458 protein-coding genes, 7 tRNA genes, 19 pseudogenes and 3 riboswitches (2 of these 487 cut by a window edge) are annotated in these 444,187 nt (G+C 61.9%); of the genes and pseudogenes, 204 read left to right on the forward strand and 280 right to left on the reverse strand.

The features are described from left to right. The 13 genes from visR to H4I97_RS14300 form a co-directional block, all read right to left on the reverse strand. Window positions 1–325, reverse strand: the 5' end (the start) of a protein-coding gene (visR, locus tag H4I97_RS14240) for a transcriptional regulator VisR (protein WP_182305311.1). Its footprint begins 419 nt before the window's first position; only the first 325 of its 744 coding nucleotides appear in the window; the start codon lies at window positions 323–325; the stop codon falls past the left edge of the window. A 10-nt stretch (window positions 326–335) separates the two neighbouring features. After that, entirely contained in the window at window positions 336–1,082 is a 747-nt protein-coding gene (gene visN, locus H4I97_RS14245; protein ID WP_182305312.1) for a transcriptional regulator VisN, read from the reverse strand. A gap of 283 nt (window positions 1,083–1,365) precedes the next feature. Next, window positions 1,366–3,042 carry a flagellar basal-body MS-ring/collar protein FliF gene (gene fliF / locus H4I97_RS14250; RefSeq protein WP_182305313.1) on the reverse strand — a complete coding sequence of 559 codons (1,677 nt, stop codon included), beginning with the start codon at window positions 3,040–3,042 and terminating at the stop codon, window positions 1,366–1,368. A 168-nt stretch (window positions 3,043–3,210) separates the two neighbouring features. Then, complete coding sequence (cheT, locus tag H4I97_RS14255) at window positions 3,211–3,540, reverse strand: chemotaxis protein CheT (protein ID WP_182305314.1); 330 nt, start codon at window positions 3,538–3,540, stop codon at window positions 3,211–3,213. Between the two features lie 66 nt (window positions 3,541–3,606). Continuing rightward, on the reverse strand, window positions 3,607–4,161 hold the full coding sequence (gene cheD / locus H4I97_RS14260) for a chemoreceptor glutamine deamidase CheD (RefSeq protein WP_182305315.1): 555 nt from the start codon (window positions 4,159–4,161) through the stop codon (window positions 3,607–3,609). After that, window positions 4,158–4,547 carry a response regulator gene (locus H4I97_RS14265; RefSeq protein ID WP_112688929.1) on the reverse strand — a complete coding sequence of 130 codons (390 nt, stop codon included), beginning with the start codon at window positions 4,545–4,547 and terminating at the stop codon, window positions 4,158–4,160. The genes cheD and H4I97_RS14265 overlap by 4 nt, the downstream gene beginning before the upstream one ends. Continuing rightward, window positions 4,534–5,598 (reverse strand): protein-glutamate O-methylesterase CheB, encoded by a 1,065-nt coding sequence (cheB, locus tag H4I97_RS14270; RefSeq protein WP_182305316.1) that lies wholly within the window; start codon window positions 5,596–5,598, stop codon window positions 4,534–4,536. The genes H4I97_RS14265 and cheB overlap by 14 nt, the downstream gene beginning before the upstream one ends. Continuing rightward, window positions 5,595–6,503: a protein-glutamate O-methyltransferase CheR gene (cheR, locus tag H4I97_RS14275; protein WP_182305317.1), complete on the reverse strand. Its 909-nt coding sequence runs from the start codon at window positions 6,501–6,503 to the stop codon at window positions 5,595–5,597. The genes cheB and cheR overlap by 4 nt, the downstream gene beginning before the upstream one ends. Next, entirely contained in the window at window positions 6,500–6,967 is a 468-nt protein-coding gene (locus H4I97_RS14280; protein WP_182305318.1) for a chemotaxis protein CheW, read from the reverse strand. The genes cheR and H4I97_RS14280 overlap by 4 nt, the downstream gene beginning before the upstream one ends. A gap of 4 nt (window positions 6,968–6,971) precedes the next feature. Then, window positions 6,972–9,212, reverse strand: a complete 2,241-nt coding sequence (locus tag H4I97_RS14285; protein ID WP_182305319.1) for a chemotaxis protein CheA — start codon at window positions 9,210–9,212, stop codon at window positions 6,972–6,974. A gap of 15 nt (window positions 9,213–9,227) precedes the next feature. Then, window positions 9,228–9,593, reverse strand: a complete 366-nt coding sequence (cheY1, locus tag H4I97_RS14290) for a chemotaxis response regulator CheY1 (protein WP_112688919.1) — start codon at window positions 9,591–9,593, stop codon at window positions 9,228–9,230. Beyond that, on the reverse strand, window positions 9,590–9,889 hold the full coding sequence (locus tag H4I97_RS14295) for an STAS domain-containing protein (RefSeq protein ID WP_182305320.1): 300 nt from the start codon (window positions 9,887–9,889) through the stop codon (window positions 9,590–9,592). The genes cheY1 and H4I97_RS14295 overlap by 4 nt, the downstream gene beginning before the upstream one ends. A gap of 136 nt (window positions 9,890–10,025) precedes the next feature. Further along, complete coding sequence (locus tag H4I97_RS14300; RefSeq protein ID WP_182305321.1) at window positions 10,026–11,669, reverse strand: globin-coupled sensor protein; 1,644 nt, start codon at window positions 11,667–11,669, stop codon at window positions 10,026–10,028. A 443-nt stretch (window positions 11,670–12,112) separates the two neighbouring features. On the opposite strand from H4I97_RS14300, the gene ku (H4I97_RS14305) reads away from it, so the two are divergent. Next, a complete protein-coding gene (gene ku, locus H4I97_RS14305; RefSeq protein WP_342344123.1) occupies window positions 12,113–12,898 on the forward strand; it encodes a non-homologous end joining protein Ku in 786 nt (261 codons plus the stop codon). A 4-nt stretch (window positions 12,899–12,902) separates the two neighbouring features. Continuing rightward, a complete protein-coding gene (gene ligD, locus H4I97_RS14310) occupies window positions 12,903–15,407 on the forward strand; it encodes a DNA ligase D (protein WP_182305323.1) in 2,505 nt (834 codons plus the stop codon). A gap of 43 nt (window positions 15,408–15,450) precedes the next feature. Here the strand turns inward: ligD and ku (H4I97_RS14315) are convergent, their stop codons facing one another. Continuing rightward, window positions 15,451–16,263: a non-homologous end joining protein Ku gene (gene ku, locus H4I97_RS14315; protein WP_182305324.1), complete on the reverse strand. Its 813-nt coding sequence runs from the start codon at window positions 16,261–16,263 to the stop codon at window positions 15,451–15,453. A gap of 71 nt (window positions 16,264–16,334) precedes the next feature. Continuing rightward, window positions 16,335–16,535 (reverse strand): hypothetical protein, encoded by a 201-nt coding sequence (locus H4I97_RS14320; protein WP_182305325.1) that lies wholly within the window; start codon window positions 16,533–16,535, stop codon window positions 16,335–16,337. A 93-nt stretch (window positions 16,536–16,628) separates the two neighbouring features. Between H4I97_RS14320 and H4I97_RS14325 the strand changes: the two genes are divergently transcribed. After that, complete coding sequence (locus tag H4I97_RS14325) at window positions 16,629–16,886, forward strand: hypothetical protein (RefSeq protein ID WP_182305326.1); 258 nt, start codon at window positions 16,629–16,631, stop codon at window positions 16,884–16,886. Window positions 16,887–16,916: 30 nt separating this feature from the next. Here the strand turns inward: H4I97_RS14325 and H4I97_RS14330 are convergent, their stop codons facing one another. Continuing rightward, window positions 16,917–18,020 (reverse strand): hypothetical protein, encoded by a 1,104-nt coding sequence (locus tag H4I97_RS14330; protein WP_210297082.1) that lies wholly within the window; start codon window positions 18,018–18,020, stop codon window positions 16,917–16,919. Between the two features lie 199 nt (window positions 18,021–18,219). Here H4I97_RS14330 and H4I97_RS14335 point away from each other — a divergent pair, with 199 nt between their 5' ends. After that, a complete protein-coding gene (locus H4I97_RS14335) occupies window positions 18,220–18,732 on the forward strand; it encodes a MarR family winged helix-turn-helix transcriptional regulator (protein WP_182305327.1) in 513 nt (170 codons plus the stop codon). Further along, window positions 18,729–19,649, forward strand: a complete 921-nt coding sequence (locus tag H4I97_RS14340) for a DMT family transporter (RefSeq protein WP_182305328.1) — start codon at window positions 18,729–18,731, stop codon at window positions 19,647–19,649. The genes H4I97_RS14335 and H4I97_RS14340 overlap by 4 nt, the downstream gene beginning before the upstream one ends. 22 nt (window positions 19,650–19,671) lie before the next feature. Here H4I97_RS14340 and H4I97_RS14345 read toward each other — a convergent pair whose 3' ends face one another. Further along, window positions 19,672–21,300 (reverse strand): sensor histidine kinase, encoded by a 1,629-nt coding sequence (locus H4I97_RS14345; protein WP_244658787.1) that lies wholly within the window; start codon window positions 21,298–21,300, stop codon window positions 19,672–19,674. Window positions 21,301–21,592: 292 nt separating this feature from the next. Here H4I97_RS14345 and H4I97_RS14350 point away from each other — a divergent pair. Next, window positions 21,593–22,462 (forward strand): annotated as a pseudogene (locus H4I97_RS14350) (SDR family oxidoreductase); the annotation flags it as partial. Between the two features lie 37 nt (window positions 22,463–22,499). Here H4I97_RS14350 and H4I97_RS14355 read toward each other — a convergent pair. Continuing rightward, window positions 22,500–23,587 (reverse strand): IS3 family transposase gene (locus tag H4I97_RS14355; RefSeq protein ID WP_182305024.1). Its coding sequence is split into 2 segments (ribosomal slippage): window positions 22,500–23,326 and window positions 23,326–23,587, totalling 1,089 coding nucleotides; the frame shifts between segments, so codons are not numbered across the junction. A gap of 70 nt (window positions 23,588–23,657) precedes the next feature. Here H4I97_RS14355 and H4I97_RS14360 point away from each other — a divergent pair. The 5 genes and pseudogenes from H4I97_RS14360 to H4I97_RS14380 form a co-directional block, all read left to right on the forward strand. Next, window positions 23,658–23,768: pseudogene (locus tag H4I97_RS14360) on the forward strand (SDR family oxidoreductase); the annotation flags it as partial. A 71-nt stretch (window positions 23,769–23,839) separates the two neighbouring features. Next, window positions 23,840–24,130, forward strand: a complete 291-nt coding sequence (locus H4I97_RS14365) for a BON domain-containing protein (RefSeq protein ID WP_182305331.1) — start codon at window positions 23,840–23,842, stop codon at window positions 24,128–24,130. A 17-nt stretch (window positions 24,131–24,147) separates the two neighbouring features. Then, a complete protein-coding gene (locus tag H4I97_RS14370; RefSeq protein WP_182305332.1) occupies window positions 24,148–24,843 on the forward strand; it encodes a DUF4334 domain-containing protein in 696 nt (231 codons plus the stop codon). Window positions 24,844–25,037: 194 nt separating this feature from the next. After that, window positions 25,038–26,702: a type I secretion system permease/ATPase gene (locus H4I97_RS14375; protein ID WP_244658657.1), complete on the forward strand. Its 1,665-nt coding sequence runs from the start codon at window positions 25,038–25,040 to the stop codon at window positions 26,700–26,702. Further along, on the forward strand, window positions 26,699–28,012 hold the full coding sequence (locus H4I97_RS14380; protein ID WP_182305333.1) for an HlyD family type I secretion periplasmic adaptor subunit: 1,314 nt from the start codon (window positions 26,699–26,701) through the stop codon (window positions 28,010–28,012). The genes H4I97_RS14375 and H4I97_RS14380 overlap by 4 nt, the downstream gene beginning before the upstream one ends. A gap of 124 nt (window positions 28,013–28,136) precedes the next feature. Here the strand turns inward: H4I97_RS14380 and H4I97_RS14385 are convergent. The 10 genes from H4I97_RS14385 to H4I97_RS14430 form a co-directional block, all read right to left on the reverse strand. Further along, window positions 28,137–28,212: transfer RNA gene (locus H4I97_RS14385), tRNA-Phe, on the reverse strand. Window positions 28,213–28,401: 189 nt separating this feature from the next. Then, window positions 28,402–28,614 (reverse strand): DNA gyrase inhibitor YacG, encoded by a 213-nt coding sequence (gene yacG, locus H4I97_RS14390; protein WP_182305334.1) that lies wholly within the window; start codon window positions 28,612–28,614, stop codon window positions 28,402–28,404. A gap of 4 nt (window positions 28,615–28,618) precedes the next feature. Beyond that, window positions 28,619–29,239 (reverse strand): Maf-like protein, encoded by a 621-nt coding sequence (locus H4I97_RS14395; RefSeq protein ID WP_182305335.1) that lies wholly within the window; start codon window positions 29,237–29,239, stop codon window positions 28,619–28,621. Between the two features lie 36 nt (window positions 29,240–29,275). Then, window positions 29,276–29,494, reverse strand: coding sequence for a translation initiation factor IF-1 (infA, locus tag H4I97_RS14400; protein WP_004435948.1), 219 nt, complete (start codon window positions 29,492–29,494; stop codon window positions 29,276–29,278). Window positions 29,495–29,626: 132 nt separating this feature from the next. Next, entirely contained in the window at window positions 29,627–30,091 is a 465-nt protein-coding gene (locus tag H4I97_RS14405; protein ID WP_182305336.1) for an arsenate-mycothiol transferase ArsC, read from the reverse strand. 5 nt (window positions 30,092–30,096) lie between these two features. Further along, entirely contained in the window at window positions 30,097–30,570 is a 474-nt protein-coding gene (locus H4I97_RS14410) for a UPF0262 family protein (RefSeq protein WP_182305337.1), read from the reverse strand. 3 nt (window positions 30,571–30,573) lie between these two features. Next, a complete protein-coding gene (gene hisD / locus H4I97_RS14415) occupies window positions 30,574–31,872 on the reverse strand; it encodes a histidinol dehydrogenase (RefSeq protein WP_182305338.1) in 1,299 nt (432 codons plus the stop codon). A 41-nt stretch (window positions 31,873–31,913) separates the two neighbouring features. Further along, on the reverse strand, window positions 31,914–32,348 hold the full coding sequence (locus H4I97_RS14420; RefSeq protein ID WP_182305339.1) for a DUF2948 family protein: 435 nt from the start codon (window positions 32,346–32,348) through the stop codon (window positions 31,914–31,916). A gap of 130 nt (window positions 32,349–32,478) precedes the next feature. Beyond that, window positions 32,479–33,771, reverse strand: coding sequence for a UDP-N-acetylglucosamine 1-carboxyvinyltransferase (murA, locus tag H4I97_RS14425; protein ID WP_182305340.1), 1,293 nt, complete (start codon window positions 33,769–33,771; stop codon window positions 32,479–32,481). Between the two features lie 127 nt (window positions 33,772–33,898). Then, window positions 33,899–34,144, reverse strand: a complete 246-nt coding sequence (locus tag H4I97_RS14430) for a hypothetical protein (RefSeq protein WP_182305341.1) — start codon at window positions 34,142–34,144, stop codon at window positions 33,899–33,901. Between the two features lie 156 nt (window positions 34,145–34,300). Between H4I97_RS14430 and H4I97_RS14435 the strand changes: the two genes are divergently transcribed. Then, window positions 34,301–34,375: transfer RNA gene (locus H4I97_RS14435), tRNA-Thr, on the forward strand. A gap of 404 nt (window positions 34,376–34,779) precedes the next feature. Then, complete coding sequence (locus H4I97_RS14440; RefSeq protein WP_182305342.1) at window positions 34,780–35,865, forward strand: DUF475 domain-containing protein; 1,086 nt, start codon at window positions 34,780–34,782, stop codon at window positions 35,863–35,865. 69 nt (window positions 35,866–35,934) lie between these two features. Here the strand turns inward: H4I97_RS14440 and H4I97_RS14445 are convergent, their stop codons facing one another. After that, on the reverse strand, window positions 35,935–36,546 hold the full coding sequence (locus H4I97_RS14445; protein ID WP_182305343.1) for an SH3 domain-containing protein: 612 nt from the start codon (window positions 36,544–36,546) through the stop codon (window positions 35,935–35,937). A gap of 305 nt (window positions 36,547–36,851) precedes the next feature. Between H4I97_RS14445 and H4I97_RS14450 the strand changes: the two genes are divergently transcribed. Continuing rightward, complete coding sequence (locus H4I97_RS14450; RefSeq protein WP_182305344.1) at window positions 36,852–37,775, forward strand: DUF6030 family protein; 924 nt, start codon at window positions 36,852–36,854, stop codon at window positions 37,773–37,775. A gap of 136 nt (window positions 37,776–37,911) precedes the next feature. Beyond that, window positions 37,912–38,247: a protein tyrosine phosphatase family protein gene (locus tag H4I97_RS14455; protein WP_182305345.1), complete on the forward strand. Its 336-nt coding sequence runs from the start codon at window positions 37,912–37,914 to the stop codon at window positions 38,245–38,247. A gap of 27 nt (window positions 38,248–38,274) precedes the next feature. On the opposite strand, the gene galE is transcribed toward H4I97_RS14455, so the two are convergent. The 3 genes from galE to mscL all read right to left on the reverse strand — a co-directional run bounded on the left by galE (window position 38,275) and on the right by mscL (window position 41,209). Beyond that, on the reverse strand, window positions 38,275–39,312 hold the full coding sequence (gene galE / locus H4I97_RS14460; protein WP_182305346.1) for a UDP-glucose 4-epimerase GalE: 1,038 nt from the start codon (window positions 39,310–39,312) through the stop codon (window positions 38,275–38,277). Between the two features lie 165 nt (window positions 39,313–39,477). Then, window positions 39,478–40,647 carry a pyridoxal phosphate-dependent aminotransferase gene (locus H4I97_RS14465; protein WP_182305347.1) on the reverse strand — a complete coding sequence of 390 codons (1,170 nt, stop codon included), beginning with the start codon at window positions 40,645–40,647 and terminating at the stop codon, window positions 39,478–39,480. A 133-nt stretch (window positions 40,648–40,780) separates the two neighbouring features. Continuing rightward, window positions 40,781–41,209, reverse strand: a complete 429-nt coding sequence (mscL, locus tag H4I97_RS14470; RefSeq protein WP_182305348.1) for a large conductance mechanosensitive channel protein MscL — start codon at window positions 41,207–41,209, stop codon at window positions 40,781–40,783. Between the two features lie 212 nt (window positions 41,210–41,421). Here mscL and H4I97_RS14475 point away from each other — a divergent pair, with 212 nt between their 5' ends. Then, window positions 41,422–44,931 carry a hybrid sensor histidine kinase/response regulator gene (locus H4I97_RS14475; RefSeq protein WP_182305349.1) on the forward strand — a complete coding sequence of 1,170 codons (3,510 nt, stop codon included), beginning with the start codon at window positions 41,422–41,424 and terminating at the stop codon, window positions 44,929–44,931. Window positions 44,932–45,079: 148 nt separating this feature from the next. On the opposite strand, the gene H4I97_RS14480 is transcribed toward H4I97_RS14475, so the two are convergent. Both H4I97_RS14480 and H4I97_RS14485 read right to left on the reverse strand, forming a co-directional pair. Next, window positions 45,080–46,789 (reverse strand): GH32 C-terminal domain-containing protein, encoded by a 1,710-nt coding sequence (locus H4I97_RS14480; RefSeq protein WP_182305350.1) that lies wholly within the window; start codon window positions 46,787–46,789, stop codon window positions 45,080–45,082. 180 nt (window positions 46,790–46,969) lie between these two features. Continuing rightward, complete coding sequence (locus H4I97_RS14485; protein WP_114362466.1) at window positions 46,970–47,179, reverse strand: cold-shock protein; 210 nt, start codon at window positions 47,177–47,179, stop codon at window positions 46,970–46,972. A gap of 298 nt (window positions 47,180–47,477) precedes the next feature. Between H4I97_RS14485 and H4I97_RS14490 the strand changes: the two genes are divergently transcribed. Next, the gene (locus H4I97_RS14490) at window positions 47,478–48,512 is read left to right on the forward strand and encodes a glycerophosphodiester phosphodiesterase family protein (RefSeq protein WP_182305351.1); all 1,035 of its coding nucleotides are present in this window, start codon (window positions 47,478–47,480) and stop codon (window positions 48,510–48,512) included. 98 nt (window positions 48,513–48,610) lie between these two features. Here H4I97_RS14490 and H4I97_RS14495 read toward each other — a convergent pair whose 3' ends face one another. The 3 genes from H4I97_RS14495 to H4I97_RS14505 all read right to left on the reverse strand — a co-directional run bounded on the left by H4I97_RS14495 (window position 48,611) and on the right by H4I97_RS14505 (window position 53,917). Continuing rightward, window positions 48,611–50,824 carry an FAD-dependent oxidoreductase gene (locus H4I97_RS14495; protein WP_182305352.1) on the reverse strand — a complete coding sequence of 738 codons (2,214 nt, stop codon included), beginning with the start codon at window positions 50,822–50,824 and terminating at the stop codon, window positions 48,611–48,613. A gap of 16 nt (window positions 50,825–50,840) precedes the next feature. Beyond that, window positions 50,841–52,049, reverse strand: a complete 1,209-nt coding sequence (locus H4I97_RS14500) for an acetyl-CoA C-acetyltransferase (protein WP_182305353.1) — start codon at window positions 52,047–52,049, stop codon at window positions 50,841–50,843. Window positions 52,050–52,123: 74 nt separating this feature from the next. Next, a complete protein-coding gene (locus H4I97_RS14505) occupies window positions 52,124–53,917 on the reverse strand; it encodes an acyl-CoA dehydrogenase C-terminal domain-containing protein (RefSeq protein ID WP_182305354.1) in 1,794 nt (597 codons plus the stop codon). Window positions 53,918–54,299: 382 nt separating this feature from the next. On the opposite strand from H4I97_RS14505, the gene H4I97_RS14510 reads away from it, so the two are divergent. From H4I97_RS14510 to H4I97_RS14520, 3 genes are all read left to right on the forward strand, one after another. Beyond that, on the forward strand, window positions 54,300–57,995 hold the full coding sequence (locus tag H4I97_RS14510) for a peptidoglycan-binding protein (RefSeq protein WP_182305355.1): 3,696 nt from the start codon (window positions 54,300–54,302) through the stop codon (window positions 57,993–57,995). Window positions 57,996–58,198: 203 nt separating this feature from the next. Next, complete coding sequence (locus H4I97_RS14515) at window positions 58,199–59,125, forward strand: sulfite exporter TauE/SafE family protein (RefSeq protein WP_182305356.1); 927 nt, start codon at window positions 58,199–58,201, stop codon at window positions 59,123–59,125. A gap of 5 nt (window positions 59,126–59,130) precedes the next feature. Further along, complete coding sequence (locus H4I97_RS14520) at window positions 59,131–59,934, forward strand: TIGR02186 family protein (RefSeq protein WP_182307663.1); 804 nt, start codon at window positions 59,131–59,133, stop codon at window positions 59,932–59,934. Window positions 59,935–59,940: 6 nt separating this feature from the next. On the opposite strand, the gene H4I97_RS14525 is transcribed toward H4I97_RS14520, so the two are convergent. After that, window positions 59,941–60,450, reverse strand: coding sequence for a winged helix-turn-helix transcriptional regulator (locus tag H4I97_RS14525; RefSeq protein WP_182305357.1), 510 nt, complete (start codon window positions 60,448–60,450; stop codon window positions 59,941–59,943). 92 nt (window positions 60,451–60,542) lie between these two features. Here H4I97_RS14525 and H4I97_RS14530 point away from each other — a divergent pair, with 92 nt between their 5' ends. Continuing rightward, the gene (locus H4I97_RS14530; RefSeq protein ID WP_182305358.1) at window positions 60,543–61,103 is read left to right on the forward strand and encodes a dihydrofolate reductase family protein; all 561 of its coding nucleotides are present in this window, start codon (window positions 60,543–60,545) and stop codon (window positions 61,101–61,103) included. Window positions 61,104–61,113: 10 nt separating this feature from the next. Here H4I97_RS14530 and H4I97_RS14535 read toward each other — a convergent pair whose 3' ends face one another. Further along, entirely contained in the window at window positions 61,114–61,701 is a 588-nt protein-coding gene (locus tag H4I97_RS14535; protein WP_182305359.1) for a TetR/AcrR family transcriptional regulator, read from the reverse strand. Between the two features lie 85 nt (window positions 61,702–61,786). Between H4I97_RS14535 and H4I97_RS14540 the strand changes: the two genes are divergently transcribed. Continuing rightward, complete coding sequence (locus tag H4I97_RS14540) at window positions 61,787–62,740, forward strand: alpha/beta hydrolase family protein (protein WP_182305360.1); 954 nt, start codon at window positions 61,787–61,789, stop codon at window positions 62,738–62,740. 144 nt (window positions 62,741–62,884) lie between these two features. Continuing rightward, window positions 62,885–64,675, forward strand: a complete 1,791-nt coding sequence (locus H4I97_RS14545; protein ID WP_182305361.1) for a chloride channel protein — start codon at window positions 62,885–62,887, stop codon at window positions 64,673–64,675. Between the two features lie 36 nt (window positions 64,676–64,711). Here the strand turns inward: H4I97_RS14545 and pdeM are convergent, their stop codons facing one another. Beyond that, window positions 64,712–65,437 (reverse strand): ligase-associated DNA damage response endonuclease PdeM, encoded by a 726-nt coding sequence (pdeM, locus tag H4I97_RS14550; RefSeq protein WP_182305362.1) that lies wholly within the window; start codon window positions 65,435–65,437, stop codon window positions 64,712–64,714. Window positions 65,438–65,481: 44 nt separating this feature from the next. Next, window positions 65,482–67,995 carry a ligase-associated DNA damage response DEXH box helicase gene (locus H4I97_RS14555; RefSeq protein WP_244658658.1) on the reverse strand — a complete coding sequence of 838 codons (2,514 nt, stop codon included), beginning with the start codon at window positions 67,993–67,995 and terminating at the stop codon, window positions 65,482–65,484. A gap of 143 nt (window positions 67,996–68,138) precedes the next feature. Here H4I97_RS14555 and H4I97_RS14560 point away from each other — a divergent pair, with 143 nt between their 5' ends. Together H4I97_RS14560 and H4I97_RS14565 are read left to right on the forward strand one after the other, a co-directional pair. Continuing rightward, the gene (locus tag H4I97_RS14560; protein WP_182305364.1) at window positions 68,139–68,642 is read left to right on the forward strand and encodes an RrF2 family transcriptional regulator; all 504 of its coding nucleotides are present in this window, start codon (window positions 68,139–68,141) and stop codon (window positions 68,640–68,642) included. A 44-nt stretch (window positions 68,643–68,686) separates the two neighbouring features. Further along, window positions 68,687–69,148, forward strand: a complete 462-nt coding sequence (locus H4I97_RS14565) for a carboxymuconolactone decarboxylase family protein (RefSeq protein ID WP_182305365.1) — start codon at window positions 68,687–68,689, stop codon at window positions 69,146–69,148. Window positions 69,149–69,176: 28 nt separating this feature from the next. Here H4I97_RS14565 and H4I97_RS14570 read toward each other — a convergent pair whose 3' ends face one another. The 3 genes from H4I97_RS14570 to H4I97_RS14580 all read right to left on the reverse strand — a co-directional run bounded on the left by H4I97_RS14570 (window position 69,177) and on the right by H4I97_RS14580 (window position 71,611). Then, on the reverse strand, window positions 69,177–69,815 hold the full coding sequence (locus tag H4I97_RS14570) for a YitT family protein (protein ID WP_244658788.1): 639 nt from the start codon (window positions 69,813–69,815) through the stop codon (window positions 69,177–69,179). 99 nt (window positions 69,816–69,914) lie between these two features. Further along, window positions 69,915–70,553 carry a YitT family protein gene (locus H4I97_RS14575; RefSeq protein ID WP_182305367.1) on the reverse strand — a complete coding sequence of 213 codons (639 nt, stop codon included), beginning with the start codon at window positions 70,551–70,553 and terminating at the stop codon, window positions 69,915–69,917. 116 nt (window positions 70,554–70,669) lie between these two features. After that, window positions 70,670–71,611, reverse strand: a complete 942-nt coding sequence (locus tag H4I97_RS14580) for a class I SAM-dependent DNA methyltransferase (protein ID WP_182305368.1) — start codon at window positions 71,609–71,611, stop codon at window positions 70,670–70,672. A gap of 147 nt (window positions 71,612–71,758) precedes the next feature. Here H4I97_RS14580 and H4I97_RS14585 point away from each other — a divergent pair, with 147 nt between their 5' ends. From H4I97_RS14585 to H4I97_RS14595, 3 genes are all read left to right on the forward strand, one after another. Beyond that, window positions 71,759–72,025 carry a DUF6460 domain-containing protein gene (locus H4I97_RS14585; RefSeq protein WP_129333489.1) on the forward strand — a complete coding sequence of 89 codons (267 nt, stop codon included), beginning with the start codon at window positions 71,759–71,761 and terminating at the stop codon, window positions 72,023–72,025. A 46-nt stretch (window positions 72,026–72,071) separates the two neighbouring features. Continuing rightward, complete coding sequence (locus H4I97_RS14590; RefSeq protein ID WP_378143439.1) at window positions 72,072–72,533, forward strand: CAP domain-containing protein; 462 nt, start codon at window positions 72,072–72,074, stop codon at window positions 72,531–72,533. A gap of 86 nt (window positions 72,534–72,619) precedes the next feature. Continuing rightward, entirely contained in the window at window positions 72,620–73,915 is a 1,296-nt protein-coding gene (locus tag H4I97_RS14595) for an MATE family efflux transporter (protein WP_182307664.1), read from the forward strand. Here H4I97_RS14595 and H4I97_RS14600 read toward each other — a convergent pair. Both H4I97_RS14600 and H4I97_RS14605 read right to left on the reverse strand, forming a co-directional pair. Next, the gene (locus H4I97_RS14600) at window positions 73,891–74,979 is read right to left on the reverse strand and encodes a quinone-dependent dihydroorotate dehydrogenase (RefSeq protein WP_182305370.1); all 1,089 of its coding nucleotides are present in this window, start codon (window positions 74,977–74,979) and stop codon (window positions 73,891–73,893) included. The genes H4I97_RS14595 and H4I97_RS14600 overlap by 25 nt on opposite strands. Further along, a complete protein-coding gene (locus H4I97_RS14605) occupies window positions 74,976–75,323 on the reverse strand; it encodes a DUF952 domain-containing protein (RefSeq protein WP_182305371.1) in 348 nt (115 codons plus the stop codon). The genes H4I97_RS14600 and H4I97_RS14605 overlap by 4 nt, the downstream gene beginning before the upstream one ends. A 117-nt stretch (window positions 75,324–75,440) precedes the next feature. Here H4I97_RS14605 and H4I97_RS14610 point away from each other — a divergent pair, with 117 nt between their 5' ends. The 6 genes and pseudogenes from H4I97_RS14610 to H4I97_RS14630 all read left to right on the forward strand — a co-directional run bounded on the left by H4I97_RS14610 (window position 75,441) and on the right by H4I97_RS14630 (window position 78,597). Beyond that, window positions 75,441–75,875, forward strand: coding sequence for a hypothetical protein (locus tag H4I97_RS14610; RefSeq protein WP_182305372.1), 435 nt, complete (start codon window positions 75,441–75,443; stop codon window positions 75,873–75,875). A 97-nt stretch (window positions 75,876–75,972) separates the two neighbouring features. Next, on the forward strand, window positions 75,973–76,617 hold the full coding sequence (locus H4I97_RS14615) for a response regulator transcription factor (protein WP_182305373.1): 645 nt from the start codon (window positions 75,973–75,975) through the stop codon (window positions 76,615–76,617). 159 nt (window positions 76,618–76,776) lie between these two features. Further along, window positions 76,777–76,987 (forward strand): annotated as a pseudogene (locus H4I97_RS24925) (helix-turn-helix transcriptional regulator); the annotation flags it as partial. Window positions 76,988–77,055: 68 nt separating this feature from the next. Continuing rightward, a pseudogene (locus H4I97_RS24930) lies at window positions 77,056–77,441 on the forward strand (S24 family peptidase); the annotation flags it as partial. 13 nt (window positions 77,442–77,454) lie between these two features. Beyond that, the gene (locus tag H4I97_RS14625; protein ID WP_182305374.1) at window positions 77,455–78,129 is read left to right on the forward strand and encodes a thermonuclease family protein; all 675 of its coding nucleotides are present in this window, start codon (window positions 77,455–77,457) and stop codon (window positions 78,127–78,129) included. Between the two features lie 54 nt (window positions 78,130–78,183). After that, the gene (locus tag H4I97_RS14630) at window positions 78,184–78,597 is read left to right on the forward strand and encodes a tellurite resistance TerB family protein (RefSeq protein ID WP_182305375.1); all 414 of its coding nucleotides are present in this window, start codon (window positions 78,184–78,186) and stop codon (window positions 78,595–78,597) included. A 14-nt stretch (window positions 78,598–78,611) separates the two neighbouring features. Here H4I97_RS14630 and H4I97_RS14635 read toward each other — a convergent pair whose 3' ends face one another. Beyond that, window positions 78,612–79,487: a transporter substrate-binding domain-containing protein gene (locus tag H4I97_RS14635; protein WP_182305376.1), complete on the reverse strand. Its 876-nt coding sequence runs from the start codon at window positions 79,485–79,487 to the stop codon at window positions 78,612–78,614. A gap of 58 nt (window positions 79,488–79,545) precedes the next feature. Here H4I97_RS14635 and H4I97_RS14640 point away from each other — a divergent pair, with 58 nt between their 5' ends. Next, window positions 79,546–81,540, forward strand: coding sequence for a glycosyltransferase family 2 protein (locus H4I97_RS14640; RefSeq protein WP_182305377.1), 1,995 nt, complete (start codon window positions 79,546–79,548; stop codon window positions 81,538–81,540). A gap of 74 nt (window positions 81,541–81,614) precedes the next feature. Then, window positions 81,615–82,853: an MFS transporter gene (locus tag H4I97_RS14645; RefSeq protein ID WP_244658659.1), complete on the forward strand. Its 1,239-nt coding sequence runs from the start codon at window positions 81,615–81,617 to the stop codon at window positions 82,851–82,853. 137 nt (window positions 82,854–82,990) lie between these two features. On the opposite strand, the gene H4I97_RS14650 is transcribed toward H4I97_RS14645, so the two are convergent. Together H4I97_RS14650 and H4I97_RS14655 are read right to left on the reverse strand one after the other, a co-directional pair. Beyond that, window positions 82,991–83,353: a hypothetical protein gene (locus H4I97_RS14650; RefSeq protein ID WP_182305378.1), complete on the reverse strand. Its 363-nt coding sequence runs from the start codon at window positions 83,351–83,353 to the stop codon at window positions 82,991–82,993. Window positions 83,354–83,554: 201 nt separating this feature from the next. Continuing rightward, window positions 83,555–83,800, reverse strand: a complete 246-nt coding sequence (locus H4I97_RS14655; protein WP_182305379.1) for a hypothetical protein — start codon at window positions 83,798–83,800, stop codon at window positions 83,555–83,557. Window positions 83,801–83,903: 103 nt separating this feature from the next. On the opposite strand from H4I97_RS14655, the gene H4I97_RS14660 reads away from it, so the two are divergent. Continuing rightward, complete coding sequence (locus tag H4I97_RS14660; RefSeq protein ID WP_182305380.1) at window positions 83,904–84,206, forward strand: hypothetical protein; 303 nt, start codon at window positions 83,904–83,906, stop codon at window positions 84,204–84,206. Here the strand turns inward: H4I97_RS14660 and H4I97_RS14665 are convergent. The 9 genes from H4I97_RS14665 to H4I97_RS14705 form a co-directional block, all read right to left on the reverse strand. Further along, window positions 84,203–84,385, reverse strand: coding sequence for a hypothetical protein (locus H4I97_RS14665; RefSeq protein WP_182305381.1), 183 nt, complete (start codon window positions 84,383–84,385; stop codon window positions 84,203–84,205). The genes H4I97_RS14660 and H4I97_RS14665 overlap by 4 nt on opposite strands. A gap of 3 nt (window positions 84,386–84,388) precedes the next feature. Next, window positions 84,389–85,372 carry a peptidoglycan-binding protein gene (locus H4I97_RS14670; RefSeq protein ID WP_182305382.1) on the reverse strand — a complete coding sequence of 328 codons (984 nt, stop codon included), beginning with the start codon at window positions 85,370–85,372 and terminating at the stop codon, window positions 84,389–84,391. Between the two features lie 87 nt (window positions 85,373–85,459). Then, window positions 85,460–85,873, reverse strand: coding sequence for a hypothetical protein (locus H4I97_RS14675; RefSeq protein WP_182305383.1), 414 nt, complete (start codon window positions 85,871–85,873; stop codon window positions 85,460–85,462). Next, window positions 85,870–86,100 carry a hypothetical protein gene (locus tag H4I97_RS14680; RefSeq protein WP_182305384.1) on the reverse strand — a complete coding sequence of 77 codons (231 nt, stop codon included), beginning with the start codon at window positions 86,098–86,100 and terminating at the stop codon, window positions 85,870–85,872. Before H4I97_RS14680 ends, H4I97_RS14675 begins: the two co-directional genes overlap by 4 nt. Window positions 86,101–86,102: 2 nt before the next feature. Continuing rightward, complete coding sequence (locus H4I97_RS24865; RefSeq protein WP_342344124.1) at window positions 86,103–86,693, reverse strand: hypothetical protein; 591 nt, start codon at window positions 86,691–86,693, stop codon at window positions 86,103–86,105. Window positions 86,694–86,727: 34 nt separating this feature from the next. Next, window positions 86,728–88,245 (reverse strand): hypothetical protein, encoded by a 1,518-nt coding sequence (locus H4I97_RS14690; RefSeq protein WP_182305385.1) that lies wholly within the window; start codon window positions 88,243–88,245, stop codon window positions 86,728–86,730. Beyond that, window positions 88,242–92,063 (reverse strand): phage tail protein, encoded by a 3,822-nt coding sequence (locus H4I97_RS14695; RefSeq protein WP_182305386.1) that lies wholly within the window; start codon window positions 92,061–92,063, stop codon window positions 88,242–88,244. Before H4I97_RS14695 ends, H4I97_RS14690 begins: the two co-directional genes overlap by 4 nt. A gap of 347 nt (window positions 92,064–92,410) precedes the next feature. Beyond that, a complete protein-coding gene (locus tag H4I97_RS14700) occupies window positions 92,411–92,845 on the reverse strand; it encodes a DUF6950 family protein (protein ID WP_244658660.1) in 435 nt (144 codons plus the stop codon). Then, a complete protein-coding gene (locus H4I97_RS14705) occupies window positions 92,827–93,450 on the reverse strand; it encodes a hypothetical protein (RefSeq protein WP_182305388.1) in 624 nt (207 codons plus the stop codon). Before H4I97_RS14705 ends, H4I97_RS14700 begins: the two co-directional genes overlap by 19 nt. Between H4I97_RS14705 and H4I97_RS14710 the strand changes: the two genes are divergently transcribed. Then, window positions 93,440–93,808: a hypothetical protein gene (locus H4I97_RS14710; RefSeq protein ID WP_182305389.1), complete on the forward strand. Its 369-nt coding sequence runs from the start codon at window positions 93,440–93,442 to the stop codon at window positions 93,806–93,808. The two genes, H4I97_RS14705 and H4I97_RS14710, sit on opposite strands and share 11 nt — an antisense overlap. A gap of 38 nt (window positions 93,809–93,846) precedes the next feature. Here H4I97_RS14710 and H4I97_RS14715 read toward each other — a convergent pair whose 3' ends face one another. The 32 genes from H4I97_RS14715 to H4I97_RS14870 form a co-directional block, all read right to left on the reverse strand. Next, on the reverse strand, window positions 93,847–94,485 hold the full coding sequence (locus H4I97_RS14715) for a hypothetical protein (RefSeq protein WP_182305390.1): 639 nt from the start codon (window positions 94,483–94,485) through the stop codon (window positions 93,847–93,849). A gap of 33 nt (window positions 94,486–94,518) precedes the next feature. After that, on the reverse strand, window positions 94,519–96,633 hold the full coding sequence (locus H4I97_RS14720) for a tape measure protein (protein WP_182305391.1): 2,115 nt from the start codon (window positions 96,631–96,633) through the stop codon (window positions 94,519–94,521). Between the two features lie 476 nt (window positions 96,634–97,109). Beyond that, on the reverse strand, window positions 97,110–97,529 hold the full coding sequence (locus H4I97_RS14725; RefSeq protein WP_182305392.1) for a gene transfer agent family protein: 420 nt from the start codon (window positions 97,527–97,529) through the stop codon (window positions 97,110–97,112). A gap of 2 nt (window positions 97,530–97,531) precedes the next feature. Next, window positions 97,532–97,975, reverse strand: a complete 444-nt coding sequence (locus H4I97_RS14730) for a phage tail tube protein (RefSeq protein ID WP_182305393.1) — start codon at window positions 97,973–97,975, stop codon at window positions 97,532–97,534. 77 nt (window positions 97,976–98,052) lie between these two features. Further along, window positions 98,053–98,247, reverse strand: coding sequence for a hypothetical protein (locus H4I97_RS14735; RefSeq protein ID WP_244658661.1), 195 nt, complete (start codon window positions 98,245–98,247; stop codon window positions 98,053–98,055). Window positions 98,248–98,255: 8 nt separating this feature from the next. Beyond that, the gene (locus tag H4I97_RS14740) at window positions 98,256–98,663 is read right to left on the reverse strand and encodes a DUF3168 domain-containing protein (protein WP_182305395.1); all 408 of its coding nucleotides are present in this window, start codon (window positions 98,661–98,663) and stop codon (window positions 98,256–98,258) included. Continuing rightward, the gene (locus H4I97_RS14745; RefSeq protein ID WP_182305396.1) at window positions 98,660–99,115 is read right to left on the reverse strand and encodes an HK97-gp10 family putative phage morphogenesis protein; all 456 of its coding nucleotides are present in this window, start codon (window positions 99,113–99,115) and stop codon (window positions 98,660–98,662) included. The genes H4I97_RS14740 and H4I97_RS14745 overlap by 4 nt, the downstream gene beginning before the upstream one ends. After that, the gene (locus H4I97_RS14750; protein WP_182305397.1) at window positions 99,112–99,450 is read right to left on the reverse strand and encodes a head-tail adaptor protein; all 339 of its coding nucleotides are present in this window, start codon (window positions 99,448–99,450) and stop codon (window positions 99,112–99,114) included. Before H4I97_RS14750 ends, H4I97_RS14745 begins: the two co-directional genes overlap by 4 nt. 3 nt (window positions 99,451–99,453) lie before the next feature. Continuing rightward, window positions 99,454–99,807: a hypothetical protein gene (locus H4I97_RS14755; protein WP_182305398.1), complete on the reverse strand. Its 354-nt coding sequence runs from the start codon at window positions 99,805–99,807 to the stop codon at window positions 99,454–99,456. A 23-nt stretch (window positions 99,808–99,830) separates the two neighbouring features. Further along, window positions 99,831–100,418: a head-tail connector protein gene (locus H4I97_RS14760; protein WP_182305399.1), complete on the reverse strand. Its 588-nt coding sequence runs from the start codon at window positions 100,416–100,418 to the stop codon at window positions 99,831–99,833. Window positions 100,419–100,433: 15 nt separating this feature from the next. Then, window positions 100,434–100,715, reverse strand: a complete 282-nt coding sequence (locus H4I97_RS14765; RefSeq protein WP_182305400.1) for a hypothetical protein — start codon at window positions 100,713–100,715, stop codon at window positions 100,434–100,436. A gap of 51 nt (window positions 100,716–100,766) precedes the next feature. Continuing rightward, on the reverse strand, window positions 100,767–101,207 hold the full coding sequence (locus H4I97_RS14770) for a hypothetical protein (protein WP_182305401.1): 441 nt from the start codon (window positions 101,205–101,207) through the stop codon (window positions 100,767–100,769). 73 nt (window positions 101,208–101,280) lie between these two features. After that, entirely contained in the window at window positions 101,281–102,696 is a 1,416-nt protein-coding gene (locus H4I97_RS14775; protein WP_244658662.1) for a phage major capsid protein, read from the reverse strand. 10 nt (window positions 102,697–102,706) lie between these two features. After that, window positions 102,707–103,564 (reverse strand): head maturation protease, ClpP-related, encoded by an 858-nt coding sequence (locus tag H4I97_RS14780; protein WP_182305402.1) that lies wholly within the window; start codon window positions 103,562–103,564, stop codon window positions 102,707–102,709. Between the two features lie 72 nt (window positions 103,565–103,636). After that, window positions 103,637–104,869, reverse strand: coding sequence for a phage portal protein (locus tag H4I97_RS14785; protein ID WP_244658663.1), 1,233 nt, complete (start codon window positions 104,867–104,869; stop codon window positions 103,637–103,639). A 58-nt stretch (window positions 104,870–104,927) separates the two neighbouring features. After that, window positions 104,928–106,631: a terminase large subunit gene (locus tag H4I97_RS14790; protein WP_182305404.1), complete on the reverse strand. Its 1,704-nt coding sequence runs from the start codon at window positions 106,629–106,631 to the stop codon at window positions 104,928–104,930. After that, window positions 106,631–107,119 (reverse strand): AraC family transcriptional regulator, encoded by a 489-nt coding sequence (locus tag H4I97_RS14795; RefSeq protein WP_182305405.1) that lies wholly within the window; start codon window positions 107,117–107,119, stop codon window positions 106,631–106,633. The genes H4I97_RS14790 and H4I97_RS14795 overlap by 1 nt, the downstream gene beginning before the upstream one ends. A gap of 136 nt (window positions 107,120–107,255) precedes the next feature. After that, a complete protein-coding gene (locus tag H4I97_RS14800; RefSeq protein WP_244658664.1) occupies window positions 107,256–107,669 on the reverse strand; it encodes an HNH endonuclease in 414 nt (137 codons plus the stop codon). Between the two features lie 162 nt (window positions 107,670–107,831). Continuing rightward, the gene (nusG, locus tag H4I97_RS14805) at window positions 107,832–108,470 is read right to left on the reverse strand and encodes a transcription termination/antitermination protein NusG (protein ID WP_182305406.1); all 639 of its coding nucleotides are present in this window, start codon (window positions 108,468–108,470) and stop codon (window positions 107,832–107,834) included. Continuing rightward, window positions 108,457–109,692 (reverse strand): hypothetical protein, encoded by a 1,236-nt coding sequence (locus H4I97_RS14810; RefSeq protein ID WP_182305407.1) that lies wholly within the window; start codon window positions 109,690–109,692, stop codon window positions 108,457–108,459. The genes nusG and H4I97_RS14810 overlap by 14 nt, the downstream gene beginning before the upstream one ends. Next, on the reverse strand, window positions 109,689–110,384 hold the full coding sequence (locus H4I97_RS14815) for a hypothetical protein (protein ID WP_182305408.1): 696 nt from the start codon (window positions 110,382–110,384) through the stop codon (window positions 109,689–109,691). Before H4I97_RS14815 ends, H4I97_RS14810 begins: the two co-directional genes overlap by 4 nt. Continuing rightward, window positions 110,378–110,938 (reverse strand): phosphohydrolase, encoded by a 561-nt coding sequence (locus H4I97_RS14820; RefSeq protein ID WP_182305409.1) that lies wholly within the window; start codon window positions 110,936–110,938, stop codon window positions 110,378–110,380. The genes H4I97_RS14815 and H4I97_RS14820 overlap by 7 nt, the downstream gene beginning before the upstream one ends. Further along, a complete protein-coding gene (locus tag H4I97_RS14825) occupies window positions 110,935–111,219 on the reverse strand; it encodes a hypothetical protein (RefSeq protein ID WP_182305410.1) in 285 nt (94 codons plus the stop codon). Before H4I97_RS14825 ends, H4I97_RS14820 begins: the two co-directional genes overlap by 4 nt. Then, window positions 111,219–112,340, reverse strand: coding sequence for a DNA polymerase III subunit beta (dnaN, locus tag H4I97_RS14830; RefSeq protein WP_182305411.1), 1,122 nt, complete (start codon window positions 112,338–112,340; stop codon window positions 111,219–111,221). The genes H4I97_RS14825 and dnaN (H4I97_RS14830) overlap by 1 nt, the downstream gene beginning before the upstream one ends. Further along, window positions 112,337–112,657, reverse strand: coding sequence for a hypothetical protein (locus H4I97_RS14835; RefSeq protein ID WP_182305412.1), 321 nt, complete (start codon window positions 112,655–112,657; stop codon window positions 112,337–112,339). Before H4I97_RS14835 ends, dnaN (H4I97_RS14830) begins: the two co-directional genes overlap by 4 nt. Beyond that, the gene (locus H4I97_RS14840) at window positions 112,654–112,950 is read right to left on the reverse strand and encodes a hypothetical protein (RefSeq protein ID WP_182305413.1); all 297 of its coding nucleotides are present in this window, start codon (window positions 112,948–112,950) and stop codon (window positions 112,654–112,656) included. Before H4I97_RS14840 ends, H4I97_RS14835 begins: the two co-directional genes overlap by 4 nt. Then, a complete protein-coding gene (locus H4I97_RS14845; RefSeq protein WP_182305414.1) occupies window positions 112,947–113,531 on the reverse strand; it encodes a hypothetical protein in 585 nt (194 codons plus the stop codon). Before H4I97_RS14845 ends, H4I97_RS14840 begins: the two co-directional genes overlap by 4 nt. Further along, window positions 113,528–114,952, reverse strand: a complete 1,425-nt coding sequence (locus H4I97_RS14850; RefSeq protein WP_182305415.1) for a hypothetical protein — start codon at window positions 114,950–114,952, stop codon at window positions 113,528–113,530. Before H4I97_RS14850 ends, H4I97_RS14845 begins: the two co-directional genes overlap by 4 nt. Continuing rightward, on the reverse strand, window positions 114,949–115,194 hold the full coding sequence (locus tag H4I97_RS14855; protein WP_210297084.1) for a DUF4031 domain-containing protein: 246 nt from the start codon (window positions 115,192–115,194) through the stop codon (window positions 114,949–114,951). Before H4I97_RS14855 ends, H4I97_RS14850 begins: the two co-directional genes overlap by 4 nt. After that, window positions 115,194–115,379 (reverse strand): hypothetical protein, encoded by a 186-nt coding sequence (locus tag H4I97_RS14860; protein ID WP_182305417.1) that lies wholly within the window; start codon window positions 115,377–115,379, stop codon window positions 115,194–115,196. Before H4I97_RS14860 ends, H4I97_RS14855 begins: the two co-directional genes overlap by 1 nt. Then, window positions 115,379–115,873, reverse strand: a complete 495-nt coding sequence (locus H4I97_RS14865) for a hypothetical protein (RefSeq protein WP_182305418.1) — start codon at window positions 115,871–115,873, stop codon at window positions 115,379–115,381. The genes H4I97_RS14860 and H4I97_RS14865 overlap by 1 nt, the downstream gene beginning before the upstream one ends. 4 nt (window positions 115,874–115,877) lie before the next feature. Next, a complete protein-coding gene (locus tag H4I97_RS14870) occupies window positions 115,878–116,369 on the reverse strand; it encodes a phage regulatory CII family protein (protein WP_182305419.1) in 492 nt (163 codons plus the stop codon). A gap of 395 nt (window positions 116,370–116,764) precedes the next feature. Here H4I97_RS14870 and H4I97_RS14875 point away from each other — a divergent pair, with 395 nt between their 5' ends. Next, window positions 116,765–117,181 (forward strand): hypothetical protein, encoded by a 417-nt coding sequence (locus H4I97_RS14875; RefSeq protein ID WP_182305420.1) that lies wholly within the window; start codon window positions 116,765–116,767, stop codon window positions 117,179–117,181. Between the two features lies 1 nt (window position 117,182). Here H4I97_RS14875 and H4I97_RS14880 read toward each other — a convergent pair whose 3' ends face one another. Together H4I97_RS14880 and H4I97_RS14885 are read right to left on the reverse strand one after the other, a co-directional pair. Next, window positions 117,183–117,524 carry a hypothetical protein gene (locus H4I97_RS14880; protein ID WP_182305421.1) on the reverse strand — a complete coding sequence of 114 codons (342 nt, stop codon included), beginning with the start codon at window positions 117,522–117,524 and terminating at the stop codon, window positions 117,183–117,185. A 34-nt stretch (window positions 117,525–117,558) separates the two neighbouring features. After that, window positions 117,559–117,756: a hypothetical protein gene (locus tag H4I97_RS14885; protein WP_182305422.1), complete on the reverse strand. Its 198-nt coding sequence runs from the start codon at window positions 117,754–117,756 to the stop codon at window positions 117,559–117,561. 83 nt (window positions 117,757–117,839) lie between these two features. On the opposite strand from H4I97_RS14885, the gene H4I97_RS14890 reads away from it, so the two are divergent. From H4I97_RS14890 to H4I97_RS14905, 4 genes are all read left to right on the forward strand, one after another. Next, entirely contained in the window at window positions 117,840–118,523 is a 684-nt protein-coding gene (locus tag H4I97_RS14890; protein ID WP_182305423.1) for a S24 family peptidase, read from the forward strand. A gap of 53 nt (window positions 118,524–118,576) precedes the next feature. Beyond that, window positions 118,577–118,957 carry a hypothetical protein gene (locus H4I97_RS14895; RefSeq protein WP_182305424.1) on the forward strand — a complete coding sequence of 127 codons (381 nt, stop codon included), beginning with the start codon at window positions 118,577–118,579 and terminating at the stop codon, window positions 118,955–118,957. A 209-nt stretch (window positions 118,958–119,166) separates the two neighbouring features. Next, entirely contained in the window at window positions 119,167–119,355 is a 189-nt protein-coding gene (locus H4I97_RS14900) for a hypothetical protein (protein WP_244658665.1), read from the forward strand. A gap of 79 nt (window positions 119,356–119,434) precedes the next feature. Further along, window positions 119,435–119,689 (forward strand): hypothetical protein, encoded by a 255-nt coding sequence (locus tag H4I97_RS14905; RefSeq protein ID WP_182305426.1) that lies wholly within the window; start codon window positions 119,435–119,437, stop codon window positions 119,687–119,689. Between the two features lie 95 nt (window positions 119,690–119,784). On the opposite strand, the gene H4I97_RS14910 is transcribed toward H4I97_RS14905, so the two are convergent. Together H4I97_RS14910 and H4I97_RS14915 are read right to left on the reverse strand one after the other, a co-directional pair. Continuing rightward, window positions 119,785–120,336 carry a hypothetical protein gene (locus H4I97_RS14910; protein WP_210297085.1) on the reverse strand — a complete coding sequence of 184 codons (552 nt, stop codon included), beginning with the start codon at window positions 120,334–120,336 and terminating at the stop codon, window positions 119,785–119,787. Beyond that, window positions 120,333–120,584 (reverse strand): hypothetical protein, encoded by a 252-nt coding sequence (locus H4I97_RS14915; RefSeq protein ID WP_182305428.1) that lies wholly within the window; start codon window positions 120,582–120,584, stop codon window positions 120,333–120,335. The genes H4I97_RS14910 and H4I97_RS14915 overlap by 4 nt, the downstream gene beginning before the upstream one ends. 86 nt (window positions 120,585–120,670) lie before the next feature. Here H4I97_RS14915 and H4I97_RS14920 point away from each other — a divergent pair, with 86 nt between their 5' ends. Genes H4I97_RS14920 through H4I97_RS14980 form a run of 13 tightly spaced genes read left to right on the forward strand, consistent with a single transcriptional unit; the run spans window position 120,671 to window position 127,580 of the window. Next, window positions 120,671–120,829 (forward strand): hypothetical protein, encoded by a 159-nt coding sequence (locus H4I97_RS14920; protein ID WP_182305429.1) that lies wholly within the window; start codon window positions 120,671–120,673, stop codon window positions 120,827–120,829. An 8-nt stretch (window positions 120,830–120,837) separates the two neighbouring features. Further along, window positions 120,838–121,035, forward strand: coding sequence for a hypothetical protein (locus H4I97_RS14925; protein WP_182305430.1), 198 nt, complete (start codon window positions 120,838–120,840; stop codon window positions 121,033–121,035). Beyond that, window positions 121,019–121,354, forward strand: a complete 336-nt coding sequence (locus tag H4I97_RS14930) for a hypothetical protein (protein ID WP_182305431.1) — start codon at window positions 121,019–121,021, stop codon at window positions 121,352–121,354. The genes H4I97_RS14925 and H4I97_RS14930 overlap by 17 nt, the downstream gene beginning before the upstream one ends. 15 nt (window positions 121,355–121,369) lie before the next feature. Continuing rightward, a complete protein-coding gene (locus H4I97_RS14935; protein WP_182305432.1) occupies window positions 121,370–121,708 on the forward strand; it encodes a hypothetical protein in 339 nt (112 codons plus the stop codon). After that, entirely contained in the window at window positions 121,701–121,874 is a 174-nt protein-coding gene (locus H4I97_RS14940; protein ID WP_182305433.1) for a hypothetical protein, read from the forward strand. Before H4I97_RS14935 ends, H4I97_RS14940 begins: the two co-directional genes overlap by 8 nt. Continuing rightward, window positions 121,874–122,242, forward strand: a complete 369-nt coding sequence (locus H4I97_RS14945; RefSeq protein WP_182305434.1) for a VVA0879 family protein — start codon at window positions 121,874–121,876, stop codon at window positions 122,240–122,242. Before H4I97_RS14940 ends, H4I97_RS14945 begins: the two co-directional genes overlap by 1 nt. Continuing rightward, window positions 122,235–123,623, forward strand: a complete 1,389-nt coding sequence (gene dnaN, locus H4I97_RS14950) for a DNA polymerase III subunit beta (protein ID WP_182305435.1) — start codon at window positions 122,235–122,237, stop codon at window positions 123,621–123,623. Before H4I97_RS14945 ends, dnaN (H4I97_RS14950) begins: the two co-directional genes overlap by 8 nt. A gap of 31 nt (window positions 123,624–123,654) precedes the next feature. After that, window positions 123,655–123,897: a ribbon-helix-helix domain-containing protein gene (locus H4I97_RS14955; protein WP_182305436.1), complete on the forward strand. Its 243-nt coding sequence runs from the start codon at window positions 123,655–123,657 to the stop codon at window positions 123,895–123,897. After that, window positions 123,894–124,763 (forward strand): hypothetical protein, encoded by an 870-nt coding sequence (locus H4I97_RS14960; protein WP_182305437.1) that lies wholly within the window; start codon window positions 123,894–123,896, stop codon window positions 124,761–124,763. The genes H4I97_RS14955 and H4I97_RS14960 overlap by 4 nt, the downstream gene beginning before the upstream one ends. Further along, window positions 124,756–125,706 (forward strand): Lar family restriction alleviation protein, encoded by a 951-nt coding sequence (locus tag H4I97_RS14965; RefSeq protein WP_182305438.1) that lies wholly within the window; start codon window positions 124,756–124,758, stop codon window positions 125,704–125,706. The genes H4I97_RS14960 and H4I97_RS14965 overlap by 8 nt, the downstream gene beginning before the upstream one ends. Beyond that, complete coding sequence (locus H4I97_RS14970; protein WP_182305439.1) at window positions 125,703–126,233, forward strand: hypothetical protein; 531 nt, start codon at window positions 125,703–125,705, stop codon at window positions 126,231–126,233. Before H4I97_RS14965 ends, H4I97_RS14970 begins: the two co-directional genes overlap by 4 nt. After that, window positions 126,230–126,448 carry a hypothetical protein gene (locus H4I97_RS14975; protein ID WP_182307718.1) on the forward strand — a complete coding sequence of 73 codons (219 nt, stop codon included), beginning with the start codon at window positions 126,230–126,232 and terminating at the stop codon, window positions 126,446–126,448. Before H4I97_RS14970 ends, H4I97_RS14975 begins: the two co-directional genes overlap by 4 nt. Further along, a complete protein-coding gene (locus H4I97_RS14980) occupies window positions 126,438–127,580 on the forward strand; it encodes a site-specific integrase (protein WP_182305440.1) in 1,143 nt (380 codons plus the stop codon). The genes H4I97_RS14975 and H4I97_RS14980 overlap by 11 nt, the downstream gene beginning before the upstream one ends. A gap of 50 nt (window positions 127,581–127,630) precedes the next feature. Here the strand turns inward: H4I97_RS14980 and H4I97_RS14985 are convergent. Beyond that, window positions 127,631–127,704: transfer RNA gene (locus H4I97_RS14985), tRNA-Gly, on the reverse strand. 149 nt (window positions 127,705–127,853) lie between these two features. Here H4I97_RS14985 and H4I97_RS14990 point away from each other — a divergent pair. Further along, the gene (locus H4I97_RS14990) at window positions 127,854–128,663 is read left to right on the forward strand and encodes an ion transporter (RefSeq protein ID WP_182305441.1); all 810 of its coding nucleotides are present in this window, start codon (window positions 127,854–127,856) and stop codon (window positions 128,661–128,663) included. Here H4I97_RS14990 and H4I97_RS14995 read toward each other — a convergent pair. Further along, complete coding sequence (locus tag H4I97_RS14995; RefSeq protein WP_182305442.1) at window positions 128,631–129,728, reverse strand: 2'-deoxycytidine 5'-triphosphate deaminase; 1,098 nt, start codon at window positions 129,726–129,728, stop codon at window positions 128,631–128,633. The two genes, H4I97_RS14990 and H4I97_RS14995, sit on opposite strands and share 33 nt — an antisense overlap. A 73-nt stretch (window positions 129,729–129,801) precedes the next feature. Next, window positions 129,802–129,880: riboswitch (SAM riboswitch) on the forward strand. 47 nt (window positions 129,881–129,927) lie between these two features. On the opposite strand from H4I97_RS14995, the gene H4I97_RS15000 reads away from it, so the two are divergent. Both H4I97_RS15000 and apaG read left to right on the forward strand, forming a co-directional pair. After that, the gene (locus H4I97_RS15000) at window positions 129,928–131,112 is read left to right on the forward strand and encodes an O-succinylhomoserine sulfhydrylase (RefSeq protein WP_182305443.1); all 1,185 of its coding nucleotides are present in this window, start codon (window positions 129,928–129,930) and stop codon (window positions 131,110–131,112) included. 198 nt (window positions 131,113–131,310) lie between these two features. Beyond that, on the forward strand, window positions 131,311–131,703 hold the full coding sequence (gene apaG / locus H4I97_RS15005; RefSeq protein WP_182305444.1) for a Co2+/Mg2+ efflux protein ApaG: 393 nt from the start codon (window positions 131,311–131,313) through the stop codon (window positions 131,701–131,703). Between the two features lie 71 nt (window positions 131,704–131,774). Here apaG and H4I97_RS15010 read toward each other — a convergent pair whose 3' ends face one another. The 3 genes from H4I97_RS15010 to H4I97_RS15020 form a co-directional block, all read right to left on the reverse strand. Beyond that, on the reverse strand, window positions 131,775–132,764 hold the full coding sequence (locus H4I97_RS15010; RefSeq protein WP_182305445.1) for an Hsp33 family molecular chaperone: 990 nt from the start codon (window positions 132,762–132,764) through the stop codon (window positions 131,775–131,777). Between the two features lie 123 nt (window positions 132,765–132,887). After that, entirely contained in the window at window positions 132,888–133,805 is a 918-nt protein-coding gene (gene argF / locus H4I97_RS15015; RefSeq protein WP_182305446.1) for an ornithine carbamoyltransferase, read from the reverse strand. 27 nt (window positions 133,806–133,832) lie between these two features. Continuing rightward, window positions 133,833–135,038 carry an aspartate aminotransferase family protein gene (locus H4I97_RS15020; protein ID WP_182305447.1) on the reverse strand — a complete coding sequence of 402 codons (1,206 nt, stop codon included), beginning with the start codon at window positions 135,036–135,038 and terminating at the stop codon, window positions 133,833–133,835. Between the two features lie 422 nt (window positions 135,039–135,460). Here H4I97_RS15020 and H4I97_RS15025 point away from each other — a divergent pair, with 422 nt between their 5' ends. Then, entirely contained in the window at window positions 135,461–135,985 is a 525-nt protein-coding gene (locus H4I97_RS15025) for a GcrA family cell cycle regulator (protein WP_182305448.1), read from the forward strand. Window positions 135,986–136,054: 69 nt separating this feature from the next. Here H4I97_RS15025 and phoB read toward each other — a convergent pair whose 3' ends face one another. The 7 genes from phoB to phoR form a co-directional block, all read right to left on the reverse strand. Further along, window positions 136,055–136,738, reverse strand: a complete 684-nt coding sequence (phoB, locus tag H4I97_RS15030; RefSeq protein ID WP_182305449.1) for a phosphate regulon transcriptional regulator PhoB — start codon at window positions 136,736–136,738, stop codon at window positions 136,055–136,057. 25 nt (window positions 136,739–136,763) lie between these two features. After that, window positions 136,764–137,477, reverse strand: coding sequence for a phosphate signaling complex protein PhoU (gene phoU / locus H4I97_RS15035; protein WP_182305450.1), 714 nt, complete (start codon window positions 137,475–137,477; stop codon window positions 136,764–136,766). Window positions 137,478–137,523: 46 nt separating this feature from the next. Next, window positions 137,524–138,312 (reverse strand): phosphate ABC transporter ATP-binding protein PstB, encoded by a 789-nt coding sequence (gene pstB, locus H4I97_RS15040; protein ID WP_244658789.1) that lies wholly within the window; start codon window positions 138,310–138,312, stop codon window positions 137,524–137,526. Between the two features lie 32 nt (window positions 138,313–138,344). Next, window positions 138,345–139,589, reverse strand: a complete 1,245-nt coding sequence (gene pstA, locus H4I97_RS15045; RefSeq protein ID WP_425306243.1) for a phosphate ABC transporter permease PstA — start codon at window positions 139,587–139,589, stop codon at window positions 138,345–138,347. 107 nt (window positions 139,590–139,696) lie between these two features. After that, window positions 139,697–141,157, reverse strand: a complete 1,461-nt coding sequence (gene pstC / locus H4I97_RS15050) for a phosphate ABC transporter permease subunit PstC (RefSeq protein ID WP_182305453.1) — start codon at window positions 141,155–141,157, stop codon at window positions 139,697–139,699. A 66-nt stretch (window positions 141,158–141,223) separates the two neighbouring features. Beyond that, the gene (locus H4I97_RS15055) at window positions 141,224–142,264 is read right to left on the reverse strand and encodes a substrate-binding domain-containing protein (RefSeq protein ID WP_182305454.1); all 1,041 of its coding nucleotides are present in this window, start codon (window positions 142,262–142,264) and stop codon (window positions 141,224–141,226) included. Window positions 142,265–142,459: 195 nt separating this feature from the next. Continuing rightward, on the reverse strand, window positions 142,460–143,704 hold the full coding sequence (gene phoR / locus H4I97_RS15060; protein WP_378143369.1) for a phosphate regulon sensor histidine kinase PhoR: 1,245 nt from the start codon (window positions 143,702–143,704) through the stop codon (window positions 142,460–142,462). A gap of 188 nt (window positions 143,705–143,892) precedes the next feature. Here phoR and ppk2 point away from each other — a divergent pair, with 188 nt between their 5' ends. Next, window positions 143,893–144,780 carry a polyphosphate kinase 2 gene (gene ppk2, locus H4I97_RS15065; RefSeq protein ID WP_182305455.1) on the forward strand — a complete coding sequence of 296 codons (888 nt, stop codon included), beginning with the start codon at window positions 143,893–143,895 and terminating at the stop codon, window positions 144,778–144,780. A 31-nt stretch (window positions 144,781–144,811) separates the two neighbouring features. Here ppk2 and H4I97_RS15070 read toward each other — a convergent pair whose 3' ends face one another. Next, the gene (locus H4I97_RS15070) at window positions 144,812–145,975 is read right to left on the reverse strand and encodes a hypothetical protein (RefSeq protein ID WP_182305456.1); all 1,164 of its coding nucleotides are present in this window, start codon (window positions 145,973–145,975) and stop codon (window positions 144,812–144,814) included. A gap of 310 nt (window positions 145,976–146,285) precedes the next feature. On the opposite strand from H4I97_RS15070, the gene H4I97_RS15075 reads away from it, so the two are divergent. From H4I97_RS15075 to H4I97_RS15090, 4 genes are all read left to right on the forward strand, one after another. Further along, window positions 146,286–147,245: an NAD(P)H-dependent flavin oxidoreductase gene (locus H4I97_RS15075; protein WP_182305457.1), complete on the forward strand. Its 960-nt coding sequence runs from the start codon at window positions 146,286–146,288 to the stop codon at window positions 147,243–147,245. A gap of 125 nt (window positions 147,246–147,370) precedes the next feature. Continuing rightward, a tRNA-Thr gene (locus H4I97_RS15080) sits at window positions 147,371–147,446 on the forward strand. A gap of 133 nt (window positions 147,447–147,579) precedes the next feature. Further along, entirely contained in the window at window positions 147,580–147,963 is a 384-nt protein-coding gene (locus H4I97_RS15085) for a hypothetical protein (RefSeq protein ID WP_182305458.1), read from the forward strand. Window positions 147,964–148,084: 121 nt separating this feature from the next. Then, entirely contained in the window at window positions 148,085–148,549 is a 465-nt protein-coding gene (locus H4I97_RS15090) for a DUF411 domain-containing protein (protein ID WP_182305459.1), read from the forward strand. Between the two features lie 22 nt (window positions 148,550–148,571). Here H4I97_RS15090 and H4I97_RS15095 read toward each other — a convergent pair whose 3' ends face one another. The 4 genes and pseudogenes from H4I97_RS15095 to H4I97_RS15110 all read right to left on the reverse strand — a co-directional run bounded on the left by H4I97_RS15095 (window position 148,572) and on the right by H4I97_RS15110 (window position 152,855). Further along, entirely contained in the window at window positions 148,572–149,549 is a 978-nt protein-coding gene (locus H4I97_RS15095; RefSeq protein ID WP_182305460.1) for an acyltransferase family protein, read from the reverse strand. 11 nt (window positions 149,550–149,560) lie between these two features. After that, window positions 149,561–150,850: an O-antigen ligase family protein gene (locus tag H4I97_RS15100; RefSeq protein WP_182305461.1), complete on the reverse strand. Its 1,290-nt coding sequence runs from the start codon at window positions 150,848–150,850 to the stop codon at window positions 149,561–149,563. Window positions 150,851–150,857: 7 nt separating this feature from the next. Next, window positions 150,858–152,123, reverse strand: a complete 1,266-nt coding sequence (locus H4I97_RS15105; protein ID WP_182305462.1) for a polysaccharide biosynthesis/export family protein — start codon at window positions 152,121–152,123, stop codon at window positions 150,858–150,860. Between the two features lie 55 nt (window positions 152,124–152,178). Beyond that, a pseudogene (locus H4I97_RS15110) lies at window positions 152,179–152,855 on the reverse strand (sugar transferase). A gap of 768 nt (window positions 152,856–153,623) precedes the next feature. Here H4I97_RS15110 and H4I97_RS15115 point away from each other — a divergent pair. Then, window positions 153,624–153,896, forward strand: a complete 273-nt coding sequence (locus tag H4I97_RS15115; RefSeq protein WP_182305463.1) for an exopolysaccharide production repressor protein — start codon at window positions 153,624–153,626, stop codon at window positions 153,894–153,896. A 127-nt stretch (window positions 153,897–154,023) separates the two neighbouring features. Further along, entirely contained in the window at window positions 154,024–155,043 is a 1,020-nt protein-coding gene (locus H4I97_RS15120; RefSeq protein ID WP_182305464.1) for a glycosyltransferase family 2 protein, read from the forward strand. On the opposite strand, the gene H4I97_RS15125 is transcribed toward H4I97_RS15120, so the two are convergent. After that, the gene (locus H4I97_RS15125; protein WP_182305465.1) at window positions 155,034–155,981 is read right to left on the reverse strand and encodes a polysaccharide pyruvyl transferase family protein; all 948 of its coding nucleotides are present in this window, start codon (window positions 155,979–155,981) and stop codon (window positions 155,034–155,036) included. The genes H4I97_RS15120 and H4I97_RS15125 overlap by 10 nt on opposite strands. 69 nt (window positions 155,982–156,050) lie before the next feature. After that, entirely contained in the window at window positions 156,051–157,025 is a 975-nt protein-coding gene (locus H4I97_RS15130; RefSeq protein ID WP_182305466.1) for a glycosyltransferase family 2 protein, read from the reverse strand. A gap of 124 nt (window positions 157,026–157,149) precedes the next feature. On the opposite strand from H4I97_RS15130, the gene H4I97_RS15135 reads away from it, so the two are divergent. The 9 genes and pseudogenes from H4I97_RS15135 to H4I97_RS15175 all read left to right on the forward strand — a co-directional run bounded on the left by H4I97_RS15135 (window position 157,150) and on the right by H4I97_RS15175 (window position 168,457). Further along, the gene (locus H4I97_RS15135) at window positions 157,150–158,637 is read left to right on the forward strand and encodes a lipopolysaccharide biosynthesis protein (RefSeq protein WP_182305467.1); all 1,488 of its coding nucleotides are present in this window, start codon (window positions 157,150–157,152) and stop codon (window positions 158,635–158,637) included. A 422-nt stretch (window positions 158,638–159,059) separates the two neighbouring features. Continuing rightward, window positions 159,060–160,139: an acyltransferase family protein gene (locus H4I97_RS15140; RefSeq protein WP_378143440.1), complete on the forward strand. Its 1,080-nt coding sequence runs from the start codon at window positions 159,060–159,062 to the stop codon at window positions 160,137–160,139. 16 nt (window positions 160,140–160,155) lie between these two features. Then, window positions 160,156–160,944 (forward strand): endo-1,3-1,4-beta-glycanase ExoK, encoded by a 789-nt coding sequence (gene exoK, locus H4I97_RS15145; protein ID WP_182305468.1) that lies wholly within the window; start codon window positions 160,156–160,158, stop codon window positions 160,942–160,944. Between the two features lie 28 nt (window positions 160,945–160,972). Then, window positions 160,973–162,184: a glycosyltransferase family protein gene (locus tag H4I97_RS15150; RefSeq protein WP_182305469.1), complete on the forward strand. Its 1,212-nt coding sequence runs from the start codon at window positions 160,973–160,975 to the stop codon at window positions 162,182–162,184. Next, a complete protein-coding gene (locus H4I97_RS15155; protein WP_182305470.1) occupies window positions 162,181–163,203 on the forward strand; it encodes a glycosyltransferase family 2 protein in 1,023 nt (340 codons plus the stop codon). The genes H4I97_RS15150 and H4I97_RS15155 overlap by 4 nt, the downstream gene beginning before the upstream one ends. Beyond that, window positions 163,200–164,149: pseudogene (locus H4I97_RS15160) on the forward strand (glycosyltransferase family 2 protein). Before H4I97_RS15155 ends, H4I97_RS15160 begins: the two are co-directional and overlap by 4 nt. Then, window positions 164,146–165,141 (forward strand): glycosyltransferase family 2 protein, encoded by a 996-nt coding sequence (locus H4I97_RS15165; RefSeq protein ID WP_182305471.1) that lies wholly within the window; start codon window positions 164,146–164,148, stop codon window positions 165,139–165,141. The pseudogene H4I97_RS15160 and the gene H4I97_RS15165 overlap by 4 nt, the downstream one beginning before the upstream one ends. A gap of 4 nt (window positions 165,142–165,145) precedes the next feature. Continuing rightward, window positions 165,146–166,051, forward strand: a complete 906-nt coding sequence (locus tag H4I97_RS15170) for a UTP--glucose-1-phosphate uridylyltransferase (protein ID WP_182305472.1) — start codon at window positions 165,146–165,148, stop codon at window positions 166,049–166,051. A 90-nt stretch (window positions 166,052–166,141) separates the two neighbouring features. Further along, window positions 166,142–168,457, forward strand: a complete 2,316-nt coding sequence (locus H4I97_RS15175; protein WP_182305473.1) for a polysaccharide biosynthesis tyrosine autokinase — start codon at window positions 166,142–166,144, stop codon at window positions 168,455–168,457. Between the two features lie 67 nt (window positions 168,458–168,524). Here the strand turns inward: H4I97_RS15175 and H4I97_RS15180 are convergent, their stop codons facing one another. After that, entirely contained in the window at window positions 168,525–169,841 is a 1,317-nt protein-coding gene (locus H4I97_RS15180; protein WP_182305474.1) for a UDP-glucose dehydrogenase family protein, read from the reverse strand. Window positions 169,842–170,333: 492 nt separating this feature from the next. Between H4I97_RS15180 and H4I97_RS15185 the strand changes: the two genes are divergently transcribed. Then, window positions 170,334–172,040, forward strand: coding sequence for a long-chain fatty acid--CoA ligase (locus tag H4I97_RS15185; protein ID WP_182305475.1), 1,707 nt, complete (start codon window positions 170,334–170,336; stop codon window positions 172,038–172,040). Window positions 172,041–172,330: 290 nt separating this feature from the next. Further along, complete coding sequence (gene pgi, locus H4I97_RS15190) at window positions 172,331–173,956, forward strand: glucose-6-phosphate isomerase (protein ID WP_182305476.1); 1,626 nt, start codon at window positions 172,331–172,333, stop codon at window positions 173,954–173,956. 39 nt (window positions 173,957–173,995) lie between these two features. On the opposite strand, the gene H4I97_RS15195 is transcribed toward pgi, so the two are convergent. The 12 genes from H4I97_RS15195 to H4I97_RS15250 form a co-directional block, all read right to left on the reverse strand. Next, window positions 173,996–174,751 (reverse strand): SDR family NAD(P)-dependent oxidoreductase, encoded by a 756-nt coding sequence (locus H4I97_RS15195; protein WP_182305477.1) that lies wholly within the window; start codon window positions 174,749–174,751, stop codon window positions 173,996–173,998. Window positions 174,752–174,915: 164 nt separating this feature from the next. Continuing rightward, window positions 174,916–175,842, reverse strand: a complete 927-nt coding sequence (locus H4I97_RS15200) for a carbohydrate kinase family protein (RefSeq protein ID WP_182305478.1) — start codon at window positions 175,840–175,842, stop codon at window positions 174,916–174,918. A gap of 70 nt (window positions 175,843–175,912) precedes the next feature. After that, a complete protein-coding gene (locus tag H4I97_RS15205) occupies window positions 175,913–176,605 on the reverse strand; it encodes an orotate phosphoribosyltransferase (RefSeq protein ID WP_182305479.1) in 693 nt (230 codons plus the stop codon). Between the two features lie 129 nt (window positions 176,606–176,734). Further along, window positions 176,735–177,088 (reverse strand): DUF805 domain-containing protein, encoded by a 354-nt coding sequence (locus H4I97_RS15210; RefSeq protein ID WP_182305480.1) that lies wholly within the window; start codon window positions 177,086–177,088, stop codon window positions 176,735–176,737. 115 nt (window positions 177,089–177,203) lie between these two features. Further along, the gene (gene pyrC / locus H4I97_RS15215) at window positions 177,204–178,241 is read right to left on the reverse strand and encodes a dihydroorotase (RefSeq protein ID WP_182305481.1); all 1,038 of its coding nucleotides are present in this window, start codon (window positions 178,239–178,241) and stop codon (window positions 177,204–177,206) included. A gap of 74 nt (window positions 178,242–178,315) precedes the next feature. Continuing rightward, window positions 178,316–179,386, reverse strand: a complete 1,071-nt coding sequence (locus tag H4I97_RS15220) for a response regulator (protein ID WP_182305482.1) — start codon at window positions 179,384–179,386, stop codon at window positions 178,316–178,318. A gap of 17 nt (window positions 179,387–179,403) precedes the next feature. Continuing rightward, the gene (locus H4I97_RS15225; RefSeq protein WP_182305483.1) at window positions 179,404–181,632 is read right to left on the reverse strand and encodes an ATP-binding protein; all 2,229 of its coding nucleotides are present in this window, start codon (window positions 181,630–181,632) and stop codon (window positions 179,404–179,406) included. Between the two features lie 7 nt (window positions 181,633–181,639). Then, the gene (locus tag H4I97_RS15230; protein WP_182305484.1) at window positions 181,640–182,029 is read right to left on the reverse strand and encodes a response regulator; all 390 of its coding nucleotides are present in this window, start codon (window positions 182,027–182,029) and stop codon (window positions 181,640–181,642) included. A 257-nt stretch (window positions 182,030–182,286) separates the two neighbouring features. Then, a complete protein-coding gene (locus H4I97_RS15235) occupies window positions 182,287–182,910 on the reverse strand; it encodes a nucleoside triphosphate hydrolase (RefSeq protein ID WP_182305485.1) in 624 nt (207 codons plus the stop codon). Then, window positions 182,907–183,689, reverse strand: a complete 783-nt coding sequence (locus H4I97_RS15240) for an ATP-binding cassette domain-containing protein (protein ID WP_182305486.1) — start codon at window positions 183,687–183,689, stop codon at window positions 182,907–182,909. The genes H4I97_RS15235 and H4I97_RS15240 overlap by 4 nt, the downstream gene beginning before the upstream one ends. Then, complete coding sequence (locus H4I97_RS15245; protein ID WP_182305487.1) at window positions 183,689–184,747, reverse strand: ABC transporter permease; 1,059 nt, start codon at window positions 184,745–184,747, stop codon at window positions 183,689–183,691. Before H4I97_RS15245 ends, H4I97_RS15240 begins: the two co-directional genes overlap by 1 nt. Window positions 184,748–184,848: 101 nt before the next feature. Next, window positions 184,849–185,874: a sugar ABC transporter substrate-binding protein gene (locus H4I97_RS15250; protein WP_182305488.1), complete on the reverse strand. Its 1,026-nt coding sequence runs from the start codon at window positions 185,872–185,874 to the stop codon at window positions 184,849–184,851. 243 nt (window positions 185,875–186,117) lie between these two features. On the opposite strand from H4I97_RS15250, the gene H4I97_RS15255 reads away from it, so the two are divergent. Together H4I97_RS15255 and H4I97_RS15260 are read left to right on the forward strand one after the other, a co-directional pair. Continuing rightward, window positions 186,118–187,365, forward strand: coding sequence for an ROK family transcriptional regulator (locus H4I97_RS15255; RefSeq protein WP_182305489.1), 1,248 nt, complete (start codon window positions 186,118–186,120; stop codon window positions 187,363–187,365). Beyond that, entirely contained in the window at window positions 187,349–187,777 is a 429-nt protein-coding gene (locus tag H4I97_RS15260; RefSeq protein WP_182305490.1) for an RbsD/FucU family protein, read from the forward strand. Before H4I97_RS15255 ends, H4I97_RS15260 begins: the two co-directional genes overlap by 17 nt. A gap of 39 nt (window positions 187,778–187,816) precedes the next feature. Here the strand turns inward: H4I97_RS15260 and H4I97_RS15265 are convergent, their stop codons facing one another. The 4 genes from H4I97_RS15265 to trxC form a co-directional block, all read right to left on the reverse strand. Next, window positions 187,817–188,869 carry a 4-hydroxyproline epimerase gene (locus tag H4I97_RS15265; RefSeq protein WP_182305491.1) on the reverse strand — a complete coding sequence of 351 codons (1,053 nt, stop codon included), beginning with the start codon at window positions 188,867–188,869 and terminating at the stop codon, window positions 187,817–187,819. Window positions 188,870–188,903: 34 nt separating this feature from the next. Then, complete coding sequence (locus tag H4I97_RS15270; protein ID WP_182305492.1) at window positions 188,904–190,142, reverse strand: NAD(P)/FAD-dependent oxidoreductase; 1,239 nt, start codon at window positions 190,140–190,142, stop codon at window positions 188,904–188,906. Window positions 190,143–190,339: 197 nt separating this feature from the next. Beyond that, window positions 190,340–191,590, reverse strand: coding sequence for an alpha/beta hydrolase (locus H4I97_RS15275; RefSeq protein WP_244658790.1), 1,251 nt, complete (start codon window positions 191,588–191,590; stop codon window positions 190,340–190,342). A gap of 162 nt (window positions 191,591–191,752) precedes the next feature. Continuing rightward, on the reverse strand, window positions 191,753–192,199 hold the full coding sequence (trxC, locus tag H4I97_RS15280) for a thioredoxin TrxC (RefSeq protein ID WP_182305493.1): 447 nt from the start codon (window positions 192,197–192,199) through the stop codon (window positions 191,753–191,755). 108 nt (window positions 192,200–192,307) lie between these two features. Between trxC and H4I97_RS15285 the strand changes: the two genes are divergently transcribed. Beyond that, window positions 192,308–192,589: an ArsR/SmtB family transcription factor gene (locus H4I97_RS15285; protein ID WP_378143376.1), complete on the forward strand. Its 282-nt coding sequence runs from the start codon at window positions 192,308–192,310 to the stop codon at window positions 192,587–192,589. Window positions 192,590–192,613: 24 nt separating this feature from the next. Here the strand turns inward: H4I97_RS15285 and H4I97_RS15290 are convergent, their stop codons facing one another. Continuing rightward, window positions 192,614–194,107, reverse strand: coding sequence for a succinyl-CoA:acetate CoA-transferase ScpC (locus tag H4I97_RS15290; RefSeq protein ID WP_182305494.1), 1,494 nt, complete (start codon window positions 194,105–194,107; stop codon window positions 192,614–192,616). A 241-nt stretch (window positions 194,108–194,348) separates the two neighbouring features. Between H4I97_RS15290 and mgtA the strand changes: the two genes are divergently transcribed. Then, window positions 194,349–196,943 carry a magnesium-translocating P-type ATPase gene (gene mgtA, locus H4I97_RS15295; RefSeq protein ID WP_182305495.1) on the forward strand — a complete coding sequence of 865 codons (2,595 nt, stop codon included), beginning with the start codon at window positions 194,349–194,351 and terminating at the stop codon, window positions 196,941–196,943. A gap of 6 nt (window positions 196,944–196,949) precedes the next feature. After that, window positions 196,950–197,375 carry a hypothetical protein gene (locus H4I97_RS15300; RefSeq protein WP_182305496.1) on the forward strand — a complete coding sequence of 142 codons (426 nt, stop codon included), beginning with the start codon at window positions 196,950–196,952 and terminating at the stop codon, window positions 197,373–197,375. Between the two features lie 113 nt (window positions 197,376–197,488). Here the strand turns inward: H4I97_RS15300 and H4I97_RS15305 are convergent. The 3 genes from H4I97_RS15305 to H4I97_RS15315 form a co-directional block, all read right to left on the reverse strand. Then, window positions 197,489–197,565, reverse strand: a tRNA-Arg gene (locus H4I97_RS15305). 138 nt (window positions 197,566–197,703) lie between these two features. Continuing rightward, window positions 197,704–199,188 carry an ATP-binding protein gene (locus H4I97_RS15310; RefSeq protein WP_182305497.1) on the reverse strand — a complete coding sequence of 495 codons (1,485 nt, stop codon included), beginning with the start codon at window positions 199,186–199,188 and terminating at the stop codon, window positions 197,704–197,706. A gap of 190 nt (window positions 199,189–199,378) precedes the next feature. Then, the gene (locus H4I97_RS15315; RefSeq protein ID WP_182305498.1) at window positions 199,379–201,427 is read right to left on the reverse strand and encodes a methyl-accepting chemotaxis protein; all 2,049 of its coding nucleotides are present in this window, start codon (window positions 201,425–201,427) and stop codon (window positions 199,379–199,381) included. Between the two features lie 437 nt (window positions 201,428–201,864). Between H4I97_RS15315 and rpmH the strand changes: the two genes are divergently transcribed. The 5 genes from rpmH (at window position 201,865) to yihA (ending at window position 206,011) form a co-directional block, all read left to right on the forward strand. Next, on the forward strand, window positions 201,865–201,999 hold the full coding sequence (gene rpmH, locus H4I97_RS15320) for a 50S ribosomal protein L34 (RefSeq protein WP_182305499.1): 135 nt from the start codon (window positions 201,865–201,867) through the stop codon (window positions 201,997–201,999). Window positions 202,000–202,032: 33 nt separating this feature from the next. Further along, a complete protein-coding gene (gene rnpA, locus H4I97_RS15325; RefSeq protein WP_182305500.1) occupies window positions 202,033–202,422 on the forward strand; it encodes a ribonuclease P protein component in 390 nt (129 codons plus the stop codon). Beyond that, window positions 202,422–204,290 (forward strand): membrane protein insertase YidC, encoded by a 1,869-nt coding sequence (yidC, locus tag H4I97_RS15330; protein WP_182305501.1) that lies wholly within the window; start codon window positions 202,422–202,424, stop codon window positions 204,288–204,290. The genes rnpA and yidC overlap by 1 nt, the downstream gene beginning before the upstream one ends. A gap of 61 nt (window positions 204,291–204,351) precedes the next feature. Further along, the gene (locus tag H4I97_RS15335) at window positions 204,352–205,269 is read left to right on the forward strand and encodes a DMT family transporter (RefSeq protein ID WP_182305502.1); all 918 of its coding nucleotides are present in this window, start codon (window positions 204,352–204,354) and stop codon (window positions 205,267–205,269) included. 82 nt (window positions 205,270–205,351) lie between these two features. After that, window positions 205,352–206,011, forward strand: a complete 660-nt coding sequence (yihA, locus tag H4I97_RS15340; RefSeq protein ID WP_182305503.1) for a ribosome biogenesis GTP-binding protein YihA/YsxC — start codon at window positions 205,352–205,354, stop codon at window positions 206,009–206,011. Window positions 206,012–206,034: 23 nt separating this feature from the next. On the opposite strand, the gene H4I97_RS15345 is transcribed toward yihA, so the two are convergent. Beyond that, on the reverse strand, window positions 206,035–206,763 hold the full coding sequence (locus H4I97_RS15345; RefSeq protein WP_182305504.1) for an anti-sigma factor: 729 nt from the start codon (window positions 206,761–206,763) through the stop codon (window positions 206,035–206,037). A gap of 273 nt (window positions 206,764–207,036) precedes the next feature. Between H4I97_RS15345 and argB the strand changes: the two genes are divergently transcribed. Beyond that, window positions 207,037–207,924, forward strand: coding sequence for an acetylglutamate kinase (gene argB, locus H4I97_RS15350; RefSeq protein ID WP_182305505.1), 888 nt, complete (start codon window positions 207,037–207,039; stop codon window positions 207,922–207,924). Between the two features lie 9 nt (window positions 207,925–207,933). On the opposite strand, the pseudogene H4I97_RS24805 reads toward argB, so the two are convergent. Then, window positions 207,934–208,467: pseudogene (locus H4I97_RS24805) on the reverse strand (methylated-DNA--[protein]-cysteine S-methyltransferase); the annotation flags it as partial. Between the two features lie 92 nt (window positions 208,468–208,559). Continuing rightward, window positions 208,560–209,474: a DMT family transporter gene (locus H4I97_RS15360; RefSeq protein WP_182307673.1), complete on the reverse strand. Its 915-nt coding sequence runs from the start codon at window positions 209,472–209,474 to the stop codon at window positions 208,560–208,562. Window positions 209,475–209,577: 103 nt separating this feature from the next. On the opposite strand from H4I97_RS15360, the gene H4I97_RS15365 reads away from it, so the two are divergent. Together H4I97_RS15365 and H4I97_RS15370 are read left to right on the forward strand one after the other, a co-directional pair. Continuing rightward, on the forward strand, window positions 209,578–210,300 hold the full coding sequence (locus H4I97_RS15365) for a pyrimidine 5'-nucleotidase (RefSeq protein WP_182305506.1): 723 nt from the start codon (window positions 209,578–209,580) through the stop codon (window positions 210,298–210,300). Between the two features lie 110 nt (window positions 210,301–210,410). Next, entirely contained in the window at window positions 210,411–210,992 is a 582-nt protein-coding gene (locus tag H4I97_RS15370; RefSeq protein WP_182305507.1) for an EF-hand domain-containing protein, read from the forward strand. 62 nt (window positions 210,993–211,054) lie between these two features. On the opposite strand, the gene H4I97_RS15375 is transcribed toward H4I97_RS15370, so the two are convergent. After that, window positions 211,055–211,915, reverse strand: a complete 861-nt coding sequence (locus H4I97_RS15375; protein ID WP_182305508.1) for an LOG family protein — start codon at window positions 211,913–211,915, stop codon at window positions 211,055–211,057. A 153-nt stretch (window positions 211,916–212,068) separates the two neighbouring features. Here H4I97_RS15375 and dapD point away from each other — a divergent pair, with 153 nt between their 5' ends. From dapD to H4I97_RS15395, 4 genes are all read left to right on the forward strand, one after another. Then, the gene (dapD, locus tag H4I97_RS15380; protein WP_182305509.1) at window positions 212,069–212,926 is read left to right on the forward strand and encodes a 2,3,4,5-tetrahydropyridine-2,6-dicarboxylate N-succinyltransferase; all 858 of its coding nucleotides are present in this window, start codon (window positions 212,069–212,071) and stop codon (window positions 212,924–212,926) included. 1 nt (window position 212,927) lies between these two features. After that, complete coding sequence (locus H4I97_RS15385; RefSeq protein WP_182305510.1) at window positions 212,928–213,311, forward strand: DUF805 domain-containing protein; 384 nt, start codon at window positions 212,928–212,930, stop codon at window positions 213,309–213,311. Window positions 213,312–213,419: 108 nt separating this feature from the next. Next, window positions 213,420–214,613, forward strand: coding sequence for a succinyl-diaminopimelate desuccinylase (gene dapE, locus H4I97_RS15390; protein ID WP_182305511.1), 1,194 nt, complete (start codon window positions 213,420–213,422; stop codon window positions 214,611–214,613). Further along, window positions 214,600–215,196 (forward strand): hypothetical protein, encoded by a 597-nt coding sequence (locus tag H4I97_RS15395; RefSeq protein WP_182305512.1) that lies wholly within the window; start codon window positions 214,600–214,602, stop codon window positions 215,194–215,196. Before dapE ends, H4I97_RS15395 begins: the two co-directional genes overlap by 14 nt. 24 nt (window positions 215,197–215,220) lie before the next feature. Here the strand turns inward: H4I97_RS15395 and truA are convergent, their stop codons facing one another. From truA to H4I97_RS15415, 4 genes are all read right to left on the reverse strand, one after another. Beyond that, window positions 215,221–215,976, reverse strand: coding sequence for a tRNA pseudouridine(38-40) synthase TruA (gene truA / locus H4I97_RS15400; protein ID WP_182305513.1), 756 nt, complete (start codon window positions 215,974–215,976; stop codon window positions 215,221–215,223). Next, window positions 215,976–216,911: a methionyl-tRNA formyltransferase gene (gene fmt / locus H4I97_RS15405; protein ID WP_182305514.1), complete on the reverse strand. Its 936-nt coding sequence runs from the start codon at window positions 216,909–216,911 to the stop codon at window positions 215,976–215,978. Before fmt ends, truA begins: the two co-directional genes overlap by 1 nt. Before the next feature lie 67 nt (window positions 216,912–216,978). Continuing rightward, complete coding sequence (def, locus tag H4I97_RS15410; RefSeq protein WP_182305515.1) at window positions 216,979–217,494, reverse strand: peptide deformylase; 516 nt, start codon at window positions 217,492–217,494, stop codon at window positions 216,979–216,981. A gap of 90 nt (window positions 217,495–217,584) precedes the next feature. Beyond that, the gene (locus tag H4I97_RS15415; protein WP_182305516.1) at window positions 217,585–219,099 is read right to left on the reverse strand and encodes a globin-coupled sensor protein; all 1,515 of its coding nucleotides are present in this window, start codon (window positions 219,097–219,099) and stop codon (window positions 217,585–217,587) included. A gap of 252 nt (window positions 219,100–219,351) precedes the next feature. Between H4I97_RS15415 and H4I97_RS15420 the strand changes: the two genes are divergently transcribed. From H4I97_RS15420 to H4I97_RS15430, 3 genes are all read left to right on the forward strand, one after another. After that, complete coding sequence (locus H4I97_RS15420; RefSeq protein WP_378143381.1) at window positions 219,352–220,578, forward strand: DNA recombination protein RmuC; 1,227 nt, start codon at window positions 219,352–219,354, stop codon at window positions 220,576–220,578. 50 nt (window positions 220,579–220,628) lie between these two features. Then, window positions 220,629–221,528, forward strand: coding sequence for a ribokinase (locus H4I97_RS15425; protein WP_182305517.1), 900 nt, complete (start codon window positions 220,629–220,631; stop codon window positions 221,526–221,528). A 237-nt stretch (window positions 221,529–221,765) separates the two neighbouring features. Next, window positions 221,766–224,078 (forward strand): methyl-accepting chemotaxis protein, encoded by a 2,313-nt coding sequence (locus H4I97_RS15430; RefSeq protein WP_182305518.1) that lies wholly within the window; start codon window positions 221,766–221,768, stop codon window positions 224,076–224,078. Between the two features lie 63 nt (window positions 224,079–224,141). Here H4I97_RS15430 and H4I97_RS15435 read toward each other — a convergent pair whose 3' ends face one another. Continuing rightward, entirely contained in the window at window positions 224,142–225,086 is a 945-nt protein-coding gene (locus H4I97_RS15435) for a nucleoside hydrolase (RefSeq protein WP_182305519.1), read from the reverse strand. Window positions 225,087–225,246: 160 nt separating this feature from the next. Here H4I97_RS15435 and H4I97_RS15440 point away from each other — a divergent pair, with 160 nt between their 5' ends. Continuing rightward, window positions 225,247–225,672, forward strand: a complete 426-nt coding sequence (locus H4I97_RS15440) for an Hsp20 family protein (RefSeq protein ID WP_182305520.1) — start codon at window positions 225,247–225,249, stop codon at window positions 225,670–225,672. 48 nt (window positions 225,673–225,720) lie between these two features. Further along, window positions 225,721–225,978 carry a BQ00720 family protein gene (locus H4I97_RS15445; RefSeq protein ID WP_182305521.1) on the forward strand — a complete coding sequence of 86 codons (258 nt, stop codon included), beginning with the start codon at window positions 225,721–225,723 and terminating at the stop codon, window positions 225,976–225,978. Between the two features lie 3 nt (window positions 225,979–225,981). On the opposite strand, the gene trmB is transcribed toward H4I97_RS15445, so the two are convergent. The 19 genes and pseudogenes from trmB to mutS all read right to left on the reverse strand — a co-directional run bounded on the left by trmB (window position 225,982) and on the right by mutS (window position 247,052). Continuing rightward, window positions 225,982–226,683, reverse strand: a complete 702-nt coding sequence (trmB, locus tag H4I97_RS15450) for a tRNA (guanine(46)-N(7))-methyltransferase TrmB (RefSeq protein WP_182305522.1) — start codon at window positions 226,681–226,683, stop codon at window positions 225,982–225,984. Window positions 226,684–226,691: 8 nt separating this feature from the next. Further along, a complete protein-coding gene (gene metK, locus H4I97_RS15455) occupies window positions 226,692–227,930 on the reverse strand; it encodes a methionine adenosyltransferase (RefSeq protein WP_182305523.1) in 1,239 nt (412 codons plus the stop codon). 170 nt (window positions 227,931–228,100) lie between these two features. Next, window positions 228,101–228,520, reverse strand: coding sequence for a helix-turn-helix domain-containing protein (locus H4I97_RS15460; protein ID WP_182305524.1), 420 nt, complete (start codon window positions 228,518–228,520; stop codon window positions 228,101–228,103). Window positions 228,521–228,670: 150 nt separating this feature from the next. Further along, window positions 228,671–230,260 carry an apolipoprotein N-acyltransferase gene (gene lnt / locus H4I97_RS15465; protein ID WP_182305525.1) on the reverse strand — a complete coding sequence of 530 codons (1,590 nt, stop codon included), beginning with the start codon at window positions 230,258–230,260 and terminating at the stop codon, window positions 228,671–228,673. An 89-nt stretch (window positions 230,261–230,349) separates the two neighbouring features. Then, window positions 230,350–231,441 carry a hemolysin family protein gene (locus H4I97_RS15470; protein WP_182305526.1) on the reverse strand — a complete coding sequence of 364 codons (1,092 nt, stop codon included), beginning with the start codon at window positions 231,439–231,441 and terminating at the stop codon, window positions 230,350–230,352. Between the two features lie 12 nt (window positions 231,442–231,453). Then, window positions 231,454–231,959, reverse strand: a pseudogene (gene ybeY / locus H4I97_RS15475) (rRNA maturation RNase YbeY). An 88-nt stretch (window positions 231,960–232,047) separates the two neighbouring features. After that, a complete protein-coding gene (locus H4I97_RS15480; protein WP_182305527.1) occupies window positions 232,048–233,103 on the reverse strand; it encodes a PhoH family protein in 1,056 nt (351 codons plus the stop codon). Between the two features lie 47 nt (window positions 233,104–233,150). Beyond that, window positions 233,151–234,527, reverse strand: coding sequence for a tRNA (N6-isopentenyl adenosine(37)-C2)-methylthiotransferase MiaB (miaB, locus tag H4I97_RS15485; RefSeq protein WP_182305528.1), 1,377 nt, complete (start codon window positions 234,525–234,527; stop codon window positions 233,151–233,153). Window positions 234,528–234,575: 48 nt separating this feature from the next. Next, window positions 234,576–235,373 carry a lyso-ornithine lipid O-acyltransferase gene (gene olsA / locus H4I97_RS15490; RefSeq protein ID WP_182305529.1) on the reverse strand — a complete coding sequence of 266 codons (798 nt, stop codon included), beginning with the start codon at window positions 235,371–235,373 and terminating at the stop codon, window positions 234,576–234,578. 30 nt (window positions 235,374–235,403) lie between these two features. Next, entirely contained in the window at window positions 235,404–235,832 is a 429-nt protein-coding gene (locus H4I97_RS15495) for a Fur family transcriptional regulator (RefSeq protein ID WP_129333340.1), read from the reverse strand. A gap of 41 nt (window positions 235,833–235,873) precedes the next feature. Beyond that, on the reverse strand, window positions 235,874–236,371 hold the full coding sequence (locus H4I97_RS15500) for a GNAT family N-acetyltransferase (protein ID WP_129333339.1): 498 nt from the start codon (window positions 236,369–236,371) through the stop codon (window positions 235,874–235,876). Window positions 236,372–236,378: 7 nt separating this feature from the next. Next, window positions 236,379–237,023 (reverse strand): tRNA (adenosine(37)-N6)-threonylcarbamoyltransferase complex dimerization subunit type 1 TsaB, encoded by a 645-nt coding sequence (tsaB, locus tag H4I97_RS15505; protein WP_182305530.1) that lies wholly within the window; start codon window positions 237,021–237,023, stop codon window positions 236,379–236,381. Window positions 237,024–237,049: 26 nt separating this feature from the next. Then, a pseudogene (locus H4I97_RS15510) lies at window positions 237,050–237,612 on the reverse strand (NifU family protein). A gap of 115 nt (window positions 237,613–237,727) precedes the next feature. Beyond that, window positions 237,728–238,219 (reverse strand): universal stress protein, encoded by a 492-nt coding sequence (locus H4I97_RS15515; RefSeq protein WP_182305532.1) that lies wholly within the window; start codon window positions 238,217–238,219, stop codon window positions 237,728–237,730. 75 nt (window positions 238,220–238,294) lie between these two features. Further along, the gene (trpS, locus tag H4I97_RS15520; protein WP_182305533.1) at window positions 238,295–239,359 is read right to left on the reverse strand and encodes a tryptophan--tRNA ligase; all 1,065 of its coding nucleotides are present in this window, start codon (window positions 239,357–239,359) and stop codon (window positions 238,295–238,297) included. An 80-nt stretch (window positions 239,360–239,439) separates the two neighbouring features. Next, window positions 239,440–239,847: a VOC family protein gene (locus H4I97_RS15525; protein WP_182305534.1), complete on the reverse strand. Its 408-nt coding sequence runs from the start codon at window positions 239,845–239,847 to the stop codon at window positions 239,440–239,442. Continuing rightward, window positions 239,844–241,454, reverse strand: a complete 1,611-nt coding sequence (gene murJ, locus H4I97_RS15530; RefSeq protein WP_182305535.1) for a murein biosynthesis integral membrane protein MurJ — start codon at window positions 241,452–241,454, stop codon at window positions 239,844–239,846. The genes H4I97_RS15525 and murJ overlap by 4 nt, the downstream gene beginning before the upstream one ends. A 2-nt stretch (window positions 241,455–241,456) precedes the next feature. After that, window positions 241,457–244,282 carry a [protein-PII] uridylyltransferase gene (locus H4I97_RS15535; protein ID WP_182305536.1) on the reverse strand — a complete coding sequence of 942 codons (2,826 nt, stop codon included), beginning with the start codon at window positions 244,280–244,282 and terminating at the stop codon, window positions 241,457–241,459. Between the two features lie 118 nt (window positions 244,283–244,400). Beyond that, entirely contained in the window at window positions 244,401–247,052 is a 2,652-nt protein-coding gene (gene mutS / locus H4I97_RS15540; protein ID WP_182307675.1) for a DNA mismatch repair protein MutS, read from the reverse strand. Between the two features lie 199 nt (window positions 247,053–247,251). Here mutS and H4I97_RS15545 point away from each other — a divergent pair, with 199 nt between their 5' ends. Next, the gene (locus H4I97_RS15545) at window positions 247,252–249,537 is read left to right on the forward strand and encodes an NADP-dependent malic enzyme (protein WP_182305537.1); all 2,286 of its coding nucleotides are present in this window, start codon (window positions 247,252–247,254) and stop codon (window positions 249,535–249,537) included. Here H4I97_RS15545 and H4I97_RS15550 read toward each other — a convergent pair. The 7 genes from H4I97_RS15550 to H4I97_RS15580 all read right to left on the reverse strand — a co-directional run bounded on the left by H4I97_RS15550 (window position 249,519) and on the right by H4I97_RS15580 (window position 255,165). Continuing rightward, on the reverse strand, window positions 249,519–250,478 hold the full coding sequence (locus H4I97_RS15550) for a LysR substrate-binding domain-containing protein (protein WP_182305538.1): 960 nt from the start codon (window positions 250,476–250,478) through the stop codon (window positions 249,519–249,521). The genes H4I97_RS15545 and H4I97_RS15550 overlap by 19 nt on opposite strands. A 360-nt stretch (window positions 250,479–250,838) precedes the next feature. Next, the gene (gene olsB, locus H4I97_RS15555) at window positions 250,839–251,714 is read right to left on the reverse strand and encodes a l-ornithine N(alpha)-acyltransferase (protein ID WP_182305539.1); all 876 of its coding nucleotides are present in this window, start codon (window positions 251,712–251,714) and stop codon (window positions 250,839–250,841) included. 151 nt (window positions 251,715–251,865) lie between these two features. Then, the gene (lspA, locus tag H4I97_RS15560) at window positions 251,866–252,357 is read right to left on the reverse strand and encodes a signal peptidase II (RefSeq protein ID WP_182305540.1); all 492 of its coding nucleotides are present in this window, start codon (window positions 252,355–252,357) and stop codon (window positions 251,866–251,868) included. After that, window positions 252,354–253,214: a TrmH family RNA methyltransferase gene (locus H4I97_RS15565; protein ID WP_182305541.1), complete on the reverse strand. Its 861-nt coding sequence runs from the start codon at window positions 253,212–253,214 to the stop codon at window positions 252,354–252,356. The genes lspA and H4I97_RS15565 overlap by 4 nt, the downstream gene beginning before the upstream one ends. Beyond that, complete coding sequence (locus H4I97_RS15570) at window positions 253,211–254,338, reverse strand: class I SAM-dependent methyltransferase (protein ID WP_378143387.1); 1,128 nt, start codon at window positions 254,336–254,338, stop codon at window positions 253,211–253,213. The genes H4I97_RS15565 and H4I97_RS15570 overlap by 4 nt, the downstream gene beginning before the upstream one ends. A gap of 105 nt (window positions 254,339–254,443) precedes the next feature. After that, window positions 254,444–254,788, reverse strand: coding sequence for a DUF1049 domain-containing protein (locus H4I97_RS15575; protein ID WP_182305543.1), 345 nt, complete (start codon window positions 254,786–254,788; stop codon window positions 254,444–254,446). A gap of 74 nt (window positions 254,789–254,862) precedes the next feature. Beyond that, entirely contained in the window at window positions 254,863–255,165 is a 303-nt protein-coding gene (locus H4I97_RS15580; protein ID WP_112685701.1) for an integration host factor subunit beta, read from the reverse strand. A 266-nt stretch (window positions 255,166–255,431) separates the two neighbouring features. Between H4I97_RS15580 and lptC the strand changes: the two genes are divergently transcribed. From lptC to ptsN, 6 genes and pseudogenes are all read left to right on the forward strand, one after another. Beyond that, entirely contained in the window at window positions 255,432–256,097 is a 666-nt protein-coding gene (gene lptC, locus H4I97_RS15585) for an LPS export ABC transporter periplasmic protein LptC (RefSeq protein WP_182305544.1), read from the forward strand. Between the two features lie 14 nt (window positions 256,098–256,111). Beyond that, complete coding sequence (locus tag H4I97_RS15590) at window positions 256,112–256,666, forward strand: LptA/OstA family protein (RefSeq protein WP_182305545.1); 555 nt, start codon at window positions 256,112–256,114, stop codon at window positions 256,664–256,666. A gap of 40 nt (window positions 256,667–256,706) precedes the next feature. Continuing rightward, on the forward strand, window positions 256,707–257,495 hold the full coding sequence (gene lptB, locus H4I97_RS15595) for an LPS export ABC transporter ATP-binding protein (protein ID WP_182307676.1): 789 nt from the start codon (window positions 256,707–256,709) through the stop codon (window positions 257,493–257,495). Between the two features lie 141 nt (window positions 257,496–257,636). After that, a pseudogene (gene rpoN, locus H4I97_RS15600) lies at window positions 257,637–259,189 on the forward strand (RNA polymerase factor sigma-54). A 224-nt stretch (window positions 259,190–259,413) separates the two neighbouring features. Continuing rightward, a complete protein-coding gene (hpf, locus tag H4I97_RS15605; RefSeq protein ID WP_182305546.1) occupies window positions 259,414–259,998 on the forward strand; it encodes a ribosome hibernation-promoting factor, HPF/YfiA family in 585 nt (194 codons plus the stop codon). Window positions 259,999–260,066: 68 nt separating this feature from the next. Then, window positions 260,067–260,528: a PTS IIA-like nitrogen regulatory protein PtsN gene (gene ptsN / locus H4I97_RS15610; protein WP_182305547.1), complete on the forward strand. Its 462-nt coding sequence runs from the start codon at window positions 260,067–260,069 to the stop codon at window positions 260,526–260,528. 69 nt (window positions 260,529–260,597) lie between these two features. Here ptsN and grpE read toward each other — a convergent pair whose 3' ends face one another. After that, complete coding sequence (gene grpE / locus H4I97_RS15615; protein WP_182305548.1) at window positions 260,598–261,227, reverse strand: nucleotide exchange factor GrpE; 630 nt, start codon at window positions 261,225–261,227, stop codon at window positions 260,598–260,600. Between the two features lie 116 nt (window positions 261,228–261,343). After that, window positions 261,344–262,426: a heat-inducible transcriptional repressor HrcA gene (gene hrcA, locus H4I97_RS15620; protein ID WP_182305549.1), complete on the reverse strand. Its 1,083-nt coding sequence runs from the start codon at window positions 262,424–262,426 to the stop codon at window positions 261,344–261,346. A 171-nt stretch (window positions 262,427–262,597) separates the two neighbouring features. Here hrcA and rph point away from each other — a divergent pair, with 171 nt between their 5' ends. The 4 genes from rph to hemW are packed head-to-tail and all read left to right on the forward strand — an operon-like array spanning window position 262,598 to window position 265,603. Further along, complete coding sequence (rph, locus tag H4I97_RS15625; RefSeq protein WP_182305550.1) at window positions 262,598–263,314, forward strand: ribonuclease PH; 717 nt, start codon at window positions 262,598–262,600, stop codon at window positions 263,312–263,314. A 28-nt stretch (window positions 263,315–263,342) separates the two neighbouring features. After that, the gene (locus tag H4I97_RS15630; RefSeq protein WP_182305551.1) at window positions 263,343–263,759 is read left to right on the forward strand and encodes a VOC family protein; all 417 of its coding nucleotides are present in this window, start codon (window positions 263,343–263,345) and stop codon (window positions 263,757–263,759) included. A gap of 10 nt (window positions 263,760–263,769) precedes the next feature. Further along, window positions 263,770–264,414: an RdgB/HAM1 family non-canonical purine NTP pyrophosphatase gene (rdgB, locus tag H4I97_RS15635; RefSeq protein ID WP_182305552.1), complete on the forward strand. Its 645-nt coding sequence runs from the start codon at window positions 263,770–263,772 to the stop codon at window positions 264,412–264,414. Window positions 264,415–264,421: 7 nt separating this feature from the next. Beyond that, entirely contained in the window at window positions 264,422–265,603 is a 1,182-nt protein-coding gene (gene hemW, locus H4I97_RS15640; protein ID WP_182305553.1) for a radical SAM family heme chaperone HemW, read from the forward strand. 9 nt (window positions 265,604–265,612) lie between these two features. Here the strand turns inward: hemW and H4I97_RS15645 are convergent, their stop codons facing one another. The 6 genes from H4I97_RS15645 to mutM all read right to left on the reverse strand — a co-directional run bounded on the left by H4I97_RS15645 (window position 265,613) and on the right by mutM (window position 271,847). After that, window positions 265,613–266,536 (reverse strand): DMT family transporter, encoded by a 924-nt coding sequence (locus H4I97_RS15645; RefSeq protein WP_182305554.1) that lies wholly within the window; start codon window positions 266,534–266,536, stop codon window positions 265,613–265,615. A gap of 127 nt (window positions 266,537–266,663) precedes the next feature. Further along, on the reverse strand, window positions 266,664–267,254 hold the full coding sequence (locus H4I97_RS15650) for a class I SAM-dependent methyltransferase (RefSeq protein ID WP_182307677.1): 591 nt from the start codon (window positions 267,252–267,254) through the stop codon (window positions 266,664–266,666). A gap of 57 nt (window positions 267,255–267,311) precedes the next feature. Continuing rightward, window positions 267,312–268,868, reverse strand: a complete 1,557-nt coding sequence (gene dnaA / locus H4I97_RS15655; protein ID WP_182305555.1) for a chromosomal replication initiator protein DnaA — start codon at window positions 268,866–268,868, stop codon at window positions 267,312–267,314. Window positions 268,869–269,702: 834 nt separating this feature from the next. Next, window positions 269,703–269,969, reverse strand: a complete 267-nt coding sequence (gene rpsT / locus H4I97_RS15660; protein ID WP_182305556.1) for a 30S ribosomal protein S20 — start codon at window positions 269,967–269,969, stop codon at window positions 269,703–269,705. Window positions 269,970–270,165: 196 nt separating this feature from the next. Next, complete coding sequence (locus H4I97_RS15665) at window positions 270,166–270,939, reverse strand: enoyl-CoA hydratase (RefSeq protein ID WP_182305557.1); 774 nt, start codon at window positions 270,937–270,939, stop codon at window positions 270,166–270,168. A gap of 17 nt (window positions 270,940–270,956) precedes the next feature. Beyond that, complete coding sequence (gene mutM, locus H4I97_RS15670; RefSeq protein WP_182305558.1) at window positions 270,957–271,847, reverse strand: bifunctional DNA-formamidopyrimidine glycosylase/DNA-(apurinic or apyrimidinic site) lyase; 891 nt, start codon at window positions 271,845–271,847, stop codon at window positions 270,957–270,959. Between the two features lie 147 nt (window positions 271,848–271,994). Here mutM and ubiE point away from each other — a divergent pair, with 147 nt between their 5' ends. The 4 genes from ubiE (at window position 271,995) to H4I97_RS15690 (ending at window position 276,077) form a co-directional block, all read left to right on the forward strand. Beyond that, complete coding sequence (gene ubiE / locus H4I97_RS15675; RefSeq protein ID WP_182305559.1) at window positions 271,995–272,771, forward strand: bifunctional demethylmenaquinone methyltransferase/2-methoxy-6-polyprenyl-1,4-benzoquinol methylase UbiE; 777 nt, start codon at window positions 271,995–271,997, stop codon at window positions 272,769–272,771. A 62-nt stretch (window positions 272,772–272,833) separates the two neighbouring features. Further along, the gene (gene ubiB / locus H4I97_RS15680) at window positions 272,834–274,408 is read left to right on the forward strand and encodes a 2-polyprenylphenol 6-hydroxylase (protein ID WP_182305560.1); all 1,575 of its coding nucleotides are present in this window, start codon (window positions 272,834–272,836) and stop codon (window positions 274,406–274,408) included. A 98-nt stretch (window positions 274,409–274,506) separates the two neighbouring features. Next, window positions 274,507–275,727, forward strand: a complete 1,221-nt coding sequence (gene coaBC, locus H4I97_RS15685; protein ID WP_182305561.1) for a bifunctional phosphopantothenoylcysteine decarboxylase/phosphopantothenate--cysteine ligase CoaBC — start codon at window positions 274,507–274,509, stop codon at window positions 275,725–275,727. Continuing rightward, window positions 275,724–276,077: an MmcQ/YjbR family DNA-binding protein gene (locus H4I97_RS15690; RefSeq protein WP_182305562.1), complete on the forward strand. Its 354-nt coding sequence runs from the start codon at window positions 275,724–275,726 to the stop codon at window positions 276,075–276,077. Before coaBC ends, H4I97_RS15690 begins: the two co-directional genes overlap by 4 nt. Before the next feature lie 12 nt (window positions 276,078–276,089). On the opposite strand, the pseudogene H4I97_RS15695 reads toward H4I97_RS15690, so the two are convergent. Then, window positions 276,090–276,901 (reverse strand): annotated as a pseudogene (locus H4I97_RS15695) (class II glutamine amidotransferase). Between the two features lie 241 nt (window positions 276,902–277,142). On the opposite strand from H4I97_RS15695, the gene H4I97_RS15700 reads away from it, so the two are divergent. From H4I97_RS15700 to H4I97_RS15710, 3 genes are all read left to right on the forward strand, one after another. Next, window positions 277,143–278,054: a pirin family protein gene (locus H4I97_RS15700; protein WP_182305563.1), complete on the forward strand. Its 912-nt coding sequence runs from the start codon at window positions 277,143–277,145 to the stop codon at window positions 278,052–278,054. A 110-nt stretch (window positions 278,055–278,164) separates the two neighbouring features. Then, entirely contained in the window at window positions 278,165–278,569 is a 405-nt protein-coding gene (locus H4I97_RS15705) for a GFA family protein (protein ID WP_182305564.1), read from the forward strand. 37 nt (window positions 278,570–278,606) lie between these two features. Further along, complete coding sequence (locus H4I97_RS15710; RefSeq protein ID WP_182305565.1) at window positions 278,607–279,137, forward strand: flavin reductase family protein; 531 nt, start codon at window positions 278,607–278,609, stop codon at window positions 279,135–279,137. A gap of 12 nt (window positions 279,138–279,149) precedes the next feature. On the opposite strand, the gene thiD is transcribed toward H4I97_RS15710, so the two are convergent. Continuing rightward, window positions 279,150–279,965, reverse strand: coding sequence for a bifunctional hydroxymethylpyrimidine kinase/phosphomethylpyrimidine kinase (thiD, locus tag H4I97_RS15715; protein WP_280527692.1), 816 nt, complete (start codon window positions 279,963–279,965; stop codon window positions 279,150–279,152). Window positions 279,966–280,054: 89 nt separating this feature from the next. Beyond that, a riboswitch (TPP riboswitch) is annotated at window positions 280,055–280,152 on the reverse strand. A 128-nt stretch (window positions 280,153–280,280) separates the two neighbouring features. Between thiD and H4I97_RS15720 the strand changes: the two genes are divergently transcribed. Beyond that, window positions 280,281–281,081 (forward strand): AraC family transcriptional regulator, encoded by an 801-nt coding sequence (locus H4I97_RS15720; RefSeq protein ID WP_182305566.1) that lies wholly within the window; start codon window positions 280,281–280,283, stop codon window positions 281,079–281,081. Between the two features lie 82 nt (window positions 281,082–281,163). Beyond that, window positions 281,164–281,775: a LysE family translocator gene (locus tag H4I97_RS15725; protein ID WP_182305567.1), complete on the forward strand. Its 612-nt coding sequence runs from the start codon at window positions 281,164–281,166 to the stop codon at window positions 281,773–281,775. A gap of 5 nt (window positions 281,776–281,780) precedes the next feature. On the opposite strand, the gene H4I97_RS15730 is transcribed toward H4I97_RS15725, so the two are convergent. After that, complete coding sequence (locus tag H4I97_RS15730) at window positions 281,781–283,364, reverse strand: peptide chain release factor 3 (RefSeq protein WP_182305568.1); 1,584 nt, start codon at window positions 283,362–283,364, stop codon at window positions 281,781–281,783. 91 nt (window positions 283,365–283,455) lie between these two features. Here H4I97_RS15730 and dut point away from each other — a divergent pair, with 91 nt between their 5' ends. Next, window positions 283,456–283,926, forward strand: coding sequence for a dUTP diphosphatase (gene dut / locus H4I97_RS15735; protein ID WP_182305569.1), 471 nt, complete (start codon window positions 283,456–283,458; stop codon window positions 283,924–283,926). Here dut and H4I97_RS15740 read toward each other — a convergent pair. Continuing rightward, window positions 283,923–284,381: an Lrp/AsnC family transcriptional regulator gene (locus H4I97_RS15740; protein ID WP_182305570.1), complete on the reverse strand. Its 459-nt coding sequence runs from the start codon at window positions 284,379–284,381 to the stop codon at window positions 283,923–283,925. The genes dut and H4I97_RS15740 overlap by 4 nt on opposite strands. Window positions 284,382–284,488: 107 nt before the next feature. Here H4I97_RS15740 and H4I97_RS15745 point away from each other — a divergent pair, with 107 nt between their 5' ends. Next, a complete protein-coding gene (locus tag H4I97_RS15745) occupies window positions 284,489–285,394 on the forward strand; it encodes a DMT family transporter (RefSeq protein WP_182305571.1) in 906 nt (301 codons plus the stop codon). Continuing rightward, window positions 285,391–285,693: an NIPSNAP family protein gene (locus H4I97_RS15750; protein ID WP_182305572.1), complete on the forward strand. Its 303-nt coding sequence runs from the start codon at window positions 285,391–285,393 to the stop codon at window positions 285,691–285,693. Before H4I97_RS15745 ends, H4I97_RS15750 begins: the two co-directional genes overlap by 4 nt. Before the next feature lie 3 nt (window positions 285,694–285,696). Here the strand turns inward: H4I97_RS15750 and H4I97_RS15755 are convergent, their stop codons facing one another. Beyond that, window positions 285,697–286,329 (reverse strand): LysE family translocator, encoded by a 633-nt coding sequence (locus H4I97_RS15755; protein ID WP_182305573.1) that lies wholly within the window; start codon window positions 286,327–286,329, stop codon window positions 285,697–285,699. A gap of 139 nt (window positions 286,330–286,468) precedes the next feature. Between H4I97_RS15755 and H4I97_RS15760 the strand changes: the two genes are divergently transcribed. Together H4I97_RS15760 and cysK are read left to right on the forward strand one after the other, a co-directional pair. After that, a complete protein-coding gene (locus H4I97_RS15760) occupies window positions 286,469–287,086 on the forward strand; it encodes a LysE family translocator (protein WP_182305574.1) in 618 nt (205 codons plus the stop codon). Window positions 287,087–287,222: 136 nt separating this feature from the next. Beyond that, window positions 287,223–288,191 carry a cysteine synthase A gene (gene cysK / locus H4I97_RS15765; protein WP_182305575.1) on the forward strand — a complete coding sequence of 323 codons (969 nt, stop codon included), beginning with the start codon at window positions 287,223–287,225 and terminating at the stop codon, window positions 288,189–288,191. A gap of 69 nt (window positions 288,192–288,260) precedes the next feature. Here the strand turns inward: cysK and H4I97_RS15770 are convergent. Continuing rightward, window positions 288,261–289,163 (reverse strand): annotated as a pseudogene (locus tag H4I97_RS15770) (YifB family Mg chelatase-like AAA ATPase); the annotation flags it as partial. Between the two features lie 39 nt (window positions 289,164–289,202). Between H4I97_RS15770 and H4I97_RS15775 the strand changes: the two are divergent. From H4I97_RS15775 to H4I97_RS15790, 4 genes are all read left to right on the forward strand, one after another. Next, the gene (locus tag H4I97_RS15775) at window positions 289,203–290,846 is read left to right on the forward strand and encodes a recombinase family protein (RefSeq protein WP_182305576.1); all 1,644 of its coding nucleotides are present in this window, start codon (window positions 289,203–289,205) and stop codon (window positions 290,844–290,846) included. Between the two features lie 517 nt (window positions 290,847–291,363). Beyond that, window positions 291,364–291,603: a hypothetical protein gene (locus H4I97_RS15780; RefSeq protein ID WP_129333285.1), complete on the forward strand. Its 240-nt coding sequence runs from the start codon at window positions 291,364–291,366 to the stop codon at window positions 291,601–291,603. Window positions 291,604–291,806: 203 nt separating this feature from the next. Beyond that, on the forward strand, window positions 291,807–292,052 hold the full coding sequence (locus H4I97_RS15785) for a hypothetical protein (protein ID WP_129333284.1): 246 nt from the start codon (window positions 291,807–291,809) through the stop codon (window positions 292,050–292,052). Then, window positions 292,052–292,336, forward strand: a complete 285-nt coding sequence (locus H4I97_RS15790) for a hypothetical protein (protein WP_129333283.1) — start codon at window positions 292,052–292,054, stop codon at window positions 292,334–292,336. Before H4I97_RS15785 ends, H4I97_RS15790 begins: the two co-directional genes overlap by 1 nt. Before the next feature lie 135 nt (window positions 292,337–292,471). Here the strand turns inward: H4I97_RS15790 and H4I97_RS15795 are convergent, their stop codons facing one another. The 5 genes from H4I97_RS15795 to H4I97_RS15815 are packed head-to-tail and all read right to left on the reverse strand — an operon-like array spanning window position 292,472 to window position 294,380. Continuing rightward, a complete protein-coding gene (locus H4I97_RS15795; protein WP_129333282.1) occupies window positions 292,472–292,894 on the reverse strand; it encodes a putative Ig domain-containing protein in 423 nt (140 codons plus the stop codon). Continuing rightward, window positions 292,891–293,325, reverse strand: coding sequence for a hypothetical protein (locus H4I97_RS15800; protein ID WP_129333281.1), 435 nt, complete (start codon window positions 293,323–293,325; stop codon window positions 292,891–292,893). Before H4I97_RS15800 ends, H4I97_RS15795 begins: the two co-directional genes overlap by 4 nt. A 2-nt stretch (window positions 293,326–293,327) precedes the next feature. Beyond that, a complete protein-coding gene (locus H4I97_RS15805; protein WP_129333280.1) occupies window positions 293,328–293,582 on the reverse strand; it encodes a hypothetical protein in 255 nt (84 codons plus the stop codon). Beyond that, on the reverse strand, window positions 293,579–294,175 hold the full coding sequence (locus H4I97_RS15810; RefSeq protein WP_182305577.1) for a hypothetical protein: 597 nt from the start codon (window positions 294,173–294,175) through the stop codon (window positions 293,579–293,581). The genes H4I97_RS15805 and H4I97_RS15810 overlap by 4 nt, the downstream gene beginning before the upstream one ends. Beyond that, a complete protein-coding gene (locus H4I97_RS15815; RefSeq protein WP_182305578.1) occupies window positions 294,168–294,380 on the reverse strand; it encodes a hypothetical protein in 213 nt (70 codons plus the stop codon). The genes H4I97_RS15810 and H4I97_RS15815 overlap by 8 nt, the downstream gene beginning before the upstream one ends. 407 nt (window positions 294,381–294,787) lie before the next feature. Between H4I97_RS15815 and H4I97_RS24570 the strand changes: the two genes are divergently transcribed. After that, window positions 294,788–296,188, forward strand: coding sequence for a flagellin N-terminal helical domain-containing protein (locus H4I97_RS24570; RefSeq protein WP_244658793.1), 1,401 nt, complete (start codon window positions 294,788–294,790; stop codon window positions 296,186–296,188). A 21-nt stretch (window positions 296,189–296,209) separates the two neighbouring features. Here H4I97_RS24570 and H4I97_RS15830 read toward each other — a convergent pair whose 3' ends face one another. The 10 genes from H4I97_RS15830 to H4I97_RS15875 all read right to left on the reverse strand — a co-directional run bounded on the left by H4I97_RS15830 (window position 296,210) and on the right by H4I97_RS15875 (window position 304,058). After that, window positions 296,210–296,899, reverse strand: coding sequence for a helix-turn-helix domain-containing protein (locus H4I97_RS15830; RefSeq protein WP_182305579.1), 690 nt, complete (start codon window positions 296,897–296,899; stop codon window positions 296,210–296,212). A gap of 34 nt (window positions 296,900–296,933) precedes the next feature. Continuing rightward, complete coding sequence (locus H4I97_RS15835) at window positions 296,934–297,515, reverse strand: recombinase family protein (protein WP_244658666.1); 582 nt, start codon at window positions 297,513–297,515, stop codon at window positions 296,934–296,936. 385 nt (window positions 297,516–297,900) lie between these two features. Next, window positions 297,901–298,227, reverse strand: coding sequence for a hypothetical protein (locus H4I97_RS15840; RefSeq protein WP_182305581.1), 327 nt, complete (start codon window positions 298,225–298,227; stop codon window positions 297,901–297,903). Between the two features lie 15 nt (window positions 298,228–298,242). Further along, the gene (locus H4I97_RS15845) at window positions 298,243–298,827 is read right to left on the reverse strand and encodes a hypothetical protein (RefSeq protein ID WP_182305582.1); all 585 of its coding nucleotides are present in this window, start codon (window positions 298,825–298,827) and stop codon (window positions 298,243–298,245) included. Between the two features lie 284 nt (window positions 298,828–299,111). After that, window positions 299,112–299,540, reverse strand: coding sequence for a hypothetical protein (locus H4I97_RS15850; protein ID WP_182305583.1), 429 nt, complete (start codon window positions 299,538–299,540; stop codon window positions 299,112–299,114). A gap of 566 nt (window positions 299,541–300,106) precedes the next feature. Then, window positions 300,107–301,369 (reverse strand): plasmid recombination protein, encoded by a 1,263-nt coding sequence (locus tag H4I97_RS15855; RefSeq protein WP_182305584.1) that lies wholly within the window; start codon window positions 301,367–301,369, stop codon window positions 300,107–300,109. A 9-nt stretch (window positions 301,370–301,378) separates the two neighbouring features. Then, window positions 301,379–301,696, reverse strand: a complete 318-nt coding sequence (locus H4I97_RS15860) for a hypothetical protein (protein ID WP_182305585.1) — start codon at window positions 301,694–301,696, stop codon at window positions 301,379–301,381. Next, window positions 301,696–301,953: a hypothetical protein gene (locus H4I97_RS15865; protein ID WP_182305586.1), complete on the reverse strand. Its 258-nt coding sequence runs from the start codon at window positions 301,951–301,953 to the stop codon at window positions 301,696–301,698. The genes H4I97_RS15860 and H4I97_RS15865 overlap by 1 nt, the downstream gene beginning before the upstream one ends. A 12-nt stretch (window positions 301,954–301,965) precedes the next feature. Beyond that, window positions 301,966–302,280 (reverse strand): hypothetical protein, encoded by a 315-nt coding sequence (locus tag H4I97_RS15870; protein ID WP_182305587.1) that lies wholly within the window; start codon window positions 302,278–302,280, stop codon window positions 301,966–301,968. A 422-nt stretch (window positions 302,281–302,702) separates the two neighbouring features. Beyond that, window positions 302,703–304,058 carry a hypothetical protein gene (locus tag H4I97_RS15875; RefSeq protein WP_182305588.1) on the reverse strand — a complete coding sequence of 452 codons (1,356 nt, stop codon included), beginning with the start codon at window positions 304,056–304,058 and terminating at the stop codon, window positions 302,703–302,705. A 384-nt stretch (window positions 304,059–304,442) separates the two neighbouring features. On the opposite strand from H4I97_RS15875, the gene H4I97_RS15880 reads away from it, so the two are divergent. From H4I97_RS15880 to H4I97_RS15895, 4 genes are all read left to right on the forward strand, one after another. Then, a complete protein-coding gene (locus H4I97_RS15880; RefSeq protein WP_182305589.1) occupies window positions 304,443–304,844 on the forward strand; it encodes a hypothetical protein in 402 nt (133 codons plus the stop codon). Window positions 304,845–304,916: 72 nt separating this feature from the next. Then, window positions 304,917–305,348 carry a very short patch repair endonuclease gene (locus H4I97_RS15885; protein ID WP_342344127.1) on the forward strand — a complete coding sequence of 144 codons (432 nt, stop codon included), beginning with the start codon at window positions 304,917–304,919 and terminating at the stop codon, window positions 305,346–305,348. 139 nt (window positions 305,349–305,487) lie between these two features. Then, window positions 305,488–306,453, forward strand: a complete 966-nt coding sequence (locus H4I97_RS15890) for a DNA cytosine methyltransferase (protein WP_182305591.1) — start codon at window positions 305,488–305,490, stop codon at window positions 306,451–306,453. Between the two features lie 42 nt (window positions 306,454–306,495). Further along, window positions 306,496–307,368: a NaeI family type II restriction endonuclease gene (locus H4I97_RS15895; protein ID WP_182305592.1), complete on the forward strand. Its 873-nt coding sequence runs from the start codon at window positions 306,496–306,498 to the stop codon at window positions 307,366–307,368. A gap of 22 nt (window positions 307,369–307,390) precedes the next feature. On the opposite strand, the pseudogene H4I97_RS15900 reads toward H4I97_RS15895, so the two are convergent. From H4I97_RS15900 to rsmI, 9 genes and pseudogenes are all read right to left on the reverse strand, one after another. Further along, window positions 307,391–308,098, reverse strand: a pseudogene (locus H4I97_RS15900) (magnesium chelatase domain-containing protein); the annotation flags it as partial. A 200-nt stretch (window positions 308,099–308,298) separates the two neighbouring features. Next, on the reverse strand, window positions 308,299–309,246 hold the full coding sequence (gene gshB, locus H4I97_RS15905; RefSeq protein ID WP_182305593.1) for a glutathione synthase: 948 nt from the start codon (window positions 309,244–309,246) through the stop codon (window positions 308,299–308,301). Window positions 309,247–309,334: 88 nt separating this feature from the next. Further along, the gene (locus H4I97_RS15910; protein ID WP_182305594.1) at window positions 309,335–309,835 is read right to left on the reverse strand and encodes a cupin domain-containing protein; all 501 of its coding nucleotides are present in this window, start codon (window positions 309,833–309,835) and stop codon (window positions 309,335–309,337) included. A gap of 156 nt (window positions 309,836–309,991) precedes the next feature. After that, window positions 309,992–311,089 (reverse strand): sn-glycerol-3-phosphate import ATP-binding protein UgpC, encoded by a 1,098-nt coding sequence (locus H4I97_RS15915; protein ID WP_182305595.1) that lies wholly within the window; start codon window positions 311,087–311,089, stop codon window positions 309,992–309,994. Between the two features lie 2 nt (window positions 311,090–311,091). Continuing rightward, complete coding sequence (gene ugpE / locus H4I97_RS15920) at window positions 311,092–311,940, reverse strand: sn-glycerol-3-phosphate ABC transporter permease UgpE (RefSeq protein ID WP_182305596.1); 849 nt, start codon at window positions 311,938–311,940, stop codon at window positions 311,092–311,094. Window positions 311,941–311,951: 11 nt separating this feature from the next. Then, entirely contained in the window at window positions 311,952–312,836 is an 885-nt protein-coding gene (gene ugpA, locus H4I97_RS15925; RefSeq protein ID WP_182305597.1) for a sn-glycerol-3-phosphate ABC transporter permease UgpA, read from the reverse strand. Window positions 312,837–312,935: 99 nt separating this feature from the next. Continuing rightward, the gene (gene ugpB, locus H4I97_RS15930; protein ID WP_182305598.1) at window positions 312,936–314,255 is read right to left on the reverse strand and encodes a sn-glycerol-3-phosphate ABC transporter substrate-binding protein UgpB; all 1,320 of its coding nucleotides are present in this window, start codon (window positions 314,253–314,255) and stop codon (window positions 312,936–312,938) included. 219 nt (window positions 314,256–314,474) lie between these two features. Then, the gene (locus H4I97_RS15935) at window positions 314,475–314,858 is read right to left on the reverse strand and encodes a YraN family protein (protein WP_182305599.1); all 384 of its coding nucleotides are present in this window, start codon (window positions 314,856–314,858) and stop codon (window positions 314,475–314,477) included. Continuing rightward, complete coding sequence (gene rsmI, locus H4I97_RS15940) at window positions 314,855–315,757, reverse strand: 16S rRNA (cytidine(1402)-2'-O)-methyltransferase (protein ID WP_244658795.1); 903 nt, start codon at window positions 315,755–315,757, stop codon at window positions 314,855–314,857. Before rsmI ends, H4I97_RS15935 begins: the two co-directional genes overlap by 4 nt. A gap of 231 nt (window positions 315,758–315,988) precedes the next feature. Between rsmI and dnaN (H4I97_RS15945) the strand changes: the two genes are divergently transcribed. From dnaN (H4I97_RS15945) to pyrF, 4 genes are all read left to right on the forward strand, one after another. Continuing rightward, complete coding sequence (gene dnaN, locus H4I97_RS15945) at window positions 315,989–317,107, forward strand: DNA polymerase III subunit beta (protein WP_182305601.1); 1,119 nt, start codon at window positions 315,989–315,991, stop codon at window positions 317,105–317,107. 139 nt (window positions 317,108–317,246) lie between these two features. Continuing rightward, a complete protein-coding gene (pmtA, locus tag H4I97_RS15950) occupies window positions 317,247–317,840 on the forward strand; it encodes a phospholipid N-methyltransferase PmtA (protein ID WP_182305602.1) in 594 nt (197 codons plus the stop codon). Window positions 317,841–317,846: 6 nt separating this feature from the next. Continuing rightward, window positions 317,847–318,437, forward strand: coding sequence for a histidine phosphatase family protein (locus H4I97_RS15955; protein WP_182305603.1), 591 nt, complete (start codon window positions 317,847–317,849; stop codon window positions 318,435–318,437). Continuing rightward, a complete protein-coding gene (gene pyrF, locus H4I97_RS15960) occupies window positions 318,434–319,126 on the forward strand; it encodes an orotidine-5'-phosphate decarboxylase (RefSeq protein ID WP_182305604.1) in 693 nt (230 codons plus the stop codon). Before H4I97_RS15955 ends, pyrF begins: the two co-directional genes overlap by 4 nt. 23 nt (window positions 319,127–319,149) lie before the next feature. On the opposite strand, the gene H4I97_RS15965 is transcribed toward pyrF, so the two are convergent. Further along, a complete protein-coding gene (locus H4I97_RS15965) occupies window positions 319,150–320,136 on the reverse strand; it encodes a right-handed parallel beta-helix repeat-containing protein (RefSeq protein ID WP_182305605.1) in 987 nt (328 codons plus the stop codon). A 218-nt stretch (window positions 320,137–320,354) separates the two neighbouring features. Here H4I97_RS15965 and H4I97_RS15970 point away from each other — a divergent pair, with 218 nt between their 5' ends. Together H4I97_RS15970 and H4I97_RS15975 are read left to right on the forward strand one after the other, a co-directional pair. Next, complete coding sequence (locus tag H4I97_RS15970) at window positions 320,355–320,642, forward strand: DUF1330 domain-containing protein (RefSeq protein WP_182305606.1); 288 nt, start codon at window positions 320,355–320,357, stop codon at window positions 320,640–320,642. A 113-nt stretch (window positions 320,643–320,755) separates the two neighbouring features. Further along, on the forward strand, window positions 320,756–321,736 hold the full coding sequence (locus H4I97_RS15975) for a complex I NDUFA9 subunit family protein (protein ID WP_182305607.1): 981 nt from the start codon (window positions 320,756–320,758) through the stop codon (window positions 321,734–321,736). A gap of 395 nt (window positions 321,737–322,131) precedes the next feature. Here the strand turns inward: H4I97_RS15975 and H4I97_RS15980 are convergent, their stop codons facing one another. Next, complete coding sequence (locus tag H4I97_RS15980) at window positions 322,132–322,938, reverse strand: undecaprenyl-diphosphate phosphatase (protein ID WP_182305608.1); 807 nt, start codon at window positions 322,936–322,938, stop codon at window positions 322,132–322,134. Between the two features lie 160 nt (window positions 322,939–323,098). Between H4I97_RS15980 and H4I97_RS15985 the strand changes: the two genes are divergently transcribed. The 14 genes from H4I97_RS15985 (at window position 323,099) to H4I97_RS16050 (ending at window position 337,440) form a co-directional block, all read left to right on the forward strand. After that, a complete protein-coding gene (locus tag H4I97_RS15985) occupies window positions 323,099–323,791 on the forward strand; it encodes a glutathione S-transferase family protein (RefSeq protein WP_182305609.1) in 693 nt (230 codons plus the stop codon). A gap of 12 nt (window positions 323,792–323,803) precedes the next feature. Beyond that, window positions 323,804–324,973: a tRNA epoxyqueuosine(34) reductase QueG gene (queG, locus tag H4I97_RS15990; protein ID WP_182305610.1), complete on the forward strand. Its 1,170-nt coding sequence runs from the start codon at window positions 323,804–323,806 to the stop codon at window positions 324,971–324,973. 4 nt (window positions 324,974–324,977) lie between these two features. Next, window positions 324,978–325,850, forward strand: coding sequence for an SDR family oxidoreductase (locus tag H4I97_RS15995; RefSeq protein WP_182305611.1), 873 nt, complete (start codon window positions 324,978–324,980; stop codon window positions 325,848–325,850). 362 nt (window positions 325,851–326,212) lie between these two features. Further along, window positions 326,213–326,575: a septal ring lytic transglycosylase RlpA family protein gene (locus H4I97_RS16000; RefSeq protein ID WP_182305612.1), complete on the forward strand. Its 363-nt coding sequence runs from the start codon at window positions 326,213–326,215 to the stop codon at window positions 326,573–326,575. Between the two features lie 105 nt (window positions 326,576–326,680). Further along, a complete protein-coding gene (locus H4I97_RS16005) occupies window positions 326,681–327,970 on the forward strand; it encodes an RsmB/NOP family class I SAM-dependent RNA methyltransferase (RefSeq protein WP_182305613.1) in 1,290 nt (429 codons plus the stop codon). A 116-nt stretch (window positions 327,971–328,086) separates the two neighbouring features. After that, complete coding sequence (locus tag H4I97_RS16010) at window positions 328,087–329,367, forward strand: imelysin family protein (RefSeq protein WP_182305614.1); 1,281 nt, start codon at window positions 328,087–328,089, stop codon at window positions 329,365–329,367. Between the two features lie 53 nt (window positions 329,368–329,420). Further along, window positions 329,421–330,950: a di-heme oxidoreductase family protein gene (locus H4I97_RS16015; protein WP_425306244.1), complete on the forward strand. Its 1,530-nt coding sequence runs from the start codon at window positions 329,421–329,423 to the stop codon at window positions 330,948–330,950. Further along, window positions 330,950–332,047: an imelysin family protein gene (locus tag H4I97_RS16020; protein WP_378143444.1), complete on the forward strand. Its 1,098-nt coding sequence runs from the start codon at window positions 330,950–330,952 to the stop codon at window positions 332,045–332,047. Before H4I97_RS16015 ends, H4I97_RS16020 begins: the two co-directional genes overlap by 1 nt. A gap of 2 nt (window positions 332,048–332,049) precedes the next feature. Continuing rightward, a complete protein-coding gene (locus H4I97_RS16025; protein WP_182305615.1) occupies window positions 332,050–333,138 on the forward strand; it encodes a DUF1513 domain-containing protein in 1,089 nt (362 codons plus the stop codon). A 39-nt stretch (window positions 333,139–333,177) separates the two neighbouring features. Then, window positions 333,178–333,630: a TspO/MBR family protein gene (locus H4I97_RS16030; RefSeq protein ID WP_182305616.1), complete on the forward strand. Its 453-nt coding sequence runs from the start codon at window positions 333,178–333,180 to the stop codon at window positions 333,628–333,630. Window positions 333,631–333,706: 76 nt separating this feature from the next. Further along, a complete protein-coding gene (locus H4I97_RS16035) occupies window positions 333,707–334,156 on the forward strand; it encodes a PaaI family thioesterase (RefSeq protein WP_182305617.1) in 450 nt (149 codons plus the stop codon). Further along, the gene (locus H4I97_RS16040; RefSeq protein WP_182305618.1) at window positions 334,153–334,791 is read left to right on the forward strand and encodes a 5'-methylthioadenosine/S-adenosylhomocysteine nucleosidase; all 639 of its coding nucleotides are present in this window, start codon (window positions 334,153–334,155) and stop codon (window positions 334,789–334,791) included. Before H4I97_RS16035 ends, H4I97_RS16040 begins: the two co-directional genes overlap by 4 nt. A gap of 86 nt (window positions 334,792–334,877) precedes the next feature. Next, the gene (gene guaA / locus H4I97_RS16045; protein ID WP_182305619.1) at window positions 334,878–336,440 is read left to right on the forward strand and encodes a glutamine-hydrolyzing GMP synthase; all 1,563 of its coding nucleotides are present in this window, start codon (window positions 334,878–334,880) and stop codon (window positions 336,438–336,440) included. Window positions 336,441–336,645: 205 nt separating this feature from the next. Then, complete coding sequence (locus H4I97_RS16050) at window positions 336,646–337,440, forward strand: hypothetical protein (RefSeq protein ID WP_182305620.1); 795 nt, start codon at window positions 336,646–336,648, stop codon at window positions 337,438–337,440. 33 nt (window positions 337,441–337,473) lie between these two features. Here H4I97_RS16050 and H4I97_RS16055 read toward each other — a convergent pair whose 3' ends face one another. Continuing rightward, entirely contained in the window at window positions 337,474–338,085 is a 612-nt protein-coding gene (locus H4I97_RS16055) for a GntR family transcriptional regulator (protein WP_182305621.1), read from the reverse strand. A 138-nt stretch (window positions 338,086–338,223) separates the two neighbouring features. Here H4I97_RS16055 and bioB point away from each other — a divergent pair, with 138 nt between their 5' ends. Genes bioB through H4I97_RS16080 form a run of 5 tightly spaced genes read left to right on the forward strand, consistent with a single transcriptional unit; the run spans window position 338,224 to window position 343,244 of the window. Further along, a complete protein-coding gene (gene bioB / locus H4I97_RS16060) occupies window positions 338,224–339,210 on the forward strand; it encodes a biotin synthase BioB (RefSeq protein ID WP_182305622.1) in 987 nt (328 codons plus the stop codon). Continuing rightward, the gene (locus H4I97_RS16065; protein WP_182305623.1) at window positions 339,210–340,349 is read left to right on the forward strand and encodes an 8-amino-7-oxononanoate synthase; all 1,140 of its coding nucleotides are present in this window, start codon (window positions 339,210–339,212) and stop codon (window positions 340,347–340,349) included. The genes bioB and H4I97_RS16065 overlap by 1 nt, the downstream gene beginning before the upstream one ends. Next, window positions 340,346–340,987 carry a dethiobiotin synthase gene (bioD, locus tag H4I97_RS16070; RefSeq protein ID WP_182305624.1) on the forward strand — a complete coding sequence of 214 codons (642 nt, stop codon included), beginning with the start codon at window positions 340,346–340,348 and terminating at the stop codon, window positions 340,985–340,987. Before H4I97_RS16065 ends, bioD begins: the two co-directional genes overlap by 4 nt. Beyond that, window positions 340,984–342,261: an adenosylmethionine--8-amino-7-oxononanoate transaminase gene (locus H4I97_RS16075; protein ID WP_182305625.1), complete on the forward strand. Its 1,278-nt coding sequence runs from the start codon at window positions 340,984–340,986 to the stop codon at window positions 342,259–342,261. Before bioD ends, H4I97_RS16075 begins: the two co-directional genes overlap by 4 nt. Then, window positions 342,258–343,244 (forward strand): beta-ketoacyl-ACP synthase III, encoded by a 987-nt coding sequence (locus H4I97_RS16080; RefSeq protein ID WP_182307682.1) that lies wholly within the window; start codon window positions 342,258–342,260, stop codon window positions 343,242–343,244. Before H4I97_RS16075 ends, H4I97_RS16080 begins: the two co-directional genes overlap by 4 nt. Window positions 343,245–343,303: 59 nt before the next feature. On the opposite strand, the gene H4I97_RS16085 is transcribed toward H4I97_RS16080, so the two are convergent. Next, a complete protein-coding gene (locus H4I97_RS16085) occupies window positions 343,304–343,957 on the reverse strand; it encodes a TetR/AcrR family transcriptional regulator (RefSeq protein WP_182305626.1) in 654 nt (217 codons plus the stop codon). 93 nt (window positions 343,958–344,050) lie between these two features. Between H4I97_RS16085 and H4I97_RS16090 the strand changes: the two are divergent. After that, window positions 344,051–344,874: pseudogene (locus H4I97_RS16090) on the forward strand (NmrA family NAD(P)-binding protein). A gap of 3 nt (window positions 344,875–344,877) precedes the next feature. Continuing rightward, window positions 344,878–345,357: an anthrone oxygenase family protein gene (locus H4I97_RS16095; RefSeq protein WP_182305628.1), complete on the forward strand. Its 480-nt coding sequence runs from the start codon at window positions 344,878–344,880 to the stop codon at window positions 345,355–345,357. 18 nt (window positions 345,358–345,375) lie between these two features. Here the strand turns inward: H4I97_RS16095 and H4I97_RS16100 are convergent, their stop codons facing one another. The 3 genes from H4I97_RS16100 to H4I97_RS16110 form a co-directional block, all read right to left on the reverse strand. Next, the gene (locus tag H4I97_RS16100) at window positions 345,376–346,395 is read right to left on the reverse strand and encodes a GlxA family transcriptional regulator (protein ID WP_182305629.1); all 1,020 of its coding nucleotides are present in this window, start codon (window positions 346,393–346,395) and stop codon (window positions 345,376–345,378) included. After that, entirely contained in the window at window positions 346,392–346,958 is a 567-nt protein-coding gene (locus H4I97_RS16105) for an isochorismatase family protein (RefSeq protein WP_210297086.1), read from the reverse strand. Before H4I97_RS16105 ends, H4I97_RS16100 begins: the two co-directional genes overlap by 4 nt. Window positions 346,959–347,082: 124 nt before the next feature. After that, window positions 347,083–347,442 (reverse strand): DUF488 domain-containing protein, encoded by a 360-nt coding sequence (locus H4I97_RS16110; RefSeq protein WP_182305631.1) that lies wholly within the window; start codon window positions 347,440–347,442, stop codon window positions 347,083–347,085. A gap of 169 nt (window positions 347,443–347,611) precedes the next feature. Between H4I97_RS16110 and H4I97_RS16115 the strand changes: the two genes are divergently transcribed. The 3 genes from H4I97_RS16115 (at window position 347,612) to H4I97_RS16125 (ending at window position 349,817) form a co-directional block, all read left to right on the forward strand. After that, entirely contained in the window at window positions 347,612–347,962 is a 351-nt protein-coding gene (locus H4I97_RS16115) for an ArsC family reductase (protein ID WP_182305632.1), read from the forward strand. Between the two features lie 8 nt (window positions 347,963–347,970). After that, a complete protein-coding gene (gene ybaK / locus H4I97_RS16120) occupies window positions 347,971–348,444 on the forward strand; it encodes a Cys-tRNA(Pro) deacylase (protein WP_182305633.1) in 474 nt (157 codons plus the stop codon). Window positions 348,445–348,563: 119 nt separating this feature from the next. Next, the gene (locus tag H4I97_RS16125; RefSeq protein ID WP_182305634.1) at window positions 348,564–349,817 is read left to right on the forward strand and encodes an aminopeptidase; all 1,254 of its coding nucleotides are present in this window, start codon (window positions 348,564–348,566) and stop codon (window positions 349,815–349,817) included. A 60-nt stretch (window positions 349,818–349,877) separates the two neighbouring features. Here H4I97_RS16125 and H4I97_RS16130 read toward each other — a convergent pair whose 3' ends face one another. The 4 genes from H4I97_RS16130 to H4I97_RS16145 all read right to left on the reverse strand — a co-directional run bounded on the left by H4I97_RS16130 (window position 349,878) and on the right by H4I97_RS16145 (window position 354,977). Beyond that, complete coding sequence (locus tag H4I97_RS16130) at window positions 349,878–350,213, reverse strand: hypothetical protein (RefSeq protein ID WP_182305635.1); 336 nt, start codon at window positions 350,211–350,213, stop codon at window positions 349,878–349,880. Window positions 350,214–350,391: 178 nt separating this feature from the next. After that, window positions 350,392–351,282, reverse strand: coding sequence for an EamA family transporter (locus H4I97_RS16135; protein WP_182305636.1), 891 nt, complete (start codon window positions 351,280–351,282; stop codon window positions 350,392–350,394). A gap of 158 nt (window positions 351,283–351,440) precedes the next feature. Further along, window positions 351,441–353,054: an exodeoxyribonuclease VII large subunit gene (gene xseA, locus H4I97_RS16140; RefSeq protein WP_182305637.1), complete on the reverse strand. Its 1,614-nt coding sequence runs from the start codon at window positions 353,052–353,054 to the stop codon at window positions 351,441–351,443. A gap of 87 nt (window positions 353,055–353,141) precedes the next feature. Continuing rightward, window positions 353,142–354,977: a hypothetical protein gene (locus tag H4I97_RS16145; protein WP_182305638.1), complete on the reverse strand. Its 1,836-nt coding sequence runs from the start codon at window positions 354,975–354,977 to the stop codon at window positions 353,142–353,144. Between the two features lie 155 nt (window positions 354,978–355,132). Here H4I97_RS16145 and H4I97_RS16150 point away from each other — a divergent pair, with 155 nt between their 5' ends. From H4I97_RS16150 to H4I97_RS16165, 4 genes are read left to right on the forward strand one after another with little or no spacing between them, the layout of a single operon-like run. Then, window positions 355,133–356,140 carry a glycosyltransferase gene (locus H4I97_RS16150; RefSeq protein ID WP_182305639.1) on the forward strand — a complete coding sequence of 336 codons (1,008 nt, stop codon included), beginning with the start codon at window positions 355,133–355,135 and terminating at the stop codon, window positions 356,138–356,140. A gap of 24 nt (window positions 356,141–356,164) precedes the next feature. Beyond that, entirely contained in the window at window positions 356,165–356,869 is a 705-nt protein-coding gene (locus H4I97_RS16155) for a class I SAM-dependent methyltransferase (protein WP_182305640.1), read from the forward strand. Window positions 356,870–356,876: 7 nt separating this feature from the next. Continuing rightward, the gene (locus H4I97_RS16160; protein WP_182305641.1) at window positions 356,877–357,239 is read left to right on the forward strand and encodes an EamA family transporter; all 363 of its coding nucleotides are present in this window, start codon (window positions 356,877–356,879) and stop codon (window positions 357,237–357,239) included. Between the two features lie 7 nt (window positions 357,240–357,246). Beyond that, window positions 357,247–357,615: a hypothetical protein gene (locus H4I97_RS16165; RefSeq protein ID WP_182305642.1), complete on the forward strand. Its 369-nt coding sequence runs from the start codon at window positions 357,247–357,249 to the stop codon at window positions 357,613–357,615. A 9-nt stretch (window positions 357,616–357,624) separates the two neighbouring features. Here the strand turns inward: H4I97_RS16165 and H4I97_RS16170 are convergent, their stop codons facing one another. Next, window positions 357,625–358,611 (reverse strand): Gfo/Idh/MocA family protein, encoded by a 987-nt coding sequence (locus H4I97_RS16170; protein ID WP_182305643.1) that lies wholly within the window; start codon window positions 358,609–358,611, stop codon window positions 357,625–357,627. A 180-nt stretch (window positions 358,612–358,791) separates the two neighbouring features. Between H4I97_RS16170 and H4I97_RS16175 the strand changes: the two genes are divergently transcribed. Further along, window positions 358,792–359,742, forward strand: coding sequence for an aldo/keto reductase (locus H4I97_RS16175; RefSeq protein ID WP_182305644.1), 951 nt, complete (start codon window positions 358,792–358,794; stop codon window positions 359,740–359,742). Window positions 359,743–359,749: 7 nt separating this feature from the next. Continuing rightward, entirely contained in the window at window positions 359,750–360,193 is a 444-nt protein-coding gene (locus H4I97_RS16180; protein ID WP_182305645.1) for a GNAT family N-acetyltransferase, read from the forward strand. Between the two features lie 15 nt (window positions 360,194–360,208). Here the strand turns inward: H4I97_RS16180 and H4I97_RS16185 are convergent, their stop codons facing one another. After that, a complete protein-coding gene (locus tag H4I97_RS16185; protein ID WP_182305646.1) occupies window positions 360,209–361,099 on the reverse strand; it encodes a LysR family transcriptional regulator in 891 nt (296 codons plus the stop codon). A 137-nt stretch (window positions 361,100–361,236) separates the two neighbouring features. Here H4I97_RS16185 and H4I97_RS16190 point away from each other — a divergent pair, with 137 nt between their 5' ends. Continuing rightward, the gene (locus H4I97_RS16190) at window positions 361,237–362,235 is read left to right on the forward strand and encodes an aldo/keto reductase (protein ID WP_182305647.1); all 999 of its coding nucleotides are present in this window, start codon (window positions 361,237–361,239) and stop codon (window positions 362,233–362,235) included. A gap of 9 nt (window positions 362,236–362,244) precedes the next feature. Here the strand turns inward: H4I97_RS16190 and H4I97_RS16195 are convergent, their stop codons facing one another. Then, complete coding sequence (locus H4I97_RS16195) at window positions 362,245–363,105, reverse strand: helix-turn-helix transcriptional regulator (protein WP_483296242.1); 861 nt, start codon at window positions 363,103–363,105, stop codon at window positions 362,245–362,247. A gap of 160 nt (window positions 363,106–363,265) precedes the next feature. On the opposite strand from H4I97_RS16195, the gene H4I97_RS16200 reads away from it, so the two are divergent. Then, window positions 363,266–364,174 (forward strand): DMT family transporter, encoded by a 909-nt coding sequence (locus tag H4I97_RS16200; protein ID WP_182305648.1) that lies wholly within the window; start codon window positions 363,266–363,268, stop codon window positions 364,172–364,174. 46 nt (window positions 364,175–364,220) lie between these two features. Here the strand turns inward: H4I97_RS16200 and pheT are convergent, their stop codons facing one another. From pheT to infC, 5 genes are all read right to left on the reverse strand, one after another. Continuing rightward, on the reverse strand, window positions 364,221–366,644 hold the full coding sequence (gene pheT, locus H4I97_RS16205; RefSeq protein ID WP_182305649.1) for a phenylalanine--tRNA ligase subunit beta: 2,424 nt from the start codon (window positions 366,642–366,644) through the stop codon (window positions 364,221–364,223). Between the two features lie 13 nt (window positions 366,645–366,657). Next, entirely contained in the window at window positions 366,658–367,743 is a 1,086-nt protein-coding gene (gene pheS, locus H4I97_RS16210) for a phenylalanine--tRNA ligase subunit alpha (protein ID WP_182305650.1), read from the reverse strand. Between the two features lie 133 nt (window positions 367,744–367,876). Next, a complete protein-coding gene (gene rplT / locus H4I97_RS16215) occupies window positions 367,877–368,281 on the reverse strand; it encodes a 50S ribosomal protein L20 (protein WP_182305651.1) in 405 nt (134 codons plus the stop codon). A 36-nt stretch (window positions 368,282–368,317) separates the two neighbouring features. Beyond that, entirely contained in the window at window positions 368,318–368,521 is a 204-nt protein-coding gene (rpmI, locus tag H4I97_RS16220; RefSeq protein WP_112685884.1) for a 50S ribosomal protein L35, read from the reverse strand. A gap of 212 nt (window positions 368,522–368,733) precedes the next feature. Next, a complete protein-coding gene (gene infC / locus H4I97_RS16225) occupies window positions 368,734–369,270 on the reverse strand; it encodes a translation initiation factor IF-3 (protein WP_244658797.1) in 537 nt (178 codons plus the stop codon). Between the two features lie 181 nt (window positions 369,271–369,451). Here infC and H4I97_RS16230 point away from each other — a divergent pair, with 181 nt between their 5' ends. Both H4I97_RS16230 and H4I97_RS16235 read left to right on the forward strand, forming a co-directional pair. Next, window positions 369,452–370,258 carry an alpha/beta hydrolase gene (locus tag H4I97_RS16230; protein ID WP_182305652.1) on the forward strand — a complete coding sequence of 269 codons (807 nt, stop codon included), beginning with the start codon at window positions 369,452–369,454 and terminating at the stop codon, window positions 370,256–370,258. Window positions 370,259–370,366: 108 nt separating this feature from the next. Beyond that, window positions 370,367–370,987: a transglutaminase-like cysteine peptidase gene (locus H4I97_RS16235; protein WP_182305653.1), complete on the forward strand. Its 621-nt coding sequence runs from the start codon at window positions 370,367–370,369 to the stop codon at window positions 370,985–370,987. Window positions 370,988–371,007: 20 nt separating this feature from the next. Here the strand turns inward: H4I97_RS16235 and H4I97_RS16240 are convergent, their stop codons facing one another. Together H4I97_RS16240 and mbfA are read right to left on the reverse strand one after the other, a co-directional pair. Further along, a complete protein-coding gene (locus H4I97_RS16240; protein ID WP_182305654.1) occupies window positions 371,008–371,274 on the reverse strand; it encodes a hypothetical protein in 267 nt (88 codons plus the stop codon). A 111-nt stretch (window positions 371,275–371,385) separates the two neighbouring features. Next, window positions 371,386–372,372, reverse strand: a complete 987-nt coding sequence (gene mbfA, locus H4I97_RS16245; protein ID WP_182305655.1) for an iron exporter MbfA — start codon at window positions 372,370–372,372, stop codon at window positions 371,386–371,388. 218 nt (window positions 372,373–372,590) lie between these two features. Here mbfA and H4I97_RS16250 point away from each other — a divergent pair, with 218 nt between their 5' ends. Together H4I97_RS16250 and H4I97_RS16255 are read left to right on the forward strand one after the other, a co-directional pair. Beyond that, complete coding sequence (locus tag H4I97_RS16250; protein ID WP_182305656.1) at window positions 372,591–373,070, forward strand: group III truncated hemoglobin; 480 nt, start codon at window positions 372,591–372,593, stop codon at window positions 373,068–373,070. A 178-nt stretch (window positions 373,071–373,248) separates the two neighbouring features. Further along, window positions 373,249–374,355, forward strand: coding sequence for a TRAP transporter substrate-binding protein (locus H4I97_RS16255; RefSeq protein WP_182305657.1), 1,107 nt, complete (start codon window positions 373,249–373,251; stop codon window positions 374,353–374,355). Window positions 374,356–374,803: 448 nt separating this feature from the next. On the opposite strand, the gene H4I97_RS16260 is transcribed toward H4I97_RS16255, so the two are convergent. The 5 genes from H4I97_RS16260 to H4I97_RS16280 form a co-directional block, all read right to left on the reverse strand. Next, entirely contained in the window at window positions 374,804–375,832 is a 1,029-nt protein-coding gene (locus H4I97_RS16260; protein ID WP_182305658.1) for a histone deacetylase family protein, read from the reverse strand. A gap of 157 nt (window positions 375,833–375,989) precedes the next feature. After that, window positions 375,990–376,373, reverse strand: coding sequence for a hypothetical protein (locus H4I97_RS16265; protein ID WP_182307685.1), 384 nt, complete (start codon window positions 376,371–376,373; stop codon window positions 375,990–375,992). Window positions 376,374–376,528: 155 nt separating this feature from the next. Then, on the reverse strand, window positions 376,529–377,068 hold the full coding sequence (locus tag H4I97_RS16270; RefSeq protein ID WP_182305659.1) for a GNAT family N-acetyltransferase: 540 nt from the start codon (window positions 377,066–377,068) through the stop codon (window positions 376,529–376,531). 25 nt (window positions 377,069–377,093) lie between these two features. Then, a complete protein-coding gene (locus tag H4I97_RS16275; RefSeq protein ID WP_182305660.1) occupies window positions 377,094–377,672 on the reverse strand; it encodes a helix-turn-helix domain-containing protein in 579 nt (192 codons plus the stop codon). 53 nt (window positions 377,673–377,725) lie between these two features. Continuing rightward, on the reverse strand, window positions 377,726–378,247 hold the full coding sequence (locus H4I97_RS16280; protein ID WP_182307686.1) for a MarR family winged helix-turn-helix transcriptional regulator: 522 nt from the start codon (window positions 378,245–378,247) through the stop codon (window positions 377,726–377,728). 113 nt (window positions 378,248–378,360) lie between these two features. Here H4I97_RS16280 and H4I97_RS16285 point away from each other — a divergent pair, with 113 nt between their 5' ends. Then, window positions 378,361–378,750 (forward strand): DoxX family protein, encoded by a 390-nt coding sequence (locus H4I97_RS16285; protein ID WP_182305661.1) that lies wholly within the window; start codon window positions 378,361–378,363, stop codon window positions 378,748–378,750. Window positions 378,751–378,762: 12 nt separating this feature from the next. Here H4I97_RS16285 and H4I97_RS16290 read toward each other — a convergent pair whose 3' ends face one another. After that, window positions 378,763–379,164, reverse strand: a complete 402-nt coding sequence (locus H4I97_RS16290; RefSeq protein ID WP_182305662.1) for a nuclear transport factor 2 family protein — start codon at window positions 379,162–379,164, stop codon at window positions 378,763–378,765. Window positions 379,165–379,245: 81 nt separating this feature from the next. On the opposite strand from H4I97_RS16290, the gene H4I97_RS16295 reads away from it, so the two are divergent. Then, the gene (locus tag H4I97_RS16295; protein WP_182305663.1) at window positions 379,246–379,839 is read left to right on the forward strand and encodes a GNAT family N-acetyltransferase; all 594 of its coding nucleotides are present in this window, start codon (window positions 379,246–379,248) and stop codon (window positions 379,837–379,839) included. Further along, the gene (locus tag H4I97_RS16300) at window positions 379,836–380,711 is read left to right on the forward strand and encodes a carbon-nitrogen hydrolase family protein (protein ID WP_182305664.1); all 876 of its coding nucleotides are present in this window, start codon (window positions 379,836–379,838) and stop codon (window positions 380,709–380,711) included. The genes H4I97_RS16295 and H4I97_RS16300 overlap by 4 nt, the downstream gene beginning before the upstream one ends. Window positions 380,712–380,714: 3 nt before the next feature. On the opposite strand, the gene H4I97_RS16305 is transcribed toward H4I97_RS16300, so the two are convergent. Both H4I97_RS16305 and H4I97_RS16310 read right to left on the reverse strand, forming a co-directional pair. Continuing rightward, window positions 380,715–381,959 (reverse strand): RNA polymerase sigma factor, encoded by a 1,245-nt coding sequence (locus H4I97_RS16305; protein ID WP_182305665.1) that lies wholly within the window; start codon window positions 381,957–381,959, stop codon window positions 380,715–380,717. Next, window positions 381,956–382,321: a YciI family protein gene (locus H4I97_RS16310; protein ID WP_182305666.1), complete on the reverse strand. Its 366-nt coding sequence runs from the start codon at window positions 382,319–382,321 to the stop codon at window positions 381,956–381,958. The genes H4I97_RS16305 and H4I97_RS16310 overlap by 4 nt, the downstream gene beginning before the upstream one ends. Window positions 382,322–382,544: 223 nt before the next feature. Here H4I97_RS16310 and lepA point away from each other — a divergent pair, with 223 nt between their 5' ends. Continuing rightward, window positions 382,545–384,368, forward strand: a complete 1,824-nt coding sequence (gene lepA / locus H4I97_RS16315; RefSeq protein WP_182305667.1) for a translation elongation factor 4 — start codon at window positions 382,545–382,547, stop codon at window positions 384,366–384,368. Between the two features lie 44 nt (window positions 384,369–384,412). Here the strand turns inward: lepA and H4I97_RS16320 are convergent, their stop codons facing one another. Continuing rightward, window positions 384,413–384,790, reverse strand: a complete 378-nt coding sequence (locus H4I97_RS16320) for a winged helix-turn-helix transcriptional regulator (RefSeq protein ID WP_182305668.1) — start codon at window positions 384,788–384,790, stop codon at window positions 384,413–384,415. A 20-nt stretch (window positions 384,791–384,810) separates the two neighbouring features. On the opposite strand from H4I97_RS16320, the gene H4I97_RS16325 reads away from it, so the two are divergent. Next, window positions 384,811–385,230: an antibiotic biosynthesis monooxygenase family protein gene (locus H4I97_RS16325; protein WP_182305669.1), complete on the forward strand. Its 420-nt coding sequence runs from the start codon at window positions 384,811–384,813 to the stop codon at window positions 385,228–385,230. Window positions 385,231–385,366: 136 nt separating this feature from the next. Here the strand turns inward: H4I97_RS16325 and H4I97_RS16330 are convergent, their stop codons facing one another. The 6 genes from H4I97_RS16330 to H4I97_RS16355 all read right to left on the reverse strand — a co-directional run bounded on the left by H4I97_RS16330 (window position 385,367) and on the right by H4I97_RS16355 (window position 390,160). Continuing rightward, entirely contained in the window at window positions 385,367–385,678 is a 312-nt protein-coding gene (locus H4I97_RS16330; protein WP_182305670.1) for a hypothetical protein, read from the reverse strand. A 145-nt stretch (window positions 385,679–385,823) separates the two neighbouring features. Further along, window positions 385,824–386,177, reverse strand: a complete 354-nt coding sequence (locus tag H4I97_RS16335; RefSeq protein WP_182305671.1) for a carboxymuconolactone decarboxylase family protein — start codon at window positions 386,175–386,177, stop codon at window positions 385,824–385,826. Window positions 386,178–386,292: 115 nt separating this feature from the next. Next, window positions 386,293–386,499, reverse strand: coding sequence for a heavy-metal-associated domain-containing protein (locus H4I97_RS16340; protein ID WP_182305672.1), 207 nt, complete (start codon window positions 386,497–386,499; stop codon window positions 386,293–386,295). A 122-nt stretch (window positions 386,500–386,621) separates the two neighbouring features. Then, a complete protein-coding gene (gene cueR, locus H4I97_RS16345) occupies window positions 386,622–387,032 on the reverse strand; it encodes a Cu(I)-responsive transcriptional regulator (RefSeq protein ID WP_182305673.1) in 411 nt (136 codons plus the stop codon). A gap of 15 nt (window positions 387,033–387,047) precedes the next feature. Beyond that, complete coding sequence (locus H4I97_RS16350) at window positions 387,048–389,543, reverse strand: heavy metal translocating P-type ATPase (protein ID WP_210297087.1); 2,496 nt, start codon at window positions 389,541–389,543, stop codon at window positions 387,048–387,050. Between the two features lie 158 nt (window positions 389,544–389,701). After that, window positions 389,702–390,160, reverse strand: coding sequence for a YcgN family cysteine cluster protein (locus H4I97_RS16355; RefSeq protein WP_182305675.1), 459 nt, complete (start codon window positions 390,158–390,160; stop codon window positions 389,702–389,704). 169 nt (window positions 390,161–390,329) lie between these two features. Here H4I97_RS16355 and H4I97_RS16360 point away from each other — a divergent pair. The 3 genes and pseudogenes from H4I97_RS16360 (at window position 390,330) to H4I97_RS16370 (ending at window position 393,723) form a co-directional block, all read left to right on the forward strand. Then, a pseudogene (locus H4I97_RS16360) lies at window positions 390,330–392,497 on the forward strand (transglycosylase domain-containing protein). 95 nt (window positions 392,498–392,592) lie between these two features. Further along, window positions 392,593–393,180, forward strand: coding sequence for a DUF1214 domain-containing protein (locus tag H4I97_RS16365; protein ID WP_182307687.1), 588 nt, complete (start codon window positions 392,593–392,595; stop codon window positions 393,178–393,180). After that, window positions 393,173–393,723: pseudogene (locus H4I97_RS16370) on the forward strand (DUF1254 domain-containing protein). The gene H4I97_RS16365 and the pseudogene H4I97_RS16370 overlap by 8 nt, the downstream one beginning before the upstream one ends. A gap of 34 nt (window positions 393,724–393,757) precedes the next feature. Here H4I97_RS16370 and H4I97_RS16375 read toward each other — a convergent pair. Next, on the reverse strand, window positions 393,758–393,952 hold the full coding sequence (locus H4I97_RS16375) for a hypothetical protein (RefSeq protein ID WP_182305676.1): 195 nt from the start codon (window positions 393,950–393,952) through the stop codon (window positions 393,758–393,760). A gap of 381 nt (window positions 393,953–394,333) precedes the next feature. On the opposite strand from H4I97_RS16375, the gene H4I97_RS24935 reads away from it, so the two are divergent. Both H4I97_RS24935 and H4I97_RS24940 read left to right on the forward strand, forming a co-directional pair. Then, window positions 394,334–394,840: a DUF2336 domain-containing protein gene (locus H4I97_RS24935; RefSeq protein ID WP_425306237.1), complete on the forward strand. Its 507-nt coding sequence runs from the start codon at window positions 394,334–394,336 to the stop codon at window positions 394,838–394,840. Window positions 394,841–394,845: 5 nt separating this feature from the next. Next, a complete protein-coding gene (locus H4I97_RS24940) occupies window positions 394,846–395,349 on the forward strand; it encodes a hypothetical protein (protein WP_425306238.1) in 504 nt (167 codons plus the stop codon). A 73-nt stretch (window positions 395,350–395,422) separates the two neighbouring features. Here H4I97_RS24940 and H4I97_RS16385 read toward each other — a convergent pair whose 3' ends face one another. Then, complete coding sequence (locus H4I97_RS16385) at window positions 395,423–396,121, reverse strand: type 1 glutamine amidotransferase (RefSeq protein WP_182305677.1); 699 nt, start codon at window positions 396,119–396,121, stop codon at window positions 395,423–395,425. Window positions 396,122–396,265: 144 nt separating this feature from the next. Here H4I97_RS16385 and H4I97_RS16390 point away from each other — a divergent pair, with 144 nt between their 5' ends. Continuing rightward, window positions 396,266–396,571: an Rdx family protein gene (locus tag H4I97_RS16390; protein ID WP_182305678.1), complete on the forward strand. Its 306-nt coding sequence runs from the start codon at window positions 396,266–396,268 to the stop codon at window positions 396,569–396,571. A gap of 45 nt (window positions 396,572–396,616) precedes the next feature. Here the strand turns inward: H4I97_RS16390 and H4I97_RS16395 are convergent, their stop codons facing one another. Continuing rightward, a complete protein-coding gene (locus tag H4I97_RS16395; RefSeq protein ID WP_182305679.1) occupies window positions 396,617–397,060 on the reverse strand; it encodes a BA14K family protein in 444 nt (147 codons plus the stop codon). A 292-nt stretch (window positions 397,061–397,352) separates the two neighbouring features. Between H4I97_RS16395 and H4I97_RS16400 the strand changes: the two genes are divergently transcribed. After that, a tRNA-Leu gene (locus tag H4I97_RS16400) sits at window positions 397,353–397,439 on the forward strand. A gap of 141 nt (window positions 397,440–397,580) precedes the next feature. On the opposite strand, the gene H4I97_RS16405 is transcribed toward H4I97_RS16400, so the two are convergent. The 5 genes and pseudogenes from H4I97_RS16405 to H4I97_RS16425 all read right to left on the reverse strand — a co-directional run bounded on the left by H4I97_RS16405 (window position 397,581) and on the right by H4I97_RS16425 (window position 401,186). Next, complete coding sequence (locus H4I97_RS16405; RefSeq protein WP_244658668.1) at window positions 397,581–397,970, reverse strand: VanZ family protein; 390 nt, start codon at window positions 397,968–397,970, stop codon at window positions 397,581–397,583. A 94-nt stretch (window positions 397,971–398,064) separates the two neighbouring features. Continuing rightward, the gene (locus tag H4I97_RS16410; protein ID WP_182305680.1) at window positions 398,065–398,397 is read right to left on the reverse strand and encodes a hypothetical protein; all 333 of its coding nucleotides are present in this window, start codon (window positions 398,395–398,397) and stop codon (window positions 398,065–398,067) included. A 103-nt stretch (window positions 398,398–398,500) separates the two neighbouring features. Then, entirely contained in the window at window positions 398,501–399,355 is an 855-nt protein-coding gene (locus H4I97_RS16415; RefSeq protein ID WP_182305681.1) for a C40 family peptidase, read from the reverse strand. 9 nt (window positions 399,356–399,364) lie between these two features. After that, window positions 399,365–399,715 (reverse strand): MarR family transcriptional regulator, encoded by a 351-nt coding sequence (locus H4I97_RS16420; protein ID WP_182305682.1) that lies wholly within the window; start codon window positions 399,713–399,715, stop codon window positions 399,365–399,367. Between the two features lie 80 nt (window positions 399,716–399,795). Further along, window positions 399,796–401,186 (reverse strand): annotated as a pseudogene (locus H4I97_RS16425) (leucyl aminopeptidase family protein). A gap of 146 nt (window positions 401,187–401,332) precedes the next feature. On the opposite strand from H4I97_RS16425, the gene H4I97_RS16430 reads away from it, so the two are divergent. After that, on the forward strand, window positions 401,333–402,154 hold the full coding sequence (locus tag H4I97_RS16430; RefSeq protein ID WP_182305683.1) for a tetratricopeptide repeat protein: 822 nt from the start codon (window positions 401,333–401,335) through the stop codon (window positions 402,152–402,154). Window positions 402,155–402,183: 29 nt separating this feature from the next. Here H4I97_RS16430 and H4I97_RS16435 read toward each other — a convergent pair whose 3' ends face one another. The 10 genes from H4I97_RS16435 to H4I97_RS16480 all read right to left on the reverse strand — a co-directional run bounded on the left by H4I97_RS16435 (window position 402,184) and on the right by H4I97_RS16480 (window position 411,944). Continuing rightward, entirely contained in the window at window positions 402,184–402,825 is a 642-nt protein-coding gene (locus tag H4I97_RS16435) for a LysE family translocator (RefSeq protein WP_182305684.1), read from the reverse strand. A 21-nt stretch (window positions 402,826–402,846) separates the two neighbouring features. Further along, a riboswitch (ZMP/ZTP riboswitch) is annotated at window positions 402,847–402,929 on the reverse strand. 39 nt (window positions 402,930–402,968) lie between these two features. Beyond that, window positions 402,969–403,955 carry a type II secretion system F family protein gene (locus H4I97_RS16440; protein WP_182305685.1) on the reverse strand — a complete coding sequence of 329 codons (987 nt, stop codon included), beginning with the start codon at window positions 403,953–403,955 and terminating at the stop codon, window positions 402,969–402,971. A gap of 9 nt (window positions 403,956–403,964) precedes the next feature. Then, window positions 403,965–404,978, reverse strand: a complete 1,014-nt coding sequence (locus H4I97_RS16445; RefSeq protein ID WP_182305686.1) for a type II secretion system F family protein — start codon at window positions 404,976–404,978, stop codon at window positions 403,965–403,967. A gap of 5 nt (window positions 404,979–404,983) precedes the next feature. After that, complete coding sequence (locus tag H4I97_RS16450) at window positions 404,984–406,489, reverse strand: TadA family conjugal transfer-associated ATPase (protein WP_182305687.1); 1,506 nt, start codon at window positions 406,487–406,489, stop codon at window positions 404,984–404,986. A gap of 17 nt (window positions 406,490–406,506) precedes the next feature. After that, a complete protein-coding gene (locus H4I97_RS16455) occupies window positions 406,507–407,808 on the reverse strand; it encodes a CpaE/TadZ family protein (protein WP_182305688.1) in 1,302 nt (433 codons plus the stop codon). A gap of 32 nt (window positions 407,809–407,840) precedes the next feature. Next, window positions 407,841–408,533, reverse strand: a complete 693-nt coding sequence (locus tag H4I97_RS16460) for a CpaD family pilus assembly protein (protein WP_182305689.1) — start codon at window positions 408,531–408,533, stop codon at window positions 407,841–407,843. A gap of 60 nt (window positions 408,534–408,593) precedes the next feature. Continuing rightward, window positions 408,594–410,186, reverse strand: coding sequence for a type II and III secretion system protein family protein (locus H4I97_RS16465; protein ID WP_182305690.1), 1,593 nt, complete (start codon window positions 410,184–410,186; stop codon window positions 408,594–408,596). Beyond that, window positions 410,183–411,004: a Flp pilus assembly protein CpaB gene (gene cpaB / locus H4I97_RS16470; protein WP_182305691.1), complete on the reverse strand. Its 822-nt coding sequence runs from the start codon at window positions 411,002–411,004 to the stop codon at window positions 410,183–410,185. The genes H4I97_RS16465 and cpaB overlap by 4 nt, the downstream gene beginning before the upstream one ends. 89 nt (window positions 411,005–411,093) lie before the next feature. Next, window positions 411,094–411,606 (reverse strand): A24 family peptidase, encoded by a 513-nt coding sequence (locus tag H4I97_RS16475; RefSeq protein WP_182305692.1) that lies wholly within the window; start codon window positions 411,604–411,606, stop codon window positions 411,094–411,096. A 161-nt stretch (window positions 411,607–411,767) separates the two neighbouring features. After that, window positions 411,768–411,944 carry a Flp family type IVb pilin gene (locus H4I97_RS16480; RefSeq protein WP_182305693.1) on the reverse strand — a complete coding sequence of 59 codons (177 nt, stop codon included), beginning with the start codon at window positions 411,942–411,944 and terminating at the stop codon, window positions 411,768–411,770. Between the two features lie 483 nt (window positions 411,945–412,427). On the opposite strand from H4I97_RS16480, the gene H4I97_RS16485 reads away from it, so the two are divergent. The 7 genes from H4I97_RS16485 to H4I97_RS16515 all read left to right on the forward strand — a co-directional run bounded on the left by H4I97_RS16485 (window position 412,428) and on the right by H4I97_RS16515 (window position 417,947). Continuing rightward, window positions 412,428–412,796, forward strand: a complete 369-nt coding sequence (locus H4I97_RS16485; protein ID WP_244658798.1) for a pilus assembly protein N-terminal domain-containing protein — start codon at window positions 412,428–412,430, stop codon at window positions 412,794–412,796. Between the two features lie 137 nt (window positions 412,797–412,933). Continuing rightward, the gene (locus H4I97_RS16490) at window positions 412,934–413,542 is read left to right on the forward strand and encodes a TadE/TadG family type IV pilus assembly protein (RefSeq protein ID WP_182305695.1); all 609 of its coding nucleotides are present in this window, start codon (window positions 412,934–412,936) and stop codon (window positions 413,540–413,542) included. 113 nt (window positions 413,543–413,655) lie between these two features. Further along, a complete protein-coding gene (locus tag H4I97_RS16495) occupies window positions 413,656–414,165 on the forward strand; it encodes a TadE/TadG family type IV pilus assembly protein (RefSeq protein WP_182305696.1) in 510 nt (169 codons plus the stop codon). Window positions 414,166–414,279: 114 nt separating this feature from the next. Beyond that, entirely contained in the window at window positions 414,280–415,500 is a 1,221-nt protein-coding gene (locus H4I97_RS16500; RefSeq protein WP_182305697.1) for a phosphopentomutase, read from the forward strand. Continuing rightward, window positions 415,497–416,489, forward strand: coding sequence for an adenosine deaminase (locus tag H4I97_RS16505; protein ID WP_182305698.1), 993 nt, complete (start codon window positions 415,497–415,499; stop codon window positions 416,487–416,489). Before H4I97_RS16500 ends, H4I97_RS16505 begins: the two co-directional genes overlap by 4 nt. A 160-nt stretch (window positions 416,490–416,649) precedes the next feature. Then, window positions 416,650–417,279, forward strand: a complete 630-nt coding sequence (upp, locus tag H4I97_RS16510) for a uracil phosphoribosyltransferase (protein ID WP_182305699.1) — start codon at window positions 416,650–416,652, stop codon at window positions 417,277–417,279. A gap of 155 nt (window positions 417,280–417,434) precedes the next feature. Then, complete coding sequence (locus H4I97_RS16515) at window positions 417,435–417,947, forward strand: retropepsin-like aspartic protease family protein (RefSeq protein WP_182305700.1); 513 nt, start codon at window positions 417,435–417,437, stop codon at window positions 417,945–417,947. 24 nt (window positions 417,948–417,971) lie between these two features. Here the strand turns inward: H4I97_RS16515 and deoA are convergent, their stop codons facing one another. The 10 genes from deoA to H4I97_RS16565 form a co-directional block, all read right to left on the reverse strand. Further along, window positions 417,972–419,282, reverse strand: a complete 1,311-nt coding sequence (gene deoA / locus H4I97_RS16520) for a thymidine phosphorylase (protein ID WP_182305701.1) — start codon at window positions 419,280–419,282, stop codon at window positions 417,972–417,974. Window positions 419,283–419,285: 3 nt separating this feature from the next. Next, window positions 419,286–420,059: a deoxyribose-phosphate aldolase gene (deoC, locus tag H4I97_RS16525; RefSeq protein ID WP_182305702.1), complete on the reverse strand. Its 774-nt coding sequence runs from the start codon at window positions 420,057–420,059 to the stop codon at window positions 419,286–419,288. Next, window positions 420,046–420,861: a purine-nucleoside phosphorylase gene (locus tag H4I97_RS16530; RefSeq protein WP_182305703.1), complete on the reverse strand. Its 816-nt coding sequence runs from the start codon at window positions 420,859–420,861 to the stop codon at window positions 420,046–420,048. The genes deoC and H4I97_RS16530 overlap by 14 nt, the downstream gene beginning before the upstream one ends. Further along, the gene (locus tag H4I97_RS16535; protein ID WP_182305704.1) at window positions 420,858–421,250 is read right to left on the reverse strand and encodes a cytidine deaminase; all 393 of its coding nucleotides are present in this window, start codon (window positions 421,248–421,250) and stop codon (window positions 420,858–420,860) included. Before H4I97_RS16535 ends, H4I97_RS16530 begins: the two co-directional genes overlap by 4 nt. A gap of 1 nt (window position 421,251) precedes the next feature. Continuing rightward, entirely contained in the window at window positions 421,252–422,223 is a 972-nt protein-coding gene (locus tag H4I97_RS16540) for an ABC transporter permease (protein ID WP_182305705.1), read from the reverse strand. Between the two features lie 11 nt (window positions 422,224–422,234). Beyond that, window positions 422,235–423,338 carry an ABC transporter permease gene (locus tag H4I97_RS16545; protein WP_182305706.1) on the reverse strand — a complete coding sequence of 368 codons (1,104 nt, stop codon included), beginning with the start codon at window positions 423,336–423,338 and terminating at the stop codon, window positions 422,235–422,237. Window positions 423,339–423,345: 7 nt separating this feature from the next. Continuing rightward, window positions 423,346–424,866, reverse strand: coding sequence for an ABC transporter ATP-binding protein (locus H4I97_RS16550; RefSeq protein WP_182305707.1), 1,521 nt, complete (start codon window positions 424,864–424,866; stop codon window positions 423,346–423,348). A 68-nt stretch (window positions 424,867–424,934) separates the two neighbouring features. Beyond that, window positions 424,935–425,927, reverse strand: a complete 993-nt coding sequence (locus tag H4I97_RS16555; protein WP_182305708.1) for a BMP family lipoprotein — start codon at window positions 425,925–425,927, stop codon at window positions 424,935–424,937. A 237-nt stretch (window positions 425,928–426,164) separates the two neighbouring features. Then, on the reverse strand, window positions 426,165–426,815 hold the full coding sequence (gene msrA, locus H4I97_RS16560) for a peptide-methionine (S)-S-oxide reductase MsrA (RefSeq protein WP_182305709.1): 651 nt from the start codon (window positions 426,813–426,815) through the stop codon (window positions 426,165–426,167). A 37-nt stretch (window positions 426,816–426,852) separates the two neighbouring features. Continuing rightward, window positions 426,853–427,170, reverse strand: coding sequence for a hypothetical protein (locus H4I97_RS16565; RefSeq protein WP_182307689.1), 318 nt, complete (start codon window positions 427,168–427,170; stop codon window positions 426,853–426,855). Window positions 427,171–427,355: 185 nt separating this feature from the next. Between H4I97_RS16565 and H4I97_RS16570 the strand changes: the two genes are divergently transcribed. Beyond that, window positions 427,356–427,445, forward strand: a tRNA-Ser gene (locus tag H4I97_RS16570). A gap of 24 nt (window positions 427,446–427,469) precedes the next feature. On the opposite strand, the gene H4I97_RS16575 is transcribed toward H4I97_RS16570, so the two are convergent. From H4I97_RS16575 to H4I97_RS16610, 8 genes and pseudogenes are all read right to left on the reverse strand, one after another. Further along, on the reverse strand, window positions 427,470–427,943 hold the full coding sequence (locus tag H4I97_RS16575; protein ID WP_182305710.1) for an SRPBCC family protein: 474 nt from the start codon (window positions 427,941–427,943) through the stop codon (window positions 427,470–427,472). A gap of 73 nt (window positions 427,944–428,016) precedes the next feature. Continuing rightward, the gene (gene pncB, locus H4I97_RS16580; RefSeq protein ID WP_182305711.1) at window positions 428,017–429,321 is read right to left on the reverse strand and encodes a nicotinate phosphoribosyltransferase; all 1,305 of its coding nucleotides are present in this window, start codon (window positions 429,319–429,321) and stop codon (window positions 428,017–428,019) included. A 130-nt stretch (window positions 429,322–429,451) separates the two neighbouring features. After that, window positions 429,452–429,736, reverse strand: a complete 285-nt coding sequence (locus H4I97_RS16585; protein WP_182305712.1) for a hypothetical protein — start codon at window positions 429,734–429,736, stop codon at window positions 429,452–429,454. Window positions 429,737–429,830: 94 nt separating this feature from the next. Beyond that, window positions 429,831–430,793 (reverse strand): 2-hydroxyacid dehydrogenase, encoded by a 963-nt coding sequence (locus tag H4I97_RS16590; RefSeq protein WP_182305713.1) that lies wholly within the window; start codon window positions 430,791–430,793, stop codon window positions 429,831–429,833. Between the two features lie 16 nt (window positions 430,794–430,809). Next, window positions 430,810–432,437 (reverse strand): annotated as a pseudogene (locus H4I97_RS16595) (ABC transporter ATP-binding protein). Then, window positions 432,434–433,582: an ABC transporter permease gene (locus tag H4I97_RS16600; RefSeq protein ID WP_182305714.1), complete on the reverse strand. Its 1,149-nt coding sequence runs from the start codon at window positions 433,580–433,582 to the stop codon at window positions 432,434–432,436. Before H4I97_RS16600 ends, H4I97_RS16595 begins: the two are co-directional and overlap by 4 nt. Window position 433,583: 1 nt before the next feature. After that, entirely contained in the window at window positions 433,584–434,681 is a 1,098-nt protein-coding gene (locus tag H4I97_RS16605; protein WP_182305715.1) for a microcin C ABC transporter permease YejB, read from the reverse strand. A gap of 161 nt (window positions 434,682–434,842) precedes the next feature. Continuing rightward, window positions 434,843–436,672 carry an extracellular solute-binding protein gene (locus H4I97_RS16610; protein ID WP_182307690.1) on the reverse strand — a complete coding sequence of 610 codons (1,830 nt, stop codon included), beginning with the start codon at window positions 436,670–436,672 and terminating at the stop codon, window positions 434,843–434,845. A 209-nt stretch (window positions 436,673–436,881) separates the two neighbouring features. Here H4I97_RS16610 and mepA point away from each other — a divergent pair, with 209 nt between their 5' ends. From mepA to H4I97_RS16640, 6 genes and pseudogenes are all read left to right on the forward strand, one after another. Further along, complete coding sequence (gene mepA, locus H4I97_RS16615; RefSeq protein WP_182305716.1) at window positions 436,882–437,940, forward strand: penicillin-insensitive murein endopeptidase; 1,059 nt, start codon at window positions 436,882–436,884, stop codon at window positions 437,938–437,940. A gap of 99 nt (window positions 437,941–438,039) precedes the next feature. Continuing rightward, window positions 438,040–438,420, forward strand: coding sequence for a methylglyoxal synthase (locus H4I97_RS16620; protein ID WP_182305717.1), 381 nt, complete (start codon window positions 438,040–438,042; stop codon window positions 438,418–438,420). Between the two features lie 34 nt (window positions 438,421–438,454). Continuing rightward, window positions 438,455–439,476 (forward strand): annotated as a pseudogene (locus H4I97_RS16625) (glucokinase). A gap of 116 nt (window positions 439,477–439,592) precedes the next feature. Continuing rightward, a complete protein-coding gene (locus tag H4I97_RS16630) occupies window positions 439,593–441,386 on the forward strand; it encodes an ABC transporter ATP-binding protein (RefSeq protein WP_182305718.1) in 1,794 nt (597 codons plus the stop codon). Window positions 441,387–441,410: 24 nt separating this feature from the next. Further along, the gene (gene dapB, locus H4I97_RS16635; RefSeq protein WP_182305719.1) at window positions 441,411–442,223 is read left to right on the forward strand and encodes a 4-hydroxy-tetrahydrodipicolinate reductase; all 813 of its coding nucleotides are present in this window, start codon (window positions 441,411–441,413) and stop codon (window positions 442,221–442,223) included. Window positions 442,224–442,248: 25 nt separating this feature from the next. Further along, window positions 442,249–442,884 (forward strand): 2,3-bisphosphoglycerate-dependent phosphoglycerate mutase, encoded by a 636-nt coding sequence (locus tag H4I97_RS16640; RefSeq protein ID WP_182305720.1) that lies wholly within the window; start codon window positions 442,249–442,251, stop codon window positions 442,882–442,884. Window positions 442,885–442,897: 13 nt separating this feature from the next. Here H4I97_RS16640 and phnF read toward each other — a convergent pair whose 3' ends face one another. After that, on the reverse strand, window positions 442,898–443,635 hold the full coding sequence (phnF, locus tag H4I97_RS16645) for a phosphonate metabolism transcriptional regulator PhnF (RefSeq protein ID WP_182305721.1): 738 nt from the start codon (window positions 443,633–443,635) through the stop codon (window positions 442,898–442,900). Between the two features lie 83 nt (window positions 443,636–443,718). Here phnF and phnG point away from each other — a divergent pair, with 83 nt between their 5' ends. Next, on the forward strand, window positions 443,719–444,187 hold the 5' portion of the coding sequence (gene phnG / locus H4I97_RS16650; RefSeq protein ID WP_182305722.1) for a phosphonate C-P lyase system protein PhnG. The gene runs 5 nt beyond the window's last position; the window shows 469 of its 474 coding nt (coding positions 1–469); its start codon is at window positions 443,719–443,721; the stop codon falls past the right edge of the window.

Here is a 444,187-nt window from a genome sequence, read left to right on the forward strand (position 1 = left end):
TGTCGGCAAAGCTCGAGTCGTCGGCAGCACTCCAGCTGAGTGGCAACAAAGAGCTTTCGAGGTGCCCAAGCAGAGTGTCGCCGTAATGTGCGAGGAAAATGTCGAGATCCGCGGAAATCACGGTCGACCAATTGTCGAGCTGCGCCACGAGCCGGCGCTTTCCTGGCACGCCGGTGCCGGCAATCTTGAGAACCGCGAAGCCGTTCGCCCCGAGGCTCTTCTGAAGCGCGACGAGCTTCGGGAATATTTCCGCACGCACGTTGATCTGGCGCGCGTGGCTGGTTTGGCTCTTTCCGGTGGGAATCGGGTCCTGAGGGTATTTCATCGGCCCGCCCCTATACGAGATTGTTGCGCACGGCGTAGGCGATCGCCTCGGACCGCGTTTTGGTCGCCGTCTTGCGCATGACACTGGTGATGTAGTTGTTGATCGTGTTGCGTGAGATCCCGAGAATGGTGGCGATCTCGTCGCTGGTCTTGCCTTCGGCGATCCAGAAGAGACACTCGACTTCCCGTTCCGTCAGTTCGAACTCGCGATCCGCCCTCTGCCCTTTTCCGGAAGTGAGACTCACACAATAGCCACAGAGCAGGCCGACCTCTCGCAGCCGCTCCGGCGACAGCACGATCGTGTCCTCGTAAAGGAACATCAGGGACAACCGCGTACGGCCGACGTTGAAGGTCAGCGCGCAGTATTCGCGGCTTAAACCACGCGGAGCATCGGCGTCGTCGGGAAGCAGCGCGAATCGCGGTTGCAGCAAGGAAAGGCATTTCTCGAGTTCGGTGGTACGGGAATAGCTTGCTGCGAACTCACGCTCCAGACGACGCACCAGATCGAACGGCCAATTGGAGCAGACGACGAAATCAAGACCTTGTTCCTGGACGAGGTCAAAGCGAGCAAGCAGGAAATGGTTCGCCCCCACATAATCCGCCAGGAGTTGCAGACTGCGCCCGATGCTACCGCCCTGCGCAATCGACATCAGCCTCCGAAGAAGCTGTTCCTTGGTTTGAGGTCTGGCCGGGTCGTCCGTTGCAGGCATCGTTCGGTCTTGCTCCTTCCGAACCGCCCTAACCAACTCCGTGTCCATTGTGTTTCCCCCTTTCCGGGATGAAACGGCCTCGCAGTACGCCCCCTCTATCTCCGGAAGGCCGCCCTCTCCCGGTGATTCGCATAGATGATTCGTCAGGCCGACGAATCACAGTAATGATAGAAGATAAATCTCGTCAGACCCAAACGCGCGCGCGGCGATTCCCCAACTTAACGACAATCGCATATACAAATCGTCACAAATGGGGCGCCGTCGTCGGAGAATATACGACAAGGCCGCGCCAGAGGACCGGCGCGGCCTTGAATTCCACCTCTTCGTGTCGTCAGGCGGCCTTGTCGACAGCCCATTTGCGAAGGATCTTGGCGGCGCGTTCTTCGCTGATCTCGACCATGCGGGAGAGACGCCGCTCGGGGCCTTCCTTGACGCGGCGGTTGAAGCCGCCGTTCGGATCGTCGCCCATGGTGAGCAGGTCGTCTGTGCTGTCGAAGCCGAAGTCGGCGCCGAAGCCGTCCATGAGTGCGCCCCCGCCCACTGCCGGCGAGAAGTCGGGCAGCTCGAGACCTGCTGCCTCCTCGCTGGCACCCGCGATGGCCGCGGCGCCACCACCGACCGTGCGGATCATCGGACGAATGCCCATCCAGACGATCAGGAAGGCTACGGCAACAAAGGCGAGCGAGTTGATGATGCCGCCGATGTTGCGGCTCAGCATTTCCATGATACCGGGCCCCGACGCCGATTCTTCGAGAAGCTGGTTTTCCAGGAAGTCCATCGCCGTCAGGGTGACCACGTCGCCGCGAGCGGTATCCAAACCGGCTGCCGAGCTGACGATCTTCTGCATCTCCGCGAGGTAGGCGTCGATCTTCGCCTGGTCGGCCGGTTCGCCGATCATCTTGGCGATCCGACCCTTGTTGACGACCACTGCGACCGACACCTTCTCGATCGTATAGCTGTTGCGGACGGTCGCCACGGTCTTGCTGTTGATCTCGTAGTTGGTCTGCTCTTCCTTCTTGTCCTGCTGGTCGGACGATTCAGGCCCGCCGGCTTTGCCCTGGACGTCGGCCTGCGGCAGATTCTGTTCGACCGTCGCGGCGCTATCCGGCTGGCGCTGCTGCGACTTCTGGTTCTCCTTCACGACCCGCACGGACCGCTCGACGCGGGATTCCGGATCGTAGATCGTCTCCTGGATTTGCTGCGTGTCGGTATTGATCTGGGCGGTGACGCTCGAACGGAAGTTGTCCATGCCGAGGAAGGGCGCAAGCGCCTTGTCGATGTTCGACTCGATTTCCTGCTGGACCGTCTGCACGACGCCGATCGAACGGTTGGCCGGACCGCCCATCTCGTCACCCGAGGCGAGAAGCTGGCCGGTCGAATCGAGAATCGTCACGTCCTCGACGTCGAGGCCGGGGACCGCGGAAGCGACGAGATGGCGGATCGAAGCGGCAGCCTTGCGGCCGGCTTCGTTGCCCGCGCGGATCATCACCGACGCCGTCGGCTTCTGCTCTCCGCGGCGAAAATTGCCGACGTCCGGAAGCACGATGTGAACACGAGCCGCGGCGATGCCGTTGATCTGCTGGATCGTGCGGGCAATCTCGCCCTCCAACGCACGGACGCGGGTCACTTCCTGCATGAACGAGGTGAGGCCGAGAGAGCCGACATTGTCGAACAGCTCATAGCCGGCATTGGCGCTGTTGGGCAGTCCGTGCTCGGCAAGCAGCAGACGCGCCTTGCTGGTCATGCCGGCGGGAACCCTGATCGACTGACCATCGGTGCCGACCTCGAAATCGATCCCGGCTTCCGCAAGTGCGATGCTCACCTGATTGAGATCGGTGGCCTCGAGACCGGTGTAAAGCGTCTCGAAGGACGGCTTGTTCACGAAAAGTGCGGCAGCGATGATAATTGCAATCGAAACGGCACCGACGCCGGCGAGAGTCAGCAGCTTGGTCTGGCCAAGCGATGCCAGATTCTTAAATATCTGAAGTGATTGATTTAACAGATTCATTCTGTCTCGCGCCATCAACTGAAGGAACCGGGACGCATTGCCCTCTTGCGAGACATTAGGAACTGAAACTTGTGCGAGCGTTTCGCGCGGCAACGAAAAGGCCGCTCGCGAAGGAGCGGCCCGCCAGATCGTCGAGATACTGGGCGGCGACCAATCGCCGCGCTAATGTCAGAAGAAGTCGAAATCCCCCGCGGCCTTGCCGAGCGGCTGCGAGTGACCGTGACGCATGCCGGCGCCCAACGCCTTTTGCATTTCGGCAAGTTTCACGAGGCTGAGAGCTGTCGTCATATCGACGACCCATCCATCGGGGATTGAACCTGTGATCGTGTCGATGAACTCGGCGAGCCCACGGGTTTTCTGCACCGCGAGATCGATTCCCTGCAGCACCTTGAGCGCGTCCGGATGCTCGAGCACTTGCGCGCCGCCGAGTTCCAGGAGCTGCGGTTCTATACGTTCGATGAGATACGCCACGTCGTGTAGTTCGGTGACGACCCGCATAAGGACTTGCGGCAATGCTTCTTCCACGATCGTGGTCCCCCTGTACTTATTTACTGCCGGCGATACTCAGAAGAATTCAATGGAGCTTTCCACCGCCTTCGGCGTGAAGATCGGCTTCTGCTCGAGTGCGACGGTCCTCTGGGTCTCGGCGCCGGTTAGCGGATACTGCCTTGCCCTTCCGCTGACCGGCCAAAATTCCAGCTTTCGGCCGTGCTCCCCGCCCGTAGAGGAGCCGACGACCTTGATCCCTTCGTCTCTCAGGAACTGCATGGCAAAAGCTGCGTTCTGTTCACCGACATTCGAAAACGTTGCAATGGTCTTCGCACCCCCGAAGACCTTCGCCTCGATGCGATCACGCCGCGCACCCTGTTTCAGCAGACCGTTGATGAGAAGCTCCATCAGATGAACCCCGTAGCGGGTGGCGTCACCACCGCCCGCCCCCGGAGTGGCCGAGCCCGGCAGCAGGAAGTGGTTCATACCACCGACGCCGGCAACCGGATCCCGCAGACATGCAGCTACACACGAACCAAGAATGGTCGAGAGCACAATATTCTGATCGGACACGACCTTGTATTCGCCCTGAATAATGTGAACGCGCCTAGCTGCACTGTCATCTGTCATTTCAGCGCTCCGAAGACCGCCTCGATTGCGGCCTTCATCTTCTCGATGGTGAAGGGCTTGGCGAGAACGTTGTTCGCGCCGAGTTGTGCAGCCTTCTGGACGAGGGCACGGTCGCCCTGAGCCGTCAGGATGATGAAGGCCGCCTTCTTCGTGTTCGGGTTGCTGCGCACGGCGTGCAGCAGACCGAGGCCGTCCATCTTCGGCATGTTGAAGTCGGAAATGACGAGATGATGGGGCTGCTGCTCCATGATCTTCATTCCCTGCTCGCCATCACCGGCGGCGGTGATCTGCTTGAAACCGAGCTGCGTCAGGGCATCGCTCAACAGCAGACGGCTCGTTACCTGATCGTCGACGATCAGAACTTTGATTTTCTCAGCTAGTGACATGTTCGATACCTTCTTTCCGGGCAGCAGTAAGTTTGAGAATTTCTTCGCCGATCGCCGCCAGCGGCAGCTGGCGTTCGACGGCACCGAGTTCGTGGGCGACCCTCGGCATCCCGTAGACGACGCAGGACTTTTCATCCTGCCCGATGGTGCGTGCGCCTGCATGGCGCATCTTGAGGAGACCTGCGGCTCCGTCCCGACCCATGCCGGTCAGGATGACTCCGACTGCGCTACGGCCGGCGAGTTCGGCAACCGAATCGAAAAGCACGTCGACCGACGGCCGATGGCCGTTCACCGGAGGCCGTTCCACGAGCCGACAGCAGGGGGCAGCCACATTCGCCACCTGCAGGTGGCGCTCGCCGCCGGGTGCCAGATAGACCTTGCCGATCTCGAGGCGGGCACCGTCGGTCGCCTCTTCGACCACCGGTTCGCAGAGCCGGTTCAACCGTTCCGCGAAACTCTTCGTGAAGGTCGGCGGCATATGCTGCGTGATCACGGTCGGCGGGCAATTCCGCGGAAACTTCTGCAGGACAGTGATCAGTGCCTCAACGCCGCCGGTCGATGAACCGATCGCTACGATCTTGCGACCGACCCGGAAATCGGCCGTCGGGACGGAGCGGGTGGCGGACGGCTCCGGCCGCGGCGCCCGGTTGTAGCGATGCTGGGACCGAGCAGCAGCCTTCACCTTCTCGGCCAGATCTCCGAAGGGATCAGCCTCGCCGGGCATCGGTTTGCCGACGCAATCGAAAGCGCCGATCTCGAGCGCAGCGAGGGTCGCTTCCGCGCCCCTGTGGGTCATGGTCGAAACCATGATCACCGGCATCGGCCGGAGCGTCATGATCTTCTCCAGGAACTCCAGGCCATTCATGTTCGGCATCTCGATGTCGAGCGTGACGACGTCCGGATCGAGTTGCTTGATGGCGGCTCGCGCCTCCATGGCGTCGCCGGCCTGACCGACGACGTCAATGTCAGGATCGGAATTGAGGATCACGCTGATCAGCCCTCGCATGGTGGGGCTGTCATCGACGACGAGAACGCGCGCGGGAGCAGTCATGGCTTGCGCCCTCCCGTCTTGCCGACGAAGCGGTAGGTGGTAATGCCGGTATTGTCGAAATAGGCCTTTGCGTCGCCGGAAACGCGTTCGGAGTGGCCGATATAGAGATAACCGCCCTCGGGCAGGAGATCGGCGAAGCGCGACCAAATGCGCATCTGTGTCGGTTCATCGAAATAGATGACGACGTTACGGCAGAAAATGACGTCGAATTTGCCCTTGAAGGGCCACTGCGACATCAGGTTCAGTTCATTATAGGTAATCAGGCGCTTCAGGCGGTCATCCACCTGAAACTTGCGACGACCGCCGATTTCGACCTCTTTGAACCACTGCTTGCGTATGGTCGGCGAGACGGTCTCCAATGCCTGCTCGTCGTAGGCACCCTGACGGGCGATCGCCAGAATCTTCGGATCGATATCGGTCGCGAGGATCTTGAAGTCGTAGTCGAGCACGTTCGGAAAGGCCTGGAAGACCGTGAGAGCGATCGAATAGGGTTCCTGGCCGTCGGAGCTCGCGGCCGACCAGATGCGGACGCGGCCGCCCGCCTTGGCGCGAGCTATCAGACCCGGCAAAACCTCGTCACGCAGATGCTCGAAATGATGGTTCTCGCGGAAGAACCGGGTGAAATTGGTCGTCAGGTGCGACAGCATCTCGCGGCGTTCGTGTGCACCCTCGGGTGACGAAACCAGGGCACAGTACGCGCGGAAACCGCCGAGACCGAGATTGCGGATGTGCTTCGACAGACGCGAATAGACGAGCGACGCCTTGGAATCATTGAGCGCGATCCCGGCATCGGAATAGATCATCGCGGCGATCTCGTTCAGGTCACGCCGGGTCAGTGGATATTCTCCGCTGGCGAGAATCTCGTCGTCGGATGGTCTATGGAATGCGGCATTCGCGGGATTCATGCAGCCTCGCTTTCGGTTTCCGGGAAGAGGCCTTCCAGCTCGATCAGGCAGATCATGCGCTTGTCGATCGCGAGGATTCCGCGAGCATATTGCTTCTCATGATCGGTCGAGATCTCAGGCGTCGGCTGAATGTTCTCGTCGGTGACGGTCAGGATGTCGGAGACGGCCTCGACCAGAAGCCCGACCGTCTTGTTGCGGACCTGGGCGACGATGATCACATGCCGTGCCGTCGGTTCAGCCTGGCCGAGACCGAGCCGGAACGAAAGATCGACGATCGGCAACACCGCGCCACGCAGGTTGATGACGCCCATGACGAACGGCGGCGCATGCGGGAGCGGCGTGGCTTGCGTCCAGCCGCGGATCTCGCGCACCGACATGATGTTTACGCAAAATTCCTGATCGCCGATGCGGAAGGCAATGAGCTCCCGGCTACCTTGGACAAGATTTTTGATCGCATACGACATGAAACTAACCTGCGACTGCTAAAGACATTTCCGGTTTGAGGGATTGACCGCGGGAGGCGGAGACGACGGCGTCGACGTCAAGAATGAGCGCAACCCGTCCGTCACCGAGAATGGTGGCGGCGGCGATGCCCGGAACGTGCGTGTAGTTCGCCTCGAGCGACTTGATGACGACCTGACGCTGTCCCTGGATCGCATCGACCATTAGTGCGCGCTGACCGCCGCCTTCCGATTCCACCAGCAGGGCAACGCCTTCGACCGGATTGGCCTGTGTACCGCGGAAATTCAGGATACGGCCGACGTCCACGAGCGGGCAGAAGCTGTTGCGGATCGAAATCAGGCGCTGGTTGGAACCGAAAGAATGGATGTTCTGGGCTTCCGGCTGCAACGTCTCGACAATGGCCGTCAGCGGTACCACCAGGGTCTGGCCGGCGACGGTGACGACCATGCCGTCGAGGACGGCCAGCGTCAGCGGCAGGCTCATGGTGAAGGTGGAACCATGGCCCGGCTTCGAGCTGATGGAGATACGGCCTCCGAGAGCCTGGATCGACCGCTTCACGACGTCCATGCCGACACCGCGGCCGGAAATGTCGGAGATCTTGTCGGCCGTGGAGAAGCCCGGCATGAAGATCAGGTTGTCGATCTCCTCGTCGGACAGATTGGCGTCGGCGGCGATCAGGTCGTTGTCGATCGCCTTCTGACGAACCCGCTCGCGATTGATGCCGGCACCGTCGTCCACCAGTTCGATGACGATGCGACCGGACCGATGCTTCGCGGTCAACTTGACCGTACCTTCCGGGTTCTTCCCGGCAGCGATACGCTTTTCCGGAGTCTCGATGCCGTGATCGACGGCATTGCGGATCATATGGGTGAGAGGCTCGGCAAGCTTGTCGATGACGGTCTTGTCGACTTCGGTGTTTTCCCCTTCGGTGACCAGGCGGATCTGTTTGCCAACCATGTCGGCCACTTCGCGAACGATACGCGACATGCGTTGGAAGACAGGCTTCACCGGCTGCGCACGGATTGCCATGACCGAGTCCTGGATCTCACGGGTGAGCTGCTGCAGCTCTTCGAGACCCATGTTGATCGTCGAAGTGCCGTTGGCATCGTTCTCAATCACGCTCTGCGAGAGCATGGCCTGGTTGATGACGAGCTCGCCAACCAGGTTGATGAGGCGGTCGACGCGGTCGAGATCGACACGGATCGTCTGCCCGGCCGCGGCATTTTGCGCTGCGTTCGCGGCGGCTGCCGCGGCCGCAGGTGCGGCTGCCGGAGCTTCCCTCTTTTCCTGCCGGGCGGCGGCGCCTGCAAGCTGTGTGACGTTGGAGGCGGTTTCTGCCGCCGCAACGGCTGCCGCAACAACGCTTTCGGGAGCTTTTGCCTCCGACGCTCCGCCCTCATCGAGCAGCGAAAGATCGAAGGGAACCGGAACCATGGGGGGTTCTTCGCCGGTCGGGGCAGCCTGTTCCGCCTGTGCGGTCACGTCGAGATCGCAGTCCCATTCGGCAAACTCGAAGACGCTCCGGATCGCGTCTTCACCCTTGTCGGTCGAGAGCTCGATGGTCCAGCTGAAATAGGCCTCTTCCGGATCCATTTCGTCGAGCGGCGGAAGGGCATCCATGTCGCAGTTGATGCTCATCTCGCCGAGACGGGAGAGATCGCGCAACAGGAGGGCCGCGTCATTGCCCTTGGAGTAGAGATCGCGGCGCGGCTTGAACGTAATCGCGAAACGCGGGGTTGCCGGTTCGTCATCGAAGGCATCGAAGGAGAACGGGATCGGCTGGAATCCGCTGTCGTCGGTCGGCGTTGCTGCCACGGGGGCCGGCGCCGGCGCCGCGACGGCCGGGGCCGCGGCGGGCGGCGCTTCGCCGGTGGCAAGGGCTTCCAGCTCGCGGACGAGGCCGGCGCTGCGTGCGCTGTCGACGCTACCACCGTCGCGAGCTGCATTGGTGAGATCGGCAAGCACGTCTGCGGCCCGCAGCATCACCTTCAGCACATCGTGCGTCGGCTCGAGCTTGTTGGATCGAACGCAATCGAGGGTCGTCTCGAAGACGTGAGCGAAGGAGACGAGATCGTCGAGGCCGAAAGCGCCCGCGCCGCCCTTGATCGAGTGCACGGCCCGAAACACGGCATTCACCGTTTCCGGGTCGCGGTCCCCGTCGTTCATCTTGAGAAGACCGGACTCCAGTTCCGCGAGTTGCTCCTCGCATTCCTGGAAGAAGATCTCTTTGATTTCGTTCATATCCATCGGAGAAATTCCCGCTTAGGCAGTTACACGTTCAATCGCATCGATCAGTTTGGTCGGATCGAACGGCTTCACGATCCATCCGGTAGCCCCGGCCTGACGTGCACGGTTCTTCTTCTCCGCGTCGCTTTCAGTCGTGAGCACCAGGATCGGCACCGCACGGTATTTCTCGTTGCGACGGACACCCTCGATGAAGCCGAAGCCATCAAGGCGCGGCATGTTGATATCGGTGACGATCACGTCCGGATTGGCCTCTTCCAGGATTTCGAGGCCCTCGACGCCATCTTCCGCCTGCACGGTTTCGAAGCCGGCATTGTTCAGCGTCACGAGCAGCATGTTGCGGATGGTCCTGGAGTCATCCACCGTCAGTACTTTCTTCTTCATTGCCGAATCTCCCCAGCGAGCAGGTGGTCTGCATTCACGCCAATCAGTTGAAGGGTCTTCAGGAAGGCCTCGGAAGCCTTCACGAAGGTGAAAGGCTTCTTGTCGGCATTCCACGCATTCGCTCCTGCCATCAGCACCTGCACGCATTGCGCTCCGACGCGCTTGACCTGCGATGCATCGATCTCGAGCCCGCTGCCGCGCAGGTCCATGAGACTGCTCTTCAGCGCCGAAGCCTCGTTGAGGTCCAGCACCTCGGCCAGCTTCAAGCTCTTGTTTGCGCCTTTCCGTGTTGCCATCAGTTCTTTCCTCGTCTTTCAGAGCCGACGATGTCCCGCCTGGGAGGTCCGCTGACAAGCGCCGGAAACGGCACCCCGCAGGCCCTTTCGCCCGTCTGAATTCCCCTTGTGTAATGGAAGGTGGTAAACAATCCCCTCAACCTCCCCAGCCACCGATTTGCATCGGAATATCGAGCCCGAAGGCGCCCTCAGTCTCCTCGATGTCCATGTTCGCCGCAGCGGGCAGACGATCCACCGAACCGACACCGGCCGACCGGCGCCGTTCGTCCGAAACGACGGCGGAACTCCTACGCCCGCGGGCGTAGTGGAACTCACGAACCGTCCGTCCGAGTTCGACGATCAGATTGTGCAGGTCATCCGCGCCCTCGCTCGAACGACGGGCAAGCTCGGCGCCGGCATTCACTTCACCCGCGAGACCCGAGACGTCGCCGGTGAGACAGTCCAGGCTGTCAGCCTGCGCGGTCGAACGGCGAGCGATTTCGCCGACCGTTTCGCTGATCCCACCGACTTCACCGGCAATGGAACCAATGGCGTCCTGCGTATGGGCGACGATCTTCACGCCCGCATCAACCTGCGCCTTGGTGGTAGCGACCAGCGTCTTGATCTCGCGCGCGGCATCGGCGGAGCGCTGCGCAAGAGCGCGGACCTCCTGGGCGACAACGGCAAAGCCGCGTCCGCTGTCGCCGGCACGTGCCGCCTCGATCCCGGCGTTGAGCGCGAGAAGGTTGGTCTGGAAGGCGATCTCGTCGATCGCACCGATAATGCGTCCGATCTGTTCCGCCGATGTCTCGATATCCGCCATCGCCGCGATGGCACGTCCTGCGACTTCACCGCTGCCATCGACGGAGCGGCGGGCCGCGGCGACCGCCGTTTCCACGGCCTTCGTCTGTTCAGCGGTCGCGCGGGCGTCGTCCAGCAACGCCCCGAGCGTCGCCGCCGCGTCCCGCAGCTCGTCCGACTGCTGTCCCGCACGCCCGGCGAAATCGGAGGAGGCGGACACGACGGAAGCAAGTGCGTTCTCGGCAGCCCGCGCCCTCTCGTCCGAAGCGATCATTGCCGCCTGCATCTGTTCCAGCGCCGCATTGAGGTCACGGGCCAGTCCCTCATAGGCTTCCGGTATCTCTCCCGTGACGCGCTGATCGAGATCCCGCTCGGCGAAGGCCCGTATCGTCGGACCGAAGATCGCGTCGACATCGGAGCGCTCGCGTTCGCGCAGTTCGGTGAGCTCGCGGTGATGACGAAGCCGCAGTTCGTTGAAGCGCAGCGAGACGGCGATCTCGACGTCGACCATGACGACGCGCACCAGCACGTCGACGAGTTCGGCGAGATCACGGGCCCGCTTTCGGCCGGAGGGCAGGAAGCCCGCGCCCGCAATCTCCTCGAGAACACCACCGATCAGGTGTTCCAGGACAACGGCGTGGCCGGCGATATGCCAGCGGGGATCGAGACCCATCTTGCTTTCGCTGTCGGAAAGAACCTTGACGCGTTCAGCATAGAGGCCGTCGAAGCGCGCATCCGTCAGAACGTCCCAGTGCGAGGCAAGAAGGTCATGCAAACGTTCGAGCTGCCGCTCGCTGGTGAAGTTGTGGGCTGCGTCCGGAAACGTCTGGTAACGCTGGAAGACGTCGCGAAGCCCCTTCTTCATGCTTTCGTCGAGCAGCGGGCGATGTCGCCTCAAATGCTCGCAATCGGCCTGTTCGAGCCCGGCAAAGCGCAACCTGTCGCGCAGGCTGCCGCCCTGCGCTCCCGCTGTTCGATCTGCCGGCGAAACCTGCGCCAAGACAATATTCCTCGCTGAGGTCCGGCATGGGGCCGGACGGACTGAAATGGTCCCGGGTTGTCTTGAGTGTCTGCGAACTCACGCCACGTCGCGGAAGAGCGGGCTCTCGCCCACATCCACCGAAGACTGTTCCCTGAACTGCTTCAATGAAAAGGACATACCGGACCGAGACCGGTACGACGGGCTGGCGTCATGCCTCGAAGGGATTCACGGCCGACGGAATCCCATTCCGACGTATCCACCAATCTTTATGGTTAATTGGTTGCTCTAAGGTTAACAAAATCCTTCCGGCGGAATCCACCGTTCCCCGGCACCATAGATGCGGCTCCGGCAGGAACAAAAGCCGCAAGCCCGCATTTCGCCCGTATCGAGACGGAGGATTTGTCTTGGCGGCGCGCGCGATTTGGAGAGGTCATCTTTCGGTCGGGGAACTGGTTTGCCCGGTGACGCTTCATGGCGCGGCATCGGAAGGTGAACGTATATCCTTTCACATCATCAATCGCGATACGGGTCATCGGGTGCGCAGACGTTACGTCGACAGCGAAACCGGCAGGCCGGTCGAGGACGAGGACATCGTCAAGGGCTACGAAACACCGGACGGAGACTGCGTGATCCTCGAACCGGAGGAGATCAAGGCCGCGGTGCCGAAGAGCGACAAACGGCTGGAAATGCAGACATTCATCGCCTGCGACGACGTCGACACGACCTTTTTCGAAAGGCCGTATTTCGTGGCGCCGGCCGACAGTCACGCCGCGGAAGCCTATGCGCTCATCCGCGAAGCCATGGAGGAGAAGAAGGTGGCCGGCCTTGCCCGGACGGTCCTCTTCAGGCGCGTAAGGACGCTGCTCCTTCGCCCGCATGAGGAGGGCATCATCGCGACCACTCTCAATTTCGACTATGAGGTTCGCGACGGCACCGAAATATTCGACGAAATTTCCGAGATCCGTGTTTCGGGAGAGATGCTCGACCTCGCCCGCCACATCATCGAGACGAAGATGGGGCAGTTCGACCCCTCCGAGTTCGAGGACCGTTACGAACAGGCGGTCGCTGAACTCGTCAAGGCGAAGCTCGCCGGACGCAAGCCGAAGAAACCGCGGAAGATCGAGACGGGTAAGGTCACCGACCTGATGGAGGCTTTGCGGCGCAGTGCAGGCGCCGGTGCGGGCGCGAAACGCGGCAAGACGAAAGCGACCGGACGCGAGGCCGGGCAGCGCAGAAAGGCAGGCTGATCCCGTGTCCCTGCAGACCTATCGCAAGAAACGGAATTTCGACGGGTCTCCCGAACCGCGTGGAGGCGAGCGCGCTGCTTCCGGCAAGAGCTTCGTGATCCAGAAACATGCCGCTCGGCGCCTGCATTACGATTTCCGGCTGGAAATGGACGGTGTGCTCAAGAGTTGGGCGGTAACGCGCGGCCCGAGCCTCGTGCCGGGGGAGAAAAGGCTCGCCGTTCACGTCGAGGACCATCCGATCGAATATGGCGGCTTCGAAGGCAGCATCCCGAAGGGGCATTACGGCGCCGGTAACGTCATCATCTGGGATCGCGGGACATGGCATCCGCTCGGAGACGTGCACAAGGCCTATCGCAAGGGGCATCTCGAATTCGAACTCGACGGAGAGAAGCTCAGCGGACGATGGCACCTCGTCCGCATGGCCGCCAACGGCGAAAAGCGCGAGAACTGGTTGCTCATCAAGGGTGAGGACGACGCTGCGCGCCAGGAAAGCGACCCGGACATTCTCGAGGAACAGCCGTTTTCGGTCGTCTCCGGCCGCGACGTCGACGATGCCGGAGACCCGCCCGGGAAACCGGCGAGGGCACAGGGCAAGCGAAAGACCGGGCAGGCAGCCGCGAAAACCGTGGCCGACCCAACGGCGGTCAGGGGGGCGCGGAAGACCCCCATGCCCGACTTCGTCGATCCGGAACTTGCGACCCTCGTCAAGGCAGCACCGAAGGGCAAGCAGTGGCTTCATGAGGTGAAGTTCGACGGCTACCGGCTGCAGGCGCGGATCGAAGCCGGCAAGGTGCGACTGCTGACACGCAGCGGCCTCGACTGGACCGACCGCTTCGGACGGGCTCTCGTCGCCGAGCTCAAGGCGCTTCCCGTGAAAAGCGCGATCCTCGACGGGGAGGTGGTGGTCGAAGGCCAGGCCGGCGCAAGCAGCTTCTCCCAACTGCAGGCCGATCTGAGCGAAGGGCGCTCCGATCGCTTTCTGCTCTATCTCTTCGACCTCCTCTATTTCGATGGCGTCGACCTCCGAGGTGCCAAGCTCCCCGACCGCAAGTCGCTCCTCCGGCAGGTACTTCCTCCCGATGCCAGGACCTTGCGCTACAGCGAGGACTTCGCCGAGAGCGGCGAGATGGTGCTGCGTCATGCCTGCCGGCTCAGCTTGGAAGGCATCATCTCGAAACGAGCGGACGCGCCCTATCGATCGGGACGCGGGCGCGATTGGGTCAAATCGAAGTGCTCGGCGCGTCAAGAACTGGTGATCGGCGGCTACGTCCCCTCTTCCGTCACCCAAGGGGCGATCGGATCACTGGTCATGGGGCACTACGACGACAAGGGCCACCTCTCCCACGCGGGCCGTGTCGGCACAGGCTACAGCGCCGCGGTCGCCAAGCAGCTTTACCGTACCCTGAAACCGCTTCAACAAGAGGAGTCGCCCTTTGCCGACCGTCTTTCGGCGACGGAACGCCGCGACGTCGTCTTCGTGCGGCCGGAGCTCGTCGCGGAAATTGAGTTCCGCGGCTGGACGGCGGATGCCCATCTGCGGCATGCTTCCTTCCGCGGTCTGCGGGAAGACAAGGCGGCGCGCGAGGTGGTGCAGGAAACGACAGCCAAGGACGCGAAAGACACGCCGCCGAAGCGCAGCGTGGCACTCACCCATGCCGACCGCATCTACTGGCCGGAGGCCGGCGTCACCAAGGCCGGGCTTGCCGACTACTATCTCGAAGTCTGGCCGCTGATGGCGCCTTTCATCGTCCATCGTCCGCTGGCGCTCCTGCGATGCCCGGAAGGCATCTCCGGCTCCTGCTTCTTCCAGAAACATGCGTGGCGAGGGATGCGCAAGGAGATCAGGCAGGTCGATGATCCGAAGGAAAGCGGCGACGAGCACTACGTCGCCATCGAGGATCTCGACGGACTGCTGGGGCTCGTGCAGGGCGGAGTTCTGGAAATCCACCCCTGGGGATCGACGCTCGACGCGTGGGAAAAGCCGGACATGGTGAACATGGATCTCGATCCGGGTCCGGACGTTTCCTGGGAGCGCGTGATCGAAGCGGCATGCGAGGTGCGCGAACGCTTCGGCGACATCGGTCTCACCGGCTTCGTCAAGACGTCGGGCGGCAAGGGCCTGCATGTCGTCGCACCGCTGAAACCGAAGACCGAGTGGCCCGAGGTGAAGGCCGCCATGAAGGCGGTCGCCGAGGCGATGGCGGCGGATTCGCCGGAGAGCTATGTCGCGACCGTTTCGAAGGCGAAGCGCAAGGGCAAGATCCTGATCGACTACCTGCGCAACGGTCGCGGTGCCACGGCCGTTGCGCCCTATTCCACGCGTGCGAGAGAAGGTGCGGCCGTGTCCATGCCGCTCGCCTGGGAGGAACTGACGCCGGCGATCGGCCCGGCCCACTTCACCGTCAACAACGCAACGGCGCGCCTGTCGCAGCTTTCCGCTGATCCGTGGAAGGATTTCCGTGCCGCCGAGGCCGTGCTCAAGCCGGTAAAGCCGGCGCGCCGGCGCTAGAGAGCCCATCGTCGATCTGACGCCGAGCGGGATCTCGCCGCGGTCAGCGGCGTGGGGAGCGGCGCTCGGACGAAAGGCTCTTGCGCAGGGCGCTCATGATGTCGATGACGTTGCTCTCCGGCGGCGGCTCGCTCTTCGGCGGTTTCGATGCCTTCTTCTTTCCCTTCCGGCGCGCATTGATGATGTCGTGCAGACGTGCCTCCACCGGGTCGGTCACCATTTCGGGGCTCCATTTATCCGTGCGTTCGGCGATGACCTTACGCATCATCGACAGGGCTTTCGTCGACGGCTTCACCTTGTCCGCAGCGGCAAACAGGTCCTGCTCATCACGCACCTCGTCACCGAAGCGCAGCGTCCAGACGATCATGCCCTTGCCCCGCGGAAGCAGAAGGACGGGATGCTCGCGCCGGTACAGGACGAGGCGTGAAATGCCGGCCGTGCCGGTCTTTGCCATTGCTTCGCGGATGACCGAGAATGCTTCCTCGCTCACCTCGTCGGCGGGTGCGAGGTAGTGCGGCTTGTCGTACCAAATCCAGCCGATGGAGGAGGCCGGGACGAACTGTTCGATGTCGATGGTGCGCGTACTCTCGAGAGCGACGTCATCGAGTTCCTCGTCCTCGAAGAGGACATATTCGCCCTCCTCCCGCGGAAAGCCCTTCAACTGGTCCTCCTCCTCCTCCACGGGTTTGCCGTTCTCCGCGTCGACATATTCGCTGACGACGCGGTGCCCGGTGCGACGGTCGACGGTACGGAAATGCAGCTTGGCAGAGGCGGTGACCGCGGGCGTCATCGTCACCCGGCAGGTGACGAGCGAAAGCTTCAGATAGCCTTTCCAGAAGGCGCGTTGCTGGGCCATCGCCTTATCCTGCCGTCAGCTGCGGTTGTCGCACGAGCAAGGTGCATATGCCGGAGGCTGCAAGGACAAGGCTATTTGCTGGTCGTGCCATCGCCCTTCACCTCGCTGTCGCCGCCGGTGGTCGTCTGGGGTGTCTTGTCCCGGTCGAACGACGTCGCGGGTGTCGCCGGTTGATTGGCAGGCGCCTGCTCGTTCGTCGTCTTCTGGTCGCCGTTGTCGCTACAGGCGGCGAGCAGCAGGAGCACGGCGATAGCGACTATCGTGTTCTTCATCGGTGACTCTCCGTATCAACCGTGAAACCATAGCTCCTGCCGTTTGTTCCAACCGCTGCGAGGCAAGAACCGACAGAGGAGGCTGCACGAGCCATGAAAGACCTGACACGACAGGATATCGAAGGGCGGCTGAACGCCCATCGCGAGCTTCTGGTCACCATCCTTTCCCGGCTGCTGAAGGAGCCGGCCGGCGCCGAGATCCTCCGCTATCTCGAACAGGACGACATGCCCCTCGACGGCGCGGAAGATCCAGGGCTGACGCCTTCTGCCGGGTATGCACGCGAGGCGGTGATGGCCGACGAAGTACGGGCCGTGCTCAATGCCGCCCGCGCGCGGGCGGCGGCATCTTGAACACCCTCACCCCGCGGTGGCGTCCCCGTCTCAATAATCCGCCAGAGGCGCGTTGACCGCCCGGCGCGGTGGCCAGGGATTGTGAAACATCGCCTCCTCCGGGATTGGATGTCCGTGGAAGAGCGCGTAGTTGACATGGCCGGGCGCGCATTCCGCCTCCGAAATATAGTCGAGGATGAGATGCCGCCAATGTTCGCAGGCGGGGATCTCGGGGTCGATCGTTCCGTCGAGAGTGACCTCGGTCGGCACCAGCACGTCGGTGTGATAGAGGGCGCCGTAAGCCCGCTGCGAATAATCGTCCGGGACGTAACGCGGCAACTTCGGCAGCCTGCGCCGTTCTTCGAGCGCGCGAGGATCGTCTTCACGATTGTGCCAGCTGCAACTCGGCATAGCTTCATGACCAATACCGCCATTACCGATCGACCGGATGGCAGTCTCCATGACCCTGTCGATGGCCTCCGTCAGCGACCCTGAAAGCCCACCCTTCACCAAAGAATTTGCCCAATGACCGGGGCTGTTGACCGAGATCATCAGGCCACCGGGGACTCTTCGATCATGATTGCGTGTACGATGAGCCGACGGATAGAAGATATTGATACCGGCCTTGAAGAGCGTGAGGCCCTCACTGCGCAACGGCAGAGACTCCGTGTAGATCACGTCCCGTTCAACAGGAGCATGCTCGACGAGATAGAGATTGGCGATCCGCTCACAGATCGCCAGTAGTGACGGACCCGGCTTAAGGAACGCGAGCCGCGGGCCGTTGAACATAATCAGGAAACCGTGCGCCATTCCTTCGGCGGCGTTTTCCTTCCAGGTCCGCCTGGCCCTTTGGATCTTGTCGCGAACATGGTCGTCACCGCGGGCGATCTCAGCCTCATCGATCCAGCAGACATCAATCCCTATGCCCTGCATGCCGCGTGCACCAAGCCTGCCGAAGAGACATGGTTGGTGGCGCGACGCCCAGTTCAGAAAGGCCGCGCAACGGTCCTCGCGGCTTTTGAGCGGGTCGAGCAATTCGGCATTGGCGGCGTCGATGTCGGCACCGAAACTCGTATCTGGCTCGTGCCTTTGGGCATGTTCGAGCAATTCATGCAAAGAGAGTGTTCGAGAGTATGTTTCCAGATCAATCAGCATATCATCCCCCCAGCAGGCCTTTGAGTACATAAATGACTTGCTCATATATTTTTAAACGTCAAGTAGCAGATTCACGTAACACCTGCAATGCGGGTGAAAATATCGCCCATATTCTCGGAACTGTGACGGGAAAAGCAATTGCTCGCCGCACCGTTGGAGAACGCTTGATATATGATCCAAACATATATAATGTCAGCAGATGAGCAAGGTATCAAACATGCTCGGCGCACTGGCTATGGTCCTCGCGGACGACATGCGCGAGGCCGTCGACGAGGCTCTTAGAACCACGGGCGAGACGGCGGCGGCGCTGATTATGCTCGGCGCCCATCCGGGGGTTCAGATCGGCGAATTGGCGAGGGCGTTGCGCCTCACCCACAGCGGCGCCGTACGCCTCGTCGACCGGCTACAGAAGGAAGAGCTCGTCCGACGCGACGTGGGCCAGGATTCCCGGACCGTGGTGCTCCGTCTCACGCGGGAAGGAGCCAAGCGCCGGCTCATCGCCTTACGGCAACGGGACCGCGTGCTTGAGCGGGCGCTTGCCCACCTTTCCGACTCCGAAGCAGACGCTCTCGGTCGCAGTATCGACAAGATGCTGCGCGGCCTTTTGACGAAGAAGGAACACGGCTATCGCTATTGCAGAATGTGCGACGAAGACACGTGTGTGCCCGAACACTGTCCGGTCGAAGAGCGATGGGAGGAATTGTTCGGATGAGCGAAACGCTTGCAACCTCGCTCGCGGTTGCGGGCAGACGCCGCTGGATCGCCGTATCCGCAATGATCGGGTCGGCCGCTTGCTGGGGCTTTGCGACCGTCATGTCCCGCGATCTCCTCGACACGATGTCATCGAGTGCGCTGCTGGTGGTTCAGCTGACGGCCAGCGTTGCCGCACTTCTGCTTCTCGCCATCCCGAATGCGCCCTGGCGATACCGCTCGAGCGGAATCGGACAGGCCGCCTTGATCGGCATCCTTGAACCGGGGCTCACCTATACGATCGGACTGGTCGGCCTTTCGCTCACCTCCGCCGACAGCGCATCTGTGATCAGTGCCTCCGAGCCCGTTCTGATCGTCTTGGTCGCCTGGCTGCTTCTGCGCCAACGCCCATCACCGGCGCTTATCGGTTGCATCGGACTCGCGGTCGTCGGCCTGCTGTTGGTGTCCGGAGAGGCACTCCTGGAGCGTGGGCAGACAAGCTCGGTCGGAGACAGTCTGATTGTGCTGGCGACGCTGTTTGCCGCAAGTTACGTGGTGTTGTCATCAAGGGTGACCGGAGATTTTCCCGCGGCTACACTCGCTTCCGCCCAGCAGATCGTCGGCCTGGCCTTCGCAATCGGTGTTTTTCTGATCGTGCAGAGCGCCGGTCTGGAGCGGCAGACCCTCACCGGGCTCTCACCCGGGGTACTCGCCTATGCGGCGCTTTCGGGCGTCGTCCAGTATGCTCTCGCCTTCTGGCTCTACCTGGTCGGCCTACGGTACCTCTCGCCGGCCGCCGCGGGCCTCTGGCTGACACTGGTGCCCGTTTTCGGCCTCGTTGGCGCCTATGTATGGCTGCATGAGGTTCCGACAGGGTGGATGATCGCCGGTGCGGCACTGATCATCGGAGCAGTCGTCACCGGCCGGTCTCAGGAATAGGAACGGTGCGGCACGCAGTCCCTCAGTGCCCGGGCTGACCGCTCTCGATCTCAAAGGCGCGGAAAGGCGCCTTCAGGATCCAGGTGATGCCGTCACGTCGATAGTCAAGCGCCACCTTGCCGCCGAACGCGCTGGCGGCATGGCGCTCGATGATCGTCGTGCCGAAACCGTGTCGATGCGGCTCCTCCACCGGAGGTCCGCCACTCTCCGCCCAGCAGATTTCGAGCATCGGCCCGAGATCGCCTTCGGCAATGTGCCACTTCACGAGAATTCGGCCGGTCGGTACCGAAAGAGCCCCATACTTCACCGAATTCGTCCCGAGTTCGTAGAACACAAGGCCGAGATTCTGCACGGCCTGAGTGTTGAGAGTGAAATCCCTGCCCACCAGGGTCACTCGGTCGCACGAGCCCGCGACGGTGGAAAGCTGAAGATTGAGGAGCTGCGACAACGGAATACCAACCCACTGTTCGCGCGCAAGCGCCTCGATGGAGCGCGCGAGGCCGGAAAGGCGCCCACTGATCGCTGCCTGAAACTCCTCCATGTTGCTGCTCTTGCGGGAGATTTGGCGCATCATCGACTGCACGAGTGTAAGGATGTTCGTTGTCCGGTGGACCAGTTCGTTGAGAACCAGGTGAACGCGATCCTCCGCCTGATGCCGGTCGAAGGATGCATTGGAGAGTGCGAAAGCGACCTGGTTCGCTTCGGTAATCTTCGTCATCACCGGAGAAACGATTTCCCCTTCACCGATCTGTTCGGCCATCGCGGAGATCTGCCTCACCGAGCGGCGCAGCTGCTGGGCAACCGCCCAGGCAACCAGAAGACTGACGACCAAAAGGATCGAGCTGCCAAAAAAGAGACGGCGCCAGGTGCTCATGAGCGTTTCTTGCGCGGAGGAGATCGGCCCCCAGGTGACCGTTCGCCAACTCCAGCCCGGAATGCGGTAATAACCGACCAGCGTCTGCGGATCCGACCGTGGTACGACCGCGCTGTCGTTGCCCCCGGTCATCACGTCCACCATTTCCTTCGGAAACGGCGTTCCGGATGGCTGATTGCCCGGCCCGCTCGACACCACGACGTCGCCATCGGCATCGATGATCGCCGACGACCAACCGGGTGGCAGTGCGTCCGTCGCCGTCATGCTCGACAGGTCCCCGGCGTCCTGGGCGAGGATCATCGCCGCGGCATTCGGTGACTGCTCGCGTGTCAACGGCATGGTGACGTTGAAGACCCACCGCTGGCTCGTCGCTCCGAAGAAGATATCCGAGACCTCGATCTGTCCGGACGAGAGCGCGGACTGCAGCGCGGGGATGTTGGACATCCGCTGCAGGGGCTTGCCGGGCGCGACGCGGGTATTCATGAGTTGCTCGCCCTGCCTGTCGACGAGCAGGAGATAAAGCGAACTCGCCCGCAGGCTCGATGCGGTTCGGTCCTGAAAGGCGACGAGATCTCCCGACTTCAATTCGGGTGACGTCGACAACAACCGCAAGGTGGTGGCCATTTCCTGGAGTCGACGTTCGACGCTACGGCCGATCACCTGCGCATCCTGAGCCGTTTCCCGACGCAAGGTTGCCCGTTCTCCGTTCTCGAGCTGCACGAGCAGAAAGATCACGAAGCCGAGGAACGGCAAAACGGTAAGCGCCGCCATCGCCATGAGATAGACACCAAGCGACGTCGTTGGAAAAATTCGGGAAAAACCGCCTGCAGCCCTAGATCGTGCTGCCGACGTTCCAGGAAACGTAAGCAACACCGTACGCCATGACATCCTCGCCCTTTCTCCAGCCCCAAGTATTAGTGATAACGCACGTTCTTGCCACTGCCAACCGCCACACGGCCAAGTTTTGGAACAATTGCCTCGACCGGGCGGTTCGACCGCACAGCGAGGCGATCGTTGGACCGATTCGCCGATATCCGGAAACTCCCGACGATGAAGGAAGGGCAGAGCAATGGACGAAATCTCCGGCGACAGAACCCGCACAGCGGATGAGCAGCGTGACATCCAGAAGGAGGTAGAAAGCGCCGACGCGCGCCATGGAAAGTCGAAAGGTGGCGGCGCAGTCCAGGCAGGAGCGCGACGTTATCCGGAACCACCGTTTCCGCCACAGCACGAGCCGAAGCCCGGCATGGAGTACCGTCTCGATCCGCCGCCGATGTACGATGCTCCCTTCTACAAAGGTTCCGGCAAGCTCGACGGCATGGTCGCCGTGATCACGGGCGGCGACTCAGGGATCGGGCGGGCCGTCGCAATCCTCTTCGCCCGCGAGGGGGCCGACGTGACAATCTCGCATCTCGCCGAGGGCCGCGATGCAGATGAAACACGCCGCGCGGTCGAAGCCGAAGGGCGCCGTTGCCTCGTCAGCCGGGGGGATGTCCGCGATCCCGACTATTGCAGACAGGTGATCGAGGAAACTGTCAGGACGTTCGGCAAGGTCGACATTCTCGTCAACAACGCCGCCTTCCAGGTGCACTCGAAGACGATCGAGGATCTCTCGATCGAGCACTTCGACATGACGATCAAGACGAACCTCTACGGCTACTTCTACATGGCCAAGGCGGCCGCACCGCATCTCAAGGAAGGCTCCTCGATCATCAATACGGGCTCCGTCGTGGGACTTATGGGAAGTGCCGCACTTCTCGACTATTCCATGACAAAGGGCGGAATACATTCTTTCACGCGTGCCCTCGCCTCCAACCTGGTAAGTCGGGGCATACGCGTCAACGCGGTGGCTCCCGGTCCGGTCTGGACACCGCTCAACCCGTCCGACAAGCAGGCCGAACAGGTTTCGCAGTTCGGCTCCAAAGTGCCGATGAAACGGTAATCCTCCCCGTTTTAACGGGGTTCAGCGGTAGAATTCACGCGGCCATTTTCAGTTTCTGAGCGGGTGTGATGCCGCCAATGCCCATGTTGGGCCGTTCGTGGTTATATGTCCAAAGCCACTCTGTGGCGATCTCTTGCACCTCCGTTATGCTGTCAAAAATATACAGATCAAGCCATTCGTGCCGGACCGTTCGATTGTAGCGCTCGACATAGGCGTTCTGCTGCGGCTTGCCGGGCTGGATGTAATTCAATGCGATTCCCTGTGTTTCTGCCCATTCGATGAGCGTCGAACTGACATATTCCGGGCCGTTATCAACCCTGATCGACAGCGGCTTTCCCCGCCATTCGATGATCTGGTTGAGACTGCGCACGACCCGTTCGGCGGGTAGCGAGAAGTCGACCTCGATGCCCAGACCTTCACGGTTGAAGTCATCCAGCACATTCAAGAGCCTGAACTGGCGGCCGTCTGCCAGGCGGTCCGCCATGAAGTCCATCGACCAGACCATATTCGGCGCATCCGGCACCGCCAGTTCATCCGGCTTCTCCCGCTTCAACCGCCGACGAGGCTTGATCCTGAGGTTCAGTTCAAGCTCCCGGTAGATGCGGTAGACACGCTTATGGTTCCAGCGATGTCCCTGGACATTGCGCAGGTGAAGGTAGCACAGGCCGAAACCCCACGTCTTCTTCACCTTCACAAGCCCAAGCAACAGATCGGCGATCCGTTCGTTGTCGGCATTGCGCTGAGGGCTATACCGATAACAGGTCTCGCTGACGCCAAACGTCCTGCATGCCAGCGCTATGCTCACACCGCCTTGCGCCACTGCTTTCTCGGCCAGCTCCCGGCGCTGAGATGGCCGCGTTATTTTTTTCCGAGAGCCTCCTTCAGCAGATCGGCCTGCATGCTCAAGTCCGCATACATCCGTTTCAATCGTCGGTTCTCTTCCTCAAGAGCCTTCATCTGGCTCATCATCGAGGCGTCCATGCCGCCATACTTCGCACGCCATTTGTAAAAACTGGCGGTGCTGATGCCATGCTCCCTGCAAAGGTCAGGCACCGGCATTCCACCTTCCGCCTGGCGCAACACGGCCATGATCTGGGCTTCGCTAAATCGGCTCTTCTTCATCGAAATCTCCTCGAGCATCTTGCCGAGAAAATTCTACTTTTAAAGCCCTTTATTCACGGGGAGGATTACCAAACGTCCCGCACAACCGGAAGAGCTGGCACCGGCCTACGTCTTTCTCGCCTCGCCACAATGCTCGAGCTACATCACCGGAGAGATCCTGCCGGTCATCGGCGGCTACTGACATCGGCTGAACAAACGCGTCCGCCATGCGTTCTTCGTCAGGTGGCTCGGAAGGAAGACAGGAGGCGCGACATGGTTTTCAAACCGCAGCGTTTTTTCGGAGAGAAGCCGGAGGTGGAAATCGAATTCAGTGATCGCGAACCGCTGGAAACGGCGGTGGCGCGATTGCTCGCCGTCAGTGACGGCGTCGACGCGAGCGATATCTCGGTGACCGTCACCGGAAGTGCGGTTTTTCTCTCCGGCGGCGTCACCTGGCCGGAGGAAATCGACCGCGCGGTCGAGATCGCCCTTTCCGTTCCAGGCGTTGAAAAGGTCGATGCCGATCTCGCGGCTGAATATGCGCGCAAACCCGACGACGTCTGAGCGTCAGGGGGCGCGCTGTGACAGGCTACATACGAGTCGACGGCTGGCATCCGGCAGTGACGAGTGGAACGCAAATGCGCGAGCACGGCACTGCCGAAGCTTCTGTTGCCCCGGCAAGTAGACCGGTAGCGCCCTCCTGGCTCGTCGACTGGGAGGACCGTGCGATCTCGACACGGTTGGCGCTCGGTCATTTCGATGGTCTGGGGGCGGTGGAAGAAGCGGAAATGTTGGGCCGCTGGCACGGTCGGGACTTACCGACCGGCCATCCACTCGACGGCGTGCTCGGGGCACTTTCCTGGTTCGGCAAGGATTTCCGCTCCTGCGAAGATGTCGACCCCCTGCTCTTCCGCCGCCGGAGCGGAAAGCTCTTTGCACTCGATCCCGCCTGCATTCCCCTCCGACATGTTCAACGCCGCCCGCGGCTGTGGTTCGGCACGGTTTCCGCGGAACTCTTCCGTCGCTTCGGTCATCTCCTCGCCACCCGTCGTCCGACCGCACGGTTGCGGAGCCTCGCTTTCCGGGGCGTCGTCAGCGCGGCGATGATCTATGACTCGCTTCCGGTGATCGACTGTTTCCGGCGGATCGACGCAACACGCGTCCTCGGCCTGATGGATCTGCGTGGCATCGAACAACCGTTCTTCTTCCTTCTCCGGCGGGAGGCTGATGCCGGCGCTGCGCCGGTACGCTACGGAGACACAGGCCCCGCCATCTGAATTCCGCCCGATTTTCGCAGCATGGGGAAGAGGCATTGCCCGCGGGGGCCGCCGGAAGCCATTGCAATCTCCGCGAGATTCTGCTGAAGCTTGCCGCAGCGGACGTCAGGAATGCCGGCGATTTCCAAGAGTGCCAGGGGGATGATTTGACTGCCACATTGCGAGAGACGCGACTCCCCCTGGTTGCCGCGGCCTTGAGGCAAACCAGAGCCGCCTTCGTCGGCATCGTCGCCCTCAGTGCCGTGACCAACATCCTGATGCTCACCGGACCGCTGTTCATGATGCAGGTCTACGACCGCGTTCTGGCGAGCCGCAGCGTGCCGACGCTCGTGGCACTCTCGCTGCTCGCCGTCACGCTCTACCTGTTCCAGGCGCTGTTCGAGGTCATTCGTTCGCGGATCCTCACACAGATCGGCCAGCGGCTCGAAGAGGAGCTCGGCAGGCCCGCCTTCGACGCTGTGCTGAAGCTGCCGCTTCGGCTTTCGAAGAAGGAAAGCGTGCCGCAACCGTTGCGTGACCTCGATCAGTTGCGCGGCTTCATGAGCGGCCAAGGGCCGATCGCGATCGCCGACCTGCCGTGGCTGCCGCTGTACCTCGTCATCCTCTTTCTCTTTCATCCGTATTTCGGTTGGTTGGCCGTCGCGGGTGCCATCGTGCTGATCGTGCTGACCCTCACCAGCGAGGTGATGCTGCGGGAACCGATGCGGCTCCTGTCGCTGCTGGCGGCAAGACGCTCCGACTACCTGGAAGCCGGACGGCGCAACGCCGAGGTCCTGCAGGCGATGGGCATGCGCGAAGCCTACGCCGCCCGCTGGAACGCGACGAACGCAGACTTCATCGACAAGCAGCGACGGGCCGGCGACGTCACCAGCTCCTTCTCCGCCGCCTCCAAGATCTTCCGGCTCGCACTCCAGTCAGGCGTTCTGGCGCTCGGTGCCTGGCTTGCGATCCTCCAGCTCGCGTCTCCCGGTGCGATGATCGCCGCCTCCATCCTGACCTCGCGGGCGCTGGCGCCTATCGAGATGGTGATCGGTCAGTGGCGCGGCTTTGTGAACGCCCGTCAGGCGCGCCGCAGGCTCGAAGAGGTGCTGGAACGTCTGAAAGCCGGCGCTTCACCAATGGCGCTGCCGGCGCCAAAGCAGACGATCACGGCAGTGGCGCTCACTGCCGTCGCGCCGGGCACCACGGCGATCATCGTCCGGGACGTCGGCTTCGAGCTCAAAGCCGGCCAAGGACTCGGAATTATCGGACCCAGCGGCTCCGGCAAGTCGACGCTTGCACGCGTTCTCGTCGGCGTTTGGCCGGCGGCCCGCGGAACGGTGCGCCTCGACGGCGCCGAACTCGCCCAATGGGATCCCGAGGCGCTCGGCTCCTCGATCGGCTACCTGCCGCAGGACGTCGAGCTCTTCGACGGCACGATCGCCGAGAACATCGCCCGCTTCGCGCCGCACGCCAAACCGGAAGCGATCATCGATGCCGCGACGATGGCCGGCGCCCACAGCCTCATCCTTTCGATGCCCGACGGCTACGACACGCGCATCGGTGCCGGCGGCGCGATCCTCTCGGCCGGTCAGCGCCAGCGCATAGGACTTGCCCGCGCCCTCTACGGCATGCCTTTCCTCATCGTTCTCGACGAGCCGAATGCCAGCCTCGACGCCGAAGGGGAAGCCGCCCTCACCAATGCCATCATCGCCGCCCGCAAGGCGGGCTCGGTCGTTGTCGTCATCGCCCACCGCCCGAGCGCGCTTGCCGCCGTCGATCATGTCCTCGTGCTCAATGAAGGACGGATGGTCGCCTTCGGTCCGCGGGACGAAGTCCTGCGCAAGACCACGGTTCGCGCCGTTTCGGAGAATTCATGACAGACAGTCCGCGCAAGAGCCGGGCCTCCCGCTCCATCGCCCGTTCCATGACCGTCGCCGTTGCGGCGATCGCGGTGCTCGTCCTCGGGATCGGAGGCTGGGCCGCGACCAGCAAGCTCGCCGGCGCCGTGGTCGCACCGGGCATGGTGGTCGTCGAAGGCAACGTCAAGCTGGTGCAGCACCGCAGCGGCGGCATTGTCGGCGAAATCCGCGTCAAGAACGGCACCCGGGTCGCCGCCGGCGATCTCCTCATCCGCCTCGACGACACCATCACGCGCGCCAACCTCGCGGTCATCACCAAGCAGATCGACCAGCTGACTGCCCGCCGCATGCGGCTTGCCGCCGAACGCGACGAGGCCGCGGAGGTCATGGTGCCGGACGAGCTGAAGGCGCGGCTTTCCGAGCCGGAGGTCGCCGACTACGTGAAGGCAGAGGAGGCCTTGTTCAAGGCCCGCAAGCGCACGATCGAGGGCCAGAAGGCGCAGCTTGGCGAACGGATCGACCAGATCCGGCAGGAATCGGAAGGGCTCGTTGCCCGGCGTGCCGCCAAGGACGACGAGCTGAAACTCATCGAGGAGGAACTGGCGGGCGTCGTCCAGCTGCACGAAAAACAACTCACCCCGTTCTCGCAGGTTGCGGCGCTCCAGCGCGTGAAAGCGCAGCTTGCCGGCGAACGGGGCCAGCTCACCTCCGACATCGCGCGTGCGGCAACCCGCATCACCGAAACCGAACTGCAGATCCTGCAGCTCGATCAGGATCGGCGCGCCGAGGTGCTGACGGAACTCAGGGACATAGAGAACAAGCTCGCCGAGCTCGCCGAACAGCGGGTGGCGGCTCTCGATGAGCTGAAACGCGTGAACATTCTGGCGCCGCAGGATGGGCTCGTGCATGAGCTCGCCGTGCACACGATCGGCGGAGTGATCACACCGGGCGAGACGATCATGCAGATCGTGCCGGTGAACGACGCTCTTGTGGTCGAGGCACGCGTACGCCCCTCCGACATCGACCAGCTGCATGCCGGCCAGCAGGCGGTCCTTCGCTTCTCCGCCTTCAACCAGCGCACGACGCCCGAACTCTTCGGGACGGTCGAGACGATCGGCGCCAATCTGAGTGCGAGCAAGGAAACGGGCGAAACCTGGTACACGGTGCGCATCGACATGTCGCGGGAGGAAATCGCCAGGCTCGGGAACCTCGTCCTGCAATCGGGAATGCCGGTCGAGGCCTTCATCGAGACCGGCGAACGCACGGCACTTTCCTATCTGACGAAGCCGCTCGCCGACCAGATCGCCCGCGCCATGCGGGAGGACTGAGGCGGCAGGATATCGGTTGCGCGGGGCTGCTCCCTGAGCGTCCGGATACGCCAAGTCACTGTCGTGCGATAGCGAGGTGAAACGCCGGCACCTGATACGTCAAATTTTCATTTCTGAAGAAAAATGGTGCCCGGAGGCGGATTTGAACCACCGACACGCGGATTTTCAATCCGCTGCTCTACCAACTGAGCTATCCGGGCATCAGGCTCGTCTTGCAAGCCATCCGGTCCTTTTCAGGAACGGCGGGGGCGTTTTGTCCCCCGGAGCGAGCGCGGTTATAGCATCTTGTTCGGCCATGTCCAGCACCAATCGGCACTTTTTTGACGAGTTCGCTACAAACGCAGAAAATCAAGCAATTCTATAGGCTTCGCCGCCGAACCGGTACGGTTTTAGTCGCGGTTTTCGTCATCCGCCCGGGACTCGTCCTCGGCGACCGGGATCGCATAGCTGCCCTTGAGCCAGCGCGAAAGGTCGAGCGTGCGGCAGCGTTCCGAGCAGAAGGGATAGCTCTCACGCGTCGAGGGCCGGCCGCATTCCGGGCAGGGCCGCGCCTTGCGCAAGGGTTCGACCTTGCTTTTGCTGCCGGAGGTCTCTTCCGCCATCGCCTCAGCCCTCCTTCCAGGCCGCCTGGACGTCAAAACCCTCACCCGCCAAGAGCTGGGTGGTCTCGAAGAGCGGCAGGCCGACGACATTGGTATAGGAACCGACGAGCTTCTGCACGAAGCAGCCGGCAAGTCCCTGCACGGCATAGGCCCCCGCCTTGCCGCGCCACTCGCCGGAGGCAAGATAGGCTTCGATCTCCGCAGTCGACAACCGCTTGAAACGTACCTTGGTCTCGACGATCTTGTGGCGAACGGCACCATCGGGCGTGATGAGACAGACGCCGGTGAAAACCCAGTGACCGCGGCCGGAGAGGAGGTGCAGGCACGAGGCCGCTTCCTCGATGAATTCCGCCTTGGGAAGAATTCGACGGCCCACTGCGACTACCGTATCGGCAGCGAGGATGTAGGAACCGTCCCAGTAGAAATCGCCCTTTACCGCATCATTGGCGGCATGCGCCTTCTCGGTCGACAGCCGGCGCGCCAGCGAACGGGGATGCTCCGCTTTCTTCGGCGTTTCGTCGAGGTCCATCGGCATCAGGCGCGCAGGTTCGATGCCGGCCTGCATCAGGAGATCGACGCGGCGCGGGGAACCTGAGGCCAGTATCAGCTTCTGTGTCGGGTCCATGGGTCCTCGGGCGTCTGTCTGCGTAAAGTCGACAGCTTACTTGAAGCGGTAGGTGATGCGGCCCTTGGTGAGGTCGTAAGGGGTCATCTCGACGAGCACCTTGTCGCCGGCGAGAACGCGGATACGGTTCTTGCGCATGCGGCCGGCCGTGTGGGCGATGATCTCGTGCTCGTTTTCGAGCTTTACGCGAAAGGTGGCATTGGGCAGCAATTCGGTGACGACACCGGGGAATTCGAGGACTTCTTCTTTTGCCATGGAGGGGTTGTCTTTCTGTCTGTTGCTTCGGGTCGTCTGCGACCCTGAAATGTGCGCGGAAACTACACAATCACCGCGGTTTTGTGAACCTTGTAGATCGCGCTTTCGCAATTTGTTTCAATAGGTGCTTACTCACCGTGCTGCGGCTGCCACGAGCTCATCCTGTATTCGCCGCCCGATGCGGTCACGGACATCGCGATAGGCGGCGAGAATCTGCTCGCGCGTGCCGGTCGCGACCGTTGGGTCCGGCATCGGCCAATAGACCACCTCGACCGCCGACGAGCGCGTGAGTTCCAGAGCCGCATGATGGGCCTCGGGCGCAAGCGTGACGACGAGATCGAAGAAATCGTCCTCCAGATCGTCCAGCGTCTGTGGCTGGCGCCTGCCGAGCGAGAGGCCAATTTCCTCCAGCACCACGTCGACAAAAGGATCGCGCTCACCCGACCGCACGCCGGCAGACGCCACGTAAACACCCTGAGGCAGCACCTTTCGGGCGATCAGTTCCGCCATCGGCGAACGGATCGCGTTCATGCCGCAGATGAAGAGGATGGCGCCAGGCATCCTCAGCCCTTTGCTCGTCTCCTCCGCGCCTGTCATTGGGCTTACCCGCGCCAATAGAGGACGCAGACCAGGGTGAAGAGCCGGCGGGCCGTATCGAAATCGATCCGGATCTTGCCGGACAGCCGATCCATCAGGGTCTGCGATCCTTCGTTGTGGACGCCGCGGCGGCCCATGTCGATCGCCTCGATCTGGCTCGGGGTCGAGGAACGGATCGCCTCGTAATAGCTCTCGCAGATCATGAAGTAGTCCCGGATGATCCGCCGGAACGGTGTCAGCGAGAGTATGTGCGTTGCCACCGCCTCCTCCTTCTCCGTCTTGATGGAGAAGACGAGCTTGCTGTCGACGAGCGACAGGTAGAGCTTGTAGGGACCGCCGGGATGGCCGACCGGCTCGAAGGAATTTTCCTCGATGAGATCGAAGATGGCGACTGCCCGCTCGTGCTCGACATCGGGCGTCGAGCGCCCGATCGTTTCGTCGAGAATCACGTCGCAGAGCCGGTAGTCGCCCTTCGCCATCACTCAGCCTTCGAGATTGAGCCGGATCGCGACCGAGCGCGCGTGTGCGTCAAGCCCTTCGCTGCGGGCGAGTGTGATCGCTGCCGGCGCCAGGCTGCGCAACTGCCCCGGACCGAGCCGGAGGATCGAGGTACGCTTGACGAAGTCGAGCACGGAAAGGCCCGAGGAGAACCGTGCCGAGCGCGCGGTCGGCAGGACGTGGTTCGAACCGCCGACATAGTCGCCGATCACTTCCGGCGTGTGGCGCCCGAGGAAGATCGCACCCGCATTGCGCACCCCTGCCATCAACGCATCGGGGTCATCGACGGCGAGTTCGAGATGCTCTGCAGCAATGCGGTTCGCGAGCGGCAGCGCGGCCTTAAGGTCCGGTACCAGGATGATGGCACCGAAGTCCGCCCAACTCGCGGCGGCCGTCTCCGCGCGGGAGAGCGATTTCAGTTGCCGCTCCACGGCCGCCTCGACGGCCTTGGCGAGTGGCAGATCGTCGGTGATCAGGATCGACTGGGCTCCGCGGTCGTGCTCGGCCTGGGCGAGCAGGTCGGCGGCAAGCCAGTCCGGATCGTTGTTGGCATCGGCGATCACCAGCACCTCTGAGGGGCCGGCGATCATGTCGATGCCGACGGTCCCGAAGACCTGACGCTTGGCCGCGGCCACATAGGCATTGCCCGGGCCAACGATTTTCGCGACGGGGGCGATCGTTTCAGTACCGTAGGCAAGTGCTGCGACGGCCTGTGCGCCGCCAACGCGGTAGATCTCCGTCACCCCTGCGATCCGCGCTGCGGCAAGCACCGTCGGGTTGATGTCGCCGCCCGTCGCCGGCACCGTGATGACGATGCGCTCGACGCCGGCGACCTTCGCCGGCACGGCATTCATCAGCACCGAGCTCGGATAGCTTGCGGTGCCCCCCGGAACATAGAGGCCGACGGCCTCGATCGCCGTCCAGCGTGAACCGAGCCCGACGCCGAGCGTATCCTCGTAAATATCGTCCTTCGGCAGCTGGCGGGCGTGATGGCGTTCGATGCGTTCGGCAGCAAGTTTCAGCGCGTCCATCACTTCCGGCTCAACCTTGGCGATCGCCGCGGTGATCTCATCCTCGGTGACACGCATGCCGATGCGGGAGAAATCGACGCCGTCGAAGCGGAGCGAATACTCCGCGAGTGCAGCGTCGCCGCGCGCCCTGACGTCCTCGATGATGGCATGCACCACGTCGTTGACGTCGGCGGAGACCTCCCGCTTCGTCGTGAGGAAGGCGGCGAACCGTTCCTCGAAATCCTCGGCTCCTTGTTCAAGCCAGATTGCCACGTCCTGCTACCCCTCTCCTGGACCCGCCCTCGAGTCCGACATCAACCCGGATGACCGGGCATGCGCGTGGTTTCCCATGCCGCGCCGGTATCTGCAAGCTGTCCTTCGATACATTCGACTTCAAGGGCGATCGTGCCACCACCCGCGAGCACCAGCTCCAGGACCCCGCCCGGCCCCTCGCCCTCCTGCCGGAAGCGAACGGCGAGAAGCGAACGGACATCATCGGCCCTCGTCCGGTCCACGCCGGTCGAGCGTACCGCCTCGACCCGCTTGAAGGTCAGGATCGTCCGCCTGCGCTCGAAACTCCTGCGCTTGCGCTCGGCCTGCTCCCAGACGAAGCGGTTGGCGACCAGCGTGAACTGGCGCGTACGCGGCAGATAGGTGATGTCGCCGACCTTGAAGACTGCGTCCTGCATATGCGCCGAGATCACGGCGAGGTCGTCATTGTCGAGAGCGAGAAGCTTGAGGTCCGTCATAGCACCTATTCCCGATTGGGCCGGAAACGCTCCAGCCCTGCCATCTTCCCTTCCGACATAGGGAGCCGCAACGCAATAGGCAACGCCGGAAGCGTCACCGGAAAGCAGTTCTTATCATCGAGATTTGGTATTAGTCGCTGATGCGCTCGACGATGGCGCCGCAACGGCCGAGCTTCTCCTCCAGTCGCTCGAACCCGCGATCGAGATGATAGACGCGGGAGACGAACGTCTCGCCTTCGGCGGCGAGACCGGCGATGACCAACGACACCGAAGCACGCAGGTCCGTCGCCATGACGGGCGCGCCGCGCAGGCGGCTGACACCCTCGATCCTGGCGGTCTGACCGGAGAGCGTGATCTTGGCGCCGAGGCGGGCGAGTTCCTGCACGTGCATGAACCGGTTTTCGAAGATCGTCTCCGTGACGTGGGAGACGCCGTTCGCCCGCGTCATCAGCCCCATGAACTGCGCCTGCAGGTCCGTCGGGAAGCCGGGGAAAGGTTCGGTGACGATGTCGACCGGGCGGATATCGCTACCGTTGCGCACCACGCGGATGCCGTTCTCGACCGGAGTAACGATCGCACCGGCCCGGCGAATAGCCTCGAGCGCGGTATCGAGCAGGGCGGCTTCCGTGCCCTCCAGAACGACATCTCCGCCGGTCATCGCGACCGCCATGGCGTAGGTGCCGGTCTCGATACGGTCCGGGAGCACGCGGTGACGGGCGCCCGAAAGGGCCTGCACACCTTCGATGACGATAGTGGAGGTGCCGGCGCCGGAAATCTTCGCGCCCATGGCATTCAGGCAGGCAGCGAGATCGACGACCTCGGGTTCGCGGGCAGCGTTGTTGATGACGGTCCTGCCGCGGGCGAGCGAAGCGGCCATCAGCATGACGTGCGTCGCACCGACCGACACCTTCGGGAAGGTGTAGGTGCCGCCTACTAGGCCGCCCTTGGGCGCCCGCGCTTCCACATAACCGCCGTCGATCTCGATCATCGCCCCGAGCGCCGTGAGCCCCTCGATGAAGAGGTCGACCGGCCGCGTGCCGATCGCGCAGCCGCCGGGCAGCGAGACGCGCGCGCGACCCTCGCGAGCAAGCAGCGGACCGATGACCCAGAAGCTCGCACGCATCTTGGAGACGAGCTCGTAAGGAGCTGTCGTGTCGACGATCGTGCGGCAGGTGAAATGGATGGTGCGGGAATAGGAACCGTTCTGGTGTTCACGGCGGCCGTTGACGGAAACGTCGACGCCGTGATTGCCGAGGATACGCAGGAGAAGCTCGACGTCGGCCAGATGGGGCACGTTTTCGAGCGTCAGCGTATCGCTCGTCAGCAGCGAGGCAATGATCAGCGGCAGTGCGGCGTTCTTCGCGCCGGAAATCGGGATGACCCCATTGAGCGCGTTACCGCCGACAATCCTGATACGATCCATATGATCCTACGGGCGCCGCCCGCCTTTCTCTGGTTATTTCGGTCCCGCCTTCGCGAGAGCGTCGCTCTTTAGACGAAAAGAAGACCGCGTTCAATTCGGCCGGGCAGCCGACGCGGTCCGGCACGCACTAAACATCGTCGTTGGTCGATTTTGCGGCAGGCAAGCCTTCCGTCTCGTCGGCCGCACCTGCCCGGCGGGCGCGAAGTTGCTGCTTGCGACGGCGCAAGTTTTCCTTGAGCTTTTCGGCAGCGCGCGCCTTGCGCTCGTCCGCTCTCGGCGTTGAGGGAACGTTTGACCGGCCCGGCTCCTGCGATGGTTCGCCGACAACCGGCGTCTCGCGTCCTTCTCTCGATTCGGTGGTTTCCTTCGTCATTGCCGCTTGATAGCGGAAAACCCGAGGTTCCAAAAGGGTTCGCGCCGTATGCCCGGAAATCTTGCACGGAAGTTCGAATTTGCGGCTTGCGCTCGTCGAAAACCTGTGGCAATAGGCCCGCACGCTTCGAACGGCGCACCGCGCCCGACACTGCAAGCTGCTATAGCTCAGGGGTAGAGCACTCCCTTGGTAAGGGAGAGGCCGAGAGTTCAAATCTCTCTAGCAGCACCAGTTTTCCCAGTTCGATTCCAATATTTGCCTTGCATCCACGTTTCCGCAGGTCTGCCGAAAATGCCGCAGGTGGAATGCGCCTGCTCCATTGGCGAACAGTGCAGCAGCACCTACATTTAGGGCGACTGCGCTGAAGCCGCATCGCCTCTTGACGATCTCCGGCCGTTCAGTGGAAAACAGCGTGGTCCCGTGGCCCGGATTGCCGGTCGTCGCGGCCGAACCTCTGGTGCCGGGCCCCTCTGGCGAGAGTTTACGGCGCTCTCGTGATGTCGGTACCGCCAGCAAGATGAGCCGGCGGATTTAAAAATCATGTCGATTTCGACCATGCCGCACCCGCATGCCTGCATCGCCAGTGCGTGCCTCGGGCAACACATATTTGATCTTCACTGCGGGAGGGCAAGCCGATGAACGCGTCGTCCTCCGAAAAGGGAATGCTCGACTATTTCAAGTGGGCTTTCATCGTAACGATCGTCGGCCTCATGCTCGGCGGTTGGCTCGGCTGGCAATCCTCCGGCACGATCGGCGGAATGGCGACGGTCTTTTTCATCTGCGCCGTGCTCGCGGTGCTGGAGATATCGCTTTCCTTCGACAACGCAATCGTCAACGCCAACAAGCTCAAGGATATGACACCGGTCTGGCAACATCGCTTCCTGACCTGGGGTATCGTGATCGCCGTCTTCGGCATGCGCATCGTATTCCCGCTGGCGATCGTCGTCATTGCCGCGGACCTCGGACCGATCGAAGCCTTCCTCCTCGCCGCACGCGAGCCGGCCGAATATGCGCGCATCATGAACGACGCGCATCTACCGATCGCCGCCTTCGGCGGCACCTTCCTGATGATGGTGGGCCTCACCTACTTCTTCGACCACGAGAAGAACGTGCATTGGATCGACGTCATCGAGAAGCACATGGCGCGCTCGGCAACGATCAAGGGCATCGAGATCGGCCTCGTTCTCTTGATGATCCTGCTCTTCTCCTATCTGCTCGAAGGGGCGGAGGCAGTCACTTTCGTCTACTCGGCGATCTACGGCCTCGTCACCTTTCTGGCCGTCGAAGTGATCGGCGGCCTTCTCGACGCCTCACAGCGGACGATGACGGAAGCGGCGAAGGGTGGCCTCGGCGCGTTCATCTATCTGGAAGTTCTGGACGCGAGTTTCTCGTTCGACGGCGTCATCGGCGCCTTCGCGCTCTCACAGAACCTCTTCGTCATCGCGATCGGCCTCGGCATCGGCGCGATGTATGTCCGCTCGATGACGATCATGCTGGTCGAAAAGGGCACGCTCGCCGAATATCGCTACCTGGAGCACGGCGCGTTCTACGCGATCCTGATCCTCTCCGTGATCATGTACTGCCAGACCATGCTGCACATCCCGGAAGTCATCACCGGGCTCGGCGGTGCGGGGCTTATCGGCATCTCGCTGTGGTCATCGATCCGTTACAACCGGGTCGAGCGCCTGCGCGAACGTGAAGCGGTCGCGGAAAACATCTGACGTCTGTTCGCGAATTGCGGCCGCTCTCGCGGGGCGGCCGTCCTCCCAATGATCCTCGGCAGAGAGCGCTCAGCCGCAAGCATTACGCGCGTAGACCTTGCGCTCGTCCTGCTTCAAAACCCAGCCGCGATAGCTCTTCATCTTGACCTCGCACCAGACGGTCGTGCCGTTCTGTTCGACACAGCCAACGATATCGAGGCATTGCCCTGCCTCGACCCGTCCGAGAACGGCACCCTCCGTGCCGGGCATGGCGCGGACATTCATGCGGGTCACCATGTGGATCGAGGTGATACCGGCCGCGACGTCGGGCGCGCCGATGTCGTTCGGCTGGGCGCAACCGCCTCCCGCGTAGGGCAGGCACCCGGCCTTGCCAGCGGCGGGTTCACGCGTGAGTTCCGGCTGCGGTTCGGCCACATCGGAGTGCACGACCTGCAGGGTCTCGCCATCCAACGTCATGCCGACATAGATGCCGGGCTGCTCCTTGTCGGCACGCGCGACCTGTTCGAGACCGGACGCCGTGGAATAGAAGATGATGGTGCCGTCGCCATTGTTCTTCGAGTATCCGGAGATCACCTTGAGATTCTCAGGGCAGGCATAATCGTGTTGCGTGACTGCGAAGATGCCCTCGGCCACCGGATCCTGACCGAAGGAGATGTGGCAGGATCCCTTCGGAGATGTCACGCTCCATAGCTCGGAAGCGCCCGCCGGACCGGACAAGGCAAGACAAAGAAGACCGGCGGCAGCCGGAAAGAGGCATGACATCCGCATGGAGACAATCCTTCGTGGGTTACGATCCGGGTTGCCTATGGATGCCCTATCCGGCGGTCAATGTCGGATAGCGGCGAGGGTCGTATTGGCCCAAACTTGGCCTTTCCCGGCGAGACCGTTAACCACCGTCGACACCGCAACGCACGGCTGCAGGAGAGATATAGGCCAAGCGCCCGTTTCCGTGCCATAAACGGCCCGAACCGAAAAAGAAGATCCGCATGCGGCACCGCAACAGACGACGCACAAGCCGGAAAGAGGTCGGCATAAAACCTGCGCGCCCCAGGCGGAACAGCCATGTCCTCTTCGGTCTCCTCATCGTCGTTCTTTCGGCGGTCGTCGCAACCTTCCTGCTGGCGAACGACATGTACCATCTGCGGTCGCTGGCGCGGCGCTACGGACTGGACCGGCTGTTTGCGGAGCCGTCGGGGACCGAGGCGCCCGTCGCGCTCAAGGGACGACGGCTCGAACCCGTGCCGGTGGAAATCCCCCGATACTTCTTTACCGATTTCATCGAACCCGCGGCGGGCGCCTTCGTCCGCGAAATCCGCGTCCGCGGACCGGCTCTATGCAAGGAGCTGAACCGCGCCGGACTCAAGAATCCCGGTTGGCAGCCCAGCGAATATGATCGCCGGACGTCAGAGTGCCTGTCGGAAACACGATTTGCGGCCGCCGGCACCGACACCGACGGCGGGGAGGCCTCGCTCTTCTTCATCGCCAAAGGCACGCCGCAGGGAGAGGTCCGTTCGGTCCGCATGAAACTCGTCGCCCCGGCCGGCATGCCGGGAGAAACGGCACAGGCGTGGCTCGTCGAGACCTTGTCGAAGATCATCGACCGCACCACCTGGAGCGACTTTGCGCCGGCGACCGATGCGGCGCGACAACTCGCCGACTATTCCGCGGTACACTTCGGAATCTCGGTCGAGTTCAGCCGCGACTTCGTGATCACGAACGGCTATAATTTCATCCTCGCGCCGGACGGCCGAAACCCGCTCGTCCGACGGACACGCGCCTATTTCTCTCCGGACGGATGGCTACCGCTCAAGACCGGCGAACCGCGACTGCCGGCCGCCGTCATCCGGCACTGGCGAATGCCGGAGGCAGGTGCCGGGAAGACGGCACGCGCCACCGCATCGCCGCCGTAAAAGCCGGCATTTTGCCGCGACGGCCTCTCTTCCACTTGAATACATATAGATGCAACTATATTTGTGCTGCGAGACAGCGGACGAGTGCTCCTCGGAGCAGTTCTCCCTTCGCAACCACTTGAAAGGAAGCCGTATCGTGCATATCCGCCCTCTTACCCAGAATTTTCACGTCTCGGGCCAGCTGAAGCCGAGCGACATCGCCAAGGTTGCCGAAGCAGGCTATGCCGCAGTGATCTGCATGCGCCCCGACGGCGAGGGCTGGGGCCAGCCGAAGTTCTCGGCGATCGAGGAGGCCGCGAAGGCGAGCAATCTGCCCGCCTATTACCTGCCGGTCGGCGGCGGCGTGCCAATGGATCAGGCGAAGAAACTGCGCTCCCTGCTCAAGGAGACCGAAGGTCCGATTCTCGCCTTCTGTGCGTCCGGCGCGCGGTGCGCCGGGCTCTACCAGATGGCGCAGCAGATCGGCGGTTGATCTCGCGCGGCCGGCCGAGGGCTGCTCTCAGGCGCTTTCGGCCAAGGTCCGCTGCTGGACTTCGCCTCTATCCAGACGCCGCTCCCAGTCGAGCGCGGTACGGACGATGAAATCGAGGTCGTCATGGCGCGGCGTCCAGCCGAGAGCCGTGCGCGCAAGCGTCGGGTCGGCGACGATGAAGGCGGCGTCACCCGGACGCCGCGGCCTGTAGGAAATCTCGAGCGGGCCGCCATTGCTGCTGCCCGGTTCGCTGCGCACCCGCCCGACGGCTTCCAGCACCTCGAGCACCGAGTAGCCACGGCCGTACCCGCAGTTGGCGGTGAGGGATTCGCCGCCATTTCTCAGATATACCAACGCCTTCAGGTGTGCGTCGACGAGATCGCTGACATGGATGTAATCCCGTACGCCCGTGCCGTCGGGTGTGGGATAATCCGTTCCATAAACGTCGACCTTCTCGCGCTTTCCGAGGGCAGCCTCGCAGGCGACCTTTATCAGATGGGTCGCCTTGCGGGTCGACTGCCCGGAGCGGCCCGCGGGATCCGCGCCGGCGACGTTGAAATATCGCAGGATTGCATATTTCAGCCCATGGGCGCGCGCGGCGTCACGCAGCATGATCTCGCTCATGAGCTTCGACTGGCCGTACGGGTTCTCGGGTCGAAGCGGCGCGATCTCCAGAACCGGATCCGGCTTGTCCGGCGTGCCGTAGACGGCGGCCGTCGAGGAAAAGACGACGTGAGGCACCGAAGCCTTGACCGCGGCGGACAGCAGCGCCCGGGTGTTACCGGTATTGTTCTCATAATAGGAAAGCGGATCGGCGACCGATTCCGGGACGACAATGGAGGCGGCGAAGTGGATGATCGCTTCGATCGCGTTCTCCGAGAAGATCCGCTCGAGCAGGACAAGGTCGCCGACATTGCCCTCGTAGAAGCGGACCCGGGGCGGAATGGCCCAGCGGAAGCCGGTCGACAGGCGATCGATCACCACGACTTCGTAGCCGGCATCCAGCAACGCCCACACCATGTGGCTGCCGATATATCCGGCACCGCCGGTCACCAGTATCGCCATCGTTCCACTCCCCTCTTGATTCGCAGGAAAACGCTACACGTGGCGGCGACGGCCGCACAAGCGCCCGCATCGGACGAAGTCCGTTCCTAGAGGCAATTCTGTACCGAACTTTGTCAAAGGCGAAATTCTTTTCGCAGCCGCAAAGCGGAGCGGTCCCCCGTGGAGTCAACGACCGAGAATATAGTCGCAGAGCCTGCCGGCCGCCTCTTCGATCTGGCGTGGATCACGCAGGAAGCAGGCGCGGAGGAAGGCTTCTCCGCCTTTGCCGAAGGCGGTTCCCGGAGCAAGGCCGACGCCAGTCTTGTCGACGATGTCGAGCGCGGCCGCACGACTGTCTGTCACCCCGTCTATTTTCAGGAAGGCGTAAAGCGCCCCTTCCGGCTTCAGGGTCTCGACACGGTTGGTGGCGATCAGTGCGTCGCAGAGAAGGTCGCGCGAACGTGCCGCCCGCTCGAAATTGGCGCGAACGAAATCGTCACCATGGTCGAGTGCGGCGACCGCGCCACGCTGTATGAACTGGGCGACACCGGATGTCGAATACTGGATGAGGTTTTCGAAGACCTGCCCCGTCTCCGGAGGCGCGACGATCCAGCCGGCGCGCCAGCCGGTCATCGACCAGTTCTTCGAGAACGAGTTCACGAAGATGATACGGTCGTCCACATCCTTCACGTCGAGAAACGAGGGAGCGCGGGCGTCTGCACCATAATAGTAGAGCGCGTAGATTTCGTCGGCGAGAATCCAGATACCGTGCTTGCGGGCAAGCTCCAGGATCGCGGCCAGATCCTCCCTCTTCGCCGCCCAGCCCGTCGGGTTCGACGGCGTGTTGACGAAGATCGCCCTGGTCTTCGGCGTGATTGCCGCTTCCAGTCGCTCGAGGTCGAGCGACCAGCTCCCTTGGCCGAAGGAGAGCTCTACGCCGACGGCACGGGCGCCGGCGATCTCGATTGCCGAGACGATGTTCGGCCAGGCCGGCGTCAGGAAGACCATCTCGTCGCCGGGCGAGGTGAGCGCCTGAACGGAAAGCACGATAGATTGCATGCCGGACGCCGTGACATAGAAGTGTTCCGGCGAAAGCGAGACGTCGAAATGACGGGCGTAATAGCGCGACAGAGCCTCGCGCAGTTCGGGAATACCACGCTGCCAGGTGTAGAAGGTCTCGCCGGCGAGCAGGGCCTCGCCGGCCGGACGGTTGATGAAGTCGGGACTCGGCAGGTCCCCCTCGCCGACCCAGAGCGGCAACAGGTTCTCGCGTCCGCGGGCGTAGTTCAATATCTCTACGATCCCGCTTTCAGGGGCGGATACGGCACGCGGGCTGAGGCTGGCGACAAAAGACATGCTTCGGCTTCTCCGTTTTGGCCGTTCATAGCCGATCACGGAGGGAAAATCTCATGACAAAGCGTGAGGCTGGGATCGATTCCGGTGATGGGTGATGTTCCGCGACTATCCCCGGACAGCACCCTGCTCGCCGTCAGTTCGTTCTGGTCTTCAACAGATCGCGAATTTCGGTGAGCAGCTGGATATCGGCCGGCGGCGGCGCGGCTTCAGCCTTGGTTTCCGGCTTCTTTTCCAACGATTCACGCATCGTGTTCACGGCCTTGACCATGAGGAAGATGATCCATGCCAGGATCAGGAAGTTGAGGATGACCGAGATGAAATTGCCGTAGGCGATCACCGGTCCCTGCTCGCGGGCGGCGGCAAGTGTGGTTGCCGTGACCTTGCCGCTCAGCGGCAGGAAATAGTTCGAGAAATCAAGACCGCCGAAGGCCCCGATGATCGGCATGATGATGTCGTTGACGAGTGAGTTTACGATCAGACCGAAGGCACCGCCGACGATGACGCCGACCGCCAGATCCATGACGTTGCCGCGGGCTATGAAAGTCTTGAACTCGTTGAACATCGCCATCCCCTTACAAGTCGCGAAAGAATTTCGCGTTTGCCGATCAAACCGAATGCAGGGTGATGTTAATGAAAGTCTCGACGTTCGAAAACCGACAATCGTCAACGCTCCCCATCTTCGACTTAAGGTCAACTTCCCGACGATTTAAAAAGGCTTGGACTTCCCCTAAGCTTTGCGGGATGGATGTCTGGTGCTCGTGACGAGGAGAAAGCGTGCTTCCAGGGTGGATCATCTTCGCATCAGCCTTCGCCTATCTGCTGCTGCTCTTTGCGGTGGCGAGCTACGGCGACCGGAAGAGCCGGCTCTTTGGCGTGCCCGCCGGTGGCCGACCGGTGGTCTATGCCTTGAGCCTTGCCGTCTACTGCACCTCCTGGACCTATTTCGGCGGCGTCGGACTCGCGGCCGAGCGGGGCCTTGAGTTTACCGGCATCTACATCGGCCCGATCCTCATGTTCACGCTCGGGATGCCGATCATCCGCCGGATCACCGAGCTCGCAAAGGCAGAGAAGCTGACCTCGGGCGCCGACTTCATCGCCGCGCGTTACGGCAAGAACCCGATCGTCGGCATGCTGGTCACCGGAATATCCCTGGTCGGGACAATTCCCTACATCGCGCTGCAGCTGAAGGCCGTTTCGAGTTCGGTCGCAGCGATGGTCGATCCGTCCGAATACGGCATCGGCACCGGTAATCTCTATTTCATCGACCTGCCGCTGCTGGTTGCCATATCGCTCGCCTGCTTCGCAGTGATCTTCGGCACGCGACACACCGACGCGACCGAGCACCAAGACGGCCTGATCCTCGCGATCGCCATGGAATCAGTGGTCAAGTTCGTCGCATTCTGGACACTCGGCATCTCGGTCGTGTTCTTCCTCTTCGACGGGCCGGTCGACCTCTGGCGAACCGCCAGCCAATCGCCGGCGGTGATGGAGGCACTCTCCTATCGGACGCCGGTCAGTCGCTGGTTGCTGCTGATCGGCCTTTCGGCGTTCGCGATCATCATGCTGCCTCGTCAGTTCCATGTGACCGTGGTGGAAAACCGCACAGCCCGCGAACTCAAGACCGCCGGCATCCTCCTGCCGCTCTATCTCGTCGCGATCAATATCTTCGTGCTGCCGGCAGCGATGGGAGGCATCCTGACCTTCGGGGGCACGGGCGACGCCGACCTCTATGTATTGTCGCTGCCGCTCCACAGCGAGATGGAACTCGTCTCGCTCGTCACCTTTCTCGGCGGGTTCTCGGCGGCGACGGCAATGGTCATCGTCGCCTCTGTCGCGCTGGCGATCATGGTCTCCAACGACATCGTCCTGCCGGTCTTCCTGCGCCAGAAGCTGCTCGCGCGGCCGAGCCAGCGTGCGGACTTCGCCAAGACGCTGTTGCATATCCGGCGGCTGTCGATCCTCGGCGTGGTTCTTCTCGGCTATCTCTATTACCACTCGGCCGACAACACGAGTGGGCTCGCCTCGATCGGCCTGTTGTCCTTCGCCGCCATTGCGCAGATCGCCCCCTCGCTCTTCGGCGGACTGATGTGGCGGCGGGCCAATGCGCGCGGCGCGATCCTCGGCCTGAGCCTCGGGATCTTCGTCTGGGCCTATCTCCTCTTCCTGCCGAGCTTCGGCGTTGGCGACAATGCCGAGCTTGCCTCGACGATCCTGAGTTTCCTGTTCCCCGGCGTGGCGATCTTCAGCGGCCCCGAGACCGACCCTCTGGTCAACGCGACCATTCTCAGTCTGCTCCTCAATACCGTTGCTTTCGTGCTCGGCTCACTCAGCCGCAACCTGAAACCGGTCGAGCGAATCCAGTCCGGCATCTTCGTCAAGCGGCATCCACGCTCGCAGTTTGCCACGCGTGGCTGGAAGACCCGCGTCAGCGTCGGCGACCTAAAGGTGGCGATTGCCCGCTATCTCGGCGAGGAGCGGATGGAACGGTCGCTGAGGAGCTACGAGCAGGCGGCGGGACGTCATCTCGACGACGACAGCCCGGCCGACATGGCCTTCATTCACTTTTCCGAACAATTGCTCGGCAGCGCGATCGGCTCCTCGTCTGCCCGCCTGGTGCTGTCGCTCATGCTGCAGAAGGCCGAGGACACCTCGGCCGATACCGCCTGGCTTCTCGACCAGGCGAGCGAGGCACTGCAATATAATCAGGACATGCTTCAGACGGCGCTATCGCAGATGGACCAGGGCATCGCCGTCTTCGACAGCACCAACCGGCTGACGATATGGAACAGGCGCTTCCGCACCCTTCTCGATTTGCCCGAACACGTGGGGCAGGTCGGCTATCCGCTGACGGACATCATCGCGATCCTCGCCGATCGCGGAGACGTGGCGACGGGAGAGCAGACGCAGGTGGTGCGCAACTTTCAGCGCTTCGACAAGCCGTTCCAGCTGGTGCTGAAGGGTGGCGAGAGGATCATCGAAGTTCGCTGCAATCCGATGCCCGACAAAGGCATCGTCGCCACCTTCAGCGACATCACCAGCCAGGTTGCCGCCGACAAGGCCTTGAAGCAGGCGAACGAGACGCTCGAACAGAGGGTGAGCGAGCGAACCGCCGAGCTCACCCGCGTCAATCACGCTCTTGCCGAAGCGCGGGCCGCGGCAGATGATGCCAATATCGGAAAGACACGCTTTTTCGCCGCCGCCGGCCACGATATCCTGCAACCGCTGAACGCCGCACGGCTCTATTCGTCTTCTCTGGTCGAGAGACTGGGCCAGTCGGAAAACAGCACGTTGGTTCGCAACATCGACTCCGCGCTGGAGTCGGTCGAGAATATCCTTGGCGCTGTTCTCGACATCTCACGTCTCGACACCGGTGCGATGAAACCGAGACTGACGGCCGTTCCCCTGCAGGAATTGCTTGAGCGGATCGAAACCGACTTCCGGCCGATGGCGCGGGAGAAGAACCTCAAGCTCGTCGTGATACCGACCTCGCTCAAGGTGCATTCCGACCCCAACCTGCTGCGGCGTCTCGTTCAGAATCTCGTCTCCAACGCGATCAAGTACACCCGGTCGGGGAAAGTCCTGGTCGGCGCCCGTCGCAGCGGCAAGGACGTCGTCATCCAGGTCATGGACTCGGGCATCGGCATTCCGGCGTCGAAGTTCCGGACCGTGTTCAAGGAGTTCGCACGCCTCGACGAGGGTGCAAAGACGGCCTCGGGTCTTGGTCTCGGGCTTTCGATTGTCGACCGAATTGCCAAGGTTCTGAACCACCCCGTCCAGCTCTCTTCGAAAAAGGGCAAGGGCACGACCTTCAAGATCGCGGTACCGCGAGAGCGCGATGTGCAGGATGTCGTGAGACCGGCAGCCGCTCAGGGGCCGCGGGAGGCGGCGCAGCCCCTGAGCGGACTCAGGGTTCTCTGCATCGACAATGAACCGAACATACTCGACGGCATGGCCGTGCTGATTTCGGGCTGGGGCTGCCACGTGGAGTGCGCAGGGTCGATCGCCGAACTCGACCCGATCGTTGCCGCGAGTCCCGGGCCACCGGATCTCATCATCGCCGACTACCATCTCGGCGACGGCAGCGGCATCGGGGCGATCCTGAGATTGCGGACGCTCTACAGCACGGAAGTGCCGGCCCTGCTGGTCACCGCCGACCGCACGATCGAGGTACGCGCCGAGGCGGAGCGGCACAATATCGGCCTGCAGCACAAGCCAGTGAAGCCCGCAGCCCTTCGTGCCTTCATAACCCACATCTCCGGCCTGAAGCGCGCCGCCGCGGAATGAGGCGCAGCTTCCGGCGCCCGGGATTACGCTGCTTCAGGCGAATAGCGCATGGACCGAACTCGGCCCAGATTGACGCTGAAGTTCCAAATGCCCAGGGAGGGGCCACGCGGATCGCCATCGGAACTTGCCGAACAGGGGCTTCAGCGCGTCAAAGGCGCAGCGACCACATCGTAGCATGGGCGACATTCTCGGATCCCGCCGCAAAGCGGGCGGCGCGGACCGGTTCGAAGCCGGCGATCCGCTTGGTGCCGACGAACCGCCCGTGATCGGCGAAAACCTCCATCGAACCGTAGTCGAGAAAGATGCGCAGCCGTCGCACCTTCGCGCCCGGCGCAATGAAGTTCGGCGAGGGGCCGTCTCCGACGCGGTGGCGGATCGAAAGACCGGCCTCGTCCTGAACGATGCCGAGATCGACGCTTGGATGGTCTAACGTCAGCTCGAAGGGGGCGCCGGATTCCTTGAGTTCGAATAGAATCTCGACCGCCCCATGGGGAAACGACACGCCCTGACCGACGGCGAGACGCGTGCGGTCGAGAATATAGCCCCTGAGGCTCTCGGCCGCACCGATCGGCGGTGTCAGAAGTCCGTTTCCGCCAAGCTTCAGTGTGCGCGGCAGCGTCATCGCCGTGGGGAAGTCGATGGTCGGCGAAGCATCCGCCCAGTTGGCGAGCCAACCCATGCCGACCGGCGCATCGCCGTCGAGAAAGGCCTGGAAGGCATAATTGTCGGTGCCGAAATCCAGTTCCTGGATGAATTCGCGTGAGAAGTTCCGACCGTCGAACCAGCCGACCTCCGCCATGGTGAGATTTCGTCGTCCGGTCGTCGCATCGACGCTGTTCATCAACCCGTAAATCAGGACCCAGCGGGTCGCGGGGTCCGTCAGCGCACCGTCGAGCGGCAGCATGCACGGACACTCGATGGCCGTCGTCGCGTGACGTTTCTCAACCAGGAGCTTGCCGAGATAGGTCCAGCCCCCGGCGGCCGTCACGTCGTGCGTCTCATAGAGCAGGATGACCCCGCCCTCCGCGCTCTGGCTACCGAGCAGCATCTTCCAGTGTCCGTCGGGACCTTTGAAAACGTACGGGTCGCGGAAATCGAAGGTCAGCCCTTCACCTTCCGGGCGGCTGGGCAGAATGATCTCCGCCTGGCCGGCACTGAAGAGGTCCGAGGAGGTCGCCGTCATCTGGACCTCCTGCTCCGGTGCACGATCCTGCACCTTCTCGGTGAAGAAGACGCGTACACCCGGCGCGTTCGGCAGGGCAATCGCCGACCCGGAAAAGGCGCCTCCCCGCCGGTCCGGCCGTGCCGCCAAATCCTCCGATGGAAAAAGAAAAATCGGCAGATGCCGCCAACGCAGATAGTCGGAGGAGACGGCGTGGCCCCAGTGCATATTGTTCCAGCGCAGGCCGTGCGAGTAGTGCTGGTAGAAGAGATGAGGCCGGCCGCCGAAACGGCCGAAGCCATTCGGATCGTTCATCCAGCCAAAGGGCGGACGGAAATGGTAGCACAACGGGAGTTCCGGCGGCGCATTGGCCGGATTGGTATGCACGACGGTTATCCCCGTTTCCAGAACCTCCTGGGCGGTAAACCAGTAGGCCACCGAGACGGAGGTCGTATCCGTGTCGTAGCTGATCTCGACCGGACCGCCGCCGAAGACGTGGTAGATGCGGAAAGAATACTCCTCGGCATTGCTGGCGATTACCTCGCCGAACTTGCCGTTCGTATTGGAAAAGGACAGAGTACCCTGGATACCCGGCACCATGGCCTTCAGCCAGATGTGCCAGACGGCGTTGACCGGCAGATCCACCTCGATGGTGCGCAACGTGGTTGTGGCCGATGTTTTCACACTGTCATCCATCGCAGCTCCTTTCCTGCCCATAGAAGCCTAGGGCAGTGCTGCGACAAGTAAAGGGACCATCACGTCGACAGCATGGCGGGTCTTCCGCAAACGAAAAAAGGCCGGGCGAACCCGACCTTCCCTTGGCCTCGACAAAGCGCGCCGGCACATCGGTGGCCGCGCTCCGGAGAACAATTCCGATTAGAGAGCCTGCAGGTTGTCCGCAGAGGTCTTGCCAGAACGCTTGTCGCGAGCCAGTTCAAAGGAGAGCTTCTGGCCTTCCTTGAGCTCGCGCATGCCGGCCCGTTCAACGGCAGAGATGTGGACGAAAACATCCGCAGAACCGTCGTCCGGCTGAATGAAGCCGTAGCCCTTGGTGGCGTTGAACCATTTTACGATACCAGTGTTCATGACGATTTCCTTTTCAATCGCGTCGAAAGTTGTGCAACACGCAAGTGCTGCGGTGGTGTAACCGATTTTGAAGGGAAGTTCGCCAGAACGGCACCAACGGCCGGGACAGAGTTCGTCTAGCAAGATCGATGGCGTACAACTAAGATCGGATTTTGTCTTTTGCAAGACGTTTCAGGCGAAATTCGCGACGCCAAATTCAACCTCATCACCTGTCACCGAAGATTCACCGATCTGTCACGCCCCTGTGACCGAGCCCCTCTATCCGCTTGCCTGACGAGACAGGATGGAGGACTGACCGATGCGCCGCCTCGCCCCGATGCTTGCCGCCGTGCTCCTTGTGGCGCCGACGATCGCCACGGATGCCTCCATGCCGGCCGGGGGCCGCAGCTCCCTGATCCGCGAACGGCTGAGCGATGCCAACCGCTGGCGCGACCACGTGATGGTCGTGGCGCACCGTGCGGGCTGGAAGGAAAACGGGAAGACCATACGCCCCGAAAATTCGAAGGCGGCGATCGACAGTTCGGTTTCGCTGGGGGTTGAACTGGTCGAACTCGACGTCCGCCGTTCGCGCGACGGCGCGCTCGTCGTGATGCACGACCCGACGCTGGATCGCACCACCACGTGCCGCGGCGCAGTGAGCGACCACACGCTCGCGGAGCTTCGCCGATGCCGGCTAAAGACTGAAGGGAACGGCACGGCGAGCGTCGAATCCATCCCAACCTTCGAGGAGATGCTGGCCCACGCTCGCGGGCGTATCCTGGTCAACGTCGACAACAAGCTCGAGCCGGAAGACCTGCCGGAAATCGTCGCGGTCGCACGTCGCCTCGGAATGGCCGACGGCATCGTCGTCAAGGCGCCGATCTGGAACGAGGAACGGCTCGCCCGAACGAAGGCGGTGCTCGATCACATCGGGGATGACGTGCTCTTCATGCCGATTCTCGCCGATGATGCGGTCCACGAGGCGAGCTTCATCGAGAGGATCGACAGGCAGGTGGCGGCGCCGGCCGCCGAACTGGTGGTCTGGCACAAGGATGCGGCACCCGCTCTCACATCGGACGGCGGTGTCCTGTTCTCGGCACAGGCGCGCGCCGTTGCGATCCGCAACAACACCCATCTCTGGATCAACACCTATCCGATCACCGACCGGCCCGAGGGTATGGTCGCCGGCGGGCGTGGCGACGGGCTCGCCATGGCCGGCGGGCGGCCGGACGAAGTCTACGGCTTCTGGATCGACCGCGGCGCCACCATCATCCAGACGGACGAGCCGAAGGCGCTGATCGACTGGCTCGAGCGACAGGGGCTGCGGAGACCCTATCCCGCCACCGGATCGTAAGGCTCCGGCGTTACTACCGCTGTATCCAAGAAGAAAGCCGGCCCTGGGGCCGGCTTTCATAAGTTATGTCTCGCCTTCTCGCGACAGAGAGGCAGGCCTCAGGCCGCCTTTTCGATCCGGCCGTAGGGGTCGAAGCGACCGTAGAAAGTCTCGCCCTTGGCGGCCATGTCGAGAAGCAGCGGCGTCGGCTTGAAGTGATCGCCATAGGCGGCGGCAAGCTTCTCGCAGAGCTCCACGAAGGTCTTCACGCCCATGCCGTCGATGTACGAGAGCGTACCGCCGGTGTACGGGGCGAAGCCGAAGCCGAGGATGGAGCCGACATCGGCTTCCCGCGGATCGGTGACGATGCCTTCTTCCATGGTGCGGGCCGCTTCCAGCGCGATGGTGACGAGCAGACGATCCTGCAGGGTCTTGACGCTGACGTTCTCCGGCTTCTGCTGCGGATAAAGCTCCTTGAGGTCGGGCCACAGGAACTTCTTTGCGGGCTTCGCCGGATACTCGTAGAAGCCCTTGCCATTCTTGCGGCCGCGACGATCGAGTTCGTCCACCATCTTGTCGATGAGCTTCATGTGCTCCGGCTTGACGGAGGCCTCGCCCAGATCGGCGATGGAGGCCCGCATGATCTTCTGCGACAGGTCGACGGCCACCTCGTCGTTCAGCGAGAGCGGACCGACCGGCATGCCGGCGAACTTCGCCGCATTCTCGATCATCACCGGCGGCACGCCTTCGGCCAGCATGTCGTAGGCCTCGTTGATGTAGCGGAAGACGCAGCGGTTGACGTAGAAGCCGCGGGTATCGTTGACGACGATCGGCGTCTTCTTGATCGCCGCAACGTAATCGAGCGCGACGGCCAGTGCCTTGTCGCCGGTTTCCTTGCCGAGGATCACTTCGGTCAGCATCATCTTCTCGACCGGCGAGAAGAAGTGCACGCCGATGAACTGGGCCGGACGCTTCGAATTCTTGGCGAGACCGGTGATCGGCAGCGTGGAGGTGTTCGACGCGAAGATCGAGCCTTCCGGCAGGACAGCCTCGACGGCCTCGATGACGGCCCTCTTCACCTCGCGGTCCTCGAACACCGCCTCGACGACGAGGTTCGCATCGGAAAGCGAGGCATAATCGGCGGACGGGGTGATGAGGGAGAGCAGCTTTTCGCCGTCTTCCTTCGACATCCGGCCCTTGCCGACCGCACCCGCGACGAGGCCTTCGGAAACCGACTTGCCCTTGTTGGCCGCCTCGATGTCGCGGTCGATCAGCACGACCGGGATGCCGGCTGCCGCCGTAACATAGGCGATCGAGGCGCCCATGAAGCCGGCGCCGACGACGCCCACCTTCTTGAGTTCGGTTTTCTCGACGCCCGCCGGGCGACGGGCGCCCTTGCCGAGCTCTTGCATCGAGACGAAGAGCGAACGGATCATGCCGAACGCTTCCTTCGTCTGCACGACCTGCGTGAAGTAGCGCTGTTCGATCCTGAGACCGGTGTCGAAGGGAACCTGGAGGCCTTCGTAGACGCTCTTCAGGATGGCGAGCGCAGCCGGATAGTTGCCTGCCGTCTCGCGGCGCAGGATGGCGGAGGCCGCCGGCCAGAGCTGGGCGGACGCAGGGGTCCAGATGCCGCCGCCGGGCACCTTGAAGCCCTTTTCATCCCAGGGGGCAACGGGCTTGAGGCCATCCTTGATCATCTGCTTGGCGGCGGAAATCAGCTGGTCAGGCTCGACGACCTGATGAACGAGGTTCATCGCCTTGGCGCGGGCGGCGGTCAGGCTCGAACCCGTGGTCATCATCTGAAGAGCGTCCTGCGTGTTGGCAAGACGCGCAACGCGCTGCGTGCCGCCGGCGCCGGGGAAGATGCCGACCTTCACTTCGGGCAGCGCAAGCTTCACCGATTTCGCATTCGAGGCGACGCGACCGTGGCAGGCGAGCGAGAGTTCGAAGGCTCCGCCCATGCAGGTGCCGTTGATCGCCGCGACCCACGGCTTGCCGCAGGTCTCGATCTTGCGCCACAGCCAGGTCATGCGGCCGGCGGCGTCAAAGAGCTTGCGGACCGCGCCGTCGGGATCCTTCGCCTTCTCTTCTTCGAGCATGGAGAACATGCCCTTGATCATGGTGAGGTCGGCGCCGCCGGAGAAGGTCTTCTTGCCGGAGGTGAAGACCACGCCCTTGACGTTGGCATCCGCGACGGTCTGGTCGACGATTTTCTCGATCTCGTCCATCACCTCGACGGTGAAGACGTTCATCGATTTGTCGGGCATGTCCCAGGTGACCAGCGCAATGCCGTCGGCGTCGGTTTCGATGGTGAAGTTCTTGTAGGTCATAGTCTTCCTCCCCGGATCAGACGCGTTCGATGACGGTTGCCGTGCCCATGCCGGCGCCGATACACAACGAGACGAGAGCGGTGTTGAGATCGCGGCGCTCCAGTTCGTCGAGAACCGTGCCGAGGATCATGGCGCCGGTCGCACCGAGCGGGTGCCCCATGGCAATTGCGCCGCCGGCGACGTTCATCTTGGAATGGTCGACCTCGAAATGCTGCATGAAGCGCAGCACCACGGCGGCGAAGGCCTCGTTGAGCTCAAAGAGATCAAAGTCCGAGATCTTCATGCCGGTCCGCTTCAGGAGCTTCTCGGTAACGTCGACCGGACCGGTCAGCATCAGCGCAGGCTCGGAGCCGATATTGGTGAACGCACGAACGCGGGCGCGGGGCTTGAGGCCCATGGCTTCACCGCCCGCCTTGGAACCGATCAGAACGGCCGCGGCACCGTCGACGATGCCGGACGAATTGCCGGCATGGTGAACATAGTTGATCCGCTCGACTTCCGGATGGGCCTGGATGGCCACGGCTTCGAAGCCACCCATTTCACCCGGCATCTGGAAGGAGGGCTGCAGCTGGGCGAGCGCCTGCATGTCGGTGCCGGGACGCATGTGCTCGTCGCGGTCGAGAATGACGAGTCCATTGGCATCCTTCACCGGGATGACCGACTTGGCGAAATGCCCCTTCGCCCAGGATTCGGCCGAACGCCGCTGGCTCTCGACGGCGTAGGAGTCGACGTCATCACGGGAGATACCGTACTTCGTGGCGATAAGGTCGGCAGACACGCCCTGCGGCATGAAATAGGCCGGAAAGTTGACCGAGGGGTCCATGTACCAGGCGCCGCCCGACATACCCATGCCGATGCGGGACATCGACTCCACGCCGCCGGCGATCACGATGTCGTCGGAGCCGGCCGTGACCTTGCCGGCCGCAAGGTTGATTGCGTCGAGGGCGGAGGCGCAAAAGCGCGAGATCTGGATGCCAGGGGCGGAGAAGGCATAGCCGGCTTCGAAGGCGGCGGCCTTCGGGATCACGGCGCCGGCTTCCATGACCGGATCGACGCAGCCGAAGATGATGTCGTCGACGGTCGAGGTGTCGAGACCGTTGCGGTCGCGAAGCGCCTCCAGCGTTTTTGCGGCGAGGCGCGGTGTCGGCACTTCGTGCAGCGCGCCATCTTTCTTGCCGCGGCCGCGCGGCGTGCGCACGTGGTCATAGATATAGACTTCAGTCATGGTTTCTCTCCCTTGGGCGCCTGGGCGCCGGAAATTCATTGTCCCTCTCCTCCCCGGCGGGGAGAAGGGGAAAGTCAGAACGCTTCCGCGACCATTTCCATGATGGAGTCGGCGCCGGTCTCGATGCGGCTCTTGCGCAGCGCGGTCTCCGGCATGATCCGTTCCATGTAGAAGCGACCGGTAATCAGCTTGTTCTTGTAGTAATCGGCGTCGCCGGTGCCGGCGGCGAGATTGTCGTTGGCAGCCTTCGCCATCTTGGCCCACATGTAGCCCAGGACGACCAGGCCGAAGAGATGCATGTAATCGGTGGAGCCGGCACCTGCGTTGTCGGGCTTGGCCATGGCATTCTGCATGAACCACATGGTAGCCGCCTGCAGGTCGTTCAACCCCTTCTTCAGGCCCTTGGTGTAGGTCACCATCGCCTCGTCGCTGCGATGTTCCTCGCAGAAGCTACCGATTTCGTTGAACAGCGCCATGACAGCGCGACCGCCGTTCATGCCGAGCTTGCGGCCGACGAGGTCGAGCGCCTGGATGCCGTTCGCGCCTTCGTAGATCATGGCGATACGGGCGTCACGGACATACTGGCTCATGCCGTGTTCTTCGATGTAGCCGTGGCCGCCGAAGATCTGCTGGGCCATGACGGCGTGATCGAAGCCCTTGTCAGTCAGGACGCCCTTCAGGATCGGCGTCATCAGGCCGAGGATATCGTCCGCGGCCTGCCGTTCTGCGGCGTCGCCGGAGCGGTGAGCGATGTCCGATTTCAGCGCCGTCCACAACGTGAAGGCGCGGCCGGCCTCGGTGAACGCCCTGATGGTCAGGAGTGCACGACGGACATCGGGATGCACGATGATCGGATCGGCCTTCTTGTCGGGCGCCTTGACGCCGGAGAGCGAACGACCCTGGATGCGCTCGCGCGCATAGGTGGCGGCATTCTGGTAGGCCACCTCGGCAATGGAGAGGCCCTGCAGACCGACGCCGAGGCGCGCTTCGTTCATCATCACGAACATGGCGGCGAGACCCTTGTTCTCCGCGCCGATCAGGTAACCGGTTGCCTCGTCATAGTTCATGACGCAGGTGGCGTTGCCATGAATGCCCATCTTGTGTTCGATGGCGCCACAGGAAACCGTGTTGCGGGCGCCGACAGAGCCGTCTTCATTGACCATGAACTTCGGCACGATGAACAGCGAGATGCCCTTCGTGCCTTCCGGCGCGCCCTCGATGCGGGCGAGTACCAGATGGATGATGTTCTCGGTCATGCCGTGCTCGCCGGCGGAGATGAAGATCTTCTGACCCGAGATCTTGTAGGAGCCGTCGGACTGAGGAACAGCCTTGGTGCGCAGCAGGCCGAGGTCTGTGCCGCAGTGCGGTTCAGTGAGGTTCATCGTCCCGGACCACGTGCCTTCGACCATCTTCGGCAGGTAGGCCTGCTTCTGGGCGTCGGAGCCGTGGACGAGGATGGCGGCGATCGCGCCCTGCGTCAGGCCCGGATACATCATCAGCGCCATGTTGGCGGACGACATGTATTCGCCGACGGCCGCATGCAGCGTATAAGGAAGCCCCTGCCCGCCAAATTCCTGCGGTACGGCCAGGCCGATCCAGCCACCCTGGCAATAGGCGTCATAGGCTTGCTTGAATCCCTTCGGCACCGTGACACTGCCGCTGTCGTCGCGTTTGCAGCCTTCCTGGTCGCCGGAGAGGTTGAGCGGGAACAGTTCCTCTTCCGCCAGCTTCGCGGCCTCACCGACGATGGCTTCGACCATGTCCGGACTTGCCTCCTCGAAGCCGGGCAAGTTGTGGTAGCGTTCCAGGCCGAGCACGTCGTTGAGCACGAAAAGCGTATCGTTAACCGGGGCCTTGTAGACGGGCATGTGTCATCTTCCTCCGAGACTGTTCGGGACAGCGGTTTCGTCGCTATAATATTGACGTTTGCGTAAACGTCAATTCTTCGTGCCCGCAAATTTCGCCGTATCCGTGGAGGAGCGGGATGACGCCCGACAGCGGCGCGCGAGCGCGAGGAAAATCTTACAAAACGTTAAAAAAGAGCGGCAAGGTTAACGGCTTGTTTACCACGTTTCGCGAAATGTAGGCGGTGAAGCGTGATGATCCGGGGGTGCGCTGCCGAGCGTCTGCGTGTCAGGAGACTGCACAGCAAGGACTTCGAAGCCGAAAGACATCGACGACACCGCCGTCCTCAGCCACGCCGAGAAGCCAGATCCGCCGCGGGCGGGCAATTTCGAAGCGAGCACGAACATGAACGGATCGCGATCCAATCCTTCCCGCCCCGGCGGCTCATCCTCGCTGGATGCGCTGAGCCGTACCATCGAGGGGCTGGAGGCACGCATCGAAGGGCTCATGAACAACAACCCGCGCGGCGGACGTCCTTCGCAGGAGCCCCGCCGCGACTTCGCTCCCGAGAACCGCGATTTTCGCGAGCGCGATCCGCTCGCCGAAATCCGGCAACGCCAGCGCGCCCTCGAAGAAGGCCGGGGACGCCCTTCCGAGCCGCGCTCGCAGGAGCGCCACAACGATCGCACGGCACCCGCCCAGCACTTCACGCCGCAGCAGCCACCGGCACGCAGCCAGCCGGACGCGAGCCGCGAAATCAGCCAGGCGCTCCTCGGCCTGCGGCAGGAGCTGAAACACGACATCTCCGAAAGCCTCGCAGCCGAGATCGGCGCTCTCCGCTCGGAAATGCGCAGCATCCGCGCCCTTGCCGAAGACAGACGCCCCGCTGAGGACATGCGCCACGACATCGCCAGGCTTGCCGACGGGATCAGCGAGCTCGGTCGATATCAGGCGCCAGGCACGGAACGGCTGCAGGCGGAATTCGAGGAATTGCGCTCGCTGATGGACGGGCTCGCACGGGAAGATTCCGTGCGCCATATCGAACGACGCTGGGATGATCTCGAAGAACGTCTCGACGGTCTCGATCCCGGCGCGCTGCGCTCAGAGCTCCTTTCGCTCGCCGATCGTCTCGACGACATCAAGCGTCACCTCGGCAATATCGGCGACCATGGTGCGATCCGTGCCCTTGAAGACAAACTGGTAACCGTCGCCACCGCGCTCGAACATATCGGCGCGCATATCGATCCCAGTGAGCGCATGCTGATGGAGCAGTTCGCGGGCATCGACATGCGGCTCGACGAGATCACCCGAGCCATTGCCGCTGGAACGCGCCACTCCGGCGCCGGCTCGGACACCGTTTCGATCGGCCGCATCGAGGACCGGATTGCCGGCATCGCCCAGCAGATCGAGGCGATTGCCGGACGCGCTTTCGAGCACCAGGACCCGACGGTGGACCTCGGTCATCGCCTGGAGGCGCTCACCTCCCGCATCGAGGAGCTCGGCACGCAACAGACCGCACGTCGGCTCGAGGAGCGTCTCGACCAGCTTTCCGATATGCTCGAGCGCGGCCAGCAGGGCGGACCCCAGCCCGAACTCACGGGCTATCTCGCCGACATTTCCCGCAAGATCGACGCGCTCGACCAGGGCGCGGTCAGTGACCGACTGGCGGATCGTCTCGACGTGCTCGCCGAACGGATAAGCGCGCTCGTCGTGCCCGCCCCGACAGGCGGCGATCTCGCATTCCGCGAACTCGAACAGCGGCTCAATACGATCGTCGACCGGCTGGAAGAAACGGCCGTCGCCCCTGCGCAGGACACCTCCGCCCTGCGCGGTCTCGAAGAACAGATCGCCCATCTTTCGACACTGATCAGCAGCTCGCCCTCGGATGCCGCCGCCGGCAACGGTGTCGTGGCCGGCCGCGTCGCGGCGCTCGAGGACTATATCGCCACCAGCGACGAATACATCATCGAGGCGGCCCGCCAGGCCGCGGAGACGGTGATGGAAAGCTACGCTCATACGCAGGCGACCCGCGGGGATGCTTCGGGTGCCGACCTCGCAGCGCTTTCGGCACTGGCCGACCACCTCAAGGATTTGGAGTCGGTCAGCCGGAATTCGGAGGAGCGGACGCACAGGACCTTCGAGGCCCTGCACGATACGCTGGTTCAGATCGCCGAAAAGCTCGACCAGATCGACAATCGCGTAAGCGTGCGCGATCACGGCCCGCTTGACGGTCCCATAGCCGCCCCCGCCACTGCAACGGTGGGCGAGCGGCACGCCAAGCTCGAGGTGCAGCCCGCGCCTGTCGCCGATGACATGGCGCCACCGGTCGGGATCTCGGAGACAGAAGAGTATACGTTCGAGGCGCCCGAACCGGAGCACAATTCGAAGGCCACCCCGAAGAAGGCGGCGAAACCGAGCCTGCTTTCCGGGCTCGGCAAACGCTTCCTTCCCGGCCAGAAAAAGGACAACGGAACACCCAACACGCGCACGCTGGTCGACCCGAGCCCGTCCATCGACGCATCGGAGATGCTGCCGCCCGAAGAGGCCAACGAGTTGCTCGAGCCAGGTTCGGGGGCGCCGGACGTGCGCAAGATCCTGGAGCGGGTCCGGGCGACGCAGGCCGCGCAACGTGAGTCCGGCAACGGCAACGGATCGGTGTCCGACGGCGATCGTACAGATTACATCGCCGCCGCCCGCCGCGCCGCGCAGGCCGCAGCCAGTGAAATGGACCGTACCTATCGTCCCGGATCGCCGAAGACGGAAGCCCTCACGGCGGGAGGCTCCACGCTCTCGCGCTATCGCCGGCCGATCCTGATGGCGGTCGGCGCCGTGCTGCTCGTCGCGATGGCAATGCCGCTCGTCAACACCCTGTTGCGTAGCAACGACCCGCTTCCGGTGACCGCAGAGTTGCCGACCGGCGACGTCAGCGCCAAACAGCCGGACGCCGGTGTCGACACACAGACGACGGCCGATGCATCCATCGACGGCAAGGCGACTGCACCGGTGCTGACTGACGATCAACTGGAGCCGACAAGCTCGGATGCTGGAGCCGCTCCGCCCGCCCCATCGGCACTCACGGCGCCGGTTTCGCTCGACGAGAACAGCAAGTTCACGCCGGCAGCCCCCGCTAAGACCGCAGATCTGCAGGCCGCGGTGACCATCTCGCCCTCCGCTCCGATACAGGCGGCTTCAGCGGGGCAGGCCGCGTCCAACGCGGGTGCGGCGGACGGCGCTCCGGCTGAGACAATCGCAGTGCCCGATGCGATCAAGCCCGCTTCCCTCGTCATCGCCGCTAAGCAGGGGGACCCGCTCGCGCTCTTCGAGGTCGCGGCCCGCTACTCCGAAGGCCGCGGTGTCGACGGCGACTTCGCCGAAGCCGCAAAATGGTACAAAATGGCCGCGGACAAGGGCTTCGCACCGGCAATGTACCGGCTGGCCAACCTCTACGAGAACGGCAGCGGCGTCGAGCGCAATGTCGAAACGGCCCGTCACTACTACGAGCTCGCGGCCGAAAAGGGCAATGCGAGCGCCATGCACAACCTTGCCGTCATGCACGCATCGGGCGCGACGGGCACGCAGGATTATCCGACAGCGGCCAAGTGGTTCGGGAAGGCGGCGGAATTCGGCGTCTCCGACAGCCAGTTCAACCTGGCAATCCTGAATGCGCGCGGCAACGGTGTTCCGCAGAATCTGGTCGAATCGTACAAGTGGTTTGCGATCGCCGCCAAGGCCGGAGACAAGGACGCCGCCAAGAAGCGCGACGAAGTCGCCAACGTCATGGCGCCGGATCAGCTCGAGAAGGCACGCGCCGCAGTCGACCTCTGGAAACCGCAACCCTTGGACCCGCAGGCCAACTCGACCGACGTTCCGGACGAATGGGCAGGCAAGGGCGTGAAGACCGCCAGTGTCGACATGAAGAAGGCGATCCGCAATATCCAGGGCATCCTCAACAACAACGGGTTCGACGCCGGCGTGCCGGATGGTGTGCTCGGAGAAAAAACAGTTACGGCGATCAAGGCTTTCCAGACCTCTATCGGCATGGAACCGACAGGCAAAGTCACGGACAAACTGGTCAAGGAACTCCTTGCGCGCAACAAATAACGTGCACCGTCACAAAACCGGAAAAATGCGCGCGTAAAGCCTTGCCACGGAATTGACAGGCATGGTCGACGGGCGCATGAAAATATGACGGAGGTCAAGCCTGCCAATGACTTGACCCGGTCTCGCCCCTCTTCGGAGCCCGCCGGAAAACCGACGCTTTCCATTCCCCGCGCCTGCGGGGCGTACGCATTTAGAGGCTACCCGTGACAATCTACCTGCCGATCGCAGAATTGTCGGTGAACATCTTCATCATTCTCGGCATGGGTGCGGCCGTCGGTTTTCTGTCCGGCATGTTCGGCGTAGGGGGCGGCTTTCTGATCACGCCTCTCCTGATCTTCTACAACATCCCTCCGGTCGTCGCCGTGGCGACCGGCGCCAACCAGGTGGTTGCCTCGTCGGTGTCGGGTGCGATCACCCATTTCCGACGCGGCACGCTGGATCTGAAGCTCGGGGGCGTTCTGCTGGTCGGCGGTCTTGCGGGCGCGACGGCCGGCATTTACGTGTTTTCCTGGCTGCGCAGCGCCGGTCAGCTCGACCTTATCATTTCACTGCTCTACGTCGTCTTCCTCGGGACGATCGGCAGCCTCATGCTGATGGAGAGCCTGAACGCGATGCGGCGGGCGGCCCGTAACCAGCCAGCCACTCTCCGCCGGCCGGGTCAGCACATCTGGGTGCACCGCCTGCCGTTCAAGATGCGGTTCAAGAAGTCGAAGATCTACCTGAGCGTCCTGCCGGTCATAGGGCTCGGATTCGCAATCGGTGTGCTCACTTCGATCATGGGCGTCGGCGGTGGCTTCATCATGGTCCCGGCGATGATTTACCTGCTGCGCATCCCCACCAATGTCGTCGTCGGAACATCACTGTTCCAGATCATCTTCGTCACGGCGTACACGACCATCGTGCAGGCGACGACAAACTATTCGGTCGACATCGTGCTGGCGTTCCTGCTGATGGCCGCGGGTGTGGTCGGGGCGCAATACGGCGTCCGGGTCGGCCAGAGGCTGCGCGGCGAACAGCTCCGCGCACTGCTGGGACTGCTCGTGCTTGCCGTCGGCGTGCGCCTTGCAATCGATCTGGTCGTGACGCCCGAGGATCTCTATTCGATTGCCACAGGTGGAATGGGGGGCTGATGCCGATGCGCAGGATGCTCTTTGCCGTCGTCATGGCCCTTTCGGCGACCCTCGCCCGCGAGGCCGCCGGGCAGGTGCCGTTCAAGCCGACCGCTCCCGATATGGAGAGCCTCGACATTGGCACCTCGACGAGCGAAATCGCCATCACCTCGGATTTCCGCGGTGCCGATCTCACCATCTTCGGCGCCCTCACGAACACCGACGCGCTGCTTCTCGCCATCGGCCAGTACGACGTGGTGGTGACGCTCGAAGGACCGCGCGAGGAAGCAACGGTTCGTCACAAGGAGCGGCTCTTCGGCGTGTGGGTCAACCGCAATTCCATGACGTTCGAACGGATGCCGCAGTCCTATTCGCTGGCAAGTACACGGCCGATCTCCGAGATCACAGCACAGCAGGCGCTCGTCGATCTCGGGCTCGGCGTCGACTACATGCCGCTCACACCGACCGGCTACTTCCAAAGCGCTGCCAATCTTGCCGAATTCCGGGAAGCCTTTCGCCGCCTGAAGCAGACCAGCGGCCTTTATCAGAGCGACACCGGCGGCGTGCGTTTCGTCAGCGCGAGCCTGTTCAAGGCCACGCTGAAGCTTCCCGCCAATATCCCGGACGGCGTTCACATGGTCCGGGCCTATCTCTTCAAGAGCGGCGAATTCCTCGCACAGCGCGAACTGCCGCTGCGCGTCATCAAGACAGGCATCGAAGACTCGATCACCCGGGCGGCGCATGACCAGCCTTTTTCCTACGGCACGTTTGCAGTGCTGCTCGCCCTGATTACCGGCTGGGGCGCCAGCCTGATCTTCCGGCGCGACTGAGGGCGTTCACGCTTCGGCCGCCTCCATTTTCGCTTTCGTCGCCAGATAGGCCTGCGTCAGCTTCGACAAGGCCGACGGCGTACCTTCAGGCATCGGTACGCCGAGGTGGAGGAAGCGCAGCTCATCCATAAAATCCCGCCAGAGCGGCCGCCCGCCCTTCTCCAGAAGCTCCGCCCGGATCGCGAGATCTTCCGAAACGGCCAGATGCCGCCTGCCCCAGGCGCCCATCTCCGCGAACAGCGGCACGAGCTCGATCGACATTTCGGTCAGGCTGTAGATCGCCTTCTGCTTGTGACTCGGATCGTCGGAGCGCGTCAGCAGTCCCTTTTCAACCAGCTTCTTCAGGCGGTCAGCGAGAATGTTGGAGGCGATTCCCTCCTCCGAACTCTGCAGGAGTTCGCGGAAATGCCGGCGATTGCCGAACATCACGTCGCGTATCACGATCAGGCTCCAGCGATCACCGAGAACCTCGAGCGTCAGATTGATCGGACATCCGGAACGATGCGTCTCTTCCATGTCACCCTCCAAAAACCGCTTGCACAATAAGATCAGTCTTGCTAGTTTTCAACCGATTTCAAATTGCAACCGGTTTTAAAAAGGAGAAAGAAATGCGAAAATTGATTACCTGGAACCTGATGACCCTGGACGGCTATTTCGAAGGAAAGGCGCCCTGGGATCTGAGCTTTCATGAGCTCGTTTGGGGTGACGAACTGCGCGACTATTCGCTTGAAATCAGTCGGCAGACGGACCAGCTCGTCTTCGGTCGGAAAACATATGAAGGGATGGCCGCCTACTGGCCCGAGGCGACGAATGAAACGGAAATCAAGACCTATATGAATTCGATCGCGAAGATCGTCGCGAGCCGCAGTCTCGACCAGGCAGACTGGAACAACACGCGCATCGTTCGCGATGCGGTCACGGAGCTGAAAAAGCTGAAGCAGCAGCCGGGCAAGGACATCTTCGTCTTCGGCAGCGCAGAACTCTGCGACGACCTGCTGAAGGCAGATCTGATCGATGAAATCCGGATCTGCCTGGTTCCCGTCGTGCTGGGCGGCGGCAATCCGCACTTCAAGCCGAGCGAGACACCGAAGCAGTTGACGCTGCTTGAAACCAGGCCGGTGAAAACCGGCGCCGTGATCCTGCGTTACGCCGTCGGCAACAGGAAATGAGACTTCCGGCTCAAACCGGGCGATCGTCCATCGCGGCGGCGACCAACGTCGCGGCGGCTGCACCGGCGGTTTCCATGTAATCCGGATCGCGGTTGAGGAGCACGACGGCGAATGCGCCGTCGACGAGAAGAACGACCTGTCTTGCGAGCACGCGTGGCTCCTGGACGCCTTCCACCCCGAAAATATCCGCCAGCCAGTCCTCCAGGCGCCGCTTATGGGCGGCGCCGATCTTTATCGCCGGGTGTCCGGGCATGTTCGCAAGCTCGGCAGATGTCCGCTGGAAACCGCACCCTTTCCATTTCGGGTGACGCGCCGACTTCGCCAGGCCCGCAAAAACAGCCCTGATCCGCTCCGGCAAAGGGCCATCGCTTTCACGATACCATTGCTGGAATTTTGAAAAGCTCGGCTGGTCGCGACCCGCCAGATAGGCAGCGACCAGATCATCCTTGCTGGCGAAATGATAATAGAGCGTCCGCTTGGTGACGCCCGCCTCCTCGGCTACGGTGTCAACGCTCACACGGCGGATGCCTTCGTCGTAGAAGAGCTTGGCAGCAGCGGAAACGATGCGGTCGCGGGTTGGTCTCTCGGGAGGCGCCATAAGGCATATGTATACCGACCAGTGAGTGTGCACAATACGTACCCGCTGCTAGCTTGGGCCATCGACAGCGACAGAGGAGGCCGCGATGGCGGAATACGGTCAGGCGCAGGAACGCTCCGGGTATCTTGCACACGATGGGCTACAGCCCGTCGAAGGGCGAGAGATCACGCTACGGTGCAAGGATGGCGTGTCGCTCCGCGGCCATGTCTGGAGCGGCTGCGCCGATCCCCGTTGCGGCACCGCCATCATCAACGCGGCGACGGGGGTCCGTGCCCGCTACTACCACTACTTCGCCCGCTTTCTCGCTGAACATGGCTTTGTAGTGGTGACCTACGACTATCGAGGCATTGGACGGTCCCGGCCGGACCGCCTGCGCGGCTGCGGCTTTCGCTGGTGTGACTGGGGCGAGCATGATTTCATGGCGGCGCTCGATTTCGCCGAACAGATCCGCGGCGGTGGCCCCGTCGTCGTGGTAGGGCACAGCATCGGCGGCTTTTTGCCCGGCTTTGCGGCGAACGCCCGGCGCATCGATCGGATGCTCACCGTCGGGGCCCAATATGCCTACTGGCGTGATTACGCCGCCCACCAGAGACTCCACCTCTTGCTCAAGTGGCACATGGTCATGCCGGCGCTGACGGCTTTTTTCGGCTATTTTCCCGGAGAACGTCTCGGTTGGCTCGAGGATCTGCCGGCGGGCGTCGCGAACGAGTGGAGCTTTCGGCGCTCGCGGATGGAACTGAGCTATCCCGCGCGCGAACGACAAGCGATCCTGAACAGTTTTGCCGCGGTGACAGCGCCGATCCTGGCGATCACCGCAGCCGACGATGAACTCGCGACGATGGCGGCAGTCCGGCGCGCCCTTGGATACTACCAGCACGCTCCGGCCACGGAAGTCGTGCTCTCACCGGCTGATCTCGGCGTGGACCGTCTCGGACATTTCGATCTCTTTCATGCGCGGCACGCCAGCGGCTTCTGGCTCGATGCACTGCTGTGGCTGCGCGACGGCACCAATCCCTGGCCGGACAAGGCGCCTCGTTAGAGCGAATCCGGCGAACGCCGCTCGTGCATGCCTAATCCGTGTCACTCTCTGCTCGCATAACGACGGGTAAGGTCGGTTACGGGTTTGCCTCTGCAGGCGGTTCGCACTAAGTAGCATGCATCTCTTTGCCCTCATCGTGCCATCATGCTCCGCCACCTGTTGCATTCATCACCTTCCATTCGCGCCATTCTCGATCCGGGACGGCTACGAGTGCTCATTCGCCGCAGCGAATTCGGGCTTATCGCCGCGGCGGTGGTGGTCGGTGTGTCGGCTGGTCTCGCCGTCGCAGCCATGAGCTGGACCTCGCAGGCTCTGCACCGCCTGATGTTCAAGATACCGTCCGGCGAGCGGTTGAGCGCAGCGAGTGAGATCGATCCCTTTCTGGTTCTCGTCGCGCCTGTTATCGGCGGCGTTCTGCTCGGTGCCGTCTTCCTCGTTCTAAGGGAGTGGCGCAAGAAGCCGATGGTCGACCCGATCGAGGCCAATGCTCTGCACGGCGGCCGACTGTCGTTGACCGACAGCATCATCGTTGCCGTCCAAAACCTGATCTCGAACGGTTTCGGCGCCTCCGTCGGACTGGAAGCGGGATACACGCAGCTCTCCTCGGGTCTTGCATCCAAGATCGGCTACTTGCTGCAACTGCGCCGCGCCGATCTTCGGGTTCTCGTCGGTTGTGGCGCTGCAGGTGCGATCGCGGCCGCATTCAACGCGCCGCTGACCGGCGCCTTCTACGCCTTCGAGCTCATCATAGGCACCTACACGATCGTCAGCCTCGCTCCGGTTGTCGTCTCGGCACTGATCGCGACCATCATCACTCGCCTGCTCTTCGGCGACGCCTTCATGATCGACGTCGGCGACTTTGGGAACGTCGTACCGGCCGACTATCTTCCGGCGGTCGTACTCGGCATTTTCTGTGCCGGCGCCGGGATCCTTCTCATGAAGGGCGTTACCGTGATCGAGGAAACGGCGCGAAAGAGCTCAGTGTCACCGACATTCCGGCCGGCGCTCGGCGGCATCGTTGTCGGCCTCATGGCACTCATCGACCAGCAGGTGCTTTCGGCCGGCCACGGCGCGCTGCATCTCAATCTCGGGGAGAGCATCACGATTCCCACACTGCTGATGCTCCTGACGTTGAAGGCGGTGGCATCTGCCGTTTCGATCGGTTCGGGCTTCCGCGGCGGCCTCTTCTTCGCCTCGCTTTTCATCGGCGCATTGCTGGGCAAACTCTTCGCCTATTCAGCTCCCTACGTTTTCGCCCATGCCACGGTCACACCGGTCATCTATGCCGTGGTCGGCATGAGCGCCCTTGCGGTCGCCGTCATCGGCGGCCCCTTGACGATGACGTTCCTGGCGCTGGAAGTGACGGGAGACTTCCCGATCACGGCACTCGCGCTTGCGGCCGTCATCACCTCTTCGATCACTGCACGCATGACGTTCGGATATTCGTTCGCCACCTGGCGCTTTCATCTGCGCGGCGAAACGATCCGCAGCGCCCACGACGTCGGCTGGATTCGCAATCTCACGGTGTCGCGCATGATGCGTGCCGATGTCCGCACGGCCTTCGTCGACATGCCCTTCGAGGCATTCCGCAAGGAGTTCCCGCTGGGCTCGACACAGCGGGTCATCCTGACGGACGAGACGGGAAAATATGCCGGCATTGTCTTGCTTCCGGACGTCTACGCCGCACTCAGGGAAGACGTAGCCGTACCGCCGACCGTCGCCTCCTTCGCAAAGTACAACAACGACGTACTGCTCGGCACGATGAACGCCAGGCAGGCCGCCGCCATGTTCGAAAAGTTGAAAACGGAAGCGCTGGCCGTCGTGAACAACCAGATCGAACGACGGGTCGTCGGTCTTCTCACGGAAAGCTATACGCTCCGGCGCTACAGCGAAGAACTCGATCGCCGCAGAAGAGAGATGTCCGGAGAAATCTAGAGGCCCGATTTCCTGGCGCAACTCGGCGCAGGAGGCTCACCCTATGAGACTGGTGTAGCGAACCGAATATACGCGGTCCCGTCCAAGAAGATGTGCGATCAGTGCCGTGTGGTCGAAGAGCCCGGAAAAGGCACGGTGACGCAGGTCGAGCCCCCCGGTCAGGACGCCGAAGGCCGGCATCAGCAGGCGTGTGCCGTCGCTCGCGAAACAGGCGCGGCGGACCGACTTTTCCCTCCGGCGGACGGTTGCGGAAGGGTGCAGATGGCCGGCGATTTCCCCTCGTCCATCGATCAGCGAAGGTTCGTGGCGGAAGACCAGATTGCCGAAGCGCAACTCGTCGGCACACCGTCCCGGCAGATCGACAACGCCGTCGGGATCGTGGTTGCCGTTGATCCAGATCCACTCACGGCCGCGCGCCATCGCCGCGATCATCGACCGGAAATCCGGCGGCATCAGCGCCGACCCGACCCGATCGTGGAAATTGTCGCCAAGACTGACGACGATCGCCGGATTATACCGTGTGACGACCGTCTCGAGGCGCCGCAACGTCGAGAGCGTATCGTAGGGCGGCAACAGCTGACCCCGACGAGCGAAAGCCGCTCCCTTCTCAAGATGGAGATCAGAGACGACGAGGAGATCCATATCCGGGAGATAGAGCGCTCCGGTGGGATCGCAAATCGCACCGACGCCGGCGACGGAAAATTCGACCGTCAGTTCGGCGCTTCCCGAAAGCGTAGTTCTCAGGGCGGCGAGCCGGTTCATCCGCTTGTCTTTTCCTTCCGGGCCTCGCCCTTCAATAGCCGTTCCTAGGCCATCGCCTCGGCAATCAATTCGTCCGCGGCTTCCGCCAAAACGTGTTCCTGAGCCTCGCCCGCCACCGGTTCGCGGCCGATCTCCAGCATCACGGGCACGGCGAGCGGCGAAATGTGGTCGAGCCGGCGATGGGTGATGTGGCCCTTGATTCTCTTTAGCATATCGCCGAGCCGGGCAATATCCAAAAGCCCGGCCGCGGCATCCTGCCTCGTCGCCTGCAGCAGGATGTGGTCCGGCTCGTGGGTGCACAGCACGTCGTAGATCAGATCGGCCGAAACCGTCACCTGCCGGCCGGTCTTCTCCTTGCCCGGATGCCGCTTCTCGATCAACCCCGCGATCACGGCGCAGGTGCGGAAGGTGCGCTTCAGCATCCAGGATTCGGCAAGCCAGGCCTCCAGGTCGTCGCCAAGCATGTCTTCATCGAAGAGTTCGCCGAGCGCCAGTCTCCCCGACTGCACCATCGCCCCGATATCCTCAAGTCCCCAGACGGCGAGCGAATAATCAGTAGCGACGAAGCCGAGCGGCTTTGCCCCCATCCGCTCAAGCCGCCGGGTGAGCAGCATGCCGAGCGTCTGATGCGCAAGCCGTCCCTCAAAAGGATAGGCAACCATGTAGAAGCGGCTGGCCCGCGGAAAGGTCTCGATCAGCAGCTCGCCACGCTTCGGCAGCACCGATTTCTCGCGCTGGATCTCCAGCCAGTCGCGAACCTGGTCCGGCAGCGCCCGCCAGCGCGCCGGATCGTCGAGCATGGCGCGGACCTGGTCGGCGAGATAGGTGGAAAGCGGGAACTTGCCACCGGCATAGGCGGGGATCTTCGGGTCCTGCGAAAAGGCGTTGGAGACGAGACACTCGTTCTCGCGGATGCCCTCGAAACGGACGGTCTTGCCGGAGAAGAGGAAGGTATCGCCCGGAGAAAGACTTTCGAGGAAATATTCCTCGACCTGCCCGAGCGCCGTGCCGCCCCGCATCGGCCCGCCACGGCCGAGAGAGCCGAGATGATTGCGTTTCACCAGACGCACGTTCAGCATCGGCATCTCGACGATCGTTCCGAGATTGAGCCGGTATTGCTGCGCCACCAGCGGGTTGGAGACGCGCCAACGCCCCTCCTTGTTGCGCCTGATCCGGGCGTAACGCTCGTAGGTGCGCAACGCATAGCCGCCGGTCGCAACGAAATCGATGATCCTGTCAAAGGTCTCGCGTGTCAGGTGGGCATAGGGCGAGGCGGACGTGACTTCAGCATAGAGCGCATCGGCGTCGAAAGGTTCGGCGCAGGCCATGCCGAGAACGTGCTGGGCGAGCACGTCGAGCGAGCCCGCTCCGACCGGCGGCGTATCCTGCGCTCCAAGGTAATTGGCATCGAGAGCCGCCTGGCATTCCATGACCTCGAAACGGTTGGCGGGCACCAGGATCGCACGGCTCGGCTCGTCCATCCGGTGGTTGGCGCGGCCGATGCGCTGGGCGAGCCGCGAGGCCCCCTTCGGAGCGCCGACATGGACGACGAGGTCGACGTCGCCCCAGTCGATACCGAGGTCGAGCGTCGATGTGGCGACGACCGCGCGCAGCCGGTTTTCCGCCATTGCCGCCTCGACCTTGCGGCGCTGCCCGACGTCGAGGGAGCCATGATGGAGCGCGATCGGCAGGTTGTCGTCGTTGACCGTCCAGAGCTCCTGGAAGAGAAGCTCGGCCTGCGAGCGTGTGTTGACGAAGACCAGCGTCGTCCGGAAGCGTTTCAATATCGCGTAGAGATCGGGAATGGCATAGCGGGCGGAATGACCGGACCACGGGATCCGATCCTCCGTATGCAGGATCGAAATGTCGGGCTTGGCACCACCCTCCACGGTGACCAGACCTGCTTCGCACGTTCTTCCCGGTGTCTGCGCCACCAGCCAGCGCATGAGATCGGGCGGATCGGCAACCGTCGCCGAGAGCCCGATGGTCTGCAGGCGCGGCGCCAGACGTCTCAGTCTCGCAAGCCCGAGCGAAAGCAGATGGCCACGCTTCGACGTGACCAGCGAGTGCAGCTCGTCGAAGATGACATAGCGGAGATCCTTGAAGAAGCGCGCGGCTTCGCCGTTGGCAATCAGCAGCGCGACCTGTTCTGGCGTCGTGAGCAGGATGTCGGGCGGATTGAGTTTCTGACGCTGCCGTTTCGATTGCGGCGTGTCGCCGGTACGGTTCTCGACCGTGATCGGCAGGCCCATCTCGGCAACAGGCTTCATCAGGTTGCGCTCGATGTCGACCGCCAGGGCTTTCAAAGGCGAGACATAGAGCGTGTGGATGCCGGTGAAGGCGGTGCCCGGCTTGCGCCCGCCTCTTCGCGCAAGATCGGTGAGCGAAGGCAGAAAGCCAGCCAGTGTCTTGCCGGCGCCGGTCGGGGCGATCAGCAGCGTGCTCTCGCCCCGTTCTGCACGCGACAGCAGTTCCAGCTGATGGGCGCGCGGCTGCCAGCCCTTGTCCGCGAACCAGCGGTGAAAGGCATCAGGAAGGGAGACGGAGGAACCCGTCACGGTGGAATCGGTCGCGCTCACGGTGAGAAGGTAGTGAAGCCGGATCGGAATTGGAAAAGAAAATCGAGACCGTCGCACCAGCCAGCGAATTGACAGCTGCAGAGAATCATGGATATCTTTTGTCCGCGATAGGATTTTACGAGATGAAACTCAGCGAAGGCATAGAACAGGCGATCCATTGCGTGACGATGCTGGCGGGGCTCGACGAGGGTCAGGTGCTCTCGGCTGCCGCCCTTGCCGAGTACCACGGCGTTTCGGCCAGTTACCTCCTGAAGCATCTTCAGGCGCTTTCGGGTGCCGGAATTCTTGCCACGATGCCGGGGCCCAAGGGCGGCTACCGGCTGGCACTCGCGCCGAAGGACGTCTCGTTGCTCGACATCACTCTGGCGATCGAGGGGCCTGCACCGGCATTCCGCTGCGCCGAAATCCGCCAGCGTGGCCCGAAGCCGCTTCCCGGCCGCTATTTCCAGGCGCCCTGCGGGATCGCGAGCGCAATGCACGCCGCCGAGCGCGTCTACCGCAGCGAACTCGCCAAGACGAGTATCGCCGACATTGTGGCCGGCGTTCACGCCGTGGACGATGACGGCGCAATTGCCGGCCGGGGCACCGATTTCATCGCCTGCCACGCACGACAGACCGGTCGTTGAACGACCAATACCCAGAACTTTCCACGCAACCAAGGAGAAGCGTAATGCAGCCACGTTTCGATTTTGCCAAGGTCTCGCCGGATTCCTACAAGGCGGTCCTGGGCCTCGAACAATACATCCGCAACTGTGGCCTGGAGCCCCGACACATCCACCTCTTGAAGCTCCGCGCGTCGCAGATCAACGGCTGCGCCTACTGCGTCGACATGCATGTCAAGGAGGCGCGACACGACGGCCTCAGCGAACAATGGATCAATCTCGTCTGTGCCTGGCGGGAATCGCCGCTCTATGACGCCCGTGAGCGGGCGCTGCTGGAATGGACGGAGGCCGTGACCAACGTGGCGCAGTCAGGGGTGCCCAACACCTCCTACGAGGAAATCCGCAAGCACTTCTCCGATGAGGAGATCGTCAAGCTCACGACGGCGATCGGCACGATCAACGTCTGGAACCGGCTCTGTGTCAGCTTCCGGTCACAGCACCCTATCGACGAACCCGCGCAAGCCGCCTGACTTGGGCCACGTCAGAAGCCGTCGTCGCTCACATCGCGATGTAGCGATCCTTGCGGTGATTGATCGCAAGCGTCAGGTTGAGCACGACGGCGCCGACGACCGAGCAGAAGATGATGTAGTAGCTGGCGAGGAAGAAGGAGAACACCAGCACCATGCCGTCGAAGGCGAGCTGTACCAGCCCGGCCCGCCATCCGAAGCGGTCCTGCAGGTAGAGAGCAAGGATTCCGAAGCCGCCGAGGCTTGCCCGGTGACGGAAGAGGGCAAGCAGGCCTGCACCGATGAGAAGGCCACCGAAGGGGGCGGCCACCAGCGGATCGAGGTTCGCGAAGCCGATGTAGCGCGGTACGGTCTCGGAGAGCACCGAGGTCAGCGCCACCGCCGCGAAGGTCTTCAGCGTGAAGGCCGGTCCGAAGCGCTTCAGCGCCAGATAGTAGAAGGGCAGGTTGACGGCAAAGAAGACGGCACCGAAGCTGAAACCCGTCGCATAATGGAGGAGGAAGGCGACGCCCGCCGTGCCGCCCGTCAGCAACCCCGCCCCGGAGAGCAACATCACGCCGAGCGTCACGAGCATGCCACCTGCCGCAAGCCCTTGTGCATCTTCAATGATGGAGTGGTGCTCGGCGGACGATGCCATCATCTCCCGCAGCTTCGGCCTCACGTCGCTCATCGCCATGCTTGATGTCCTCTCACCCGTACCAGACCCCGTCTGTTGTCTACGCGGTAAAGCGATTTCGTGCCAAGCTCAAGCGACTTCCGCTCTCAGCAATCACCGCAGAACGACGTAGCGATCGGAGCGGTGGTTGACGGCGACGAACAGATTGAGCACCACCGCACCAACGACCGAGAAGATCACGATTGCCGGGCTCACCACGCCAAAGGCAAAGATCATCACGGTGAGATCGAAGGCGAGTTGTACCAGCCCGGCGCGGACGCCGAAGCGTTCCTGCAGGTAGACGGCGAGAATGCCAATGCCACCGAGGCTCGCACGGTGGCGATAGAGCGCCAGAACGCCGTAACCGAGGAGAAGACCGCCGAGGATGGCACCCCAGATAGGATCGATGGCGCTGATGTCGATCAGCCGGCCCTCGAACTCGACAATCAGCGAGGTCAGTGCGATCGCGGCGAAGGTCTTCAGCGTGAAATCGATCCCAACGCGACGAAACGACAGGATGTAGAACGGCAGGTTGAGCAGAAAGAAGATCAGCCCGAAGCTGACGCCACTTGCGTAATGGAGCAGAAAGGCGACGCCGGCCATGCCGCCGGTGAGAAGTCCCACCTTGGCGAGAAGATAGAGACCGAGCGCCGACACCATGCTTCCGGTGACGATGCCTTGCACGTCCTCGGCGATCGTGTGCCGGGTCGGGCTGGTATTCAAAATGCCCCACATGCTGCTCACCTGTGCCACGGCCACAACCTCCGGAATGTCTGACAACCCGTACATTGTGCACTGCATCATTTCGGCTCGCAAGCGCGATACGTCAGCAATACTGACCTACCTGCAAGTTCGCAATTTTCGTTCCTTCAGGCGCGCCGTTCGGCAAGAAACAAGATGCCCCGCACCGGCCTTCCGGAATCTGTGCGGATAACGGAGCGTGTGACCCGCCTTGTCGCGAAACCGGCATCGGCCAGCGCCTCGCGGACATAAGGCTCCGAATGGCGGTAGCGCAGCGAGGGTGCGAGTTCGAGCCCCTGCCCCACTTCCGCTTCCTCCACCGAAAGAGCGAAGAGGCCGCCCGGTGCAGCAAGGGCCGCCGCCAGCGAAAATGCATTGTCCAGCGCGCCGAGATAGATCAGCACGTCCGCAGCCGCGACAAGATCGGCGCGTCCACCGGGCACTCCCTCGGTGAAGAGGCCTGACCGCTCCGCCGGCAACGACAAATCGGCTTCCCCAAGATGGTCGTAGATCTGCTTTGCGGACGCCTTGGCGAGCATGTTGGCCGAGAGGTCGAAGCCTTCGAGCCTGTCCGCACGATCATGGATCTCCATGCCGAAGAGACCGGTGCCACAGCCGAGATCGATTGCGAGACGGAAGCGGCGCTCGCCGGCGACCTCGTCGATGAGAGCGGTCAGCTTGCCCGGCACGCTGTAGCCCAGCTTCTCGACAAGCGACGTCTCGAAACGGTCGGCGTAGTCGTCGAAGAGGGCCTCGACGTAACGACTCGACGGCTGCTCCGGCATCGGCTCTGCGCCGAGCACGGCGAGCTTCAGCCGAGCGGCGAACACGTCCTGCGGGTCGAGGGCGACGACGCGCCGCAAGGCTCCGGTCGTTGCCTCAATCTTGCCCGCCTTTTCGCTGTATTCGGCGAGCCGGAGCCAGCCGGCCGGCCAATCGGGTGCAAGCTCCAGCGCCTGTTCCATGAGTTCGGCAGCCGCCACAGGATCGCCGCCCTCGCTCAGCATCTTCGCGTAATCTGCGCGTCGATCGGCGGTGAGGTTTCCGGACGAGAACTGGATGTGTTGCATGGCGGATTTCCTGGGAAGGCGCGCGGTCTTGACCGAAAGCGTGAAAAAACACAAGAGCTATTTGCGTGGCATCCGCGAGAGCGGGCGGGCGAGGCGCTTGCAGCCCGTCTATGGCCTGCTTATGTGATGGAAAACAGGAGACCAGACATGTCGGATGGGGTGAACAGATTTCTCGGGGATACGCCGGGCCGTACCGTTGTCAAGCTTCTGGTCGTGTCGCTGATCGTCGGCTTCGTCATGACCGTGTTCGGCATCTACCCGATCGACATCCTGGAAGGTGTCCGGCATTTCATCCTCGAACTCTGGTACCGGGGCTTTGCCGCGCTCGGCCGCGTGGGCGATTACCTGCTTCTCGGGGCGACCATCGTCATTCCCGTCTTCATCGTCCTGAGACTCATGAGCTACCGACGCTGACATGCCCGTGACCGTGTTTTCATACCTGCCGCGGCGCCGCTTCCTCATGCTGACAGGCATCGGTCTTGCGAGTGGCCTCACCGCCTGCAAGACGACGGACATCTTGCCGTCGACGGACGACACGGCGCGCGCCGAGACGGAGGGCGCGCTGCCGCTCGTCAACACCCTTCGAAACAGCAAGGGCCTTCCCACCCTCGAATACAACAAAATCGCCGAGGTGGCCGCTCTCTCGCAAGCGCGGCGGATGGCGCGTGCCGGTGAAATGTCACACCTGATCGGGCGGGGCGACGACTTTCTTCTGAGAATGAAGTCGATGGGCGTGCCGCTGCCGGCCTCCGAAAACATCGCCGCAGGTCAGTCGCAGGTGGCGGACGCGGTCGAAGCCTGGATACGATCCGAAAAACACCTGCACAACATGCTCGGCGCCTATCGCGGTCTCGGCGTTGCCGTGGCGCACAATTCCTCTTCCGCGAACCGCCCTTATTGGGCCATGGTGCTCGCAAGCTAGGCGATTCCCTCCCTGGCAATCCGGCTGGAGACGGGCGCGTGGACATAGGGACCAGAGCAAGAGACAGCTTCGACGTCACCCACAGGATGGTGCTTTCGATCGCCGTGCCGATGACGCTCGGCTTTCTGACGACGCCGTTGCTCGGTCTCACCGACACCGCGGTGGTGGGGCGGACGGGCGATGCGGCGGCACTTGCCGGTCTTGCGATCGGTGCGGTCCTCTTTGACCTGATCTTCTCGAGCGTCAGCTTCCTGCGCGCCTCGACGACTGCCCTTGTGGCGCAGGCTCTCGGCCGCGGCGACAGACACGAGCAGCAGGCCGTCTTCTGGCGGGCACTCGTGCTTTCGATCGGACTCGGCCTCATCATTCTCGCCGCCTCGCCATGGCTGCTCTCCGTCGGCCTGCGGATGATGGGCCCGGAGGGCACGACCGCCGCCGCAACGGCAACCTATTTCTCGATCCGGATCCTTGCCGGACCGCTGACGCTCACCAATTTCACCATCCTCGGCTTCGTCCTGGGACTCGGCCGCGGCACGACCGGACTTCTGCTGCAGACGATCCTCAACGGCACCAATATCGTCCTCTCGATCTATCTCGGTCTCGTTCTCGGCTGGGGTGTGGCTGGCGTTGCCTGGGGCACGCTGATCGGCGAAGGGATGGCCGCCGCCGTCGGGCTTGCGCTCATCATTCCGCGGTTTGACCGGAAGGACGGACCGACGGTCGCCGAGATATTCGATCGCGCCAAGCTGTCGGCGCTCTTTGCGATCAACCGCGACCTGATGATCCGGACCTTCACGCTGCTTGCCGCCTTTACGCTTCTGACACGCATCGGCACCGGCTTCGGCGCCGTCGTTTTGGCGGCAAACGCCGTGCTGATGAACTTCTTCATGATCGCGAGTTTCTATCTCGACGGCATGGCGAACGCCGCCGAGCAGATCGTCGGACGAGCGATCGGCGCCCGTTTCCGCGAAGGATTCGACCGTGCGATCAGGCTCACCGCCCTCTGGTCGTTGGGGCTCGCGCTGGTGTCCTGTCTGTTCTTCCTGATCTTCGGCAATGCCATCATCGACTTCATGACGACGGCTGCCGACGTCCGTGTTATCGCCGCGAACTATCTGCCCTGGGCGGCTGTCACTGCGCTCACCGGTGCGCTGGCGTTCCAGATGGACGGCGTCTACATCGGCGCGACATGGTCCCGGGAGATGCGCAACATGATGCTGCTCGCCTTTGCGGGTTATGGTCTGTCGTTAGCGCTATTCGTGCCGCTTTTCGGCAATCACGGCCTCTGGCTGTCGCTCAACCTGTTCCTGGCCTTGCGCGGTCTTCTGCTACTTCTCCGCCTGCCGGCGCGGGTGCATCAGAGCTTCACCGAAAGCCATTGATCTAGGCCGCTGTCGCGCAGATCGCGGATCGACGCCACGTCTTCCCGATCGAGCAGCGCCGACAATCCGCGCAGGATCCGCCCCGGCAGTCCCGGACCTTCGTAGACCATGCAGGAATAAAGCTGCACGAGATCGGCTCCTGCGCGGATTTTTTCGAGCGCGGTCTCCGCCGAGGACACGCCCCCGACACCGATGATCGGCAGGGCCGGACCGACACGTTTGCGCATCCTTGCAAGCACCGCCGTCGAGCGCGCGAAGAGCGGCTTGCCGGAAAGGCCGCCCGCCTCTGCAGCCAGGCGCGGATCGCTGAGGCCGTCACGCGACAAGGTCGTGTTCGAGACAATGAGGCCGTCGAGATCGTGGCTCATCACCTCCGCCGCAATGTCGTCCATTCCCTCTTCGGTGAGGTCCGGCGCGATCTTCAGAAAGACGGAAACCCGCTTGCCGGTTCTTGCCGCCTCATCCTCGCGGGCGGCAAGTACGGCCGAGAGCAGGGCGGCCAGGCTTTCGCGGGCCTGAAGGTCGCGCAGCCCCGGCGTGTTTGGCGAGGAGATGTTGACGGTGAAATAGCTCGCCACGGAATAGAAGCGGCGGATGCCGATGACGTAGTCTTCGATGCGGTCGGCGCTGTCCTTGTTGGCCCCGATGTTGACACCGACGATGCCGCCCGCGCCACGCGCGCTGAGCCGTGCGAAAGCGGCGTCATGGCCCTCGTTGTTGAAACCGAGACGGTTGATGACCGCTTCGTCCTTCTCCAGACGGAAGATGCGCGGCCGCGGATTGCCGGGCTGCGGCTTCGGCGTGACCGTGCCGACCTCCGTGAAACCGAAGCCGAGGCGCAGGATGGCATCCGGCACCTCGGCGTTTTTGTCGTAGCCGGCGGCAAGGCCGAGCGGATTCGGGAAGACGATCCCCGCCACCGTCTGCTTCAGGCGGGTATCGGCAGGCACGCGGCAGCCGGGGACGAAGCCGGTCTTCAGGGCGGCGATGGAGAGGCCGTGCGCCGTCTCTCCGTCGAAGAGAAAGAGCCCGCGACGCGCGAGTGTCTTGAAAGGTCCGGTCATGCGCTGAGCTCCGGAAAGATGTGGAGGCCGTCCGGTCCGAGCGGCAAGGGCTTCTGCCAGGCAACCAGCGAAACCGGCAGCTCGCCGTAGAGATGCGGGAACAGGTCGCCACCGCGGGAGGGCTCGAACTTCAACCGGTCGCCGAGAGCAGACACCGGGACAGCGACCAACAGCAGACCCTCGACACCGGCGAAATGCAGCCGGGCCGTTTCGCGTACCTGGGCGTCGGTCGAGAAGTGAATATAGCCGTCCTTGAGGTCAATCGCCGCACCGGTAAAAATACCGTCGGCCTCTGCCTTTTGCCACAGGTCTCGGGGTACTATCTTGTATATGAGAGTATGCAAGAGCTCATCCTTTTCTGCCCGGTGACGGCGCAGGGAGGGTTTGCCGCAAACGGCGCACTTTGTCCACGGCGACAGGACGGGAACGGGTGCAGACCAACGCTTTTTTGGAGAGAAACCATGAGATTCCAGCTTCTCTTGCCAGCTATCCTGCTCGCCGTGACCGGGCCGGTGTCCGCCAGCGCCGAGGAGCCGACGGACGGGCGCTTCCGGCTGGAAAAATCGGGCGACGCCTTCGTGCGACTGGATACGCGAACGGGTGCCATGACGCTCTGTCGCGAACAGGACGGCGCGCTGGTCTGCCGAATGGCGGCCGATGAACGCGCGGCTTACGAGGAGGATCTCGGCCGGCTGGAAAAGCGCGTAGAGGCGCTCGAAACGGCCGTAGCTGCCGCCCAGCCGCTCGCCGGACGCCAGCGGGAAGAACTGCCGTCGGACGAGGAAGTCGAACGATCGATCGGCATCATGGAGCGCTTCATGCGCAGCTTCTTCGGTCTGGTCGAAGAGTTCAAAAGCACGGAAGAAAAGACCGGGCCGGCGCCCGATCGCACCTAGACACTAGACTATTGTATATATTGTCAGGTGTCGCTAAAAGACAAATGACCGCCCTGCAGGCGTACCGGGCCGGTCGCTCTTGGGAGGGAGCCAGCACATGACAGCACTCACCATCATCATCGCAGACGATCATCCGCTTTTCCGGGGAGCCCTTCGGCAGGCCGTCGACGGCATGGAAGGGAAGAAGACGGTCATCGAGGCGGGTGATTTTGAGGCAGCGCGCAAGGCCGCGTCGCAGCACCCGGACGCCGATCTTCTGCTGCTCGACCTCGCCATGCCGGGTGTCAGCGGCTTTTCCGGACTGATGGCGCTCAGGGCCGAATTCGCCAATCTTCCGATCGTGATCGTGTCGGCGAGTGACGACCAGACGACCATCCGCCGGTCCCTGGAACTCGGTGCTTCCGGATTCATCTCCAAATCGTCGGGCATCGACGACATCCGTACCGCCATCCAGACCGTGCTCAAGGGCGACATCTGGACGCCGGCCTTCTATGAGGGTGGGCAGGAGGATCCGGACGTCGCCGATCTCATCGCCCGGCTGCGCACCCTCACGCCGCAGCAGAGCCGCGTGCTCGGCATGCTTGCCGAAGGACTGCTCAACAAGCAGATCGCCTACGAGCTCGGCGTTTCGGAAGCGACGATCAAGGCTCACGTTTCGGCGATCCTGCTGAAGCTCAAGGTCGACAGCCGGACTCAGGCTGTGATTCAGCTCGGCAAGATCAACATGGCTATGGTCGCCTGATAGACCGAAGCCTCCACGTCCGCGCATATTCGCCGACTGCGGTCGCCACAAAGGATTTTATTCCTCTTTTGCTCTTTACTCCGGCGATCAGCTTGAATAAAGTCCGGGCCGAGCGGAAGGCCCGTCTCTGCCCGTTGTTTCCCTGGAGCATGAGCGACGATGCTATCGCATGACAGTATCTGGAGCGCGATCGACAAGCTGGCGGAGCGCAATCAACTGACGCCCTCCGGCCTCGCCAGACGGGCGGGTCTCGACCCCACCTCTTTCAACAAATCGAAACGCGTCGCCGCCGACGGGCGCATGCGCTGGCCCTCGACAGAATCCATCGCCAAGGTGCTCAAAGCGACCGGAGCAAGCATCGACCAGTTCATGAGCTACATGCAGCCGAACGACGGGCGCGTAAGCGTGGTCCAGGGCGCACTACCGGCGACGCCCGGCGCCATTCCGCTGATCGGCTTTGCGCAGGCCGGGGCCGGCGGCTTTTTCGACGACGGCGGCTTTCCCGCCGGCCAGGGCTGGGATCTCGTCGAGTTCCCGGCCTCACCGGATCGCAAGGCGGGCGTATATGCCCTGGAAATCCAGGGCGACAGCATGTTGCCGCTCTACCGGGACGGCGACGTGCTGATCGTCGAACCGGATGCTCAGGTACGCCGGGGTGACCGCGTGGTGGTCAAGACGCGCGAAGGCGAGGTCATGGCCAAGGTGCTGGCACGCCAGACAGCAAAATCGATCGAGCTTCTCTCGCTCAACCCGAACACCCCAATCGCAGCTTCGACATGGCCGACGTTGAATGGATCGCCCGGATCATCTGGGCGAGCCAGTGAGACCGTTTCAGGCATGCGTCGTGCGGCGGTGATTGCAAGCGGTGTCGTGATCCTCGCCTGGGGTTCGGCCCTGGTGAGCGCAGGCACCCGCCTGCGTTCCGTCCTTCCCCCGCCGAAAACGGAAACCGCCGTCGCCCGGCCACAAGCGCCTGCGCCCGTCGTCGAGCGTCGACGCGTCCGGGCGATCAGCCCAGGACAATTCGTTTCCCCGATCGACGGACCCGGTGAGGCGCTGGAACGCATAGCGCCCCGGCCGCCCCTTGGCGGAGAAGACGAGGAGAAGGTGAAAGTTGTCCTCCTGCAACGTCCGTGGTCAGGCGCCGCAGGCTTGCTCGCCGCGCGCGGCCGGAGCGTCAGACTGGCGGGAGTCATGCCGACCGCGGTCGGGCGGCGCTGTCCCTCCGGAAGCGGCGCACCCTGGCCATGCGGTGTGGTGGCACGCACGCAGCAGCGCATGCTGATCCGCAACCGTACCGTCGCCTGCGAACAGAATGGGGCGGATGAGAAGGCCGTGTTGGTGACCGTTTGCCGTGTCGGCGGAACAGACATCGGCGGTTGGCTCGTGCGCAACGGCTGGGCGGAGGCCGAACCCGGATCGGTCCTCGCGGAACTGACCTCCACCGCGCGCCGGGAGCAGCGCGGCATTTTCGGCGACGATCCGCGGGACGGCCTGAACAGTCGGCCTTGAAACACCGTCGTGCCACGCCTACTCTACGGAAAAACAACGAGGTTTCTTCCACACATGAGCAAGCGCCTGACCACCCAGGAAGCCCTGATTTTCGTCATGGTAATGGCCTCCGCCGTCGACAACATGATGAACGACAAGGAGCTCGGCCGTATCGGTCAGCTAATCGACGTGCTGCCGATCTTCGACGGTTTTGACAAGGAAAAGCTGATCGAGGTGTCGCGGCGTTGCGCCGATATCCTTGCTGGCCCGGAAGGGCTGGATATTGCCCTGGAAGTCGTCCGGGACACCGTTCCGCCACGCAGCTACGATACGGCCTATGCGCTCGCGGTCGAAATCATGGCGGTGGATCTCTGCATTCGCCCTGAGGAAATCCGGCTCCTGCAGATGCTGCGTGACCGTCTGACGCTGGACAAGCTCACCTGCGCAGCGATCGAGCACAGCGCCGTCGCCCGCTATCGGCCCGCTTGAGCTTCATCGGCTCGTCAGTAGAGGCTGTAGGGAAAATAACGCAGATAGATTTCCTGCAGCCTTCCGTCGCGAGATATCGCGGCAAGCGCGCTGTCGATGGCCGCGGTCAGCGACTCTTCGTCCTGCCGCAGCATGATCGTCAGCCCCTCGCCGAGAAATTTTTCCGAGACGTAGGCGCCGTCCATCATCGTGCAGCAGTGGCCGGACGCCTCTCCGGCCGTCCAGAAAGACAGCTGCAGCGCATCGGCGAAGACCGCGTCTACCTTCTTTTCCTTCAGCGCCTGCAGCATCGCGCCGCGATCGGCAAAACCGGTCGCGCGGATATCGGGGAAGAAAGCCTTCAGCATGCTCTCATGAGCCGTGCCCGTCACGACGCCAACGGGGCGACCGGCCAGGCCTGCAACGTCGCCACCGGGGATCTCGACGCCAGCATTGCGGACGAAGCGCGCAGGCAATTGCATGAAGGGGCGAGAAAACGAGAAGCGGCGCCGGAGTTCCGTCGTTACGCCGACACCTGCAATGACCGCCTCCCCCTGCCCTTCCGAGAGAGCCTTCTCCAGATCGGCATACGGCATCGCCTGAATCTGGCATTTGGCTTCGATGTCGAGTTCCGCGCAAATCTCACGGGCGAGTTCCACGTGGAAGCCGGCAAGGCGCCCCGTCTGATCGGCAAAGTTGAACGGGGGAAAGTCCGTCGTCGTCAGGAAGCGCAGCCGTAGCAAGGTCGATAGATCAGGACGTGGCAACCGCTCGTTTGCATCGAAAAGTACAGGAAGCTGTTGTGCGGCAGCCGTCACAGGCAAAACTGCCGCAGATAGCAGAATGAAACCAGACACAAGGAATGCGAGCACACCCTGTAAATTCAGGGATGAAACTTTTGCGTGTGCCATTATGATCCATTCCGGGATAGGCTGGGGCGTCATCGTTCGATGACGGTTTATCAGAAGCATGCAAGCCGGGGAATACCGAGGGGAGCCGAACGGCGCCGCCTGGCAGGTGGCGACTGTGCGTTCCGACGGCAGCAAAGTCGCTGCCGGCGCAGGCTTTTCCCATGCATTTCAGGCGGAGGCGCAGGCGTTGCGCCAGCTCGGCTTCTCCAAACCCTTCATCAGCAACATGGCGCGCCGGGCGCGCGCAAACGGAAGTACGATCGAACAGGAGCTGCTGGCCGACGGTCGCGTCGACGAGCAGGTGTACTATGCGGCGATGGCGCGCTTGCTCGGCCTGCCCTTCATGGAGGAGATCCCGCCCGATCAGATCATGGATCGAACGGCGCTGGATGTACTCCTGCAACGTCCGGCCATCCTGCGTCTGCACGCTCCGGACAAGGCACCATTGACCGCCATAGCCCCGGAAGCCCGTTATCTCGCCGATCTGGCCGAACGTCTTGTTCACCATCCGATGCTCAAGGCCGCGCTGGTGGTCACACCGGCATCCTCCATCCGTCGATCCGTCTGGCAGGCCGGTGCGACACGCCGCGTTGCCTCCGTCTCCAACGCGCTGTTCGATGAAAACCCGCAACACTCGGCTCGCATCGTCATGACCGGCCGTCAGGGTTTCGTCGCCGGTGCGCTCCTGACCGGCAGCGCGGCCGCGCTGCTGCTCGCCTCTGGGCCGGTCGCGCTGACGCTCCATGTGCTGCTGTCCTCGCTCTATTTCGCAGCGATGATCTTGCGGCTCAGGGCACTCTTCCGTCCTCGCCGTCGCGAGATGCTGCCGGAGATGCTGATCGCCGACGACCCGCTGCCGGTCTATTCGGTGCTGGTGGCACTCTACCGCGAGGCGCCGGTCGCGGCTCAACTGATCGCTGCCCTGGAGCGGCTCGACTGGCCACGGTCCCGGCTCGACATCAAGCTCGTCTGCGAGGCCGACGACCATGACACCATCCAGGCAATCCGCAAGCTGCGCCCCGGACCGCACATGGAGATCATCGCCGTACCGCCGGGCGGACCGCGCACCAAGCCCAAGGCGCTCCTCTATGCCCTCGCTGGCGTGCGCGGCGACTATCTCGCAATTTATGACGCCGAGGATCGTCCGCATCCGGGTCAGTTGAAGGAGGCCTACGCCCGCTTTCGGACGGCGGCTCCCGAGGTTGCCTGTCTGCAGGCGCCTCTCATCATTACCAACATGCGTACCTCCTGCATCAGCACAGTCTTCGCTCTCGAATACGCGGCACTCTTCCGCGCACTTCTGCCGCTACTTGCCCGCTATCGGTTGCCGCTGCCGCTCGGCGGCACCTCCAACCATTTCCGTACAGCCGCGCTACGCGCCGCCGGCGGATGGGATCCTTATAACGTCACCGAAGATGCCGACCTCGGTATGCGTCTCTACCGGCTCGGCTATCGCTCCGAGACGATCCGCAGGCACACGTTCGAGGATGCGCCAACCGAGGCCCGGGTCTGGATCGGACAAAGAACACGCTGGTTCAAGGGCTGGCTGCAGACCTGGCTGGTGGTGATGCGTGATCCGGGACGTGCCCGCCGGGAGATGGGAACCGGCGCCTTCATCGTCTTCCAGTTACTGATCGGCGGCATGCTCATTTCCTCGCTGGGGCACCCTGCCATCCTTGTCTTCATCATCGCTTCGGCCGTAGCGATGTTTCAAAGCCCTGCAGAGAGCATCCATCCTCTGAAGAACCTGCTCTTCGGCGTCGATGCGATAAACATCTTCGGCAGCTACACCATCTTTCTCGGGCTCGGCGTCTCCGCCATGATCGAATACGAGCGACGCCTTCTCGGCTGGCGCTGGCTCGCCATACCTGTCTACTGGATGATGGTTTCCTATGCAGCCTGGCGAGCGGCTTTCGAACTGAAGGCGAAGCCGTTTTTCTGGAACAAGACGCCGCACGAGCCGCGCCCGGTTACGGTGCCGGCGACGGACCCAGCCACGGCTACGGCCACGGCGGACCAGCCCGACGCCACGCCTGAAGGCGGCCAGGCTTGACTGTCACAGGCGCCGACGCAAAGGATGCATGCGGACGAGCGTGACCAACACATGCCGGCAAAAAGGAGAAGCGCTTGGGAGAAGAACAGGCAAGGTCCGGCCCGTACACCTGGAAACGCGTACCCGGCGCCGTTTGGACCATCGGCTTCGTCTCCATGTTCATGGATGTCTCATCCGAGATGATCCACGCCCTGTTGCCTCTCTATCTCGTCGGAACGCTCGGCGCATCGACCCTGACCGTCGGTGTGATCGAAGGGATCGCCGAGGCGACCGCCTCGATCACCAAGGTGTTCTCCGGCGCACTGAGCGACTGGCTCGGCAAACGCAAGCTGCTTGCCGCGTCGGGCTATGCACTCGCCGCTGTTACCAAACCGGTCTTCCCGCTTGCGCCAAGTATCGGGTGGCTGGTCGCGGCTCGCTTCATAGACCGGATCGGCAAAGGCATCCGCGGCGCGCCGCGTGACGCCCTGGTCGCCGACATCGCGTCTCCGGAACTCAGAGGCGCAAGCTTCGGCCTCAGGCAATCACTCGACACCCTCGGCGCACTGCTCGGGCCGCTCTTCGCCATCCTCTTCATGTGGCTCTTCGCCGACAATTTCACAACGGTCTTCTGGATCGCCGTTGCTCCCGCGTTTCTCTCGGCCGGGCTCATAATGTTTGCCGTGAGAGAGCCACCGAACGTCGCGGCACGGCGAACTGCGCGCATGCCGCTTCGCCGTGCAGAACTCGTTCGTCTCGGCGCAGCCTACTGGAAGGTTGTGGTCGTCGCGACGGCCTTCACCCTCGCGCGCTTCAGTGAAGCCTTCCTGGTCCTCAAAGGACAAGACATCGGCCTTCCCCTCGCGTTTGTCCCGCTGGTGATGGTTGTTATGAACATCGCCTACACACTTTCAGCTTATCCGGCAGGTGCCCTGTCGGACAGGATGGACCGTATGACCCTGCTGGTCGTCGGGCTTTTCCTGCTCCTTGCCGCAGATTTCGTCCTGGCGTTTAGCGCCGGTTTGATTGGGCTGGCTGCCGGGGCGGCGTTATGGGGTTTGCATATGGGGTTTACCCAAGGGCTGCTCTCGGCGCTCGTCGCCGATACCGCCCCACCGGAACTGCGCGGCACGGCGTTCGGCGTATTCAACCTGATCACCGGAATAGCCCTGCTTGCCGCAAGCATGATCGCCGGCGGCCTGTGGGATATTGCCGGTGCCGAGGGCACGTTCCTCGGCGGTGCCGGCTTCACGCTCTGCACACTGATCGGCCTCGCTGCCTTGCGGATAGGGCAACGCGGAAGGCGGACAGAACGCAGGAACGGTGCAGGCTAAGGGAAAGCTGGAGCGGGTGAAGGGAATCGAACCCTCGTATTCAGCTTGGGAAGCTTCGAGAACGGTGAGTAATCACAACGCGGCGTGTCACTCAAGATTTTTCGTGATGCCTATCGAGCGGTGCTATTTCCGCACGCTCACCGCCCCCGCCCGCTCTGGCTCGCTTCGATCCGCTGCAGGATCTCGCGCGTCACCCGCATGTCGGTGGCGAGGCTGTTGAGTGTGCTTTCCACCGCCCGCATGGCCGTCGCCGAATCGGTCGCCTGTTTCTCGACATTGCCGATGCGGAATTCGTGATTGTCGATCAGCCGTGGCAGCGCCTCGAGGCTCGTCACCCGTTTGTCGATCCGGTCGATCGCCGCACGATTGGCGGATTGTCCGTCCGTCAGCCGCGCCCAGGTCGCTCCCCATGCGGCAATCCCGCCGGCGAACCCGATCAGGATCACGATCGTGTTGAGGTTCCACTCCCATTTCCAGGCTGGCGCCTTCACCGTGGTCATATCGCTGTCCTCGCTCAAGCCCCTGCCCCTTCAATCTTGGAAATGTCCCGTGGTTCGGTCGGAGAAAGTCACTTCCGGCATGCGGCGTCGCGTGCGCACTGGCGGTTGTTGGAGGCGATCGACGGCCCGGCCGTCGCGTCCTGCGATGCCGCCCGCGCCGTAGCGGGATCGGCAAACCGCACGAATTGATAGCCGGCGCCGTTAGTCACAAGCCTCGGCTGGCAACTCGCTGTCATGCATGAACACGAGACACTGATCACGATCCGAAAGACGATTGAACTCCGCATTGTTCTTCTCCATTTGCGTGATGCGCTCACCCGCCACTTTCGCCGCTTCGAGCCGGCCGGCGTCCTTCCCGTCACTCCGGCCGGCGAGATAGACCGGCCCGGAAACGAGCAAACCGCCGGCCAGCGCGGCGACGCCGAGTTTCAGATATTCGATGACCATGGTGCTTCCCTCTTGACGTGGCCGGCGCCATGCGGCAAGTCACCGGACGGCGGCAGAACAAAAATGGAACGGGATAGGGGCGCGAAACGCGAGGAGCGCACCAATGAAACACCGCCGAGGCATTGATCTCGCCCCGGAAGCATCAGCAGTTCCCGCCGTCGAACGGCGGTTCTTCGAGAGCCGCGGGGGCGGCCCTAACCCTGGAGCGGCCTATGTGCTGCCGCAGCACGTCGACATCGCGGCCATATGCCGGGCCTGCGGCCATACGACTGAGCTCTCCCGCGCAGCGCTGAAGGAAGCGGGCCTTGAGACGAAGCCGTTCGATACATACGAACACCGTCTCACCTGCACCGTATGCGGCAAGCGTGATGCGCGGATCGCGCTCGGCGAGTGCAGGCAGGGCTAGCCGATCAATCCGGAAACCGAATGCGCGAGCCACGCCACGCCGGCGAGCGCCGCAGCCGGCCCGGCATAACCCGGCCCCCAGCCGAGGGGAACCGGCCGCATCATGTCGGCATACATGCGCAGGAATGACCAGAAGACCCCGCCGATGATCAGCAGGATCGGGATAATGAAATCAGCCATCGGTCAGCCCTCCACGCCGGCGCGGATTTCCCGCACCGCGGCCACGATCTGCCCGCGCAGGAGGATGATCAGCGCGAGCGCGACCAGCGAGACGCCGCCGATCGCGAGCACCGTCTGCCACTGCGCACCGAGCAGGCCGGTCATGGTCGTGCCGATCGAGCCGCCCAGCGCGACGAGCCAGCTCGTGCGATCGGCCTTGGTCTTCACTTCCTTCTCCACCTTCGGCGGCAGGACGGGCTTTTCCTCGACGACGGGAGAGGCACTCACCTCCGGCCGCGCCGCCTCCCCGGGTGTCATCGCCAGCAGCGCCTTTTGCAGCGCCGCCCGCGTCTCCGGCCCGACATCGCCGTCGACCTCGATGCCGGCCGCCTTCTGGAATGTCCGGACCTCGCCCGGATGGTAGCCGAGCAGCACCAGCGAGATCCGCGTCAGCCGCTCCACCCGGTCGGCGAAGTTGGTCTTGCCGCCGTTGATGCGCTTGGTGATCGTCTCCACGTCGCCGCGATCGGCGAGGATGTTGAGCGACTTGCCGGTCGGGTTGCCGATATGCCAGTACCAGAGCGGCCCGAGGCCCTCCCACGGATCGGTGTTGATCATCTCCGGCTGCTTCTCGAAATCCGGCGGATCGAGGCCGATCGACCGGCACCAGTCGCGAAACGCGACATAGTTGCCGCGGCCCGTGACCTGCATCGCCGTCCGGCCCATGAATTTCTTGCCGTCGCCGTCCGCCGCCGGCGTATTGCCGAGGTCGGTGCGCGTGTCATAGCGCGCCTGCGCCTTCGTTGGGCCCCAGATCTCGCGATCGTAACGAAAATCGCCGCTTTCGTGCATCACCTGGGCGAGAAACTGCGCCAGCCGGTGCGGCCGGTCGAGCCCGACCTTGGCCCCGTATGTGTCGAGTGCCACGAGAATGGAAGCCATGTTGGCCTCGTTCACGCGTGACTTTGCAGCCGCGCGCAGCTGCGCCGGCGAGATGATCCCGGTCATGGGTGGTTCTCCTGAGGGCTAATTCAGATCAGCGGGCGCGCGCCGTTGTGGCCGTAGATTTCCGGCAGAGGCGGAATTTATGCCTGATTAATGCAGCTGCGAAAGAATGCCGTCAGGGCCGCGAAGGGGACGGTTGTCGAGCAGCATTCGATAGAACTCGATGCGCGCGTCGTCAGATTTGGTTTTGAGGTGATCGACGCAGAGCTTGAGGCAATCCGCGTCGGCCTTGTCGAAAAGAAGGACTGAGCCACGCTCGTCGACGCTGATGATGGCCATGGTGAAACAGGCGCTGTAGAACGCGTAAACGTTGGTCATTTCGGTTTCCTGATCCTCTGCGACACTCGTGGCCACCATCTCAGCGCTCATGCTGACGGTTCCGCACTTGATCTTGCTTGCGTCGATCCGGCCCATGATATCGATCCCCAGGCGAGTGGTTTCCGACACGGGAACTGTTGCGGTAATCGATCCCACCGCCAGATTTTCCCTTCGTTCCATGCTCATTCTCCTTCCTCAATTTCTTGCAGACCGTCGGTTGTGGTGTCGCACATCGGCGCCTCGTAGGGCTCTCCGAGATCGCGTGCGACGTACTCCGGATCATAGGGCCTCAAACGGTTGAGCGCCTCCGCCAGCCTCGTTGCCAGGCCATCGGAAATCTCGGCGTAATAGTCGGCCAGTGCCTCCGCATTGGCCATCCGCTGGCCCGCCAGCTTGTCCTTGAAGGCGGCCATGATCACGCCCCCGTCCCGAGGGTGAACGCCGGAATGCCCGCGACGAATGCCGCCGTGGTCGGCAGCGTGGCACCGGAGGTGACGGCGGCGAGTTCGGCAATGCCATATTGCCAGACCGCCGAGCGCCACTGGAAGAAGGCCTCGCCCTCTGCCGCGAAGGTCGCGTTAGGATCGCCGCGATAGGTGACCGCCGTCGTGATGCTGTCGTAGCCGTATTCACGCGCCGTCGCGTTCATCGCTTGTGCCAGCAGCCCGGCATATTTCGCCTTCGTCGCGGCGTCGGTGGCCGCCGCAGGCCACCAGCCGGCGATCGTGGTGGAGATCGTCTCCGGCACGGCGGGCCATTCGAGCGTGGCCGTGATCAGTGCGATCTCGTCCGGCTTCAGCTGTGCCTTGATGATGTCCTGCTCCGCCTCCGGAAGCTGCGAGGTCGCGAACGCCGCCGCCTGCCTCCAGAACGCCGCATCACCGAGGATCGACTGTGAGCCGAGCCACCACGCGGCGCAGGCAACGGAGCGGGATGCGGTGCCGCTTTCGACGGCATTGACGACCATCTCGGCGAGATTGGCCCATGTGTTTCCGATCAGGTTCATGTCTCTTTCCTCTTTTCTCTGGTGGCTTGTTCGGTCATTGTGCGATCCCCAGGACGTAGTAGCGGATGCCGACGATCGGCGACGGGTCGTATTCGTAGTGGATGGTGGGGTAGTCACTCTGATTGTAGTACTGGCGGATGGGGTTGCCCTTGAACGTGTGGAAGGTTGCCTGCACCTGCCCGTAGGTCACGTAGGTCGAGTCGCCGGTGTTTTTCATATTCGTCCAGCCGACATCATAGACCGCGCACTTGCCGGCGGTCGGCACACGGACACGCTTGCTGAAGGCAATTTGCAGATCGCCGCTGACCGAGTAATTGCCCGCGCCGTGCACCGTCACATATTTGACGAAGGTGAACATGCCGGCGCCGCTGTAGTTGACCACGTAGGTGTTTTCGCCGGTCCCGACCGCAATATAGCCCTCGGCGAGGATCTGCACTGCCGGCCACCTGCTGTCGATCGCAATGTCGGCAAAGCTCGGAGTGGCCGAGGCTCCCGGCCGCAGGAACTGGACGACGTTCTCGCCGCCGGAGGTGAACTGGCGGAGCACATTGTTCGTGCCGCTGGTCGGGCCGGTGCTGTCGGCCGCATAGACCAGAAAGCGCGCACGGCACGCCGCATTCGGATTGGAGAAACGGATCAGCGATCCGTCGATCCAGTAGGACGCGCCGAAGTCGGTTGAGAGCGGTGGCGCCGGATAGGCGATAGCCCCTCCCTCTTCGTAGAAGTGCAGGTCAACGACCGTGTTCGCCGGCAGGGTGATACCGCAGTTGTAAGACGACGATCCGGCCGGCACCGCGATGTCGGCCGCCGCGATGATCTTGGCGGGAATGTTCGACGCATCGAAGGCCAGTTGTGTGGCAGTTGCCGTGCGAACGTCGAAGCCGGGCTTGGACACCTTGCATTCGGTCGAGGTGATCCGCACTTGCTGTTGCCCGGCAACGGCCGCTAGCGGTGTGCCGTCGATGATCGCCGTGTTGTCCCCCGGCAACCGCCAGATGATCAGGTGGTTGAGATCGGTCAGAGAATTGGCCGGCTGGTTCCAGTCCTGGAGGCGGATACTCGGCTGTTGCGGGTTGAGGGTCGCCGCGAAGTAGCCGGAGAAGGTATAGGTGGCGTCGGCCGCCAGCCACCCGGATTGCCGCGCGCTGCGGAGCCTCCATGCGCCACCGCGATTGTCATAGCCGGACAACGTCTTTTCGACGACCCCGCCGATGTAGCGACCCGTCGAGGAATCCACGACTTTGATGTCGTAGAGCGGGAAGGTGTACAGCATGTTGCTGAAGTACGGGTTCGTGAAAACCTCGTTCTGGTTCCCGTTGTAGTAGGCATGGAACATGGTCCAGTTCGAAGACGACGGGGTATAGGTCGGGCCTGCGGTGGTGTTGAGCGACCTGACCTTGAGGTCCGATAGCTTCACGTCCTTCGACCATTTCGAGTTATAAAGGAAGCGGGCGACGAGGCTGTCGTCGGTCGTCAGGGGAGGATACGTCCCCTTGGTGATCTTGACGCTCTGGACGCCGACATAATCGTAGCCAATCCCTGTCATCGTCATGACGAGATCACAATCGTGCCGGCGTTGAGGTCAATCACCATCTTGCCGTTGGAGCTTTGCAGCACGCCCGCGGTCAGCGTGCCGCAGTTCGCCGAAACGGCAGAGAGCGAATTGACGGAGAGCTTGTTTGCCGTGATAGCGCCATCGACGATCAGGTCGGCGGCATTTCTTTCGCGCACCGACATACTACCGACGTAGACAGGGCCGGTAGTGTTGTCGCGCTGCACATAAGCCGCTAGCGATGCTGTTCGTGCGCCACCCGGTGCCGTCAGAGATACATTGGCGGTTTGCATTCCGGGGCCGCGCGCGCCCGTGATTAGGTAGTCGACATAGCTGATAATAGCCCCATTGCCGTCAATCCAATGTATGCGAAGCAAGCACTCGTAGTTGTCGTTCGAGTAGGACGATCCGCCGATCCAATAAGATGCGCCGCCCTTGACCGGAAATGACTTACCGTTGAGCGCGACGGTATATCCTCCGCTACCCCACGGCCCGGCGTAATACTGCAACACGTTGTAGGACGACATAAGGTTATGATCGTCCCATAACTGCCACCCCGGACCACTCCAATTCGCGATGTCAATCATCTGGTTGTCAGGCACGAGGTTGCTGAAATCGGTCAGCACCAGTTGCTTCGCCGTGATCGAGTTTGCAGCGATCTTGTCGGCACCGATCGTGTTCGCCGCGATCTTGTCGCCTGTGATCGTGAGCGCCGCGACCTTCTCGCCGGTGACGGAACCGGCCACCAACTTCTCGGTTGTGACGGAACCAGCCGCGATCTTGTCTGCCGTCACCGAGCCAGTGGACAGATGAAGAGCGGTGATCGCATTGGTGACGATATTGCCGCCTTCAATGAGCGTGACGCCCGTTGGGGCCCACGGCGACAACTCAGTCTGGTTTACGGTTGCCTCCCCAAAGTATGGGAAGGCGACCCACGTATAACTGTCGGTACCGTAAGTCGCCGAATGCCCCCAGCAACGAAAGAAAACCCGGCAATAGGCAGCAGTCGCGGGAGCTTGCCCGATGACGCCAACCCGAACGTAGTTGGCCAGGTTCTTTTGCGGGTCGAAGTTTTGATGCGTCGGCGCATCAGCGAACGAATACCCTACGGTAGTGCCTGCCGCGTCGGTCCATTTTATGTGCGCTCGGCAGTAATCACTTCGATGGCCGAACACGTAGGCGGATATTTCGTAACGCGTACCTGCCGCAACTGAAAACTCAACCGCGCTACCATCGGGATTAACGGGAATAACGTCTGCGAATTGCCCGTAGCTAGCCGCCCCCGTCTGGATAACCTGTAGTGAGCCTGTCGGCACAGCATACGTGTTCGTCGCTACGGACACCAACCATTCGCCACCGGTTATAAAATAGGACCAACCAGTCATCCCGGCAGCGAAATCACTGTTGACAATTCGGTTTCTTCCACCGCCCCCTACTGCAAGCTTGTCGGCCGTAATCGCCCCAGCAGCGAGAATGCTGGTCGTCACCGCCCCGGCCGCAAGTTGTGTGGTGCCGATCGCGCCCGCGACCACTTTACCTGCGGTCACCGAATTGACGGCGAGGATGTCTGCCGTCACCGATCCGGCAGCGAGCTTCGCAGTCGTTACCGAGCCAGCCGCCAGTTTCTCCGCTGTAATGGCTTCCGCGGCGAGCTTCTCGGCAATCACCGAACCGGCCGCCAGCTTGTCTGTGCTGACCGACCCTGCCGCCAGCTTCGGCGTCGATATGGCCCCGTCGGTGATTTGCGTCGAAGTGATCTGGCCCGTCAGTTTCGCGGCCGCCACGGCGGCGATCTGGGCGTCGGTCAATTGCCCCGTGACGTCGGTGGCCGCCACCGCTGCAGTCCACGCTGCACCCGTGTAGCGATAGAGCTTGTCGTCGGTCGAAAGGTAGACCACCCGTCCTTCGACATTGCCGGTTGCGGGCAACTCCGAAACGATCTCGACCGGCTTCAGGCTGGCGGCGAACTTCGTCGCCGTTATTGCCTCGTCGGCGATCTTCTGCGCCGTGACTGCCGCGTCGGCGAGCTTCGTCCCGAGCACCGCCCCGTTGGCGATGATGTCGGCCGTCACGGCCGCGAGCGCGAGCTTCGCGGTGCTGATGGCCTGATTGGCGACCTTCAGCTCGGTCACCGCCTCGTCCATGATCTTCGATGCGGTGACGGCCGAGTCCGCGAGCTTCTGGGCGATGACCGAATTGTCGGCGAGAACGTCACCGCTGACAGCTCCAGCCGCGAGGTCATCGGAAGTCAGCCTAATGTCAGGAAGTATGACTTCAAGCCATGCAGACCATTCCGTCGTTCTCGTCGAATACGGGATGAGCTTTCCACGGACTTCGTACGTCTGCGCGGGCAGGAAGGTGCCATTCAGAATCCACGCCCACGGATCGGAGTACGGCAGTGAGTCCACGTCGAAGATGATCGCAGTCGTGGTGGCACGCCGCACCTGCACCCGGACGTTCCGCACGTCGTCGAGATCGTCTGGAGCAAGTACCTTGATCGCCGGACGGCGCGCGTTGTTAGCCGCATCATATATCGTGTCCGGCTGCACCTCCCATCCGTCGAATGCCTGCGCCGGAGGGATGATCGGGCCGGTCCACCCGACTGCGGTCGGCAGTTCGAGGTCCGTTGACCAGTCATAGTCCGCCGGATCGATCTCGCGCAGCGTCACGAGCTGGTTGATGGTCGGGCGGCCGACGATCGCCTCGACGAGGAATTTCTTGTTCGCATAGCCATTGCGGTCCGACGTCCACGAAACGACGTCGTTCGGCTCCAGCGGGTATGCATCCGGCGGCAGGAAGAACTGGTGCACCCGAAACTTGCGGGCATCGTTGAGGATTGCCACCATCAGGCGCTGCACCTGGTTGGCAAATGGGCACGCCTTGAAGTCGACATTGGTGAGGAGGCGCCGATCGCCGTCCGCCGCCTCGAGCGTCGCGTCGTAACGCGCCGGCGCCGTCTTCGATGCCCACACCTCGGACGGTTCCGGATAGCTAGCCTCTATGCCGTTGATCGTCTCGTCGAGCGAGGGGAACGGCTCCAGGCTTTGCCCCTCGGTGACGAGAATATCATCGTCCGTGAAGGAATAGACGGCAGAGCCAGGCGCGCCGACCAGCGGCTTGAACACGCCACCGACTTCGGCCAGGCGCATGTTCGCAGCCTTGGCGAGTTCCCGCACGGCATCGATCCCGGTTTCGTTGCCTTGGATCTGATAGGAACTGCGATAAGCGGGCTCAGTCCCGCCGCCGCTGAGCGAGATGATATGACCACACTCCTGCGCAGCTGCAATCCATGCGGACGACGGCAAGCGATTGACATTGACATTCTGCCCGCCGTAGAACCACTCGCCGGCGTAGTAGATGCCGCGAATGACGTTGTAGGCCTGCACGACCGGATTGACGGACGGCTCCCATGTCGAGGGATTGTCCCACCGGTGAAGGCCGGAACCGCCGTTCGTCGAATCCTTGCGGATGTCGTAAAGCGGGATCGACTGGAGTTCGAAGACGCACGTCGGGACAGACTTGTGGAGATCCTTGTTGAAACGTGCGGTGACGATCGCATACGGGCAGCCGCGCCCGATCATGCTCGCCGACCACGGGCGGTCCGGATCGGTCGAGAATTTCTCGGTCAGATAGGCATCCGCCGTCGTCTGTGTGCCGTCGTAGAACTTGATCCAGAGATAGTCCTTGCCGCCCTTTCGGTACTCGCTCACCGGATAGCCGTAGGAGGCGTGCGCCTCGGCCGTCAGCAGCGTCACCTTTTCGCCGTTGACAAACACTGCATTGAGGCCGGCGCAAGGAAGGTTTCCCAGTTCGATCACATCGACGAAATAGGCATTCGGCGTCTTGCTCGCCGTTCCCCAGGAACCGGCATAATTGCGGATGCCGGCGGTGGCATAGGTTCCGAGGATCGCGGAAACCGGATTGTCGTCGCCGGTCTGGATCGAAACGGTAACGCCACTCGCGGTCGTCTGGGTCTTGGCATGCGCCTTCTGCCAGAGCGAAAGCCCGTAGGAGGCGGCGACCGCGATACCGAGCTGCAGCAGGCTGGCGCCGATCCCGGTTAGCCCGAAGAAGGCGGGAATCGCCGCCGCAAGCGGGCCGGCATGCGCAAGCGATGCGCCCGCCAGGTAGGCGGCGCTTGCAGACAGAAATGTGCGGAGTTTCATCAGCCGACCTTGAATGCCCTTGTGGCGCGTGAACGGTCGACCGTCCCGAAGCCGCGGGCGGTCATCACGAAAATTCGCTCGCCGTTGACGACGCCGAGCACTTCGCCGATCGCGCTGCCGTCGGTCACAGTGACGATGTCGCCGACACGCGCCATGCTGGGGTGGGCGTGTTCCGGGAGAAGCGATGCGGCGAGGTCGCCGAGGCTCGCATGGCCGCTGTTGCGCAGCACGCGAAGAGCGCCGATCGCGGTCGTGTAGCGCCGGCGATAGGCCGATGCCACGTCGACGCCCGTCAGCGCCAGGACGAGGTTTCCGGCAAGCCCCACGGCGCAATCATTGTCGCCCCACGAGAACGGCTCCAGCCGCAGCCGGTCGCAGGCGCGATCGAACTGCCGCCGCCAGTCGGCGACCCTCGTCAGCTCTTCTGTCCCCACGGCACTTCCCATGTCCCGACCGTCCCCTTGTACTTTCCCCACTCGTCGCCCGAGCGGCGCTTCTGACCCTGATATGATGCCTTCTGCGGATTGGTGCGCGAGAGCATCGAGATGGCCTCGGAGATCACCGACACAGTGACGTCTCCCTCCTCGCCGGCCGCCGGCGTGTGGATCGGAGCCTCGTCCACCTGCCCGAGAAACGCGATTTCGCCAGGGCCGACCGGCTGCTTCGCCGTCGCGTCGAGAAGCACGTCGTGGATCTCGACGCGCGCAAGCCGGATGTCGTAGCCGCGCACGAGCTGCTGGGCGATATCGGCGACCTGCGAAAACCGGATGCTGACCGTCTGCGTCGTCAGGTCCGCAACGCGCGGGATTTCGCCGATGTCGAGATTGAGCGCGCCGTAGAATGTCCGCTCCTCGGCGACGCCGGTCGTGCCGGAGACGACCTCGAAAACGACGTCTTCGTCGCCGGTCCAGAAACCGACCTCGACGAGCGCGCCGGTCAACCGATCCTTCGCGTAGAACGTGACGGCCCGCCGCGGGACAATGGAGCCGTCACGCGCCGCCTGAAGTGCTGCAAGGAAGTTGGCCGAGATGTCTTTCATCTTCCGTCTGGCGCTGGTCGACTCTCGCATTTCGCCATGCTTCTATGGCGATGACTTTTGGGGAGGAGAGACGATGAGTGATGAGTTTGCCGTGCGATACAATGCAGTCGAGCACACCGTTCTGATCATGCTTCAACGGCTGGTCTTCGAAATTGCTTCGATGAAGGGAGAGAAAGGAACTCCTTGGATAGAGGAGTTCCGCAACGCATGCGTCACGGAGATGAACGACGCCAGAACATCAGCCGAGACACAAGTCTCGCAAGACATCCGGACGCTCTCGAGGAGCATCGTCGAGAATGTGGCGACGATGGCGAAAGATCGCCTCGCAGCGCGGCGCAGTGAAGATGGCCATCCTTAAAGACAAAAATATCCTGAATCTCGTTCATCATCGCCGGCCTACTTCTTCTGAATGATCTGGAAGCCCTGCCCCGCAGTGATGCTCCCGTTGACGGTGCCTTCGCTCACGCTGCCGGGCACGATGACGCATTTGCAGGCGGGCCGCACGAGCACTGCGGCATTCCCGGCCGCAACCCATGGCGGGACGTTGGGAAAGACATCCGTCGCCGGCAGCACGCCGTTTCCGGCTGCAATGGCGTCGGTGCTGAATTCGAGAAAGGCGACCTTGTCCGGGTAGGCGGCGGACGTGACCTGAAGCTTGTCTCCGGTCGTGATCCGGTAGCCGGCGGGAAGCCCTGCGAGGCTGATCGTGTTCAGGCTCACCCCGACGGATTGCACGGTGACGGTGGAGGCGCCGATGATCGCGCCGCCAGGGTCGGATGCCGGAAAGCAGCGGAACGGGTCGCGAAACAGAAAGGTGTCGCGTGCGCCGCGCAAAGCCCGGATGCGTGCAGCCATCGCCTCGGCTAGGGCACTTTTCGACGTCCGCAGCGTGACGGATGCGCTCCACAGCTCCGGCGCCATGGCAGCCTGCCAAACCCGCGCGTCTCCGATCCCGGAAAGCTCATTGTTTTCCCGGATCTTCCAGCGGAACGGCATCAGCCGCAGATGGTCGAAGAAGTCTGCGAGCGAGAGCATGCGCCGCCCTTCCCTATTTGATTTTGTTCGGCCCTACTTGATCTTGTTTGGATTGCGGTTGATTTCCTGAATTCTGTATGGAAGGCGACCGTCATACCGCTTGAGGGCCTTCTGAGTGGAGCGATCGGCGGCCGCCTCCATGTTGGCGATCAGTTCCTTGTCCCCTGTTCCGGCCACGGAGACATTCATGTTCAGGGTAAGCGTATCCCCTCCGCCTGTACGGGCCGGGGCGCGCAGATCGACGGGAATGCGCCGGCCATCCGGGAGCGGCACGGCCGCCTCGGCACGCCCCGTCTCGCCGAAAATCGCCGCCGTTCTGGAAACGCCGCCATTGGCGAATGTCTTGAGCGGCTTGCCGAACCGGGCGACGCCGCCGTCTGCGAAGGGAAAGGCCTGAAACAGGCTTCCGAGCAGCCCGCCCCCGCCGCCGACGCCGGCGAATGGTCCGGTCCCGAGCAGTGCCGCCTGGGCGACGGCTTCGATCAGCGTGTTCAGGAAACCGTCGAGAGCCTCGTTACCCGTTTCAATTTTCGGGATGAGCTTGGAAAAGGCGTCATAGGTCGTCTGGGCGAAGAAGTCGGCCCGTTCGACGATCTTGTCCTGCTTCTGCGCGAGCTTCTCCGCCTCCGCCGCGGCATTGGCGTAGCCGGATGCCATGGCGTCGATGCTCTGCTCTAGCTTCGGCGTGATGTCGAGGCCGGCTTTCTGCGCTGCCGAAAGCAGTTCCTGCTTCGCGCGCGCATATTCCAGCGTATAGCCGAAATCGTCGATCAGCGGATTGAGCGAGGCCATCGCCGATGTCTCGGCGGTGATCGCCGCCGTCCGCTCCCGGATCTGCTCGACCTCGCGCTCGTAATCACTGACCTTAGACTTCGATCCGGATTTCGACTTGCCGGGCGGTGGCGGGTTGTCTTTGACAGATACGGGATCGACGACGACCGGCTTGCGCCGCCCGCCACGCGTCGAAGAACCGCCCATCAGGCCGTTAGTGCTTCCGGTAAGCGGATCTCCAACCGTGGAAATTCCCTCGACCGTTTCCGGCATGTTCGCGGCGTCGGCTCTGAGTCTGGCAAGCTCGGAACGTACCTCCGCAAGGCGTGCGAGCGCCTCCGTATTGTTGATATCAAGGCTCGTATTCAGTTTAATACGCTCTTGCAGGATCTTGATCTCACGCTCCAATCCGGCGATTTTCGTTTCAGCCTCGGATACGTCCGGGTTGAATGCCCTGCCTTCCGCGTCAGCACCTCCAAGCGCTTCGTTCAAGGCCTTGAATGCATCAGCATTTCCGGCGGAGTGAAGAAAGTCTTCGAATTCCGATTTCGCCGTTCTGATGCGCTCGATGAAGCCAGAAACATCGACATCCTGAATAACAGTCGCGACGTCGTTGATCCCGCCGGCGAACCTTTTTGCCGCCCATGTGGAATTGTTGAATTCGCGCGCGACGTCAGTCAAAGAATTCCACAGATTCGTTGTTGCCTGACCGACCGTGAACGTCGAGCCTGCGACCTTCTCCTCGAGGATGACTGATCCGGCCTCGAATGCGCGAAAGAATGTGCGGGACGAGATCGCGCCGTCGACGACCAACTGTTTCAGCTTGGAGACGGAACCGCCTGCCTCCTTGAGACCGGCCGCGGCCGCCTGGGCGATCGTCGGCGCACCTTCGAGGATTGATCCGAATTCTTCTGCATGGACCGTGCCGCTTCCGAGTGCCTGGCCGAGCTGCAGCAATGCGCCACTCGCGGCCTGTGCATCGGTGCCGGCAACGCGCAGCGCCAGCGCGACGTTGTTGGTAAACCCACCCAATTCCTCGGTTGTGACGCCGAGCTCCTTCTGTGCCTGAGCGGCCTTTCCATAGAGGACAGCGAGCGTTTCCAGCGGAACAGCATTATCCATCGCAGCTTTGGCAAGACCCTTATAGACGCGCTCCAGCTCGGCACCGGAAAGTCCAGCAACCTTCAACGCATTATCGATACGTGTGGCCGAATCGGAGAGTTCGATCATTTCTCTCACGATTGTTCCGCCAGCAAAGGCAGCCAGCATGCCCCGTCCAAGCCCAAGCATGCTTGACGAAACGTTCTTGTTTGCCTGCATAAATCGCTTCTCGACCTGCGCCATGCGCTTGTTCGCGATCGCGCTGGCCTTCGCCATTTCATTCGCAAACTGTTTTATTTGAGCCTCCAGTGAAACGATCAGGCGTTCTGCGGTAATTGCCATAATCATTGATCCTTGCTAACGTCTGCCCTTATGGATGGGTTTTTGAAATTTGTAGGCGTGGCAGTCTTTGCCGTCTGTCTTATCGGGCTGGTATTCGCGGCAATGACGACCCGCGGAAGCGGAATTGCTATCGCAGTCTACCTGCTGCCAGTTATGGTTGGTGGCGCTGCGATTTACGCGCTCGGAGCAATCGTCGATCACCTGTCGGCAATAAGATCGAATGCTGAGCGCCAGACGGCCGCAATCGATGCCATCCACGCTGCGTTGCGCGATAAGTAATTCCTGTCAGAACCCCTCGATCCCGAGCTCGCCGAGACGATCGTCATCCATGGCCGGAGCCGCGCGTTCCCCACCGTTGGCGCGGTGATATCCTTCCTGCAGGCAGGAAAATTCCCAGAGCGTCATCTGGCCTATGTCGCGATGGACGATTCCGGCCCATTGGTAGAAGTGTGAGAACCGCCATTTTCCGCGCGGGAGCGGCGCGGCCTCGTCGCCGCCGTCCCCGCCTCGCCCTCCCCCGGCACGTCGTCTCCCGGTCCGAACAACACCGCCATCAGGATACCCTGTGCAATCGGTATCGCCTCGGTGAGCGGACGGTCCTCCACATGCAGGCGCACCAGCTCGCGGGCCTTGTCCTTGGCAAGCCCGCCGCCTTCCAGCCCGAAGCGGATCGTCTCGGTGATGTCGTTGACCATCCATCGGCCGCTGGCGAGCCGTTCGAGGATATGCTGGGGCCCGGCGTCGCATTTGTCCTGCAGCGCGCGAAGAAGATCGATGGTGAGCAGGAATGTATGCTCGCCGCCGGCCCATGTGAGATCGACGCCCCGCATGGTCAGGCCTTCGCGGTGCGGGTCGGCAGGCCGTCGAACTGGATGTCGATCTCGGCCGTCACTTTCGCACCCCGTTCCGCGGAGTTGTTCAGGTTGACGAGATAGGCCGGGCCCGTCTCGTATTCCGTCTCGCCGACGGCGGCGTTGAGGTGGCCGATGCGGATGTTCTTCGTCGCGCCGGAATACCACCAGTCGATCATCGTGCCGTGGCTCTGCGAAGCCCACACACCTGTCCCGGAGATCGTCACTTCCTGCGACTGCACGGCCCGCTCGACCGCGGCGGGAAGGCTTTCGTCGTCGCAGTCCGGAACCTCGGAGGTCGACATGTTCGACGTCCGGTTGACCCCACGCGAGGTGAGCCCGCAGATCTTCGAGTAGACGCCGGGAGTGTTGGTTTCGATCTCCACGACCATCTGATGGAAGTTTTCAGTCGTTGCGCGTGCCATCGGCTTTCTCCATGGGAAATCGGTCCGGATCGCTCCGTCCGGTGTGAGGCCTTTCGGCCGTGGTCATATCGGTATTGCTATTCCGCGTCCGGGGATGCGGTCTTCCGCGCCGCACTGGCGCGCGCGGGAGATTTTGTCCGTGTCGCAAGCTTTTTCGACACGGCATAATCGACGACGTCGCGAGGCCATTGCTGCGGCGCGGCCGACGGCTTGAAATTGAAGGAGAGCCGGCTTCCCGGCCGGCGGTAGTTCCCTTCCGCCTTCACGATCATCCACGCCATCATGCGGCCTCGACCAGCGCGTCGAGCTGCACGACGCCGTGCACGGTCAGAGGGTCCGGATCATCGATGATCCGCCACAGCGACACCCGCAGGCTGACAAGCGCCGATGTTCCGAGATCGAAATCCTGCTCGTGCAGCACGGCACGAACGGCGGCGATCATGTCGTCCATCGACCAGCGGTCGGGCCGGCGCGACCAGATATCGAGCTGCACCGTGATCTCCTGCCCGTCGATGCACTCCGCATCATCGGGAATGCCGTAGAAGGGCCCACGGCTGATATAGGCGTTCTTGTCGCCCCATGGACTGTCCGGCACCTTGTCATAGACGGCATTGACCAGTGCCATGACCGCGGCATCGGCAAGCATCGCTCCGCGCACCGCATCCCATAGCTCCTGACCGACGCTCATCTGGCACCTTCCTTGATCGCTTTACGGATCGCTCCGGTCATGCGGCGCTTTGCTTTCCGGCGAACCATGCGCCAGCCCGGAAAGAAGAATGGCTGCGCCGCCATTCCGGGATTCTGCGTTCCCGCGAACTTGCCCTTGTTGACGTGCGGAGAAGTTCCGAATTCGACGAAGCGCGCATAAAAGGCATCGCCGCCGCCGGCATATATGGTGATGCGCATGCCGCCAGCGGTGCGCTTGCTGGTCAGGAGTGCGATACTGCCCTTTGGCGCATCGCCCCATGTCCACCCGATGCTGTCTTTCAGCGCCCCGCTGTCTTCCGGAGCCAGGCTCCTGATGACATCGACAGCTTCCTCGGCCGCCTGCTCCATCGCCTCGCGGACGCGCGCCAGAACCCTTTCCGGAATGGTGCGGGTGAGCTTGCGGTGAAGCCTGTCCAGACCCTGAACGCTCATGCCGCCACGCCGCTTTCGACCGTTACGTCGACCCACGTCCGGTCCGATGTCTCGATGACCGACCGCACGGCGTAGACAAAGCCGGTGCGCAGATCGCGCATCCGCCAGTCGGTCGCAATCCGCCTCGTCTTCGACGAGGCACGAACACGCACGACGACCGGTTGCCGCCCTTCGAGCCGGGAGGCGATCACCGTCTCTCCACCGCGAAGCGGTGTGAACGAGGCCCGGCAAGGAAACTGCTCGACGAAGTCAGACCGCTCATTGCCGTGGCCGTCGTCGACGGCGGCGCGGGCATCGAACGCCACCCGCTCGCGGAGATCCCCGGCGCCGGTCATGGCTTACTGGATCCGCGCGGCCGCAACCGAGAGCGAGGTCACAGCGTCATAGGTCAGCGCCACCTTGTTGCTGTCGGCGCTGTTGCGGAACGCGACGGGCAGCGGCGGAATGATCGCGGTCGCACCGGCGGCGACGGATAGCACGATATTGGAGCGCGTGAGTTCCCCGTAGCGGGAGTCCGCGATCGTGGTGTAGGCGGCGGTCACCGTCACCTGCTTTGCCGAGACGTCATCGTTCTTGATGACGACGAAGGCGCGACTGTCCCACACGAACTTGTCGCCGCCGGCCGCAGCCGCGGCAAAGGTGATCGCACCGCCGTCCTCGTCGGACAGATTCTGGATGCTGAGGTCTGCCATGTTCTTGTCTCCTGTTGCGGGAACTAGACGCCGACGCGCCGGAACGGTGCGATCAGTGCCGACACACCGAAGGGAATTTCCGATTGCGGCCCCTCGGCCGAAGCCTCGCGGTTGTTGTACCAGTGCGCGACCATGAGCAGGATCGCCGTGCGGATTGCCGGCGGCACGTCGGTGGCCGCCGCGCCATATCCGGCCGTGAACTCGACCCGCACACCGTCGCTGCGGTCGTCGTAGACGCTCGGAAAGGTGAAGCTGTCGCCGAAACGAACGACAGTCCCTCGCTCGTCTTCAATGCTGGTGAAAAGCGAGGCAGACACGGTCTGCTCCACATTGTCGCTGTCGAAATACTTGACCGTGGCGGCAGAGACGTCGGGAAGCGGCAACCGCATGAACCGGCATGCCGGCCAGTCGCCGAAACTGATCCGCCAGTCCTGGTCGATCAGGCACCGCCCAAGCACACCGGACCATCCGTCCAGATGCGAAACGGCTGCGTCGATCAATGCCAAGATGACGGCATCGTCGTCATCGCTGTCGACCCGGCAATGCGCGCGGGCCTCGTCGATCGATACCGGGCTCACGGCAGGAGGCGTGATACGGACTGGGCGGAGCATGGGCGGCCTTCGCTCTTACTGGTCGATGCTTTTGCCATCGCCTTCGGCGGCGTTCTTTTCCGCCTCGGTCGTGGCCGTCTTTTCGGCGGCTTGCTGATCGGCCTTGGCCTCGGCCGCGGCATCTTTCGCCGCTTTCTCTGACGCGATCTCGGCATTGTCCCGGTGCGGCTTCGCCCATTTCTCCCGAACGGCGACTTCGGCGAGATCGCCGTCGATGATTTCGCCGACGGTGATGGTGCGCGTCATCGCTTCCTTGTCCGGGCGGCCCGGAAATGCTTTCACGACCTTCGCTTTCATGGCTGGATTCTCCTTTGAGTGGACGGGGCGGTCACCCGCCCCGTAACGGTATTACGCCTGGTCGGCTTCGGGCTGGTTGTAACCCTGCCCCTTGACCACGAGGCCAGCGATCGGCGTTCCGGCCGCATGGGTTCCGGAGAAGTCGGCGAGGATCTTGAGATAGCGCTTGCCGCCGACATAACCGAAGCGATAGGCCGCCGCCGCGGCATGGGCCGCGGTCAATGCCTTGATGATCCCGCCGCTGCCAACGGCGGCAACACCGAGGATGTCCTTCGCCTCGACGGCGGTATAGGTGGAATCGTCGTCCGAATGCGTGACCTTGAACTCGATCTTGTTGGTCGTGTCGAAGGTGATCCCGCCGACGCCGATTGCCAGCAGGATCTCCGCGGCATTGTAGCCCTGCAGGTCGATGGCCGTGGGTGTGTTGTCCGCCGAGAGCACCGCTGCACCGATGGCCGAAACCACCGTGAAATCCGAGTGAATATCCTTCATCTCGCTATTCCTTCTGTGAAGATTGAGGTTGACGGCGGCGCTCGCCGCCGCCGTCTGGCGTCGTGGCTGCACGTTACGTCGAGCACTTCAGGAGCTTGATCGCCTCGAAGTTCTGCACGCCGCCGCCCACGCGCTTCGTCGTGTAGAAGTGCACGTACGGCTTGTTGGTATAGGGGTCGCGCAGGACGCGGATGCCGAACCGATCGATGATCAGGTACCCGCGCTGGAAATTACCGAAAGCGACCGGGAAGGCATTCGCGCCGAGTGCCGGCATGTTGTCATCGGTCGCGACCGGCTTTCCGAGGATGGTGGCGACGTTCGCCGGGCCGCTCGGAGGCGCCCAGAGATAGTTGCCCTGTCCGTCCTTGAACTTGCGGACCGTTTCCATGACGGCATCCGACGTCAGCCAGGACGCACCATTCCGGTAGCCCTCTTTCAGGCTGTAGAAAAGCGAGATCAGTGCATCGGCAGGATTGGTCGCCGCAAAATCGGCGGCGGCACCAGTAGCGGTAAAACCGATCTTGCCCCAGGCATAGGATGCATTGGCGACCGTGTCGTAGGCAAGAATGCCGCGGGGTTTCATCACGCCGTTACCGCTGATGAAGGCAGCACCTTCCTGTTCGGCAAACGTGATCGAAACCTCGTTTGCCAGCCAGGCCGCGATATCGACGCGGGCGTCGTCGAGCAGAGTCTGCGTTGCGGCGGGGTTCGCGTAGATTTCCGCCGTGTTGAAAACCAGCTCGCGCAAGGTCGGTGTCGCAGTCTCCGGCCGTGCATCCTTCTCGCCGACCCATCCGGCATCCGCGCCGCCCATATTGACGAGCTTCTTGTAGGTGTCGGTGGAAATGGTCATGGCGGTGGCGATGCTGCGCATTGCCGACACGGTGCCGACGACACGGTCGATCGTGTTCGACATCTCCTCCGGAACCACGTAGCCGCCGTCCGGATCGGAAAGAGTCGAGAGCGATGCCTTGACCTCGAGGTCGCGGATATCGGCATCAACCGCACGATCTCCCTTGCGGAACCACTTGTTGAAAGTGGCCGCGTGCTCTGCCTTGGCTGGGTCGACAGCATCGCCGGATCCGCCGCCGATCTTGATGGCGGCGAGGGTCGCATTCACATCGTCGAGTGCCTTCTGGAGCTTCGTCACCTCAGAATTGATGCGATCGACCTTTTCCGTCTGAACGACGTCCGCCAGTTTTGCATTGATGCCTTTCAGCTCCGCATCACGCTCGGCCTTGAAAGCCTCGAACGTCTGCTTGAGTTCGGCAAGGATAGCCGCGGCGTTGCTGCTGTCGGCGCGGACGCCCGTGAGGCCACGAGCCCGGTGATTGAGCGCAGGCGCCATCGTCATTGCGAGCGACGTGCCGAGGGCATGGGGAGTGTGCACGAGGGCGGTGAAATCGACGGCGCCGGACACGGTAAACGCGATGAAGGCGCAGGCGATCGCTGCGACACAGAGTGTCGCGATGAATTTTCCGGTTTTCATTTGAGTATCCTCAGGTTCGGATCGTTTCGATCAGCTGCCGGATGGCAGCCAGGTCTATGCCTGCATCGCGCGCGGCGGAGTGGCGGCTTGCATCTCGCGGGGCCGCGGATGCTCCGATCTCGGACAGGAGCTCGGAGCGTTTGTCTCGGGTAAAGCCGGCTCTCGCTAGCGCGGCCTCTGTCTGGCGGCGGGCCATCAGCCCGCGATCCATGTTCTTGGTGTTGGCCGAAGAAGAACTGTCGATGGCATTGTCGACGGTATCGGCGAAGCCCTTCTCGACGGCTTCGGACGGTCCCATGAAGGTTTCCGCGTCCATGAGCTTTTCGATATCCTTGCGCTTCATGCCGGTGCGCGCTTCGTAGATATCGGCGATCGCACTGTCGAATCCGTCGAAGAGCGATGCTGCCTCGCGCATGTCGTGCCGGTTTCCGACGACGACACCCCAGGCATTGTGCACCATCATGAAGGTACCGAGACCCATGCGGATTTCGTCGCCGGCCATGGCGATGATGGATGCCGCCGAGGCCGCCCAGCCAAGCACTTCGACGGTCACCTTGGCAGGATGATTGCGGAGCAGGTTGTAGATCGCGATCCCCTCGAACATGTCACCGCCGGGAGAGTTGATCTTGACCGTCACGTCCTTGCTGCCGATCGAGCGCAATGCCGCCGACACGCGTTTGGCGGTGACGCCGCCGCCGGTCCACCAATCCTCACCGATCACCTCGAACATGGTGATCGTATTGTCGGACTCTTCGCCGGCGGCCATGGGTACCTCTGCCCATTTTGCGAGCACATCCGACGGGGCGTCCCACTGAAAATTCTGCGGGCGCTGGAATGTCTTTGCCTCGGGCAACTGTCGCAAACTCATTTTCTGGAACCTCCCGCAGGGCGGCTGATCATCGCGCCGCTTTTCAGCAATCCGGCAGGCCGGGGAACCGGCCTAACGGCTTTCAGGGTCTTGGGCTGGCTCATTGCCGCCACCATCACTCTTGCCGCCGGCGGTATTCGGCGGCGGGTAGAAAACATCTCCACCTTCCCTCGGGTTCATGTCTTCGAGCGCGCGGATTTCGTTCGGGCTCGAAACGCCCCACTGCAGGGCTTTTACGTGCGCTTCCCATCTGGCCTTGATGTCGGCGCGCACCAGTGCAGCCCTGTTGAACTTTGCGTACAGATTGCTCTCTTCCGGAATGAGGTCCCTGTTTATCGTCTCTTCCCATGTCGTCAGGTCATCCTCGGCGCTGAAGGTCAGAAACCCCTGTGTCTGCACTTCGATGCCGGTCCCCCAGGAAGATGATTTTTCGGTGTCGCCGATCATGTGTGGCGGCACGCCGAAGAACATGGAGATATCGGTGCGTGAGAATTTCCGGCTTTCGATCCATTGAGCATCCTCGGATGTCATCGAAAGCTGCTCGGTCGACATTCCCTCTTCGAGGATCAGCGCCTTGCCTTCGCTCTCCCCGCCGGCTCGATAGTTGTCCAGACTGGCGCGGAGGAATTCGACGCCCTCCGGTCCGAGTTTGTTCGGGTGCTTCAGCACGACGCTCGGGCGCGCGCCGTTCTTGAAGACGGAAGCGCCGTAATTGTCCATGGACATCGAGAGTCCGATGGTCTCGCGAGCATATGTGATCACGGACACACCGACCACACCGTCGAGCGTCAATCCGACGAGGTGGAAAACCTCGCTTTGCGCGAGCGTGATCTGTTTTCCATCCTTGCGCGTATAAGTATAGCTGATCGACAGGTCGTCGTTCTGGCGGGGCTTGACCCTGTCGGGGTGCATGGGAATCAGTTCGATCACGCTTTGGCGCGACTTCACGATCATTGCATAGGCATTGCCGCGCAACAGGAGATGCGCCTGCATCATCCGCTTGAACTGGGCAGGCGTCTGCCATCGGTTCGGACGGCGCCGGAAGATCTTCCAAAGCGGGTCGTCCGACGCATCCTCGCGCGTCCGTTCGTCGATCCGCCGCTTGATGTGCAGCGGCATGTTGGCGACGACGCCGGAGCGGATCCGGACACATGCGTAGACTGCGGCAACGCGCATTGCCCGATCCGGTGTAACCGCGAGCCCGGCTCCGGTCATGGAGCCGCCGCGCATGGCCGCCTCCAGTTCCTGTGGCGTCGAGATGACGACGCCGCCGCCCTTGTCCTGATAAGCAGCTTGCGGCTGCACGGCCGGTGCATCCGCCCTGCCGAACAATTTTGACCAAAATGCCACGGCCGCTCCTAATTCACATCACGAGAAGACCGCGATCGCGGTAAACCGAAAGCCCATTGGCCTCGGGATTAAGAAACATCAGCATCGCCGCGTTGAAAGTTGCCATCAGCGGGTCGATCTTCGACGCGCCGGCCGCCTGCTTCGTGACGATGTAGTTTGAGCCCTTGAGCTCTGTCTTCGCATTGCCGACAGCCCATGCCATCAGCGGCTGGCCGCAATGGCGCATGGTTCTGTCCTTCAGTTTGCGCGGCAGCGTCGTGACTGCCGACTGGAGCTTCCATCCCTGGCCAACGGCCATTGTAAGCTCACCTGCCATGCCTCGCTCTGCAAGTGCGTCCAGCAGGCTCGCGATCCCGAATGCATCTAGGCCGATACCGGCGCGCTCGGGCAGGAGGCCCGCCAGATGCAGCCGCTCGCAGATATCCACGATTTCGGCGATGTCCTGATCGGGATCTTCACAGACGACCAGGTCGCCATCCTTTTCGAAGTCGCGCAGGCGAGGCGCGATTTCCTTGCGCCGTTCAAAGACATCCGGATAGGCCCAGGCACGAACCCAGTGAAGCCATACCCGTGTCTTGGCATGACGGCCTATGACAGACGCCGCCATCAAGTCGTCGAGCCCGCCGCCGTCGATCCCCACCACGCACACATCGCACTCGGCAATGATGTGATCGAGCGTGAGTTCCTTGTCGCCAGCCCCCTCCCAGTAGGCGGCGCCGGCCCATCGATCGGCATGCAGACCGAGACCGATCTCGACGTTGAAGTGCTGCGAAGCGATCAGCGCCAGCTTTTCCGGACCTTCGCGCTCGGCTGTCGCTATCTCTCCGGCGAGATAGTCCTCATTGACCGAGCGGTTGAGGTTCGGATTGACCAGACCCCACGTTTCGCGCCGCTTCCATCCACCGTTTACCGCATCTTCCGGCGGCAGCTCGTAAAGGACGGCGAGCATCGGAAAATCGAAGAGCCCGTCGCGAACGTCGCGAGCCTTCTGGAGTTCCGCCTTGAACACGCCTGCCGGCGGCGTCTTCGACTGCGTCGTGATCTGGAGCAGGAACCCGTCAGGGCGGGCTGCAAGCGAACCACGGATTTCGACGAAGATATCGGCGGCCTTGGCGATCGTTGCGAAGACATGCGTCTCGTCGATCAGGATGTAGGTCGCCTTCGATCCGGTGATGACGTCAGCCGCAGCGGCCTTGACGACGATGACCGCAAGCGTGTTCAGGTGCGTGATCTTCTTCAGGTGATCCTGAAGATGAAAAAGCTTCGATAGTTCGTCGTCCAACCGGATGATACCGGCCGCTTGCTTGAAGGAAATATCCGCGATCTGCTTCGTCGGAGCGATTAGCAGCAATTCCGCTTCCGGTCGTTCGTTCAGGATGGCCGCAGTAACGATGATGGCCGCGGCAATCGACGACTTCCCGTTCTTCTTCGGCACCAGCAGGAAGAACTCCCGCAGTGCCCGGCGTTTCGTCTCCGGATCATAGCTGCCGAAGACGACGCGAACGAAATCGAAGACCCAGTCGTCGCAAACCTCTCCGTAGGTCGGGTTTCCGATGATGTCCGGAACCCGCAGCCGCTTGAAGATGCGGAGTGCCTTTTCGGCAACCGCATCGTAGAGCGGCAAGTCCGGGACGAGCGGCCGGCGGTTGCGGATTCGCTCCTTCCAATCCGGAACCGCCGTCGACCAGGTCGAAGCCGGCACCCATGCCGTGTCCATCACTGCACCTTGTGAACGCCGGGCAGCAGGTCATTGCCCCATGTGCTGCCTTCTCCGGCGGTCGCAGCCTCCAGCTTTTGTTTTTCCTTCTTGCCGAGCTGCTTTTCTTCCTTGTCTTGCTTCCTGTCGCCTTGCGCCTGGCGAAGGCGAGCGTCGATCAGCATCGTGTCCGAGCGTTCCACCATCTTCCCCAGTTCCTTGAGAGCCGCGACGTTTCCGGCGTTCGCCTGCTCCATGGCGATCTCGAAGCGCCGTGCATCGAACCGATCGCGCATCGCATCGCGCTCCTTGAGCTCGGCTCTAAAATACCTCTTCACCGTGGCCGCCGAGCGTCCGATCGCGTTGCCGATCCGCTCGTTCGACCATCCGAGCGCCAGCAACAGCTTGACTTTATTGCGATCTTTTTCCGTCGCCTCATAGGGCGGCCGTCCGCGCTTGCCTTTCCACTCCGGAATCGGCTGCCCGAACAGGTCGAAATTCTCTTCCATCAGAAAAAAATCTCCACGTGAGGGGGACGCGGGTCCGGGCGGCGAGGGCTTCCAGACTTTCGACCCACCCCCTCCCCTCGCGTGCTGAGCCTTGTCAGGTAGTGGTCGACTTGTCACCGCTGCGGCCGTTTGCAGCCTACCAGCGAGCCTGTGCCCGCTCCTCTTTCTGCTTCAGCTTGTCGTGGCAGGTCTTACAGAGGCACTGCAGGTTCTTCTCATCCCAGAACAGCACCTCATCACCGCGATGGGCGATCTTGTGGTCTGCGACGAGAAGCGACGTGTTCGGCTCGATGCGTCCGCATCCTGTCATCTGGCAGGTGAACTGATCTCTGATCAGCACCGACATGCGCAGCTTCTGCCATCGAGCAGTCTTGTACCAGCTGCGCCACGTCACAGTCTGGTCTCGCTCGCGAAGTCGTGCCTTCTCGTCGCCAGGCGCCCGTCCTATACGAGGAGCGATCGTGCCGATGCGTGGCGCCAGCGCCTTCAAGCGTCCCATACCCTTTAGACACGACAAAGCCCGGCTCATCACCGGGCTCTCATCCGTCATCAGGTCATAGCTTTCGCACTGGCCCTGAATCGGTGCCTCGCTCGTCGAGGCTGTCAGGGCTGGGGCTGACCGGCGTACCGACCTCGGGATTGCTCCCCGCTTTCTAGGCGTTCTCAGAGGCTCACTTCAGGATCATCAGCTCATCCAGTGGAAGAATGACTCTCACAGTTTTTCGAGCATGGCAATAGGCATCGTCACCGGTGTCTCCCGCCCGAAGATGTTCACCGATACGACCACGTCGCCCTTTCCCTTGCTGTTCGGCGTGATCACTTCCGCATCGAACCCTGAGTATGCGAAGAGCTTGACGCGCACCTTGTCGCCGGCCTTCACCACGATCCCGCACTCCTGCTCCCAGTCATAGGCGCCGGCCTTGGCCATCGCCTGAAAACGCTGGACTTCCGAGGCACTTAGCCGCATCGGCTTCTCCGCTCCGCCGAGCACGCCGATCACGTTGTCGACCGCTTTGAAAGCCACCAAAACGGACGGGCTCGGGTCGCTCTGCACCAGCACGTAGCCGTAGATCACGGGCTGCAAAACGCCCGGAATGACCCTGTGCCGACGCCGCAGATCCGGCCCTTTCCGCTGCGGCACGAGCGAGGTTATCCCCAGGACTTCGAGCGCGTCCTGCACGACGAACTCGCGTCCGGTCATCACCCGAAGCGCAAACCACGGCGAATCGGCGTGGATGATTCGCGATGCCGCCTCCAACATTTCGAGCCGCGCCTCCGCCTCCCGCTCGTCGAAGCTCGACCGAGCGCATGTTGCAATCGCCACGCCGTTCATCGCCCTATGCTGCATCATCGCTCGCTCCGTTCCTCGTGCCGTCCACTGCCGCCCTGAATTCCGCCATCGCGTCTTCCGGCTCTCCCGGCGGGAAGTAGAGCCATTCCGGCGATGGCTCCGGCAGCCATGGCCAGCCCATCCGCTCGTGCAGCGCCTTCCATCGCGCCGCCTCGTCGCTGTCGCGGTGCACCTTCACGAAGCTCTCCGCGATCCCCACGAGCGGCCCGTGCACCAGCATGCCGACCCGCCTTTCGGCCTTGTCGTGCATTTCCGTCACCTTCGGCCAGCCATAGCGTGCCCGGCGCTCACGCTCGATTTCCCGCGCCCGGTCGGCGTCCCGCATCTGCGTCTGTTGCCAGGTCGTCAGCGCCGGCCATCCCCGCTCCGCCATGGGCTGCAGAAGCTCGGCGAAGCGCCGCGCCATCCATGGCCGCGAGAACGGGTTGTGCAGCACGGGCGGCGCCACGGCCGAGGTCGGCACGTCCATCAGCAGCCACTTGCGCTCCCTGAGGTAGACCGATGGATAGACGAACGTGCCCTTGATCGCCTCGGTCGCCCTGATGAAGGCCGGCGTCCGCGCAATGCAGTCCTCCCGCTCGTCTGGCCGCATGGCCATCCATTCGCGCAGCGCCGCGTCCCGGCTCGTCCCGGCATAGTTCGGATAGGTCGGCCACCACTTGTCGAACTTGCGCACCGCCGCCTTGGGATTTTCTTCTCTTCCCTCGTTCGCGCTCGCGCCTTCTCTCTCCCGTTCTTCAGGAGGTGTTAAACAGGAGGTATTTAACATAGGTGCCGACTCTGGACCGGCAGGGGGTGCCGACTCTGGACCGGCAGGGGGTGCCGGTATACCGGCAGGGGGTGCCTCCTCTTCCGCGTCGGAAATAGGACCACATTCCTCGTCCTCGTCGGCGCGATATGCATCGAAATCATAGCCGGCCGGCGGCGCCGTATCGTAGATCACGCGATACCAATGCGCGCTGTCGCGGCCGTTCTCGCTCACCACCTCGCGCCGCTCCACCGCGCCGATATCCACCAGCCGGTTGATCGAAGCCTGTACCGTGGAACGCGCGCAGCCGAGCTGCTTGGCAATCGTCACCTGGCTTCGCCGTGCCCATCCGTTCCGGCGGTTGGCGTTGCAGCCAAGTATGCAGAGCACCTGCAGATCCTTGCCCTTGAGGTCCGGGCAGGACACCACCCAACCGGGTATTACGGAAAGCCGCGGTATGCCAACGTTGCTCATTCCGCCGCCTCCAGTCGCATCGCGGCGAGTGCCGCGTCGCCCCATTGTTGCGCGGCAGCAGCCGCCATGCCGGGAAAGAACCGGCTGCGCTCGTGGCCGCGATCCGGACGGCGTGGCATCCGCCATACGCGGTTCCATGCCTTCCATTCGTCGCTTCCCTTTTCCGGCTCCGGCAGGCAGTCGGTCGCCTCGAGCGGCGGCAGGCCGCGCAGATACCACCCGGTTGCCTTGTATTCCGGATGGCCGAACATGTGCGGCTGCACGATCTGCGGCGCCGGCAGGTCCGCCGGCATCCGGTCGCGGGCGAGGTCGTGCATTTCCGGGTTTTCGATCGCGACGCGCGCGATCGGCGCCCGCCAGCAGGCGATGAAGAGCGCGACGCCCGCTTCGAATTCCGCCTGCATGTCCTCCCAGGTGCGCCCGCGTGGCAGCGCCTTCGGCGGCGTCATCTTGCCGGGACCGGAAAGCCAGCGCCGGCCGGACCGGCAAAGCCGCGTGCACGGCGGATGCACGACGACGAGCATATCCCACCCGTCGCCAAGCACGTCGCGAACATCGCCGCGGATATGCCGGTTGCTGCCGTCCTCGGCCGGCAGGAGATCGCAGGACCATGCATCGAACCCGCGCGCGAGGAAGGCGTTGCGCACGACGCCGGAGAATTCGCAGCCGATGAGAACGCGAGGCATCACCATGTTCCTAGACTCCGCTCGACACGGACAGCGTCAAACTGGGCAAGGAACTCCTCTTCCGCCTGCTCCGGCGTCCAGAATTTCAGATCGATGCCGAGCGGTGGACCGGGCGTGTTATCCCACTGGAGAGGAACTAGGTTTTGCGCGATCTCATCGGCGAGGATCCGGTAATCCGCATCCTTCAGCACAGAGGGCATTTCGATGTAGAGATGAAACCGATTCGCGATCACCTCCATCAGGCGGTCTTCGACCTCGCGATAGTTCGCAAGCTCCGGTTTCAGCGGCCTCGGAATGTCGAGAATGTAGGCTTCGCTCGCATCGTGCAGCAGCGCCCACCGCGCGACCAATCTGCCGTGCTCCGCCTGCAGGTGCCGCGACAGGAGCACGCAATGTTCCGCCACGCTGTAGAACCGCACGCAGTGTCCGGCATAGCGGCACTGCATGGAAAGTGCATGCGCGATGTCGCGGATGTCCACCTCGTCATGGCGTGCGTCGAGCGGATAGAAGCGCTTCCCGGTATAGGTCTGTATCCAGCCGCCGATTCTCGTGTCGTTCATCGCCCGCTCCCCCGCTGCCATACGCCGCCATAGTCCGCGACGATCGCCCGCACCTCTTCCTCACCGCCGAGATAGACCGGCGGCTGCGACCGTCCGGAAAGGACCGAGAGAAAGAGGCGGCCCGTGCGCGCCACCTCCTCCCGCTCTTCCGCCGAAAGCTGCCAGCAGGAGACGGAGCAATTACCGTTGGTGAATGTGTGCAGCTCGGAGACGGTCTCCTCCTGCCCGGCCGGTGCTTTCAACAGCATGTTGGCGCCCGCGAATGCCACTGCCTCCGCCATCACGCCGCCGCCTTCTCTTCACCCGCCGCGCCGAGGAAACCGCGCGCCCTGTCGATCATGTCGTCGTGCATGCGCATCGGCATCAGCAGCAGGAGCCGATTTTCGTGTCCGGTCCGGAAGACAACCGGTGCAAACGGTTCGATCTGACTCATCGTCAGCGTGTCGCCGCGGACCATGCGCAAGGTCTCCCGCAGGTAGCGCGCGTTGAAGACCGCGGAGATCGGCGCACCTGCTGCCGCGTGGCGCTCATCTCCGGAAACCTCGTCAAAGCCTTTGGCCGAAAGCGCCACCGAACTGCCGTCGGAAACGACCGCGACCGGCATCACCATGTTTCGCGGAGATAGCGCCGTCAGCCGGTTCAGCGCGCCCGTGAGCGCCATGCGGTCAAATTCCGCTGCTGGCGCATCCTGCGGGATCACCCGGCGGACGTCCGGATAGGTCCCGTCGATCAGCTTGGCGACGAGCCGCATGCCGCCGGCCGCCGCCACGATGCGCAGCCCGGATTCGGAGACGCCGAGGCTTGTCACTGGCGGCATTCCGGCGAGCAGCTTGGCCGCCTTGGTGAAGATGATCAGGTTCTTGAAATCATGCGCATTGACGCCCTCGCAGAGCGCCAGCCGGTGCCCGTCCGTCGCCACCACGGCGTGGCCGAACAGGCAGACTCCGTTCAGATAATAGCGCGTCTCTTCGCGGCTTGCGAAAGGCAGCACATAGCTGATCGCCTGGCGCAGAGCCTCGCCGTCTACGGTAATCTGCTCCCTTTTGTCGGGGAGTGAAATATGCGGAAAATCCTCCACCTTTGCGGTCGGCAGGCGATAGCGCCCCGCCCGCCCGGCAACCACCGCCGGCCCGCCATCCTCGTCTATGGTGATCGTCAGCGGCTCGTCGGCGGAGAGCACCGAGGTCAGCGCCAGCATCTCGCGGAAGGGCAGCAGCCCCTCGCCTTCGAAGGCGGTCGCCGGAAGCGAGACGGAAAATTCGCAATCGAGGTCCGTCGCCGTCAGGCTCCCGCCGGCGCATTTGACCATGTTGAGAACGGGGATTGTGAACCCCTTTTCCACGACCGGTTTCAGCGCCTTCAGCGCCGTTTTCAGCATGCCTGCATTCGTCTCGATTTTCATGCTGCGACTCCTTCGTCCTTGCCGCCCCGTTCCACGTGACGGCTGCTGAAACACGTTGATTCCGCTTGATCTTCCGGCGGCAGATAGAACCGCTCCACCGGCACGCCGAGCCAGCGGCAGAGCGCGATCACCTTTCCGGCGCTCACCATCTGCCCGCCCATGGCGCGGGAAAGGTCGGAAGCCGTCACGCCGATCTCGGCGCCGATGGCGCGGATGCCGCGCGTATCCGGTCCGCGCCGCGCCCTGAGTGCACGGGCGAAGGCCCGCCAGTCGTAATCGGCGCGCGCCGGGTCGCGCCCGTTCGGCAATCCGCTCATCGGTATCCCTCCAGCATGATTTCCATGGAAACGAGGTCGAAGCCGAGCGCGAACCACAGCCGCTCGGCATGGGCGGCCATCACCGGCTGGCCGCCGGTCATCGCCTGTTGCAGCACCGCTTTCGATACATTGGCGCGCTTGGCGATCACCGCCTTTTCCGCCCGCTCGGCATTGCGCCGCGCGATATCCTCCGCCCGCCGCTCCGGCGGAAAACTCGCCGCCAGATTGCCGGCATGGCGCACCTGGGCGGTGAGGAAGAGGCGCAGTGCATCGGGGGAGAATTCTGGTTTCATGGAGCACCCGCCTTCCGGCCTGCCTGCCAGCGGCGATGCCACCTCTCCGCTTCGCGCTTCTCGATCGCCCGGAGGTTGGCTTTCAGCCGGTTCAGTCGTCCTTCAGTGATCCGCTGAATCTCGCGTATCGTCTCCACGTCACGGCGGCAGGTCACGGAGTTGCGGATGACCGAGACGATCAGCTCCCAGCTCGGCGCCCTCTTTTCTGACAAAACAGGCGCCCGCTTGATGACCTTGAAGTCACTGCCATCAAACTCCATCAGACCCGCCCACGTCGGGATATCCGACTTTTTCAGAAGGCCTGCCGGCGCTACGTAGAAGAACCGGTCGGAAACGGAGAGCGCCGCCCGCTGCTTCTCTTCCCTATCGCGATTGAAGTCCTGCCGGCTTACCTTGATTTCGTAAGCGACAGCGCGGAATTGCTTCGATGCAGCGACTTCGAGCGTCCAGAAATCCACCCGGCGCGAATAGGTGCCCGGTCCGGTCTCTGCGAATAGTTCCATTTCGACAACGCAGATCTTTGCTGCATTGATCGTCATCAGCGCGTCGACAATGGCTCGTGCGGTGATCTTTTCGGTCATGGCGCTTCCTCACGCATGCCCGGCGCCCAGAACCGGCCTTGTTCGTCGGACGGGCCAAGAAACATCCCGCGTTCCACCAGCGCCGCGACCAGGGCGTCGCCCGTGCTCGGCCGGACGCCGAGCAGCCGGCGCAACTCGCCGGCCGTGATGAACTTCAGCCCCGTGGCATAGGCCACCGCCTCGTCCAGCCGATCCGCAACACGCTCCTCCACCGTCCGCCGCGGCGTCTCGCGGGCGAATTCCACGTCGACGACCGGGCCCATCACCACCGCCGGAGAAACATTGCCGCCCGCTCCCGGCAGCAGCGCCGGCGCATCGGCAAAGCGCGCCCAGTCCACCCGGATCACCCGCGTTTCCTCGCTGCCGTAGCTGCCGTCCCCGTTGCGCTCCCAGATGAACCAGCCGGTATTCATCTGGCTGGAGGCCTTCTTTCCCTCCCAGCCGTCGCGATGCATCATCGGCAGGCGGCGGGTGAAGACATAGACCCGGCTCGGCGGGTTCTCATCCATCACGTAGCAGCGGTCCGGATCATCGAATCCGGCGAAGAAATTGAGGTTGAGCAGCAGCGCCATCTTGCCCGGCCGGAAGGCTTTCAGCGCATGGGCGATATAGGCATTGGCAATGCCGTAGGGCGGATTGGTGACGATGTCCGCACCAACGCCCTCGCCCTCCGTCCGCAGGGTCAGGAAATCGCCGACCCGCTGCAGCTCGCCAAATTGCGTCGCAATCCCGCGATCGACGAGATCGGAGATCCGCACATCATAGCCCGCCGCCTCGAGCGGCCTGAGAATCGCTCCCTTGCCGACGCTCGGCTCCAGCACGGTCCCGGAAAAGCTTTCCAGCGCCAAGAGCGTGCGCATGGCCTCGACCGGCGTTTCGTAGAGGTCGTCACCGCGTTCGTCCTTCGTCGCGGTCTTCGTGCCGATCGCGTGGCCGGCGGCGCGTTTCAGCCCCGCCCGGCTCGGCTCCAGTCCCTCGTCGAGGCGCGCTTCGACGACCCGCTCGATAAAGCCGGGCTCCGCCCGCTCGGCATTGCGGATGCTGCGGGCCTCGTGCAGGCGCCGCTTGTCGATCCCGACCTCTTCGAGCGTGAAACGGTCCTCGTCGTGGACCGTTTTCTGCCGGCCACCGCGCGAGAGCTTGCCGTTCACCTGCGCTTCGTCCACCGCGTCGGCCATCGCCACATAGCAGAGGCTTTCGATTTTGAGCGCGTCGGCCTGCATGCGCCGCGCCTTGTCGATCAGTTCGCGGCTCGCCTTCACCTTTTCGGCATAGGCGCCCGCCGCCTTGGCCTGCTCATAGGCCCCGGAGGAGAGCAGCAGCGCGGCCTCCACATCGCCGGCGGAAAGCGCCGTGCGCGCCCGCTCGATCGTGGCGACGAGTTCGGAGGAGTCGGCGGAGATCGGGGCGAGTGCGTTCATCGGCGGCACTCCCGTGCCTTTTTCAGAAGCTCCCGCCGCGACACCTCAACCGCGCCAGCCGCTACGGCGCGCAGACGGTTTGCCTTGCAGAGGTCGTAATGAGGTGCCCCGGCCTTGTCCTGAAACCAGCGCCGGACGCCGAGGCGCATCGCCATCGCATGCAGCTCGTCGAGGCTGTCCGCCGTCATATGGCACATCACCATGCGGCCGAGCCGGTAGCGCGGCGCGTCGACATACACCATCACCGCCCCCATCCGCTGTCGTCGATCAGCGCGCAGACATCGCGCTCCGGCATGCCGAGATGCCGGGCGATCGCAAAGGTCGACCACTTTTCCGAAACGAAGAGGTGCAGCACGCGCTCTGTCTGCGCCTGCCGCACCAGAAGTTCCCGTCGTGTCTGATGCTCGGAGGCCGCGATCATCTGCATCAGCCCTTGATCTGGCCGATGCGCTGCAGCGTGTCCTTGCGTGTCAGCTTTTCTGCCGCCGCGTCCTGCCGACGTGCGATATCCCGCGCGTCCCTGATGGATTCCCAGCGTCCTGGCTCCCACGCCCAGGAAGGAAGCGTGACCTTGAGGCCCGAAGTCGTCATACGACGCTCCGGGTTCGGCCCCTTGAACTCCATTTGCGGCGTGGTTTCGGACGGTGGCAGCCGGAAGATGAAGCAATATTTCAGCGCCGTCGGGCGGAATGCTCCGTTTTCCGTCGCCCTGATCAAGAGAATCCCGGCGTCGGCGCCATCGCCGAGCGCGATATCGAAGCGCTCTGCCTGACCGAAATGCTTGTGAAACTCGGTCGACGGAATGGAAATCTGGATACGCCAGTTCTTGTCGCCGCCGTTGCGTCCTCCGGTGCCGATGCAGGAGACTTTGAATTCCGACGTCTTGGCGCGGGCGACCGGGGAAAGAAGCGTGAAACCCATCGCCTCAATCCCCCTCGCCGACGATCTTCAAACCGCCGCGCTCTCCGCCGGCCGCCTTGACGACGGCGATGGAGTTGCGGAAATCGGAAAGCGAGCGTTCCGCCTCCGATGCGCCGCGGTCGATGATGTGCGCCTCGGTCGGGCTGACGACGCCATCGGCATAGGCCGTGGCGACATCACCAGCGAGCGAGGCCATGCGCTGCATCAGGTCGGCATGGGCCGAGAGGATGCCGGCCTGCTTCGCCTTCTCGTCTTCCGGGTCGGTGATCCGGCGTCCGTTCGCCGCCGCCATCACGGCGGTGACGAAGGCCCGCCCGCAATCGGCCTCCAGCGCGACGACCGCCGGAATCGGCATCACCGTCGGATCGTTGCGATCCTTCCAGCGCCCGACCGTGGTCTTGCCGTAGCCGCATTTCTCGGCGGCGCGCTCAATCCCGCAACATGCCTCGATCAGATCGAACTGCGCTGCCTTCAGGCGAAAAAGAAAAGCATCCATCGTCTTGTCTCCAAAGACAAAAATCTTTCCCGCGCCGGGAAAACCAAGCGTCGTTTCCCGTGGCGGGAATGAGCGGAATTTCAGAAAATCAGGCCGTCACATCACGGAGGCCCGCATGCATTCGGCATCATCAAATCGTCCAGAGCGCCAACCTTTCCGGCAGGCACCCATGCAGGCCGAAAGGCCGTCCGAGCGAGTGCGAGGCGCCCGCGCAGGCCAGCGCGAAGCGCGACCGGCCGTGAGCGAGAAAAATCCAGCCCCGTCCGGAGCGAAGGCCGAAGGCCGACAGCGTGAGGACAAAGAAAACGCGCGACAGGCCGTGAGCGAGAGAACTGGACATCCGCCATGCCCCGTGCTCGGTTGCGAGTCGCCAAACACCACAAGGAGAACGGGACATGACGGAAGAGGAAATGGAAAACGACCCGGCCTATCTGCGGGGCAGGATCGACGCCCTGCAGGTGACGCTCGATGCGGTCATATCGTTGCTTCCGATCCCGGCGCTGCATGCGATCGGGTATCATCTCGCCCACGAAGCCGGCAGCGCCGAAAGAGCCAGGGATTCCGACCCGGCCCATATCGACTGGGACATGTGGGAGCGCAGCCACCATCCGAAGGACAGGCCGCCGCCGGTCACGATCCAGGCCAACACCTTCCTCGACCACGTGGAACCGCTCATCGAATTGATGGAGTCCAGAATAGAGGACAAGGAGATGGACGACGGATATTCCGTCCTCGCGGCCACGCCGAAAGCGATTGCACAATACGCCGAAGAACGGCGCATCCAGCGGGAGCGCCTGCAAGAAAAGGACTAGATCAGGCGTGGTCGGCGATCTGCGGCTTGCGCTCCCAGCGGCGCTCTTCGAAATACCGGATGTCCCGGTGCATGTTGCGGCTGACGAGATCGGCCCATTCGCGCTGCTGCTCCGGCGTCCGTTCGATACCTCCGAGCGCCTTGAGCCGCTCGACCTCCGCCAATTCCCGAGCGCGTCGGTCTTCCTTATCCTCGATCTTGCGGCGCCGGTATTCCGCGTCGGCAGCATGGTCTCTGTCCCGCTTCTTGCGAATATGGAAAGCGACGCCGCAGGACCTGAGGCCGGCATCCGGAATGCTGCGGCAGCCGAGCGCACGCAGCCGTTCATGGATTGCGTTTCGCATATCCCTACCCTTTCCTTCTGTTGCAGGAGCGCCGTCATTCCGCGGCCTCCGCCTGTTGCTCCATAGCCAAGAGGATCTTCTGTCGCGTGGAAAAGCGCGGCTCCCGCCCGTTCCTTAGCTGAAACACAAAGAGCGGATCGCCCGCGAAACGCTTTCCGAACTGCGTCGGACTAATCTCCTGACGCGCAATGTAGCCTTCGACTTTGGCTCTAAAGGTCTCGATGTCCGACATCGCAGACTCCAATAGGACTATAACTATTTCCAGTAGGTATAATCCTATTCGCCAGATGTCAATTCCTATGCAAGTGAATTTCCATGGACATCGTTCGCAAAACCATCGCCAAGCGTATGAAGGACCGGAACCTTACCTATAAGGAGGTATCCGAGCGGCTCGGTCGCAACTCTGCCTACATGCAACAATTCATGGAGCGCAACGTCCCGGCTACGCTTAAGGAAAAGGACAGAATTCGCCTCGCCGAGCTGCTCGATCTCAGTGAGGAGCAGTTGGGTGGGCGGCCGGCGGAAGTGCCAATGCCGGCCCGCGCATCCGGCATGATTCCTGAGATCGATCTGGTCGCCGGCCTCGGGGGCGGCGGTGTCGCAACGCTGGAGCAGAGCAGCGAGAACGGCGTAACATTCGCCCGCGAAGCGATACGCGACTACTGGCGGTTACCGGAATGGCTGATGAACCGTCTTTCAATCCGGCACGGCGCACTTGCTTGCTTTCCTGCGCAGGGAGATTCAATGGCGCCGACCATCAGTGACGGCGACGTTGTATTTATCGACACGCGCCATCGCGTACCTTCTCCACCGGGCATCTATGCGCTGGCCGATGAATTCGGAGGTGTAGTTGTCAAGAGACTCGAAGTAACCTCGCGCCCAGGGGCTGATGTGATTACGGTGAAAATCTCATCAGACAACCCGCGCCATGGCGAAAGGGAACTCACGCTCGACGAAATTCACATTCTTGGGCGCTATCTCGGGAGATTTACGATCTGAAGCCTACAGCAACGATCATCACCTTTAGCATCCTGTTCCTTAGCCGCGTCGCTATGGCCAGCGAGATCGAGGAGCTCGCTGCCTGCGACCAGTCGATTGCCGCTCGCCAGCCGGTGCCAAGCCTCTACCATCGGATGTCATACACGCATAGCACCCACAAATTTACCCGCGACGAGTTCGCGGCGCTCATGAAGAAGCTGGGGGCATCCGAGGAGGCGGTCAACCGCCAGCTTCTCAAGATTGATGCCGGCACGCTCACACCAACGGACGTGACATACATCATCGATTATGAGGCGACGACCTCATCCGCCGCGATCGTTCACAAGAGATCAGAGTGCGTTATTCGCATCAACCGTCCAGATGACAAACTGATCATGGAACTCGTGCGCGTCGACGGCCTGTCTCTCTGGCAGTATCAGGCCCGCAGGCCTTAGTTCTCAATCAGAAATCAGCCCGCTTGATCGCAATAGGCATAATCCTATTTTTCCTATTGACCGAATGATAGGAATTTGCCTATTCTCTCTCCATCCCGCCTCCCCTGACCTCCCAGGGCGGGATGACCGCAAGCCCCCGCCGCCGGCTCCCACCCCCTCGGCCGGCGGCGGGCGGTCGAGGGGAGGATCACAACGATTGGATGACGCCTATGCCTGCAAGGAAGAACACCGAGACCAGCGCCATCGCCGAACGGATGGCGAACTACGCAATCGAGACCGGCGAAGGCATGACCCGCCTCGACCTCAAGCGCCAGGGCTTCACCGAGGACGAGATCGAAGCCTTCTCGCACGAAGCCGCGATCATCGTCGCCGAGCGCTCCACCCGCCGCGTCGCCTGACGCCTCCGCTCCGGTTTCCGCAGCCTCCCACGGCGCTTTGCCAGCTGCGGTTTCCCGAACGGAAGCAAAGGAGAAGACCATGCCATTCAAGTTCGATCTCGGCGCGGAAGTCGTCGAGGCAGTCACCGGGTTCAAGGGGTTCGTTACCGGACGTTCGGATTACATCGCCGGATGCCGCCAGTATTGCGTCATGCCGAAGGCGAAGGAAGACGGCAGCCTCATGCGAGCGGAATGGTTCGATGAGGAACGGCTGTCTGCCACGGGAGAGAGCATCGCCATCGCCGGTACGCCGACCGGCGGGCCTGCCGGCGCCGAATGCGCGCCGACCCGCTGACCTGATCCGCTCCGGTTTCCGCAGCTTTTCCGCTGCGGTTTCCAGAACGGATGAAGGACGGCGATCCGATGATGAACCTCATGACATATGGCGCGTCAGCCGCGCCAGCCGGGATTTTCGGGGAACGTCCCTGCGTTATGCGCCAGCAAATGGCGCGTCACGCTCTGCCACAACGTGACCTTCATACGCGGCTTGTCGCCGCCAAGGATGGCGCATGTTGCCTGATTGTCAGCAATGGCGTCGAGCGCCCTCAGGGTCGGCGGCTCGTCCGCGTAGATGCGCAGGAGATCGGCATTCCAGCGGGCGCAATCGTCTTCGGTCGGGTGCCGGCTTTCTTCGAGGGTCGCCAGAACCGCATAGTATCGCTGTTGCAGGATCTGATGATCGCGCGCCCTTCCGGAAAAATCAAAGACGAGCTGCAGTGCACCGATTCCGGCGACCGCGAAGCCGATTGTCACAATGTAGGCGCCGGCCGCGATATCTGCCGCATAGCTCGTGCCGCCGATGATGACGGCGAAGTTGAAGATGCGGTTCACACTGTCGAGAAACCCGCGTCGCGCCGCATGATAGAGGGCGTTTCGCAGGGCCGTGTGCTTCAGTTCATGCACCTTTTCTTCGCAGTCATCGTCGGCGGCAGTCATCGTCATTTTTCCTTTCTTGGCGGCGGGGGCCGATTGCCGACGCCACGCGTGATGTCCTGCGTCTTGCCGGAAGAGTCGTCGACGCCGACCCGTGGCGGGCGCGGCGGTGGCGGCGATGGCGGCTTGTTCTTGTCAGTCATGGAGATCGTCTCCTGGTGGGGTTTGCACTGGGTGATGAAGGTGCGTGGCCGTCCTGCTTTGACGGCCATGCACCGCCTGAAATCATCATGCGCCGTTTCTTCGGCCGCAAGCATGCGTTGCATCGCTCGCAACGATATCCACCACAATTCAGGGGAATTCCGCCAGCTGCGGTTTCCCGAACGGATGAAGGAGGCAAATCATGCTCCGCTCGCAGTCCCTCGCAATCTCATGTCACCCGTCCCGCGCCCGGATGCGCCTTCGCGCGCTCGGCCTTTATCTCCGCCGGCCGGATATCGAGCTTGCCGCCGCCGGCGCCATCGCGCTCGCCCTCGGCTTCTTCGCTGCAACGCAGATCTGAGGTGCACCATGGCCACCCTCACCATCCACATCGACGAGGCGACCGAGGCGCGGCTGCGCCAGATCGCCGAGGAGCGCGGGTTTTCCGAGCTGCAGGCGCTGGCGGAGTTCGCCGTCGCCGTGGCGGCGCGGGAATACTTCGACACGCCGAGCCGCATAGATCGCGATCCGGTCCGGCAGGAGACACCCAATGTCCCCGCTCATTGAGGCGCTCACGGTTGCCGCCGGCCATCCCGGCGCCGTCATCGCCGCATCCGTGACAGGCGCGGCGCTCGCTACCGCCGGCTATTTCGGCTTCCGCATCGTCCACGACAGCCGCAATGCACCGCGCGTCGCCGCGGCCGAGCTGCGCTGCGTGGAAGCGCAGGCGGCGATTTCCTACGCCATCACCCTGCCGGTCTTCGACGCGCGAAAGTTCATGAACACCTTTCTCCACGGCGATCCCCGCATGGTCGTGAACCTCTGGCCGGACTGGCCGGACTGGCGCGACCGCTACATCGCCGTCGAGATGGATATCAGGCTCTAGACGAGGACAGATCAGATGCACGCGCCCCACCTCTGCACCATCCTGCCCTTCCCCGCCCGCAGCATTGGCCCGCGGCCCGTCCTGCCGCCGGTGGATGATTTCGCCGTCGAGCAGCTCGGCCACGCCGAGGATCACCTCGCCGTCATCACGGCGGATATCGAGGCCGCGCGGGAAAGCGCGCTTTCAGGGATCCGCCTCGAGGGCCTCGGCGGCGTGCGCAGCGGCCGCACGCTGCTCTGGGCCTGCCGGCTCGTGCTCACCCTCGTGAACCTGCGCGGCAATCCGGAGGAGGACCACGATCTTTCCCGCGCCGCCCGCGCCTGGCTCCAGCGAAGGGGGCAAGCGAATGGCTGATCCGAAGAAAGCGTCCGCGCCGGCGCTCATCCTCTTCCGGGTGCATTTCGCCGGCGGCGACAAGGTCGACGTCAACGGCGCCGACGCCGCCGATGTCCGCCGCAGGGTCGAGAGGCAATCGGCCCAGAAGATCGAGAAAATCAAGCGCGTCAGGGAGAATGACTGATGGCTGAAGTAATTCCGGTTAAGGAGTTTCACCGCAGGCTCAATGCACAGGGCGTATCGGGCAGGCAGCATGTTGCGCTCAGGTGCCCGATGTGCGGCACGGTCCAGTCGGCGACGAGCCTGATCAAGGCAGGTGCAGGCAGTGATTTCGACGCGGTCGAAAAGTATCTCGGCTTCTCCTGCGTCGGCCGCTTCACCGGCGCCGGATCGCCGAGAGAGAAGCCGGACGGAGAGCCGTGCAACTGGACCCTCGGCGGAGTGTTCACGCTGCATACACTCGAGGTCGAAACCACAGACGGCAAGAGGCATCCGCGTTTCGAGGTGGCAACGCCGGAAGAAGCGCAAGCGCTGGAGGCCTCTCATGGCTGACGAAGAGGACGATATCGTGACGATCGAAGAAGGCGCAATCGAACGCATTTACGAGGCTGTCGCCGAGCGTCGGCCGCACGCCGAAATACTGCAGATGATCTATGACGCGTTCGGGGTGGAATGGGCATTGCGCCCCCCCTGCTGGCGGAAAAGGTTGCGCGGCTCGTTCATCCGGAGGCCTTCGCCCATGGCTGATCCGTGGTTCAAGGTGCATCAGTCCTCCTTCAAGGAGGCTTTCGGCATGGTGATGTCGGCGGTCGAGACAAGGTCGAAGATCGACATCCTGTCCCACGTTTTGCTGAGCACCGAAAACGGCGTGCTGACGCTCCGGGCGACGGACCTTGATCTGCAGATCGATACGGAATGCGAGGCATTCGACGCCGCCGCCGATATTGCCGTTGCACTGCCCGCGGAACGTCTCCGCGCTCTTGTGGCGAGCCTGCCGGAAACCGGCGAGGTGTCGTTCGGTCAGGGTCGCTTCGCCGATCAGGTCGCCGTGTCCTGCGGCGCAACCCGCATTTCCATGCCGTGCCTGCCGGGCGCCGATTTCCCGACGATCGTGACGAGCCATGCTGATCATTGGTTCATGGTCGACGGGCCGGAACTCGCATCGGCGATCGCCCGAACGGAATTCGGGCTCAATAACAAGGAACACCGCATCTATCTCACGGGCTTCTGCCTGCGCGACGAGGAGGTCGACGGAAAGCCGATCCTGACCGTGATCGCGACGGATGGCCTGAGCTTCGGTCGCGTCCGCTGCCGTCGCGTCGAGCAGCCGCATATGCCCGCGATCGGTCCGAACTACCGGCATGTTATCGTGCCGAGAAAGGGTGCGGAGGCGATCCGCAAGCTGTTCGACGCGAGCCGCAAGGACTGCCGCCTGTCGGCGACGGACGCGACGCTGACGGCGGCAAGCGGCGGCACCACGATCGTCACCAAGCTCGTCGACGCGGTCTATCCGATCTACGACGCCGTCATTCCTAGACTGGATGGCCTCGTCGCGGAGTGCGCGACGGCCGACCTGGTCGCGAGCGTCAAGCGCGTCGGCGTCGTCGCGGACAACCGCGACACGGATGCGATCCGCTTCATTGTCGAGCGGGATCGCATACGGCTGGAACTGGTCGGCACGAACGGCGGCATTGGAGCCGATGCCATTCCCTGCCAGTCCAGCGCGGAAACCAGATTCATCGTCGGCATGAACGGCCATCAGCTGATCCGCCTTCTCGACAGCGTCTCGACGGATCGCGTCCGCATGCATCTGACGGACGGCGCGACCGGCGTCGTGTTCATCCCAGACGGCAAGGAAGACGAAACATACGTGCTCGCGCCGATGCGCTGGCGCAATGCGCCGGGAATGGATGCGGAAGATGCAGCCGCGTGAACAAGGGCGCCACACTTACCGCGAGGCGGCCATGCTTAACATCGCCATCACCCTTCAGCCGGCGCTTGCCGAGACGCTACAGCGGGCCGCGCACCGCCACGGCATCAACCGTTGCCAGGTCATCCGTGAGGCGCTGCAGCTCTGGCTCCAGCTCGACGGCGTCATGACTGAGGGCAAGCGCTTCCTCGTCGCCGGCGACGGCGAGGAAAAGGAAATCCTGCTCGTCGGCCTCACCCCCGCAATACGCCCCGGACGTCAGGAGAAACGGACATGACGAGAACCGACGAACATGAATTGCGGCCGATCTACGCCGATGGCGGCATAGGGAAACGCCTCATGGATGCAATGGAGCGGAGTCTCGAAGACTACGTCTATTCGCCGGATGAAGCGGATGACCACGAACCGACCGAGTGGGAAAGAACGTTGATGCAGGATTTCCTGTATGGCGCCTTCAACGAGGAGGTTTCGGCGATCCTGCAGGAAGCTGCTCGCTCCGCGATGGAGCACAAGCCGGACTTTTCCGCCGCCGACCTGCTGCAATCGGCCCTGCGTGATCAATCCATCGCCAATCTCTCCGGGATCGACGAATCCATGGACATCATGCGCCATGTCGTCGAGTGGCTCCGGAAGGCCGTCGACAGTCAGCAGAGCCACGCCGCCCATGCCGTCAAGACCGAAAGCCCGTGGCAGTGGTGGGCAGGCAAAGACGAGGAATGGTGCACCGTCGGCCCGGAGGATACCCGCAAGGCCATCATTCAGGCAGCGACGGGCGATGAACTCGGAGAATGCCAGGATGACGGCGGCGCATGGCATCTCTCGTTCCATATCGTCGAGGCCCGTCAGGATCCGCTGCGGCTCGCCGACTGGATCGAGACCTATAAGCTGCTCGAACGCGCGGAGGAAAACTTCGCCGATGGCGACCGCAGGGCCGACGAACACGACGACGGCCCGTGGTTCGAATGCTCGCCGGAGCAGGAGAAGGACCTCGCCGAGCGCATAAAGCGCGCCTGCGACGAATGGCAGGCCGCCCACGGCCTCGTCTTCACCTGCTCGACCTTCAGCCATACCCGCAACAGCGAGCACATCACCGTCGACCACCCGGCAAATGCCAAAGCGGCGGAGGGCTCTGACAATGGCTGATCTTCTGCCCTGCCCGTTCTGCGGCGGTGAAGCTGAGCAAGATTTCCAGCAGGCGTACCGCGCCATGCAGACCGGTCGCATCGATCATGGCGCTGCGGTCTACTGCACAGGGTGCAACGCCAACATGATCATGTGCCGTGGCGATCATCCGGAGCTTTCCGACGATGAACGCATGACGGTCATGGTCGAAGACTGGAACCGCCGCACGCCAACCCTACAAACGCATAAGCCGTCGCCGGGAAATCAGACCATAGCCGGAGAGACGGACAGGGGGGAGCGTTGCGAACTCCCCCCGCCCCAATCGAATGTGGAGGGGATACACCTGACGCTCACCAGAGCGCTAGGCATGTACGGCGCAGCATACGATCCTCCTGGGCCTCATCGCGCCTACACTTACGAACATCAACCGGGCAATGGTGTGGCGTGGAATCTTGGCTGTGCTGTCTCAGCTTTGAAGCAGCACTACTCGGGTGATGCGATCGATGTCGGCCTGTACCTGCTGAAAGAGATGCAAGCGCGCGGTCTTGGTGTTTTTGAAGTCGAGCCAAAGGCTGTCGAGGCAGAACCATCCACCCAATCGAATGCGCGGGGAACCATCACGCCCCAGATGATCCGCGACACGGCGGGCTGGGAGCAAATGGAGGACGAGCTTCGGGAGACACTGAGGCACGCCGCCAACGCGCTGGAATCCACTGAGGCAGAACGCGCCGAGCAGTGGCGCCTGCGGCGGGAAGCAGAAGGAAGTCGAGACGCTGTCAAAGCTGCTGCAGATACACTTCGAATCGAGCGTGACAACGCACGTTCTGCACTCAAATTGGCGATCGACCATATTGAGCATATGGCCGGATGGTTTGGCGGAAAAGGAACCGGCTACTCATTCGAAAGCCTCGGCGAAGATATGCCAGGCATCAAAGCCGCTCTCACCGGTAAGGAAACCCCATGACCCTCGACGAGGCGCGCGCGATCTACAAGCGGGCCGAGGTGACGGCCGGGCTCGCCTCGGAAGAATGGGTGCGGCTGTACGATGCCGCGGTCGGCCGTCCGCAGGTCGGCGCCCGCGATGCCATGACCGGCGAGGTGCAGGTGCTGGCGACGGTAGAGCGTGGATGCGCCTATGACGACGAGGAGCTGCTGTTCAACGCGCCCCTCTTCCTCCGCGCCGTCCTGATGGTTGCGCAGGAGGCGTTCGAGGTCATACGCCGCCAGAAGCGAGAGATCGAGACGCTGCAGGCGAAGAAGGAAAAGGCGAGCCTCGCCCAGCAATGCGCCATCGCCTGCGGCGACGCGGCCTTCCTGCGTTGGCTCTTCGAGGTCCACGGCGTCGAGACGACCGACCGCATCCGCGTCGCGACCCGCGTGCGCACCATGCTCGCCGTCCAGTCGCGCGCCGAACTCGACACGGACCCGCAAGCCGCCGCCCGCTGGCGGAAGATGTATGGCGACTTCAAGCAATGGATGAAGGGCCGATGAGCAGGGGAGCCTTCCGTCAGGCCGATATGGAGCGCATAATCCGCGCCGCCAGGAACCAGGGCGCCGCCGTGCAGATCGATATCCGCTCCCTCGTGGTCACACTCATCCCCTCGGCAAGGAGAAGGGATGACGAGACGGAAGCGGAGGAGAAGGGCGGCGTGCTTCCGCCTGGCGCTCTTGCCCCAGATGGAAAGGAAAATTGGGATGAGGACTGACAGACCGGGATATCAATACCGGCGCAACAAGGACGGGACGCCCGTCCACTACTGGAATCCGAAGCGGGCGGTCAAATCCGCCCCTTCGTTTTTGTCGGCGGTCCGTCTTGCCGACGGCCTGACGGACGAGCAGATTGCCGCGGAATGCCGCCGGCTGACGGAAGAGCTGCGGTGCGATCTCGACAAACGCGACATGCCGCCCGCCTATGACGGCACGATCAAGTCGCTGATCGCATGCTACAAGGATGATCCGACCGCAACCCTGCGCAAGGTGAAGCACTCGACGCGGATCCGCGACTATGAGCCGAGCCTTCGCGTGCTCGAAAAGGCAGTCGGAGAGCGCCGCATAGACAAGCTCCGGGCCTCCGATTTCTCCAGGTGGTTCGACAACTGGCGAAAGCGGGGCCACAGGCGGGCGGCAGGCGCGATCAAGCTCCTGCGGGTCATCCTGACCTATGGCGCCGGAGAGCGGCTCGCAGGATGCGGCCAGGCGCGCGAAATCCTCGCCAACATGCGCTTCGAGCAGCCAGCCCCGCGCATGACGGCGATGAGCTACGACCAGTGCCTCGCGATCGTGAAGATGAGCGCCGAGATGGAATGCCCGTCCGTCGGTTTCGTCGAGGCGCTCAAGTTCGAGACGGCCTTGCGACGGATCGACGTGATCGGCGAATGGGCGCCGACGCCGGAGGGCGGGCCGTTCCGCTGGCGCGGGCTGACGGCCGGCGACATCTCGAAGGAAATGATCCTGAAGGTGAGGACGAGCAAGACCGCCGCCGAGGTCGCGCGCGACCTGAAGGTGCTTCCGCTGGTGCAGGAGGCATTGAAAGCCTATCGGCTTCCGGAGATCGGGCCGGTCGTGCTGGACGAGGATAGCGGCAAGCCGTACTGGGACAATCGCTATACCGAGAAGTTCCGAAAGGTGCGCGACAAGGCGGGCGTGCCGGCCGATATATGGTCCATGGATTCCCGCGCCGGTGCGGTATCGGAAACCGTGGAAGCGACGGGATCGCTCGAAGCGGCCCGCGAACTCGCCACCCACACCACCACGAAGATGACCCGCCGCTACAGCCGCGGCGACGGCCTCGAATCAAGCCGCAAGGTCGCCGAGGCACGAACCAAGAACCGTCAGTGACACGGAACTGACACGAGTGACACGCCGAAAATGCAAGTGCTTGAAGTTGCTGGAGCGGGTGAAGGGAATCGAACCCTCGTATTCAGCTTGGGAAGCTGCTGCTCTACCATTGAGCTACACCCGCAACAGGGGCACAAATCCAACAGATCCCCCGGTCTGTCAAGTGTGAAGAGCCGGCGCGGCGACGCTTTGCAAGACACGCACCAAAGCCACCAAGTTTTTACTTTCCCGGAGCAATGTGGCGGCGACCGCCAGACATCCGGATGACTACCCATGCCCTTGCTCCGTCGCCTTCTCGAATCCAACCACTTCGAAACGGCGATCACCACCCTGATCCTGCTGAATGCCGTTACTCTGGGACTCGAGACCTCGCCCGTCCTTTGGGCTCGCTACGGATCCCTGCTCTACGCGATGGATCACACGCTTCTAGCAATCTTCGTCCTGGAGATCGTGGCGAGACTCATAGTCTATCGCAGTCGCTTCTTTCACGACCCCTGGCGGGTTTTCGATCTTCTCGTGATCGCCGTCTCGATCGTGCCGGCCACGGAGACGGTCTCGATCCTGCGCGCGATGCGGGTCTTACGTCTTTTCCGGCTGATTTCCGTCGTCCCTTCCATGCGGCGGGTGGTCGGCGGGCTCTTCTCCGCGCTCCCCGGCATGGGCTCGATCTTCCTTCTGCTGGGGCTCGTCTTCTATGTCTCGTCCGTCGCCGCGACCAAGCTCTTTGCCGCGGACTTCCCCGAGCTTTTCGGCAATATCGGCAAATCCGCCTTCACGCTTTTCCAGGTCATGACGCTCGAAGGCTGGACCGGCGACGTCGTGCGACCGGTCATGACGCTTCACCCGCTCGCCTGGGTCTTCTTCATTCCGTTCATCGTCGCGACGTCGTTCACGGTCCTCAATCTCTTCATCGGGATCATCGTCTCGTCCATGCAGGCCGAGCACGAGATTCCGAGCGCCGGAGACCAGGAAGACCTCAAGGAGAACCAGGATCTCATCCTTGCGGAGTTGAGAGAACTGCGCAGGGAAGTCGCGGCCCTGCGGCGCGCCTCAACCAGCCCGGAAATGCTTGGACAGCTTTAGCCCCTGCGCCTGGTAGCTGGAGCCGAGGCCGGTGCCGTAAATGCCTGCCGGACGCTCCTGCATGTGTTCGTAAACGAGACGTCCGATCACCTGCCCGTGTTCGAGGATGAACGGCACCTCGTGGCTGCGGACCTCGAGGACGGCGCGGCTTCCGGCGCCGCCTGCGCTGGCATGGCCGAAACCGGGGTCGAAGAAGCCTGCATAGTGCACGCGGAATTCGCCGACCAGCGGATCGTAGGGCGTCATCTCTGCTGCGAAGAGCGGAGGTACGTGGACGGCTTCCCGCGAAACGAGGATGTAGAACTCGTCCGGATCGAGGATCAGTTCGTCGCGTCCACGGCTGTAGAGCGGTTCCCAGAAATCAAGCACGTCATGGGCCGCCTTGCGGTCGACGTCGATCACGGAGGTATGGTGTTTGCCACGATAACCGATCAGGCCGTCCGGGCCACTGCCCTTGAGATCGATCGACAGCGCAATGCCACCGCCCGAGACGTTCGGCACTTCGCTTGCGACGAGCGTCTCCGCCTGGTGCAGATCGAGCAGTTCGGTGTCGCTCAGCAGGGAATGGCCGACGCGGAACCTGATCTGCGACAGGCGTGATCCACGCCGCACGATGACCGGAAACGTCCGCGGGCTGATTTCGAGATAGAGAGGTCCACGGTAGCCGGCCGGGATCTTGTCGAACTCCTGGGCGTGATCGACCATCACGCGGGTGAAAATGTCGAGACGCCCGGTCGAACTCTTGGGATTGGCAGAGGCGGACATGTCCTGCGGCAGGTCGAGGCTTTCCATCAGCGGCACGATGTAGACGCAGCCCGTTTCCAGAACGGCCCCGTCTTCGAGATCGATCTCGTGCAACGTCAGGCGTTCGAGCTTGTCTGCAACCTTGTGCTCGCGACCGGGCATGAAGCTCGCGCGGACACGCATCGCCCTCGAACCGAGGCGCAGGTCCAGGCTTGCCGGCTGCACCTGGTCGGCGTCGAGAGGCGCCTCGCTTTTCAGCCGGCCTTCACCGAACAGAGCGTCAATGGCGCGATCCGCCAGGATACCCGTGATCCTTGTCATCTTGTCCCATCCCGTTTGGCCCGACAAAACCAAAGTCGAGGAATTGACGCAAGCCCGGGATCGGCGTATGGCAAGCTTATCCCGTGGTGATTTGGCCGGTCGGCTTGCAGCCACGTTAAACAAATGGCTAAAGAGACCGGGTGCTTGAAACCGGTCCGAAATCGCGACCGGTTTTTTTGTGTTTGAAAGGCTGAGTGGCATGAGCAAAAACTGGCGTCCCGCAACGCGACTGGTTCATGGAGGCACCCTTCGCTCTCAGTACGGCGAGACCTCGGAAGCGATCTTCATGACGCAGGGTTTCGTCTACGAGTCCTCCGAGGCGGCGGAAGCGCGCTTCAAGGGTGAGGACGATGGCTTCATCTACGCCCGTTACGGCAGCCCGACGAACGACATGTTCGAGAAACGCATGTGCCTGCTGGAAGGGGCAGAGGAGGCTCGTGCCACCGCATCCGGTATGGCTGCCGTCGCTGCCGCCATCCTTTGCCAGCTGAGAGCCGGCGATCACATCGTCGCGGCCCGCGCCCTTTTCGGTTCCTGCCGCTGGGTGGTCGAGACGCTTGCCCCGAAATACGGCATCGAATGTACGCTGGTCGACGGGCGCCATCTGGAGAACTGGGAAAAGGCGATCCGCCCGAATACCAGGGTTATGTTCCTCGAAAGCCCGACGAACCCGACGCTCGAAGTGATCGACATCGCCGGCGTCGCCAAGCTCGCAAATCAGGTCGGCGCCAAGCTGGTGGTCGACAACGTCTTCGCCACCCCGCTCTTCCAGAAGCCGCTGGAGCTCGGCGCCCATGTCGTCGTTTATTCCGCAACCAAGCATATCGACGGCCAGGGTCGCTGCCTCGGCGGCGTGGTGCTGTCGAGCAAGGAGTGGATCGACGAGGAGTTCCAGGACTATTTCCGCCACACCGGCCCGGCCATGTCGCCGTTCAACGCATGGACTCTTCTGAAAGCTGTCGAGACACTGCCGCTGCGTGCACGCCAGCAGACGCAGAGCGCCGCGAAGATCGCCGACTTCCTTGCCGAGCAGGGACAGGTCGCACGCGTCGTCTATCCCGGTCGCGCCGACCATCCGCAGGCGGACATCATCGCCAAACAGATGACGGGCGGCTCGACGCTGGTCGCCTTCGAACTGAAGGGCGGCAAGGCCGCCGCGTTCGCGCTGCAGAATGCGCTGAAGATCGTCGAGATTTCGAACAACCTCGGCGACTCCAAGAGCCTGATTACCCATCCGGCGACGACCACACACAAGAACCTGACCGACGAGGCCCGCGCCGAGCTCGGCATTTCGGGTGGCACCGTGCGGCTTTCCTGCGGCATCGAGGACACCGACGACCTGCTGGAAGACTTCGCCCAGGCGCTCCGCAAGGTTCCGGCCTGAGCCATCTTACGCGTCCTGCTGCCCGGCGCCCCGCGCGTCGGGCATGCTCGTCAGCGCAACAGACGGCAAATCGGCTAGTCGCCGTTAGGACCAATTTTACGAAGTCGCGACACTTTGCTTGCTCTGCACGTCCGCATTCCTTGACCCGTGCGGAGAGCTGATAGATATGGTTAGCAAGGCATAAAGAAGGTCAACCCTATGTATCGAGCCCTGACGCAGGATATCGAAGTCAGTGTCGAGCCTTACTACCTCGAAGAGCAGTCCGATCCGGATGACGGACGATACGTCTGGGGATACCGGGTGGCGATCACCAATCACTCGGACAGGTCGGTCCGCCTGGTGAACCGCTACTGGCACATTACCGACCAGAACGGCCAGGTCGACGAGGTCACCGGCCCTGGCGTTGTCGGCGAGCAGCCGCAGCTGAGGCCCGGCGACACCTACGAATACTCCTCGGGTTGCCCGCTCGACACGCCTTCAGGCGTCATGTTCGGCCATTACCAGATGGAAACCGATGAGGGCGACCGCTTCGAGGTGGCTATCCCGGCATTCTCGCTCGACGCGCCGGGCATGCTGCGCGTCCTCAACTGAGGCCGGGCGGACCGAGCAGCCAACCGCAATGAAAAACGGCACCGCCGGTCTGGACGGTGCCGTCGTCAATTTCAGACTTCGCGAACCTCGGCCGCTTCATAGCGGTAGGTGGTCGAGCAGAATTCGCAGGTGACGGTGATCGCGCCGTCTTCCTGGCTCTCTTCGATCTCCTCGTCGGAAAAGCTCTTCAAGACTCCCTTTATCTTCTCCCGCGAACAACTGCACCGGTCGAAGACCGGCTGCGGCTGGTAAACCCGCACGCCGCGCTCATGGAATAGACGGAACAGGAGGCGCTCTATGCCGATTTGGGGATCGGTCAGTTCGTCGGCGTCGACGGTGTCGACGAGCACCTGCGCTTCCGACCAGGCATCGTCCTCCGAAAAGACATACTCGCCGTCGTCACCGTCACCACCATGCAGGTCCGGCTGGCGCATCCGTTCCGGCGCCTCGGGCAAGAACTGGGCAATCAGCCCTCCAGCCCGCCAGCCGCGGCGCGGATGTCCCTCCTCGTCGCGATCGAAGAACTCGGCGACGCCGAGACGCACCCGCGTCGGAATCTGTTCCGACTGACGGAAGTAGACCCCGGCAATCTCCTCGAGCGAGGTACCGTCGAGAGGCACGATGCCCTGGTAAGGCTGCATGAAGCTGCCCTGGTCGATGGTGAATGCAAGCACGCCTTCACCGAGCAGGGCCTCCGGTGAAGTCCTGTCTTCCTCGACTGCCGTTTTCAGTGCATCCTCGTCGAAGCGGGCATAGGCGCGCACGTCTTCCGGCGTCGAGAAGTCGACGACCAGGAGATCCACCGGCCCGTTGCTCTTCGTCTGTACCGTAAATTTACCCTGAAATTTCAATGACGTACCGATCAGGACCGTGAGGACCATCGCCTCCGCCAGAAGGCGGGCGACGGGCGCCGGATAGTCGTGCCGCGCGAGAATGGTGTTGACCAGCGGGCCGAGCTGCACGGCCCGGCCACGCACATCGAGACCTTCCACCTGAAACGGAACAACACGGTCATCTCCGGCGAAACCGAATTCGCCGAGTTCAGTGGCCTTGTCTGCCATTATTGTACTCCTTGCGCCGCAGGCGCCTGATTGCCGGGGACGCATCAGTCCCGAATTTACCGCTCACATGGGGTCCCCAGGCGAGAAGATCAAGCCGGATGCGACAGGCGCGAGCAAACCGGATCAGATCGCACCAAGGCACCAGGCGAGGATCGATTTCTGCGCGTGCAGCCGGTTCTCTGCCTCGTCGAACACGACGGACTGCGGACCGTCGATCACCTCGTCGGTGACCTCTTCGCCGCGGTGTGCGGGCAGGCAATGCATGAAGAGGGCATCCGGCTTTGCATGCGCCATCAACGCTCCGTTCACCTGGTAGGGCTGGAAGACGTTGTGCCCCCTGGCCTTGTGCTCCTGGTTCATCGAAATCCAGGTATCGGTAATGACGGCGTCAGCACCTTCCACGGCGCGCTCCGCCTCGTGGCAAAGCATGACTTCACCGCCATTGTCGCGCGCCCAGTTGAGGTACTTGTCGTCCGGCTCGGACCCGAGCGGTACGGCCATGTTCATCCGGTAGCCGAAGCGGGCGGCTCCTTCCACGAGCGAATGCAGGACATTGTTGCCGTCTCCGGTCCAGGCGAGCGTCTTGCCCTTCACCGGACCGCGATGCTCCTCGAAGGTCATGATGTCGGCCATGATCTGGCAGGGATGCGTGCTGTCGGTCAGCGCGTTGATGACGGGAACCGTCGCGTGCTCCGCCATCTCCAGGAGACGCGAATGATCGGTCGTGCGGATCATGATCGCATCCACGAAGCGCGAAAGGACCTTTGCGGTGTCGCCGATCGTTTCGGCACGGCCGAGCTGCATTTCCGTGCCGGAAAGGAAGAGGGTCTCGCCACCGAGCTGGCGCATACCGACGTCGAAAGACACACGCGTGCGGGTGGACGGCTTTTCGAAGATCATCGCAAGCATCTTGCCGGCAAGCGGCTTGTCCGCCGTTCCGGATTTGGTCGCCTGCTTCCGCACACGGGCGTCATCCATGATGGTGCGCAAATCGTGGGACGAAACGGCCGAGAGGTCGAGGAAATGCTTCGGAGATACCATGGGAAAACCTGTCTGAATTTCTGCTGCTTAGGCTTGTGCCGCCTGCTTTTCGTGGGCGCCGTGCACCCGTTCGGCCGCGCGCTCGATCCGCGAAAGCCCCTCGCGCGCTTCTTCCGCTGTCGTGATCAGCGGCGGCAGCAGGCGAATGACATTGTCGCCAGCCGGAACGCTGAGAATGTGCTCGTCCCGCATGGCCTGCAGCAGTTCTGCGTTCGGTACCTTCGCCTTGATGCCGAGCATCAGGCCCTCGCCACGGATATCCTCGATGACGTCGGGGAAGCGGTCGTGAAGCGCTGCGAGCCCCTGCCGGAAGACCAGCGCCACATCTCGCACGTGCTCCAGAAAACCATCTGCAAGAACAACGTCGAGCACGGCGTTGCCGACGGCCATCGCCAACGGATTGCCGCCGTAGGTCGAGCCGTGCGTTCCGGCTTTCATGCCGGACGCAGCCTCCGCCGTGGCAAGACAGGCACCCAGAGGAAAGCCGCCACCGATACCCTTGGCGACGGCCATGATATCGGGCGTGATGCCGGCCCATTCATGGGCGAAGAGCTTGCCTGTGCGCCCGACGCCCGACTGGACTTCGTCGAGGATCAGGAGAAGCCCCTTTTCGTCGCAGATCTGGCGAAGCGCCCGCAGGAACTCATTGGACGCCGTACGAATGCCGCCTTCACCCTGCACCGGCTCGATGAGGATTGCAGCCGTATTATCGGTGATCGCCGCCTTCACCGCCTCGATATCGCCGAACGGCACCTGGTCGAAGCCCGGTGCCTTGGGTCCGAAACCTTCAAGGTACTTCGCCTGCCCTCCCGCAGCGATCGTCGCCAGCGTGCGGCCATGGAAGGCACCCTCGAAGGTAATGATGTGGAACTTCTCCGGGTGCCCCTTCGAGAAATGATAGCGGCGCGCGGTCTTGATCGCGCATTCCAGCGCCTCGGCGCCCGAATTGGTGAAGAACACCTTGTCGGCGAAGGTCGCGTTCGTCAGCCGTTCACCCAGAGTCTCCTGGCCCGGCACCTCATAGAGGTTCGACAGGTGCCAGACCTTTCCGGCCTGCGCCTTCAGGGCCTCGACGAGATGCGGATGCGCATGACCGAGCGCATTCACTGCAACACCGGCCGCGAAATCGAGATATCGCTCACCATTCTCCGCAATCAGCCAAACCCCTTCGCCGCGCTCGAAACGCAAAGGCGCGCGCAGGTAGGTTTCGTAAAGCGGCGTGGCTTCAGCCATGGCGGAACAGCTCCTTCGCAACCGATAGATGTCAAGAACGATCATCCGATTTCCCGGAGAAAAATCCCCGAAAAAATCAAAAATGCCGCCTTTCGGCGGCGGCTGGCACTATCGGCATTTCCCGTTGCGCTGTCAACAAAACTGCGACAGGCAAAGGTTTTTTGTCACGCCGGGACGACTTTCACAGCTTTGATTTTTTGCGCCAACGCCAACCAGCAAGTTGGGGAAAACTTGAAAATCGATTCCCGTTGATTCGTCCGACTCTTGTCACGGAGTCAGCGCCACACTAGGTTAAATTTACATTAAAAGATTGCATGCGGCAGAAATAGTCACCGAAAGTATCGAGGAAGTTTTGTTTCGGATTCGTTCGAAGCAACGGTGACGGATTCTGCCATCAAAATCGCGACGGCGGAGATAATGGCATGAATTGGACAGATGAGCGCGTCGAAAAACTGAAAAGGCTTTGGGCTGAAGGCCTGAGCGCAAGCCAGATCGCCGCGCAACTCGGCGGAGTCAGCAGGAATGCCGTGATCGGCAAGGTCCACCGTCTGAACCTGCCGGGACGCGCAAAGTCCGGCGGCGGCACGGCACCGGCGCGTACGCCGAAACGCCCGGCACCGACCCCTCGTCCGTCGGGCTTTGCTGCACGCGTTCCCACCCGTGCAAACGCCCGGCCGGCAGGCGGCGCCATACTGAAGGAAGAGGGCCAGATCGGTCTCATCCAAGAGGTCCGCGCCGTAACCTCCTCCAACGTCGTGATTCCGATTTCCCGCCGCCTCGGCCTGACGGAACTCACGGAGCGTACCTGCAAGTGGCCGATCGGCGATCCGATGAGCGACGAGTTCCACTTCTGCGGCTGCGAGTCTCTCGATTCCTCACCCTATTGCAGCTATCACGCGAAGCTCGCCTACCAGCCGGTTTCCGAGCGTCGCAAGGCGGAACGGTAAGCTTTCGCCGACACAGCAGAGAAAACGGGCCCCGCGGGCCCGTTTTTTTATACATGAGACGACAGGACCTCAGGCCTCCATCGAGTAGCCTGCCCCGCGCACGGTGCGGATGACGTCCTGCATGTTGGAAAAGTTGAGCGCCTTGCGCAGGCGTCCGACATGGACATCGACGGTGCGTTCGTCGACATAGATGTCGTGCCCCCATACGCCGTCCAGAAGCTGCGATCGGGAGAAGACGCGGCCGGGCGACGACATCAGGAACTCCAGCAACCGGAATTCGGTCGGGCCGAGGCGAACCTCGCGGCTCTTGCGATGAACGCGGTGCGTCTCCCGGTCAAGCTCGATGTCGCCGCAGCGAAGGACACTCGAGAGCACCTCGGGACGCGCGCGCCGCAGCATCGCCTTGACGCGCGCCATCAGTTCCGGCGTGGAAAACGGCTTGACGACGTAGTCATCAGCCCCCGTGGCGAGACCGCGCACCCGCTCGCTCTCCTCGCCGCGCGCCGTCAGCATGATGACCGGCAGGCGTTCGGTTTCCGGCCGCATCCGCAGCCTGCGGCAGAGTTCAATCCCGGAGACGCCCGGCAGCATCCAGTCCAGCAGCAGGAGATCGGGAACCCTTTCCTGGAGACGCAGTTCCGCCTCGTCGCCGCGCGGAATCGTCTCCACCTCGTAGCCTTCGGCTTCCAGATTGTAACGAAGGAGTACGCTCAGCGCCTCTTCGTCTTCGACCACCACTATTCTTGGCTGCATCGCTTGCTCATCCTCCGCAGCGGCATCACTCGGTGACCACGCCGACATCCGTCGTCAGGTCTTCCTTCGGTCGCTCGCCTTCCGGCTGGGCCCCGGTCGTCATGTAGTAGATGGTTTCGGCGATATTGGTGGCATGATCGCCGATCCGCTCCAGGTTCTTGGCACAGAAGAGGAGATGCGTGCAGCTGGTGATGTTGCGGGGATCTTCCATCATGTAGGTCAACAGCTCCCTGAACAGGGACGTGTAGACGGCATCGATCTCATCGTCGCGGTCACGAACCGATTTCGCCTTTTCCGCCGATCGGGTCGAGTAGACGTCGAGAACTTCCTTCAGCTGAACGAGCGCGAGCTCGGAGAGATGTTCGATCCCGCGAGCCAGCTTGCGTGGAATACCGGCGCTCTGGACCGCCATGGCGCGCTTGGCGTTGTTCTTGCCGAGATCGCCGACCCGTTCGAGGTCGCTGGCGATCTTGAGCGCTCCGATGATCTCGCGAAGGTCACTGGCGACGGGCTGACGACGGGCGATGGTAATGACAGCCTTGTCGCCGATTTCGCGCTCTGCTGCGTCCATGATGACGTCGTCGGAGATGACCTTGTGCGCAAGCGCGGAGTCGCCCTGGACCAATGCCCGGACGCTGTCGCTCACCATCTGTTCGGCAAGTCCGCCCATCTCGGAAATGCGGCGCATCAGGTATTTCAGTTCTTCGTCGAAGGCGGAGTAGATGTGTGTCGATGACATGTCGTGATCCTCGAATGAATGCGTCAGCGCGACCGATGACAGGGCATCAGCCGAAGCGGCCCATGATGTAGTCCTGCGTGCGCTGATCGTCGGGATTGGTGAACATCTTGTCGGTATCGTTTTCTTCGACGAGCTCACCGAGATGGAACATCGCCGTGCGCTGCGACACACGCGCCGCCTGCTGCATGGAGTGGGTCACGATGACGATCGTGTAGTTCGCGCGAAGCTCGTGGATCAGTTCCTCGACCTTGGCGGTCGCGATCGGATCGAGTGCCGAACAAGGTTCGTCCATCAGGATGACCTCGGGGCTGACGGCGACGGCGCGGGCGATACAGAGACGTTGCTGCTGGCCACCCGAAAGCCCGGTGCCGGGCGCATCGAGGCGATCCTTCACTTCATTCCAGAGGCCGGCTTTCTGCAATGCCGACGCGACGATGTCGTCCATGTCCGACTTCTTGCGAGCGAGCCCATGAATGCGCGGGCCGTAGGCGACGTTCTCATAGATCGATTTCGGGAACGGATTCGGCTTCTGAAACACCATGCCGACCTTGGCGCGCAGTTGAACCGGATCCACCTTGGGATCGTAGATGTTCTCCCCGTCGATGGAGATGTGTCCTTCGACGCGGCAGTTGGCGATCGTGTCGTTCATGCGGTTCAGGCAGCGCAGGAAGGTCGACTTGCCGCAGCCGGAAGGTCCGATGAAGGCGGTGACCGAACGCGGCGGTATCTCGATGTCAACGTCCTTGATCGCGTGCTTGTCGCCATAGAACACCTGAACCTTGCGGGCCGAGATCTTCGAGTCGTTCATCGTTGCAGCCTTCGTCGTGGTCGTCATTGTAGTCGGCATGTTACTCATAGTCAGCCCTCTTACCAACGGCGCTCGAAGCGGCGGCGAAGAATGATCGCGATCAGGTTCATCATCAGCAGAAATACGAGAAGCACGATGATCGCACCGGACGCGCGCTCCACGAAGGCCGGGTCGCCGCGTTGCGTCCAGTTGTAGATCTGGACCGGAAGAGCGGATGCCGGGTCGAAGAAGCCTTCTGGTGGCCCGGCCGGATACTCACGGACGAACGCCACCATGCCGATGAGCAGCAATGGCGCCGTCTCCCCGAGGGCGCGAGCCAGACCGATGATCGTTCCTGTGAGGATACCCGGCATCGCCAAAGGCAATACATGATGGAAGGTCGCCTGCATCTTCGACGCACCGACGCCGAGAGCTGCATCGCGGATCGACGGCGGCACTGCCTTCAGCGCCGCGCGCGTGGCTATGATGATGGTCGGCAACGTCATCAGCGTCAGTACGAGGCCGCCGACGATCGGCGCCGACTGCGGCAAACCCACGAAGTTGATGAGGACCGCGAGGCCAAGAATACCGAACACGATCGAAGGCACCGCCGCAAGATTGGAGATATTCACCTCGATCAGATCCGTGAACCTGTTCTGCGGAGCGAATTCCTCCAGGTAGATCGAGGCAGCAACCCCAAGCGGCAGTGACAGTACGAAAACGATGAGCATCATATAGGCGGAGCCGATGATGGCGACACCGAGACCGGCGGCTTCCGGACGCGTATCGGAAGCGTCCGGTGCCGTGAAGAACGACCAGTTAAAGTTGGTCGTCAGAATGCCCGCTTCCTTCAGCTTGTCCGCCAGCATCAACTGCTCGGGCGATATGTTCCGGTCGAGCTTGGCGCTCTCCATCGTCACGCGGCCCTTGTAATAGCCATCGATACGGCCGGCGGCGAGAAGATCGAAACGGACGGTCTGGCCGATCGCCGAAGGATCGGCAAGGACGAACCTGCGCAGATCGGCCGGGGCTTCCTTGGAGATCAGTTCTGCGGCTGTCTTTGCATTGACGCCGTCGCCAGCAATACCTTTCGCGGCCATCGCATCCTGGAGAGCCTTCTGGATCAGCGGCGCATAACCGAAGGTGGATACCTTGGCGATCGCCTCCGGATTGCGGTCGCCCGCCTTGTCCAACTTGGCTGGATCGAGAAAAATGTCGAGCGAGACGTATGTCTGCTGGAAGGACGACAGGCCGTTCGACAGGATCGACGCCAGCAGCCCGATGAGGGCGACAATACCGATGATGACGGCGATGCGTCCCATCATCCGGAAACGCGCCTCGGCCGCATTGCGCCGGCGGGTTCTCTCGTCGGCAGCATATAGCGACTTGCCTCTGGCTTCGGCAGACGAGGCGGAGAACGCGGAAATCTCGGTCATTCGTACTGCTCCCGGTATTTGCGCACGATGTAGAGGGCCAGCACGTTCAGCCCGAGCGTCAGGACAAACAAGGTAAGGCCGAGGGCGAAGGCAACCAGCGTCTCGGGGCTGGCAAATTCGGTGTCGCCCGTCAGCTGGCTGACGATCTTCACAGTCACCGTCGTCATCGCCTCGAACGGATTGAGTGAAAGCCTGGCGGTCGCGCCTGCGCCGAGCACCACGATCATCGTTTCGCCAATCGCGCGGCTCGCGGCCAGGAGTACCGCACCCACGATGCCCGGCAGGGCCGCCGGAAACACGACCTGCCTGATTGTCTCCGACTGCGTGGCACCAAGAGCGTAGGAACCGTCGCGCAGCGACTGAGGGACAGCGTTGATAATATCGTCGGACAGGGAGCTCACGAAGGGGATAATCATGATCCCCATGACGATGCCAGCCGTCAGCACCGAAGATGAGGAATTTCCAAGCCCAAGGGGCTGCGCGATCCAGTCGCGCAGAAACGGTCCGACGGTCACGAGCGCAAAGAGACCGTAGACGATCGTCGGGATACCGGCGAGCACTTCGATGGCAGGCTTGACCAGGCTGCGCACGGACGGTCCAGCATATTCAGCGAGATATATCGCGATCATCAGGCCGAGCGGAACGGCGACGACGAGCGCCACCAGCGAAATGTAGAAGGTGCCCCAGAGCAGCGGCAGGATGCCAAGGTCAGAACCACCACGGAACTGAGGGTTCCAGACGGTGGAAAAGAAGAAGTCCCGGGCCGGATAGATCTTGAAGAAAGAGTACGTCTCGAAGAACAGCGACGCGATAATGCCGATCGTCGTGAGAATGGCGATCGTCGACGCTGAAACAAGCAAGGCCCGAACGAAACGCTCGCTGATGTTTCGCGCCCGCAGATCAACCGCGATGCGGCGATACGCCCAGAGAGCAAAACCGACCGAAAGGGCCAAGGCCAAGGCGCCGGCGACGATGTTGCCGGTCTTGGAAATCTGACGGTAGGACTTCGCCGCCTCAAACACCGGCGGCGGAACGTCGTTACCGAGAGCCACACCAATCCCGGCCAGAAGACCGCGGACGTCGGTGACATCCGCCTGCATCTGCGAAAGCTCGCTCTCGCTGATGCCGCCGCGCGCCAGCACCGCGTCAAGGCCATCCGCAATCCGGCGGACGTCAGCCATGACCAGGCTGCGCGCCCCGCCTTCCGGTATTGCGCTGTCGGGGATCATGTCGCTGACGCGCGTTTCGATCAGTAGAGGCTGAACGACCAACCACGCGACAAGCACGACAAGGGCGGGAACGGCCGCGAACAGCGCGACGGTCTGACCATAATAGGCGGGAAGTGAGTGAAGCTTAGCCCGCTCACGCGCCGCGAGAGACACGGCTCGGCGCCGACCGAGAACATACCCGACGGCCGAAATTGCCGCCACGACAAGGACAACGATGCCCGGACTCATCTCGCCAGCAACCTCCAGAAAGAACAAGACCGGCGGCGCGATCACCGCGCCACCGGTCAGAGCGGATTAGTTCAACGCACCCATCGGCGTGCGAGCCTTTACGGCCGCCTGGGTCTTGGCGAGTTCCGGGTCGGGAACCAGGCCGTATGCCGCCAGCGGGCCGTCCGGACCGGCCATTTCGTCGGAGACGAAGAACTCGATGTATTCCTGCAGGCCAGGGATCACGTCGAGGTGAGCGTTCTTGACGTAGAAGTAGAGCGGACGCGAAACCGGATATTCACCCTTGGCGATCGTTTCCACGGACGGCGTTACGCCGGACATCGTGGCGACGCGCAGCTTGTCGGTATTGTTCTGGTAGAAGGACAGACCGAATACGCCGATAGCATTCTTGTTGGCATCGATACGAGACAGCGTCTCGGTGTAGTCACCGTCGATATCGACCGAGACACCGTCGGTGCGCAGCGCCATACAAGCCTTCTCGGCGGCCTTTTCATCACCGCCGTTGGCTGCCTTGAGTGCTTCCAAGGCGCCGTCTTCCTTACAGCCATCGATGATGACCTTCTCATCGAACACTTCGCGGGTGCCATGCTTGGTGCCCGGGACGAAGGCAAGGATTTCCTGATCCGGCAGGTCGGCACGGATCTCGTTCCACTTCTTGTACGGATTGTCGACGAGCTGGCCGTCCTTGACGACCTTGGCAGCAAGCGCCATGTGCCAGTCGGCCGGGGTGAAGGCAAATTCGGCACCGTTGATGTCGGAGGCGAAGACAATGCCGTCGTAGCCGATGCGAACTTCCTGGATTTCCTTCACGCCGTTCTTGGCGCAGTTATCGATGTCCGACTGCTTGATGCGCGAAGAAGAGTTGGCAATGTCGATGGTGTTTTCACCGACGCCTTCGCAGAGCTTCTTGCGGCCAGCGCCCGAACCACCGGACTCGACGACCGGGGTGGGGAAATCGGTGTTTTCGCCAAAGGCTTCAGCGACGATCGAAGCGTAAGGCAGAACGGTCGAAGAACCGGCGATCTGAATCTGGTCACGAGCAGCAGCTGCGCCGGCAAATGCGACCGAAGCGACCATTGCCGCCAGGGAAAGTTTCAGGGTGTTCATTTCAATCTCCCGTGAGTGGGCTAGTGTGTGGATGCAGCCGCAAACGGCCTCACCGTCCCCGTGCATCAGCAGCACGTTCATACTCACTCTTGCCCTTCTCTTTTATGTCACTTGGATGAAAGATTTGTGACACATCAAGCGATTGAAATTACGTTATATTTTTAAATTTTTCCACACCCGGTGGGCACGTTTATGTCAAAACCGGACGGTGAAGTCGGTTCCCCTGTCGATCTCCGAGCGAACGATCAGACGTGCACGGTGGCGCGTCAGGATGTGCTTGACGATGGCGAGACCGAGGCCCGTACCCTTCTTGGACCGGCTGTCCGCCACACTGACGCGATAGAAGCGCTCCGTCAAACGGGGAACATGCTCGGCCGGAATTCCGGGCCCATGGTCGACGACACTCACCTCCACCGGCACGCCGTCGCCGTGGCGAAGGTAGACATCGACGACCTTGCCCTCCTGGCCGTATTTGCAACCATTCTCGACGAGGTTCTCGAAAACCTGCACCAATTCGTCGCGATCGCCGAGGACCTCAACTTTCCCTTCCGGCAGGTGCAGACAAATATCGACGCCAAGATCGGCGGCGAGCGGGGCCAGCGAATCCCGCACATGCCCGAGTACGGGGACGAGGTCGACCTTCTGGTCCGGCGCGATATGTGCCTTGAGTTCGAGCCGGGACAGCGACAGCAGATCATCGACCAGCCGGCTCATGCGCGTCGCCTGGTCCAGCATTATCGCCAGGAACCGCTCCTGCGCCTTCGGATCGCCGCGAGCCGGCCCCTGAAGGGTTTCAATGAAACCGCGGAGCGACGCGAGCGGCGTGCGCAGTTCATGGCTCGCATTGGCAACGAAATCACTACGCATCCGGTCGAGCCGGCGCAGTTCGGATATGTCGCGGAACGAGAGAAGGAAGAGCTGCGGCAGCATGCCTGCGGGATCCTCGACCTGCGCCGAGCGGACGATATAGACACGCTCCGACGGCAGCCGCTCGGAGTGTTCGATCTGATTTGGCTCGCCTGTCTCGATTGTCTCGCGGATCATGTCGAGAATGCCGGGCGAGCGCCAGCGCGTGGAAATATGAAGGCCCGCCAGCAAGGGACCGAAAGCCTTCTCGGCGGCATTGTTCTGGGCCAGGACGGTCGCATCGCCGTCGATCATCACAACCGGCAGATCAAGCGCTCCGAGAACCGACTCCACCTGCGAAAGCGTGGCTTCGATCGCTTCCGTATGTTCAGTAGGACTTTCCTCTATGCGCGGAGAAGCCTGATCCCGAACGAGTACCGCGAGCGCTGCAAGGAACCAAAGGGCGAGAGAGAACACCGGCTGCGCGCCGGCGAAATAGGCGGCCGCCGCCACAAGAGCCGCCGCGGCCAGAAAGCTCCAGCCCGCGCGCAAGCGCGACATCACCACTTTCAAAGCACCGCGATCTTCAGCCACGCAGCCCTCATCTGCCACTTCCAGGAACCCACGCGCCCCGTGATAAACATAATTCATGACAGATGTTTACTGGCCCTGCCACGGCCACTGCGGGATATCCCCCGGCGATAGAGCCGGACCGATGCTTGTATTGGCGGCGCGAATATGTCCTCACTAGTGCATCTCCGGTCGCGACGAGGGAAATCTCAATGAATACGCCAGCAGAAAGCCGTGCGGTAACACTCAAGCTCGGCGGGAAGGAAAGGGTCTTCGACATCGACGACCCGCACCTTCCCGACTGGATCGACGACAAGTCGCTTACCTCCGGGCACTACCCTTACGACAAGAAGCTCGATGAGGACGACTACGAACGAGAACTGCAGCAGCTGCAGATAGAACTCGTCAAAGTGCAGTTCTGGCTGCAGAAGACCGGCAAACGGGTGATGGCCCTGTTCGAGGGACGGGATGCCGCCGGAAAGGGCGGCACTATCCACGTGATCCTCTCCTACATGAATCCGCGGTCGGCGCGCGTTGTGGCGCTGACGAAGCCGACGGAGACGGAGCGGACCCAGTGGTATTTTCAGCGTTATGTGCCGCATTTTCCGAGCGGTGGCGAATTCGTGCTCTTCGACCGCTCTTGGTACAATCGCGGGGTCGTGGAGCCCGTCATGGGATTCTGCACGGAAACGGAATGCGAGAAGTTCCTGAAACAGGCGCCGCATTTCGAGAAGCTGATCGCCGCCGACGGCATCCACTTCTTCAAATTCTGGCTGGAGATCGGCCAGGAAATGCAGATCGAACGCTTTCACGACCGCCGCCACGATCCGCTGAAGATATGGAAGCTCTCTCCGATGGATATCGCCGCGCTCGGCAAGTGGGACGACTACACGAAGAAACGCGACCGGATGATCGAGGAAACCCATACCGAACACGCGCCGTGGACCATAATCCGGGCGAACGACAAGCGCCGCGCCCGGTTGAACGCGATCCGCCACATCCTCACGTCGATAGACTACGAAGGCAAGGACGACGAGAAGATCGGCAAAATGGACAAAAAGATCATCGGCAAGGGATCGGATTTCCTCGCAGGCCGATGATGTTGAGGAATGGCGCGGCAGCCGTCGGCGATCACTGCCCCGGCAGAAGACGGACGGAATAGAGATTCACGCCTTGGCCAGCACCGCCCAGCCCGGCATTCAAGAGGAGCCGGCCGGGCGTCGCCGGGGCCATGGACCGGTCGAAGGTTACGCGAAACAGCACGTCGGTTTTCTGGGTGTTTACGGTGAAGCGATGGCGCGAGCAGTCACCGAGCCTGCCGAAGTCGCATTCGACGGCGATCTGCACAGGCTGGTCGCCCGAGGCTTCCACGGTCAGAGCAAATGTCGACGTCTTGCCCGCCATCTCGCGAAGGGTGTCGGTTGGTACCGTGATCTCGACATTGCCGTCGGCGTCAGGCGAACGCGAGACAACATTCATCGCCGTTCCGTCGCGGGCACTGACGACATCCACCGCGGCATTGGCGCGTGGACGAATGACGTCGATGCGCTTCGGCTCGAAAATCTCGATCCAGTCGTCGGAAAAGCCGTTCCGGGTTTCGAGCGGCTTCGGCTCCTGCGTGCCGGTAAAGTCCTCTTCCACGGCCTGCGGCGGCGGATTGGGGACACTGGTATCGCGCTCCGCTTCGCTCAACATGAGCCCGGAGGTGTAAACCCACCATGCCCCCGTGCCGATCGCCCCAAGAAGAACAGCGAACATGAAGAGCCGTGCAAAGAGGCCTCGCCGCTTTTTCCGCGGACGGATCGGCGCCTCCGGACGAACCTCCATCGCCGCAGCGGCGGTCCGGCTCTCGTCCCGTTCCATCGATATATCGACGCTTTCAGAACCCCGATGCAGGCGCTCGGCTCGCAGGTCGCCAAAATCACCCGCGGCTGGGGCATTTTCGCGGCGCTCACCCGAACCGGTTTCGACGGCGGAAACTGCCGGCGCATGGACTGCCGGCATCGCGGGCGTGTCAGGGCGTTGCGGCTCGGCGACCACATCGGCCGACGGCGGAAGCCCCATTTCGGGCTCAGCGGTCGAGAGCCGCTCCCGTTCCTCCAGCTCGATTGCATGGATTGCCGTCTCGAGCTTATGCCGTTGCTGGGCGATGATCTCGGGATCGGTGATGCCCTGCTTCTGCAGTCCGGTTTCCAGTGCGTGCCGCGCCGACTGGTAGATCCGGGCACGCGTTTCCGCATTGGCGCGATCCGATCGCTCTAGAGCGTTCCTGATGGCCGCTTCCAATCCGTTCACTGACGTTCCCTCGTCGGTCGGCAACCGGGCCGATCCCGTTGCTGCTGCTCAGCGATTCGGTAACGGCTGCCCCGCCGATCTGCAAGGCCTCGCGTCCGCAGGAGGGAAGATACTCAGAAAAAAGTGGCCTGGTTTCGACGAAGTCGCCGTCGACAAACCCGATCAGGCTCTCCCTGCGGCCACCCCGAGCAGCCGGCATTCTCTGCGTGACGGGCTCCGAATTGACCTGCAGGCATGGTCTTTTCCATCTGCCCATCCTCTGCTAAGTAAATTGACGTTTCCGTAAACGTAAAACACTCCGAGGTCTTTCATGGCACTTCCCGCGGTCCTCTCCGAGAATCTTCGCCTCCCGGTGATAGCCTCGCCGCTCTTCATCATCTCGCATCCGGAGCTGACACTCGCGCAGTGCAAGGCCGGCGTCGTTGGCGCCTTCCCGGCGCTCAACGCCCGGCCCGAGAGTCAGCTCGACGAATGGCTCGCCATGATCACCGAAAACCTTTCTGCCCACAACGCAGCCCATCCGGAGCGGCCGGCGGCGCCCTTTGCCGTCAATCAGATCGTTCACACGTCCAACAAGCGCCTCGAGCACGACCTGATGATGTGCGTGAAGTACAAGGTGCCGATCGTCATCTCTTCACTGGGAGCGGTCCCCGAGGTGAATGCGGCCGTGCATTCCTACGGCGGCATCGTGCTGCACGACGTGATCAACAACCGGCATGCCAATTCGGCGATCCGCAAGGGTGCCGACGGGCTGATAGCGGTCGCAGCCGGGGCAGGCGGCCACGCCGGAACACTCTCGCCGTTCGCGCTCGTACAGGAAATCCGCGAGTGGTTCGACGGACCGCTGCTGCTTGCCGGAGCCATTGCCACAGGCGGCGGCATTCTCGCCGCACAGGCGATGGGTGCCGACATGGCCTATATCGGTTCCCCCTTCATCGCAACGACGGAAGCGCGCGCCTCCGATGCCTACAAGCAGGCCGTGGTGGAAGCGCAGGCGAACGACATCGTCTACTCGAACTATTTCACCGGCATTCACGGTAACTATCTGAAATCGTCGATCCGCGCCGCCGGGATGGATCCCGACAATCTTCCGGTCGCCGATCCGTCGAAGATGGATTTCGAAAAGGCCACCACCGGCGCCAAAGCATGGAAGGACATCTGGGGCTGTGGACAGGGCATCGGCGCGGTAAAGGCCATCGAGCCTGTGGCGGCCGTCGTCGACCGACTCGAGAAAGAGTACAAGGCGGCCCGCAGCCGCCTCGCCCTCTAACCCGCCGACGAGCACGGCTCCAAACGGAAAACGCCGGGAGAAGAAAATCCCGGCTTGAAATTCCCGCGCGATGCTTGTATCAGCGCGCACAGATCAACGAACCGCGCCAGACGCGGTTCGTCTTGGCCGCTTTAGCTCAGTCGGTAGAGCACATCATTCGTAATGATGGGGTCACGTGTTCGAGTCACGTAAGCGGCACCACTTTCCTGTTTCATCGAAATCGAACCAGCAGAAAAACACCGCAGTGCGCCGGCGATGTCGCTGCGACGTTTTTCCAAGAACCGGCGCGGAGTATTTTCTTTCCGTTTTCCCCGGTTCGTGGCAGATTGAAAACATGGCACAATCCATCCGCCGTAGCCTTGTCGTGTTCCTTGCCATGCTGGTCCTTGCACTCGGGCCGGCGGGGGTGAACTCGAATTTCGCCGCGGGTGTAACGCACGAACTTGCCGCGGCATCGATGGCGTCCACGCATATGCATGGTCCGTCGAACGCCATGCCTGTCTCCCGTGGAGATGATTGCTGCGCAAAGCTGCAGTCAGGAAGCTGCGGCGATTGTCTGATCCTCCGCTCTTGCGAGACCGCGTGCGCCGCTCCGGCGGTTCTGGCCGATGCGCCCATCGCCACTGTCACGGTCAGATCCGGCCGCGACAAGACCGACGCTGATGTACTCGTTACCGGGATCATGGTGAAGCCGCCGACGGAGCCTCCGAAAGCCTGACGCGATCTCTTTTCGTGATGGTCCGCGCTCGGTATGCGCCGTTCGCGGTCCGCTTCTCATGCTTTCGATTGCCGGCGATGCGCGGAAGACCGCACCGGCACACCAAATCCAGGACAAGACAATGAACCGTAGACAATTTCTTTGCACCGCCGTTCTCGCCGCCGGCGCATTCGTCGCAGCCGATGCTGCCTTCGCTGCCGGTGAGACGATTACCCTTCACAAGGATCCCAATTGCGGCTGCTGCCACCTTTGGGGCGAGGCCATGCAGCGCGCCGGCTACAGCATTCGAACGATCGACGAACCCGATCTCGCACCGGTGAAGATGCGTTACGGCGTGCCGGACGAGATGCAATCCTGCCACACCGCGGTGGTCGGCGGCTATTTCATCGAAGGCCACGTCCCCGAGCAGGCTCTCACAAGACTGCTGTCCGAACAGCCGGACATAGCGGGCCTTGCCGTTCCCGGCATGCCGTCCGGATCGCCCGGCATGGGCGACGATCCCGACGCCTCGTTTGAGGTTTACGCGGTCTACAAGGACCCGTCGAAGCAGCCGACCGTCTACTTCCGGGCAGGGCCGAAGGGCTGACGGCAACGCACGCCGACGCGGGTTACCAGGCTGGCTGACGCCAGAGGCGGATGGTCGGACGTTCGAGCACCCTATAACCGATCGCGCCGGCCAGAATGCCGGTCGCGACGGCCGAAACCATGAGGGCCGGCATCGCTATGCCGGCCGCCATCCCAAGCTTCGCAACCACAGAAATTGCGAAGGTATGCCAGAGATAGATGGAATAGGACGCGTCACCGAGAAACGCGGGAAGTGCTGCACGAGCGACCCCGCCGCTCGCCTCCAGAGAAACCGTGCCGAGGACCAGCGCCGTCGCGAGAGGACCACAGGTCCAGGTGTCGAACGGCAAGCCGAGCAGGTGGATCACGGCAAATCCGCCGAGGCCGGCGGCAACCAGCAGTGCCCCCGTCAGGCGCCCCGGCACGCGACGCCGCAGCCAGAGCATTCCGATAGCCATTCCCGCTACAAACTCAAGAATGATGGGACGGGTATAGGTGAGGAGGAACAGGTTGTCGCTCGCGAACATCTGGCCGACGACGACCAGTGCCGCAAACAGCATCCCGATCGCAAGAAATCGCCATCGCTTCGGCAGGAAGAGTGCCGCCGCGAAGACGACGTAGAAGAACATCTCGTAGTTCAGCGTCCAGCCCTGCACGAGGACCGGCCATATCTCGCCGTTGCTCGGCGAGCGCGCCGGAATGAAGAGGAACGAGGCGAGGACATGGCCGATGCTCAGCCGGAGATTTGGAAAGAGCCCGACAACACCGCCAGCGATCATCACCGCCGTCGCCATCCAGTAAACCGGGACAATCCGACGAATGCGACCGCGCAGGAAACTTAAGGGTGTCGGACTGCGACGCTCGGCAACCACCCACATGATGAAGCCGCTGACGACAAAGAAGACATCGACGCCGACGGCACCGATTGCGAAGGAATAGCCAAGCTTTTCGGCGGCATGAAACAGAACCACGGCGATCGCGGCAGCGGCGCGGAGATACTGAATTCCGTAGAGCGTGTTCAACGGCGCCTCCTTCACATGCCCGCTCCGCCATATGCGGGAGCCGGGCGGACTGCCACCGGAACAAGAGCGGCAGGTCGACGGCGCGGGTGAGAGACCTGCCGCAGTGTCAGCCTGCCCGCGCAGAAATAGAGGAGAAAGGAGCCGACATGATAAGGCGTCAGGATGTCGATCTCCACGAAGGCCCGCATGGCGAGCAGGGCCGATATCCCGAAGAGTATTACCGATTCCCGGCCCGCGGCACGGGAAAGCATCTGCCAGGTATGTCCGGCAAGCGTCACAACAAGCACGAGCGTAAGCAGCAGAACGCCCACAAGACCCGTTTCCACCGTCGCCTCAATGAAGGTGTTGTGGAAATGGAAACCGGTACGGCTCGTGATGAAGAACTCGTCCCACAGCCGCTCGGCTTCGGAAAAGCCCTGGACCCAATAGGCCTGATATCCGACACCGAAATAGGGATTGGCACGGGCAGCCTCCATGCCCTGCTCCCAGAGATAGGTCCGGCCGGTCAGGGTGGCGTCCTTGCCGAAAGCTCCGAGAATGAGCGAAAAGCCGTCCCCGTACACGAAGGCAAGAATGCCGACGAAAGCGAAGGCTGCCACCGCCAGGAAGAGCCCCTTGCGCCGCTTCGGCGAAAGGATCTGTAGCCCACGCGCAACCGTGGCCAGTGCCACCACGACCGCTCCGGTCAGCACCGAGGTCGCCGATTGCGACGCGGCGAGCGAATAGGCGGAGAGCAGCCCGACCGCGGCGGCTGCAAGAAGCCAGAGTTTGCCATCGGCCAGCAGGACGACGGCAGCGAAGGCAAAATAGACCCCGAGCGAGGCGTAAAAGCCGAGCTGGTTCTTCGAGGCGAACGCGCCGACGAAACTGTACGAGCCGTCGAGCGGGTCATAATGGTAGACGCCGAACAGCAGGGAAAAGACAAGGACCAGTCCGGTTCCGACGATTGCGCCCTTGATGAGCGTTCGCAGATCTATGACGCGCATCGCAACAAGTGCACAGATCACATGCGAGAGATACTGAATGCCGGTACGGGCACTGTGGGCCGGGGCAGCAGACCAGAAGACGGAAAGGCAGGCGAAGACCGCGAAGGCGAAGATCCAGTAGTAGCGGGCGTAGTTGCCGAGCACGCGGCGGTAATCAACCAGCGCCAGTGGCAGCCACAGCCCGTAATAGAAAAGGATGGAAATCTGCCCCAGACGTGCCGAATAGGCGAAAACGAAGAACGAGAGCGCAACTGCCACGGTCCCGTAAAACGTGTTCTCACCCGGCCCGATCAGACTGGACTTCGCGACCCTCATCCGCACCTCATCGCATGGCCACCCCGACACTGACCTTCACGACATCGCCCGGAAGTACGGCAGTGTTCTCATCGACCGTCATTTCCCGAGCCTTTCCATCGACCTCGCGGACGATGGCATAGGTGACTGTCGCGGTCTCCTTTGCGGATGTCGCCTCGACTGCCGACTGCATCAAAGCTTCGCTCATCAGGTCACGGCTGGTGCCGAGCTTCAGTGTGTTGGTTTCCAGTTCTCGTTCTGTGTTCTGCAGTTCCTGGGCAAGCTGCGCATCCCAATCATTGCGCAGGTTTGTCTCGTCCTGTCCGGCCTTGTTGATGTCCTGGCGTGCCTTCAGGGACGCAGTGTCGATATCGAGCAGGCCGGCCTGAAGATCCGTCATCTGCTGTTCGATGGACAGGCGGCGGGAACTGACCGCCAGACCCTTTTCCGTCAGGTTGTAGACCTTCTCCCGGTCGCTCTGAACGAGCTCCAGCTGTCTGGACTGAGTGTCGGCCTTCTTTGCCAGCGATTCGATTTCACTGTTCAGGAGGGTCTTCAAGTCGGCGAGCGCCTGCAGTTGCAACGTCAGGCGCTTGTTGCGCGACTTCATGAGTGCTGTTTCGCTAGCAAGCAACTGATCTGCCTCGGAGATACCTTCGAGCTCCTTTGGCGGACTGATGCTGTCCTTGCCTGAGATCTCCGCCTGCAGGCGAGCACGGCGGGCGAGAAGGCGGTTGCGCTCGGCGATAAGAACCGACGCATCTCCCTCGGAACGGATATAGTCGCGCGCGACACGCTGCCCCGGATCGGGCCGACGCATTCCGCCTCCGAGACTTAAGGCTTTCAACACCGTCATGCCGGGCACATAGGCATACTGTCCGGGAGACTGAATCTCACCGGAGATATAGATCGGCCGGTACTGCGCGATCTCGACGGATGCGGAGGGACGGTCGCGCAGTCCGAACAGTTGCTGCATCTTTTCGCCGATCTCTGCGGAGACTTCCTCGGCCGTTTTGCCGGATGCGGCGAGTTCACCGAGAAAGGGCAGCGAGATCTTGCCCGAGGCGCCGACCGTATAATCGCCACTGACGGCCGACCAGTCACGAACAGCCCCTTCCGCGGTCTGCCACTCGGCGACGCGGACCCTCAGCTTATCCATAACGCCGAGATGATACTCTTCAGCGCGCACTGGGCCATGAAAGGCAAAAGCCGCGCACAGGGAGAAGGCGAGCGGCCAAACCAAAGCTCTTGAGCCAGTGCCTGTAGACGCCCGGCGGCGGAAGAAAGTACGCATGTGATACCCCGTTTTCTTCTCTGTCGTCTTCGTCCGGCGGCATGGCCGCCGGACGTCAGTAGCTTCCGCGCGACAGGCAGACGGCGGGTACCGTCCGGCCTACGATGATGAGGTCGTTAATCAGCGACCAGTTCTGTACATAGTGAGAATCGAGCGCGACGCGCGACGCATAGGAGACGTCGTTGCGGCCGCTGACCTGCCAAAGACCGGTGAGACCGGGACGGCTTTGCAGATAGAACTGGGCGGCAACCTCGTAGAGTTCCAGCTCCTCTTCGACGACGGGACGCGGGCCGACGACGCTCATCTCACCGCGGACGATGTTGATGAGTTGCGGCAACTCGTCGAGACTGAGTTTGCGGAGCACGCTGCCGACGACGGTTACCCGCGGATCGTCCTGCAGCTTTCGGCTGGTGCGCCATTCCTCGTAGGCGGCCGGATTGTTTCGCAGATACTCCTGCAAGATCCGGTCCGCATCCTCCCGCATGGTGCGGAACTTCAGGCAGTAGAAGCTTCGGCCATTATGCCCCACACGGCGATGGCCGTAGAAGACCCGGCCACCGTCTGAGAATTTGACGAGAGCCGCAATCAGAAGAAAAAGAGGGCTGAAAAGCAGCAAAGCCGCCAAGGCGGCGGAGACGTCGAAAACCCTCTTGGATACCCCCCAACCGGCGGAGTGCCGGCCTCAAGCGTGTGCAACAACGGCGAACTGGCCGATCGAGTCGCGTACTTCATAGAGATGACTCCATTTACGTTGGCGATTGGTCGGTCCCTGGGGACGCGGCCCTTATCCAAGACGGAGTGTGTGGTCAGATTTTGTCTTGCGTCGCCACCGACACCCGGAAATGGTTCCCTTCGAACCCCGCGCCCTCTGCGCCGGTCACGCGCCGCTCAACCGATTACTGGTGGCCTCAACTAGAGGGATCGTGTCGGCACGGCCGGTCACGAGATGATCCAAACATTAATACTTTGTAACATTATATTAACTCAGAAATTCCGAAATCTACGGCCTACGGTATACAGGTTCCGGCACCCAGCATTCTCCCGCCCGCATCCGGGACACAGGAAAACGGTCCCCCAAGAAGAATATTTTTGCGGCGCATCATTATGTTGCGCCGCACATTTTTCAATTCGCATTTTCTAAATTTGTAACAAAACGTGATTGCAGCGTCGCTGTTTTCACGTCCTAGTAGCGCAACTCCCAGCGTCACCCATACGATTTCCTGCAACCGAAGCGGGCTTCACGCGTTCATTCGAGAGAATGCGACGCCACTCTGTGGCGAATCTGGGGCGCACCGGAGAACGTGCATTCCTGCCTCTACTTCGTAACACAACCGAAAGGACGTTACCCTATGCTGCCGAAGAGGGAAGAATTCCCGGATTTCCAAGGACATGCACGTTGAAACGACGAGCAATGATCAATATATTTGTTTGAGCCTTGAGAGGAGAAGGCAGTCCGGCGATGAATACTACGTCACTCGACTCGGATATGAGGTGACCAAGATGTATGGACCTCGTGTCATGATGAGCATGGTCGCTGTCCTGATCGTCTTTGGTCTGGTCACCTACGGCCTGACCGGCTCCGTCACCACCACCCTCGTACAGACGGCAGTGAGCGCGGTACTGCTGCAGGTTGGATATTTTCTGGCGGTCCTTTTTATGGTCGCGAAGGCAGCACGGCAGCGCAAATCCGACTTAGAGACGCCCGCCACGGACGACAAGGCGAAGAGTGCGCGCGTGTCGCGCCTCAACAATCCCGACCCTTCCAAGCTCTGAGCTTCTACTTAGATCGGCGGTCATCTCGCAATCACCGCATGCCCTGTTTGCGTCATGATCGTTCGCCACTCTCCGGCCGAGCCTTTCGAGCGCTCACCTCGCCCGTTAACCGGTACAGGAGTGTCGCATGCCTCAGATACAGGCCATCTGCGTCGTCATCGCGGCCAGGAATGCATCGGCAACGATAGGAAGAGCGGTCGCATCCGCCCTGGCGGAACCCGAGACCGCCGAGGTCGTCGTCATCGACGACGGCTCCACCGACACCACATCGGCGGCCGCCAAGGCTGTGGACGACGACAGCGGCCGGCTTCGCATCCTGCGCTTCGAGAAGAACCGCGGCCCCGCCGCCGCACGCAATGCGGCGATCGCCTGCTCGTCCTCCCCGTTCATCGCCATTCTCGACGCTGACGACTTTTTCGTTCCGGGGAGATTCGGCAGGCTCCTCGCCGACAATGAATGGGATTTCGTTGCCGACAACATCGCGTTCATCGAGGAGTCGCGCGTCACGGGCGCACCTCCGGCGATACCGGAATTTCATCCGCAACCGCGCCTCATCGATCTAGAGAGTTTCGTCGAAGGCAATATTTCGCGACGTGGGGTACGCCGCGGGGAAATCGGCTTTCTGAAACCGGTGATGCGCCGCGCCTTCCTCGAGTCCAACGAGCTGAGGTACCGCGAGGACTTGCGCCTGGGCGAGGATTACGAGCTCTATGTCCGCGCGCTCGCAAAGGGAGCTCGCTATCGTCTGATTCACGCTTGCGGTTACTGTGCCGTGGTGCGGAGCGACTCGCTGAGCGGACGCCACCGCACCGAGGATCTCCGCCGTCTCTACGAAGCCGACCGCGCCATCCTTGCCGACAGCTCCCTCTCCGAGGCAACCGTTGCGGTGCTTCGTCGGCATGAGCGGCACATCCGGGCAAAATATGAGCTTCGCCATTTCCTCGACCTCAAGAACGGTAGCGGCCCGCTCGCTGCAATCCGCTACGCGCTTGCCCGCCCGGCAGCCCTTGCCGCCATTGGAAGCGGCATTCTCGCGGACAAGACGGAACGCTTCCGGCGGCCGGTCCGCACTGGCGCGACGGCACATCTCGACTCGCCGGGCCTGCGCTACCTGCTCTCCGCCGTTCCCGTTTCCGCTCAGAGATAGTCCCGGCGCACCCGCTCGAGTTCGGCCGCGAACCGTTCCTTGCGTTCGCTCAGGAGTGCGTCGCTGCTCATTTGTGGCGTCGCCCGGCTCGCCTGCCAGAGGGCAAGAGTGGAGGGAGCGGCGAGCGCATGCTTGGCCGCCATGCGCAGCGAGGTCTGGCGGGGTTCGCGATCGAGAACGGCGACATCACCGAGATCGGAGCGGCGGACTTCACTTCCGGCCGGAACATTCTCCCTGAAATCGACCCCCCAGAACCTGGCGCCCTTGGCGATCGCCTCGGCGCGACTGGAGACGGGCACCTGGCGCGGGTGGTAGGAAACGCCGAGCGTGGAAGCCCAGTCCCGCCACTTGAAACTGTTGATGCTGCGGGACGTCGTGACCGCCACCCAGGGAATCCGAAATGCATCGGCAAGGATCGCCCCGTGCATGGATTCTGCGACCACCATCTCGGATTCCGCAATCGTGCGGATCACGTCCTTCGCCTCCCCCCGCGGATCGATGTAGTTGAGCCCCACCGTCTCGCAGATCGCCGGCCACAGGCCGGCGACGGCCGACTCCCAATGGGGCACGAAGCTCTTACGATATTTCTTTTCGGTGTCGCTAAACTCCGGCATGTCGGCGACCATGACCGCGGGATCGACGATGCCTTTTTCGGGAGGCAGACCCGCAGCTTCGGCGGTGAGCGGTCCCCGCACACAGCGGATGTCCCACTCGTCCTTGTCGGACATGTCCGGCAAGGTTCCGTAGCCGAAGCCGCTGCCGATCACGAGCTTGCGCATGCCTGATGGAAGAAGCGCACGATCGAGAACGGTACCGACGCCGACGAGCAGGACATCAGGGTGAACATCCCGAAAGCCCGGCAGCAGGTTATCCCAAAGCCACAGATTGAGGTCGTCACCGAAATTGCCGTGCTGTGATTGCCAGTAAAAGGGCTGCATCTGGTCCTCCTGGTTGCCACACGGGCCGCGAGAAAGCGGTCCCGCCGGACGGCAGAAAACGTATTGAAATCAGTTGGCGGATGACTGGCGCACGAGTTTCCCGACCGCCAGATGCATGACGCTCTGCAGGATGGCGGGATCGCGCCAGAACCACCGTGCGAGCAGGCTGACCTGCGGGACTTTGCGTCGCTTGACGAGGCGGGCCTGACTCCAGAGGGCCTGCCTTCGCGCCGTCTGCTTATAGCCGCGGATGGAGGCGACTTCGTCCGGGCGTCCCTGGAAGCGGCCTTCGAGCGTGTCGAGCGCCACCCAGGTGTTGAACTGTTGCTTGAGGAACTGCGGCGAGTCGTTATCAATGCTATGGAAGATGTTGACGCCCTCACCACGGACCGCACCGGCGGCATCGCAGAGGACCGTCCGGCGGGCGGCAAGCACGCAATCGCAGAAGAAGAGGACGTCTTCCGCGGCGAGACGTAGCTCGGCCTCGAAGCGCGACGTCTCGAAGAGCGGCCGCCCCAGAACCATGCAGGACAAGTGCAGGAAGCTCCAGTTCTTCAGCATGACACGCGACAGTTCCGGAAGCTCGATCATCAGAGGATCGTCCGAAAGGCGCACCGCCCGTTCGCTCCGCTCGAGCTCTGCCATGCCGAAGTGATAATAGAAGGCGTCGCTGCCGGTAATCGAGGCGAAATAGCAGTCCGCACCGAACTGCGTCATCGCTACAAAGGCGTTTTGCAGGTGATCGGGCGTCCACAAATCGTCGGAATCAAGAAAGGCGACAAAGTCGGTGTCTCCCGGCACATGTTCGAGGCCGGTGTTACGCGCCCCACCCGGTCCGGCATTCGGTTGACGAATGACCATGATCCGGTCGCGCGCTTCGGCGGGAAGCGGAGCAAGCTCGTCATCGACCGGATAGGGCGACTGGTCATCGACAACGATGACATGGAAATCGCGGTAGGTCTGGGCAAGAACAGAACCGAGCGCACGCCTGAGAATGCCCGGCTCCTTCTGGTAGTACGGAATGATAACTGAAAACTTCGCCATCTTTTTGCCCCTGCAGTTTACCTAAAAGAGGTTGCCTGGCCTCCTCCAGACAGGTTGCGGCTCTCGCCCGGCGCTTACGTCTTTGTCGTCGTCGTTCCCTGGTTCGCCTACAAAGGATGTCGTCATGCCCCCAGCAGTGAACGCCAAATCGGTGACCCGTAACGTCGGCTGGAGCGTCCTATCCAAGACAGGGACATTCGGGCTTAAGTTTGTCACCGTGCCGATTTTGGCCCGCATCCTGACGCCGGACGAGTTCGGCGCCGTCGCCGTGGCGCTCGCCGCTGTTCAGTTCCTCGCGATGATCGGCGGGGCCGGCTTCGCCTCCGCGCTGATACTCCAGGAAGACGAGGATGCGGTGACGGTACACTCCGTCTTCTGGACGAATCTCGCGATTTCGGCGCTGCTGGCATTCGTCATCTACATTTACGCGGAACCCATTGCCGGCATGCTGGGAGCCACGGAGGCCGCCTACCTCCTGCGCACGATGTGTCTGCTGATTCCGCTGCAACTCGGCGGCGACGTCGCCTATGCCCTGCTTGCCCGGCGCATGCAGTTCTCCAAGGATGCACTGTGGAGCATGATCTCGGAGTCGCTCGGTGCGGCCATCGCGCTGGTACTTGCGCTCGCAGGCGTCGGCGTGTGGGCGCTCGTCGCACAACTCTTCTCCTCCGCCCTCATCCGTATCTGGGGTCTCTACGCCGTCTCGCGCTACCGCCCGGGATTCGCCTTCAGCATTCGCCGCGTGTTGGCACTCACCCGTTTCAGTCTCGGGATGATGGGCTCCGAGGTCGCCAATTTCGTTACGTTCCAGTCGCCGATGGTGGTGATCTCCCGACACCTCGGCTTGGCGGATGCGGGTGCATATTCCGCTGCCAACCGTTTCTCGAGCATTCCGAATCAGGTGGTGTTGTCCGCGGTCATGGGCGTTTTGTTCCCGGCATTCAGCTCGATGATGCATGATCGCGAACGGCGATCACAGGCGCTGATGCTGAGCACACAGGTGACGACCGTGCTGCTCGCTCCGATGATGTTCGGTCTCTGGGCGGTCGCAGAGCCTGCCATGCGCGTGCTGTTCGGTGAGCAGTGGGCCTATGCCTGGCCCGTGCTCGGCCTGCTTGCCATATCCAAGGGCATTCTTACGCCCTGCAGCACCTTCATTCCCTATCTGAAGGGCATCGGCCGTGGCGGCGTGCTCTTCTGGTGGGCTCTCCTGCGTGCGGCCGTCACCACCGCTGCCGTCGCGGCCGGTGCTCTGCGGGGATCGCTGGTTGAAGCCATGATCGCGCTCTGCATCGTCAACGCAATCGTCCTTGCCGGCTACTCGTGGATCGTCTTCAGGGCCGACGACAAGCCGTTCCGGCGCGGCTTCCTCCAGGCGAGCCGACCCATGTTCACCTCGATCGTCATGGCGGTCGCAGTGCGGGCGCTTCTCGACAGCTATGGATACCTCATCCCCAATCCCGCGCTGCAGATGGTGGCCGGTATCCTTGCAGGTGGCATGATTTACGCCGTTCTCATCCTGCTCACCGAACGGCCGCTGCTGCGGACGCTCATGGCGCTTACCCGCAAATCCACTCCCCCTGCAACGGCAGTGGCGGCAATCGCGGAATAGGATCGGCGATGCGTGCCTCAATTGGGGCAAGATCTGTGCAGGTTGGCCTCCTCCGCTGAGTCAGCAATAGCCTGCCAGCCTTCCGACGGGAAAAAATCCGACCGCCGTTAGCGGTATTCTCGCACGACACACAACCATATCGTTGATCATCGTAATTGCCTGCAATCCTGCGTATTTTGACAAAATGCAAGCATCGGAAACTATTACCTGCGAGACGTTCGTACCCGTACTTTTGTGCGCCGCAGCATGTCCGGCAGCGTTTTCTCGCTGCACTGCCATATTTTCTACCTCTTCACGGCCCTAGCTTAGGGATGCGGGCTCAAGTCTGCTCTGGTTGAAACGGCTGCTTTAGGGGGAGCGGCCCAATAGGGGTGACTGCCATCGTGAACGTCGACGCGAACGTCTCATCGCGGATCAATATGATGCGTCTTCTGCTGATTGCAGGGATCGTCTTTGTCCACATACCCTACGATCCGCAAAGAAGTCCCTATCTCGGGAACTATGGCACCGTGGACTGGCTGCGAGTCTATCTCGGAGACAGCCTCTTCCGCATCGGTGTTCCGTGCCTCAGCGCGATCTCCGGCTACCTGCTTTTCCGCCGCGGACTTACCCAGTTCGACTACCGCAGGGTCCTCGGCAGCAAGGCGGTGACGGTCCTGCTTCCTTTCATGATCTGGAACAGTGCCTTCCTGGTCCTCGTCTACGCGGCACAGAGGAACGGCGTTGCCGTCGGCTACCTCCCGGACGTCGCGGGAGCTCCCTCGCACGACCTGGCAAGCCTCGCCTTTGCCGTGCAGGACTGGCCGATCAACCTGCCGCTCTATTTCCTGCGTGACCTTCTGCTGTGCATTGCGCTCTCTCCACTTCTCGGACAGCTCGTCATGCGCTTTCCGCATGTCACCCTGGCCTTGTTCCTGGCCTATGCCGTGCTGCCGCTCCCGAACCTGATATTCCTGAAGAAATCGATCCTGTTCGGTTTCAGCCTCGGCATCTACGCCTCTCTTCACCAGGTCGACGTCAAGCGTCTCGACGAACATGCCATGCCCATTACGATTGTCGTCGGCTTGGCGTCGCTGCTGTTGGCGGCAGGACTCTACGCAACCGGGCCTGAATATCCGGTGTGGCTGGAAATGCTGCGCAGCCTCACGGCAATTGCCGGCATTCTCGGGGCCTGGTCGCTGTCGAGCCTTCTCGTCGGTACCCGTTTCGGCAACCGGCTCGCCTCCGGCGGCGGTCTCAGCTTCTGGATCTTCTGCGGCCACTATCCGCTCCTGATCCTGCTGTGGATGGCCTGGAACCGAACGGGCTCGGCTTCCTATCCGCTCTTCTATCTCACGGCGCCGGTGCTGACCCTGGTGTTCCTGATAACAACGCATGGTCTCGCGAAACGTACGACTCCCGGACTTCACGCCGTCCTCACCGGCAATCGGACAGGGAACAGCCGCGGGCGACGCTATCCGCAGACCGAGGCCGTCGCCTCCCGCTCCGAATACTCGTCGTAAGCAAAGGTGACAGACGATGACATCTCTCCTCAAGACAGAATGCCACCGCCTTGCAATCATCAGCCTGCTGGCGGTGGCGCCGACCGCCGCCGCTGCTCAGGAAGGTGTAACCGGGACGTCTTTCGTTGAAACCTTTGACAAGCTCGACACCTCGTTCTGGTTTGTGTCGGACGGCTGGAACAACGGTCCGCATCAGAACTGCACCTGGTCGAAATCGCAGGTGTCCGTGGCGGGCGGCCTCCTGACACTGACCTTCGACCAGCAGAAGACAGGTGACCGCGACTATGTGTGCGGCGAGATCCAGACTCGCAAGCGGTACGGCTACGGCACGTACGAAATCCGGATGAAGGCCGCGACCGGCTCCGGCCTGAACTCCGCCTTCTTCAGCTATATCGGTCCGGCCGACAAGAAGCCGCACGACGAAATCGACTTCGAAGTGCTCGGCAGGGACACGTCGAAGGTCCAGGTCAACCAGTACGTCTCGCGCAAGGGCGGCAACGAAGCTCTCGTCGACGTGCCCGGCGGCGCCGACACAGGCTTCAACGACTATGCCTTCGTCTGGGAGAAGGACCGGTTGCGCTTCTTCGTCAACGGCGAAATGGCCCACGAGGTCACCGATCCGACAAAGCTGCCGGTCAACGCGCAAAAGATTTTCATCAGCCTTTGGGGCACGGACACGCTCAAGGACTGGATGGGCAACTTCGCCTTCTCCAGCCCGACGCGGATGCAGATCGAACAGGTCGCGTTCACGGCCGCAGGCGACAAGTGCCAGTTCGAGGGCTCTCTCGTCTGCAAGCTGAAGTGAACCGCCCCTGTCCTGGAGAACGGATGCAATGACGCTTCACGTGCTTTACCTCGTCCACGATCTCGCCGATCCCGCCGTTCGTCGCCGGGTGCTGATGCTGTCGGCCGGAGGCGCGCGGATAACGCTTGCCGGCTTCCGCCGCGGCGACAACGCACTGGCTGCGGTGGAGGGTCTGCGTCCGATCGAACTCGGCGTCACTGCCGACGGCCGTTTCGCACAACGTCTGGGCGCAGTCGGCAAGGCCTGTCTCAACATCAGCAGCAGGCTCCGCGGCGTCGCCAGGCCGGACGTCATCATCGCACGCAATCTCGAAATGCTCGCAGTCGCCAACCGGGCGGTCACGGCCTTCGGTGGCCGCGTTCCGATCGTGTACGAGAGCCTCGACATCCATCGTCTCCTGCTCCGCGGCGACTTCGTCGGTCGGATGTTGCGCGGTGCGGAAGCGCGTCTCGGGCAAAAAGCAAAGCTTCTGATCACCAGCTCCCCTGCGTTCGTCGAAAACTACTTCCGCCCGCTTTCCGGGCTCGATCTCCCTGTTCTCCTCTTGCAAAACCAGGTTCTGGCGCTCGGGAACGAAGCAGACGCACTGCCGCCGGCGCGTAAACGCAGGAAGGGCGATCCGTGGCGAATCGGCTGGTTCGGAGCGCTACGGTGCAGCCGTTCGCTGGCGATGCTCTCTGCATTGTCGCGCGCCATGGGCGGCCGGGTCGAGATCGTCCTGCGTGGTCGGCCTGCCCGATCGGAATTGAGAGGCTTCGACGGCGTCATCGCGGCGGAGCCGTTCATGACCTTCGGAGGTTCTTACCGCAACCCGGAAGATCTCCAGGCGATCTATGCCGACGTGGATTTCGTCTGGACGATCGATTTCTTCGAGGAGGGCCAGAACTCGAGCTGGCTGCTGCCGAACCGCCTCTACGAAGGTTGTCGCCACGGCGCTGTCCCGATCGCGGTGGCCGGCACGGAAACAGCTCGTTTCCTCGATGACCGGAAAATCGGGTTCGTGCTTCCCGATGCCGACGGGTCCGGCCTGCAGGCGTTGTTCGAAGGCATGAACGAAGAGAGCTATCGGCATGCCTGCTATGCCGTCGCGAAGCAGCATCCTTCTCTATGGACCATCAAGCAATCGGACTGCGAGGCCCTTGTCCGGCGGCTCGCAACGCTTTCGACGAATACAGAAGGCGCTGCAGCCGTGGCAGTGGCCCACTCCCATACCTATCGCGATCAAGGAGGACTATCATGACGGCTGAACAGCTGAAGTCGGTGCGGTGCCTCATTGTCATACCCTGCCTAAACGAGGCCGGACACATCGAAACGGTCATCGGCAACCTGCACAAGGCGCTCGCAGACCTCGACGCCCGGATCATCGTTGCCGACGGCGGCAGCACAGACGGAACCCGCGACATCGTACAACGGATCGAACGCGGGAATCCCAAGGTCACGCTGCTCGCCAATCCGAAGAGGATCCAGAGCGCTGGAGTCAATGTCGCGGTCGCGACCTACGGCCTTGATTGCGACTATCTGATCCGCATCGACGCCCATGGCGGCTATCCGGAAGACTACTGCCAGACGCTGGTGGCCGATGCACTCGCCACGGGCGCGGATTCCGTCGTCGTCGGCATGCGGACCGTTGGGTTCGGGCTGTTCCAGAAGGCGGCGGCGCTTGCCCAGAACTCGCGTCTCGGCAACGGCGGTTCGCGTCACCGCATCGGTGCCGCCAGCCATTGGACCGATCACGGCCACCACGCGCTGATGAAAATCGCAGTTTTTCGGAAGATGGGCGGCTACGACGAGGCGTTCAACCACAATGAGGATGCCGAGCTCGACTACCGGCTGAACCAGGCGGGATACTGTATCTGGATGACCGACAAGACCAGCATGGTCTACTATCCGCGAACCAATCCCGTCTCTCTCTACCAGCAGTATTTCGGCTATGGCCGTGGCCGTGCTCGCAACTTCCTGAAGCATCGCTCGTGGCCGAGCATCCGCCAGATGATTCCGCTGTCGGTCGTTCCCGTGACCATCGGTGCAGCACTCGCCGTCTTCAACGCCGCCGCGGTCGTCCCGTTCGCGCTTTGGGCGGCAGCCTGCCTCGGCTACGGCGCCTGGCTGGCGATCGGAGAGCGCAACCCGCACGGACCGCTCGCCGCCGTTTCCGCGATGGTCATGCATTTCGCGTGGTCCGCCGGTTTCTGGCGCGAGGTGATCGCGACCGGCAATCGCGTGCCGACCCGGGCGACGGGTGGGGAGATGTCGCGATGAGTCAACGTCAGACGGCAGATGCAGTACCGGCAACGCGGATCGACATCGGCGTCTGTACCTTCCGGCGGCAGACCCTCGAAAGGACGCTGCTGTCGCTCGCAGTCATCGAGATCCCGGAAGGGGTTACCCTTCGCGTGATCGTGGCCGACAATGACGTGGAACCGAGCGCAGAACCGCTCGTCGAACGGACAAGACGGCGGCTGCCATACGACATTTCCTATGTTCATTGTCCCGCCGGCAACATCTCGATCGCGCGCAACGCTTGCCTCGACGAGGCGACCGGCGACTACCTCGCCTTCATCGACGACGACGAAACGGCGTCCGAATACTGGATTTCCAGCCTGCTCGCGACCGCGCGGGCGACCGGTGCCGATGCGGTTCTCGGCCCCGTCGCGGCGCGTTACGAGGAGCAGGCTCCGAGCTGGATGCGGCGTGGGGACTTTCACTCGACCCGGCCCGTCTGGGTCGGCGGCGAAATCCGCACCGGCTATACCTGCAATGTCCTGCTGCGGCTCGGATCACCGGTCGTCGCGGGGCGCCGCTTCAATCTCGCGCTCGGCAAGAGCGGCGGGGAGGACACCGCGTATTTCACGCAGATGAACAGGGCCGGCGGCAAGATCGCCTTCGCTCCCGAGGCGCTGGTGTCCGAACCCGTTCCGGAACAGAGGGCGCGGTTCGGCTGGCTTGCTGCCCGGCGCTATCGCATGGGCCAGACCCACGGCCGCCTGCTGGCGGAGGGCACGTCGGCTACCGCACGACCGATCCAGATCGTGCTGGCCGCCGCGAAGTCCGGCTATTGCGCAACGGCGGGACTGCTCCTCGCGCCCTTCGCCGTGCCGCGGAACCGATATCTCCTGCGGGCCATTATGCATGCTGGCGTCGTCACCGGTCTGGGGGGGCCCGCATCATTCATCAATACGGAAAGGTGGAGGCGAGCATCCCATGATTGAGCCGACGTGTGACGTCACCGTCGTGATTGCCGCCTTTAACGCCGAGTCGACGATCGAGCGCGCGATAGTGAGTGCGCTGATGCAGGATGATGTCAGCGTCGAGGTCATCGTCGTCGACGACTGCTCGCGCGACACGACCCGTGAAACCGTCCTGGCGATCGACGATCCCCGTGTGCGGCTGATCGCGCACGAGCGCAACAAGGGACCGGGCGGCGCGCGCAATACGGCGTTCGACGCCGCGTCGGGCCGGTGGCTCGCCGTTCTCGACGCCGACGACACGATCTACAGCGACCGCCTTTCCCGTCTTGTCCACCAAGCGGAGGAGACGGGCGCCGACGTGATCGTCGACAATCTCGACATCGTCTCGCCGCAAGGCGTGCGCCGTACCATGTTCGCCGAGGCCGACCTCTCCCGCCGTCCGTGGATGACGCTCGAGGCCTTCATCTCGTCAAATGTGCTCTTCCGGTCGACCTACAACTACGGCTACATGAAACCCGTCTTCAGCCGCAGCTTTCTCGACGGACACGGGCTGCGCTTCGATGAGAGCCTCAGGATCGGGGAAGACTACATCCTGCTCGCATCGGCCCTCGCCGCCGGCGGCCGGTGCACTGTCTGCCCTCGTGTCGGCTATGCCTATCATCTCACGGACGGTTCGATATCGAGCGTTCTCAAGCGCCATCACGTCGAAGCCATGCTGGCAGCCGACGCAGCCTTCGTTCAGTCCTTTCCACTCGACACGGCCGCCCTCAGGGCGCAGCGCCGGCGCAGACGCAGTCTGGAGCAGGCCCGCTCTTTCCTCGTCTTGGTCGACCACTTCAAACAAAGAGCCGTCGCACCGGCCCTGGTCACCGCGCTTCGCGACCCGCTGGCGCTCAGGCACCTGAGAATGCCGATTGCCGCGCGGCTGCGGCGACTGATCGGCCCGCAGGCTTCGACGATGCGAAAAGATCCAACCCGGGCAACAGGCCCACACACTAGCAAAGGATAGTGCAATGGACCCAGTGAAGACCGTCAGGAAAGCCGTGATTCCCGTTGCCGGCAACGGAACCCGCTTTCTACCCGCCACCAAGGCTATGCCGAAGGAAATGCTGACTATCGTCGACCGTCCTGTCGTCCAGTATGCCGTCGACGAGGCGCGCGAGGCCGGCATCGAGCAGATCATCTTCGTCACCGGCCGCAACAAGCAGGCGATCGAGGACCATTTCGATGATGCGCCGGAGCTGATCTCTTCGCTCACCCGGTCGGGCAAGACGGCGCAGGTCTCCGAACTCGCCGACATGTTGCCGGCCGCAGGTTCGGTAAGCTTCACGCGCCAGCAGGCGCCGCTCGGTCTCGGCCATGCGGTCTGGTGTGCGCGCGAACTCGTCGGCGACGAACCCTTCGCGCTGCTGTTGCCCGATATGATCTCCTACGGCGTCCGCGGCTGCCTGGCGGGCCTGATGGATCTCTACCACGCGGCGGGTGGCAATGTCGTCGGCGTCGAGCAGTGCGCGCCGGAAGATACGTCGAAATACGGAATCGTCGGCAAGGGAACGGGCGTGCCTCACGGCTTTACCGTGACCGAGATGGTCGAGAAGCCTCAGCCGAGTGCTGCCCCTTCGAACTATTATCTGAACGGCCGATACATCCTTCAGCCGGACGTCTTCGACATTCTCGCCCATCAAAGGCGAGGTGCCGGCAACGAGATCCAGCTGACCGACGCGATGGTGACCTTGTCGGAAAGCCAGCCGTTCTACGCCCACCCCTACGAGGGACGCACCTTCGACTGCGGCTGCAAGCACGGCTTCATCGAGGCCAATGTGGCCTTTGCGCTCGCACGCGATGACATCAGCGGGCTGGTGTTCGACTCGGTCCGCGACATGGTCCTGTCTCACGAAGGCCGTATCCGGGCAGCATAGTGACAGCCCACCGGCGCCCCGCCGGCGAAAGACGAGAGCGGTCCGGAGAAAATCCGGGCCGCCCATTCGACACCAGATGAAGGCGCAGCCATGCACCAGCGAACCATTCCCCTGAACGGCGTTTTGCCCCGCGAGAAGGACGATTCCGACTCCTTCATTGACCTCGACCGGCTGCTGGCGGCGATCCTTCGCCGGGCGGGCATCATCACGCTGACTGCCGCGATCTTCGCCGTTCTCGGCGTCGCCTATCTCGTCTTCACGACACCTGTCTACACGTCGATGACGCAGATTCTCCTCGACGAGAATCTCTCAAGATTTGCGCAAGAAGAGCAGACGCCGGTGCAGGGCAAGCAGCAGGCGGACACACAAATCTCGAGCGCGGTGGAAATCCTGAAGTCGAACAAGCTCGCCCTGAGAGTGGTCGATGAGCTCGGCCTCGCCAACAACGAGACCGTTCTCAATCCACCGAAATCGCTGCCGTCGGTCGTCAAAACGTGGCTGCGCGGCTCCGTCGGCCTCTTCAGCGCAGCGACGGCCGACGATCCCGCGATCGGCGACGCCCGGCAGAAGGCGGCCGCCCTTCTTCAACAGGGGGTCACCGTCGAACGCGTCGGTCGCAGTTCCGTTGTTGCACTCTCCTACCGATCGCCGGACCCGCAACTCGCCGCCCGTGTCGCCAAGGGGTACAGTAACGCCTATCTCGCCGACCAGCTCAACGCCAATTTCGAAGCGGCCGAGCGCGCATCAGTCTGGCTTCAGGAGCGTCTCGACAGCCTGAGGGAGCGCGCACAGGCAGCCTCTCTCGAGGCCGAGCGCTACAAGGCGGAGAACGGACTCACGTCGGCACGTGGAGAGCTGATGTCGGAACAGCAACTTTCCGACCTCAATAGCCAGCTCATCATCGCCCAGGCCGACGCGGCGCGCGCATCCGCACGTTACAACCAATTCAAGGCGATCATCGATCAAGGGCGCGACAACGCAGTCAAGAACGCGACGGCCGCTTCGGACGGCTCGGACAATGCCGTGATCCAGGACCTTCGCACACGCTATCTGTCGATAGAGCGGCGGGAGAAGGATATCACCGCGAGTTTCGGCGCGGACCATCCGCAGGCCGTGGCCCTCAAGGCGGAGAAAGACGACGTCGCCCAGCAGATCTTTCAGGAGATGCAGCGACTGACCGAACGCTATCGCAATGAGTTCGAGGTCACGCAGTCGCGTGAACAGTCCCTTCGCAAGAGCATAGAGGGTGTGACGGGCAAGAATTCCGAAGCTAACCAGTCGATGGTGCGGCTCAGGGAACTGGAGCAGCGCGCCACCGCGCTCAAGTCGCTCTACCAGTCCTATCTCGACCGCTACGAACAGGCTTCGCAGCAGCAATCCTTCCCCATCGCAGAGGCACGCGTGATTTCCGAACCGGGCGTTCCGGTCTCGCCCTCGAGTCCGAAGAAGACATTGGTTCTGGCGCTTTCGGCCGTCCTCGGCCTTATGGCAGGCGGCGCGCTCGCCTTCGTCCAGGAAATGCAAGAACGATACTTCCGGCTGGAAAGTGACGTCCGGTCGGCACTTGGACAAACCTCTCTGGGTTATCTGCCGCTGGTTGGCGCCACGCCGGAAAAGCCCCTGCATCGCTTGCGTGCGGCGCTCGGCCGCCGAAGGGGTCATCCCGCGCCGCCACCGGCCCAGATGTCGCTCGAACGCATGACACGCATCGTGCTGGACACGCCGCGGTCGGCTTTCGCGGAGACGTTGAGGAACGCCAAGCTCGCGACGGACATCGTGCTGCAGGGCCGTCCGAGCCGGGTCATCGGGATCGTCTCGGCCATGCCCGGAGAAGGCAAGACGACGGTTGCCGCCAACTTTGCCGCATTGCTCGCGGCGTCGGGCAAGAAGACACTTCTCATCGACGCGGATCTGCGCAATCCCAAGCTCAGCCGGATGCTGAAGCCGGTTCCGAAAGCGGGCCTGGTGGAAGCCGTTCTCGGCGACATCACATGGACCAATGCAGTCAGGGTCGACCAGCAGTCGAAGCTCGCCGTTCTTCCGGTCGCCCCGCGCCCGAACGGCGACATCCATCCCCACACGAACGAACTGCTCGCGTCTCCGGGGATGGCGAGCATCCTGGAAAACGCGCGCCAAATCTTCGACTACGTCATCGTCGACCTGGCTCCGATCGGGCCGGTGGTCGATGCGAAAGCCTTCTCCGCCCATGCCGACGGCTTCATCTATGTCGTCGAGTGGGGCAAGACGCCGATCCGTCTTGTTACCGATCTGCTGACTGCCGAGCCGCACATAGCTGCAAAGGTTCTCGGCGTGCTGCTTAACAAGACTGACATGACGCAACTCGCCAAATATAGCGATTTCGGCGGCCAGGAAAAATTCCGCCGGAACTACGACAAGTATTACTGATCACAGAGGCCACAGCCTCCGCCGTACTGAAGCACATACTCGGCGGAGGCTGTATGGCGTCCGGGGCTCAGCGGTAGCGATCCGAACGCCCGACGCTTTCGTAGAGGAAACCGTGTTCGGCGACATGTGCCGGCGAATAGATGTTGCGCAGGTCGACGAGAACCGGTTCGTTCATCAGGCCCTTTAACCTCGGGAAGTCGAGCGAACGGAACTCGTCCCATTCCGTGATGATCACCAAGGCGTCGGCACCCCGCGCCACGGCTTCGGCATCGTCCCGGTAATCGATCTCGGGCATCAGCTCGCGCGCCGCCTCCATGCCCTCCGGATCATAGGCCTGCAACAGGGCGCCCTTGTCGAGCAAAGCCTGGACGATCGAAAGCGCCGGGGATTCGCGCACGTCGTCGGTATCGGGCTTGAAAGTCAGCCCGAGAATGCCGATCGTCTTGCCCCGAACGTCACCGCCGATCGCCCGTTCGACCTTGCGTGCCATGGCGCGCTTGCGGGTTTCGTTGATGCCGACGATCGTCTCGATAAGGCGGATCGGCCTGCTATGATCCTGTGCAGTCTTCACGAGCGCCAGCGTATCCTTTGGAAAACACGAGCCGCCGTATCCGGGGCCGGCGTTCAGGAACTTCCGGCCGATGCGGCTGTCGAGGCCCATTCCGAGCGATACATCCTGCACGTTCGCCCCAACCTCCTCGCAGAGATCGGCAATTTCGTTAATGTAGGCGAGCTTCAGCGCAAGGAACGCATTCGCGGCGTATTTAGTGAGTTCGGCCGTACGGCGCGAAGTGAAGACCACGGGATGCTTTTCGGAATCGAGCGGAGCGTAGACCTCTGCCATGACCGCCTTCGCGCGATCATCATTCGATCCGACGACGACTCGGTCCGGCGCCATGAAATCGGCGATGGCCGCTCCTTCCCGCAGGAATTCCGGATTGGAAACGACGGCGACATCGGCATCAGGATTGGCTTCACCGATGATCCGCTCAAGCTGGTCGCCGGTACCGACCGGAACCGTGGACTTGGTGACGAGGACCGTGAATCCGCGCAGCGCCTCGGCCACTTCGCGCGTCGCGGAATAGACATAACTCAGGTCCGCATGGCCGTCGCTCTTGCGCGATGGCGTGCCGACGGCGATGAAAACCACATCTGCATCGGCGACCGGGCCGGCGAGGTCCATCGTGAAGTGCAGTCGTCCGGCTAAGACGTTGCGGGCAATCATCTCCTCCAGCCCAGGTTCGTAGATCGGAACGTCGCCGTTGTTCAACCGAGCGATCTTCGACGCCGCCTTGTCGATGCAGACCACGTCGTGCCCGAACTCCGACAGGCATACTCCAGAAACCAGACCGACATAGCCGGTACCAATGATCGCTATCCGCAAGATGTACTCCACTCGCAAGAACCATCCGGACGCCGCAGCACGCAACATCCCCAAGGACGCAGCACTGCTAACCGGGTCCCGATCGCAACAACGCCCGGGGAAACGGAACGGTTTCTGGATTAGCGCAATCGGACGGGAAAACCAAGCATTAGCGCGGGAGTATAAGCCTTCCGAGCTAGCACGGGCAGGCAGGTCCGTATGCCCTTACAACCATCGGGATTCGAAGGGAAAAATCGCCGGCTGAAACCCGCCGCGCGACACACACGCCCTAAGCCCAATTCGCTAGATCCCGGCGGGACTGAGACCTCCGACCGTCCCCGCGAATAACATCCGGCGCGAAGCTCCACCTCGTTGACGTTTACGTCAATGTCAGATAGACGTGTTCTGTCTTGAACAGCGAGAGCAAAAGCATAAGCTCGCGGTTGGGCAACGAGGAGGAAATACACGCCGCCCGCGAGGGTGAAGCGTGAGACAGACGACCGGGAGGACAGCATGTCGGACGTATCAACCCGCCGCAGCGGCCACGCAGCGGAGAAGATTTGGCTCGCCTCCTACCCCGAATGCGTACCGGCGGAAATTGCGCCGCTCGAGCACGCTTCGCTCGGCGCCCTCTTCGAAAGCAGCTGCGCCAAATACGCCGATCGCCTCGCCTTCTCGAGCATGGGGCGCGGCATGACCTTCCGCGAGCTGGAAGCTCAGTCTCGCAAGATCGGCGCCTGGCTCCAGGCCCAAGGACTGGCAAAGGGCGACCGCGTTGCCGTGATGACGCCCAACATCCTGCAGAACCCGGTAACGGTCTACGGCATCCTTCGAGCCGGCTTCGTCGTCGTCAACGTCAACCCGCTCTACACACCGCGCGAACTCGAACATCAGCTCAAGGACTCCGGTGCCAAGGCGATCTTCGTGCTGGAAAACTTCGCCCATACGGTGGAGCAGGTCCTGCCACACCTGCCACTAAAGCATGTTGTGGTCGCGACCATGGGCGACATGCTCGGACTCAAGGGCCATATCGTCAATTTCGTCGTCCGCAAGGTCAAGAAACTGGTTCCGGCCTGGTCAATCCCGGGCCACAGAAGCTTCCGGCAGGTTCTTGCGGAGGGCGCTCGCCAGAAACTGAAATCAGTGGATGTGAAGGGTAGCGACGTCGCCTTCCTGCAATATACCGGCGGCACGACCGGCGTTTCGAAAGGCGCTACGCTCACGCATGCGAACCTGCTCTCCAACAAGGAGCAGATCATGGTATGGCTGGAGGCGATCTTCGCGATCAAGCCGCGGCCGGAGGTCATGACCTTCATCTGCGCACTGCCGCTCTACCATATTTTTGCGCTGACGGTGAATTCGCTGATGGGAATCGCGATAGGCGGCCACAACGTGCTGATCGCCAATCCGCGCGACATTCCGGCCTTCGTGAAGGAATTGCAGCAATACAAGGCACATGTCTTTCCGGGCCTCAACACGCTGTTCAACGCGCTGATGAACAACCCGGATTTCCAGAAGCTCGACTTTTCCTCGCTGTTACTTGTGCTCGGCGGCGGCATGGCCGTCCAGCGCCCGGTCGCGGAGCGTTGGCTCCAGATGACGGGCTGCCCGATCAGCGAAGGCTACGGTCTCTCGGAAACCTCTCCGGTGGCGACGGTCAACCGGCTCGATTCCAGAGAGTTCTCGGGCATGATCGGCCTGCCGCTTCCCTCTACAGAAATCGAGATCCGCGACGAGGACGGAAGAACGCTGCCGGTCGGCGACGTCGGCGAAATCTGTATTCGTGGTCCGCAGGTCATGGCGGGATACTGGCAACGGCCGGAGGAAACGGCAACGGTGATGACCGACGACGGCTTCTTCCGCTCCGGCGACATGGGACTTATGGACGAACGTGGATATGTGAAGATCGTTGACCGCAAGAAGGACATGATCCTGGTCTCAGGTTTTAATGTCTATCCGAACGAGATCGAAGAAGTGGCGGCCATGCATCCGGGCGTTCTGGAATGCGCCGCGATCGGCGTCCCGGACCAGCATTCCGGCGAGGCCGTCAAGGTCTTCGTGGTCAAGAAGGACCCTGACCTCACGGAGGAGGCACTGAAGGCGCATTTCACGGCGAACCTCACCAATTACAAGCGCCCGCGCTATATCGAATTCCGCAGTGAATTGCCGAAGTCGAATGTCGGCAAGATCCTGCGCCGGGAGTTGCGGCCGAGCGCCTGACCTCACCATCCTGTCAACAGTGGCGCAGCCGGCTCGCGACTGTGCTGCATCGGTCTCACTCGCTTCCAGAATCTCGCCGGCCGGCGCCGGTGCGCATGAACTCGCCTTGATCGCACATGGGCGTCGCACTAGTGTCCTGCTTCCGAAAAGCCGAAGGACACTTGCGGCTCCGTGATTCCGGCGTGGGTTCGGATTTGCAGGTTGGCCTCGCACCTGCTCGGATGAGCAACGCGAACCTCGAATCCGCCACGCCCGTTTCGGACCCGTGTCCCGCCATCGAGGGGAGATACATGCAGGCGATCATCGACAAGCTGTCCAGCACCGCAACTGCCACGAGGGCGGAGGACATCCGGGCTGCCTTTGCCGCGGACGCGAACCGCTTCTCCCGATTCAGCACGAACCTCGACGACCTGTTGATGGATTATTCCAAGTGCGCCGTGAACGACGAGATCATGGCCCTTCTGGAGGAGCTTGCGGCCACAGCCGGCGTTGCCGAGAAACGAGACGCGATGTTCGCCGGCGAGAAGATCAATTTCACGGAGGGCCGCGCGGTGCTGCACACAGCGTTGCGCAACCGCTCGAACACGCCCGTATTCGTCGACGGCAAGGACGTGATGCCCGACGTCAACTCCGTTCTGGATGCCATGGGGCGGTTTGCGGAAGACCTGCGCAGCGGCCGCATCACGGGCGCGACCGGACGCAAGATCACAGACGTCGTCAATATCGGGATCGGTGGGTCTGATCTCGGCCCCGCTATGGCAACGCTGGCGCTCGCGCCCTACCATGACGGGCCTCGCCTGCATTTTGTTTCCAATGTCGACGGCGCGCACATCGCCGACACATTGAAGACACTTGCGGCCGAAACCACCCTTTTCATCGTCGCGTCCAAGACCTTCACGACGATCGAGACCATGACGAACGCGCGGACTGCACGCAGCTTCGTCGCCGGCGCACTCGGCGAGGCGGCAGTCGGGCACCACTTCACCGCCGTTTCGACGGCCTTCGACGAAGTTGCAGCCTTCGGCATCCCGGAGGACCGCGTTTTCGGCTTCTGGGATTGGGTGGGCGGCCGCTATTCCGTGTGGTCGGCCATTGGCCTGTCGCTTATGATTGCAATTGGGCGCGAAGACTTCGGCCGATTCCTTGACGGCGCCCATGCGATGGACAACCACTTCCGCGCGGCACCGGTGCGCGAGAACCTGCCTATGCTGCTCGGCCTCATCGGCTTCTACAACCGCAATGTGCTCGGCCATGCCTCTCGCGCGATCTTGCCGTATGACCAGCGGCTCTCCCGCTTTGCCGCCTATCTCCAGCAACTCGACATGGAATCGAACGGCAAGAGCGTGACAGTCGACGGCAAGCCGGTCGCCGGCAATTCGGGTCCGATCGTTTGGGGTGAACCTGGCACCAACGGCCAGCATGCCTTCTACCAGTTGCTCCATCAGGGAACGACCGTCGTGCCGGCCGAATTCATGATCGCCGCCAACGGTTTCGAACCGGAACTGCGTCACCAGCATCAACTGCTAATCGCCAACTGTCTGGCCCAGTCCGAGGCGTTGATGAAGGGCCGCACGCTCGCGGAGGCGAAGGCGCAGCTGAAAGCCAAGGGCGTGAGCGACGCCGCAGCCGAGCGCATTGCTCCACACCGGGTCTTTTCCGGCAACCGTCCCTCGATCACCTTCGTCTACGACCGGCTCACCCCGTTCGCGCTCGGCCGGCTGATCGCTCTTTACGAACACCGCGTCTTCGTCGAAGGCGTTCTCTTCCGCATCAACTCCTTCGACCAGTGGGGCGTGGAGCTCGGCAAGGAACTCGCCACCGCGCTTTTGCCGGTCGTCGAGGGCAAGACGACACCTTCCGGCCACGACAGTTCGACGGTCGGGCTGATCGCGAGCCTGCTGTCACGCGTCGGATGACCTATCGCGGGAGCCGTCTGTGGCGGCCTGCCGCGTCAGCTATTGTGCTGCATAGCCACCGTCGACGAGGTGGTAGCTGCCGGTGATAAAGGATGCCCGATCGGAGAGCAGGAAGAGGGTGAGGTTTGCGACCTCCTCCGAGGTACCGAGCCGTCCGATCGGGTGGAGCCCGACCAGCCCGCTAATGCTCTCCTCATCCAGGCTGCTCTCCACCAGTGGCGTACGAATGTAGCCCGGGCCGACCGCGTTAACGCGCACGCCGCTCGCCGAATAGGCAATCGCAGCGGATTTCGTCATGCCGACCAATGCATGCTTGGCTGCCACATAGGCGGGCGCGTTGGCGATGGCATTGGTCCCGAGGATCGATGACATGTTGACGATGGAGCCTTTTGCCTGCCGCAACATGACTTCAATTTCGTACTTCATGCAGTAGAAGACAGAGTTCTGGTTCACGGCGATGACGTGCTGCCATTCGTCGATCTCGTATTCGGCAATCGGCTTCAACGGACCGCCGATGCCGGCATTGTTGACCGCACAATCCAGCCCGCCGTAAGTCTCGGCAGCGAACTCGACCATCGCCTTAACTGCTTGGGGATCGCTGACGTCGACCTGTCGGGCGCTTGCCGTTCCGCCGGCGGCGAGGATCGTATCCACGACTGCCTGCGCACCCGCCAGATTCATATCGGCGACGACAACACGAGCGCCCTCCTCCGCCAACTGACGGGCGCAGGCCGCACCGATACCCGAACCGCCACCTGTGACGAGGGCAACTTTCCCCGCGAATTCCTTTGTCATGACTTCACCTTCTTTCGACCGACCCCGAAACGACTGCAGCAACAGAATGTTGGTGCAGATGAAGGTACGAACAAGTCACGCCGACATCAATCACGGATTCCTAATGTCGAACATCCTAAGGTGTCGCCTGTTCGAGAGTTTGAACGAACAACGGTCGAAGGAGATTAAATCCCGATCTCATGAGCGAAGGGAGGATTTGCACCCGCCCTCGACACAGTGACCGCCGCTGCCTTTGCCCCAAGTGCGAGCGCAGCTTCGACGGCCTTCTCGTCGATCGAAGCGACCTTCTCCTTGGTCAGCAGTTCCTGCATCTTCAAGGAGGCGAGAATGCCGGCGTCGAACGTGTCGCCGGCACCGACGGTGTCCACCACGGTCACGCGCTCGCTCGGCACGGACACCTTGAATCGGCGAGTATATCCTGTCGCGCCTTCGGCTCCGCGGGTGATGACGACGAGCTTGGCGCCGAGATCGAGCCAGTGGCCGGCAAGTTCGTCATGACCGCCCGAAAGTCCGAACCATTCGAGATCTTCGTCGGAGAACTTAATGATATCGGCCATGGCCGCCATGCGGTTGAGGCGTGCGGCATGGGCCGCCTTGTCCTTGATGAAGCCCGGACGGATGTTAGGATCGAGCGAGATGACGCGGGTCGCGTGTTCGCGCGCCATCAGGGCCTCGTAGGTCGACCCGCAGGGCTCGGGGATCAGGCTGATCGCGCCGAAATGCAAGGCCTCGCAATCGGCACCGAGGGAAGGCAGGTCGCTTTCGGTGATCATCCGGCCGGCGGTGTTCTCGTCGTAGAAGGCGTAGGTCGCCTGCCCGTTGACGAGCTTGACGAAGGCGATGGTGGTGGGTCTCGGCAATGTGGCGCAGTAAGAGAAATCGACATTGCTCGACTTCAGCGTCTCACGCAGGATGTCGCCCATCATGTCATCGGAGAGGCCGGTGAAGAAACCGGTCGGAATGCCGAGCCGCCCGAGCGCAATCGCGGTGTTGAAGATCGCGCCGCCGGCATAGGGAGCGAAGCCCTTCTCGCCGAGCGTGGTTTCGCGCGGAAGCATGTCGATGAGCGCTTCGCCGCAACACAGTATCATACAAGCCTCCCGCTCGCCCTTGACGTTTCAATCGATTTAAAGCAATCCGCCCTGGATTGCCAGCCCCTCGTCAGGAAAGAGAGGCGACGCCGCCATTGCGCGCCGACCAGGCGAGCGGCGCATCGAGGAAGGCTTCGACCTCGGCAAGTGTGTTTTCGTCGAAGAGCTTCTGCGCACGCGCGACCGCAAGGACCTCGCGCCAGGTGGCAATGTAATGCAAGGTGACGTTGCCGTTGACGAAACGCTCCTTCGCCTCGGGGAATATCCCGTAGAAGAAGAGTGCGATCCCGTGATCGACGACACCACCGGCTGCGCGCACGGCATCGATGAACTTGAACATGCTGCCGCCGGCAGTCGTCAGGTCCTCGATCACCAGCACCCGCGCGCCTTCGGGCATGTGGCCCTCGATCTGGGCATTGCGGCCGTGGCCCTTGGGCTGCTTGCGCACGTAGATCATCGGCAGGCCCAGACGGTCGGCGAGAAGCGCAGCAAAGGGAATGCCTGCCGTCTCGCCGCCGGCGATGCAGTCGAACTGCTCGAAGCCGGCATTGCGCAGGACGGTCGCGGCGGCGAAATCCATCACCGCCGAACGGATGCGCGGATAGGAGAGCAGTTTGCGGCAGTCGATATAGACCGGGCTCATCATACCCGACGAGAGCTTGTAAGGCTTGTCGGCGGAAAAATGCACCGCCTTGATCTCCCACAGCATCTTCGCAACGAGTTCCGCCGTTACGGCAGGATCGGAAAACGACGTCGGCATCATGGGCGGTCCCTCTTGCTTCCTGATTGCATTGCAACGGCAATAGCAGCAAGCCGCCGCGCTTTCCAGCGGCAGATATCAGGCAAAAGAGGGTGTTCGCCGGAACGCGCCGGCGAAGCGGTGCCTCTGCACTCAAGCGACAGGCGGTGCGCCGAACCGGTTTGCCGTCGGCTGGCTCGGCTGCACGTTGAAATAGACGAGCACGATCCAGCCGATGACCGGGACCAGCGCAAGGAGCATGAACCAGCCGGACTTGTCGATGTCGTGGAGCCGACGTGCACCGACGGCGAGGCTCGGAAGGAGCAGTGCGAGCGCGGCCAGCGTGTCGAGCAGCCCGATGCCGATAACCGCTTGGTCGAGCAGCGAGGCCACGAAATTCACGATCACGGTGAAGAGCACGAACCACCAGAATTCTGCGCGCGACGCACGGCCGGTGAAGTCCTTGTATTTCGACAGGACGGTGGAAACGGATTCCTGAAACGTCATTTTTATCCCCCGCAAATACTTGCTGGAGGAATTGGCTAGGCGACTTTTCGAGCGCCGGCAACGCGGAACTGATGTCCACCGCACAAACACCCAGGAATGGTCGGCGGGAGGAGCGTTACTCGACGTCCCAATAGATCGGAAACATCGGATCGAAAACGGTAACCGAACCGGCACCCGTCTCGATCTTCTTCGGAAATTCCACCGACGTCTCGCGCTTGACCAGGGTGATCCGCGTCTCGTTCGGCTGCAGACCGTACCAGGCCGGACCGTTCAGCGACACGAAGGCTTCCAGCTTGTCGATGGCACCCTCCTCCTCAAACACGTGAGCAAGGCAGCTCATGGTGTTCGGCGCACAATAAATGCCGGCGCAGCCGCAGGCGCACTCCTTTGCTGCATCGACGTGCGGGGCGGAATCCGTGCCGAGGAAGAAGCGCGCATCGCCGGATATCGCCGCCGCCCGCAACGCCAGGCGATGGCTCTCGCGCTTGGCGACGGGCAGGCAATAGTAATGTGGACGAATGCCGCCGACGAGAATCGCGTTGCGGTTGATGATCAGGTGGTGCGTCGTGATGGAACCGGCAAGATTGGCGTCCGAGGCGCGGATGTAGTCGACGCCGTCCGAGGTCGTCACGTGCTCCATCGTCACTTTCAGTTCCGGCAGTCGCTGGCGCAGGGGATCGAGCACCGTTTCGATGAAAACAGCCTCGCGATCGAAGATGTCGACTTCCGGCGCGGTGACTTCGCCGTGGACGCAAAGCGGCAGGCCGATCTTCGCCATGCGCTCCAGGACGGGCATCACCTTTTCGAGATTACGCACGCCGCTCGCAGAATTGGTGGTAGCCCCGGCGGGATAGAGCTTCACTGCCGTGATCAGCCCGCTGCGTTTGCCCTCTTCCACGTCATCGGGATCAGTCTCTTCCGTCAGGTAGAGGGTCATCAGCGGCTCGAAGCTGTGGCCATCCGGAAGCGCGTCCAGAATACGGCTACGGTAATCACGGGCATCGGCCGTCGTGACGACCGGCGGCACAAGGTTCGGCATGACGATCGCACGGGCAAAATGCCGGCTCGTATCGGCAATCACGCCGCGGAGCATGGCGCCGTCTCGCAGGTGAAGATGCCAGTCGTCGGGGCGGCGGATGGTAAGCGATTGCATGGCGAGCCTCCGGCAAATGTATATGGGCCGTCGATAGCACGACCAGCCCACCGGTCAATCCCGCATTTCGCCCGTCAGAAGCCGGAGGCGGAAGCGATAGCCGAAAGCGCCTGCTCCTCACGATCCTGTTGCATGATCTCGTAGATTTTCGGGAGCGCGCGCTCGAAAGCCGCCACACATTCAGGGTCGAACTGCGAACCGGCGCGACCACGGATGTGTTCAACGGTTCGATCGAAGGACCAGGCGGACTTGTAGGGGCGCTCGGTGGTGAGCGCATCGAAATTGTCGGCGATGCAGACGATCCGGCCGGCGAGAGGTATCGCATCACCCGCGAGGCGGTTCGGATAACCCTGTCCGTCCCAGCGCTCATGATGGCTGACGGCAATTTCCGAGGCGAGTTGCAGCAAGGACGATTGCGATTGCGCAAGGATGCTTCCGCCGATCTGGGCATGCGCCTGCATCTGTCGATACTCCGCCTCCGTGAGACGGCCCTGCTTCAGCAGCAAGGTATCCGGCATGGCGGCCTTTCCAACGTCGTGCATCGGGGCAGCGAGGCGGATGTCGTTGCACATCTCTTGCGGCAGCCCGAGCTCGACGGCGATCGCCTCGGAATAGGCAGCAACTCGAGCAGTGTGGCGGGAGGTATGGGGATCCTTGTATTCTGCGGCCAGCGTCAGCCGGTGAATGATTTCCTGTTCGCGCTGGCGCAGCTCGGTAACCGCCCGGTCGACCTCGCGGCGGAGCCATTCTGCCTGGTCTGCCAACTGCTTGCGTGCGCGAGAAAGGCTCACGATGTTCTGTACGCGGGCCTGGAATTCGACCGGGTTCACTGGCTTCGTCAAAAAGTCGATCGCCCCGGCATTCAAGGCGGCCATGCGGGTCGTCATGTCGGTGTCGGCAGTGATGAAAATCACCGGAATGTTGGCGTACTTCTCGAACCGGACGATCTCGGTGTAGAGCTCAACGCCGTTATAGACGGGCATCTGGTAATCGATGATGGCGACGTCGAAATCGAGATCCGGCAGTGCCGATAGCACCGCATCAGGGCCAGCGAAGGGGACAGCCTCGCACTGGTCGAGTTTCGCGACGAGCTTCGTCAGGAGCTTCAGATTTGTATTGTTGTCGTCCACCAGCAGAATGCGCATCGTCGCCTCCTTGGCCATCAGGCCACAAGCTTGAATCTCAGGTTTTCCAGTTCGTCGGTCAGCCGGTCCACATCGCTGAGCTTCGGCTCTGACTTGCGCAACGCGCTCGCCCGTCCGGCAATATCGTTGAGGCCGACGTTGATTGCGGCGCCCTTGATCGTGTGGAGAACGCGGTCGACATCATCCGGGCTTCCCTCGCGAACGGCCTGGCGCAGTTCCAGCACAAGGCTTGCGGCATCGTCGAAGAAGGACACGATCAGCTCCTGGAAAACGTCCTCGCCGAGCGCCTCGACCAGTTCCGATTGCCGTTCACCGTCGAGACCGTCGATGGGGAGCGGCGCCAGCATAGGGATGTCGACTGCCTCCAAATCCGGCAGGCCCATGTCATACGGGTCCGGCTTGGCATGATCGTCGATCTTTGTCTGCGAAAGTCTCGTCAGCACGCTGCGCAGCCTTTTCATGGTAATTGGCTTGGCTTCGAACCCCACCATCCCGGCTTCGACACAGTGCCGCCGGTCGTCGTCCGAGGCGTTTGCCGTCATGGCGACGATGGGGGTCGCTCCGTTCAGGCTGCCCGCGACAATCCGGCGGGTTGCCTCGATGCCGTCCATCACGGGCATCTGCATGTCCATGAAGATGAGGTCGAATGTCTCGTTTTCGCAAAGACGCACCGCCTCGGCCCCATCGTTGGCGACAGTGACGTCCTGGCAGAGCCGTTCCAGGAAACGCCGAGCCACCTGCTGGTTGACCCGGTTGTCTTCGACCAGAAGGATACGCTTGCAAGGCAGACCCGCCGCCGCGTCCTGACCGGCCGCGTGGTTCGCCACCTCGTCCCGGTCCACCGCGATGACTGCAATCTCGAACCAGAAGATGCTTCCGACCCCGACCGTGCTGCTCATGCCGAGTTCACCGCCGAGCTTCTCGACGATCTGCTTGCAGATGGTGAGGCCGAGACCCGTGCCGCCATATCTGCGGCTGATGCTGGCATCCACCTGCGAGAACGGCTGGAAGAGCTTTTCAAGGCCGGCCTCGTCAATGCCGATGCCGGTGTCCTCGACCTCGAAACGCAGCATCAGCTTGCCGGCGCGATAGAACTCCCGGACCCGAAGCGTGACCGTGCCCTTGCTGGTGAACTTAACGGCATTGCTCAGGAGGTTTAGCAGCACCTGACGCAGTCGCGTCGGATCCGTCCGGACATAATGGGCATCGAGCGCATCGGGTATGTCCAGAACAACGGCATTGCCGTGCTCGGCTGCTCGGCCGCGAATGATGTTCGTAGTCGTTTCCGCCAGCGCCGAAATGTCGACGGCGCGCTCTTCGAGCTCGAGCTTGCCGTGCTCGATCTTGGCGTAGTCGAGGATCTCGTTGATGACTTCGAGCAACGCCTCGCCCGACGAGCGGATCGTCTTGACGCTCGAAAGAGCATCCTCCGGAAGCTCTGAGTATTCGAGCAGTTCCGCCATGCCGAGGATGGCGTTGAGCGGCGTGCGGATTTCGTGGCCCATGGTGGCCATGAATTGCGACTTCGCCCGGTTGCCTGCGTCCGCCGCTTCATAAGCTTCAGTGAGCTGCCGCGTGACGACCTTCAGCTCCCGTCCCGTCTGGCGGACGGCGCCCAGTTGCCGGCGTAACGTGACCACAAGGAAAATGACGGAAGCGAGCAACAGGATAAGCATTGCGGCGGCGCTGCGCCCCAGATCGAGCACGGCGGCGCGGCTTATTTCGCGCTGGACGCTCTGCTCGGCATGCACGCGCGCCGGCAACTGCTCGACCTGACGTTCGAGGTCAGAAAGCGCTCGCTCGAGATCGGCGAGATGCTCGGCGGCGTCAGGGCCAGTGCCGAGTTGCGAAAGGACCTGCTCCGCGGCGGCCAAACCGGAGACCACCAACTGATAAAGAGTCGCCGTCGCGGTGTCGCGGGTGATGGATGGCTCGGTCCACGTCCGAGCGAGCTGGTCCAGTGCATCAAGGCGAACGCCGATCTCGTCCACGCGGACAGCTGCTGATACGCCGTTCCTCACCTCCGTCACGTCTTGCGCCAGGGCACGCAGATCGCGATCAAACTGGACGACAGACCAGAGAGCATCCTCGCGCGCATCGTTATAGAGCAACTGGAAATGACGGGAGATGTCGACGAACAGCCCGACCAGTACGACGAGCAGGATGGCCGAAAGAACCTGGAGAATGGCCGCCGTGTCGGTGACCTTCCGCAAAGTCCGCCTGCCGACGCTCGCCAGGTCTCCCATACCGACCTCAACCAGCCGCTGCTGGAGTGGAACGGAGTCCCAGATGGGAGACAAGGAGATTGCGGAACGCCACCGCCTCCACCGGTTTCGTCAGGAATGCCGTCACGCCGGCCTCATGAGCCGCATCCTGCAGTTTCGGCTCCTGATCGGCCGTCACCATGACGATCGGCACGCCGTCGTAGCGCTCCATCATCCTGATTTTGCGGACAACCTCGAGACCGGTCATGCCGGGCAGGATCTGATCGACGATCAACATGGAGAAGAAGGTGTTATGGCAAAGGGTCAGCGCCCGTGCGGCATCGCTCTCCACGACGATTTCCTCGTCAGTGACCTTCTTGGCCAGATGTTTCAGGATCATCGCGTTGGTCGCGTTATCTTCGACGATCAAGATGGGCATGGTTTTCTCTGACACCCTTTTTCTTCTGTGCTGCGGCCGGTTCCGTCCGCCGGATCGCGCTGGGCGATACGGCTATGCGGAAGACCTCCGCGAATACCCGGTTGGTATCAGTCGCGAACTGAAATTGCCTGAAGCAAATTCTTCGAATTTTACGGTTTGCGGCACCGAGGGCGACAAGGAGAACCAGCCGTCACGCGGGACCGCCTTGACGCATGGCCCGGAGGCCGGCGGATGCAGTGTCGGCGCTGGAAACCGGGTCAGAGATTGGTGATCACGAGATCGGCGGGGCGGCTCTGCCTGAGCACGCGGCGACCGTTCGGAAGATCGTTTTCGCCGACCTTCGCCGCGATCTCGGCAGGTGTGAGGCCATAGCCGCGCCAGCGACCGGTGAGGCGTTCGGCGAGCACCTCTTCGGGGACATCAAGAAGGATGGAAAGGTCGAAGAGCCCGGCGAGCCCAGACCACGGCGCCTCGTCGAGCAGCAGGTAGTTGCCCTCCGCGACGACGATGCGGTGGGCGGGCGATATCACGCGCGCGGAGGCGATGGCGATTTCGCGGTCGCGATCGAAGATCGGCACGAGCACCTCGCCGCCGGCGCGAATGGCGCGGACGATATCGATGAAGCCGCGAACGTCGAAGGTCTCCGGCGCCCCCTTGCGGTGCAGTAGCCCCTTTTCTCGAAGAACTGCATTATCCATGTGGAAGCCGTCCATCGGCAACACGACAGCCGTTTCTCCGCGCTCGGCGAGTGTTCCGGCGAGCGTCTCCGCGATCGTCGACTTACCCGCGCCCGGCGGCCCGGCAATGGCGACCAGGAAACGGGCATGTCCTGCCGCCCGTCTCTTGATCTCGTCTGCAACCTCCGCCAGGCTCGGCGTCATGCAGCCATTTCCGCGTCAGGCGCCGGGCGTGCGCCGGTCATGAAGGCGACCGCATCCGCCATCGAATAATCGCCGGGCTTGATGACGCAGAGGCGCCGCCCGAGCCGATGGATGTGGATGCGGTCCGCGACCTCGAACACGTGCGGCATGTTGTGCGAGATGAGCACGATCGGCAGGCCGCGGGAGCGGACTTCCAGAATGAGCTCCAGCACGCGGCGGGATTCCTTGACCCCGAGGGCGGCTGTCGGCTCGTCCATGATGACGACCTTCGACCCGAAAGCGGCAGCACGGGCCACGGCGACGCCCTGACGCTGGCCGCCGGACAGCGTTTCCACCGCCTGGTTGATGTTCTGGATCGTCATCAATCCCAGTTCCGTGAGCTTGTCGCGGGCGACCTTTTCCATGCGCTTGTGGTCGAGCATGCGGAAGACGGACCCGAGCGGACCCGGCCGGCGGATTTCGCGACCGAGGAACATGTTGTCGGCAATCGAAAGTGCCGGCGAAAGCGCGAGGTTCTGATAGACGGTTTCGATGCCGGCATCCCGCGCCTCCATCGGCGAGGAAAAGTGCACCGGCTTGCCTTCGAGCCGAATTTCGCCCTCGTCCGGGCGAACGGCGCCAGAGATCGCCTTGATTAGCGAAGACTTACCGGCGCCATTGTCGCCGATGACCGCAAGAATTTCGCCCGGATAGAGGTCGAAATCGGCGTTGTCGAGGGCGGTGACGCGACCGTATCGCTTGACGAGGCCGCGGGCGGTGAGAATGGCTTCCTGTGACATCAGCTTGCTACCTTTCTGATCCACTGGTCGACGGCAACCGCCGAGATTATGAGAACGCCGGTCAGGAAGACCTTCCACTGCGGATCAGCGCCGAGCATGTTGAGGCCCATCGATACGACACCGACGATCATCGCCCCGATGAGCGTGCCGAGAATGGAGCCGCGTCCGCCGAAGAGCGAGATGCCGCCGATCACTGCCGCCGTCACGGCCTGAAGGTTGTAGTCAGTCACAGCCGCAGAGGGGGAAATCGAACCGTTGCGGCCAATCGAGACCCAGGCGGCGACAGCAGCGATCACTCCCGCCAGGGAATAGGCACCGAGAAGGACCCTGTCGGTCCGGATGCCGGACAGCTTCGCCGCCTCCGGATCGTCGCCTACGGCGTAAAGATGCCGGCCCCAGGCGGTATGATTGAGGGCATACCATAAGATGAGGACCAGGATTACCATTGTCACCACGCCGATCGTGAAGACGGCGGAACCGATCTTGAAGCTGTTTCCGAAGAAGTGCAGGAACGGTGCGTTCGCCGCGACGTCGGTTTCCCGAATGGTCTCATTGGCGGAGTAGATGAAGTTCGTCGACATGACGATGTACCAGGTGCCGAGCGTGACGATGAACGGCGGCAGCTTCACCTTGGCGACGAGGAAGCCGTTCAGCAGACCGCACAATCCGCCCGCGACGAGGCCGGCGAGGATCGCAACCGGCGACGGCAGTCCGTAGGTGACCGCAAAGTTGCCCATGATGACCGCAGAGATGACCATGACGACCCCGATCGACAAATCGATGCCCGCCGTCAGGATGACAATCGTCTGCCCGGCCGCGAGGATGCCGACGATGGCGATCTGCTGGAGAATGAGGGTCAGCGTATAGCTCGAGAAAAACTTTCCGCCGATCGTGACGCCGAAGATGATGATGGCCGATACGAGCACGATGAACGGCACGGCCGCCGGCGTCGAGTGCAGGAAGTGCTGTACCTTCCGAAGTAAGGACCTGTCCTCGAACGCGGCGATCGATTGGTCGCTCTTGTCGAGAACCTTTTCGAATTCCTGGATACTTGCCATGTGAACCCTCCCGTAGGGACCCGGCGCATATTGCTTTCCGGTTTGAAAAAGGGCGGCCGAGACCGCCCTTCAGTTTATTGTCGACCTAAAGGATCAGGGCATCAACCCCAGCACTTGTTCAGGCCTTCCTTGGTGTCGATGGACGGAACACCTTCGGCCGGCTTGTCGGTGACGAGCGCAACACCAGTGTCGAAGAAGTCCTTGCCTTCGGTCGGCTGCGGCTTCGTGCCGTCCTTGGCAAACTTGGCGATGGCTTCGATACCGAGCGACGCCATCAGCAGCGGATACTGCTGGGAGGTCGCACCGATCTGGCCTTCGGCAACCGCCTTGACGCCCGGGCAACCGCCGTCGACCGAGACGATCAGGACGTCGTTTTCCTTGCCGACAGCCTTGAGCGCCTGGTAGGCGCCGACGGCAGCCGGTTCGTTGATCGTGTGGATGACGTTGATTTCGGAGTCCTTCTGGAGAAGGTTCTCCATGGCGGTACGGCCGCCTTCTTCGTTGCCGTTCGTCACGTCGTGGCCGACGATGCGCGCATCATCTTCGTCACCGATCTTGTTCGGATCCTTGGGATCAATGCCGAAGCCGATCATGAAGCCCTGGTCGCGCAGGACGTCGACCGTCGGCTGGGACGGCGTCAGGTCGAGGAAGCCGACCTTGGCATCCTTGGCCTTGTCGCCGAGGGTCGCCGCAGCCCACTGGCCGATGAGCTTGCCGGCGAGAAGGTTGTCGGTCGCAAACGTGGCGTCGGCGGCATCGAGAGGTTCGAGCGGCGTGTCGAGAGCAATCACGAGAAGACCGGCGTCACGTGCCTTCTTTACCGCCGGAACGATGCCCTTGGTGTCGGATGCGGTGAGCAGGATGCCCTTCGCGCCGTCCGCGATGCAGGACTCGATTGCTGCGACCTGGCTTTCGGAATCACCGTCGACCTTGCCGGCATAAGCCTTGAGTGTAACGCCCAGTTCCTTGGCCTTGGCGGTCGCGCCTTCCTTCATCTTGACGAAGAAGGGGTTGGTGTCGGTCTTGGTGATGAGGCACGCAGAGACGTCTTCGGCGCGTGCCGGTGCCGCGAAGACGACGCCGAGGGCCAGAGCCGACACGGCGGTTGCGAGCAGAGTTTTCTTCATTTCTTCCTCCCGAAATTATTCAGCGGCCGTTTGCGGCCACGCGACATACGAATGGGTCCGGACGCGATCTCCGCGACCGATGGTGGCTCGAAGGGTCAGTGCAACTTCCTCCGACGCCATTAAGAACACCGGCTGACGGCTCTGTCAATAAATAAATCCAATTGAATTATTAATTGGATGTGACATGCTGGGGCAAATGGTGCATGAAGCGGGAAGCACTCGGTCGGAAAGGAGGAGCGGCCAATGTCATCTACCGAACATCCGGCCCCCAAGTCCGACCTTCCACAGTTTGTGAGCGCGGGCGGCGGCGCAAACCAGGTACGCGTACGGGCTTACAACGAACGGCTCGTGCTCTCGCTCGTTCGGCGTCAAGGCGGCATTTCGAAGGCCGACATCGCGCGCCAAACCGGCCTTTCGGCACAGACCGTTTCCGTCATCATGCGGGCGCTCGAAAAGGACGAACTGCTGATCCGCGGCAAGCCCATCCGGGGAAAGGTGGGGCAACCTTCCGTGCCGATGTTCCTCAACCCCGACGCTGTCTTCTCCTTCGGCGTCAAGATAGGCCGCCGCAGCGCGGACCTGATCCTGATGGACTTCGTTGGAAAGATCAGGCTGCAGCTCCATCGCACCTATCGCTATCCGGAACCGCGGGAGATACTCGCCTTCATCGCCGGAGGCATCGCCGAACTCGAAGGTCGCATGTCCGTCGAACAGAAGGCGAATGTGGCCGGCGTCGGCATAGCGGCTCCGTTCGAACTCTGGAACTGGGCTGACGAAGTCGGTGCCCCGCAAGGTGCCATGGACGCATGGCGCGATTTCGACCTGCAGGCAGAGGTCGCCGCGCAAGTCCCCTATCCGGTCTTCCTGCAGAACGACGCGACGAGCGCCTGTGGTGCCGAACTGGTTTTCGGCCTCGGCTCCCGCTATCCGGATTTCGTCTACTTCTACGTCGGATCATTCATCGGCGGTGGAATCGTCCTGAATTCCACCGTCTTCGTCGGGCGAACGGGAACGGCGGGCGCAATCGGCCCCCTCCCGGTCCGCAACAAGCAAGGGGAAACGAGGCAGCTGCTGGAAATCGCCTCGATCTTCGTGCTGGAAAATCTCCTGCACGAACGTGGCATCGATCCGCAGCCCCTGTGGTATGCCGCATCCGATTGGATCGACTTCGGCGAACCTCTGGAGATATGGATTCGCGACAGCGCCGACGCCATCGCTCAAGCCACGGTCGCTGCTTCCTCGATCATCGACTTTTCCGCGGCGGTGATAGACGGTGGCTTTCCCGATTGGGTGCGCCACCGTCTGGTCGCCGCCGTCAACGAATCTTTCGAGCGCCTCGATCTCCAGGGCATTCAGGTGCCGGAGATCGTCGAGGGCGTCGTCGGAAGCCAGGCGCGCGCTATCGGCGGTGCAAGTCTGCCGATCTTCGCGCGCTATCTCACAGACCAGACAGTGCTATTCAAGGAAATCGAACATGCTGAAGGGACTTGATCCTCTTCTCGGACCCGACCTGCTCGCCACCCTCCGAGCCATGGGTCACGGCGACGAGATCGCCATCGTCGATGGCAACTATCCCGGCGTCGAACACGCCCGCCGCCTCATCCGTCTCGACGGGCACGGGCTGGTGCCGGTGCTCAACGCGGTCCTCAGCGTGTTGCCGATCGACGATTTCGTCCCGGAAGCGATCTTCCGGTCGACGGTCGGTCCGGATCGCGACCGGCTCGACCCAGTGCATAACGAGATCCTCGATTGCTGCAGCCGGCATGAGCCGCAACGGAGCGTGACGCCGCTCGTTGGAAGCACCTTCTATGATCGGGTCCGCGCAGCCCACGCGATCGTTCAGACAGGCGAGCCACGCCTCTACGCCAACGTGATCCTGCGCAAGGGTGTAATCTATCCCTAAGACAGCCAAGCGGCGGTCGCCCGGACCGCCGCACGCCGCTTATGCACGCGGCTTGCCGATCTCCCCGGCAGACGGCCCCCAGACATCTGTGAGCGCAAAACCCTCAGCGAACGGATCGAACGGATCGAGCGCAACCTGCGTCATGCCGAAGGTGAAGCCTCGTCCGGTGATCGTCGGGATGATGGCCGGCCTTCCCGCGACTTCCGTCACCGCCGACAGTCCGACCTCGAATTCCGATCCGATAATCGACCGCGACTTGAAGACGTCGCCGACCTTCGCCTTGCCGCGGGCATGAAGCGTCGCGAGGTTTGCTGAATTTCCGGTGCCGCACGGCGAACGGTCGACCCGGCCGGGCCACATGGTCGTGCAGGTGCGGATCGCACCGTCCGGATCGATATCGCGGAACATGACGTAAGCGACGCCCGAAATCGCCGGGATCTCCGGGTGCGTCACCGGAATGGTACGATTGATCAACTCCTTCAGGATCATACCGGCCTCGACCAGTGTGCGGGCGTTCGACTTGTCGATCGTCGTGCCGATCTGCCGGACATCCACCAGTGCGTAGAAGATCCCGCCGTAGCAGAGGTCGAGTGTGATGCGCCCCCATTGCTCCGTGTCAATCCCGACATCGAGCTCATGTACGAAGGACGGCACCATAGTGAGCTTCACCTTCTCGCAGCGCCCGTCGCGGCAGGTGGCGGTGGCGCGGACCAGGCCGGCAGCCGTCTCGAGGGTGACGACCGTCTCCGGTTCCTTCATCTCGACGATGCCCGATTCCAGCAGTGCCGTCGTCGTGCAGATCGAGTTCGAACCGGAACTCGCATGCGCCTGGTCCGGCTGAAGAATGACGAAGCCGGCATCGGCGTCGGGATGCTTTGCCGGCAGCAAGAGGTTGACCGAACCGATCGGTGCACCGCGAGGCTCCAGCACGAGGAAGCGACGGAGTTCCTCGCCCTTGGGATCGGTGTTCAGCCAGTGCAACTGCTCGGCGACCGTCTCGCCGGGAATTTTTGGCACTCCGCCGATTGCCAGTCTGCCGATCTCTCCCTCGCAATGGACATCCAGCAACTGGATCGTACGCTTCCATCTCATCGTCTATGCTCCAATCAGGCGTGGCAGTTCATTGTCAAAAGCGGGTGATGCTGAAGGGCGTCATGTCGACCGGCGGCCGCGCGCTGGTCATCATATCGGCGATGAGCCTCGCCGTCGTCGCCGAATAGGTCAAGCCGAGATGACCGTGTCCCGTCGCGTACCAGACGCCGGGCACCCGCGACGACGCCGAGATGATCGGCAGGGTATCGGGGAAGGCAGGGCGATGCCCCATCCATTCGCTCGCCTCCTCCGCCTTCAGGCCCGGAAGCGCCCGCTGGGCGTGACGAACGAGAACGCGGGCGCGGCGATAGTCGGGCGCGGCATCGAGCCCGGCGAGCTCCACGTTGCCACCGACGCGGATGCCGCCCGCAGTCGGCGTCACCATGAACGCCCGCTCCGGCCAGATGATCGAATGGCGCATGGAAATGCCAGGAGCCATGATCTGCGTATGATAACCGCGCTCGGTCTCGAGCGGGATCGGCTCGCCGAGCCGAGCGGCAAGAAAGCGGGTCCGGGCGCCGGCCGCGAGGACGACGTCGGAGGCGAAGAGCCGCGTCCCGCCGGCGAAAACGATGTCCGCACCGCCGCCATGCCGATTCACGCGTTCGACCTCACCGGAGACAAAGACGCCGCCGGCTTGCCTGAAGGCTTCGACGAGCTTCAACACGAGCTGATACGGGTCGCGGATCGAGCGATTCGCCGGCAGCAGAACGGCCTTGGCGATGTGCGGCGCCAGTGAGGGTTCGAGATCGCTAATCGACTTGCCGGTCAGCACCTGATGAGCAAAACCGTAATTCTCCATGAGCGCGATGTGGTCGCGGTCGGCGGCAAACTCCGCCTCGGTCTCGTAGATGGCGAGACAGCCCTCGTCGGTCAGCATGTCCCGGGCGCCGATCGCGTCGAGCATCGGCGTCAGATCGTCGAGGACGCGCACGCAGAGGCTGGCCCCGGCCGCTTCGATCTCGGCGACACGCGAGGGGCGCCCGGCAAGGAGGAAGCGGAGGAACCACGGCGTCATCTTCGGTGCGTAGGACGGACGCAACCACACCGGCCCTTCGGGATCGAGGAGCCAGCGCGGAATCTTCTTCCATGTGGCGGGACGCGACACCGCCATGAACTCTGACACCGCGATGCTGGCCATGTTGCCGAAGGATGCGCCGAGCCCCGGCTGATCCCGATCAACCAGCGTCACCTGGCGGCCACGCTTCTGAAGCTCGAATGCGATCGCTGCGCCGACTACGCCGGCTCCGACAACAACGGTGGTCTTGCTCATGCCGTTCAATCCCCTCGCCCCGAATGCCCTGGCTTACATTTCGCGCCAGCCCTCACGATGTGATATATCAGTTTAGGGAAAATGCCACTGGTTTTCTCATCGCGCGATCCGTCACCATGCGAGCTCACCGCGCAGCGGAGCAGGAACGTGGAGCATTGCGCAACCGTGATGATCGGGAGGACTTGTGCGGAGACAGCCTACTTTGCGGCGGTAGCACCCAGCGAATTGCCGACCGAGCCGATCGTGCCTTCGGCACTCTGCCCGAAGAGGATGAGCTGGCGCCCGTAGCTTCGGCGCGTGCGCGGATCGAAGATCGAAATCGGCGCGCTGATGACGGCGCCGGCGGCCTGCCCGACGGTACTGGTGGCACCCACGGTCACTGCGGCGATCCCCTCACCGAGCCCCACCTGCGAGTCGGTGATGGTCTGCCCAGCGACGAGCCTCTGACCGATCAGACGCACCACTTCCGGGCTTTCCGCAAACTTGCCGTGGTTCAGCTGATCCTCCGCCTTGAGTTCGGTGAGATCGATCACCGTGATTCCGGCGCTCTCCAGTTCCGATCGGTAGGGTTCCTTGCTCGGGTCGATGCGCCCAAGCCGTTCGACATTGCCGGAGAGGTGCTTGGAAAGTGTCAGCGCCCGATCATCGCGCGAGACGAAGAGCGTAAAATGCGGTGCGTCCTTCTGCAACGCGCGGAACTGTTGCGCGAAGACGTCAACATCGAGGTCCGGCGCGGCGAGAATGACGTTGTTGATCTTCGGATGGACGCGGCCGTTGCGGATCGCCATCTGGCGAAGCGCCTCGACTGCAAGCCATGTGCCCATGGAGTGCGCCATGACGGTCACGTCCGCTACGTCGGGATGACTGGCGATACGTGTGAGCATATCCTCGAGCGCATCACGAGAATAGTTGGTGCTTTCCCGGTCGTAGGCATAGTCGAAGATGTTGCCGCGTGACGGCCAGGTAAACACGACCGGCACCACCTCGGCGCCGGAATCGTGAACGATCTGCGCGAAACGGTAGACGGAATCCTCGTAGAGATTGTTGAAGCCGTGGACGAACACAAGTACGCGGCGGCTTGTGACCTTATGCTTGCGTAGCCATGCCTTGGCCTCCGCATCTGAATCGAGCGGGTCGACCGCGGCGGTCGCGAATTCCCGCGAGGGGTCCGGCGGCAGGCGTTTCGGCCACTGAACCTGCCCGACCTTGCGGTTCTTCTCGGGTGGGATGGAGATCGTGACGGCGTCCATCATCAGGCCGCTTCCCCGTTCGCCCGTGAACAGGATCGCCTTGTCGTCAGACGGCGCGCGGGTGGTCGCAGCGATGAGATCCACACGGCTTGCGCCATCAGCCTTCGCATCCACGGGCTCCATGACGCCGATCGGCCGACCGGCACAGCCGGCAGTGACGAGACAAGCGGCGAGCAAGCCGATGAATCCGGAACGAATCCGCGCGCTCCAATGAGCCGCTGGAGGGGAAATTCCACCTTCCGCCAATTTCGTTCTGATCAATACGCGGTCCCTTTAAGAGCGTTCAAAGGCCCTTAGGGGTACCGCGGATCGCAGGGCGATGCCAGTGGCTTGTTGCCGCGGAGCCTGCTGCCGGATCCGTCAGACGCCCTGCGCCGCCTGGGAATTGGCCCAGTCGACGATCTGCCGTGCGGACATCGCACCCGAGACCCGCGCGATCTCTCGCCCATCCCGATAGAGCAGCATCGTGGGAATGCCCCTTATGCCGAGCCGTCCGGCAACTTCCGGATGGTCTTCGGAGTTGAGTTTCATCAGGCGCATCGAAGGTTCAAGAACCTTTGCCGCCTCGGCGAAGTGGGGCGCCATCATCTTGCAGGGGCCGCACCAGGGCGCCCAGATGTCGACGAGAACCGGCACTTCGCTGCGGGCGATCTGCTTCTCGAACATCCCGGGATCCGCCTCCACCGGATGCCCTTCGAAAAGCGCCTCCTTGCAGGCGCCGCAGCGTGCCTCGGCGGCCGGACGTCCTGCCTTCATGCGATTGACGGCGCCACAATGCGGACAAACGATTTGCCGATCTTTTTCCATGTTATATGTCTCCTTCGAGGCGCCCCATTCCTGCAGAAGCGCCTCCGATAGTTGACATTATATTCACAATGACGTAGATACGCAAGAATGAAGCTTAACCCTGAATCCATGCAAAACGCTGCAGACGACGCTAGCGAGCTCCTGAAGGCGCTCGCCAACCGGCACCGGCTTCTTATTCTCTGTCAGTTGATCGACGGCGAACGCTCGGTCGGCCAGCTCGCCGAATTTCTCGGGATCCGGGATTCAACGGTATCGCAGCATCTGGCACTCCTTCGCCGCGACCGCATCATTAGCGGTCGTCGCGACGGGCAGACGATCTGGTACCGGATCGAGAGCGAGCCCGCACGCAACGTTATCGGCGCGCTCTACAACACCTACTGCTCGGTCTGAATTTCCTCACCGCCGACGATACCTTCAGGCGGAGCGCATGGTGCCGCGCTCACGCAAGGCGACGTGCCAGGAAAATGCCTCTTCGAGGATATGCGGCGTATGACCGCCGCGCCGGCTGGCCCGAACGTAGTAGTCCCGCAGCGCGTCGCGATAGTCCGGATGAACGCAGTTGGCGATGATAACCTGTGCGCGTTCCCGCGGCGCAAGACCACGCAGATCTGCAAGACCCACCTCGGTCACCAGGATGTCGACGTCGTGCTCTGTGTGATCGACATGGCTTACCATCGGTACCACGCTTGAGATGGCGCCGCTCTTGGCGATCGACTTGGTGACGAAGATCGACATGTAGCCGTTTCGCGCGAAATCGCCCGAACCGCCGATGCCGTTCATCATATGCGTTCCGCCGACATGGGTGGAATTGACGTTGCCATAGATGTCGAATTCGAGGGCGGTGTTGATGCAGATAAGGCCGAGGCGCCGGATGACCTCCGGATGATTGCTGATCTCCTGCGGTCGCAGGATCAGGTGATGCTTGTACTCGACGAGCCGCGGCAGGACCTTGCGATACATCTCGGCAGAAAGCGTGATCGACGATCCCGAGGCGAAGCCGAGCTTACCGGCATCGAACAGTTCGAACGTCGAATCCTGCAGAACCTCTGAATACATCTTCAGGTCATGGAAGGGAGAATCGATGAAGCCGTGCAGTACTGCGTTGGCGATCGTCCCGATCCCCGCCTGCAACGGCTGCAGCTCATAGCCCATCCGCCCCTGCTTCACCTCGTTCAACAGGAAGTCCGTCAGATTGCCGGCGATCGCACGGGTGTCATCGTCCGGCGGCAGGATGGTGGCCGAGCTGTCGTGCTTCTCCGAGACCACGATCGCGACGATCTTTTCCGGCGGAACCGGAATGAATGGCAGTCCGACGCGGCTTTCCGGTGTCACGACAGGGATCGGCATGCGGGCGGGCCGGCGGGTCGGTATGTAGATGTCGTGCAATCCCTCAAGCGTCGCTGGCTGCGACAGATTGATCTCGACAATCACCTTATCGGCCAGGATCGCGAAGCTCGCCGAATTTCCGACCGAGGTCGTCGGCACGATGCCGCCCTGCTCGGTGATCGCCACAGCCTCGACGACCGCGATGTCGACGGGCGGGATCTGATTCGTCCGCAGTTGCTCGACTGTTTCGGAGAGGTGCTGATCGATGAACATGACTTCGCCGGCATTGATCGCCTTGCGCAGGCCCGGGTCCGACTGGAACGGTATGCGCCGGGCGAGCACATGCGCTTCGGCGAGTGTCTTGTCGAGATCGTTTCCGAGCGAGGCGCCGGTCATCAGCGTGATCTTCAACGGGTCCCTTCGCGCCCGTTCGGCGAGAGCAAGCGGCACGGCCTTGGCTTCGCCGGCACGGGTAAACCCGCTCATGCCAACCGTCATGCCATCCTTGATGAGGGCTGCCGCTTGGTCGGCGGTGACGACCCGATCGAGCAAGGGCCTGTGTCGAATCCGTTCACGCAGCATGATCTTTCCTCGTCCAGATAAGAGACGGGTGGTCTCGTCCCATTGGTTCCGGTTGGCTTAAAGGTGGGGACATCGCCGTTGCAATCATTCTTCAGTCGCATCCGATGCGGACCTGATATGCGCAAGACGCATAACAGGTCCGCATCGCCCCGGGATGTCGATGAATGACTCTTGTATTTTCGAAGAGAAAGGAATCGGAATACCGATGGTTCCCGCGGGACGGTTTCGACCGGAGCAGCCGATGAACAGCAATGCACAGGACAGGCCCTACTGGACGATAGACGGCAGCGAACTGACCAATGCGCTGGGCTCCGGTGCAGGCGGCCTCACCGCATCCGAGGCGGCCCAGAGGCTTGTGCGGCTCGGGGCGAACTCGATTGAGGAAAGTACCCGCGTCGGCGCCATCCGGCTGCTGATGCGCCAGTTCGAAAGTCCGCTCGTTCTGATCCTCGTCTTCGCCGCGGTCGTTTCGATGCTGCTGCAACAGTGGGTTGATGCAGCCATCGTCGTCACTATCGTGCTCGGCAGTTCCCTCCTCGGCTTCTACCAGGAGAACCGGGCCTCGCAGGCCGTCGAGGCGCTGAAACGCCGGCTTGCACTCACTTGCCGCGTCGTGCGCGACGACACAGAAAAAATAGTGCCTGTCTCGTCTGTAGTTCCGGGCGACATCGTCCTGCTCTCCGCCGGCAACCTGGTTCCAGCAGATGGGCTCGTGCTCGAGGCAGCCGACTTCCTGGTCAGCGAAGCCGCGATGACGGGCGAATCCTTCCCGGTCGAAAAACGACCCGGAAAGATTGCCGCCGACGCACCGATTTCCGCCCGATCCAACGCCGTCTTCCTCGGCGCCTCGGTGCGCAGCGGAACCGCAAGGGTGCTTGCGGTCAAAACCGGCAGGCAGAGCGAGTTCGGCGCCATCGCCGCAAGACTTCGCGGGCGACCCGCAGAAACGGATTTCGCCCGCGGCGTGCGTCGGTTCGGTTACCTGCTGATCCGCGTCATGGTGCTGATCGTACTCTTCGTGCTGACGGTCAATCTGCTGCTGGACCGTCCGGTTGCGGAGTCATTGCTCTTCGCTGTCGCACTTGCCGTCGGGCTTTCGCCGGAACTCCTGCCGGCGATCATTACCGTGACCCTTTCCGCCGGCGCCAAAGGGATGAGCGAACGTGGCGTCATCGTCCGCCGTCTCGAGGGGATCGAGAACCTCGGCAGCATGGATATCTTCTGCACCGACAAGACGGGCACGCTGACGGAAGGAACGGTGGTGCTGCATGAGGCCATCGACGCCGATGGTCGCCGTTCCGACGAGGTTCTGCAGTTCGCGTTTCTGAACGCCTCCTTCGAGACGGGAATCGAAAACCCGATCGATGCCGCGATCATCGGGAAAGGCGAGACGGCGAACCTGACGACCGCCGGATATTCGAAGATCGACGAGATCCCTTACGATTTCACCCGCCGGCTGCTGACCATCGTCGTTGAAAGCGCGGAGCATTCTTCGCAGCGCCGGATCGTTACCAAAGGCGCTTTCGACAACGTGCTCGCCGCCTGTACCTCCGTCTCGCGGAGTGGAGCGACGATCCCGCTCGACGAGGCTCTGCGGGAGGAACTGGCAAGATTTCCCGAGAGCCGGGGCGCCGAAGGCTACCGCGTGCTGGCGATCGCCACCCGCGAGACGGACGTGAAAGCAGACTACACCCGCGACGACGAAGCCGGGATGACGCTGCAAGGCTTCCTGGTCTTCGAGGACCCGCCAAAGGCCGAGGCGAAGAAGACGATCTCGGATCTCGCCGCGCTCGGCATCCGCATAAAGGTCATCAGCGGCGACAACCGCTTCGTCACCGCTCACGTCGCGCAAGTCGTCGGTCTGAATCCGGCCGGGATTCTTACGGGCGACGAGATCGCGAAACTGAACGACGAAGCTCTGTGGAACATGGCGGCCCGCACCGACCTTTTCGTGGAGGTCGACCCCCAGCAGAAGGAAAGGATCATCCGCGCCCTCCAACGTACGGGTCACTCCGTCGGATATCTCGGCGACGGGATCAACGACGCGCCGGCGCTTCACGTCGCCGACGTCGGCATCTCGGTGGAGCAGGCAGTGGACGTTGCCCGCGAAAGCGCCGACATCATCCTTCTCAACCGCGATCTCGACGTGCTGCGTTCCGGCATCGAGGAGGGCCGGCGAACCTTTGCCAACACGCTGAAGTACATCTCGATCACGACGAGCGCCAATTTCGGCAACATGGTCAGCATGGCGCTCGCCACGCCGCTGCTGCCATACCTGCCGCTCTCGGCCAAGCAGATCCTGCTCAACAACTTCCTTTCCGACATGCCGTCGATCGCGATTTCGAGCGACAATGCCGATCCGGAACAGATCGCAACGCCGCAGCGGTGGAGCATCCGCGACATCCAGCGTTTCATGGTGGTCTTCGGGCTGATCAGTTCCTGTTTCGACATGCTGACCTTCGCCACCCTGCTCTTCGTCTTTCACGCCAACGAGGCGACCTTCCAGACTTCGTGGTTCATGATCTCGCTGCTGACCGAGCTCGGTGTGGTACTGGTGTTGCGCACCCGCAAGCCCGCCTGGCGAAGCAGACCGAGTTCGTTGCTTCTCTGGTCGACGATCGCCGTCTCCGGCGCGACGCTCACCATCCCCTATCTCGGAACACTGACCGGGGTATTTGACTTCGTGCCGCTGTCGGCGACGCAAATGGGCGCGGCGATCCTCATCATCGCCGCCTATCTCGCAGCGACAGAGATCGTGAAGCAGCGTGTGTTCCGTCCGCAGCCGAGGCGCGGCGATCGCCGCGACGTGGGAACAACTGCTCAGAACCGCCGTTAGTCACAGATGAGGTTTCTCGCTGTGGTCATAACTGGGCTTGCGGTGATCGCGCCCGCGGCACATGCTTTCGTCCTGCCCAACAAGATCAGGCTGCCGAAGGCGGAATACTTTACTGTCCAGCAAATCTATAACGGCTGGTGGATCATCGGCCTTCTGCTGCCGATTGCGTTTCTCGCCAACGGCGCGAACGCCATATGGCTGAGAAACGACAGGGTGTCGTTGATTCTGTCGGTCGCGGCTGCCGCCTTGATCCTCGCCAATCTCGCAATTTTCGCGCTTTTTACCCAGCCGGCGAACGCTGTCACCCAGAACTGGACCGTTCAGCCGGAGAACTGGGAAGCTCTGCGCATCCAGTGGGAATACTCACATGCGGCCAACGCAGTAATTACGTTCCTCGCCTTTTGCTGCGCCGCGCTCGCATGCGTAAGGTGATATCCCTTGGCACCTAGGCAAGGACGCATTCGGAAGGATTGGCGCCGCGGCTGACGCAAACAGCTCACGGACCGAGAACTTGCCGCGGCTTTATTCAAATTGTGGAGGGGAAATGGCGCACCCGAAGAGATTCGAACTCCTGACCCCCAGATTCGTAGTCTGGTGCTCTATCCAGCTGAGCTACGGGTGCGTGCCGTGCCGGCGTGTCACCGGCTGCGTGGCGATCCTCTAAAGCGTGGCGCGGAGGATTGCAAGCGAATTTCCAAAAAAATCCGTCATTTTCGTACGCCCGACCCTCCATCCCGTTGTTTTTCAATAACATATCGGCTCACGCGCGGGCGCGCCAGTCGTCAAGGGCCACCGGGCGGTCGGGAATTTCAATCCTGAAAAGCGTGCCGGCTCCCGGCTTTTCGACAAGCGCGATGGTACCTCCGTGCGCCAGCACGAGTTCCCGCGCGATTGCCAGACCAAGCCCTGTTCCGCCCGATCGCGCCGCGCCGCGAAAGGCGGCAAAAAGATTCTCTCGTGCCTTGCGCGGCATACCGGGGCCGGTATCGTCTATGGTGATAGAAACCACACTTCCGACCCGCTGCGCCGTAAGCGTCAGCCGGCGAACCGCGTCGGGATCGCCTATTCCATAGCCCGTCAGCGCTTGAATCGCGTTGCGGCAGAGATTGTGGATCACCCGGAACAACTGCTCGCTATCGGCGTCCACCTCGATGTCGGCAGCCACCATGTCGATGAACTCGATGTCGCTTTCGGGGTCGATGGCAAGGATGTCCCGCACCTCCTGGCACAGGGCGGCAAGCTGAATCCGGCGCCGGCGCGGCTCGGCCTCAGCCGCCTGGCCGTAAGCCAGGACTTCTCTCGTATAGCCGACAGCCCGATCGATCGTCCGAAGGAGTTTCGGAGCGAAACTCTTGACCATGGGGTCGTCCACGTCAGCGAGCCGGTCCGACATGAGTTGCGCGGAGGCCAGAATGTTGCGCATGTCGTGGTTGATCTTGGAAACGGCCAGGCCGAGATCGACGAGGTTCTTCTGCTGCTTGAGGGTCCTGTGCAACTGCTCCTGCATCATCGACAGGTGCCGCGAGGCGACCGCCAGCTCGTCGCTGCCCTTGTCCGGCAGCAGGATTCGCGCGGGGTCTTCGGGGTCTGCGGTGAATTCCCGCATGCTGCACGTGAGACGCCGGACCGGGCGGATCATCATCCGGTTGATGGCGAGATAGATGAGTACGCCTGTAATCACCGAGATGATCAGGGAGACCGTGACAAGATACCTCGCGAAGGAGAGCATCGCCTTGTGCAGACTCGCCTCGGAGAGGACGACCTCGATTTCCATGTCGCTTTCGCCGACGGGTCCATAAACGCGCAGGATGCGGTCGCCGCCGAAGAACAGCGTGTAGAAGGCATCGCTGACGGAGCGGAGCGGATCGACATTGGCCAAGTCGAACTGGGCGTCGACCTTCGGCGGCATGTTGTCGACGACGAGGAGACGCGAGGTTCCGTCCTTGCGCAAAACGATGGCCTTGGTGCCCGTCGCCATCAACGCCTCATCCTGCAGCGCCCGCGGCAACTTAATGGGCTGCAGTCCGTCGATTACCACGCTGGCCGCAGCCGCGGTCCGCAACCGATCCTCCAGCCAGCGCAAGCGCATCGTTGCAATCGAAGGCGCGAAGATCAACACCTCAGCAAGCAATACGAAGACGATCGTGAGCCAGAGGAGTTTGCCGGACAACCCCTGAAAGAAGCCGGGAACGATGGCGGGCTTCGGGCCCCCCTCGTCAGGTCTCATCCGCACTTCGTCTGGCATCGGCGTCTCCTTGCCGCTGATCTGACCGCGGGTAGAAAGCCCCGGAGGGCATACATAGGATAGACCGGAAGGAAGAAAAAGATAAGCGACGCGAAAACGCGAGCGTGGCTATCGCGGGGATTTCCGCACGGAAAGGCCGCGAGCACTGCCCGCGGCCAGAAAGTTCGTTACTCTGCGGTCCCGGAGGCGATCAGAATTCTTCCCAATCGGCGTCCTGGGCAACGGCCACCGCACCGCCACCGAACGCGCGGGCGACACTTCCCTGCATTTGCCGTGCCGGCGAGGCGACGGGCTTGCGCGGAGCGCTGGATGTAGCCGCCTGCACGCGAACCGGTGCCGGCACATGCAAGGGCGGGTTGGGAGCCGCATTCCCCCTTGCGGCGTCTGCGAGACGGAAGTGCGCGACGAGGGCGGCAAGGCCATCGGCCTCCTCCGAGAGCTTGTGGGTCGCTGCCGACGTTTCCTCGACCATTGCGGCATTCTGCTGAGTAACCTGATCCATCTGGTTGATGGCGGTGTTGACTTCCTGCAGGCCGGTGGACTGCTCCTTCGCTGCTGTCGCGATCGAATGGATATGGTCGTTGATCTTGAGCACCCGGCTTTCAATCTCCGAGAGAGCCTCGCCGGTCTTCTGTACCAGCTTGACCCCGCCGGACACTTCCTCGCCTGACTTGGTGATCAGCGCCTTGATGTCCTTGGCGGCGTTGGCCGAACGCTGCGCAAGCTCACGCACTTCCTGGGCCACGACCGCAAAGCCCTTACCCGCCTCACCGGCACGAGCCGCCTCGACGCCCGCGTTGAGCGCCAGCAGGTTCGTCTGGAAGGCAATCTCGTCGATCACGTTGATGATCTGGGAGATCTCGCGCGATGCCTGTTCGATGCGCCCCATCGCGTCGACCGCTTCGCCGACAACCATCGCCGACTGCGCGGCGCTGCGGGTTGCTTCCGTAACCATCGAGCTCGCCTCCTGGGCTCTCTCACTCGACCCACGGACGACAACGGTGATTTCGTCGAGTGCCGCGGAGGTTTCCTCGAGAGCGGCTGCCTGCTGTTCCGTACGCTTGGCGAGATCGTTGGTAGCCGACATGAGCTCGTCGGCGTTGCCGTCGATGAGGTCGGTCTTGCCGCGAATGTCGATCATCATCTGCCGCAGTCGGTCGACGGTGGCGTTGACGTTCACCTGCAACTCCGCGAAGGCACCACGGAAATCGCCATGCATGCTCTGTGTCAGGTCGCCAGCCGACAGGCTCGCCACCACGCGGCGCGTCTCCGCCACACCGGCATCGACGGCCGTCAGAAGCGCGTTGATGTTGGCCGCGAAGCGATCGAGGTTGGGATCATCGTAGCGCTTTTCGATCCGCCGGCCGAAATCGCCATCGGCCGCAGCGGCCACAACGACCGACATACTGGACTGCAGGTCATCACTCTTCGCGCGCATGGCCGCTTCCTGCGCGTTGAGGCGCTGGACGGCGACGCCGTTCTGTTTGAAGATCTCGACCGCGGCCGCCATTTCTCCGATCTCGTCGGCACGGCCGGCATACGGGATATCGACACCGAAATCGCCGTCGGAGATCTTCTTCATTGCACTGGTGACGTTGCGGATCGGTCGGCTGAGCTGGTTGACAGCGATGTACATTCCGAAACCGGCGCCACCGGCAACAGCCACGAAGGTGACGCCCGTGATCAGCATCAGCATCAGGGTCTGGAACGACTTGAGAGACGCCGTGATCTCCTGAAGCTCGGCCTTGTCCTGCTCGACCACGGCGTCGATATCGGCCTGGAACGCTTTCCGGTTGGCGCGATTGGCCTCGTTGTTGCCCTGTTCGTTGGCGGCCTTCGGATCGACTTCGGTGCCGAGACGCGCTGTCTCGGTTCGGAACGCCCGGAATTCTGACGCCTTCCCGACCATAGAGTCGAAGGTCGTCTGCTGCCCGGCCGGCACGAGCGGCTTCCAGGCGGCAATTACGCCATCGATCTCGTCGAGATTCTTGATGAGCCCTTTGGCAAAGGAACCGGCTTTCTCGGTCGTCGGTGCAGCGTAGATACCACGCGCTTCCATGACGACGGCCGTCACCATTCTGTTCATGTGTTCGCCAAGGTAGACCCGCTCCGAAACCGTGCGCAACGCGTCGGCTCTGCCGGCATACTGAGCAGTCACGTAAATTCCGATTACGCCGATGACGACCGCTGCGAACCCGAGCATGCCCACGAGGGAATAAATCTTGCCGCCAATTTTCACGAATATAGCTCCTCTTCAAAATTCTCGGGGCAGCAAACCCGTCAAATTATGGGGATTTTATACACGCGAAATTAAGGAAGTCTTTCGCGGCCATGCTGCAGTGCGAAGGCGAAATACTTCGTCCGGACAGTAGCGAAAAGGGCATATTTCTACTTGAGGTATAGACACTCTATGCGCGCACGTTTTCGAGTGGTGTCAACTCACTACATCCGCCCGCAGATGCAACTGTATCCATCCCGTCGTAACGCCCCCACGGGCCGTTCGACACAGGCCTGCGCGTCTGTGCAGCCGATTGACTCTCGAGGTCATCGCCCGTATAAGCCGCCCGCACGCCCGGAGACACATGCCCGCTCACGCGGCAGGCCGGCCGTGCGAAACTCCAACGCTCTTGCAGAAATGCAAACCCAAGAAGGGCCGCACACCGCGGTATTAAATAAATGAAGCGTACCTACCAACCTTCCAAGCTTGTTCGCAAGCGTCGCCACGGTTTCCGTGCGCGTATGGCCACCAACGGCGGCCGCAAGGTTCTCGCCGCACGCCGCTCTCGCGGTCGCAAGCGTCTTTCGGCTTAAGGCCGGACGTGCCCGATCCCAGGAAACGGGCGAATGACGTCTGATGAACCTATCAAAACTGTCGGGCGGCTGAAGAGCCGGCCGCAGTTTCTTGCTGTCCGCGAAGGCGAGAAACGCCGCGGCGGCCTCTTTCTCCTCGAAGTGCTCAATCGCAAGGAGCCCGAGGGCGAGCCGAGAGTCGGCTTCACAGTCACCAAGAAACATGGCAATGCCGTCGAGCGCAACCGCATGCGCCGCCGCCTCAAGGAGGCTGTGCGCGTGAAGGCGGGGTTTGCAATGCAGCCGGGACATGACTATGTGGTTGTCGCCCGGCGGGACGTACTGTCGGTGTCCTTTGAAACGCTCACGGAAGAACTGGCCGAACGGATCGAAGCCAGGCCGAAACACAAGCGGTCTTCCCAGACCCGTTCCAGGAAAGTGTGATGGAAAACAAACGCAATTACTTCATCGCGATTGCCCTGTCCGTGCTGATCGTGCTCGCCTGGCAATTCTTTTATATGAATCCGAAGATCGAGGCGCAGCGTCAGGAGCAGGCACGCATCGCCGAGCAGGCGAAGACCGCGCCGGCGGCCAGCGAAAGCCCGGCGGCGAAGCCATCGGCCGAGGCTCAGGTTTCCGGTGCCCTGCCGGCCTCCGGCCAGGCCGCAGCGACTGCTACCCGCGAAGAAGCCATCGCCAAGACAGCTCGCGTCGCGATTGACACACCTGCACTTTCCGGCTCGATCAATCTGACCGGCGCGCGTTTCGACGACCTTAAGCTCAAGGGATACCGCGAAACCGTCGATCCGCAGAGCCCGATCATCACTCTCTTCAGCCCGTCCGACACGAAAGACGGCTACTTCGCCGAGCTCGGCTATGTTGCAGGCGAAGGCGCCGGCGCGGCGCCCGGGCCGTCGACCGTCTGGACGCTGGCGGAAGGTGAGAAACTGACCCAGACGACGCCAGTCACGCTCTCGTTCACCAACGACGCGGGTCTGACCTTCACCCGCAAGATCTCCGTCGACAAGCACTACATGCTGACCGTCGAAGACGCGATCAAGAACGGCGGCGCAACAGCTGCCTCGGTTGCCCCCTACGGCCGCATCACCCGTTACAACAAGCCAACGACGCCTTCTGTCTACGTGCTGCACGAGGGTTTCCTCGGTGTGATCGGCGCCAATGGCAGTCTCGTCGAGAAGAAGTACGGCGACGTTGAAAAGGAAAGCGTCACGAACGACAAGGCGACCGGCGGCTGGATCGGTATCACTGACAAGTACTGGGCAGCGGCCCTCGTCCCGCCGCAGTCGATCGCATACGATTCTCGCTTCTCGCACTTTGCCGATGGTCAGCCGCGTTATCAGGCCGACTTCAAGAATGACGCAGTCACCGTAGCCCCGGGGCAGGAAACCAGTCTCAAGACGCTTGTTTTCGCCGGTGCCAAGGAGGTGCGGGTGGTCAACGGTTATGCGCTCGACGACTCCTGGTTCGGAACGCTCTTCTCCAGCCTGCGCGGCGGCGAATCCGCCGACGTACAGAGCTATCACGTCCCCCGGTTCGACCTCCTGATCGACTGGGGCTGGTTCTGGTTCTTCACCAAGCCGATGTTCCAGCTGATGGACTTCTTCTTCCGTCTGGTCGGGAATTTCGGTGTCGCGATCCTGCTGACGACGATCGTGGTGAAGCTTCTCTTCTTCCCGCTCGCCAGCAAGCAGTATGCCTCCATGGCCAACATGAAGCGCATGCAGCCGAAGATGGAAGAGCTGAAGGCCAAGTTCGGCGATGACCGGATGGGCCTGCAGCAGGCGACGATGGAGCTCTACAAGACGGAAAAGATCAATCCGGTAGCCGGCTGCTGGCCGGTACTGCTGCAGATCCCGGTCTTCTTCGCACTCTACAAGGTCATCTACGTCACGATCGAGATGCGGCACGCGCCTTTCTTCGGCTGGATTCAAGACCTGTCGGCTCCCGATCCGACGACCTTCGTCAACCTCTTCGGGCTTCTGCCGTTCGACGCGCCGACGTTCCTGCATCTCGGCATCTGGCCGATCATCATGGGCATCACGATGTTCTTGCAAATGCGCATGAACCCGACGCCGCCCGATCCGACCCAGGCCATGCTGTTCAACTGGATGCCGCTTGTCTTCACCTTCATGCTCGGGAGCTTCCCCGCCGGATTGGTGATCTACTGGGCCTGGAACAACACGTTGTCGATCCTTCAGCAGTCGATCATCATGAAGCGTCACGGCGTGAAGATCGAACTCTTCAACAATCTGAAATCCTTGTTCCGGCGAAAACCACAGCCGAGCAAGTAAGACGTCAAAGAACTCCGGGGGTTTCCTCCGGAGTTTTTTCGTAGATGCATCCGAGATCAACATGAGCCTCAATACGCTTTCCCCGGATACTGCCGTCAACGATATCCGCAAGGAGCGCGTGGGAGCGTTCCTTGTGTTCGGATCAGCATTCTTCTGGAGCTTCGGCGGCGCCATAGCGCGCTTTCTCGATGTCACTGACAGCTGGACGATCGTCTTCTGGCGCAACTTCTTTGCTGCAGTCTTCCTGATTGTCTTCATGCTGCTGCGAGATGGACCGCGGGGCACCGTCGCCCTTTACCGGAACATGGGCTGGCCGGGGTTCGTGGTCGCATGCACCTTCGCCACCGCGACCACCTGCTTCATCATCGCGATCAGCTACACCACCGTCGCCAACGTCGTTCTCCTGCAGGCGGGTGTACCGCTCTTCGCCGCGCTGATGAGCCGGATATTCTTCGGCGAGCGGATCACCACGCTGACCTGGAGCGCAATTGCGGCCGTAATCGCCGGCGTCGCCATCATGGTTTCGGGTTCCTTCACCGGTTCCGTTTCGCCGATCGGCGACGCGCTGGCCCTGACGATTGCCGTCGTCTTTGCCGCGACGACCGTGATTACCCGCCGCTACACCGCCGTGCGCATGACGCCAGCCGCGTCTCTCGGGGCGCTGATCGCCTGTGCGATCTCGATGACGCAGGCGGGCACACTGTTCGTCCCCCTAGACCAGTTCGCACTGCTCTTCGTGTTCGGAACTCTCAACCTCGGTCTCGGCATGGCGCTTTTCGTAACCGGAGCACGGATGATCCCCTCCGCGCTCGCTGCCCTGCTCGGCACCGGCGAAACGATGCTCGCGCCGGTCTGGGTTGCGGTCATTCACGGCGAGATTCCGAGCGAGCGCGCCATCTGGGGCGGGCTGGTCATCCTCGCCGCGCTCATCACCTATCTCGGTGCTGAATTCCGCAGGCAACAGGCCGGCGCACACTAATCCAAGTCACCCTTTCTTCTTGACATCCCACGTCAAAACCCGGAAGCCAGTCCGCTACGAAGGAAGGACGAAGACGGAAGCCATGGCCGAAAACACCGCGACGAACGAAAAGCCGCTCTTCGGCCATCCGTGGATCTTCATTCGCGGCGTCCCGTCGATGAAATTCCTGCCGCCGGAAGGTCCGCTGGAAATTGCCTTCGCGGGACGCTCGAACGTCGGAAAGTCATCGCTGATCAACGCGTTGGTCGGGCAGAAGGGGTTGGCTCGGACGTCGAACACACCCGGCCGCACCCAGGAACTCAACTACTTCGTTCCGGACGGCTATAGCGGCGAGGCGGGTGATTTGCCGCCGATGGCGCTCGTCGACATGCCCGGCTACGGCTACGCCCAGGCGCCGAAGGAACAGGTCGACGCCTGGACCAAGCTCGTCTTTGACTATCTCCGTGGCCGCTCGACGCTGAAGCGTGTCTACGTGCTGATCGACGCCCGGCACGGCATCAAGAAGAACGACGACGAGGTCCTTGATCTCCTGGACAAGGCCGCAGTCTCCTACCAGATCGTCCTTACCAAGATCGACAAGATCAAGCAGGCGGGCGTGCCGCGCCTGATCGCCGAGACCGTGGAGAAAATCCGTAAACGGCCGGCTGCTTATCCGGAAGTGCTGGCGACGTCGTCGGAAAAGGGAAGCGGCCTCGACGACTTGCGGTCGGCGATCCTCACGACCATCGGCAGCCGCGGCTGAGACGGCAGACGACACCATCACCGTCAAGGCCGGCTGTGAATGACGCCTTTTGCGACCACGGGACCGGTCATCTTGCCGGTGAGAGAGCCGCCATATGGTTCCATGCTCACCGCCAGCACAGCCTTTTCAACGAGCCGATCGCGGAGTTCTACCGGCACGAGAAGATCGCCGCGACCGTCCGCCGGCAAGACACCGAGCGAAGCCGCCCCATCCCCGCCCTCCAGTAGCCAGAGTTCCAGCGATTTCGGCGCGGCGTCCCTGCTTGTTGCGGGCGACAGCCTGATTTTCCCGGTTGCGCGATCGTAGCGCGCCGACAGATCCAGAGCTGAGTTGGACAACGTCATTTCTGCAAGCAGAGTGTCGTCGGCCGACCGAAACGGCCACAGCCCCGCACTTGCCGCAACAAACGCGGCGAATGCTGCGAAACCTGCCAACGCCAGCGAACGCCACAAGCTCAGAGAATTCCAGAGGCTCTCGGCGAAGCCCGAAAACGAAAGGTCCGCGGCAACGCTCGCAGGTCCTTCGAAACGCGGAAGAACGACGGGCGAGCGCCTTCTTTCCGCGCCATAGCCCTCGTCGATACGTGAGAGATTCCGCTCCCAGCGGCGCACCATCGCCGCAAACGGCCGGTCGTGGCGCAGGCGCTCCTCGACTCTGGCGCGTTCGTCTGCACCAAGCACGCCGAGGACGTACTCGCCGGCGAGAACCTCGTCGCGGGACCGGTCTCCCTTACTCTGATCGGGCGTTGTCATCGATCCATCGGCTCTCGGGTTCGCATATCGTACGGCACGAGCCGCGTGCCGCATCCCATGCGGCCGCAGGCGACACACACATGGCCGCAAGCACAACCTTGCACGTCGCAGAATCCGATTCTTCAGCATGGCTGTCAATCGGTTTACCGCCTTGCGCAGCGGCAGCATATCGGTAGGTGTCGGCACGACTGCCGGCTCCAAGTTTTTTGTTCGATTATTCCCTCGGGCCCGAACTTGCGCTAAAAGGCCGCGATCCAACAAAAAGGATGTCCCATGACCGCCTCCGACAGCGAAATCCAGGCACGCCTCCTCGCCCAGGCCCTGCCCTTCATGCAGCGCTACGAAAACAAGACGATCGTCGTGAAATACGGCGGCCACGCGATGGGAAACTCCGAGCTCGGACGGGCATTTGCCGAAGACATCGCGCTCTTGAAGCAGTCGGGAGTCAACCCGATCGTGGTCCATGGCGGAGGACCACAGATCGGCGCGATGCTGAACAAGATGGGTATCGAATCGCGGTTCGAAGGCGGACTGCGCGTCACCGACCAGAAGACCGTCGAGATCGTCGAAATGGTGTTGGCAGGCTCGATCAACAAGGAGATCGTCGCCCTCATCAACCAGACCGGTGAATGGGCCATCGGTCTCTGCGGCAAGGATGGCAACATGGTCTTCGCGGAAAAGGCGAAGAAGACGGTTACCGATCCGGACTCCAACATCGAGCGCGTTCTCGACCTCGGCTTCGTCGGAGAAGTGGTCGAGGTCGATCGGACGCTGCTCGACCTGCTTGCCAAATCGGAGATGATCCCGGTCATTGCGCCGGTGGCGCCCGGCCGCGATGGTCACACGTACAACATCAACGCCGACACGTTTGCAGGAGCCATTGCCGGTGCGCTCCGCGCCACCCGCCTGCTTTTCCTCACCGATGTGCCGGGCGTGCTCAACGGAAACGGCGAGCTTATCAAGGAACTGTCGGTCGCCGAAGCGCGCGCGCTGATCAAGGATGGAACCATCTCCGGCGGCATGATCCCGAAGGTCGAGACCTGCATCGACGCTATCAATGCCGGCGTTCAGGGGGTCGTCATCCTGAATGGCAAGACGGCCCACTCCGTGCTGCTCGAAATCTTCACCGAAGGTGGTGCGGGAACGCTGATCGTTCCCTGATCCCTGGACCTATTGGGCCCCGCCGAGCGCGAAGAGACCGACCGGCCGCATCTGTCCCTCATGGCGCAGGAGCCACTTCTTGCGCCATAGCCCGCCGCCATAGCCTGTCAGGGAACCGTCGGCGCCGATGCAGCGGTGGCAGGGAATGACGATTGCGATCGGGTTGGCTCCGTTCGCCTTTCCGACCGCGCGTACCGTTTCCATGCCGCCGACGACCCGGGCAATGTCCCCATAGGAGCAGGTTTCGCCGAGCGGCACCTTGAGAAGCTCGGCCCATACGTTCTTTTCGAATTCCGAACCTTCCGGCGCAAGCGGCGTGCTGAACGAGGCCGCCTTCCCGGAAAAGTATTCCTGGAGTTCCGTGCGGATCTGGTCGATCAGCCGATTGCGCCCGCAAACCACCGGCCGACGTGACCGCCTCTCTAGGGAGGAGAGCGTCTTTTCTCGGCCCGCCGCGTCCCGAAATTCGAGAAAGCACAGATGGGTGTCGTCCGCGGCCGCGACCATGTCGCCAAGCGGCGTCTCGTACCATTCGGCAAAAAGCGGTTCCGTAGCGAGCATTGATCCGTCCCGGGTTGCCTATCCAATGTAGGAACGGCGAAAACGGCTGACAACCCGAAACCGGCGGAGGTACTTCAGCCGAGGACGAGGATCAGCACGCCGAGGACGACGAACAGGCAGCCGGCGAATTCGAGGGCGGTGATCCGCTCCCGGAAGATGAACACCGACGAGGCGAAGGTGAACAACATCTCGATCTGCGCCAGCGCCTTGACCACGGCGACCTGCTGAAGCGTCATCGCAGTGAACCAGCCGAAGGAGGCGGTCGCACCGACGAAACCGACCAGAAGTGCCACTGGCGCTGCCTTCCCGACACGACGCAGTTCCTCCCGATCGCGCAAGGCCATCCAGAAGAACATGGCGAATGCCTGCATGAGGATGACGATCACCAGCGTATAGCCCGCCTGCATCATCGAGTCAGGCGCCGGAAGGCTGGGCGCGAGCGACAAAGACGCGGCGCGATAAGCTATGCCGGAAACGCCGAAGAAGAGACCGGAAAGAAGTCCTACCAAGGCAGTCCGGCTGACGACCGCACGCAGGAGCGTTCGTGCGGCAAGTTCCGTACGCGCGACGGAAATCAGCACGACACCGACCACGGAGACGGCGATCGCGATCATCACCGATCCTGAGATCCGCTCGCCGAAGAAAACGAGTGCGAGCAATGCAGCCTGCGCGGGCTCCGTGCGCGAATAGGCGGTCCCGACGGCAAAATTGCGAAAGGAAAACAGGTGCACGAGCAGGAAGGTCGCGGCAATCTGCGCGAAGGCCCCGACGACCGCCCAGAACCAGAATCCGCCGTTCGAGACCGGCAGCGGCCGCCCAAGACCGAAGTGCAGGATGCCAAGATAGACAAGCGCGAAAGGTACGCCGAAGCCGAAGCGCACGAAGGTCGCCCCGGTCGTGCCCATTCGCCCCTTGAGGTGTTTCTGCAATGCGGATCGCACATTCTGAAGGAATGCGCTGGTGATTGTGATGGCAGCCCAGAATTCCATGGCGACCGCGTTAGCACGGGGCATGCAAGGTCGCCATATCCCCGGAGGGAAAAGCGGTACGCCGACATTTATTTTTGCGGTGATCCGTGTCACAGCTAAACATATGACCACACCCCCCACACATCCCGACACGGCCGACTTCGCGCATGTGCGTGACTGGGTCTTCGACCTCGACAACACCCTCTATCCGCACCACGTCAACCTGTTTGCGCAGATCGACCGCAACATGACCGCCTATGTCGCGGAACTGCTGCAACTCGAACCGGACGCCGCAAGAGTGCTGCAGAAGCAGTACTATCGCGATCATGGAACGACACTTGCCGGATTGATGCTGCATCACGGTGTCGATCCCAACGAGTTCCTCGAACGAGCCCATGCGATCGACTATTCGGCTATCCTGCCAGATCCTACGCTCGGAACCGCCATCAAGGCGCTTCCCGGCCGCAAGTTCATATTCACCAACGGAACGGTAAAGCACGCCGAGGCAGCGGCTCGCGCGCTCGGCATCCTCGATAACTTCGACGACATCTTCGACATCGTTGCAGCCGACTACATCCCGAAACCTGCCGGCAACACCTACGACAAGTTTGCCACCTTAAATCGCGTCGACACCAGACGCGCGGCGATGTTCGAAGACCTGCCGCGCAATCTCGCGGTTCCCCGCGCGCTCGGCATGAAGACCGTTCTCCTCGTTCCACGCAATCTCGGGTCGACCATGCTGGAAACGTGGGAGATGGCCGAAAATGCCGAAGAGCCGGACTGCATAGACTACGTGACCGATGATCTTGCCGGCTTCCTCCGAACTATAATTGGCACAAGCAACTGATCTTTTTCGCATATTACCAAAAATTCATGCAGCCTTACCGAAGTTTAAGTGGGATGGCGCCGCTCGAAACCGTAGCTTTCCTTAATCAAAAGATGCTGAAAGGAATGCTCATGAACAGGAAAACACTCACGCTCACCGCCCTCGCTGCCACGCTTGTCGTCGGCACATCGGCGGCGGCTTTCGCCCGCCAGCAGATGGGGGAAGCACGCGGTCCGGAAGTCCGTTTCGTCCACATGCTGCAACAGTTCGACGAGAACAAGGACGGCAAGATCTCCAAGGACGAAGCCAAGACAGGCCGGGAGAGGCTGTTCGGAGAAATCGATACCGACAAGGACGGCGCCTTGACCCCGGGCGAACTGCGAGCCCACCGTGAAGCCATGCGGGCAAACGCACCTGCCGGCAAAGGCGCAGGCATGGGCATGGAACAGCAGGACGCAAGCGGCCGCCAGATGGGCATGATGGGCTGGAAGAAGCATCATGGCGAACGCGCCGCCATGGCTGAAGACGGACAGCGCCAAGGGATGGGTCATGGCGGGCGCTTCGGCGGCATGCGGATGGCCGACGCCGACGAGAATGGCCAGATCAGCCGTGAAGAGGTATCCGTAGCGAGCGACAAGTTCTTCACCCGTATGGACCGCAATGGAGACGGCGTACTCTCCGCCGACGACATGCCGAAGCGCGGCTCCTTCTGACCCGGCGGATATCCGCCGCCTGAGAGAACAATGGCCCACGGCAATGCCGTGGGCCATTTGCGTCAATGTTCGTAGTGATCGGCAATGACCTTCCAGGCCTGCTCCGCCGTTTCCACGAAATTCAGCAATTCCACGTCCTCCGGGGCAATCGTGCCGAATTCCGCCAGCGCATCGAAATCGATGATCCTTCGCCAAAAGGCCTCACCGAACAGGATGAGGGGGATCGGCGCCATGCGTTTGGTCTGGATCAGGGTCACCGCCTCGAAGAATTCATCCATGGTCCCGAAGCCGCCGGGAAAGATGGCGATCGCCTTGGCGCGCATCAGGAAGTGCATCTTCCGGATCGCAAAATAGTGGAAGTTGAAGCTGAGTTCCGGTGTGACGAAAGCGTTTGGCGCCTGCTCGTGCGGCAGGACGATATTGAGGCCGATCGAAGGGGCACCGGCCTCCGCCGCCCCGCGATTGCCCGCTTCCATGACACCGGGGCCTCCTCCCGTCATCACGACATATTCCTGATGGTCGTGTTTTGCCGAGTATTCGCCGCAGAGGCGGGCGAACTTACGGGCTTCTTCATAGAAGACGGACGCCGCCTCCAGATTGGCACGCTGTGTCTCGTTGCGCGCGGCCCACGCGCTTGCCCCGGGGGCCGGAATACGGGCGCCACCAAACATGACGATCGTCGACCTGATGCCACGCTCGGCGAGATTCATCTCGACTTTCAGCAGCTCGAGCTGCAGGCGAACGGGCCGGAGTTCGTCGCGGCAGAGGAAATCGTCATCGATGTAGGCGAGGCGATAGGACGGGGATTCCGACTGCGGTGTCCGCGGGATACCGGCGGCGACCTTGCGGTCGGTCGTGCTGTCTTTCAGCGGATCCCAGATGCCACCACTACGCTGTCTCGGACCATTTTCTTGCTTCGCCATGTTCACTGCCTTTCTCTGCCGGAAACGACCGCGGAGGTCGCCGGCGGCTGTTTTCAACCCCCAGCGAATGCGCTACAGCAGAACGCAGTTTCCGATCGCGAATCCGGAAATTTCCGGGGTTATACGATAGACAACGAAGTTTAAGGAATTCAGATGACCGCCATGGATGTCAGACAGCTCGAGAGCATCGTCGAAGCCGCCTTCGAAAACCGTGACACGGTAAACACATCCACGCGCGGCGAGGTTCGCGACGCGGTGGAAACCGCTCTCAATCTGCTCGACGGCGGCAAGCTGCGGGTCGCCTCGCGCGGCGAAGACGGCACCTGGACGGTTCATCAGTGGCTCAAGAAGGCCGTTCTCCTCTCCTTCCGGCTCAATCCCATGGAGATTGTCGCCGGCGGTCCCGGCGCGTCGACCTGGTGGGACAAGGTTCCGTCCAAGTTCGACGGCTGGAGCGCCAACGAATTCGAGCGTGCGGGTTTCCGCGCCGTTCCGAATGCCGTCGTTCGCCGTTCCGCATACATCGCCCCCGGTGCAGTCCTGATGCCGTCCTTCGTCAATCTCGGTGCCCATGTCGGTGAAAACACGATGGTCGACACCTGGGCGACGGTCGGCTCGTGCGCACAAATCGGAAAGAACGTCCATCTCTCGGGCGGCGTCGGCATCGGCGGCGTGCTCGAACCGATGCAGGCCGGTCCCACGATCATCGAGGACAACTGCTTCATCGGCGCACGCTCCGAGGTCGTCGAAGGCTGTATCGTCCGCGAAGGCTCGGTGCTCGGCATGGGCGTCTTCATCGGCAAGTCGACCAAGATCGTCGAGCGCGCGACGGGCGAAGTCACCTATGGTGAAGTCCCGCCCTATTCCGTTGTCGTTGCCGGTGCCCTGCCCTCCGCCAACGTCATGGGGAACGGCCAGCCGGCTCCGAGCCTCTATTGCGCGGTCATCGTAAAGCGCGTCGACGCCAAGACACGGTCCAAGACCGGCATCAACGAACTTCTTAGGGACTGACGTGCAGGACACCGTTCGCACGCCTGGCCTCGGATGGCTGTTCTTCAGTCCGTCCGGTCGTGCCGGGCGGCAGGTCTTCGTCCTTTCGTGGCTGTTCTGGATGATGGTCAACGGCTACACGACCGCGAAGCTGGTTCTGCACCAGGACGACGAAAGTGTTCTGCCGTTCTGGAGCTTCCTCTTCTTCGGAGTCTTTGTAACCTCGGTAGTCTCCGGGCTCATGCTGGGCGTCAAGCGCCTGCACGACATGGGTTTCACCGGTCTTCTGGCCGTCGTCCTCTTCGTGCCGGTGATCTCGGTCGTCGTGCTGCTCTGGATGTGCGCCTGGCCCTCCGAGAAGGGGCCGAACACCTATGGTCCGGCGACCGACCGGCCCCAGAAATGACACATCTCCCATCATGGTGACAGCTGGGGGACGATCAGCTACACCTTGCAAACTCCTCCTGCGGCATGCCGCCGCCCAGACCGGCTTCCATCCTCGACGTTCAGAACCATGACCGCCACAAATCCCGTTGAAAATCTGCAGGCTCTCATCCGTTGTCCATCCGTCACGCCTGCCGAAGGCGGTGCGCTGACTGCGCTCCAAGCCATGCTGGAGCCGATGGGCTTTGTCGTCTCGCGCGTGACGGCGTCCGAAGAAAATACTCCCGACATCGAGAACCTCTATGCACGGCTGGGCACGAAGGGCCCACATCTGATGTTCGCCGGCCATACCGACGTGGTGCCGGTTGGTGACGAGGCAGCCTGGAGCCATCCGCCGTTTGCGGCCGAGATCGCCGAGGACATGCTTTACGGCCGCGGTGCGGTCGACATGAAGGGCGGGATCGCCTGCTTCGTCGCGGCGCTCGCCCGCAGCATTGAAGAGAAAGGCGCGCCCAAGGGCTCGATCTCCCTGCTGATCACCGGCGACGAAGAAGGTCCGGCAATCAACGGGACCATCAAGCTTCTCAAGTGGGCGGCCGACGAGGGCGAACGGTGGGATGCCTGTCTCGTCGGCGAGCCGACCAACCCTGATCTGCTTGGCGATATGATCAAGATCGGCCGCCGCGGATCCCTGTCCGGCACGATCACCGTCCACGGTGTGCAGGGACATGCCGCCTATCCGCACCTCGCAGACAATCCCGTTCGCGGCATAATCCGTCTCGCCGAAGCATTGATGAACCCGCCCTTCGACCACGGCACGGACAACTTCCAGCCGTCGATCCTCGAAGTAACGACGATCGACGTCGGCAATCCGGCGACCAACGTCATTCCGGCGAAGGCGACCGCGCGCTTCAACATACGCTTCAACGACATCTGGACGGCCGAAACGCTGCAGACGGAAATCATCCGGCGCCTCGACGCTGCCGCGGCAGAAACGACGCTGAGGCCCGCGCGCCAGCCTCTCAAATACGAGGTTGTCTGGTCGGAACGTCCCAGCCACGTCTTCCTCACCCGCAACGAAGCCCTCATCTCGTCGCTTTCCGGCGCCGTCGAGCACGTGACGGGGCGGACGCCGCAGCTTTCGACGACGGGCGGAACCTCGGATGCCCGTTACATAAAGGATTACTGCCCGGTCGTTGAATTCGGGCTGGTCGGCCAGACCATGCATATGGTGGACGAGCGAGTGGCCGTCGACGATCTCGAAACACTCACCCGGATTTACCAGACCTTCATCGAGCAGTGGTTTGCGAATGCCGACGCTTAAGGAAGTCAAGCTCTACCTGACCGGTCTCTGGCTGCTCTTCCAGCGAGACACGAAAGGCTTCAGTTTTCTCGACCTCACGGATCGCGGCGCGCTGCGCTCCTTCTGGGCGATGGCCTGGGCCGCTCCGGCCATCCTCGTTTCCTGGCTTTGGTGGCGGGCCGCCTACCTCGCCGTGATGCCGCTCGGAACGGAGACCGGCCCCGTCTTCTTCTTCCGTCTGGCCCTGGTGGAGGTGGCAAACTGGCTGATGCCGGTCATCCTCGCCGGCCTTCTCGCCTGGGCACTTGGGATCGGCCCGCGCTTCGCCGCGATCGTCACGGTCACCAACTGGCTCGCGCTCCCCGTCTCCTACGCCTATGCCGCGTTGATCGTGCTGATGGTAGTGCTGCCCGCCCTGAAAGGTCTTCTGACGATCCTCTGGCTGGTACTCTTGCTGACGCTGGTGTTCGCACTCTTTCGCGTGCTGCGCATGGTGCTCGGCGATCACACCTTGACGGTCGCAACGATGACCATGGTCCTCCTAGTCCCGACGATGCTGTTCTCCGAAGTGCTGGAACGCTATCTCGGGGTTTTCCCCGGATAGGCGGCGTGCGCGACCTGACCGGCCTCAAAGGCCATCGGGGTAGTCGACTTTCAAGAAGTAAAGCCCCTCCGGCGGCGCCACCGGCCCGCAGGCGGCGCGGTCGCGTGCCTCCAGCGCTGCCCGGACGTCGGCCGGGGACATCTTGCCTTCGCCGGCGAGCTTCAGCGTTCCGGCAAAGGAACGGATCTGGTTGTGAAGGAAGCTCTGAGCCGAGGCGCGGATCTCGATCAAGTCGCCGGCACGCGTCACATCGAGTCGATCGAGCGTCCGCACCGGGCTCGCGGCCTGACAATGGGCGGAGCGGAAGGTGGTGAAGTCGTGGTGGCCGACAAGTTGCTGCGCAGCCTCATGCATGCGCTCGTGATCGAGCGGCTTCGGCACCCACCACGCGCGCTCCAGTTCCACCGCCAGCGGCGCCGGGCGGCTGATGATACGGTAGAGATAATGCCGCTTCACGGCGGAGAAGCGAGCGTCGAAGCTCTCGTCCGCGTCCAGCACATCAAGGATGGCGACCCGCTCTCCGGCAAGGCCGAGGTGGGCATTGAGAGCATTGCGCAGCTTGTAGGGCGCCCAGGAGCGGGAAAGGTCCGCATGGATGACTTGTCCGAGGGCATGCACACCCGAATCGGTTCGGCCGGCGCCACGGATCGACACCGTCTCGCCGGTCAGGGAGAGAATGGCATTTTCCAATGCCTGCTGGACCGAATGCCCGTTCTCCTGCCGCTGCCATCCGACGTAATGGGTGCCGTCGTATTCGACGGTCATGCGAAAGCGCGGCATCAGGCGAGAACCATGCCACGCGGGATCGGAGTGCCGCGCAGGAATTCGGTCGTTGCAAGCGGCTTGCCGCCTGCACGCTGCAATCGTGTGAGCCGCACCGCGCCTTTGCCGCAGGCGACCGTGAGGTGGTCATCCAGCACTTCACCAGGCCTACCCTGCCCTTCGGCGAGGGTCGAGCCGAGCACCTTCACCCGTTCGGGCTTGCCGTTGATCTCCACCTCGAACCAGGCGCCGGGAAACGGTGCCAGTCCGCGAATGTGGTTGTGCACCTCATGGGCATCGCGGGAAAAGCCGATGCGTGTCTCGCCCTTGTCGATCTTAGCCGCGTAAAGCACGCCTTCGGAGGCTTGCGGCGCAAGCGGCAGATCACCTGCCTCGAGTTTCGCCATCGCCTCGGCCATCGCTTCTGCGCCGATCCGGCTCAACCAGTCGTGCAACTCGCCCGCCGTCATGTCGTGTGCGATCTCGACCTTGCGCGTCAGCGCGACGGGCCCGGTATCGAGACCCTTGTCCATCTTCATGACCATTATGCCGCTTTCGCGGTCGCCGGCCATGATTGCACGCTGGATCGGAGCCGCCCCGCGCCAGCGTGGCAGAAGCGACGCATGGCCGTTGTAGGCGCCGAGCCGGGTGCCGCCGAGGACCTCCTCCGGCAGCAGTAGCCCATAGGCGACCACGACCGCAACGTCGGCATCAAGCGCGCAAAAGGCCGCACGCTCCGCCGGCTCCTTGAAATTGACCGGCGTGAACACGGGAATGCCGAGCTTTTCCGCTGCCTGATGGACCGGCGACTTCTGCAGATCGAGACCTCGCCGACCGCCGGGACGCGGGGGCTGGGTATAGACGGCGACGATCTCGTGACCGGCCTCGGCAAGCGAGACAAGCGTCGGAACGGAGAATTCCGGCGTCCCCATGAAGATGATGCGAAGTGCCATGGTTATCATCGCCTCCGGCTATCGAGTGGGCTTGGTTCAGGCCCTGCCGCTTCTGCAAGCGTCGGCGCTAGATCGCCTTGCCCCTCGCCGCCTTGGTGAACTTCTTGATGACCATTTCGCGCTTCAAGCGCGAAATGTGGTCGATGAACAGGACGCCGTTCAGGTGATCGATCTCATGCTGAAGACAGGTCGCGAGCAAGCCTTCGGCTTCGGTCGTCTTCTCCTTGCCGTCGCGGTCGATGGATCGCACTGTCACCTTCGCCGGGCGCTCCACCTCGGCGTAGTAGTCCGGTATCGAGAGGCACCCTTCTTCATAAGCCGAGCGTTCGTCGGAGGACGTCAGTATCTCGGGATTGATGAAGACCAGCGGCTGCTTCTCTTCGTCCTCGCGAGACACGTCGATGACCAGCAGCCGGCGCGCCACGCCAACCTGGATGGCTGCAAGCCCGATGCCGGGCGCATCGTACATGGTTTCGAGCATGTCGTCGGCAAGCTTGAGGATATCGGAATCCACCCGTTCGACGGGCTTGGAAACCTCACGCAGCAGGGGATCGGGAAGAATAATGAGGGGCTTTATCGTCATGGGCCTCCCATATCGCATCTGTCGCGCCGATGGAATCGAAAAACGCGAGGGAAAACCCTCGCGTTCTCTGGATCTGCGCCAGACCGAAAATCAGGCAGCGAGGCCGCGTACCTGCCGACGTGGGGCGGAGGATGACTGGGAGACTTCGACGCTGTCCGTGTTGATACGACCGAGCAAATCGACGAGCCCGGCAACCTCGTTGCGCAATCGCCGCGTCTCGGCCGATGTCTGCTCCACCATTGTCGAGTTTTCCTGGGTCAGGCCATCCATGCTGCGGGTCGCCTGGTTTATCCCGCTCAGTCCGGAGGCCTGGTCCTTGGCGGCAGTCGCGATCTCTCCGACGAAGGTATTGATGGCATCGATCCGTCCGATGATGTCAGCCAGAGCCGTACCGGTGTTGGAAACGAGTTCGACGCCTTCGTTCACCTGCTGCGAGCTCTGGGAGATGAGCCGCTTGATTTCCTTGGCCGCGTCGGCGCTGCGCTGTGCCAACTGGCGAACTTCCTGGGCGACGACCGCGAAGCCCTTGCCGGCCTCGCCCGCACGGGCCGCCTCGACGCCGGCGTTGAGCGCCAAGAGATTCGTCTGGAAGGCGATTTCGTCGATGACCCCGATGATCTTCGAGATTTCGGCCGACGACTTCTCGATCTCCGCCATAGCCGACACCGCCTGGTTCACCACCTCGCCGGAGGTCCGGGCCTGTTGCTGCGTCTCCTTCACGACGGACGCGGCCCGTTCGGCATTGGAAGCGGTCTGACTGACGCTCACGGAAAGCTGCTGCAAGGCAGTCGAGCTTTCCTGAACGCCGGCCGCCTGCTTGGAGGTGCGCAGGGCCAGCTCGTCGGAGGTACGGGCAATCGTCTCTGTTCCGGTGAGGATTTCCTCCGAAGAGCGACGGATGAGCTGGAAGGATTCGTTGAGACGAGCCACGGCCTCATTGTAGTCCGTCGCCATCTGCTTGAAGTCATCCGGCAGGTCATCCGACATACGAGCTTTGAAGTCGCCGTGCGCCAGCGCTTCGAGGCCGCGGCGCAAGTGCTGCATGGCGATCTGCTGATTGGCCTCGGAGCGCTCGCGCTCTTCCTGAAGCTGCAGGCGCTTCTCTTCGAGCGCATCGAGATACACGGAGATCGAGTAGTCCATGTCCAGCATGGAGGCTTTGATCAGGGCGCTCAGCTTGTCGGCAAGAGCGGTCGCGTGATGCTTGCCGAAGGGGAACGGCCAATGCTTTTTCAGTACGCCCGCTACCAGTTCGCCGATGAGCATCGAATAGCCGCCGATATACCATCGCGGCTCAAGGCCGACCCGGGCATGGGCCTTGCCGATCGCGGTGACGCCCCTGACGTATTCCTGCGTGAAGGTTCCGTTCGAAACACGGTCCCAGTGACCGACCTGGGCCTTCTTCGCGGCCGCCATGTGCGAACCGTCACGGAAGAACCGGGCAAGATGCGGCGTAGCCGCGACCTTGGCGTAGAACTTGTCGAGCGCGCCGCCCAGAATCTCGGAAAGAGTCGGCCGCAGCGAGTGAAGCGTGCGACAGGTCTTCTCGTCGAGCTCGATGAAATCAAGGCGCTGCTTCAGGCTGTCGTCACCACTCTCTTGCATGTTGCCTCGCAATGGCTCAGGCGCCATGACGCCTGCCGGTCGGTGAAAGAAATGTGGCCGAAGACTTTGCCTAAAATGCTAAACGGAGAATGAATGACAGGCGCGAAATGTGATCAACGGCAAACCTGATGGTGCACCATACAATCGGCCTCACCTCTTGCTTGCGGGATCGCCTGACCGGATTGTCGGCGACCCGATCTTCGTTCTCGTTTTGATCTGTCATCGATGGCCGAATCTGCTAGATTGATCGCCATGAACACTACACCTTCCGCAGCCGGCGCGCCGGTCTTCATGATCGGCGACTTCGCCGTCTCATCCACCATGCTCGTCCTCGGTCTTGCAGCACTCATTCTCGCGGGGCTGATACTCTGGGCCGTCACCGTGATGCGAAGCGGCCGAATGCGGCTTCGCATGGAAATGGAAGCATCCCAAAGAGAGGCTGCAGCCGAAGCGCGGATGGCCGAACTGCTGCGCGCCCAGGCGGAGATGCAGGGGCGCCTTGCGGCCATGGCCGATGTCTTCGGCACCAAACAGTCGGAGTTCAACCAAGCGATCAATCAGCGCCTCGACGGCATGTCGCACCGGATCGGGGCGACGATCAGCGAGCAGACGAAGACCACACACGAGAACCTGCGCCGGCTGCAGGAGCGCCTCGCGGTCATCGACGCGGCCCAGAACAACATCCAGTCGCTCGCGAAGGATGTCGTCGGACTGCAGGCCATTCTCTCGAATAAGCAGACACGCGGAGCCTTCGGGCAGTCGAGGATGGAAACGATCGTCGCCGACGGACTACCGATCGGCGCCTATGCATTTCAATCCACACTTTCCAACGGATCGCGACCGGATTGCACGATCCGTATGCCGAACGACTCTCCGCCGTTGGTCGTCGACGCGAAGTTTCCGCTGGAGGCGTGGAGCGCGATACGCGACGCCGAGACGGCGGATGCCAAGAAGACTGCCGGTCAGCAGTTTCGCCGCGACATGGAGGTGCATCTGCGGGACATCGCGGAAAAGTACCTCATTCCCGGCGAGACCCAGGACATGGCCTTTCTGTTCGTTCCCTCGGAATCGATCTTCGCGGAGATCCACGAGAACTTCGAAGGTATCGTCCAGAGAGCACATCGCATGCGCGTGGTGATCGTCTCGCCGTCACTGCTGATGCTGTCGATCCAGGTGATCCAGGCCGTATTGAAGGATCAGCGGATGCGCGAACAAGCGCACCTCATCCAGGGGGAGGTCATCCACCTGATGGAAGATCTCGCCCGGTTGGACGACCGGACACGCAAACTACAGAGCCATTTTCTCGCCGCCCAGAAGGATGTCGACATGATCCTCACGTCGGCCGACAAGCTGACCAAGCGGGGCGCAAAGATCGAAGCGCTCGAATTCCAGTCCGGCAACGGCGATGAAGGCGGAACGGCGCGCGCCGTCGAGAGCAAGACGGGGCTTCTCAAGCTTCGGGTCGTTGACGAGGACTAGCCCACGGGCCAAACTCGCCTCCAAAACACGTAACGGACGGAAACACCTCGATGATCACCGTATTCGGTTCCATCAACATGGACCTCATTGCCACGACGACGCGGCTCCCGAAGCCCGGAGAAACGGTTGGTGGCAAGGATTTCTCAACGGCGGCGGGCGGCAAGGGCGCAAATCAGGCGCTCGCTGCGACGCGCGCCGGCGCCCATGTGCGCATGGTGGGTGCGGTCGGCAGTGACGCATTCGCCGCACCGGCGCTGGAACTCCTCAAACAGGCGGGAACCGAGCTTTCGGCAGTTCACAAGACGTCAGCGCCGACAGGCACCGCGCTCATTCTGGTCGGTGATGACGGAGAGAACATGATTGCCGTCGTTCCCGGCGCAAACGGTACGATCAGCAAATCGGACGCACAGGCCGCGGTCGATGCCATGGCACAGGACGACATTCTCATGCTGCAGCTGGAGATACCGGCCGGGGCCGTGGAGGAAGCCCTCTCGCGTGCGCGGGACCGCGGGATCACGACGATCATCAATATCGCGCCCTTGACGGCGGAGGCGGCTCGCCTCGGTCGGATGGCAAACATCGTGGTTGCCAACGAGACAGAGTTCGAACGCCTCGCTGCGCGGGACGGCATGGGAGCGGACGAGCGCGAAAAGGCGCTGCTGCGCCTGCACGAGGAAACCGGGCAGACCCTCGTCGTCACGCTCGGGGCGGATGGCGTGATCGCCGTCGATCAGGGCCAACTGGTCAGGGTCAACGGACTGAAGATCGTGCCAGTCGATACGGTCGGCGCGGGCGACACCTTTTGCGGTTATTTCGCCGCGGGACTGGATCAGGGTCTCTCCTTCACGGATGCGCTTCGTCGAGCGGCGGTCGCCGGTTCGCTTGCCTGCCTGAAGCCGGGGGCGCAGCCTTCGATCCCGATGTCCGACGAGGTTGCCGCCAGGCTCTGATACCTCTCGTCGCATCTCTCTTTCACCGCACCGATGGTTGTATCGGCACGCGTTGCCGCTCGAAGGTCGGAAATGCGCCGCAAATTCAATATGCATTAAGCTTTCCATTCTTATTCTCGCACTGCTTTCTCCGGCGCCGTGGCTGCATGGAGTGAAAACACCGCTCCATGAAGGAGCATCCCCTCCCTGTGACCAATTCAACGCGCCGGCCCGCCGGCGCGCGGGTTCGAGGCCGTCATGTTAAAACTGATTTCCAAATCCATTGCTTTCAAGCTACAGCTCGTCACCGGCATCGCCATCGCACTGGTGCTTGCCCTCTCCAACCTGGTTCTCATTTCGCAGACCCGTGATCGCGTCCAGTCGCTGACGATGGATCAGGCAAAGAGCCAGGCGAATGCGATCGCGAACGAAGTCGCCGGCGATATCGGTGAACTCGCAAGCGCCGCCCGCTCGATGGCGGGTGTGCTCGCGCGCGGACATGAGGCACAGTCCTTCGATCGCAAGGGCGCCATCAATCTCCTGAAGGCCAATGTCGAACAGAATGCGTTCGCCTTCGGCAGCTGGTTCTGCGAAGTCGCGCAAGCTTTCGACGGACGCAAGGAAGATACGGTCAAGAATCTCGAACTCGGCGGCAATGACAACGGAGTCTTCACGCCGTACTGGTCAAAGACGCAGGACGGCGGCATTCAGTTTTCCACTTTCAACAACGACTATACGCAGGAGTGGTACGCACTCGCCGCCAAGAGCGGCAAGGGTGCCATCACCGCCCCGTATCTGGCGGAGGGGACCGAGGTCCCCACGACCATGAGTTCGATTGCCTATCCGGTGGTCTCCGGCGGCAAGATGATCGGTGTGACCGGTGTCGACATCTCCCTCGGTTCTCTCTCCGAAAAACTGCAAGCCCTCAAGCCTTTCGAGACCGGACGGGTCATGCTCGTCGGGCATACCGGCCAGTGGCTCGTGGCGCCCTCGGCCGATCTGTTGATGAAGCCCTATGAAGGTGAAGGCGGGAACAAGCTCAAGGCGGCGCTATCTTCCGGGAAACCCGAGACGTTGCTCAACGTCGCTGCCGCCGGAACCGAACCTTTCGACCGCCTGATCTATCCCTTTGCCGTTCCGGGCGTGAACACCACCTGGGCGGTCATCGTCGACATTCCTCAAAGTGCAATCAGCGCACCCGTCGAAGCACAGACCGTCATGATGATCATCGGCGGCCTTGTAGTTCTCGCTGCGGTGATGACCGCACTCTACCTTGCCGCACGCGCCTATGTTCAGAAGCCGCTGCACGCCATCGTCGCGGACGTCGATCGTCTCGGCGCAGGCAACTACGAGACAATGGTCGAGGGACAGAACCGTACCGACGAGCTGGGGCTCGTTGCCAAGGCGCTCGAAGGCTTCCGGCATCGGCTTTCCGAGGGACAGGTGCTCGAGGGCGAGGCAGCGCGGCAGCGGCGGGCGGCAGAAGACGAGCGTAACCGCTCCGAAGCGGAACGTGAGGAAAGCGCCGCCCTCCAGCAGAAGGTGGTCACCGTGCTCGGCACCGGTCTGTCGGAGCTTTCGAACGGCAATCTCGGTTATCGCATCCAGGCCGACTTCCCTGGCGAATACGCCGCGCTGAAGGCCGACTTCAACGCCGCCGTCACCAGCCTCGAAAACGCGATCAACGCCGTCAACGTGAGCGTCGGATCCATCAACAACGGCAGCTCGGAGATCAGCGACAGCGCGGACAACCTGTCGCGGCGTACCGAGCAGCAGGCGGCAAGTCTCGAAGAGACGGCTGCCGCGCTCAACCAGCTTACCGAGCAGGTGAACTCCAGCGCGGACAACGCCGCAATCGCAGCACGGACCGTGCAGCTCGCCTGCCAGGACGCCGAGCGCTCCGGCGAAGTCGTCCAGCGGGCGGTTACCTCCATGCACGGTATCGAGCAGTCCTCCGGCGAAATCTCCCGGATTATCGGGGTCATCGACGAGATCGCCTTCCAGACCAATTTGCTGGCACTCAACGCCGGTGTAGAGGCTGCACGCGCCGGAGAAGCCGGCAAGGGCTTCGCGGTCGTGGCGCAGGAGGTGCGGGAACTCGCCCAGCGCTCGGCCAACGCGGCAAAGGAGATCAAGACGCTGATCACGGCCTCGGGGGCCCAGGTCAAGGACGGTGTCGCCCTTGTCGGCGAGGCCGGCGATACGCTGCACAAGATCGCCGAGCAGGTCATGCAGATCAATACGATCATCGCCGAGATCTCCTCATCGGCGACGGAGCAGGCCTCCGGCCTCAAGGAGATCAATACCGCCGTCCACCAGATGGACCAGGTCACCCAACAGAATGCGGCGATGGTCGAAGAAACGACAGCGGCAAGCATGACCTTGAAGACCGAGGCGCAGAACTTGCGCGCCTTGGTAACGCGCTTCCGCACCTCCGGAACTGCGCGGGAAACAGTCGCACCAGCCGCATATCAACCAGCCGTAGCGCGCGAGCCGGCTCGCGTCACAAGGCCGGCGGTCCGTGGCGCCACCGCGGCAGTCGCGGTCCAGGAGAGCTGGGAGGAGTTCTGAACGTTGACGGAAACGTCACATGAAACGACGAGGCCGCGGGTTCTATCCGCGGCCTTTTCGCTTTCAGAGCCGTGCAAGGCGTTCCGTCAAAAGATCGAAGAAACCGTCTGAATCCACGTGGCGCATCACCCGGGCATTCGGTGTGCGCCCCGAGACACGCCACCAGTCGACCACTGTCATGCCCATCGTGAGTTCCGAATTTGTCTCGATCTCGACATTACAGTTGCGCCCGGTAAAAAGTTCGGGCTTCAACAGGTAGGCGATCACCGTCGGGTCATGCAGCGGGCCGCCATCCGAGCCGTACTTCTCGACGTCGAAGCGTTCGAAGAATTCGAGCCAGTCGACCATGACCTTGGCCGGACGACTGCCGATGGCTGCGATCCTGGCCACCCGTGCCTTCGTCGTCATCAACTGGTGCGTGACGTCGAGCGGCATCATCACGATCGGGATGCCGGAGCGGAAAACAACGTCGGCGGCCTGTGGGTCAACAAAGATGTTGAATTCGGCGGCCGGGGTGATGTTGCCTCCTTCGGAGAAGCCCCCACCCATCATCACGAGTTCTCGGACACGGGGCGCGATATCCGGCGCCTTGCGCAGAGCCATGCCGATATTCGTCAACGGACCAAGGGTACAAAGAGTGACTGTTCCCTCCTCCTCGCGACGCAGTGTCTCGATGATGAAATCGACCGCGTGCTGTGGGCGAACGGCCATCGTCGGTTCGTCGAGCGCGGCTCCGTCCAAGCCGGTCTTGCCATGGACGTGCTCGGCGGTCACCAGCGGTCGCTCGAGCGGCTTTTCGGCACCTTCATAGACGCCGATGTCGGAACGGCCCGCCAATTCGCAGACGATGCGAGCATTGCGGCTCGTCAGGCTGAGCGGCACGTTGCCGGCGACCGCACATATCCCGAGCACCTCGATCTCCTCGGGGCTGCCAAACGCCAGCATGAGGGCAGCGGCGTCGTCCTGGCCCGGATCTGTATCGATGATGATTTTTCTGCGCGCGGTCATCCGTCGGTCACCTCTGCTCGTCGTCGTTTTGGGTGATGGGCGCGCCGGCAGGGCTTGTCAAGCGCGGAGGCGCTTGCGAGCGATGCGACCTCATCCCATATGGAGGGTGGCGTTGCAGGCCCGCGCCGCCCGAAGGCCGACGCCGAGATGAGGACGACGAATGAGCCGCATGAAACCGGTCGCAACCCCGTTACTGCTGGGATTCGAGTCGAATGACTCGATCCTTGCCCAGATCGCCCGCACAAATGACGGGTATCCGCCTTATGACATCGAGCGTTTGCGCAAGACCGGCGGCAATCCGGATCGGCTGCGAATCACGCTCGCCGTGGCCGGCTTCTCCGAGAGCGAACTTGAGATCTCATTGCAGGCGAACCGGCTGGTCGTGCGGGGAAGGCAAGCCGACCGTGTAGATGGCGACCTCCTGTTCCGGGGCATCGCCGCCCGCCAGTTTCAACGGGTTTTCCTGCTGGCAGAAGGAATGGATGTCCTTGGTGCGACACTGAAAAATGGACTTTTGTCGATAGACCTCGTGCGGCCGGAACCGGCGCAAGTGGTGAAGAAAATTAACATTTCAACGGCACAATGAGGTCAACGGCCTGATGAGCCGTTGCTCCCTAATTGGTGGAGGATCGGAATGTTACTGAAAGAAGCAACCGCACGACTGACGCAATCCGAACTGGCGCATCTTGGCACAGGCGAAGTCGGCTATATCCGGAAAATGCGCTTCGAGGAGATCTCGCATTGCTTTCCCGAGGCTCCCGAGGTCGATCCCAGACTCGATCTCTGGGCGTTATTCGGCGCTGACGGCACCCCGATTCTTCTCACAGACAACCGGTCCAGCACTTTCTACAAGGCCGCAGAAGACGAGCTTCAGACCGTCAGCCTGCACTGACAGTCATACTTTGCGGAAGGTGAGATAGGCCGAGCCTCGGCCCTCACGCCGGGCCTTTGCTTCGTAGCGCGTGCCCGGCCATCCGGCAAACGGCGTCTTCCAGTCCACTGCGTTTCTCGCTGTCCATTCGAACCCGCCGTGGTCGTGGCAGTGGATGAGCGTCCAGTTCACATAAGTATCGATATCCGAGGCGAAGCAGAAAAGCCCGCCGGGCTTCAGCACACGGTGAAAGCGCGCCAGATTGGCCTGCGATACAAACCGCCGCTTCCAGTGTTTCTTCTTGGGCCACGGATCGGGATAGAGAAGATCGATCTGGTCCAGGCAGGCATCAGGGAGCCAGTCGAGAAGCGCGGTTGCATCGTCGTCATAAAGACGAATGTTGCGGAGCCCTCTGGCTTCCACCTCAGCCAACAGTTTCGCCATCGAATTGACGAAGGGTTCGACGCCGATGAAGCCGGTGGACGGCGTTTCGGTCGCGCGATGTACAAGGTGCTCTCCACCGCCGAAGCCGATCTCCAGTCGCAGCCTCTCGACTGGGACGGGAAAGAGCTCTTCAAGTCTCTCGGGCGGCGGTGCAGAAAGATCGACCCGCAGCGCGGGGAGCAAGTTGCTCATGCGTTCGAGCTGTTGCTCCCGAAGGGGTTTTCCCTTTCGACGACCGAAGAATGCTTCGGTCGCCCTGCTGCGGCGTTCGGAGGAGGTCATCGGCAGTATCAGGCTTTCACGGCGTCCTTGAGCGGCTTCACCAGATCAAGACGTTCCCAGGAGAAGGAGCCATCACGGCCCGGCTTGCGCCCGAAGTGACCATAGGCAGCCGTTTTTGCATAGATCGGCTTGTTGAGGTCGAGGTGCCGGCGGATGCCCGACGGCGAAAGGTCCATAACCTTGCGGATCGCCGCCTCGACCTGTTCCTCGCTGACCTTTCCGGTACCGTGAAGGTCGACATAGACAGACAGGGGCTGGGCGATGCCGATCGCATAGGAAAGCTGGATCGTGCAACGGTCGGCGAGGCCGGCGGCCACGACGTTCTTTGCGAGATAGCGCGCGGCATAGGCAGCGGAGCGATCAACCTTGGTCGTGTCCTTGCCGGAGAAGGCACCGCCGCCATGAGGGGCAGCTCCGCCGTAGGTATCGACGATGATCTTGCGGCCGGTGAGGCCTGCGTCGCCGTCCGGGCCGCCGATGACGAACTTGCCGGTCGGGTTTACGTACCAGTTGCAGTCGTCGGCGATCTTGAGGTCGCCAACCGCTTCGCGGATATAGGGCTCCACGACCGAGCGCACCTTGGTGGAGTCCCAGCTCTCGTCGAGGTGCTGCGTCGACAGCACGATAGAGACGATCTCGGAGGGTTTACCGTCGACGTAGCGAACGGTGACCTGGCTCTTGGCATCGGGACCGAGCTTGGCCGCCTCGCCCTCGCCCTTCTTGCGGGCAGCGGCGAGCAGTTGCAGGATGCGGTGGGAATAATAGATCGGCGCCGGCATGAGGTCCGGGGTCTCGCGGCAGGCATAGCCGAACATGATGCCCTGGTCGCCAGCACCCTCGCTGTTTGCGTGGTCGGCCGCCTTGTCGACGCCCTGCGCAATATGGGCGGACTGGAAGTGCAGGAGGACGTCGATCTTCACCGTCTTCCAGTGGAAGCCGTCCTGCTCGTAGCCGATATCGCGGATCGCCTTGCGGGCCGCGGACTTGAATTTCGAGGGATTGATGACTTCGTTGCCGTTCTTGTCCTTCTTCATAAGGCTCGGCGGCAGCCGGACCTCGCCGGCAATGACGACACGATTGGTGGTCGCAAGGGTTTCGCAAGCGATGCGCACTCCCCAGGGATCCACGCCAGTCTTCGCCGCTTCCCGGTACACCAAGTCAACGATTTCATCGGAAATTCGGTCGCAGACCTTGTCCGGGTGACCTTCGGAAACGGATTCACTCGTGAAAAGATAATTAGCGCGCATGCGGGATTCCCCTCAAAGAACAAGCCGCATTCTTGTTATTCAGTTCGCAACCGAAAAACAAGCGCACAACGACATAAATATATCTTTATATGTGTGCGAGAGGTCGCCGCCGATATAAAAAAAGGCGGCCCCGAAAGGCCGCCTCCCATCGCCCCCAAAGACGAGTGAGTTTATTCGCCGTCAGCTTCGGCAGCCAGCGCCTTGACGAGGTCGACGATCTTGCGGCGAACCTTCGGGTCGGCAATCTTCACGAAAGCACGATTGAGCTGCAGCCCCTCCGACGAGGAGAGAAAATCGACGACGTAGTTGGAGCTCGACGCTTCGGCCATGCCGGCGGCGGCATTCCCCTGTTCACCCGGTGCATCCTCGAAGAAGAAGGAAACCGGCACGTTCAGGATGCTCGAAATATTCTGCAGACGGCTGGCACCGACGCGGTTCGTGCCCTTCTCGTATTTCTGGATCTGCTGGAAGGTGATGCCGAGGCTCTCGCCCAGCTTTTCCTGGCTCATCCCAAGCATGGTTCTGCGAAGACGAATCCGGCTTCCGACGTGAATGTCTATCGGATTGGGCTTCTTCTTATTCTCGATCATGATGTGATCCTGACAAAAGTTGGCAAAGGACCGACAACCCGGTTTGCTTGCAGGGGACCATAACGAGGCGTTGTAAGGCCAACAGACGGAACTCGAAGCATACGTACAGATTGGTGGTTTCTTCCACTATGCATTTTTAGGGGTTTTTGGTCAATTCTTCCCAAAAATAAAACCCATGCGTGAAAAGACCGCACCTATGACGACAGCTGCCCATATCACCCAGAAGTTGCGCTCTCGGAAGTTGTTTCCCAATTTGGGGCTCGATTCAACATTTAGGGTTGCATCTTCAACGCCCTGCGCGTCGAGTGAAAGACCAGAAAAAGTCCGCCCACGATCATCGATAACGGCCGAAATTCCGTTGTTGGCGCTGCGGATCAATGGCAATCCGTTCTCGACAGCTCGCACCCGAGCCTGCTGGAAGTGCTGGTACGGACCGGGTGTGTGTCCAAACCAGGCATCATTGGTAACGTTGAGAATGGCGCCAGCCTCCGCCCAGTTGCCCGTCATCTCCGCGGGGAAAATGACTTCGTAGCAGATCAGCGGGTAGAGCTTCAGGCCGCCCGGCAGCGTAAGCATCGTCCGGTCGGCTGCCGCGGAAAACCCGCCGGGCAGGCTGATGAGATTGTCGAACCCAATCCGCCTAAGGACGTCCTCAAACGGCACATATTCACCGAAGGGAGTCAGGTGGACCTTGTCGGACGCGGCGACGATCTGACCCTTGTCGTCGATGACGTAGATGGAGTTGTAGTAGCGAGGTGGACGACCGGCCCCTTGCGTCTCGGACCGGACCGTGCCCGTGACGAGGACCTGCCCTTCTTGCAGCATGTCGGCGATGCTCGTGAGGGCGTCCGGATTTTCAGTTAGGATGAAGGGAATGGAAGTTTCGGGCCAGACGATCACGTCCGGGCGCTCGCCCCCCTCTGCGACGGGCAGGGAGGAGAGCTCCAAATGCTTTCTGAAGATGGCTTCGCGATCGTCATTCGCAAGCTTCTTCGCCTGGTCGATCGCAGGCTGGACGAGCCGCACGGTCAGCTGCTTGCCGTCGACCGCCTCCGGCACCGCCAACCGATAGGCTCCGAAGCCGAGATGAAGCAGGAACAAGATCGCGGCGATTGCGAGTCCCGGCAACGCTCCCCTGCGGGTGCCAAGCAAGGCGGGCGAGGAAAAGACGAGAACCGCGAGTGTCGTCACACCGAAGAGGCCGATGACATGCACAGACTGCATCATCAGCGGGATCGGCATGGCACCGTAGCCGATCGCGTTCCAGGGAAAACCGGTCGCCACGTAACTGCGCAACCATTCGGCGATGCCGAAGCCGGCGGCCAGGGCCAGGATCCTTCCGAATCCGTCGGACCAGAGAAGCCGTGCGACGAAGGTCGCCAGACCGTAGAAGACGGCAAGCACCGCGGGCAAGCCAACGACCGCGAGCGGCAGCGCCCAGGCAAATTCATCAGCCTCGAGGAGCAGCGCGTGACCAAGCCACCAGAGACCGGCGACGAAATAGCCAAAGCCGAAGAACCACCCGACAAGGAAGGAGGACCGCAGGCCGAGGGATGTGCCGTTCGCCGAATGACCGGCTGTCCCGTCGAGGAGCCACACGAGCAGGGTAAACGCGACAAAGAGAGCAGCAAGGAAGCCGTAGGGCGGCAGCGCGAGCGCTCCAAGCGCACCGGCGAACATCGCCAGCGCCGCCCTTTTCATTCCCCAAAACAGCATGATCCTGCCCGCCAGCCGCTCCATGCGTTTTCCTTTCCCCTGTCACGAATCAACCCGCCGCAGTCTCCCAAAAATCGGCGGGTTTGTCGCGCAGGGGGCGGAACAGGCGGCCTTTAGCGGGCCGGGTCAGACTGGACCGGCTGGGTCAGAGACTCCGGACCGATAGATGACGGCGTCTGGATCTCGGACGCAAGGCCGAGGCCAGCGGCAGCATGCTGTGGCCGCCGTTTGCGCGTGACGCGCACGCGTTTGACGCGGCGCGGATCGGCATCAAGGATGTGGAAGGTGAAGCCCTCAAGTATCTCGACGACCTCGCCCAGAGCGGGGATGCGCCCGAGAGCGTAAAAGATCAGACCGCCCAGGGTATCGATATCCTCACTTTGCTCCCGGACGTCGAAATCAGGGCCGATGACGCTGGCGATCTCTTCGAGTTCGACCCGGGCATCAGCCACGAAGACATCCTCGGAGAGACGAACAACCTTAACGTCATCCTCGTCGTCGTGCTCGTCTTCGATGTCTCCGACCACCATTTCGACGATGTCTTCGTGGGATACGAGACCATCCGTGCCACCGTATTCATCGATAACGAGAGCCATTTGCGTGCGTGCAGCCCGCATGCGGTTCAGGAGATCGGAGGCGAGCATGGACGGCGGCACGAAGAGAACGGGCCGCACGATTCCTGCGTCGGCCACGGACTTGGAAAGATCAACGGAGCCAAGATCGAGCGCAGCACGCTCCTCGCCGTTCTTCGCCTGTTTGGTGACGTGAGAAAGGAGATCGCGGATGTGGATCATACCGCGTGGGTCGTCGAGAGTCTCGTGATAGACTGGCATGCGCGAGCGTCCCGATTCCTCGAAGATCGCCATCAATTCGCCGAGCGTCGTACTCTGATCAACGGCTTCGACATCGACGCGCGGGATCATCACGTCCTCGACACGCACCTCGCGGAAACGCAGGATGTTGTGGAGCATCGCCCGCTCTTCGGGCGAGAACGCCTCGTTCGTACCGGAGTCCGCCAGAAGCGCGTCGGTCAGATCTTCCCGCAGGTTCGTTGCGTGCAGTGGCCGGAGAATGCGGGCCGCGCGCGCCCAGAAGGACGTCGGCGCCCTGCCCGTACTCTCAGGCTTTATAGGACTCCCACCCTCATCGGAGGAGCTATCGCCGTCTGTCGTCTCGACGGCCGTTCTTGCTGTAAAATCGCTCATCATTCCATACTGTCAAATAGGGACTTGCCCCGCATAGGGATCAGATAGGCCAAGTGAGGCCAAAATGCGAGTCTCAAGCCCTTCCATGACCTCGGCTTCGCTCGCATCCATGTGATCGTAACCGAACAGATGCAGGAAACCATGCACCAGAAGGTGGGTGAGGTGCTCCTCGAAAGTCTTCGAAAGTTCATCCGCCTCGCGCGCCACGGTCTGCCTGGCGATCACAATATCTCCAAGCATCGGCCCCGGCATACCCCGGGAACAAGGGGGAATGCCGGAAAAGATAGGACGTTGGTCGGCTTGTCCTGGCTCCGCCATTCCGCATTGATCTCGCGGATCGCCGCATCGTCGGTGAAGACCAGCGACACTTCCGGAGCCATATCCGGGAAAGGCTGCCCCTCACTGCCAGCAAGATAGTCAGCCGCGGCACCGAGGACCCTCTCACAGACAGCCTGCAACGCAGGCTCCGGCGGCCATCCATCGTCCTCAATGGAAATCTGTATGTCGAGTTTCTGCATCTTTTTCCAGTTGCGCTCGCGTCGTCTTTCCGAAGCTCGCTTGAGCATGCCGGCCGCAATGCCGTCGCGAGCTTCAAGGATCGCCAGACTAGCGGTCGGTTTGCTCACTTTCGTCCTGGACCGCGTACTGCGCGTCATAGGCCTGCACGATCCGGCCCACCAGCGGATGCCGGACGACGTCGACGTCCTTGAAACGAATAATCGAGATCCCCTCGACGCTCCGCAGGATCTGCAGGGCCTCGACGAGACCCGACTTCACGCCGCGCGGCAGGTCGACCTGGCTCGGATCGCCCGTGACAATCATCCGGGCGTTTTCGCCGAGACGCGTCAGGAACATCTTCATCTGCATCGAGGTCGTATTCTGGGCCTCGTCGAGAATGACGGCCGCATTCGACAGCGTGCGACCACGCATGAAGGCGAGCGGCGCAATCTCGATGACGCCGGCGGTGATTGCCCGCTCGACCTTGTCGCCGGGGATCATGTCGTAAAGCGCATCGTAAAGCGGCCGCAGATAGGGATCTACCTTCTCCTTCATGTCACCCGGCAGAAAGCCCAGCCGCTCCCCTGCTTCGACCGCCGGGCGCGAGAGAATGATCCGATCGACGAGACCACGCTCCAGAAGCTGCGCCGCGTGGGCAACTGCGAGATAGGTCTTGCCGGTGCCGGCGGGACCGACGCCGAAAACCAGTTCCGAGCGTTCGAGCGCCCGCATATAGGCATCCTGCGTCGGCGTGCGCGCCGCGATCGTCTTCTTGCGCGTGGCGATCTGCGACATCGTGAGTTTCGCCTTGCGCTCAAGCGTCGGCAGCGTCAGTTGGTCGTCAGTGGCAACCGCCATCCGGATGGCTCCTTCGACGTCGGAGCTCTCGACACTTCCGCCACTCTGGAGCCGCGCATAGAGGAAATCCAGCGCACGGCGTGCCTGATTGGTCGCCTGCACGTCACCGGAAATCGCGACGGAGTTGCCGCGGGCTCTGGCGTCGATATGCAATCGTTCCTCGAGAAGCTTCAGATTCTGGTCGAATTGCCCGAAGAGTTCGCTGGCGAAGCGGTTGTTCTCGAACGTCAAGATGAAATGATTGGCGTCGGTCGCAGCAGCCAGTGAGTGGCGCGAGGGTGAGGAAACCATTTCCTGTTCGTTCAAGCGGGTCAGACTCCCTTGAGGATGAGTATCGAGCCCTCACTCTAACTCTATGCCACCTCGGCAAACAAGCTGTTCGGGCCGGTTCCGGTGATTCGTACCTTTATAGTGTCACCGATCTCCACGTCTTTTGCATCAACATTCACCGACTGCAACCACGGCGACCTGCCGATGAGTTGTCCGGGGAGCCGCCCCGGCTTTTCAAGCAGAAGGTCGATCGTCTTGCCGACGCAGGATCGGGCGAACGCATGCTGCTGGCTGAGCAGCAATTCCTGCAGTCGCGCGAGCCGTTCTGCCTTTACCTCGTCTGGTACGTGGTCCGGCATGTCGGCTCCCGGCGTGCCCGGTCGCGACGAGTATTTGAAGGAGAACGCCTGAGCATATCCGACGGTTTCCACGAGCCGTAGGGTCGCCTGGAAATCCTCCTCGGTCTCGCCCGGAAAGCCGACGATGAAATCCCCAGAAAGGGCGATGTCCGGACGCGCGGCGCGGATACGTTCGACGAGGGCAATGTAGTCCGCGGCCTTGTGACGTCGGTTCATCGCCTTCAGTATCCGGTCCGATCCGGACTGCACCGGCAGGTGCAGATAAGGCATCAGCATGTCGAGGTCACGATGCGCCTCGATCAGACGGTCATCCATATCGCGCGGATGGCTGGTCGTATACCGCAGGCGCTTAAGTCCCGTAATTTCGGAAAGCCGGTAGAGAAGGTCGCCCAGCCCCTGACCCTCGCCATGCCAGGCATTGACGTTCTGCCCGAGCAGCGTGAGCTCCCGTACACCGGCTGAAACGAGCCTTTCGGCCTCACGAACTATCTGCTCCATCGGGCGAGAGATCTCGGACCCGCGCGTATAGGGTACGACACAGAACGTGCAGAACTTGTCGCACCCCTCCTGGACGGTCAGAAAAGCGGTGACGTTACGCCTTGCCAACACGGCCTTCGACTGGTCCGGCAGATGCTCGAACTTGTCCTCCACCGCATATTCGGTATCGACGACAGATCTGCCCGTGCGCGCACGCTTCAGCGCCTCCGGAAGACGATGATAGGTCTGCGGGCCGATCACCACGTCAACGGACGGCGCGCGTCGAATGATCTCCTCACCTTCGGCCTGCGCGACGCAACCGGTGACGCCGATCATGAACTCGCGACCTTCCGCCTGCCTCTCGTTCTTCATGTCGCGGAGACGGCCGAGCGCCGAATAGACCTTCTCGGCGGCCTTCTCGCGGATATGGCAGGTGTTGAGGAGAACGAGATCGGCCTCCTGCATGTCTTCGGTCGCCACATAGCCTTCACCCACCAGCGCCTCGGACATACGGCCGGAATCGTAGACGTTCATCTGGCAGCCGTAGGTCTTGATGAAGACCTTGCGGGACTGGCCGGGCTCACCGGGTTTCGTTTCGGTTGACACTATGCTGTCCTGGTTCATGGCCGCTATTTAGTGGCTTTCGATGCCTGTTGAAACCCTAAAATGCGCTCAGACGGGATACCGACCGCGAAGGTGGTCGAGCAGCATCGTTCGGATACGGTCCTCGATAACCGCACTCAGCTGCTTGCGCTTGTCGCCCTCGCGATACTCGGCGGTTTCGCCGAAACTTACGTCCACGTCCAGCGCCCCGGCCTTGAGCACGCCGATCAGATGCGGCAACAGCGGAACGTCTCCGGGCCAGCCCGCGAGCGGACGATGGAAACGCCCCATTGGCAGGCCGTAGACACGCGTGTAGGCGATGGCGACGGGCTGCACGTAAACGACGCCGTGCGGAGCGAGCGGAAGGGCGGCCGCGGCGGCGCCGAACAGCGAACTCTTGACCTCGAGTAGCCGGTTTCCGTCGGAGGTCGTGCCCTCGGGAAAGAGCACGACGATCTCGCCGTCGGCCATGCGTTCGGCGATCTCGTTGACCTGGTCGCCGGTACGGCGCTTTTCTTCCCGCACGACGAAGATGCTTTTCTGCAACCGCGCGAGCAGACCGAAAACCGGCCAGGTCTTCACTTCATTCTTGGCAATGAAAACGACATCAGCCACGGCACCGAGCACGAGGATGTCTTTCCACGACGCGTGGTTCGCTGCGATCAACAAAGGCCGGCGGATGTCGGGCCGGCCGTGGATATGGATGCGGATGCCGAGCATACGGCAGGCGATACGATGCCACAGACGCGGCAGCCGACGACGGATCCTCCAGTCAAACGCGAGACCCGCCACTTGCACCGGTGCGAGCAGAAGAGTCGAGGCCACGATCACGAAGAGGAGGAAACCTATTCGCAGCACGGTGATCAATGACGCTTCTCCTGAAGCCGCACCATCGCGTCAGTTGTCGTCCTTCTTGAGCGGTACGCCATAAAGTTCGAGGCGATGATCGACGAGACGGAAACCGTATTCACGCGCGATTCGTTCCTGAAGCGCCTCGATTTCGGGAGAATGGAACTCGATCACCCTGCCAGTCTTGAGATCGATCAGGTGATCGTGATGCTCTTCGGGAACCGTCTCATAGCGGGAGCGGCCATCGCGGAAATCATGACGCGCAATGATGCCCGCGTCCTCGAACAGCTTCACCGTACGATAGACAGTCGAGATCGAGATGCGCGAGTCCACAGCGGAGGAACGCCGGTAGAGCTCCTCGACATCCGGGTGATCGTCAGACTCTTCGAGAATCCGGGCGATGACACGCCGCTGCTCTGTCATGCGCATGCCGCGCTCAACACAAAGATCTTGAAGCGATTTGACGGGTTCGCTCATGGCAGCATGCAAGTCCGGCGTTCAACGGTAATGCAAGGCAACTATCGGAGATCACGCCGCATGACAAGCGCGGAGGACCGGCGACCTTGCTCATCGGCGTAATAGGCCGGCCGCTCGCCTGCCTTCTGAAAGCCGAGCTTGTTGTAAAGTCCGAGCGCGGCAGCATTGCCGTCGTCCACCTCAAGGAACATCGTCTCGCCGCCGCGGGCACGCGCTTCCCGGATTGCCGCCTGCATCAGACGCCAGCCGAGACCGTGGCGGCCAAGCTTCTCATTGACCGCGATCGTCAGGATTTCCGCCTCTCCCGCAGTCTCGCGCGCCAGCACGAAGCCCGCAAGCGGCGGCTTGAAGATCAGCGTATTCGTCTGCCACGTCACGAAGCCGAACGTATGCGGCTGCAGAAGCAGGCTCAGAAATTCGCCGTCTCCCCAAGGTCGAGCGAAGCGCTGGCCGTGAAGCACGGAAACCGCGGCACAATGCTCGCGTGTCATCTCGACGATTTCGAATTCGGGTTTGCGAGTAAAATAGGCTTCGCGCATCAGGTCGTCACACTCGTGCAATTGCAAATCCGGCCTGCGGCTTGGCGTCCGGCCCTCGGAGATAGAGCGGTTTCGGCTTCCCTACCGGATCGCCTGCCGCCCCCAACTCGGCAACGATCGCGATCGGGAAATGGTCGGGCTGGGCCTCGGCGTCGTCGCCCGTCAACAGGGGGGCGGCCGAGCCTGTCACCCGCGCGCCAAGTTTGCCGACGAGATCCCGCGCATCTTCGATGCTCCCGATGACCGCCTGACCGATGGCTCGCATTTCTTCGAAGGGCTGGAGGTAGACTTCGCCGCGCTTGGCATCGATCGCCACGACAACGGGCGCATCGCCCGTCTTTGCCGCCGCAAGCACAGCGAGCGTCGATACGCCGACGGCCGGAATTCCGAGTGCAAGCGCCAGTCCCCGGGCAGCGGCGACGCCGACACGGATACCGGTGAAGGATCCCGGACCGACGGTCACGGCGACGCGCTCGACGGCCTCAAGGGGAAGGCCCGCTTCGGAAAGCGCCGTATCGATCTTTTCCATGAGCTTTTCAGCGTGCCCGCGACCGATCGTTTCAGTCGCCGCACCGAGCACGGCCGCCTTGTCGCTATCGTAGACGGCGGCCGAACAATCCACGCCCGCCGTGTCGATTGCCAGAACGATCATGCATCACCCCCAAACGCCGCGCGGCGTCAGACCGCTTCGACTTCCTGGACTTCGGGATGAAGTGCCTGAGGAGGTTCTGCACGCCATGCTTCAGCGTCGCGGTCGAGGACGGGCACCCGGAGCATGCCCCCTTCATGTTCAGGTACACCTTGCCGTCCTTGAAGCCGCGGAACGTAATGTCGCCGCCATCCTGGGCGACCGCCGGGCGAACCCGCGTTTCGAGAAGTTCCTTGATCGTCGCGACAATGGTTTCGTCGCCCGCATCAAAGAACTCCTCGCCATCCGTCTCGGTGCCGCCCATAGCAGACGCCGCCATGACCTTCGCACCGCTCATGAAGTGCTCCATGATCGTGCCGAGGATCGCCGGTTTCAGATGCTGCCACTCCGGGCCGTCCTTGGTGACGGTGATGAAATCGTAGCCGAAGAAGACACCGGTCACACCGGGGATATCGAAGAGACGGACGGCAAGCGGCGAAACCTCCGCGCTTTCGGCATCGCGGAATTCGGCCGTACCCGTCTCCATGACGACCTTGCCGGGAAGGAACTTCAGTGTCGCCGGGTTCGGCGTGGCTTCGGTCTGGATGAACATTGCTTCCTCCTAACGGTCAGCGACCGCCATCGAGTTTTAGAATTCTTCAAAATGAAATAGGGCCATTCGCCTTCCTCTTCAAGCACGAATGGTACTGCCGCAGTTTATCCCGGGCTCAGCAGAGGGCGTCGATTTCCTCATCACTGAGAGAATCCGGAAGAACGGTCACCGGAATCGGAAAAGCGGCGCCGCGACCGGCGATCATCGAGACCAGAGGTCCCGGCCCTTCCTTGGTCGAGCCGGCGGCGAGGACGAGGATTGCGATGTCTCGGTCCTCCTCGATGACGGCATTGATCTGCGCAGCGGGGCTTCCCTCGCGAATGACGATTTCCGGCTCCGTTCCGATGGTTTCCCGTACGGCCTGAGCGGCCTTGGCTGTCGTCGCCTCGGCCTCTTCGCGCGCCTCCGCCCGCATGATTTCCTCGACGCCGAGCCATTGCTGGAAATCGCCTTCGGGAATGATGTAGAGCAGAACGAGACCGCCGTTCGAATTCTTCGCACGACGGCCAGCATAACGGAGCGCCCGATAGCACTCAGGCGTATTGTCGATGACGGCCAGAAATTTTCGCCGGTGCCCCTCAAGACCTGACAGGCGCTTCGAAACCATGTCCATCCCCGCTACCGGACTGTGTTGATCCGTCCGCGGACAGGTTCCGGCCGACCTGCCCGGCTGTTCGAGACCTTACTGCACGAAACCGATAATGTCGCGGACTTCCTTCATCGTCTTTTCAGCCCGTGCGCCCGCGCGTGCACCGCCGTCGCGCAGGACGCTGTCGATGTAGGCGGGATCATCCATAAGGCGGCGCATTTCCCCGTTGACCGGAGCGAGAACTTCGACGGCAAGATCGACGAGGGCCGGCTTGAAGACCGAGAACTGCTGGCCGCCGAAATCCTTCAGGACGTCCGCCTTCGAGCGGTCGGAAAGCGCTGCGAAGATACCGACCAGATTGTCGGCTTCCGGCCGACCCTTCAGCCCCTCGACTTCGCTCGGCAGCGCGTCGGGATCCGTCTTGGCCTTGCGGATCTTCTTGGAAATGGTCTCGGCGTCGTCCAGCAGGTTGATGCGCGAGAGGTCGGAAGGATCCGACTTCGACATCTTCTTGGTGCCGTCCTTGAGGCTCATGACGCGCGGCGCCGGACCCTCGATCATCGGCTCCACCATCGGGAAATAGGCATGGACCGGCTCGTCGCCCACCAGGATGTCAGTCCCGAGGCCGGCCGCACGAATCTTCTGCATGAAGTCCATGTTGAACTTCATGGCGATGTCGCGGGTCAGCTCGAGATGCTGCTTCTGATCGTCGCCGACGGGAACATGGGTCGCGCGATAGACGAGGATGTCGGCGGCCATCAGGCTCGGATAGGCGAGCAGTCCGAGGGAAGCGTTTTCACGGTCCTTCCCTGCCTTGTCCTTGAACTGCGTCATCCTGTTCATCCAGCCGATGCGCGCGACGCAGTTGAATATCCAGGCGAGTTCGGCGTGCTGGGGAACCTGCGACTGGTTGAAGACGATGTGCTGCTTGGGATCGATGCCGGCGGCGATGAAGGCCGCGGTAATCGAGCGGATCTGGCCCGGCAGGTCGTCATGGACGAGCTGGGCGGTGATCGCATGCAGGTCAACGACGCAGTAGATGCAGTCATGGCTTTCCTGAAGCGCGACGAACTTGCGGATCGCGCCCAGGTAGTTGCCGAGATGAAGATTGCCGGTCGGCTGAACACCGGAGAAAACCAGCTGCTTGAATTCGCCCATAATCGTCCTCACAGGCTTGTGGAGGGCCCGGCCTCGCTATTGAAACTCGCTCGCGCTTATGCACGCGGCCCGAGAGACAATCAAGGGGCCGGCTCGATCAGGTCCCAGCGATTTCCGTAGAGGTCCGCGAAGACGGCAACTGTCCCATAGACCTCGCGTCGAGGCTCTTCGAGGAACTGGACGCCATTCGCAAGAAAGGTCGCGCGGTCGCGTGCGAAGTCGTCGGTTTCCAGGAAGAACCCGACCCGGCCGCCTGTCTGGTTTCCAATCGCCTGCGTCTGTGCTTCGCCGTCGGCCCGGGCGAGCAGCAGGGCGGCACCGGCCGCTCCTTTCGGCGCGACAACGAGCCAGCGCTTGTCCCCCTCCAAACTGCTGTCGGCAAGGCACTCGAAGCCGAGGACATCACAGTAGAAGGCTTTGGCGCGGTCGTAATCATCGACCACCAGTGCGACAGTAGCGAGGCGACGCCGGGGCGCTGAGCGGGTCATTGCTCGCCATCCGAAGATAGGCTTTCGGGCGATTCGGCGGAACTACGGGCGCCGCGCTGAAGATTGCGCCGTATCATGCCGAGATCGGCCCCGCCGATGGCGAAGGCGAGGCCGAAATAGACGACCATAGCAACTGCAATCAGCGCTCCGAGCGCCGCAACCTGAGTCAGAAGCGGCGTCTCGGGCTGTAGCCAGCCGCTCCAGCGATCGGAGAGATAAACGAGCACGCCGGCCATTGCCGCCGAGGCGACGATGAGCCGCGCCGCGCGTTTCGCGAGCGCCCATTCCCAGACGAGATCGCCGCGGCGAAGAAGCGTCGTAAACAGGAGGCACGTGTTGACCCAGCCGGCGGCGGCTTCGGCCGTGGCGATCCCCCGCTCGGCGATGAAGGGGAAGAGAGAGATGGCAAGCGCGGAATTGATGACGACCGAAACGCCGGTAAACCGCATGGGCGTCCGGGTATCCTCCCGCGCGTAGAAACCCGGCTGTAGTGCCTTGATCAGGACGAAACCCGGAAGCCCGAGGCCGTAGATCGCGAGAATCGAAGCGACGAGTGCTGTATTCTGTTCGGTGAAGGCACCACGCTCATAGAGCACCCGGATGATCTCGTCGGAGAGAACCCAGAGCGCGGCGGCCGCGGGAAGGGTGAGGAACAGCACGAATTCGATCGACCGGTTCTGGATATAGGTCGCCTCCTTCGCGTGGCCGGCCTTCAGTGCCCTGGCGAGCTCGGGAAGCAGGACGACGCCGACCGCCACGCCGACCACGCCGAGCGGAAGCTGGTAGATGCGGTCGGCATACTGGAGGGCGGCGATGGCGCCTTCCTTTCCAGAGGCGATCGCTTGGCCGATGATCTGGTTGATCTGGGTGATGCCGCCCGTCACCGCCGCCGGAATGGCGAGCACCAGAAGCCGCTTCACGTTGGGGGTAAATCGCGGAAACCTCAACCCGATGGAAATCCCGGCATGGCGCACGCCGCCGTAGACGACTGCCAACTGCAGGACACCAGCGGCGAGCACCGACCAGGAGAGATACCATGCGGTCAGAGCAGGCTCCGCGCCCGTATAGAGGGCATAGAACAGCGCGCCGATCATCACGACGTTGAGGAAGATCGGAGCAACCGCCGCCGCGAAGAAGTGATGGAGAGAATTCAACATGCCGCTCATCATCGCCGTCAGCGACATCGACATGAGATAGGGAAACATCACCGCCGCGAGCCTGACGGTGATCGACAGCTTCTCCGGATCGTCGGCAAACCCCGGCGCGATGATCCACGAGACGAGAAGCGGCATGGCCAGCTCCATCCCGATCGTGAGCAACATCAGGACGGTGAACAGGACACCGAAGACTTCCTCGGAGAAGCGCTTGGCGCCCTCGACGCCATGCGCCTCAATCTCCTTGGCGAAGAGCGGTACGAAGGCTGCGTTGAAGGCCCCTTCGGCGAAAAGCCTGCGGAAGAGGTTCGGAAAGCGGAAAGCGGCATAGAAGACGTCGGCCATCGGCCCGGTGCCGAGCGCCGCCGCCATCAGTGTCTCGCGTGCGAAGCCAAAGGTACGGCTGCCCAGCGTCGCGCCGCCGACGGTGGCAAACTTCTTGACGAGCCCCATACTCAGGCCCTGACCTTCTTCTGTGCGACCGTGCCTTTCTGCGGTTGCGGCGCGATGATGCCGGACGGCATGTTGTCGCGGAACTCGTCCGCTTGGCCGGCCATCACCGTCTTCAGACGCGCAACGATGCTCGCCTGCCGGTTCTCGTTGGTGACCTTCTGGCCGATGAGGTCGGTGACGTAAAAGGTATCGATCACCTTTTCCCCAAAGGTGGTGATACGCGCCGACTGGATATCGAGCGAGAGATCGGAGAGTACCGCCGTCACGTCGGCGAGCAGACCGATGCGATCGAGGCATTCGACCTCGATAACGGTGAATTTGTTCGACAGGGTATTCGAGATCGTCACATGCGGCTGAACGGGGAAGGTCTTGTTGCCCTTCTTGCCCTTGCTGCGGGTGGCTATGACCTCCGGCAGCCGTTTGCGTCCGGAGAGAACGTCCTCGATCATCTTGCCGATCGTCGCCGCCCGCCGCATTTCGTCCTCGTCGATCGGGAATTCACGGTTAACCAGGATGGTGTCCAGAGCGCGGCCGTCGGAAGTCGTATAGATCTGCGCATCGGCGATATTCGCCCCTGCCGCAGCACAGGCTCCCGCGATCACCGAGAGAAGGCGCGGATGGTCGGGAGCGAGCACCGTGATTTCCGTAATCGCATGGAAGGAATGGGTCCGGACCATGGTCGCGAGCCCCTTGCCTGCAATGTCCGCCTCCCGGATGAAATGGGCGTGTCGCACCTGATCCTCCAGCGGCACGGTGAGCAGATACGGCTCGTAGTGCAGCTTGGTGTACATCGCGCGGTCCTTGTCGCTCCAGTCGCCAAGCGCCTTGCTGAGCTGCTCGGCGGCGTACTTGGCGCGATCCTTGCGCGACACCTCCGAAAAGCCACCGGACAGCAGCAGTTCGGTTTCGTAGTAGAGGGTTCGCAGCAGTTGACCCTTCCAGCCATTCCAGACGCCGGGTCCGACGGCCCGAATGTCGCAGACCGTGAGGATCAGCAGCATTTTGAGACGGTCGAGTGATTGCACCTTCTCGGCGAAGTCGCTGATCGTCTTGCGATCATGCATATCCCGGGTCTGCGCAACCATCGACATGGTGAGGTGCTCATCGATGAGCCAGGCTACGAGCTCCGTCTGCTTAGGGCTGAGGCCGAGGCGCGGGCAAAGCTTGCGCGCGACCCGTGCACCGGCGACGGAATGATCCTCCTGTCGCCCCTTGGCGATGTCGTGGAGGAGGACAGCAACGTAGAGCGAGTCCCGATCCTCAACACCGGGCATCAGAGTTGCGGCGAGTGGATGGATGTCTTCAGCCTTCCCTTCGTCGATCTCCGACAGGACTTCGACGGACCGGATCAGGTGTTCATCGACGGTATAGTGATGATACATGTTGAACTGCATCATCGAGACGATCTTGCCGAACTCCGGAATGAAGCGTCCGAGCACACCCGACTCGTTCATCCGCCGCAGGATCTGCCCGGGCTGGCGGCGTGACGTCAACATCGAGAGGAACAGCCGGTTCGCCTCCTCGTTCTCGCGGAAATCGTTGTCGATCAGCGACAGCGAGCGTGTCACGATCTTCAGTGCATCGGGATGGAACTCGAGCCCGTTGATATCCGCCACGTGGAAGAAGCGCATGATCGAAATAGAGTCACGCTTGAAAACGTCCTTATCCGCCAGCGCGATCCGGCCCCTGTCCTCGATGAACTCTATAGTACCGGGTATCTTGCGGGGGCGATTGGCGAAACGACCGAGCATCGCCGTCAACACGGGCGCAGCCTTCGCCTGCTGCTCCTCGAGCGTCGCACAGAATATGCGGGTCAGGTCGCCGACATCCTTGGCGACCAGGAAATAGTGTTTCATGAATCGCTCGACGGCGGAAAGGCCCGGTCGCGGCTGGTAGCCGAGGCTGCGGGCGATTTCCGGCTGCAGGTCGAAGGAGAGACGCTCCTCCGGCTTTCCGGTCAGGAAATGCATGTGGCAGCGCACGGCCCAGAGGAAGTCATCGGCCTTCTGGAAAAGCCGCAGTTCTTGCTTCGAAAGAACGCCGAGCTTGACGAGTTCGCCGGCGTCCCGGACGTGATACTTGTACTTGGCGATCCAGAAGAGCGTCTGCAGGTCGCGCAGACCGCCTTTGCCTTCCTTGACGTTCGGTTCGACGAGGTAGCGGCTGTCACCTGATTTGCGGTGCCGCTCATCGCGTTCGGCGAGCTTGGCTGCGATGAATTCCGGAGCCGTGTCGCGGGTCACGTCGTGATCGAAGCGCTGGTGCAGATCCCGCGCCAGGTCTTCCCGCCCGCAGACGAAGCGTGTCTCAAGGATCGCTGTGCGGATCGTCATGTCCGTCTTCGACAGACGAATGCACTCCTCGATCGTGCGGGTCGCATGCCCGACCTTGAAGCCCATGTCCCAGAGCAGATAGAGCACGAATTCGACCGCCTTGTGCATGTCGGGCGTGAATTTCGCCGGCAGCACGAAAAGCAGGTCGATATCCGATCCCGGCGCAAGCGTACCACGTCCGTAACCGCCGACGGCCGAGACCGCAATCTTCGTCGCATCGCGATATATCTGAGTTGCTGCGCAGTCGAAGATGATAGTGATGATCCGGTCCTGCAGCCAGGAGAGCCGCTGTGCGCAGCGGATACCGCTGCCATCGGCAAAGAGCTGCGCCTTCACTCTTTCGCGCCCTTGAGCACTCGCGGCCCGCAGGATCGGCAGGAGTGCCGAGCGCATCTCCAGCAGTTTCCCGCTATTGGCGCGAACCACCTTCCCGCATTCTTCAGTGAGGGCGGCGACATCGAGGATTTCGCTGAGGTCGAGATCGGACGTGGTCATGTCAGTCGTCAGGCTTTCCCCGGCAGGTCCGCCGTAAGGCTTTCCGGCAATAGATGGTGAGCTGGGCGCAACAGCGCTATAGCGCTTTTCCGCCACCCTTCACAGGCAAATCTAACGTTCAAGACTTGCCAAGTTGTTTCTTGAGTTCGTAGAGCGCATCAAGCGCGGCACGCGGCGTCATATCGTCGAGGTCGAGCGTCCGCAGCGCGTCCTCTACCTTCGAAGGTCCTGATTTCTGGGCTGTTTCCCGCCGCACCGCCACCTGGAACAACGGCAAATCGTCGATGAGCTGACTCGCTGGATTCTTGCGGTCGGCATCCTCGAGGCGGGAGAGCACGTCGCGGGCCCGCGCCACGACAGACGCCGGCAGGCCGGCAAGCCGTGCGACCTGGATACCGTAGGAGCGGTCGGCCGCTCCGGGCCCCACCTCATGCAGGAAAATGACGTCACCGTCCCATTCCTTGACGCGCATGGTGACGTTCGAGAGCCTGTCGAGTTTTTCGGAAAGCGCCGTCAACTCATGGAAATGCGTGGCGAACAGTGCCCGGCAACGGTTGACCTCATGCAGATGCTCGACGGCCGCCCAGGCGATCGAAAGTCCGTCGAAGGTCGCCGTTCCGCGCCCGATTTCATCGAGGATCACAAGCGAGCGGTCGCCGGCCTGGTTGAGGATCGCCGCCGTCTCGACCATCTCGACCATGAAGGTCGAGCGCCCGCGCGCAAGATCGTCCGAGGCGCCGACGCGGGAGAACAGACGGTCGACGACGCCGATATGTGCTGAACCCGCGGGCACGAACGAGCCCATCTGCGCCATGATGGCGATCAGCGCGTTCTGACGCAGGAATGTCGACTTACCGCCCATGTTCGGGCCGGTGAGCAGCCAGATCGCACCGTTGGAACCACTGCCGCTCGGCGACAGATCGCAGTTGTTGGCGATGAACGGACTGAGCGCCTGCCGCCTCAACGCCTGCTCGACGACCGGATGGCGGCCCGCCGTGATCGCGAACATGCGGCTGTCGTCAACGGTCGGGCGGCAGTAACCCTGCTCCTCGGCCAGCGCTGCAAGCCCCGCCGCTACATCGAGCACCGCAAGTGCCCGCGCCGCAGCCTTGATCGGTTCGGCGGCTGCGACGACCCCCGCCGTCATGCGATCGAAGGCCTGCAGCTCGATTTCCAGGGCCTGGCCGGCGGCATTGGCGATCCGGCTTTCGAGATCGGCGAGTTCGGTCGTGGTGAAGCGCATGGCACTCGCCATCGTCTGCCGGTGAATGAAGCGTGACCGTGCCGCGTCGCTGTCGGTCATGGCGCCCGCATTGCCGGCGGAGACCTCGATGAAGTAGCCGAGCACGTTGTTGTGCTTGATCTTCAGCGACCTGATTCCGGTCTCCTCGGCGTACTGGAGCTGCAACCCGGCGATCACCCTCCGCGACTGGTCGCGCAAGGCCCGAACCTCGTCGAGCTCGGCAATTGCTCCTTCGCGCAGGAAGCCGCCGTCGCGTTTCAGCAGCGGCAGGTCGTCGGAAAGCATTGCCGCAAGCAAGTCTTCCAGCGGCGCCGGTAGAAGAACGAGGCTCTCGTAGGCGCCTTCGAGCTCCGCCGGCAGGTCCTGTTTCGAAAGGAGGCCTGCAACGTCACGAGCAACTGCAAGGCCATGACGGACTGCACCCAAATCACGCGGGCCGCCGCGATCAAGCGCCAGTCGGGAGAGCGCCCGAGGCATGTCCGGCACGCGCTTCAGAGCATCGCGCAGGCGGTCAGCAAGGGTGGCCTCGGCGAGCAGAAAAGCGATGGAATCCTGCCGCTCGGCAATCTGCTGAGGATCGGTGAGCGGAGACATCAGCCGCTCGGCGAGCAGACGGGCACCGCCGCCGGTGACGGTCCGGTCGATCGCCTTCAGCAGAGAACCGTTGCGGTCCCCTGAAAGCGTCTTCACGAGTTCCAGGTTGGCGCGCGTTGCAGGATCGATGAAGAGCGTCGACGCGGCACTCTGGCGCTCTGGCAATCCGAGTGGCGGACGCTCTGCAATCTGCGTCTTCTCGACGTAGGCGACGGCGGCGGCCGCCGCCGCCAGCTCGGCCCGTGTAAAGGAACCGAACCCATCAAGCGTGCCGACGCCGAAGAAGCGCGCCAACCGGTTCTCTGCGGTCGCACTGTCGAAGAGCACTGCCGGCTGCGGCACCGCCACCCGACCGAGCACGTCGAAAACGGGCTTGAGCTCGGGATCGAAAAAGATGCTGTCGGGTACGATCAGTTCGCGCGGCTCGATCCGGAGGATGTCGGCGAGCAGACGCGCCTCCTCCGTTTCTGCGAGCTGGAAAACACCGGTCGAAATGTCGATCCAGGCCAAGGCCAGTTGCGGCGAGGCGCCACCCCGGATGCGGGAAAGCGCCATCAGATAATTCGATTCGGATGGCGAGAGCAGCTTCTCTTCAGTCAGCGTGCCCGGCGTGACGAGCCGGACGACGTCGCGACGGACGACCGACTTCGATCCGCGCTTCTTCGCTTCGGCCGGATCTTCGACCTGTTCGCAGACGGCGACGCGAAAGCCGAGAGAGATCAGTTTTTGCAGGTAGTCATCCGCGGCATGCACCGGCACGCCACACATGGGAATCTCCTGCCCCATGTGCTGGCCGCGCTTCGTCAGCGTGATTCCGAGCGCGCGCGAGGCGTCGACGGCATCCTCGAAGAAGAGCTCGTAGAAATCGCCCATGCGGTAGAAAAGCAGCGAATCGGGATTGTTCGCCTTGATCTCGATATACTGCTCCATCATCGGCGTTGCCGATGCACGGCTCTCCTCCGAGACAAGCTCGGCAGCATTCAGGACCTCGGTCGAGGGGGCTCTGTTGATTGTCACGGGCGAACGGTTTTCTTCGAAAAAGAGACGTGCAACAGTAACGGCCTCCGCTCTGCAAAGACAATAACAAAGGTCGGCCGGAACAACGGTCGCCCACAGCTAGGTTCGAGGGAACATGCCTGCATCAGACAAGGCCGACCGCATCAGGACATCCGTCACCGAACAGGAAGCGCTCGATTTCCACGCCCAGGGCCGACCGGGCAAGCTCGAAATCGCACCGACGAAGCCGATGGCGACGCAACGAGATCTCTCGCTTGCCTATTCACCGGGCGTTGCGGTTCCAGTCAAGGCGATCGCCGCCGACCCGGGAACGGCTTACGATTACACGACTCGCGGCAACATGGTGGCCGTCATCACCAACGGCACGGCAATCCTCGGCCTCGGCAATCTCGGCGCGCTCGCGGCCAAGCCGGTGATGGAAGGCAAGTCCGTCCTCTTCAAGCGGTTCGCCGATGTCGATTCCATCGACCTCGAAGTCGACACCGAGAACGTCGACGAATTCATTAATAGCGTCCGCTACCTCGGGCCTTCCTTCGGCGGTATCAACCTCGAGGACATCAAGGCGCCGGACTGCTTCATCATCGAGCAGCGCCTGCGCGAGCTCATGGACATTCCGGTCTTCCACGACGACCAGCATGGCACGGCGATCATCGCCGCAGCCGGGTTGATCAATGCGCTCGAACTCACCGGACGCGATTTCAAGAACACGCGGCTCGTCTGCAACGGCGCGGGCGCGGCGGCGATCGCCTGCATCGAGCTCATCAAGGCCATGGGCTTCAATCCGGAGAACGTCACGCTTTGCGACACCAAGGGCGTGATCTACCAAGGCCGGCCGGAAGGCATGAACCAGTGGAAATCGGCCCATGCCGTAAAGACCGACCGGCGCACGCTCGCCGAAGCGATGGAAGGCGCCGACGTCGTATTGGGGCTCTCCCAGAAGGGCGCGTTTACGGCCGACATGATCCGCTCGATGGCCGCGAACCCGATCATCTTTGCGATGGCCAATCCGGATCCGGAAATTACGCCGGAAGAAGTCGCCGATATCCGCAGCGACGCGATCATGGCCACCGGCCGGTCGGACTACCCGAACCAGGTCAACAACGTGCTCGGCTTCCCCTATATCTTCCGCGGTGCGCTCGACGTCCGCGCCTCCTCGATCAACGACGCCATGAAGATCGCCGCGGTGCGGTCGCTCGCCGCGTTGGCACGGGAAGACGTTCCCGACGATGTGGCAGCCGCCTATCAGGGGACCCGTCCGCGCTTCGGCGCCGAGTACATCATCCCGGTCCCTTTCGATCCGCGACTGATCTCGGCCATACCGGTCGCCGTCGCCAAGGCTGCGATGGAGACCGGCGTCGCGCGCAAGCCGATCACCGATCTCGACGCCTATGCGCGAGAGCTTTCGGCGCGTCGCGACCCGATCGCCGCAACGACGCAGCACCTCTACGAGCGGGTGCGTAACCATCCGAAGCGCGTCGTCTTTGCCGAGGGCGAGGAAGAACAGGTGATGCGCGCCGCAATCGCCTTCGCCAACCAGGGGCTCGGCACGGCGATCCTCGTCGGTCGCGACGATCCCCTCAAGGCCACCGCTGCCCGGGCTGGCATCGACCTCGACCGTCCGGGAATCGAAGTGGTCAACGCGCGTCTTTCGACCCGCGTCGAGGCTTACACCGAGTATCTCTACTCGCGACTGCAGCGCAAAGGCTACCTGCTGCGCGACTGCCAGCGTCTCATAAACACCGACCGCAACCACTTCTCCGCCTGCATGGTGACGCTCGGCGACGCCGATGCCATGGTGACCGGCACAACCCGCAACTATTCGACGGCGCTCGAGGATGTCCGCCGCTGTATCGACCCGCAGCCGGGCCACCGCGTGATCGGCGTGTCGCTCGCGCTGACCCGTGGACGGACGGTGCTCGTCGCCGATACCGCCGTTCACGACATGCCGACCGCCGAAGAGCTCGCCGACATCGCGGAGGAGGCGGCCGGCTTCGCCCGCAGTTTCGGCTACGAGCCTCGGGTGGCGCTGCTTGCCTATTCAACCTTCGGACATCCGACCGGCGAACGTTCCGAACGGCTGCGCGAGGCAGTGAAGATCCTCGACACGCGCCGGGTCGACTTCGAGTATGACGGCGAGATGGGAGCGGATGTGGCGCTCAATGCGCACCGCATGGAACAGTATCCCTTCTGCCGCCTCTCGGGCACCGCGAACGTGCTGGTGATGCCGGCCATCCACTCCGCTTCAATCTCCACGAAAATGCTGCAGGAGCTCGGCGGCTCCACCGTCATGGGGCCAATTCTGGTCGGCCTCGGGAAGTCGGTGCAGATCGCCTCGATGGGGGCGAAGGACACGGACATCGTCAACATGGCGGCGATCGCAGCCTACAATGCCGTCGCCTGATCGGGCGGGGCCGGTATGTGCGACCGGATCGATCGTTCAAAAGTCGATTCGAGCGCCCGCATGTCGGCGGCCAGTTCCTCCCGGAGCCAGGCCTTGAAGGCTTCGACGGCCGGATTGCGTCGGGTGGTTTGGGCGGTCACGAAATAGTGGCCGTCGCCGGTCGGCGCCCACGGCCCGAAGGGAATGACGAGCTGGCCCGTCTGTACGGCGTGGGAAGCGAGCGTCTGCCAGGCAAGCATCACGCCCTGTCCGGCAATCGTCGCGTCCAGGCAGAGCGATGCCTCGTTGAAGACGTGCCGGGTGGCGAGTGTACGGCCGCCGAGACCGGCCGACTCCAGCCATACATCCCAGCCGAACAATGCGTGTCCATCGATGACGGCCGGCAACGTCAGAATATCGGCGGGTTCCTTGAGGTCACGGGCGAGTGCCGGTGAGCATACCGGGAAGACGCGTTGCGCCAGAATGAGCTCGGAGCGCACGCCCGGCCAGTGCCCCTTGCCAACCCGGATGCAGAGGTCGATGTCGGAGGTAGAAGGGTCGACGAGCCGGGTCGTTGCGTCCATCCTCAGATTGATTTCCGGATGACGGGCGGAAAACCCGCCCAAGCGGTGCACAAGCCAGCGCGCCGCAAAGACGGGAGCGACCGAGATCGTCAGCAGCTTGTCGTCATGCCTTCGCGCTGCCGCGACGGCGCCTGACAGCAGGCTGAAGGCTTCGGTGAGTCGCGGCAGGATATCGGCCGACGCCTTGGTCGGGGCGAGGCCCTTCGGCGTGCGTTCGAAGAGTTGCCGACCGAGTTGCCGTTCGGCCTTGATGACCTGTTGGCTCACGGCGCCGACCGAGACGCCAAGCTCATCGGCTGCTCCTTGCAGGGATCCGAGCCGACCAACCGCCTCCAACGCCCTCAGACCGTTGAGATGAATGAGATTCAGGTTCCTCATATAGATTTTCTATAGCAGAAGGCGCCAAATCTCAATTGAAGCTTCTCCAGACAAGGAGCAGTATCCTCGTACACACACCAGAATTCCAGCGTCGATTGCCCTCGTTGGCGTCGTTCAGCCAGAGGGTAGCGAATTCCGGAGGCGATCCAATGTTCAAGTTTTTCTGGAGAAAGAGCGCTTCGCTGCGCTCCGACGAGACCCCTTATCCGCGGGATCCGCTAAGCCATCCCGTCATAGCTTCGATGAGCCAGCGGCAAATCGCGGATCTGCCTTTCGAGCCTTACGCTTTCGCCAACGCCGGTCCGGTATCCGATGCGACGATCGCCGGATCGCCGAGAAAACCCGGCCCCCTCCGGCACGTCAGCTTGCGAACCGCCCCGCATCGGTTCCGTAATAATTGAGGTAGCGGTCCGAGATGCGAGAGATCGGCAGAACGATCAAGACGTCGGTCGTGTTGAAGGCATGGTCGACGACGGCACCAGAGCCGAACATCGCACCAAGTCGCAGATAGCCCTTGATCAACGGCGGCATCGAGGAGACAGCTTTGCGGGCATTGATCGCCTCGACCGGCATCAGATCCATTTCACGATAGAGTTCCGGGCGTGCTTTGACAGCCCATTCGCCTTCGGCAACGGCGTGATTATGCAGGAAGGAAAGCGCAAGCGCATGCTCCTCCGGATACACGCCGGGAAACGAGGCGCAACCGATCATGGCGTCCCCGCGATGGCGCAAGGCGTAAGCCCAGGCACCGTGCCAGAGCAGTTCCATGGTGCGCTTGTTGCGATATTCCGGCAGTACACAGGAGCGGCCGAGCTCGATGAAACGCTTGCCGGGATGACTGGCGATCAGCCGGTCGATCGAAAACTCGGACGCCGAATAGAAGCCGCCATGGGCTTCGGCAACCTCCTGCCGCAGCAGCCGGTAGGTGCCGACGATCTGTTCTTCCGGGTCGCCCTCGATGGAACGATCGACCACGACAAGATGATCGCAGAGCGCATCCCAGCCATCGACGTCGCGTTTGCGTCTGGCTCCTTCCGGAGCGACCTGCGCGTGCATCTCCTCGACAAAGACCTTATAGCGAATGGACTGTGCCGCATCGATCTCGGAGTCGCTGCGCGTGAGGCGGGTTTCGAGCGTACCGATCCTGCCGAGCAGATCATTCGGCGCCGTCGTTGCGGCATTGACTGCGTTCGCACCGTCGGCCGCGGTCGTGATGTCGAGAAGTTGAGTGTTCATGGCGAGTCGTCCGGAACCGCTTCGTTTCAGGGTCATAAACCACGCCTATGCGACAGGAAGGTGACACGGTCTGTCACAGGCGCCACGCTAACATCTTTGTCCGACTGTCGCAATTCGACAAAGTCGGCGTCGCGCCTGATCGATTAGTCCTCTACCCCTTCCTCGCCCGGGTTACCGTGAACTCGTCGAGAATGATGAAAGCCGCACCGACGGTAATCAGGCTATCGGCCAGATTGAACACGGCAAACGACCATGTCTGGGTGTAGAACAGAACATAGTCGATTACGTGCCCGTAGACGAAGCGGTCGATGATGTTGCCGATCGCTCCGGCAATGATCATCACGAAGCCCAGATGGGCGAAGTGGTGGACAGGACTCGTCCGCCTCCAGAGCCAGAACACGAATGCGACGATGGCGATTCGCAGTCCGACTATGAACCAGCCGTGGGCGTCGGAAAGCATCGAGAAGGCCACGCCGAGATTGTGGGTTCGGTAAAGCGCCAGCATCGGCATGACAGGCACCGGCTGCTGCAACGGCAGCGATGTCTCAACGAGATATTTGATCGCCTGATCGAGAAGAAGAGCGAGCACGATGAAACAAATCGCCGGGAGCGGACGTGCGAAGATTGCCGGATGTCTCGTCATTTCGCATCGCCAAGCGTCAGAAGGTGGCGGCGCGCTTCGAACAGCATCACGCCCGTCGCAACAGCGAGATTGAGCGAGTCGGCACGACCGGCCTGTGGGATGCGCGCCAGCGCATCGGCCTCGCGTGCAAGTTCGTCCGGAAGTCCGGACTGCTCGTTGCCCATCAGAACGACGACCGGCTTACGCTTATAGTCGATCGTCCGATAGTCGACAGCACCGGCAAGATGGGTCGCGACGACCTGTCCCCCGCACTTCGCCTTCCAGCGAACGAACTCTTCGACCGAGGTCTTGACCAGCGGCATCGCAAACAGTGAGCCCATGGTGGCCCGCACGGTCTCGAGCGAGAAGGGATCGGTGCAGTCGCCGATCAGGATGACACCGGAAGCGCCGGCCGCATCGGCCGTGCGGATGATGGTTCCGAGATTGCCGGGATCGCGCACGCGATCGAGCGCCACCCAGGTTTCGTTCTTGCCGAGATGCACGTCCTTCAGCGCCCTGAACCGCTGCTCGAAGACGCCCGCTACCATTTGCGGGTTGTCACGACGTGTGATGGCCGACATCACCTTATCGTTTACCTCGAGCACCAGACCGCCTGCCGCGACGGCGCGTGCGGCAACCTTTTCGACCAACGGCTTGCCTCGGCCGGCTTTGGAATAAACGAGGACTTTGATGGTCCAGCCGAGATCAAGCGCGTCGATCACGAGCTTCAGCCCCTCGGCCATGAAGCTCCTCGTCTCGTCCCGCGTCTTTTTGAGGGACAGCGCCTTGATATCCTTGACGATCGGGTTCGAAAGGCTCGTCACCTCCTTGACCTGGCCAACCCGGCGCGGGCCTTGTTCGCGAAGATCGTCGTTCATTTCGGCACCCACCGGCTGAAGAGTGATGTTGAAAGCGCCCGGCCGGGCGTCTTGCCGTCGAGTCCGGCCTCCCGGATCACCAGTTCGCCGGATTCCACGATCCCGCCCTTGCCGCGCATGGTCTCGCGCATCAGTTCGTGGATGGAATAGAAGCTAGCCCGGATCGAATAGGCCGTCAGCACGAGGCCGAGTGCCTTCGGAGCCAGGATTTCCCGGCAAATGTCGAGCATGGCCGGTAGATGATCGAAGAGCTGCCAGACCTCGCCGTTGGGGCCTCGGCCGAATTTCGGCGGATCAGTGAGGATGATGTCATAGCGACTGCCTCGACGCTCTTCGCGCTGAATGAACTTCATCGCGTCGTCGCAGATCCACCGAATCGGTGCCCTTTCGAGTCGGCTCAAAGCCTGGTTCTCGCGCGCCCAGCCGATCGCCTTCTTCGACGCGTCGACGTGGGTGACCTCGGCCCCGGCAGCGGCGGCGACGAGCGAGGCGACGCCCGTGTAGCCGAAGAGATTCAGCACCTTCAGCGGCCGGCCATGACCTTCGATGCGTTCCTTCATCCAGCTCCAGTGTGCGATCTGCTCGGGGAAGACCCCGACGTGGCGGAAGGCAGTGAAGCGGCCGAGAAAATCGACACCGAGAAGCGAAAGCGGCCAGGTCTCGCCAAGCGCCTCGCGGGTGAAGCGCCAGCGCCCCATGCCGTCCTCGTCGGTGTCCCCGGTGAAAACTGCATCCGCCTTGTCCCAGACGTGAGACGGCAGCGCTTTCGGCCATAGAGCCTGCGCTTCGGGACGTATGATGCGATAAGGACCGTATTGCTCCAGCTTCAAGCCGTCGCCGCTGTCGATCAGATGGAAATCTCCGGCACCGAGACTCTCGAGGATGAGCGGAACGTGCTCGGCCGGGCGTTCGCCGGCCCGGATCTGCAGTATACGAGTGGGCTCGTCTGCCTGTGCCGGCGGCTTCTCGGGCATAGATTTCGCAGCCTGTCGGCGGGTGTGCTCACGGCTCTTGCCGGAGCCGGGCTTCGTGACAGCCGCGGCGGGCGATTTCCCGTCTCTCGGTCCCTTGCCGCCCAATCCCGCCGGCTTGCCGCGGGCCGGCCGGCGCTCTTTGTTCTTCACGCCTTGGTCCTGTCTTTGTCGATCGTCCAGTGATCGCGAGCCCATAGCACCACAGCGGCTTACGCGAAAGCGCTTTCGGCTCGTTAAGGACTTTCGACGGCGAGCCTATTTGGATTGCAACTGCGGCAGATCGCGGCCCGCGATCTGCTCCGCCCGCGCCTTGTGCCTTTCGGCCTCCACCTGCCATTGCTGGGCAGAGCGCGACTCGGTGCGGGCGCGCTTGCGATACTTGCGCTGAGAAAGCCACACCACAGCACCACCGATCACAATTCCCAACATGACCGCGAGGAACAGGAAAACGAAGAACGGCGCAGTCAGCGACAGCACTGCATCCTCCGGCCGGAAAGGATTGAGCGCGAGCGTCACGCTCTGGCGATTGGCAACGGACAGCACGACAAGCACGATGCCGAGCGGTACAAGCACAATCAGATTGACGATCTTCTTTACCATCGCTCACTCTCCTCGGCAGACGTATTCCAATAACGCCCGGCGCGGTTCGCTTGCGCTCAGGCTGACGGGGCCGCTCAATCCCCGTCCTGGTCGCCCATCCCGGGATTGAGGCGTTCGCGCAATTCCTTGCCGGTCTTGAAGAACGGCACCCACTTCTCCTCCACGAAAACCGATTCTCCGGTCCGAGGATTGCGCCCCGAGCGAGACGGGCGATTCTTGACCGAGAAGGCGCCGAAGCCGCGAAGCTCGACGCGGTTACCGGCAGCCAGCGCATCGGTGATCTCGTCTAGGACAGCATTGACGATGTTCTCGACGTCACGGTGATAAAGATGCGGATTTCGCGCCGCGACGATCTGCACCAATTCCGACTTGATCACGCTCGCCCCCTGAGATTGTGGTTTCCTGCAATAGAGGAGCCAAGGTGCCAAACTAAAAAAGCACCGTCAAGAAACAACTTAGCCGAAACTCCGCAACGTGCCCGGCGAGCACGGAAGTCGTCCGTCAGGGGTGGCGTGGACTTGCATTCGCGCCAACAATTTCCATATTGGCATGCGATCTTATTAATGCGATGTGTCGTGTCGGTTGCGGCAGGCTGCGGGCGGGGCCATTCCCGCTCGATATTATTCTGGAACAGGCCTGATTCATGTTGAACAGGGTAGATGAGAGTGCCGCGACTGCCGGCCTTCAGCCGGACGTGCGCGCCTACCAGAGGGCGGTGGCGCATTCTGCACGCGTGCGCCACCTCAAGGTTCTGCTCCCGGTGGCTGCCTTCGTCATATCTCTCGCCTTCGTCGCAGTGTCGGTGATCCGGGCCTATCTCCCGGAAAACGTGAAAATGGAATCTGCGCGGATCGAGAATGGCAAGGTCGTGATGGAGAAGCCCGCCATTTCGGGGCGCAACTCGGATGGCATCAGCTATTCCATGCGCGCCGAACGCGCTCTTCAGGATATCAGGAACCCGAACATCATCACTCTCGAGACAATCGCAGCGGCGGTTCCGATCGATGACAAGACCATCGCCCGCGTCATCGCTGAAAGCGGTGTCTTCGACCGCTCCACCGACCGACTGGACATGACGGCGCCCTTCACGATCAAGCTCAGCACGGGCATCGAGGCTGCATTCAAGTCTGCTCACCTGGACATCAAGGGCGGCAGCATGGAGACCAAGGACCCTGTCGCCATCACCGCAAAGGAAGCGTCGATTGTTGCGCAGTCGCTCAAGATGACAGATAAGGGGCGAGTAATCACCTTCGCGGGAAAAGTTCGGGTCAACATCGAACCGTCCGCTATCCGTAAAGCGGACAACTGAGAGCCGGTCCAGTCATGAAAGACAAACGTCAGAATTCGGTTTTGGTGGCTGGGCTGCTGGTTGCCTTCGGCATGTCTGTTGCTGGGTCGGCACCGGCTCTGGCACAGGCGACGAAAAGCAACCTCGACGGCCTGAAACTTTCCAACGACAAGCCGATCCAGATCGAAAGTGACGAACTGCAAATCCGCGAGCAGGAGAAGGTTGCGCTCTTCAACGGCAATGTGAAGGTCGTACAGGGCACCACGGTCCTGCAGTCAGGCAACATGACGGTTCATTATCGTGGCGACAGCACCTCGGTGACCAGCGGCAACGCCGACATTCAGAAGATAGACGTCACCAACAAGGTCTTCCTTTCCTCCGGCACCCAGCAGGCCACCGCCGAACGCGGCTATTTCGACATGGACCGCCAGGTATTCGTGCTCGAAGGTGACCGGGTGGTTCTGTCGGAAGGCCAGAACGTCTTCGTCGGCTGCAAACTGACGGTTCAGATGAATACCGGCGAAGCAAAACTCGACAGCTGCGGCGGCCGGGTGCAGATCCAGCTCGACCCGAAATCCCAGAAGAAGTAACCGGACCGGTCGGCACGTGAAGATTCCTTTTGCCTCAACACTGTCCGGCGCGCTACGGGCGCGGCAGCCGAGCCCCGACGAGGCGCGCCTCGACAAGACGCGCTATCAGGGGACATTGATCGCCCATGGCCTGACAAAGAGCTACAACACCCGTCGCGTCGTCAACGGGGTGTCGCTGGTCGTGCGCCGGGGGGAAGCCGTCGGGCTGCTCGGCCCCAACGGCGCCGGCAAGACGACCTGCTTCTACATGATCACGGGTCTGGTGCCCGTCGACGCAGGCACGATCGCCATCGACGGCAACGAGGTGACGGCGATGCCGATGTACCGGCGAGCGCGCCTCGGCGTCGGCTACCTGCCGCAGGAAGCGTCGATTTTCAGAGGCCTGAGTGTCGAAGACAACATCCGGGCTGTCCTCGAGGTTCATGAACCGAACCGCGACAAGCGGGAAGCCAAACTCGATGAACTGCTCTATGAGTTCCACATCGAGAAGTTGCGCAAATCTGCTGCCGTCGCCTTGTCCGGCGGCGAGCGGCGTCGCCTGGAAATCGCCCGCGCCCTTGCGACCGACCCGACGTTCATGCTGCTCGACGAGCCCTTCGCGGGCGTCGACCCGATTTCGGTGTCGGACATTCAAAACCTCGTGCGCCACCTGACGGCGCGCGGGATCGGCGTATTGATCACCGATCACAACGTGCGCGAGACGCTCGGTCTGATCGACCGAGCCTACATCATCCACGCCGGCGAGGTCCTGACCCACGGACGTGCCAATGACATCGTCAACAATCCCGATGTCCGGCGACTTTATCTCGGCGACAAGTTCAGTCTCTGAGGCCGACACCTCCACGAGACGATTCCCCCATCGTCCGGCTTGACCAAACCAGATAAAAAAGCAATTTTTGGGCCAGTTGAAGTTTCTCCGCGACGTTTGACGGTCTGAGCGGGTGAATTTCGGGGGAGTTTCGCGTTCATCATGGCTTTGTCGGCCAATCTACATCTACGCCAGAGCCAAACCCTGGTCATGACGCCTCAGCTGATGCAGTCCATCCAGCTGCTGCAAATGAACCACCTCGAACTCGTCCAGTTCATCGCCCAGGAGGTCGAAAAGAACCCACTCCTCGATTTCGCTTCGGAAGACGGCGACAACGGGTCGGAAAGCCCGCGGGGCGAGGAGGCACTTGCCGCGCAGGAAACGACGGCCGGCGCAGGCGCAGGCGCAGGCGCGCCGGAAAGCGACTGGTACGAAAACGCCAAGGGCTCTGCACTCGAAGAAAGCCTTGACTCCAATTTCGACAGCGCATTTGTCGACGAAGGCGTCTCGGCCCGTGCCGACGCGCCTGAGCTTTTGGGGCAGTGGAAGTCGATGCCGGGCGCCGGGACGGACCCCGGCGAAGGATACGACCTGGACGACTTCGTCGCCGGCCAGGTAACCTTACGCGATCATCTGAGCCAACAGATTCCCTTCGCCTTTCCCGACGCGGCCGATCGGATGATCGCGTTCGCCCTCACGGACCAGCTCGACGAAGCGGGCTATCTGCGCGCCGATCTTCAGGAGGTTGCGGAACGCTTCGGGGGGCGCCCAAGCGTTTGGAACATGTGATCGGGATTTTGCAGACCCTCGATCCTCCCGGCATATTTGCCCGTTCATTGAGCGAATGCCTCGCAATTCAGCTGAAACAACGTGACCGCTTCGATCCCGCGATGGCGACGCTGATCGACAATCTCGAGCTTCTCGCCAAGCGTGACTTCGCGAGCCTGAAAAAGCTCTGCGGAGTCGACGAAGAAGATCTGATCGACATGCTTTCGGAGATCCGCGGCCTGAATCCGAAGCCGGCAAGTGGGTTCGAGACGAATTTGAGCGAGGCAGTCGTCCCCGACATTGTCGTCCGTCCGGCATCTGATGGCGGCTGGGCGGTGGAACTCAACCCTGATGTCCTTCCACGAGTTCTCGTCAACCAGAGCTACTATACCCGGGTGACAAAAGGCCGCGACACGAACAACGCAGATCAGGCCTTCCTTGCCGAGTGCCTGCAGAATGCCAGCTGGCTTACCCGCAGCCTCGACCAACGCGCCCGCACCATTCTCAAGGTCGCCAGCGAGATCGTCCGTCAGCAGGATGCGTTTCTGCGCCACGGGGTCGATCATCTCCGTCCGCTCAACCTGCGTACGGTGGCGGATGCGATCAAGATGCATGAATCCACGGTCAGCCGCGTCACCTCCAACAAGTACATGCTGACCCCGCGCGGCCTTTTCGAGCTGAAATACTTCTTCACCGTTTCCATAGCTTCGGCCGAGGGCGGCGACAGTCATTCGGCAGAAGCGGTACGGAACAGGATCCGCACACTGATCACGCAGGAGAGCCCGGAAGCGATCCTCTCGGATGACGACATCGTCAGTGCGCTGAAGGATGGCGGCATCGACCTTGCGCGGCGTACGGTGGCCAAGTACCGGGAGGCGATGAACATTCCCTCGTCGGTACAACGGAGGCGCGAGAAACGCGCAATGGCGAAGGTGTCCACAGGCTGAGCGCACCGTCTGCCGTTTGTTAAGAATCGGTTAGCAGGCCGTTGACTCTCGTCCAAAGCTTGTCTAGAAGCCCGCCCCGACTGGCAAAGGAGACGACCCCGAGTTATCCCCAACCTCCGTCCAGCGACAGCCCGAGCGGGCGACATTGCTGTGTGAAGAGCTTGGATGCAGACGGCGGTTGACGTAAACTGATACCCGCAAATCACAATAAGAAGGGAAACTCCATGAGTGTGCGCGTATCCGGCAAACATATGGAAATCGGTGAAGCCTTCCGGCAACGGATTGAAGAACGGATCACGGAGACGGTAACCAAATATTTCGACGGCGGGTATTCCGGCCAGATCACGGTAACGAAATCGGCGGCCGCAGCCGCACCTTTCGTCGCCGACTGCCTGCTCCACCTCGACTCCGGCGTCAACCTGCACGCCACCGGCTCCGCAAATGACCCGCTGATTTCCTTCGACATTGCCACCGACCGCATTGACAAGCGGCTGCGCCGATACAAGCGGAAGCTCAAGGATCGCCATCCGAACAACGGTGCCGGCACGCCCGTCGAGGTCGCCTATACCGTGATGGATGCCGTATCCGACGAGCATGAGGAGCTTCCCGAGGATTACGCACCCACGATCGTGGCGGAAAGCACAAAGCAACTGCGGACCATGTCGGTTGCGAGTGCAGTCATGGCCCTCGACATGACGGACGAACCTGTACTCTTGTTCCGCAACCCCGGCAGCGACCAGATCAACATCGTCTACCGTCGCAACGACGGTAATATCGGATGGATCGACTCCGCCAACATCAAAGGCTGAGCCAAACCGGAAACGGCGGTCCACGCCGTTTCCTTCCCCTTTGATTCGGCGGCATGAAGGATTTTGAAATGGCCTTGGCAGATTTGCTGCAACAAGACGCAGTCGTTCCCGCCCTGAGGGTAAACTCAAAGAAGCAGCTGCTTCAGGAGCTCGCCGCGAAAGCCTCAAAACTCACGAACATCCCCGAACGGGAAATCTTCGACGTCATCCTGCAGCGGGAACGCCTCGGCTCCACCGGTGTCGGTAACGGCATCGCGATCCCGCATGGAAAGCTGAACAGCATCAAGAACATCACCGGCGTTTTCGCGCGGCTGGAGACGCCTGTCGACTTCGAAGCGCTTGATGACCAGCCTGTCGACCTCGTGTTCCTGTTGCTGGCCCCGGAAGGCGCAGGTGCGGACCATTTGAAGGCGCTCTCGAGGATCGCGCGCGTCCTGCGCGACCAGGACCTGGTCGCTAAGCTCCGCGCGACCGAATCCGCCTCTGCAATTTACGCTTTCCTGAACGAGGAACAGGCGAACGCAGCCTGACGTCCACCCACAAAAAAGGGCGCCGCGCTTCCGCTGACGCCCATCTTTTCGGCAAAGATAGAAGAAGAATCAGGCGTCCTTTTCGCCAGCCGATGCGGCATTGGCCTCCGGCTGGGCTTCCGTCTTCTGCCCACCCTTCGCAACGCCGACCATGGCCGGGCGAAGAACGCGATCGCCGATCGTAAAGCCCGCCTGCACCACCTGTACCACCGTGTTGTTCGGAACCTCGGCGTTGGGAATTTCAAACATGGCCTGGTGGAAGTTCGGATCGAACTTCTGGCCCTGCGGCTCGATCTTGCGGACACCGTGCCGTTCGAGCGTCGAGAGCATGCCGCGTTCCGTCATCTCCACACCTTCGATGAGCGCAGCCAGGCCGGCGTCGGCGGACGCGCGTGCTTCCTCCGAGACGGCCTCCAGAGCCCTGCGCAGGTTGTCCGAAACCGCCAGCATGTCCCGGGCGAAACCCGTCACCGCATAGGACTTGGCATCCTTCACGTCACGCTCGGTGCGGCGACGCAAGTTGTCCATCTCGGCCGCAAGACGCAGGAAGCGATCACGCAATTCTGCATTCTCTGCCTTCAGTGTCTCGAGAGGATCGACTTCCGCCTTCGTTGCTTCGGCTTCCCCGTTCCGCTGCTCGTCGATCTGGCTTTCAGCGACGGTGGCGTCAGGTCCGTTTTTCTTGGTTTCGTCGGTCATGACGTTCTCCGATTGAATGTCGTTTGGAATTCGTGCCCGATATCAGGGTTTGAGGTCGAAAAATCAAGGCTCCGGTGCGATATCGCCACCGAACCGTGATTGTCTCATAAGCGAGCCTAACGATTGGAGCGCGAGAGCCGTGCCATCAGCTGCGCGGTGTAGTCGACCATGGGAACGATGCGGGAGTAGTTGAGGCGCGTCGGGCCAATGACGCCGACGGCGCCGACGATCCGCTCGTCGCTGTCGCGGTAAGGCGCCACGATCAGCGAGGAGCCGGACAGCGAGAAAAGCTTGTTTTCCGAGCCGATGAATATCCGGACGCCGGGGCCGCTCTCCGCGAGATTAAGGATTTCGATCAGACTTTCCTTGCGTTCCAGATCATCGAAAAGGAGACGCAGCCGGTCGATATCCTCGGCGCCCGCGACCCCTTCGAGCAAATTGGCCCGGCCGCGGACGATAAGCCGTGTCGGCTTTTCGGCCTCCGCCCCACCGGACCAAACCGCAAGACCACGCTCGACCAGGTCCTGGGAAAGTGCATCGAGCTCACCGGCGACCTGTTCCTTCAACGTGACGAGCTGGCCTCGCAGTTCGGGGAGCGTCTGACCGGCAAGATTGGCATTGATGAAGTTGGCTGCTTCGGTCAGTTGCGATGCCGTCACGCCGGCCGGCAGATCAATGATGCGATTTTCGACCTGATTGTGTTCGCCGACCAGCACCGCCAGCGCCTTCGTGGGCTCCAGCCGGATGAATTCGACGTGCCTCAGGATCTGGTCACTCTTGGCGGCGATCACCAGTCCCGCCCCGCGGGACAAGCCCGAAAGCATGCGACTCGCGTCGGTCAGCAAGTTTTCCAGCGGCTGATCCGCATCCTGCGGGCGGATCTGCCGTTCAATGCTCTTGCGTTCACTCTCCGACAGATTGCCGACCTGCATGAATGCGTCGACGAAGAAACGCAGGCCTTGTTGTGTCGGCATCCGGCCGGCGCTGATATGCGGCGCGTATATGAGCCCGAGATCCTCGAGATCGCTCATGACGTTGCGCACGGAAGCGGGAGACAGAGACATAGGTAGGAGACGCGACAGGTTGCGCGAACCGAGCGGTTCTCCCGATTCGAGATAGCTTTCGACGATGCGCCGGAAAATCTCACGCGAACGGTCGTCCAGCGCGGAAGATATCTCTTTGACCGGAGTATTCGCCATGACGGTTACGATGCAAACCCTGTTCGAACAATGCTCTAGGCGAATATAGTCACTTGCAGGCCGATCACAAACGGGAAAATCCCTACCCTGCGAGAGGCGAAAGGCCGGTTTTTCTTTGCAAATCGCGACGCTCAACCGTAGAAGGCCATAGAAAGTTTCAAGGAGAAGCCAATGCGGCCGTCAGGCAGAAAAACCGACCAGATGCGCAAGATTTCGTTCGAGCGCAATTTCTCGAAGCATGCGGAAGGTTCCTGTCTCGTGAAGTTCGGGGACACTCACGTGCTCTGCACGGCGAGCCTCGAGGACAAGACGCCGCCGTGGCTGCGCAACAGCGGCAAGGGCTGGGTCACGGCCGAATACGGCATGCTGCCGCGGGCCACCGGAGAGCGCATGAAGCGGGAGGCCGCCGCCGGCAAGCAGGGCGGACGAACCCAGGAAATCCAGCGCTTGATCGGCCGCTCGCTTCGCGCCGTCGTTGACCTGGAAGCGCTTGGTGAACGCCAGATCACCATCGACTGTGACGTCATCCAGGCGGACGGCGGCACCCGCACCGCCTCCATCACCGGCGGCTGGATCGCGCTGCACGACTGCCTGAAATGGATGGAAGCACGCAACATGGTCAAGGTCGACAGGGTGCTCAAGGACCATGTCGCAGCGATCTCCTGTGGTGTCTTCGCAACGCAGCCGGTCATCGACCTCGATTATCTCGAAGACTCGGCTGCCGAAACCGACGCCAATTTCGTCATGACCGGAAGCGGCGCGATCGTGGAAATTCAGGGCACGGCGGAAGGCACCCCCTTCACCGAGGACGAGTTCCTGACGCTGATGCGGCTTGCGCGCGACGGCATCGGGGAACTGGTGACCCTGCAGAAGCAGGCGATCCTCTGATTGCTGCCGCAAGGCACGGGAGCAGACTATGTCCACCGAGCTCGAAGGTATTCTGGAAACGGCGCTCTACGTCTCCGACCTCGAGGCGGCCGAGGATTTCTACGGCCGCGTGCTCGGGCTGGACGTCGTGATCCGGCAAGAAGGACGGCACGTCTTTTTTCGGTGCGGCGCAGGCATCCTGCTGATCTTCGATCCTTCGGCGACTGCGCATCCAGCGCCGGCCGATGCCCTTCCCGTACCGCCGCACGGCGCGACCGGTCCGGGGCACGCTTGCTTCCGGGTCCCGCGTGAGAAGATGGATACCGTCATTGCCCGGCTCCGGGCGGGTGGCGTAGCGATCGAGGCCGACTTCCACTGGCCGAACGGCGCCCGGTCGATCTATTTCCGCGATCCGGCCGGCAACAGCCTGGAATGTGCGGAGCCTCGTCTCTGGAATCTCGAATAGGACCAGCCGCATGCGCAAACTCGACACCAAAACCATCGTCGTTGCCAGTCACAACGCCGGCAAGATCGCCGAGATTGCCGATCTCATCGGCCCACTCGGGTTCTCCGCGAAATCGGCGGCCGACCTCAAGTTCGAAGAGCCGGATGAGACCGGGACCACCTTCGAGGAAAACGCAGCCATCAAGGCGCTCGCTTCGGCTAAGGCCTCCGGTATGCCGGCCCTTTCCGACGATTCCGGTCTGGTGATCGACGCCCTCGACGGGGCTCCCGGCGTCTACACGGCGAACTGGGCGGAACGCGAAGACGGCACTCGCGATTTCCAGATGGCGATGGAGAAGGTCGAAAAGGCGCTGCAGGACCGCGACGCAACCGTACCGGAAAGGCGGACGGCTCGTTTCGTCAGCGTGCTCTGCCTCGCCTGGCCCGACGGCCACACTGAGACGTTCCGCGGCGAGGTCGAAGGGACCGTCGTCTGGCCGCCGCGCGGCACATCCGGTTTCGGCTACGATCCGGTCTTCCAGCCGGTCGGGCACGACAGGACTTTCGGCGAGATGACGGCACAGGAAAAACACGGCTGGAAGCCCGGACAGGCAAATGCTCTGTCCCATCGCGCCCGCGCCTTCAAGCTCTTCGTCGAAACCTGCCTGGAGGCCTGACGCCGGTATGTCGGACGCCACACCGTTCCTTCTTCCCGATACGGGTGAACCCGGCTTCGGTGTCTATGTCCACTGGCCGTTCTGCGCGGCGAAGTGCCCTTACTGCGACTTCAACAGCCATGTACGCCACCAGCCCGTGGACCAGCCGCGCTTCGTCGCGGCCTTCCTGCGGGAAATGGAGACCATGCGCCGTCTCAGCGGCCCGAAGACCGTCACCAGCATCTTCCTCGGCGGCGGCACACCGTCCCTCATGGAGCCGGAGACCGTTTCGGCAATCCTCGAGGGGATCGCTCGTCATTGGCATGTGCCCGATGGTATCGAGATCACAATGGAGGCGAATCCTTCGAGCGTGGAGGCGACGCGGTTCCGCGGTTATCGGGCGGCCGGCGTCAACCGCGTCTCTCTCGGCGTCCAGGCGTTCAACGACACGGATCTGAGATTTCTCGGACGGCTGCACGATGTGGCCGACGCGCTAAAGGCGATCAAGCTCGCCCGCGAGATTTTCCCGCGGATGTCCTTCGACCTGATCTACGCCCGTCCCGGCCAGACCGTCGAGGCCTGGGAACCGGAGTTGCGGCAAGCGATCTCCTATGCCGTCGACCATCTGTCCCTCTACCAGCTGACGATCGAGGAAGGCACACCCTTCTTCGGCCTGCACAAGGCCGGCAAACTCATAGTGCCGGACGGCGATCTTTCCGCCGATCTCTATGAGGCGACGCAGGAAATAACGGCCGATGCGGGCCTGCCGGCGTACGAAGTCTCGAACCACGCCCGGCCGGGCGCGGAAAGCCGCCACAACCTCACCTACTGGCGCTACGGCGACTATGCGGGGATCGGTCCCGGCGCCCATGGCCGCCTGTCGCGTGGACGAGAGAAACTCGCGACAGCAACCGAGCGCAACCCCGAAGGCTGGCTTGCAGCCGTCGAGCGCGACGGCCACGGAATGGTAGATCAGGAGGTCCTCGGTACTGACGAGCAGGCCGACGAACTGCTGCTGATGGGGCTTCGCCTTCGGGAAGGCGTCGACCTCGCCCGCTGGCAGCAGCTTTCGGGCCGCGACCCGGACCCGGCGCGCGAACAGATTTTACTGGAACATGGCTTCATCGAACGGCTCGGCAATTCGAGGCTACGTTGCACCCCGAAAGGGATGCTCATTCTTGATGCGGTCGTTGCCGATCTCGCCTGCTGAATTGAAACTTCAAACTCGCGGAGCGCGGGTCGCCAGCCGACGCCAGAACCTGCCGTCGATTGCGAGAAGGCCGAGCCCGATCGCCAGCATTCCGACGAAATGCCGCGGGGCGAGGCGCTCGCCGAGCACCAGCGCACTCAGGAGGATCGCGCTCGGCGGGATGAGGATTGTGACCAGCATGATATTCGTCGCGCCTGCCGTCGCAAGGATCCGGAAGAAGAGAATGTAGGCGAGCGCCGTCGAGAGAACGGCAAGGCCCAACAGCGCGATCCAGGTCTCTGGTCCCGGGAGCGGCAGGGCGAAGGGGCGATCAACGAAGAGCGCCATCGGCAACAGCAGCAGGGACGAGGCCGTGACCTGGCCGGCCGCGGGCAGGAGTGGCGGCAATCCCATGCGGCGGAAGCGGCGGCCGTAAACGCTGGCAAAGGCGTAACTCAGGGCGGCACCGAGAACTGCGAGCTCACCCCAGGCATCACCACCGACCTGTCCGAGCACCGACGGCCCGATCATAATCACCACGCCGGCGAGCCCGATCAATAGTCCCGCCACGCGGTTTGCCGTCAGCTTCTCGTCTTCGGTCAACACATGCGCAACGACGACCCCGAAGAGCGGCGTCGTCGCGTTGAGGATCGCCGCGAGCCCGCTTGCGATGTGGGTCTGCCCCCAGACGATCAGCGTGAAGGGAATGGCGTTGTTCAAAAGCCCCATGCCGAAAAAGGAAAGCCAGACTTCGCGGCTCTTCGGGACGGCCATCCCCGACAGCCGGATAATGATCCAGAGCGTGATCGCTGCCAGCAACACCCGAGCCGTGACGATGGTGAGCGGCGGCCAGACCTTGACCAGAATGCCGTTGAAGAGAAAGGATCCGCCCCAGAGCAGGGAGAGCCCGAGAAGCATCAGCCATTCCGCCGCCGCCATTTCTCTATGCGCCATAGCAATCTCTCCTTTTCCGAAAAGATCGCAAATTCCGGCGAAGCCCACCACCCGATTTCAGCCGCTGGCGAAACACGAATCCGGCGAGCAGGAAACAAGGCACGAAAGGCTCAGCCTCGACGCCGGTTCATGCCGGCCTTGCGACGACGTGAAGCCATTCCGTCGGCACGCCGTCGTAGCCGCCGCCTTCCGCGCTTTCGATAACCGGTTCGGCAAACCCTTGCGCCTTGTATTGTCGCGTGAGCCACTCCGGCGTCGGCCGGTTGTAATAACGGCCGAACTGGTCGTAGCCTTCGCCCTGCCCTGCCTTGAAGCTTGCATAGAATAGTCCCGCCGGACGCAGGGCACGGCGGATCTTTCCAAGTACCGGCGGCAGCTCCGCCAACGGCACGTGCAAGAGACAGGCATTAGCCCAGACGCCGTCATAGAGACCGGTCTCATCGAGTTCGGAGAAGCGCATCACCCGCACCGGACGGCGAAGCCGTATTTCGGCCTGCTGCGCCATACCCGCCGAACCGTCGGTCGGCACAACGTCGAACCCTCGCGCCAGCATCACGGCGCTGTCGTCACCGGCACCACAGCCGAGCTCAAGAATACGCGCGCCAGATACCAGTCCGCCCAGAAACGCATCAAGCCTGATATGCGGTACAGATCGCGAACGCCCTGCATAGGCATCTGCATTCGCTTCGTAGAAGTCTAGCGACGGATCATCGTGCATCATACCACCGATCGTCGGTCCATAAAGCAAAAGGCCGGCGTTTCCGCCGGCCCTGCATCATGCGTTGTTCTCGCTGATCAACCGCTTGAGAAGCTCGATCTCGTGACTGAGCTTGGTGTCTGCGCCGATCAATTCCTCGATTTTCCGGACCGCATGCAGCACCGTGGTGTGATCACGTCCGCCGAAGCGACGGCCGATCTCGGGGAATGAGCGCGGCGTCAGCGTCTTCGACAGATACATGGCGATCTGCCGGGGCTTGACGATCATCCGCGTACGGCGGTTCGAGACCAGTTCCTGGCGCGAGACGTTGTAATGGCGGGCGACTACCCGCTGGATGTCCTCGATGCGAACGCGCTTCTGCTCTCCGGCTCCGACGAGATGGGCGAGCAGTTCGTCCACGCGGTCGACCGACAGGTTCGGCTCGAACGAACGGCGGAAGATGAGCTGATTGAAGGCGCCTTCGAGATCACGGCCGCTGCTTGCGACGCTGCGCGCCACATGAGCGAGGATTTCCACCGGAATGTCGAGCGAACCATCGTCCTTCTGCGCAGCGTCGAGCCGCTTCTTGAGCATGGAGAAGCGCATCTCGAAATCGGGCGCTTCCATTTCGATCGCAACGCCGCCCTGCAGGCGCGAGCGGACCCGCGGGTCGAGCGACTCCAGTTCCCAAGGTGCACGATCGGCTGCCACGACGACCTGCTTGGCGCTATCGAGCAAGGTGTTGAGGAGATGGCAGAACTCATGCTGGATCATCTTGCCCTGCAGGAACTGCATATCGTCGATAATCAGCAGGTCGATGTTGCGCAGCGAGTCCTTCAGCGTCAACGCATCGTTGTCGCGGATGGCAGTCGCGAAGCGCCACATGAAGTATTCCGCCGTCAGATAAACGACGCGCGGCGCACGGGGGCTCTGGATCGCGGCATTGGCAACGGCCTGCAGCAGATGGGTCTTGCCGAGACCGACCGAGGAATGAATAAAGAGGGGATTGAAGCGAACGGCACCGGCGCCGGCTTCAGCAATGGTCTTGGCCGCTGCGAGCGCGACACGGTTCGAAGCGCCTTCGATGAAGCCGTCGAAGGTAAAACGAGAGTCCAGCGGCGAACCGAACAACGGCCCGGGCTGCGCCGAGCGGTGCGCAGCACCCTGATGCGCCGCAACCTGCCCGATTTGCTGGGGTGCGGAAGGCTTACGAACGGTCGACGACGGCACGGCTTCGGAAACCGGCTTGTGCCGTTCGTCCGACACCGGCGGGCGCACGCTGCGGCTTGCACTGCGCACCACGATCTCCACCTTGAGAATACCCGCATCTTCCTGCTGAATGATGTTGGTGATCAGGTCCAGATAGCGGTTGTTGATCCAGGACTTGAGAAAGGTCGTCGGAACCGACAGACGCAGAACGCTCTTTGAAGAGGAATGTAGTTTCAGGCGACCGAACCAGCTCGCGTAGACATCCGGCCCGACCTGAGCCTTCAGCCTGGCGCTGAAGCGCTCGAACAACACATCATGCGCTGCCACAGACGAGTCCTCCGCCGCTTCAGAACGAACAATACCCGTCGTTTCCTGTGCACGGTCCCCGTCAACCGCTGCACCGGCCGTCAGTGAATTAATTTGCATTTTGCCGCCTTCCAAAAATTACCTTTGCTGGACAGTGCAATTTTCCCGCCCAGCTGCCTTTGACTGCCCGTGGTGCCTCTCGCAAGAAAGCAGCACGCCTCACGAAAAACGAGGCCGGATCCCATGCCAAGCGGATCAGGCGCCCTGTCGTGACGGCCCAAGGCCAGTCCCCCTTTTCATTCCTCAATTCGCCGATCGCCCACCCTCGAAACGGACATTCGGCCGCGCCTTCGCCTACCCCCTACTACTTTCGCCAGCCCCTGAAACTGTGCGCAAACTCACCCCGTCACAATCCGAGCGGATTGCGATGAAAGGCTAAACACTGGATGAAAAAACGGGATCAGAACCATCCCGCTACGAAAGCCACCAGGACATTTCAACACCTGACCAGCAGTTGCAGATCGTCCCCGAGGTCAACTCCGTGTCTCTCGTTGGGAGCCATTTAGGCAGGATCAAAAGCCAAGATCAACAGTGAATTTTACCCAAAATTAAGTTCGAACCATTGACTCCCGACTCGATTTTTGCCCGCCACAATTAGGGGAAAAAGAATCGCTGTTGAATCAAGGGGATTCAAAAACGACGGTCCGCGACCACCCCCCGCGACAAAAAAAATAAAAATTCGCTTGACTCGAAACTGGTGTCGCCTGCCGTTAAGTGAAGAGGAAGCGCTCCATGGCACCTCCGCTACTTCATTGTTTTTGAATGTTTTTTCTTGTCACCGTAGTGACATGCGGTTGTCAATATGACGGACCGGTGACAACGATATGAAAGAAAACACGAAAAGCCCGGCTGGGCAGCCGAGCTTGACGAAAAGTGGCGATTTTGTGTCTTAAATTAGACGGCCAGTGCCTTAACACGCAGGGCAAGACGCGAAATCTTGCGCGATGCGGTATTGGCATGGAGGACACCCTTGGTCGCCGCACGATGCAGCTCGGGCTGGGCGGCCTTGAGAGCTTCACGCGCTACCGCGACATCGCCGGTAGCGATGGCCTCTTCGACCTTACGAATGAAACCACGAACCCGCGAACGGCGAGCCTTGTTGACTGCAGTACGGCGAGCGATCTTGCGGGTCGCCTTCTTCGCCGAAGTGGTATTGGCCATGGATGCCTCTCTTCGAATTCTAACCAAACTCCGCCATCGCCGCATCGGGTCCTTGCGACCTACGCTTTCAGCAATTCGGGAGCAATCGCGGAAAAGCCAGAAGCTTTCCTAACTGTGGGCGGGCATATAGCGGGAAAGCGGAGCGGCGTCAACGCGCAATTTCGCCAAGACCACCCGGAACCGCCCGCTTTTGCCCTCAACGGTTCCTGAACGCCGCCTTGCGCTTTTCCGCGAAGGCCGCCATGCCCTCCTTCTGATCTTCCGTCGCGAAAAGAGAATGGAAAAGACGCCGTTCGAAACGCAGGCCCTCGGCCAGCGTCAGCTCGAAGGCGCGATTGACGCTTTCCTTCGCCATCAGCACGGCAGGCGCGGAAAAGGCCGCGATCTTTTCAGCTGCGGCGATTGCTTCGTCCAGCAACCGTTCCGGCTCGACGACGCGCGCCACGAGCCCCGAGCGTTCGGCCTCGGCAGCATCCATCATGCGGCCCGTCAGGCAGAGATCCATGGCCTTCGCCTTGCCGACCGCCCGGGTCAGACGCTGCGAACCGCCCATGCCGGGTATGACGCCGAGCGTGATCTCGGGCTGGCCGAACTTCGCAGTAGACGACGCGATGATGAAGTCGCACATCATCGCAAGCTCGCAACCACCACCGAGCGCGAAGCCGGAGACTGCAGCGATCATCGGCTTGCGAAAGCCCGCAACATCTTCCCACCCGCTGATGAAATCGCCGAGATAGGCGTCGACAAAGTCGAGAGACTGCATTTCCTTGATGTCGGCGCCGGCCGCGAAGGCCTTCTCCGAGCCGGTGAGAACGACCGCCCCGATGTCGCCGTTCTTCTGGAGGCCGGCAAGTAGATCGCGCAACTCGGCCATCACAGTCGAATTGAGCGCATTGAGCGCCTGCGGCCGGTTGAGCGTGACGATCGCCACGCGACCGCGAACCTCCACGAGCAGCGTCTCATAAGTCATTCAAATCTCTCCCTTGGTCATTTCTGGCAACGGCTGCAATAGAATGTCGAGCGGCCGGACTGCACGATGCGCGCCACGGTACCGTTGCATTCGGGGTTCGCGCAAGCATGACCTTCGCGGTCATAGACACGGAAGGTATGCTGAAAATAGCCTAGAGTGCCGTCCGTGCGGATATGATCGCGCAGCGAAGAGCCGCCTGCGGCGATCGCGTCGGCGATGACGGTGCGGATCGCCTCCACGAGCCGGACGAGCTCCTTCTTCGGCTTGCCGGTCGGCGTTACCATCGTCCCCGCCGGCTTCCTCGGCGAAAGCCCGGCGCGCCAGAGCGCCTCACAGACATAGATGTTGCCGAGGCCGGCGATATTGCTCTGGTCGAGCAGCGCCGCCTTGAGCGGCTGGCTGCGCCCGGCAAAACGGACCGCAAGACCTTCTGCGTCGAGAGTGTTGCCGACCGGCTCGGGTCCGAGCTGACGAAACGCCGGATAGTTGTCGAGATCGACGCGCGGCAAGATGTCCATGAAGCCGAAACGCCGCGGGTCATTATATATGACGCGTATGGCACCTTCCGCTCCTTCGAGATGAAACACGACATGGTCGTGTTTCTCGTCCTTGGAACGGGTGTGGTGAAAGGCACCCGGCAGTTCGCTCTCACTCTCCTGCTCGACCCTGAAAGAGCCGGACATACCGAGGTGGGCGACAACTGTTTCGCCGCTGTCGAGGTCGATCAGCAGGTATTTCGCCCGGCGACCAAGACCTACGATCCGCGTTCCCGAAACTCGCTCGGCAAAGCCCGGAGGAAACGGAAAGCGAAGATCGGCCCGGCGCAATTCCAGGCGCCCGATGCGCGCGCCCTCCATTGCTGGCGCGAGCCCTCTTCTGACCGTCTCTACCTCTGGCAATTCCGGCATTGCTGGCCCATCTTTCTGTTTCAACCACGCTTCTTGTGGTCTATAGACCAGCGCGAAGGTGTCGCAGCCGGTACCGGCGAGACAGATAGCGTGCCTTGGACGATTTCGCTATGGTCACCCGGCCATAAAGGACAATGGAGCGAGCACATGGCTGAAACCCGCACGACCGCCGAAGGCGGCATGGCGACATCGTATGGCTTCCGCGATGTGCAGGAGGGCGAAAAGCAGGGCCTCGTCAACGACGTCTTCCACAAGGTCGCCAAGCGCTACGACATCATGAACGACGTCATGTCCGCAGGCCTCCACCGGGTCTGGAAGAACGCCATGGTGGCAGCGCTCAACCCGCGGAAGGATCCGGGCTACAAGGTGCTGGATGTCGCCGGCGGCACCGGAGACATCGCCTTCCGCATCATAGAGGCCTCCGACCGTCTCGCGCATGCAACCGTGCTCGACATCAACGGGTCGATGCTCGCCGTCGGCGCCGAACGCGCCGCAAAGAAGGAGCTCTCGGACAATGTCACCTTTGTTGAGGCGAACGCCGAAGAACTGCCCTTCGAAGACAACAGTTTCGACGCCTATACCATCGCTTTCGGCATCCGGAACGTGCCGCATATCGACGTCGCGCTGAAAGAAGCCCACCGCGTGCTGAAACGCGGCGGGCGTCTGCTCGTGTTGGAGTTCTCCGCAGTCGACATGCCGCTGCTCGACCGGTTCTATGACGAATGGTCGTTCAAAGCGATCCCGCATTTCGGGCGGATGATCACGGGTGACGCCGAGCCCTACCAGTATCTGGTGGAATCGATCCGCAAGTTCCCCAACCAGCGCGATTTCGCCGCAATGATCTCGAAGGCCGGCTTCTCGCGCGTCACCTTCACCAACTACACCGGTGGCATCGCCGCACTGCACTCCGGCTGGAAGCTCTGACCGATGAGGGCATTGTCCATGAAGTCCCTCCTCGAGAGAGCCATCGAGGCTGAAAACGCACGATGAGCACGATCGGCGCATATTTCCGCCTTGCACGGGTCGGCTGGGTTCTGGTGCGCGAGGGCGTGATCTCCGCGCTGCCCTCCGAGGGTCTGCCGCCGATGGTCGTCTTCGCCCAGTCGGCCGCGGGGCTCTTTGCCCGCAAGCGCGCGATGCGTGAACGGCGCTCGGATCGCCTATCGAAGGCGGTGGCCCGCCTCGGCCCGTCCTACGTGAAGATCGGCCAGTTCCTCGCGACCCGTCCTGACGTCGTCGGCGCCGAGATCGCGGAAGACCTTTCCGGCCTCCAGGACCGCATGGAGTTCTTCCCGACCGAAGCTGCCAAGCTCTCCATCCGCGAGTCGCTCGGCCGTCCCGTCGGCGAACTCTACACCTCCTTCGACGAACCGATCGCTGCGGCCTCGATTGCCCAGGTCCACCGCGGTGAGGTCGAAACTGGACAGGGCCGCAGGAAAGTCGCGATCAAGGTGATCCGACCGGGCGTCCGCCGGCGCTTCGCAGCCGACCTCGAGGCGATGTATATCGTCTCGCGCCTGCAGGAGCGCTTCCTTCCGCATATGCGACGGTTGAAACCGGTGGAAGTGACGCGCACGCTCGAGCAGACGACCAAGGTCGAGATGGACCTACGGCTGGAGGCCGCTGCCCTGTCCGAGCTCGCCGAAAATACGAAGAGCGATCCGGGTTTTCGAGTCCCTGCCGTCGACTGGGAACGAACGGGGCGTGACGTCGTCACGATGGAATGGATTGACGGCATCAAGATGTCGGACGTCGAGGCACTCAGGGCTGCGGGCTATGATCTCAACGCGCTGGCCGACACGCTGATCCAATCCTTCCTGCGCCATACGCTGCGCGACGGCTTCTTCCACGCCGACATGCACCCCGGTAACCTCTTCGTCGACGAAAGCGGCATGATCGTCGCCGTCGACCTGGGGATCGCCGGTCGGCTCGGCAAGAAAGAACGACGTTTTCTGGCGGAGATCCTTTACGGCTTCATCACCCGCGACTACCTGCGAGTCGCGGAGGTGCACTTTGAGGCCGGCTATGTTCCCTCCCACCACAACGTCGCGAGTTTCGCCCAAGCGATCCGTGCCATCGGAGAGCCGATCCACGGTCAGCCGGCCGAGACAATTTCGATGGGACGGCTGCTGACGCTGCTCTTCGAGGTGACCGAACTCTTCGACATGGCGACCCGTCCCGAACTTGTGATGCTGCAGAAGACGATGGTGGTGGTCGAGGGTGTGGCGCGTATGCTCAATCCGCAGTTCAACATGTGGAAGGCATCCGAGCCGGTCGTCTCCAGCTGGATTCGCGACAATCTCGGCCCGAAGAGGATCGTCACCGACCTGAAGGACGGATTGCACGCGGCCGTTCGGCTCGCCGAAGCGATCCCCGAGATCGCGGTGAAGACCGAGAAATTCCATGCCGAACTGATGACGATGAGCGAGAACGGCCTGCGCCTCGACCGGGAGACCACGGATGCGATCGGGCGCTCCGAGGCGCGCCATGGCCGGCTTGGCCGACTGGCGCTCTGGGTCATCGCCGCCTCACTCGTCTACATCGCCGTTCAGGTCAGCTGATCCGACGCCATGATCAGCGGCAGGCGGGTGCACGAAAATCGATTTCGATTTGCCGAGCCTTGCGCTAGGTTCGCGCAAACCAGCGACCGGACCATCAGATGAGCTTATCCGCTAAACGCATCCTGCTTGTCATTTCCGGCGGCATCGCCGCCTACAAGAGCCTCGACCTCATCCGGCGACTGCGCGAGCGGGGCGCGACGGTCCGGCCGATCATGACGCGCGCAGCGCAGGAATTCGTCACCCCGCTCGCGGTCGGCGCACTCTCCGCCAGCCACGTCTACACCGATCTCTTCTCCCGGGAAGACGAGCAGGATGTCGGCCATATCCGTCTTTCGCGGGAGTGCGACCTCATCGTCGTGGCCCCCGCCACCGCCGATCTGATGGCGAAGGTGGCAAACGGCCTTGCCGACGACCTTGCCTCTGCGGTGTTACTTGCGCGCTCGCGCCCCGTGCTGATGGCTCCGGCCATGAATCCCATGATGTGGGCGAATCCGGCGACACGCCGTAACGTTACGCTCCTGAAGGAGGATGGCGTAACTTTCGTCGGTCCTACGGAAGGCGAAATGGCGGAGGCCGGCGAACGGGGGCTCGGTCGCATGGCCGAGCCGCTCGATATCGTTGCGGCAGTGGAAGCCCTTCTGGACACCGGCCCGAAACCGCTTGCCGGCCGAACGGCCATCGTGACGTCGGGGCCGACGCATGAACCGATCGACCCGGTGCGTTACATCGCCAACCGCTCTTCGGGGCGACAAGGCCACGCGATTGCTGCCGCGCTCGCAAAGCTCGGAGCAGACGTCACCCTCGTTTCCGGACCCGTCGCCATCCCGGATCCCGCCGGCGTCGCGACTCTTCATGTGGAGCGGGCGGAGGAGATGCGGGATGCCGTCATCTCCCGTCTGCCGACCGATATCGCGGTCATGGTGGCCGCCGTTGCCGACTGGCGCGTGGCAGCATCCGCCGGTCAGAAGATCAAGAAGAGGCCGGGCGAAGCTCCTGCTCCGCTGCAGCTCACCGAGAACCCCGATATTCTCAAAACTGTAGGACACCACGAGAAGCGACCGGCGATCGTGGTCGGCTTCGCGGCGGAAACCCAGGACATCGAGCGGAACGGTCGCACTAAACTTAAAAAGAAGGGCGCCGACCTGATCGTGGCCAACGACGTCTCTCCGGAAACCGGAATCATGGGCGGCACGCGCAATCGGGTGAAACTGATCAGTACGACCGGCGTCGAGGAGTGGCCGGAGCTCGACAAGGATGCCGTTGCCGAGCGTCTGGCAAACTGGATCGCCGAGCGCCTGAACCAGGGAGCAGTCCGATGACCCTCTTCGAACGCGCAGACTTCGACGCCTTCGTCACCGGATTGGCTGGCGTGACCCTCGTGGACCAATGGGAGTCCCGCGTTGCCAAGGTCGGAGACAAGGTATTCGCGGTCCTCAATGACGATGGCGCCAAGATCGCGTTCAAGGTCAGCGAGGAGAGTTTCGAAATCCTGACCGCCCTCGATGGCGTCGGTCAGGCACCTTATTTCGCCAAGCGCAAATGGGTCGCCGTCGCGCCGGTCGCGCCGCTGTCGGACGATGAACTGCGCCACTACTTAAGGCGCTCCTACGATCTGATCGCTGCCGGTCTCACGAAGAAGCTCCGGACAGAACTCGGCATTCCGGTCTAAAGACGAGCGTGGTCAGCTCGCCATCGCCGGCTTCATCACAGCCGCGCCATCCACCGACGGCTGGAAGCGGGTGACCTCGATCCCCTTTCCGAAAGTGTCACTGCACTGCCGGCCGGAATCTCCATCCAGGCGTCGGTGTCGTCGTTGAGCGGCTCTGAAACGAGGCAGTACCCGCCCTCCCCCATCGGTGCGGCGAACAGGGTCGGCGCGTAGGCGTCGGTCGCATAGCGCACTGCGTAAAGCGTGTGCCCATCGGAAAAGGCCGCAGTAAACCGCACCTTTACGCTGCCGGTCAGATTGATGCTCAGTTGTTCGACAAAGCCTATTGCCTCGGCCATGGCGGCGAGAGGTCGCTCGCGCATGCCGAACTGCAGGGCGAGCAGGAACAGGAGTTCGGAGTCGGTCGTGCCGACGCGCGCATTGAAGTGTTCGTCGTCCAGCATCGATTCCATCGACCGACGCAAACGGTCGAAGTGGTCAATCTGGCCGTTGTGCATGAAGGACCAGGTGTCGCAGACGAAGGGATGGCAATTGTCCCGACGTGTGGAACCATGCGTCGCCGCACGAACATGCGCCAGAAAGAGCCGTGAACGGATCTGCCGTGCCATGCTCTTGAGATTGCAGTCCGACCAGGCCGGCAGAACATCGCGGAAGCGTCCGGGCTCCGGACGATCCCCATACCAGGCAATGCCGAAACCGTCTGCATTGGTCGCCGTCTTCGCGCGGGTCGCGCAGTGGGACTGCTCGATTAGGGAATGCGCAGGAGAGGTGACGAGCTCTTCAAGATAGATCGGTTGACCGCGATAGGCTGCCCAGCGACACATGCTGCAATAGACTCCGGATGCGTTCCGCCAATGGCGGCAAGGAATTAACTATTTTTGCCTGAATTGGATAACGAAAGCTAAATAGCCCATTCGCGGCCGAATTTTGACTGGCCGGCGCGATCACATTTTGCGCCGGAGGATTGCGTTCTGTGAACAGTGCGTTCCGGGGAACGGCCTTCGCCACCCGTCGTATTTCCCTATATTGGGGGCAACTGAAATTCCGCTCGGAAGGAGCAATCCAATGTCCATTCGACCTGTGAAACATGAAAGTCGCGCCACCCCTACAATGGAAGGGGCCGGCGTCAAACTGCATCGCGTCTTCGGCTTCGGCGATCCGTCGATGACCGATCCCTTCCTGATGATGGATGATTTCCGCAACGACAATCCGTCGGATTACATCCGCGGCTTTCCGTGGCACCCCCATCGCGGCATCGAGACCATCACCTACGTGCTTGCGGGCACCGTCGAGCACGGTGACAGCCTCGGCAATCAGGGCCTGCTCGGTGCCGGTGACGTACAGTGGATGACGGCGGGAAGCGGCATCATGCACCAGGAGATGCCGAAAGGTGATTTCGCTGGCAGGATGCACGGTTTCCAACTCTGGGCGAACCTGCCGTCGTCGCTGAAGATGACGGCACCGCGCTACCAGGACATCAAGAGCGCGGACATTCCCGTGATCGTCGACGATGATGGCACCGCAGTCCGCGTCATCACCGGAGACTTCTGGGGCAAGATGGGTCCGGTCGACGGTATTGCCGCCGAGCCCGTCTATCTCGACATCTCGGTTCCGCCGGGCAAGCGGAAGAGCTTCCCGGTCGATACCTATCGGTCCGCATTCGCCTACATCTTCGCCGGCTCCGGTACCTTCCGCGATGCCTCCAAGCCTTTCGGCGTAAAGGTAGAGAAAGAGTACCAGGGCCAGGAACTCAACATCCGGGATCTTTCCGGCAACCGCACGCTCGTTGTGTTCGATACCGGCGACGAGGTCACGGTACAGGCCGGCGAGGAGGGTATCCGGTTCCTGCTCGTCACCGGCAAGCCGATCCGGGAGCCGGTCGCCTGGCACGGACCGATCGTCATGAACACCCGCGAGGAACTGATGCAGGCGATGCGTGACCTGCAGAACGGCACCTTCATCAAGGCCGATCACTAGGTGCAGCAATGGACGGCGCCGGGCTCCACGTCCGGCGCCGTCGGATACCGCGTTCGACACTGCGGCGATCCGCCCTAGGTTCCATGGAAGAACCCGAAGGAGGCGCGCCGATGCATATAGACGGGCAATGTCATTGCGGCTACGTCCGCTACGAGGCTGACATCGACCCCACCCAGGTCTCGATCTGCCACTGCACCGACTGCCAATCGCTGACAGCCAGTGCCTACCGTGTCACGGTCGCCGCGACCCGCGACCGTTTCACCCTTCGCGGCAACGCGCCGAAAGCCTACACAAAGATCGGCGACAGTGGTGCGGTCAGTGTGCAATACTTCTGCCCGAAATGCGGCTCGCCGATCTATCGCGCCAGCGGCGATGCAAGCGATGCCCGGATCGGCATTCGCATCGGCACGATCCGCCAGCGCCGGAAGCTGATGCCGAGCCGACAGTTCTGGCTGCGTTCTGCGTTGCCGTTTGTCCATGACATCCGTGCCCTGCCCGGAAAGGACGGCGACTGAATGCAAGGGACAAACTCGCTGACAGGAGAAGACCGCAATGAAGGAGTTTCCGCTTGCCAAGGTCTACCAACTCATCGAGCCCGGCCCGGTCGTCCTCCTGACGACCTCGGAAAACGAACACCCGAACGTCATGGCCATGTCCTGGCACATGATGGTGGAATTTACTCCGCCGATGATCGCGTGCATTGTTAGCGGGGCGGACCACAGCTTTCACGCGCTCCAGCAAACCGGCGAATGCGTCATCGCCATCCCGACGGTCGAGCTTGCCGAGAAGGTGGTCGCAGTCGGGAATTGCTCCGGCCGGGATACCGACAAGTTCGCGACGATCGGCCTGACGCCGCTGCCCGCCGAGGAAGTGCGTGCGCCTCTCATCGGCGATTGCTTCGCGAATCTCGAATGCCGCGTGGTCGATCAGGGTTTCGTGCCACGCTACAATCTCTTCGTGCTGGAGGTGGTGAAGGCCTGGTATGATCCCGCCCAAGCGGCACCGCGAACCATTCATCATCGCGGCTACGGCACATTCGCCATCGACGGCGAGGAGATCACGCTCGACTCGCAGATGCCCTGACAGTCTGGCCTGTTACGCTGCGCCTTCGCTTTTCCAGAGCGCATGAAAGTGGTGCACAGGCCCATGCCCGGAACCCACGCTCAAGGCATCCGCGGCATCGATCGCTCCCGCGACATAGGTCTTGGCCACCACGACGGCTTTCTCCGGCGATGCTCCCTTGGCAAGCCCGGCAGCGATCGCGCTCGACAGCGTGCAGCCGGTGCCATGCGTGTTGCGGGTCGCAACGCGCGGTGCCTCGAACCAGGTGAGGCCCGCCGCAGAGGCGAGCACATCCGGGCTGTCGTTTCCGGGAAGATGCCCGCCCTTGACCAACGCCATGTTCGCGCCAAGCCCCACGAGTCGCAGCGCCTGACCGGCCATCTCGTCGCGATCGCGGGCCTCGGGCTCACCGAGAAGAGCTGCCGCCTCCGGCAGGTTCGGCGTGACGACTGTGGCGAGCGACAGGAGCCGTGTTTTCAGGACCATCACCGCGTCATCCGTCAGTAGTGGCGCGCCACCCTTGGCGATCATCACTGGATCGAGAACGACAGGCACATCGGCATGACGCGCGAGCACGTCGGCGACGGCTCCTGCAATCGCCGCATTGGCGATCATGCCGATTTTCACGGCGCCCGCCCTTATGTCGGCGAAGACGGCCCGGATCTGCTCGGCAACGAAATCCGGCGGCACGACGTGTATGCCGGTCACGCCTCGCGTGTTCTGTGCCGTGAGGGCGGTTGCCACCGCCATACCGTACACGCCCAGTGCCGAAAACGTCTTGAGATCGGCCTGGATGCCGGCACCGCCTGAGGGATCGGAACCGGCAATGGAAAGGGCGTTGGCGATCACCGGTGCCCGCGGTGTATTGTCTGCGTTCTGAAGATCACTCATCATCAGCCTTTCCCTACGGAAAGGTCGCGGGACTGGGTACCAGCGGCCCTCAACCCGAAACGACTCCCTCCGCCAGCATGATCTGGTTCAGGTTCAAAGGGTTCTTCTCAGCCCGACCTTCCGGTGGACGCCCCCGTCTCACCATCCTGTCGCACAGATCGCCGCGGCTGTCACGCAGGCTGTCGCAGGACGGTTGCCGGTGGAAGACGAAGCTGGCACTCTGCATGATGCTGACAGAGTCCACCTAGGCAGCACATCGGAGCCGTCGTGCGCATGAGTAAGGGCCGATTCCACATTACGAACACTGCGCTCTTCGGCGTGACCGCAGTGACTGCCGACACGCGACACAGCTTTCCGCGCCACACCCACGACGCCTTCGGGGTCGGGATCATTCGCCGGGGTGCACAGAAGTCCCTGAGTGGGCGTGGTGTGGTGGAGGCGGGTCCGGGCGACATCATCACCGTCAATCCCGGAGAAGTGCACGACGGTACGCCGATCGGTGATCACGGTCGTTTCTGGCAGATGCTCTACCTCCTGCCCGAGACGATAGCGGCCGCGGCGCTGGAGATCACCGAGGGCGGCAGGGGGACGTTCGAGTTCGAACATCCGGTCATCCAAGACGTCCGTCTCGCGGGGCGCTTTCGACAGTTCTTCGCCGCCGTGACGGCAGACGACGGGGCGCTCCTTGAGAGCGAGGCAGGACTTCTGGCGCTCATCGCCTCCGTGTTGCAGCCGAGCGCGACGGCGGCCGCGACGAGAAGTGCCGGTATCCGGCGCGCTGCGAAACGGCTCGATGACGACCCTGCACGTCCGACCACCCTCACCGATCTTGCGCAGGAAGCCGGCCTCAGCAAGTTTCAGCTGCTGCGGGCATTCGTACGGCAGACCGGTTTCACGCCGCACGCCTACCAGATCCAGAGGCGGATCGACTTGGCTCGGCGCATGATCGACGCGGGCTCTCCACTTGCGGAGGCGGCAGCGACAAGCGGCTTCGCCGATCAGAGTCACATGACTCGCGCCTTCGTCCAGCGATACGGGGTCACGCCCGGCGCCTATGCCGCGGCCGTCCACTGAGAGCCAGCTGCAATTCCGTTCAAGACCCGCCGCCGCTTTCCGGTGTCTGCTTCGCTCTCCAGCCCAAAAGAGGAGAGCCGCTATGACCCCAGAATACCTCCTGACGTCGCTGATTATCATCCTTCTGCCCGGCACCGGTGTCATCTACACGATCGCCTATGCTCTCGGCGCCGGCTGGCGGGCAAGCGTGATCGCCGCCTTCGGCTGCACGCTCGGCATCATCCCCCATGTTGCGGCGAGCGTAACCGGCCTTGCGGCACTCCTTCACGCGAGCGCCCTCGCGTTCCAGGCCGTCAAGTATCTCGGCGTCGCCTATCTGCTCTTCATGGCATGGGGCATATGGCGGGACGAGGGTGTGCTTCAGGTCACCTCGACCCGTGCAGCCTCCGGCGCAGGCAAGATCATTACCGACGGCCTGCTCCTCAACATCCTCAATCCGAAGCTGTCACTTTTCTTTCTCGCCTTCCTGCCACAGTTCGTCCCCGCGAACGCACCGAACGCATCCCTGCACATGCTGGTGCTGGCCAGCGTCTTCATGGGACTGACCTTCGTGGTCTTCATGGGCTACGGAGTCTTCGCCGCGGCCACGCGGCGCCACGTCATCAGTCGGCCTCGGCTGCAGCTGTGGCTGCGCCGATCGTTTTCCGGTGCTTTCGCGGTCCTCGGGTTACGTCTGGCGCTCGCCGACCGATAGGAAACTCACGCCGCCTTGGCGACGTGATATTCCTTGATGGCGACCATCTTGATGGCAGGATATCGCTCAGCCTCGTAGCGAAGCGAAAAAGCGTCCTGCGCCATGAACACCGGATCGCCGTCGAGGTCGCGGCACATATTGCCCCGCTGCTGGGTCATGAACTTTTCGAGTTCGCCCGGCTGATCGGCCGAAATCCAGCGGCAAACGGAGAAACGCGGCATGTCGAAGGAAACCGGCAGGCCGTATTCCGCCGAAAGTCGCTCCTTGAGGACGTCGAGCTGCAGCGCGCCGACGACGCCGACGATCGCCGGCGAGCCGTCTTCCGGCTGGAAGAGCTGCACAACACCCTCTTCCGCCATCTGCTGGAGAGCCTCCTTCAGCTTCTTCGCCTTCATCGCGTCCTCGAGCCGTACGCGGCGGAGGATTTCCGGCGAGAAGTTCGGCACGCCCTGGAAGACCAGAGATTCCCCTTCGGTCAGCGTGTCGCCGATCCGTAGCGTGCCGTGGTTCGGAATGCCGACGACATCGCCTGCATAGGCGGTGTCGGCGAGCTGCCGCTGGGAGGCGAAGAAGAACTGGGGCGCGGTGAGACCCATCTGCTTGCCGGTGCGCGACAGCCGCGCCTTCATCCCGCGCTCAAGCTTGCCCGAGCAGATGCGGGCAAAGGCGATGCGGTCGCGATGGTTCGGATCCATGTTGGCCTGAATCTTGAAGACGAAGGCCGTCATCCGATCTTCGGCGGCGTGTACCGTACGGATGTCAGCCACCTGGTCGCGCGGCGGCGGTGCGAACGCGCCGAGCGCGTTGATGAGATCGCGCACACCGAAATTGCGCAGCGCCGAGCCGAAGAAGACCGGCGTCAGGTGGCCTTCGAGAAAGGCCTTGCGGTCGAACGGCCGGCAGGCCTCCTGGGCAAGCGCGAGCTCTTCGATGAAGGTCTGACGTTCGTTTTCCGGCAGGTGCTCGGCAATGCTCTGCGGACCGTTGACCTTCAAGGGCTCGACCTGGGTGTCGGAACCGCGGAAGGTATTGTCCGCCAGATTGTAGGAGCCGCAGAAGGTCTTCGAGCGGCCGACCGGCCAGGTGACCGGTGCGGTGTCGAGAGCGAGCTTCTCCTCCACCTCATCGAGGATTTCGAAGGGATCGCGGCTTTCACGGTCCATCTTGTTGACGAACGTGATGATCGGAATGTCGCGCATGCGGCAGACTTCGAAGAGCTTCAGCGTTCGCGGCTCGATACCCTTGGCGGCATCGATCACCATCACCGCGGCGTCCACTGCCGTCAGCGTGCGATACGTGTCGTCGGCGAAGTCTTCGTGACCGGGTGTATCGAGGATGTTGAAGACCTTGCCGTCGTATTCAAAGGTCATCACCGAGGTGACGACCGAGATGCCGCGCTCGCGCTCGATCTTCATCCAGTCGGAACGCGTCTGGATGCGGTCCTTCTTCGCCTTCACCTCGCCAGCGAGCTGGATCGCCCCGCCGAACAGCAGCAGCTTTTCGGTGAGCGTTGTCTTACCCGCGTCCGGGTGCGCAATAATCGCGAAGGTGCGGCGGCGGGATACCGCCTCTGCAAGTGTTTCAGCCATGAATGTGAATCCTGTGAATTGCCGCGTATCTAGCGATTAAAGGCCGGCATTGCAATTGACCTCGGGAGATCGCGCGCAAAGTAATGGAGGCATGAACATCCACAACGACATTCGGCCGATCCTCAAGCTTCTCCGCCTAGTCCACGGAGAGGGCATTCCACTGCCCTGCTACGAGACGGCGGGGGCCGCCGGCATGGACTTGCGCGCGGCCGTGACCGAGGGCGCGCCTATGACGCTCGTGCCCGGCCAGCGGGCGCTGGTGCCGACCGGCTTCATCATGGAAATCCCCGAAGGCTTCGAGGCGCAGATACGTCCACGGTCGGGGCTTGCCTTCAAGCACGGCGTCACTTGCCTCAACACGCCGGGTACCATCGATAGCGACTATCGCGGTGAGGTGAAGGTGCTTCTCGTCAATCTCGGCGACGAGGCTTTCGAGATCGCCCGTGGCATGCGAATCGCCCAGATGGTGATTGCACCGGTCACTCAGGCGCTCGTCACCGAAGTCGCGGAGACCTCCACGACCACGCGCGGTGCAGGCGGTTTCGGCTCGACCGGCGTCTAGACGACCGGCGGCAGACGGCGCTTGACGGTCGTGGACTTGATCATGGCCGTGTTCGTCTGGGCACGTTCCGCGATCCGGTCAAGTATACGATCGAGATCGGTCATGCTGCGCAGGGCCATGCGGCAGATGAAGCAGTCGTCACCCGTCACCTTGTCGGCTTCGGTGATTTCCGGCGTCTCCTGGATCAGCTTTTCGACCACGTGCAGCATGCCCGGCAGCGGCCGGACACGGACAATCGCCTGCAGGGGGTAGCCGAGCGCTTCCAGTTCCACATCCGCGCCGTACCCGATCAGCACGCCACGCTCTTCGAGCCGTCGCAGCCGTTCCGAGCAAGCTGGCGAGGAAAGCCCTGCGCGAGCAGCTAGCTCCTTGAGCGGAAGACGCGCATCTCCGACAAGCGCTTCAACAATCTTCCGGTCGACGAGATCGAGAGGCTGAATAAAATTCACGTTCATGGGGTATTCACCTAACTTTGTTCCGAGTTTCAGGTAATTCACCTCATTCTGGTGAAGCAATTATGCCGCTTCCTTTGCTAGGCTGCAACCATCCCAAGGAGGTTGCCATGTCACCCATAATCAAGAGCGGAATTCTCGATATGACCGTCGCCATGGTGCTGTCCGGCACGATCGGCTGGTTTGTCCTGCAGTCCGGGCAATCGCCCGCAAACGTCGTCTTCCTGAGATGCCTGATCGGCGCCCCGGTTCTGGCATTGCTCGCATATCGCGCCGGCGTCCTCGCCGTTGTTCGCGGACGCACTCTGTTTCTGGCGATGATCGGTGGTGTCGCACTCGTTCTCAACTGGCTCGCCCTCTTCTCCGCCTATCCGCTCGCATCCATCTCGGCAGCGACGATCATCTACAACGTTCAGCCATTCATGCTTGTCGGTCTCGGCGTGCTCTTCCTCGGCGAAAAGGTCTCCACCAACAAGCTCGTCTGGCTGGGGCTTGCCTTTGCCGGTATGCTGGCGATGACCCTTTCGGGACCGGCGACGGAAGAGAACGCGCAGGGCAGCTATCTGCTGGGCATCCTGCTCGCGGTCGCCGCGGCCTTCTGCTACGCCGTGGCGGCCTTCGTAACGAAATCGCTCAAGGGCACCTCCCCCTATCTGATCGCACTGATCCAGGTCGGCACAGGCGTGGTCCTGCTGGCACCACTTGCCGACTGGCACGACCTTCCCACCGCACCGCAAAACTGGGCGATGGTGGCAGCCCTCGGCATCGTTCACACCGGGATCATGTATGCGTTCCTCTATTCGGCAATCCAGAAGCTGCCGGTGGTGCTGACCGGCACGCTGTCCTTCCTCTATCCCGTCGTGGCGGTGATCGTGGACATGTATGCCTTCGGACATGTACTGACGCCCGTGCAAGCGCTCGGCGGGGCAGCAATCCTCTTCGCGGCCATCGCGACCACGCTTAATCTGGCGCCGAAAGCGCTTCTCCTGCCGAAGAGAAAGGCGCCGCAACGATGATAACCTGCTATCTCCGCTACGTGATCGATCCGTACAAGGCGAAGGAATTCGAGCACTACGCGCGGCTCTGGATACCACTGGTGAACCGGCTCGGCGGCACGCACCACGGCTACTTCCTGCCACACGAGGGCGCAAACAACATCGCGCTGGCGCTGTTCAGCTTTCCGTCGCTGGCCGACTACGAGAGGTACCGACAGAAGATGGCCGACGACGCGGAATGCCAGTCGGCTTTCGCCTATGCGGAGGAGACCCGTTGCATCCTCAGTTATGAGCGGAGCTTCATGCGGCCGATATTCTGACCTTCAGCGTTGGGCTTCCATTGCCATCCGCACTGCAAGCCCCGCGAGAACCGTTCCCATCAGCCACCGCTGCACGACCACCCACAAGGGCCTCCCGGCGAGAAAGAGCGCGATTGCGCCTGCGCTGACCGCGATCATGGCATTGACGGTGACACTGATCGTGATCTGGGTGAAACCGAGAACCACCGACTGAACAAACACGCTGCCGGCGGACGGATCGATGAACTGCGGCAGCAGCGACAGGTACAACACCGCAACTTTCGGGTTGAGCAGGCTCGTGACGAAACCCATCGTGAACAGGCGCCGGGGCGAGTCCTTCGGCAGTTCGCGGACCTGGAAGGGCGAGCGCCCGCCCGGTCGCAATGCCTGCCACGCCAGCCAGGCGAGATAGGCGGCCCCAGCAAGCCGCAGTGCATCATAAGCATAAGGTACCGCAAGCACCAGTACGGTGATGCCGAGGGCAGCCGACAGCATATAGACGACGAAGCCGAGGGCCACGCCACCAAGCGAGACCAGGCCCGCCGCGGATCCCTGGCAGATCGACCGCGACACGAGGTAGATCATGTTCGGCCCTGGGGTCAGCACCATTCCGAGGCAGATGAGGCCGAAGGCGAGAAGCGAGGCGGTGGACGGCATGACGGGTCTCTTGATTGAAGGGCTCCAGAAGTGGAAAGCAGAAGGCAACGGGACCGGCAACAACGATCGTGTCACCATTGCAAGTTTGGCGTCTCTGGGTTAGCCGTCACGCATTCGTCCATCGATCGCGGACCCCGTCATGACCTTTACTACGCTGCTTGCCTATGCCGGTGCACTTTTCATCGCTGCAGCCATTCCCGGTCCCGGGATGACGGCGATCGTGGCGCGAGCCCTCGGCTCAGGTTTCCGACCAACCTTCTTCATGGGGCTGGGACTGATCCTCGGCGATCTCTGCTACCTGACCGCGGTTGTCCTCGGGCTCTCCTATCTCGCCCAGACGTTCGTGACACCCTTCCTCGTCATCAAATATGCCGGCGCCGTCTATCTCGGCTACATTGCCTACAAGCTCTGGACGGCCGGCCTGCTGCCGCAGGAAGTTCAGGCGCGCAAGGGCGGCGGCCTTGGCTCTTCCTTCCTCTCCGGCCTCTTCGTCACGCTCGGCAATCCGAAGACCATGCTTTTCTACGTCGCCCTTGTGCCGACGCTGATCCCGCTCGAGGCGATTGGGCCGACGGACTATGCCGCGCTCGCCGGAATCACCTTCGTTGTTCTGATAGCCGTGCTCATCCCCTACATCGTGCTCGCTGCTCGGGCGCGAACGCTGCTCAAGCAGCCTTCTGCGCTCAAACTCCTGAACCGCATGGCCGGCAGCATTCTGGCGAGCACCGCCGCCTATATCGCCGTTCGAGCCGCCTGAAATAAATATTTGGGACCTCCGCCCGACAGGCGTGTTTTTTCTCCCCGGACGGCCTGCCGTAGGTAAAGGGTTCTAGCCGGGTACGGACTTTGATCCTATTGTGCGCTCACAACGACCAGTCTTGAGGGAGAGCACTATGTCCGACACGAAGAAACCCGGCCGCGGCCGTGTTTACAGCTCCATTCTCGAAACCATCGGCGACACGCCGATCGTCCGGCTCGACAAGCTGGCGAAGGAAAAGGGCGTAAAGGCGAACCTGCTCGCCAAGCTCGAATTCTTTAATCCCCTCGCCTCGGTCAAGGATCGCATCGGTCTCGCCATGATCGAGTCGCTCGAACAACAGGGCAAGATCACTCCCGGCAAGACGGTGCTGGTCGAACCCACCTCCGGTAACACCGGCATTGCGCTTGCCTTTGCAGCCGCCGCCAAAGGTTACCGGCTGATCCTCACCATGCCGGAAACCATGTCGATCGAGCGCCGCAAGATGCTGGCACTGCTCGGTGCCGAACTGGTGCTGACCGAGGGACCGAAAGGCATGAAGGGGGCAATCGCCAAGGCAGAGGAACTCGTTTCCGAGCTGCCCGACGCCGTCATCCCGCAGCAGTTCGAAAATCCGGCCAATCCTGAGATTCACCGCAAGACGACAGCCGAGGAGGTCTGGAACGACACCGCCGGTGCCGTCGACATCTTCGTCTCGGGCATCGGGACGGGCGGCACCATTACCGGCGTCGGCCAGGTGCTGAAGGCCCGCAAGCCGTCGGTGAAAGTCGTTGCGGTCGAGCCTACCGACAGCCCAGTGCTTTCCGGCGGAAATCCCGGGCCCCACAAGATCCAGGGAATCGGTGCGGGCTTCGCCCCGAAAGTCCTCGACACGACGGTCTACGACGAGGTCGTCACCGTCACGAACGATGAGGCATTCGAGAACGCACGGCTGACCGCTCGCCTCGAAGGCGTTCCGGTCGGCATCTCCTCCGGCGCGGCGCTCGCGGCAGCAATCAAGATCGGCCAACGCGAGGAAAACGCCGGAAAGACGATCGTCGTCGTGATCCCCTCCTTTGCTGAGCGCTATCTCTCGACGGCACTGTTCGAGGGGCTCGGAGGCTGAGGGAAGCGCTGTCACCAGTCATCTGCCACCGATCTCGGTCTCCCTTCGTGCGGCCGAGATTTTGACTGTCTACGCCACCGCCGACAACCGCTCGGAAGGTATGCGATAGGAGATTGCCTCGGCGACGTGGATTCGGCCCAGCCGATCGGCACCGTCGAGATCAGCGAGCGTGCGAGCGACCTTCAGAACCCGATGATAACCGCGAGCCGAGAAGCGGAACTTCTCGGCCGCGTCACGCAGGAGTTGCAACCCGGAAGGGTCCGGCTCGGCGAGGACTTCGATCAAGGCCGTGGAACAGCCGGCATTCGTTGCGACTCCTGGTATTCCGGCTGCTGCGAAACGCTCTCGCTGCCAGTCCCGTGCCCGTCGGACGCGTCGGGCGACCTCGACACTCGGCTCGGCTGCCATCGGACGGATGAGATCGGTTGCAGCAACCGCCGGAACGTCGATCCGGATATCGATCCGGTCCATTAGCGGACCTGAAATGCGCCCCTGATACTCGGTGAGGCAGCGCGGCCCCCTTGCGCAGGTGTGTCCGGGCTCACCCGCCAGTCCGCAGCGGCAGGGATTCATGGCTGCAATCAGCTGGAAATCGGCGGGATAGGTGACCCTATGGTTGGCGCGGGCGATCACACACTCGCCCGTTTCGAGCGGCTGCCGTAGCGCATCGAGCACTTGCGGTGCAAACTCCGGCAGTTCATCGAGAAAAAGAACGCCCTTGTGGGCGAGCGAGGCCTCGCCCGGCTTTGCCCGCAACCCGCCGCCGACGAGGGCCGCCATCGTCGCGGAATGGTGGGGCGTGCGAAACGGTCGGCGGTCCGAGAGCTTGCCGCCGGACAATTGCCCGGCGATCGAGTGGATCATCGAGACTTCGAGAAGCTCGGGCGCCGAGAGTGCGGGCAGGATCGACGGCAGACGCGAGGCGAGCATGGACTTTCCGGAACCGGGAGGACCGACCATCAGGAGATTATGCTACATTATTCCGATATTGTGTGATATCGGGTTCAGATCATGACGAAAGCATATTCCTACATCCGCTTCTCGACCCCGGAACAAGCGCAAGGGGATTCATTGCGCCGCCAGACTGCCAAGGCAGAAGCCTGGGCGCAGCAGCACAACCTTGTCCTCGACAACTCCCTTCGGGATCTAGGGGTTAGTGCGTTCCATGGGACAAACAGAACGACCGGAGCGCTCAAGTCTTTCCTGGAAATGGTCGAGGACGGTAGGATACAACGCGGCTCTTACCTGATCGTTGAAAGCCTGGATCGCCTGTCCCGTGAAACGGTAATCGATGCCGCAACACGGCTCTTCGCTCTCATCCAAGCGGGCATCATCGTTGTGACGTTAAGCGACGGTCAGGAGTATTCATCCGAACGGCTGCGTCAGGACTGGACTCCTCTCATCATCTCCCTTGCCGTCATGGCTCGTGCTCATGACGAGAGCCGCATCAAGTCCGAGCGCGTCGGCGAAGCATGGCAACAAAAGAAGGAGAAGGCCCGGAAGGAAGGAAAGCCTCTCACGCCGAGATGCCCGGAATGGCTTGAGGTGCGCGACGGCACATTCGTAGAGCGCCCCGAAAGGGTCGCCATCGTCAGACGGGTATTTCAAGAGACGATCGATGGGTTCGGACGACGGGAAGTGGTGCGCCGGCTGAACTCGGAAGGCGTTCCGACGTTTCGCGGCGGCAAGGGATGGCACACGTCCAGCATCGCCAAGATCATCCAGAGCCGCGCCGTTCTCGGAGAGTACCAGCCTCACACTGGCACCCATCGCAACCGCAACCGGAAGCCGGATGGAGACCCTATCCCGAACTATTACCCGCCTATCATCGACAACGGCATCTTCTTACGCGCACAGGGTGCCACGCAGGGACGACGGCAGAATGCAGCCGGGCGTAAGGGCATGTCCGGTTCCCATCTGTTCCAAGGACTTGCTCAGTGCGCTCATTGCGCTGGCCCGATGCACATCATCAACAAGGGCAAGCCTCCGAAAGGCGGCATCTATCTTGCCTGCTCTACCAACATCCGCAACGCAGGTTGCGATAACAACCGTCGTTGGCGGATCGACATGCTCGAACCGCTCCTGCTCGCGGCGATCGACATGCTAGATCAGACTGCCTTCTCCGGTCAGGACAATGACCTCAAACAACTCCGGGCACAGACCGAGGCACTTAGAACCCAGATTGCCGATTTCGAAAAGCGTCAACGCACCCTCATAGAGCTGGTTGAATTTGGCGACGAAACAGCGACCGCCCGCTCACTGGAACTCGCCAAGCATATAAAGCGGAGCCGGAAGGAACTGAAAGCTGCGGAGGATCAAATTGCGAAGAACGCCGCAGAACCGGACCTCGCCGCCCGTGTGGCAGCGGCAGCGACTATTTCCCGGCAACTTAACGAGACCCCCGATATCGAAGAGCGCCGCGAACTCCGGACTCGCCTGCGGGAGATCATACGCGGCATTGTCGAGCGAATCGAGTGCCATCAGAGATTCGGCGCTACCGCCGTTTTCATTCCAAGAGACGAGTTCCACATCAACAACAGGCGAAGCGAATACAACTTCACTTTTATGACGCGGGAGGGCATCCCCCGAATACTCCTGGACCAGAATGTTCCGGACGACATCATCGACGAGTGGGTTGGACCATGGCCATTCTGAATGCCTCGCCGGGGGCAGTCGATCCCAGTCCCCGCCGTTCCGACGGCGCTAATGCTGGACTTCCTGCGGCTGCCCTCTATCCGGTCACCGGCATGCGCGAATTCCCGCCGTCCCGCTGTCAGCGGCGCTATGCTGACGGCTCCGATATGCTCTTCTCTGTTGTCCGGCACGGGTAGCCTCGCTCTCTTCCACGACGATTTTTTCCTGCCCTTCGGGGCGGGCCACGTGTCCCGCCCCGATCCGCAACGCGGACCGGGGAAAAAATAGTCGTGGAACCTTCTCGCTCAGTGACAGCAGAAGGGGCGGCTGTTCTTGACCTTCGGTCACCGCCATGCCCCGTTTGGGCAAGGCGGGCGAAAGCCTATGCCGCCCCTCCCGCCGTCAACCCCTACCTAGCCGCCGTTAAGACTTCGATCGCCATCCGATCGATGACCCCGGAAATCATTTCCGGAAGCCTGGGCTCGACTCCCGAAATCCGCTATAAATCTAATGTTGTCAACAAGTTAGGAGAATTTCGGTGAAGACGAAAAAGACCCTGATCCGAGGCCTCGCGATTGACGTTCTAGTCGTCGAGACGACGCAGACGGATGCTGCGGACACGCTCTTCTATCGCGCCGAAATCTATGTTCGAGAGAAGCGGTCTGGCACCGAGAAGCTTGTCCGCCGGACACGTATCCCCGGCACCGCGAAAGAACTGGCTCAGGTCGTCCAGCAGCGTGGCGTTCGTGCTCTGGAAACTTTTTCGCGGACTGCCTGAAATATTTTTCCAAGGACTCGCCAAGGACTCATTTTGCCCTCGCGAGGATTCGATGCCCTTCGAGTCCTTTCCGGCAAGGATTCAAGACCGTTGCGAAGTCAGACCGGACACGCCTCAAGGATATGAAATTCCTCGATTATTCCGAAGAAATTCGCCACGCTCTCCAGCGCCGTGAATGATCGACAGACAGAAAAGGAGACCTCATGTCACATACTACAAACTGCCTCATCGCCCACCACATCGTTGCCGAGTTCAAAGTGCTCAAAGAGACCTACGATCGTTACCTCGACCGGATGGATGAGCTCGTATGCTTGCTTGATGAGGATAGTGAGATTCGCAAAATGGCTGGCTTTCTTGCCGATGGTACCGACGACGTGACGCAGTACGTCCTCAACGGCAAGCACGTTGTCAGTGGCATCGAGGCAATGCTGAAGAAGGAGGAGGCGTGATGCAGGCTCCTCGACTTCTGGGCTGGGAGCGCGACGACACCGTTGCCGACGATACTCACAGCACATGGACGAACCTCCTCATCGTCGGTGACGGCGAGGAGGACACTTACGACATGTTGGTGCTCGGCGAGCCGGGGCGTACCGGACCGACGCACTACAGCGTCACAGGCACCCGCGACAGGACCGGCGTGACCTTTGCAGAGGGGCACGCGTCATCTTGGGACGAGGCCTGCCGCCTCAGCATTATCCAAGCCCGGCGGGCATCAATCAGGCCTGTTGAGTAGCGAAAGGCGACCGCCAGATACATTCTCGATTCCGAGTGGGTACAGACACCACGCAGAGCGCCGGAAGCGCTGTATGCACCCTTAAAATCGATCAGAAAGTGGACAATGGGGTCGAAAGGCCCTGTTTCCATATTATCACGTCACGACGATGGTCACGACCGCCGTCACCGCCGTGCCGATCGAATCCGTCGCCGACACCCAGACTTCGTAGCTTCCCGCCACCAGCGCCCGCCCGTCGATCCGGCCCGTCTTGACATCGAAGGATACGCCAAGAGGCAGCCTGCCGGAATATGAGTACGACAGGCTGCCAGATGCCCCTGAGACCACCGGACGCAGATCGAGCGCCGCGCCTGCCGCCACGGATGCCTGACCAGTCATCGACAACGCAAAGCCCGCCGAAGTCTCCGGCGGCAGCGGTGTCGTCGGCTCTTCCGGGGGAACCGCGACGGGGACGGCGATCGCACCCGTCGTTGACGACCGCAGCACATACGTGCCGGCTGACGCGTCGACGTTCCAGAGAGCCGCGAACGCGGCAAGAATGATAACAGCCGTCCTCATACGTCGCCCTCCTCGAGTTCGCACGCCGGATAGCGCGAGAGAGTCTCGCTGTCGCACGGCGGGCAGACCTCCGGCAGACCGACGAGCCCGTTCACCCCGGCGCAGGCCTCCAGTGTCTGGATTGACAGCGGATTCCAAATCTGTTCGCCGCCGCGCCGGACGCGCCACGTGCCCGGCGGCACAGATTTCAGGAAGCCGGACTCCACGAGCCCGCCGAGGACTGCACTGTCATCGCCGAGAGACGACACCCGCCCGCCATCCGTCTCGTAGAGATCGAGCGCCGCCGCTATCTGCTGCTGTTGCCCCACGACCGCGACAAGCTCGGATCGGAGCCGTGCTCGCTCGTAGACCGCGCCGCCATACCAGACCCCAGCGACTGACAGCACGCCGAGGATGATGCCCGCGATCACGCCGATGACCAAATTATACATGTCTACTCCTCCTCCTCGAAAACGTCGTCGTCATCGTCGCCCCAGCCGGACCAGTCGAAACCCGCTAGATCGCGATCAGCGATCAGGTCCGCCGCCTCCAAGACCAAGGACGCGCAGCCGTCCGTGTCCGGGTGGTCGCTCTCAAGCTCGCGAGCAAGCTCCCGATCGATCTCCATGACTCTCTCCCGCGCGGATGCGGGCAGGCCCACCCGATTGAGGAAGCCGGCGAGGCTTGGACTGGTGATTTCGTCGGTCATGGGTTCGGTCCTTTCTTGTCGTCTGGATCATCATCAGGGGCTTCCGGTTCTGGTGGTTCGACCTGCTGCCGCTCCGCCTCCCACATCTGCGCAGCCGCCAGCATGGACCCTATAACCTCATCGTCAGACGCACCGGGCCGAGCGGCCATCCGGAGTCGCCACAGGTCGCCCGATTCGATGGAGTCGCGCAGCCACTCGACCACAGCGGGCGGAACCCGAGCTTCCAGAAGCTCGCGGGCCTGATCAGACTTGCGTGGACGCGACAGGTCCTTCACGAGCCGCCTGAAGGACGGCGGCGGGCGCATGCGAGCGCTGGCACAGCTCATCGGCTCCAGGCCGCGCTCCATCATATACGCGGTTGGACCGCGATCCTCGTCGATCGACGAGGTAGGCTGTCGGGCGGGACGGAAGGGAAGCGAGAAAGCCGGCATCGGTATGGGTGGCATCATCGCGAGCGCTCCCGACAGCAGAGCAAGCAGTTGGAGCAAGACCTTGCCTGCCAGATCGCCGCCCCGGCGTTGCCGCTGGCGTTCGGCGAGATCGCGGCGAAGCCGATCGGCGCATGTCCGGCGACGGCGTTGCTTCTCATTCATCAGCGGCCTCGACAGCCCCCGGGCGAACTTTCTCGCGCCACCGCTTCGACATCGCCAGAAGTTCCCGCGTGCGATGCCATTCCCGCGCAGCCTGGGCGATCTGATCCGCAGACCAGCATTCCTCGCAGGCATCTCTCAGTACGCCTTCCGCCATCCAGACGGCACTCTGATAGATGTATTCAATACGCTCATTGACTGCCGACACGCCCGATCCTCCGTTGCCGATGCACCCTTACAGGATGTGGGCAGGCCGGGACCGGCGCAAATTCGGCGCGGGCGCCACTACTCCGAGATCAAGGATTCGACGTCGAATCCTGACGTGTCCGAACCCATCCGGCATCGCCGAACGCGCTGTACGGCCTCCGCAGGCGCTCGATTTTTGGGCAAATCGCGATTTTTGGGAGGATTCTGGCTTCCGGAACGAGGAAGGGAGGCCGAAGCCGCGAATGACGAAATAACAATCGCCAGCCCCTCACGGACTTCAACAGGGTAGTTTCCCCCTGTCGATGCGCCATCTTCGTTAACCTGTTTTAACCATGTTCGGGTTGCGGGGTTGCCGCTCTCCGGCTCATGACGATGCCCTTTCTTTCTTTCGATTTTCAGCGGCAAGTCATGACGAGTATAAAGACGAATCTTTCCGCCATGTCGGCGCTCCAGACCCTGCGGATGATCTCCAGCGGACTGCAGAAGACACAGAACGAGGTTTCCACCGGCCTCCGTGTGGCGACAGCATCGGACAATGCCGCCTATTGGTCGATCTCCACCACCATGCGTTCGGACAACATGGCGCTGGCCGCAGTGGCTGACGCGATCGGTCTCGGAGCAGCCAAGGTCGATGTTGCTTATGCTGGAATGAGCGCCGTCATCGACGTGCTCGCCGAGTTCAAAGCCAAGCTCGTGGCCGCGACCGAGGATGGAGTCGACAGGGCGAAAATCCAGACCGAGCTGGAGCAGATCAAGGAGCAGGTCGTCGGCATCTCGAAGTCCGCGAGCTTCAGTGGTCAGAACTGGCTGGACACCGACATAGCAGACATCAAGGACAGCGCGCTCAACAGGTCCTCGGTGGTATCTTCGTTCGTGCGGGATGATGCCGGCAGCGTTGCCGTCACGACGATGGACGTTGATCTCTCGAAGATCGCCTTATTCAACACCACCGGGTACGGCCTACTGCAGACGGATGTTCCTGTCGTGGCAACGCCTCCTTCTGATCCGACATCCACCCCCGCCAGCTATCACATCCAGGAATACTTCTATTTCGACGGACCAATCACGCTGTCATCATCTGACAGCATAAGTTTCGATCTCGTGGTCCATCCGGGTGGCTCTGCACCGGATGCCATCTTGCCGACGACGATCACCCAGTCGGATGTCAACGCGGCACTCGGAATTTCGACAGGCACGATATCAGGCGGTGACGAGATGAGGGCGGTTCTCAACCATGTTTGGAGCGGGAATGGCGTTGGCGTTAGTGCGGGAGCGTACGGACAAACGCAGCCTGATGGCAGTACGCTTTGGCACACGTTCGTCATTCATGCCAGCCAGGTCACCGACCAGCCTGATTCGGATATCGAGATAACGAACCTCACTTCGACGCTTCCGGGCGGCGCGGCGGGCGGGTTGGACAGTGCTTCCTGGTACACGGCGAGAAGTGCTTTTCCGGGCGGCTCGACAGGTGGGACTCCAGGCACCGACGTAGAGTTGCGGATGAATTTTCTCGATATCGACGTGACGAACGGCGTTGGCGACCAGCTTGCCGCAATCGAGGTAATGCTGAGCCGAACGACCTCTGCTGCGGCCACCCTCGGTTCACTGAAAATGCGCATCGACATGCAGGCGGACTTCACCCAGACGATGATGGCCAGCATCGACAAGGGCATCGGCCGTCTTGTCGATGCTGACATGAATGAGGCATCGACCCGATTAAAGGCAATCCAGACGCAGCAGCAGCTCGCCATTCAGAGCCTTCAAATTGCCAACTCCGCGCCGCAGAACCTTCTCAACCTGTTCAGGTGATTGCGCCAGATACGCCAGCCATCAATCAAGGGGCGTTCTGACCTTCCCTTCGTGTGCCTGACGCTCAACCTGCGTGGCAACGAGTTTTGCCACCAGATGCACCAGGTTCTTCGCCTCAAATCGGCTCTTCAACTTATCTATCCGATGCTCGATCGTCCTTGGCGACAAATGAAGGATTTCAGCAATTTCCTTCGTGGTCTGCCCTTCGATAAGGAGCTGGATGATGTTGTCATCCGTGATGTCGGTCTTCGCTTCCCGCATCGGAGAGATGAAGAAGCGCCCTTCGACCAGACTGATGCACCAGCCCGGCTTCCCACCGCATTTCTGCGGTATGATAAGGCGCTCGTAACCGATGCGGACACCGAGGAGCTTCGTCCTCACGAGGTCAAGCGCGGGGCGCTTCACCTCCAGAGTCCGCAAATAGGCGGAGATGATCGCATCATCAATGAAGCGGCGATCGAGATCGCGCAGCGCGGCATCGGGAAATTGCTGCTTCATCTGGTTCAGCAGGTAGCTCCTGAATCCAAAGTCCTTCACCCGCCGAAATCGCCAGTCATAAGGATCATCGGCTACCGTCGTAACGACGGAGAGCGCCATTTTGATATTCAGCCGCCCGATCACTATCGAATAGAGGTCTTCTGGGGCAGTCGTTGCATCAGACTGCAACCATATATCGATAAGCTCTTGTGAGATCGCGTTGAATGCACTCATCTGTCTATGTCTGAAAAGAATGCCCCGAAAATCGTCACGCGGTGTAACCCGGAATGCCGCCGCAGACCTTTGTGATACCGCGCTTCAAGGTGCGCGGGTGGACATGGAGCCGGGAGGCCACGTCCTCCCAAGGCTCGCCGCCGCCGATTTCTTTGTATGCCGCAAGGCATTGTTCATCGGTTAAAGAACGCTTCCGGCCATGTTGCTGGCCGCGTGCGCGCGCAGCGGCTATGCCCGCGACCGTTCGCTCTCGGATGATCGACCGCTCGAATTCGGCCATTGCCGCCAGAACATGGAAGACCATCCGGCCACCGGCCGATTCCGTATCGATGTTTTCCATCACCGAACGGAACCCGATCTGCCTCTTCTGGAGCCTGGTGATGATCTGGACGAGATGGCCGACCGAACGCCCCAGGCGATCCAGCCTCCAGACCACCAGCACGTCGCCTCTGCGCAGTGTTCTCAATACGCCGGAAAGGCCGCATCGCTTGCTCTGGCCTCCAGAAACGCCGTGGTCCTCGAATATCCGATCGCAGCCCGCCGCTTGGAGAGCATCCCTCTGTAGTCCGAGATGCTGATCGATCGTTGAAACTCGCGCATATCCAATCCTTGCCACCCACGAATCCTTCCCTGCGATTCGCATTTCTGAACGCTTGCTTGACAGAAAGGAAGGTTTTCGCAGGCCAGACATTCGGAAACGCGACGCTTCCATTCTCGTAACGATGGCAAAGGGTTACGCAAGCGACAAACAGGCATCATTCGCCGTGACAAAAACCTTGGTTTTCATCCGCTGAGAACGCCGCCAGCTCACGACTGCCAGAGTGACAGCACGCGGGATCGCGGCGATATTGCACGAAGGACAGTCCAACGAACATCGGATCGGCAAGCTGAAGGCCCGCTTCAAGGCAAGGGACATCCCGCACCTCGTCGCACTGATGATTTCAGCCGGCATCGCCGGGGGATGGGGTGGGACGGGTGACCCGCCCCGCATCCCATTCGCTTCAATTCGTTTCGGGCATCCTGTCGCGGTAATCCTCGCACCACGAAAAACTCCGATACCTGGTCCATCTGTCGAGAATCGAGGCATTGAAATAATCGGGGCAGAGGAGCTGATAATTCTGGTCGTAGCCTTCCCGACGTATCCTGGCGACACGATCCTCCTCCCGCTGCAAACGGGAGCTATGAGCCGACCATGACCCCCAGACCACCGGAACAGCCGTTGTCGCGACCTTGTACGAGGCCATAATCAGCGTTGCCCCGATGGGCAGGACAAACACGCTCATCAATGCGATGATGAGCCAACGCCGGAGCGCACTCTCTTCAGACATGATCTTCATCCCGCGTCACACCGTCCTGAGTTGGCGACCGTCGAATTTCGCGCCGATTCTCGCTCGCTCCAGCTCCTTGTGAAGAGCGATGGAATCCTTCCTGATGCGGTTAGGCCCGCTCAGATGGTTCATGACAAGGAAGGCTATGGGCGCGATCAGGGCCAGCCAGAGAACATTCCCGATACCAATGGTGTAACGGGCCGGGATAAGGAACATGAGCAGGCCGAGAATATAGGCACCAGGAACCGCCTTCACCATCATCGCGGTATGCGCGATCCTGTTCGCCGTTTGAAAGAGCGTGAAACAATTGAGGCCACGAGCTTCGCTTTCGCTGGCGATCAAATGGAACACCGATTTTTTCCATGAACGAATTCGTCTGAAATAGAGTGTGCAAGTGTTCCCGATCTCGATTTCCGGATCGATCTTTTCATTGGTCGTGACGCGCTCGAATTTGAGCAATTCGCCCTTCTCGTCCTCAATAACCAGATAGGCATAGTGCCATAGGTCATCGAGTACATTGCGGTCGAGGAACGTTCTGCCGTTGACTTCTCTGACAGTGCCAGTGACCTTGATGATATTCGGATTGTCTTGAATGGACATATTATAACCCCCTGTTATGCGGGGAGACGCTGGCATATCGCGATTAACGCGAATGCCAATCAGACAGGGGGAAATCCCCCTCAATTGCTGCGGCAGGCGCTCCAGGTTCTTACCCGAGCGGCGTAGCCCTCAACAGAAAAGGGAGGCCGAAGCCTCCCTTTCCTTCGAACCATCAAGGCCGGAAAACCGTCACCCCGCTTCGCGGCTGGCGATCGTCGACTATCGACACAGCCACGGTTTTGTTTTGTTCGTAGTTCAATGGTGATGCCAATTCCCACCGGCAGTCAAGCGACGGACTTCATGGCATCCATACCCATTACGATTCCAGATCGATCCTTGTTGTCGATCCACCAACCTGCCCGACCTTGGGCGACCAAGGCAGCAAGTCCTCGGCTGACCATTGCGTCAAACGCCTCCAGGTTTCCAGCCAAGACCTTGGGCCGCAAGTCCTCGAAATAACCGATGACCTCGCCGATTTTATCAACCCGGATTTGCCGGGCCCATGCGATTTGCTTTTCCGATCCAGAGAGCGCGGGCAGGTCATTTTCAACTTCCGCCGCCTCGACCGCCTTGAGCTTATCCGATTTCACGCAATCGGGGCAAAGGCCGTTTTCGGCGGCCCATGAAACATAGCGTTGCCGATCCGCGATCTTGCCTATTAACTGCCTTTCGGCAGCATGTCCGCATGAATAGGAGACGCTGTATTTCGCCACGTGATTGCCTCGAATGTCGTTGGAAGAGATGAAAAGGGAGGCCGAAGCCTCCCGATCCGAAACTCTGCGTTTGCAGAGAACATTCCACCGAGAAGCGTGCTTCTCTATGTAGAACGGTACATCCCTGCCGGGGCAGGGAAAGCCCTCCCTTACAGGGAGGAAGACCGCTTATGCAGCGGAAAACGAGTGTTTGCAGGGAAAACCTTGCACGTACTCATATACTTCAGAGCCGTCTACACGACGGTTCACTTCCGTTTTAATCCAACACTTCCATGAGCAAGCTCAAGGAAGGGCAGAATCCCACAGGGGGAACGATTACCGCAGGGGGTTGTCACCCCGGAGGGTGGCATTGTCTCTCCTAATCCCACAAGGGGATCGATAACCGTGCCAGCGTTTCGGGATGAGGAATTTCAGGTCCTACCTGACGATCCTGCCGGAACCGCTGACAAGAAAAACCATGACGCCAATCGGCGGGGCTGGCAAGAGGAAACCCGCACTTTCCTGCAAAAAAGTTGACGCTTAACATTCTGTAATTGTTGACAATTTCAGAGTCCTGAAACGACACACTATGGCCGTCGAAGAGCGGGCGTCGAAATACCGGGCGTGCGCTCCGGCTCCGGCGGACGCAACGCGGCAAGCTCACGTCTGGCCGTCGCCAGTTCGCGACCGGTCTCCGCAAGGTTCTCCCGCAAGTTCTTCGCCCGTTCTTCAGCTTCGCGCCATCCAGCATTGGCGGCGCTCGCACGGTCAGCGGCATCGTCGGCGGTCCGCCGGAGCGCTTCCATCTCGGATTCGACGGCAGCGCGGATGCGGGCCGCAACCCTCGACTTCTGGAATCCATCCCATATGCCTCGCAGGACACCAGGAAGATGCTGGAGCCTTGCCGCCTCCTGACGGACGCGCGCCATCATCGACCTTGCCTTGCGTTGCTCGGCAACGGCCTTGTCCTGCGCCGCCTTGGCGGCCTCCGTCGCGGCCTTCGCGGCGGCAAGCTGGCGATCCGCTTCCGCCTTCGCCCTAGCGGCTTCCTCACGGATCGCGGCGGCATCTTCCTTTGTGCTGGCGATTATGGATTCACCGCGCGCCTTCACGGCCTTGGCGCGCTCGATTGTCGTCTTCAGGGCTTTGGCTTGCGTCTGCTCCGCCTGCCATTCCGCTCGCGTCAGACGACGGCGTTGCGGACCAAGGCGGGTCAAGCCGCAGGGGATGGCGACGGTCTCGTGATACGAATCCTGCCACTCTCGCATGGCCTGCTTGTACGCTTGATCGCCGCGCTTGTTCAGGGCCTTCGAGTCCTCGCCTTCTGCGGGACCGGCCGCCATCACAGCGGCCTTGGCCGTCTGCCCCGGATGCAGGGACGCGGCCCGCATGGCCGGATCGTCCGGCAGGACATAGGCGTGGATATGGAAGTGCGACTCGTCTTCGTGCCGGATCACGGAGACGAGCTTGTCGCCGTACTGTGAACGAAGCCACGCGATTGTTCGCCTTTCCCAGTCCTCTGCTTCACGGCGCTTTTCCGGATCGGCGCGAACCTCTTCCATCAAATGCGGATGCGAAGCCACGACCGTCATGAGCGTGTGCTGAGTTTTCTGAACCTTTCGAGGCTTGCCGCCCTTCGGCGTTGTCGTCGCGGCATCGGCGGTGGCATCGTGCAATCGCTCCAATTCGTCGATCGTCGAGCCATAGACGACGATCGGAGACGCAGGATTCGAGACGTGAAAGGACGCGTCAGGATCACGCCGAGCCTCGTTAAAAACATAGCTGGTGGAGCGGCCCTTTCCATCGCCCTTGCGGCTGTACGCCGTCATGTGGATGAACTGGAAAGCCATGAAGCGGACTCAGTGCACCGTCTGATCGAGCGATTTCACCGCCGCTTTGCTTGCGTCCACGTCTACAGCGTAGACGTGAGGGAGATACGAATAGCGAACGCCTTTAAACTGCTCGAATCCTATCGCGACAAGAAAAAGCATGGCTTGGACAGTGCGGCTCTTGAACTCTTGTCCGTCGTCACGTCCGAGCACGACGCGCTGCTCGTCATCAGCCGACCGGAGCCAAGCGACGATCTTCCCAGGTTCAGTCTCGATGAGCAGTGATGCAGCGTTTCCGGATTCGAGCTCCACGGCGGTAAAATACGTGCGACGAGGGGGAATCCGCATCACCGATCTTCCCCCCACTCGAAACTGATACCATGCGTGAAGCTCGCGACGAGCTGCACGCGGTCAAGGAACTCGCGGGCGTTCATATGGGCGAAACCACCGTTCAGCGCGGTTCGTTCTTGCGAGAAGCTGGCGTATCGCTCGGCGCTCTCCCAGATGACGGCGTACCAGCTTGTCGGCAACCGGATGACCTTGAGCAGCGCCGGGGCAGCCGAGCCGTGGTTGGTGACGACGATAGGCAGATCGTATTCCTGCATGTGACCGGCCTCTCACTGCAACGAAGTTTCGATGTCGTTCATGTCGAACATCGTTTCGTTGAGATACCGGAGATGAATGCCCTGACGCTCGAAGAACACCTGAATCATCCGGAGGAAGCGGGCATCAGACATTTCGCGAAGGTCCTGATGATCCGTAACCAGCCCGCAGGCATCCGGTCCGCCCCAGAGGCAAGCCTGCCACCCCATGGGCACCCGGAGTGCCTTGAGCCTGCCTGATCTCGCTTCGCTTCTTCGTCTCGGATCATTCGTGTCGATGAACTCGATTGGAAGGTTGAATTCCTTCATGTGTGTCGCCGCGTAGCTCATTGACTGATCCTCCTGTGCTGCTCGGTTCAGGAAAATTGTCAGTGCCGGCGGAGCCTGAAACAATAGTTATTAGTGACCGACTAATGCCTCTTCCGTTGGTCGAAGCGTCGGCCCTTCGGGGAGGCTTCCGCCGGACTCTCCCGAGGGGCCACTTCATGGAGACCTTGGCGGGGCCTTGTCGCCGTCTGGATGGACGACGAGGCAGTTGATGACTGCCGCTCGGTGACTTCACCACTGGACGTGGCTCGGGGCGTTGCCCTCGGCGATGCCGGGATACCCGACATCTTTCCGCTACGCGGCTTCGTCCAGCGTGACACGCCCTGGACGCTCCGTTGTGCGGTGAGCGGCGTAGTTTCGGTATGGCCGGGGCGGGCGGCTACCTTTTTATCTATACACCTATTTTCACCGTCAAAAAGTTGCAATCACTGCGATCGCACAACTTCATTCCATCGAGCCGTCGCCGTGCGGATGGAAACACCCGCAGCAGCGGCGAGCGCCGACCGCGTTACGGTCTCGCCGGATGCAACAAGCCGCTGGTGGGCTTCTCGCAGCCGCTGGAGCGTGTTCGCGCCCTTGGCTTTGCCTGAATGCCGTCCGCCCGCCGCCTGTCGCTCAGTGACCGTCTTCAGGCCATCCACGACATCGAGCAGCTTGCCACGGTTCACGGACTTGCCTTCGAGCTTCACCGGGTCGAAGTTCGCGACCAGATAGTCGGCGACCTTCGCCGTCACGTAGCTGACGGTCTTGTCGTCATGCCCGCTCTTGTCGGCATAGTCTGCAAGTGCCTCATGGAGATGATCGGCCAGAGTGGCACGGCTGCCGCGCATCCGGGCATCCGCTCCGAAATGCCATTCGGCCAGGAGCCGCTGGCCTTCCGTGCGCAGCGCGTCGAAGATCGCGTTCGATGCCGTCAGGCCGAGCCCGGATTGCGCCGCCGCCGCCCTCCGGACGAGAACCGCCCGCCCGGCGCTGGTGTCCACGTAGTCGGTGTATTCCGACAGGGTTGGCCAGATGCCGTCGTTCGGTGTCATCGTGTGCCAGAAGGGCGATGTCGGACATTTCATGCGCCCGGTCATCGTCGGAGCGGCAGGGTCCGCGCCGAGATCGAGCAGCGCCGCAGCCAGCCCGCGCGCCACGGCATCGAACAGTTGAATTGGCTTGCGCCGGCATCGCTTGTCGTCGCTCCGCCAGACCGCCGATCCCGGAGGAAGCAGCCACACGAAATGCGGGCGGGAGTAGCGGCCATCATCCAGCAGGTCGCCGACGATGATGTGCGGCAAACACGGGACTCGGCCATCACGTACCTGTTCCGTGAGGGCCGCAAGGCATGCGGCAGGACTCAGGAATATGCCGTCGCAGTCCACGCGCAGCGCCGCCATGAACTCCCTGTTCAGCTCGATATAGGGGAAGTCGAGCGTCAGAATCTTTTGCGGGCACTGGTTCTCCAGATGGGCCTTATCCCACGAGGCCCGCGCGCGGCTGCCTTTCGGAACGAGCGTCACAAAATACTTCAGGACCGGATTGTCTTCCGATCGTAGTCCCATTTCGTGAACGCCTTTCCGCCACCGGCCGCCGATCTGGCGTTCACCAAACTGGTGATATCCCTGCGCCAGGCGCTGTTGTACAAGCAGGCGCTGTTCGGCTGCCTGCCGTGCGAAGATCGCCTGATCCCAGTCCGATATCCTGCTGTCGCGCCGATCGCGTTCTTCCGCTTTCCGGATACGCTCCCGGCGGGCAAGTCTCTGGGCCTCGGCATAACGTGTTTCGAACCCGTCCATGCCGTTCGAGAGGTTCGGCCCAAATTGTTGACACTGGAGGGTATGAAAGTCTTGTGAAGTGGCTGGGATATGTCCCAGCCTCCGGCTCACCGAGCCGTTTCAGGGTGCTTTACAAACTTTTCGCCGTCGTTCATCATTTTCGAACAATCCATGAAAAAGCCGCCGAGGGTACCAGCCCAGTGACAGCGGCTTTTTTCATGCTCGATCGTCGGCGCGATCCGGTCAACCGGGCACCGAGATCGTTCCGCATACGAAACGACAAAGTCAGCCCCCACCGGAGCAGCAGCCATCGCAACAGCAACGCCAGATTTCGTGAGTCACGAAATCTCATTGCATCTTGCGTGCTCCGTCCTACAATTCGTGAGTCACGAAAGGGAGTGGACGATGGTTGGGCGGAAGCGGATCGGTGAGCAGGCGATGACAGCGGCGGAGCGGCAGCGGCGGAAACGGCACCTTGAAGAAGCACGTGCGCAGCGAGCCCAGCAAGCGCGGGAGGCACTGGCAGAAGCCAGCGACACCCTGACGGGATTGTGGAACAGGCTGAACGGCAGGGAGAAGTTCCGCGAAATCCACGCGGTAATCGGCCGAGCGGGCGATCTGTGTCGCCGCGCCAAGTTTCTTCTGGAGCCCGTCTATCACCTACCTGTATCTACGGATGAGCCGCGCCGCTTGATCTGCGGCAGCAGCGACTACGTGCACGTTGCCAACAGCCTAACTTTCACTCTCATACATGAAGAGCGTCGGTGCCCCGAGTGCGCGAGGCGCCGCCACGAGTTCTATCCGTGATCTGGTAGCCCCCTTGCACCCCATCACCCTCCGCGCGATATGGTGCGAGACCTCATCACATTGGGAGTATACGTGACCTCTTCCCAAACGTCCGAGCAGCGCAGCAGGAATATGTCGCGTATCCGAAGCAAGGACACCGCGCCAGAACTGAAAGTTCGCCGGCTGGTGCATTCGCTCGGCTACCGCTACCGCCTTCACCGCAAGGATTTGCCCGGTAAACCTGATCTGGTCTTCGGCCCCCGGAAGAAGATCGTCGAGGTTAGAGGCTGCTACTGGCATGCCCACCTGAGATACGAGCCCGGGTGCCCCGAGGCTCGTTCTCCATCCAAATCGAATACAGGATATTGGGGCCCCAAGATGGATCGCAATGTGGAACGCGATACGGCCAATCTGGCCAAACTCCATGCCCTTGGATGGGATGTTCTGATCCTGTGGGAATGCGAGCTACGGGATATGGAATCCGTCGAAGATCGGATTCGCGACTTTCTAGGGGCACGGACATAAATCTGTGGGTTCTTCGTTCGTTCCCCAGGGTAAGTTTCGGTAAACCATCTATCAATACCTTGACCGAAGAAGCCGTTGCGCTGATTCCGTTGGCGTGCTATCGCGGCGATGTTCTTATTTTGTTCCTGCGGGAGGCCCCATGACACTCTCCTCTCTTGAAATGTGCGCTGGCGCTGGTGGTCAGGCCAGAGGCCTTGAATTGGCCGGCTTTGATCACGCCGGAGTTGTCGAGCTCGATCGTGACTGCTGCAATACATTGCGACTCAACAGGCCGAATTGGACTGTTCATGAGGAAGACCTGTCGCTCTTCGAAGGCGGCGGATACAAGGGCATCGATCTACTGGCCGGAGGCTTGCCATGCCCTCCGTTCTCCATTGCAGGCAAGCAGCTCGGCGACAAGGATGAGAGGAACCTGTTCCCTGCCGCGATCCGGCTGGTCGATGAGACAAAGCCTCGGGCCATCATGATCGAGAACGTCCGAGGCTTCCTCGGTGCGGTATTCGAAGACTATCGTGGATTCATCCGGGCAGAGCTCAAGAAGCTCGGATACGAGGCTCACTGGCGCCTCTTCAATGCCTCGGACTACGGCGTGCCGCAGCTTCGGCCGCGCGTGATCATCGTTGCCCTCCGTGATGACATCAAAGACCGCTTTGAATGGCCCACGCCTTCCACAGCCGATGCGCCCACGGTTGGCGAGACACTGGTCGACCTGATGGCCGCCAACGGCTGGAAGGGAGCAAAAGCGTGGGCGAAGCGAGCGAACGACGTAGCGCCGACGCTCGTGGGTGGCAGCAAGAAGCACGGCGGCCCAGACCTTGGCCCGACGCGTGCCAAACGCGCATGGGCGACACTTGGGGTCAATGGCAAGGGACTTGCTGACGAGGCTCCTGATCGCGACTTTGTCGGCATGCCCAAGCTCACGGTGAGGATGGCGGCGAGAATTCAAGGATTCGACGACCAGTGGCAGTTCGCTGGACGCAAAACGGCATCATACAGGCAAGTCGGTAATGCCTTCCCGCCTCCGGTGGCAAAGGCCGTCGCGGAAAGGCTGCATGCGGCGATTACGAGCCGCGCCATATATCCCACTTCGGCACTGTCGGCCTGACGGATTAACCAATCAATAACCATGCCCTGAAATCATCGGGGCATGTCACAAGCCCCTCTTGATTCGTCACATCCGGACTATGCGGAACTCGCTCCGCTTGTTGCCGCCATCCTAGAGCACGGCGGAGGATATGATGCCTTCGCCGAGAAGGTGCCCGTGCTAATCCGGCAGGCCTTCGACGAAGTCATAGACGCTCCCAGAACCAACAGGTTCACCCTCGCTGAGATCGAGAAGACCGAGAAGACATATCTCGGCACCAAGGTTGAGATCCTGCTTCGCAACTATCTCAAGATACCGAAGGGAAAGATTCTCGACATGCTGATCCATGGCGTCGAGGTTGACATAAAAAACACAGTCGGCCGGAACTGGATGGTTCCAACGGAGAGCCTGAACCGTCCAGCGTTCTTGATCAGAGCCAACGAAAAGACGGCATTGTGCGACGTTGGCATGGTTATCTTCCGGCCTGACTACCTGACCATCAGCGCGAACAAGGATGCCAAGAAACAGCTTGCAGCAGCACACCATTCCGACATCTGGTGGATTCTTCAATCTCATCCGTACCCGCCGAATTTCTGGGAAGTGCTCTCAGTGACAGAGAGGGATGCGATCATGTCGGCCGGCGGCGGCAAGAACCGGATCGCTGCATTGTTCGAAAAGATACAGCGTCAGCCGATATCACGGCTCCAAGTCCAGGCGCTCGCGCAGCAGCACGATTACATGAAGCGTATCCGGAGGAACGGCGGCGCGCGTGATGTGCTTGCGCCGAAGGGGATCGCCCTCCTCTGGGGGCAAGGTGACCGCTCCACGATCGAAGCGCTCAAGCTAGCGCCAGTGACTGCGGACGAGTTCATATCTGTTACACCAGAGACGGTCGAAGAAGAAGTCCTGCTACGGAAGGCCGGCCACATTGATTGAGCATGGGCACCCTCAATCAATTACGAGCTGCTAGCCGGCCCCAGGTTCCCGAGCCTCCCGGGATACTGTTTTTAATGTAGCACAATATCAACAGGTTATGGCCGCCGGCGGCCGCCACTTCGAGTGCACGCTTCGCACTCTCTTGCCCGCGAATGTCGGAGAGATCGGGCAAATTGGCCGAAAGCGCGCGAACCGCGGGCTCCGGCCGGGAGAGGACCTGGGTTCCACGAAAATGATTGGCGAGCGCGATCAGGCTGCGCGGCGCCAGAATATCGATCTCCGCCCCGGCCCAGGCCGCCTCGGGTCCGCTGTCGGCCGGGCAGATCAGACCCTTGCCAAGCGCATTGGCGCCGATCGCCGCAGGCAAGGCGCCGGCAATCGGGGCAATCGTTCCGTCGAGATTGAGTTCGCCGATGACCACGTAGTCGGAAAGCGCGTCACCGGGTATCGCGCCCAGGGCCGCCATCAGGCCGAGCGCGATGGGAAGGTCGAAATGCGAGCCTTCCTTCGGCAGATCCGCCGGTGCGAGATTAACGGTGACCCGCTTGGGCGGCAAGGCAAGCCCCGAGGCATGTAAGGCGGCCTGCACCCGCTCGCGGCTTTCGGCGACCGCCTTGTCGGGCAGGCCGACGATCTGCATACCGATCTTGCCCGGCGCGACCATCACCTGAACGTCGACTGGTACCCCTTCGATGCCCTGAAACGCAACCGTACTGACACGCGCAACCATCGCCCGCCCCCTCGATCTGCCCCCTGGCATGGCGGAAAATACATCTTTCGCGCGCTGCCGATCGAACAGTGACACGGATTTCGGGCAATGACAAGAACATTTGCGGAACAAAATCACGCAATATTCCCGCACAGGTTTTAGCTCGGTTGTATCCGAGAACAGATGTCGTACGCCGCGGGCCGTAACCGTGCCCGGCAGTCTCAGGCGCGCTTTCTCTCGATTGCATCCCAAAGCAGGGCGGCAATGTCCGCGCCGCCAAAGCGCTTCACTTCACGGAGGCCAGTCGGCGACGTGACGTTGATTTCCGTCATGTAATCGCCGATCACGTCGATGCCGACCAGCAGAAAGCCGCGCTCTCTCAGCGCCGGACCGATCCTCGCACAGATCTCGCGCTCGCGCGCCGTCAGTTCCGTCGCCTCGGCGCGCCCGCCGACATGCATGTTGGAACGGCTGTCGGTCTCGGCCGGCACACGGTTGATTGCGCCCACCGGGTCCCCGTCGACGAGGATGATGCGCTTGTCGCCCTTGCGGACATCCGGCAGGTAAGCCTGCGCGATGAAGGGCTCGCGGAAGACCTGGTGGAACATTTCCAGCAGCGAGGAGAAGTTGCGGTCGTCGCGGGTGGTATGGAAGACGCCGGCGCCACCGTTGCCGTAAAGCGGCTTCAGGATGATATCGCCCATTTCCTCGCGAAAGCGCGCGATCTCGTCGTTGTCGCGGGTAATCAGGGTCGGCGGCATCAGGTCGGCAAACTCGGTGACGAAGATCTTTTCCGGCGAATTGCGTACCCAGGCCGGATCGTTGACGACGAGCGTCTTGGGGTGGATGCGCTCCAGCAGGTGCGTCGAGGTGATGTAGGCCATGTCGAAGGGCGGATCCTGGCGCAGCAGCACCACGTCCATGGTCGACAGATCGACACGCTCCGGCTCGCCCAGGGTGAAGTGGTCGCCCTTGACGTCACGCAGTTCCATCGGCTCGACGGTCGCAAAAACCCGCCCGTCCCGCATGGTCAGCCGGTCAGGCGTGTAATGGAACAGGCGATATCCGCGCGCTTGTGCCTCCAGGCTCATCGCGAAGGTCGAGTCGCCCGCAATTCCGATGCCGGAAACATGGTCCATCTGGACCGCGATATTGGTGATCTTCGCCATTGCCTGCCCCTTGTTGAAAGCAGGTCAGATGTAGGCCGCCGCCGCTGCGATGGCAACGTCGCGGCGTCCTAATTTTCTGAACCTCGGTTCAGCCGAAGAAACCCCGTCCGGACGGCGAACGCAGCGCATTGCGGATCCTGTAAAGCGTCGCGAGCGGTTCCGGAAACGGCTTGCGCAGGAAAGCGATCTTGCGGACGTAATTGTCGACCCGCCAGGTGGCCCAGGTGCCGCCGCGGAAATAGGCGATGTCGCCGGCCCTCAGCACCCTTTCGCTGCCGTCTTCCGCCGTGACGTGGACCTCGCCCTCCTGGATGACGACGGTCTCGTCCCAGCCGAAGTACCAGCGGAACTCGCCGGCGGTGCAGTCCCAGACGGCCGTCGAGCTCGCCTCATCCGTACTCGTCGAATGATCGCCGACGCGGGCCATCGGGGTCCCCCGGATGATCCAATCCGGATTGATCGGCGCGGGCTTCAGCACCAGCATGCCGCTGTTTGCGGCAACCACCGGCGCACGTTCTCCGAGATGCCGTTCCTTCGGCAGTGTCGCGAGTGCGCCTGCCATGCTGACGAGAAGAAGCTTCAAAGCCATAGGCTCTCCCTCAAAAACTTGGTCACATGAGGAAGTAGCAGGCAGACGTGAGAGCACGGTTAGCGCGACCGTTCAAATTTTCTGCAACCGTCGACTTTCACCGTATAACGCCGCAGCAACGGATGCGAACAGCATATCTCCGCCCGGCGCGGCGCCTCAGGCCGACGTGCCTCGTAGCGCCGATGCAGGCATGTCGGCCACGGGAACGATCCGCTTGCCGGTCTCGCGGGAGAAGAAATACAGCTGCTTCAGAGGCGCCGCCAACGCCATCGTCGGCGTTATCTCCGTGTCCAGTCCGAGGGAGACCGTCAGTTGCTGCCCGGAGACGTGGCCGTGAACCAGTCGGTGTGCACCCAGCTCCTCGACATAGTCGACGGCGAAAGGCAGTGATGGCGCGCTTTTCTCGACGACGGCGAAGTCCTCGGGACGCACGCCAAGGGTGACAGGCCCGGAAACCGCGGTCGGCTGCTCCATCGCGATTTCGGTCTCGCCGATCCGCAGACGATCATGATCGAGCACTGCGTCCAACAGGTTCATCGCAGGCGATCCGATAAAGCTCGCCACGAAGGTGGAGGCAGGGTTGTGGTAGACCTCCAGTGGTGTGCCGATCTGCTCGATGCGGCCGGCGTTCAGCACCACCAGACGATCCGCGAGCGTCATCGCCTCCAGCTGGTCATGCGTGACGTAGATCGATGTCGTACCGAGCCGACGCTGCAATTGCTTGATCTCGCCACGCATGGACACGCGCAGCTTGGCGTCGAGATTGGACAACGGCTCGTCGAAGAGGAAGGCCGCCGGCTTGCGGACGATCGCGCGCCCCATCGCAACGCGCTGGCGCTGGCCGCCGGAGAGCGCCTTCGGCTTGCGGTCGAGATAGGGATCGAGCTGCAGCATCCGGGCGGCTTCGGCGACGCGGGCATTGATCTCCGCCTTGGGCGTGCCGCGGTTTTTCAGCCCATAGGCGAGATTGTCGTAGACGCTCATATGCGGATAGAGCGCATAATTCTGGAAAACCATGGCGATGTCTCGATCCGCAGGCTCCACGCGATTCACAATCCGGTCACCGATGCTGACGGTGCCGCTCGAAATGGTTTCGAGCCCCGCCACCATGCGCAGAAGGGTGGACTTGCCGCAGCCGGAGGGCCCTACGAGCACGATGAACTCGCCGTCCGCGATAGAGATCGAAATATCCGTTACGGCATGCACACCGCCGGCATACACCTTTCCAACCTTGTCGATGTCGATTGAAGCCATCTTCACTTCTCCGTTTCCACAAGGCCTTTTACAAAGAGCCGCTGCATAAGAATGACGACCAGTACCGGCGGCAGCATGGCAAGCACGACGGTGGCCATGACCAGGTTCCATTGGGGCTCGGCATCGGCAACTTCTGACATACGTTTGATGCCCATGACGATGGTGTAATAGCCGGGGTCGGTCGTGACCAGGAGCGGCCAGAGGTACTGGTTCCACCCGTAGATAAAGAGAATGACGAAGAGCGCGGCTATGTTGGTCCGGGACAGCGGCAAAAGCACGTCACGAAGAAACTTGAGCGGTCCGGCACCATCGATCCGCGCCGCCTCCAGCAACTCATCCGGAACCGTGAGGAAGAACTGACGGAACAGGAAAGTCGCCGTCGCGGAAGCAATCAGCGGGATCGACAAACCGGCATACGAGTCGAGCATCCCGAGACTGGCAACAACCTGAAAGGTCGGCACGATGCGCACCTCGACCGGCAGCATCAGCGTAACGAAGATGATCCAGAAGCAGAACTGGCGCAGCGGAAAGCGGAAGTAGACGATCGCAAATGCCGAAAGGAAGGAAATCACGATCTTTCCCACGGCAATCGACAAGGCCATGATCAGGCTGTTGACCAACATCGGCGTGAGCGGCGGCATCCCGAAGGATCCAAGACCGGACGTCAGCATCTGCCTGTAGTTCTCCAAGCCATGCCCGCCCGGCGTGAGTGGAATCAAGCCGGAGAGAAAATCGTTCGGACCGTGTGTGGAGGCGATGAAGGCGATGTAGACCGGCAGGGCGACGGCTGCCACGCCTATAATCAGCACGAGATGTGCCAGTATCTTGAGCCCGGGCCTGTTCTCAACCATCCGCTGCCTCCTCAGTACTGTACGCGCCGCTCGACAAAGCGGAACTGAATGAAGGTAAGAAAGATGACGATGCCCATCAGGATGACTGATTGGGCGGCGGATGACCCCATATTGAGGCCGATGAAACCGTCGTTGAAAACCTTGTAGACGAGGATATTCGTCGCCTGCGCCGGACCTCCCTTGGTGGTGGCATGGATGACGGCGAAGGTATCGAACATCGTATAGACGATGTTGACGACAACCAGGAAGAACGTGGTGGGCGAGAGCAGCGGAAAAACGACGGTAAAGAAGCGCTTCGCCGGCCCGGCCCCATCAATGGCGGCCGCCTCCCGCAGTGACTGAGGAATGGCTTGCAGGCCCGCCAGGAAGAAAAGGAAGTTGTAGGAGATCTGCTTCCAGCTCGCGGCCATGATGACGAGAATCATCGCGTCCAGGCCGGAAAGCCTGTGATTCCAATTGTAGCCGACCTCCCGCAACATGTAGGGCGCAATGCCGATGGTCGGATTGAACATGAACCACCACAGGATGCCAGCGACTGCAGGGGCAACCGCGTAGGGCCATACAAGTAGCGTCGTGTAAACGTTGCGGCTGCGGATGCAGCTATCGGCAGCGAGTGCGAGGATCAGCGCCAGGACGATCGAGAAAATCGCGACGCCGACAGAAAAAACCAGCGTAACCTGCAGCGAATTCAGGTAGCTCGGATCGGCAAATAGTGCCGCGTAGTTCTTAAGGCCGACAAAGGCCGTGCTGAGGCCAAACGGATCCTCCCGCAGGAACGACTGGCGAACGGCCTGGGCGGCCGGCCAGATGAAGAAGATCAACGTAACGGCGAGTTGGGGCAACAGGAGCCCATAGGGCAGTATCTTGTTGCCGAATATCGTGCGCTTGGTCTGCATGGCGGCATCCGACGGATGGGGCTTTCAGGGGCCACGGAGGGCCTGCCGGGTCACCGACCCGGCAGGCCCTCCGACGAGCTCGGATTTGCTTCGGGAACTTTACTGGTTGGCCGCCGCAAAGTCGCTTATGAGCTTGTTCCCGCGCTCCACCACTGCGTCGAGCGCTCCTTGAGCGTCCTTCTTGCCGGACAACAGCGCCTCGAACTCCTCATCGATGATCGTTCGAATCTGCACGTAGTTGCCGAAGCGAAGGCCCTTTGAGTTCTCCGTCGGCGGATTCAATGTCATCTGCTTGATCGCAACGTCGGAACCCGGGTTCTTCTCATAGTAACCCTGCTGCTGACCGAGGTCGTAGGCGGCTTGAGTGATTGGCAGATAACCCGAGAACTGGTGCCAATTGGCCTGAACCTCCGGCGAGGACAGGTAATGGAAGAAGTCGGCCGCACCCTTGTATTCAGCGTCGTCGTGTCCCTGCAGGACCCAGAGGGTTGCCCCACCGATGATGGAGTTTTGCGGCGCACCGTCAACGTCAGAATAGTAAGGCAGCATTCCGAAGCCGACTTCAAAATCCTTTGCGTTGTTCATGACGGCGGCGCGAGCGGCCGACGAATTCATATACATTGCGCATTCCTGCGCGTAGAATTTCGGCGGAGCGTCATCACCGCCGACAGGGCCGCCATACTGGAAGACGCCTTCGTCCTGCCATTTCTTCAAATTCGACCAGTGCTTGACCTGGACCGGGCCGTTGACGGTAAGCTTGGGATCGATACCGCCGAAACCGTTCTCCAGCGTGCCGATCGGTTGATTGTGCCAAGCGGAAAAGTTCTCGAGCTGTACCCAGGAAATCCAGCCCGACGTAAAGCCGCACTTGGCAGCGCCCGATTCCATGATCTTCTTGGAATAGGCTTCCACATCCTGCCAAGTCTTCGGCGGCGTTTCAGGGTCGAGCCCCGCCTTCTTGAAGACGTTCTTGTTGTAATAGAGAATCGGTGTCGATGAATTGAACGGCATCGAAAGCATATTGCCGTCCGTGTCCGTGTAATAGCCGACGACGGCCGAGAGAAAGCCCTTCGGATCGAATTCGGTTCCGGTATCCGCCATCAACTTGTAGACGGGGTAGACGGCGCCCTTGGCGGCCATCATCGTGCCCGTGCCGACTTCGAACACCTGGACGATGTCCGGCTGTTGCTTGGCACGGAAAGCGGCGATCGCCGCCGTCATGGTTTCGGTGTAGTTGCCCTTGTAGGTCGGCACGACCTCATACGCGTCCTGCGATTTGTTGTAGTTGGCAACGATCTCTTCGAGTTTCTTGCCGAGTTCACCGCTCATGGCGTGCCACCAGGTGATCTGGGTCTTGGCAAAGGATGTAGAGGCCGACAGGCTAAGTGCCAGCGCGGCAAAAGCAACTTTCTTTATCATGGGTTCCTCTCCTCCTCAGAAGAGTTGAGACTTTAGAGACATCGAATAGGCCGTCAAGGCAGAAATTTTCGCTTCGACGTTCGTTCGGCGATCGGAGTGTTTCGGTTCGCTTTCGCTTCTCTAATGAGGTGGGATGAACGGTAAGTGACGGTTCGATGACGGCGAAGTGACCGTTCAACAACACTTTTGTGACAGTTCCGTCACTTCCGCGTAGCGTGTCTAGAACGCATTTTGAAAGTGCCTCGGCAGCCGCCAAGGCAAAACGGCAATGATGTCATAGCGGCAGGAGAGGCTGGAAAAATCCGGTTGCCGCGAGAGCCAGACGTCGCTCGCCGCGTGAATGCGCTTCTGGGTGTGAAAGCTTACGGCGTCGACCGCGCTACGTTCCAGTCGCCGGGCCTTGACCTCCACGAACACGGCAAGCGTGCCCCTACGTGCGATGATGTCGATCTCTCCGGCGCGGGTGCGGTAGCGCAGGGCGACAATGCGGTACCCTTTCAGAAGGAGAAAAAGCGCGGCAACGTACTCGGACAAACGCCCGCGTCGTTCTGCCCTGAGGCGCCGGCCGTCGGGTTTTCTCTCCTGCGGCCGGCCGTTGCTCATCCCTCGTCCTTGAGTTCGAGGATTCGCTGGTAGAGATCTTTGCGGGGCAGACCCGTCTGCCTTGCCGCCTCGGTTGCGACCTTGCCGGCGGGGAGGTCGGCAGCAAGGCGCTTCAGGAGCGTGTCGACGTCGTCCTGGGCCGGCGCCTCGGGGGGAGCAGGCGGACCGATCACCAGCACGATTTCGCCCTTCACAGCGCGATCATCGTAGTGATCCGCGAGCTCGGCAAGGGTACCTCGCCGGAATTCCTCGAAGGTCTTGGTCAGTTCGCGGCACACGCAAGCTTGCCTGCCGACACCGAGCACATCCGCAGCGGCGGCCAGCGTGTCGCCGATGCGATGTGGCGACTCGAAGAACAAAAGAGTGCCGGGAACCTCCCGCACCTCCTCCAGCCGATCCCGTCGCGCCTTGTCCTTCGTGGGCAGAAACCCTGCGAAAAAGAAGGCGTCGTTCGGCAGGCCGGAGCCGACGAGGGCCGCGAGCGGCGCCGAAGGTCCGGGGATCGGCACCACGCGGCAGCCAGCATCGATCGCTATGCGTCCCAGACGATAGCCCGGATCGGAGACCAGCGGCGTGCCGGCATCGGAGACCAGCGCCACGGATTTTCCTTCCGCCAAGGCGGCGAGCAATTTCGGGCCCGCCACCTCTGCATTGTGTTCATGGTAGGCGGTCGGCCGGTTGTGGATACCGTAGCGATCCAGCAGAACGCGGGTCACGCGCGTATCCTCGCAGGCGAGCACGTCAGCCCCGGCAAGCACCTCAAGCGCCCGCAGCGTAATGTCGCCGAGGTTGCCGATCGGCGTCGCGACGAGATAGAGCGCAGGCTCGAGCGGCCGGGCGGAGATCACGGCATCATAGAGGCGATAGGTCTTCGGGGAAGCCGCGGCGTCCTTCCGGATGTCTGTCACGATGGGCGTCCTTTCAGGGATGACAGGGCCTTTATGGTTCAGCATCGACCTTTGAACAAGATACAATGCCCATTCGCTCTGCCCGCGCGTGATGGCTCTTGCAATCGACCGCCTTTTGCTGCCATTTTGCGCGTCCACATTCTCCCGCCGACGAACAGCGCGGCGTCATATTGCGGCCATCCCAGCTCCCCGGATGGCGACAGGTCGAAAGCGGTAAAGTCCATGCGTATCACTCTTGAACGGTCCAACCTTCTCAAATCGCTGAACCATGTTCACCGCGTGGTCGAACGTCGCAACACGATCCCGATCCTGTCGAACGTGTTGCTGCGTGCGGAAGGCGCCAGCCTCGACATGAAAGCGACCGACCTGGACCTCGAGATCACCGAGGCGACGCCCGCCATGGTCGAGCAGGCCGGCGCAACGACCGTACCAGCCCACCTTCTTTACGAGATCGTCCGCAAGCTGCCGGACGGCGCCGAAGTCCTGCTGGCAACGACGCCGGACGGCGTCTCGATGACGGTCGCCTCCGGCCGTTCCAAGTTTTCGCTGCAGTGCCTGCCGGAGTCCGATTTCCCCGATCTCACCGCCGGCACCTTCACCCATGCCTTCAAGCTGAAGGCCTCCGATCTCAAGATGTTGATTGATCGCACCCAATTTGCGATCTCGACGGAGGAGACTCGATACTACCTGAACGGCATCTTCCTGCACACGATCGAGAGTGCAGGTGCGTTGAAGCTTCGCGCCGTTGCGACTGACGGGCACCGGCTGGCTCGCGCCGATGTCGAGGCCCCGTCCGGTTCGGAGGGAATGCCGGGGATCATCATCCCGCGCAAGACGGTCGGCGAACTGCAGAAGCTGGTCGACAATCCGGATCTTGTCGTTACCATCGAAGTGTCGGACGCGAAAATCCGCTTCACCATCGGCTCCATTGTCATGACCTCGAAGCTGATCGACGGCACCTTCCCGGACTATCAGAGAGTCATTCCGACAGCGAACGACAAGGAAATGCGTGTCGATTGCCAAACCTTCGCCCAGGCAGTCGACCGCGTGTCGACCATTTCGTCCGAACGTGGGCGTGCCGTGAAACTAGCGCTCTCCGACGGTCATCTGATGCTGACCGTCAACAATCCCGACTCCGGCAGCGCGACGGAAGAGGTGGCCGTCGGCTACGAGAACGATTCGATGGAAATCGGCTTCAATGCCAAGTACCTGCTGGACATTACCGCACAGCTTTCCGGTGACGATGCGATCTTCATGCTCGCGGATGCCGGCTCGCCGACTCTCATTCGCGACACTGCCGGCGACGACGCGCTCTACGTGCTGATGCCGATGCGGGTGTGACGGAGCGGCTCGATCGATTCCATTGGATTTCTGCTCTATGTGCGCCATTTAGCCTTGTTTTTGCGACAAAGCGGCGCAACATAGCCCGAGTGTGGCCGCTGCGGTTCTTGCATAATCGGTCTCTGGTGAGGGTTAAGACATGGTACGACGTCTGAAGGAACGGTTCGAAAAGAAGTTCGACGAGGAGATCCGGTTCTTCAAGGGCATGATGCAAGGGCCGAAGCTGGTCGGCGCGATCGTCCCGACCTCCTCGATCACTGCAAAGAAGATGGCGAGCATCATCAATCCGAATTCCGGGTTGCCGGTCCTGGAACTCGGTCCCGGTACGGGGGTCATCACCAAGGCGATCCTCGCCCGTGGCGTACCGGCGGAAAAGCTGGTCTCCGTCGAATACTCCGAAGACTTTTGCAGTCATCTCACGATGACCTATCCGGGCGTGAACTTCATCCACGGCGATGCCTTCGATCTCGACCGCACACTCGGCGCGCTCGCGGGCCAGAAGTTCGATTCCGTCATCTCCGCCGTTCCGCTCTTGAACTTTCCAATGCAGGACCGGATCCGGCTGCTGGAGAGCCTCCTCGACCGCCTGCCGCCCGGCCGTCCGGTTGTGCAGATCTCTTACGGCCCGGTGTCGCCCATTATTGCGAAGCCTCATAGCTACCATATCCAGCACTTCGATTTCGTGGTCCGCAATATTCCGCCGGCACAACTCTGGATCTATCGCCGGGCCTAACCGGCGATGTTCGCGCTTTACATCACCCATCCGCAGGTCCGGATCGATCCCGACATACCCGTTCCGCAATGGGGACTTTCCAACGTTGGCGTGAATCGAGCTCGAGCCGCTTCCGCCTTGCCGTGGGTACGCCGACTCAGGCGCATCGTCTCAAGTGCCGAAATCAAGGCCATGGAGACAGCGGCGATTCTCGCTGAGGCGGCGGGTATCGACTACGAGACCGTCGACGCCATGCATGAGAACGACCGGTCCGCGACAGGATTCCTCTCGCCGTCAGAATTTGAGAAGGCGGCCGACTGGTTCTTCGCCCATCCTGCCGAGAGCTTCAGGGGATGGGAAAAGGCGATCGACGCCCAACGACGGATCGTCCGCGCCGTGGAAGCCGTCCTCGCCGGCCATGATCCCGCAAAACCCATCGCCTTTGTTGGCCACGGCGGCGTCGGAACTCTCTTGGGATGCCGTCTTGCCGGCGTTCGCATTTCCCGCAGCAAGGACCAACCCGGAGGCGGCGGCAATCTGTTCGCCTTCTCCCTTGCAGATCGCCGCGTCACGTGCGACTGGACGCCAATGGAAACTTGGCCGGGAGTGAACCCTTGACCGCACGGGAACGCCTTATCGTCGGGCTCGACGTACCGACACTGCGTGAAGCCGAAACGATCGTCGACACGCTTTCGGACGACATTCTCTTCTACAAGATCGGTTACCAGCTGGCCTTCGCCGGCGGACTCGAGTTCGCCCGCGACCTCGCCGCATCGGGCAAGAAGATCTTTCTCGACATGAAGCTGCTCGACATCGACAACACGGTCGCTTCGGGCGTCGAGAACATTGCGAAGATGGGGATGTCGATGCTGACGCTCCACGCCTATCCGAAGGCGATGCGTGCGGCGGTCGAGGCCGCCAAAGGCTCCGGCCTCTGCCTGCTCGGAGTGACCGTGCTGACGTCCATGGACGAAGGCGATCTCATCGAGGCGGGCTACGAATACGATCCGCACACGCTCGTCCTTCGCAGGGCCGAGCAGGCACGTGCAGCGGGCATGGGCGGCATTGTCTGCTCGGCCGAGGAAGCGGCGGCAGTTCGCAAGATCATCGGTCCCGACATGGCGCTCGTCACACCGGGCATCCGTCCGGCCGGTGCCGAAAAAGGTGACCAGAAGCGGGTCATGACACCCTCCGCCGCGCTCAAGGCGGGCTCCAGCCACCTCGTCGTCGCCCGTCCGATCGTCAAGGCGCCGGATCCGAAGGAGGCGGCACGCGCCATCCTCGCCGAGATGGCCGAGGTCCTCTGACCTCGGCATCAATTCGGACGCCGCTATTTTCGCTCGGTGTCGAGCACCATGGGGGATATGGCGCCTTCGAAGCGGTTTCCGGCGAGAACGTTATCGATCGCCCGATCACGTGGATCGAGGCTGCTGCCGAAGGGATATCTCGGGTCGATTTTGCAGTACCATTTCCCCACATCGCGGTGATTGAGCCAGATCGCGGGATAGGCAACGATGCTCGAACGGTACACGAAGCGATTGTCGACGATCTGATTGGACCTGGGCTCCTGATGGCGAATGGTTCCCCCTTCGCCGCAGTTGCGATAGACGAAAATACCGCCTTTCTCGGCGTTCTTGAACTCATTTCCGGAGATGACGTTTCGCGCTGAACCATCGACCGCGATCACTTCACGGTCGGCTTTGACGGAGAAGCGATTGTCGGCAATGACGTTTTCGGCCGATTCCGCATCCAGATAGATGACGGTCTTCGCCGATTTTCCGCGTATGGTGGAGTTCGTCAGCGATGACTTCGTTACCCCCGGGCCGAAATAAAGGGGGATCGTGCCGACTGCCTCAATCGAAACGTTCTTCAGGTCAATGCCGGAGGGGGCGTTTCGCTGCGCATTCGTGGTGTGGTCCCGATTGAGTGACGATTTTCGAACTTCCTCGGCTTCCCCGTTAGCACCGAGACCCGTCAGGCGTATGTTTCCGATGATCTTGCAGTTTGTGATCCGGATGTTTCGCGGGACGCTCCAGCCGGAACTACCGGGCAATTTTTGAGATCTTACGAGAACGGTCGGCGCGCTTACGCCGTATTTCATTTTGGCACTGCCGAGTGTCGCACCGCGACAATCGAGGCTGACACCCGACGCTGCCTCACCGGCAAACACCAGTTTCCGGGTAATCACGTCTTTCGGCCTCAGTTGAAGATCGCAATCCACCGTGATCCGATCATCCTTGCCGTGGGGCGCGCTTCTCAGCTTTTCGTAGAAGGTCGCATCGCACATCTTCGCCTGCGCGTCGGACGACCATCCCAAGCTGAAAATCACCGTTGTGGCCGAAATCACAATGAGAGCAGGAAAGGCCGTGCGACCGGACGCTCCCAACCGGGACCATGGCTTCAATGTCGTCTCCCTCTGCGGATGTGATCTGATTCAGAAACATACGGGCCCGCACCTTAGCCCGAAATGAACAAACTTGACCCTTCCGGCGAATTCACTCAAAACCGCCTGGACAGACCAGACAGGAGGACAGGATGGCCAAAGGTTACTGGATTGCCCGCGTCGATATCCGCGATCCGGAGCGTTACAAGGACTATGTCGCCGCGGCGAAACTGGCCTTCGAGAAGTACGGCGCCACGTTCCTTGCCCGCGGCGGCGCGTTCACCGAGCTCGAGGGGAAGGCCCGCGCACGCAACGTGGTCATCGAATTCCCCTCCCATCAGGCTGCCGTCGACTGCTACAATTCACCGGAATACCAGATCGCGGCAAAGATCCGCCAGGAAGTCGCGGATGCCGAGATGGTTGTCGTGGAAGGCGTCTGAAGCACCGATCCACACGGCCCTCTGCGGCGCGATGGCACTTCACGTCGCGAGATGATTCGTCTAATAGACAGCTTCAAGCCAAACTGCCCACTTCTCTCCGAGGGAGCCTGCCAATGACCCTGTCCAATCTTCCGCCGCTCGTAACCGTGTTTGGTGGATCGGGTTTTGTCGGCCGGCACATCGTGCGCGCACTCGCCCGCCGCGGTTACCGCATCCGTGTCGCGGTCCGCAGACCGGATCTCGCAGGCTTCCTGCTGCCGCTCGGCAATGTCGGTCAGATCTCGCTCGTCCAGGCAAACCTGCGCTACCGCGCTTCGGTCGACAAGGCGGCCGAGGGCGCTGACCATATCGTCAACTCCGTGGGCATCCTTTTCGAGAGCGGACGCAACCGCTTCGACTCCGTCCAGGACTTCGGCGCCCGCGCCGTGGCGGAAGCTGCCCGCAATGCCGGCGCGAGCCTCACCCATGTTTCGGCGATCGGCGCCGACCTGAACTCGGAATCGCAGTATGCCGTCACCAAAGGCAAGGCGGAGGCCGCGATCCTCTCGATCAAGCCCGACGCCGTGATCATGCGGCCGTCGATCATCTTCGGACCCGAGGACAGTTTCTTCAACAAGTTCGCCGCCATGGCCCGCAAAGCACCGCTCCTGCCGCTGATCGGCGGCGGCAAGACGAGGTTCCAGCCGGTGCATGTCGGCGATGTCGCAGAGGCAGTTGCGCGCTCCGTCGATGGCAAGCTCAGCCGAGGCACGATCTACGAACTCGGCGGACGCGAGGTCCTATCCTTCCGCGAATGCATGGAGGTCATGCTTGCGACGGTCGAACGCCGCCGCGGTTTCCTCAGCCTACCGTTCGGTGTTGCTTCCTTCCTCGCCGGCATCCTGTCGCTCGTGCCGTTCATCAAGCCGCCGCTCACCGGCGACCAGGTGAAGCTTCTGAAGAAGGACAACGTCGTTTCTGACACGGCAAAGGCGGAAGGCCGCACGCTGGAAGGCACGGGGATCACTCCCGTAACGCTGGAATCGATCCTTCCCTCCTACCTCGTACAGTACCGCCCGCACGGGCAGTTCACCGGGGCTGGCAAGGAAGCGTGACGCTGCTCCACGACGTGTCCGCCGCTGCTGCGTTGCACAAATGACGCAGTGGCAAATTACCTCTGTTAACCGACGGTTCAGCAAGATCTTCTATTGAAGAAACGGCTGGCAATGCGTAGATCGTCCACCGCGTTCGGGCACTTCGCCATTGCGTTGACGGGACGCATACCATCATTCCGAGAGGCAGATTTATGGGTAAGTCTATCGCACTCTTTTTTGCGTGTGCGGCACTGGTCATCATGGCAGGCTCTTTTATGGCCCCCTCGACTGGCGTAGCGGGCAAATCGAACTGCGCACCGGCCTACGGCGTCGACCCCTGCAGCACGGCGTCGATCCCGGCTACCCGTTGATCTAGGTTAGATCTCGGGCGCCCCGAAGGGCGCCCGGTCTCGGCCTCAGAAACCGAGAGCCAGGGCCGCCAGGCCCAGGCCGCCGATGGCAATGCGCCACCAGGCGAAAAGCGCATAGCCTCGCTTCGACACATAATTAAGCAGGCTTTTGACCACCAGCAGAGCAGAAATGAAGGCCGCGGCGAATCCGATGGCGATGAGCGCTGTGTCGTCGAAATTCAGCGCGGCGCGGTTCTTGTAAAGGTCGAGCGTGAAGGCGCCGACCATGGTCGGCATTGCGAGAAAGAAGGAAAACTCCGCCGCTGACCGCTTGTCTGCACCGAGCAGCAGCGCGCCGACGATCGTTGCGCCCGAACGGGAGACACCCGGAATCATCGCCACACACTGGCAAACGCCGATCTTGAAAGCGAGCGGCAGGGAGTACTGCATCGCATCGGTATATCGCGGCGTGAGCTCCTGCCGGTCGATCCAGAGCAGGACGAAACCGCCGAGGATGAGCACGGTGCACATCAGCACCGGCGTTTCGAAGAGAACCGATTTGATGAAATCGTGAGCCAACGCTCCGATGACCGCGGCCGGCAGGAAGGCGATCAGGATGGACAGGACAAAATGGCGGCTGCGGGCACTCGACGGCAGTGTCAGCGCGACGCCAATGAGCTTGTGGGCGTAGACGCTGAGGATTGCCAGGATTGCGCCGAGCTGGATCAGCACGGCAAAGGTATTGCCGGGCGAGCGGAAGCCGAGAAAGTGCCCGGCGAGAAGCACATGAGCGGTGGAGGAAACGGGAATGAATTCCGTCAGCCCCTCAACGAGGCCGAGAAGGAGCGCGCTGACGATCGATTGGTCTTCCATGAAAAGTCCTTGTGGTGCCGCTGGCGAAAGGGTTGATTCGCTTGTATTGAAGGGGCCGAGAACCTATAGCTTGGGGACCGTGGCTATGGCCAGCCGTGCGTGGCGGGGCAAGAAGCGTCCGGTCGCGGTGGCGTCTCAGCAGTAGAGAATGCGGACAAAAATGCCAACATTGTATCATCATCCCATGTCGACCGCGTCCCGGTTCATCCGGCTGGTCCTGTCGGAATACGGCTTCCCAGCCGACCTGGTGGAAGAGCAGACCTGGGAAAAACGCAGGGAATTCCTGGCCCTCAATCCGGCCGGGACGCTACCGGTCTATGTTGACGATAATATGCGCGCGCTTTGCGGGCCGACGGTGATTTCCGAATTCCTCGACGAAACCCACGGCGTGCTGAAGCGCGACCGCCGGCTACTCGCCGAGGACCCCTTCCACAGAGCGGAGATTCGCCGCCTTACCGAATGGTTCCTGCAGAAGATGGAGCAGGACGTCACCCGGCCTCTGGTGCGCGAGCGCGTTCACAAGCTGCAGATCCCGAACGGGCTCGGCGGTGGAGCACCCGACAGCAAGGTACTGCGCACGGCACGCAACAACATCCGCCAGCACATGAAATATCTGGCCTGGCTCTCAGGTTCGCGCCCCTGGCTGGCAGGGGACCGCCTGAGTTATGCCGATCTTGCCGCGGCCGCTGCAATCTCCGTTCTCGACTATCTCGGCGAGATCGACTGGTCGGAAGCGCCGGTCGTCAAGGAGTGGTATCAGCGCCTCAAGTCTCGCCCGTCCTTCCGCCCGCTGCTTGCTGAGCGCGTGCGCGGGCTGACGCCGGTATCGCACTACGCGGATCTGGATTTCTGACGAGGAGCGGCCATGTCCGCGGACGAAGCCCCGGAGAGACAGACGGATGACAAGGCCGAGCGCTTGCGTCACCGCCTGACTGCCTTCGTCCGCGAAGAGGCCTCGGCACAGGGTTTCGAACTCTGCCGCATTACGGGACCGGACGGCATCCCGGACGCCCCGACCCGCCTCGCCGCCTATATCGAGGCGGGGTATCACGGCACCATGGGGTGGATGGAGGAGACGCGCGAGCGTCGTGCCGACCCGAAGGTGCTCTGGGGTGAGGTTCGCTCGATCGTCATGTTCGGCATGAACTACGGCCCTGACGAAGACCCGCGCCACATTCTCGAGAAAAAGGACAGGGCGGCGATCTCCGTCTATGCCCGCAACCGTGACTATCATGACATCATGAAAGGCCGCCTGAAAGAGATTGCCACTCGCTTCGCTGCCCGTGCCGGTGCAGACGTGAAGGTCTTCGTCGACACGGCACCTGTGATGGAAAAGCCGCTGGCCGCAGTCGCCGGACTCGGCTGGCAGGGCAAGCACACCAATCTGGTGAGCCGCGAATACGGCTCCTGGCTCTTTCTCGGAAGCCTCTTCACCACTGCGGAGCTCGACTTCGACGCACCCGAAGTTGACCACTGCGGCTCCTGCCGCGCCTGCCTCGACGCCTGTCCAACCGCCGCCTTTCCCGCACCGTACAAGATCGACGCCCGACGATGCATCTCGTATCTGACGATCGAACACAAGGGAATGATCGACCGAGCCTTACGGCCTGCTTTCGGCAACCGGGTCTACGGCTGCGACGACTGTCTCGCCGCCTGCCCCTGGAACAAGTTTGCCGAGACCGCCCGGGAGATGAAGCTGAAAGCGCGCGACGACCTGCGGGAGCCGGAGATCACACACCTGCTGTCGCTCGACGACGCCGCCTTCCGGACCTTCTTCAGCGGATCGCCGGTGAAGAGGATCGGGCGGAACCGTTTCATCCGCAATCTCCTGATTGCGGCTGGCAATTCCGCTCGGTCCGAACTCGTGGAGCCATGCCGGCGGCTGCTCCATGACGGTGCGCCGGAGGTTCGCGGGATGGCTGTCTGGGCGTTGTCACGATTGATTGACCGGGACACCTTCGAGGCCTTGCAACGCGGCCACCGGCCGCAAGAGCAGGATCCGGAAGTACAAGCCGAGTGGGACTTTGGGAGATGACGCGATGCGCATGATGATCTTCGGTGCCGGCTACTCCGGAAAGGCGATCGGCGCACTTGCTGCCGCCAAGGGACATCCGGTTGCCGGGACAACGCGGAGTCTCGAAAAGAAGGAGACACTCGCGGCTTTGGGGATCGAACCTTTCCAGTTCGGCGGCGTATCGCTTTCTGAAGAACTGATAGAAAGGATGCGGACGGTCACCCATCTCGTCCAGTCGATTGCGCCCGGCGCCAGCGGAGACCCTTTGATCCCGCTGCTCGGCGAGGGCGTACGTACGCGTCTGCCGTTGCTCGAATGGGTCGGCTACCTGTCGACCGTCGGCGTCTATGGTGACCACGGTGGAGCCTGGGTCGATGAAAAAACACCGTGCAGGCCGGCTTCGCAGCGCTCCGTCGAGCGACTGCACGCCGAGAACGCATGGCAGTCGCTCGCCGCTGCAAACGACCTGCCGCTGACGATCCTGCGTCTCTCGGGCATTTACGGGCCGGGCAGAAATCCCTTCGTCAATCTCACCCGCGGCAACGCCCGACGACTCGTCAAGAAGGATCAGGTCTTCAATCGTATCCGCGTCGAGGACATCGCCGCCGCCGCAATGTTCCTCGCCGAAAAGCGCACGGCCGGCATATTCAACGTCACGGACAACGAGCCCTGTCCTCCGCAGGATGTGGTTGCCGAAGCGGCGCGCTTAATGGGGATCGAGCCTCCTCCGGAACAAGACTTCGAAACGGCCGAACTCACGCCGATGGCGCGCTCCTTCTACGGTGAGAACAAGCGTGTTTCGAACGCGACGATCACCAGCCTGGGATTCCGCTTCCAATATCCCGACTACCGGGTGTCGCTGGCGGAGTTGTGGGCCAGCGGCCGCTGGAACAAGTAGAACCCTCGCCGCGTTTCCGTTGGTTGTTGCCCGCCTCAGGAGACGGGCGGCGCACCAGTGCCGCGGAATCTTCACATTTCGGGCAGGAAATGGGGCCCTCCGAAAAAATTTTCTAAAACTTTTTTCGTGAGCGAGAGAATGTCGTCGCGCTCAGGAACTCCGTTCTAATTTTCCTCAGTTTTTGAACGCGTTTTCTCTCTTTTCTCTAATCTCTTCAGAATTTGTTTACCAGCACCAAAATCACAAATGTTACACTACGTAACATTTCGTGAGCAGCTTGGGGCACGTTTTTGCCATTTTTTGCCGCGCCTTAGCGTTCTTGCGCAAATTAAAGCTACAACAAACGACTAGGGAAATCGAACTTGAAGAATATCCGGCGCTCTATTGCGACCGCTGCAGCTATAGCTGCATTCGGTGCTATCGCCCCTGCGCAGGCTTCTGCAAACTCGTCCTGCGGCGGTGCTTCATGGTATGCCCTTCACTCACGCACTGCTTCGGGTGAACGGATGAATCCTTCTCTTCTTACCGCGGCCCATAAGTCGCTCCGGTTCGGCACCAAACTCAAGGTGACGAATGCGAGGAACGGCCGGAGCGTCGTGGTCCGGATCAACGATCGCGGCCCCTTCGTGCGAGGGCGTGTGCTCGACCTCTCCAAGGCAGCCGCCCAGAACATCGGCATGGTTCAGACCGGCCATGCCAAGGTCTGCTACGAGATCATCGGCTGAGGAGAAGACGTCCTCAGCCCCTGTTCCGGCCGTCGGCGGGCGTAGATGCTTGCTCTCGGCGTGTTTCGCCGCTACCACGCAGTCTTCTGTTGCAGGAGACATGACATGCGTTTAGGCGGCCGCCTTGCCGGCGCGATCGAAATTCTGGCCGATATAGAGACCCGTCGCCGGCCGGTCGCCGATGCGCTGAAGGACTGGGGACTGTCGCACCGCTTTGCCGGTTCGGGTGACCGCGCGGCGATCGGCAACATCGTCTACGACGCGCTGCGCATGAAACTCTCCCATGGCTGGCTCATGGACGACGACAGCGCGGCGGCACTCGGCTATGCGGTGCTCCTTCGCCAATGGGGCTTTACCCCAGACAGTCTTGCGCGCGAACTCGACGGCGACAGCTTCGCCCCGGCCGCGCTCGGTTCAGAACAGCTTTCCGCTTTTGCGGCGCGCCGGATTGAGGACGCTCCTCCCCATGTGCAGGGAGATATTCCCGAATGGGTGCAGCCGTCACTGGAAACCGCATTCGGCGACGACTGGCTCGACGAGGCCAAGGCACTCGCGAAACGCCCCACGCTCGATCTACGCGCCAATACACTCAAGGCCTCGCGCGACAAGGTGCTGAAGGCACTTGATCGCGTCGGCGCCCAGGCCGCCCAGATCGCCCGCTACGGCATACGCATTCCCGCCGGCGAAGGCCCTTCTCGGCTCCCAAACGTGACGGCCGAGCTTTCCTTCCAGAAGGGTTGGTTCGAAGTTCAGGACGAGGGGTCGCAGATCGTCGCCGATCTCGTCGACCCTCGTGAAGGCGAGCAGGTTCTCGATTTCTGCGCCGGCGGCGGCGGCAAGACGCTGGCCATGGCCGCAGCCATGCACAACAAGGGTCAGGTCCACGCCTACGACGCCGATCGCAAGCGGCTCGCGCCGATCATCGAACGCCTGAAACGCGCCGGCACGCACAATGTCCAGGTCCACGATTCCATCTCCGCGATCACCCCACTGACCGGCCGCTTCGACCGCGTTCTCGTGGATGCGCCATGCACTGGGACCGGCACGTGGCGCCGCCGCCCCGACACCAAGTGGCGCCTGACGCTGCGCAATCTCCAGGAGCGCGTCGAACAGCAGAAAGAAGCGCTCGCCGAAGCCTCGGCTTACGTAAAGCCCGGCGGCGAACTGCTTTACGTCACATGCTCCCTGCTTCCCGAGGAAAATGACGATCAGGTCCGAGACTTCTGCGAGGCCCATCCGGAATTCGAGATCGCTTCGGCGTTCGACACCTGGGAGCGACTCTTTTCCGCTTCGGGGTCACGTCCACGCAGCCGTAATGGTCTTACGCTGACCCTGAGCCCCGCCGCCACGGATACGGATGGCTTCTTCTTCTGCCGCATGCGCCGCCGCAGCTGACGTCCGCCATTAGGATCTCGAAATTTATTCTAGACTATTTGACACAAGTTTAATTTTGCTCCAAGACGTTCCGGCCATTTCACCCACAGGCGCCCAATGCGCCTCAGGAGATTCTCATGACCCGGAAATCTGTTCTTGGTGCCACCGTCGCATTGGTGGTTGCGTCGGCGGCCATGATCGCCGCACCCGTCCTCGCCGCGCCCGATGCGGCGCAGGTGCTGAGACATTACGCTGCCCTCGCTCAGGCGAAGTATGAGGATTCCCTGTCGACGGCCCAAGCCCTTGACGCCGCTATCGACGCGCTGATCGCCAAGCCGAGCGAGGAGACGCTTAAAGCGGCGCGCGCAGCCTGGGTCACGGCTCGCGCGCCCTATCAGCAGTCGGAGGTGTATCGCTTCGGTAGTCCGATCGTCGATGCCTGGGAAGGCAAGGTGAATGCCTGGCCACTTGACGAGGGACTGATCGACTACGTCGACGCGGCCTACGGCACCGAAAGCGACGAGAATACACTCTACGTGGCGAACGTCATTGCCAATCCGCAGATCAAGATCGGTGGCAAGGACGTGGACGCCTCGGAGATCACACCGGAGTTCCTCGCTGAAACGCTGCACGAGGCCGGCGAGATCGAGGCGAACGTGGCCACCGGCTATCACGCCATCGAATTCCTCCTCTGGGGACAGGATCTGAACGGTACCGGCCCCGGCGCCGGCAACCGACCCTATACCGACTACGATCTGAAGAATTGCACCAACGGTCATTGCGACCGTCGGGCCGCGTATCTCAAGGCAGCGTCGACCCTGCTCGTCTCGGACCTGCAGGAGATGGTGGCCGTATGGCAGCCGGACGGTGAAGCCACGAAGGCCTTGGAGGCCGACGCAAAGGCCGGGATCGGTGCGATCCTCACCGGCATGGGTTCACTTTCCTATGGAGAACTCGCCGGTGAGCGCATGAAGCTCGGGGTGCTGTTGCATGATCCCGAAGAGGAGCACGACTGCTTCTCCGACAACACCCACAACTCGCATCTGAACGACGCCATCGGCATCGCGTCGGCCTATACCGGTGAATACGTCCGCGTGGACGGCACGAGAATGACCGGTCCATCGCTGTCCGAGCTTGTTGCCGCCCAAGACCCGGCGCTCGACACCGAGATGAAGTCGAAACTCGAGAAGACGCTCGCGGCCATGAACGCTATGGCCAAACGCGCCGAAGCCGTCGAGGCCTACGATCAGATGATCGGTGAAGGCAATGTGGAGGGCAACGCCACCGTGCAGGCTGCGATCGACGGCCTGATCGACCAGACCAAGACGATCGAGCGCATCATTGCCTCACAGGATCTCGGCACTGTCGAACTCGAGGGCTCGGACAGCCTCGACCATCCCGAAGCTGTGTTCCAATAAGACGAGAGCGGCTGCCGGACCTTCCGGCAGCCCGACCCGCATATGCAAGCGCCCTGCATCTCCCCCCTACCCCACGGTACCGGCTGGCCTTTTTCGCGGCAGCCTCTCTTCTGTTCGCTCCGCTCGTTGGTGCCACGGAGGCGAAGCGCAATGATCTGTCCGCGGAAGACACCACCCGCGTCGAGGATGTCACGCGGCCGACCAATGACTTCTCCAGGCCGGAACAATACGAGGCAATGCCGGGCGGAGCGACAACGTCACGAAACCCCATCGACGCTGATGCGTTCTCCCACGCCTCGGCCAATCTCGGCTTTTCGGAAGAAGAGAATTTCAGGCTCGGCAAAGCGCTGTTTGAAAAACTCTGGGTTTCCTCCCCATCCTCCACCCAGGCTTCCGATGGCCTCGGTCCGCTGTTCAACGCGCGTTCCTGCCATAGCTGTCACCTGAAAAACGGTCGCGGACACCCGCCGGAGAATGACGCAGGCAGTAGTTCCTCGATGATCCTGAGGCTTGCTCGCCCCGCTCGCACCGACAAAGAACGACAGACGCTCGCAGAACTGAAGGTCGTGAGCTTTGCGGACGATACATACGGCAATCAGCTTCAGGACGTGGCCGTCCCCGGTCTCGCTGCAGAAGGCCGGGGGACGGTGACGTACACCGAAGAGCGGGTCACGCTCGCAGGTGGCGAGACGATCATGCTGCGCAAGCCGCAATACAGCGTAGCAGATCTCGGCTACGGACCGCTCGGCACAGACACGACGCTCTCGGCGCGCATTGCCAATCCGATCATCGGCATGGGTCTCATAGAGGCGATCGCCGATGCCGACATCCTTGCGATGGCCGATCCGGAAGACCGCAACGGCGATGGTATTTCCGGCCGTGCGGCGCGCGCCCGCGACCACCGCACCGGTGAACTGCAACTCGGACGCTTCGGCTGGAAGGCGCAGAATGCCTCCGTTCGCGATCAAAGTTCCAGTGCGTTCGTGGGAGATCTCGGTATCTCGACGCCCGACGCTCCCGGCCATTGGGGTGATTGCACGAGCGCGCAAGCGCCATGCCGGGAGATGCCGAACGGCATACAGACGCGACTTGGCAATACGGAGGCCCCAGATCCGGTGCTCGAACTGGTGACCTTCTATTCGGAAAATCTCGCCGTACCGACCCGCCGTGACGTCGGCAGCCCGGACGTCCTGAGGGGAAAGGCTCTGTTTTACCGCATCGGCTGCATTGCCTGCCACACGCCGAAATACGTGACGCGGCGCGACGCGGCCAACAAGGCCCAAGCCTTTCAGTTGATCTGGCCCTATTCGGACTTCCTGCTGCATGACATGGGCGAAGGACTTGCCGACGGCCAGCAGGTTGGAGATGCCACAGATCGGGAGTGGCGCACTCCTCCGTTATGGGGCATCGGGTTGACCGACGACGTCAACGGGCACACCTTCTTCCTTCACGATGGTCGCGCGCGCAACCTCACCGAGGCCATTCTCTGGCACGGCGGTGAAGCGGAACGGGCACGCAACGCATTCGCTTCGGCCGCGCCGGAAGCGCGCCGACACCTGATCAGATTTCTGGAGTCGTTGTGATCAAATCTCTCATCCGTTCGATGACCGCCCTCCTGGTCGCAATCCTTCCCGCGACCGCGCAGGAGACCTCAACTCCGACACTTCAGGCGAATGCTATACCCGCCGTGTTGGAAAAAGCTGTCGACCGTTTCATCCGTCCGGGTTATCGGGATTTCCGGGACAGGGCAGGAGACTTCGAAGACGCGATGCAGGCGCTCTGCGCCACGCCTTCGCAGGAGCAGCTAACCGCCGCCCGAGACACTTTCGTCAAGACCGTCGAGGCATGGTCGAAAATCGAGATCGTCCGTGTCGGGCCGGCGATCGAGGCCAACCGTTTCGAACGCATTCTGTTCTACCCCGACCGTAAGAGCACCGGACTGAAACAAGTGCAGGCACTGCTTGCCAACCCGGACGAGAGCGCCACGAGGGCGGAGACGCTCAGGGAGAAGAGCGTCGCCATGCAAGGTCTCGGGGCCGCGGAATTCGTGCTCTACGGCACCGATTTCGAACTCCTGCTGCGAGAGCCGAACGGCTTCCGTTGCCGCTATGGTGCGGCGATCGCCGGAAACCTCGAGCATCTCGGAAGCGAACTTGCCGCAGAATGGGACGAGCCGAGTGGCGTTCAGGACGCCTGGAAGCATCCCGGCGCCGACAACGCCTACTTCCGGGATAATCGCGAGGCGATGACCGCCCTGCTCGGTATTCTCGTCCATGGCGCCGAGGCGGTCCGCGACCAACGCATCGAGACATTCTACAAGGGGGAGGATGCCAAGACATTGCCACGGCAGGCGATCTTCTGGCGCTCCGGCCTCACCTTCGCGTCCATCCGCGGCAATTTCGAAGGCATGCGCACGCTGATAGACCAGTCAGACATGCAGGAACTCCTCGATCCAGGCTCTCGCTCGATCGTTACTTCCATTGATTTCGTCCTTAAATCACTGATCCGGACTGCCGGCGCCGTCAGCCCCGATGTCGAGACGGCGGTCACGTCGCCGGAAGAACGCTCCCGGCTCGATTTCCTGCTGCTGAACGGCAAAGACCTGATCCTGCGGCTCAACGACGATTTTGGCGGCGCACTCGGTCTCGGCGCCGGCTTCTCCTTCTCGGACGGAGATTGATCGTGCGGAAAAGTGCGCTCATCGACCGTCGCAGTTTCATCAAAGCCGCAGGCGCCGCCTTTCTGGCAGGCCTCTCCTTCGAAGCCGCCTTCGCGCTCGGGCGCACCGACGCCGTCTTCGCCTCCGGTTTTCGCGCGCCCGGTGGCACCTATGGCTTGGCGCTCCTCAGCGAAGAAGGCGAGATCATTGCGCAGGTGGATCTTCCCGGGCGGATGCATGGACTGACCTCCTGCACGGCGACTGGCAAGGTGGTCGCCTTCGCGCGCAGACCCGGCACCTTTGCCATTGCCGTCGATCCCGGCGCCAGCTCGGAACCGACGGTCTTCGCCTGCGGCGAGAACCGGCACTTTTTCGGCCATGGCGGTTTCTCGCCGAACGGGCACCTCCTCTATGCCTGCGAGAACGATTTCAACAATAACCGCGGCGTCATCGGCATCTACGACGCCGCGAACGGCTTTTCCCGTCTGGGCGAAGTTCCGGCGCATGGCGTCGGAACACACGATATGACGGTCAGCGACGACGGAAGCCTGCTCATCATCGCCAATGGCGGGATCGAGACCCACCCCGACTTTGGGCGGACAAAGCTCAACCTCGATCACATGGAGCCGAGCCTCGTCATCTGCGACGCGAGAACCGGGGCGCTCGTCGAAAAGCATGTGCTTCCAGCGAACCTCCGGCAGCTTTCGACGCGTCATCTTGCACTCGCCGAACGCGGCCGTATCTGGTTCGCCTGCCAGTACGAAGGCGCGCGCAACGGCCTGCCGCCACTCGTGGGCTATTTCGGCCAAGGGGAAGACCTTCGATTTATCGACCTGCCTGAGGAGACGACGGATGGGCTTGCAAACTATGTCGGTGCGATTGCCGTCGACCGTCGCAGCGGTCTCGTCGGCATCACCTCACCCAAAGGTGGGCTTGCAGTGACCCTCAGCGGAACCAGCGGCGCGGTGGTGAAACAGACACGAATCGCGAATGCGGCAGGAATCGCGCCGGGCGTGAACGGTTTCGCCGTATCCTCCTATGACGGGCGTTTCGGGAGAACACAGAGCGCCATCGCCTGGGACCAGCATATCGGTCGCCTCGGCACGCTTTGATCTTGGAAGAAGCCGATTACGCCCTACATCTCCTTCACCATGCGCGCACTTCTGATCCACGTCGGCTTCATCGTCTTTACCCTCGGTTTCGGCCTGCTCTCCGGTCTCGCCAACCTTCCGGACGAGTGGTACCAGTCTCTCGACAAGCCGCCGTTCAATCCGCCATCCTATCTGTTCGGTCCAGTCTGGACCACGCTTTATGTACTGATCGCGATCGCCGGCGGCCGCATCTGGCTGAGAGCTCCGGCTTCCGCGGCAATGCAGATCTGGTTCGGCCAGATGATTTTCAACCTTCTCTGGTCCCCCTCATTCTTCGGCCTGCAGAGCCCGGCCCTCGGTCTCGTCGTCATCCTCCCGCTCCTCGGTCTGATCCTCGCCTTCATCGCCAAGGCCTGGGACATTGATCGTCTTTCCGCGCTGCTTTTCACTCCCTATGCGGCCTGGGTCGGTTTCGCCTCGCTCCTCAACCTCTCGCTCTTCGTGCTCAACTGATTTTCTCGACGGGAGCGGCTTGCCTGCCTCCCGAGAGCGTGCCAATTTCGCGCCTCTCAAGGGGAAATGACGACAGATGAGTGACATGGACAGCGAAGATGTGCACGAACGCATCCGGCAAAGCTTCGCGCGCCAGGGCGCAATGGAAACGCTCGGTGCCGAGCTGACCCGCATATCTCAGGGCGTCGTCGAGATCGAACTGCCGTTCGATGTGAAGCTCACGCAACAACACGGCATTCTGCATGCGGGCGTCATCTCGGCGGCGCTCGACAGCGCCTGCAGCTACGCCGCCTATACCGTCGTTGCACCGGATGCCTCGCTCCTGACGATCGAGTTCAAGGTGAACCTGCTGTCACCGGGCCGTGGCGACCGGTTCCTGTTCCGCGGCGAAATCACAAAGCCTGGCAGTACGATCATTGTTGCGGACGGTCGCGGCTATGCGGTCGGCGACGGCCCGGCCAAGCTCATCGCCTCCATGACCAGTACACTGATGGTCGTGCGCGGACGCGAGGGGATTACCGGGTGACGTTCGAACTGAAATCCGTTGGCGGAAAGTCGGTCCTTTTCGTCATGGCCGCAGAGGCGGAATATGGTCCCTTCCTGCGGTCGCGCTTCACCCCGCTGATGACCGGCGTCGGTCCGGTAGAAGCGACACTTGCTCTAACCAGAGCCGTTGCCGTCCTGGAGGCGGGAAAGACGCTTCCGGATCTCGTCGTCTCGCTGGGTTCCGCAGGCTCAAACACCCTTGAGCAAACGGAGATCTATCAGGTTGGATCGGTCTCCTATCGCGACATGGACGCCTCGCCACTCGGCTTCGAGAAGGGCCGCACGCCATTTGTCGATCTTCCCCCCGTCGTCGATCTGCCTTTGCGTATCCCCGGCATTCCGACAGCCAGCCTCTCGACCGGCGCCAACATCGTTTCCGGTGAAGCCTATCATGCAATCGCAGCCGACATGGTCGACATGGAGACCTTTGCGGTCTTTCGGGTGTGCAGCACGTTCGGCTTGCCACTGATCGGCCTTCGGGGCATCTCAGACGGGAAGGACGAGCTTCGGCACGTCGGCGACTGGACGGAATACCTCCATATCATCGACCAGAAGCTCGCCGGCAGCGTCGATGCTCTGTTTGCGGGGCTTGAGGACGGCCTCTTCTGGTTCTGAAGCCCGGCGCGATGCGCCGCGAAATTTTCCGGTTCTGCAGCAAATCAGCAATTGCCAGAACAGGCGGTTTTCATTAAAGGCTCGACATGACCCAGACAGCTCATCCCGACAGCGTTCTCATCATCGATTTCGGCAGCCAGGTGACGCAGCTCATCGCCCGGCGCGTCCGCGAGGCGGGCGTCTATTGCGAGATCGTTCCGTTCCAATCTGCAGACGAAGGCTTCGCCCGGCTAAAGCCGAAGGCGGTAATCCTCTCCGGGAGCCCGGCTTCGACGCTCGAAGAGGGAAGCCCCCGCGCACCGCAGGTCGTCTTCGACAGCGGCGTTCCGGTCTTCGGCATCTGTTACGGGCAACAGACGATCTGCATGCAGCTCGGCGGCAAGGTCGAGGGCGGACATCACCGGGAATTCGGCCGTGCCTTCCTCGATATTGAGAAGGAATGCGCGCTGTTCGAAGATCTCTGGCCGGCCGGCTCCCGCCACCAGGTCTGGATGTCCCACGGCGACCGCGTAACCGCGCTGCCCCCCGGCTTCGAGGTTGTCGCGACTTCGGCCAACGCGCCCTTCGCCTTCATCGCCGACGAGAAGCGCAAATATTACGCGGTTCAGTTCCATCCAGAAGTCGTGCACACGCCCGACGGTGCCAAGCTCATCGCCAACTTCATCCACAAGATCGCCGGCATCAAGGGCGACTGGACGATGTCGGCCTATCGCGCCAAGGCCGTGCAGGCGATACGCGACCAGGTCGGCGACAAGCGGGTCATCTGCGCCCTCTCGGGCGGCGTTGACTCCTCCGTCGCGGCCCTGCTGATCCACGAGGCCGTCGGCGACCAACTCACCTGCATCCTCGTCGACCACGGGCTGATGCGCAAGAACGAGGCGGCCGATGTCGTCGCCATGTTCAAGGAACACTACAACCTGCACCTCATCCATGTGGATGCCGTCGACAAGTTCGTCGGCGAGCTGGAAGGGGTCTCCGATCCGGAAACCAAGCGCAAGATCATCGGACGGCTGTTCATCGAAACCTTCGAAGAAGAGGCCAGGAAACTCGGCGGCGCCGACTTCCTCGGCCAGGGTACGCTTTATCCCGACGTCATTGAAAGCGTCTCGTTTACCGGCGGCCCGTCGGTCACGATCAAATCGCACCACAACGTCGGCGGTCTGCCCGAGCGCATGAAGATGCAGCTAGTGGAACCGTTGCGCGAACTCTTCAAGGACGAGGTCCGCGTGCTCGGCAAGGAGCTCGGCCTGCCGGACAGTTTCATCGGCCGCCACCCCTTCCCGGGTCCGGGCCTTGCCATCCGCTGCCCGGGCGGTGTGACGCGCGAAAAGCTCGACATCCTGCGCGAAGCCGATGCCATCTATCTCGACGAGATCCGCAAGGCCGGCCTCTACGACGCGATCTGGCAGGCTTTTGCCGTGCTTTTGCCGGTCCAGACCGTCGGCGTCATGGGCGATGGTCGTACCTATGAATTCGTCTGTGCGCTGCGCGCCGTGACCTCGGTCGACGGGATGACCGCTGACTTCTACCACTACGACATGGAATTCCTCGGACGTGCGGCCACCCGCATCATCAACGAGGTCCGCGGCATCAACCGCGTCGTCTACGACGTGACCTCGAAGCCGCCGGGCACGATCGAGTGGGAATGAGATGACACGGATCCCGGGGCGGTCGGCGGGAATGACACTCCTGCCGAAGCCGGCATCGCGAACGCTTACGGAGACGTCACACTGTCTGCGCGAAATTGTCCGCGTTCAATCGCCAAAGTTGATACAGGTCAACAAAACTCGTAATGTCCGCGTGTAGAGTTCAACCACTCTTCGAGCAGGTGAACATCGAGCGAGGGCGGCGGGCATGACGCGGCATATCGAGCGAACGGCAACAACCACTCACCGCATACGGACCATCTCCCTTGCGGTCGTTGTCGTCCTCTGCGCGAACCTTGTGGAGGCGTCCGTCGCGTTCGCGGATCGCGACTCCCCGCAGTTCCACAGCGGTGCCTGCAAGGGAGCTTACGCCGGATGGTTGCGGGGCGTCGTCGACGGCTACCACGACCTGTCAGGCAGCCCTGTGGAAAACCCTTCCAGTGTCCTGCTCAGGATCCCGACTCCGGCCGTACTGTCTCCGGGCGATGAACGGCTCGGTTTTGGCGACGGATTACAGGAAGGCTTCAAGCTTGGGGTGGATTACGGTGTGGAGCTGGGACGAGGCGCACGCACGACAGACGTCGATTCCGAGAAAATGGCCCAGCTGACAGCGCAGTTTCAGGCATACGTTCGAACGCACTGCATCACACCGGCGACAGCCTTAGACTGGGACCAGACCTTCATGAATGACAGGGGCACCTCGACGGTGACGAGCCTCAACGAGGCCCAAGTTGCGATGCACGCTGCGGTCAGCGCCAATCAGATGGCCATCGCAGCTGAAGAGTCGGCGCGCTACGCCCACGAGGCTGAGGCGAGAGGCGACCGTTCTGCGGTCCAGGCGTTTCGCGAGTCCGCCCGGTTTCATGCTCGGACTTCCGCGGACTTTGCCCAACTGGCCCGAAACCAGTCGGCCGCCGGTCGCGAGGAGGCCGTTCAGCCCATCATGGACGCGGAAGCGGCGGCGGAAAGAGCAAAGAAGGCCGCTGACAGCATCGGTCGCTAACCTCGCGAAGCGTCTGGAGACACCAGTAAGGTCTCACGCCGCGCGTTCGAGCCCGCGGATGTGATTGCGCAGCATGGTCGCCGCACGATCGAACTCCTTCTTTTTCAGTGCATTCACGATCTGACGATGCGCAAGGCTCGAACCCGGCTGCCAGCCGGCCGAGCGCGTCGCCGAGAATATGATCCGCGAATTGGCAAGCTGAAGATCGTCGAGCATCGAAAGGAGCTTCGGCATCCGGCACGGCATGACGAGCTCGCGGTGAAATACGCGATTGGCTTGCTCCCACTCGGCCATGGTCTGCGCCTGATCGGCAGCAATGAGTGCCTTCTCGATCCGCTCGAGGCAGACTGCATTCATGCGGGGCCCGGCGAAGGTGAGTGCGAGACTTTCCAGAGCCGCCCTGATCTCGACCGTTTCCTGGATCGCTGCCGGGTCCAGCGGCGCGACCCGCACCCCCCGGCGAGGTTCGGCGACCACCAGCCCACGCGACCTCAGCAGCTGGAATGCCTCTCTCGCCGGCACATGGCTTGCCTCGAACTCCTCGGCAATCCGATCCTGACGCAGCGGCGCACCAGGCATCAGTTCTCCGGCGACGATCCGCTCGCCCAACACCCTCGCAATCCGCTCCGCAACCGTTTCCGCCATCTCTGTCCCATAGATAATCTATAATAATTCTCATTGACCATCTGGATATTTGTAGACAGCCTAACATCACGAGGAGATTTAATAGATAATCTATTATTTGCCAAGCCTCGACGTTGGGAAAAACGCGGAGATGCGGCCATGCACGACCTGAACCGGCAACAGACAACGACCACCGACGACGCAAGTCCGGCCTGGGCGTTCGAGGATGCCAGAACCCTCTACCTGCAACCCTTCAGCGATCTGCTTTTCCAGGCCCATACCGTTCATCGCGAGAATTTCCACCCCAACCAAGTGCAGCTCAGCAAGCTCATCAACATCAAGACGGGCGGCTGTCCTGAAGACTGCGGCTATTGCAGCCAGTCATCGCATCATGAGGCGGGACTGAAGGCCTCGAAGCTGCTCTCATGCGAGCAGGTGCTCGTCGAAGCGCAGAAGGCGAAGGATGCGGGAGCGACCCGTTATTGCATGGGTGCCGCCTGGCGTAGCCCCAAGGCCCGAGACGAGGCGGCGATCGTCGACATGGTGAAGGGCGTCAAGGCACTCGGCCTCGAAACCTGCATGACGCTGGGGATGCTGTCCCCCGCGCAAGCCCAGACCTTCGCCGAAGCGGGACTGGACTACTATAACCACAATGTCGACACCTCCGAACGCTTCTACCCCGAAGTCATCACGACCCGCCGATTTGGAGAGCGACTGGAAACGCTTGCCCACGTGCGAGAGGCCGGCATCAAGGTTTGCAGCGGCGGCATCATGGGACTGGGCGAAAGCGAGGACGACCGCATCGACATGCTGGTCACGCTCGCGAACCTGCCGTCTCCGCCGGAGAGCGTGCCGATCAACATGCTTATCCCCGTCCCCGGCACCAAAATGGCGGATGCGGCGCCGGTCGACCCGATCGCCTTCGTCCGAGTCATTGCCCTTACTCGGCTACTGATGCCGCGCTCCTACGTGCGCCTTTCGGCCGGACGCAGCGCCATGTCGGATGAGCTGCAGGCCCTCTGCTTCTTCGCCGGCGCAAATTCGATCTTCGTCGGGGACACCCTGCTGACGGCGGCCAATCCCGGGGAGGACAAGGACCAAAGCCTCTTCCGCCGGCTGGGCCTCACCGCCGAGGACAGCCGCTGATGCTCGAGCAGTTGGCTCGCTACGACACCAAGCTCAGGCAGCTTGAGCAGAAGGATCGCCGCCGCCGGCTCTGCGCCGAGGCCGGCATCGACTTCTCGTCCAATGACTATCTCGGCCTCGCCTCGTGTCCGCGGATGGCGGCCGGAACGATGGCAGCGCTGGAGCGGGGCGTACCTCTGGGTGCTGGCGGATCACGGCTGTTGCGTGGCAATCACGAGGAACACGAGGCGCTGGAGGCCGAGGCGGCAGCCTTCTTCGGCAGCGAACGCGTGCTCTACTTCGGAAGCGGTTACGCCGCCAACCTTGCCGTTCTGTCGACCTTGCCGCAACGCGGCGATCTCGTACTGCACGATGTTCTCATTCATGCGAGCGCGCATGCAGGGGTTAAGGCCGGACGAGCGGAAGCCATGGCCGTTCGGCACAACGATGCCGAGGCCTGCGAAGAGGCGATCCGTCGCTGGCGACAGGGCGGCGGCATTGGTACGCCCTGGATCGTGGTCGAGAGCCTCTATTCGATGGATGGCGACCGCGCACCACTTCAGGATCTGATGGCGGTCGCAGATCGTCACGACGGATTTCTCTTCGTCGATGAGGCCCATGCGAGCGGTGTCTGGGGGCCGGACGGTCGTGGCTTCGCCGCCGACATCGAAGGCCGGGAGAATGTCCTCGTCCTCCATACCTGCGGCAAAGCCTTCGGCATGTCGGGCGCATTCGTCGCGGGAAGCGCCGTTTTGCTCGACTATCTCGTCAACCACGCCAAGCCTTTCATCTACTCGACCGCTCCCTCGCCGCTTCAGGCAGCGTCTCTCCGCGAGGTCCTGAGGATACTCCGCGATGAACCAGAGCGACGGCGGCGCCTCCATCACCTCGTTCACCTCGCCGACAGATTGAGCACCGATCTCCTCGGCACATCGAGCGGGTCACAGATCCAGCCGGTCGTCGTCGGCTCGAACGGACGGGCCATCAGACTCGCAGACCGGTTGAGGCAAGATGGTTTCGATGTGCGGGCCATCCGACCGCCGACAGTTCCGGCCGGAACGGCACGACTGCGCGTCTCGATAACCTGCAACGTCGAAGAGGAAGAGGTCCGCTCCCTGTTCAACCATCTCGCCGTCGCGCTCATGGAGATATCCTCGTGAGTGCGCGCTACGTCGTTACCGGGACCGATACCGGCGTGGGCAAGACGGTTTTCGCCGCCGCGCTGACGGCCGCACTCGACGGCTTCTACTGGAAGCCCATCCAGTCCGGCCTGGAGGACGAAACCGACAGCGAGACCGTCGCCCGACTTTGTGGACTCGCCGACAACCGAGTTCTGCCGGAACTCTGGCGGCTTCGCACGCCGGCATCGCCGCACATCGCCGCCGAAATCGATAACGTCAGCATCGATCCGGACGCGATCGATCCTCCGGCGATCGATGGCCCACTGGTGATCGAGGGCGCTGGTGGCCTGATGGTTCCGCTGACTCCGGACCGGCTCTTTATCGACGTCTTCGCGCGTTGGGGGCATCCAGTCATCGTGTGCGCCAGAACACGTCTCGGGACGATCAACCATACGCTACTTTCGATCGAGGCTCTGCGCTCGCGGAATGTCCCGGTACTCGGTGTCGCGTTTATCGGCGACCCGGACGAACATGTTGAAGCCTCAATCGCGCACCTTGGAAGGGTTCGCCGCCTCGGGCGCTTGCCGTTCCTTGCCGATCTGAATCCATCGACACTCGTCCGCGCCTTTCGCGACCACTTCGACCTTTCGATCTTCCAGCCGGAGAGCAGGCCATGAATGCCGCCCAATCGCCATCACCTGTCTGGCATCCCTTTACGCAACACGGATTGGAGCAGCCCTTCAAACGGATTGTTCGGACCGAAGGTTCGAGCCTGATCGATGAGGATGGGCAGCGGATTTTCGACGGGATTTCCTCCTGGTGGGTGATTACCCATGGCCATCGCCACCCGGCGATCATGGCTGCGATCCGCGACGCGACGGAAAACTTCGACCAGGTCATCTTCGCGGAGTACAGCCATGAACCGGCAGAAGCGCTCGCGTCCGGCCTGATCGAACTCGCACCGCCCGGTCTCACCCACGTCTTCTACTCCGACAGCGGCTCCACCGCGGTGGAGGTCGCCATCAAGATGGCGCTCGGCTATTTCCATCACCGCGGCGAGCGAAAAGCCCGGATCATCGTTATGGAACACAGCTATCATGGCGACACCGTCGGTGCGATGTCGGTCGGTGAACGCGGCGTGTTCAACGCCCCCTATCAGCCCCTGCTGTTCGACGTCGGCCGGCTCCCCTTTCCTAGGCCCGGTCAGGAGCAGCAGACCCTCGATGCGCTGGAGCAGCTCTGCCGTGGCGGCGACGTGGCCGCCGTACTCGTCGAGCCGCTGATACTCGGTGCCGGCGGGATGAAGCTCTACGCTCCTTCGGTTCTGGCCGAGATTGCCGCTATCGCCAGCCGTTCCGGCGCTCTCCTGATCGCAGACGAGGTGATGACCGGCTGGGGTCGCACCGGCACCCTGTTCGCCTGCGAACAGGCCGGCATCACTCCGGATATTCTCTGTACATCCAAGGGCTTGACGGGCGGTGCACTGCCCCTTGCCGCGACGCTCAGCAAACCGGAGATTTTCGAAGCGCACCGCTCGACGGATCGCAGCCGGACATTCTTTCACTCCAGCTCCTATGCCGCCAATCCAATCGCCTGCGCCGCGGCATTGGCCAATCTCGACATCTGGCGGCAAGAACCCGTGAAAGAACGGATAGCGACTTTGACCAGCATGCAGAGCGAGAAGCTCGCACGTTTCCGCAACGACCCGCGCTTCTCGGAGGTGCGGCAGATCGGGACGATCACGGCACTCGATCTGGCAACACAGGGCACCGGCTACCTGTCCGACGTCAGTCCGAGATTGCGTCGGCTGTTTCGCGAAAGAGGACTGCTCATTCGTCCGCTCGGCAACGTCATCTACCTCATGCCACCCTATTGCTCTTCCGCCGAAGAGCTCAATCGAGCCTATGCTGCCATCGACGAATGCGCCGACCTGATCCGGAGCACCAGCTGATGAGTCGGTCGAGCCGGATGGTCGGGTTCGGCCACAGTGTCCCCGAACGCGTTGTCGAAAACCGCGAGATCGAGCAGCGGCTCGGCCTGGAATCCGGCTGGATCGAACGACGCACAGGGATCAGACGCCGCCACTGGGCCGAGCCGCAGGACAGCCTGACCACGCTTGCGACACAGGCGGCTGAGGCTGCACTTCAGAGTGCCGATGTGGAACGGCGGGATATCGGCCTGACGCTGCTTGCCACCTCGACCCCCGACCATTTGCTGCCGCCGTCTGCTCCGCTGCTCGCCCACAACCTCAGGCTTACCCGCTGCGGTGCGGTGGATCTTGCCGGGGCCTGCACCGGGTTCCTGCAGGCGCTGGCATTGGCCGATAGCCACGTAGTGCGCCATGGCAGACCGGTGCTGGTGGTCGCGGCAAACATCCTGAGCCGCCGGATAAACCCCGACGAACGCGCGTCCGCCGTGCTCTTTGCAGACGCGGCCGGCGCCGTCTTACTGGCGCCTACTGCGGACAGCGACCGCGGATTGCTCTCGCTCGATCTCGCGACCGACGGCAGCCAGTACGGCCTGATCGGCATTCCGGCAGGGGGCAGTTCGCTTCCCTTCCGGTCGGATCTTCCGGACGACCAGTGCCGGATGAGCATTCGTGACGGCAAGTCGGTCTTTGCCTCGGCCGTCAGGATGATGTCGGATACGGCCATGAGAGCGCTGGCAGATGCAGACCTGCAGACGAGCGACGTGACCCGCTTCGTTCCCCATCAGGCGAATGCCCGCATGACAGATGCGCTCTGCGAGAAATTGTCGATCGGAAAGGACCGGACGCTCGAGACGATCGCCGAATTCGGCAATTCATCGGCCGCCACCATCCCGCTTTCGCTCTCCATCAGCCACAAGGAGCGCCCTTTTCGTCGCGGAGAGACCCTGCTGTTGAGCGCGGCCGGTGCCGGGATGACCGGGGGCTCCATTGTCTGGCGCGTGTGAGCCGCTCGGCGCTCAGACCGACATTTCCGCGGACGCCAGCGCAAGCATCTGGACCAACATCAGCTTGCCGTCGCCGGAACGTCCTTTGGCAGCATTCGCTTGAAGAGCGCTAATGTTCTCTGCGCTTCGTCCGGTGCCAGGGTGATCGCATGGCGGACGGCGGCCGCGACGAGTGTCATGACGAGCTGCGAGAAGGTTTCGACCGCCGACCTCTCGGCGCCTGGGCCGACGCGCAATAGCGCTTGCGCCAGCAGACCGGCGAGATAAGCAGCGTCCTCCTCATCGATCTGCTGCAACATCCGGTCGGCCTGTGTCGCCTGCCAGATGTCACGCATGACCGGCTCGTCGATGAACATGCGATAGTAGCTGTCGACGATCTGGCAAAGCGCCGCATGCATGTCGGCAGGGCGTTCCATGGCGGAGAGATCCCGCCGAACGCATTCGCGTCCGACGGCGTTGTACCGCACGGCAAGCGTGCCGATGATCGCGGCCTTATCCGGGAAATACTGGTAGAGCGAGCCGAAAGGAACACCGATACGTTCGACAATATCGCTCATGCGGAAGGCCTCGCTGCCCTTCTCCGCCATCACCGCCGCCGCACATTCAAGAATGCGCTCGAAGCGTTCACGGCTCCTTTTCTGCGTTGGCACCAGCCGTGCCATGCCTCTTGCCATCGTTCCGTCTTCGCCATCCGACGACGTGTTCCGCGTCATTCGGTTCTCCTCGTCGCTTGACAAGTGAAATACGAGAGTTTATCGGTTTTTGCAAATGCGAGTTTTTCTCGTATTTTAAAGGGAGGAACTTTAATGACGCAGCTTCCGATCCTGATCATTGGTGGCGCCGGCAAGACAGGCGCGCGGGTCAATACCCTTCTTCGCGGCCGCGGCCTTACCACCCGCCCCGTCTCGCGTTCGACCGAGATTCCCTTCGACTGGAATCAGCCCGAGACGTGGCCCTCCGCGCTGGAGGGCATCTCCGCCGCCTACATTACCTATCAGCCCGACCTTGCCGTCGAGGGCGCTGCCGAAGCTGTCGCGGCCCTTGCCGGCCTCGCCCGTGAGAAGAACCTCGAACGACTGGTCCTCCTCTCCGGGCGCGGGGAGCCCGGCGCGCAGCGGGCAGAAGAGGTACTTCAAGCCGCCGACGTGCCCTGGACCGTGGTTCGGGCGAGCTGGTTCAACCAGAACTTCTCCGAAGGTTATCTGCTCGAAAGCGTGCTCGCCGGTGAGGTGGCCCTGCCGGCGGGAGCCGTAGCCGAACCCTTTGTCGACGCCAACGACATCGCCGAGGTGGTCACGGCAGCGCTGACAGATCCGCGGCACGCGGGGCGGCTCTACGAAGTCACCGGCCCCCGCGCCCTCACCTTTGCAGAGGCAGTTGCGGAAATCTCACATGCGGCGGGTCGATCGATCCATTACCGGCGGATATCCTCCGAGGAATTTGCCTCGGGACTGCGTCAGGCCGGTCTCACGGAAGATTTAGTCTCACTGCTCGATGAACTCTTCGCGGTCGTGCTCGACGGCCGCAATTCGGCCGTCACCTACGGCGTTGAGGAAGCCCTCGATCGAGCCCCCGCGACTTCTCCGATTACGCGCGCGGTGCGGCGGCAAACGGGGCCTGGAGGATATAAGCCATGATGGATATCATCCTTACCGTTCTTCTCTGGTTCTCGGCAATCGGCTGTGGCCTGCTGGCCGGGCTCTACTTTGCCTTCTCCACCTTCATCATGCGGGCTCTCGACCGTACCGGCGCAGAGGCCGGCGCTACGGCCATGAACGCGATCAACGTTGAAATTCTCCGGTCGACATTCATGCCGCTCTTCCTCGGCACCACGGCGTCGAGTGCCATTCTCGCCCTGATCGCCCTGATCCGCTGGGGTGAACCCGGCAGCCTTTCGACGTTCCTCGGCGGTGTGCTCTATGTCGTCGGCATGTTCGTCGTGACGATGGTCTTCAACGTACCGCTCAACAATCGTCTCGCGAAAATCAGTTCGGGCGATGTCGATGCGGTATGGCGACATTACCTCGATGTCTGGACGCGCTGGAACCACGTTCGCACACTTACCTCCACCGCCGCATCGGCACTCTTCATTGCGGCGATCGCGGCCGGATAGCGATTCCCGGTCCGTCCGTCATGCGTGGACGTGTTCGTGCGGCAGTTTTCTGGCGCGACTTGGGGGCAGGGAATTCAAACGGTTCCAGGCGCGACGGAACTGCCGTGTCGAGGCGAAGCCGGCCCGCTCCGCCACGCTTTCCATGTCGAGCCGCGTGCCGATCACGAGTTCGTGCGCCAGGGCGATGCGCATCCGGTTGACATAGTCACTGACGCTCATCCCTGTATGTTCGTTGAAGAGCCGCGACAGATTGCGCGGGCTCGTTACCGCCACGCGGGCGAGTTCGTCGACTGACCAATCCCGCGCCGGGTCGGCAGCCACAGCATCCTGGGCGCGATGGATCGCCGGATGAATGTGATTGCGCCCCTCGAGCCAGGGCGAGAGCTGGGGATCGGCACCACCGCGCCGCAGATAGACGACGAGATAACGGGCGACTGCGAGCGCGGTCGCGTGTCCCGCTTCCTTCGCAACGATGTGCAACATGAGGTCGACGCCGGCGGTGATCCCGGCGCTCGTCAGTCGCTCGCCATCTTCGACATAGAGACGGTTCTCCCGCACACGCGCCGTCGGCGCAAGGCGGATCAGCTCGGCGGTCGTTTCATGATGGGTCGTGCATTCGTAACCGTCCAGGAGGCCGGCGCGGGCGGCGAGCAGCGCGCCCGAACAAATCGAAACAAGCCTCCGGCCCGGGAGAACGGCACGTTCCAGCCAGGCGACGATTGCCGCTTCGAGCCGCGTGTCTTCGTCGCGGCTGTCGAAGACCTGGCCGAGCGGCTTGTCGGCAGCACCCGAGACAACCACCAGCGAACCCTCCGGCAGTTCCTCAGGCAGAGGCTCGACCGCTGCAAGCTGCAAGCCGATCGAGCTACCGACAGTCGGGGCCGGGCCGATGTAGCGGACGGAGAAGGAAACCTCCTCCTGGACAAGGTTCGCCTTGCGCAGGACTTCCATCGGACCGGCTATGTCGAGCAGCAGCGCACGGGGTGGCACGACCATGAAGACCGGGATTTCCCTCAGACGCTGCATATCGTCCGTCATGCGGCGATCTTCTCCGAAAGACCGGCAAGCGCTTCCTGGACGGTGACGATGCGGGCGAAACGGCCGGCGAGCACGAGCTCGGTACGGGCTCGGATTTCTTCAGCACTCCACTCGCGCCCGCCGGCATCCGTCATCGGGAAAGTGAGCGTTGCCTCGCCGACATAGTCCACCGCGTAGCCGAGGTCGGAGGCGTGACGCGCCGTCGTTTCGCAGCACTGTTCGGTGCGGATGCCAGAGATGATTACTTTGCGAATGCCGTTCCGGACGAGCCAAACGTCAAGGCCGCTGCCGACGAGGGCGCTGTGGCGACGCTTCCGGAAAGTTGCATCCGGTTCGATCCGCAGCGGCTTCAGCGTCGTGACGTTTCCGGATGCCTCCGAGAACGGTCCCTCGTCCTCAACATGGAAGATCTGCACGACCGGAACGCCTGCAGCCCTGGCGCCATCGATCAGCGCCTGCTGACGGGCAATATAGGCGGCAAGCCCTTCCTCGCGGAAATACGGCCGGTGCCGGAAGGATTCCTGTACGTCGATCACGATCAGGGCGACATCATTTTCGGACATTTCATGCATCTCCATGTGTTGAACATGTGGAGATGATAACGGCAAGCACATAAAGCGAAATCGTCTTTCGTGACAAAGATAGGACATTTCACGCCAAACATGTCGGCCTCGACGTGCGACATGATCAGGCGTTGTCTGCGAGCCAGTCTCTCAGCGCGACGGCATTGTTGTGCTGCTCGTCGCGAGCTGCGTAGAGCAGCGTCACTGGCCCATCCTCCAGATGGCGGCGGAGCGTCTCCGCAGCGGCTTGTGCTGCTGGCGTTTTCAGCTCGGCGAAGTAGGCGGCGCGAAATTCTTCCCAGTCTTCCGGTTTGCCATGGAACCGCTTGCGCAACGCATCGCCCGGGGCAATGTCCTTCAGCCAGAGATCGATGCCGGCCTTTTCCTTGGCGATCCCGCGGGGCCAGAGCCGATCGACGAGTATCCGCGTTCCGTCGGTCTCGGCTGCGGGCTCGTAGACCCGCTTCAGCATGATCCTCGCCACGGTCGACCGCCCTCCCTCTACCTGCGCTGTGAAGTATTGAGGCGCAAACCCGCGCCGGTGTCAAAGCCAATTACCGTCGCTCCGGTCGTTTGAAAGGCCGCGACGTTTTGCTATGCCTTCATATCAGAAGCGGGGCGACGACCGCCCCGGAGGCGCAGCAGGACGACACATGCAGGTTACCGTCTACGGCATCAAGAATTGCGACACCATGAAGAAGGCACGCACCTGGCTGGCGGAGCACGGTGTGGACTACGCCTTTCACGACTACAAGTCGTCCGGGATTGACCGCGGCAGGGTCGAGCGATGGTGCGATACTGTTGGATGGGAAACCGTTCTGAACCGCGCCGGCACGACATTCCGTAAACTGCCGGACGCCGCCAAAGATAACCTTGATCGTGAACGGGCAATCGCGCTGATGCTCGACCAGCCGTCGATGATCAAGCGGCCGGTTCTGGAGAACGAAGGGCGAGTGCTCGTCGGCTTCAAGCCAGAACTCTATGACCAGTTCTTCGCCGCCTAAGGTTTTCGATGTCCAAGACCACACGCGCCACGCAGGTCCTCACGAAGGCAGGCATTGCCTTTTCCGTTCACCTCTACGACTACGATCCAGATGCCGAGCGTATCGGTCTCCAGGCCGCGGAAGCGATCGGCGAGGAGCCGCGCCGCGTGCTGAAGACACTCATGGCCGAGGTCGACGGCAAACCGGTCTGCGTCGTCGTTCCGTCCGACCGTGAGGTCAGCATGAAGAAGCTCGCCGCTGCCTTCGGCGGCAAGTCGGCGGCGATGATGAAGCCGGCGGAAGCCGAGCGGCTCACCGGCTACCACGTCGGCGGCATCAGCCCCTTCGGACAGAAGAAGGCGGTGCCGACGGCAATCGAGGAGAGTGCACTCGCGGAGCCGCATGTCTACATCAATGGCGGCCAGCGCGGCGTGCAGGTTCGCCTCGATCCGAAGGACGCCCAGCGGGCACTCAAGGCGATCATCGCCGCCGTGATCGCGTGACGAAAGCCCAAACGCCGCGAACCGGGCGAGAAGCCGTCCCGGCCAGAGCGTGGACTTCAATTTCGCCGCAAAGACCTCTAAGTCTTTGCGACACATCACAACAGAATGGCAGGTTTCCGATGACAATCGCACCCGATTTCAACACCGCAGTCGATCCGGCAAAGCTCGAAAAGTTGGCCGAGGTAGCCGTCAAGGTGGGCTTGCATCTGCAGCGGGACCAGGAATTGGTGATGACGGCGCCGATCGCCGCCATGCCGCTCGTCCGGCTCATCACCAAGCACGCCTACATGGCGGGCGCGAGCCTGGTCTCCACCTTCTACTCCGACGAGGAGACGACCCTCGCCCGCTACCGGCACGCTCCCGATGCAAGCTTCGACCTGGCCGCCGGCTGGCTCTATGAGGGCATGGCGAAAGCCTTTGCGAGGGGTGCCGCACGGCTGGCAATCGCCGGTGACAACCCGATGCTGCTCTCCGGCCAGGACCCGGCCAAGGTAGCACGTGCCAACAAGGCGAACTCGATCGCCTACAAGCCTGCGCTGGAACACATCTCCAATTTCGACATCAACTGGAACATCTGCTCCTATCCGAATCCCTCCTGGGCAACGCTCGTATTCCCCGGGCTTCCGGTCGACGATGCGGTCCGCAAGCTCGCCGACGCGATCTTCGCCGCGTCTCGTGTCGACCGCCCCGACCCCGTGTCCGCATGGGCCGAACACAATGCCGAGCTCCACAAGCGTTCCGCCTGGCTGAACGGCGAGCGTTTCGCGGCGCTGCATTTCACCGGTCCCGGCACAGACCTGACGGTCGGCCTTGCTGACGGCCACGAGTGGCACGGCGGTGCTTCGGTCGCCAAGAACGGCATTACCTGCAACCCGAACATCCCGACCGAAGAGGTCTTCACCACGCCGCACGCGCTGAAGGTGGACGGCCATGTTTCGAGCACGAAGCCGCTCTCGCATCAGGGAACCCTGATCGACGATATTCAGGTCCGTTTCGAGGGCGGTCGCATCGTCGAGGCGAAGGCCTCGAAGGGCGAAGAGGTTCTGCTGAAGGTGCTCGATACCGACGATGGTGCCCGCCGACTCGGCGAAGTGGCACTGGTGCCGCATTCCTCGCCAATCTCGGCCTCCGGTATCCTCTTCTACAACACGCTGTTCGACGAGAATGCCTCCTGCCACATTGCGCTCGGTCAGTGCTATTCGAAGTGCTTCCTCAACGGCGCCTCGCTGACACAGGACCAGATCAAGGCGCAGGGCGGCAACTCTTCCCTGATCCACATCGACTGGATGATCGGTTCAGACAAGGTCGATATCGATGGCGTGAAAGCTGACGGAAGCCGGGTCCCGGTCATGCGCCGGGGTGAGTGGGCCTAATCGGCAACGCTCGTGGCGGCGGTAAGGGCGTTCCGTTTCGTCGCCACGAGAGCCTATATCTTAATAGTGATAGATGATCCGGCCGCCGTTCATCGCCGTCTGGATCCAGATGACGTTGTGCAGGGCGATGCCGCGGCGCGACAACGCCTCGCCGAGGGTCGGATCGCTTGCCGCTTCCGCCTGCGCCGCACGCATGAGTGCCGGTGAAGGATGCCGGACGAAGAGCGGGACATCCCCGTTTCTCCAGCGGTAGCCTGCGCCGACCTGCACCGCCGTGACACCGTCGTTGTATACCTTTCCGAACAGGATCGACGCGAGTTCGGCATCGCCCGCAAGTGCAGGCGTACCGACGGCCAGCGAAAGACCCGTGAGAATTATTCCCGCTATCCGCTTCATGATCTCATACTCCTCGAGCGACAGTCGGTTGCAGCGCCACCGCCTCAGTGTCCGCCGGCGATACGAATACACATAGGAAGTCAGGTGAGCGTTTAAATGGCGGCGGCGCAAGCCTTCGCGCCAAGCGACAAAAAGTCTGTCGCTGGTGTACGCTCGCATCACTCGCACGGCTACCGTCTCAGGACGCGGGTGCGGGCTTCGCCGCCGTCGGTGGTGATGCTGTCGCTCGCTGCGCCAGCCAGACGCTCGCAAGCACGACCACAAACCCGACGAGTTGTGATGGCGTCAGACCCTGGTCGAGAATCAGCCAGCCAAGCAAGGTGGCGACCAGCGGGGAAAGAAAGCCAAGCGATGACACCGCAGACGGTTCTAGCCGCACCAGACCACGAAACCACAGAATGTAGGTAAATGCCGCGCCAACCAGGCCGAGGTAAGCGAGACCGGCTATATTCAGGGATGAGAGTGCAGGCAATGGTGGTTCCAGCGTAAAGGCGAGAGGCACCAGAAGCAGCCCGCCTGCCGTCAGCTGCCAGGCCGTCGCCGTCAGACTCGATACTGGCGGGCGCCAGTGACGCGTCAGCACAGTGCCCGTTGCCATTGAAGCGGCACCGCCCAGTCCCGCGGCAATGCCAATCGGGTCAAGCGCCGCCTTCGGCGTCAACACCAGAAGGCCGACCCCGACAAGTCCGGCAAGGCCCGCGACGACGGCCGCCAGGCGCACCGGTGTCGTCAGCACGAGACGCGAAAGCCCTATGACGATCAACGGCTGGACCGCACCCACGGTCGCAGCAACGCCACCGGGAAGCCGGTATGCGGAGACAAAGAGCATCGCCCAGAAGATCGTAAAGTTGAGCGCGCCGAGCACCAGCATTCTCCACCACCAAGACCCGCTCGGGAGCTGGCGGACGAACGCGAGTAGGATGAGCCCCGCCGGCAGCGCCCGGAGCATCGCGACGGTTACCGGATAGCCTGGCGGCAGCATTGTCGTCGTCACGATATAGGTGCTCCCCCAGATCGCCGGTGCCACCGCGGTAACGGCAACTGTCGTGATCTCCGTCGATTTCACCATTGGATCCGCCTCCCTGTTCACGAAGCGGAATGCTTACGCCAATTTATCTTTATGGCAAGATATATTCACGCGCTTGTGAAGGCGGGCGAAGAAAGGCTCGATCATGCGACATATTCCATCCGTCGGTCCGACTTGGCGCGACGGATACCTCGTGCCGATCAGAAGAGGCTGCCTTGGCCGGCCGGTGGCTCGCTCTTTTTCGGAGACTTGGGCGCAGCGGGTGCTGTCTTCACCTCTCGCGCCGACGGGGGTGCGACGGCTTCCCCTCTCTCTCCCGTAACGGCCGACACACGGCCGTCGGCGAACTCTATCGCGACGGCGGTTCCCGTCGACAGTCCGGCGGCGCGCGAAATCGGGCGGTCGCCAGCATCGCGTATGACGGCATAGCCGCGCATCAGCACGTTCTTGTAGGAAAGCGACTGGAGCATGCGGTCGTGCGCCGTGATCGCATGCCGGCGCTGCCGGGTCTCCGCCATCACGGCGGCATCGGCACGGGCGACCAGCCCCGTCAGTCGGTCGCGGGCACGTCCTGTCTGCGACTGCAGACGCGACGGTATGGCCGTGAGCGCGGCATCGCAGCGGCCGAGGCGGGATCTCAGCCGATCGACCATGCGCTCCACGATCCTCTCGGTAAGCGAGGCGCGTTCGTTGAGGCGCTGGCGCCGCTCCGCGATCCGCCGTGCCAGAATGTCGGCGTTGAGGCGGGAGGCCGCACGTTCGAAACTGCGGCGTTTGTTCATCGTATTCAGTTCGAGGCTGCGACCGAGGCTACCCGCGGCTTCGTCGAAGCGGCGGCGCGGCAGTGCCAGCAACTGGTCGAGTGACGGGAGGGCGCGAGCGAGCGCCCTGAGGTTCTGGCGTCTCGATTCCATCTGACGACTGCTTGCACCTGCAAGCCGTGCGCCGAGGTTCGCCACCTGCGCCTCCAGGTCAGCTTTGACCGGTACTGCCATTTCTGCAGCACCGGTCGGCGTCGGCGCCCGCACATCCGCGGCATAGTCGATCAACGTCCAGTCCGTCTCGTGCCCCACGGCGGAAATCAGCGGGATAGCGCTTTCGGCTGCGGCCCGCACGACGATCTCGTCGTTGAAGCCCCAGAGATCTTCGAGGCTGCCGCCGCCGCGCGCGACGATCAGGACATCGGGACGCGGCAACGGCCCACCGGGCTCGATGGCGTTGAAACCGTGGATCGCGTTTGCGACCTCCTCGCCGCATCCTTCCCCCTGCACCTTCACCGGCCATACGAGCACGTGGACCGGGAAGCGGTCGGAGATTCGGTGCAGGATATCGCGGATGACGGCACCGGTTGGCGAGGTCACGACGCCGATCACCTTCGGCATGTAGGGAAGCAACTGCTTGCGGGCGGCATCGAACAGGCCTTCCGCCGCAAGCCGCCGTTTGCGCTCTTCAACAAGCGCCATCAGCGCGCCGGCGCCGGCCGGTTCCAGTGCCTCGATGACGATCTGGTACTTCGATGAGCCGGGGAAGGTCGTGACGCGGCCGGTCGCAATGACCTCCATGCCCTCTTCCGGGCGGTATTTCAGTTTCGAGAATGTGCCTTTCCAGATCACCGCGTCGATGCGCGACTTGTCGTCCTTCAGGGAAAAATAGGCATGACCCGAGGAATGAGGGCCGCGATAGCCGGAGATTTCGCCGCGCACCCGGACATGATCGAAGGCGCTCTCGATCGTCCGCTTGATCGAACCCGAGAGCTCCGACACGGTGAATTCTGTGAGATTGGTGGGCGAATCATCACTGAAAAAATTGGCCATGCAGGCTTACTAGCCCAATTGACGGCAAAGATCAGCCATCGAAGCGATGCATCGGCTGTCGAAGGCCGGTTATCAACCGCGCGGGCGTCATTCAGCCGGCAGGTCCACCTTATAGAGCCGGAATCCCGAGCCCTCCGCCTGCGGCAAGGCCACGAGATAAGGCGGAATCTCGCCACGCCCGAGAGCCGCATAGAGCCCGTCCGGCTTCATCGCCGCCAGGCGCTTCGTCTGTGCGTCTTCGGGACAATAGGCGATGAGACCGACGTTTGCCCCACGCAAGAAGGCGACCGCCTCGGCTGGAGTAGCAAGCCCGATATGCAATTCCGTCAGCATGCCTCCCTGATTGCGATGGTAAGGCGCCGAAAGCACGCGATGGGCGGTGAACCGCAGGATTTCGGAACCGCTGTCGGAGGGTGCCGCCACCGTCGTCGCCGGCAAGTTCACCATTGGCGCTATCGCCGTTCGGCTTTCACAGTCCGCGGATGCAGCCGTCTCGGTTTGCTTTGGTTCTCCGCTCCTTAGCCGGTTGGCGATGCCGTCCGTACCCTCGGCTGCGAGCACGCCAACGAAGGCCCACACGCTCGGCACCGCCATGAGGGCACTTCCGAGAAAGAAGAAGCCGATGCTCATGTTCTCCGGATCGGCATGCGCATGGCGGCGGAGTTCGGAAATCAGGAGCGCCAACGGCAGGATCGCCAAAAGATTTGCGAAAACAGCGCCGCGCACCTGGATCAGGGCAATTCCCCAGGCGGCCGCCACGAGGGCCAGAAGGATGGCGTGCAGTTCGACACGGTCGCGCATCCATATCCGCGAAAGGCAGACGAGCAGGGCGAAAAGACCGACCGCGTAGAACCCGCCGAATGTGCCGGGCTCGCTGCTCAATTCGCTGAGCACGGACTGCGCTTCGATCACATTGGAGAGCCACAGCCGGACCAGCAGCGGATCGAGATCGGCAAGAGGATTGCGCAAACATTGCGGCGCGAGAATAAGCGCCGTCGCGACGACGATCACGCCATCGCCGGCCAGCACGGCGAAACGGAACTCGCGGCGAACTCCGCTCGCCAGCAAGGCCGAAAGGAACAGCAGTGCACCGCCAGCCGCGGTGATCCCGTAATAGCCGATGGAGAGGCTGTCACAGGTGACTTCGCCGTAGCGGCTCGGCGGGACCGTGGCGAAGAAGACGACCGTTATACCGATGGCAATTGCCAGTGCGAATGCCCGAGCCGCGGCGGCGAATGCGCTTCCGTGCCAAGCCCACAGAACGGCGACAATCAGGCAGACGACGGCGACGATGGGCGTCGTCTCCGCCCCTATCGCGATCGCCGCGGCCGCAGCCGCGCCGGCGACGGCGAAGCTCCACGGCTTGTAGTCGGCGTCGACCAGCATTGCTGCCATTGTGGCGATGAGAACGAACTGGACATTGTGGTGGTCGATCGCTCCGGGCAGGAAGCGGTTCGACGTAACGACGAGAATGGTCGTCATCGCAAAGGCGATCTGCATGACTTGCGGGCCGCCCATCCGGCGGCCTGCGAGTCCCATCATCGCCAGAAAGGGGATGGTGAGCGACAGCGGCCAGGCCAGCAAGGCCCCGGCCTCGGCCACGCTCTCCGGCATGAGCTGCCGGAAGAACACAATGAGCCCAGCGATCGGAAGGTCGATCAGTCGCGACCAATGCATTGCCGTGCCTGCCTCAAGGCCCAGGCGATGCTGCACATTATCGAACCAGCCTTGTCCCGCGAGAAGATCGCGAACGACGACGAGGCGCATCACGTCGTCGTTGTCCGTTCCGACATAGTCTTGCGCGCCCGGCAGATTGAGAAAGGCGAGCGCGGAAACCGTCACCACCGCGTAGAACAGAAGGGAGAAGCTGTAACGCGTCCAAAGCGGTCTGCGCTCGTCGTTCGTGATGTCGATGGCCGCCATGCCGGGCTGCTCCCTCGTCGTCGCACCGGCGGAACCGGACGGCGGAAATTTCAGGTGTCACATGCGGGCGAAACCTAGCCTTAACCTTCTCAAGAAATAGTAAAACCGGGCCTCGGATAACCCGGAGCGCCGGCTGTGTTTTGCGAGTAACGAGTATGCACGTATCCGGGTCGGACGATCTCGACATTGCTGTTCTGCTGCCCTGCTACAACGAGGCAGCGACAATCGGGCACGTCGTGCGCAGCTTCCGGCAGGCCCTGCCGGACGCGCGCATCTACGTCTACGACAACAACTCCACAGATGGGACGGCGCTTCACGCGATGCTTGCCGGAGCGACCGTCTTCCGCGAACGCCGTCAGGGTAAGGGCCACGTCGTGCGCCGCATGTTCTCCGACATAGAGGCCGACGTCTATATCATGGCGGACGGCGACGGCACCTACGCCCCGGAGGATGCCGAAGAGCTGGTCCGCACCCTCATTACCGAGCGCGCCGACATGGTGGTCGGCATACGCCGCGGCGTTCATCAGGATGCAGGCCGCAACGGCCATGCCTTCGGAAACCGGCTCTTCAACCGTCTCTATCGCTTCCTCTTCGGGCAGGACTTTACCGATATCCTCTCCGGCTACCGCGCCTTCTCCCGCCGCTACGTCAAGAGCTTCCCTGCTGTTTCCGGCGGCTTCGAGATCGAGACAGAAATGTCGGTCCATGCCTCGCGCCTGAAACTTCCGGTCTGCGAACTCGAACTTGATTATGGCCGGCGGCCGGAAGGCTCCCACTCGAAGCTCTCGACCTTCCGCGACGGCGCGAAGATCCTCTGGATGTTTGCGATGCTGATGAAGGAGACACGCCCCTTCGCCTTCTTCGGCACCTTCTCCGCGGCGCTGATGACTGCGAGCGTCGTCTTCATGACGCCGGTCCTTTACGCCTATTTCCAGACCGGGCTGGTGGAACGCATGCCGACCTGGGTGTTCTCGCTGGCACTGATGATGATGTCGCTTCTCTTCCTCACCGCCGGCACCATCCTCGATTCCGTCGCCCGCTCGCGCGCCGAGCAGTTGCGCATTCATTACATGACGCTCACTGGCTATTCCAAACCGGCTCAGAAACGGAATGTTCGGAATAAAAGCGTCCCTACTCCCTTTGACAAAAGCCATGCCGCGTAAAGACAGTTGGAGGGAAACCAGCACATGAACCGCGAGGCGACGAACCGTATCCGGTTCATCATCGAAGATTTATTGCCGCCAGTCCTCAAGGACTCCTTTCTCTTCCTATGGATGGCCAAGCGCGTGTGGGGCGAACACATCGTGCACCTGGCCGAGTTCCGCGAGAGGGCACCCTTCCTGACGGAGGAGGAATATGAGGCGCTGTATCGCAATCATCCACGGGTGCATGCGGGAACAGACAACTCGAAGGCTTGTATCGAGCGCATCTGCCAATCGATCGCCGGCGAAAGTGTGTGCGACGTCGGTTGTGGAACCGGGGCCTTGCTAACCAGCATCCGTGACGCCAACCCAGCGCTGGTGCGTCTGACGGGCGTAGACTTCGTGATCGATGACGCCTCAGCCCTACCAGGTGTCGAGTACGTAGCGGCCAAGATCGAAGCTCTGCCGTTCGCGACCGGCGAATTCGATACAGTAGTCTGTACTCACGTGATCGAGCATCTTCTCGACTACCGTCAGGCAGTCCAAGAGCTGCGTCGGATTGCCCGCAAGCGGCTAATCATCGTGGTGCCGCGAGAGCGAGAATACCGCTACACCTTCAATCCGCATTTCAATTTCTTTCCATACGTTCATTCCTTCCTGCGAGCGATGCACCCCATACCCGAAAGCTACCACTGCATGGATATCGGACGTGATATCTACTACTGCGAAGATAGGCCGTGTGTCCTGTGAGGTGACTATGCTGGCATCACTCTCCCCCGGGCTTTGGCTCGCGCTAACAGGAACCCCTTTGCTGATTGCCACGGGACAGGTTCTGTTCAAGCTCACAAGCGGCACGACCGGAGACCTCAGCGTCCGAGGACTCGTCAATCTCGCCCTCAATCCATTGCTCGTGTCGGCTCTTGCGATCTATGGCGCGGGCACCCTGATCTGGATCTACGTCCTGAAGAGTGTGCCTCTCACGTTAGCCTATTCGTTTATGGGGCTTACGTTCTTTTTCGTGCCTCTGCTCGCCCAGATGTTTCTTGGCGAGACGATAACGCTCCGCTACGTCATCGGCACTGTGCTGATAATTGCCGGGCTGATCACTATCAACACATGAGATCTTGATGGGTCTCGTCCGGTTCTCGCTCGCTCTGATTTGCGGCCATGCCGTCGATGCGCTGCTTCTGGCGGCGCTCCTGCCGGTATTCTCTCCCATATCCGCCGGTCTTCTAGCATCGCCGGCGGGATTGATCGTGTCTGTCTGGATGAACGAGACAACTGCGTTCCGTCGGATCTTTGGCGACGACGCATTCGACCGCAGGCGTCTGCGGCCGACAATTTCCCTGGCAGCCGCGTTAAAACTCGGACTCTACGTCGCACTCGTTTTCGACATGCCGGCGATACATCCGGTCCCGCTGCAATTGCTCTGCGCAATCGCAACGTTTGCCTTCACGCTTTTTGGTTACTGGCGCTTCTTCAGGCGCAACAGCTGAGGGCACGCCTTATACTGTCTCCCAGCCGTCCTTTTCGCTGGCGCGATAAATCGCGTCGATGAAGCGCTGGTTGGCGCGCGAGTTCTCCAGAGTCACGATCTCCTCCTGTTCGCCGGCAGCGGCACGGGCGAAAGCCTCCGCTTCGCAGCGGTACTGACGACTGTCCTGAAAACGGAAGACCTGGGAGAGATTGTGTGATTGGTTCGTCAACTCGACCTCTTCCGGACCCCAGCGGTCGGCATTGAAGGGCGAGCGCACCTCGATGAAGCCGTCGGTGCCGTGGAAGACCATAATCTGGCGGTTCGCCATCTGAGTCGAGACGTAGAAGCTCAATTCGAAGCCGTCGAACTCTGCCTTCACGCTTGAATAGATATCGGTGCCGAAAACCGGATCACGCTCGGTGACCGCCTGCACGCGCAAGGGCTCCTTGCCGGTCGCGAAACGGGTGGTGATCGTCGGATAAACGCCGATGTCAGGAAGTCCGCCGCCGCCGAGTTCGGGCACGTTGCGCATGTTCGCCGGATCGCGGTTGAAGTAGGTAAACGCGCCCTGCACGTGGCGCAGCCGGCCGATCGCTCCTTCCGAGAGCAGCGCCCTCACCTTCCGCCAGACCGGTGCGTAGGTCACCATGAAGGCCTCGGAAACAACGACCTTGTTGCGGTCGCGAGCGGCGATCACCTGATCGATCTCCTCCGCCTTCAAAGCGATCGGCTTTTCGCACAGCACATGTTTCCCGGCATTGGCAGCCTTGATCGCCCATTCGATGTGCTGTGATGTCGGTAGTGGGATATAGACCGCATCGATGAGGTCGGACGCGAGCATCTCGTCGTAGGATCCGAAGGCATGAGGCACCGAGAAACGATCGGCCACCGCACGCGCCTTGGCGAAGTCGCGGCTGGCGATCGCCGCAACGACGCAGTCTTCCGCATCCTGAATTGCGGGAATCACCAGCTCCCGGGCAATCTTCGCGGTCGACAGAATTCCAAAACGCAACATGGGGGTCCTCCTGAAACGATGCCGCGGCAACCTATCCATTGCCACCCGACGAGGCAATGGCACCCGGGCGGTTGTCCTCCCATCAAAGAAATTCGATGGTCGATCACGGTCACCATTGCTAACCTTCCGGCTCCTACCGGGCCGCGAAAGGCCCTCCCCACGAAACCACGGAGTTTTCCCATGCAGAAGCGTCCGCTTGGCCGCACCGGCCTTTCCATCGCCCCTGTCGTTTTCGGCGGCAACGTGTTCGGCTGGACGGCGGACGAGAAGACCTCCTTCGCACTGCTCGACGCGTTCTTCGATGCCGGCTACAATGCGATCGATACGGCGGACGTCTATTCGGCCTGGGTCGACGGCCACGTCGGCGGAGAGAGCGAGACGATCATCGGCAAGTGGCTGAAGCGCGGCCATGTACCACGTGAGCGTGCGGTGATCGTCACCAAGGTCGGCTTCGACAACAACGGCACGAAGACGGGTCTCAGCGCAAAGTGGATCGCCGAAGCAGCGGAGGCCTCGCTGAGACGGCTCGGTACCGACTACATCGACCTCTATCTTGCCCACAAGCCGGACCCGGACGTGCCGCACGGGGAGACGCTCGAAGCCTTTGCGAAACTGAAGCAGCAGGGCAAGGTCCGGGCGATCGGCTGTTCGAACTTCGATGCCACGCAGTTGCAAGCCTCTCTCGATGTCGCTGCCGCCCGGGGCTTGCCGCGCTACGACGTGGTGCAGCCCGAATACAATCTTTATACGCGCGAGGCCTTCGAGGGGCCTCTTTCCGCCCTCTGCACTGCGCAAGAGATCGGCGTGATCAGCTATTACGCACTCGCTGCCGGCTTTCTCACCGGCAAATATCGCAAACCGGAGGATGTCGAGGGTTCTTCACGCAGCTACCGTGTCGGCGACTACCTGAACGAAAAGGGCTTCAGAATTCTCGCGGCACTCGACAAGGTCGCAACAGAAACGAGTGCCAGCCCGGCCACCGTCGCAATCGCCTGGATCGCTGCCCGGCCGGGCATCACCGCACCTATCGCTTCCGCAACCAGCCTGAAGCAGCTCGAAAGCCTGATTGCCGCCGGCAGGCTTCAACTTTCTGCCGCGCAGATGGCGCTCCTCACCGAAGCCGGAGCATAGGACGTCCATGCCCATGGAGATACGCGACGCGCAGTCAGGAGACCAAGCCGGCTGGCTGCGTCTCTGGCACGACTATCTAACCTTCTACAAGGTCGATCTGCCGGGCGAGGTCACTAGACACACCTGGGCGCGCATCCTCGATCCGTCGTCCCGCGTGGCGATGCGGCTTGCCTTCGTAGACGGCGAAATGGCGGGCTTCGCCATCCATCACTTTCACGACTCGACATGGTCGATGACGCCGGACTGCTATCTCGAAGACCTCTATGTCGACGAGCGATTCCGCGGCCGGGGCATCGGACGGGCATTGATCGATGACCTGATCGTGCTCGCCAAAGGACAGGGCTGGTCTCGCCTTTACTGGCATACCGACCACGACAACGCGACGGCGCGTAGGCTCTACGACACCTACGCGAAGGAAGACGGGCACGTACGATACCGCGTGCGCCTATGAACGAAATCGGCCGCCCTACGCGCTGAACCGGTAGAAATCCACGAATGCCCTGAGCGCCGGTCGCATCTGCCGGCGCGACGGATAATAGATGTAGAAGCCGTCGAAAGGTGGACACCAGTCTTCGAGGACGCGCACCAGGCGCTCCCGCGTCAATTCCTCGGCAACCCGCTGATCGAAGAGATAGGCTATCCCGGCTCCGCCGAGACACGCCTGCAGCATCAGCCGGTCGTCCGAGAGGATCACGGGACCTTCGACGTCGACGACCAGTGATCGCCCCTCCTTCTCGAACTCCCAGCGGTAGATCGCGCCGCTCGAAAAGCGGCGCCTGATACAGACGTGATCCAACAGGTCGCGCGGATGCCCCGGTATCGGATGGACGCGGAAATAATCCGGCGTCGCGACGACCGCGCCGGAAAACGGTTCGCTCGCCTTCACCGCAATCATGTCCTGTTCCAGACTTTCGCCGAGTCTCAGTCCGGCATCGTAACCCTTTGCGACGAGATCCTCATAGCGATCCTCGGTGACGAGCTCGACAGTGATTTCCGGGTAGAGCTTCAAAAAGGAACCCAGTCTGGGGACGATCACATGGTCGGCGGCAAGTCGCGGCAGAGTAATGCGCAGGTTTCCGGCCGGCGCCTCGCGTATCTCGGCGAGAGCGGCCATTGCCGACTCGATCTCCGCGAGTGCCGGCGCCAGACTGTCAAGCAGACGCCGCCCTTCCTCAGTGGGGCGTACGCTACGGGTCGTGCGACCGAGGAGACGAACCCCCAGACTCTCCTCCAGACGTGCCACGGCATGGCTGACCGCTGAAGGTGCGATATTGAGTTCCTTGGCTGCTGCGCGGAAACTCCCATGCGCAGCGACAGCGGCGAGAACAGCGAGTTGCGAAAGTTGGGTCCGATTCATTGTTCCAACAGATAGAACAAGTCGTTTCCTTTTGCAGTAATTATCAGAGCATTTCGTGCGAACTAGATTGAAGCCGTACCCCAGAGTCAGAAGGCTCTGCCGCACCAACGTCATCCGACGACACGAAGGAGCAACAGATGAAGACGCGCAAACTCGGAAGTCTTTCCGTTTCCGCCCTCGGGCTCGGCTGCATGGGCATGAGCCATGCCTACGGTCCCTCCGCCGACGAGAGCTCGGCGATAGCCACCTTGCATCGGGCCATCGAGCTCGGCGTTACCCTCTTCGATACCGCCGAAGTGTATGGCCCCTACAAGAACGAAGTGCTCGTCGGGAAGGCTCTGCGGCCGTATCGCGATCGCGTCGTGATCGCGACGAAGTTTGGTTTCCGCATCGATCCGACCAAGCCCTCCGACCAGATGATCACAGGAACCGACGGCCGGCCGGAGAATGTTCGCGCCGTCGCCGAGGCCTCGTTGAAGCGGCTCGGGACGGACGTGATCGACCTTTATTACCAGCACCGCGTCGATCCGGATGTCCCGATCGAGGATACGGTCGGCGCCATGGGCGATCTGGTGCGGCAGGGCAAGGTCAAGGCTCTGGGCCTGTCGGAAGCGAGCGCCGCAACGATCCGCCGTGGCCATGCCGTCCATCCGATAGCCGCGGTCCAGAGCGAATACTCCCTCTGGACACGCGATCCGGAAGAAAACGGCGTACTCGAGACGTGCCGGGAGCTCGGCATCGGCTTCGTGCCCTTTTCACCGCTCGGCCGCGGCATGCTGACCGGCGCACTGAAAAGGCTCGACGGGCTTGCCTCCGACGACCTCCGTCGCACGCTGCCACGCTTCCAGGCGGAAAACTTCGACGCCAATCTCTCCCTGGTGAGATTGCTCGAGCAGATGGCCGAAGAGAAAGGCGTGACGCCCGCCCAGCTCTCCCTCGCCTGGGTCCTGGCCCAAGGCGACTTCATCGTGCCGATCCCCGGAGCAAGCAAGATCCCGCATCTCGAGCAGAACATCGCCGCCGTCGATCTACCACTCTCGGGCAGCGATGTTGCAGCTCTCGGCGAGCTCCTCGCACCGGCAAAGGTCGCCGGCGCTCGCTATTCGGAGAAGATGACCAAGATGTCCGGACGATGAGATGCCGGCTTACGCGACACTGCGGCGGTAGGAGGACGGCGTCGCTCCGGTTACCGCCTTGAACATCCGCGTCAGGTGGCTCTGGCTACTGAAACCGCAGGCGGACGCGATCTCGGCGATAGGATCGCCGTCCGCCAGCATCCCTCTTGCACGATCGATGCGCCGGTTGAGGATGAAGCCGTAAGGCGAGACGCCGCAGCTCTGGCGAAACATTCGCTGCAGGTGGAATTCGCTCAACCCGGCGACACCTGCCAGTTCCCGAAGGGTGATCGCGTGTTCAAGGCGACCCTCGATGTAGTCGACCAGCCGTCGCCGGACCGACGGAGAGAGACCGCCGCGCAAAGACGCCAGTCGCGCTCCGCCGTAGCGCGGGTCGGAAAACAGGCAGGAAATCGCAGTGGTGGTCGCCTCTTCTGCTTTCAGGACGTCCCCGATATGCGTCGCGACTGCCAGACGCTGCAGACTTTCGGCGAGTCGGGGCGCGTCGTCGAACGTTGCCTCGGGAACGATCATCAGCCGCGCATCGCGGTCAAGCGTCTCGGAGAACTGCCGGCGCAGTTCGTCGTCCGTGACGTAGAGATGGACGAATTCGAAGGTGTCGTTGATTTCCCAGTCCGAAGATGCGCCCTGCGGCATCAGGCAGAGCGCACCAGGCCAACCATGTGAACGTCCGGCGTCCAGCCGCCACGTGCTTTCGCCGCCCCGTAGGTAGAGACTGAACGTATGACCGTCCGGGCGCTCGTAGCGCATGCGGTCGAAGCTGTTGCGCCAGACCGCCGTTGCCTTTCCGGCGCCGAGGTCCAGCCCGGCCAGCCGCTGCGCGCGCGGCGACGACGAAAGCAAGCTGTAGACGGACGGACGGTGCAGCATGGAAACCCTGTCGCAAGACTCGACCTATCTAACCGCAAGTTCGACGGCCGGCCACACTGAAGTCACGGCCGTAGCACTCCTCAGCGCAATTCACCGCAAGATCGTGCAAGCTCGACTGCCGGAATGGCCGTAGGTATGCCCCAAAATCCAGGGAAGAATCATGACCAACTATCTGCTCTTTTCCTCCACCGTTCTGATCTGGGGCACGACCTGGATCGCCATCGCCCTCCAGATCGGGCCCGTTCCGGTTCTGGTATCCGTCTTCTATCGCTTCGCCGCCGCTGCGTTGGTCCTCGTCGGGGCTTTGATCGCGACACGCCGGATGAAAATTCCGCCGCTACGGCAGCAGCCCTTCATCCTCGCGCAGGCGCTCTGCCTGTTCTGCTGCAACTTTCTCTGCTTCTATTACGCTGCCGCCTACGTTCCGTCCGGTCTGATATCGGTGGTCTTTTCACTGGCGACCATCTTCAACGCCGTCAACGCGCGGATATTCTTCGGCGACCGGATCAGCCCGCGCACGCTTTTCGCCGCAACGCTCGGCGCCATAGGGCTCGTACTGCTCTTCGGACCGGATATCTTCGTCGCCTTCAATCCGGACAGTTGGAAGGGCATCGGGCTTTCGGCGCTCGGCACGGTGTTCTTCTCGCTCGGTAACATGGCATCGCGCCGCAATAGCGCGGCCGGCATCAGTCCGGTGACGGCCAATGCCTGGGGCATGAGCTACGGCGCCCTCACCCTTCTGTGCCTCGTCTTTCTTACCGCTACGCCGGTCATCGCGCCGCCGGACCTCACCTATCTCGGCGCGCTGCTCTATCTTTCCGTCGTCGGATCGGTCATCGGCTTTACGACCTACCTTATGCTGGTCTCACGGATCGGCTCGCAGAAGGCCGCGTACGCAACCGTTCTCTTCCCGGTCGTCGCGCTCACGCTGTCGAGCATCTACGAAGACTATCACTGGACCACGCTCGGCGTCGCCGGCCTTCTTCTGACCCTTGCCGGCAACGTCGTGATGTTCGTCCGTCTGCCGATTCGGACGAAGACCGGCGCGGCTGAGCCGAGCAGAGCCTGAACAGGAAAGGGCGGCTGCGCCGCCCTTTCCGCTTGTCCTCATCGTGTCAGGCGCGAAGTACGCCACCGGTCGACTTTTCGACGTTGGCAATGATCTTCTTGGTCAGCGCGTCGAAATCATCGTCGGTCAAAGTCTTCTCGACCGGCTGGATCAGCACCTCGATCGCGACGGACTTGCGCCCCTCGCCGAGCGATGCCCCCTCGAAGACGTCGAAGACATTCACACCGGTGATAAGCTTGCGGTCGGCACTGCCGGCCGCCTTGACGATTGCTCCGGCCTCCACCGTCCTGTCGACGACGAAAGCGAAGTCGCGTCTCACCATCTGGAAGGGCGAAAGCTCCAGCGCAGGCTTCGTACGGGTGGCCTTCTTCTTCGGTTCCGGTACCGCATCGACATAGATCTCGAAGCCGGCAAGGGCGCCGGTGACATCAAGGGCCTCCAACGTCTTAGGATGGAATTCTCCGAAGTAACCGAGGGTCACTTTTGGGCCCATCTTGATCGTGCCGGAGCGACCCGGATGGTACCACGCGGGTGCACCGGGCTCGACCTGCACATTCCCCATCGGCAGACCGCAGGCTTCCAGCACGGCGAGCGCGTCGGCCTTGGCGTCATAGACATCGACCGGTTTGCCGCCGCCCTTGGCAGCGTTCGACCACATGCGGCCGGCACCGGAAAGCGAGGCCGTTCCGCGGCGAATGCCGGCGGCGACGCGACGCTGCCCCTCCGGGGCATCGTTCTCGTACGTGCCCGAAACCTCGAAGATCGCGACATCCCCGAAACCGCGGTCGGCGTTACGTTGAGCCGCAGAGAGAAGGCCCGGTAACAGCGAAGGACGCATGTCCGACATATCGGCGGCGATCGGGTTCGCCAGCCGGAGCGCGTGACTTCCGCCGCCGAAGAGCTTTGCCTGTTCGTGCGAGATGAAGGACCAGATGACGGCCTCCAGCATGCCGCGGGCGGCCAGCGCGCGTTTGGCCGTGCGCGTGCGGATCTGCAGCGGCGTCAGGATGCGGCCATTGACGGCACCGGCGCTCGGCAGTGGCGCGGGCTTGATGTTGTCGACACCATGTATGCGCATGATCTCTTCGACAAGATCGGCCTTGCCGTCGATGTCCGGTCGCCAGGAGGGAACGGCAACCTTGACCACCTCGCCCGTGCCTTCGACCTCGAAGCCGAGACCGGCAAGGATTTCGCGACCTTCCGCGTTCGAGACGGTCAACCCCGTCAGGCGCTTCACTTCGGAGAACGGGAAATCGACCACCTTCTTCACATGGTCTTTGTATCCGCTGACCTGGGAGGCCGCCGCCGTGCCTCCGCACATTTCGAGCACCAGTTCGGTGGTGCGCTCGAGGCCGGGCACCATGTATTCCGGATCGACGCCGCGTTCGAAGCGGTAGCGCGCATCGGTGATGATGCCGTGGCTGCGGCCGGTCTTGGCGATATTGATCGGGTCCCAAAGCGCCGATTCAATCAGCACGTTGACGGTATTCTCGTCACAGCCGGAATGCTCGCCGCCCATGATGCCGCCGATCGATTCCGGACCGTTGTCGTCGGCAATGATGACATTGGCCGGGTTGAGCTTGTAGGTGCGGGTGTCGAGCGCAAGGATCTCCTCGCCCTCGCGGGCACGGCGGACCACGAGGTCACCCTTGACCTTGTCGGCGTCGAAGACGTGCATCGGCCGACCCTGGTCGAAGGTCATGTAGTTGGTCACGTCGACCAGTGCCGAAATCGGACGAAGACCGATGGCGAGAAGCCGCTGCTGCATCCACCGGGGACTCGGGCCGTTCTTCACGCCGCGAACTAGACGATAGGCGAAGCCGGGGCAGAGCCGCTCATCGTCGAGCACGATCTTGACCTCGACGGGGGTCTCGCCTTCGACCTTGAAATCCGGCGCCTTCGGCAGTCTCAGCTTGCCAAGGCCGGAGGCGGCGAGATCGCGGGCGATGCCGAAGATCGAGGTGCAATCCGGACGATTGGGCGTAAGATTGATCTCGACGACCGGATCGTCGAGGCCGGCATAGGCAGCGAACGAGGTACCGACCGGCGCATCCTCAGGCAGATCGATGATGCCGTCGTGATTGTCGGAGATGTTCAGCTCCTTTTCGGAGCACATCATGCCGTGACTTTCCACGCCGCGGATCTTGCCGACGGCGAGCGTCACGTCGATGCCGGGGACATAGGTGCCCGGACGGGCAAGCGCGCCGACAAGGCCGGCGCGGGCATTCGGCGCGCCGCAGACGATCTGCACCGGCTTACCGTCGCCTGCGTCCACCATCAGCACCTTCAGCCGATCGGCTTCCGGATGCTTTTCGGCCGTCAGCACCTTGGCGATAACGAAGGGCTTGTAGGCAGCTTTGTCATCGACGTCCTCGACCTCGAGGCCGATCGCCGTCAGACGCTCGCAGATCTCGTCGAGCGTGGCGTCGGTTTCCAGGTGTTCCTTCAGCCAGGAGAGTGTGAATTTCATCGTTCTATCCTCCTCACGCGCTCAGGCCGCCGAACAGCGTCGGCACGTCGAGCGGGCGGAAACCGTAGTGGCTCATCCAGCGAACATCGGCGTTGAAGAAATCGCGAAGGTCCGGCATGCCGTATTTCAGCATGGCGATGCGGTCGAGACCCATACCCCAGGCAAAACCCTGGTACTCGTCCGGGTCGAGCCCGCCGGAACGCAGGACGTTCGGGTGCACCATTCCGCAGCCGAGGATTTCCATCCAGTCCTTGCCCTCGCCGAACTTGACGATCGGTCCCGAGGAACGGTCACACTGGATATCCACCTCGAAGGACGGCTCGGTGAAGGGGAAGAAGGACGGCCGGAAGCGCATCACGACATTGTCCACCTCGAAGAAGGCCTTGCAGAATTCCTCGAGCACCCAGCGCATGTTCGCGACGTTTGCGGTCTTGTCGATGACGAGGCCTTCGACCTGATGGAACATCGGCGAGTGGGTGGCGTCGGAGTCCTGGCGGTAGGTCTTGCCGGGAATGACGATGCGGATCGGCGGCTTCTGCGCTTCCATGGTGCGGACCTGCACCGGGGAGGTGTGGGTGCGCAGCACCTTCCGCTCACCGTTGGAATCCGGCTCCAGGAAGAAGGTGTCGTGCATCTCGCGGGCCGGATGGCCTTCGGGAAAGTTGAGCGCGGTGAAGTTATAGTAGTCGGTCTCGATGTCCGGACCTTCCGCAATCGAAAAACCCATATCGGCGAAAATGGCGGTAATCTCGTCGACGATCTGGCTGATCGGATGGATGCGACCGCGCTCGGCCGGCGAGGAGCGGACAGGCAACGAGACGTCCACCGTTTCGGCGGCGAGGCGGGCAGCGATAGCAGCATCCCGAAGCTCGGCCTTGCGTGTGGTGATCTGCTCGGTCACCTCGTTCTTCAGCGCGTTGATGGCGGCGCCGCGCGTCTGGCGCTCCTCCGGCGTCATCGAGCCGAGCGTCTTCAGTAGCTCGGAGATCGAACCCTTCTTCCCGAGGGCTGCAACGCGCAGCGCCTCGATTTCCGCCTCACCGTCGGCGGCGGCGATATCGGCCAGGAGGGCCGCTTTCAAACTGTCGAGATCGGACATGTCTCTTGTTCCTGCCCCTGATTGCCGAAACCACACTGCGGTCGGCATGACACCGATAAAGAAAAAACCCGCGCCAGCCCTGCCAGCGCGGGTTTCCCAATCGAATTTTTAGAAAGCTTGGGAAGCGCTGGTCTTAACGAACCGCGCTTTCAAACTCGTTGGCCGAACCGTCTTCCTTGAGGTACTCGAGGGCCTTCTTCGAGGCGGCGACGAGCGCACCGAAAGCTTCCGGCTCGCGGATTGCGAGATCGGAAAGAACCTTGCGGTCAACTTCGATACCGGCCTTGTTGAGACCGTCGATGAAGCGGCCGTAGGTGAGGCCGAATTCGCGGACGGCAGCATTGATGCGCTGGATCCACAGAGCGCGGAAGTTGCGCTTGTTCGCCTTGCGGTCGCGGTAAGCGTACTGCTTGGAACGGTCAACCGCGGCCTTTGCGGCGCGGATGGTGTTCTTGCGGCGGCCATAGAAACCCTTGGCTGCCTTCAAAACCTTCTTGTGCTTGGCGTGGGCGGTAACGCCACGTTTTACGCGTGCCATGTCATGATCTCCTTAGTAATCCAGTAGAGCCGGGTCTCAGAGACCGTTCGGCAGGTAGTTCTTGACGACCTTCTTGCCGTCAGCGTCGGCGAGAACCATGGTTCCGCGCGCGTCGCGAATGAACTTGTTGGACCGCTTGATCATGCCGTGGCGCTTGCCAGCAGCAGCTGCCAGCACCTTGCCGGTAGCGGTGACTTTGAACCGCTTCTTGGCAGCAGACTTCGTCTTCATCTTGGGCATTTTGCTACTCCATTGTTTTTGTATCGAAAGGAACAGACGAGGCTCCCTTCAAGCATTAGAAACGGCCACGGCATGCCCTGCCGGACCGTTCGGACGCGCGCTTATAACCGCACTCGGTCAAAAGCGCAACGGGTTCGACCGGGGGAATCGGCCGAAAGACGTGAAAAGCCGCCGACAGGCGGCGGCTTCGGTCACAGAAGTGGGCTTTCACCTCACCTCGGCGCCAGCACCATCATCATCTGACGGCCTTCGAGCTTCGGCTCGGCTTCCACCTTGGCGATTGCCAGGGTATCTTCCTTCACCTGCTGCAGAAGCTTCATGCCGAGCTCCTGGTGAGCCATTTCGCGGCCGCGGAACTTCAAGGTCACCTTGACCTTGTCGCCCTCTTCGAAGAAGCGGTTCATCGCCCTCATCTTCACCTCATAGTCATGGGTGTCGATGTTCGGCCGCATCTTGATTTCCTTGACCTCGACGATCTTCTGCTTCCTGCGCGCTTCGGCCGCCTTCTTCTGGTTGGCGAATTTCAGCTTGCCGAGGTCCAGGATCTTGCACACGGGAGGTTCAGCATTCGGCGAGATCTCGACGAGATCGAGACCGGACTCTTCGGCCATGTGAAGGGCTTCGTCCGTCGGCACGACACCGAGGTTCTGACCTTCTTCATTGATAAGCTGAACTCTGGGGACCCTGATCTCCCGGTTTGAGCGCGGCCCTTCCTTTACGGGGGCGTCGGCTTTGAAAGGTCTGCGAATGGTCGTATTCTCCTCATTGGTTTCCGAATGCGGCATCGTCGGCCGGAGCGAAATCTCGTCTTTCCATTGCGCTTGCAGCTGCCGCGGCAAGGCTAATAACACGCTTCGGAAAGAAAATCACCTAGTGTGCTCGCAAGAACGAATCAGTTTTATGAACGCGTAGCGAGATTTGGAGTTCCTCATGACAGACATCAAGACTGAGCCCCGACTGCAGCATCTCGTCGTGGGTTCGGATGAGGCAAGGCGGGAGATCGCGATGCTGATCCGGCCAACCTCCGACCCGGCCGCGGGCCCGGCGCTGATGTGGCTGGGCGGCTATCGCTCCGATATGAGCGGGACCAAGGCGGAGGAGCTTGACGGCCTTGCGGCACGCACCGCGCGCCAGGCGATCCGCTTCGACTATTCCGGCCACGGCGCCTCGGGAGGCGATTTCAAGCTCGGCACCATCTCGCGCTGGCTCGAAGAGGCGCTCGCGGTCCTCGATGCAGCGGCACCGGAAAGTGTCGTCCTAGTCGGCTCTTCCATGGGCGGCTGGATCGCGCTTCGCCTCGCCCAGGAACTCAAGCGCCGCGGGACAGGTCCGAGGCTCGAAGGCATGGTGCTCATAGCACCCGCGCCCGACTTCACGACCGAGCTGGTGGAGCCGAATCTCAGCGCGGACGAGCAAAGGTCGCTTGAGGAGCGTGGCTATTTCGAAGAGTTGTCGCAGTACAGTCCGGAGCCAAACATCTTCACTCGCGCCCTGATCGAAGACGGGCGCAACAACCGGGTACTCACCGGTATTATCGAGACCGGCTGTCCGGTGCACATCCTGCAGGGAATGAAGGACCCCGACGTGCCCTATACCCATGCGCTGAAGCTGGTCGAGTTCCTGCCTGCCGACGACGTCGTCCTGACGCTGGTCCGCGACGGCGACCACCGGCTCTCCCGCCCCCAGGACATCGAGCGGATGAACGCTGCGATCCTCGGCATTTCAGAAGCAAAGTGATGCATTTTAACCATAGCTACGAATTGCCTGTCTTCAGCAGTTGCTAATGATTGACTAACACGTCCCTCCCGCATTAACTCTTCGTTAACGATATAAAGGGACGGGTTCATGAGGAACGGTTCGCGTGCGTTCGCCGCAGCATTGGCGGCGACGGCATTTTTTGCGCCGATCAACAGCGGCTTCTCGGCGCCGGCGGCACCGAAAGCCATGGTCACCGGAGCCGTCACCTCACAGCCGATCGGTCACTACGAATTCTGTCGCAGCCATCGCGACGAATGCAGCCTCCACGGTCGTGCGAACGCACCGGCGCCCCGGATAACCGATCGGGGCTGGAGCGTTCTGCGCGACATAAACGTTTCGGTGAATGCCTCAATCACGCCGATGACCGACTCCGACATCTACGGTCGCGAAGAAGTGTGGACTTATCCCACCGATGTCGGCGACTGCGAGGATTTCGTTCTGTTGAAGCGCAAGAAGCTGATCGAAGCGGGCTTCGACCCTTCCGACCTTCTCATCACCGTCGTGCGCAAGCCGGACGGCGAAGGCCACGCGGTCCTGACAGTGCGCGCGGCGCAAGGCGACTATGTCCTCGACAACCTGAACGACGAGGTCAAACTCTGGACTGCGACGCCGTATACCTATCTCAAGCGGCAGGCGAGTTTCGATAGTGGCCGATGGGTGACGATCGAGAACGGCACGACCGATCTCATGGTCGGCGCGTTGAAATAAGGCCATTTCTGACCGCGTGCTCAGCTACCGGGCTCCTCGCGCGTCGGCGGAGCCAGGCGTGAAAGCAGGGCCATTGTTTCTGCAGCTGTGCCAGCGGCACCGAGCAGGAACAGGATCGCGGCACCGGCACTGGCTCGTTCACTGACAAACACGATTGAAACCGGAGCGGCTGCCGACAGCACCATGCGGACGCCCGAAAGAATTCCCGTCGTCCGGCCATAGTCGACAGTGCCAAAATAATAGAGCGGCAGCACGCCGAGACCGATGGTCAGAGGGGACGGTGTCATGGTGCGCCGCCACGCCGGCCGCGTCGCGCCAGGCTGGCAACCGCCGCTGGACTACCAGACCGAGCGGCATGCAAGCGAACGGCGCCTGTCTGGCGCCGTCCGGATGACAGGCTAGCCGTTGCCGATCAGGATACCTGCCGCGAGCACGAGCGAGCCGCCGAGAACGACCTGCATGGCTGCGCGCAGGAACGGCGTTTCCATGTATTTGTTCTGGATGAAGGCAATCGCCCAGAGTTCGATGAAGACGATGACCGCTGCGGTGATCGTCGCCGTCCAGAAGTGGGGGATCAGATAGGGCAATGCGTGGCCGAGGCCGCCGAGCGCGGTCATGATACCAGACGCGAGACCGCGCTTCACCGGCGAACCGCGGCCCGACAGCTTGCCGTCGTCGTGGGCGGCTTCAGTGAAGCCCATGGAGATGCCGGCGCCGACCGAGGCGGAGAGACCGACGAGGAAGGTCTGCCAGGTATCGCCCGTCGCAAACGCCGCGGCAAAAATAGGTGCGAGTGTGGAGACCGAGCCGTCCATCAGTCCCGCCAGACCCGGCTGAACATAAGTCAGGATGAACTGCCGTCGCGCTGTCTGGGCTTCCTCGTGCGCAACCTCGGCAGGCACATGCTTTTCGCCCAGCATACGGGCGGTCTCTTCATGTCCTTGCTCGGCCAGCGCCAGGTCCCCGAGCAGACGTCGTGTTTCGGCATCGCTCGTCCGCTTCGCCGCTTCCGTGTAGAAGCGGTAGGCCGATTGTTCCATCGCTTCCGCTTCATCGCGAATCTGCTCGAGCGTCTGGTTCGCCCGGAGCCAATCCGGCTTACGGCTATAGAAGTCACTGACGTATTCACGACGGATGAGAGGAATGCGCTCACCGAACCGACGACGATGCATGTCGATCAGCATATTGCGGTGGGAATGCTCGACTTCCGCCATGTCTTCGAACACTTTGGCCGATTGCGGGTACTGGGCCCGCAACTGGTCGGCATAGGCGAGATAGATTCGCGCGTCGTCCTCCTCGGAGGAAATCGCGAGTGCCAATACTTCCTGTTCGCTCAGGCTCGCGAAGGAGCGTTTCGAAGAGGATGGGAAAAATCGACCGAGCATGAATGACTCCATTTAGAATAATTCTAATTTATCTATTCCGGTGGCCCGGTCAAGGGCCGATGGCCATCGCCCAACAGGCATATCGCCGCATTGCATCGGACGTTTCGCAGTCTAGACATGCGGAGTAGGTATTCGCTCATGTGCGTTTGGCAACATGCCTTGAAATTGACAGATATCAATCCAACTGAAGAGAAAACAATCCAGGGAGACGTTATCAAATGGCCGCCGATCTGACGGTGCGTGCAGCCCATGTTGCTGGTATACGCGAACGCGCCCAGGCCGAGATGGAACGTCTCGGCGTGGATGCCGCGTTCATCGACCTCCTGGTCGAAACTTTCTATGGTCGCATCCGCGCCCACGAACACCTCGGCCCCGTCTTCGAACAGCGGCTTGCCGGACGCTGGCCCGACCACCTCATAAAGATGAAGAGCTTCTGGTCGTCTGTCGCGTTCAAGACCGGCGCGTACGGTGGCAAGCCGGTTCAAGCCCATCTCGACGTCGAAGGCGTCTACGACGGCCTGTTCGCCGAGTGGCTCACACTCTTCCGCGCGACACTCGACGACATCGCGCCGAACGAGGAAGCGGCACAATGGTTCATGGGGACGGCCGAGCGCATTGCCCGAAGCCTCGTATTAGCGATGTTCTACAATCCCGCGCTGGACGATCCGACGAATCGGCGACCGACACCGGCGCTCTAAGGACGGCACCGTAAAATTTTCGCACGCAGCGGCACCTCGCCGCGCAATCTTCGCAAAGAAACGCTGCCATTGCCGACCGAAATTTGCGCGGATGATCTTGCACAAACGGCGATGAAGTGATTTATCCCGCGCCGGGAGAGAGGAAGATTTTACCCTATAACGACTAAGGCTTCCCATCATGAACCGTCGCACGTTCTTCAAGCAGGCCGGCACCGCCGGACTGGGTGCCGCATCGGCCGTGGCACTTGCCGCACCCGCGATTGCGCAGCAGAATCCGAAACTCACCTGGCGTCTCGCCTCGTCTTTCCCCAAGAGTCTGGACATCATCTTCGGAGCGGCAGAAGACATCGCAAGAAGCGTGTCGGAGGCCAGCGACGGCAATTTCACGATCCAGAATTTCGCCGCCGGAGAGATCGTACCACCGCTGCAGACCGCCGACGCCGTCGCAGCCGGAACCGTCGAGATGGCACATACGTGCTGTTACTATTACATTGGCAAGGATCCGGCGTTCGCACTCGGCACAGCAATCCCCTTCGGTCTTAACGCCCGCATGACCAATGCATGGTTCACCGCCGGCGGCGGCAACGGCCTCCTCAACGCCTTCCTCGCGAGCTACAATCTTTATGCGTTGCCGGCCGGCAATACCGGCGCGCAGATGGGTGGCTGGTATCGTAAGGAAATCAAAAGCATCGAGGATCTGAAAGGTCTCAAGATGCGCATCGCCGGTCTTGCCGGTGAGGTGATGAGCAAGGTAGGCGTCACGCCCCAGCAAATCGCCGGATCGGACGTGTACCCGGCGCTCGAGAAGGGGACGATCGATGCAACCGAGTTCGTCGGGCCTTACGATGATCTCAAACTCGGCTTCTACAAGGTTGCCAAGTACTATTATTACCCGGCCTGGTGGGAAGGCGGACCGGCAGTCCATGCCTTCTTCAACCGCGAGAAGTTCAACGAACTGCCGAAGAACTATCAGCGCATTCTCTCAGATGCCTGCGCAACCGCCAACGCAAACATGCTCGCACGTTACGATGCATCGAATGCCGCGGCCCTGCGCAAGCTCGTTGCCGAGGGCGCCCAGTTGCGCGCCTTCAGCTCCGACATCCTCGATGTCTGCCACAAGGCAGCCAGGGAAACCTATGCCGAGCTCAGCGCCAAGAACGAAAATTTCAAGACGCTTTACGAGAGCCAGCAGGCCTTCAAACAAGATGCCTATCTCTGGGCACAGATCGCCGAGTACGGTTTCGACACCTACATGATGCTGCAGCAGCGAGCCGGTACACTCTAGCGCAGCACCAATTCACATCGATATGGGAAGACTGGGAAGACCCCGGACGATCCGTCCGGGGCCTTCATACAATATCAAGGCGAAGCAAGAAGATGCCGGGGTATAGGATCTCCTTCGAGACCTGCTGACGGAATCAGCCGAGGCGGAGCCCACGACCGGCTGGGGGGTGGGGGTTGGACGTGGGCTCCTGACCACCTCAGGGGGTGGCTGGGCGGACCATATCAGCTGCGTGCGCAGCGTTTAGCCCTTCCCCGCAAATGCACCGCTATTTCGACGGAGCTTATTAAAGGCGCTCTAACGGTGCGATCCGAACTGTTCCCATTTGAAACAGACCCGCGGGCGGGGCAGCTACGACCTTCGGGTCCGCTCCTCCTGCAAAAGAGGCGCCGCTCTTGCCGATTTTCCGAAGAGGGTGTTTCCGCCGGTTTCACTCGATAGGCAAAAGACCTCAGCTTTCCAGCCCCTTGAGCACGTTTGCAACGTTGAGTCCGATCTGCGGCACGCCGTAGCCTCCCTCCATGACCGTCAAGACCGGCAGGCCAGCGGCAGCAATCATCTCACCCATGCGAAGATAGTCCGCGCTCTTCAACTTGAAGAAGCTGATCGGATCCTCTTCGAAGGTGTCGACGCCGAGCGATAGGACGATAGCTTCGGCACCGTAAGAGCGGATGCGTCCGAGCGCATCCGCAAGGGCGGACGACCAGACGTCCCAGGCCGTACCAGAAGGCAGCGGATAGTTCGCGTTAAGTCCGTCGCCCGGGCCCTCTCCGGTTTCGTCGGCATATCCCATGAAGAACGGGAAGGCATCTTCCGGCTCACCGTGGAGAGACGCGAAGAAGATGTCGCCGCGGCGGTAGGTGATGTCCTGGGTGCCGTTGCCATGATGAAAATCGACATCGAGGATCGCAACCCTCGACGCTCCGCGATCAAGCAATCGTTGTGCAGCAACGGCAGCGTTATTAATGAAGCAGTAGCCGCCGAAGAGATCGATGCCGGCGTGATGACCCGGCGGGCGGCAGAGCGAGAAGGCTAACCTGTTGCCCTGAGAAAGCCAGTCTGCGCCGGAAACGGCGACATCCATCGAGGCCATGGCGGCCTCGTACGTGCCGCCGGAAATCGCCGTCTCTGCCGAGTTGGCGTAGTAGCCGACAGCACCGTCTATGTTCTTCGGCACACGGCCTACCTGGCTGCGGCGGCAGGGAAAGGATGTAGCAATTGCTTCGCCTTCGAAGCCCTGAGCGCGCCACCGCTCCCAGCAGGTGCGCAGGAACTCGAGATAACCGGCGTCGTGGACCTTCAGGGCTGTCTCAAGTCCGTGCTCTTCGGGCGCGGCAACCTCAGAAAATCCCGCCTCCTTGACGGCCGCAAGAATCCATTCGGCACGAAACGGACCCTCGAAGGGCTTTACCAGCAGGCCACCGTGCAGCTCCGTCTTTGCATCCCGCAGCTTGTGCTTCTCCGAATAGAAAACCCGCATTCACACCACTCCTCTGTCGATTTGGGGCGCACGCTACCCTTGCGTCCGAGGATTTGGCAAGGGACCGAGCGATCCCTTCAGCCATGCAGGCCGGAACGCGCTCGAAAGAGGATTCGAGCGGTCCGGAGCCGTCGACCGCGAAATTCTCGGTGGCGCTTTATTCGACGAGATTGATTTCTTCGGTTTCACCGCCGGAGCACACATAACAGCAGTCGCTGCAGGATTCGGCGTTATCCGGCCCGGTTCCCCAATAGGTACCGCGGTCGCCGGAAACCCAGGCACCATAGCAGATCGATTCCCCCTCGTTGCAGGAAAGCGGAATCTGTTTGGTCTCGCCGTCGTCGAGATAATAGACCTGATTGTTCCCCGGCCATACATGATCGCGGTCTTGGCTGTAGAGTTCGACCTCAACGGCGTTCGGATGCTCGTTGCGCATGACAAAGGTGACGTCGGCGGCAAGTGCAGGCAGCGCCGCAGCGAATATGGCACCCGCCGTCAGAAGAAGCCCCGCAGATTTGCGCGCTGCGGAAACGAAAAGCATCATGAGATTCCCCCAGTTCATGGATATTGTCTGTGACGCAATGGCTAGCATGCCCATCAGGGCTCATGGGAGAGACGAACGACGACGTATGGCGCCCATTTTTGGCACAACCTGTGAGTCCGGTCAGCGCGCTACGCGAAAGCAGGCTCGAGCGGTCAGGTGTTCGCGGCCGGGGCGAGACGTTTGTAGAACACCGTGGTTGCGCAGTAACGACCGTCAGGAAACAAGGCGTACTCCGGGATCACACCGGAACGTACCCAGCCGAAACGTTCGTAAATTGCCTCTGCAGGCTCACCGGTCGCCGTGTCGAGGACAAGCAGCCAACGTCCGCGCGCCCTCGACTCCTGCTCGGCAGCGGTCATGAGTTGCCGCGATAGACCTCGACCGCGAGCCGTGCGGTGCACGAGCAGCTTCATCAGGTCCGCCCGATGCGGCTGGTTCGGTTTCAATGCGAAGCCGATCTGTACCGTACCGATCAAACCACCGGCCTCGTCCTCGGCAACGAAGAGCAACACCTCATTCCTCCCGACCGCGGACGCGACTCCCCGCCAGTATGCCGCTGCATCGTCATCCGCCAACGGCGCCATGAAACCAATCGAGGCACCGCCGTCGACGCAATCACTAAGTATCTCGCAAAGATCGGGAACACGGGCGAGTGCTTCTTCTTCGTTCAGCAGGCGAATGACGGCAGACATGAAAGGCTCCGGGAGAGGGCTTGCATCAACGTGGGCCGAGGTCGATGACCACGGCATAGCGGGCAGGTTTGTCTGTCGGATTGCGAAAAGCATGCACCTCACCGACGTTCATATGCAGACAGTCACCGGCGGCAAGTCGATAGGTGCGCTCACCAACGGCCAGTTCCATCTCCCCCTCGAACAACCAGACGTGTTGCCATTGGGTGCGACTTGCCGGCTGGCTGCCGAAGCGCACTTCCGCCGCGGGCGGAAACTCGACTTCCACGACGTCGACGCGCGAGCCCGTGCCGGGCGGGCCTACAACGCGGCGCAGATAGCCGCTTTCCGGATCGCGCCAGACGGGCTGGTCGACACGGCGCGCCAGAGGCTCGGACGCGCCGGCGGCAGTATCGAAGAAAACCGACAGCGAAAGACCCAGCGCCGAACAGAGCCTCGCCAGCAACACAGCCGTCGGACTCGTCTCGGCGCGCTCAATCCGCGAGATCATCGCCCGACTGACGCCTGACATTTCGGCGAGCTGGTCGAGCGTCAATCCGCGTTCGTTGCGCAGCGCTCTTACGCGCTCCCCAATCGACCGGGCGAAGTCATTCTCTTCATCTTCCATTATATGAGAATTACAGCATCACATAGTGGAGTCAAGAGCAGCAACTAGGCACTTCAGGGATCGAGAGCAACCGCCAACTTGGCCAGCAGACGTCCGAGATCTTCCTTTTCGTGCTCGTCAAGGCACGTCAGAAGATCGGCCTCAAGCGCCATGTCGGCGCGGAAGGCCGCCTCGGCCTGATTGCGCCCGAGCGGCGTCAATTGCACAGGGAGGCTGCGTCCATCACTCTCGCTTGGCGGACGCTCGACAAGACCGGCCTTCTCAAGACGCGCAAGTCTCGGAGTCAAGCCGCCCGAGGTGATCATCAGCTGCTGGAACAGCTCGGTCGGGCGAAGCCGATAAGGAGGGCCGGACCGCAAAAGCGTCGCCAACACGTCAAATTCGCCGGTATCGAGTCCGTATTTCGCAAACACCGCCTCGATGGATGGGCGAACCTTCAGTGTGATCCAGCGCGCGCGACCGAGAATGGCCATGCCGACGGTATTCACATCCGGAAGCTCCCTGGACCATTGTCGCCGGCGCACGCCGACGTGATCATCCTGCAGATCCTGCCCCGAAGTAATTTGTCTTGCCATAAAGCTATCTCCTGTTATCTTTCCCAAAAGATAAACGGATGTGCGGTGCTTCTCAAGAAAAAGATGCACTGTGGGGTGCGCCCGATCGGCACGCGGAGAGAGGAGAACGACCTATGAAACAGGAACTAATCGCCCTTTGGGCCGGGCGCGGCCTGTCGCTGATTTTTGTCCTGTTCATGCTTGGAGCGTCGGTGGCGCCCAAGCTTCTCGGCCTGCCTGTTGCGGAGGAGACGCTTGCTGCCCTCGGCTGGCCACCCGGCTATTCGACGATGATCGGCATCATCGAGCTGACCTGCGTGGTGCTCTACCTGGTTCCACGCACCAGCCTGCTCGGCGCCATCCTGATGACCGGCCTTCTCGGAGGCGCGATCGCGACGCAGTTGCGCGCCCAAAGCCCGCTCTTCAGCCACGTGCTATTCAGCTTTTACATTGCCGCTTTCATGTGGGGCGGCCTGTGGCTACGCATGCCGGCCATCCGCGCAGCGCTGCCACTCCTTCGCTGAGAAACCCGTCCCTCAGCCGCCGACCTGACGAACCCATTCCGGAAGGCTGTAGTAGTTGGATATCCGCGCGACCTTGCCGTCCCTGAGTTCGAAGAAGGCGCCGGCCGGGAGAACGTATTTCTGGCCGTTCGCTGGCGGAAGGCCTTCATCCGTCGCCAGATATTCGCCATTGACGACGAATTCGGCCGCCCCACGTCGGCCGTCCTCACTGGTCATGACCACCATATCGGTAAGTTCTTCCCTGTAGCAGCGATTCATGTGTTCCATGAAGCGTGCGAAAGCCTCCTTGCCGATCTGGCGTTCACCCTGGTTGATGTCGTGAACGACGTCATCGGTCAGAAGCGCCAGGAAGGCCTCCATGTCGCCGGCATTGAAAGCTTCATAGTAGGCGCGGATCGTATCGGCAGCGGTCATGGCATTCCTCCGTGGCAGGCAGGACTTGGATCAAAGGTTCGGGAACGGTATAACCGCTCCCAAACGGACTGAAAACACTTCATGGCCCTCGCGATCCAATCCTTCTCCGGCGGCGAGATCGCCGCATTCGTCGACGACCTTGCTCGGTTGAGGATCGCTGTGTTCCGGGATTTCCCGTATTTGTACGAGGGCGACCTCGCCTACGAGCGGAATTATCTCGCCACCTATTCGCGTTCCGAGGGTTCGGTTTTCGTACTGGCGGCCGATAGCGACCGAGTCGTCGGTGCAGCGACGGGAACGCCGATGGTCGGAGAGACGGACGAGGTGAAGGCGCCCTTCCTGGCCGCAGGACGCGACCCGGCCGAGCATTTCTACTTCGGCGAAAGCGTGCTTCTCCCCGAATATCGCGGCCAGGGCATCGGCGTGAAGTTCTTCGAAGGCCGCGAGGCCCAGGCGAGAAAACTCGGCCTGCGCTATGCCACCTTCTGCGCCGTCGAGCGCGCGGCCGATCATCCGCGCAGGCCGGCCGATTACGTGCCTCTCGATTCGTTCTGGACCAGGCGCGGCTACACCCATCATCCCGAGCTGCGCACGACCTTCTCCTGGCGCGACCTCGACGAGGCCAGGGAAAGTCCGAAGCCCCTCTCTTTCTGGATACGGGACCTCCGTTCATGACCAAGATCACGCTCGCAAGCTGCCAATACAAGATCGATCTGATCGAGACCTGGGAGGATTACGCCCTCCATCTCACCCAACTCGTGCGTGCAGCCGTCGAGAAGGGAGCAAAGCTTCTGCTGCTGCCCGAATATTCGGGCCTTGTGCTCACCGGCCAGATCGACGCGCAGGTCCGCTCTGATCTGCACGGGTCGATTGCCGGTATCCAGCCGATGATCCCGGCCTGGCTCGAACTCTGCGAGAACCTCGCCCGGACCCACGGCATCGTCTTTCAGCCGGGCTCGGCGCCGATGCGCGATCCTGACGGCAACTATCGCAACCGCGCCTGGCTCTTCGGTCCCGATGGCCTGATCGGCCATCAGGACAAGATCATCATGACCCGCTTCGAGCGAGAGCAGTGGGGGATTGCAGCCGGCGAGGACGGCCTCCGCAGTTTCGAAACGCCGCTCGGCACGCTCGGCATCCTCATTTGTTACGACAACGAGTTCCCGATGCTCGGTCGCAAGCTTGCGGACCTGGGCGTCGAACTCATTCTCGCGCCGAGTTGCACCGATACGCTGGCCGGCGCCTATCGGGTGCGGATCGGGGCACAGGCACGCGCCTTGGAAAACCAGATTGCTGTGCTCGTCTCACCGACGGCGGGCAATGCACCATGGTTCCCGGCTCTCGACGAGAACAGGGGGCGCGCGGCACTGTACGTGCCGCCGGACTACGGCATGCCGCCGTCTGGCGTGTTCGCCGAGAGCGAGAGCGATGATGTCGATGAAAGCCGATGGCTGATCACCGATATTGACCTTGAGGATGTGTTGCGGCTGCGCACCGAGGGCCAAGTCGCCACACGACGCGACTGGCCGGAACAGTTTGCCGTCTGAACCCTATTTCCCGACGAGATCGGCCCGGCGCCGTTCCAGGAACCGGCGTTCCGCCTCTCCCGGTCCAAGAGCAAGTGCCCTGTCGAAGGAAATCCGCGCTTCGTCGTGGCGCCCGAGCCGCGACAGAACGTCGGCCCGGGCGGCGAGGAACGGCAAAAAGTCGTTCAGCACATCGGCATCCAATCGGTCCAGCTCGATCAATGCAGCCTCTGCCCCTTGCACCTCCGCAAGCGCCACTGCGCGGTTGATACGGATCACCGGATCGTCGCGGAGGCCGAGCAGGATGTCGTAAGCCGCGAGCACGGCCTTCCATGGCGGCGGATCGGCGACACTCCTTCTGCCGCACCAGAGCGCATGGATCATCATCTGCATGATGCGAGGTCCCGGCCCTGACATCCCGAGCGCTCTTGCGCAGTATCCCCGAGCCGCCGCGATCATTGGCTGCGACCAGAGCGCCGGATCCTGTTCGACCAGGGGAATCATCGCCCCGGTCGAATCGATACGTGCCGGACGGCGCGCCTCGGCGAAGCGTACAGTCGCGGCCAGCGCCAGAACCTCGGCCTCCTCGGGCAGCATTTCCGCGAGCAATGCGGTAAGGTCGAACATTTCGCGGGCAAAACCTGCATGACGGCCCGAGCCGGCCGCGTCCTCATGCGCCTTGGCATAGGCGATCTCGATCGTCGACAGCACTGCGGACAGGCGTGCGGCCCAGTGCTCTGGCTCCGGAACCTCAAAGCCGACGCCGGCCTCCGTAATATTGCGCTTGGCTCGCACCAGCCGCTGCGCAAGTGTGGTTTCGGACAACAGAAAGGCACGTGCGACCTCGCCTGTCGTCAGGCCGCAGACGAGCTTCAACGTGAGCGCCGCGCGGCTTTCGCCGCCAATGGCCGGATGGCAGCAGACGAAGATCAGCTTCAATCGCTCGTCGGGAATTACGGCGTCGTCGCTTGTCAGCCGATCTTCGGCGGTCGGTTCGGACGCCGGCTCGTCGGGACGGTTTTCCGTGCGTGTCCGACGGCGACGCAGAATATCGAGCGCCGTGCGCTCTGCCACCCGATAGAGCCATGCCGCGGTATCTCGCGGCGGACCTTCATCTTTCCAGGCCTTGGCTGCCTTCAGGCAACTTTCCGCAAACGCCTCTTCCGCGAGATCGAGGTCTCGATAACGGGCGGCTAACGCCGCGCGGATGCGCCCGCCGACCGCCCGAAAGGCATCGTCGAGCGCCCCCTCGCCGACCGGTGTGCTCACCGCGTCACCCCGGGCGGCAGCGGAATGAGCGGGCGAATTTCGATGGCTCCGTCACGCCCCAAGGGCACACGCCGAGCGAGCGCTATCGCGGCATCGAGATCCGGCACATCGATCAGGTAATAGCCGCCGAGCTGCTCCTTGGTTTCGGCGAACGGACCATCGTGGATCGTCTGTTCACCGTTCTCGCGGCGGACCGTCGTTGCGAATGCGGTGCCCTTGAGGCCTCCGCCGCCGAGCCTTGCAGCACCCATCTCGCCGATGAGGGCGAAATGCTTCGGCCCGATTTCCGCCATGAGGGGGCCGGTCTTTTCCGGACCGCCGAAGATTTCCTCATTCTCATAGATCAGAAGCATGTACTGCATGGTATCGGCCCCTCCTTGAGGCATTTCCGGCCCGGCCATCGGCGCCGTCACCGAAGAGACGCGCCGCCAACCACGGAATCGACACCGCCACGCAAAAAAATTCAACCGCCGTTGGAGAGGCACGTGGCTCCGCCCCGGAAATCTTGCTGCTACGCCGCGAATGCCGCTGAAACCCCCATATTCCGCTTTGCCGGCGGATTGCGCGCTGCTATATGCGCTGCCCATGAGCACATCGTCCCGCACGCCCCTTGACCATATCCGCAATTTCTCGATCGTGGCCCACATCGACCATGGAAAGTCGACGCTGGCCGACCGTCTGATCCAGTCGACCGGCGGTCTTGCCGACCGCGAGATGTCGGAACAGGTTCTCGACAACATGGAGATCGAGAAGGAACGCGGCATCACCATCAAGGCCCAGACCGTGCGCCTGCACTACAAGGCGAACGATGGCGAAACCTATGTGCTCAACCTCATCGACACGCCCGGTCACGTCGACTTCGCCTACGAGGTGTCGCGCTCGCTCTCGGCCTGCGAGGGGTCCCTGCTCGTCGTCGACGCCTCCCAGGGCGTGGAAGCGCAGACGCTCGCCAACGTCTACCAGGCGATAGACAACAACCACGAGCTGGTGACGGTGCTCAACAAGATCGACCTGCCGGCCGCGGAACCGGAGCGGATCAAGGAACAGATCGAGGAAGTCATCGGGATCGACGCCTCGGACGCCGTGCAGATCTCGGCGAAGACGGGTCTCGGCATCCCCGACGTGCTCGAAGCCATCGTGCACAAGCTGCCGGCGCCGAAGAGCCCCGGTGGCGAGACGGCTCCGCTGAAGGCGTTGCTGGTCGACAGCTGGTACGACACCTATCTCGGCGTCATGGTTCTCGTGCGAATCATCGACGGCGTGCTGACCAAGGGCCAGACCATCCGCATGATGGGCACGGGTGCAAAATACACGGTCGAACGTGTCGGCGTGCTGACCCCGAAGATGGTCAATGTCGATAGTCTCGGCCCCGGCGAGATCGGTTTCATCACCGCCTCGATCAAGGAAGTCGCCGATACCCGCGTTGGCGACACGATCACCGACGATAAGCGCCCGACGGCACAGGCCCTGCCCGGCTTCAAGCCCGCCCAGCCGGTCGTATTCTGCGGCCTGTTCCCGGTCGATGCCGCCGATTTCGAGGACCTGCGCGCCGCCATGGGCAAGCTGCGCCTTAACGACGCTTCCTTTTCGTTCGAAATGGAAAGCTCGGCAGCACTCGGCTTCGGCTTCCGCTGCGGCTTCCTTGGCCTGCTGCACCTCGAGATCATCCAGGAGCGGCTCGAGCGCGAATTCAACCTCGACCTCGTCGCCACCGCCCCTTCGGTTGTCTACCAGATGACGCTGACGGACGGCACCGAGAAGGAGTTGCACAATCCGGCCGACATGCCGGACGTGGTGAAGATCGAGGAAATCCGCGAGCCGTGGATCAAGGCGACGATCATGACGCCCGACGAATATCTCGGCGGCATCCTGAAGCTCTGCCAGGATCGGCGTGGCATTCAGACCGAACTCACCTATGTCGGCAACCGCGCGATGATCACCTACGAGCTGCCGCTCAACGAAGTGGTCTTCGACTTCTACGACCGGCTGAAGTCGATCTCCAAGGGCTATGCCTCCTTCGACTACCACATCCTCGACTACCGCGAGGGCGACCTCGTCAAGATGTCGATCCTGGTCAACGGCGATCCGGTCGATGCGCTTTCGATGCTGGTCCACCGCTCCGCCGCAGACCGGCGCGGGCGCGGCATGTGCGAGAAGCTCAAGGAACTCATTCCGCCGCACATGTTCCAGATCCCGATCCAGGCGGCGATCGGCGGCAAGGTGATCGCACGCGAAACCGTCCGCGCGCTGCGCAAGGACGTGACTGCCAAGTGTTACGGCGGCGACGCCACCCGCAAGCGCAAGCTTCTCGACAAGCAGAAGGAAGGCAAGAAGCGCATGCGTCAGTTCGGCAAGGTCGAGATCCCGCAGGAAGCGTTCATCGCCGCGTTGAAGATGAACGACGAATAAACCGGCGAAGGCCGCATTGATGATCGCGGCCTCCTGAGCGATGCTCAGGCTCGGCGGCGGGGTGCGCGGGCTGCCGATGGCTCGCCGTCTCTCTCTTTGGCGGCATGCGCCAAACCCCAATTCCCCATGGCATCCAGCACCGGCACCAGCGACAGGCCGTAATCGGTGTATCGATACTCGACATAGACTATGTCCCCGCCCTTCACCGGCGTGCGGGAGATGACGCCGTCGCGACGCAGCGCCAGCAGGTTTTCCTGCAGCACCTTTTCGGACATTCCGACAATGCGCCTCAACTCTCCGAAGGTTGCCGCCCCGTCGCGCAGTCGCCACAGGATCCGCGGCTTCCATTTTCCGCCGATGACCTGAATGGTCGCCAGGACTGGGCAATCATGCATCTTGTCGACGTCCACCCAGGCCTCCATTGCCACTTTCCACCCGCCGCATGACCGGCGACACCATAGCCCGCGTGCGGCGCCATACTGGTTACCTCAAGGTAAGCGCTTGTCTCCTTTGGATATTCTGCAAAAATGTCGCCGAAACCCGGGAGCGCACCGCCATGATCGTCGAATACATTCGCTATCAACTCAAGCAGCATACGCCCGAAGAACTCATCGCAGCCTACCGCAAAGCGCAAGACAGCCTCAAGGCCGCGCCGGAATGCCACGGCTTCGAACTGGCGCATTGCGTCGAGGATCCGTCGAGCCTCACCCTGCGCATTCTGTGGACGTCCACCGAAGACCACCTGCAAGGTTTTCGAAAGGGATCCCACTTCCTGCCCTTCCTTGCCGCCATCCGACCGTTTGTCGGCGAGATCGCGGAGATGCAGCACTATGCCGTCACCGACCTCGATTGGCAGCGGTGATCCTGGGGCCAGAAGGCGGAAATGCTGATCCACGAGTGCAATTCCTACAGCCACGATCCCTATCCGCCAAAGGGCTGACGCAGCTTCGCCGTCCGCCTCTTTCGAGACGGGCGGCTTTCTGTTTCTGCGGACCCGGTTACGGCTGCGAGTTGCCTGCAGGCGGGTTCGCCGGAGCGGCATCATTGGTCGGCGGCGTTGCCGGAGCCGCGGGTGTGGCCGGCTGGATCGCGGGTGCTGTGTCGGTCGCGGGCGCCGTCGTCGAGGACGTTGTCGAGGACGTTGTCGACTGGTCGACGCCGGGGCCGCCGCTCATCAGCGACCAGACGACCAGCCCAAGGACGATCACGGCGCCAATGGCCGCCCATGTCCAGGTGCCGCTGCGCGACGCGCGTGGCGGCGGGTTCCGGACGTCGGGCGGATCACGATTGAGATTGGGATCATAGGTCATGGCACTTCCTCCTGTCGGTCTCGGAAGGAAATGCAGATCCGGCCGGATGGTTCCAAACTGACGTTGACTGCCCCCAGCGATCGTGCGCGATTTCGCTGAAGAACTCTGCCCGTTTCCGGCCGCGAACGACCATGCACCGGACGCGTTACTCGCCCGCGCCGCCGAACTGCTCCCAGGCGCTCATCGCATGTGCCGCATACATCAGCGACGGGCCGCCCCCCATATAGACGGCCATGCCGAGCGTCTCTTCGAACTCCGCCTTGGTCGCGCCAAGCTTCACCAGCGCATCGGTGTGGAAGCCAATGCACCCGTCGCAGCGCGTGGCAATCGCGATCGCCAGCGCCACGAACTCCTTGGTCTTCTTGTCGAGCGCTCCGTCACGGGTGGCGGCCGACGCCATGGCGGAAAAGCCTGCCATGACGTCGGGAATATCCTTCCGCAGCGTCTTGGTCTGGGCGGAGATATCCTTGGTGATGTCGGGATAGTATTTCGTGACCATCGGGAGAGCCTTTCCTGTCAATACATAACGATATGCGTATGTCTTAATCGGAGGTCAACGGCTCAGCCTTGAGGAAGATCAAATTCCGGCGAGATTGCAGAGGTCGCAAGCCGCGTCAGGCTCCGATCCGCTCCGGCGTGTAGCCCGCTTCGCGGATTGCCGCCTCGGCTTTCGCAGCGTCGCCCGCAACACGAACCTCGTGAGAGACGAGGTCGACGGAGACCTCCGCACCGGGCAGGGCATCGGCGAGTGCGGTCTTCACGGATTTGGCGCAGTGGCCGCAGGTCATGTCTTCGACACGGAAGAGATTGCGTTCGGTCATGTTACTTTCCTTTTCTCTGATGCCTTTCGGCACGGTTACCATTGGTGATGCAACTTCCCCCACCGGGAAGGTGAAGCGGAATTTCCGGGTGGCATAGCGACACGTACCACCCTTGCGACGACCTAGTGCCCTTTGGCTTGAGCGTCCGCACCGGCAAGATCAGCAAGGATCGGGCAGTTCGGCCTGTGGTCGCCCTGGCAGCAATCGGCGAGTTCCGTCAGCGTCGCGACCATCGACTTCATGGCCGCGATCTTCTCCTCGAGATCGACGATGTGGGCAAGCGCCACTTTCTTGACCTCCGCACTCGCTCGGCTCTTGTCGTCCCACAGCTTCAGCAACCGCTCCGTCTCCTCGAGCGAGAAGCCGAGGGAACGGGCGCGGCGAATGAACCGCAGGCGATGGACTTCCTCTTCGCCATAGAGACGATAGTTCGAAGCCGTGCGGCTCGCCGGCCGCACGAGGCCGATTTCCTCGTAATACCGGATCATCTTGGCCGAAACGCCGGAGGCTTCGGAAGCTTCGCCAATATTCATGTCTCTTCCTCCTCGTCAGGAAAGCCGGCTCACCTGCGCCCGCTTCAAACGCAACGCATTGGTGACCACGAAAACGCTCGACAATCCCATCGCGCCGGCCCCGATCATCGGCGAGAGCAGAAGACCAAAGGCAGGATAGAGCAGGCCGGCCGCCACCGGGATCAGGAGAACGTTGTAGCCGAAGGCCCAGAACAGGTTCTGTTGGATGTTCCGCATCACCGCGCGGCTCAGTTCGATTGCATGAACGACCGAGCCGAGATCGCCGCCGACGAGCACGACATCGGCGCTTTCGATGGCCACATCTGTACCGGTTCCGATGGCGAGGCCGGTATCGGCACTCGCCAGTGCCGGGGCATCGTTGATGCCGTCGCCGACGAAGGCGATCGTCGACCCCTTCGACGTCAATTCCCGGATCACGTCCACTTTGCCTTCCGGCAGCACTTCGGCGATCACCTCGTCGATACCGGCGGCACTGGCGATCGCTTCCGCCGTTCCGCGGTTGTCACCGGTTACCATGATCACTTTCAGGCCCATCGACTTCAGTGTCGAAACCGCAGCCGGACTCGTCTCCTTCAAGGGGTCGGCAACGGCGACTGCTCCGGCAAGGACACCATCGATGGCCACGTAAAGGGGTGTCTTTCCCTCTGCGGCCAGCCGTCGAGCAGCGTCAGAGAACGGTGCGACCGAAAGGCCGAGCTTTGCCATGAGCCGATCGGCACCTGCAGAAACTGCACGACCCGCTACAGCACCCGTAATGCCGAAGCCCGGTACCGCATCGGCCTTCTCCACGTTGGCAAGCGCGATCTTGCGGGCTTCGGCCGCGTTGACGATCGCCTCTGCCAGCGGATGCTCCGAACGCGCTTCCAGGCTGGCGGCCAGCATCAGCACCTCGTCCTCGGAAAATCCGTCCGCCACGATAAGGTCGGTAAGCTCCGGCCGGCCCTTTGTAATGGTACCGGTCTTGTCCATCACGATGGTGTCAGCCTCACGCAGTTTCTGCAGAGCCTCGCCCTTGCGGAACAGCACACCCAACTCCGCCGCACGTCCCGTGCCGACCATGATGGAGGTGGGAGTGGCAAGCCCCATGGCACAAGGGCAGGCGATGATCAGCACCGCGACAGCCGCGACGAGGCCGTAGGTATAGGCGGGGTCAGGTCCGACAAGCACCCAGATAACGAAGGTAAGCGTCGCGATTGCCATGACCACCGGCACGAACCATCCCGTCACCCTGTCAACCAGCATCTGGATCGGCAGTTTCGATCCCTGTGCTTCGCCGACCATACGAATGATCTGCGAGAGCATGGTATCAGCGCCGACCTTTTCGGCGCGGAAGCGGAAGCTTCCGCTCGTGTTGATCGTGCCGCCGATGACGGTCGCACCCGCGCTTTTCTCGACAGGTACGGGTTCGCCGGAAATCATGGACTCGTCGACATAGGAGCCACCGTCGATCACAGTACCGTCGACCGGAATACGCTCACCGGGTCGGATCACCACGACATCACCCACGATGACGGTCTCCGTCGCGACGTCGACGGCGACGCCGTCGCGTTCGACACGAGCCGTCTTCGCCTGCAGGCCGGCGAGTTTGCGGATCGCCTCGCCGGTGCGACCCTTTGCTCGCGCTTCGAGCAATCGGCCGAGCAGAATGAGCGTGACGATCACCGTCGCGGCCTCGTAATAGATGCTGCGGGCCTCATACGGCAGCAATTCGGGCGCGAATGTCGTCACGAGAGAGTAGCCGTAGGCGGCCGATGTACCGATGGCGACGAGTGAATTCATGTCCGGTCCGCCACGCAGGAGCGCCGGAAAGCCTTTCACATAGAAGCGAAGACCCGGCCCCAGCAGAACGGCCGTCGCAAGGGTAAACTGGATGTAGTTCAGGAGATTTCCGGGAAAGATCGCCATGAGCGTGTGGTGCAGCGGCGGGTAGAGATGACTTCCCATCTCCATCACGAAAAGCGGCAGCGTCAGGATGAACGCGATAGCGAAATCGCGGGTCAGCTTGCCGATCTCGCGGGCGCGCGCCGCCTGCGCGGCATCTCCCTTGTCCGTGTCGACGACAAGTTTGGCGCCATAGCCGGCTTTGCGGACCGCGTCCAGCAAGGCCGGCACCTGGGACTTGCCGCCAAGGACGGAGACGGTCGCCTGCCCCGTCGCCAGATTGACGGTGGCGCGTTCGACGGCCGGCACAGCCTTGAGGGCCTTCTCGACCCGCCCGACGCAGGAGGCGCAGGTCATATCCTCGATTTCGAGCTCGATCGTCTCCGGCTTCGCCTCGTAACCGGCGGCATGGATCGCTGCGAGGAGCTTCTCCGCGGTGAAGCCCTCTTGCGGCCTTACCGTCAGAGTCTCGGTCGCAAAATTCACGGCGCTTTCGGCGACGCCTGGCACAGCCGCAGCCGCCTTCTCGACGCGTTTGACGCAGGATGCGCAGGTCATCCCTTCGACAGGCACCTCGATGGGAGCGGCGCGCGATGACATCTGGTTCAGTCTTGTCGGCAGTTCGTTCATGATTTTCACCTCTGCCATCCTAGATGGACCTTCCCATCATGGGAGGGTCAAGGGGCAGCGGCGAAATTTTCCGAATATACGAAAAAGTGAGTTTAATGAGAAACGCGATAGCCGTGCGGCATCCGCCTACCGTGCGTCACGCAGTGGCAGATGCGGGCTCACGCTTCACCGACTCTGAGGGGCCAGTCGACAATGTAGTCCTCGAAGTCCTCGACCGGCACGACCTCCTCGCTCACCGTACGTCCGCGCACGGAAATGCCGGCTTGGTGAACCGTCTCGCGATCACCAGACACCAGATAGTGCCACCAGTAGAGATCCTCGCCCTCGGAAATCAGCCGGTAGGCGCAGGTCGGCGGCAGCCACGAAATCGTCTCCACCTCGTCCAGTGTCAGACGGATGCAATCGGGCACTGTTGCCTGCCGGTTCTCATAGTCCTTGCATCGACAGCTGTGAGCGTCGAGCAGCCGGCAGGCCACCGACGTGAACGCAACCTCTCCGGTATCCCAGTCTTCAAGCTTGTTGAGACAGCAAATCCCGCAGCCGTCGCAGAGACCTTCCCATTCCTCTGCCGTCATTTCTGCAAGCGTCTTGCGTTTCCAGTAAGGGATCTCGCTCATCATCACACCTTGCGGGAGCGGCCAAAGGACGCCGCTTTCTTCTTGTTCTTTGGGCCCGAATGGACCATGTATCAAGTCTATGCCGACGGTTCCATGCCTCGACGCCCTCCTGTGGCGTGCTGCGGCGGCCTCGTCAAGCTTTCAACGGGTCAACGGGGAAAATCCTAACGTGCAGGAGCCCGAACCGCCGAAAAAGAGACCGCGCAGGAAGAGCCATATCCTGCTGCGGATCGATTCCTGGATCGACTCGACCGTATGGAACGCCGGGTTCGCCGCCGGAGAAGCCTGGGAGGAGATCACCATCTTCTTCCGCCGTTTCCGCGTGCATGGATGGAAGCGAGCCGTTTTCGAGGTGCTTGGCGAAGCCATGACCCTCGGCGTCGCGGGCAGCGTGCTGCTGCTGGCGCTCGCGATGCCGGCCTTCGAAGAAACCAAGAAGGACTGGCGCAACCGCGGCAATTTTGCCGTCACCTTTCTCGACCGTTACGGTAACCAGATCGGCCATCGCGGCATCATCCACGAAAACTCGGTGCCGATCGATGCCCTGCCTGACCACCTGATCAAGGCGGTGCTGGCAACCGAGGACCGTCGCTTCTTCGACCACTTCGGCATCGATTTCCTGGGGCTTATCCGCGCCATGAACGAGAACGCGCGCGCCGGAACGGTGGTCCAGGGCGGATCGACGCTCACGCAGCAGCTCGCCAAGAACCTCTTCCTGACCAACGAACGCTCGCTCGAACGCAAGATCAAGGAGGCATTTCTGGCACTGTGGCTGGAGGCCAATCTGACCAAGAAGGAAATCCTGTCGCTCTATCTGGATCGCGCCTACATGGGCGGCGGGACGTTCGGTGCCGCAGCGGCGGCGCAGTTCTACTTCGGCAAGAACATCACGGAGGTCAATCTCGCCGAATCCGCGATGCTCGCGGGGCTCTTCAAGGCGCCGGCGAAGTACGCGCCTCACGTCAACCTTCCGGCGGCACGAGCGCGTGCCAACGAGGTTCTGTCCAACATGGTGCAGAGCGGCATCATGACCGAGGGGCAGGTGATCGGTGCGCGACGCAATCCGGCAACCGTCGTCGATCGCGATGACGCCGAGGCGCCGGATTATTTCCTCGACTGGGCGTTCGACGAGGTGCAACGGCTCGCAGCGCGCTTTCCTCAGCATTCGCTGGTGGTGCGAACAACCATCGACATGGGTCTGCAGAAGGCGGCGGAGGCGGCTGTCGCCTCCAGCCTGCGCGAATACGGTGAAAGCTATAACGCGAAGCAGGCTGCTCTTGTCCTGGTCGAGAACGGCGGCGCCGTTCGCGCGATGGTCGGTGGCCGCGACTACGGCGAAAGCCAGTTCAACCGGGCCACCAAGGCATTGAGGCAACCCGGCTCATCCTTCAAGGTCTACACCTATTCACTGGCGATGGAGTCGGGGCTAACCCCTGACTCACCGATCGTCGATGCGCCGATCTCCTGGGGCAACTGGAACCCTCACAATTACGGCAACAGCTATGCAGGGCGGATCGATATCAAGACCGCTCTCGCCAAGTCGATCAACACCATCCCCGTCCGACTTGCCAAGGAAAAGCTGGGGCCGAAGGCAATCGACAACATCATGGCGGAAGCCAAGAAATTTGGCATAGAGACGCCGATCCGCAAGGACGTGACCATCCCGATCGGCACCTCTGAAGTCACCGTGCTTGACCAGGCCACGGCATACGCCGTGTTTCCCGCCGGGGCTACCAGTCACGCCGTCACGGCATCGCGCAGATCATGACCTACGACGGCGCCGTGCTCTACGATTTCTCGAAGGATGAACCGCCACCGCAGCGGGTGCTCTCCGAGACCGCCGCCGCCTACATGAACCAGATGTTGACGCGTGTTCCCTACGTCGGGACCGGGCGCCGAGCGGCGGTCGACGGCGTATTGACCGGCGGCAAAACCGGCACGACGCAGGCCTATCGAGACGCATGGTTCTGCGGCTTCACGGGGAACTACACGGCCGCCGTCTGGTTCGGCAACGATGACTACACCTCGACCAATAACATGACCGGTGGTTCGGTGCCGGCTATGACCTTCAAGAAACTGATGGACTATGCCCACCAGGGTATCGAGCTTCGCGCCATCCCAGGCGTCGACAATCCTGCGCCGGCAGTCTCGTCCGCCAAGGTCGCAGCACCGGCGAAGGGCACCGAACCGTCGGGTCTCCCGCCGCTCATGCGGCCGCGATCCCTCTCCGCAGACTCGACCCGACTGATCCATGAGATCGGGCGCATGTTGAAAGAGGCCAAGCCCGCCACGGCTCCCCGGAAGGTCGCTTCCGCGACCGACCACGATCCCGGATAGGCGCCGGAAAATAGCCGGGGGCGTCGGTTGCGTTTGAACTTCAAGGGTTTGGATGATACCGCTTGCAACCGGACAACATGGAATTGGTCGACAAGGTGTTCCGGGTTCCCTTTCTCATTGCCGTCGCGCTCGCCATCGCTTTCGGCGGCGGCATTCTCTCCGCAATGTGGGCGCTCCAGGTATCGGCCGGCTTTGGAGCGATCCGGCTCGGCGTGTGGCAAGCATTTCCCGAGGCGCAGACTGCATCTGCCGATCCCTACGCGAGGTCGCACCGCGCCAAGGCCGGACGACTTCTCTACGGATCGGCCGAGGGACTGGTCTTTACCGCGACGGAGGACGAACAGGGGCGACGGCTGAACACGAATTGTGCATACCGGCTGCATGGTCGCACCCCGACCGCGCGCACCTGGACGCTTTACGCCGCCGACGCGGCCGGCCGGCCGCTGTCGACGCCCGCATCGCTGCCGTCGTCCTTCAATGCCCGCACGGTGCTGCGCCACCAGGACGGCGGTTTCGATATCGTGATCTCAACCGGTCCTCAGCCCGGCAACTGGCTGGCACTGCCTAAAGCGGGATCCTTTTCGCTCATACTGACGCTTCTCGACACGCCTGCGGCGGGAAGTTCCGGCCTGATCGGCCTCGCCATGCCGAACCTGGAACGGATCGGGTGCGGGCATGGTTAGGAAGTTTGTTTTTGCAGCCGTGACGGGGCTCGTCGGAGCGGCCTTGCTGCACATCATCATTATCCTCGCGCTTCCGAGCTTTACCGGGCAAGACGCCTATACCCGCGTGCAGGCGGAAGGCCCGGAGAACGCCTTCTACAGCCTGCCCGACATGAGCCAGGGGAAGGGCTTGCCAATCTGGATCCCTACGTGAAGGTCGCAGTCTGCCATTTTGATGTCACGACACAGCCTGTCAGGCTTGTTGCCGGCAAGGGTCCAGGCTTCTGGTCACTGGCTGTCTATAACAGCCGTTCCGACGAAGTCTTCAGCATAAACGACCGCACCTCTGTTGACGGGAGCGTCGATGTGCTCGCTGCTTCGAGCGTGCAGCTCGGTCGCATCCGGAAGGCGCTGCCGGACTCGCTGTCGCGAACGATTACTGTCGAGCTGAAGGACCCGCTCGGCTATGCGGTCCTGCGAACCATGGCCCCACAAACGAGCTTCGAGGAAAATGCGAGAGAGTTTCTCGCGGACGCAGTGTGTACGCCGTTCTCCGACTACTAGGAACGACGATTCTGCCACTGCGGTTCCGGGCTCGTCAGTGCGGCAAGGGATCCTTGCCCTTCGGTTGAGGCATGCACTGCGCATCGTATACATCGCCGGTGCGAACGAGGTGTCCGTCCCGGTACTCATATCGAACCCCGGTGAAAAGCAGGATCACCGCTTCGTGGTGTTCCGGTCGCCGTTTCGGCTGGCGCGCCAGCCTTTCTTCAAATTTCACGATCTCCGCCATGCTCGTCTCCATTTCTAGGCCGAGAAGGATGAAGAAATCGATTTCACCCCGCCCTCCGTCTTGAAGGGCCGGCGCAGTCCGGCAAAGTTCCTCTTGGATCACGGCCGGATCATCTGCGCCTTTCTCCAGCGCGAACCGACGATGGGACGATACTCACTGCCCAACAGACGGGGCACGCCTTACAACGTGTGCCTGCTCGCGAATCGGCATGCAGCTCCACGACTACAGCCCAATTCACGCACAGCTTAGTTAACAGCTTGCTAACAAATTTGTTCTACCTTGACCCATATCTGTTTTGCGTAAGGTTAAGGTCTTGTCGTGGTCGATCGCTTTCGGGAACTGGAGAAGCCCCAGGGGTTGCGGAAGAAGGACGTCGTTCTGATGGCGACCGTCACCAGCTTCGAGAACGTTCGACATCCGCGAAAGAGCGAATTGAGGCAATTTGCCGAGCTCTTTGCGCCGCTTTTCCAAGCCTCCTCTGAGGAGGCCCGGCGTCAGGCGGTTGCAGCTCTTTCGCAAAACCCGAATGTCCCGCCGGCCGTCGCTCTCTTCATCGCGTCGCAGCCGATCGCGATCGCAGCCCCATTTCTCGCGTCGTCGCCATGCCTTTCCGATGATCTCCTGATCATGATCGCCCGAACGCAAGGCGCGGCTCACGCCCGCGCCATCGTGCGCCGGCAATCGCTTTCCCCTACCGTCATTGATGCGCTTGTCGGCCTTCGCCACAGCCTGGGACCTTCGCGGCACACCGACGAACGCTCGGGGACATCTCCCCTGCCCCTGAAAAAGCTCAGCAAGACCACAGCGAAGAGCTACGCCAACGCATCAAGCGGCTTGCCAATCACCTTCATGCACCCGCCTCCGACCGGCTCGGCATGCGCACGATAACGCCGATGCAAGAGGCACTGCTGGTACGTTTCGCCCGCACCGGCGAGGCGGATCACTTTTGTTCGGCGCTTGCCGAGGTGCTTTCCGCAAGCCGCTGGCTCGCCGAACGCATCATGCTCGATATATCCGGCCGCCAGCTCGCCGTGACCCTGACAGGCGTAGCCATGCCACCAGAGGAAACCGTCTTCGTGCTCAAGCGGCTCTATCCGCACCTGTCCGAGACGGTCGCGGAACTTACGCGCGCCGACGCGTTGCTCAAGGATCTGGATCCGATCGATTGCGCAGACCGCATTGAAACCTGGCGCCGCGCCGACAACTATACCTACCGCCAGCATACCACTGCCACGACAGCATCTTTGAGCGTCTCAGGCGCTGACGACCTGATGGCAGGCCTCTCCACTACACGGACTGACGAGTTGTCAGCCGGCGGTGCCTCGCCAGATCGCCGTCGCGCCGCGATCGTTGGCGACGACCACGCCCGCCAGGTGCTTAGGGCACGGCAACGCTAGGCGGCACCTTGGCGGATATCCCGTCGCGGAAGGCAGGTTGCGTCTGCGGTGCCGAAGGCAGGTCACTCGCGATTCAGATCTGGCGCACCCAGGCGCGAGCGATCTCTAGGCCGAAAGCCTCCGCCTCAGGTCCGTGCCTTGCGGCATGTTCCGGATGACGGGCGAGCCATCCCGGCTCCTTGCGCTCGACATGCGCTGGAAATAGACGAATCCATTCCTCGACCACCGGTCGGTCCGCCTCGAAATGAAACTGCATGCCATAGGCGGCCCGGCCGACACGAAAACCCTGGTTGCTGGCGATGTCGTTCTCGGCAAGACGGATGGCATCCGGTGGAAGCGTGAACGTGTCGTCGTGCCACTGGAACGAAATGAATTGTCGGCCCAAATGACCCAATACCGGGTCGCTCTTCGCACCGTCGGTCAGCGCTATGTCCCTCCACCCGAATTCGGGTGCGGCACCGATCAGGTTTTCGCCGCCATAGGCGCGCGCCAGCAGCTGGCTGCCGAGGCAGATACCGAGGACCGCCTTGCCGGCGTCGCCGAAGCCCTTCATCGCGCCGGCAAGTGCCGGCAGATAGCGATGGGTGTGATCGTCGCGGGCATTCTGTTCGCCGCCGAAGACCACCAGAGCGTCGTGATCATGGATGTCGGTCGGCAAAGGCTCGCCGGCGAAGGCGCGGATAACGTCGATCTCGGCTCCCGTTTCACGGAGCGCGACGCCGACCAGCCCGTGCTGCGTGAACGGCATATTCTCGATGATAGCCACGCGCATATTTGCAGTCCGCCTCGATTGCCCTGAACCGGCACAGATGACCATGAGGGCGAGGTTGATTCAAGAGGTCTCGAGCGCCAGTCGCTGAGCGCCGGTAGACCACCTACGCCGGGACCGATATCATCGGCGCAAACGGAGAGGTCCATGTCAACAAAGCCCCGCGTCACAATCCTTTACTGCACCCAGTGCAACTGGCTGCTGCGTGCGGCCTGGATGGCGCAGGAGCTCCTCCAGACATTCCCCGATGGCCTGCGCGAAGTCGCTCTCATCCCCGGCACCGGCGGCGATTTCGAGATCCGGGTCGATGACGTCCTCGTCTGGGAGCGCAAGCGCGATGATGGCTTTCCCGGGCCGAAGGAACTCAAGCAGCGGATACGCGATGTCATCGAACCGGAGCGTGACCTCGGCCACGTCGACCGGCTGAAGCAGCCCCGGGATGATGCTGGCTAGAGGAGGCGGAGCGCAGCCCCACCTTCCCTGGACATTCGGCCGGCGTCACCGGTAGGGCGAGCGGCAGACGTGGAAGTAGCCGTCGTAGCCGACATAGCGGTTCGTCCGCGGATTGTAAGAGCGATAGCGCTCGAGGCACCACCGCACGTGATTATCCCAGGAGCGCGGCGGCCGGTAGATCGGTGGTGGCGGTGGCGGGCGGCGATACCGCCAATAGGGCGGCGGCGGCGGAACGGGACGGTAATAGGGTGGATCCGGCCGATAGACCGGTGGCGGAGGCGGTGGTGGCAGCCAACGCGGTGGGGGAGGTGGTCGGCGCCAGGTGTCGTAGCAGCCGTAGCGATCACAGACGACGGCCGCTTGTACGACATTGGTGGATGCCGCTTCGCGCTCCCCGGGTAATGCAGGCATAGTGGCGCTGGCCGGCATCGGTAGTGCACTTGCCACAACCAGCAGACCGCCAAGCAGGAAATTCCGGATCTTATGCATCGAGTATCTCCCCGTCGTCCGCCTGTCCGCGATGCCATCCCGTCTCGAGGATCACAAGACAGGTCGACCCGAACGATCTGTTCTCCACCCCTCCGAATCTTGGGTGCGATCATGGCTTTTCGAAGACGACTCAGTGTCCTGCTCCGCGCCTCTCCGCGGTTGCAGGTCGCCTGTTGTTCCGCCGATGCCACGGGCCGTCGCAAGGCGCCGCACAGCTTTCTCGACTGCCGACACGAAAACTTCAAAATGCCTGTTGACAGCAGGAGGCAGCCCCCTTACATGCGTGACCGTCGCCCAGATGGCGGAATTGGTAGACGCGCCAGCTTCAGGTGCTGGTACTCGAAAGGGTGTGGAGGTTCGAGTCCTCTTCTGGGCACCAAATTCCCGTTTCAAGCCGTAGTTACGGCGTTGAAAATACGAGAAAAGCCCGGCTCAGCCGGGCTTTTCTCGTTTCCGGCACCAACGCGATCGCTGAGCGCCGATACAAGGCAATCCTTGTTGGCGAACTGCGGAGATCGTCTCAGTCCTTCCGAACGGACACCGAACGTGAGGCAAGCGGAGGCCGGACCAAAGTCGCAAAATGCGACAGCGCATAGCCTGCGGCCACGCCGATCAGAACACCCAGGGATTTTACCAGCGCGTCTTCGACGTGCGCGTGGCGTGTCGGCGAGATCAGCTGGGCAACCTCGAAGAGAGCAGCGCCGGTAACAAGCAGCAGCGCTATCCGCTTCCACCGGTCAGGATAGGCAAGCACGAAGAGCATCGAAACCACTGCAAAGGCGGCACCGCGATCAAGATTGACTGTCGTGACCGTGTGGGGCCTGAGACCTATCGGGCTTATGGTGACGACGAAGATTGTGAAAAGGAGGGTCCAGGCGAGGATCCTCGAAACCGACGAGAACTTGAACATCCCGATAGCCTAGACTGTTGTCTCGCCGCAGGAAAGGCCCGCGGAGAAAGGCACCCCTGCTTTCCCCGCAACGCTCACAGGCCGAATGCATGCGCTATTTCTCGATATTCCTTGGGTTGACGCCGGGATACCAGGAGCCGGTCAGCGGAGGATTGCGGCTCTCGAAGGTGACGCCATCTCGGGTGCAGCGGTAGACGAGAACAGGCAGGCTGTCCGAAAAGCCGATATCGTCCCGGTTGCGAAAGCTCCGAGTTGCCGTCGTGCATTTGTATTCCGGCGCCTTCTGCCGCACGTCCGGGGCCATCACGCCGGGCAGATCCTTGAAATAGCCGGAGGGGTCGATCAACCGCCTCTCGTCTGCAAGACACGACGGTGCGGCGACGACGACCCCGAAGGCGAGGCTCAGCACTGCCGAAACAATCTTCATGGACTTGCCCTTCTGGTTTCCGCCGGCGGTTGACCGCAAAGCTTAGGCCATGCGTCATATAGGTGCAGCAGCCGGCGAGCGTAAGATCAGGCCCGTTGAACGGCTATGCGACGGGTCTGCGATAGCCGGTCGGAACATCGTAAAGCCAGCCGATACGCCTCACCGCGGCGTCAAAGTCCTCACGCGCCACGGTCATCGTGTGACCGTTCGCATGGAGCAATGTCTTCTCGTCTTCCATGATTGCAACATGACCTTTCCAGAAGACGAGATCGCCGCGCTTCAGATCGCCGCGTCCGATCTCTGCGCCAAGTCCGGCCGCCTGCATATCGGTGTCGCGGAGCGCCGAACGGCCGGTCATCATCATCGAGAGCTGGACGAGACCGGAGCAATCGATACCGAAACCGGAGCGGCCACCCCACAGATAAGGCGTTTCGAGAAAGCGCGCCGCAACCGCCACGTAGTCGTCACTCGGATAGGTGCCGACCGCCAGACAATGCCCCGCAACGATCGCCCGCCCGTCGGAGAGCAGGAAATAGCGAGTGCCGCGCGTCTCCGTTTCGCCAACGACGGTGATCCGGCTTCCCATCGAGATCGTCGCGGAGGCGGGGAAGCGCAGATCCGCACCGGGATACAAGAAGGTACGAGGGACGATCACCTGATGGGTCGGCGAATTACCGGGCGGCGCAAGCGCCGAGTCGGGCAGATAACCGACATAGCCGTCGCTCGCCGCCTTTACCCATGCCCAGCCGTCCGTACGATCGAAGACGGTCACCTCTTCGCCCAGGAGAACCTCCGTGTCTATGCCGCAGGCAAGGTCAGGTTTCGGACGAAGGGCTGCAACCGGCGAGGCGATCCGCGCCGGTTCCCCAACAACGAAGCGGCGAGCGGTCACCTGTCCCTCCAGCGACTTGTCGGCAAGGTCGTCACGATAGGCATTCAATCGTCTATCCAGTGCCATAAGACCCTCTCAGATCTCCAAAGCTCGGCCCTTTTCGATGACGAGGTCACCGAAACGTTCGAGGTAGAGCGCGCCGTCAACAGTGCGCTTGATAATCACGTTGCGGCGGTCGCGGTCGTCTCTGACGCGCTCGACGAGGCCCATTTCCCCCATCGTATCCAGTGCACGGGTAATCACCGGCTTTGTGACCCCAAGCGTCGCCGCGAGTCCGCGTACGGTGTGCGGCGGCGGCACGAGATAGATCTGCAAGAGGATCGCCATCTGCCGAAGCGTCAAATCGCGATTGTCCTGCAGAACCTGTTGCACCGTCACGCTGTGCCAGAGGCACAATGCCTCGGTCGCAGTCAGTTCCACACTCATCCGACGTCATCCGGGTTCACGAGAAATCTCTTGTCCGGCAATCGCCCGCCGTTTGCAAGACTTGCGGCGGGTAAGCGCCGTCAACGAACACTGGAGCGCAAATAGCGATACAGCGCGCGGATCGCCTGGGCCTCGCCGCCGACTGGTGAGTGCGGACGCTCCGAGGGGCCCAGCCGAAGATATCGAAATGGGCCCAACTCCGCGCGCGGCTCACGAACCGTTTGAGGAAAAGGGCGGCCGTGATTGCACCCGCCATGCCGCCAGCCGGCGCATTCGTCAGGTCGGCGATCTGGCCTTTCAGACCCTTGTCATACCCCATGTAGAGAGGCATCCGCCAAAGCGGATCGTCGGTCTCGATGCTCGCGTCGAGGAGTTCTGCCGCGAGTTCCTCATCGTCCGTAAAGACCGGCGGCAAGTCCGGACCGAGTGCAACGCGCGCCGCACCGGTCAGGGTTGCCATGTCGATGAGGAGATCAGTCTCCTCCTCGTCGGCATAGGCGAGCGCATCGGCGAGGATCAGCCGCCCCTCAGCGTCGGTGTTGTCGATCTGCACCGTCAATCCCTTGCGGCTGCGATAAACGTCGCCGGGGCGGAACGCATTCCCGGCAATCGAGTTCTCCACGACAGGAACGATCACCCGGAGGTCGACCTTTAGCTTGGCATCCATGATCATCAGTGCCAAGCCGAGCACATTGGCTGCACCGCCCATGTCCTTCTTCATCAGCAGCATCGACGCCGCGGGCTTGATGTCCAAACCGCCAGTGTCGAAACATACGCCCTTGCCGACCAGAGTAACGCGGCGATGGCCGTCCTTGCCCCACCGCATCTCGAGAAGACGCGGCGCCTCTGCACTCGCGCGACCGACGGCATGAACCAACGGGAAGTTGGCCTTTAGGAGATCTTCGCCGACGATGACGGAAACGTCGGCCTTGTAGTGTTCAGCAATTGATCGGAACACGCGTTCAAGCTCGCCCGGCCCCATATCGTTGGTCGGCGTATTGATGAGGTCCCGCGCCAGAAATACGCCGGCGAGCTGCCGCTTGATATCAGTCGCGTCGGCATCCTGGGGGATCAGGAGCTTCGGTCCCGCCTGCCCCTCCGTACGGTAGCGATCATAGCTGTAACTACCGAGACCGTAGCCGAGAGCGAGGCGATTGGCGGTGAGCGGCGCAGTCTCGATGTGCCAGTCACCCGCAGGAAGCTGGCGGGCAAGCTTACCGGCGAGAAAAGGTGTCGCCGAGGGATTGGTCCCGAGACCGAAGAGTGCACCGCCGAGTTGGCCATCGGCAGTCGGAACGAGAAGCAGTGCCCCCGCCCCTGCCGTGAAGCCGGCCTTTCGTGCCCAGTCCAGCGCGATCGGGTCGATCGTGCCGGTTTCCACGTGGGCGGGCGTCACGGCGAAGATCGGGAGGGTCTTCCCGTTCTTGGTGCTGAAGGGGCTTTTTCGATCGATGTGTTGATAGGGCGCCATGGATGCTCTTTCTGCGGAATCAGTCGCGGTCGCCGACATTAACGCTCCGTTAGGGTTAACAGATTATTGCTAGTCACAAGGTTGCGTCGGATGCCACCTGCAGGTTCCGCCGACGCCGGACGTGCCGCATCAGGGGGAAGTGAATCATGGGGGCCAGGAAAACCACGTCGCGTCGCATGACGATGGCCAAAGTCTGCATTCTTGCGCTCGCGACAATCGTTGCCGGCTGCGCCACCACCGCCAAGAAGGATCCGACCGTCACGGGATCGATCCCCAAGCTCACGAAGCCGGTCGAGACGATGACGACGAGCGAACTTGCGGCTGCGGCCGAGCGAGTCGGCTCGGCCTATGATCGTAACCCCAAGGACAAGCAAACGGGCCTGACCTACGCAAGCATTCTGATGATGACAGGCCGCGATACCCAGGCGCTTGCCGTGATGCAGCAGGTTGCGATCGCCCATCCGGCTGATCGCGATGTGCTTGCAGCCTACGGTAAGGCGCAGGCAGCGGCAGGCCAGATGGAACAGGCCTTGTCCACCATATCGAGAGCACAGACGCCCGATCGCCCGGACTGGCGGCTCTATTCTGCCGAGGGCGCCGTTCTGGATCAGCTCGGACGCTCTTCTGAGGCCCGCAACCGCTACCGCATGGCTCTGGATCTGAAGCCGAACGAGCCGTCGGTGCTCTCCAATCTGGGCATGTCCTATGTTCTGTCCGGCGACCTGCGGACCGCGGAAACCTATCTCAAATCAGCGTCGCAGCAGCCCGCCGCCGACAGCCGCGTGCGCCAGAACCTTGCCCTGGTAATAGGCCTGCAGGGACGCTTCGACGAAGCAGAACGCATTGCACGCCAGGAACTCGATCCGCAACAGGCCGAGGCAAACGTCGCCTATCTACGCTCGATGCTTGCACAACAGAATTCCTGGAAGCAGCTTGCCGCAAAGGACGCCGGCACCCGGACCAACTGACGCGGGAACGACAGCACCGTAGCCTGCTTTCACCAGATCCTCGACGAGATTCCCTCTGCCGCCAGGCGTATGCCGAGGCCAGCCATGACCGCACCGGCCGCTCGATCGATCCAGATCTTTGCACGCATATAGGCGCGGCGCGGCGCGTTCGCGGAAAAGACCAGTGCGACGACCAGATACCAGCCGGCCTCGATGCCGAAGAGCATTGGCACCAGCGTGAACATCAACCAGTGTTCCGGCTCGGCAGGAAGAAGGGCGGCAAAGATGCTTCCGTAGACGATGACTGTCTTCGGGTTGCTGAGCTGGATGAGAAGCCCCATGACCAGATTGCCGCCGAGAGACTTCGCACGATCCGGTCCACCGCTTTCGAACGTGATCGGGGCGGACGCATCCCTGAAGATACGAAACCCGAGATAGACAAGATAGAGGCCACCGAGGACCTTAACGAGCAGAAAGACCGCTTCGGCGCGCAAAAGGAGTGCGCTCAGGCCGAGAAGCGCTAGTCCTCCCAGGCAGGCGCCACCCACCCCCATGCCGAGCGCTGCGGCGATACCGGCCGACCGCCCTTGCGCGATCGCTGTGCGGCTCACCAGAACGAAGCTCGGCCCGGGACTCATCGCGCCGATCAGGATCGCGCCGAGGATACTGAGAAAAATCATTTCAGACGACATGGGGCAGCTCCGGTTGCTGGAAGTCAAAGCCCAGGCGAGCGGCGTTCGATCGCCCCGCGTTCCCCGCTGGTTCTCCATCTCTGTCGCCAGTTGCGCGGGCGACAAGAGGTAGCGTTTTTCATTACCCGTCGCAATATGCCGCGTCAGAAGCGATCAGAGACCTGTATGCCAGCCGGCCCGAGGATGACGGCAACGAGTACCGGCAGGAAGAAGAGGATCATCGGCACGGTCAGCTTGGGCGGCAAGGCAGCGGCTTTCTTCTCGGCCTCGTTCATGCGCTCGTCGCGGCCCTCCTGCGCGAGAACGCGGAGGGCCTGCGCAACCGGTGTCCCGTAGCGCTCGGCCTGGATCAGAGCTTGGGTGACGCTCTTCACGCCATCGAGTTGTGTGCGGTTGCCAAGATTCTCCAGCGCCGTCCGGCGGTCCTGCAGGAACGAAAGCTCCGCGGTCGTCAAAACCATTTCTTCTGCGAGCTCCGGCGATTGGGTCGCCATTTCGTCAGAGACGCGGCGCATCGCAGCCTCGATGGAGATGCCCGACTCGACGCAGATCAGCATGAGATCGAGCGCATCCGGCCAGGCGCGCTTGATCGACAGCTGTCGCTTGCTCATTCGGTTGGAGACATAGATGTTGGGGAGATAGAAGCCGATATAGCCGCCGACCACCGTCACCAGCATGCGAATGGCAAACGGCCTCTCCGCCAGGTTGCCAAGCGCGAATATCCAGAAAGCCGTCAGCGTCAGCGTCACGAAAGGCAAGAGGAAGCGAGCGACCAGGAAGATGTTGAGAGCGTTCTGCGAGCGGAAGCCCGCCGCTTTCAGCTTGTCCATCGTTGCATCATCGACCAGCGCCTGACGCAGATTGAACTTTTCCACGATCTGGCGCACCGAATGGTTATGCGAGGCGCGCAAGCTCGCCTTCCCGCGCGCTCCGTCGGCGTTCATTCGAGCGCGCTCGCGGGCGCGAATCTGCTCCCGTTCCGTCGAAACCGCCTTCATGCGTTTTTCGAGATCGCCACGCTCGAGATACGGAATGGCAATCGTGTAGAGCGTCGCAAAGACTGCGATCGCCACCAGAACGGCGATAACCAATGCAGGGTCAGTCAGTCTTGCGGCGAGATCCTGCGTCATTGCGGCGTCCTAGATGTCGAAATTGATCATGTTGCGCATTACCAGTATCCCGATCGACATCCAGACAGCGGAAACGCCGAGAATCATGTGGCCGCGGGGGTCGGTGAAGAGAATCATGATGTAATGGGGCGATGTCAGGTAAACGAGAAGCGCGACGATGAAAGGCAGTGCACCGATAATGGCCGCAGAGGCCTTCGCCTCCATAGAAAGCGCGTTCACCTTGGCCTTCATCTTCTTGCGATCCCGCAACACACGCGAGAGGTTGGCTAGCGCCTCGGAAAGATTGCCGCCGGCCTGAGACTGGATGGCGATAACGATCGAGAAGAAATTGATCTCCTGTAGCGGCATGGTCACGATCATGCGCTGACAAGCTTCCGGGACGCTCAGACCGACCTGCTGGGACTCGACCACGCGGCGAAATTCACTCTTCACCGGTTCCTGCCCGTCGGATGCGATCAGCCTCAACGCGTCGTTCAGGGGCAGACCTGAACGAATCGACCGAACCATCACGTCCAGCGAATTGGGGAACTCGTTCAGAAATTTCTTCTGGCGGCGGCGAACCAGGAAACCGACCACCCAGCGCGGCAGGCCGAGCGCTGCGACAAATGCGGAACCGAACGTAACGAGCAACGGCATGCCGGACAGGAAAGCGAGCGCGAGAACGGCAATGCCGAAGGCCGCACTCAGCAGGTAAAACTGAGTGAGCGTGATGGTCAGCCCGGCCTGGACGAGGCGCGACTTGATGTCGGCCTTCGCCATCTTCTTGTTCTGCTCCTGCTGCTTGCGCTCGAGATCCTTCAGCGAGTCCTGAACGGACTTGCGGCGTTTGGATACTTCCTGCACGCGATCGCGCGCCGCCTTGATTTTCGCCAGGTCGGTCTCGGCCGATTTGACCCGGCTGATGCGGCTCTCCGTCTTCTTCTCGACCTCGATCCGGGAGTAGAGAAGGCCATAGGCGAGTGCACCGGTAGCGACCGCCACCAGCGCTATGATCAGCAGAACCGAGGAATCGAGTCCGAACATCTGCTTCAGACCCCCTTGCTCTTCTGTTCCATGAGATCGAGAGCAGCTGCCAACCTGCGCTCTTCATTATAGTAGCGGGCGCGATCCCAGAAATGGGGCTTGCCAATACCCGTCGAGACGTGACGGCCGATGATCCGGCCGTTGGCGTCTTCGCCCTCCATTTCGTAGCGAACGAGGTCCTGAGTAACGATGACATCACCTTCCATGCCGATCACTTCGGTGATGTGAGTGATGCGGCGCGAGCCGTCTCGCAAACGTGCAGCCTGGATGATCACATCGATCGATCCGGCGATAATCTCGCGTACGGTCTTTGCCGGCAGGCTGAAGCCGCCCATCGCGATCATCGACTCCATTCGGCTCAGGCACTCGCGCGGCGTGTTGGCGTGGATCGTGCCCATGGAACCGTCGTGCCCCGTGTTCATCGCCTGAAGCAGGTCGAATACTTCGGGTCCGCGCACTTCGCCGACGATGATACGTTCCGGCCGCATGCGCAGGCAGTTCTTCACGAGGTCGCGCATGGTGATCTCGCCCTCGCCCTCGATGTTCGGCGGACGGGTTTCAAGACGCACGACATGCGGCTGCTGGAGCTGCAGTTCGGCGGTATCCTCGCAGGTGATCACGCGTTCGTCGGTATCGATATAACCGGTGAGGCAGTTGAGAAGTGTGGTTTTACCGGAGCCGGTACCTCCCGAGATCACGACGTTGCAGCGGACGCGTCCGATGATCTGCAATACTTCCGCGCCTTCCGGCGTGATCGCGCCGAACTTCACCAGCTGGTCGAGATTGAGCTTGTCCTTCTTGAACTTGCGGATCGTGAGCGCAGGGCCGTCGATGGCGAGCGGCGGCGCGATCACGTTGACGCGAGATCCGTCGGGCAGACGCGCGTCGCAGATCGGGCTCGACTCGTCGACGCGTCGTCCGACCTGGCTCACGATGCGCTGGCAGATCGACAGAAGCTGCGCATTGTCCCGGAACCGGATCTCCGACTCGATCGTCTTGCCGCCGACTTCGATGAAGGTCTGGCCCGCGCCGTTCACCATGATATCGGCGATGTCGTCTCTCGCGAGCAACGGTTCGAGCGGGCCGTAACCGAGAACGTCGTTGCAGATATCTTCGAGCAGCTCCTCCTGCTCGGAGATCGACATCGCAAAATTCTTGATCGTGATGATGTCGTTGACGATGTCGCGAATTTCTTCACGCGCGCTTTCGCCGTCGAGTTTTGCCAGCTGCGACAGGTCGATGGTGTCGATCAGAGCAGAGAAGACCTGACTCTTCGTGTCGTAATAGTCCTGCGTGCGCGCCGGCCGCTTGCGGCTGACGGCAGGCGCCTGCATCGGCGGCGGCGTTATCTGCTGACGACGGGCCGAATCCTGGGTGAGGACCGGCGTCTCGGCGACGCCGGCGCCAGCTGACGGCACGCTCGCCGGATCCGGGGCAGGTGCAACGGGCGACGCGATTGTCCCCGCACCCGGGCTGGCCTTTCCGAATCCGTCGCCGCGTCTGCCGAACATAGCCACTTACGTCATCCTCACGCTTTAACTTGCTTCCGGCCGAGAAGTCCCAGGACCTTCCCGAGCCCCGCCTTCTTTGGCTTCTTCACCGTCACCCGTCCTGTTACCAGGTGTGCGATCTGCGAGAATGTCTCGGCCGTCGGTGACTTTGCATCCGTCTCTGAGATCATCCGTCCGCTGTTGGCTGCGTTGCCGAAAAGCTGTGCGTCGAAGGGAATGATCGCGATAGGATCGATCTCCAGCGGTTCGAAGAAGTCGTTCGGCGCGATCTCCGGCCGCTTGGGCATGCCGACCTGATTCAGTATGAAATGCGGCGGCTTGTCATTGGGACGCAGCTTTTTCAGCGCGTCGAACATGTTCTTCGCGTTGCGCAGGTTGGCGAGGTCCGGCGCACAGGTGATAACCACCTCGTCCGCCTCGGAGAGGACCGTACGCGTCCAATCCGACCACACGTGTGGTAGGTCGAGTACCGTCACTGGAGCACTCCGCTGCAGGAGTTCCTGCAACGGCTGGAATGCATCCCGAGAGTAGTCATAGGCTCTGTCGAGGAGAGACGGTGCGGCAAGCAGCGAAAGATGCTGCGAACACGTCGTGAGCAGGCGGTCCAGAAACACCTCGTCCAGGCGCTCGGGGGCAAAGATGGCCTCGGCAATACCTTGCGCAGGATCCTGGTCGAAGTCGATGTTGGCCGTGCCATAGGGTAGATCGAGATCGGCCAGTATCGTCTCGGTGGCAAAGAGGCTCGAAATCCCGAAGGCGCAGTTGTGTGCGATGGTCGAAGAGCCTACGCCACCCTTCGCCCCGATGAAGGCAATGGTACGCCCGAGCGGCTCTGCATCGGGGTCAACGAAGATCGCCGCGATCGAGGAGATGATCTCGGCCATCGAAACGGGCCCGACGATATATTCGGATATGCCGTTGCGCATCAGTTCCCGGTAGAGCGGGATATCGTTGTACCGGCCGATGACGATCACCCGCGTGGTCGGGTCACAGACCTCGGCGAGCGGTGCAAGCTCCGCCAGCAGCGTAGCCGACGGAGAGTCCGTCTCCAGAATGATGAGGTTCGGCGTCGGCGTTGTCGCGAACATGGCGGCGGCAGCAGAGATGTTGCCGCTGGTGATCCTGAGGCTCACCTTGGCCATGCGGCGATCCTGCGCACACTTTTCCATAACGCCGCGTGTGCTCTCGGCGATGCAGAAGGCGTGAACCGAGATTCGGGGGAGTGGACGCAAGTGCTCCAGGTCACCCGCGATCACCGCCGGCTCGGCCTCATGGTTCCCACGAGAGCCTGTCTCGATATCGTATTCAATCGCGCTCATACTTTTCCCCTGCCCCGTATTCAGCATGTCGCCTACTTCGACGCCGTGTCCTTGCCTTCTCGATAGAGGCCGATCACCTTCGAGCGGCGAGCAGCGTCGATCGGAGCCATGCCGCGCGGCGCAATCAGATCCATGGGATTGGCGATTTGCGCGGCGAGATTGTTCTGAGTGGCGCAGCCGAAATTGTGCCAGTTGCGGTTCATGACAGTGTTGTCTGCAAGGTCCTCCGGCCACTGACCGCACTGATCGGTCACGGCGGTCGAGGCGACGAAGCTCAGACGAACGGGGGCGGCATCCCCGGAGGCCGCGGCCTGGTAGGTCGTCTCGATAATGCGCGGCGCCGGGATTCCCTTGCCGATCAGTTCAGCACGTATCTGCTTGCGCATGATCGACGCGGCCGCCGCGTTAGGCGACCCTTGCGGGACCATGATCTGGATCGTTCCGCTGGACATGCTGAGATAGTCCTGTGTGAAACCCGCAATCGTGTCCTTCGTGTTGATGCTCAGATTGCGGTCGCCGGAGGCGATCGGGAGGTCGAGCGTGTGCTCAACCTCGGTGACGGTAATCGGATGACGGGTCCGATAGTCGTCCGGAATGGAACCGGTGGTCACACCGTCGCGATTGGCGCCACAGCCGGAAAGGACGATCGTGGCACCGGCAATTACTGCAGCAAGTGCAGCCTTTCCGAGACGGGGTGCAATCCTTGCTGACGTCGGTGCGCGCATGGCCTTATGTCTTTCTGTCGAAGCGTGAGAAACGCTGTTGTCGAACATCGGCGTCTCCGATCACTTGTAGATGAAGCCGACGGTGCCGTGATATCGGCCGGTCACGTCCGCTTCCTTGCGGCCGTAGACCTTGTTGACGCGGTTCAGGAAGAAGGTCGCGCCGTCGTTTTCCGGGTTGAAGTTGTCGTCGGGACGGGCAAGCTGGTTGCGGGCAACCGGCCGCACAAGATAGGGCGTCGCGATGATGACCAGTTCCGTCTCGTTGCGCTGGAAGTCCTTGCTGCGGAAGAGGGTGCCGAGAATCGGCACCTTCGATAAGCCAGGAAGGCCGGACATCGCCTGGCGGATGTTGTCCTGAACGAGACCGGCGATTACGATCGAGCCACCGGACGGAAGTTCGACAGAGGTCGAAGCCTCGCGGCGTCGGATCGACAGGTAGGTCGAGCCGGGGATGCCACGAGAGGTGTTGCCGGTGACGACCGAGGCTTCGTAAGTCGGCTCAGAAACATTCGTCTCAATCTGCAGACTGATGCGACCGGGCGCCAGAACGACCGGCCGGAAATTCAACTCGATCCCGTAGTTCACCGTGTCGGTGGTTCGGGTAACAGTCGTTTGGCCTGTATCGGCATCCGTCGAGACTTCTTGTTCTGCCGGAAGGCGGAATTCACCGCCGACGTAGAACTTGGCGCGCTCGCCCGAAATCGCTGTTAGGCTCGGTTCGGCAAGCGTGCGCATGACGCCCGCCTGCTCCATGGCATTGAGATAGCTGCTGACCGCATAGCTGCCGATTGAACCGAACGCGGTCGGGAGAACACCTCCGATCGCGTTGGAGACGTTGACAGCGTTGCCGAGATTGGCCGGGTTCTGGAAAGATATTCCGCTGCTGCCGTCGGAAACACTTCCGTTGAAACCGAGCTGTTTCAGAACCTGCCGGCTGACTTCCGCAACCGTGACCTTGAGCGTGACCTGGTCCTCGCCTTCGATGGTCAGCAAATTGACGATCTGAGAGACCTGTCGATCTTCCGCGAAGATGGCAACGGCTCCGTCACCGCTGCTTCCGCTCGTGGCCGTTTCGTTGCGCGTCGTCGCTTCGCCGCCCTTCAGGAAGGCGCGAGCCAATCCTTCCGCGCGCTCTGCGTCCTGTGGGGTGCGAACGGTGCCCGTCAGCACGATGTTGTCGGACACGATCTCGACCTTAATGTCGGATTCGGGGATGAAGCGACGAAGGTTCGTCTCAAGGCCTGCGATATCCCGTTCGATTTCGATGTCGAGGCTGACGATTTCCTCGCCATTCGGTCCGAAGATGAAGATGTTCGTCTGACCGACGGCTTTGCCGAACAGATAGATGCGCCGGGACGTGCGGGTTACCGCGTCGGCCATCGACGGGTCGGCGACCAGAATATCGTGAGCGTCGGTCGGCAGGTCGACGACAAGGGCCTTGTTGAGGCCGAGCTTAACGGTACGCCGCGCGCCAGCGCCGACTCTGGATATGGAAATGACGCTTTCGGATGCAGCCGAGGCTGCCGGCAGATCAAAGAGTCCGGGCCCCGTGTACCCCGGCACACCGGAAAACGCCATGGAGAACGCGATGCCGCCGGCGAGCGAAGCCCGGACCTTTTGCTTGATATTTTTCACCTTGGCGCCCCCGTTCATTGCATCTTTACCTCAGCGTCTTTCACGACATTGCCGTTCTTGATGACCTGGATTGCCGGCATTCCGGAACTTCCGCTCAACAGATAGTCGGCGGCTGAGGTGTCTTCTTCCTGTGCGTCGGCAACGGAGCGCAGCGCCAACGACAGGCGGTCGGCCATCTGTTGGGCGACCGTCATGACCTTTGCCTGATCGGGGGTCAGCTCGAGCGTCGCCGTGGTGCCGATCACCGACTTTGAACCGTCGTCCTTCTCCTCGACCTGCTGGTCGATGGCGAGCACACGCACGTTGGAAAGCACCGTCTCCGTCAGGTAGTTGCCGCTGCCGCTATTGCTCTTGTCCGAGCGGACCATGATCACGTCGACGCGGTCGTTCGGGAGGATGAAACCGCCGGCGCCGGTGGCAACCGATATTTCGGTCGATACGGCTCGCTTGCCTGATGGCAGAAGCGACGACATGACACGGGTGGAGGAGTCGGCGATCTTTTCGCGGCGGATGGGCTCACCTTCGAAGAGCGGCATGCGCACGATTACGCCGGTGAGCTCGGTCAGTGCTTGCGGACGGTTGGCCTCGGTAATGAAGCCCTCGACGAGACCCGACGCCGGCCAGGCCATCCAGTGCATGGCGTTTTCGTCAAGCCTGGAGCCGACCGGGAGATTGGCCGCCGCGACCAGAACCTTGACCGTCTCCTCCTTCTTCATCACTGCCTCGGTCTGCTGCATGATGACCGTTTTCGGGCCCGACATGCGCATGGCAAGCATGCCGGCGGCACCGGCGGCCACGACGGCAACTGAGAGAATGATGACACGGGCGGGCTTCATGATCGATCCTTGAGGGACTCAGAATATTTCCCCCTCAGAATGATCAGGAATTGGTGTAATTATAGTTAACGGGTGACTTACAGGGATGGTTAACGAAGACTTTCCAATGCCTGAGCAACAAGCGGCGACTGCGCATAGGAGGCAAGCCCCCCGATGGCAATTGCGATGCCGTAGGGAATCTTCTTAGCGGCAAGAATGGAGTGTGGAACCGGAAGACCCATGGCGATCACCAGATTGGCACGGCCGCGCAACAACAGGATCAGCAACGTCAGGACGCCGCCGGCATACCCCACATAAATCAGAAAGACGAGGAGCGACTTCGTCAGTCCGAACCAGACCGCGGCGGCAGTCAGAAGCTTGGCATCGCCACCGCCCATGACGTTCAAGGCGAAGAGAGCGAATCCCCCGGCGAAGACGACGGCGGCTGCGGCCATGTGCATCCCAAAGCCGGACCAGCCGAGGCCGGAGAAGGGCGCAGCCAGAAGGAATGCTCCAAGAAGAACCGCCGGGATGCGATTTGGAATCGTCATCTCGAAGAGATCTGTAAGTGCCGCCAGAGCGAGACAAAGTGGAAATACCACAAAAATTACAGCTTGAATCATGGTGCGCCTGCGCCCTGCCACTTGATACTGCACAGCTTAGCAGCAAAGGCTTACGAAAATACGAAGTCGAATCGCCCCCATGCTCCGCGCGACGCAAAAAAGCCGCCCCATGACGAGACGGCTTGTTCTGCTCCGAAGAGCGTTGGCGTATGGATCGCGGCTTACTTGCCAGCGTTGTCCAGCTTGCCTGCGAGGCCACTGAACTGGGTGTTCAGCGAGTTGCCGAGGGTCGTGGCGCCGGTGATGAGGGCGACGGAAATCAGGGCGGCGATCAGGCCGTATTCGATGGCGGTCGCGCCGGATTCGTCTTTCATGAAGCGAGCGAAAATCTTGGACATGGGTCTCTCCTAATCCACAGAGGGTTGTTCAGCACTTCCTGCAACTGTTCGCCGTTGCTCGGATGAGTGCAAACTAACGCTGGCCCATTGCCATCGACTTAAAAAACTACGTTACCAAAGGCTGAATTCGCGGAAGCCCGCGGTTTGGTAAACGACGGCTTGCCGTATTTCGTCGCATTCGAGAAAATGTCCCGCAACCGCTGCGAAGGCGGGCAAAGGCGTTTCTGCAACGCGATTACACGCCGGCAAGCAACGGTACCGGCAGCCGCGGACACATGTCCCATTCATGGACAATCTCGACTTTCCGCGTGGTCTCTGCCCCGGATTCTTCAGGGGTTACAGATAGCGGTATTCGGCATGTGTCGATTTAACCCTTCATTCACCAATCCAGAGCATCCTTAACGAGGCGTTTCGCTACCCACAGTGCACAGAAGGCCCGCAGGTATGATCCTCCGTATCGGTTCGTTTTCGATTGTCGTCGGCATGCTGGCGGCCGGTCTGGCCACGCCGGCGCTTTCCGCAGACGAAATGATGCGTGTCTATATGAATCAGGCGCGGGTCCTGAAACTCGATCGTCCGGTCAGCAAAGTCATCGTCGGGAATGCCGAGGTTGCTGATGCCACCGTTGCCGATGCAAAGACCATCGTCCTGACCGGTCGTGCCTTCGGAACCACTAATCTCGTCCTGCTCGACGCCGACGGCAACGCGATCGTCGATGAGCGTATCCTCGTGTCCATCGACGAAGGCAATACCGTGCGTGTCTTCAAGGCAACTGAACGCACCGTTCTATCGTGCACACCGAACTGCGAGATCCACGCTCAGGTTGGCGACTCTTCCGCCGCTGCCCAGTAGATCACTGACCGGCGGTATTCCGAGGAATTCACTAAATTTTCCGAGGCTCGCGCAACCAAAAATCAATGTTTCACGACGATCATGCCTGCTTGACATCCGGACACTGGTCGAAAGCGATGAATGCAGGCACGAGTGACATGAGCGGCGGCTTGGCCGAGCGGCAGCGCAAGAAAGGGATATGGCGGCGGTTTCGGCGCTCGCGCGACGGTGCCGCGGCGATCGAGTTCGCGATCCTGGCCATCCCCTATTTCATGATCATCTTCGCCATTCTGGAGACCTTTGCCGCGTTTACGGCCGAGCAACTGGTCACCAACGCCGCGAACACGCTGGCCCGCGAGCTGCGTACCGGCAAGATCACCTATAATCTCGGACGAACAACGGACAAGACGTCGGTGGAATTTCGCCAGGCGTTCTGTGACGAGATCGCGATTATGATCGCGTGCTCCGCAACCGAGGTTTCGACGCCGTCCTCACTCTATCTCGATGTCCGGACTTTCACCAAGTTCAGCGACATTCCGACCACGATCCCGCGGGTTTCCACGGCGGCCTTCGCCGATATCGACACGTCCGCATTCGCATACAGTCCAGGCGGACCGAAATCGATCAACATGCTACGGGCCTACTATCGCTGGACCGTCCTCACCGATCTCGTCCGTCCTTACATTACGACCGTCCGCCCTGCCGGAGGTTCGAGCTATTTCCTTATCGTGGCGACGACAGCTTTCCAGAACGAGGACTACCCGTGAGAGCTTCCGGAAACCCCAGCACAAGCTGCGCTTCCGCGCTCTTTCTTCGGGCGCAGAAGGCACTCTCGCGCCTATTCCATCGTTTCGGGCGTTTTTCCGCCGATGAGAGCGGCATGGGCGCAGTCGAATTCGCACTTCTCATGCCGCTTCTCATCTTCGTCTATCTCGTCTCCTTCGAACTGACGATCGGGCTCAGCGTCAACAAGAAGGTGACCAATGCGGCGAGCGCCGTGGCCGATCTCGTGACGCGCCAGACCACGATCGACAAGACCTATCTCGCCTCTATGGACGACGTGGCGCAGGCGATCTTCGTGCCCTACGGCACTTCCGGCCTCGACCTCAAGATCACCGGCATCAAGATCGACGCCAGCAGCAAGGCGACGGTCGCTTGGTCATGGGAGAATAACGGAACGGTCCCCTATGCAGTCGGCAGTACGATCTCCGTGCCGTCAAGCATGCTCTCTGCAGACACTTTTCTCGTCCATGCGGAGCTCGCCGTGCCCCACGAACTCCTCATGTATCTGCCAAACATGTCCGGCAGCGAAATCAAAAGCATCACTCTCGGCAAAGACTTTTACTATCGCCAACGCGTAGGTACCGAGATCACCTGCTCCAACTGTTGAGCGAAACGCCACCGGCAATTTGCCAATTTCAGCGTCAGGCGCTATGCATGCGCTTGAATACGTGACTTTCTTTGCCGCATGGCGGCTGTCGGTCGCGGCAGTTTCGGGTGGACAATGGCACGGGCGTTTCTTTTCGTACTCGATTCCTTCGGCGTCGGTGGCGCCCCCGATGCCCGCGACTACGGGGACGATGGTGCGAACACTCTGGGGCACATCGCCGAATTCTGCGCGGCGGGTGCCGGCGACCGCAAGGGTCTGCGCTCCGGGCCGCTTTCGCTTCCCAACATGTCATCGCTGGGTCTGGTGACGATTGCCAGGCTTGCGAGCGGACGGGCACCGGCCGGCATGCCGATGCCGGACCGCGTCTTTGGCTTGCATGGAGCGGCGAGCGAGGTTTCTCGCGGCAAGGACACCCCCTCCGGCCACTGGGAGATGACCGGAACGCCAGTGATGTTCGACTGGGGCTACTTTCCGGCCGAGGGCGATGCCTTTTCGCCGGACCTGGTGGAGGCGATCTGCCGCGAGGCCGAACTTCCCGGCATCCTCGGAAATTGCCATGCCTCGGGAACGGAAATCATTGCCAGGCTCGGAGAAGAACACATCCGCACCGGCAAGCCCATCTGCTACACGTCGACCGACTCGGTCTTCCAGATCGCCGCCCATGAGAGCCACTTCGGCCTGGAGCGGCTGCTGAACCTCTGCCGCATCGTCCGTAAGCTCGTCGACCCGCTGAATATCGGACGTGTGATCGCGCGACCTTTTATCGGGGAGACACCGGCAACCTTCGTGCGGACCGGCAATCGCAGGGACTTCTCTGTCCTGCCGCCTGAGCCGACGCTTCTGGACCGTATAGTAGAGGCAGGCGGGAAGGTGCACGCCGTCGGAAAGATCGGCGACATCTTTGCCCACCAGGGTGTCAGCGATCTCACCAAAGCAAATGGCAACATGGCCCTGATGGACGCAACGCTCGAGGTCATGGACCATTCCGACGACGGCGATCTCGTCTTCACCAATTTTGTCGACTTCGATATGCTGTACGGGCACCGCCGAGATGTGCCCGGCTACGCCGCCGCGCTGGAGGCGCTTGACCGGCGACTACCCGAAGTTCACCGCAAACTGCGCCCCGGCGACATGGTGGTATTGACCGCGGACCACGGTTGCGATCCCACCTGGCGGGGCACCGACCATACCCGCGAACGCGTCCCCATCATGGCCTTCGGGCCTGGTATCAAGTCCCGTCAGGTGGGCGTACGCAGCACGTATGCTGACATCGGCGAGACAATTGCCGCCCATCTCGGAATTCCTGCCGGACGGCAAGGACGGAGTTTTCTTTGACACGACACATGAAGAAGGCAGAGCTGCACTGCCACATCGAAGGCGCGGCGCCGCCTTCGCTCGCTCTCGCCCAGGCGGAGAAGTACGGCATAGACACCAACGGCTTCATTCGTGATGGTGCCTACGTCTGGAACGATTTCACGAGCTTCATCGCGTGCTACGACGCCGTCGCCTCCGTTTTCCGGACGGCTGAGGACTATGCCCTTCTGGCCGAAGCATATCTTCTGGAACTCGCCGCGGCGAACACCATCTATAGCGAACTCTTCATATCGCCGGACCACGGCGAAGCCGTCGGCCTGCCGGCGCTCGACTACATCGAAGGCCTGGCCGCCGGCATCCGGTCGGCCAAGGAAAGAGCCGGCATCGAATGCCGGATGATCATCATCGGTGAGCGCCACCTCGGTCCCGAGAATGTTTTCAGCCGCGCGAAATTCGCCGCGAAACTCGGTCACCCGCTGGTGACGGGCTTCAACATGGCGGGCGAGGAGCGCATGGGGCGGGTCGCCGACTACGCGCCTGCCTTCGACATCGTGCGCGAGGCCGGGCTCGGCATCACCATTCACGCCGGAGAACTCTGCGGCGCCTTCAGCGTTGCGGATGCGCTGGACCTCGTTCGGCCGACACGCATCGGCCACGGTGTCCGGGCCATCGAAGAGCCAGATCTCGTGAAGCGGCTCGCTGACCTGGGTACGGTCCTCGAGGTTTGCCCCGGCTCGAATATCGCGCTGAAGGTCTTCCCTGACTACGAGAGCCATCCCTTGCGGAAATTCGTCGAGGCCGGCGTTCGTGTGACCCTCAATTCCGATGATCCACCCTTCTTCCATACCTCGCTCGCGCAGGAATACGACACGGCGTCGAAAATAATGGGTTTTATGGATGACGAGATCGATGCGATGACGCGCACCGCGTTGGAGGCCGCCTTCGTCGACGAGGAGACGCGAAAGTCCCTCCTTGCTCGCCTCGAACCGGTCCCTGCGGTGCGCATGTAGCACTTCGTGCAACGCCGTCTCGTGTCTTCAGGAACGTTTCCATACGACCGACCGACAGGCAGATGGGGATGATCTTCCAAAACACGGCACTCCCCTTGCAGCGCGTGCCTGGAACGTGGAAAACAGACTAATACGCAAGATAATAAGAGAAGGCACAACCATGGACGGCGTCAAAGTCATCGATCACCCGCTCGTGCAGCACAAGCTGACCATCATGCGCCGTAAGGAAACCTCCACGGGGAGTTTCCGTCGGCTGCTGCGCGAAATCTCGACACTGCTCTGCTACGAGGTCACGCGCGATCTCGAACTGAAGATGGAGACGATCGAAACCCCGCTCACGGAAATGGATTCGCCTGTCCTCGAGGGCAAAAAGCTCGTGTTCGCCTCCATCCTGCGCGCTGGAAACGGCCTGCTCGAGGGCATGCTCGAACTCGTGCCGTCCGCCCGCGTCTCGCATATCGGCGTCTACCGCGACCACGAAACGCTGCAGCCGGTCGAATACTATTTCAAGGCGCCGGAAGACATCGCCGAACGATTGATCATTGTCGTAGATCCGATGCTGGCCACCGGCAACTCCTCCATCGCCGCAATAGATAAGTTGAAGGAACGCGGCGCCCATAACATCCGCTTCCTGTGCCTTCTGGCTGCACCTGAAGGAATCAAGAATTTTCGTGAAGCCCATCCGGACGTGCCGGTCTTCACCGCGGCGATCGACAGCCATCTCAACGAAAAGGGTTACATCGTGCCGGGGCTGGGCGATGCAGGCGACCGGATGTACGGAACGAAGTAGCATTAGACAAAACTTAACCATCGAACCAAGAAACGGTCGGCTGGGCTCCTCGGCCGGCCGTTTTTCGTCGATGTGTTAGCCGGTTCTTCAGCCCATTTCATGAACACTTGTGACCGTTCCGGTTCCGTCGTGGAACCACGAAAGCGGTGACAAGCATGCTGATGCGCAGTCTGATGTTCGTATTTCTCTCGGGTGTCGTTGCCCTTCAGATGTCGTCGTCCTTCGAAAGTTGGCAGAACACACTCGGCGAGGAACCCGCGGGGAAAGCAGACCCCGTCGCGAACGCCGCGGTTCCCTCAGGTACATCCATCCTGAAGGCCGATGCTGTGGGTCATTATCGCGGCCTGTTCAAGCTCAACGGGAAACCGGTCGAGGGGATGGTCGACACCGGTGCATCCGCCGTTGCGATCAACGAGAGCACCGCACGCCGCCTCGGATACGGCGCCGCAGCCCTGGACTTCCGCTATACGGTGAACACGGCCAACGGCCGGAGCGAGGCCGCGGTCGTTAAGCTGAAACGTGTCGAGGTCGGCTCCATCAAGATCGAAGATGTTGACGCCCTCGTGCTGCGAGACGACGCACTCTCCGACACGCTGATCGGCATGAGCTTTCTCAGTCGCCTGAGCAGCTACAAGGCCGAACGTCGCTCACTGACCATGGTTCATTGAACCGCTGCCCGCATTCTGAGAGCGCTAGGCCATTCTTTTCAGGACTACCGGGCGGCTGGGCGGAGCCTCCTGCGCTATGGCGTAAGCTGCCTGCACCGTCTGGGCCGCGCGTTCTCCACTGTCATGATCTGCCGCGTGGACGGTCGCGATCATGTCTCCCTTCGACACCGGCGTACCGATCGGCAGCAAGCCGCTGAGACCGACGCGGGGATCAATGGAGTCAGAGGGCTTCGTGCGGCCGCCACCAAGCGCGACGACGGCAAGCCCGAGCGCACGGGTATCGCAGGCCGATACCCACCCTTCGCGAGCAGCAAGAACCGGTATCTCGATTGCGGCGGCGGGCAGATGGACATCAGATCGTTCGATGAAATCGGCAGGACCACCGAGCCCACGCACCATCCTGCCGAAGATCTCGGCCGCCTTTCCTGAATAAAGCGCACTGCGGCAACTCGTCTCCGCGGTCGCAGCATCGGGCGCAAGACCCGCGTTGACCAGCATCTCCGCGGTCAGCGCGAGCGTCACCGTCTCTAGTCTTGTACCTGCCTTCCGGCCGAGCAGAAAATCGACACAGTTGCGAACTTCGATCGCATTGCCGGCACAGTCAGCGAGCGGCTCGTTCATGTCTGTCAGCAAGGCCGATGTCTTGACGCCGGCACCATTTGCGACACGCACGAGAGAGCCGGCAAGTTCCTCGGCTTCGGCAAGGCTCGCCATGAAGGCACCGTTGCCGACCTTCACATCGAGCACCAGCGTCTGCAGTCCCGCCGCCAGCTTCTTCGACAGTATGGACGCCGTAATCAGCGGTACGGACTCCACGGTCGCGGTAACGTCGCGAATGGCGTAAAGCCGCCGGTCCGCCGGAGCGAGATCGCCGGTCTGGCCGATGATGGCGCAGCCGACCTCTTCCACTGTGCGGTGGAACGTCGCCGCATCCGGCATGACCTGGTAGCCCGGGATCGACTGCAGCTTGTCGAGCGTGCCGCCCGTATGGCCGAGGCCGCGTCCGGAAATCATTGGAACGGCGAGTCCGCAAGCGGCCGCGATCGGCGCAAGCATCAGCGACACGTTGTCGCCGACACCGCCGGTCGAATGCTTGTCGGCGATCGGTCTCCCCACCCCGGGCCACGCGAGAATTTCGCCCGAGTCGCGCATGGCGATCGTCAGGGCAACGATCTCTTCGGCCGTCATCCCGCGGAAAAAGACCGCCATGGCAAAAGCGGCGATCTGCCCCTCCGACAAGGTGTCATTGCTCAGAGCGGCGATGAATTCCGATATCTCTCCGCTCGTCAGCACGGCGCCGTCGCGTTTGCGTCGAATAATTTCCTGAGGCAGCATCCGTCAGTACCCCGTCCTTTCTTCAAGCGGCTTTCCTTCGCCGAGGATCGAGATAATGTCGTCCAGAAGCCCCGACGCCCCGAACCGGAAGGTGGACGGCATGACCCAGTCATCCCCCATGATGGTTCGTGCGTGACGCAAGTAAAGTGCCGCATCGGCAACGCTGGAAATCCCGCCGGCCGGCTTGAATCCGACCTTCCGGCGGCTGTCGCGGATGGCGAGCAACATAATGTCGGCAGCCTCGAGCGTGGCGTTCACGGCAATCTTGCCCGTCGACGTCTTGATGAAATCGGCGCCGGCGGCAATCGCAAGTTCCGACGCGCGGCGAATGACGCCCGCGTCCTTTAGCTCTCCCGTTTCCAGAATCACCTTGAGAAGCGCGCGCTCGTCACAAGCGGTACGGATGGCCTCGACCATTTCCGTCACCGCCGACTCGTTGCCGGCGATCAGCTTGCGATAGGGAATGACGAGGTCGATCTCGTTCGCGCCATCGGCTATGGCGCCCATTGTTTCGGCCACCACCTCGGCAACCGAAAGTTCGCCCGACGGGAAATTGACGACGGTTGCGATTCTGATCGGGCTGTCCGCACCCAAGATCGCTCGCGCTTGCCCGACGAAGCGCGGCCAGATGCAGATCGCCGCGGTATGACCGTATATCGTCTGCGCCCTTGTGCAAAGCTCAACGATCGCCTGCGGCGTGCAATCATCCTTGAGGTTCGTCAGGTCCAGCAGGGACAGCGCGACGGCTGCATTTGCTCTCAGTTCATGGATTTCCAAGATCTGCTCCTTCGCCGCTGATCATCGCCTTGAGAACCGCTGCCAGTCGTCTGCCACCGATCGGCGCCATGTCCTTGGTCTCTTCGTGGCTGAGTTCGGCACCTGTCATACCGGCACCGTAGTTGGTGATCACCGAGGCTGCAGCGACACGCAAGCCGAAAAAGCGAGCGAGAATCACTTCGGGTACGGTGGACATGCCGACGGCGTCGGCGCCGAGTATCCGCGCCATCCGGATTTCCGCCGGCGTTTCGAAACTCGGGCCCGAGAACCACATGTAGACGCCACTCGCAAGCGGGACGTCGACCGCGGCCGCCGCTTTGCGCATCGCCGCGGCGAGATCCGCATCATAGGCGGACGTCATGCCGACGAAACGTTCGTCACTCTCTTCACCGATCAATGGGTTTCGGCCCGAGAAGTTGATGTGATCGGTGATCTGCATCACCGAGCCTGGTGGCAAGTCTTCGCGCAGCGATCCCGCGGCGTTGGTCAGGATAAGGGACTGAACGCCCAACCCCTTCAGCACCTGGATCGGCAGGCGCATCGCGCCAGGGTCGCCCTTCTCATAGTAATGGACACGTCCGGCAAGCATGATTACGGGAACGCGATCCAACCACCCCGCCACCAGCTCGCCGGCATGACCCGAGACGCCGCTGACCGGAAAACCCGGAAGATCACGGTATGAAATGCGAACCGGATCGGCCACCTCGTCCACCAGCGAGCCAAGCCCGGAACCGAGAACGATGCCGTATCGGGGCAGCAAACCGTTCAGTCTCTCGACGAGGAGAGCAATGACGTCACTCATCCGAGGCTCTCCGTCTTGAAGGCGAAAGGCAGGAGCTCGTCCATGGTGAGGGTCTTCTGCACACCGCCATCGTCACAGAGATAAATGCGCGTTTCGGGTCCGGCAAACTCGGCAATCTTCTGACGGCAGCCGCCGCAGGGAGGGCAGAGCGCCAATTTTTCCGCGATAACGGCCATCTCGACGATCTTCCTGCCCCCACCCATAATCATGCAACCGATCGCCGTCGGTTCGGCACACCAGCCCTGGGGAAAGGAAAGGTTCTCGATATTGGCGCCGGTATAGACCTTACCGTCATCCGCACGGATCGCCGCACCCACCGGAAACTTCGAATAGGGCGCGTGGGCGTATTTCATCGCGTGGCGTGCGGCTTCAAAAAGCTCCCTGGACATCTCAACGCTCCTTCACATAGGGCACGCCACCGGCCTTCGGCGGGTTCGCTGAGCCAATAAGACCGGCAAGCAGGACGCAAGTCAGGATATAGGGCAACGCCTGGAAAATCTGAACCGGCACCTCGCCGATGCCCGGGACCGATTTGCCCTGCATGAAATTGGCAAAGGCGTCGAGGAAACCGAAGAGCAGGCAGGCGAGCATGACCGGCACCGGCCGCCATTTGGCGAAGATCAGCGCGGCAAGGGCGATATAGCCCTTGCCGGCCGACATGTTGTTGATGAAGGCGGCCGACTGGGCAATCGCCAGATAGGTTCCCGAGAAGCCGCAGAGGAAGCCGGCAACGAGCACGGCACGGTAGCGCAGCCACGTCACCGAAATGCCGGCCGTGTCGACTGCACCGGGATTCTCGCCGACGGCTCGCAGACGCAGGCCGAAGCGCGTGCGATAGAGCACCCACCAAGAGAGCGGAACCGCAAGGAAGGCGAGATAGGTGAGCAGGTTGTTACCCGAAATCACATGCATATAGATCGGCCCAATCACGGGCACGTCGTGCAGCAACTCGGCTCCCGGTAAGTGGATAGGGCCGAAACGGGCATCGGCGGGCAGACCAGGCGTGCGACCGCCCTGCCGGAACCAGGCCTGCCCGAGGACAGCGGTCAGGCCTGCCGCCGCAAAATTGATCGCAACACCGGAGACGATCTGATTGCCTCGATTGGTGATCGAGGCAAAACCATGCACGAGCGAAAATGCCATGGAAACCCCGATGCCCGAAGCCAGCCCCGCCCACGGCGAACCGGTCAAGTATGCGGCAGTGGCGGAGGCGAAGGCGGCAGCGAGCATCTTGCCCTCGAGCCCGATGTCAAACACGCCTGCGCGTTCGGAAAAAAGTCCCGCAAGAGCGGTGAAGATCAACGGAATCGACAGGCGAACCGTAGAACCGAGGATGCTGACGAGAATATCGAAGTAATCCATGGCAGCAGCCCTCAACCTCTCGCCAGTTGCTGATAGATGCGGACGATCGCCGGCCGGAACATGTATTCGAGCGCGCCGGCAAACAATATGACCAACCCCTGAATGACGACGATCATATCGCGAGTGATGTTTGGCATGTCGAAGGAGAGTTCGGCACCTCCCTGGTAGAGAACGCCGAACAGGATGGCAGCAAGCACGATACCGACCGGATGATTGCGCCCCATCAGCGAAACGGCGATTCCGACGAAGCCCGCACCACCGACGAACTCCACCTGCAGGCGGGCCGAGGCCCCCATCACCGGATTGAGTGCCATCATACCGGCAAGCCCACCAGAGATCAGCATCGTGATGATAACGATCTTCACATAGGGAATGCCGGCGTAGGCGGCAGCCGACCGGCTGATTCCCAAGGTGCGCATCTCGTAACCAAACTTGGTGCGCCAGATCAGCACCCAGACCAGCGCCCCCATCACCAGCGCGATCAGGAACGATACGTTGAAGGGCGCCGGACCAAGCTTCAACCCGAACAACGCCATCAGCCAGTCAAGCTTCGGCAACTGTCCGCCCGGAAGAAAGGTTCTCGTTTCCGGTGCCATCTTGCCCGGTACGATCAGGACGTTGACCAGCAGATAGACCATCAGAGCTGCGCCGATGAAGTTGAACATGATCGTGGTGATGACGATATGGCTGCCGCGCTTGGCCTGCAGCCAGGCGGGGATGAACGCCCACGCGGCCCCGAAGAGGGCAGCAGCGACCACCGCAAACGGCATCGTCACGTACCAGGGCACATAACGGTCGAGCGCAAGGGCCGCGAGAGCGGCGCCAAGACCACCGACATAGGCCTGCCCTTCCGAACCGATGTTGAAGAGGCCGGCATGGTAGGCGACCGCGACCGAAAGGCCCGTGAAAATGAAGTTGGTGGCGTAGAACAACGTGAAGCCGATGCCCTCGCCACGTCCAAGTGCGCCCTGCAGCATGAGAACAAGGGCATCGTAGGGATTTTCCCCGATGATCCAGACGACGAATCCGGAGACGAGAAAGGCGAGAATGAGGTTGATCAGCGGCAGCAGCGCGTAATTGATCCAGTTCGGAAGCGGTACGGAAGCAGTGCTCATTTCGACCTCAAGCGGCAATACCGGCCATCATCAGGCCGAGCGTCTGTTCGCCGGTATCCGGCGTCTTCTCGCCGACGATCTTGCCGGCAAACATCACCAGGATACGGTCGGAAAGCGAACGGATCTCATCAAGTTCGACCGAGACCAGAAGCACCGCCTTGCCGGCGTCGCGCGTCTCGACGATGCGGCGATGAATGAATTCAATGGCGCCGATGTCGACACCGCGCGTCGGCTGCCCGACAATCAGCAGCTTGGGATCGCGCTCTATCTCGCGGGCGACGACGATCTTCTGCTGGTTGCCGCCGGAGAAGTTGGCCGTCTTTAGCCGTGGGTTCGGTGGCCGGATATCGTATTTCTCGATCTCGTCGAGCGCCGCCTTGCGTACGGCGTCGGGATCGAGGAATAGGCCTTTGCCATAGCGCTGGTCGCGATGATAGCCGAGAATCGCGTTCAGGCTTTCCTCAAACGGAAGCACGAGTCCCATGTGGTGACGATCTTCAGGTATGTGGGCGAGGCCGAGGCCGCGCAGTCTTGCCGGATCGAAGCCGGTGACGGACTCCCCCTGGATCAGGATTTCTCCAGAGGCCGGCTTGCGAATGCCGGTTATCGCTTCCAGAAGTTCGCTCTGTCCATTGCCCGCGACCCCCGCGATGCCGAGGATCTCGCCGGAACGCACATCGAACGAGACATCATCGACCATGGTGACACCGCGGCTGTCCTTGACGGTCAGGTTCCGGACCGAGAGGAAGACCTCGCCAGGCTTGGCGGCTCCCTTTTCGACATGAAGGAGCACGCGACGACCGACCATCAGTTCAGCAAGCTCCTCGACCGTCGTCTCCGAGGTCTTGCGGGTCGCAACCATTTCTCCGCGTCGCATGACGGAGACCGTATCGGTGATCGCCATGATCTCGCGCAGTTTGTGCGTGATGAGCACGACTGTCTTGCCCTGATCGCGCAGGACACCCAGAATTTTGAAAAGGTGGTCGGCTTCGGAAGGCGTCAGCACGCCCGTCGGCTCGTCGAGGATCAGAATCTCGGCGCCGCGGTACATCGCCTTCAGGATCTCCACACGCTGCTGGAGGCCGACCGGCAGTTCCTCAATGACGGCATCGGGATCGACCTCGAGCTCGTAATCGTCCTCAAGCTTCTTCAGGGCGCTGCGCGCCGCTTCCGTTCCCTTTCCGAGAAGCGCACCACCTTCCGCACCCAGCATGACGTTCTCGAGAACCGTGAAATTTTCCACCAGCATGAAGTGCTGATGCACCATGCCGATACCAGCGGCGATCGCGGACTGGCTGTCGCGGATGGCCACCGGCCGTCCATCAACATGGATCGCGCCGCTGTCGGCCTGGTAGAAGCCGTAAAGAATCGACATCAACGTCGATTTACCTGCACCATTCTCTCCGATGATGCCGTGGATCGAACCCTTGGCAACCGTCAGGTTGATGTTCTTGTTCGCGTGCACCGCGCCGAACTTCTTGTCGATCCCGATCAGTTCAATCGCAGGTGCCTGACTCGTTGCATTCATTCCGGGTCCCCTGGACATAGTAAGGGCGCAGCACGGCCGAAAAGACCGCCCTGCGCCCGCAGCTCAGATCACTTCGGGCAGGAATTGTCCGACATGTAATCGTGAACCTTGACGGTTCCGGCAATGATGTCGGCCTTCGCCTTTTCGACGGCAGCCTTCATGTCGTCGGTAACAAGCTTCGCGTTGTGCTCGTCAAGTGCATAGGCGACCCCGTCTTCCTTCACGCCGAGCGCCTGGACACCGGCCGAGAACTTGTCACCCTTGGCGTCGGAATAGGCGTTGTAGACGGCGAGATCGACGCGCTTAACCATCGAGGTGAGGACCGAACCCGGATGCAAATAGTTCTGGTTGGAATCGACGCCGATCGACAGCTTGCCATTGTCCGCCGCCGTCTGCAGCACGCCGAGACCCGTCGCACCGGCCGCCGCGTAGATCACGTCCGCACCCTGGTCGATCTGGTTCTTGGTGAGCTCACCGCCACGCACCGGATCGTTCCACGCAGCACCGGTCGTGCCGGTCATGTTCTGCAGCACCTGAATGGACGGGTTGGCAGCGCGGGCACCCTGTTCATAGCCGCACTCGAACTTGCGGATCAGCGGGATATCCATGCCGCCGACGAAGCCCACCTTGCCGGTCTTGGAGGCCATGCCGGCCAGAATACCGACGAGATAAGATCCCTCCTCCTCCTTGTAGACGACCGAGCGAACGTTCGGCAGGTCTACAACGGAGTCAACGATCACGAACTTGGTGTCGGGAAATTCGGTGGCTACCTTTTCGATCGCCGAGGTCCAGGCGAAGGAAACGGCAACGACGGGGTTGTAGCCCTTGGAGGCGAAGTTGCGGATCGCCTGTTCGCCCTGGGTATCACCGGTCGGCTCGAAATCGCGGTAGTCAATGCCGGTCTCGGCCTTGAACTTTTCCGCGCCGGCGTACGCGGCCTCGTTGAAGGACTTGTCGAACTTGCCACCCGTGCCGTAGACCAGCGCCGGCTTGACGTCTGCTGCGAGCGCTGTTGCCGACATGGCCGCCAAGGCAATCAGGCTCAAAAGGGTTTTCTTCATTGTTCAGCCCTATTCTTTCTTTCTATTTAACGTATTAGGTCCTCCCGCAAGCGCTTCGACACGCGTGACTGCGGAACCACCGACCCCGCCCAAGGGTCCCGGCTGGGCAGCATCCTTGCATGGCTTTTGGAAAAATTCATCCGGTTTTTTTCAGTTGGTAAAGATTCGCCGAGATCCCGCCCGGAGTGTTTTATCGATGCCGAAAATTAAACCAGATCAAAGCGGTGGCACCCGCCTTCATACAGCGGGGCACGTCACGCCGGTTCCCTTCAGGCCGCAGTAGCCGCCGGGGTTCTTGGCAAGATACTGCTGATGGTAGTCTTCAGCGTAGTAAAACTCGGGAGCGAGAACAACCTCCGTAGTAACGGTGTTCTTGCGCCCGGCTGCGATCAGCGCCTGCTGAAACCCGTCACGCATGCCCTGCGCGCGTTCGAAGTCCTCGACACCTTCGACAAAGATCACCGAACGATACGTGGTTCCGACGTCATTCCCCTGGCGCATACCCTGGGTCGGGTCATGATTTTCGAAGAAGATCTTCAGCAGGTCTTCGAATGGAACCGCGTCGGGATCGTAGACGACCTTGACCACTTCGGCATGGCCGGTCAGACCGGTTACCGTCTCCTGATAGGTCGGGTTCGGCGTGAAGCCGCCCTGGTAGCCCGCGGCCGTTACCCACACGCCCGCCGTCTGCCAGAAGAGGCGTTCCGCACCCCAGAAACAGCCCATACCGAAAGAGACGGTCTTCATTCCCCCCGGATAGGGACCTTTCAGTGGTCGGCCATTGACGAAATGGGTAGTCGCCGTCGGAATGGGCGACGGCCGACCGGGCAGAGCCGTCTCCGGCGTCGGCATCGTCATCTTCTTGTTGAACATGTCGATCAGGAACATGTGACTCTCCATCCTGCGCCGAAAACGGCGCTCTTGGTCAGGCGGCGAAACGCCCTGCAGCCGGCCGCCTCTTGTATCCGATCATCCACAGCACCAGAGAAAGGGCGAGGAAGACCGAAAACGCCGGAAGCGGCAACAGCCATCGGATCGCAAAGCCCCAAGCCTTGGGTCCCCAGTCGCGCTGTACCGTGTCGCTAACGACATTCAGCGTGTCGGGGCTCAGCTCGAGCCACGCGATACCGAGCGGGGTAACAACAACCTCGGACGCCGAGACGGAGGCGATCGAGTCCAGGACGCCTGCCACCACGGCGATGCAGAGCGCGACCAGACTCAGCAAGCGGAATACAAAACGTATCAATCTCTTCTCCGCCGGTCCGGGCGCCCGTACCACGACGCTTCAAGGCTCATGGCAATGATTACATAGGGTTTCGGAAGGGCAAGTCAAAATTCTGTCAGATTCCGGTTGATCCCGGACGAATCCTCGGTATATATCGCGCCCGACCGGCCGCATTGCCTTTCTCGGCATACTGGCTGTCAGACGGACAGGTGGCCGAGTGGTTTAAGGCGCACGCCTGGAACGCGTGTGTACGTGAAAGCGTACCGAGGGTTCGAATCCCTCCCTGTCCGCCATCCCCTTTTCACTCCCTAGACGCTTCAGGCAGACGGCAAGGCGGCCTCTTGTGCCGGTCCGGCGACCAGCGCGGCAAAGCGCGAAAAGAACTCCCCCGCCAGCTTTTTGGCCGTCGAGTCGATGAGCCGGCTGCCGAGCTGGGCGATCTTGCCGCCGACTTCCGCTTTGACGTTATAGGTGAGTACGGTCACCGCGTCACCGTCGGCTTCAAGCGCAACCTCTGCGCCTCCTTTGGCAAAACCGGCCATCCCGCCCTTGCCCTCGCCGCTGATCGTATAGGAGCGTGGCGGGTCGAGGTTCGAAAGTGCGACAGCTCCCTCGAACTTCGCCTTGATCGGGCCGATCTTCAGCACGACCTTCGCGGTCATGTCGGTATCGCTCGTCTTGTCGAGGCTCTCGCAGCCCGGGATGGCTTGTCGCAAGATCTCCGGGTCGTTCAAAGCTTGCCAGACGGCGCCGATCGGCGCCTCTATGCGTTCCGTTCCGCTCATGTCCATGGTTGATCCTCCCGTTCCGCAAGCTCCTCGCCGGCAGCTTACAGGCGCCCCGATCTGCTTGGCAAGGCTGCGATCAGACGACGACGGGCTGCTCGACACGGCCGGAGCCGCCGAAAAATCTCAGGTAGCGCTCGATTTCGGCCGGCTCTCCCGTCGCCTTGCGCGGATTGTCGGAGAGTTTGACGGCCGGCAGGCCGTTGGCTTCACTCACCTTGCAGACCAGCGAGATGGGCTTGAGGCTCTCGATCTCACGCGGAGCGCAGCCCGCAAAGTCGTTGGTAAGGTTGGTACCCCAGCCAAAACTCATCCGGACCCGGCCCTCGAAGTGCCGGTACGTGTCGATGATCGCGTCGACGTCGAGCGCATCAGAGAAGATCAGAAGCTTCTGGCGCGGATCGCGGCCCATCTTCCGCCACCACTCGATGATCTCCTCACCGCCCTCGATCGGCGGCGCGCTGTCGGGGCGGAACCCGGTCCAGTCTGCAACCCAGTCTGGTGCGTCGCGCAGAAAAGCCGCGGTACCGAACGTATCCGGCAGCACGATCAGCAGGTTGCCTCCGTAGAGCTGCTTCCAGTCGCGCAGTACCTGGTAAGGAGCAGCTGCCAGTTCGGCGTCATTCCGCGCGAGTGCAGCAAGGACCATGGGCAGTTCGTGAGCATTGGTTCCAACCGCCTCGAGGTCAGAGTCCATCGCAAGCAGGACGTTGCTGGTGCCGGTGAAGGCGGGACCGATCCCTTCCTTGAGCGCTTCGACGCACCAGCGCTGCCAGAGGAAGCTGTGCCGACGGCGCGTGCCGAAATCGGAGATCCTCAGTCCCGGCAGGTCGCGCAGCCGCTCCACCTTGGCCCACATCTTGGCTTTGGCGCGGGCATAGAGAACATCCAGCGTGAAGAGGCCCAGAGACTTCAGAACCGCGCGCGAACGCAACTCATTGATGATGGCGAGTGCCGGAATTTCCCACATAGTGGTTTCCTTCCAGCGCCCGTGGAAGTGCAGGACATATTGGCCGTCCTTTTTCGACAGCTCGTATTCCGGGAGTTGAAAGTCGGCAAACCAGCTCAGGAACTCCGGCTCGAATATCTGCGATTTGCCGTAGAAGGTATTACCAGCGAGCCAGATTGCCTCTTTCTTCGTGAGGCGCAACGAACGGGCGTAGTCGAGCTGCTCGCGCAATTCCCCCTCGTCGATCTCGTCGGCGAGACGCACGGTGGTTGTCCGATTGATTACGCTGAAGGTGGCGTCGACATCCGGATACCGTTTCCAGATCATCTGCAGCATCAGAAGCTTGTAGAAGTCGGTGTCGATAAGGCTTCGGACGATGGGATCGAGCTTCCAAGTGTGGTTGTACACACGCGTCGCGATATCGGTCTTGGTCATCGAATGTCCGCCCTGCCAGAAACGGCCGGGTCAGGCCGCCAGTTCACGAGCCGGCCAGAGGGTCGACTGCTTCCGACGCAACCTTATCGAAAAAACCTCTACCAAAGTCCATAGCAGAACGGAGGCTACTTCAGCCGCCGCTGTTCGTTCCGCCGTTGGCGTCGCTCGGCGTGGTCGGCGACGCCGGTTGTTCTGTCCGGGTGTCGTTCGATTCCCGCTCCGGGGCAATCGCATTGCCCCACCACTCGACCGGCACCCAGAACAACATCGCAAGGATCAGACCCACCAGCAGGACGACCAGCACCGGCCGGCCGAGAGAGCCCTGCCGTGTCTGAACGGCAGGCGCAGGTCTGGGCCCCTCGCCGTCACGACTGTTCTCGATATGGTTTTCCTGCTTGTCCGGGCGGCTTGCCATGGCTTTCTCCTCACCGCGTTGCTTCCCGCTCTCGAGCGATCAAGGGAGGAACGGGCGGCTGGGGCCAATGTTCCCGGCAAGCACGCCGCCGAGGTCAGTAGCCCGCCTCCCGGTCTACGACGTGCTGGAGCGGCATGCCCGATTCGAACCGCTCTATCTGCTCCTCGACATGAGCGAAGAGGGCCCTGACATCGGAGGCGGCAGCGGCATGCGGCGTTACGATCACATTCTCCATGCCCCACAGCGAGCTTTCCTTGGCGAGGGGCTCCTGTTCGAACACGTCGAGCGATGCTCCGCCCAAGACACCTTTTTCCAGCGCATCAACGATATCGGCCTCGACCTGGCTGCCGCCCCGCCCCGCATTGATGAAAACCGGCTTGCCGAGCGCACCGCCCTGATGCAGACCGGCAAACAGGCGCGCGTCGTAAATGCCTCGCGTATCGGGCGTAAGCGGCAACAGGCCGACGAGGATGTCGGTCCGGCCGAGGAATGTGTCGAGGCCGGCGGCATCGAAGGTCTCTATACCCTCGATCACCTTCGGGGTTCGAGACCAGCCGATGACGTTGAAGCCCATAATCTTGAGCTTTCTGGCTGCGTCCTGACCGAGAACGCCGAGCCCCATGATGCCGACGGTCACATCGCGGGCCTCCGGTTGGGGATCGATCTCGTGCCAGACCCGCGCGCGCTGCTGCACCGCATAGGTCGGAACGCGCCGGAGATGCGCAAGCGACTGCAGCACGACCCACTCGCTCATGCGGTCGGTCAGGCTACGGTCTACAAAGCGCACGACGGGCAGGTCCGGCAAGTCATAGGCCGAGAGAATGTGATCCACACCGGCACCACCAGAGAAGATCACCTCCAGGTTGCTTGCGCGAATGAAGAGTTGCGGGTCGGGCTTCCAGACCACCGCATAGAGAACGCCGCTCAAATCGCGACCGGCATTTTCGGGCAGCGCCATATCGATGACTTCGCGGCCGGCGAAGGCGTTCGCGAGCGCAGCCATGACGCTTGCACGGCCGAACTTGAGATCAATGACAACAGGGCTCTTCGCGGCCATGGGATACCTTATCCTGCTACTGACTGATTGCGGCGGTTCTGACCGCCTCGAGATTGAAGGCTGCGGCGAGCAAAGCGCGGGTGTACTCGGTCTTCGGATCTCCGAAGATTTCATCAGCAGGTCCCTGCTCCACCACCTGCCCCATGCGCATGACGATGACGTCGTTTGCAAGTGCCTTCACGACGCGCAAATCGTGGCTGATGAAGAGGTAGGCGAGGTCGTGACGCTTCTGCAGGTCACGCAGGAGATCGACCACCTGCGCCTGCACGCTCATGTCGAGCGCAGACGTCGGTTCGTCGAGCATGACGAAACGAGGCTTCAGCACCATGGCGCGCGCGATCGCGATCCGCTGCCGCTGACCGCCGGAGAACTCGTGCGGGTATCGCCACCGGGTTGCGGTATCAAGGCCCACTTCCTCCAGCGCCCAGCAAACCCTTGCATCGCGCTCATCCGCAGAAAGATCGCGTTCGTGAACCTTCAGTCCTTCGGCAATGATCTCGCCAACCGACATGCGGGGACTCAGGGAACCATAGGGATCCTGGAAGACGATCTGCAGGCGGTTGCGCAGAGGACGCATGTCCTTGTGCGAATAGCCGTCGATTTCCTGGCCGATAAAGCCGATCCTCCCGGTCGAGGAAATCATGCGCGCGAGCGCCAGACCAAGTGTGGTCTTGCCCGAACCGGATTCGCCGACCACGCCGAGCGTCTGCCCGGCCCGGAGCACCATGTCGACGCCATCCACCGCCTTGACGTGATCGACCACCTTGCGCAGGAACCCCGTCTTGATCGGAAACCAGACACGAATGTCCTTGCCCTCCATCACGATCGGCTTGCCGGGATCGGAAGGCGGCGGCGCCCCGCGCGGCTCGGAGGCGAGAAGATGGCGCGTGTAGGCATGTTGCGGATTTGAGAAGATCTCCTCGACCGGACCGCTTTCGACGATACGCCCCCGGTCATGACGCAGACGCGATCGGCGAACTTGCGAACGATGCCGAGGTCATGGGTGATGAACAGCATCGACATGCCGTGCGTCGCCTTCAGCGAGCTGAGGAGCTCAAGTATCTGTGCCTGAACGGTCACGTCGAGTGCGGTCGTCGGCTCGTCGGCGATCAACAACTTCGGACGGTTGGCAAGCGCCATGGCGATCATCACGCGCTGTCGCTGCCCACCCGAAAGCTCGTGCGGATAGGCGGCAAGCCGCTTTTCCGGATCGCGAATACCGACCTGACGCAACAGCTCCAGTGTCCGGTCGCGTGCGGCCGGTCCGCTCATCGCCTGATGCAGGGCGAGAATTTCGCTGATCTGCTTCTCGATCGTGTGGAGCGGATTGAGCGAGGTCATCGGCTCCTGGAAGATCATAGTGACGTCGTTGCCACGCACACGACGAAGATCGACCTCCGAAAGCCTCAGGAGATCACGCCCCTCGAAGAGGATTTCGCCCGACGGATGGCTCGCCGCCGGATAGGGCAAGAGCCGCAGTACCGAATTCGCCGTTACGGACTTGCCGGATCCCGACTCTCCCACCAGTGCGACGACCTCGCCCTGATAAACGTCGAAGCTTACATGATCGACGGCAAGCGTTTCCCGCTCACCCTGCCGGAAGGCAACCGAAAGGTCCCGGACCGAAAGAAGCGCCTCCGTCATTTGAACGCCTTTCTCGGATCGAAGGCATCGCGCACCGCTTCGCCGACGAAGATCAGCAGCGACAGCATGATCGACATGGTGAAGAAGGCGGTGAGACCGAGCCAGGGCGCCTGCAGGTTACGCTTGCCCTGGGCGATGAGTTCACCGAGCGAAGGAGAGCCCGGCGGCATGCCGAAGCCGAGAAAATCGAGCGAGGTGAGCGTGGTGATGGAGCCCGACAGGATGAACGGCAGGAAGGTCAACGTCGCGACCATCGCATTGGGAAGGAGGTGGCGGAACATGATCGTCCAGTTGCCCACTCCGAGCGCGCGGGCGGCGTTCACATATTCGAAATTGCGGGCCCGCAGGAATTCTGCGCGCACGATACCGACGAAACTCACCCACGAAAAAAGCAGCATGATGCCGAGCAGCACGAAAAAGCCAGGCGGCAGGATCGCTGCAATGATGAGCAGGATGTAGAGCACCGGCATCGACGACCATATTTCGATGAAGCGCTGCATCAGGAGATCCGTCCAGCCGCCGAAGTAGCCCTGTACGGCGCCCGCGGTGACGCCGATCACTGCCGAACAGAGTGTAAGGGCAAGACCGAACAGCACCGAAATGCGGAAGCCGTAGATCATGCGCGCGGTGACGTCGCGGGCCTGATCGTCGGTGCCGAGCCAGTTCAGGTTCCCGAGCACGCAGCCCGGATCCTCCGCCCCGAGTGGATATCCCTTGCAACGCTCTTCCTTGCTCATCAGCCAAAAAGGCGGCGTCGGCGCCGAATGGGGGATTTCCGAGTTTACCGTGCGATAGGAATAGCGGATCGGCGGCCAGACCATCCAGCCGTTGGCGTTGATCTCATCGGCGATGAAGGGTGAACGGTAATCGGTGACTGCCAGGAAACCGCCGAACTTCTCCTCCGGATAGTCGACGAGAACCGGAAACAGAAGCTCGCCCTTGTAAGAGGCCAACAGTGGCCGGTCGTTGGCGATCAACTCCGCAAAGAGGCTGAGTACGAAAAGGATCATGAAGAGCCAGAAGGACCAGAAGCCCCGCCGGTTGGCCTTGAAATTTTCGAGGCGCCGACGATTGGTCGGAGAAAGCCAGGGCTTCCTGCCCCGTCCCGCAGTTTCTTCTACCGCAATCGGTTCGGATACGGACATCTCAGACATCCCTCCGCTCGAAATCGATGCGCGGATCGATCCAGGTATAGATCAGGTCCGAGACGAGGCCGACGAAGAGACCCATCAGCGAGAAGATGTAGAGTGTCGCAAAGACGATTGGATAGTCACGATTGACCACCGACAGATAGCCGAGACGACCGAGACCATCGAGCGAGAAGATATTTTCGATCAGCAGCGAGCCCGTAAAGAAGGCCGAGATGAAGGCGCCGGGAATGCCCGCGATGACGATCAGCATGGCGTTGCGGAAGACGTGACCGTAGAGCACCTGGCGCTCGGAAAGCCCCTTGGCGCGCGCCGTGATGACATACTGTTTCTTGATCTCGTCGATGAACGAGTTCTTGGTGAGCAGGGTCGTCGTGGCGAAGGCAGAAAGCGAGAGAGCGATCAGCGGCAGCGTCAGGTGCCAGAAATAGTCGATGATCTTCTCCCACCAGGAGAGTTCGGCGAAATTGTCCGAGACGAGCCCGCGCAGGGGAAACCAGTCGAAGAAGGAGCCGCCGGCGAAAAGCACGATCAGCAGGATACCGAAAAGGAAGCTCGGAACCGCGTAGCCGATGACGATAACCCCGGAGGTCCACACGTCGAAGGGCGTACCATCTTGGACGGCTTTCTTGATGCCGAGCGGAATGGAGATCGCATAGGAAATGAGCAGGATCCAGACGCCGAGAGAAACCGATACCGGCATCTTCTCTATGATCAGGTCGACAACGGAGGTATTGCGGAAGAAACTTTCGCCAAAATCGAAGCGAATATAGTTCCACATCATCTCGACGAAACGGGTCAGCGGAGGCTTGTCGAAGCCGAACTGTTTTTCGAGTTTCGCGATGAGCTCGGGATCGAGTCCCTGGGCGCCGCGATACTTCGAGCTTGTTTCGTCGGCCCCGAACTGCTGCTGTCCGGCGAGATCGCCGCCACCCGTCAGACGCTGGTCGGCGCTGTCGCCCTGGCCGGTCAGTTGCGCGATCACCTGCTCGACAGGGCCGCCGGGCGCAAACTGAATCACCAGGAAGGAAATACCCATGATACCGACGATGGTCGGGATCATTAGAAGCAGGCGCCGCAGGATATAGCCGCTCATGGTATCATTGCTCCGACAGGCCGGATGCTTGTCACGCCAATGTCCGTCTCATGCCCTGCGATCAACTGGTCAGTCCTTTCCCGCCGCGGCCTCGCTCGGCGAACAGCGATTCGCACTATCCATTCCTAGCCCGTCGGGGGAACGGTGCAAGTCCCTGCCCTTCATTGAGCCGCTTCTTTGGCCCACCAGATCTGCGGAAAGCCAATACCATAGGTCGGGAGTGGTTCCGGACGCCCGAACTTGTCCCAATAGGCGATACGCGACGACCGCATTGTGTAGGAGGGCACCGTGTAGCTTCCCGCAAGCAGCAGCCGATCAAGTGCCTTTACCGTGGCAATCAAGGTCTCGCGGTCCTTCACGAACGCGATCTGATCAACGAGCTTGTCAATTGCGGGATTACTGATGCCGGCGTAATTGCGGGAACCGGGCGCATCAACCGATTTTGATCCCCAGTAGTCGCTCTGCTCGTTACCGGGATTAAGACTCTGCGCCCAGCCCAGGTAGATCATGTCGTAGTCGAAGCTGCGAACTCGGTTGGTATACTGCGAGGCATCGACGGTGCGAACCGAAACCTCGACACCGATCTTTTTCAAGTTTTCCGCAAAAGGCAGGGCCACCTTTTCGATCGTCGGTCCGTTAAGCAGGATTTCGAACGAGAGCGGAACACCGGTAGAGGCGAGAATCATGCGCCCGTTGCGCAGTTCGTAACCCGCCTCCTTTAGGAGACCGATCGCCTTGCGCAGATTTTCTCTCAATTTCGCCGGGTCACCGCCGATGGGATTACGGTACTCCGTCGAAAACACTTCGGGTGGCACCTCATCCTTTAGGGATTGCAGAACTTCCAGCTCCTTGCCCTCCGGCAGCCCTTTCGATGCGAGTTCAGAACCGTAGAAATAGCTGTCGATCCGCTGGTACTGGTCGAAGAACACCGTCCGGTTCAGATCCTCGAAATCGAAGGCATAGTTCAGTGCTCTGCGAACGCGAATGTCCTTGAACTTGTCCCGACGCATGTTCGGTATGAAACCTACCAGAATGCCGGAAGTCCTGTATTCGTTGTCCAGCACTTCGCGCTTGACCCGACCGTCGTTGACGGCAGGGAAATCGTAGGACCGCGCCCAGCGCATGGCCGAATTCTCCGACCAGAAGTCTACGTTCCCGGATCGGAAGGCCTCGAATTCGACATCCAGATCGGCGAAGTAGGTGTAGGTCTGGTTTCGAAAGTTGTTGTAGCCGATGTTGACGTTGAGATCCTTGCCCCAATAGTCGTCGCGAAGCTCGTAGCGGATCTTTGCACCGGGCGAAAAGGACGCGATACGGTAAGGGCCCGATCCCATAATCGGCTCGAGCGTAGTCTTGGCTATGTCGCGAGGCTTGCCGTCAGCCCCCTTGGCCTCCCACCAGTGCTTCGGGACGATGTCGAGTTCGCCGATGATGACTGGCAGTTCGCGGTTGTTCTTCTCATCGAAAGTGAAGGTAACTTCGCGTTCGCCCGTTTTTTCCGCCTTCAGCACATGGCGATAATAGTTCGTGTAGAGAGGATTGAGTTCCTTGAACTTGTCGAAGCTGAAAACGACATCTTCGGGGGTAACGGGTGTGCCATCCGCCCATTTCGCCTCGGGCCGCAGACGGAATTTCACGAAGGAATAATCGTCGGGAAAGGCAACCGCCTCAGCGAGAAGCCCGTAGACTGCATCGACTTCGTCCATTGAAGGTTTGAGCAGGGTTTCGGTGACGAGCGAGAGGCGCGGCGTCAGCCCCGCAGCCAACTCTCCCTTGTCGAGCACCGGATTGAAGCTGTCGAACGTCCCCGATGCAGAAAGATTGAGGTTGCCGCCCTTCGGAGCATCGGCGTTGACATAGTCGAAGAGCGGAAAGCCCTCGGGATATTTCGGAGGTTCGATCACTGAAATCGCGTGACGCCACTGAGGCTCCTGGGCCGGCACGCGATGCGGAGCGACAAATAGCGTCGTTGCGAAAGCGAACAATCCCATCCCGACGACAGCCAATCGCATAACCAAATCACCCCTTATTTTTGTCTGAGTTTTGTCAGCATAAGCAAAACAGCGGCAAAAAACAGGCCTCGGACGAATGCGGCCGACGAGGGTGTGCACGGCCACGGATTCACCAAAGTCCAAATCCACGCTATACTTGAAGGCAAATCACCTGCGGCGAGAAGACAGGCTTTCGGCGGAACGAGAACATGAGATTGCAGACGAGAACGAGGTTGATCCGACTAGCCGTAATTGCCGTGACCGTACCGTTTCTGATGCTCGCTGAAAGCGGGAAGGCGAGCGAACAGGTGCCGGCCAAGAAGGTGTTCGGCGGCATCGAGCTTCCGAGCCGGGCAGCACCGGCACCTTACGGATTTTACTCGAAGGGATGCATTTCCGGGGCTGTTGCGCTGCCCACCGACGGCCCCACATGGCAGGCCATGCGGCTCTCGCGAAATCGCCGCTGGGGACACCCGCAGATGATTTCGCTGCTCGAACAGCTCGCGCATGATGCTTCCGAGGTGGGTTGGCCCGGGCTGCTGGTCGGAGACGTCTCGCAGCCGCGTGGTGGCCCCATGATGAACGGCCACGCTTCGCACCAGATCGGGCTCGATGCAGACATCTGGCTCACGCCGATGCCGGACAGGCGACTGAGCGCCGAGGAGCGTGAGGACCTTCCCTTCACCTCGATGTTGCGCAAGGACAAGTTCCTGACCGTCGACTCCCGGCTGTGGACGCCGTCACATGCGCGCCTCATCATGCTGGCGGCGAGTTATCCGCAGGTCGAGCGCGTCTTCGTCAATCCTGCGATCAAGAAGAAACTCTGCGACACCTGGACCGGTGACCGCTCGCTGCTCGGCAAGGTTCGGCCGATCTACGGTCACGACGCGCACTTCCATGTGCGTATCAAGTGTCCAGTCGGGTCGAGCGGATGCAAGTCCCAGGCCGCCCCCCCGCCCGGAGACGGCTGCGACAAGTCCCTCGCATGGTGGTTTACCTCAGAGCCGTGGGCGAAACCAAAGACCGATCCCAAGAAGCCCGCCCCAAAGCCTCGGGAAATCGGCGTCGCCGACCTGCCGAAATCTTGTGTGGCAGTGCTTAACGCGCCTTCGGTGGCAAATGAAAGCGAAGTCACATTGGGCGGCGACGCCACGCCGGTCACCGCCTATGCGGCAGCGCAACCCGCCGCCGCGCCGGCGGCCGCAGACCCGATCGACGTGACTCTGAAGGATATTCCGATTCCATTACCTCGTCCTTCCGACCGCTGACCGCGCGTTCGCGGCCTTTCGGTTGGGCTATCTTTTCAAGGCAACAGTCGTGCTGTAGAAGGCTTTCAAATCGATTTAAATCCGGAGCGGATCGACCCGATGCCCGAGCATCCATGCATAGCCCTGATTGCCCACGACCAGAAAAAGGATGAACTCGCAGAGTTCGCCGGCCGCCATGCGGAAACCCTTGGCCGGTTCCGCATCGTGGCCACGGGCACTACCGGAGGAAGGGTAGCGGAAGCATGTCCGGGCCTGGATATCGTGCGCATGAAAAGCGGCCCCCTCGGCGGCGACCAGCAGATCGGCGCGATGATCGCCACGGGCGAGGTGCAGATGCTTATCTTCTTCGTCGATCCCTTGACCGCCATGCCCCACGACGTGGACGTGAAAGCGCTGATGCGGCTGGCCACCGTCTACGACATCCCCATGGCATTGAATCTCGCGACCGCCGAGATATTGATGACTGCGAAGAAGAACTGACGCAGTGCCCGATTTGGATCGCAGGAGCCGGCCGATGCCGAAGATCACAGAGAACGAGCAGCTTACCTTTCCGATCCTGATAGGCGACATCGGGGGACAAATGCACGCTTTTCGATCCTGATCGACACCTATGCCGAGCCCCGGCAGTTTCCGATCGTCCACACTGCTGCTTTTTCGACGATCGAGGACGCGATCCAGCAGGGCGTGCTCGACAAGACCTCGATCCAGCCGCGCTCTGCGATCCTTGCGATCGCGGGTCCGATCAATGCCGACGAAATTCCGCTGACCAATTGCGACTGGGTCGTGCGTCCGAAGGCGATGATTGAAGAAATGGGGTTCGAGGATGTTCTGATCGTCAACGACTTCGAGGCGCAGGCCCTCGCCGTTGCTTCGCTTTCGGACGAGAATCGCGAACCGATCGGTCCGCTCTCCGAAAGCCCGATCGCCTCTCGTGTGGTGCTGGGTCCCGGCACCGGTCTCGGCGTCGCCGGACTGCTGCATGCGCAGCACACCTGGTTTCCGATCCCCGGCGAAGGCGGACATGTCGACATGGGGCCGCGCAGCGACCGCGATTTCGAGATATTCCCACACCTCGCGCGCATCGAAGGTCGCATTTCCGGTGAGCAGCTTCTCTGTGGTCGCGGAATCGTCAACATCTATGATGCGGTTTGTGCAGCCGACGGCGTAAAACCTCGATGGGCCGACCCGGCCGATGTTTCGACACACGGACTTTCCGGCAGCGACAAACAAGCTGCTGAGACTCTCTCGCTGTTCGTCACCTACCTCGGACGGCTTGCCGGGGATCTCGCTCTCGTGTTCATGGCTCGGGGTGGTGTGTTCCTTGCCGGCGGCATTCCTCAGAAGATTCTGCCTGCACTGAAGCGTCCGGAATTCCGCGCCGCCTTCGAGGACAAGGCACCGCATACAGGGCTGATGCACACCATTCCAACGTTCGTGGTCACTCATCCGCTCGCGGCACTCTCGGGACTCGCGAATTTTGCGCGCACGCCTGCAAATTTCGGCCTCGCGACCGATGGAAGGCGCTGGCGCCGCTGACGGCTGAAAAGGCGGCGTCCGCTTTTTTGTGGCCAAGGGGTTTGCGACTGGTTATAGAGCGCTAGGCCATTGTGTCCGGTCGTCCGGACGCGCAGTTCCACGGGGAATGCCTTTATTTGGAAGCCAGCAAGACACACAAGACGCCCGTCAGTTCGAGCAGCATCACAACTGTTCTGAAGCGGATCATCGCCGAGAACGGGCGCGATCACGTCAAGGGCTATATCTTCGCTGTCCTCTGCCTTGCCGTGGTGGCGCTGACGACCGCCTTCACTGCCTGGATCATGGAAACGGTGGTGAACGAGGCCTTCGCCAACCAGAGAGCGGATATCGTCTGGCTCATCTGCGGTGCCATTCTCGGCGCCTTCATGCTGCGCGGCCTTGCAAGCTACGGTCAGGCGGTCACCCTTTCGAAAATCGGCAACAACATCGTTGCACGTTATCAACGTCGCCTCTTTTCGCATCTGATGACCCTTTCGCTGGGCTTCTTCAGCGAGTCACGCTCGGCCCATCTTGCCGCACAGATCAGCCAGAACATCAACGGTATCCGTGATGTTCTCAATCTCACGGTCACTTCGACCGCGCGCGACCTGCTGACATTGATTGCACTCATCGGCGTCATGTTCGCCAAGGACTGGCTGCTGACATTGATCGTCTTCGTTGTCGCGCCGCCGCTGCTCTATGCCCTGCGTTACCTGTCGAAGCGACTACGTGCGGCAACGCGCGAGTCTATCATCTTCAACAGCCACGTGCTGGGTGCCATGCAGGAGACGATCCAGGGCATCGCGATCGTCAAGGCGTTCACAATGGAAGACGAACTGGACCGCAAGGTCCAGAGCACGATCGCCGCCGCGGAGCGCCGCGCGAACCGTATCGCCAGGCTGAGCGAACGCACGTCGCCGCTGACGGAAACCTTCGCGGGCGTCGCCATCTCCAGCGTAATCGCCTACGCGGCGTTTCGGTCCATCTATGGTGGCGTGCTGCCGGGCGCCTTCTTCTCCTTCATCGCGGCGCTGTTGATGGCCTACGAACCGGCAAAGCGGCTCGCCAAGCTGCAGGTGCAGATGGAACGCGCCGTCGTCAATGCACGGATGATCTACGAAATCCTCGACATGGAAAGCCCGCAACGTGACAGGCGGGACGCAACCGAGCTCAAGGTCGACAGGGCCTGTATCGAATTTCGCGGCGTCAGGTTTGCCTATGGTAACAACGAGCCGGTGCTGAAGGGTATCGACTTCGTCGCTGAGGGCGGCAAGACCACGGCGCTTGTCGGCCCGTCCGGAGCCGGCAAGTCCACGGTGATTACGCTCGTTCCACGGTTCTATGATCCCGCGGAGGGTGAGATCCTGATCGACGGCCAGAATATTGCGTCCGTCACAAAGGCGTCGCTACGCGGACATATCGCCTACGTTTCCCAACAGCCCTATCTCTTTGAAGGGACGATCCGCGACAACATTCGCTATGGTCGTCCTGACGCGACCAATGCCGAGATCGAGGAAGCGGCCCGCCTCGCCTATGCACACGACTTCATCCTCGCTCAGCCTATGGGGTATGACACCCCTGTCGGCGAAAACGGCGTCACACTTTCCGGCGGCCAGCGGCAACGGCTATCGATCGCCCGTGCGCTTGTCCGCAATGCACCGATCCTGTTGCTTGACGAAGCGACCTCCGCACTCGACACGGAGTCGGAAGCCGCCGTTCAGAAGGCTCTGGACGAGGCAATGACCGGACGCACCGTGATCGTCATTGCCCACCGGCTTTCGACTATCATCAAGGCGGACAAGATCATCGTGATGCAGAGCGGGACGATCGCCGAGGAAGGCACCCATCAGTCGCTTGCACAGCGTCCCAACGGCCTCTACGCTCGACTGAACCAGCTGCAGCCAGGCAGCGGCAATAACGAATTCTTCTGAGGTTGGAAGGCCATGAGCGGTGCCATGAAACTCGTCGTCGTCGGAGCCGGTGGCCGCATGGGCCAGACGGTGCTGCGTCTCATCCGGGCGACGGAAGATGCCGTGGTTCACGCCGCGGTCGAACGGTCCGGTTCGCCCTTGATCGGCAGGGATGCGGGAGAACTGGCCGGGCTCGGCTCCATCGGCGTTCCGGTGACCGACGATCCCCTCGCGGCGTTCGTTCACGCCGACGGGGTCATTGATTTCACATCACCTGCGGCAAGCGTGGAATATGCTGGTCTCGCCGCGCAGGCGCGGATCGTCCATGTCATCGGCTCGACCGGCTGCACCGCGGATGACGATGCGAAAATCGCTGCGGCAGCACGCCATGCGCGGGTCGTCAAATCCGGCAATATGAGCCTTGGGGTCAACCTGCTCTCCGTCCTCGTCAAACAGGCCGCCCAGGCGCTTGACGCTGCCGGCTGGGACATCGAGGTGCTGGAAATGCACCACAAGCGCAAGGTGGACGCGCCGTCTGGGACCGCATTGCTCCTCGGGCAAGCCGCCGCCGAAGGGCGCGGCATCGATCTTGCCGACCATTCCGTCCGCGTGCGCGACGGGCATACGGGACCACGCGAGGAGGGCAGCATCGGCTTCGCCACTCTGCGCGGCGGCTCCGTGATTGGCGAGCACTCCGTCCTCTTCGCCGGTGAAGGCGAGACGATTACTCTTTCCCATAGCGCCGGCGATCGCTCGCTCTTTGCGCGCGGTGCGCTCCGGGCTGCACTCTGGGCGCGGGACAAGAAGCCCGGCCTCTATTCCATGCTCGATGTCCTCGGGCTTTCTTCATCCATCTAGATAATTCCTTGCGGAGGATTTTCCCATGAGCGGTACTCTCGTACTGGTCCGTCACGGCCAGAGCGAATGGAATCTCAAGAACCTGTTCACCGGCTGGCGCGATCCGGGCCTGACCGAACTCGGCATCCAGGAGGCTGAAGCCGGCGGCCAAGCTCTCGCCGATTATGGGATGAAGTTCGACGTCGCCTTCACCTCCGCTTTGTCGCGAGCGCAGAAGACCTGTGAGATCATCCTGAACAAGGTTGGGCAATCGAGCCTCGAGACCGTCCGTGACGAGGCCCTGAATGAGCGGGATTACGGTGACCTCTCCGGCCTCAACAAGGATGACGCGCGCGCCAAGTGGGGCGAGGAACAGGTGCATATCTGGCGACGCTCCTATGACGTTCCGCCGCCGGGTGGTGAGAGCCTGCGTGACACCGGTGCCCGCGTCTGGCCTTACTACATGACCGACATCCTGCCGCGTGTCCTGCGCGGCGAGAAGGTTCTGGTCGCCGCGCACGGCAATTCGCTACGCGCGCTCGTCATGGTTCTCGACCGTCTCTCCAAGGAGCAGATCCTCAAGCTCAACCTGGCGACCGGCGTGCCGATGGTCTACAAGCTCAATCCGGACTCGACCGTCGCCAGCAAGGAAGTGCTCGGCGACATGTCCGGCGCCCATTGAGCTTCTGCTGCGATCAACTTGCTATCGTGAACTGGACGCGGTCAGCCGGAAAACGGGTGACCGCGTACTGTATCGGGACTCCCGAAAGATCCGTATTCACGGCCCTCGTTACCAAGAGGATCGCCCCCGGCGTAAGCTCAAGCGCGGCAATGTCGGCGGTTTCCGCGTGGGTCGCGGAGATTTCGGTAACGGAGCGCAGATAGTCGCCCAGGCCCAGCGCCGCAAGTGCTTCCGTGATCGAACCGCTGCGGGCGAAGACTTCGCCGATACCCTTGAAGCGCTCGGCGGGAAACCAGGCGGTCGAGCGCGATACGGCGCGGCCGTCAGCCTTGCGCAATGCCTCCAGCCGGACAACCGGCGTCCCGGCCTCAAGCGCGAGCCAACGAGCAACCTCCGGGTCGGCTGGCTCGATTTCCGACGACAGCAGTAGTCCCTGCAAATCGCGCGCCTGATCGCCGATACCCTCCGTGAATCGCGTCCTGCGCGAGATCGGAAAATTGAAACGTTCTTTGCGGACGATCAGGGTACCGCGTCCCTGCACCGCCTGCACGATGCCCTCCTGGGCCAGCGCCGCAAGGGCGCTGCGCACTGTATGGCGGTTGACGCCGAACTGTCCGGCCAGCACCAGCTCTGGCGGCACCATGCCGCTTTCGTCGAAGTCTCCCCTGGAAATAGCTTCTCGAATTCTGTCGGCAATCTGGCGCCAGAGGGCAACGCCCGCCCGCCTCTCCACTCGTTTCAAATCCGTCATGTCACACGCTTGTCACGCCCATTGGATATTCATACATTCAGTTGTATGGTTGTCTATATTAATAGACATTTTGGAGTCTGACAATGGATGCCAGCAAACAAACTGCAAAGGGCGAGGCGACCGGCGACCGCAAGCATGCGATCGATCTGCTCGGCCGTGCGACCGGCAAGGAGCTGACTGCCGCCTGGGCGGCGCTCGCACCACAACCAAGCGTCCAGGCGCTGCGGGGACCGGAAACCGGGCTCGTTATGGTCCGAGGTCGTATCGGCGGCGGCGGTGCCCCCTTTAATCTCGGTGAAGCGACGGTCAGTCGCGCGACGGTACGGTTGGCAAACGGCATCGTCGGCTTTGGCCAATCGCTCGGCACAGATCGTGAGAAGGCAAGGCTCGCAGCCATCTTCGACGCGCTTTGGCAACAGGCAGATACGCGCGATTTCGTTGAGACGCGCCTGCTGTCGCCGATTGCCGCCCGCATCGCCGCCGATGACGGGCGCAAGACCCAACAGACCGCGGCCACGCGCGTCGATTTCTTCACGATGGTGAGAGGAGAGG

It is taken from the genome of Ciceribacter thiooxidans (genome assembly GCF_014126615.1).
Taxonomy (GTDB): Bacteria; Pseudomonadota; Alphaproteobacteria; order Rhizobiales; family Rhizobiaceae; genus Allorhizobium; species Allorhizobium thiooxidans.

Coding starts and splice junctions, on each gene's coding strand:
- visN (WP_182305312.1), bottom strand. CDS start 1,082: ATGGACACGGAGTTGGTTAGGGCGGTTCGGAAGGAGCAAGACCGAACG.
- fliF (WP_182305313.1), bottom strand. CDS start 3,042: ATGAATCTGTTAAATCAATCACTTCAGATATTTAAGAATCTGGCATCG.
- cheT (WP_182305314.1), bottom strand. CDS start 3,540: ATGCGGGTCGTCACCGAACTACACGACGTGGCGTATCTCATCGAACGT.
- cheD (WP_182305315.1), bottom strand. CDS start 4,161: ATGACAGATGACAGTGCAGCTAGGCGCGTTCACATTATTCAGGGCGAA.
- H4I97_RS14265 (WP_112688929.1), bottom strand. CDS start 4,547: ATGTCACTAGCTGAGAAAATCAAAGTTCTGATCGTCGACGATCAGGTA.
- cheB (WP_182305316.1), bottom strand. CDS start 5,598: ATGACTGCTCCCGCGCGCGTTCTCGTCGTCGATGACAGCCCCACCATG.
- cheR (WP_182305317.1), bottom strand. CDS start 6,503: ATGAATCCCGCGAATGCCGCATTCCATAGACCATCCGACGACGAGATT.
- H4I97_RS14280 (WP_182305318.1), bottom strand. CDS start 6,967: ATGTCGTATGCGATCAAAAATCTTGTCCAAGGTAGCCGGGAGCTCATT.
- H4I97_RS14285 (WP_182305319.1), bottom strand. CDS start 9,212: ATGGATATGAACGAAATCAAAGAGATCTTCTTCCAGGAATGCGAGGAG.
- cheY1 (WP_112688919.1), bottom strand. CDS start 9,593: ATGAAGAAGAAAGTACTGACGGTGGATGACTCCAGGACCATCCGCAAC.
- H4I97_RS14295 (WP_182305320.1), bottom strand. CDS start 9,889: ATGGCAACACGGAAAGGCGCAAACAAGAGCTTGAAGCTGGCCGAGGTG.
- ku (WP_182305324.1), bottom strand. CDS start 16,263: ATGGCCCAGCAACGCGCCTTCTGGAAAGGCTATCTGAAGCTTTCGCTC.
- H4I97_RS14320 (WP_182305325.1), bottom strand. CDS start 16,535: ATGAAGAACACGATAGTCGCTATCGCCGTGCTCCTGCTGCTCGCCGCC.
- H4I97_RS14325 (WP_182305326.1), top strand. CDS start 16,629: ATGAAAGACCTGACACGACAGGATATCGAAGGGCGGCTGAACGCCCAT.
- H4I97_RS14330 (WP_210297082.1), bottom strand. CDS start 18,020: ATGCTGATTGATCTGGAAACATACTCTCGAACACTCTCTTTGCATGAA.
- H4I97_RS14335 (WP_182305327.1), top strand. CDS start 18,220: ATGAGCAAGGTATCAAACATGCTCGGCGCACTGGCTATGGTCCTCGCG.
- H4I97_RS14340 (WP_182305328.1), top strand. CDS start 18,729: ATGAGCGAAACGCTTGCAACCTCGCTCGCGGTTGCGGGCAGACGCCGC.
- H4I97_RS14345 (WP_244658787.1), bottom strand. CDS start 21,300: ATGGCGATGGCGGCGCTTACCGTTTTGCCGTTCCTCGGCTTCGTGATC.
- H4I97_RS14365 (WP_182305331.1), top strand. CDS start 23,840: ATGGTTTTCAAACCGCAGCGTTTTTTCGGAGAGAAGCCGGAGGTGGAA.
- H4I97_RS14380 (WP_182305333.1), top strand. CDS start 26,699: ATGACAGACAGTCCGCGCAAGAGCCGGGCCTCCCGCTCCATCGCCCGT.
- yacG (WP_182305334.1), bottom strand. CDS start 28,614: ATGGCGGAAGAGACCTCCGGCAGCAAAAGCAAGGTCGAACCCTTGCGC.
- H4I97_RS14395 (WP_182305335.1), bottom strand. CDS start 29,239: ATGGACCCGACACAGAAGCTGATACTGGCCTCAGGTTCCCCGCGCCGC.
- infA (WP_004435948.1), bottom strand. CDS start 29,494: ATGGCAAAAGAAGAAGTCCTCGAATTCCCCGGTGTCGTCACCGAATTG.
- H4I97_RS14405 (WP_182305336.1), bottom strand. CDS start 30,091: ATGACAGGCGCGGAGGAGACGAGCAAAGGGCTGAGGATGCCTGGCGCC.
- H4I97_RS14410 (WP_182305337.1), bottom strand. CDS start 30,570: ATGGCGAAGGGCGACTACCGGCTCTGCGACGTGATTCTCGACGAAACG.
- H4I97_RS14420 (WP_182305339.1), bottom strand. CDS start 32,348: ATGACGGACCTCAAGCTTCTCGCTCTCGACAATGACGACCTCGCCGTG.
- murA (WP_182305340.1), bottom strand. CDS start 33,771: ATGGATCGTATCAGGATTGTCGGCGGTAACGCGCTCAATGGGGTCATC.
- H4I97_RS14430 (WP_182305341.1), bottom strand. CDS start 34,144: ATGACGAAGGAAACCACCGAATCGAGAGAAGGACGCGAGACGCCGGTT.
- H4I97_RS14440 (WP_182305342.1), top strand. CDS start 34,780: ATGAACGCGTCGTCCTCCGAAAAGGGAATGCTCGACTATTTCAAGTGG.
- H4I97_RS14450 (WP_182305344.1), top strand. CDS start 36,852: ATGCGGCACCGCAACAGACGACGCACAAGCCGGAAAGAGGTCGGCATA.
- galE (WP_182305346.1), bottom strand. CDS start 39,312: ATGGCGATACTGGTGACCGGCGGTGCCGGATATATCGGCAGCCACATG.
- H4I97_RS14465 (WP_182305347.1), bottom strand. CDS start 40,647: ATGTCTTTTGTCGCCAGCCTCAGCCCGCGTGCCGTATCCGCCCCTGAA.
- mscL (WP_182305348.1), bottom strand. CDS start 41,209: ATGTTCAACGAGTTCAAGACTTTCATAGCCCGCGGCAACGTCATGGAT.
- H4I97_RS14480 (WP_182305350.1), bottom strand. CDS start 46,789: ATGGATGACAGTGTGAAAACATCGGCCACAACCACGTTGCGCACCATC.
- H4I97_RS14485 (WP_114362466.1), bottom strand. CDS start 47,179: ATGAACACTGGTATCGTAAAATGGTTCAACGCCACCAAGGGCTACGGC.
- H4I97_RS14490 (WP_182305351.1), top strand. CDS start 47,478: ATGCGCCGCCTCGCCCCGATGCTTGCCGCCGTGCTCCTTGTGGCGCCG.
- H4I97_RS14495 (WP_182305352.1), bottom strand. CDS start 50,824: ATGACCTACAAGAACTTCACCATCGAAACCGACGCCGACGGCATTGCG.
- H4I97_RS14500 (WP_182305353.1), bottom strand. CDS start 52,049: ATGACTGAAGTCTATATCTATGACCACGTGCGCACGCCGCGCGGCCGC.
- H4I97_RS14505 (WP_182305354.1), bottom strand. CDS start 53,917: ATGCCCGTCTACAAGGCCCCGGTTAACGATACGCTTTTCGTGCTCAAC.
- H4I97_RS14510 (WP_182305355.1), top strand. CDS start 54,300: ATGAACGGATCGCGATCCAATCCTTCCCGCCCCGGCGGCTCATCCTCG.
- H4I97_RS14520 (WP_182307663.1), top strand. CDS start 59,131: ATGCGCAGGATGCTCTTTGCCGTCGTCATGGCCCTTTCGGCGACCCTC.
- H4I97_RS14525 (WP_182305357.1), bottom strand. CDS start 60,450: ATGGAAGAGACGCATCGTTCCGGATGTCCGATCAATCTGACGCTCGAG.
- H4I97_RS14530 (WP_182305358.1), top strand. CDS start 60,543: ATGCGAAAATTGATTACCTGGAACCTGATGACCCTGGACGGCTATTTC.
- H4I97_RS14535 (WP_182305359.1), bottom strand. CDS start 61,701: ATGGCGCCTCCCGAGAGACCAACCCGCGACCGCATCGTTTCCGCTGCT.
- H4I97_RS14540 (WP_182305360.1), top strand. CDS start 61,787: ATGGCGGAATACGGTCAGGCGCAGGAACGCTCCGGGTATCTTGCACAC.
- H4I97_RS14545 (WP_182305361.1), top strand. CDS start 62,885: ATGCTCCGCCACCTGTTGCATTCATCACCTTCCATTCGCGCCATTCTC.
- pdeM (WP_182305362.1), bottom strand. CDS start 65,437: ATGAACCGGCTCGCCGCCCTGAGAACTACGCTTTCGGGAAGCGCCGAA.
- H4I97_RS14560 (WP_182305364.1), top strand. CDS start 68,139: ATGAAACTCAGCGAAGGCATAGAACAGGCGATCCATTGCGTGACGATG.
- H4I97_RS14565 (WP_182305365.1), top strand. CDS start 68,687: ATGCAGCCACGTTTCGATTTTGCCAAGGTCTCGCCGGATTCCTACAAG.
- H4I97_RS14570 (WP_244658788.1), bottom strand. CDS start 69,815: ATGAGCGACGTGAGGCCGAAGCTGCGGGAGATGATGGCATCGTCCGCC.
- H4I97_RS14580 (WP_182305368.1), bottom strand. CDS start 71,611: ATGCAACACATCCAGTTCTCGTCCGGAAACCTCACCGCCGATCGACGC.
- H4I97_RS14585 (WP_129333489.1), top strand. CDS start 71,759: ATGTCGGATGGGGTGAACAGATTTCTCGGGGATACGCCGGGCCGTACC.
- H4I97_RS14590 (WP_378143439.1), top strand. CDS start 72,072: ATGCTGACAGGCATCGGTCTTGCGAGTGGCCTCACCGCCTGCAAGACG.
- H4I97_RS14595 (WP_182307664.1), top strand. CDS start 72,620: ATGGTGCTTTCGATCGCCGTGCCGATGACGCTCGGCTTTCTGACGACG.
- H4I97_RS14600 (WP_182305370.1), bottom strand. CDS start 74,979: ATGACCGGACCTTTCAAGACACTCGCGCGTCGCGGGCTCTTTCTCTTC.
- H4I97_RS14610 (WP_182305372.1), top strand. CDS start 75,441: ATGAGATTCCAGCTTCTCTTGCCAGCTATCCTGCTCGCCGTGACCGGG.
- H4I97_RS14615 (WP_182305373.1), top strand. CDS start 75,973: ATGACAGCACTCACCATCATCATCGCAGACGATCATCCGCTTTTCCGG.
- H4I97_RS14625 (WP_182305374.1), top strand. CDS start 77,455: ATGCGTCGTGCGGCGGTGATTGCAAGCGGTGTCGTGATCCTCGCCTGG.
- H4I97_RS14630 (WP_182305375.1), top strand. CDS start 78,184: ATGAGCAAGCGCCTGACCACCCAGGAAGCCCTGATTTTCGTCATGGTA.
- H4I97_RS14635 (WP_182305376.1), bottom strand. CDS start 79,487: ATGGCACACGCAAAAGTTTCATCCCTGAATTTACAGGGTGTGCTCGCA.
- H4I97_RS14640 (WP_182305377.1), top strand. CDS start 79,546: ATGCAAGCCGGGGAATACCGAGGGGAGCCGAACGGCGCCGCCTGGCAG.
- H4I97_RS14650 (WP_182305378.1), bottom strand. CDS start 83,353: ATGACCACGGTGAAGGCGCCAGCCTGGAAATGGGAGTGGAACCTCAAC.
- H4I97_RS14655 (WP_182305379.1), bottom strand. CDS start 83,800: ATGGTCATCGAATATCTGAAACTCGGCGTCGCCGCGCTGGCCGGCGGT.
- H4I97_RS14660 (WP_182305380.1), top strand. CDS start 83,904: ATGAAACACCGCCGAGGCATTGATCTCGCCCCGGAAGCATCAGCAGTT.
- H4I97_RS14665 (WP_182305381.1), bottom strand. CDS start 84,385: ATGGCTGATTTCATTATCCCGATCCTGCTGATCATCGGCGGGGTCTTC.
- H4I97_RS14670 (WP_182305382.1), bottom strand. CDS start 85,372: ATGACCGGGATCATCTCGCCGGCGCAGCTGCGCGCGGCTGCAAAGTCA.
- H4I97_RS14675 (WP_182305383.1), bottom strand. CDS start 85,873: ATGAGCATGGAACGAAGGGAAAATCTGGCGGTGGGATCGATTACCGCA.
- H4I97_RS14680 (WP_182305384.1), bottom strand. CDS start 86,100: ATGGCCGCCTTCAAGGACAAGCTGGCGGGCCAGCGGATGGCCAATGCG.
- H4I97_RS24865 (WP_342344124.1), bottom strand. CDS start 86,693: ATGAACCTGATCGGAAACACATGGGCCAATCTCGCCGAGATGGTCGTC.
- H4I97_RS14690 (WP_182305385.1), bottom strand. CDS start 88,245: ATGACGATGACAGGGATTGGCTACGATTATGTCGGCGTCCAGAGCGTC.
- H4I97_RS14710 (WP_182305389.1), top strand. CDS start 93,440: ATGTCTTTCATCTTCCGTCTGGCGCTGGTCGACTCTCGCATTTCGCCA.
- H4I97_RS14705 (WP_182305388.1), bottom strand. CDS start 93,450: ATGAAAGACATCTCGGCCAACTTCCTTGCAGCACTTCAGGCGGCGCGT.
- H4I97_RS14715 (WP_182305390.1), bottom strand. CDS start 94,485: ATGCTCTCGCTCGCAGACTTCTTCGACCATCTGCGGCTGATGCCGTTC.
- H4I97_RS14720 (WP_182305391.1), bottom strand. CDS start 96,633: ATGGCGAAGGCCAGCGCGATCGCGAACAAGCGCATGGCGCAGGTCGAG.
- H4I97_RS14725 (WP_182305392.1), bottom strand. CDS start 97,529: ATGCGGGGCGTCGATCTCACATGGGCCGGCGGCGAGCATACATTCCTG.
- H4I97_RS14730 (WP_182305393.1), bottom strand. CDS start 97,975: ATGGCACGCGCAACGACTGAAAACTTCCATCAGATGGTCGTGGAGATC.
- H4I97_RS14735 (WP_244658661.1), bottom strand. CDS start 98,247: ATGATCGTGAAGGCGGAAGGGAACTACCGCCGGCCGGGAAGCCGGCTC.
- H4I97_RS14740 (WP_182305395.1), bottom strand. CDS start 98,663: ATGAGCGTCGGTCAGGAGCTATGGGATGCGGTGCGCGGAGCGATGCTT.
- H4I97_RS14745 (WP_182305396.1), bottom strand. CDS start 99,115: ATGAGCGTTCAGGGTCTGGACAGGCTTCACCGCAAGCTCACCCGCACC.
- H4I97_RS14750 (WP_182305397.1), bottom strand. CDS start 99,450: ATGACCGGCGCCGGGGATCTCCGCGAGCGGGTGGCGTTCGATGCCCGC.
- H4I97_RS14755 (WP_182305398.1), bottom strand. CDS start 99,807: ATGGCAGACCTCAGCATCCAGAATCTGTCCGACGAGGACGGCGGTGCG.
- H4I97_RS14760 (WP_182305399.1), bottom strand. CDS start 100,418: ATGCTCCGCCCAGTCCGTATCACGCCTCCTGCCGTGAGCCCGGTATCG.
- H4I97_RS14765 (WP_182305400.1), bottom strand. CDS start 100,715: ATGAAAGCGAAGGTCGTGAAAGCATTTCCGGGCCGCCCGGACAAGGAA.
- H4I97_RS14770 (WP_182305401.1), bottom strand. CDS start 101,207: ATGAAGGATATTCACTCGGATTTCACGGTGGTTTCGGCCATCGGTGCA.
- H4I97_RS14775 (WP_244658662.1), bottom strand. CDS start 102,696: ATGAAAACCGGAAAATTCATCGCGACACTCTGTGTCGCAGCGATCGCC.
- H4I97_RS14780 (WP_182305402.1), bottom strand. CDS start 103,564: ATGAGTTTGCGACAGTTGCCCGAGGCAAAGACATTCCAGCGCCCGCAG.
- H4I97_RS14790 (WP_182305404.1), bottom strand. CDS start 106,631: ATGGACACGGCATGGGTGCCGGCTTCGACCTGGTCGACGGCGGTTCCG.
- H4I97_RS14795 (WP_182305405.1), bottom strand. CDS start 107,119: ATGGAAGAGAATTTCGACCTGTTCGGGCAGCCGATTCCGGAGTGGAAA.
- H4I97_RS14800 (WP_244658664.1), bottom strand. CDS start 107,669: ATGACGGATGAGAGCCCGGTGATGAGCCGGGCTTTGTCGTGTCTAAAG.
- nusG (WP_182305406.1), bottom strand. CDS start 108,470: ATGATGCAGCATAGGGCGATGAACGGCGTGGCGATTGCAACATGCGCT.
- H4I97_RS14810 (WP_182305407.1), bottom strand. CDS start 109,692: ATGAGCAACGTTGGCATACCGCGGCTTTCCGTAATACCCGGTTGGGTG.
- H4I97_RS14815 (WP_182305408.1), bottom strand. CDS start 110,384: ATGGTGATGCCTCGCGTTCTCATCGGCTGCGAATTCTCCGGCGTCGTG.
- H4I97_RS14820 (WP_182305409.1), bottom strand. CDS start 110,938: ATGAACGACACGAGAATCGGCGGCTGGATACAGACCTATACCGGGAAG.
- H4I97_RS14825 (WP_182305410.1), bottom strand. CDS start 111,219: ATGGCGGAGGCAGTGGCATTCGCGGGCGCCAACATGCTGTTGAAAGCA.
- dnaN (WP_182305411.1), bottom strand. CDS start 112,340: ATGAAAATCGAGACGAATGCAGGCATGCTGAAAACGGCGCTGAAGGCG.
- H4I97_RS14835 (WP_182305412.1), bottom strand. CDS start 112,657: ATGAGCGGATTGCCGAACGGGCGCGACCCGGCGCGCGCCGATTACGAC.
- H4I97_RS14840 (WP_182305413.1), bottom strand. CDS start 112,950: ATGAAACCAGAATTCTCCCCCGATGCACTGCGCCTCTTCCTCACCGCC.
- H4I97_RS14845 (WP_182305414.1), bottom strand. CDS start 113,531: ATGACCGAAAAGATCACCGCACGAGCCATTGTCGACGCGCTGATGACG.
- H4I97_RS14850 (WP_182305415.1), bottom strand. CDS start 114,952: ATGAACGCACTCGCCCCGATCTCCGCCGACTCCTCCGAACTCGTCGCC.
- H4I97_RS14855 (WP_210297084.1), bottom strand. CDS start 115,194: ATGGTGTATGTCGACGCGCCGCGCTACCGGCTCGGCCGCATGGTGATG.
- H4I97_RS14860 (WP_182305417.1), bottom strand. CDS start 115,379: ATGCAGATGATCGCGGCCTCCGAGCATCAGACACGACGGGAACTTCTG.
- H4I97_RS14865 (WP_182305418.1), bottom strand. CDS start 115,873: ATGGGTTTCACGCTTCTTTCCCCGGTCGCCCGCGCCAAGACGTCGGAA.
- H4I97_RS14870 (WP_182305419.1), bottom strand. CDS start 116,369: ATGGATGCTTTTCTTTTTCGCCTGAAGGCAGCGCAGTTCGATCTGATC.
- H4I97_RS14875 (WP_182305420.1), top strand. CDS start 116,765: ATGACGGAAGAGGAAATGGAAAACGACCCGGCCTATCTGCGGGGCAGG.
- H4I97_RS14880 (WP_182305421.1), bottom strand. CDS start 117,524: ATGCGAAACGCAATCCATGAACGGCTGCGTGCGCTCGGCTGCCGCAGC.
- H4I97_RS14885 (WP_182305422.1), bottom strand. CDS start 117,756: ATGTCGGACATCGAGACCTTTAGAGCCAAAGTCGAAGGCTACATTGCG.
- H4I97_RS14890 (WP_182305423.1), top strand. CDS start 117,840: ATGGACATCGTTCGCAAAACCATCGCCAAGCGTATGAAGGACCGGAAC.
- H4I97_RS14895 (WP_182305424.1), top strand. CDS start 118,577: ATGGCCAGCGAGATCGAGGAGCTCGCTGCCTGCGACCAGTCGATTGCC.
- H4I97_RS14900 (WP_244658665.1), top strand. CDS start 119,167: ATGCCTGCAAGGAAGAACACCGAGACCAGCGCCATCGCCGAACGGATG.
- H4I97_RS14905 (WP_182305426.1), top strand. CDS start 119,435: ATGCCATTCAAGTTCGATCTCGGCGCGGAAGTCGTCGAGGCAGTCACC.
- H4I97_RS14910 (WP_210297085.1), bottom strand. CDS start 120,336: ATGACGATGACTGCCGCCGACGATGACTGCGAAGAAAAGGTGCATGAA.
- H4I97_RS14915 (WP_182305428.1), bottom strand. CDS start 120,584: ATGCTTGCGGCCGAAGAAACGGCGCATGATGATTTCAGGCGGTGCATG.
- H4I97_RS14920 (WP_182305429.1), top strand. CDS start 120,671: ATGCTCCGCTCGCAGTCCCTCGCAATCTCATGTCACCCGTCCCGCGCC.
- H4I97_RS14925 (WP_182305430.1), top strand. CDS start 120,838: ATGGCCACCCTCACCATCCACATCGACGAGGCGACCGAGGCGCGGCTG.
- H4I97_RS14930 (WP_182305431.1), top strand. CDS start 121,019: ATGTCCCCGCTCATTGAGGCGCTCACGGTTGCCGCCGGCCATCCCGGC.
- H4I97_RS14935 (WP_182305432.1), top strand. CDS start 121,370: ATGCACGCGCCCCACCTCTGCACCATCCTGCCCTTCCCCGCCCGCAGC.
- H4I97_RS14940 (WP_182305433.1), top strand. CDS start 121,701: ATGGCTGATCCGAAGAAAGCGTCCGCGCCGGCGCTCATCCTCTTCCGG.
- H4I97_RS14945 (WP_182305434.1), top strand. CDS start 121,874: ATGGCTGAAGTAATTCCGGTTAAGGAGTTTCACCGCAGGCTCAATGCA.
- dnaN (WP_182305435.1), top strand. CDS start 122,235: ATGGCTGACGAAGAGGACGATATCGTGACGATCGAAGAAGGCGCAATC.
- H4I97_RS14955 (WP_182305436.1), top strand. CDS start 123,655: ATGCTTAACATCGCCATCACCCTTCAGCCGGCGCTTGCCGAGACGCTA.
- H4I97_RS14960 (WP_182305437.1), top strand. CDS start 123,894: ATGACGAGAACCGACGAACATGAATTGCGGCCGATCTACGCCGATGGC.
- H4I97_RS14965 (WP_182305438.1), top strand. CDS start 124,756: ATGGCTGATCTTCTGCCCTGCCCGTTCTGCGGCGGTGAAGCTGAGCAA.
- H4I97_RS14970 (WP_182305439.1), top strand. CDS start 125,703: ATGACCCTCGACGAGGCGCGCGCGATCTACAAGCGGGCCGAGGTGACG.
- H4I97_RS14975 (WP_182307718.1), top strand. CDS start 126,230: ATGAGCAGGGGAGCCTTCCGTCAGGCCGATATGGAGCGCATAATCCGC.
- H4I97_RS14980 (WP_182305440.1), top strand. CDS start 126,438: ATGAGGACTGACAGACCGGGATATCAATACCGGCGCAACAAGGACGGG.
- H4I97_RS14990 (WP_182305441.1), top strand. CDS start 127,854: ATGCCCTTGCTCCGTCGCCTTCTCGAATCCAACCACTTCGAAACGGCG.
- H4I97_RS14995 (WP_182305442.1), bottom strand. CDS start 129,728: ATGACAAGGATCACGGGTATCCTGGCGGATCGCGCCATTGACGCTCTG.
- H4I97_RS15000 (WP_182305443.1), top strand. CDS start 129,928: ATGAGCAAAAACTGGCGTCCCGCAACGCGACTGGTTCATGGAGGCACC.
- apaG (WP_182305444.1), top strand. CDS start 131,311: ATGTATCGAGCCCTGACGCAGGATATCGAAGTCAGTGTCGAGCCTTAC.
- H4I97_RS15010 (WP_182305445.1), bottom strand. CDS start 132,764: ATGGCAGACAAGGCCACTGAACTCGGCGAATTCGGTTTCGCCGGAGAT.
- argF (WP_182305446.1), bottom strand. CDS start 133,805: ATGGTATCTCCGAAGCATTTCCTCGACCTCTCGGCCGTTTCGTCCCAC.
- H4I97_RS15020 (WP_182305447.1), bottom strand. CDS start 135,038: ATGGCTGAAGCCACGCCGCTTTACGAAACCTACCTGCGCGCGCCTTTG.
- H4I97_RS15025 (WP_182305448.1), top strand. CDS start 135,461: ATGAATTGGACAGATGAGCGCGTCGAAAAACTGAAAAGGCTTTGGGCT.
- phoB (WP_182305449.1), bottom strand. CDS start 136,738: ATGCAGCCAAGAATAGTGGTGGTCGAAGACGAAGAGGCGCTGAGCGTA.
- phoU (WP_182305450.1), bottom strand. CDS start 137,477: ATGTCATCGACACACATCTACTCCGCCTTCGACGAAGAACTGAAATAC.
- pstB (WP_244658789.1), bottom strand. CDS start 138,312: ATGACGACCACGACGAAGGCTGCAACGATGAACGACTCGAAGATCTCG.
- pstA (WP_425306243.1), bottom strand. CDS start 139,589: ATGATGGGACGCATCGCCGTCATCATCGGTATTGTCGCCCTCATCGGG.
- pstC (WP_182305453.1), bottom strand. CDS start 141,157: ATGAGTCCGGGCATCGTTGTCCTTGTCGTGGCGGCAATTTCGGCCGTC.
- H4I97_RS15055 (WP_182305454.1), bottom strand. CDS start 142,264: ATGAACACCCTGAAACTTTCCCTGGCGGCAATGGTCGCTTCGGTCGCA.
- ppk2 (WP_182305455.1), top strand. CDS start 143,893: ATGAATACGCCAGCAGAAAGCCGTGCGGTAACACTCAAGCTCGGCGGG.
- H4I97_RS15075 (WP_182305457.1), top strand. CDS start 146,286: ATGGCACTTCCCGCGGTCCTCTCCGAGAATCTTCGCCTCCCGGTGATA.
- H4I97_RS15085 (WP_182305458.1), top strand. CDS start 147,580: ATGGCACAATCCATCCGCCGTAGCCTTGTCGTGTTCCTTGCCATGCTG.
- H4I97_RS15090 (WP_182305459.1), top strand. CDS start 148,085: ATGAACCGTAGACAATTTCTTTGCACCGCCGTTCTCGCCGCCGGCGCA.
- H4I97_RS15100 (WP_182305461.1), bottom strand. CDS start 150,850: ATGAGGGTCGCGAAGTCCAGTCTGATCGGGCCGGGTGAGAACACGTTT.
- H4I97_RS15105 (WP_182305462.1), bottom strand. CDS start 152,123: ATGCGTACTTTCTTCCGCCGCCGGGCGTCTACAGGCACTGGCTCAAGA.
- H4I97_RS15115 (WP_182305463.1), top strand. CDS start 153,624: ATGTATGGACCTCGTGTCATGATGAGCATGGTCGCTGTCCTGATCGTC.
- H4I97_RS15120 (WP_182305464.1), top strand. CDS start 154,024: ATGCCTCAGATACAGGCCATCTGCGTCGTCATCGCGGCCAGGAATGCA.
- H4I97_RS15125 (WP_182305465.1), bottom strand. CDS start 155,981: ATGCAGCCCTTTTACTGGCAATCACAGCACGGCAATTTCGGTGACGAC.
- H4I97_RS15130 (WP_182305466.1), bottom strand. CDS start 157,025: ATGGCGAAGTTTTCAGTTATCATTCCGTACTACCAGAAGGAGCCGGGC.
- H4I97_RS15135 (WP_182305467.1), top strand. CDS start 157,150: ATGCCCCCAGCAGTGAACGCCAAATCGGTGACCCGTAACGTCGGCTGG.
- H4I97_RS15140 (WP_378143440.1), top strand. CDS start 159,060: ATGCGTCTTCTGCTGATTGCAGGGATCGTCTTTGTCCACATACCCTAC.
- exoK (WP_182305468.1), top strand. CDS start 160,156: ATGACATCTCTCCTCAAGACAGAATGCCACCGCCTTGCAATCATCAGC.
- H4I97_RS15150 (WP_182305469.1), top strand. CDS start 160,973: ATGACGCTTCACGTGCTTTACCTCGTCCACGATCTCGCCGATCCCGCC.
- H4I97_RS15155 (WP_182305470.1), top strand. CDS start 162,181: ATGACGGCTGAACAGCTGAAGTCGGTGCGGTGCCTCATTGTCATACCC.
- H4I97_RS15165 (WP_182305471.1), top strand. CDS start 164,146: ATGATTGAGCCGACGTGTGACGTCACCGTCGTGATTGCCGCCTTTAAC.
- H4I97_RS15170 (WP_182305472.1), top strand. CDS start 165,146: ATGGACCCAGTGAAGACCGTCAGGAAAGCCGTGATTCCCGTTGCCGGC.
- H4I97_RS15175 (WP_182305473.1), top strand. CDS start 166,142: ATGCACCAGCGAACCATTCCCCTGAACGGCGTTTTGCCCCGCGAGAAG.
- H4I97_RS15185 (WP_182305475.1), top strand. CDS start 170,334: ATGTCGGACGTATCAACCCGCCGCAGCGGCCACGCAGCGGAGAAGATT.
- pgi (WP_182305476.1), top strand. CDS start 172,331: ATGCAGGCGATCATCGACAAGCTGTCCAGCACCGCAACTGCCACGAGG.
- H4I97_RS15195 (WP_182305477.1), bottom strand. CDS start 174,751: ATGACAAAGGAATTCGCGGGGAAAGTTGCCCTCGTCACAGGTGGCGGT.
- H4I97_RS15200 (WP_182305478.1), bottom strand. CDS start 175,842: ATGATACTGTGTTGCGGCGAAGCGCTCATCGACATGCTTCCGCGCGAA.
- H4I97_RS15205 (WP_182305479.1), bottom strand. CDS start 176,605: ATGATGCCGACGTCGTTTTCCGATCCTGCCGTAACGGCGGAACTCGTT.
- H4I97_RS15210 (WP_182305480.1), bottom strand. CDS start 177,088: ATGACGTTTCAGGAATCCGTTTCCACCGTCCTGTCGAAATACAAGGAC.
- pyrC (WP_182305481.1), bottom strand. CDS start 178,241: ATGCAATCGCTTACCATCCGCCGCCCCGACGACTGGCATCTTCACCTG.
- H4I97_RS15220 (WP_182305482.1), bottom strand. CDS start 179,386: ATGCGCATTCTGCTGGTGGACGACAACAATACAAATCTGAAGCTCCTG.
- H4I97_RS15225 (WP_182305483.1), bottom strand. CDS start 181,632: ATGGGAGACCTGGCGAGCGTCGGCAGGCGGACTTTGCGGAAGGTCACC.
- H4I97_RS15230 (WP_182305484.1), bottom strand. CDS start 182,029: ATGCCCATCTTGATCGTCGAAGATAACGCGACCAACGCGATGATCCTG.
- H4I97_RS15235 (WP_182305485.1), bottom strand. CDS start 182,910: ATGACGCCGAGCCTGGCGGAGGTTGCAGACGAGATCAAGAGACGGGCG.
- H4I97_RS15240 (WP_182305486.1), bottom strand. CDS start 183,689: ATGTCACAGGAAGCCATTCTCACCGCCCGCGGCCTCGTCAAGCGATAC.
- H4I97_RS15245 (WP_182305487.1), bottom strand. CDS start 184,747: ATGGCAAGTATCCAGGAATTCGAAAAGGTTCTCGACAAGAGCGACCAA.
- H4I97_RS15250 (WP_182305488.1), bottom strand. CDS start 185,874: ATGAAGAAAACTCTGCTCGCAACCGCCGTGTCGGCTCTGGCCCTCGGC.
- H4I97_RS15255 (WP_182305489.1), top strand. CDS start 186,118: ATGTCATCTACCGAACATCCGGCCCCCAAGTCCGACCTTCCACAGTTT.
- H4I97_RS15260 (WP_182305490.1), top strand. CDS start 187,349: ATGCTGAAGGGACTTGATCCTCTTCTCGGACCCGACCTGCTCGCCACC.
- H4I97_RS15265 (WP_182305491.1), bottom strand. CDS start 188,869: ATGAGATGGAAGCGTACGATCCAGTTGCTGGATGTCCATTGCGAGGGA.
- H4I97_RS15270 (WP_182305492.1), bottom strand. CDS start 190,142: ATGAGCAAGACCACCGTTGTTGTCGGAGCCGGCGTAGTCGGCGCAGCG.
- trxC (WP_182305493.1), bottom strand. CDS start 192,199: ATGGAAAAAGATCGGCAAATCGTTTGTCCGCATTGTGGCGCCGTCAAT.
- H4I97_RS15285 (WP_378143376.1), top strand. CDS start 192,308: ATGCAAAACGCTGCAGACGACGCTAGCGAGCTCCTGAAGGCGCTCGCC.
- H4I97_RS15290 (WP_182305494.1), bottom strand. CDS start 194,107: ATGCTGCGTGAACGGATTCGACACAGGCCCTTGCTCGATCGGGTCGTC.
- mgtA (WP_182305495.1), top strand. CDS start 194,349: ATGAACAGCAATGCACAGGACAGGCCCTACTGGACGATAGACGGCAGC.
- H4I97_RS15300 (WP_182305496.1), top strand. CDS start 196,950: ATGAGGTTTCTCGCTGTGGTCATAACTGGGCTTGCGGTGATCGCGCCC.
- H4I97_RS15310 (WP_182305497.1), bottom strand. CDS start 199,188: ATGCCAGACGAAGTGCGGATGAGACCTGACGAGGGGGGCCCGAAGCCC.
- rpmH (WP_182305499.1), top strand. CDS start 201,865: ATGAAGCGTACCTACCAACCTTCCAAGCTTGTTCGCAAGCGTCGCCAC.
- rnpA (WP_182305500.1), top strand. CDS start 202,033: ATGACGTCTGATGAACCTATCAAAACTGTCGGGCGGCTGAAGAGCCGG.
- yidC (WP_182305501.1), top strand. CDS start 202,422: ATGGAAAACAAACGCAATTACTTCATCGCGATTGCCCTGTCCGTGCTG.
- H4I97_RS15335 (WP_182305502.1), top strand. CDS start 204,352: ATGAGCCTCAATACGCTTTCCCCGGATACTGCCGTCAACGATATCCGC.
- yihA (WP_182305503.1), top strand. CDS start 205,352: ATGGCCGAAAACACCGCGACGAACGAAAAGCCGCTCTTCGGCCATCCG.
- H4I97_RS15345 (WP_182305504.1), bottom strand. CDS start 206,763: ATGACAACGCCCGATCAGAGTAAGGGAGACCGGTCCCGCGACGAGGTT.
- argB (WP_182305505.1), top strand. CDS start 207,037: ATGACCGCCTCCGACAGCGAAATCCAGGCACGCCTCCTCGCCCAGGCC.
- H4I97_RS15360 (WP_182307673.1), bottom strand. CDS start 209,474: ATGGAATTCTGGGCTGCCATCACAATCACCAGCGCATTCCTTCAGAAT.
- H4I97_RS15365 (WP_182305506.1), top strand. CDS start 209,578: ATGACCACACCCCCCACACATCCCGACACGGCCGACTTCGCGCATGTG.
- H4I97_RS15370 (WP_182305507.1), top strand. CDS start 210,411: ATGAACAGGAAAACACTCACGCTCACCGCCCTCGCTGCCACGCTTGTC.
- H4I97_RS15375 (WP_182305508.1), bottom strand. CDS start 211,915: ATGGCGAAGCAAGAAAATGGTCCGAGACAGCGTAGTGGTGGCATCTGG.
- dapD (WP_182305509.1), top strand. CDS start 212,069: ATGACCGCCATGGATGTCAGACAGCTCGAGAGCATCGTCGAAGCCGCC.
- dapE (WP_182305511.1), top strand. CDS start 213,420: ATGACCGCCACAAATCCCGTTGAAAATCTGCAGGCTCTCATCCGTTGT.
- H4I97_RS15395 (WP_182305512.1), top strand. CDS start 214,600: ATGCCGACGCTTAAGGAAGTCAAGCTCTACCTGACCGGTCTCTGGCTG.
- truA (WP_182305513.1), bottom strand. CDS start 215,976: ATGCCGCGCTTTCGCATGACCGTCGAATACGACGGCACCCATTACGTC.
- fmt (WP_182305514.1), bottom strand. CDS start 216,911: ATGGCACTTCGCATCATCTTCATGGGGACGCCGGAATTCTCCGTTCCG.
- def (WP_182305515.1), bottom strand. CDS start 217,494: ATGACGATAAAGCCCCTCATTATTCTTCCCGATCCCCTGCTGCGTGAG.
- H4I97_RS15415 (WP_182305516.1), bottom strand. CDS start 219,099: ATGCAAGAGAGTGGTGACGACAGCCTGAAGCAGCGCCTTGATTTCATC.
- H4I97_RS15420 (WP_378143381.1), top strand. CDS start 219,352: ATGAACACTACACCTTCCGCAGCCGGCGCGCCGGTCTTCATGATCGGC.
- H4I97_RS15425 (WP_182305517.1), top strand. CDS start 220,629: ATGATCACCGTATTCGGTTCCATCAACATGGACCTCATTGCCACGACG.
- H4I97_RS15430 (WP_182305518.1), top strand. CDS start 221,766: ATGTTAAAACTGATTTCCAAATCCATTGCTTTCAAGCTACAGCTCGTC.
- H4I97_RS15435 (WP_182305519.1), bottom strand. CDS start 225,086: ATGACCGCGCGCAGAAAAATCATCATCGATACAGATCCGGGCCAGGAC.
- H4I97_RS15440 (WP_182305520.1), top strand. CDS start 225,247: ATGAGCCGCATGAAACCGGTCGCAACCCCGTTACTGCTGGGATTCGAG.
- H4I97_RS15445 (WP_182305521.1), top strand. CDS start 225,721: ATGTTACTGAAAGAAGCAACCGCACGACTGACGCAATCCGAACTGGCG.
- trmB (WP_182305522.1), bottom strand. CDS start 226,683: ATGACCTCCTCCGAACGCCGCAGCAGGGCGACCGAAGCATTCTTCGGT.
- metK (WP_182305523.1), bottom strand. CDS start 227,930: ATGCGCGCTAATTATCTTTTCACGAGTGAATCCGTTTCCGAAGGTCAC.
- H4I97_RS15460 (WP_182305524.1), bottom strand. CDS start 228,520: ATGATCGAGAATAAGAAGAAGCCCAATCCGATAGACATTCACGTCGGA.
- lnt (WP_182305525.1), bottom strand. CDS start 230,260: ATGGAGCGGCTGGCGGGCAGGATCATGCTGTTTTGGGGAATGAAAAGG.
- H4I97_RS15470 (WP_182305526.1), bottom strand. CDS start 231,441: ATGAGCGATTTTACAGCAAGAACGGCCGTCGAGACGACAGACGGCGAT.
- miaB (WP_182305528.1), bottom strand. CDS start 234,527: ATGAACCAGGACAGCATAGTGTCAACCGAAACGAAACCCGGTGAGCCC.
- H4I97_RS15495 (WP_129333340.1), bottom strand. CDS start 235,832: ATGAGCGAACCCGTCAAATCGCTTCAAGATCTTTGTGTTGAGCGCGGC.
- H4I97_RS15500 (WP_129333339.1), bottom strand. CDS start 236,371: ATGCGCGAAGCCTATTTTACTCGCAAACCCGAATTCGAAATCGTCGAG.
- tsaB (WP_182305530.1), bottom strand. CDS start 237,023: ATGATCGTTCTGGCAATCGACACGGCGGGCGTGGATTGTTCGGCCGCC.
- H4I97_RS15515 (WP_182305532.1), bottom strand. CDS start 238,219: ATGGTTTCGAAGCGCCTGTCAGGTCTTGAGGGGCACCGGCGAAAATTT.
- trpS (WP_182305533.1), bottom strand. CDS start 239,359: ATGGGCGAATTCAAGCAGCTGGTTTTCTCCGGTGTTCAGCCGACCGGC.
- H4I97_RS15525 (WP_182305534.1), bottom strand. CDS start 239,847: ATGACCCGCTCAGCGCCCCGGCGTCGCCTCGCTACTGTCGCACTGGTG.
- murJ (WP_182305535.1), bottom strand. CDS start 241,454: ATGGGGCTCGTCAAGAAGTTTGCCACCGTCGGCGGCGCGACGCTGGGC.
- H4I97_RS15535 (WP_182305536.1), bottom strand. CDS start 244,282: ATGACCACGTCCGATCTCGACCTCAGCGAAATCCTCGATGTCGCCGCC.
- mutS (WP_182307675.1), bottom strand. CDS start 247,052: ATGATGGAGCAGTATATCGAGATCAAGGCGAACAATCCCGATTCGCTG.
- H4I97_RS15545 (WP_182305537.1), top strand. CDS start 247,252: ATGCCTGCATCAGACAAGGCCGACCGCATCAGGACATCCGTCACCGAA.
- H4I97_RS15550 (WP_182305538.1), bottom strand. CDS start 250,478: ATGAGGAACCTGAATCTCATTCATCTCAACGGTCTGAGGGCGTTGGAG.
- olsB (WP_182305539.1), bottom strand. CDS start 251,714: ATGAACACTCAACTTCTCGACATCACGACCGCGGCCGACGGTGCGAAC.
- lspA (WP_182305540.1), bottom strand. CDS start 252,357: ATGACGAGACATCCGGCAATCTTCGCACGTCCGCTCCCGGCGATTTGT.
- H4I97_RS15565 (WP_182305541.1), bottom strand. CDS start 253,214: ATGAACGACGATCTTCGCGAACAAGGCCCGCGCCGGGTTGGCCAGGTC.
- H4I97_RS15575 (WP_182305543.1), bottom strand. CDS start 254,788: ATGGTAAAGAAGATCGTCAATCTGATTGTGCTTGTACCGCTCGGCATC.
- lptC (WP_182305544.1), top strand. CDS start 255,432: ATGTTGAACAGGGTAGATGAGAGTGCCGCGACTGCCGGCCTTCAGCCG.
- H4I97_RS15590 (WP_182305545.1), top strand. CDS start 256,112: ATGAAAGACAAACGTCAGAATTCGGTTTTGGTGGCTGGGCTGCTGGTT.
- hpf (WP_182305546.1), top strand. CDS start 259,414: ATGAGTGTGCGCGTATCCGGCAAACATATGGAAATCGGTGAAGCCTTC.
- ptsN (WP_182305547.1), top strand. CDS start 260,067: ATGGCCTTGGCAGATTTGCTGCAACAAGACGCAGTCGTTCCCGCCCTG.
- grpE (WP_182305548.1), bottom strand. CDS start 261,227: ATGACCGACGAAACCAAGAAAAACGGACCTGACGCCACCGTCGCTGAA.
- hrcA (WP_182305549.1), bottom strand. CDS start 262,426: ATGGCGAATACTCCGGTCAAAGAGATATCTTCCGCGCTGGACGACCGT.
- rph (WP_182305550.1), top strand. CDS start 262,598: ATGCGGCCGTCAGGCAGAAAAACCGACCAGATGCGCAAGATTTCGTTC.
- H4I97_RS15630 (WP_182305551.1), top strand. CDS start 263,343: ATGTCCACCGAGCTCGAAGGTATTCTGGAAACGGCGCTCTACGTCTCC.
- rdgB (WP_182305552.1), top strand. CDS start 263,770: ATGCGCAAACTCGACACCAAAACCATCGTCGTTGCCAGTCACAACGCC.
- hemW (WP_182305553.1), top strand. CDS start 264,422: ATGTCGGACGCCACACCGTTCCTTCTTCCCGATACGGGTGAACCCGGC.
- H4I97_RS15645 (WP_182305554.1), bottom strand. CDS start 266,536: ATGGCGCATAGAGAAATGGCGGCGGCGGAATGGCTGATGCTTCTCGGG.
- H4I97_RS15650 (WP_182307677.1), bottom strand. CDS start 267,254: ATGCACGATGATCCGTCGCTAGACTTCTACGAAGCGAATGCAGATGCC.
- dnaA (WP_182305555.1), bottom strand. CDS start 268,868: ATGCAAATTAATTCACTGACGGCCGGTGCAGCGGTTGACGGGGACCGT.
- rpsT (WP_182305556.1), bottom strand. CDS start 269,969: ATGGCCAATACCACTTCGGCGAAGAAGGCGACCCGCAAGATCGCTCGC.
- H4I97_RS15665 (WP_182305557.1), bottom strand. CDS start 270,939: ATGACTTATGAGACGCTGCTCGTGGAGGTTCGCGGTCGCGTGGCGATC.
- mutM (WP_182305558.1), bottom strand. CDS start 271,847: ATGCCGGAATTGCCAGAGGTAGAGACGGTCAGAAGAGGGCTCGCGCCA.
- ubiE (WP_182305559.1), top strand. CDS start 271,995: ATGGCTGAAACCCGCACGACCGCCGAAGGCGGCATGGCGACATCGTAT.
- ubiB (WP_182305560.1), top strand. CDS start 272,834: ATGAGCACGATCGGCGCATATTTCCGCCTTGCACGGGTCGGCTGGGTT.
- coaBC (WP_182305561.1), top strand. CDS start 274,507: ATGAGCTTATCCGCTAAACGCATCCTGCTTGTCATTTCCGGCGGCATC.
- H4I97_RS15690 (WP_182305562.1), top strand. CDS start 275,724: ATGACCCTCTTCGAACGCGCAGACTTCGACGCCTTCGTCACCGGATTG.
- H4I97_RS15700 (WP_182305563.1), top strand. CDS start 277,143: ATGTCCATTCGACCTGTGAAACATGAAAGTCGCGCCACCCCTACAATG.
- H4I97_RS15705 (WP_182305564.1), top strand. CDS start 278,165: ATGCATATAGACGGGCAATGTCATTGCGGCTACGTCCGCTACGAGGCT.
- H4I97_RS15710 (WP_182305565.1), top strand. CDS start 278,607: ATGAAGGAGTTTCCGCTTGCCAAGGTCTACCAACTCATCGAGCCCGGC.
- H4I97_RS15720 (WP_182305566.1), top strand. CDS start 280,281: ATGAGTAAGGGCCGATTCCACATTACGAACACTGCGCTCTTCGGCGTG.
- H4I97_RS15725 (WP_182305567.1), top strand. CDS start 281,164: ATGACCCCAGAATACCTCCTGACGTCGCTGATTATCATCCTTCTGCCC.
- H4I97_RS15730 (WP_182305568.1), bottom strand. CDS start 283,364: ATGGCTGAAACACTTGCAGAGGCGGTATCCCGCCGCCGCACCTTCGCG.
- dut (WP_182305569.1), top strand. CDS start 283,456: ATGAACATCCACAACGACATTCGGCCGATCCTCAAGCTTCTCCGCCTA.
- H4I97_RS15740 (WP_182305570.1), bottom strand. CDS start 284,381: ATGAACGTGAATTTTATTCAGCCTCTCGATCTCGTCGACCGGAAGATT.
- H4I97_RS15745 (WP_182305571.1), top strand. CDS start 284,489: ATGTCACCCATAATCAAGAGCGGAATTCTCGATATGACCGTCGCCATG.
- H4I97_RS15750 (WP_182305572.1), top strand. CDS start 285,391: ATGATAACCTGCTATCTCCGCTACGTGATCGATCCGTACAAGGCGAAG.
- H4I97_RS15755 (WP_182305573.1), bottom strand. CDS start 286,329: ATGCCGTCCACCGCCTCGCTTCTCGCCTTCGGCCTCATCTGCCTCGGA.
- H4I97_RS15760 (WP_182305574.1), top strand. CDS start 286,469: ATGACCTTTACTACGCTGCTTGCCTATGCCGGTGCACTTTTCATCGCT.
- cysK (WP_182305575.1), top strand. CDS start 287,223: ATGTCCGACACGAAGAAACCCGGCCGCGGCCGTGTTTACAGCTCCATT.
- H4I97_RS15775 (WP_182305576.1), top strand. CDS start 289,203: ATGACGAAAGCATATTCCTACATCCGCTTCTCGACCCCGGAACAAGCG.
- H4I97_RS15785 (WP_129333284.1), top strand. CDS start 291,807: ATGTCACATACTACAAACTGCCTCATCGCCCACCACATCGTTGCCGAG.
- H4I97_RS15790 (WP_129333283.1), top strand. CDS start 292,052: ATGCAGGCTCCTCGACTTCTGGGCTGGGAGCGCGACGACACCGTTGCC.
- H4I97_RS15795 (WP_129333282.1), bottom strand. CDS start 292,894: ATGAGGACGGCTGTTATCATTCTTGCCGCGTTCGCGGCTCTCTGGAAC.
- H4I97_RS15800 (WP_129333281.1), bottom strand. CDS start 293,325: ATGTATAATTTGGTCATCGGCGTGATCGCGGGCATCATCCTCGGCGTG.
- H4I97_RS15805 (WP_129333280.1), bottom strand. CDS start 293,582: ATGACCGACGAAATCACCAGTCCAAGCCTCGCCGGCTTCCTCAATCGG.
- H4I97_RS15810 (WP_182305577.1), bottom strand. CDS start 294,175: ATGAATGAGAAGCAACGCCGTCGCCGGACATGCGCCGATCGGCTTCGC.
- H4I97_RS24570 (WP_244658793.1), top strand. CDS start 294,788: ATGACGAGTATAAAGACGAATCTTTCCGCCATGTCGGCGCTCCAGACC.
- H4I97_RS15830 (WP_182305579.1), bottom strand. CDS start 296,899: ATGAGTGCATTCAACGCGATCTCACAAGAGCTTATCGATATATGGTTG.
- H4I97_RS15840 (WP_182305581.1), bottom strand. CDS start 298,227: ATGTCTGAAGAGAGTGCGCTCCGGCGTTGGCTCATCATCGCATTGATG.
- H4I97_RS15845 (WP_182305582.1), bottom strand. CDS start 298,827: ATGTCCATTCAAGACAATCCGAATATCATCAAGGTCACTGGCACTGTC.
- H4I97_RS15855 (WP_182305584.1), bottom strand. CDS start 301,369: ATGGCTTTCCAGTTCATCCACATGACGGCGTACAGCCGCAAGGGCGAT.
- H4I97_RS15860 (WP_182305585.1), bottom strand. CDS start 301,696: ATGCGGATTCCCCCTCGTCGCACGTATTTTACCGCCGTGGAGCTCGAA.
- H4I97_RS15865 (WP_182305586.1), bottom strand. CDS start 301,953: ATGCAGGAATACGATCTGCCTATCGTCGTCACCAACCACGGCTCGGCT.
- H4I97_RS15870 (WP_182305587.1), bottom strand. CDS start 302,280: ATGAGCTACGCGGCGACACACATGAAGGAATTCAACCTTCCAATCGAG.
- H4I97_RS15875 (WP_182305588.1), bottom strand. CDS start 304,058: ATGGACGGGTTCGAAACACGTTATGCCGAGGCCCAGAGACTTGCCCGC.
- H4I97_RS15880 (WP_182305589.1), top strand. CDS start 304,443: ATGGTTGGGCGGAAGCGGATCGGTGAGCAGGCGATGACAGCGGCGGAG.
- H4I97_RS15890 (WP_182305591.1), top strand. CDS start 305,488: ATGACACTCTCCTCTCTTGAAATGTGCGCTGGCGCTGGTGGTCAGGCC.
- H4I97_RS15895 (WP_182305592.1), top strand. CDS start 306,496: ATGTCACAAGCCCCTCTTGATTCGTCACATCCGGACTATGCGGAACTC.
- gshB (WP_182305593.1), bottom strand. CDS start 309,246: ATGGCGAAGATCACCAATATCGCGGTCCAGATGGACCATGTTTCCGGC.
- H4I97_RS15910 (WP_182305594.1), bottom strand. CDS start 309,835: ATGGCTTTGAAGCTTCTTCTCGTCAGCATGGCAGGCGCACTCGCGACA.
- H4I97_RS15915 (WP_182305595.1), bottom strand. CDS start 311,089: ATGGCTTCAATCGACATCGACAAGGTTGGAAAGGTGTATGCCGGCGGT.
- ugpE (WP_182305596.1), bottom strand. CDS start 311,940: ATGGTTGAGAACAGGCCCGGGCTCAAGATACTGGCACATCTCGTGCTG.
- ugpA (WP_182305597.1), bottom strand. CDS start 312,836: ATGCAGACCAAGCGCACGATATTCGGCAACAAGATACTGCCCTATGGG.
- ugpB (WP_182305598.1), bottom strand. CDS start 314,255: ATGATAAAGAAAGTTGCTTTTGCCGCGCTGGCACTTAGCCTGTCGGCC.
- H4I97_RS15935 (WP_182305599.1), bottom strand. CDS start 314,858: ATGAGCAACGGCCGGCCGCAGGAGAGAAAACCCGACGGCCGGCGCCTC.
- dnaN (WP_182305601.1), top strand. CDS start 315,989: ATGCGTATCACTCTTGAACGGTCCAACCTTCTCAAATCGCTGAACCAT.
- pmtA (WP_182305602.1), top strand. CDS start 317,247: ATGGTACGACGTCTGAAGGAACGGTTCGAAAAGAAGTTCGACGAGGAG.
- H4I97_RS15955 (WP_182305603.1), top strand. CDS start 317,847: ATGTTCGCGCTTTACATCACCCATCCGCAGGTCCGGATCGATCCCGAC.
- H4I97_RS15970 (WP_182305606.1), top strand. CDS start 320,355: ATGGCCAAAGGTTACTGGATTGCCCGCGTCGATATCCGCGATCCGGAG.
- H4I97_RS15975 (WP_182305607.1), top strand. CDS start 320,756: ATGACCCTGTCCAATCTTCCGCCGCTCGTAACCGTGTTTGGTGGATCG.
- H4I97_RS15980 (WP_182305608.1), bottom strand. CDS start 322,938: ATGGAAGACCAATCGATCGTCAGCGCGCTCCTTCTCGGCCTCGTTGAG.
- H4I97_RS15985 (WP_182305609.1), top strand. CDS start 323,099: ATGCCAACATTGTATCATCATCCCATGTCGACCGCGTCCCGGTTCATC.
- queG (WP_182305610.1), top strand. CDS start 323,804: ATGTCCGCGGACGAAGCCCCGGAGAGACAGACGGATGACAAGGCCGAG.
- H4I97_RS15995 (WP_182305611.1), top strand. CDS start 324,978: ATGCGCATGATGATCTTCGGTGCCGGCTACTCCGGAAAGGCGATCGGC.
- H4I97_RS16005 (WP_182305613.1), top strand. CDS start 326,681: ATGCGTTTAGGCGGCCGCCTTGCCGGCGCGATCGAAATTCTGGCCGAT.
- H4I97_RS16010 (WP_182305614.1), top strand. CDS start 328,087: ATGACCCGGAAATCTGTTCTTGGTGCCACCGTCGCATTGGTGGTTGCG.
- H4I97_RS16030 (WP_182305616.1), top strand. CDS start 333,178: ATGCGCGCACTTCTGATCCACGTCGGCTTCATCGTCTTTACCCTCGGT.
- H4I97_RS16035 (WP_182305617.1), top strand. CDS start 333,707: ATGAGTGACATGGACAGCGAAGATGTGCACGAACGCATCCGGCAAAGC.
- guaA (WP_182305619.1), top strand. CDS start 334,878: ATGACCCAGACAGCTCATCCCGACAGCGTTCTCATCATCGATTTCGGC.
- H4I97_RS16050 (WP_182305620.1), top strand. CDS start 336,646: ATGACGCGGCATATCGAGCGAACGGCAACAACCACTCACCGCATACGG.
- H4I97_RS16055 (WP_182305621.1), bottom strand. CDS start 338,085: ATGGCGGAAACGGTTGCGGAGCGGATTGCGAGGGTGTTGGGCGAGCGG.
- bioB (WP_182305622.1), top strand. CDS start 338,224: ATGCACGACCTGAACCGGCAACAGACAACGACCACCGACGACGCAAGT.
- H4I97_RS16065 (WP_182305623.1), top strand. CDS start 339,210: ATGCTCGAGCAGTTGGCTCGCTACGACACCAAGCTCAGGCAGCTTGAG.
- H4I97_RS16075 (WP_182305625.1), top strand. CDS start 340,984: ATGAATGCCGCCCAATCGCCATCACCTGTCTGGCATCCCTTTACGCAA.
- H4I97_RS16085 (WP_182305626.1), bottom strand. CDS start 343,957: ATGACGCGGAACACGTCGTCGGATGGCGAAGACGGAACGATGGCAAGA.
- H4I97_RS16095 (WP_182305628.1), top strand. CDS start 344,878: ATGATGGATATCATCCTTACCGTTCTTCTCTGGTTCTCGGCAATCGGC.
- H4I97_RS16100 (WP_182305629.1), bottom strand. CDS start 346,395: ATGACGGACGATATGCAGCGTCTGAGGGAAATCCCGGTCTTCATGGTC.
- H4I97_RS16105 (WP_210297086.1), bottom strand. CDS start 346,958: ATGTCCGAAAATGATGTCGCCCTGATCGTGATCGACGTACAGGAATCC.
- H4I97_RS16115 (WP_182305632.1), top strand. CDS start 347,612: ATGCAGGTTACCGTCTACGGCATCAAGAATTGCGACACCATGAAGAAG.
- ybaK (WP_182305633.1), top strand. CDS start 347,971: ATGTCCAAGACCACACGCGCCACGCAGGTCCTCACGAAGGCAGGCATT.
- H4I97_RS16125 (WP_182305634.1), top strand. CDS start 348,564: ATGACAATCGCACCCGATTTCAACACCGCAGTCGATCCGGCAAAGCTC.
- H4I97_RS16130 (WP_182305635.1), bottom strand. CDS start 350,213: ATGAAGCGGATAGCGGGAATAATTCTCACGGGTCTTTCGCTGGCCGTC.
- H4I97_RS16135 (WP_182305636.1), bottom strand. CDS start 351,282: ATGGTGAAATCGACGGAGATCACGACAGTTGCCGTTACCGCGGTGGCA.
- xseA (WP_182305637.1), bottom strand. CDS start 353,054: ATGGCCAATTTTTTCAGTGATGATTCGCCCACCAATCTCACAGAATTC.
- H4I97_RS16145 (WP_182305638.1), bottom strand. CDS start 354,977: ATGGCGGCCATCGACATCACGAACGACGAGCGCAGACCGCTTTGGACG.
- H4I97_RS16150 (WP_182305639.1), top strand. CDS start 355,133: ATGCACGTATCCGGGTCGGACGATCTCGACATTGCTGTTCTGCTGCCC.
- H4I97_RS16155 (WP_182305640.1), top strand. CDS start 356,165: ATGAACCGCGAGGCGACGAACCGTATCCGGTTCATCATCGAAGATTTA.
- H4I97_RS16160 (WP_182305641.1), top strand. CDS start 356,877: ATGCTGGCATCACTCTCCCCCGGGCTTTGGCTCGCGCTAACAGGAACC.
- H4I97_RS16165 (WP_182305642.1), top strand. CDS start 357,247: ATGGGTCTCGTCCGGTTCTCGCTCGCTCTGATTTGCGGCCATGCCGTC.
- H4I97_RS16170 (WP_182305643.1), bottom strand. CDS start 358,611: ATGTTGCGTTTTGGAATTCTGTCGACCGCGAAGATTGCCCGGGAGCTG.
- H4I97_RS16175 (WP_182305644.1), top strand. CDS start 358,792: ATGCAGAAGCGTCCGCTTGGCCGCACCGGCCTTTCCATCGCCCCTGTC.
- H4I97_RS16180 (WP_182305645.1), top strand. CDS start 359,750: ATGCCCATGGAGATACGCGACGCGCAGTCAGGAGACCAAGCCGGCTGG.
- H4I97_RS16185 (WP_182305646.1), bottom strand. CDS start 361,099: ATGAATCGGACCCAACTTTCGCAACTCGCTGTTCTCGCCGCTGTCGCT.
- H4I97_RS16190 (WP_182305647.1), top strand. CDS start 361,237: ATGAAGACGCGCAAACTCGGAAGTCTTTCCGTTTCCGCCCTCGGGCTC.
- H4I97_RS16195 (WP_483296242.1), bottom strand. CDS start 363,105: ATGCTGCACCGTCCGTCCGTCTACAGCTTGCTTTCGTCGTCGCCGCGC.
- H4I97_RS16200 (WP_182305648.1), top strand. CDS start 363,266: ATGACCAACTATCTGCTCTTTTCCTCCACCGTTCTGATCTGGGGCACG.
- pheT (WP_182305649.1), bottom strand. CDS start 366,644: ATGAAATTCACACTCTCCTGGCTGAAGGAACACCTGGAAACCGACGCC.
- pheS (WP_182305650.1), bottom strand. CDS start 367,743: ATGTCCGATCTCGACAGTTTGAAAGCGGCCCTCCTGGCCGATATCGCC.
- rplT (WP_182305651.1), bottom strand. CDS start 368,281: ATGGCACGCGTAAAACGTGGCGTTACCGCCCACGCCAAGCACAAGAAG.
- rpmI (WP_112685884.1), bottom strand. CDS start 368,521: ATGCCCAAGATGAAGACGAAGTCTGCTGCCAAGAAGCGGTTCAAAGTC.
- H4I97_RS16230 (WP_182305652.1), top strand. CDS start 369,452: ATGACAGACATCAAGACTGAGCCCCGACTGCAGCATCTCGTCGTGGGT.
- H4I97_RS16235 (WP_182305653.1), top strand. CDS start 370,367: ATGAGGAACGGTTCGCGTGCGTTCGCCGCAGCATTGGCGGCGACGGCA.
- H4I97_RS16240 (WP_182305654.1), bottom strand. CDS start 371,274: ATGACACCGTCCCCTCTGACCATCGGTCTCGGCGTGCTGCCGCTCTAT.
- mbfA (WP_182305655.1), bottom strand. CDS start 372,372: ATGCTCGGTCGATTTTTCCCATCCTCTTCGAAACGCTCCTTCGCGAGC.
- H4I97_RS16250 (WP_182305656.1), top strand. CDS start 372,591: ATGGCCGCCGATCTGACGGTGCGTGCAGCCCATGTTGCTGGTATACGC.
- H4I97_RS16255 (WP_182305657.1), top strand. CDS start 373,249: ATGAACCGTCGCACGTTCTTCAAGCAGGCCGGCACCGCCGGACTGGGT.
- H4I97_RS16260 (WP_182305658.1), bottom strand. CDS start 375,832: ATGCGGGTTTTCTATTCGGAGAAGCACAAGCTGCGGGATGCAAAGACG.
- H4I97_RS16265 (WP_182307685.1), bottom strand. CDS start 376,373: ATGCTTTTCGTTTCCGCAGCGCGCAAATCTGCGGGGCTTCTTCTGACG.
- H4I97_RS16270 (WP_182305659.1), bottom strand. CDS start 377,068: ATGTCTGCCGTCATTCGCCTGCTGAACGAAGAAGAAGCACTCGCCCGT.
- H4I97_RS16275 (WP_182305660.1), bottom strand. CDS start 377,672: ATGGAAGATGAAGAGAATGACTTCGCCCGGTCGATTGGGGAGCGCGTA.
- H4I97_RS16280 (WP_182307686.1), bottom strand. CDS start 378,247: ATGGCAAGACAAATTACTTCGGGGCAGGATCTGCAGGATGATCACGTC.
- H4I97_RS16285 (WP_182305661.1), top strand. CDS start 378,361: ATGAAACAGGAACTAATCGCCCTTTGGGCCGGGCGCGGCCTGTCGCTG.
- H4I97_RS16290 (WP_182305662.1), bottom strand. CDS start 379,164: ATGACCGCTGCCGATACGATCCGCGCCTACTATGAAGCTTTCAATGCC.
- H4I97_RS16295 (WP_182305663.1), top strand. CDS start 379,246: ATGGCCCTCGCGATCCAATCCTTCTCCGGCGGCGAGATCGCCGCATTC.
- H4I97_RS16300 (WP_182305664.1), top strand. CDS start 379,836: ATGACCAAGATCACGCTCGCAAGCTGCCAATACAAGATCGATCTGATC.
- H4I97_RS16310 (WP_182305666.1), bottom strand. CDS start 382,321: ATGCAGTACATGCTTCTGATCTATGAGAATGAGGAAATCTTCGGCGGT.
- lepA (WP_182305667.1), top strand. CDS start 382,545: ATGAGCACATCGTCCCGCACGCCCCTTGACCATATCCGCAATTTCTCG.
- H4I97_RS16320 (WP_182305668.1), bottom strand. CDS start 384,790: ATGGAGGCCTGGGTGGACGTCGACAAGATGCATGATTGCCCAGTCCTG.
- H4I97_RS16325 (WP_182305669.1), top strand. CDS start 384,811: ATGACCGGCGACACCATAGCCCGCGTGCGGCGCCATACTGGTTACCTC.
- H4I97_RS16330 (WP_182305670.1), bottom strand. CDS start 385,678: ATGACCTATGATCCCAATCTCAATCGTGATCCGCCCGACGTCCGGAAC.
- H4I97_RS16335 (WP_182305671.1), bottom strand. CDS start 386,177: ATGGTCACGAAATACTATCCCGACATCACCAAGGATATCTCCGCCCAG.
- H4I97_RS16340 (WP_182305672.1), bottom strand. CDS start 386,499: ATGACCGAACGCAATCTCTTCCGTGTCGAAGACATGACCTGCGGCCAC.
- cueR (WP_182305673.1), bottom strand. CDS start 387,032: ATGAATATTGGCGAAGCTTCCGAAGCCTCCGGCGTTTCGGCCAAGATG.
- H4I97_RS16350 (WP_210297087.1), bottom strand. CDS start 389,543: ATGAACGAACTGCCGACAAGACTGAACCAGATGTCATCGCGCGCCGCT.
- H4I97_RS16355 (WP_182305675.1), bottom strand. CDS start 390,160: ATGAGCGAGATCCCTTACTGGAAACGCAAGACGCTTGCAGAAATGACG.
- H4I97_RS16375 (WP_182305676.1), bottom strand. CDS start 393,952: ATGGCGGAGATCGTGAAATTTGAAGAAAGGCTGGCGCGCCAGCCGAAA.
- H4I97_RS24935 (WP_425306237.1), top strand. CDS start 394,334: ATGGCGACCGTCACCAGCTTCGAGAACGTTCGACATCCGCGAAAGAGC.
- H4I97_RS24940 (WP_425306238.1), top strand. CDS start 394,846: ATGCAAGAGGCACTGCTGGTACGTTTCGCCCGCACCGGCGAGGCGGAT.
- H4I97_RS16385 (WP_182305677.1), bottom strand. CDS start 396,121: ATGCGCGTGGCTATCATCGAGAATATGCCGTTCACGCAGCACGGGCTG.
- H4I97_RS16390 (WP_182305678.1), top strand. CDS start 396,266: ATGTCAACAAAGCCCCGCGTCACAATCCTTTACTGCACCCAGTGCAAC.
- H4I97_RS16395 (WP_182305679.1), bottom strand. CDS start 397,060: ATGCATAAGATCCGGAATTTCCTGCTTGGCGGTCTGCTGGTTGTGGCA.
- H4I97_RS16405 (WP_244658668.1), bottom strand. CDS start 397,970: ATGTTCAAGTTCTCGTCGGTTTCGAGGATCCTCGCCTGGACCCTCCTT.
- H4I97_RS16410 (WP_182305680.1), bottom strand. CDS start 398,397: ATGAAGATTGTTTCGGCAGTGCTGAGCCTCGCCTTCGGGGTCGTCGTC.
- H4I97_RS16415 (WP_182305681.1), bottom strand. CDS start 399,355: ATGGCACTGGATAGACGATTGAATGCCTATCGTGACGACCTTGCCGAC.
- H4I97_RS16420 (WP_182305682.1), bottom strand. CDS start 399,715: ATGAGTGTGGAACTGACTGCGACCGAGGCATTGTGCCTCTGGCACAGC.
- H4I97_RS16430 (WP_182305683.1), top strand. CDS start 401,333: ATGGGGGCCAGGAAAACCACGTCGCGTCGCATGACGATGGCCAAAGTC.
- H4I97_RS16435 (WP_182305684.1), bottom strand. CDS start 402,825: ATGTCGTCTGAAATGATTTTTCTCAGTATCCTCGGCGCGATCCTGATC.
- H4I97_RS16440 (WP_182305685.1), bottom strand. CDS start 403,955: ATGACGCAGGATCTCGCCGCAAGACTGACTGACCCTGCATTGGTTATC.
- H4I97_RS16445 (WP_182305686.1), bottom strand. CDS start 404,978: ATGTTCGGACTCGATTCCTCGGTTCTGCTGATCATAGCGCTGGTGGCG.
- H4I97_RS16450 (WP_182305687.1), bottom strand. CDS start 406,489: ATGTTCGGCAGACGCGGCGACGGATTCGGAAAGGCCAGCCCGGGTGCG.
- H4I97_RS16455 (WP_182305688.1), bottom strand. CDS start 407,808: ATGAGCGCGATTGAATACGATATCGAGACAGGCTCTCGTGGGAACCAT.
- H4I97_RS16460 (WP_182305689.1), bottom strand. CDS start 408,533: ATGCGCGCACCGACGTCAGCAAGGATTGCACCCCGTCTCGGAAAGGCT.
- H4I97_RS16465 (WP_182305690.1), bottom strand. CDS start 410,186: ATGAACGGGGGCGCCAAGGTGAAAAATATCAAGCAAAAGGTCCGGGCT.
- cpaB (WP_182305691.1), bottom strand. CDS start 411,004: ATGAAGCCCGCCCGTGTCATCATTCTCTCAGTTGCCGTCGTGGCCGCC.
- H4I97_RS16475 (WP_182305692.1), bottom strand. CDS start 411,606: ATGATTCAAGCTGTAATTTTTGTGGTATTTCCACTTTGTCTCGCTCTG.
- H4I97_RS16480 (WP_182305693.1), bottom strand. CDS start 411,944: ATGTCCAAGATTTTCGCTCGCTTCATGAAAGACGAATCCGGCGCGACC.
- H4I97_RS16485 (WP_244658798.1), top strand. CDS start 412,428: ATGCTGGCGGCCGGTCTGGCCACGCCGGCGCTTTCCGCAGACGAAATG.
- H4I97_RS16490 (WP_182305695.1), top strand. CDS start 412,934: ATGAGCGGCGGCTTGGCCGAGCGGCAGCGCAAGAAAGGGATATGGCGG.
- H4I97_RS16495 (WP_182305696.1), top strand. CDS start 413,656: ATGGGCGCAGTCGAATTCGCACTTCTCATGCCGCTTCTCATCTTCGTC.
- H4I97_RS16500 (WP_182305697.1), top strand. CDS start 414,280: ATGGCACGGGCGTTTCTTTTCGTACTCGATTCCTTCGGCGTCGGTGGC.
- upp (WP_182305699.1), top strand. CDS start 416,650: ATGGACGGCGTCAAAGTCATCGATCACCCGCTCGTGCAGCACAAGCTG.
- H4I97_RS16515 (WP_182305700.1), top strand. CDS start 417,435: ATGCTGATGCGCAGTCTGATGTTCGTATTTCTCTCGGGTGTCGTTGCC.
- deoA (WP_182305701.1), bottom strand. CDS start 419,282: ATGCTGCCTCAGGAAATTATTCGACGCAAACGCGACGGCGCCGTGCTG.
- H4I97_RS16530 (WP_182305703.1), bottom strand. CDS start 420,861: ATGAGTGACGTCATTGCTCTCCTCGTCGAGAGACTGAACGGTTTGCTG.
- H4I97_RS16535 (WP_182305704.1), bottom strand. CDS start 421,250: ATGTCCAGGGAGCTTTTTGAAGCCGCACGCCACGCGATGAAATACGCC.
- H4I97_RS16540 (WP_182305705.1), bottom strand. CDS start 422,223: ATGGATTACTTCGATATTCTCGTCAGCATCCTCGGTTCTACGGTTCGC.
- H4I97_RS16545 (WP_182305706.1), bottom strand. CDS start 423,338: ATGAGCACTGCTTCCGTACCGCTTCCGAACTGGATCAATTACGCGCTG.
- H4I97_RS16550 (WP_182305707.1), bottom strand. CDS start 424,866: ATGAATGCAACGAGTCAGGCACCTGCGATTGAACTGATCGGGATCGAC.
- H4I97_RS16555 (WP_182305708.1), bottom strand. CDS start 425,927: ATGAAGAAAACCCTTTTGAGCCTGATTGCCTTGGCGGCCATGTCGGCA.
- msrA (WP_182305709.1), bottom strand. CDS start 426,815: ATGTTCCTGATCGACATGTTCAACAAGAAGATGACGATGCCGACGCCG.
- H4I97_RS16575 (WP_182305710.1), bottom strand. CDS start 427,943: ATGGACATGAGCGGAACGGAACGCATAGAGGCGCCGATCGGCGCCGTC.
- pncB (WP_182305711.1), bottom strand. CDS start 429,321: ATGACCAAGACCGATATCGCGACGCGTGTGTACAACCACACTTGGAAG.
- H4I97_RS16585 (WP_182305712.1), bottom strand. CDS start 429,736: ATGGCAAGCCGCCCGGACAAGCAGGAAAACCATATCGAGAACAGTCGT.
- H4I97_RS16590 (WP_182305713.1), bottom strand. CDS start 430,793: ATGGCCGCGAAGAGCCCTGTTGTCATTGATCTCAAGTTCGGCCGTGCA.
- H4I97_RS16600 (WP_182305714.1), bottom strand. CDS start 433,582: ATGTCCGTATCCGAACCGATTGCGGTAGAAGAAACTGCGGGACGGGGC.
- H4I97_RS16605 (WP_182305715.1), bottom strand. CDS start 434,681: ATGAGCGGCTATATCCTGCGGCGCCTGCTTCTAATGATCCCGACCATC.
- H4I97_RS16610 (WP_182307690.1), bottom strand. CDS start 436,672: ATGGGATTGTTCGCTTTCGCAACGACGCTATTTGTCGCTCCGCATCGC.
- mepA (WP_182305716.1), top strand. CDS start 436,882: ATGAGATTGCAGACGAGAACGAGGTTGATCCGACTAGCCGTAATTGCC.
- H4I97_RS16620 (WP_182305717.1), top strand. CDS start 438,040: ATGCCCGAGCATCCATGCATAGCCCTGATTGCCCACGACCAGAAAAAG.
- dapB (WP_182305719.1), top strand. CDS start 441,411: ATGAAACTCGTCGTCGTCGGAGCCGGTGGCCGCATGGGCCAGACGGTG.
- H4I97_RS16640 (WP_182305720.1), top strand. CDS start 442,249: ATGAGCGGTACTCTCGTACTGGTCCGTCACGGCCAGAGCGAATGGAAT.
- phnF (WP_182305721.1), bottom strand. CDS start 443,635: ATGACGGATTTGAAACGAGTGGAGAGGCGGGCGGGCGTTGCCCTCTGG.